Source organism: Rhizobium sp. L43, from assembly GCF_002531725.1.
Lineage (GTDB): Bacteria > Pseudomonadota > Alphaproteobacteria > Rhizobiales > Rhizobiaceae > Rhizobium.
Genome location: NZ_NWSQ01000004.1, coordinates 1 through 421,238 on the forward strand (window position 1 = coordinate 1; position 421,238 = coordinate 421,238).

409 protein-coding genes, 8 tRNA genes, 1 pseudogene and 1 riboswitch are annotated in these 421,238 nt (G+C 61.8%); of the genes and pseudogenes, 213 read left to right on the forward strand and 205 right to left on the reverse strand.

The genetic code is table 11. The features are described from left to right. Both CO667_RS05030 and CO667_RS05035 read right to left on the reverse strand, forming a co-directional pair. The coding region (locus tag CO667_RS05030) for a SufE family protein (protein ID WP_179874062.1) at positions 1-273 on the reverse strand (273 nt) is incomplete at its 3' end. Between the two features lie 356 nt (positions 274-629). Further along, the gene (locus CO667_RS05035) at positions 630-1,124 is read right to left on the reverse strand and encodes a DUF5330 domain-containing protein (RefSeq protein ID WP_097617363.1); all 495 of its coding nucleotides are present in this window, start codon (positions 1,122-1,124) and stop codon (positions 630-632) included. Between the two features lie 412 nt (positions 1,125-1,536). On the opposite strand from CO667_RS05035, the gene CO667_RS05040 reads away from it, so the two are divergent. From CO667_RS05040 to CO667_RS05050, 3 genes are all read left to right on the forward strand, one after another. Continuing rightward, on the forward strand, positions 1,537-3,117 hold the full coding sequence (locus CO667_RS05040; RefSeq protein ID WP_245433065.1) for a HAMP domain-containing sensor histidine kinase: 1,581 nt from the start codon (positions 1,537-1,539) through the stop codon (positions 3,115-3,117). Further along, positions 3,089-4,009 carry a peptidoglycan-binding domain-containing protein gene (locus tag CO667_RS05045; RefSeq protein ID WP_097617365.1) on the forward strand — a complete coding sequence of 307 codons (921 nt, stop codon included), beginning with the start codon at positions 3,089-3,091 and terminating at the stop codon, positions 4,007-4,009. Before CO667_RS05040 ends, CO667_RS05045 begins: the two co-directional genes overlap by 29 nt. Before the next feature lie 103 nt (positions 4,010-4,112). Then, positions 4,113-4,457, forward strand: coding sequence for a DUF1491 family protein (locus tag CO667_RS05050; RefSeq protein ID WP_097617691.1), 345 nt, complete (start codon positions 4,113-4,115; stop codon positions 4,455-4,457). Positions 4,458-4,478: 21 nt separating this feature from the next. Here CO667_RS05050 and CO667_RS05055 read toward each other — a convergent pair whose 3' ends face one another. Together CO667_RS05055 and CO667_RS05060 are read right to left on the reverse strand one after the other, a co-directional pair. Beyond that, the gene (locus CO667_RS05055; RefSeq protein WP_097617366.1) at positions 4,479-5,528 is read right to left on the reverse strand and encodes a DUF2336 domain-containing protein; all 1,050 of its coding nucleotides are present in this window, start codon (positions 5,526-5,528) and stop codon (positions 4,479-4,481) included. A 249-nt stretch (positions 5,529-5,777) separates the two neighbouring features. Beyond that, positions 5,778-5,984, reverse strand: coding sequence for a hypothetical protein (locus CO667_RS05060; RefSeq protein WP_097617692.1), 207 nt, complete (start codon positions 5,982-5,984; stop codon positions 5,778-5,780). 539 nt (positions 5,985-6,523) lie between these two features. On the opposite strand from CO667_RS05060, the gene CO667_RS35255 reads away from it, so the two are divergent. Further along, the gene (locus CO667_RS35255; RefSeq protein WP_165405045.1) at positions 6,524-6,691 is read left to right on the forward strand and encodes a hypothetical protein; all 168 of its coding nucleotides are present in this window, start codon (positions 6,524-6,526) and stop codon (positions 6,689-6,691) included. Between the two features lie 14 nt (positions 6,692-6,705). On the opposite strand, the gene CO667_RS05065 is transcribed toward CO667_RS35255, so the two are convergent. The 3 genes from CO667_RS05065 to CO667_RS05075 all read right to left on the reverse strand — a co-directional run bounded on the left by CO667_RS05065 (position 6,706) and on the right by CO667_RS05075 (position 10,347). Further along, the gene (locus CO667_RS05065; protein WP_097617367.1) at positions 6,706-7,254 is read right to left on the reverse strand and encodes a DUF1254 domain-containing protein; all 549 of its coding nucleotides are present in this window, start codon (positions 7,252-7,254) and stop codon (positions 6,706-6,708) included. Continuing rightward, positions 7,247-7,834 (reverse strand): DUF1214 domain-containing protein, encoded by a 588-nt coding sequence (locus CO667_RS05070; RefSeq protein WP_097617368.1) that lies wholly within the window; start codon positions 7,832-7,834, stop codon positions 7,247-7,249. Before CO667_RS05070 ends, CO667_RS05065 begins: the two co-directional genes overlap by 8 nt. Positions 7,835-8,160: 326 nt before the next feature. Next, positions 8,161-10,347 (reverse strand): PBP1A family penicillin-binding protein, encoded by a 2,187-nt coding sequence (locus CO667_RS05075; protein WP_097617369.1) that lies wholly within the window; start codon positions 10,345-10,347, stop codon positions 8,161-8,163. A 204-nt stretch (positions 10,348-10,551) separates the two neighbouring features. Between CO667_RS05075 and CO667_RS05080 the strand changes: the two genes are divergently transcribed. Further along, positions 10,552-11,028, forward strand: coding sequence for a YcgN family cysteine cluster protein (locus CO667_RS05080; protein ID WP_097617370.1), 477 nt, complete (start codon positions 10,552-10,554; stop codon positions 11,026-11,028). 77 nt (positions 11,029-11,105) lie between these two features. Here the strand turns inward: CO667_RS05080 and CO667_RS05085 are convergent, their stop codons facing one another. Further along, entirely contained in the window at positions 11,106-13,067 is a 1,962-nt protein-coding gene (locus tag CO667_RS05085) for an elongation factor G (protein WP_097617371.1), read from the reverse strand. A gap of 190 nt (positions 13,068-13,257) precedes the next feature. Further along, positions 13,258-13,818, reverse strand: coding sequence for a TetR family transcriptional regulator (locus tag CO667_RS05090; protein ID WP_097617693.1), 561 nt, complete (start codon positions 13,816-13,818; stop codon positions 13,258-13,260). A gap of 177 nt (positions 13,819-13,995) precedes the next feature. Between CO667_RS05090 and CO667_RS05095 the strand changes: the two genes are divergently transcribed. Next, positions 13,996-14,910 (forward strand): SDR family oxidoreductase, encoded by a 915-nt coding sequence (locus CO667_RS05095; RefSeq protein ID WP_097617372.1) that lies wholly within the window; start codon positions 13,996-13,998, stop codon positions 14,908-14,910. Between the two features lie 169 nt (positions 14,911-15,079). Here CO667_RS05095 and CO667_RS05100 read toward each other — a convergent pair whose 3' ends face one another. The 5 genes from CO667_RS05100 to CO667_RS05115 form a co-directional block, all read right to left on the reverse strand. Beyond that, positions 15,080-16,132 carry a fatty acid desaturase gene (locus CO667_RS05100; RefSeq protein ID WP_179874084.1) on the reverse strand — a complete coding sequence of 351 codons (1,053 nt, stop codon included), beginning with the start codon at positions 16,130-16,132 and terminating at the stop codon, positions 15,080-15,082. Between the two features lie 345 nt (positions 16,133-16,477). Further along, positions 16,478-16,621, reverse strand: a complete 144-nt coding sequence (locus CO667_RS35260; protein ID WP_179874063.1) for a hypothetical protein — start codon at positions 16,619-16,621, stop codon at positions 16,478-16,480. Positions 16,622-16,993: 372 nt separating this feature from the next. Then, complete coding sequence (locus CO667_RS05105; RefSeq protein ID WP_097617374.1) at positions 16,994-17,329, reverse strand: hypothetical protein; 336 nt, start codon at positions 17,327-17,329, stop codon at positions 16,994-16,996. Positions 17,330-17,344: 15 nt separating this feature from the next. After that, positions 17,345-17,725 (reverse strand): hypothetical protein, encoded by a 381-nt coding sequence (locus CO667_RS05110; RefSeq protein ID WP_179874064.1) that lies wholly within the window; start codon positions 17,723-17,725, stop codon positions 17,345-17,347. A 94-nt stretch (positions 17,726-17,819) separates the two neighbouring features. Continuing rightward, positions 17,820-19,250: an MFS transporter gene (locus CO667_RS05115; RefSeq protein WP_097617376.1), complete on the reverse strand. Its 1,431-nt coding sequence runs from the start codon at positions 19,248-19,250 to the stop codon at positions 17,820-17,822. A 93-nt stretch (positions 19,251-19,343) separates the two neighbouring features. Here CO667_RS05115 and CO667_RS05120 point away from each other — a divergent pair, with 93 nt between their 5' ends. Further along, positions 19,344-20,306 (forward strand): LysR family transcriptional regulator, encoded by a 963-nt coding sequence (locus CO667_RS05120; protein ID WP_097617377.1) that lies wholly within the window; start codon positions 19,344-19,346, stop codon positions 20,304-20,306. Between the two features lie 39 nt (positions 20,307-20,345). Here the strand turns inward: CO667_RS05120 and CO667_RS05125 are convergent, their stop codons facing one another. After that, positions 20,346-21,209: a LysR substrate-binding domain-containing protein gene (locus tag CO667_RS05125; protein WP_097617378.1), complete on the reverse strand. Its 864-nt coding sequence runs from the start codon at positions 21,207-21,209 to the stop codon at positions 20,346-20,348. 132 nt (positions 21,210-21,341) lie between these two features. Here CO667_RS05125 and CO667_RS05130 point away from each other — a divergent pair, with 132 nt between their 5' ends. After that, on the forward strand, positions 21,342-21,728 hold the full coding sequence (locus CO667_RS05130) for an ectoine synthase (RefSeq protein WP_097617379.1): 387 nt from the start codon (positions 21,342-21,344) through the stop codon (positions 21,726-21,728). 107 nt (positions 21,729-21,835) lie between these two features. Here CO667_RS05130 and CO667_RS05135 read toward each other — a convergent pair whose 3' ends face one another. The 4 genes from CO667_RS05135 to CO667_RS05155 all read right to left on the reverse strand — a co-directional run bounded on the left by CO667_RS05135 (position 21,836) and on the right by CO667_RS05155 (position 23,382). Beyond that, on the reverse strand, positions 21,836-22,216 hold the full coding sequence (locus CO667_RS05135; protein WP_097617380.1) for a VOC family protein: 381 nt from the start codon (positions 22,214-22,216) through the stop codon (positions 21,836-21,838). A gap of 274 nt (positions 22,217-22,490) precedes the next feature. Beyond that, positions 22,491-22,802 carry a hypothetical protein gene (locus CO667_RS05145; protein WP_097617382.1) on the reverse strand — a complete coding sequence of 104 codons (312 nt, stop codon included), beginning with the start codon at positions 22,800-22,802 and terminating at the stop codon, positions 22,491-22,493. Further along, on the reverse strand, positions 22,799-23,122 hold the full coding sequence (locus CO667_RS05150; protein WP_097617383.1) for a hypothetical protein: 324 nt from the start codon (positions 23,120-23,122) through the stop codon (positions 22,799-22,801). The genes CO667_RS05145 and CO667_RS05150 overlap by 4 nt, the downstream gene beginning before the upstream one ends. Next, entirely contained in the window at positions 23,119-23,382 is a 264-nt protein-coding gene (locus CO667_RS05155; RefSeq protein ID WP_097617384.1) for a hypothetical protein, read from the reverse strand. Before CO667_RS05155 ends, CO667_RS05150 begins: the two co-directional genes overlap by 4 nt. Positions 23,383-23,885: 503 nt before the next feature. On the opposite strand from CO667_RS05155, the gene CO667_RS05160 reads away from it, so the two are divergent. The 4 genes from CO667_RS05160 to CO667_RS35265 all read left to right on the forward strand — a co-directional run bounded on the left by CO667_RS05160 (position 23,886) and on the right by CO667_RS35265 (position 26,551). After that, entirely contained in the window at positions 23,886-24,203 is a 318-nt protein-coding gene (locus tag CO667_RS05160) for a co-chaperone GroES (protein ID WP_097617385.1), read from the forward strand. Positions 24,204-24,250: 47 nt separating this feature from the next. Beyond that, positions 24,251-25,885: a chaperonin GroEL gene (groL, locus tag CO667_RS05165; RefSeq protein WP_097617386.1), complete on the forward strand. Its 1,635-nt coding sequence runs from the start codon at positions 24,251-24,253 to the stop codon at positions 25,883-25,885. A 66-nt stretch (positions 25,886-25,951) separates the two neighbouring features. Beyond that, positions 25,952-26,344 (forward strand): hypothetical protein, encoded by a 393-nt coding sequence (locus CO667_RS05170; protein ID WP_097617387.1) that lies wholly within the window; start codon positions 25,952-25,954, stop codon positions 26,342-26,344. A 66-nt stretch (positions 26,345-26,410) separates the two neighbouring features. Next, positions 26,411-26,551: a hypothetical protein gene (locus CO667_RS35265; protein ID WP_179874065.1), complete on the forward strand. Its 141-nt coding sequence runs from the start codon at positions 26,411-26,413 to the stop codon at positions 26,549-26,551. Positions 26,552-26,725: 174 nt separating this feature from the next. Here CO667_RS35265 and CO667_RS05175 read toward each other — a convergent pair whose 3' ends face one another. Beyond that, positions 26,726-27,631 carry a S1C family serine protease gene (locus tag CO667_RS05175; RefSeq protein WP_097617388.1) on the reverse strand — a complete coding sequence of 302 codons (906 nt, stop codon included), beginning with the start codon at positions 27,629-27,631 and terminating at the stop codon, positions 26,726-26,728. Positions 27,632-27,847: 216 nt separating this feature from the next. Here CO667_RS05175 and CO667_RS05180 point away from each other — a divergent pair, with 216 nt between their 5' ends. Both CO667_RS05180 and CO667_RS05185 read left to right on the forward strand, forming a co-directional pair. Beyond that, positions 27,848-29,251, forward strand: coding sequence for a PLP-dependent aminotransferase family protein (locus CO667_RS05180; RefSeq protein ID WP_097617389.1), 1,404 nt, complete (start codon positions 27,848-27,850; stop codon positions 29,249-29,251). 306 nt (positions 29,252-29,557) lie between these two features. Continuing rightward, complete coding sequence (locus CO667_RS05185) at positions 29,558-29,926, forward strand: DUF983 domain-containing protein (protein ID WP_097617390.1); 369 nt, start codon at positions 29,558-29,560, stop codon at positions 29,924-29,926. 100 nt (positions 29,927-30,026) lie between these two features. On the opposite strand, the gene CO667_RS05190 is transcribed toward CO667_RS05185, so the two are convergent. Further along, the gene (locus tag CO667_RS05190; RefSeq protein WP_097617391.1) at positions 30,027-30,926 is read right to left on the reverse strand and encodes a LysR substrate-binding domain-containing protein; all 900 of its coding nucleotides are present in this window, start codon (positions 30,924-30,926) and stop codon (positions 30,027-30,029) included. 141 nt (positions 30,927-31,067) lie between these two features. Here CO667_RS05190 and CO667_RS05195 point away from each other — a divergent pair, with 141 nt between their 5' ends. The 4 genes from CO667_RS05195 (at position 31,068) to CO667_RS05210 (ending at position 33,788) form a co-directional block, all read left to right on the forward strand. Then, positions 31,068-31,679: a glutathione S-transferase family protein gene (locus tag CO667_RS05195; RefSeq protein WP_097617392.1), complete on the forward strand. Its 612-nt coding sequence runs from the start codon at positions 31,068-31,070 to the stop codon at positions 31,677-31,679. A gap of 63 nt (positions 31,680-31,742) precedes the next feature. After that, a complete protein-coding gene (locus CO667_RS05200; protein WP_097617393.1) occupies positions 31,743-32,675 on the forward strand; it encodes a pyridoxamine 5'-phosphate oxidase family protein in 933 nt (310 codons plus the stop codon). Positions 32,676-32,752: 77 nt separating this feature from the next. Next, positions 32,753-33,214, forward strand: coding sequence for a nuclear transport factor 2 family protein (locus tag CO667_RS05205; protein WP_097617394.1), 462 nt, complete (start codon positions 32,753-32,755; stop codon positions 33,212-33,214). 13 nt (positions 33,215-33,227) lie between these two features. Next, positions 33,228-33,788 (forward strand): TetR/AcrR family transcriptional regulator, encoded by a 561-nt coding sequence (locus CO667_RS05210; protein WP_097617395.1) that lies wholly within the window; start codon positions 33,228-33,230, stop codon positions 33,786-33,788. 111 nt (positions 33,789-33,899) lie between these two features. On the opposite strand, the gene CO667_RS36225 is transcribed toward CO667_RS05210, so the two are convergent. Further along, positions 33,900-34,028 (reverse strand): hypothetical protein, encoded by a 129-nt coding sequence (locus CO667_RS36225; protein WP_280953205.1) that lies wholly within the window; start codon positions 34,026-34,028, stop codon positions 33,900-33,902. 157 nt (positions 34,029-34,185) lie between these two features. On the opposite strand from CO667_RS36225, the gene CO667_RS05215 reads away from it, so the two are divergent. Together CO667_RS05215 and CO667_RS05220 are read left to right on the forward strand one after the other, a co-directional pair. Beyond that, a complete protein-coding gene (locus CO667_RS05215; protein WP_097617396.1) occupies positions 34,186-34,890 on the forward strand; it encodes a hypothetical protein in 705 nt (234 codons plus the stop codon). Between the two features lie 51 nt (positions 34,891-34,941). Beyond that, positions 34,942-35,247, forward strand: a complete 306-nt coding sequence (locus tag CO667_RS05220; RefSeq protein ID WP_097617397.1) for a Dabb family protein — start codon at positions 34,942-34,944, stop codon at positions 35,245-35,247. 294 nt (positions 35,248-35,541) lie between these two features. On the opposite strand, the gene CO667_RS05225 is transcribed toward CO667_RS05220, so the two are convergent. Beyond that, complete coding sequence (locus CO667_RS05225) at positions 35,542-36,765, reverse strand: MFS transporter (RefSeq protein WP_179874066.1); 1,224 nt, start codon at positions 36,763-36,765, stop codon at positions 35,542-35,544. Positions 36,766-37,292: 527 nt separating this feature from the next. Between CO667_RS05225 and CO667_RS05230 the strand changes: the two genes are divergently transcribed. The 12 genes from CO667_RS05230 to CO667_RS05285 all read left to right on the forward strand — a co-directional run bounded on the left by CO667_RS05230 (position 37,293) and on the right by CO667_RS05285 (position 51,522). Next, complete coding sequence (locus CO667_RS05230; RefSeq protein ID WP_097617399.1) at positions 37,293-37,541, forward strand: hypothetical protein; 249 nt, start codon at positions 37,293-37,295, stop codon at positions 37,539-37,541. A 54-nt stretch (positions 37,542-37,595) separates the two neighbouring features. Further along, positions 37,596-38,267: a response regulator transcription factor gene (locus CO667_RS05235; RefSeq protein WP_018241306.1), complete on the forward strand. Its 672-nt coding sequence runs from the start codon at positions 37,596-37,598 to the stop codon at positions 38,265-38,267. Further along, positions 38,257-39,660: a HAMP domain-containing sensor histidine kinase gene (locus tag CO667_RS05240; RefSeq protein ID WP_025554680.1), complete on the forward strand. Its 1,404-nt coding sequence runs from the start codon at positions 38,257-38,259 to the stop codon at positions 39,658-39,660. Before CO667_RS05235 ends, CO667_RS05240 begins: the two co-directional genes overlap by 11 nt. A gap of 118 nt (positions 39,661-39,778) precedes the next feature. Continuing rightward, positions 39,779-40,204, forward strand: coding sequence for a hypothetical protein (locus CO667_RS05245; protein WP_097617400.1), 426 nt, complete (start codon positions 39,779-39,781; stop codon positions 40,202-40,204). A 55-nt stretch (positions 40,205-40,259) separates the two neighbouring features. After that, positions 40,260-41,468: a c-type cytochrome biogenesis protein CcmI gene (gene ccmI, locus CO667_RS05250; RefSeq protein WP_097617694.1), complete on the forward strand. Its 1,209-nt coding sequence runs from the start codon at positions 40,260-40,262 to the stop codon at positions 41,466-41,468. Further along, positions 41,465-41,953: a cytochrome c maturation protein CcmE gene (gene ccmE, locus CO667_RS05255; RefSeq protein WP_097617401.1), complete on the forward strand. Its 489-nt coding sequence runs from the start codon at positions 41,465-41,467 to the stop codon at positions 41,951-41,953. The genes ccmI and ccmE overlap by 4 nt, the downstream gene beginning before the upstream one ends. Beyond that, the gene (locus CO667_RS05260) at positions 41,950-43,938 is read left to right on the forward strand and encodes a heme lyase CcmF/NrfE family subunit (RefSeq protein ID WP_097617402.1); all 1,989 of its coding nucleotides are present in this window, start codon (positions 41,950-41,952) and stop codon (positions 43,936-43,938) included. The genes ccmE and CO667_RS05260 overlap by 4 nt, the downstream gene beginning before the upstream one ends. Further along, complete coding sequence (locus CO667_RS05265) at positions 43,935-44,390, forward strand: cytochrome c-type biogenesis protein (RefSeq protein WP_097617403.1); 456 nt, start codon at positions 43,935-43,937, stop codon at positions 44,388-44,390. Before CO667_RS05260 ends, CO667_RS05265 begins: the two co-directional genes overlap by 4 nt. Before the next feature lie 212 nt (positions 44,391-44,602). Beyond that, a complete protein-coding gene (locus tag CO667_RS05270; protein WP_097617404.1) occupies positions 44,603-46,201 on the forward strand; it encodes a Do family serine endopeptidase in 1,599 nt (532 codons plus the stop codon). 75 nt (positions 46,202-46,276) lie between these two features. Then, on the forward strand, positions 46,277-47,023 hold the full coding sequence (locus CO667_RS05275; protein ID WP_179874067.1) for a response regulator transcription factor: 747 nt from the start codon (positions 46,277-46,279) through the stop codon (positions 47,021-47,023). Further along, positions 47,020-48,429 carry a HAMP domain-containing sensor histidine kinase gene (locus CO667_RS05280; RefSeq protein WP_097617405.1) on the forward strand — a complete coding sequence of 470 codons (1,410 nt, stop codon included), beginning with the start codon at positions 47,020-47,022 and terminating at the stop codon, positions 48,427-48,429. The genes CO667_RS05275 and CO667_RS05280 overlap by 4 nt, the downstream gene beginning before the upstream one ends. A gap of 135 nt (positions 48,430-48,564) precedes the next feature. Continuing rightward, positions 48,565-51,522 carry a bifunctional [glutamine synthetase] adenylyltransferase/[glutamine synthetase]-adenylyl-L-tyrosine phosphorylase gene (locus tag CO667_RS05285; protein WP_097617406.1) on the forward strand — a complete coding sequence of 986 codons (2,958 nt, stop codon included), beginning with the start codon at positions 48,565-48,567 and terminating at the stop codon, positions 51,520-51,522. Here the strand turns inward: CO667_RS05285 and CO667_RS05290 are convergent. The 3 genes from CO667_RS05290 to CO667_RS36230 all read right to left on the reverse strand — a co-directional run bounded on the left by CO667_RS05290 (position 51,519) and on the right by CO667_RS36230 (position 57,962). Beyond that, the gene (locus tag CO667_RS05290; RefSeq protein WP_097617407.1) at positions 51,519-53,828 is read right to left on the reverse strand and encodes an ATP-binding protein; all 2,310 of its coding nucleotides are present in this window, start codon (positions 53,826-53,828) and stop codon (positions 51,519-51,521) included. The genes CO667_RS05285 and CO667_RS05290 overlap by 4 nt on opposite strands. 191 nt (positions 53,829-54,019) lie before the next feature. After that, a complete protein-coding gene (gene pepN / locus CO667_RS05295; protein WP_097617408.1) occupies positions 54,020-56,668 on the reverse strand; it encodes an aminopeptidase N in 2,649 nt (882 codons plus the stop codon). Positions 56,669-56,855: 187 nt separating this feature from the next. After that, positions 56,856-57,962, reverse strand: a complete 1,107-nt coding sequence (locus tag CO667_RS36230; protein WP_097617409.1) for a methyl-accepting chemotaxis protein — start codon at positions 57,960-57,962, stop codon at positions 56,856-56,858. Positions 57,963-58,298: 336 nt separating this feature from the next. Here CO667_RS36230 and CO667_RS05310 point away from each other — a divergent pair, with 336 nt between their 5' ends. Both CO667_RS05310 and CO667_RS05315 read left to right on the forward strand, forming a co-directional pair. Beyond that, on the forward strand, positions 58,299-59,237 hold the full coding sequence (locus tag CO667_RS05310; protein WP_097617410.1) for a DMT family transporter: 939 nt from the start codon (positions 58,299-58,301) through the stop codon (positions 59,235-59,237). Positions 59,238-59,481: 244 nt separating this feature from the next. Continuing rightward, positions 59,482-60,354 carry a hypothetical protein gene (locus CO667_RS05315; protein WP_097617411.1) on the forward strand — a complete coding sequence of 291 codons (873 nt, stop codon included), beginning with the start codon at positions 59,482-59,484 and terminating at the stop codon, positions 60,352-60,354. On the opposite strand, the gene CO667_RS35270 is transcribed toward CO667_RS05315, so the two are convergent. The 6 genes from CO667_RS35270 to CO667_RS05340 all read right to left on the reverse strand — a co-directional run bounded on the left by CO667_RS35270 (position 60,355) and on the right by CO667_RS05340 (position 67,833). Further along, on the reverse strand, positions 60,355-60,510 hold the full coding sequence (locus tag CO667_RS35270; RefSeq protein ID WP_179874068.1) for a hypothetical protein: 156 nt from the start codon (positions 60,508-60,510) through the stop codon (positions 60,355-60,357). A 49-nt stretch (positions 60,511-60,559) separates the two neighbouring features. Then, positions 60,560-60,751 carry a hypothetical protein gene (locus CO667_RS05320; RefSeq protein ID WP_097617412.1) on the reverse strand — a complete coding sequence of 64 codons (192 nt, stop codon included), beginning with the start codon at positions 60,749-60,751 and terminating at the stop codon, positions 60,560-60,562. Between the two features lie 131 nt (positions 60,752-60,882). Further along, positions 60,883-61,785, reverse strand: a complete 903-nt coding sequence (locus CO667_RS05325; protein ID WP_097617413.1) for a uracil-DNA glycosylase — start codon at positions 61,783-61,785, stop codon at positions 60,883-60,885. Between the two features lie 68 nt (positions 61,786-61,853). Next, positions 61,854-63,146: an Hsp70 family protein gene (locus CO667_RS05330; RefSeq protein ID WP_097617414.1), complete on the reverse strand. Its 1,293-nt coding sequence runs from the start codon at positions 63,144-63,146 to the stop codon at positions 61,854-61,856. A gap of 215 nt (positions 63,147-63,361) precedes the next feature. Beyond that, positions 63,362-66,481: an efflux RND transporter permease subunit gene (locus CO667_RS05335; protein ID WP_097617415.1), complete on the reverse strand. Its 3,120-nt coding sequence runs from the start codon at positions 66,479-66,481 to the stop codon at positions 63,362-63,364. Continuing rightward, the gene (locus CO667_RS05340; RefSeq protein ID WP_097617416.1) at positions 66,478-67,833 is read right to left on the reverse strand and encodes an efflux RND transporter periplasmic adaptor subunit; all 1,356 of its coding nucleotides are present in this window, start codon (positions 67,831-67,833) and stop codon (positions 66,478-66,480) included. The genes CO667_RS05335 and CO667_RS05340 overlap by 4 nt, the downstream gene beginning before the upstream one ends. A 304-nt stretch (positions 67,834-68,137) precedes the next feature. Here CO667_RS05340 and CO667_RS05345 point away from each other — a divergent pair, with 304 nt between their 5' ends. Next, entirely contained in the window at positions 68,138-69,016 is an 879-nt protein-coding gene (locus tag CO667_RS05345; protein ID WP_097617417.1) for an aminoglycoside phosphotransferase family protein, read from the forward strand. A gap of 10 nt (positions 69,017-69,026) precedes the next feature. On the opposite strand, the gene CO667_RS05350 is transcribed toward CO667_RS05345, so the two are convergent. Further along, complete coding sequence (locus CO667_RS05350; protein WP_097617418.1) at positions 69,027-69,815, reverse strand: SDR family oxidoreductase; 789 nt, start codon at positions 69,813-69,815, stop codon at positions 69,027-69,029. A gap of 249 nt (positions 69,816-70,064) precedes the next feature. Between CO667_RS05350 and CO667_RS05355 the strand changes: the two genes are divergently transcribed. Continuing rightward, the gene (locus tag CO667_RS05355) at positions 70,065-71,729 is read left to right on the forward strand and encodes an electron transfer flavoprotein-ubiquinone oxidoreductase (RefSeq protein ID WP_097617419.1); all 1,665 of its coding nucleotides are present in this window, start codon (positions 70,065-70,067) and stop codon (positions 71,727-71,729) included. 135 nt (positions 71,730-71,864) lie between these two features. Continuing rightward, positions 71,865-72,479: a L,D-transpeptidase gene (locus CO667_RS05360; protein ID WP_097617420.1), complete on the forward strand. Its 615-nt coding sequence runs from the start codon at positions 71,865-71,867 to the stop codon at positions 72,477-72,479. A gap of 72 nt (positions 72,480-72,551) precedes the next feature. Here CO667_RS05360 and CO667_RS05365 read toward each other — a convergent pair whose 3' ends face one another. Further along, positions 72,552-73,457, reverse strand: coding sequence for a DMT family transporter (locus tag CO667_RS05365; protein WP_097617421.1), 906 nt, complete (start codon positions 73,455-73,457; stop codon positions 72,552-72,554). Positions 73,458-73,552: 95 nt separating this feature from the next. Here CO667_RS05365 and CO667_RS05370 point away from each other — a divergent pair, with 95 nt between their 5' ends. Then, complete coding sequence (locus tag CO667_RS05370) at positions 73,553-74,074, forward strand: Lrp/AsnC family transcriptional regulator (RefSeq protein WP_179874069.1); 522 nt, start codon at positions 73,553-73,555, stop codon at positions 74,072-74,074. Positions 74,075-74,312: 238 nt separating this feature from the next. Here the strand turns inward: CO667_RS05370 and mgtE are convergent, their stop codons facing one another. Both mgtE and CO667_RS05380 read right to left on the reverse strand, forming a co-directional pair. Next, positions 74,313-75,686 (reverse strand): magnesium transporter, encoded by a 1,374-nt coding sequence (mgtE, locus tag CO667_RS05375; protein WP_097617423.1) that lies wholly within the window; start codon positions 75,684-75,686, stop codon positions 74,313-74,315. A gap of 311 nt (positions 75,687-75,997) precedes the next feature. Next, a complete protein-coding gene (locus tag CO667_RS05380; protein ID WP_097617424.1) occupies positions 75,998-77,011 on the reverse strand; it encodes a zinc-binding alcohol dehydrogenase family protein in 1,014 nt (337 codons plus the stop codon). A 103-nt stretch (positions 77,012-77,114) separates the two neighbouring features. On the opposite strand from CO667_RS05380, the gene CO667_RS05385 reads away from it, so the two are divergent. Then, positions 77,115-77,519: a helix-turn-helix domain-containing protein gene (locus CO667_RS05385; RefSeq protein ID WP_097617425.1), complete on the forward strand. Its 405-nt coding sequence runs from the start codon at positions 77,115-77,117 to the stop codon at positions 77,517-77,519. On the opposite strand, the gene CO667_RS05390 is transcribed toward CO667_RS05385, so the two are convergent. Beyond that, a complete protein-coding gene (locus CO667_RS05390; protein ID WP_097617426.1) occupies positions 77,478-78,704 on the reverse strand; it encodes an MFS transporter in 1,227 nt (408 codons plus the stop codon). The two genes, CO667_RS05385 and CO667_RS05390, sit on opposite strands and share 42 nt — an antisense overlap. A 300-nt stretch (positions 78,705-79,004) precedes the next feature. Between CO667_RS05390 and CO667_RS05395 the strand changes: the two genes are divergently transcribed. Beyond that, positions 79,005-79,949: a diacylglycerol kinase family protein gene (locus tag CO667_RS05395; protein WP_097617427.1), complete on the forward strand. Its 945-nt coding sequence runs from the start codon at positions 79,005-79,007 to the stop codon at positions 79,947-79,949. An 18-nt stretch (positions 79,950-79,967) separates the two neighbouring features. On the opposite strand, the gene CO667_RS05400 is transcribed toward CO667_RS05395, so the two are convergent. Beyond that, entirely contained in the window at positions 79,968-81,320 is a 1,353-nt protein-coding gene (locus CO667_RS05400; protein WP_097617428.1) for a glutamine synthetase family protein, read from the reverse strand. Positions 81,321-81,403: 83 nt separating this feature from the next. Between CO667_RS05400 and CO667_RS05405 the strand changes: the two genes are divergently transcribed. Beyond that, a complete protein-coding gene (locus CO667_RS05405) occupies positions 81,404-82,771 on the forward strand; it encodes an aspartate aminotransferase family protein (protein ID WP_097617429.1) in 1,368 nt (455 codons plus the stop codon). Between the two features lie 21 nt (positions 82,772-82,792). On the opposite strand, the gene CO667_RS05410 is transcribed toward CO667_RS05405, so the two are convergent. Then, positions 82,793-83,323 (reverse strand): prepilin peptidase, encoded by a 531-nt coding sequence (locus CO667_RS05410; protein ID WP_097617430.1) that lies wholly within the window; start codon positions 83,321-83,323, stop codon positions 82,793-82,795. 258 nt (positions 83,324-83,581) lie between these two features. Between CO667_RS05410 and CO667_RS05415 the strand changes: the two genes are divergently transcribed. From CO667_RS05415 to CO667_RS05480, 14 genes are all read left to right on the forward strand, one after another. After that, positions 83,582-83,785, forward strand: a complete 204-nt coding sequence (locus CO667_RS05415; RefSeq protein WP_097617431.1) for a hypothetical protein — start codon at positions 83,582-83,584, stop codon at positions 83,783-83,785. Between the two features lie 97 nt (positions 83,786-83,882). After that, the gene (gene cpaB, locus CO667_RS05420; RefSeq protein ID WP_097617432.1) at positions 83,883-84,800 is read left to right on the forward strand and encodes a Flp pilus assembly protein CpaB; all 918 of its coding nucleotides are present in this window, start codon (positions 83,883-83,885) and stop codon (positions 84,798-84,800) included. A 59-nt stretch (positions 84,801-84,859) separates the two neighbouring features. Then, positions 84,860-86,347, forward strand: coding sequence for a type II and III secretion system protein family protein (locus CO667_RS05425; protein ID WP_097617433.1), 1,488 nt, complete (start codon positions 84,860-84,862; stop codon positions 86,345-86,347). Further along, positions 86,331-86,636: a hypothetical protein gene (locus CO667_RS05430; RefSeq protein WP_047616171.1), complete on the forward strand. Its 306-nt coding sequence runs from the start codon at positions 86,331-86,333 to the stop codon at positions 86,634-86,636. The genes CO667_RS05425 and CO667_RS05430 overlap by 17 nt, the downstream gene beginning before the upstream one ends. Before the next feature lie 94 nt (positions 86,637-86,730). Then, the gene (locus tag CO667_RS05435) at positions 86,731-88,332 is read left to right on the forward strand and encodes a TadE/TadG family type IV pilus assembly protein (protein WP_097617434.1); all 1,602 of its coding nucleotides are present in this window, start codon (positions 86,731-86,733) and stop codon (positions 88,330-88,332) included. After that, positions 88,329-88,808 (forward strand): TadE/TadG family type IV pilus assembly protein, encoded by a 480-nt coding sequence (locus tag CO667_RS05440; RefSeq protein ID WP_097617435.1) that lies wholly within the window; start codon positions 88,329-88,331, stop codon positions 88,806-88,808. Before CO667_RS05435 ends, CO667_RS05440 begins: the two co-directional genes overlap by 4 nt. Further along, the gene (locus CO667_RS05445) at positions 88,802-89,425 is read left to right on the forward strand and encodes a TadE/TadG family type IV pilus assembly protein (RefSeq protein ID WP_097617436.1); all 624 of its coding nucleotides are present in this window, start codon (positions 88,802-88,804) and stop codon (positions 89,423-89,425) included. Before CO667_RS05440 ends, CO667_RS05445 begins: the two co-directional genes overlap by 7 nt. Before the next feature lie 28 nt (positions 89,426-89,453). Continuing rightward, positions 89,454-90,596 carry a pilus assembly protein gene (locus tag CO667_RS05450; protein WP_097617437.1) on the forward strand — a complete coding sequence of 381 codons (1,143 nt, stop codon included), beginning with the start codon at positions 89,454-89,456 and terminating at the stop codon, positions 90,594-90,596. Further along, entirely contained in the window at positions 90,593-91,165 is a 573-nt protein-coding gene (locus CO667_RS05455) for a L,D-transpeptidase (protein ID WP_097617438.1), read from the forward strand. Before CO667_RS05450 ends, CO667_RS05455 begins: the two co-directional genes overlap by 4 nt. Before the next feature lie 18 nt (positions 91,166-91,183). After that, positions 91,184-92,626, forward strand: coding sequence for a CpaF family protein (locus tag CO667_RS05460; protein ID WP_097617439.1), 1,443 nt, complete (start codon positions 91,184-91,186; stop codon positions 92,624-92,626). Beyond that, a complete protein-coding gene (locus CO667_RS05465) occupies positions 92,623-93,576 on the forward strand; it encodes a type II secretion system F family protein (RefSeq protein WP_097617440.1) in 954 nt (317 codons plus the stop codon). Before CO667_RS05460 ends, CO667_RS05465 begins: the two co-directional genes overlap by 4 nt. A gap of 7 nt (positions 93,577-93,583) precedes the next feature. Continuing rightward, positions 93,584-94,528, forward strand: a complete 945-nt coding sequence (locus CO667_RS05470; protein WP_097617441.1) for a type II secretion system F family protein — start codon at positions 93,584-93,586, stop codon at positions 94,526-94,528. Positions 94,529-94,543: 15 nt separating this feature from the next. Further along, positions 94,544-95,848 (forward strand): AAA family ATPase, encoded by a 1,305-nt coding sequence (locus CO667_RS05475; RefSeq protein WP_097617442.1) that lies wholly within the window; start codon positions 94,544-94,546, stop codon positions 95,846-95,848. Positions 95,849-95,909: 61 nt separating this feature from the next. Beyond that, positions 95,910-96,479, forward strand: coding sequence for a hypothetical protein (locus CO667_RS05480; protein WP_097617443.1), 570 nt, complete (start codon positions 95,910-95,912; stop codon positions 96,477-96,479). A 114-nt stretch (positions 96,480-96,593) separates the two neighbouring features. Here the strand turns inward: CO667_RS05480 and CO667_RS05485 are convergent, their stop codons facing one another. Beyond that, positions 96,594-97,118 (reverse strand): tetratricopeptide repeat protein, encoded by a 525-nt coding sequence (locus tag CO667_RS05485; RefSeq protein ID WP_097617696.1) that lies wholly within the window; start codon positions 97,116-97,118, stop codon positions 96,594-96,596. Between the two features lie 256 nt (positions 97,119-97,374). On the opposite strand from CO667_RS05485, the gene CO667_RS05490 reads away from it, so the two are divergent. Further along, entirely contained in the window at positions 97,375-97,875 is a 501-nt protein-coding gene (locus CO667_RS05490; RefSeq protein WP_097617697.1) for a hypothetical protein, read from the forward strand. 60 nt (positions 97,876-97,935) lie between these two features. Here CO667_RS05490 and CO667_RS05495 read toward each other — a convergent pair whose 3' ends face one another. From CO667_RS05495 to CO667_RS05510, 4 genes are all read right to left on the reverse strand, one after another. Further along, positions 97,936-99,420, reverse strand: coding sequence for a glycosyltransferase family 39 protein (locus CO667_RS05495; protein WP_097617444.1), 1,485 nt, complete (start codon positions 99,418-99,420; stop codon positions 97,936-97,938). Then, entirely contained in the window at positions 99,421-100,920 is a 1,500-nt protein-coding gene (locus CO667_RS05500) for a glycosyltransferase family 39 protein (protein WP_097617698.1), read from the reverse strand. A gap of 12 nt (positions 100,921-100,932) precedes the next feature. Continuing rightward, positions 100,933-101,949, reverse strand: coding sequence for a glycosyltransferase family 2 protein (locus CO667_RS05505; RefSeq protein ID WP_097617445.1), 1,017 nt, complete (start codon positions 101,947-101,949; stop codon positions 100,933-100,935). Between the two features lie 137 nt (positions 101,950-102,086). Next, positions 102,087-103,580, reverse strand: a complete 1,494-nt coding sequence (locus CO667_RS05510; RefSeq protein WP_097617446.1) for a glycosyltransferase family 39 protein — start codon at positions 103,578-103,580, stop codon at positions 102,087-102,089. A gap of 180 nt (positions 103,581-103,760) precedes the next feature. Here CO667_RS05510 and CO667_RS05515 point away from each other — a divergent pair, with 180 nt between their 5' ends. Beyond that, a complete protein-coding gene (locus CO667_RS05515) occupies positions 103,761-104,723 on the forward strand; it encodes a lysylphosphatidylglycerol synthase domain-containing protein (RefSeq protein WP_097617447.1) in 963 nt (320 codons plus the stop codon). On the opposite strand, the gene CO667_RS05520 is transcribed toward CO667_RS05515, so the two are convergent. From CO667_RS05520 to CO667_RS05535, 4 genes are read right to left on the reverse strand one after another with little or no spacing between them, the layout of a single operon-like run. Continuing rightward, a complete protein-coding gene (locus tag CO667_RS05520; protein ID WP_097617448.1) occupies positions 104,691-105,932 on the reverse strand; it encodes an RNA polymerase sigma factor in 1,242 nt (413 codons plus the stop codon). The genes CO667_RS05515 and CO667_RS05520 overlap by 33 nt on opposite strands. Before the next feature lie 8 nt (positions 105,933-105,940). Beyond that, entirely contained in the window at positions 105,941-106,300 is a 360-nt protein-coding gene (locus CO667_RS05525; protein ID WP_097617449.1) for a YciI family protein, read from the reverse strand. 3 nt (positions 106,301-106,303) lie between these two features. Then, entirely contained in the window at positions 106,304-106,663 is a 360-nt protein-coding gene (locus CO667_RS05530; protein WP_097617450.1) for a YciI family protein, read from the reverse strand. A 10-nt stretch (positions 106,664-106,673) separates the two neighbouring features. Further along, a complete protein-coding gene (locus CO667_RS05535) occupies positions 106,674-107,033 on the reverse strand; it encodes a YciI family protein (RefSeq protein WP_097617451.1) in 360 nt (119 codons plus the stop codon). Positions 107,034-107,202: 169 nt separating this feature from the next. On the opposite strand from CO667_RS05535, the gene CO667_RS05540 reads away from it, so the two are divergent. Then, a complete protein-coding gene (locus CO667_RS05540) occupies positions 107,203-107,415 on the forward strand; it encodes a hypothetical protein (protein ID WP_245433067.1) in 213 nt (70 codons plus the stop codon). 9 nt (positions 107,416-107,424) lie between these two features. Here CO667_RS05540 and CO667_RS05545 read toward each other — a convergent pair whose 3' ends face one another. The 5 genes from CO667_RS05545 to CO667_RS05565 all read right to left on the reverse strand — a co-directional run bounded on the left by CO667_RS05545 (position 107,425) and on the right by CO667_RS05565 (position 110,452). Further along, positions 107,425-108,927 carry an AMP nucleosidase gene (locus CO667_RS05545; protein WP_097617453.1) on the reverse strand — a complete coding sequence of 501 codons (1,503 nt, stop codon included), beginning with the start codon at positions 108,925-108,927 and terminating at the stop codon, positions 107,425-107,427. Between the two features lie 175 nt (positions 108,928-109,102). After that, on the reverse strand, positions 109,103-109,282 hold the full coding sequence (locus CO667_RS05550) for a hypothetical protein (RefSeq protein ID WP_097617454.1): 180 nt from the start codon (positions 109,280-109,282) through the stop codon (positions 109,103-109,105). Positions 109,283-109,475: 193 nt separating this feature from the next. Further along, a complete protein-coding gene (locus CO667_RS05555; protein WP_097617455.1) occupies positions 109,476-109,772 on the reverse strand; it encodes a type II toxin-antitoxin system RelE/ParE family toxin in 297 nt (98 codons plus the stop codon). Next, on the reverse strand, positions 109,769-110,038 hold the full coding sequence (locus CO667_RS05560; RefSeq protein ID WP_097617456.1) for a CopG family ribbon-helix-helix protein: 270 nt from the start codon (positions 110,036-110,038) through the stop codon (positions 109,769-109,771). The genes CO667_RS05555 and CO667_RS05560 overlap by 4 nt, the downstream gene beginning before the upstream one ends. Positions 110,039-110,113: 75 nt before the next feature. Further along, a complete protein-coding gene (locus CO667_RS05565) occupies positions 110,114-110,452 on the reverse strand; it encodes a DUF2147 domain-containing protein (protein WP_097617457.1) in 339 nt (112 codons plus the stop codon). A 444-nt stretch (positions 110,453-110,896) separates the two neighbouring features. On the opposite strand from CO667_RS05565, the gene CO667_RS05570 reads away from it, so the two are divergent. Continuing rightward, positions 110,897-111,163 (forward strand): sel1 repeat family protein, encoded by a 267-nt coding sequence (locus CO667_RS05570; protein WP_097617458.1) that lies wholly within the window; start codon positions 110,897-110,899, stop codon positions 111,161-111,163. A gap of 138 nt (positions 111,164-111,301) precedes the next feature. Here CO667_RS05570 and CO667_RS05575 read toward each other — a convergent pair whose 3' ends face one another. Together CO667_RS05575 and CO667_RS05580 are read right to left on the reverse strand one after the other, a co-directional pair. Further along, a complete protein-coding gene (locus CO667_RS05575) occupies positions 111,302-112,414 on the reverse strand; it encodes a pyridoxal phosphate-dependent aminotransferase (RefSeq protein WP_097617459.1) in 1,113 nt (370 codons plus the stop codon). Positions 112,415-112,518: 104 nt separating this feature from the next. After that, positions 112,519-112,920 carry a pilus protein PilZ gene (locus CO667_RS05580; protein WP_003558031.1) on the reverse strand — a complete coding sequence of 134 codons (402 nt, stop codon included), beginning with the start codon at positions 112,918-112,920 and terminating at the stop codon, positions 112,519-112,521. A 419-nt stretch (positions 112,921-113,339) separates the two neighbouring features. On the opposite strand from CO667_RS05580, the gene CO667_RS05585 reads away from it, so the two are divergent. Then, entirely contained in the window at positions 113,340-113,786 is a 447-nt protein-coding gene (locus tag CO667_RS05585) for a host attachment family protein (RefSeq protein WP_097617699.1), read from the forward strand. Positions 113,787-113,855: 69 nt separating this feature from the next. Here CO667_RS05585 and CO667_RS05590 read toward each other — a convergent pair whose 3' ends face one another. Continuing rightward, a complete protein-coding gene (locus tag CO667_RS05590; protein ID WP_097617460.1) occupies positions 113,856-114,722 on the reverse strand; it encodes a LysR family transcriptional regulator in 867 nt (288 codons plus the stop codon). 90 nt (positions 114,723-114,812) lie between these two features. On the opposite strand from CO667_RS05590, the gene CO667_RS35760 reads away from it, so the two are divergent. After that, positions 114,813-115,064 (forward strand): hypothetical protein, encoded by a 252-nt coding sequence (locus CO667_RS35760; RefSeq protein ID WP_097617461.1) that lies wholly within the window; start codon positions 114,813-114,815, stop codon positions 115,062-115,064. Here the strand turns inward: CO667_RS35760 and CO667_RS05600 are convergent. Next, positions 115,015-115,347, reverse strand: coding sequence for a hypothetical protein (locus tag CO667_RS05600; protein ID WP_097617462.1), 333 nt, complete (start codon positions 115,345-115,347; stop codon positions 115,015-115,017). The two genes, CO667_RS35760 and CO667_RS05600, sit on opposite strands and share 50 nt — an antisense overlap. Positions 115,348-115,702: 355 nt before the next feature. Here CO667_RS05600 and CO667_RS05605 point away from each other — a divergent pair, with 355 nt between their 5' ends. Both CO667_RS05605 and CO667_RS05610 read left to right on the forward strand, forming a co-directional pair. Beyond that, positions 115,703-116,143: a glyoxalase superfamily protein gene (locus tag CO667_RS05605; protein WP_097617463.1), complete on the forward strand. Its 441-nt coding sequence runs from the start codon at positions 115,703-115,705 to the stop codon at positions 116,141-116,143. Positions 116,144-116,227: 84 nt separating this feature from the next. Continuing rightward, positions 116,228-117,595: an MATE family efflux transporter gene (locus tag CO667_RS05610; RefSeq protein ID WP_097617700.1), complete on the forward strand. Its 1,368-nt coding sequence runs from the start codon at positions 116,228-116,230 to the stop codon at positions 117,593-117,595. A gap of 94 nt (positions 117,596-117,689) precedes the next feature. On the opposite strand, the gene CO667_RS35275 is transcribed toward CO667_RS05610, so the two are convergent. The 8 genes from CO667_RS35275 to CO667_RS05650 form a co-directional block, all read right to left on the reverse strand. Then, on the reverse strand, positions 117,690-117,851 hold the full coding sequence (locus tag CO667_RS35275) for a hypothetical protein (RefSeq protein ID WP_179874070.1): 162 nt from the start codon (positions 117,849-117,851) through the stop codon (positions 117,690-117,692). Positions 117,852-117,946: 95 nt separating this feature from the next. After that, on the reverse strand, positions 117,947-118,744 hold the full coding sequence (locus CO667_RS05620) for a helix-turn-helix domain-containing protein (protein WP_097617465.1): 798 nt from the start codon (positions 118,742-118,744) through the stop codon (positions 117,947-117,949). A 66-nt stretch (positions 118,745-118,810) separates the two neighbouring features. Then, positions 118,811-119,020: a DUF1127 domain-containing protein gene (locus CO667_RS05625; protein WP_097617466.1), complete on the reverse strand. Its 210-nt coding sequence runs from the start codon at positions 119,018-119,020 to the stop codon at positions 118,811-118,813. Between the two features lie 89 nt (positions 119,021-119,109). Continuing rightward, positions 119,110-119,907 carry a 5-deoxy-glucuronate isomerase gene (gene iolB, locus CO667_RS05630; RefSeq protein WP_097617467.1) on the reverse strand — a complete coding sequence of 266 codons (798 nt, stop codon included), beginning with the start codon at positions 119,905-119,907 and terminating at the stop codon, positions 119,110-119,112. Between the two features lie 212 nt (positions 119,908-120,119). Further along, the gene (gene iolE, locus CO667_RS05635) at positions 120,120-121,037 is read right to left on the reverse strand and encodes a myo-inosose-2 dehydratase (RefSeq protein WP_097617468.1); all 918 of its coding nucleotides are present in this window, start codon (positions 121,035-121,037) and stop codon (positions 120,120-120,122) included. Between the two features lie 66 nt (positions 121,038-121,103). Further along, positions 121,104-122,954, reverse strand: coding sequence for a 3D-(3,5/4)-trihydroxycyclohexane-1,2-dione acylhydrolase (decyclizing) (gene iolD, locus CO667_RS05640; protein ID WP_097617469.1), 1,851 nt, complete (start codon positions 122,952-122,954; stop codon positions 121,104-121,106). A gap of 200 nt (positions 122,955-123,154) precedes the next feature. Further along, the gene (gene iolC / locus CO667_RS05645; RefSeq protein WP_097617470.1) at positions 123,155-125,089 is read right to left on the reverse strand and encodes a 5-dehydro-2-deoxygluconokinase; all 1,935 of its coding nucleotides are present in this window, start codon (positions 125,087-125,089) and stop codon (positions 123,155-123,157) included. A gap of 92 nt (positions 125,090-125,181) precedes the next feature. Then, positions 125,182-126,057, reverse strand: a complete 876-nt coding sequence (locus tag CO667_RS05650; protein WP_097617471.1) for a MurR/RpiR family transcriptional regulator — start codon at positions 126,055-126,057, stop codon at positions 125,182-125,184. Positions 126,058-126,263: 206 nt separating this feature from the next. Between CO667_RS05650 and CO667_RS05655 the strand changes: the two genes are divergently transcribed. The 4 genes from CO667_RS05655 (at position 126,264) to CO667_RS05670 (ending at position 130,597) form a co-directional block, all read left to right on the forward strand. After that, positions 126,264-127,379 (forward strand): Gfo/Idh/MocA family oxidoreductase, encoded by a 1,116-nt coding sequence (locus CO667_RS05655; protein ID WP_097617472.1) that lies wholly within the window; start codon positions 126,264-126,266, stop codon positions 127,377-127,379. Positions 127,380-127,465: 86 nt separating this feature from the next. Beyond that, positions 127,466-128,683: an FAD-dependent oxidoreductase gene (locus tag CO667_RS05660; protein WP_097617473.1), complete on the forward strand. Its 1,218-nt coding sequence runs from the start codon at positions 127,466-127,468 to the stop codon at positions 128,681-128,683. A 248-nt stretch (positions 128,684-128,931) separates the two neighbouring features. Next, positions 128,932-129,022, forward strand: a tRNA-Ser gene (locus CO667_RS05665). 567 nt (positions 129,023-129,589) lie between these two features. Then, positions 129,590-130,597 carry a porin gene (locus CO667_RS05670; protein ID WP_097617474.1) on the forward strand — a complete coding sequence of 336 codons (1,008 nt, stop codon included), beginning with the start codon at positions 129,590-129,592 and terminating at the stop codon, positions 130,595-130,597. Between the two features lie 102 nt (positions 130,598-130,699). On the opposite strand, the gene CO667_RS05675 is transcribed toward CO667_RS05670, so the two are convergent. Then, on the reverse strand, positions 130,700-131,596 hold the full coding sequence (locus CO667_RS05675) for an alpha/beta hydrolase (protein ID WP_097617475.1): 897 nt from the start codon (positions 131,594-131,596) through the stop codon (positions 130,700-130,702). Between the two features lie 64 nt (positions 131,597-131,660). After that, the gene (locus tag CO667_RS05680) at positions 131,661-133,736 is read right to left on the reverse strand and encodes a lytic transglycosylase domain-containing protein (protein ID WP_097617476.1); all 2,076 of its coding nucleotides are present in this window, start codon (positions 133,734-133,736) and stop codon (positions 131,661-131,663) included. 212 nt (positions 133,737-133,948) lie between these two features. On the opposite strand from CO667_RS05680, the gene dapA reads away from it, so the two are divergent. Then, on the forward strand, positions 133,949-134,833 hold the full coding sequence (dapA, locus tag CO667_RS05685) for a 4-hydroxy-tetrahydrodipicolinate synthase (protein WP_097617477.1): 885 nt from the start codon (positions 133,949-133,951) through the stop codon (positions 134,831-134,833). A 98-nt stretch (positions 134,834-134,931) separates the two neighbouring features. Further along, the gene (gene smpB, locus CO667_RS05690) at positions 134,932-135,411 is read left to right on the forward strand and encodes an SsrA-binding protein SmpB (protein WP_097617478.1); all 480 of its coding nucleotides are present in this window, start codon (positions 134,932-134,934) and stop codon (positions 135,409-135,411) included. A 108-nt stretch (positions 135,412-135,519) separates the two neighbouring features. Here the strand turns inward: smpB and CO667_RS05695 are convergent, their stop codons facing one another. Next, the gene (locus CO667_RS05695; RefSeq protein WP_003578261.1) at positions 135,520-136,101 is read right to left on the reverse strand and encodes an NYN domain-containing protein; all 582 of its coding nucleotides are present in this window, start codon (positions 136,099-136,101) and stop codon (positions 135,520-135,522) included. 298 nt (positions 136,102-136,399) lie between these two features. Here CO667_RS05695 and rpoZ point away from each other — a divergent pair, with 298 nt between their 5' ends. The 12 genes from rpoZ (at position 136,400) to CO667_RS05755 (ending at position 146,935) form a co-directional block, all read left to right on the forward strand. Next, complete coding sequence (gene rpoZ / locus CO667_RS05700; protein WP_003574261.1) at positions 136,400-136,804, forward strand: DNA-directed RNA polymerase subunit omega; 405 nt, start codon at positions 136,400-136,402, stop codon at positions 136,802-136,804. Between the two features lie 181 nt (positions 136,805-136,985). After that, positions 136,986-139,220: a bifunctional (p)ppGpp synthetase/guanosine-3',5'-bis(diphosphate) 3'-pyrophosphohydrolase gene (locus tag CO667_RS05705; RefSeq protein ID WP_097617479.1), complete on the forward strand. Its 2,235-nt coding sequence runs from the start codon at positions 136,986-136,988 to the stop codon at positions 139,218-139,220. 194 nt (positions 139,221-139,414) lie between these two features. Further along, positions 139,415-139,564: a DUF3563 family protein gene (locus CO667_RS05710; RefSeq protein ID WP_003578264.1), complete on the forward strand. Its 150-nt coding sequence runs from the start codon at positions 139,415-139,417 to the stop codon at positions 139,562-139,564. 159 nt (positions 139,565-139,723) lie between these two features. After that, positions 139,724-140,314 (forward strand): DUF2062 domain-containing protein, encoded by a 591-nt coding sequence (locus CO667_RS05715; protein ID WP_097617480.1) that lies wholly within the window; start codon positions 139,724-139,726, stop codon positions 140,312-140,314. A gap of 38 nt (positions 140,315-140,352) precedes the next feature. After that, positions 140,353-140,757 (forward strand): holo-ACP synthase, encoded by a 405-nt coding sequence (acpS, locus tag CO667_RS05720; RefSeq protein ID WP_097617481.1) that lies wholly within the window; start codon positions 140,353-140,355, stop codon positions 140,755-140,757. Positions 140,758-140,915: 158 nt separating this feature from the next. Beyond that, positions 140,916-141,659, forward strand: coding sequence for a signal peptidase I (gene lepB / locus CO667_RS05725; protein WP_097617482.1), 744 nt, complete (start codon positions 140,916-140,918; stop codon positions 141,657-141,659). Then, a complete protein-coding gene (gene rnc, locus CO667_RS05730; RefSeq protein WP_097617483.1) occupies positions 141,656-142,375 on the forward strand; it encodes a ribonuclease III in 720 nt (239 codons plus the stop codon). Before lepB ends, rnc begins: the two co-directional genes overlap by 4 nt. A 7-nt stretch (positions 142,376-142,382) precedes the next feature. Then, a complete protein-coding gene (gene era / locus CO667_RS05735; RefSeq protein ID WP_097617484.1) occupies positions 142,383-143,324 on the forward strand; it encodes a GTPase Era in 942 nt (313 codons plus the stop codon). A 150-nt stretch (positions 143,325-143,474) separates the two neighbouring features. Continuing rightward, entirely contained in the window at positions 143,475-144,227 is a 753-nt protein-coding gene (locus CO667_RS05740) for a Crp/Fnr family transcriptional regulator (protein WP_097617485.1), read from the forward strand. A 197-nt stretch (positions 144,228-144,424) separates the two neighbouring features. Beyond that, positions 144,425-144,910 (forward strand): response regulator, encoded by a 486-nt coding sequence (locus CO667_RS05745; protein WP_097617486.1) that lies wholly within the window; start codon positions 144,425-144,427, stop codon positions 144,908-144,910. Between the two features lie 139 nt (positions 144,911-145,049). Further along, entirely contained in the window at positions 145,050-145,820 is a 771-nt protein-coding gene (gene recO, locus CO667_RS05750) for a DNA repair protein RecO (RefSeq protein WP_097617487.1), read from the forward strand. Positions 145,821-145,939: 119 nt separating this feature from the next. Then, on the forward strand, positions 145,940-146,935 hold the full coding sequence (locus CO667_RS05755) for an aldo/keto reductase (RefSeq protein WP_097617488.1): 996 nt from the start codon (positions 145,940-145,942) through the stop codon (positions 146,933-146,935). 204 nt (positions 146,936-147,139) lie between these two features. On the opposite strand, the gene CO667_RS05760 is transcribed toward CO667_RS05755, so the two are convergent. The 3 genes from CO667_RS05760 to CO667_RS05770 form a co-directional block, all read right to left on the reverse strand. After that, positions 147,140-147,997: an MOSC domain-containing protein gene (locus CO667_RS05760; protein WP_097617489.1), complete on the reverse strand. Its 858-nt coding sequence runs from the start codon at positions 147,995-147,997 to the stop codon at positions 147,140-147,142. Positions 147,998-148,146: 149 nt separating this feature from the next. Then, positions 148,147-148,791 (reverse strand): HD domain-containing protein, encoded by a 645-nt coding sequence (locus tag CO667_RS05765; RefSeq protein WP_097617490.1) that lies wholly within the window; start codon positions 148,789-148,791, stop codon positions 148,147-148,149. 133 nt (positions 148,792-148,924) lie between these two features. Beyond that, positions 148,925-150,829 carry an EAL domain-containing protein gene (locus CO667_RS05770; RefSeq protein WP_097617491.1) on the reverse strand — a complete coding sequence of 635 codons (1,905 nt, stop codon included), beginning with the start codon at positions 150,827-150,829 and terminating at the stop codon, positions 148,925-148,927. Between the two features lie 425 nt (positions 150,830-151,254). Between CO667_RS05770 and CO667_RS05775 the strand changes: the two genes are divergently transcribed. Continuing rightward, positions 151,255-151,608: a hypothetical protein gene (locus CO667_RS05775; protein ID WP_179874071.1), complete on the forward strand. Its 354-nt coding sequence runs from the start codon at positions 151,255-151,257 to the stop codon at positions 151,606-151,608. A gap of 125 nt (positions 151,609-151,733) precedes the next feature. Continuing rightward, on the forward strand, positions 151,734-152,249 hold the full coding sequence (locus CO667_RS05780) for a superoxide dismutase family protein (protein WP_097617493.1): 516 nt from the start codon (positions 151,734-151,736) through the stop codon (positions 152,247-152,249). Between the two features lie 66 nt (positions 152,250-152,315). Here the strand turns inward: CO667_RS05780 and CO667_RS05785 are convergent, their stop codons facing one another. The 8 genes from CO667_RS05785 to CO667_RS05820 all read right to left on the reverse strand — a co-directional run bounded on the left by CO667_RS05785 (position 152,316) and on the right by CO667_RS05820 (position 157,392). Next, positions 152,316-153,206, reverse strand: coding sequence for a mechanosensitive ion channel domain-containing protein (locus CO667_RS05785; protein ID WP_097617494.1), 891 nt, complete (start codon positions 153,204-153,206; stop codon positions 152,316-152,318). 58 nt (positions 153,207-153,264) lie between these two features. After that, entirely contained in the window at positions 153,265-153,795 is a 531-nt protein-coding gene (locus CO667_RS05790; protein WP_097617495.1) for a tyrosine phosphatase family protein, read from the reverse strand. Continuing rightward, entirely contained in the window at positions 153,792-154,400 is a 609-nt protein-coding gene (locus CO667_RS05795) for an HD family hydrolase (RefSeq protein WP_097617496.1), read from the reverse strand. The genes CO667_RS05790 and CO667_RS05795 overlap by 4 nt, the downstream gene beginning before the upstream one ends. Next, positions 154,397-155,251 carry a folate-binding protein YgfZ gene (locus CO667_RS05800; protein WP_097617701.1) on the reverse strand — a complete coding sequence of 285 codons (855 nt, stop codon included), beginning with the start codon at positions 155,249-155,251 and terminating at the stop codon, positions 154,397-154,399. The genes CO667_RS05795 and CO667_RS05800 overlap by 4 nt, the downstream gene beginning before the upstream one ends. Before the next feature lie 93 nt (positions 155,252-155,344). Then, positions 155,345-156,103, reverse strand: a complete 759-nt coding sequence (locus CO667_RS05805) for a hypothetical protein (protein ID WP_097617497.1) — start codon at positions 156,101-156,103, stop codon at positions 155,345-155,347. An 18-nt stretch (positions 156,104-156,121) separates the two neighbouring features. Continuing rightward, on the reverse strand, positions 156,122-156,379 hold the full coding sequence (locus tag CO667_RS05810) for a hypothetical protein (protein WP_047616277.1): 258 nt from the start codon (positions 156,377-156,379) through the stop codon (positions 156,122-156,124). A gap of 103 nt (positions 156,380-156,482) precedes the next feature. Continuing rightward, positions 156,483-156,941 (reverse strand): TIGR02301 family protein, encoded by a 459-nt coding sequence (locus tag CO667_RS05815; RefSeq protein WP_179874072.1) that lies wholly within the window; start codon positions 156,939-156,941, stop codon positions 156,483-156,485. Positions 156,942-156,975: 34 nt separating this feature from the next. Further along, entirely contained in the window at positions 156,976-157,392 is a 417-nt protein-coding gene (locus tag CO667_RS05820; RefSeq protein WP_097617498.1) for an NUDIX domain-containing protein, read from the reverse strand. A 72-nt stretch (positions 157,393-157,464) separates the two neighbouring features. Here CO667_RS05820 and CO667_RS05825 point away from each other — a divergent pair, with 72 nt between their 5' ends. Both CO667_RS05825 and CO667_RS05830 read left to right on the forward strand, forming a co-directional pair. After that, positions 157,465-157,785 carry a YnfA family protein gene (locus CO667_RS05825; RefSeq protein WP_097617499.1) on the forward strand — a complete coding sequence of 107 codons (321 nt, stop codon included), beginning with the start codon at positions 157,465-157,467 and terminating at the stop codon, positions 157,783-157,785. 41 nt (positions 157,786-157,826) lie between these two features. Next, positions 157,827-158,588 carry an SOS response-associated peptidase gene (locus tag CO667_RS05830; RefSeq protein WP_097617500.1) on the forward strand — a complete coding sequence of 254 codons (762 nt, stop codon included), beginning with the start codon at positions 157,827-157,829 and terminating at the stop codon, positions 158,586-158,588. A 209-nt stretch (positions 158,589-158,797) separates the two neighbouring features. Here CO667_RS05830 and CO667_RS35280 read toward each other — a convergent pair whose 3' ends face one another. The 5 genes from CO667_RS35280 to CO667_RS05850 all read right to left on the reverse strand — a co-directional run bounded on the left by CO667_RS35280 (position 158,798) and on the right by CO667_RS05850 (position 165,110). Next, positions 158,798-158,944 (reverse strand): hypothetical protein, encoded by a 147-nt coding sequence (locus CO667_RS35280; protein WP_168309772.1) that lies wholly within the window; start codon positions 158,942-158,944, stop codon positions 158,798-158,800. A gap of 332 nt (positions 158,945-159,276) precedes the next feature. Continuing rightward, complete coding sequence (gene pssA / locus CO667_RS05835; protein WP_097617501.1) at positions 159,277-160,122, reverse strand: CDP-diacylglycerol--serine O-phosphatidyltransferase; 846 nt, start codon at positions 160,120-160,122, stop codon at positions 159,277-159,279. A gap of 10 nt (positions 160,123-160,132) precedes the next feature. Beyond that, positions 160,133-161,083, reverse strand: coding sequence for a phosphatidylserine decarboxylase (locus CO667_RS05840; RefSeq protein ID WP_348627808.1), 951 nt, complete (start codon positions 161,081-161,083; stop codon positions 160,133-160,135). Next, entirely contained in the window at positions 160,981-162,858 is a 1,878-nt protein-coding gene (locus tag CO667_RS05845; RefSeq protein ID WP_097617503.1) for an ABC transporter ATP-binding protein/permease, read from the reverse strand. The genes CO667_RS05840 and CO667_RS05845 overlap by 103 nt, the downstream gene beginning before the upstream one ends. 212 nt (positions 162,859-163,070) lie before the next feature. Next, on the reverse strand, positions 163,071-165,110 hold the full coding sequence (locus CO667_RS05850) for a LysM peptidoglycan-binding domain-containing protein (protein ID WP_097617504.1): 2,040 nt from the start codon (positions 165,108-165,110) through the stop codon (positions 163,071-163,073). A gap of 154 nt (positions 165,111-165,264) precedes the next feature. Here CO667_RS05850 and CO667_RS05855 point away from each other — a divergent pair, with 154 nt between their 5' ends. Next, entirely contained in the window at positions 165,265-165,888 is a 624-nt protein-coding gene (locus tag CO667_RS05855) for a TIGR00730 family Rossman fold protein (RefSeq protein WP_003558142.1), read from the forward strand. A gap of 45 nt (positions 165,889-165,933) precedes the next feature. Here CO667_RS05855 and CO667_RS05860 read toward each other — a convergent pair whose 3' ends face one another. Beyond that, on the reverse strand, positions 165,934-166,869 hold the full coding sequence (locus tag CO667_RS05860) for a LysR family transcriptional regulator (protein WP_097617505.1): 936 nt from the start codon (positions 166,867-166,869) through the stop codon (positions 165,934-165,936). 88 nt (positions 166,870-166,957) lie between these two features. On the opposite strand from CO667_RS05860, the gene CO667_RS05865 reads away from it, so the two are divergent. From CO667_RS05865 to CO667_RS05875, 3 genes are all read left to right on the forward strand, one after another. Then, on the forward strand, positions 166,958-167,851 hold the full coding sequence (locus tag CO667_RS05865) for an MBL fold metallo-hydrolase (protein ID WP_097617506.1): 894 nt from the start codon (positions 166,958-166,960) through the stop codon (positions 167,849-167,851). Continuing rightward, on the forward strand, positions 167,844-168,851 hold the full coding sequence (locus tag CO667_RS05870) for an alpha/beta fold hydrolase (protein ID WP_097617507.1): 1,008 nt from the start codon (positions 167,844-167,846) through the stop codon (positions 168,849-168,851). The genes CO667_RS05865 and CO667_RS05870 overlap by 8 nt, the downstream gene beginning before the upstream one ends. 94 nt (positions 168,852-168,945) lie before the next feature. Next, positions 168,946-169,878: a hypothetical protein gene (locus CO667_RS05875; RefSeq protein WP_097617508.1), complete on the forward strand. Its 933-nt coding sequence runs from the start codon at positions 168,946-168,948 to the stop codon at positions 169,876-169,878. Positions 169,879-169,953: 75 nt separating this feature from the next. Here CO667_RS05875 and rarD read toward each other — a convergent pair whose 3' ends face one another. The 7 genes from rarD to cysS all read right to left on the reverse strand — a co-directional run bounded on the left by rarD (position 169,954) and on the right by cysS (position 176,817). Next, positions 169,954-170,868, reverse strand: a complete 915-nt coding sequence (gene rarD, locus CO667_RS05880; RefSeq protein ID WP_097617509.1) for an EamA family transporter RarD — start codon at positions 170,866-170,868, stop codon at positions 169,954-169,956. A gap of 176 nt (positions 170,869-171,044) precedes the next feature. Continuing rightward, on the reverse strand, positions 171,045-172,658 hold the full coding sequence (gene cimA, locus CO667_RS05885) for a citramalate synthase (protein WP_097617510.1): 1,614 nt from the start codon (positions 172,656-172,658) through the stop codon (positions 171,045-171,047). A 165-nt stretch (positions 172,659-172,823) separates the two neighbouring features. Beyond that, entirely contained in the window at positions 172,824-173,783 is a 960-nt protein-coding gene (gene pip, locus CO667_RS05890; RefSeq protein ID WP_097617511.1) for a prolyl aminopeptidase, read from the reverse strand. Next, on the reverse strand, positions 173,780-174,256 hold the full coding sequence (locus CO667_RS05895; RefSeq protein WP_097617512.1) for a GFA family protein: 477 nt from the start codon (positions 174,254-174,256) through the stop codon (positions 173,780-173,782). Before CO667_RS05895 ends, pip begins: the two co-directional genes overlap by 4 nt. Continuing rightward, positions 174,253-174,741: a GFA family protein gene (locus tag CO667_RS05900; protein WP_097617513.1), complete on the reverse strand. Its 489-nt coding sequence runs from the start codon at positions 174,739-174,741 to the stop codon at positions 174,253-174,255. Before CO667_RS05900 ends, CO667_RS05895 begins: the two co-directional genes overlap by 4 nt. Continuing rightward, positions 174,738-175,214, reverse strand: a complete 477-nt coding sequence (locus tag CO667_RS05905; RefSeq protein ID WP_097617514.1) for a GFA family protein — start codon at positions 175,212-175,214, stop codon at positions 174,738-174,740. Before CO667_RS05905 ends, CO667_RS05900 begins: the two co-directional genes overlap by 4 nt. Before the next feature lie 211 nt (positions 175,215-175,425). Further along, entirely contained in the window at positions 175,426-176,817 is a 1,392-nt protein-coding gene (cysS, locus tag CO667_RS05915; RefSeq protein WP_097617516.1) for a cysteine--tRNA ligase, read from the reverse strand. Between the two features lie 400 nt (positions 176,818-177,217). On the opposite strand from cysS, the gene CO667_RS05920 reads away from it, so the two are divergent. Further along, entirely contained in the window at positions 177,218-177,922 is a 705-nt protein-coding gene (locus CO667_RS05920) for a GH25 family lysozyme (protein WP_097617517.1), read from the forward strand. Positions 177,923-177,932: 10 nt separating this feature from the next. Here CO667_RS05920 and CO667_RS05925 read toward each other — a convergent pair whose 3' ends face one another. The 4 genes from CO667_RS05925 to radA form a co-directional block, all read right to left on the reverse strand. Continuing rightward, positions 177,933-178,673, reverse strand: a complete 741-nt coding sequence (locus CO667_RS05925; RefSeq protein WP_097617518.1) for an SDR family NAD(P)-dependent oxidoreductase — start codon at positions 178,671-178,673, stop codon at positions 177,933-177,935. An 89-nt stretch (positions 178,674-178,762) separates the two neighbouring features. Then, positions 178,763-180,253 carry an amidophosphoribosyltransferase gene (gene purF / locus CO667_RS05930; RefSeq protein ID WP_028756959.1) on the reverse strand — a complete coding sequence of 497 codons (1,491 nt, stop codon included), beginning with the start codon at positions 180,251-180,253 and terminating at the stop codon, positions 178,763-178,765. 149 nt (positions 180,254-180,402) lie between these two features. Further along, positions 180,403-181,020 carry a CvpA family protein gene (locus CO667_RS05935; RefSeq protein ID WP_097617519.1) on the reverse strand — a complete coding sequence of 206 codons (618 nt, stop codon included), beginning with the start codon at positions 181,018-181,020 and terminating at the stop codon, positions 180,403-180,405. A gap of 90 nt (positions 181,021-181,110) precedes the next feature. Beyond that, on the reverse strand, positions 181,111-182,511 hold the full coding sequence (gene radA, locus CO667_RS05940) for a DNA repair protein RadA (RefSeq protein WP_097617520.1): 1,401 nt from the start codon (positions 182,509-182,511) through the stop codon (positions 181,111-181,113). A gap of 166 nt (positions 182,512-182,677) precedes the next feature. Between radA and CO667_RS05945 the strand changes: the two genes are divergently transcribed. Next, positions 182,678-183,313 carry a LysE family translocator gene (locus CO667_RS05945; protein WP_097617521.1) on the forward strand — a complete coding sequence of 212 codons (636 nt, stop codon included), beginning with the start codon at positions 182,678-182,680 and terminating at the stop codon, positions 183,311-183,313. A 7-nt stretch (positions 183,314-183,320) separates the two neighbouring features. On the opposite strand, the gene alr is transcribed toward CO667_RS05945, so the two are convergent. Then, on the reverse strand, positions 183,321-184,484 hold the full coding sequence (alr, locus tag CO667_RS05950; protein ID WP_097617522.1) for an alanine racemase: 1,164 nt from the start codon (positions 184,482-184,484) through the stop codon (positions 183,321-183,323). Between alr and CO667_RS35285 the strand changes: the two genes are divergently transcribed. The 4 genes from CO667_RS35285 (at position 184,483) to CO667_RS05965 (ending at position 186,564) form a co-directional block, all read left to right on the forward strand. Further along, positions 184,483-184,626 (forward strand): hypothetical protein, encoded by a 144-nt coding sequence (locus CO667_RS35285; protein WP_179874073.1) that lies wholly within the window; start codon positions 184,483-184,485, stop codon positions 184,624-184,626. The genes alr and CO667_RS35285 overlap by 2 nt on opposite strands. A 45-nt stretch (positions 184,627-184,671) precedes the next feature. Then, positions 184,672-185,493 (forward strand): AraC family transcriptional regulator, encoded by an 822-nt coding sequence (locus CO667_RS05955; protein ID WP_097617523.1) that lies wholly within the window; start codon positions 184,672-184,674, stop codon positions 185,491-185,493. Between the two features lie 67 nt (positions 185,494-185,560). Beyond that, a complete protein-coding gene (locus CO667_RS05960; RefSeq protein ID WP_097617524.1) occupies positions 185,561-186,265 on the forward strand; it encodes an AzlC family ABC transporter permease in 705 nt (234 codons plus the stop codon). Then, positions 186,262-186,564: an AzlD domain-containing protein gene (locus CO667_RS05965; RefSeq protein ID WP_097617525.1), complete on the forward strand. Its 303-nt coding sequence runs from the start codon at positions 186,262-186,264 to the stop codon at positions 186,562-186,564. The genes CO667_RS05960 and CO667_RS05965 overlap by 4 nt, the downstream gene beginning before the upstream one ends. A 24-nt stretch (positions 186,565-186,588) precedes the next feature. Here the strand turns inward: CO667_RS05965 and CO667_RS05970 are convergent, their stop codons facing one another. From CO667_RS05970 to CO667_RS06000, 7 genes are all read right to left on the reverse strand, one after another. Then, complete coding sequence (locus CO667_RS05970; protein ID WP_097617703.1) at positions 186,589-188,085, reverse strand: replicative DNA helicase; 1,497 nt, start codon at positions 188,083-188,085, stop codon at positions 186,589-186,591. A 329-nt stretch (positions 188,086-188,414) separates the two neighbouring features. After that, complete coding sequence (gene rplI, locus CO667_RS05975; protein ID WP_097617526.1) at positions 188,415-188,993, reverse strand: 50S ribosomal protein L9; 579 nt, start codon at positions 188,991-188,993, stop codon at positions 188,415-188,417. Between the two features lie 22 nt (positions 188,994-189,015). After that, positions 189,016-190,002 (reverse strand): DUF2232 domain-containing protein, encoded by a 987-nt coding sequence (locus CO667_RS05980; RefSeq protein ID WP_097617527.1) that lies wholly within the window; start codon positions 190,000-190,002, stop codon positions 189,016-189,018. A 156-nt stretch (positions 190,003-190,158) separates the two neighbouring features. Further along, a complete protein-coding gene (gene rpsR / locus CO667_RS05985; protein WP_003547038.1) occupies positions 190,159-190,407 on the reverse strand; it encodes a 30S ribosomal protein S18 in 249 nt (82 codons plus the stop codon). A gap of 14 nt (positions 190,408-190,421) precedes the next feature. Next, on the reverse strand, positions 190,422-190,889 hold the full coding sequence (gene rpsF, locus CO667_RS05990) for a 30S ribosomal protein S6 (protein ID WP_003574183.1): 468 nt from the start codon (positions 190,887-190,889) through the stop codon (positions 190,422-190,424). Between the two features lie 277 nt (positions 190,890-191,166). Continuing rightward, entirely contained in the window at positions 191,167-193,992 is a 2,826-nt protein-coding gene (locus CO667_RS05995) for a hypothetical protein (protein WP_143540695.1), read from the reverse strand. A 68-nt stretch (positions 193,993-194,060) separates the two neighbouring features. After that, on the reverse strand, positions 194,061-195,104 hold the full coding sequence (locus tag CO667_RS06000; protein WP_097617529.1) for an aldo/keto reductase: 1,044 nt from the start codon (positions 195,102-195,104) through the stop codon (positions 194,061-194,063). A gap of 213 nt (positions 195,105-195,317) precedes the next feature. Between CO667_RS06000 and fabD the strand changes: the two genes are divergently transcribed. The 7 genes from fabD (at position 195,318) to gmk (ending at position 201,931) form a co-directional block, all read left to right on the forward strand. Further along, positions 195,318-196,262 (forward strand): ACP S-malonyltransferase, encoded by a 945-nt coding sequence (fabD, locus tag CO667_RS06010; RefSeq protein ID WP_097617704.1) that lies wholly within the window; start codon positions 195,318-195,320, stop codon positions 196,260-196,262. 30 nt (positions 196,263-196,292) lie between these two features. Then, positions 196,293-197,030 carry a 3-oxoacyl-[acyl-carrier-protein] reductase gene (gene fabG, locus CO667_RS06015; RefSeq protein ID WP_039618906.1) on the forward strand — a complete coding sequence of 246 codons (738 nt, stop codon included), beginning with the start codon at positions 196,293-196,295 and terminating at the stop codon, positions 197,028-197,030. 286 nt (positions 197,031-197,316) lie between these two features. After that, the gene (locus tag CO667_RS06020; RefSeq protein WP_003547058.1) at positions 197,317-197,553 is read left to right on the forward strand and encodes an acyl carrier protein; all 237 of its coding nucleotides are present in this window, start codon (positions 197,317-197,319) and stop codon (positions 197,551-197,553) included. Positions 197,554-197,646: 93 nt separating this feature from the next. Beyond that, complete coding sequence (gene fabF / locus CO667_RS06025) at positions 197,647-198,909, forward strand: beta-ketoacyl-ACP synthase II (protein ID WP_097617531.1); 1,263 nt, start codon at positions 197,647-197,649, stop codon at positions 198,907-198,909. Between the two features lie 211 nt (positions 198,910-199,120). Further along, positions 199,121-200,359 carry an endolytic transglycosylase MltG gene (mltG, locus tag CO667_RS06030; protein ID WP_097617705.1) on the forward strand — a complete coding sequence of 413 codons (1,239 nt, stop codon included), beginning with the start codon at positions 199,121-199,123 and terminating at the stop codon, positions 200,357-200,359. A gap of 18 nt (positions 200,360-200,377) precedes the next feature. Beyond that, positions 200,378-201,265, forward strand: a complete 888-nt coding sequence (locus CO667_RS06035; protein WP_097617532.1) for a YicC/YloC family endoribonuclease — start codon at positions 200,378-200,380, stop codon at positions 201,263-201,265. Positions 201,266-201,268: 3 nt separating this feature from the next. Further along, positions 201,269-201,931, forward strand: a complete 663-nt coding sequence (gene gmk / locus CO667_RS06040) for a guanylate kinase (RefSeq protein WP_097617533.1) — start codon at positions 201,269-201,271, stop codon at positions 201,929-201,931. On the opposite strand, the gene rsmA is transcribed toward gmk, so the two are convergent. From rsmA to CO667_RS06075, 7 genes are all read right to left on the reverse strand, one after another. Beyond that, the gene (gene rsmA / locus CO667_RS06045) at positions 201,928-202,755 is read right to left on the reverse strand and encodes a 16S rRNA (adenine(1518)-N(6)/adenine(1519)-N(6))-dimethyltransferase RsmA (protein ID WP_097617534.1); all 828 of its coding nucleotides are present in this window, start codon (positions 202,753-202,755) and stop codon (positions 201,928-201,930) included. The genes gmk and rsmA overlap by 4 nt on opposite strands. Further along, a complete protein-coding gene (pdxA, locus tag CO667_RS06050) occupies positions 202,752-203,780 on the reverse strand; it encodes a 4-hydroxythreonine-4-phosphate dehydrogenase PdxA (RefSeq protein WP_097617535.1) in 1,029 nt (342 codons plus the stop codon). The genes rsmA and pdxA overlap by 4 nt, the downstream gene beginning before the upstream one ends. A 6-nt stretch (positions 203,781-203,786) precedes the next feature. Further along, the gene (locus CO667_RS06055) at positions 203,787-204,731 is read right to left on the reverse strand and encodes a peptidylprolyl isomerase (RefSeq protein ID WP_097617536.1); all 945 of its coding nucleotides are present in this window, start codon (positions 204,729-204,731) and stop codon (positions 203,787-203,789) included. A gap of 184 nt (positions 204,732-204,915) precedes the next feature. Beyond that, positions 204,916-207,243: an LPS-assembly protein LptD gene (locus tag CO667_RS06060; RefSeq protein ID WP_097617537.1), complete on the reverse strand. Its 2,328-nt coding sequence runs from the start codon at positions 207,241-207,243 to the stop codon at positions 204,916-204,918. Beyond that, positions 207,243-208,331 (reverse strand): LPS export ABC transporter permease LptG, encoded by a 1,089-nt coding sequence (gene lptG / locus CO667_RS06065; protein WP_097617538.1) that lies wholly within the window; start codon positions 208,329-208,331, stop codon positions 207,243-207,245. The genes CO667_RS06060 and lptG overlap by 1 nt, the downstream gene beginning before the upstream one ends. Further along, positions 208,328-209,509, reverse strand: a complete 1,182-nt coding sequence (gene lptF / locus CO667_RS06070; RefSeq protein ID WP_097617706.1) for an LPS export ABC transporter permease LptF — start codon at positions 209,507-209,509, stop codon at positions 208,328-208,330. Before lptF ends, lptG begins: the two co-directional genes overlap by 4 nt. Before the next feature lie 100 nt (positions 209,510-209,609). Further along, positions 209,610-210,383, reverse strand: a complete 774-nt coding sequence (locus CO667_RS06075) for a phosphatase PAP2 family protein (protein WP_097617539.1) — start codon at positions 210,381-210,383, stop codon at positions 209,610-209,612. 143 nt (positions 210,384-210,526) lie between these two features. On the opposite strand from CO667_RS06075, the gene CO667_RS06080 reads away from it, so the two are divergent. Next, positions 210,527-212,014: a leucyl aminopeptidase gene (locus CO667_RS06080; protein WP_097617540.1), complete on the forward strand. Its 1,488-nt coding sequence runs from the start codon at positions 210,527-210,529 to the stop codon at positions 212,012-212,014. Beyond that, positions 212,014-212,463 carry a DNA polymerase III subunit chi gene (locus CO667_RS06085; protein ID WP_097617541.1) on the forward strand — a complete coding sequence of 150 codons (450 nt, stop codon included), beginning with the start codon at positions 212,014-212,016 and terminating at the stop codon, positions 212,461-212,463. Before CO667_RS06080 ends, CO667_RS06085 begins: the two co-directional genes overlap by 1 nt. Positions 212,464-212,499: 36 nt before the next feature. Here CO667_RS06085 and CO667_RS06090 read toward each other — a convergent pair whose 3' ends face one another. From CO667_RS06090 to CO667_RS06115, 6 genes and pseudogenes are all read right to left on the reverse strand, one after another. Then, positions 212,500-213,003, reverse strand: coding sequence for a hypothetical protein (locus CO667_RS06090; protein ID WP_097617542.1), 504 nt, complete (start codon positions 213,001-213,003; stop codon positions 212,500-212,502). Between the two features lie 153 nt (positions 213,004-213,156). Next, entirely contained in the window at positions 213,157-214,083 is a 927-nt protein-coding gene (locus tag CO667_RS06095) for a Gfo/Idh/MocA family oxidoreductase (RefSeq protein WP_097617543.1), read from the reverse strand. A 100-nt stretch (positions 214,084-214,183) separates the two neighbouring features. Further along, positions 214,184-216,250 (reverse strand): prolyl oligopeptidase family serine peptidase, encoded by a 2,067-nt coding sequence (locus CO667_RS06100; RefSeq protein ID WP_280953208.1) that lies wholly within the window; start codon positions 216,248-216,250, stop codon positions 214,184-214,186. A gap of 43 nt (positions 216,251-216,293) precedes the next feature. Continuing rightward, a pseudogene (locus CO667_RS06105) lies at positions 216,294-217,138 on the reverse strand (polysaccharide deacetylase family protein). A 237-nt stretch (positions 217,139-217,375) separates the two neighbouring features. After that, on the reverse strand, positions 217,376-219,259 hold the full coding sequence (locus tag CO667_RS06110; protein WP_097617707.1) for an ABC-F family ATP-binding cassette domain-containing protein: 1,884 nt from the start codon (positions 219,257-219,259) through the stop codon (positions 217,376-217,378). A 111-nt stretch (positions 219,260-219,370) separates the two neighbouring features. Further along, positions 219,371-220,282, reverse strand: coding sequence for a GGDEF domain-containing protein (locus CO667_RS06115; protein ID WP_348627809.1), 912 nt, complete (start codon positions 220,280-220,282; stop codon positions 219,371-219,373). Here CO667_RS06115 and CO667_RS06120 point away from each other — a divergent pair. Beyond that, positions 220,281-220,970 (forward strand): glutathione S-transferase family protein, encoded by a 690-nt coding sequence (locus CO667_RS06120; RefSeq protein ID WP_097617546.1) that lies wholly within the window; start codon positions 220,281-220,283, stop codon positions 220,968-220,970. The two genes, CO667_RS06115 and CO667_RS06120, sit on opposite strands and share 2 nt — an antisense overlap. Positions 220,971-221,051: 81 nt before the next feature. Then, a complete protein-coding gene (ndk, locus tag CO667_RS06125; RefSeq protein WP_003574140.1) occupies positions 221,052-221,474 on the forward strand; it encodes a nucleoside-diphosphate kinase in 423 nt (140 codons plus the stop codon). Positions 221,475-221,558: 84 nt separating this feature from the next. Here ndk and CO667_RS06130 read toward each other — a convergent pair whose 3' ends face one another. Together CO667_RS06130 and CO667_RS06135 are read right to left on the reverse strand one after the other, a co-directional pair. Then, complete coding sequence (locus tag CO667_RS06130; protein ID WP_097617547.1) at positions 221,559-222,062, reverse strand: hypothetical protein; 504 nt, start codon at positions 222,060-222,062, stop codon at positions 221,559-221,561. Next, positions 222,059-222,604: a CGNR zinc finger domain-containing protein gene (locus CO667_RS06135; protein WP_097617548.1), complete on the reverse strand. Its 546-nt coding sequence runs from the start codon at positions 222,602-222,604 to the stop codon at positions 222,059-222,061. Before CO667_RS06135 ends, CO667_RS06130 begins: the two co-directional genes overlap by 4 nt. A gap of 65 nt (positions 222,605-222,669) precedes the next feature. On the opposite strand from CO667_RS06135, the gene CO667_RS06140 reads away from it, so the two are divergent. Next, positions 222,670-223,566, forward strand: a complete 897-nt coding sequence (locus CO667_RS06140) for a branched-chain amino acid ABC transporter permease (RefSeq protein ID WP_097617549.1) — start codon at positions 222,670-222,672, stop codon at positions 223,564-223,566. Here the strand turns inward: CO667_RS06140 and CO667_RS06145 are convergent, their stop codons facing one another. The 5 genes from CO667_RS06145 to CO667_RS06170 all read right to left on the reverse strand — a co-directional run bounded on the left by CO667_RS06145 (position 223,567) and on the right by CO667_RS06170 (position 228,149). Further along, the gene (locus tag CO667_RS06145; RefSeq protein ID WP_097617550.1) at positions 223,567-224,028 is read right to left on the reverse strand and encodes a molybdenum cofactor biosynthesis protein MoaE; all 462 of its coding nucleotides are present in this window, start codon (positions 224,026-224,028) and stop codon (positions 223,567-223,569) included. 261 nt (positions 224,029-224,289) lie between these two features. Beyond that, the gene (gene moaD, locus CO667_RS06155; protein ID WP_025570203.1) at positions 224,290-224,544 is read right to left on the reverse strand and encodes a molybdopterin converting factor subunit 1; all 255 of its coding nucleotides are present in this window, start codon (positions 224,542-224,544) and stop codon (positions 224,290-224,292) included. Then, a complete protein-coding gene (gene pgsA, locus CO667_RS06160; RefSeq protein ID WP_003574129.1) occupies positions 224,541-225,131 on the reverse strand; it encodes a CDP-diacylglycerol--glycerol-3-phosphate 3-phosphatidyltransferase in 591 nt (196 codons plus the stop codon). Before pgsA ends, moaD begins: the two co-directional genes overlap by 4 nt. A 211-nt stretch (positions 225,132-225,342) precedes the next feature. Beyond that, positions 225,343-227,385: an excinuclease ABC subunit UvrC gene (gene uvrC / locus CO667_RS06165; protein ID WP_097617551.1), complete on the reverse strand. Its 2,043-nt coding sequence runs from the start codon at positions 227,383-227,385 to the stop codon at positions 225,343-225,345. Next, positions 227,382-228,149 carry an SDR family oxidoreductase gene (locus CO667_RS06170; protein WP_097617552.1) on the reverse strand — a complete coding sequence of 256 codons (768 nt, stop codon included), beginning with the start codon at positions 228,147-228,149 and terminating at the stop codon, positions 227,382-227,384. Before CO667_RS06170 ends, uvrC begins: the two co-directional genes overlap by 4 nt. 365 nt (positions 228,150-228,514) lie before the next feature. On the opposite strand from CO667_RS06170, the gene CO667_RS06175 reads away from it, so the two are divergent. Further along, complete coding sequence (locus tag CO667_RS06175) at positions 228,515-229,150, forward strand: outer membrane protein (RefSeq protein WP_097617553.1); 636 nt, start codon at positions 228,515-228,517, stop codon at positions 229,148-229,150. 77 nt (positions 229,151-229,227) lie between these two features. Here the strand turns inward: CO667_RS06175 and CO667_RS06180 are convergent, their stop codons facing one another. Both CO667_RS06180 and CO667_RS06185 read right to left on the reverse strand, forming a co-directional pair. Beyond that, a complete protein-coding gene (locus tag CO667_RS06180; protein ID WP_097617554.1) occupies positions 229,228-229,824 on the reverse strand; it encodes a glutathione S-transferase in 597 nt (198 codons plus the stop codon). Between the two features lie 60 nt (positions 229,825-229,884). Continuing rightward, entirely contained in the window at positions 229,885-230,754 is an 870-nt protein-coding gene (locus CO667_RS06185) for a 23S rRNA (adenine(2030)-N(6))-methyltransferase RlmJ (protein WP_097617555.1), read from the reverse strand. Between the two features lie 16 nt (positions 230,755-230,770). Between CO667_RS06185 and CO667_RS06190 the strand changes: the two genes are divergently transcribed. Continuing rightward, the gene (locus tag CO667_RS06190; RefSeq protein WP_097617556.1) at positions 230,771-232,975 is read left to right on the forward strand and encodes a molybdopterin oxidoreductase family protein; all 2,205 of its coding nucleotides are present in this window, start codon (positions 230,771-230,773) and stop codon (positions 232,973-232,975) included. Further along, positions 232,972-233,559: an NUDIX domain-containing protein gene (locus tag CO667_RS06195; RefSeq protein WP_097617557.1), complete on the forward strand. Its 588-nt coding sequence runs from the start codon at positions 232,972-232,974 to the stop codon at positions 233,557-233,559. The genes CO667_RS06190 and CO667_RS06195 overlap by 4 nt, the downstream gene beginning before the upstream one ends. On the opposite strand, the gene CO667_RS06200 is transcribed toward CO667_RS06195, so the two are convergent. Both CO667_RS06200 and CO667_RS06205 read right to left on the reverse strand, forming a co-directional pair. Continuing rightward, complete coding sequence (locus tag CO667_RS06200) at positions 233,556-233,960, reverse strand: type II toxin-antitoxin system VapC family toxin (protein WP_097617558.1); 405 nt, start codon at positions 233,958-233,960, stop codon at positions 233,556-233,558. The genes CO667_RS06195 and CO667_RS06200 overlap by 4 nt on opposite strands. Continuing rightward, positions 233,960-234,199, reverse strand: coding sequence for a type II toxin-antitoxin system prevent-host-death family antitoxin (locus CO667_RS06205; RefSeq protein WP_097617559.1), 240 nt, complete (start codon positions 234,197-234,199; stop codon positions 233,960-233,962). The genes CO667_RS06200 and CO667_RS06205 overlap by 1 nt, the downstream gene beginning before the upstream one ends. 180 nt (positions 234,200-234,379) lie before the next feature. Between CO667_RS06205 and CO667_RS06210 the strand changes: the two genes are divergently transcribed. Further along, on the forward strand, positions 234,380-235,549 hold the full coding sequence (locus CO667_RS06210) for an alpha-D-ribose 1-methylphosphonate 5-triphosphate diphosphatase (protein ID WP_097617560.1): 1,170 nt from the start codon (positions 234,380-234,382) through the stop codon (positions 235,547-235,549). A gap of 262 nt (positions 235,550-235,811) precedes the next feature. Here CO667_RS06210 and purN read toward each other — a convergent pair whose 3' ends face one another. Then, positions 235,812-236,483 carry a phosphoribosylglycinamide formyltransferase gene (gene purN / locus CO667_RS06215; protein ID WP_097617561.1) on the reverse strand — a complete coding sequence of 224 codons (672 nt, stop codon included), beginning with the start codon at positions 236,481-236,483 and terminating at the stop codon, positions 235,812-235,814. Further along, a complete protein-coding gene (gene purM, locus CO667_RS06220) occupies positions 236,480-237,553 on the reverse strand; it encodes a phosphoribosylformylglycinamidine cyclo-ligase (RefSeq protein WP_097617562.1) in 1,074 nt (357 codons plus the stop codon). Before purM ends, purN begins: the two co-directional genes overlap by 4 nt. Positions 237,554-237,798: 245 nt before the next feature. Here purM and CO667_RS06225 point away from each other — a divergent pair, with 245 nt between their 5' ends. The 4 genes from CO667_RS06225 (at position 237,799) to ppx (ending at position 243,436) form a co-directional block, all read left to right on the forward strand. Then, entirely contained in the window at positions 237,799-238,926 is a 1,128-nt protein-coding gene (locus tag CO667_RS06225; RefSeq protein WP_097617563.1) for an AI-2E family transporter, read from the forward strand. After that, positions 238,919-239,632: a DnaA regulatory inactivator HdaA gene (gene hdaA, locus CO667_RS06230; protein WP_018241492.1), complete on the forward strand. Its 714-nt coding sequence runs from the start codon at positions 238,919-238,921 to the stop codon at positions 239,630-239,632. Before CO667_RS06225 ends, hdaA begins: the two co-directional genes overlap by 8 nt. A gap of 66 nt (positions 239,633-239,698) precedes the next feature. Next, entirely contained in the window at positions 239,699-241,903 is a 2,205-nt protein-coding gene (locus tag CO667_RS06235; RefSeq protein WP_097617564.1) for an RNA degradosome polyphosphate kinase, read from the forward strand. A gap of 12 nt (positions 241,904-241,915) precedes the next feature. Then, complete coding sequence (gene ppx / locus CO667_RS06240) at positions 241,916-243,436, forward strand: exopolyphosphatase (RefSeq protein ID WP_097617565.1); 1,521 nt, start codon at positions 241,916-241,918, stop codon at positions 243,434-243,436. A gap of 267 nt (positions 243,437-243,703) precedes the next feature. Here ppx and CO667_RS06245 read toward each other — a convergent pair whose 3' ends face one another. From CO667_RS06245 to CO667_RS06260, 4 genes are all read right to left on the reverse strand, one after another. After that, complete coding sequence (locus tag CO667_RS06245; protein WP_097617566.1) at positions 243,704-245,062, reverse strand: esterase-like activity of phytase family protein; 1,359 nt, start codon at positions 245,060-245,062, stop codon at positions 243,704-243,706. 106 nt (positions 245,063-245,168) lie between these two features. Next, positions 245,169-246,230 carry an adenylate/guanylate cyclase domain-containing protein gene (locus CO667_RS06250; RefSeq protein WP_097617567.1) on the reverse strand — a complete coding sequence of 354 codons (1,062 nt, stop codon included), beginning with the start codon at positions 246,228-246,230 and terminating at the stop codon, positions 245,169-245,171. A 77-nt stretch (positions 246,231-246,307) separates the two neighbouring features. Then, positions 246,308-247,453, reverse strand: a complete 1,146-nt coding sequence (rnd, locus tag CO667_RS06255) for a ribonuclease D (RefSeq protein ID WP_097617568.1) — start codon at positions 247,451-247,453, stop codon at positions 246,308-246,310. Positions 247,454-247,606: 153 nt separating this feature from the next. After that, positions 247,607-248,998: a multicopper oxidase family protein gene (locus CO667_RS06260; RefSeq protein WP_097617569.1), complete on the reverse strand. Its 1,392-nt coding sequence runs from the start codon at positions 248,996-248,998 to the stop codon at positions 247,607-247,609. A 248-nt stretch (positions 248,999-249,246) separates the two neighbouring features. On the opposite strand from CO667_RS06260, the gene aspS reads away from it, so the two are divergent. Then, positions 249,247-251,037 (forward strand): aspartate--tRNA ligase, encoded by a 1,791-nt coding sequence (gene aspS / locus CO667_RS06265; protein ID WP_097617708.1) that lies wholly within the window; start codon positions 249,247-249,249, stop codon positions 251,035-251,037. A gap of 327 nt (positions 251,038-251,364) precedes the next feature. Here the strand turns inward: aspS and CO667_RS06270 are convergent, their stop codons facing one another. After that, on the reverse strand, positions 251,365-252,552 hold the full coding sequence (locus CO667_RS06270) for a hypothetical protein (protein WP_097617570.1): 1,188 nt from the start codon (positions 252,550-252,552) through the stop codon (positions 251,365-251,367). 234 nt (positions 252,553-252,786) lie between these two features. Between CO667_RS06270 and parC the strand changes: the two genes are divergently transcribed. Together parC and CO667_RS06280 are read left to right on the forward strand one after the other, a co-directional pair. Then, the gene (parC, locus tag CO667_RS06275) at positions 252,787-255,042 is read left to right on the forward strand and encodes a DNA topoisomerase IV subunit A (RefSeq protein ID WP_097617571.1); all 2,256 of its coding nucleotides are present in this window, start codon (positions 252,787-252,789) and stop codon (positions 255,040-255,042) included. Positions 255,043-255,197: 155 nt separating this feature from the next. Then, positions 255,198-255,656, forward strand: coding sequence for an SRPBCC domain-containing protein (locus tag CO667_RS06280; protein ID WP_097617709.1), 459 nt, complete (start codon positions 255,198-255,200; stop codon positions 255,654-255,656). Here CO667_RS06280 and CO667_RS06285 read toward each other — a convergent pair. The 6 genes from CO667_RS06285 to hemB all read right to left on the reverse strand — a co-directional run bounded on the left by CO667_RS06285 (position 255,640) and on the right by hemB (position 259,745). Then, positions 255,640-256,038 (reverse strand): type II toxin-antitoxin system death-on-curing family toxin, encoded by a 399-nt coding sequence (locus CO667_RS06285; RefSeq protein ID WP_097617572.1) that lies wholly within the window; start codon positions 256,036-256,038, stop codon positions 255,640-255,642. The genes CO667_RS06280 and CO667_RS06285 overlap by 17 nt on opposite strands. Next, entirely contained in the window at positions 256,035-256,256 is a 222-nt protein-coding gene (locus CO667_RS06290; RefSeq protein WP_012756879.1) for an AbrB/MazE/SpoVT family DNA-binding domain-containing protein, read from the reverse strand. Before CO667_RS06290 ends, CO667_RS06285 begins: the two co-directional genes overlap by 4 nt. Positions 256,257-256,313: 57 nt before the next feature. Beyond that, entirely contained in the window at positions 256,314-257,198 is an 885-nt protein-coding gene (locus CO667_RS06295; protein ID WP_097617573.1) for a DMT family transporter, read from the reverse strand. After that, positions 257,199-257,975, reverse strand: a complete 777-nt coding sequence (locus CO667_RS06300; RefSeq protein ID WP_097617574.1) for an arginyltransferase — start codon at positions 257,973-257,975, stop codon at positions 257,199-257,201. It lies immediately after the preceding gene. Between the two features lie 205 nt (positions 257,976-258,180). Continuing rightward, positions 258,181-258,639 carry an RDD family protein gene (locus CO667_RS06305; RefSeq protein ID WP_097617710.1) on the reverse strand — a complete coding sequence of 153 codons (459 nt, stop codon included), beginning with the start codon at positions 258,637-258,639 and terminating at the stop codon, positions 258,181-258,183. A gap of 92 nt (positions 258,640-258,731) precedes the next feature. Further along, positions 258,732-259,745, reverse strand: a complete 1,014-nt coding sequence (gene hemB / locus CO667_RS06310; protein ID WP_097617575.1) for a porphobilinogen synthase — start codon at positions 259,743-259,745, stop codon at positions 258,732-258,734. 229 nt (positions 259,746-259,974) lie between these two features. On the opposite strand from hemB, the gene CO667_RS06315 reads away from it, so the two are divergent. The 7 genes from CO667_RS06315 to CO667_RS06345 all read left to right on the forward strand — a co-directional run bounded on the left by CO667_RS06315 (position 259,975) and on the right by CO667_RS06345 (position 266,761). Further along, entirely contained in the window at positions 259,975-260,412 is a 438-nt protein-coding gene (locus CO667_RS06315) for a DUF6163 family protein (protein ID WP_063474274.1), read from the forward strand. A gap of 128 nt (positions 260,413-260,540) precedes the next feature. Then, positions 260,541-261,056, forward strand: a complete 516-nt coding sequence (locus tag CO667_RS06320) for a MarR family winged helix-turn-helix transcriptional regulator (protein WP_097617576.1) — start codon at positions 260,541-260,543, stop codon at positions 261,054-261,056. 438 nt (positions 261,057-261,494) lie between these two features. Further along, on the forward strand, positions 261,495-262,796 hold the full coding sequence (locus tag CO667_RS06325) for a L,D-transpeptidase family protein (protein ID WP_097617577.1): 1,302 nt from the start codon (positions 261,495-261,497) through the stop codon (positions 262,794-262,796). A gap of 216 nt (positions 262,797-263,012) precedes the next feature. After that, entirely contained in the window at positions 263,013-264,311 is a 1,299-nt protein-coding gene (glyA, locus tag CO667_RS06330; RefSeq protein ID WP_097617578.1) for a serine hydroxymethyltransferase, read from the forward strand. Between the two features lie 9 nt (positions 264,312-264,320). Continuing rightward, positions 264,321-264,797: a transcriptional regulator NrdR gene (nrdR, locus tag CO667_RS06335; protein ID WP_097617579.1), complete on the forward strand. Its 477-nt coding sequence runs from the start codon at positions 264,321-264,323 to the stop codon at positions 264,795-264,797. Between the two features lie 3 nt (positions 264,798-264,800). After that, positions 264,801-266,150 (forward strand): bifunctional diaminohydroxyphosphoribosylaminopyrimidine deaminase/5-amino-6-(5-phosphoribosylamino)uracil reductase RibD, encoded by a 1,350-nt coding sequence (gene ribD / locus CO667_RS06340; protein ID WP_097617580.1) that lies wholly within the window; start codon positions 264,801-264,803, stop codon positions 266,148-266,150. Then, the gene (locus CO667_RS06345; RefSeq protein ID WP_097617581.1) at positions 266,150-266,761 is read left to right on the forward strand and encodes a riboflavin synthase; all 612 of its coding nucleotides are present in this window, start codon (positions 266,150-266,152) and stop codon (positions 266,759-266,761) included. The genes ribD and CO667_RS06345 overlap by 1 nt, the downstream gene beginning before the upstream one ends. Before the next feature lie 253 nt (positions 266,762-267,014). On the opposite strand, the gene CO667_RS06350 is transcribed toward CO667_RS06345, so the two are convergent. The 3 genes from CO667_RS06350 to CO667_RS06360 all read right to left on the reverse strand — a co-directional run bounded on the left by CO667_RS06350 (position 267,015) and on the right by CO667_RS06360 (position 268,620). Then, on the reverse strand, positions 267,015-267,530 hold the full coding sequence (locus tag CO667_RS06350) for a GNAT family N-acetyltransferase (protein WP_097617582.1): 516 nt from the start codon (positions 267,528-267,530) through the stop codon (positions 267,015-267,017). 25 nt (positions 267,531-267,555) lie between these two features. Then, positions 267,556-268,059: a cupin domain-containing protein gene (locus tag CO667_RS06355; protein WP_097617583.1), complete on the reverse strand. Its 504-nt coding sequence runs from the start codon at positions 268,057-268,059 to the stop codon at positions 267,556-267,558. Between the two features lie 201 nt (positions 268,060-268,260). Continuing rightward, positions 268,261-268,620 (reverse strand): hypothetical protein, encoded by a 360-nt coding sequence (locus CO667_RS06360; protein ID WP_097617584.1) that lies wholly within the window; start codon positions 268,618-268,620, stop codon positions 268,261-268,263. Positions 268,621-268,752: 132 nt separating this feature from the next. Here CO667_RS06360 and CO667_RS34695 point away from each other — a divergent pair, with 132 nt between their 5' ends. The 4 genes from CO667_RS34695 (at position 268,753) to CO667_RS06375 (ending at position 272,245) form a co-directional block, all read left to right on the forward strand. Further along, the gene (locus CO667_RS34695) at positions 268,753-268,962 is read left to right on the forward strand and encodes a hypothetical protein (RefSeq protein WP_143540697.1); all 210 of its coding nucleotides are present in this window, start codon (positions 268,753-268,755) and stop codon (positions 268,960-268,962) included. Positions 268,963-268,965: 3 nt separating this feature from the next. Continuing rightward, positions 268,966-269,421, forward strand: coding sequence for a 6,7-dimethyl-8-ribityllumazine synthase (ribH, locus tag CO667_RS06365; RefSeq protein ID WP_097617585.1), 456 nt, complete (start codon positions 268,966-268,968; stop codon positions 269,419-269,421). 3 nt (positions 269,422-269,424) lie between these two features. Next, a complete protein-coding gene (gene nusB / locus CO667_RS06370) occupies positions 269,425-269,907 on the forward strand; it encodes a transcription antitermination factor NusB (RefSeq protein ID WP_018241520.1) in 483 nt (160 codons plus the stop codon). Positions 269,908-270,106: 199 nt separating this feature from the next. Next, positions 270,107-272,245 carry a sodium-translocating pyrophosphatase gene (locus CO667_RS06375; RefSeq protein ID WP_097617586.1) on the forward strand — a complete coding sequence of 713 codons (2,139 nt, stop codon included), beginning with the start codon at positions 270,107-270,109 and terminating at the stop codon, positions 272,243-272,245. Between the two features lie 116 nt (positions 272,246-272,361). Here the strand turns inward: CO667_RS06375 and CO667_RS06380 are convergent, their stop codons facing one another. After that, complete coding sequence (locus tag CO667_RS06380) at positions 272,362-272,895, reverse strand: outer membrane protein assembly factor BamE (RefSeq protein ID WP_097617587.1); 534 nt, start codon at positions 272,893-272,895, stop codon at positions 272,362-272,364. Positions 272,896-273,083: 188 nt separating this feature from the next. On the opposite strand from CO667_RS06380, the gene CO667_RS06385 reads away from it, so the two are divergent. From CO667_RS06385 to CO667_RS06410, 6 genes are all read left to right on the forward strand, one after another. Further along, the gene (locus CO667_RS06385) at positions 273,084-273,674 is read left to right on the forward strand and encodes a ubiquinol-cytochrome C chaperone family protein (protein ID WP_097617711.1); all 591 of its coding nucleotides are present in this window, start codon (positions 273,084-273,086) and stop codon (positions 273,672-273,674) included. Positions 273,675-273,685: 11 nt separating this feature from the next. Further along, the gene (locus CO667_RS06390; protein WP_097617588.1) at positions 273,686-274,240 is read left to right on the forward strand and encodes a DUF177 domain-containing protein; all 555 of its coding nucleotides are present in this window, start codon (positions 273,686-273,688) and stop codon (positions 274,238-274,240) included. A 98-nt stretch (positions 274,241-274,338) separates the two neighbouring features. Then, a complete protein-coding gene (plsX, locus tag CO667_RS06395; protein WP_097617589.1) occupies positions 274,339-275,385 on the forward strand; it encodes a phosphate acyltransferase PlsX in 1,047 nt (348 codons plus the stop codon). A 20-nt stretch (positions 275,386-275,405) separates the two neighbouring features. After that, a complete protein-coding gene (locus tag CO667_RS06400) occupies positions 275,406-276,377 on the forward strand; it encodes a beta-ketoacyl-ACP synthase III (protein ID WP_097617590.1) in 972 nt (323 codons plus the stop codon). Positions 276,378-276,482: 105 nt separating this feature from the next. Continuing rightward, positions 276,483-276,821: an integration host factor subunit alpha gene (locus tag CO667_RS06405; RefSeq protein ID WP_003574027.1), complete on the forward strand. Its 339-nt coding sequence runs from the start codon at positions 276,483-276,485 to the stop codon at positions 276,819-276,821. Between the two features lie 150 nt (positions 276,822-276,971). Next, a complete protein-coding gene (locus CO667_RS06410; protein WP_003558354.1) occupies positions 276,972-277,511 on the forward strand; it encodes a MerR family transcriptional regulator in 540 nt (179 codons plus the stop codon). Between the two features lie 69 nt (positions 277,512-277,580). Here CO667_RS06410 and CO667_RS06415 read toward each other — a convergent pair whose 3' ends face one another. Next, the gene (locus CO667_RS06415; protein WP_097617712.1) at positions 277,581-277,928 is read right to left on the reverse strand and encodes a response regulator; all 348 of its coding nucleotides are present in this window, start codon (positions 277,926-277,928) and stop codon (positions 277,581-277,583) included. A gap of 264 nt (positions 277,929-278,192) precedes the next feature. Between CO667_RS06415 and CO667_RS06420 the strand changes: the two genes are divergently transcribed. Then, positions 278,193-279,839, forward strand: a complete 1,647-nt coding sequence (locus tag CO667_RS06420) for a response regulator (RefSeq protein ID WP_097617591.1) — start codon at positions 278,193-278,195, stop codon at positions 279,837-279,839. A 39-nt stretch (positions 279,840-279,878) separates the two neighbouring features. Here CO667_RS06420 and CO667_RS06425 read toward each other — a convergent pair whose 3' ends face one another. Then, positions 279,879-280,193 carry a DUF1236 domain-containing protein gene (locus tag CO667_RS06425; RefSeq protein ID WP_097617592.1) on the reverse strand — a complete coding sequence of 105 codons (315 nt, stop codon included), beginning with the start codon at positions 280,191-280,193 and terminating at the stop codon, positions 279,879-279,881. A gap of 324 nt (positions 280,194-280,517) precedes the next feature. On the opposite strand from CO667_RS06425, the gene bcsN reads away from it, so the two are divergent. The 8 genes from bcsN to CO667_RS06465 all read left to right on the forward strand — a co-directional run bounded on the left by bcsN (position 280,518) and on the right by CO667_RS06465 (position 291,380). Beyond that, entirely contained in the window at positions 280,518-281,498 is a 981-nt protein-coding gene (gene bcsN / locus CO667_RS06430; protein WP_097617593.1) for a cellulose biosynthesis protein BcsN, read from the forward strand. A gap of 117 nt (positions 281,499-281,615) precedes the next feature. Further along, on the forward strand, positions 281,616-283,808 hold the full coding sequence (bcsA, locus tag CO667_RS06435) for a UDP-forming cellulose synthase catalytic subunit (protein WP_097617713.1): 2,193 nt from the start codon (positions 281,616-281,618) through the stop codon (positions 283,806-283,808). Further along, on the forward strand, positions 283,805-286,261 hold the full coding sequence (locus tag CO667_RS06440; protein ID WP_097617594.1) for a cellulose biosynthesis cyclic di-GMP-binding regulatory protein BcsB: 2,457 nt from the start codon (positions 283,805-283,807) through the stop codon (positions 286,259-286,261). The genes bcsA and CO667_RS06440 overlap by 4 nt, the downstream gene beginning before the upstream one ends. Then, complete coding sequence (locus CO667_RS06445; protein WP_097617595.1) at positions 286,258-287,304, forward strand: glycosyl hydrolase family 8; 1,047 nt, start codon at positions 286,258-286,260, stop codon at positions 287,302-287,304. The genes CO667_RS06440 and CO667_RS06445 overlap by 4 nt, the downstream gene beginning before the upstream one ends. Then, on the forward strand, positions 287,301-289,664 hold the full coding sequence (locus tag CO667_RS06450) for a cellulose synthase (RefSeq protein WP_097617596.1): 2,364 nt from the start codon (positions 287,301-287,303) through the stop codon (positions 289,662-289,664). Before CO667_RS06445 ends, CO667_RS06450 begins: the two co-directional genes overlap by 4 nt. A 137-nt stretch (positions 289,665-289,801) precedes the next feature. Beyond that, on the forward strand, positions 289,802-290,470 hold the full coding sequence (locus CO667_RS06455; protein WP_097617597.1) for an HAD family hydrolase: 669 nt from the start codon (positions 289,802-289,804) through the stop codon (positions 290,468-290,470). Between the two features lie 97 nt (positions 290,471-290,567). Beyond that, positions 290,568-290,644 (forward strand) — tRNA-Pro (locus CO667_RS06460). A gap of 205 nt (positions 290,645-290,849) precedes the next feature. Next, positions 290,850-291,380, forward strand: coding sequence for a hypothetical protein (locus tag CO667_RS06465; RefSeq protein WP_097617598.1), 531 nt, complete (start codon positions 290,850-290,852; stop codon positions 291,378-291,380). 507 nt (positions 291,381-291,887) lie between these two features. On the opposite strand, the gene CO667_RS06475 is transcribed toward CO667_RS06465, so the two are convergent. Next, on the reverse strand, positions 291,888-292,250 hold the full coding sequence (locus CO667_RS06475; RefSeq protein ID WP_097617600.1) for a hypothetical protein: 363 nt from the start codon (positions 292,248-292,250) through the stop codon (positions 291,888-291,890). 519 nt (positions 292,251-292,769) lie between these two features. Between CO667_RS06475 and CO667_RS06480 the strand changes: the two genes are divergently transcribed. Together CO667_RS06480 and CO667_RS06485 are read left to right on the forward strand one after the other, a co-directional pair. Further along, positions 292,770-293,957 (forward strand): XRE family transcriptional regulator, encoded by a 1,188-nt coding sequence (locus tag CO667_RS06480; RefSeq protein WP_179874074.1) that lies wholly within the window; start codon positions 292,770-292,772, stop codon positions 293,955-293,957. Next, positions 293,954-294,421 (forward strand): PIN domain-containing protein, encoded by a 468-nt coding sequence (locus CO667_RS06485; protein WP_179874075.1) that lies wholly within the window; start codon positions 293,954-293,956, stop codon positions 294,419-294,421. Before CO667_RS06480 ends, CO667_RS06485 begins: the two co-directional genes overlap by 4 nt. Before the next feature lie 2 nt (positions 294,422-294,423). Here CO667_RS06485 and CO667_RS06490 read toward each other — a convergent pair whose 3' ends face one another. The 9 genes from CO667_RS06490 to CO667_RS06530 form a co-directional block, all read right to left on the reverse strand. After that, entirely contained in the window at positions 294,424-294,786 is a 363-nt protein-coding gene (locus CO667_RS06490) for an RNA polymerase subunit sigma-70 (protein WP_245433070.1), read from the reverse strand. Positions 294,787-294,952: 166 nt separating this feature from the next. Further along, positions 294,953-295,186 carry a hypothetical protein gene (locus CO667_RS06495; RefSeq protein WP_097617601.1) on the reverse strand — a complete coding sequence of 78 codons (234 nt, stop codon included), beginning with the start codon at positions 295,184-295,186 and terminating at the stop codon, positions 294,953-294,955. Continuing rightward, positions 295,183-295,521 carry a hypothetical protein gene (locus tag CO667_RS06500; RefSeq protein ID WP_143540698.1) on the reverse strand — a complete coding sequence of 113 codons (339 nt, stop codon included), beginning with the start codon at positions 295,519-295,521 and terminating at the stop codon, positions 295,183-295,185. The genes CO667_RS06495 and CO667_RS06500 overlap by 4 nt, the downstream gene beginning before the upstream one ends. Before the next feature lie 21 nt (positions 295,522-295,542). Further along, on the reverse strand, positions 295,543-296,568 hold the full coding sequence (locus CO667_RS06505) for a phage major capsid protein (RefSeq protein ID WP_097617603.1): 1,026 nt from the start codon (positions 296,566-296,568) through the stop codon (positions 295,543-295,545). A gap of 92 nt (positions 296,569-296,660) precedes the next feature. Continuing rightward, positions 296,661-296,945, reverse strand: a complete 285-nt coding sequence (locus CO667_RS06510; protein ID WP_097617604.1) for a hypothetical protein — start codon at positions 296,943-296,945, stop codon at positions 296,661-296,663. A 99-nt stretch (positions 296,946-297,044) separates the two neighbouring features. Beyond that, positions 297,045-297,935: a helix-turn-helix domain-containing protein gene (locus tag CO667_RS06515; protein WP_097617605.1), complete on the reverse strand. Its 891-nt coding sequence runs from the start codon at positions 297,933-297,935 to the stop codon at positions 297,045-297,047. Between the two features lie 292 nt (positions 297,936-298,227). Further along, on the reverse strand, positions 298,228-298,536 hold the full coding sequence (locus tag CO667_RS06520; RefSeq protein ID WP_097617606.1) for a hypothetical protein: 309 nt from the start codon (positions 298,534-298,536) through the stop codon (positions 298,228-298,230). A gap of 300 nt (positions 298,537-298,836) precedes the next feature. Further along, a complete protein-coding gene (locus CO667_RS06525; RefSeq protein ID WP_179874076.1) occupies positions 298,837-300,165 on the reverse strand; it encodes a tyrosine-type recombinase/integrase in 1,329 nt (442 codons plus the stop codon). Positions 300,166-300,615: 450 nt separating this feature from the next. After that, positions 300,616-301,248: a class I SAM-dependent methyltransferase gene (locus tag CO667_RS06530; protein ID WP_097617608.1), complete on the reverse strand. Its 633-nt coding sequence runs from the start codon at positions 301,246-301,248 to the stop codon at positions 300,616-300,618. 565 nt (positions 301,249-301,813) lie between these two features. Between CO667_RS06530 and CO667_RS35765 the strand changes: the two genes are divergently transcribed. Together CO667_RS35765 and CO667_RS06540 are read left to right on the forward strand one after the other, a co-directional pair. Further along, positions 301,814-302,029 carry a hypothetical protein gene (locus tag CO667_RS35765; RefSeq protein ID WP_097617609.1) on the forward strand — a complete coding sequence of 72 codons (216 nt, stop codon included), beginning with the start codon at positions 301,814-301,816 and terminating at the stop codon, positions 302,027-302,029. A 275-nt stretch (positions 302,030-302,304) separates the two neighbouring features. Continuing rightward, complete coding sequence (locus CO667_RS06540) at positions 302,305-302,517, forward strand: hypothetical protein (protein WP_097617610.1); 213 nt, start codon at positions 302,305-302,307, stop codon at positions 302,515-302,517. Positions 302,518-302,745: 228 nt separating this feature from the next. Here CO667_RS06540 and CO667_RS06550 read toward each other — a convergent pair whose 3' ends face one another. Then, a complete protein-coding gene (locus CO667_RS06550) occupies positions 302,746-303,039 on the reverse strand; it encodes a helix-turn-helix domain-containing protein (protein WP_097617611.1) in 294 nt (97 codons plus the stop codon). A 49-nt stretch (positions 303,040-303,088) separates the two neighbouring features. Next, complete coding sequence (locus CO667_RS06555; protein ID WP_097617612.1) at positions 303,089-304,270, reverse strand: ROK family transcriptional regulator; 1,182 nt, start codon at positions 304,268-304,270, stop codon at positions 303,089-303,091. A 200-nt stretch (positions 304,271-304,470) separates the two neighbouring features. Between CO667_RS06555 and CO667_RS06560 the strand changes: the two genes are divergently transcribed. Beyond that, entirely contained in the window at positions 304,471-306,228 is a 1,758-nt protein-coding gene (locus CO667_RS06560; RefSeq protein ID WP_097617716.1) for a glycogen debranching protein, read from the forward strand. Positions 306,229-306,242: 14 nt separating this feature from the next. Here CO667_RS06560 and CO667_RS06565 read toward each other — a convergent pair whose 3' ends face one another. Then, the gene (locus tag CO667_RS06565) at positions 306,243-306,857 is read right to left on the reverse strand and encodes a GNAT family N-acetyltransferase (RefSeq protein WP_097617613.1); all 615 of its coding nucleotides are present in this window, start codon (positions 306,855-306,857) and stop codon (positions 306,243-306,245) included. A 177-nt stretch (positions 306,858-307,034) separates the two neighbouring features. On the opposite strand from CO667_RS06565, the gene CO667_RS06570 reads away from it, so the two are divergent. From CO667_RS06570 to CO667_RS06580, 3 genes are all read left to right on the forward strand, one after another. Next, the gene (locus CO667_RS06570; RefSeq protein ID WP_097617614.1) at positions 307,035-308,369 is read left to right on the forward strand and encodes an extracellular solute-binding protein; all 1,335 of its coding nucleotides are present in this window, start codon (positions 307,035-307,037) and stop codon (positions 308,367-308,369) included. A 132-nt stretch (positions 308,370-308,501) separates the two neighbouring features. After that, entirely contained in the window at positions 308,502-309,395 is an 894-nt protein-coding gene (locus tag CO667_RS06575; RefSeq protein WP_097617717.1) for a sugar ABC transporter permease, read from the forward strand. Then, positions 309,395-310,228, forward strand: a complete 834-nt coding sequence (locus tag CO667_RS06580; RefSeq protein ID WP_097617615.1) for a carbohydrate ABC transporter permease — start codon at positions 309,395-309,397, stop codon at positions 310,226-310,228. Before CO667_RS06575 ends, CO667_RS06580 begins: the two co-directional genes overlap by 1 nt. Before the next feature lie 109 nt (positions 310,229-310,337). On the opposite strand, the gene CO667_RS06585 is transcribed toward CO667_RS06580, so the two are convergent. Genes CO667_RS06585 through CO667_RS06600 form a run of 4 tightly spaced genes read right to left on the reverse strand, consistent with a single transcriptional unit; the run spans position 310,338 to position 314,934 of the window. Beyond that, positions 310,338-311,570: an O-antigen ligase family protein gene (locus CO667_RS06585; RefSeq protein ID WP_097617616.1), complete on the reverse strand. Its 1,233-nt coding sequence runs from the start codon at positions 311,568-311,570 to the stop codon at positions 310,338-310,340. After that, complete coding sequence (locus tag CO667_RS06590; protein WP_097617617.1) at positions 311,567-313,129, reverse strand: undecaprenyl-phosphate glucose phosphotransferase; 1,563 nt, start codon at positions 313,127-313,129, stop codon at positions 311,567-311,569. Before CO667_RS06590 ends, CO667_RS06585 begins: the two co-directional genes overlap by 4 nt. Before the next feature lie 56 nt (positions 313,130-313,185). Continuing rightward, complete coding sequence (locus CO667_RS06595; RefSeq protein WP_097617618.1) at positions 313,186-314,355, reverse strand: glycosyltransferase family 4 protein; 1,170 nt, start codon at positions 314,353-314,355, stop codon at positions 313,186-313,188. Between the two features lie 3 nt (positions 314,356-314,358). Then, entirely contained in the window at positions 314,359-314,934 is a 576-nt protein-coding gene (locus CO667_RS06600) for a polysaccharide biosynthesis/export family protein (RefSeq protein ID WP_097617619.1), read from the reverse strand. 191 nt (positions 314,935-315,125) lie between these two features. On the opposite strand from CO667_RS06600, the gene CO667_RS06605 reads away from it, so the two are divergent. After that, the gene (locus tag CO667_RS06605) at positions 315,126-317,294 is read left to right on the forward strand and encodes a Wzz/FepE/Etk N-terminal domain-containing protein (protein WP_097617620.1); all 2,169 of its coding nucleotides are present in this window, start codon (positions 315,126-315,128) and stop codon (positions 317,292-317,294) included. Positions 317,295-317,319: 25 nt separating this feature from the next. Here CO667_RS06605 and CO667_RS06610 read toward each other — a convergent pair whose 3' ends face one another. After that, positions 317,320-318,561: a GNAT family N-acetyltransferase gene (locus CO667_RS06610; RefSeq protein ID WP_097617621.1), complete on the reverse strand. Its 1,242-nt coding sequence runs from the start codon at positions 318,559-318,561 to the stop codon at positions 317,320-317,322. Between the two features lie 224 nt (positions 318,562-318,785). Beyond that, on the reverse strand, positions 318,786-318,995 hold the full coding sequence (locus CO667_RS06615; protein WP_097617622.1) for a DUF2842 domain-containing protein: 210 nt from the start codon (positions 318,993-318,995) through the stop codon (positions 318,786-318,788). A 115-nt stretch (positions 318,996-319,110) separates the two neighbouring features. Here CO667_RS06615 and CO667_RS06620 point away from each other — a divergent pair, with 115 nt between their 5' ends. Further along, the gene (locus tag CO667_RS06620) at positions 319,111-320,214 is read left to right on the forward strand and encodes a COX15/CtaA family protein (RefSeq protein WP_097617623.1); all 1,104 of its coding nucleotides are present in this window, start codon (positions 319,111-319,113) and stop codon (positions 320,212-320,214) included. 19 nt (positions 320,215-320,233) lie between these two features. Here CO667_RS06620 and CO667_RS06625 read toward each other — a convergent pair whose 3' ends face one another. From CO667_RS06625 to CO667_RS06650, 6 genes are all read right to left on the reverse strand, one after another. After that, entirely contained in the window at positions 320,234-321,025 is a 792-nt protein-coding gene (locus CO667_RS06625; RefSeq protein ID WP_097617624.1) for a sulfite exporter TauE/SafE family protein, read from the reverse strand. A 179-nt stretch (positions 321,026-321,204) separates the two neighbouring features. Next, on the reverse strand, positions 321,205-322,137 hold the full coding sequence (gene argC / locus CO667_RS06630; RefSeq protein WP_097617625.1) for an N-acetyl-gamma-glutamyl-phosphate reductase: 933 nt from the start codon (positions 322,135-322,137) through the stop codon (positions 321,205-321,207). A 61-nt stretch (positions 322,138-322,198) separates the two neighbouring features. Beyond that, positions 322,199-323,161, reverse strand: coding sequence for an agmatinase (gene speB, locus CO667_RS06635; protein ID WP_097611103.1), 963 nt, complete (start codon positions 323,159-323,161; stop codon positions 322,199-322,201). Between the two features lie 350 nt (positions 323,162-323,511). Next, positions 323,512-323,979: a 30S ribosomal protein S9 gene (gene rpsI / locus CO667_RS06640; RefSeq protein ID WP_003573972.1), complete on the reverse strand. Its 468-nt coding sequence runs from the start codon at positions 323,977-323,979 to the stop codon at positions 323,512-323,514. 2 nt (positions 323,980-323,981) lie between these two features. Then, entirely contained in the window at positions 323,982-324,446 is a 465-nt protein-coding gene (rplM, locus tag CO667_RS06645) for a 50S ribosomal protein L13 (protein ID WP_010069368.1), read from the reverse strand. A gap of 302 nt (positions 324,447-324,748) precedes the next feature. Beyond that, on the reverse strand, positions 324,749-325,627 hold the full coding sequence (locus CO667_RS06650) for a LysR family transcriptional regulator (RefSeq protein WP_097617718.1): 879 nt from the start codon (positions 325,625-325,627) through the stop codon (positions 324,749-324,751). A 93-nt stretch (positions 325,628-325,720) separates the two neighbouring features. Here CO667_RS06650 and CO667_RS06655 point away from each other — a divergent pair, with 93 nt between their 5' ends. Beyond that, positions 325,721-325,951 carry a DUF1127 domain-containing protein gene (locus tag CO667_RS06655; protein ID WP_097617626.1) on the forward strand — a complete coding sequence of 77 codons (231 nt, stop codon included), beginning with the start codon at positions 325,721-325,723 and terminating at the stop codon, positions 325,949-325,951. 97 nt (positions 325,952-326,048) lie between these two features. Further along, positions 326,049-326,873, forward strand: a complete 825-nt coding sequence (locus tag CO667_RS06660; RefSeq protein ID WP_097617627.1) for an enoyl-CoA hydratase — start codon at positions 326,049-326,051, stop codon at positions 326,871-326,873. 1 nt (position 326,874) lies between these two features. Here the strand turns inward: CO667_RS06660 and CO667_RS06665 are convergent, their stop codons facing one another. Next, complete coding sequence (locus tag CO667_RS06665) at positions 326,875-327,711, reverse strand: EamA family transporter (RefSeq protein WP_097617628.1); 837 nt, start codon at positions 327,709-327,711, stop codon at positions 326,875-326,877. 475 nt (positions 327,712-328,186) lie between these two features. Further along, positions 328,187-328,510 carry a hypothetical protein gene (locus CO667_RS06670; protein ID WP_097617629.1) on the reverse strand — a complete coding sequence of 108 codons (324 nt, stop codon included), beginning with the start codon at positions 328,508-328,510 and terminating at the stop codon, positions 328,187-328,189. 119 nt (positions 328,511-328,629) lie between these two features. Here CO667_RS06670 and CO667_RS06675 point away from each other — a divergent pair, with 119 nt between their 5' ends. From CO667_RS06675 to pstB, 8 genes are all read left to right on the forward strand, one after another. Further along, entirely contained in the window at positions 328,630-329,058 is a 429-nt protein-coding gene (locus CO667_RS06675; RefSeq protein ID WP_097617630.1) for a CoA-binding protein, read from the forward strand. A gap of 129 nt (positions 329,059-329,187) precedes the next feature. After that, on the forward strand, positions 329,188-330,471 hold the full coding sequence (locus tag CO667_RS06680) for an O-acetylhomoserine aminocarboxypropyltransferase (protein WP_097617631.1): 1,284 nt from the start codon (positions 329,188-329,190) through the stop codon (positions 330,469-330,471). Between the two features lie 14 nt (positions 330,472-330,485). After that, positions 330,486-330,839, forward strand: coding sequence for a cupin domain-containing protein (locus CO667_RS06685; protein WP_097617632.1), 354 nt, complete (start codon positions 330,486-330,488; stop codon positions 330,837-330,839). A gap of 233 nt (positions 330,840-331,072) precedes the next feature. Continuing rightward, entirely contained in the window at positions 331,073-333,202 is a 2,130-nt protein-coding gene (locus CO667_RS06690) for a bifunctional diguanylate cyclase/phosphodiesterase (RefSeq protein WP_097617633.1), read from the forward strand. Between the two features lie 351 nt (positions 333,203-333,553). Then, the gene (pstS, locus tag CO667_RS06695) at positions 333,554-334,576 is read left to right on the forward strand and encodes a phosphate ABC transporter substrate-binding protein PstS (protein WP_097617634.1); all 1,023 of its coding nucleotides are present in this window, start codon (positions 333,554-333,556) and stop codon (positions 334,574-334,576) included. Between the two features lie 84 nt (positions 334,577-334,660). Next, a complete protein-coding gene (gene pstC, locus CO667_RS06700) occupies positions 334,661-335,638 on the forward strand; it encodes a phosphate ABC transporter permease subunit PstC (RefSeq protein ID WP_097617635.1) in 978 nt (325 codons plus the stop codon). Position 335,639: 1 nt separating this feature from the next. Further along, the gene (gene pstA / locus CO667_RS06705) at positions 335,640-336,497 is read left to right on the forward strand and encodes a phosphate ABC transporter permease PstA (RefSeq protein ID WP_097617636.1); all 858 of its coding nucleotides are present in this window, start codon (positions 335,640-335,642) and stop codon (positions 336,495-336,497) included. Beyond that, the gene (gene pstB / locus CO667_RS06710; protein WP_097617719.1) at positions 336,497-337,306 is read left to right on the forward strand and encodes a phosphate ABC transporter ATP-binding protein PstB; all 810 of its coding nucleotides are present in this window, start codon (positions 336,497-336,499) and stop codon (positions 337,304-337,306) included. The genes pstA and pstB overlap by 1 nt, the downstream gene beginning before the upstream one ends. A 15-nt stretch (positions 337,307-337,321) precedes the next feature. Here pstB and CO667_RS06715 read toward each other — a convergent pair whose 3' ends face one another. Continuing rightward, positions 337,322-338,566, reverse strand: a complete 1,245-nt coding sequence (locus CO667_RS06715; RefSeq protein WP_097617637.1) for a cytochrome P450 — start codon at positions 338,564-338,566, stop codon at positions 337,322-337,324. 154 nt (positions 338,567-338,720) lie between these two features. Continuing rightward, positions 338,721-339,974: a GGDEF domain-containing protein gene (locus tag CO667_RS06720; protein ID WP_097617638.1), complete on the reverse strand. Its 1,254-nt coding sequence runs from the start codon at positions 339,972-339,974 to the stop codon at positions 338,721-338,723. Positions 339,975-340,391: 417 nt separating this feature from the next. On the opposite strand from CO667_RS06720, the gene clpP reads away from it, so the two are divergent. The 6 genes from clpP (at position 340,392) to CO667_RS06750 (ending at position 349,508) form a co-directional block, all read left to right on the forward strand. Next, entirely contained in the window at positions 340,392-341,021 is a 630-nt protein-coding gene (clpP, locus tag CO667_RS06725) for an ATP-dependent Clp endopeptidase proteolytic subunit ClpP (protein WP_097617639.1), read from the forward strand. Positions 341,022-341,323: 302 nt separating this feature from the next. After that, on the forward strand, positions 341,324-342,601 hold the full coding sequence (gene clpX / locus CO667_RS06730; protein WP_097617640.1) for an ATP-dependent Clp protease ATP-binding subunit ClpX: 1,278 nt from the start codon (positions 341,324-341,326) through the stop codon (positions 342,599-342,601). Between the two features lie 405 nt (positions 342,602-343,006). Beyond that, on the forward strand, positions 343,007-345,424 hold the full coding sequence (lon, locus tag CO667_RS06735; RefSeq protein ID WP_097617641.1) for an endopeptidase La: 2,418 nt from the start codon (positions 343,007-343,009) through the stop codon (positions 345,422-345,424). A 206-nt stretch (positions 345,425-345,630) separates the two neighbouring features. Further along, entirely contained in the window at positions 345,631-345,906 is a 276-nt protein-coding gene (gene hupB / locus CO667_RS06740) for a DNA-binding protein HupB (RefSeq protein WP_003558438.1), read from the forward strand. Between the two features lie 159 nt (positions 345,907-346,065). After that, a riboswitch (FMN riboswitch) is annotated at positions 346,066-346,221 on the forward strand. Between the two features lie 93 nt (positions 346,222-346,314). Further along, positions 346,315-347,214: a DMT family transporter gene (locus CO667_RS06745; RefSeq protein ID WP_097617642.1), complete on the forward strand. Its 900-nt coding sequence runs from the start codon at positions 346,315-346,317 to the stop codon at positions 347,212-347,214. Between the two features lie 95 nt (positions 347,215-347,309). Continuing rightward, entirely contained in the window at positions 347,310-349,508 is a 2,199-nt protein-coding gene (locus CO667_RS06750; protein ID WP_097617720.1) for an esterase-like activity of phytase family protein, read from the forward strand. An 88-nt stretch (positions 349,509-349,596) separates the two neighbouring features. On the opposite strand, the gene CO667_RS06755 is transcribed toward CO667_RS06750, so the two are convergent. Continuing rightward, positions 349,597-350,583: an aldo/keto reductase gene (locus tag CO667_RS06755; RefSeq protein ID WP_097617643.1), complete on the reverse strand. Its 987-nt coding sequence runs from the start codon at positions 350,581-350,583 to the stop codon at positions 349,597-349,599. A 126-nt stretch (positions 350,584-350,709) separates the two neighbouring features. On the opposite strand from CO667_RS06755, the gene CO667_RS06760 reads away from it, so the two are divergent. Further along, positions 350,710-351,132 carry a cupin domain-containing protein gene (locus CO667_RS06760; RefSeq protein ID WP_097617644.1) on the forward strand — a complete coding sequence of 141 codons (423 nt, stop codon included), beginning with the start codon at positions 350,710-350,712 and terminating at the stop codon, positions 351,130-351,132. A gap of 5 nt (positions 351,133-351,137) precedes the next feature. On the opposite strand, the gene CO667_RS06765 is transcribed toward CO667_RS06760, so the two are convergent. Then, complete coding sequence (locus CO667_RS06765) at positions 351,138-351,743, reverse strand: class I SAM-dependent methyltransferase (RefSeq protein WP_097611086.1); 606 nt, start codon at positions 351,741-351,743, stop codon at positions 351,138-351,140. A 165-nt stretch (positions 351,744-351,908) separates the two neighbouring features. On the opposite strand from CO667_RS06765, the gene CO667_RS06770 reads away from it, so the two are divergent. Together CO667_RS06770 and CO667_RS06775 are read left to right on the forward strand one after the other, a co-directional pair. Beyond that, positions 351,909-352,262 carry a hypothetical protein gene (locus CO667_RS06770; protein WP_097617645.1) on the forward strand — a complete coding sequence of 118 codons (354 nt, stop codon included), beginning with the start codon at positions 351,909-351,911 and terminating at the stop codon, positions 352,260-352,262. A gap of 133 nt (positions 352,263-352,395) precedes the next feature. Next, the gene (locus CO667_RS06775) at positions 352,396-352,944 is read left to right on the forward strand and encodes a glutathione peroxidase (protein WP_097617646.1); all 549 of its coding nucleotides are present in this window, start codon (positions 352,396-352,398) and stop codon (positions 352,942-352,944) included. Positions 352,945-352,996: 52 nt separating this feature from the next. Here the strand turns inward: CO667_RS06775 and CO667_RS36335 are convergent, their stop codons facing one another. The 3 genes from CO667_RS36335 to CO667_RS06790 all read right to left on the reverse strand — a co-directional run bounded on the left by CO667_RS36335 (position 352,997) and on the right by CO667_RS06790 (position 354,226). Continuing rightward, a complete protein-coding gene (locus CO667_RS36335; protein ID WP_097617647.1) occupies positions 352,997-353,209 on the reverse strand; it encodes a hypothetical protein in 213 nt (70 codons plus the stop codon). A 440-nt stretch (positions 353,210-353,649) separates the two neighbouring features. Next, a complete protein-coding gene (locus CO667_RS06785; RefSeq protein WP_097617648.1) occupies positions 353,650-354,048 on the reverse strand; it encodes a hypothetical protein in 399 nt (132 codons plus the stop codon). 102 nt (positions 354,049-354,150) lie between these two features. Next, positions 354,151-354,226: transfer RNA gene (locus CO667_RS06790), tRNA-Val, on the reverse strand. A gap of 414 nt (positions 354,227-354,640) precedes the next feature. On the opposite strand from CO667_RS06790, the gene CO667_RS06795 reads away from it, so the two are divergent. The 23 genes from CO667_RS06795 to CO667_RS06905 all read left to right on the forward strand — a co-directional run bounded on the left by CO667_RS06795 (position 354,641) and on the right by CO667_RS06905 (position 375,074). Continuing rightward, positions 354,641-354,717 (forward strand) — tRNA-Asp (locus CO667_RS06795). 84 nt (positions 354,718-354,801) lie between these two features. Further along, positions 354,802-354,878 (forward strand) — tRNA-Asp (locus CO667_RS06800). Between the two features lie 247 nt (positions 354,879-355,125). After that, the gene (locus tag CO667_RS06805; protein WP_008521906.1) at positions 355,126-355,491 is read left to right on the forward strand and encodes an NADH-quinone oxidoreductase subunit A; all 366 of its coding nucleotides are present in this window, start codon (positions 355,126-355,128) and stop codon (positions 355,489-355,491) included. After that, entirely contained in the window at positions 355,482-356,066 is a 585-nt protein-coding gene (locus CO667_RS06810; protein WP_003578567.1) for an NADH-quinone oxidoreductase subunit B, read from the forward strand. The genes CO667_RS06805 and CO667_RS06810 overlap by 10 nt, the downstream gene beginning before the upstream one ends. A gap of 18 nt (positions 356,067-356,084) precedes the next feature. Next, a complete protein-coding gene (locus CO667_RS06815) occupies positions 356,085-356,687 on the forward strand; it encodes an NADH-quinone oxidoreductase subunit C (RefSeq protein WP_097617649.1) in 603 nt (200 codons plus the stop codon). A 51-nt stretch (positions 356,688-356,738) separates the two neighbouring features. Then, positions 356,739-357,095, forward strand: a complete 357-nt coding sequence (locus CO667_RS06820) for a four helix bundle protein (RefSeq protein ID WP_280953209.1) — start codon at positions 356,739-356,741, stop codon at positions 357,093-357,095. 79 nt (positions 357,096-357,174) lie between these two features. Next, entirely contained in the window at positions 357,175-358,365 is a 1,191-nt protein-coding gene (locus CO667_RS06825) for an NADH-quinone oxidoreductase subunit D (protein ID WP_097617651.1), read from the forward strand. Then, positions 358,365-358,637, forward strand: coding sequence for a hypothetical protein (locus CO667_RS06830; RefSeq protein ID WP_097617652.1), 273 nt, complete (start codon positions 358,365-358,367; stop codon positions 358,635-358,637). Before CO667_RS06825 ends, CO667_RS06830 begins: the two co-directional genes overlap by 1 nt. 16 nt (positions 358,638-358,653) lie before the next feature. Then, a complete protein-coding gene (locus CO667_RS06835; RefSeq protein WP_097617653.1) occupies positions 358,654-359,820 on the forward strand; it encodes an NADH-quinone oxidoreductase subunit E in 1,167 nt (388 codons plus the stop codon). Between the two features lie 10 nt (positions 359,821-359,830). Then, complete coding sequence (gene nuoF / locus CO667_RS06840) at positions 359,831-361,135, forward strand: NADH-quinone oxidoreductase subunit NuoF (RefSeq protein ID WP_003547378.1); 1,305 nt, start codon at positions 359,831-359,833, stop codon at positions 361,133-361,135. A gap of 2 nt (positions 361,136-361,137) precedes the next feature. After that, positions 361,138-361,824, forward strand: coding sequence for a 5' DNA nuclease (locus tag CO667_RS06845; protein WP_097617654.1), 687 nt, complete (start codon positions 361,138-361,140; stop codon positions 361,822-361,824). A 223-nt stretch (positions 361,825-362,047) separates the two neighbouring features. After that, complete coding sequence (nuoG, locus tag CO667_RS06850; protein ID WP_097617655.1) at positions 362,048-364,129, forward strand: NADH-quinone oxidoreductase subunit NuoG; 2,082 nt, start codon at positions 362,048-362,050, stop codon at positions 364,127-364,129. Between the two features lie 12 nt (positions 364,130-364,141). After that, positions 364,142-365,185 (forward strand): NADH-quinone oxidoreductase subunit NuoH, encoded by a 1,044-nt coding sequence (gene nuoH / locus CO667_RS06855; protein WP_018241596.1) that lies wholly within the window; start codon positions 364,142-364,144, stop codon positions 365,183-365,185. A 40-nt stretch (positions 365,186-365,225) separates the two neighbouring features. Further along, the gene (gene nuoI, locus CO667_RS06860) at positions 365,226-365,717 is read left to right on the forward strand and encodes an NADH-quinone oxidoreductase subunit NuoI (RefSeq protein ID WP_017959943.1); all 492 of its coding nucleotides are present in this window, start codon (positions 365,226-365,228) and stop codon (positions 365,715-365,717) included. 142 nt (positions 365,718-365,859) lie between these two features. After that, positions 365,860-366,474 carry an NADH-quinone oxidoreductase subunit J gene (locus CO667_RS06865; RefSeq protein ID WP_033180330.1) on the forward strand — a complete coding sequence of 205 codons (615 nt, stop codon included), beginning with the start codon at positions 365,860-365,862 and terminating at the stop codon, positions 366,472-366,474. A gap of 23 nt (positions 366,475-366,497) precedes the next feature. Next, entirely contained in the window at positions 366,498-366,806 is a 309-nt protein-coding gene (gene nuoK / locus CO667_RS06870) for an NADH-quinone oxidoreductase subunit NuoK (protein WP_027685143.1), read from the forward strand. 7 nt (positions 366,807-366,813) lie between these two features. Further along, entirely contained in the window at positions 366,814-368,814 is a 2,001-nt protein-coding gene (nuoL, locus tag CO667_RS06875) for an NADH-quinone oxidoreductase subunit L (RefSeq protein ID WP_097617656.1), read from the forward strand. Beyond that, complete coding sequence (locus CO667_RS06880; protein ID WP_097617657.1) at positions 368,814-370,325, forward strand: NADH-quinone oxidoreductase subunit M; 1,512 nt, start codon at positions 368,814-368,816, stop codon at positions 370,323-370,325. Before nuoL ends, CO667_RS06880 begins: the two co-directional genes overlap by 1 nt. 18 nt (positions 370,326-370,343) lie before the next feature. After that, a complete protein-coding gene (gene nuoN / locus CO667_RS06885; protein ID WP_097617658.1) occupies positions 370,344-371,789 on the forward strand; it encodes an NADH-quinone oxidoreductase subunit NuoN in 1,446 nt (481 codons plus the stop codon). Continuing rightward, entirely contained in the window at positions 371,789-372,553 is a 765-nt protein-coding gene (locus tag CO667_RS06890) for a biotin--[acetyl-CoA-carboxylase] ligase (protein ID WP_097617659.1), read from the forward strand. The genes nuoN and CO667_RS06890 overlap by 1 nt, the downstream gene beginning before the upstream one ends. Positions 372,554-372,570: 17 nt before the next feature. Next, the gene (locus tag CO667_RS06895; protein WP_097617660.1) at positions 372,571-374,241 is read left to right on the forward strand and encodes a ribonuclease J; all 1,671 of its coding nucleotides are present in this window, start codon (positions 372,571-372,573) and stop codon (positions 374,239-374,241) included. A gap of 2 nt (positions 374,242-374,243) precedes the next feature. After that, positions 374,244-374,648, forward strand: a complete 405-nt coding sequence (gene mce, locus CO667_RS06900; RefSeq protein ID WP_097617661.1) for a methylmalonyl-CoA epimerase — start codon at positions 374,244-374,246, stop codon at positions 374,646-374,648. 150 nt (positions 374,649-374,798) lie between these two features. After that, positions 374,799-375,074, forward strand: coding sequence for a DUF1467 family protein (locus CO667_RS06905; protein WP_097617662.1), 276 nt, complete (start codon positions 374,799-374,801; stop codon positions 375,072-375,074). A 308-nt stretch (positions 375,075-375,382) separates the two neighbouring features. Here CO667_RS06905 and CO667_RS35290 read toward each other — a convergent pair whose 3' ends face one another. Continuing rightward, positions 375,383-375,658 carry a hypothetical protein gene (locus CO667_RS35290; RefSeq protein WP_179874061.1) on the reverse strand — a complete coding sequence of 92 codons (276 nt, stop codon included), beginning with the start codon at positions 375,656-375,658 and terminating at the stop codon, positions 375,383-375,385. Between CO667_RS35290 and proS the strand changes: the two genes are divergently transcribed. From proS to CO667_RS06920, 3 genes are read left to right on the forward strand one after another with little or no spacing between them, the layout of a single operon-like run. Then, complete coding sequence (gene proS, locus CO667_RS06910; protein ID WP_097617663.1) at positions 375,657-376,979, forward strand: proline--tRNA ligase; 1,323 nt, start codon at positions 375,657-375,659, stop codon at positions 376,977-376,979. The genes CO667_RS35290 and proS overlap by 2 nt on opposite strands. A gap of 15 nt (positions 376,980-376,994) precedes the next feature. Further along, entirely contained in the window at positions 376,995-378,302 is a 1,308-nt protein-coding gene (locus tag CO667_RS06915; RefSeq protein WP_097617664.1) for a lipoprotein-releasing ABC transporter permease subunit, read from the forward strand. Between the two features lie 14 nt (positions 378,303-378,316). Continuing rightward, on the forward strand, positions 378,317-379,000 hold the full coding sequence (locus CO667_RS06920; protein ID WP_097617665.1) for an ABC transporter ATP-binding protein: 684 nt from the start codon (positions 378,317-378,319) through the stop codon (positions 378,998-379,000). Between the two features lie 285 nt (positions 379,001-379,285). On the opposite strand, the gene CO667_RS06925 is transcribed toward CO667_RS06920, so the two are convergent. Beyond that, positions 379,286-379,750: a DUF5680 domain-containing protein gene (locus CO667_RS06925; protein ID WP_097617666.1), complete on the reverse strand. Its 465-nt coding sequence runs from the start codon at positions 379,748-379,750 to the stop codon at positions 379,286-379,288. Positions 379,751-380,214: 464 nt separating this feature from the next. Here CO667_RS06925 and dnaE point away from each other — a divergent pair, with 464 nt between their 5' ends. After that, on the forward strand, positions 380,215-383,712 hold the full coding sequence (dnaE, locus tag CO667_RS06930) for a DNA polymerase III subunit alpha (RefSeq protein WP_097617667.1): 3,498 nt from the start codon (positions 380,215-380,217) through the stop codon (positions 383,710-383,712). Between the two features lie 95 nt (positions 383,713-383,807). Here dnaE and CO667_RS06935 read toward each other — a convergent pair whose 3' ends face one another. Then, on the reverse strand, positions 383,808-385,064 hold the full coding sequence (locus CO667_RS06935; RefSeq protein WP_097617668.1) for a L,D-transpeptidase family protein: 1,257 nt from the start codon (positions 385,062-385,064) through the stop codon (positions 383,808-383,810). Positions 385,065-385,257: 193 nt separating this feature from the next. Then, a complete protein-coding gene (locus CO667_RS06940; RefSeq protein ID WP_097617721.1) occupies positions 385,258-386,550 on the reverse strand; it encodes a DNA polymerase IV in 1,293 nt (430 codons plus the stop codon). Positions 386,551-386,626: 76 nt separating this feature from the next. Between CO667_RS06940 and CO667_RS06945 the strand changes: the two genes are divergently transcribed. Beyond that, positions 386,627-387,214 carry a GNAT family N-acetyltransferase gene (locus CO667_RS06945; RefSeq protein WP_097617669.1) on the forward strand — a complete coding sequence of 196 codons (588 nt, stop codon included), beginning with the start codon at positions 386,627-386,629 and terminating at the stop codon, positions 387,212-387,214. Here the strand turns inward: CO667_RS06945 and CO667_RS06950 are convergent. Together CO667_RS06950 and CO667_RS06955 are read right to left on the reverse strand one after the other, a co-directional pair. Beyond that, complete coding sequence (locus tag CO667_RS06950; RefSeq protein WP_097617670.1) at positions 387,189-387,863, reverse strand: hypothetical protein; 675 nt, start codon at positions 387,861-387,863, stop codon at positions 387,189-387,191. The genes CO667_RS06945 and CO667_RS06950 overlap by 26 nt on opposite strands. Positions 387,864-387,865: 2 nt before the next feature. Then, a complete protein-coding gene (locus CO667_RS06955; RefSeq protein ID WP_097617671.1) occupies positions 387,866-388,174 on the reverse strand; it encodes a DUF3572 domain-containing protein in 309 nt (102 codons plus the stop codon). 132 nt (positions 388,175-388,306) lie between these two features. Here CO667_RS06955 and CO667_RS06960 point away from each other — a divergent pair, with 132 nt between their 5' ends. Further along, the gene (locus tag CO667_RS06960; protein ID WP_003547430.1) at positions 388,307-388,678 is read left to right on the forward strand and encodes a response regulator; all 372 of its coding nucleotides are present in this window, start codon (positions 388,307-388,309) and stop codon (positions 388,676-388,678) included. Positions 388,679-388,696: 18 nt separating this feature from the next. Then, a complete protein-coding gene (locus CO667_RS06965; protein WP_097617672.1) occupies positions 388,697-390,070 on the forward strand; it encodes a PleD family two-component system response regulator in 1,374 nt (457 codons plus the stop codon). Positions 390,071-390,818: 748 nt separating this feature from the next. Here CO667_RS06965 and rpmG read toward each other — a convergent pair. The 9 genes from rpmG to CO667_RS07010 all read right to left on the reverse strand — a co-directional run bounded on the left by rpmG (position 390,819) and on the right by CO667_RS07010 (position 402,333). Further along, positions 390,819-390,986 carry a 50S ribosomal protein L33 gene (gene rpmG, locus CO667_RS06970; RefSeq protein ID WP_003547442.1) on the reverse strand — a complete coding sequence of 56 codons (168 nt, stop codon included), beginning with the start codon at positions 390,984-390,986 and terminating at the stop codon, positions 390,819-390,821. Between the two features lie 92 nt (positions 390,987-391,078). Further along, a complete protein-coding gene (locus tag CO667_RS06975) occupies positions 391,079-392,263 on the reverse strand; it encodes an MFS transporter (RefSeq protein ID WP_097617673.1) in 1,185 nt (394 codons plus the stop codon). Positions 392,264-392,530: 267 nt separating this feature from the next. Next, positions 392,531-392,983, reverse strand: a complete 453-nt coding sequence (locus CO667_RS06980) for a DUF983 domain-containing protein (protein WP_097617674.1) — start codon at positions 392,981-392,983, stop codon at positions 392,531-392,533. A 20-nt stretch (positions 392,984-393,003) separates the two neighbouring features. Further along, positions 393,004-395,376, reverse strand: coding sequence for a ribonuclease R (gene rnr / locus CO667_RS06985; RefSeq protein ID WP_097617675.1), 2,373 nt, complete (start codon positions 395,374-395,376; stop codon positions 393,004-393,006). 1 nt (position 395,377) lies between these two features. Continuing rightward, positions 395,378-398,047, reverse strand: coding sequence for a type I DNA topoisomerase (gene topA / locus CO667_RS06990; protein WP_097617676.1), 2,670 nt, complete (start codon positions 398,045-398,047; stop codon positions 395,378-395,380). A 237-nt stretch (positions 398,048-398,284) separates the two neighbouring features. Continuing rightward, entirely contained in the window at positions 398,285-399,427 is a 1,143-nt protein-coding gene (dprA, locus tag CO667_RS06995; RefSeq protein WP_097617677.1) for a DNA-processing protein DprA, read from the reverse strand. After that, positions 399,427-400,047 carry a glycerol-3-phosphate 1-O-acyltransferase PlsY gene (gene plsY / locus CO667_RS07000; RefSeq protein WP_097617678.1) on the reverse strand — a complete coding sequence of 207 codons (621 nt, stop codon included), beginning with the start codon at positions 400,045-400,047 and terminating at the stop codon, positions 399,427-399,429. Before plsY ends, dprA begins: the two co-directional genes overlap by 1 nt. Before the next feature lie 43 nt (positions 400,048-400,090). After that, positions 400,091-401,380: a dihydroorotase gene (locus tag CO667_RS07005; protein WP_097617679.1), complete on the reverse strand. Its 1,290-nt coding sequence runs from the start codon at positions 401,378-401,380 to the stop codon at positions 400,091-400,093. Continuing rightward, complete coding sequence (locus CO667_RS07010; protein ID WP_097617680.1) at positions 401,377-402,333, reverse strand: aspartate carbamoyltransferase catalytic subunit; 957 nt, start codon at positions 402,331-402,333, stop codon at positions 401,377-401,379. The genes CO667_RS07005 and CO667_RS07010 overlap by 4 nt, the downstream gene beginning before the upstream one ends. A 179-nt stretch (positions 402,334-402,512) precedes the next feature. On the opposite strand from CO667_RS07010, the gene CO667_RS07015 reads away from it, so the two are divergent. Then, a complete protein-coding gene (locus CO667_RS07015) occupies positions 402,513-404,171 on the forward strand; it encodes an acyl-CoA dehydrogenase family protein (protein WP_097617681.1) in 1,659 nt (552 codons plus the stop codon). A gap of 690 nt (positions 404,172-404,861) precedes the next feature. Here CO667_RS07015 and CO667_RS07020 read toward each other — a convergent pair. Then, positions 404,862-407,747 carry a ribonuclease E/G gene (locus tag CO667_RS07020; protein WP_097617682.1) on the reverse strand — a complete coding sequence of 962 codons (2,886 nt, stop codon included), beginning with the start codon at positions 407,745-407,747 and terminating at the stop codon, positions 404,862-404,864. 624 nt (positions 407,748-408,371) lie between these two features. Here CO667_RS07020 and CO667_RS07025 point away from each other — a divergent pair. The 3 genes from CO667_RS07025 to prfB all read left to right on the forward strand — a co-directional run bounded on the left by CO667_RS07025 (position 408,372) and on the right by prfB (position 413,683). Next, on the forward strand, positions 408,372-409,628 hold the full coding sequence (locus CO667_RS07025; protein ID WP_097617683.1) for an N-acetylmuramoyl-L-alanine amidase: 1,257 nt from the start codon (positions 408,372-408,374) through the stop codon (positions 409,626-409,628). A gap of 361 nt (positions 409,629-409,989) precedes the next feature. Next, the gene (locus tag CO667_RS07030) at positions 409,990-412,449 is read left to right on the forward strand and encodes a penicillin-binding protein 1A (protein WP_097617684.1); all 2,460 of its coding nucleotides are present in this window, start codon (positions 409,990-409,992) and stop codon (positions 412,447-412,449) included. Between the two features lie 102 nt (positions 412,450-412,551). Further along, positions 412,552-413,683, forward strand: a protein-coding gene (gene prfB / locus CO667_RS07035; protein WP_179874079.1) for a peptide chain release factor 2 whose coding sequence is annotated in 2 segments (ribosomal slippage) — positions 412,552-412,620 and positions 412,622-413,683 — 1,131 coding nt in all. Because the reading frame shifts where the segments join, the coding sequence is not laid out codon by codon here. Between the two features lie 54 nt (positions 413,684-413,737). Here the strand turns inward: prfB and CO667_RS07040 are convergent. Genes CO667_RS07040 through CO667_RS07050 form a run of 3 tightly spaced genes read right to left on the reverse strand, consistent with a single transcriptional unit; the run spans position 413,738 to position 416,079 of the window. After that, positions 413,738-414,757, reverse strand: coding sequence for a dienelactone hydrolase (locus CO667_RS07040; RefSeq protein WP_097617722.1), 1,020 nt, complete (start codon positions 414,755-414,757; stop codon positions 413,738-413,740). A 34-nt stretch (positions 414,758-414,791) separates the two neighbouring features. Beyond that, positions 414,792-415,301 (reverse strand): hypothetical protein, encoded by a 510-nt coding sequence (locus CO667_RS07045; protein WP_097617686.1) that lies wholly within the window; start codon positions 415,299-415,301, stop codon positions 414,792-414,794. Positions 415,302-415,305: 4 nt separating this feature from the next. After that, on the reverse strand, positions 415,306-416,079 hold the full coding sequence (locus CO667_RS07050) for an NAD kinase (protein ID WP_097617687.1): 774 nt from the start codon (positions 416,077-416,079) through the stop codon (positions 415,306-415,308). Positions 416,080-416,234: 155 nt separating this feature from the next. On the opposite strand from CO667_RS07050, the gene CO667_RS07055 reads away from it, so the two are divergent. Beyond that, positions 416,235-416,310: transfer RNA gene (locus CO667_RS07055), tRNA-Thr, on the forward strand. Between the two features lie 141 nt (positions 416,311-416,451). Next, a complete protein-coding gene (locus tag CO667_RS07060) occupies positions 416,452-416,847 on the forward strand; it encodes a hypothetical protein (RefSeq protein WP_179874080.1) in 396 nt (131 codons plus the stop codon). A gap of 31 nt (positions 416,848-416,878) precedes the next feature. Here CO667_RS07060 and CO667_RS35295 read toward each other — a convergent pair whose 3' ends face one another. Together CO667_RS35295 and CO667_RS35300 are read right to left on the reverse strand one after the other, a co-directional pair. Then, on the reverse strand, positions 416,879-417,016 hold the full coding sequence (locus CO667_RS35295; protein ID WP_179874081.1) for a hypothetical protein: 138 nt from the start codon (positions 417,014-417,016) through the stop codon (positions 416,879-416,881). A 64-nt stretch (positions 417,017-417,080) separates the two neighbouring features. Next, positions 417,081-417,239: a hypothetical protein gene (locus CO667_RS35300; protein WP_179874082.1), complete on the reverse strand. Its 159-nt coding sequence runs from the start codon at positions 417,237-417,239 to the stop codon at positions 417,081-417,083. Positions 417,240-417,366: 127 nt separating this feature from the next. Here CO667_RS35300 and CO667_RS07065 point away from each other — a divergent pair, with 127 nt between their 5' ends. Continuing rightward, a complete protein-coding gene (locus CO667_RS07065) occupies positions 417,367-418,143 on the forward strand; it encodes a hypothetical protein (RefSeq protein WP_245433074.1) in 777 nt (258 codons plus the stop codon). Positions 418,144-418,161: 18 nt separating this feature from the next. On the opposite strand, the gene CO667_RS07070 is transcribed toward CO667_RS07065, so the two are convergent. From CO667_RS07070 to CO667_RS35305, 3 genes are read right to left on the reverse strand one after another with little or no spacing between them, the layout of a single operon-like run. Next, a complete protein-coding gene (locus tag CO667_RS07070) occupies positions 418,162-418,854 on the reverse strand; it encodes an AprI/Inh family metalloprotease inhibitor (RefSeq protein ID WP_097617689.1) in 693 nt (230 codons plus the stop codon). Positions 418,855-418,879: 25 nt separating this feature from the next. Further along, positions 418,880-419,770, reverse strand: a complete 891-nt coding sequence (rlmB, locus tag CO667_RS07075; protein ID WP_097617690.1) for a 23S rRNA (guanosine(2251)-2'-O)-methyltransferase RlmB — start codon at positions 419,768-419,770, stop codon at positions 418,880-418,882. After that, positions 419,767-419,943, reverse strand: a complete 177-nt coding sequence (locus CO667_RS35305; protein ID WP_179874083.1) for a hypothetical protein — start codon at positions 419,941-419,943, stop codon at positions 419,767-419,769. The genes rlmB and CO667_RS35305 overlap by 4 nt, the downstream gene beginning before the upstream one ends. 30 nt (positions 419,944-419,973) lie before the next feature. Here CO667_RS35305 and CO667_RS07080 point away from each other — a divergent pair. The 3 genes from CO667_RS07080 to CO667_RS07090 form a co-directional block, all read left to right on the forward strand. Further along, a tRNA-Tyr gene (locus CO667_RS07080) sits at positions 419,974-420,058 on the forward strand. Between the two features lie 24 nt (positions 420,059-420,082). Further along, positions 420,083-420,156 (forward strand) — tRNA-Gly (locus tag CO667_RS07085). Between the two features lie 348 nt (positions 420,157-420,504). Then, a partial coding sequence (locus tag CO667_RS07090; RefSeq protein WP_143540699.1) for an elongation factor Tu occupies positions 420,505-421,238 on the forward strand: 734 nt, incomplete at its 3' end.

Sequence of the window (421,238 nt, forward strand, 5' to 3'; positions counted from 1 at the left end):
GCCGGAATAGGTGGCCAGCACGATGGCGACGAGGCCGCGCACGATATGGGCGTCGGAATCACCCTCGAAGTTCATGACCGGATTGTCGAGATTGCCTGTCGCATGCGTGACCAGCCAGACCTGGCTGGCGCAGCCCATCACCTTGTTTTCGGAGGTGCGCTTCTCTTCGGCCAGATCAGGCAGCGCCTTGCCGAGTTCGATGACATAGCGGTAGCGGTCTTCCCAATCGTCCAGGAAGGTGAAGTCGTCAATGATCTGGTCGAGGGATGCCATGCAGAAGCCTTTCACGATTGAAGCGCTTCCAGCAAAAGTGCACAGCGGTTTTGCGTCCGGAATGCGTCAGGAAATGCTCTATAGGTGCATATAGGTGAAAGACCGGCAGATTTGAACCATTAAAGCAATTTCAGGAAAAGTGTGAAGCGGTTTTCCGAGGCAAAGCGCGAAGCGGTTTTGCCGGGAATTGCGCAAACAAAAGATAGAAAAAACGCCGTGAGGGATGGGCATCCTCACGGCGCAGCAACATGCTGAATTAAAACAGGGCAGGCACGTCAGGCATGGGGCATCTCCGCGTCATGCGGACCACCGATGCAAGCTGAAACGCTGCGGGCGGGTGCCCGCGAAAAATTTCGTCAGATCGCCGGCTTCGGCGTCGGCAGCGGAATCGCGCCGGTGACCACCGTCTCGGCTGCGGCATCGTCGTCGACCGGCGGGCGGTAAGGCATCGGCTGGCCGAGCGCTGCTTTTGCCTCGCGCAGCTTCTCCTGGATGGCGGGCGCCGCCAGCGAAGGCATGTTGAGCGCCACCGGCACCTGCGGCTCGGCATGCCTTGCGGTCGCCGGCGTCTCGTCCTTGAACTGGCTGTCGAGAAGTTCATAGGCGACGCGGGCGCCTTCACGGGCCCGGTAGCCGAGCGCGGTGACGGTTTCGGCGCCCTTGGTGCAGACCTCTGGCTTTTCCGAGCACATGCCTGTCAGATAGTCATAGGCGCCGCTTGCCGCCGTGAACGCGTCGGAAAGCTGCAATTGCGGGCCGCCCGCGAGCGTGTCGGAACTCTCCGTGCTGAAGACGGAAAGAAGCACGAGCACGAGGCCAAACCAGAAGGATCCTTTGATCAGAAACCACATTGTCGTTGCCCATCCTGTTTTCCCGTCCGGTTCTTGTCGCCGAATCAGGCCGGTTGTCCGGTGTGTTTTCACCCTACCGCCAAGTTGCGAATGCCGCTTTTCGAAACTCACGCGCATTTGCGGCAAATTTAGTTCAAATTTTAGCGAACGGCATTTGAACCGCATTTTAGTCGAATGCGAGCGATCGCCGTTAAGCATCAGGGCAGCACCTGCTTGCAATTGCAGGACTTTTACCAGCTCGCCTTGCCACAGGAGTTAACGCAATGCTGAAATATGAGGAAAATCCGTCGCTTACCCCCTATTAACCACAAAAGGCAAAGAGCCTTCCAGATGCTTCAAAACGAGAATTTCGACCGTTTCAGGCTGTGAACAGCGCTTTTGCCTTATCCTTTCTTTAAGTCGCCAAGGCCTATTGTCCGGATCGATAGACAGCCTTTCGGGCGGGTATTGCGTGCGTGTATTGAGTAACATTGGCGGCTGGATGACGGCCCTCGTAGACCGGGCAGCGACAAGCTGGCTCTCCCGGACGGGCGGCGGTGAAGCCGTGCGCCAACGCGAGCTCGCGATCCTGCGCCGCCTCGTACTGTTCTCGTCGGCCGCTCTCATTGTCGCCCCTATCGGCCTTTCGGCGGTCACCAGTCCGGCCGTCGCCTTGCCGGCCGGTGTCGCCATGGTCTGCGCCGCCTTTCTCTTTTCCGCCGTCGGCAGCATCGCGCTCGCCCGTCAGGGCTCGGCCGCCGGTATCGCCACGCAGTCGGCCGAGGATTTCTTCCTTGCCGCCACCCCGGGCCTCGTCTTCTTTCTCGACCCGCATGGCAGCGTGGCGACCGTCGGCGGCCGCGACCGGCGCGATTTCCTCGCCTGGATGCGCGATCCCAAGGGCAGGGGCTTCCTCGAGCAGGTGCATGTCTCCGACCGCATCCTTTTCCTGCAGGCGTTGGATAGCCTGCGCCGGGGCGAGGAGGCCGCGTGCGTCGATCTGCGCCTCGACCGGCCCTCGGTCTCGCGCGATCAACGCCAGTTCGCCTATCTCAGAATGGACATGACGGCCCGGCGCGATGCCGACGGCGAACTTGCCGCCATCATCGCCCAACTGCGCGATGTCTCTGTCGAGCAGCAGCTGCGGGACGAAGCCCATAACCGCGCGGCCGATGCCGAATCGGCAAACGACGCCAAATCGCGCTTCCTTGCCGCCGTCAGCCACGAGTTGCGCACGCCGCTCAACGCCATTCTCGGTTTTTCCGATATCCTGATCGGCGAATATTTCGGCAAGTTTGAAAACGACCGCCAGCGCGAATATGTCGGCCTGGTGCGCGATTCCGGCGCGCATCTCCTGTCCGTCGTCAACACCATGCTCGACATGAGCAAGATCGAAGCCGGCCGCTATGAGCTGATCCTCGAAGGCTTCGATATATCGAGCTCGGTCAAGTCCTGCGAATCGATGCTCGCATTGCAGGCCAAGACCAAGGGTCTCACGCTGACCAGCCGTATCCAGCGCGGCCTCGGCGAGGTCGTCGCCGATCAGCGCGCCATCCAGCAGATCCTCATCAATCTCGTCGGCAATGCCATCAAGTTCACCGATGCCGGCGGCGTCGTCTCGGTCGATGCGGCGGCGCGCGACGGCATCCTGAAACTGACGGTCAGCGATACCGGCATCGGCATCCCGGCCGACAAGCTGGCCTTGCTCGGCCAGCCCTTCGTCCAGATCCAGAACGATTATACCCGCCGCTTCGAAGGCACCGGCCTCGGCCTATCCTTGGTCAAGGGGCTGGTGGCGCTGCATGGCGGCAACTTCGCCATTGCCAGCCAGCCGGGCGAAGGCACGATCATCACCATCGAGATCGCGGTGGACGGCTCGGGCGCCAAGCACGCCGAAGACGCCGGTCATGGCGCGACTGTCGAATTTCCGCCGCGGCTGAAGGGCGCGGTCAAGTCAGGTGCAGAATTGGAAGAGGGGCGTTTCGATGGCCGCGCGCAAGCGAAAATCGCCTAAGGGAAGAAAGGGCCGGCAGCAGCCGGGCCTTATCATCTCGGGCGCTGCCGCCTTGGGCGGCCTCAGCCTGCAGGGCGCATCCGTGCTCGGCGGTGTCATCGGCCGCAATCCGTCGGTCGCCGGCGGCACGATCACCTTCATCGTCATCTTCTCCTTCGTCGCCGCCAATGCGCTCTGGTATCAGCCGGGCCTGCATCCGCATCCGATTTTCCGCACCCGCGACCCGCAGTCTCCGACCGTGCTCGGCGCCCGCCGCCCGGCCGAGGAGCAGGGCGACGTCACCACCTTCCGGATCGAACGGCCGGACGATGCCGCCGCCACCACCAATGCGACGCCGGCGCCGGTCGCACCCGGCCAGCAGCCGAGCCAGCTTGTCATGGACATCCAGCAGCAGCTGGTGCGCCGCGGCCTCTACAACGGCATCCCCGATGGCATCATCGGCCCGCGCACCAGTGCGGCCATCCTCTTCTTCGAGGAAACCGTCGGCATGGCCCAGACCGGCGATCCGACGCCGGAGGTGCTGGCGGCGCTGAAGACCGATGCATCAGGCCCGTCAACCGTGCCCGCCGAAAGGCCGCCCGAGGATGTGAGCTCGAAGGCGGCGGCGGAAGACCCGGTGGCAGCGGCGATCCGCAGCGCCGAAAAGACGGTCAAGACAGCTCCTTCGGCCGCAAAGCAGGTTCCATCGAGCGAAATCACCAATGTCGACCTGGTGCTGAAGATCCAGAAGGGTCTTTCCAACATGGCCTATGCCAATGTCGGTGTCGACGGCGTCGCCGGCGAACAGACCCGCGCGGCCATCCGCCATTTCCAGAAGCACTACAACCTGCCCGAAAATGGCGAGCCGAACCAGGCGGTGCTGAAGAAACTCAAGGAAATCGGCGCGATCTAAAGCGCGTGGCGATCTTTCAGATTCGCTCCTCGCGGCCTCTCGCCGTCCGCGGGCGGCATTGGGGCGGATTGCCGCCGTCGGCGCGCCGGTCTATACCGCGCCGATGAGATTACGCGCCGACATCTTCGTTTCCGCACTCCTGCGCCGCGTCTTCGCCAGCGGCGATTTCGCAGCCGTCGAGAAGAAGGGGGCGGACGAGGCGGGTGCGATCTTCATCCGCCAGCATTTCCGCGACGGCCTGGAAACGCTCTATGCGCCGGCGCCGCAGACCGCCTTCGACGAAGGCCAGGCCGGCGACCGGCTGTTCGAGGTCCGCCTGTCGCGAGCCGACCCGGACGCGGTGCGCGCCATGCTGGAGCGTGAACGCAAGTTCGACCCCGATCTCTGGATCGTCGAGCTGGAGGCGGAGGAACTGGGAGACATGCTCCCGCTTGGGCGGAATGGCTGACAGCCGAAGCGGGGCTTGAGTTCAGCGATACCGCCGTCCCATGACGCGCATGTCGCGCTGCTGCGCCGCCTGGCGGATGAAGCGGTGGTTGGGCGTTTCCTGAGGGGCCGGCACATTGGGCACTTCGGGCTTATAGGTATAACGATCGGCGCGGCGCCAGGCGTCCACACGTTCGTGGCATTCTTCCGGGTCGAGCGCATCGAGCACCATCCAGCCGCGTGTGACGTTGTGCTGCTGTTCGGCAAGATGCGGATAAAGTCTTTCCAGCACGAAGACGGCGTCGAGAAAGTTCATGCCGAGGCTCGTCAGCGTCGTGGCGAGTTGCTGGCCTGAGAGGTCGAGCATGATGCGCTCGGCAAGCCAGCGGCTGGCGAACAGCGCGTCGGCAAGGGCTGTCGCGAAATGCGTCGCCTCGCGCGAGCGGGCGAAGCGCACCAGCAATGCCTCCTGGATGTCGGTGAGCGTGCGCAGGCCGAGCCTGTCGTCCTCCTTATGGCCGAGATGACCGGCCAGGCCGAGGATGCGCTCGCGCAACGCCTCTTCATTGGCGATCCGCTGTTCTTCCAGCGCGTCTGCCTCGTTGGTTTCGGTGGGGGCCGGCGCAAGCGGCACTGCCGGCGATTCCGTGATCGGCGCCGGTGCGGCGGCGGAGCGCGGCTGGGTCTGGCGCAGCGCCACCAGCGCATCGATGACCTTCGGCGAGAGCGAATCGCGGCTGACGATCGCCTTGACATGCGCCGCACCCTGCATGCGCGCGATGGTGATCAGCGTGTCGTCGGCAATGGCTTTTGAAGCGGCAAGAAAAGGTGCGGCGATTTCGATCGGCTGGTTGCCGATGAACAGCGCCACGGCGGCCGGCATGTTCTCACATTGGGACAGGGCTGCGACCGCCTGGCGCTTGGCCTCGTCGGAGGAGGCCTGGAATAGCGGCATGAAAAGCTCGGCAAATTGGCGCAGTTCGGAGCGTGTCGGATGAGACAGGTTCTCGAAACTGCTGACAGTCGCCATCAATACCACGTCCTTTTTCCTGACGGCCAAGGGGCCTTCTAGGTCTCGAAACCGGTCACGCACAACAACACCCCGAAAACGCAGAACAAGGGGACCACGGGCCGATATGCGCTGGCGGAACGCATGTCAGGCCATACGGTTATGAACAAATCCTACACCGGTACGGTTAATGCATGCTGAAGATTTTATTAAAATGCCACAGAAATACACACGCGAAGCGTGTCGCGATTTGATTAGCCGGCAATATAAAAATGCCGGGTTTGAGCAGGGCGCCGCCGCCGTTGCTCATCGCTGATGTGAGGGTGGAAAAGTTCAGGCAGCCTTGCGATCGTGGAGCGCGTGCAGCAGCTTTTCGCGGCTGTCGTGACCGGCCTGATAAAGGTCGAGTACTGCGGATGCGGCAAACTGAGCCTCGACGCTCTTGATGTCGACGCGCTGTTCCGCGCACCAGGCATCGAGCGCACTGCGCAGCACGTCGAGATCCTCAGGCGAGAAAGATGAATTCACCAGCAACGACACCGCGTGTCCTCCGCATCCCGGCAAGAGCGCGGGAAATCCGCGATCGACCGGCGCCCGGAAACTGTGATCGACGAGAGCAACCATACGCGCATCCGAGGTGGCCGCAATTAAATATTTATATGAAGCATTTTTGCAACACATGCCTTTCCCCGCAGATAATCCCGTCTCTTCTATCCCAACTATATGAATTGCCTCCAATTTTACGCATCGATCCGCGGCCGGTACTTTGCGCGCGCGGCATGAAACCAAATCAACTCTTCGCGCGTTTCAGGGAAGTGACGTGAACTGTGTTTGGCGTCCGCCGAACATTAGTAAACTGTTAACTGTCATCTGTCTCAATTCGGATGGGAACCACGCGATTTGAGTATCTGGATCGTTGAAAGTCCTGATCACGGTATTTCAATCAGGTGCCGTGGGAAAGGCGCGAATGCCCTCGGTCCGGCAATCCCGGCCCCGCAGGACGCGCCGGCCCGCACATTGGCGGGCAGGGTGAAATCCATCGCAAATTCATCCGTCTCGGGCAGTGCATGGAGACGAGAATGGCAATAGTAGTCGCATTGGCGGATCGGCGGCCGCGGGCGCCGCGTCGGCCGGATAAAGAGCCCCGCGAAGCCAAGATCCTCTGGTTCACCGGCGTTCGCTACGAGCGGTTGGTCGAGAGCCCGAAACATCGCCCGGCGCCCGCGCCGCGCGTCAACAAGAAGTAACCGCGTGCTCAACCCTAGCGAGCGGTGAATTGCTCGCAGCCGGCTTGCGTCAGGAAGGTCCGCGCCGCCTCATCGAAACTCACCTGCGGCGCCAGCGTCCGCAGCACGGCATAACCGTCCGGCCGAGCCATTTCCACCAGGATCGCCTGTTGCAATTCCTGCGGCAGGTTCTTGCGCAGGTCGGTCAGCTGGATCGGACCTCCGGCCAGCACGTCGAGCGCGCCGCCGACCGACGTCCTGTCGTTCATGCTGAAGACCTCATTGGACGCACTGTCGTAAATCGCGATCGACCAGAAGGGCACATTGCCCTTGGCGGTGAAATGCACCGGCGCATCCTCGACGTCGAAGGAGCAGACGGCGGTGCGCAGGAAGGGGTCGCCATTGGCAAGGCCGGCCTCGTCATACTGGCTGCCGAGCAGGTAGAAATTGTTGAGGTCACCCTCCGCCTCGACCCGGGTCGCCGCATCCTTGCCGGTGAAATGCGGCAGCGACAGGATGATGACGAGGTGCAGCAGCGCTGCGCCGAAAAGGCCGGTCAGGATGGCGAAGAATATCCTAAGCATTGCCGCATCCGGTCTTGGTGAGCTTCGGCATGGCGAGGTCGATCACCCCGGAACTGCCGGCAGTCGGTGTGTCGAACAGCGTCAGCACCAGCCGGAAGGTGCCGGCCTCCGGCAAGGCCAGCCAGTTGCCCGGCTGCGCGGCGGCGGAGATTTCGATCGAGAAGCTGCTGTCCGGCTGGCGCAGCACCGTCCAGGAATTCAGCGCCGAGGGATGCCCGGTCTTCACCGCTGCCGGATTGCCGCCATTGTCGGCGGTAAAAAGGGTCCACAGCCGGGCAGGCGGCGTCTGCCCGCTGATGCGGTAGCGGCAGTTGGCATTCAGCCGCGCGCCATCGTCATCGACGCTCGCCGTAAAGGTCAGGCCCTCGGCGCTGCCATAAAGCAGCTTGCCGGCGCGGGCGCGGTGCGACTTGGCATAAGGATCAGCCTCGACCGTCTGCAGCGCCGGAAAGGCCTCCCAGGCGCCGAGCTTGATCGCCCCGAAACCCTGTGTCGCATCCAGCGCATACAGCGAAATCATGATCCCGCCGCCGAAGGCGACGATCAGCGTGATCAGGATGAAAAGGGGAAAGCGAAACACGTCATGACCTTGGAAACCGGGATCAAAGGGTTACCACTGATTCTGGCAGGGTGGAATGCCGCACCGTGACATAGGCGGTGATTGATCCCCGGTTATATCCGCAAAGCCGTCATGCCAGGTGCGGCAAGAAGGCTGCCCTGTTGGCGCCAATGGCTGCCCCTTCATCCTAACCCTCTCTCCGTAAAAACGGGGAGAGGGGAGGCGCCCTGTGAGAGGTTGGCGAGGGACGGAGAGGTCGCGGTGTGGTCCCTTCGCCCCGCGAGCGGGGGGTCCGAAGGACGGTGCCGGCAGGCGAAGGGGCAGCCACAGGCAATCTCCCGCGCCAACTATTCCGCGCTCGCCACCTTCGCCGGCGCCAGCGGCGCGGCATTCTTCAGCTTCTCGCCGAGCTTTTTAAGGATGTCGGTCGATTGCACCGAGAGCATGCGCGGCCGGATGAGCTGCGGCAATCCGTCCTGCGGCTTGGCGGCGGTGGTTTTGGCGAGGTCCTTTTCCGAGGGCAGAGGGTTTTCGACGCCGGGAATGGCGCGCAGCGTCACACCCTGATGGGCGTAGTCCATGGCACGCTTGAAGGTCATCGCCGGCAGCGAGCCGCCGGTCATCTCGTTGGTCGAGGTATAGTCGTCATTGCCGAACCAGACGGCGCAGGTGTAATTACCGGTGAAGCCGACGAACCAAGCGTCGCGATAGGCCTGGGTCGTGCCGGTCTTGCCGGCGGTCAAGATGCCGTTGTCGAGGGCCGCCTTGCGCGCCGTGCCGACATAGGGAACACGCGACAGCATCTGGTTCATATAGGCGTCGGCCTGTTCGGAGAGCACGCGTTTCGGCGCCGGCTCGTCTCGGTCGAAATCGTAGAGCACATCGCCGTCGTAATCGAGGATCTGGGTGATGCCGTGGCGGCGCGACTGGTAGCCGCCGGCCGGGAAGGTGGCATAGGCGGTCGCCTGGTCGAGCACCGTCACCTCGGAGGTGCCGATCGGGATGGTGACGTCGTCGCGGATCGGCGTTTCGACGCCGAGATTCTTCGCCATTGCCCGGATCGGCTGGATGCCGAGCTTTTCCTTGGCGAGCCGCACCGGCACGGTGTTGATCGACTGGGCAATCGCGGTCTCGAGCGTGATGCGGCCGGCATAGCGGTTGGCATAATTATGCGGGCTCCAATTGCCCCAGGAGATCGGCGCGTCGACGATCGTCGTCTGCGGCGTCATCCCGCTCTCCATCGCCACCGAATAGGTATAGACCTTGAAGGAGGAGCCCGGCTGGCGCAGCGCCCGGGTGGCGCGATTGAACTGGCTTTCGCCGTAATCGCGGCCGCCGACCATGGCGCGCACGGCGCCGCCGTTTTCGATCATCACCATCGCGCCCTGCTTGGCGTGGTAGGCCTCGCCATATTCACGCAGCGACGTCTCGACCGAATCCTCGGCCGCCTGCTGGATGCCCATGTCGATCGTCGTGCGCACGATCAGCGAATGCTGGTGGAAACGCGGCGAAAGCCGCTGCACCTCGTCGAAGGCCCAATCGAGGAAGAAATCGGGCGATTCCACCTCGTTGCGGTCGACGACGGTCGCCGGATTGCGCCGGGCGGCGATCACCTGGCCCTCGGTCATCAACCCGCTCTGCACCAGATTGGTCAGCACCTCGTTGGCGCGCGCCCGCGCCGCCGGCAGGTTGACATGCGGCGCATATTTCGCCGGCGCCTTGAACAAGCCGGCGAGCATGGCGGATTCGGCAAGGTTCACATCGGTGATGTCCTTGCCGAAATAGAATTGCGCTGCCGCCGCAGCGCCAAAGGTGCCGCCGCCCATATAGGCGCGGTCGAGATAGGTGGAGAGGATTTCCTTCTTGGAAAGGTTGGCCTCGAGCCAAAGCGCCAGGAACGCCTCGGTGACCTTACGGTCGATCGAACGCTCGTTGGACAGGAACAGGTTCTTGGCGAGCTGTTGCGTCAGCGTCGAGCCGCCCTGGACGACTTCGCCGGCCTGGGCGTTGGTGACCATGGCGCGGAAGAGGCCGATGACGTCGATGCCGAAATGGTCGAAGAAGCGCCGGTCTTCGGTGGCGAGAACCGATTTGATCAAGGAATCCGGCAGTTCGTCGATCGGCACGGAATTCTGGTGGATGACGCCGCGATGGCCGATGACGTTGCCGTAGCGGTCGGTAAAGGTGACGGCGAAATCGCCGCGGTTGCGCCAGTCCTCCTTGGTCGCCTCGAAAGCGGGCTGGGCCAGCAGCAGCATCAGCACCGAGCCGGCCGCCCCGAGCGTCAGCCCTTCGCCGGCAAGTTCGAAGACCATGCGCTTCCAGCCGCGCACCCGGAAGCGGCGGAAGAAGATGGTGATGTCTTCCCAGATCTCGGCGGCACGGAAGCCGGCGTTCCAGACGGTCGAATCGATCCAGGAATCGATGCGCAGCAGAATGTGACGGCTCTTCGCCGGACGTTTGTCCGCCGCGCCATTTGCCGCTTTTCCCGGCCCGTTTTCCGAGCCGTTTTCTGGGTTGTCCGGATCCTGCACGTCCTGTATTCCCGCCTGATCGCACTTCGGTCATATCCAACGAAAGCGCGAGGCCCGCATATGGCCGCAAAGCTCTCCGATACCAGGAGAGAATTCTCCGAGTACCAGGAGTATACTGAAGGATTGATTGATTTTGCGGCTGATAACAAGAGAGATGCATGAGGGGCACGCGAATTTGCGGGTCGCTGTTGCAAGAAACGAACGATGAACGATCTGCCCTTCTGGAAGCGCAAGACGCTGGCCGAAATGACTGTCGCCGAGTGGGAAAGCCTCTGCGACGGCTGCGGCCTCTGTTGTCTCAACAAGATCGAGGAATGGGATAGCGGCGATATCTATTTCACCTCGGTCCGCTGCAAGCTGCTCGACGGCGAAAGCTGTCGCTGCTCCAGCTATGAGAACCGCTGGGATTTCGTGCCGGATTGCGTGCAACTGACGAAGGAGAATGTGCCCGACATCGCCTGGCTGCCGCCCACCTGCGGCTACCGGCTGGTCAATGAACGCCGGGATCTCTACTGGTGGCATCCGCTGATCTCCGGCGATCCCGAGACCGTCCATGCCGCCGGCATTTCCGCCCGCGGCCGCACGATCAATGAAAATGAAATCGATATCGACGATCTCGAGGATTATGTCGTCGACTGGCCGCTGACCGTCGGCGAGGAGAAGGATGAAGAGGAAGCGTGAAACGGCGCATTCTCGCGGTTAACTGCCAAACGACATGAGCCCCATTCTGCGAACGAGCATGACGTGGCGCGAACGTGTCAGTGTGCGACGCCTGGTTCCTCGTGTGCCCTCACGATGGCGTCCGCTTCCTTGCCGTATAGCTCCTCGAAGTGATCGAAGGTCTTGGAGAAATAACCAATGCCCTGCGTCGCCGAGCGCAGCGCCCGCGCCAGATCGTCAAGTGCGCCGCCCGGAATGAGTGCCCGGAAGATGTCCCATCCTTTAGCGGTTTCATCCCGGTCGAAGCCAAGAACCTGACCCTTGAGAGCGGAGACGATCTGGACGAGGTTGCCGGAATAGATCGACGGAATGTGAATTTCGCTGCGGAAGACCGGTTGCATTAAAACGGCCGACCCTTCGGAAAGCGCCTGTCGCACTCCCATTTTCGACGCAGTCCGGAAGGCGTGTTCCGAACTGTCGACGGCATGGTGCTGACCATCGTACAGCGTTACGCCGACATCGATGACCTGGAAGCCGAGCGGCCCTTTCTCCATCGCTTCGCGCGCGCCTGCTTCGACTGCGGGAATGTAGTTGCGCGGAACGACGCCGCCCTTGACCGATTCATTGAAGGTGAAACCCTGGCCACGCGCGTTAGGATGAATGTTCAGCTTCACATCCGCGAATTGCCCGGCACCGCCGGTCTGTTTGCGGTGACGGTAATGAACCTCAGATGGTTTCGCAATTGTCTCGCGGTAGATCGGGCTGGGCGTTCGATCGGTTACGTCGATGTGAAACACGTCGGCCAGGGTTCGGCAGAGATCGCGCAGATGCACCGGCCCCTGGGCGCAGACGAGCTGGGCGCCGGTGCTTTCCTCCTTCAAGACCGTTAGGCCGCGATCCGTCTCGGAAAGTTTTGCCAGCGTTTCGGAGAGCTTGTTTTCATCGCGCTCGCTGCCTGGGATTAGGATCCTTTCAAGCATCGGCGTGGGTGGCTCCGTCCATTCAGGCGGGGCGACCACCGCGACTGATGTCAACAGCGAAGGGACGGGCAAGTGGTCGGACTTGACCGTCGCAAACACATCCCCCGACGCAGGCACAACCGCCGAATTGGATCGCCCGTTTGCGAGATGCTGTACGGCGCCGAGGCTGGAGCCGCCCAGTGATGCGCCCTGCCGCAGTCCCTCGCCAAGCGCGCGCACGAGCACTGTCTTACCGACATTCTGGCGATGATAGGCATGGAAGCTCACGGCGGTCAGCTTGTTTTCATCGACATTGCCCGCACGAGCCAGGCGCTGTCGAAGAACCCCCACCGGCGGCGCCTCGTGGCGCAGCGCCTTCATCAGCCTCATCATGCCGTTGCCGTGACTTGCGGCACCGATCAGGACGGGAATAATCCTGTTTTCCCTGAGAACCCGCGATGAAATGGCATAGAGCGCGTCGCTGGGCGGCTCGCGATCTTCGATCAGTTCCTCGAGAAGCCAGTCATCGAATTCGGACAGGTGTTCCAGAAGCTCGCTGCGCGCTTCGTGCTCGCGCTCGGCGGAGCTTTCGGGGATTGCGATCAGCGCCGAAGCCTGGCCTTCCCGGTAGCGCCACGCCCGTTCCGAAATCAAATCGCAACTGCCTATGATCCTGTCCCCCTCGCGTATCGGGATCTGGCGAAGCAAAAGCGTGTGGTTGGCGTAGTCTTGAAGCGCGGCGATCACGTCCCTCAGCCGCCCTCTCGGTTCGTCCATTCGGTTGACGAAGAGGATGCACGGCGTCCCCGAGGCTTCGACTATCCGCAGATAGGGCGCGGCGAGCACAGCCTCCTCGGGTGCCGATGAAACGCACAAGATGCAGGCGTCGCTGGCAAGAAGCGCGTGCTGTGCATGCGCCAACGCTTCGTTGGGTCCCGGCGCATCCAGCGCACACCACGCCTCTTTTCCAAAGGTGAATTCTGTGAGGTTCAATCCATAAGGGGAGCTGGACTTTCTCGGCGCCCCCTCCAGGGAGCCGAGCTTTTCCACGACTGTTGATTTTCCGGTCTGCGAGGGTCCAAGCACGGTAAAGCAGCGCATCGGCATTCCTCCAACTGCCATAAACACAATTTTCAGCCATCATAGGATGCCCTGAACCGCCGCAAGGCGCCAGAGGTGTTCAGTTTCACAATGCTTTGACCTGGACTTGCATTTGAGGCGGATGTCGTCTCGCATTCAATCATGAGATTCTGTCTGCAACGAATTCAAGATGATACCTCGACACTTGGGATCAGGGCTTCACTGCTGTCAGGAAGCGCTTCAATTCCGTCTCCACATAGGCAGCCACCGGGCCGTCTGCGCCAAATCCCCACCAGGTGAGCGAACCCTGCCATTGCGCCAGCATCAGCCGGGCAATCGTCTCCGGATCGCTCACCGAGCCGAAACAGCGCGCGATCGCTTTCGTCAGCGCCGTTCCCCAGTCGGCACCGCGGGCTCGCAGCACCGGATCGCGGAAATCCTCGCGCAGCACCAGCAAGCCCTCGCCATAGGCGGCGGCATTGTCGCCGTAATCCTGCGACAAGCCGACGAGCAGCGCGACGGCGCCTTCCGGGGTTTTCGCCACGCTCCCGGCAAGCCGCGCCGTCTCCGCATCCAGCCTGTCACAGGCATAGAGCAGCGCTGCGCGCAGCATCGCCGCCTTCGTTGCGAAACGCTGCACCAGCGTCGAGCCGGAAAGGCCGCTCGCTTTCGCCACCGCCGCAAAGGTCGCCGCATCCGGCCCCTCGGCCTGGATCAGTGCCAGCACCATGGCGAGAAGCTGCTCATCGGACAATGTGCGACGGCGTGGCATGAAATTCCTCTTGCATTCACCACCAATGTAAACGATCATTCGTTTATATACAAGGAGCGCGGGCTTAATTCCGGGCGCTTCCTGAACGGCATGAAGGCCGTCCTAAAGCAATTCCAGCAAAAATGCGTAGCGCTTTTGCGCCCGGATTTGCGCAGTTCTATCGAGGAGGATGGACAGATGACAGCGGACTTGCGGGAGAAAGTGGCTTTGGTGGCCGGTGCAACACGCGGCGCCGGTCGCGGCATCGCAGTGGAACTCGGCGCCGCCGGCGCCACCGTTTACGTCAGCGGGCGCACGACACGCGCGCAGCAATCCGAATACGCCAGGCCGGAGACGATCGAGGAGACGGCCGAGCTGGTAACCGCTGCTGGCGGCAGGGGCATTGCTGTGCAGGTCGACCATCTGGTCAAGGAGCAGGTCGAGGCGCTGGTCGCCCGCATCCGCGAGGAGGCCGGCCGGCTCGATCTTCTCGTCAACGACATCTGGGGCGGCGAGAAGCTGTTCGAATGGGACAAATCAGTGTGGGAGCATTCGCTGGACAAGGGCCTGCGCATGCTGCAGCTCGGCATCGAGACGCATCTGATCACCGCCCATTACGCCCTGGCGCTGATGATCGAGCGGCCGGGCGGGCTGCTGGTCGAGGTAACCGACGGCACGGCCGACTATAATGCCACCCATTACCGGCTGTCGCCATTCTATGACCTCGTCAAAACAGGCGTCACCCGCATGGCGTGGGCGCATGCACAGGACCTGGCAAAACACGGCGCCACCGCCATTGCCATCACGCCCGGCTGGCTGCGCTCGGAAATGATGCTGGATGCCTATGGTGTCAGTGAGGGGAACTGGCGCGACGCGACGAAGGTGCAGCCGCATTTCGCCATTTCCGAAACCCCGCGCTTCGTCGGTCGCGCGGTTGTGGCGATCGCTGCCGATCCTAACCGCGCCCGCTGGAACGGCCAGTCGCTGTCGAGCGGCGGCATGGCCAAGACCTACGGCTTCGATGACATCGACGGTTCACGGCCGGATTGCTGGCGCTACATGGTGGAGGTTCAGGAGGCGGGCAAACCGGCTGACGTGACTGGCTACCGCTAAAGCAAATTCCGGGAAAAGTGCGAAGCGGTTTTCCGTCCGGAATTGCGTAGACCAAACAAAGCAAATTCCCGGCAAAGCGCGAAGCGGTTTTGCCGGGAATTGCGCAAAACAAAAGACTCGAGCGGTTCTGCTTTTCCATGAAAAGCTGAACCGCTCTGAGGTTTGTCGACTACCGTGCGGGGGCAAGCCGGGCTGCATCGCGAAACGACACCAGCCGCTTCGTCTGCTCGTCCCACAGCACCAGCTTGACGCAGCGCAGGCTATCCATGAGGGTGATGCGGCCGATCTCGGCAAGCTCGGGATGATCCCGCAGCACTTCCGGCAGTCGGTAATAGGGCACCCGGCTCGACAGATGATGCACGTGGTGGATGCCGATATTGCCGGTGATCCAGCGCAGCACCGGCGGCAGGTCGTAATGCGAGGCGCCGTGCAGGGCAGCATGCTGGAACTGCCAGTCCGGCTTCTTCGACCAATGCGTTTCCTCGAACTGGTGCTGGACATAGAACAGCCAGACGCCGGCGGCACCGGCCAGCAGCACGATCGGCAGATGCACCAGCAGGAAGGGGACGATCCCCACCGCCCAGATCAGCAATGCTGCGGCGAGTGCGATGGCAAGGTTGGTCGCCATGGTCGAGACCCAGGGCAGGGCGCCGGAGCGCATCATGCCGAAAGGCAGGCGCTGCTTGATGATAAACAGCCATGCCGGCCCGATCCCGAACATCACCGCCGGGTGCCGGTAGAGCCGGTAGGCCAGCCGGCCCCAGCGCGACAGCGCGTTATATTCGGCGATCGTCAGCGTCTCGATGTCGCCGACCCCGCGCTCGTCCAGGTTTCCGGCCGAGGCGTGGTGTTCCGCATGCGCCCGGCGCCAATAGTCGTAAGGCGTCAGCGTCAAGATTCCGATCGTGCGTCCCACCCAATCGTCGAGGCGGCGACGGGCGAAAAACGAGCCGTGGCCGCAATCATGCTGGATCATGAACAGCCGCAGCAGGAAGGCGGCGGCGGGAATGACGAGAATCAGGCCAGGCCAGAAGCTGTAGTGAACCGCCGCCCATGCGGCGACCCAGAACAGCACGAAGGGGACGACGGTGACGGCCAGCTCGAAGGCGCTGCGTCCGGCCCTCGGCTGGCGATATCCGGCAAGGATCTTCAACCAGCGTTTTTCGGCGAAAAGCGCGGCATCCCCGTGTGATCGCTCCGGGTTTTCGGCATGCTCGCCCAGACGGGCAACTTGGATTTCCTCGCACTCGCTGCGGCGCGCAGATTCGATCACAGAGTGACGCCGTGAAAGGCCGCGATGGCCGACAGGCCGAGGGCAATCACCACGGCCGAGCGAATGAGGAAAAGCGGATAGTCGAAGTGGTACATTGTGTGAAGAGTGGTCATGGGTGCAGCAATTCCTGTTTTTCTGAAAACATGTCAATGGGTGATGGTGTCGCGCTGGAGCGCGGCGCGTCCGACGGGACGCGCTATCACTTTGAATTCGCGCATAATCCTCTCGCAAATCGATTCAGATTTGCGCTGTCATGCGCGGTGAGGGCGAAAGCCGGCGGCTCGATAAGAGCTGCTATTTCTTTGGAGCATGGCCCTGCGGAGCGGTTGTGGTCGCCGTCTTCATCTGGTTGGCGAATGTGCTTTCCACCTTCGCTGCCTGCTTGTCCTTCTTCGGCTTCCGGACCTCGCGATTGCTTCTGACTTGTCCTTTTGCCATGGTGAAATCTCCCTTTGAGATCGACATTGAAAGCTGCTGCCTGCGTGGTTTCGCCCCGCTTGTCGGTCGCGACCTCGGTCGCGTGATCGTCATGAGGGGCAACCCGACAACACCGGGCCGCAGGAGTGGAATGAAAATGATGCCTGCTGAAACCGCATCGCAGTCTGGAGGCGGATGACCGGAGAGTCACCGAAAGCCAAACCCGACATTGAGACGGGACGTCACCATGCTTTCGCGATCGGGAAAATGGCGGGGCCGGAAATCCGGTCACCGCAAATGCCGCATCGGCCAAATCAGCGATGCCATTCCTATAGAATAAAATTGAGGTGCCATTAAGGCGGCTGCCGCAGGAAAGCCACATTTCCACAGGGCTTATTCATTCATGGGAAACAGCCGGATCAGCTTCGTTTTTTCCATTTCCGCCAGGCCGGATGCCGACATGATGCCGCGGGCGAGGCACAGGTCTATATCCCGCCCGATATCGAGCGGCACCTGCATGCCGCCGGCCTTGAGCAGACGGTCAGTCATCGTCAGAAGCAGCTCTACCCGTGCCTGGCAGCCATCGACTTTGAGGAGCGCCACCCGGCGCTCCCTGTCGATGTCAGCAAAATCCCGAGCCTGCTGCCGTTGTTGATAAGCCCCGAACTGCACCCATCCGAAATAACCGGCCGCTGCGACTGAGATACAAAGCAAGAGGGTTTTCCGCACAATAATCCTTCGGAGCTAGCCGGCGACGCGTCTTTCGTCGCGGGGCAATCCCTGTATCGCATAGCGGTTGCAGACAGGGGTGAGCGGTTTCGGCGGTGTCTTCGGCTTGCCGAAATGGTATTCGAGCGCCCGTGAGAGCATGGCCGGCGAGGTGACGCCCTCCTGGAACAGTCTGATCAGCAGCACGGCGGCGACGTTGAAGACCCGTTCGTCGTCGATCAGGATTTTGGCGTCGTAGCCAGCGTCGTCGAGCACGCCTTGAAGCATGTCGAGATCGGACGAGGTCAGATGCGGCTTTTCGGAAGTGGAAGACATAGGTCCTCCTTTCGTCGGGGCGAGGGTACGAAAACCCTCAGTCGGCAGCGCCCGTGCAATGGCTGCCGAAGGCGAGACCATGCACCTTTCGCCGAGGCAAGGCAATAGATTTATTGCTGCTAATATTCACTTTGGCTTATGAAGGGCCCGCACCCATCGGGGTGCGGGCGCGCGGTCATTCCGCCGCCTGATAGGCCGGCGTCCGGGCGGTCGATGTCCGCGGGCCGGCTGCCGCAAGCAGGGTGATCGCGACGGCAAGCAGCGCCATGAAGGCGATGCCGGCGACATAGGGGTCCCAGCCGAAATGCGGTGCAGCGCCGAACACCGCCGAGGCGGCCGCAAGCACGATGCCGCCGCCGATCTGGAAGGAGGCGAACAGCAGCCCGGAGGCGAGCCCCGCCTTGTCATCCTCCACATCGGAAAGGGCCGCAACCTGTACCGAGGGGTAGGTCAAGGCGTAACCGAGGCCGAGCGGGATTTGCGAGAACACGACGAGCAGGATCGGATCGACATGCCCGAGGGCGGTCACCCAGAAGACGTAGCTGAAGGCCTGCAGACCGACACCCGCTGCCATCAGCCGGGTAGCGCCACGATTTTGCGCGAGCGTGGCAAAACGAGGCGCCAGAAACATCACGAAGACCCCGCCCAGCGCAAAGCAGAAGCCGGTGGTAAAGGCCGACCAGCCGATGACGTTCTGATAATAGAGCGTCGCCAGGAACTGGAAGCCGACATAGGCGCCCTGGAAGAGGGCGGCAATCGCATTGGCATGCCGGAGCTTGGCCCGGCGGAACATGCCGAGCGGCACCATCGGATCGGCATGGCGCGTTTCGACCAGGAGGAAGAGCAGGATCAGCGCCAGCGACGCCGCGAGCGAACCCCAGCTCGCAAAGTCCTGCCAGCCGGCGGCCGCGGCATTGGTGATGCCGAAGACGAAGAGCAGCAGTCCAGGGGTGATCGTCAGCGCGCCGGCCCAGTCGAAGGCCGGCCGCGGTCCCGTCCTTTTCGGGTCGGCGGGCAGCACCAACGGCGCAACAAAGAGGGTGAGGATGGCGACGGGCGCGCCCATGACCAGTGTCGCCCGCCAGCTGATGATCGCCGCCGCCCCGCCGAGCACCATGCCGAGCACGAAGCCGGCGGCGCCGGTCGAGGAGAAGACGCCGAGCGCTTTTGCCCGCGCCGCTCCCTCGCCGAAGACGGAGAGCAGCAGCGCAAGCGCCGCAGGCGCGGTGAAGGCGGCGGCAATGCCCTTGATCAGGCGGGCGGCGATCAGCGACGGGCCGCTGTCGACGAAAGCGCCGGCAATGCTGGCGGCGGCAAAAATCGCCAGCGACCACAGGAAGACGCGGCGATGGCCGAAGACATCGGCGACCCGGCCGCCGAGCAGCAGAAAGCCGCCATAGCCGAGCACATAGGCGCTGACGGCCCATTGCAGCGAGGTCGCCTCCATGCCGAGTTCGGCCTGGATGGCAGGCAGTGCGACGCCGATGGTGGAGACGTCCATCGCGTCGAGAAAGTTGGCGGCGCAGAGCAGCAGCAATGCCAGCCCCGCCCCGCTTTTCGATTGGAAAATGTCATCGAAATCGTTCCTTATTTGCTGCCGCCTCATCGGAGGGAGGTTGCCGGGCGACAGGGAACGAGAAAATGTACAGCTTCCAATCCTATTGCAAATTGATAGTAGCCATGCCAGGTATTACTGACGATGATGAATGATGCCACGCTTCGCAAAATCGACCTGAACCTGCTGCTGGCCTTTTCGGTGCTGATGCAGGAGCGCAATGTCAGCCGTGCCGCCGAGCGGCTGCTGCTCGGCCAGCCGGGCCTGTCGGCCGCCTTGCGGCGCCTGCGGGAGGCGCTGGACGACGAATTGTTCGTGCGTGTCGGCCGTGGCCTGCAGCCGACGCCGCGCGCCCTTTCCATCGCTCCGGCGATCGAGGATGCGCTGTCGGGCATCGAACGCGCCATCCGCCCGCAGTCCGAATTCGATCCGGCAAGCTGGCAGGGCGAGTTCCGCATCGGTATGTGCGACAATCTCGAATCGGCCTTCTTCGGCCCGCTTGCCGCCCGTCTTCTCCAGCTTTCACCCGGCGCCCGGCTGATCGGCATCGCGTCGGACAAGCGCGATGCCGCGCGCCGGCTGGACGAGGGCGTCTTCGATTTCAGCGTCTCCGTGCACGAGGAGCCGGCCTCCTGGCACATCCGTGCGCCGCTGTTCAATCAGGCATCGATCTGCATTTACGACGAGGCCCAGCTCCGGCTGAAGGCGCCGCTGGGCCTCAAGGATTTTGCCGATGTCGCCCATGTCACCGTCTCTTTCGAGGGCAACGCTTCGACCAGCATCGACATTGCGCTGAGCCGCACCGGCCATGTCAGGCGTGTGGTGGCGACTGTGCCGCGCTTTTCCGCTCTGCCGACGGCACTCAGGGCCATGCCCGCCATCGCCACCGTGCCGGAATCGATCGGCCGCTGTATGGCGCAATTGCATGGGCTGACCATCTCAGCGCCGCCGCTTGCGTTGCCGGCCGATCCGGTGACCATGCTTTATCGCCGCGTCGACCAGGCCGACGGCCGGGCGCGCTGGTTCCGCCGCCTGTTTCTCGACGTCGCCGGCGAGGCGCTCGAAGCCTCCGGCTGCCGCGTCTCGATATCGAGAGCTGCGGCTTAGGAGCCCCGTTCTCAGTCGAGATCTCATCTCTGCCGCCGTCTATTCAACGACCGATTTGAACCACATAGAGAAAGCGGAAATTGATTTTTGCGGAGATGCCTTGCAGATGAGGAAGTAACTCTCCTGTTCGAGAATCGAGATGTCCGAGAGCACGATCAGGTCGCCATTCTCGATTTCGCGGCGGCATAACTCGACCGGACAAAGCGCCACGCCATGACCGGCAATGACGGCGGTTGCGAGCAAATTGAAGTCTTGAAACACCGGCCCCTTCAGCGTTTGCGTCAATGGCGCGCCCGCCTTGCCGAGCCATTGCGCCCAATGCGCCGTGGTCTCGTCATGAAGCAGATCTGCGGTTGCGATCTGTGTCGCGTTGTGGAGGCTGCCCCTTCTTTCAAGATAGCGCGGGCTGGCGACAGGTTGGGTGGCGCGGGAGAAAAGCCGGTGGCAGACGACACCTTCAAAGGTATCGGCGCCAAGTGTGATCAGCACATCGCAGCCGGTTTCACGCAGACGCTGTTCGGCCATGGCGTAGACCACCTTGATCGTGACATCCGAATGCCTGGCGAGGAAATCGCCGAGCGATGGTATGAGCCATCGCGTCGCGACGGACGGAATGCAGGCGACGGTGATCTCGGATCTGGTGCTGAGCTTCAGCAATTCCGCCTCTGCGGAAATTCTTTCAAAGCTGCTCGACAGGATCTCGGCAAATCTCTTGGCCTCGGGTGCCAGCCGTACGCCGCGCTTTTCACGCAAAAACAAGGCGCGTCCGAACCATTCCTCCAAATGACGGATCTGATGACTGATCGCGGCATGCGTAACCCGCAATTCGTCGCCGGCGCGCGAGAAACTTGAAAGACGCGCTGCCGCTTCGAAGGCTCTCAATGCGCCGAAAGGGAGTGTCATCTGTAAGTTTTCCTCAATGATCCGATGAGGAATGATCATTTGTCCGCGTGCAGAAATCAAGGGTATGACCGCGTGAAGCGGAGCTGAGTAGCATCGCTTTCGTGTCAAAGGTTCTTACAGAAGGGGGATGAAATGTACGTGCGCAGCCTAAGGGATGTCGAAGCAACCGAACATTTCGTGGAATGGGGCAACGGGACGAGCCATCGCCTGCTGACGGAAAAGGACGGGATGGGCTTTACCGTTTGCCACATGATCGTGCGCGCCAACACCGTCTCGCTTCTGGAATACCGCCAGCATCTCGAAGCCTGCTATTGCATCGCCGGCGAGGGCGAGGTGGAGGATATGGCGGGCACTGTCTTTCCGATCCGCCAGGGCGATATCTATGTGCTCGACAAGCATGACAAGCACCTGCTGCGCGGCGGCCGTGACCAGGACCTGATCCTCGTCAGCGTCTTCAATCCACCGCTCGAGGGATCCGAGCGCCATAATCTGAACGACCCCTCGGGGTCGGCTTATTGACGGCAGCCGGATAAAGGGAAGAAGCGCGGTTTTCCCAGAGGAGTGCTTGAAAACAAAGCTTTGAGCGGTCGGTGCTTCCAGGAAAGCTGAACCGCTCTAACAGCCTGTTACAGCTCACCTTTGTGGAAATACGCTTCGAGGCGGTAGCCGTCCGGATCGATGATGAAGGCGGCGTAATAGAAGCGTCCGTAATCCGGCCGGATACCCGGTTCGCCATTATCCGTGCCGCCGGATGCTACGGCAGCCGCATGAAAGGCATCGACCGCCGCCTCGTTCGGGGCGGCGAAGCAGAAATGCAGCCCGGATCGCATGTCGGCAACAACAGGCTGTTCGACCTGCATCACCCAGAGCCCGACCTCTTCCGGGCCGTAGCCGATCATGGCGTCGGAATTGGATAGACGCTCATATCCGAGTGGCGCCAGCGCCGCGTCGTAGAAACGGCGAGCCCTTTCGAGGTCTTTTACGCCGATGGAGATATGATCGAACATGGACCGCAAACTCCCTATCTTCCGCCAGTCCCCGCAGGACTGCTCATCCCCAAGATGGCACGACGCCAACATCCTTCAACCGCCGTCCCAAGTCAACGAAAGGGCGTCATTCACGGCCGGCGATCCGGTCCAGCATCCTGGCGAAGAAATCAGGCGCGCCGAAATTGCCGCTGTTCAGCGCAAGCCCTGCGGCGCTGTCATATGATTTTGGGGGAGGGCGCAACTGGCTTTGAACCACGGTCAGATTGCCTTGCCGCACCCGCCAAGATCCGCCCTAGCGCCACGGGTGAGCCGGCGGCGTGTCACGAGCGATCTGCGCAGCGTCCGACAGCCTGAGCCATTCCTTCCGGTATCCTATGTTGAGAAGATTGAAGGACAGCATGTGTCTCCCGGCCTCCGAACGGCTCGCGCCGATCACGGCATGGTCCGCGTGCGCCGGAACACTCGCGTGATAGACGGCCCACGAACGGGCGGGTTCGATCCGGCCGTCGCGTCCGATATCCATGGAGTAGTGGCCGGTCGCGCCACCCTTGTCTTTGCCGCCAACAAAGGCGTTCCGTCTTCCTTCGTCTTCATGGCTGTTCACGATGTCACCCTTCCATCCTTCGGGCCGTGGCCAAACGTTGTCTCGATCAGTGTTGCGCCGCTTCCGGGCGATAGTACCGGCTCCAGGCTGTCTTCCGTCGTGACCCGTTCGTGACGCTCGTCGTCACTGCGGATGCGGTATTGCAGCAAATTTCCTCTCAGAGGCAGCGTGGCGGTTATGCGATATGTTTCGGGAAGTTTGGAGGGGGCTATTAAGAACCCGTCCTTCAACCGGACGGTCTGCCCGATCTTGAAAATATGTGTTGCTGCCTCGCGTCGGATTGAGCGTCCATTGCGTTGCGGGGTGCGCATAGCGGTCATGACGGTTCGTGGTCCTTTTCGAGCGCGGTTTCGAGATCTGACGGCTGGATAGGCATCATCTGCAGTGTCGAACTCTGTGCGGCAATCGCCGGCAGGTGGATAAAGGCGCCGATCCGTCGCCAGGCAAGCCTGGAAACACCATCGATCAATTCCTCGTCATAGTCGACGCGGTATTCTCCGGCTGGCTGTGCCCCGTCGAAACCCGGCAGGCGGAATGGGGATGAAAAGTGGACGACGGTCTGTGTTGTGCGACTTGTCATGGCTGAGGCCTCCGCAGGAATACATCGATGCGTTTCCTGTGTGGTTAGATCCGAACCGGACGACCTCAACGCTGCCGGTACATCCGCGGTCAGCGTCAAGTTCATTCCGGATCGGAACACGCGAAATACACGCCGGAACGACGTCATATATTCGCTATCGAGAATTCGGTGGTGTATGGCGGGTCGTAGGTCTCTGACAGCGCGAAGCCAAGTCGGCCAAATTGACGAGGCTTATCGTTATGCCTTGATTGAGTTTAAATCAAGGTAAATTCGGATTTATCCATAAAAAACGCCAAATTAACTCTGTGATGCCGAAAATAAAAAAAGAGCGTGATGGCGTAAAAAGCCCGTTCAATTCGCAATTATTACAAAGCGTATGGCCAGAATGATTTCCTGATTTTTCCATTATTGAATAATATTTCTTAGCACTCCTATCAATCGAGTGCCACGAATGCTATTTATAGATTGCAGCCGCCATATGCGCCGGCAGCAGAAAGACCTCTATGAAATTCCGTTCACTCCACGACCGCGTCGTCATTCGACGTGCGGAAGGCGATGTCAAATCGAAGGGCGGGATCATCATTCCAGACGCCGCCAAGGAGAAACCGCAGCAAGGCGAAGTGGTCGCAGTCGGCCCGGGCCTGCGCGACAAAAGCGGCAATCTGGTCCCGCTCGACGTTAAGGTCGGTGATCTCATTCTGTTCGGAAAATGGTCGGGGACAGAGGTCACGATCGATGGCGAGACCCTTCTGATCATGAAGGAGACCGACATCATGGGCATCGTCGAAAAGATCGGAGAGGCATCTCAACAGGCGGCCTGATCGACCGCATTCCGATCTGTATCTCAAGACCGAACTGGACGAATATCATGTCTGCCAAGCAAATCAGATTCTCCACCGATGCGCGCGATCGCCTGCTGCGCGGCGTCGAATTGCTCAACAATGCCGTCAAGGTGACACTTGGTCCGAAGGGTCGCAACGTCGTCATTGATAGGGCCTATGGCGCACCGCGCATTACCAAGGACGGCGTTAGCGTCGCCAAGGAGATCGAGCTCGAAGACAAGTTCGAGAACATGGGCGCGCAGATGGTGCGCGAGGTGGCTTCGAAGACCAATGATCTTGCCGGCGACGGCACGACGACGGCAACGGTGCTCGCCGCCTCCATCTTCCGCGAAGGCGCAAAGCTCGTCGCAGCCGGCATGAACCCGATGGATCTCAGGCGCGGCATCGATCTCGCCGTTACCGCCGTCGTCAAGGAGATCCAGGCGCGGGCGATGAAGGTCAAGTCGTCAGGCGAGATCGCCCAGGTCGGCACCATTGCCGCCAATGGCGACGCCGCCATCGGCGAGATGATCGCCAGGGCGATGGACAAGGTCGGCAACGAAGGCGTCATAACCGTCGAAGAGGCGCGAACCGCCGAGACCGAACTCGATGTCGTCGAGGGCATGCAGTTCGATCGTGGCTATCTCTCGCCCTATTTCGTCACCAATGCCGAGAAGATGCGCGTGGAACTGGAGGAACCCTATATCCTCCTTCACGAGAAGAAACTCGGCAGTCTGCAGGCGATGCTGCCAATCCTGGAAGCCGTCGTGCAGAGCGGCAAACCGCTGCTCCTCATCTCCGAGGACGTCGAAGGCGAGGCGCTGGCGACGCTTGTTGTCAACAAGCTGCGCGGTGGCCTGAAGGTCGCGGCCGTCAAGGCGCCGGGCTTCGGCGATCGCCGCAAGGCCATGCTGGAAGACATTGCCGTGCTCACGTCAGGCGAGATGATCTCCGAGGATCTCGGCATCAAGCTCGAGAACGTCACGCTCGATATGCTCGGCCGCGCCAAGCGCGTGCTGATCGACAAGGAGAGCACCACGATCATCGACGGCTCCGGCGAGAAGGCGGCCATCCAGGCGCGTATCCAGCAGATCAAGGCGCAGATCGAGGAGACCACCTCCGACTACGACAAGGAAAAACTGCAGGAACGCCTGGCGAAACTCGCCGGCGGTGTCGCGGTCATCCGCGTCGGCGGTGCGACTGAGACGGAGGTCAAGGAAAAGAAGGACCGCATCGACGACGCGCTGAACGCCACCCGCGCGGCAGTCGAAGAAGGCATCGTGCCCGGCGGCGGCGTGGCACTGCTGCGGGCGAAATCAGCGCTCACCGGATTGACCGGGGAGAACGCCGACGTGACGGCCGGCATCTCGATCGTGCTCAGGGCGCTCGAAGCCCCGATCCGGCAGATCGCCGACAATGCCGGGTTCGAGGGCTCCATCGTCGTCGGAAAACTCGCCGGCAGCAACAATCACAATCAGGGTTTCGACGCACAGACGGAGACCTATGTCGATATGATCGAGGCCGGCATCGTCGATCCCGCCAAGGTCGTGCGGACTGCTCTGCAGGACGCCGGTTCGATTGCGGCACTTCTGATCACCGCCGAAGTGATGATCGCCGACATTCCCGCAAGAGACTCTGCCCCTGCAGCCGGAAACGGCGGCATGGGCGATATGGGATACTGAGAACAGCCTGAACCGTTCCGGCGTCGCCGGACGGCCCAACTCGAACGATAGACAGGAAGAATTCCAATGTCCGTGCAGAGCAGCAGCAAGACATCGATCACCCAGCGTTTCGACAGTTACCAGCCATCCAAGACGCTTCTCGTCTGGGCCTGCGTCGTCACGGCGATCGCCACGATGATTATCGGCTTCAGCTGGGGAGGTTGGGTAACAGGCGGGACGTCAAGCAAAGCGGCAGCCGCCGCCGGCGACGTTGCGCGCGGAGAACTGGCGTCTGCCATTTGCGTCGAGCGGTTCAACGCGGCGCCGGATGCGAGCGCCAAGCTGATCGAGTTCAAGGCGATTACCGAAGGCTACAAGCAGCGTCAGTTCGTCGAGGCCGGCGGTTGGGCGACCATGCCCGGGCAGACCTCACCCGACAGCCGAAGTGTTCAGGCCTGCGCCACCGCGCTTGCCATCTGACACCGTTTTTCCCGAGCGCTCCGATATGTTGCGGAGCGCTGCCACGGTCAAAGCAGGATATAACCAATGATCCGTTTCGTGAAAAAGAGCGACCCGCAGCCAGCCGCAGAAGACGCCGGCGACAACCGTTTGCAGAAAATCACAAGAAAGCAGCCAGCAGGCGTCGCCGCGCCGCGGGCGGCGGAAGATGACGACCAGCTTATCTGAATGCATGGACGGGCGTTCTGGAACAGAACAGGCCTCTGGGCTCTCATCGAGGTGGAGGTCAGCGCCGAGCCGGTGCGCTTCCTGACGATCACATCGGAAAATCTCTGATGCGGGATAAGGATGCCCGGACATCCTCGAACGAGCGCCAGCGGCTTTCACGACGCTGGCTCGACCTTACTGCAGCTGCGGCTTTTTGAGAAAGCTGGCGCGGTCGGCGGACTTGATGCGCAGCCAGGCTTCGCGGCCGTTCCTGAGGATTCGCATCGGGATCTCAGCGCCGGCCGGGCCGCTGCTCCAGATCTTGCGGTAGAAATCGGCCAGGCCATCGACTTCTTCGTCGCGAATCTCCGAGATGATATCGCCCTGCCGCAGGCCGGCCTCGGCGGCCGGACCGCCTTCGGCAACGCTCATGACCACCACGCCGCCATTGCTTTCGGCGGAGAATGCGCCGAGCCAGGGCCGCGGCGGCTTGTTGACGCGGCCGCGGTTCAACAGATCGTCGAGGATCGGCGGCAAAAGGTCGATCGGCACGACCATGTTGATATCGGCGACCTCGTCGCCCTGGCTCATTTGCAGGCGAAGCGAACCGATGCCCAGAAGCTTGCCGTCCGAACCGATCAGCGCCGCACCGCCCCAGGAAGGATGGGCCGGCGCCGTAAAAATCGCCTCGTCCAGCAGATATTCCCAGTAGCCGGCGAATTCCTGCCGGGCGACGATGTTGGCCTCGACGAATTCTCCGATGCCATCGGCAAGCACGACGGGATCGCCGGGCTTGGCCGTGGCGGCGTCGCCGAGATCCACTGCCGGCGCATCAAGCGCCCCAAGCGCCTGCACCAGGCCGAAGCCGCTTTCCTGATCATAGGCAAGCGCATGCGCGGGAACGACGCGGCCGTCATGGGTGGTCAGCCAGACCTCTTCGGCCTCGGTGATGAGATAGCCGATGGTCAGCACCAGTCCATTGTCGCGAATGACCACGCCGCTGCCCTCCCGGACAGTGCCCAGCGTCTCCGCCGTGAAGGCATCTTCCGGAATGGAGGAACGGACGGCCACGACTGACCGCAGGATTGGATCGATATTCATGCTTTCATCCCGATCGGCGCGACAGGCTGGAAGCCGGCGCATTCCACCTTGAATAAGTAAGAAGACGGAGGGGCAGAGGCAAGACTGCGGGACGGGAATTTGCCGCAACCGCCTCCGCGACGCGGTGGCAACCTGTGAATTTGCGGGGGTGACAGCAACGCCATGCAACAATATACAGTCAATCCCATCAGGAATCAGACTGACGCGGATCACGACATGAAAGACTGGCATCCCGATCTCAGCCGCAGCAGCAGCCCCCGTTATATGGCGATCGCCGATGTGATCGAAATGGATCTGCGCAGCGGCCATCTGGTGGTGGGAGACCGGCTGCCGCCGCAGCGCGAACTCGCCAAGCGGCTGAATGTCGATTTCACGACGGTGGCGAGAGGTTATGTCGAGGCGCAGAAGCGCGGGCTGGTGGATTCGCATGTCGGCCGGGGCACCTTCGTTACCGGTGGTGCTGACAAGGAGCGCCAAGGGTTCGCCCCCGGCGCCGCGCCGGATCCCCGCCGCGCCTCCGTCATCGATTTCTCGATGAACATGCCGCCCGAACCGGACGATCCGGACCTGATCGCCCGCATGCGCGAAGGCATGTCGGCGGTGGCGGAAAACCTCATTCCGCTGCTGCGCTACCAGGGTTTCGGCGGTTCCGGCATGGACAAGGACGCTGCCGCTGCCTGGCTCAGCCGCCGCGGGCTGGTGCCTTCGCAGGAGCGCATCTTCGTCACGCCGGGCGCCCATCCGGCCCTGCTGGCGATCTTCGGCCTGCTGGCAAAGCCGGGCGAGACCGTGCTTTCGGAAATCATCACCTATCCCGGCATGCGCTCGATCGCCGCCCAGCTGCGGCTCAATCTGACCGGCCTGCAGATGGATGAGGACGGCATCCTGCCGGATGCCTTTACCGAGGCCTGCGAGAGATTGAAGCCGAAGGCGCTTTATCTCAATCCGACGCTGCAGAACCCGACGACGCTGACGATCCCGGCCAGACGGCGCGAGGAAATCTGCGCCGTTGCCCGCAAATATCATGTGCCGATCGTTGAAGACGATGCCTATGGCTTCATTCCCCAGCACGGTCCGGCGCCGCTCGCCGCAACAGCGCCCGATCTGACCTGGCATATCGGTGGACTGGCGAAATGCATCGGCGCGGGCCTGCGCCTTGCCTATGTCGTGGCGCCGGATAGCAAGGCCGTGTGGCCCTTCGTCAGCGCCATGCGCGCCAACAATGTCATGGCCTCGCCACTGACCGTGGCGCTCGCTACCCGCTGGATCGAGGACGGCACCGCCGATATGATCCTGCGCTTCATCCGCGCCGAGGCCGCCGCCCGCCAGCAGATGGTCGCCGCCGTCCTGCCTGCCGGCAGCTACCGTGCCGATCCGATCAGTTTCAACATCTGGCTGCCGCTGTCGAACGGCTGGACACGATCCACGTTCGGCAGCCACATGCGCTCCTCCGGCATCGGCGTCGTCGCAAGCGATGCCTTCACGGTCGAGGGTACGGCGCCCGAGGCCGTGCGGGTCTGCCTCGGCGGCCCGATCACTCGGGAAAAACTGCAGGGTGCCTTGGAATTCATGGCCCATGCGCTGCAAGGCCCGCCGGAGATGGCGGCCTCGTTCTTCTGACGTCCCAGCCTTGCGGCTGAGCCCATCAGGCGCATCCGAAAGCCGGAAACGCTCACCACTCAAATCCGCCGCGACTTGAACCCTTCGCGATGGCGAAAGGCGGCCGTCGCATCCGGCGCGGTCCTTATGGCGCCTCTTTGATCCCCATCTTCATGGTTGTCGCTGGTCAGCCCCGCCAGTCGGCGGGAAACCTGCGGCATTCTGACGAGTTGACTGGCAATGTATGTGAGATGTAACTATATTGAATGCATACATTGCGCGGATTGATTGGATCGATGTTCCGCGCCAGATAGGACGAGGACCATCATGGACACTGAATATCCCCCGCTTCCTCCGATACAGACCGGCATCAGGGGACGCTGCCCGCGTTGCGGCCAGGGTCATATGTTCAAGGGCTTTCTGACGCTGCAGCCGCAATGCGAGGCTTGCGGCCTCGATTATTCTTTCGCCGATCCGGCGGACGGCCCGGCCTTCTTCGTAATCTGCTTTGCCTGCATCCCGAGCGTACTGCTCGGCGTCTGGCTGGAGGTGGCCTTTTCGGCGCCGATCTGGGTGCAGCTTCTGATCACCGGCCCCTTCATGCTCGCCACCTGCATTCCGCCGCTGCGGCCGCTAAAAGGCTGGCTGGTCGCCAGCCAGTATTTCTACAAGGCGGAAGAGGGCAAGCTTGCCTAAAGCATGTCGCGCAAAAGTGTGCCGCGGTTTTGCGACAACGACATGCGTAAAAACAAAGACCTAAAGCGCGAGGGGCGAATCTGAAAGATCGCGACGCGCTTTAGGGCCTGTTGAGCGTCGCGCGCAGGCGCGGCGTCGCGAAATCGAGCAGCGCCCGCAATTTCAGCGGCACCAGCCCCTGTGCGGGATGGACGAGATGCACCGGTGCCGGCGGCGGTTCGAAATCTTGGAGCAGCGGCACCAGCAGGCCGGCCATCTCGGCGCGTGCGGCCTGATAGGAAAGCACGCGGGTGATGCCGAGGCCGGCGACGGCCGCATCGACCGCAGCCTCCGCGGTGTTGACGGCCAGCCGTGAACGGATCGGCACGGTGAGATCGCGTTTGCCCTCGGTGAATGTCCAGCTCAGCGTCGAGGCCATGGCCTCGAAGGTGATGCAGTCATGCGCCGCGAGATCGCCCGGATGCCGGGGTGCGGCGTGCCGCAGGAGATAATCGGGGCTGGCATAGACCGTGCGGCGGATCGCGCCGAGCCTTGTGGCGATCAGGTTGCTGTCCGGCAGGTTGCCGATCCGGAGCGCCACGTCGATATGATCCTCGACGAGGTTCGCCAGCCGGTCGCCGAGCATCAGCTGTAGATTGATCTCGGGATAGGCCTTCAGAAAGTCCACCACGACCGGCAGGACATGCAGCCGTCCGAAGACGATCGGCGCGGTCATCGTCAACTCGCCCTTCGGTGCGCTGTATTCGCCGGCGGCCGTCCGTTCCGCCTCTTCCACCCGATCGAGAATTTCCCGCGCCGCCTCGACATAGGCGCGGCCGGCCTCCGTCAGCGTGATCTTCCGGTTGCTCCTCTGCAGCAGCTGGGCGTTGAGATGGGCTTCCAGTTCCGAAACCTTGCGGCTGACGGTTGCGAGCGGGGATCGCAGATGCCGCGAGGCGGCCGACAGGCTGCCCTGTTCGACAACGGCGAGAAGCACAGCCATGGCGTCGAGGCGGTCCATTCTATCCTTCCATGAATTGGGAGCATGCCTTCCAGATTAGCATTCTACTGTACTCAAGTGGAAGGCAATAAATTGGCCGCAGATGGTCGAAACGGCCATCACCTACCGCGCCCCGTCGATTGGAAGACCAAAGGAACCATCATGAAACTCTATCATCACCCGCTTTCCGGCCATTCGCACCGAGCGCATTTGTTCCTCTCGCTGCTTGGTGTGCCCTGCGAACTGGTCGAGGTCGATATGGCGGCGGGCGCCCACAAGGCGCCGGAGTTTCTGCGGCTCAATCCCTTCGGTCAGGTGCCGGTGCTCGATGACGATGGCACGGTCATTGCCGATTCCTCCGCCATTCTCGTTTATCTCGCGCGCAAATACGGCCGCACCGACTGGCTGCCGGAAGACGCGGTGGCGGCGGCGCGGATCCAGAAATGGCTCTCGGTTGCGGCAGGCGAGATTGCCTACGGGCCATGTGCTGCTCGCCTGGTCACCGTCTTCGGCGCCGATTTCCGCACCGATGAGGTGATCGCCCGGGCACACCGCATTCTGGCGTTGATCGAGGCGGAGCTCTCCGGCCGCAGCTTCCTGCTCGGCGACAATCCTGTCATCGCCGACGTCGCGCTCTACAGCTACATCGCCAATGCGCCGGAGGGCAATGTCGACACCTCGGCCTATCCAAACCTCCACGCCTGGCTTGCACGCATCGAGGTGCTGCCGGGCTTCGTCGGCTTCCGCAAGACCAGGATCGGCCTTGCCGCATAAAAACCGCCGGGGCGGGATCGCCGTCCCGGTTTTTCCCAAATCATAACCGCAAGGAGGCCCGTGATGTTGGAGCAGACAAGACAGGACGCGCCGTCTCCCTGGCATGAGGGTGAACTTGCCATGCAGCGCAGTGTCGGCGTCGTCGAGCGCATGGACGGGCCGGGACGCAATTTCCTCCGCAAGGCGATGCCCGAGCAGCACCGCGCCTTCTTTCCGATGCTGCCTTTCGCAGTGCTCGGCGCCGTCGATGCCAAGGGTGACGTCTGGGCGACGGTGCGGGCTGGCCAGCCGGGTTTCCTATCCTCGCCGGAGCCGGAGATCCTTGATGTCAGCCTGTCGCGCGACCCAGCCGATCCTGCCGATGCCGGCATGGAGGATGGCGATGCGATCGGGATGCTCGGCATCCAGCTCGAGACCCGGCGGCGCAACCGGCTGAACGGCGTCATCCGCCGGACGGAGGCCGGAGCTTTCCACGTCCGCGTCGGCCAGAGCTTTGGCAATTGCCCGCAATATATCCAGCCTCGCTCTGCCGCCTTTGTCCGCGATCCCGATCTGCCGACAGCGATGACGCCGCTTCATTCCGGTGAACTCGACGATCGCACGCGGCGGATGATCGAGGACGCCGATACCTTCTTCGTCGCCTCCTATATCGACCGTGACAATGGCGAGCGGCAGGTCGATGTGTCGCATCGTGGCGGCTATGCCGGCTTCGTCCGTCTCAGTGCCGATGGTGTGCTGACCGTTCCCGATTTTCCCGGCAACCGGTTCTTCAACACGCTCGGCAATTTCCTCGTCAATCCGAAGGCGGGGCTGGTCTTCGTCGATTTTAAAACCGGCGACATGCTGCAGATGACGGGCAAGGTCGAGGTGCTGCTGGATTCGCCTGAGGTTGCCACCTTTCAGCGGGCGGAACGGCTGTGGCGTTTCACGCCCGAAGCGATCGTGCTTCGCCCGGATGCTCTGCCGCTGCGCTGGAGCGTGCCCCGCGACCTCTGAGGGAAACGCCCTTCGACCCGACTTGCCAATCATTGTACCGATCGGTACAATGGAAGCCATTCAGTACAGGAGAGTCCATGTCCAGCCTCGTCCCGCCCTTCACCCTTGAGACCGCCACCCGGAAAGTCCGCCTTGCCGAGGACGGCTGGAACAGCCGCGATCCCGAGCGCGTCTCGCTCGTCTATACGCCGGACAGCCGCTGGCGGAATCGCGCCGAATTCGTCAACGGCCGTGCCGAGATCGTCGCCTTCCTCACCCGCAAATGGGCGAAGGAGTTGGACTATCGGCTGATCAAGGAGATCTGGGCTTTCACCGATGATCGCATCGCCGTGCGCTTCGCTTATGAATGGCACGATGACAGCGGCAACTGGTTCCGCTCCTATGGCAACGAGAATTGGGAATTCGACGCTGCCGGCCTGATGCAGCGCCGCTTCGCCTGCATCAACGACCTGCCGATCCGGGAGTCCGAGCGTAGATATCACTGGCCGCTCGGCCGGCGGCCGGACGACCATCCCGGCCTGAGCGAGCTCGGCCTCTGAAAGGCGGCCGCCGGTGAAGACCGTCTACGAACGCGCCGACATCGTACCGCTGCTCGCCGAAATCTTCCGCGAACTCGGCTATGAGGGCACCTCGCTCAGCCGCATCACCGAACGCACCGGCATCGGCAAGGGCAGTCTTTATCACTTTTTTCCCGGCGGCAAGGCGGAGATGGCGGCCGCCGTGCTCGCCGAGGTCGATGCCTGGTTCGAGCAGGCGATCTATCAGCCGCTCGGAAAGGGCGATGCCCATCAGGCGATCGCGGCGATGTGGACCGATGTGAATGATTATTTTCGTTCCGGCCGCCGCATCTGCCTCGTCGGCGCCTTCGCGCTCGATGAAACCCGGGAACGATTTGCGGCAGCGATCGGCGACTATTTCATCCGCTGGATCGACGCCGTGCGTTCGGCGTTGGTGCGGGCAGGCTGTTCGGAGGAGGAGGCGCTGGCCCTCGCCGAGGAGGGCGTTGCCGGCATTCAAGGCGCGCTGGTGCTGTCGCGCGCGCTTGATGATAGAGCGGTTTTCACCCGATCGGTGGAAACGCTGGCGAAGCGGCTGGATGCCGCGATGCGATGAGGCGACAGTCAAGCCACCGTTATTGCAGTGGTGAAGAATTCACCCGGCCACGATTGACTGGCCGGGGCATTGAGCGGCGCTCGATCTTACATCGGTACCGCTTTGCGTATATCAGCGTTGTTGCGGCTGCTGGGCGGGGCGCGGAGTTTCCCGTTCAGGGCGAATCTGGCGCCACTCATTTTCCATCTGGTCGACAACGTGCTGGGGAATGGTGGTTGGCGTATTGGCGGGCGTCTGCATCGGAAGTCTCCTCTTTCGGCGTCAAGGCTTCAGGGCAAGAAGATGCATTGCACAAGACAAAAGGCGTGTAAATCAGTGGCTTAAACACGTTAAACGATTAAATGAATTTTAATCGATTAAGACGGTTTTAACCATGATCTTTTTTGGGAAGCGCGGAATGGTTGTCCACATGGACCGAAGGTTCTTTTTCGAGGCGGTGCGGGACGGGCTCTTCAAAGGAAAGCTGACTCATCCTCAGGTAGTGGGCATCACGGCGATTCTCGACGCCTGGGAAGGGCGGTTTGCCCATGCCGACCGGCGGTGGCTCGCCTATATCCTCGCCACCGCTTACCACGAGACCGCCTATACCATGCAGCCGGTGCGGGAGACGCTGGCGGAAAGCGATGCACGCGCGGTCGAGATCCTGGAGACGGCCTTTGCCGCCGGCCGGCTCTCCTGGGTAAAGACGCCCTATTGGCGGCCGGATGAGGACGGCCGCAGCTGGCTCGGGCGCGGCCTGGTGCAGCTCACCCATAAGCGGAATTATGAGGCGATGAGTGTGCTGACCGGCATCGACCTCGTTGCCGATCCCGACCGGGCGATGGAGATGGACGCGGCGGTGACGATCCTGATCGAGGGCATGCTGCAGGGCAGCTTTACCGGCCACAAGCTCGCCGATCACCTGAATGCGACGACTGCGGACTGGGTGAATGCACGCCGCATCGTCAATGGCACCGACCGGGCGGAAAAGCTGGCAGGCTATGCCGTGATCTTCGATGCGGCGATACGTCCCGATGCCGCGCCTGGCATGCGCGCGCGGTTGAAGGCCTGGGGCGCGCGTGTTATCGCCCGGCTGAGACTTGGAGCGCGGCGCGTCCGATAGGATGCGCAAAGGTCGCTCCACCATTTCGACAAATATGACAGGAGCTTCCGCGTGATCCGCCATATCGTCTTCTTCACCGTGCCGGAGGAGCATCTGCAGGAGGTGAGATCAGGGCTTTCCATCCTGACCGGCATTCCGCATGCGCGGCTGCTGGAAATCGGCACCAATGTGAAGACCGATCAGCTCGGCACCGAGATCGATCTCGTGGTTTACGGCGAATTCGACGATGAGGCGGCCCTGGCCGCCTACAAGGCCCATCCGGATTATCAGCTGTCGATCGAGCGTGTCCGTCCGCTCCGGGAAAAGCGCATCGCCGCCGATTACGACAGCCGCGCGGCGGTGACGCGGCCGCTCTGAATTCCGCGCCTGCCGAGCCACATTCCGTTGAAATTTCAAATGGATGAATGATTATCCGGATTCGCATCGGCGCGAAGCTCACTCAACTTCCGAATCCCCGGATTCAACTTTCGAAAAAGCGACGGCAAGCGATTCAAAAGATTCGCCAAAAATCGGCTGCTGATTCATCGCCAGCTCGCCGCAGCGGTCGCGATGGGTGGACGTAAAGGCGCTCTCGTCCTGATCTCGATGATAATCAGGACATATTAAGAAGGGCTGACTTGTTGCGAATGGCTGAGTTGGTGGGCCGGGCTCTTACGGAACGGCCGGGCTCGGCTGCGATGCGTGGGCGCCGCGCACCAGCGCCATCAGCATCAATATGAAGGCCAGCGCCAAGGCCGCGAGAACGGCGCCGGTGACGAGCGCCGGGCCGGTGCCGGCGCGGTCGAGGATGGCGGTGAAGACGACGGGGGCGATGGCATTGGCGAGGTTTTGCGGCAGCGACAGCCGGGCCGATTGCAGGCCGTATTCGCCCGGCGAAAACAGCGCCAGCGGCAGAAGCGCGCGGGCGACGGTCATGACGCCGGTGCCGAAGCCGTAGAGCAGGACGAAGGTGACGAGCAGCGGTGCCGACGGACTGGCGACCAGCATCACCAGGAAACTCATTGCCATCAGCCCGATGCCCATGGCCGCGCTGAGCAGGGGGTTGCCGCGCCGGCCGAGCAGCATGTCGAGGAACCGCGCCGAGATGCCGAGCACGCCGCGCGCCGAGCCGAGCTGCAGCGCAAAGGCGGGCGAGGCGCCGGACTGGCGGAAGATTTCGAGCAGCGATGGCGAGATGCCGAAGGTGATGAAGGTCGTGATCGTCGTCGCCGCGGCAATCAGCAAGAACGCCCTGCGCCGCGCCGCCTTGGTGAGCGGCACCGGGGCGATTTCGGCCGCGCTGCCTTCGGCATGCGTAACGATCGGCTTCGGCAGGGCGAAAAGATGCAGCGGCAGGCAGACGAAGAATTGCAGCGCGGCGCAGACGAGAAAGGTGAGGCGCCAGCCGAGCGTCTCGTTGAGCAGGCTGAGGATCGGCCAGAAGATGGCGCTCGATAGCCCCGTGAACAGCATCAGGATGGCAATGACGCGTTTGCCGTTTTCCCCTTCGCGCTCGACGACGGCGGTATAGGCCGGTGCCGAAAGGCCAAATGCGCCGCCGATGCCGATGACGACCCAGGCGCTGGCATAGAGCACGATGCCGTCTGCGGCGGCAAGCAGAGAGAGGCCAAGCGCGAAGATCAGCGAGGCGGCCGAAAGCACCCGGGCAGCACCATAGCGACCGAGCCAGCGGCCGGTCGCAGGACCGGCAATGGCGCTGACCATCATCATGATCGTCAGGCCGGCAAAGACCACCTCATTCGCCAGGCCGAGAGCGGGCGCCACGACGCGGCCCATGACGCCAAGCATGTCGAATGTCGTGCCCCAGCCGATCAACTGGGTGACGGCAAGCACGGTGACCGTCTGCGCCGAGCGGAAGCGGGAGGATTTTGGCATCGGTGCTGAAATGGCCTGAAATGGGGAGCGGCAAGGACATATCAGTTTCAATCTGCCGGCGAAAGCAGCGATCAGTATTTAGGTGCGCGGGCCGCGCTTGGATCGGGCGAAAAGGTGGAACGATGACATGAATGACACGAAACATCAGTACAATTTCAGGACGACCCCTGCGTGCTGAAGCGGGGCTGAAGCCTGCCGACATCTGCCGGTCGATCGCGGCTGCGGTCTACAGGAATCGGAACCGTGCAGCCGAGTCGCGAACGGCGGCAGCGGCGTGGACCTGCCGGCTCCCCGCCTTTACGGGAGGTGATGGAGAATGCGTGGATACCAAGGGCGCAGCGCATCGTTTGGGGCACGGCGAAGGCCGCCGAGGCTTGCCGCGGCGGCGGTTTTCAGCAGCCCAGACCGGCTGCCGCAAACAGTCGAGAATGGTTCTAAACGCCCTGCATTACAGCGCATTCATTTGCCATTCAGGTCACGTGAGTACATATTCGGGACAAGTTGGCATTACCTTGAAAGCACAGAACATGGCCTTTCCTCTGAGCGTCGCAGCACTGGCCGCCGGACTGGTGGTATCGGCGCCCTCACCGGACGGCGCGGGCAGCCTCGTCCTGCGCGTGGCGGCCGATTGCAGCGCCGCCGCAGCCCAGGTGGTCGAGCAGACGGGCGGCCAGCTCCTGTCCGTACAACCGGTGGGCGATACCTGCATCATCACCGTCCTGGTGTCGGGCAACGGCCAGCGTCCACGCAAAGTGACGGTAAAGGTTCCGATGTAAGCGGAATCGGTCTATTCAGGACATGATCGAATAGAAGCGGACGAAGGCGGACCGATGCGCATTCTGGTAGTCGAAGACGACGTCAATCTGAACCGGCAGCTGGCCGACACGCTGAAGGAGGCGGGTTATGTCGTCGACCAGGCGTTCGACGGCGAGGAGGGGCACTTCCTCGGCGATACCGAACCCTATGACGCCATCATCCTCGATATCGGCCTGCCGGAGATGGACGGGGTCACGGTGCTCGAAAAATGGCGCGGCGCCGGCCGCGGCGTGCCGGTGCTGATCTTGACGGCGCGCGACCGCTGGAGCGACAAGGTCGCAGGCATCGACGCCGGCGCCGACGACTATGTCACCAAACCCTTCCATGTCGAAGAAGTGCTGGCGCGCATCCGGGCGCTGATCCGGCGCGCGGCCGGGCATTCCTCATCCGAGATCATCTGCGGGCCGGTGCGGCTCGATACCAAATCCTCGAAGGCGACGGTCAACGGCACGACACTGAAGCTGACCTCGCACGAATATCGCCTGCTTGCCTATCTCATGCATCACATGGGCGAGGTCGTTTCGCGCACCGAACTGGTCGAGCACATGTACGACCAGGATTTCGACCGCGATTCCAACACGATCGAGGTCTTTGTTGGTCGTTTGCGCAAGAAAATGGGCGTCGATCTGATCGAAACGGTGCGCGGTCTTGGTTACCGCATCCAAGCGCCGAAACATGCGAATTAAGTCGCTCACCGCACGCGTGCTGCTGCTGACCACGGTCTGGTCGACGGTGGCGCTTGTGGTGATCGGCCTGTTGATCTCCACCCTCTACCGCAAGAGCGCCGAACGCGGTTTCCAGGATCTGTTGCGGGCGCAGCTTTATAACGTCATCAATTCGGTGACGATCGGTGATCAAGGGGCGCTCAGCGGCAGCCCGCAGCTCGGCGACCTGCGTTTTGCCCAGCCGAAGACCGGCTGGTATTGGGTGGTGGAGCCGCTCGGGACCTATACGACGGCACCGCTGGTGTCGCCCTCGCTCGGCTCGGCGCTCATTCCGGTTCCCTCCGTCGTCGAGGCGCCCTTCGACAAGAATTACGAGCGCTATTACCAGGTGACGGATGCCTCCGGCAACCGCGTGCAGGTGGCCGAGACCGAAGTGGTGCTCGATACCGACGGGCGCGCCGCGCGCGTCCGCGTCACCGGCAATGTCGATGTCGTCGAGGACGACGTGCGCACCTTTTCCCACAGCCTCTATCTGGCGCTTGCCGGTTTCGGCGTCGGCAGCCTGATCGTCAATGCGCTGGCGATTCTCTACGGCCTGAAGCCGCTCGACAAGGCACGTGCCGCGCTGGAGCGCATCCGCGCCGGCGAGAGCGAGCAGCTGAAAGGCGACTTCCCGCGCGAAATCCTGCCGCTCGCCAACGAGGTCAACGCGCTGATCGACAGCAACCGCCGCATCGTCGAGCGGGCCCGCATGCAGGTCGGCAATCTCGCCCATTCGCTGAAGACGCCGATCGCCGTGCTTCTGAATGAGGCGCGTGTGCTCGAGAAATCCCATGGCGAGCTGGTGCGCAGCCAGGCGGAATCGATGCAGGGGCAGGTGCAATCCTATCTCAACAGGGCCCGCATCGCCGCGCAGCGCGAATCCGTGCTCGCCCGCACCGATGCCGAGCCGGCGCTCGAACGGCTGGTGCGCGTCATGCGCCGGTTGAACGTCGATACCGAATTCGATCTCGTCGTCTCACCGCCGCATCTGGCCGTCGCCATGGAGCAGCAGGATCTCGAGGAGACCGTCGGCAATCTTTTGGAGAATGCCGCGCGTTTCGCCAAAAGCAGGGTGCGGCTGTCGGCCGTCGAGGCCGGCGACGACGTCAAGGGAGCGGAGGCGAGCGCGCGCCGCCATTGGGTGGAGCTTGCCGTCGAGGATGACGGGCCGGGCCTGGAGCCCGATCAGATCCGCGAGGCACTGAAGCGCGGCCGCAGGCTCGACGAAAGCAAGCCCGGCACCGGGCTCGGCCTATCGATTGTCACCGAGATTTCCAGTGAATATCAGGGACGGCTCGAGCTTTCCCGCGGCGAATGGGGCGGGCTCAAGGCGAAGCTTATCCTGCCTGGCATCACAAAGGATGTTGCATGAGCAACTGCTTGATGTCACAAAGATACTGGCAAATGTATAGCATGCTTTGCCTTAATGCTGACACGGGGACGCTGCACTTCGATCGGCTGAAATTGACCCCTGATCGTGGTTCGACGCAATGATTTTACGCTCGCAAGGCATGATCGCTTCCGCTCTTCTCGTCGCCGTCGCGCTGTCCGGCTGCGTGACGACGAAGGGCGCCGCTTCGCGCGGCATTTTTTCCAGCAAGCCCTCGGCTTCGGCCGCCTTCCTGACCGCGCTGCAGGGCGGCCTTGCCGGCCGCAGCGGCGTGAGCTTGAGCGATAGCGACAAGCAGCGGGCGCTCGAGGCGGAATATCGGGCGCTGGAAGGTGCCGCCGTCGGCCAGCCGATGCAGTGGACCGGCAAGGACGTCAGCGGCAAGGTGGTCGCCGCCGCGCCCTATCAGGTCGGTTCGCAGAACTGCCGGCAATATACCCATACGCTGACGGTCGACGGTAAGGACACCGTGGTGCGCGGCGCTGCCTGCCGCAACGCGGATGGCAGCTGGTCGCCGCTCGGCTGAGCCCAATTGCGGCAGATGGCCTCAAATCTTCGTCATTCCGGCTTTGGCAGTTGGAATAAAGGCGCGCTTCAAGTATTTGGGCGACATGCTGTTCTGGATTCTCGTTGCCGTTCTGACGGCAGTCGTCGCCGCCATCCTGCTCTACCCCCTTCTGCGCGGAGCGAAGGCGGCGGAAAATATCCGTGCGGGCGAGGCGGCGGTCTATCGTGACCAGTTGCGCGAACTCGACCGCGATCTCAACGGCGGGCTGATCACGGCGGAGGAAGCTGATTACGCCAGGGCGGAAATCGGCCGGCGGCTGATCGCCGTCTCTGCCGACGAGCCGGCTGAGACACCGAAACCCGCACGGCATCACCGTTTCACCGAGGCCTTCGTGCTTCTGGTCCTGCCGGTTCTCGGGCTCTGTCTTTACTTGACGACGGGCAGGCCGGACCTGCCGTCGCAGCCGCTGGAAGCGCGGCTGGAAAATCCCGGCAACGATGTGGCGGTGCTGATCACCAAGGCGGAACGGCACCTGGCCGAGAATCCCGATGACGGCAAGGGCTGGGATGTGCTGGCGCCGATCTATGTCAGGACGATGCGCGTCAACGACGCGCAAGTGGCCTACCGCAATGCCATCCGGCTTCTCGGCCCGAGCGCGGTGCGGCTCGACGGACTTGCCGAAACACTGATGGCGGTCTCCGACGGCGTGGTCACGGAGGAGGCGCGCCAGGTGCTGGAACAGTCGCTGACGCTGGAACCCGACAATCCGCGCGCCCGCTTCTACATCGCCCTCAGCAGCGAGCAGGCGGGACGACCCGACGAGGCGCGCCAGGCCTTCGAGGCGCTGGCCAAACAATCACCACCCAATGCGCCCTGGCTGCCGCTGGTCAACGAACATATCGCCATGAACGGCGGCGCGCCGGCAGGCGCCAATCCGGCTGCCCCGGGCGCCAATCCGGCTGCCCCGGGCGCGGGTTCGGCTGCCCCCGGCAATCCGACGCAGGAAGATGTGGCCGCGGCCGAGACCATGAGCGCCGGCGACCGGCAGCAGATGATCCGCGGCATGGTCGAGAGCCTCGACGCTATGCTCAGCGCGGATCCGAACAATTTCGAAGGCTGGATGCGGCTCGTCCGCTCTTACGCCGTATTGAACGACAAGGATGGCGCCGCCGGCGCCTTGAAGCGCGGGATTGCTGCTTTTCCGGCCGAGAGCGAGCAGGGCAGGCAATTGCTGGCGCTTGCCAACGAGCTCGGCATATCAACTGAAGGATCGTCACAATGACGCGCAAGCAGAAGCGCCTGGCGGTGATTACAGGCGGCATGGGCTTCATTGCCGCCGCCGTGCTGCTTGTGATGTTCGCCTTCAGCCAGTCGGTCGCCTATTTCTACATGCCGGCGGATCTGGCAAAGACGCCGGTGGCGCCGGAAACCCGCATCCGGCTCGGCGGCCTGGTCGGCGAAGGCAGCGTCGTGCGCGGCACCGGCTCGACGGTGGAATTTGCCGTCACCGACGGCAGCGCCAATGCCGTGAAGGTGAGATATACCGGCATCCTTCCCGATCTTTTCCGCGAGGGGCAGGGCGTCGTCACCGAAGGCATGTTTACCCCAGGCGCGAATGTTTTCGTTGCCGACACCGTGCTGGCCAAGCATGACGAGACCTATATGCCGAAGGACGTGGCCGACAGGCTGAAGCAGCAGGGGCTGTGGAAGGAAGGCCAGGGCCAGGAAAGGCAAGGCCAGGGAGAGGAAGCGAAGGCGACGCAATGATCATCGAGATCGGCCATTACGCGCTGGTGCTGGCGCTGGCAACGGCGCTCATCCTTTCCATCGTGCCGGTGATCGGCGCCCGTTGTCATGACCGCGCAATGATGGATGTGGCGACGATCGGCTCGCTGGCGATGTTTTCGCTGGTCGCCTTCTCCTTCGGCGTCTTGACCTATGCCCATGTCGTTTCGGACTTCTCGGTCGAGAACGTGTGGGAGAATTCGCATTCGCTGGTGCCGCTGATCTATAAATATTCCGGTGTCTGGGGCAATCACGAGGGATCGATGATGCTCTGGCTGTTGATCCTGACGCTGTTCAGCGCGCTGGTCGCCGTCTTCGGGCGCAATCTGCCGGAGACGCTGAAGGCCAATGTGCTTTCCGTGCAGGCCTGGATTTCGGTCGCCTTCACGCTGTTCATTCTGTTGACCTCCAATCCCTTCCTGCGGCTCGATCCGGCGCCGGCCGAGGGCCGCGATCTCAATCCCGTCCTGCAGGATGTCGGTCTGGCGATCCACCCGCCGCTGCTCTATCTCGGCTATGTCGGCTTCTCCGTCTGTTTCTCCTTTGCGGTCGCAGCCCTTCTGGAGGGGCGCATCGATGCGGCCTGGGCGCGCTGGGTGCGGCCCTGGACGCTCGCCGCCTGGACCTTCCTGACGCTTGGTATCGCCATGGGCTCCTACTGGGCCTATTACGAACTCGGCTGGGGCGGCTGGTGGTTCTGGGACCCGGTGGAAAACGCCTCCTTCATGCCGTGGCTGGCCGGCACTGCGCTCTTACATTCGGCCCTCGTCATGGAAAAGCGCGAGGCCTTGAAGATCTGGACGGTGCTGCTTGCCATCCTCACCTTCTCGCTGTCGCTGATGGGCACTTTCCTGGTGCGCTCCGGCGTGCTGACCTCGGTGCATGCCTTTGCCAGCGACCCCACCCGCGGCGTCTTCATTCTCTGCATCCTGCTGGTCTTCATCGGCGGCGCGCTGTCGCTGTTTGCCTTTCGCGCGCCGCGGCTTTCGGCCGGCGGGTTGTTTGCGCCGATCTCGCGCGAGGGCGCGCTCGTCGTCAACAATCTGATCCTGACGGTCGCCTGCGGCACGGTTCTCACAGGCACGCTCTATCCGCTGCTGCTGGAAACGCTGACCGGCGACAAGATTTCCGTCGGGCCGCCCTTCTTCAACCTGACCTTCGGCCTCTTGATGGCGCCGCTGATCGTCATCGTGCCCTTCGGGCCGCTGCTGGCCTGGAAGCGCGGCGATCTGCTCGGCGCCCTGCAACGGCTCTATGTCGTGGCGGGCCTGGCCTTCCTTACCGCTGTTGCCTTCTTCTACATCCAGCATGGCGGGCCGGTGCTTTCTGTGCTCGGGCTGGCGGCCGGCCTGTTCCTCATCCTCGGCGCCATCGCCGATCTCTGGTATCGCGCCGGCATCGGCAAGGTGGCGGGCTCTGTCGCCTGGCGGCGGCTTTCCGGCCTGCCGCGTTCGGCCTTCGGCACCGCCCTTGCCCATGCCGGGCTCGGCGTCACCGTGCTCGGCATCGTCGCCGTTACGACCTTCCAGACCGAGCACGTCATCGAGATGAAGCCCGGCGAAACGGCGGATGCCGGCGGCTACAGCCTGCATTTCGACGGCATGCAGCCGGCGACCGGCCCGAACTATACCGAAGAGCGCGGCCACTTCACCATCCGGCGCGCCGGCGTCGCGGTTGCCGACACCTGGTCGGCCAAACGCCTCTATACCGCCCGCCAGATGCCGACCACGGAGGCCGGCATCGTGACTTTCGGCCTCAGCCAGCTCTACGTCTCGCTCGGCGACGCCGCCAAGGATGGCGGCATCGTCGTGCGCATCTGGTGGAAGCCGTTCATCCTCTGCATCTGGGGCGGAACGCTGCTCATGGCTTGCGGCGGCCTAGTCTCGCTGAGCGACCGCCGCCTGCGCGTCGGTGCCCCGCGTCGCAAGGCGAAGCCGGCGGCGCCTGCAATGGAGCCGGCGGAATGATGCGGCGCCTCCTCCTTGTTTTGGCTCTGCTGCTGATGGCGGCACCCGCCTTCGCCGTCAACCCGGACGAGGTGCTGGCCGATCCGGCGCTCGAAGCCCGGGCCCGCACCCTGTCGGCCGAACTGCGCTGCATGGTCTGCCAGAACCAGTCGATCGACGATTCCAACGCCGATCTGGCCAAGGACCTGCGCCTGCTGGTGCGTGAGCGCATCACCGACGGCGACAGCGACGAGGCGGTGCTCAACTATATCGTCTCGCGCTATGGCGAGTTCGTGCTGCTGAAGCCGCGTTTCAGCGTCAAGACGGCGCTGCTCTGGGGCGCCCCGATGCTGCTGGTGCTGGCCGGCGGACTGTCGCTGCTCCTCTTTGCGCGCAGGAGGGCGGGCAAGCCGACCGGCAGCAAGCTGACGGCCGACGAGCAGGCGCGGCTGAGCGAGCTTCTGAAAAAGTAAGCGGCCTGGCTGAGCCGGCAGATGAGCATATCTAGCCGCGTCCATGCCGCCGAAGAAGCCGGGGCATGTTTGGCCGAAAGCAAACATTGCAAACATTACCAACTTTTCATTGGCCGGACAGTTCGCAGTAAGGTGCGGCGTCCTATATCTTCATTCATCGACTGATCCGGCGCCGCCGGTCTGAAGATTTAAGAACAAGAGAAGGTGCTCCAATGCTCAAGAATTTCAACGGACGTCCGTCCCTCGCCACTGTGCTCAAGGCTTCTACCGTCGCCGGTATCGCAGCCGCTGTGCTCGCAACCGGCGTTCCGCTCGAAATCACCCGGTCTTACGCCGAAGCTGTCAAGGTTCAGGCGCCTGCCGTTCCGAGCTTCGCCAATGTCGTCGATGCCGTTTCGCCGGCTGTCGTCTCCGTCCGGGTTGAAAACCGCGTCAATCCCGTCTCCGACAATAATGACGGCTTCTCCTTCGATTTTAATGGCCGCGGTTTCGACGACCTTCCCGACGATCATCCGCTGAAGCGCTTCTTCAAGCAGTTCGGCCAGGATCCGAATGACCAGCAGGGCCATCAGCGGCGCTTCGGCCAGAATGGCCCCGGTGGTCCGGGCGGCCCGAATGGTCCCGGCGGCAAGGGCCGTCTGCGCCCGGTCGCTCAAGGGTCCGGCTTCTTCATCTCCGAGGACGGCTACATCGTCACCAACAACCACGTCGTTTCCGATGGCCAGGCCTTCGTCGCCGTGATGAATGACGGCACCGAGCTCGATGCCAAGCTGATCGGCAAGGATCCGCGCACCGACCTCGCCGTGCTGAAGGTCGACGGCAAGGGCAAGAAGTTCACTTACGTCAACTGGGCCGATGACAACAACGTCCGCGTCGGCGACTGGGTCGTTGCCGTCGGCAACCCCTTCGGCCTCGGCGGCACGGTCACCGCCGGCATCGTTTCGGCCCGCGGCCGCGATATCGGCTCCGGCCCCTATGACGATTACCTGCAGGTGGATGCCGCCGTGAACCGCGGCAACTCCGGCGGTCCGACCTTCAACCTCAGCGGCGAAGTCGTCGGCATCAACACCGCGATCTTCTCGCCGTCCGGCGGCAGCGTCGGCATCGCCTTCGCCATTCCGGCCTCGACCGCCAAGGACGTCGTCGCCGACCTGATGAAGGACGGCCAGGTCTCGCGTGGCTGGCTGGGTGTGCAGATCCAGCCGGTGACCAAGGACATCGCCGAATCCATCGGCCTTTCCGAGCCGAGCGGCGCCCTCGTCGTCGCCCCGCAGTCCGGATCGCCGGGTGACAAGGCCGGCATGAAGGCCGGCGACGTCGTCACGGCGCTGAACGGTGAAACGATCAAGGATGCCCGTGATCTCAGCCGCCGCATCGGTGCGATGCAGCCGGGCAGCAAGGTCGAGCTTTCGGTCTGGCGCGCCGGTAAGGGCCAGTCCCTGACCGTCGAACTCGGCACGCTGCCGGCCGATCAGAAGGATGCCTCTGCCGACGACAACAACCAGCCGCAGCAGCCCGAGGCACCGGCTTCCGAGAAGGCGCTTGCCGATCTCGGCCTGACGGTCGGCCCTTCCGATGACGGCAAGGGCCTGGCGATCACCGGCATCGATCCGGACTCCGACGCCGCCGACAAGGGCATCAAGGAAGGCGAGAAGATCACCTCGGTCAACAATCAGGAGGTTTCCAGCCCCGCCGATGTCGTCAAGGTGCTGAACCAGGCCAAGAAGGACGGCCGCACCCGGGCGCTCTTCCAGATCCAGTCGAGCGAAGGAAGCCGTTTCGTAGCACTTCCGATCAACGGCCAGGGCTGATCTTTACGAAAACAGGAGCCGTGCGGATGAGAATCCGCGCGGCTCGTTTCTTCTGACCTTTGAAGGATGATCGCGATGAGCGCCGCCCCGCAGGAAGATGCTTTGAGCCTTGCCGAAACGCAGCCGGTGGGTAATGTCGGCCGCATGAAGATTCTCATCATCGAAGATGATCTCGAAGCCGCGGTCTACCTCACGAAAGCCTTTCGCGAGGCGGGCATTGTCGCCGATCACGCCAGCGACGGCGAGGCCGGCCTGTTCATGGGGTCGGAGAATAGCTACGACGTCATCGTCATCGACCGCATGCTGCCGCGCCGCGACGGGCTCTCGGTCATCAGCGAGCTGCGCCGCAAGGCGATCCATACGCCGGTTCTCATTCTTTCGGCCCTCGGCCAGGTCGACGACCGCGTCACCGGTCTGCGCGCCGGCGGCGACGACTATCTGCCGAAGCCCTATGCCTTCAGCGAGCTGCTGGCCCGCGTCGAGGTGCTCGGCCGCCGCAAGGGTACGCCGGATCAGGATGTCGTCTATCGCGTCGCCGATCTCGAACTCGACCGGCTCTCCCATGAGGTGCGCCGCGGCGGCAAGGAAATCCTGCTGCAGCCGCGCGAATTCCGCCTGCTCGAATATCTGATGAAGAATGCCGGCCAGGTGGTGACCCGCACCATGCTGCTCGAAAATGTCTGGGATTATCACTTCGACCCGCAGACCAACGTCATCGACGTCCACGTCTCGCGCCTGCGCTCGAAGATCGAGAAGGACTACAGCCAGCCGCTCCTGAAGACCATTCGGGGCGCGGGGTACATGATCAAGGATGAGGGATGAGCCGTTTCAGGGTTCTCTTCAAGTCCACCGCAGTCCGCCTTTCGGCACTCTATATCCTGCTTTTCGCCATCTGCGCCGCGACGCTCGTCTTCTATGTGACGGCGATGTCGGAACGGCTGCTGACCGGCCAGATCCGCGACGCCGTCAAACAGGAGGTGGAGCAGGTCCAGCGCGCCTATGACACTGGCGGCATGAACCTTCTCCTGCGCACGATGGAGCGGCGCGCCCGCCAGCCGGGCGCCAACCTCTACATCATCGCCGGTCCCTCGGGCGATATTCTCGCCGGCAACGTCGCCTCGGTGCAGCCTGGCGTTTTCGAGGAAATCGGCTGGACCTCGGCGCCCTTTATCTATCAGCGTTATACCGACAGCGGCATCGAGCGCCGCCACAAGGCGATCGCCAATATCTTCGTGCTCGACAACGGCTTGCGGATCCTGATCGGCCGCGACCTTGGCGATCCCGAGCGTTTCCGTCTGCTGGTGCGCCAGGCGCTGATGGTGGCCTTGGCGATCATGGGGCTCGGTGCGATCATCATCTGGTTCGCCATCGGCCGCAACGCGCTGAAACGCATCGACCGCATGTCGGATGCCAGCAAGAAGATCATGGCCGGCGACCTGTCGCAGCGCCTGCCGGTCGGCGGCTCCGGCGATGAATTCGACCGTTTGTCGATGTCTTTGAACACCATGCTGGAGCGCATCGAGAAGCTGAACGAGGGCCTGCGGCAGGTCTCCGACAACATCGCCCACGATCTGAAGACACCGCTGACGCGGCTGCGCAACAAGGCGGCCGATGCGCTCGATATATCAGATGGCGATACGCGCCGCACCGCGCTCGAAGGCATCATTTCCGAATCGGACCAGCTGATCCGCACCTTCAACGCGCTGTTGATGATCTCCCGCGTCGAGGCCGGGTCGGTGGCGGCGGAAATGTCGCCGGTGGAGCTTTCGGCGATTGTCTCCGACAGCGCCGAGCTTTACGAACCGGCGGCCGAGGAAGCCGGGCTTGGCCTCAGCGCCAGCGTCGAGCCTGGTGTCGAGGTGCAGGGCAACCGCGAGCTGATCGGCCAGGCGATCTTCAATCTGCTCGACAATGCCATCAAATATTCCTCCGATACGGAAGGGGCCGGCACAGTGTCGCTGAAGCTTGCCCGCCGCGCGGATGGCATCTGCCTGTCGGTCGCCGACCACGGCCCGGGCGTTCCGGCCGACAGGCGCGACGATGTGGTGAAGCGCTTCGTCCGCCTCGATGAAAGCCGTTCGAAGCCCGGGACCGGGCTCGGGCTTTCGTTGGTGGAAGCGGTGATGGAGCTGCACAACGGCCGGCTGGAGTTCTCCGATACCGATCCCGACAAGCCCGAACAGCGCGGTTTGACCGTCAGCATGATTTTCCCGGCCAAGGCTGCCTGATCTCTTCCGCCGAAATACGATCGGTTGAATCGCGTATTGGCGGTTTTCCGCCAAGACCCTAGTTTAATTTCGATCGAAGGCGCGGGCTGCGATTCTGCGTGGTCGTTTCCTGAGGTGTTAAAGCAGGGAGAGCGCATGCTGACGAAATCGACGCATGGCCTGAAGGACGTCGCCGAAGGGCTGCTGCGGCCGCTGAACCAGACGGAGTTGAAGCTGGCGCTGGCGGACCTTCAGGAGGCCGGCAGACAGGAGCCGTCGGTGGCTGCGATGCTGAAGACGGAAGGCCCGCTTCGCGATTTCATCGCGGCGGCGCTGACGCTGTCGCCCTATCTGCGCGAAATCGTCAATCTCGACCCGACCGTCCTCGCCGGCGCCATCGCCGAGCCGCTGGAGCCGCAGATCGAGGCGCTGGTCGCCGAGGCCAGGGGCTGCTGGCGGCCGGACGGCGAGGGGGCGGCGCCGGCCGAATCCGTGGTGATGAGCAGGCTGCGCATCATCAAGCGCAAGGTGGCCTTCCTCGTCGCGCTCGCCGACCTCTCGCGCATCTTCGACGGGCGGGCGACGACGGCCTGGCTGAGCGAGCTTGCCGAGGCTTCGGTTGCCGCCGCGATCGACCATCTGCTGCTGTCGGCGCACGAGGGGGGAAAGCTCAGGCTGCGGGATCCGGCGGCTCCCAGCGACGGCTCGGGGCTGATCGTGCTCGGCATGGGCAAACTCGGTGCGGGCGAGCTTAACTATTCCTCCGATATCGATCTCGTCGTCTTCTTCGACGAAGAGGCTGGCATCGTGCCCGACCCCGATGATGCGATCGAGATCTTCCCCCGGATGATGCGCCGGCTGGTGCGCATCCTGCAGGAGCGCACCGCGGATGGTTACGTCTTCCGCACCGATCTCAGACTGCGCCCCGATCCCGGTTCGACGCCGCTGGCGATCCCGGTCGAGGCGGCGATGATCTATTATGAGGGCAGGGGCCAGAACTGGGAGCGGGCCGCCTTTATCAAGGCGCGCGCCGTTGCCGGCGATCTTGCGGCGGGCGGCGATTTTCTGCGCGGGCTTTCCCCTTTCGTCTTCCGCAAATATCTCGATTACGCGGCGATTGCCGATATTCATTCGATCAAGCGGCAGATCCACGCGCATAAGGGCCACGGCGCGATTGCGGTCAAAGGCCACAACGTCAAGCTCGGCCGCGGCGGCATCCGTGAGATCGAATTCTTCGTCCAGACGCAGCAGCTGATCGCCGGCGGCCGCATGCCGGCACTACGCGGCCGGGTGACGGAAGAGACGCTCGGTGAACTCACCAAGGCGAAATGGATCGACGCGGAGACCCGCGACGAACTGACCGAGGCCTACTGGTTCCTGCGCGACGTCGAGCATCGCATCCAGATGGTGCGTGACGAGCAGACCCACCTGCTGCCGGAGACCGATGCCGATCTGAAGCGCATCGCCTTCATGATGGGTTTCACCGACACGCCGAGCTTCGCCGAGCGGCTGGTCGGCGTGCTGAAGACGGTGGAGCGCCGTTATGCCCACCTGTTCGAACAGGAGAGCAAGCTTTCCACCGACACCGGAAATCTCGTCTTCACAGGCCAGGGCGACGATCCCGATACGCTGGAGACGCTGAAGAAGCTCGGTTTTACCAGGCCGTCCGACATTTCCCGCATCATCCGCACCTGGCACTATGGCCGCTACCGCGCGACGCAATCGGTCGAGGCACGCGAAAGGCTGACGGAATTGGCGCCGGAGCTTTTGCGGGTTTTCGGCGAAAGCAAGCGCGCCGACGAGGCGCTGCTGCGTTTCGACAGCTTCATCTCGGGCCTTCCCTCCGGCATCCAGCTCTTCTCGCTGCTCGGCAGCAACCCGGCACTCTTGTCGCTGATCGTCAACATCATGTCCTCAGCCCCGCGGCTTGCCGAGGTGATCGCCGCCAGGCCGCATGTCTTCGACGGCATGCTCGATCCCGGCCTGATGGCCGAGCTGCCGACCCGCGATTATCTCGGCGAACGGCTGAAAGGCTCGCTTGCCCAGGCGCGCCATTATGAAGAGGTGCTCGACCGCCTGCGCATCTTCGCCGCCGAGCAGCGCTTCCTGATCGGTATCCGCCTGCTGACCGGCACAATCAACGGCGCGATGGCCGCACGCGCCTTTACCCATCTCGCCGACCTCATCATCGCGGCGGCACTCGATGCCGTGGTGAGCGAGATGCGGGCCGCCCACGGCGACTATCCGGGCGGCCGCATCGCTGTCGCCGGCATGGGCAAGCTCGGCAGCTTCGAGCTGACGGCCGGTTCCGACATCGATCTGATCCTGCTCTATGATTACGACGACGCTGCTGGCGAATCCGACGGGCCGAAGCCGCTCGACGCGACGCGTTATTTCACCCGCATCACCCAGCGGCTGATCGCCGCTTTGTCGGCGCCGACTGCCGAAGGAGTGCTCTATGAGGTCGACATGCGGCTGCGCCCCTCCGGCAACAAGGGGCCGGTCGCCACGCGCATCAACGCGTTCGGCAAGTACCAGCGCCAGGAGGCATGGACCTGGGAGCATATGGCGCTCAGCCGCGCCCGGCTGATCTCGGGCGATGACAGCCTGATCGCCGAGACGGAACATATCGTCCGGGAAGTGCTGACGGCCGATCGCGATATCGCCAAGGTGGCGCATGATGTCGCCGAGATGCGCGAACTGATCGATAGGGAAAAACCGCCCTCCGGCCCATGGGACCTGAAACAGATCCCCGGCGGCGTCATCGATCTGGAATTCATCGCCCAGTACCTGGCGCTGATCGCTCCCACCAGGGGTGCCGGCATCGCCGTCAACGGGCTGAGCACCGGCGAGGCCTTGAAGGTGCTTGGCGACAGGCTGATGGCGGCGGCCGATCTCGACATCTGCCTCGAGGCTTTCGCCCTTTATACCGGCCTTTCGCAGCTGATCCGCCTTTGCATCGACGGCCAGTTCGATCCGAAGGATGCGCCGTCCGGCCTCGTCGAACTCGTCTGCCGCGCCGGCGACTGCCCTGACATCAGGACGCTGGAAGGGGAAGTGAAGCGGCTTTCGAAAGCGGTCAGGAAGATATTCCTGAACACCATTAAGAACTAAACATCATCCGGAATGCGCAGCGAGATCACGGTACCCACCGCTTCGCGCGAGCGGATCTTCATGCGGCCGCCATGCAGCGCGGTCAGCGAGCGGGAGATGGCGAGCCCGAGGCCGGAACCGCCCTTGCTCTTGGCATACTGGCTCTGCACCTGTTCGAAGGGCTGGCCGATCTTCGACAGCGCCGAACGCGGAATGCCGATGCCGGTATCGGCGATGGTGACGAAGACGGCGCCGTCGACGCGCCGGGTGCGTACCGCGATGCGGCCGCCATTGTCGGTGAACTTCACCGCATTGGAGAGCAGGTTGAGCAGCACCTGTTTCATCGCCCGGCGGTCGGCCCTCAACGTCAGGCCGGACGAGATGCGCTGTTCTATGACGATGTTCTTTTCAGCCGCGGGCATGGCGGTGAAGCGCAGGCTTTCCTCGATCAGCGGCACGAGATCGATGCGCTCGCAATGCAGCTTGAGGTGGCCGGCCTCGATCTTCGACATGTCGAGAATGTCGTTGATGACGTTGAGCAGATGTTTGCCGCTGTCATGGATATCACGGGCATATTCGTCGTATTTCAGCGAGCCGAGCGGCCCGAACATCTGGTTCTGCAGGATTTCCGAGAAGCCGAGGATGGCGTTGAGCGGCGTCCGCAGCTCATGCGACATATTGGCGAGGAATTCCGATTTCGCCTTGTTGGCGGCCTCGGCGCGTTCCTTTTCCGCCTGATAGTTGGCATTGGCCGTCGAAAGCTCGGATTTCTGGCTCTCCAGCGTCTGGCGCGAGGCGGAGAGATCACCGATCGTCGCCATCAGCCGGCGTTCGGATTCGCGCAGCCGCTCCTGATGGCGTTTCATCAGGGTGATGTCGGTTCCCACCGAAACCCTGCCGCCGTCGCGGGTCCGCCGCTCGTTGATCTGCAGCCAGCGCTCGTCGGCAAGCTGCACTTCCGTCGTGCGCGAATAGCCGGGGCCGTCGGCATCGGCGATCCGCCGTTCGATCACCGGGCGGGCCGCGGCGGCATTGACGATCGAGCGTTCGGTGCCCGGCACCAGCACGCTGTCCGGCAAGCCGTAGGCCTGCTGGAAATGCGTGTTGCACATGACGAGCCGATCGTTCTTGTCCCAGAGCACAAAGGCTTCCGACGTGCATTCGATGGCGTCGGCGAGCCGCTGGTCGGCTTCCGCATAGCGCTGTGCGAGCCGATGCTGTTCGGTCACATCCATGGCGATGCCGATCAGGTGCACACGGCCGGAATTGCTGCGGATCACCTGGGCGCGGGCGCGCATCCAGACATAGTGGCCGCCGGCGTGACGCATCCGGAAGATCTGATCGACCTGGCCGGAATGGCCCTTGGCGATGGCGCGGGCGATCTCGTAGAGCCCGCCGTCATCGGGATGCATCAGCCGCGCGGCTTCGCCGAAGCCCATCGTCTTGTCGGAACCCGGCAGGCCGAGCATGTCGTACATCGAGCGCGACCAGAAGAATTCGCGGTTCTCGAAATCGAAGTCCCAGAGGCCGCAGCGGCCGCGTGACAGCGCCGTCTCGACGCGCAGGTTCGATTCCAGGAAGATGTCGTCGGCGTCGCGGGCGCGCTTCACCTGGGTGTAATAGGCATAGAGGATGACCAGCAGGATCGAGGAGATGCCGGCAAACAGCGTGACGTTGAGCGCCAGTTGCTCGCGCCAGAGCCGACTGATCTCGCTGAGCGAAGTGGCCGCGACGATATAACCGCCGGCATTGCCCATCAGCGTGATCTCGGCGTAGTGCGGCACGCCGCCGATCGTCGTTTCGATGACGTCGGCGCGATCGCCGAAACGCCGGATCGCCGAGACCTCGGGGAAGAAATCGCCGACATTGCTGCCGACATGCGAAAGCCCGGCGGTGGTCGCGGCAAAGACCTTGCCGCTTGCCTGCACGAGCAGCACGAAGGCGCCGTTATCAAGCCGGTCCTGCGGCAGGAACCTGGCGAGCCGGGCCTGCGCTTCTGCGGCATCGCCGCTGTCGAAGATGTCGGACGCATCGGCAAACACGGCGGAAGCGGTCGCGGCCGAAAGCGCCGTGGCATGGCGGGCCGAGGCTTCAAGGCGGGAATATTCGCTGACCATGCCAAAGAAATGCGACGCGGCGACAACGAAGAGGAAGGCGACGATCAGCGCCGGAATGGCCCGCTTCAGCAGCAGCTCGGCCTTCGGCAGATGACGCAGAAGGGGTTCCGATGTCGCATGACCGGATAGGCTGTCTCGCCAGGCTTTCAACCCGTCAAAATCGACACGCAGCCGTCCTCCGGCCACGGTTGCCCGCCGCACGTCCATCATCTCTTCGCCTTGTCCCTCGTGTGATTCGCGCGCCGCTCGCTCGAACCTGACCTAGAGAATCATGGGTGATTCGCCTTGTCCAGAGGCAAAGGTAAAAATCCGTTAACTATTTATAATTTCGCGCTTTTCGAGCGATTCGATCCGCTGGGCAACCGGCCGCCGAATTTTTCGCGGCGGCCGATTGAGGCGAATTACCCCTTAAGCGTGCGCTCGACGATATCGCGCACGTCGGTGGAAAGACCGGGAGCCTGCTCGATCTCGATCAGCGCCGAGCGGGCGTGATCGGCCCGCGTCGGTTCCAGCGAGCGCCAGGAGCGCATCGACGTGAGAATGCGGGCGGCAAGCTGCGGGTTGCGCCCGTCGATATCGAGAATCTGATCGGCAAGGAAGCGATAGCCTTCGCCGTCGGCGCGGCCGAAGCCGGTCGGATTGGCAAAGGCGAAGGTGCCGACCAGCGACCGCATCCGGTTCGGATTGGTGCGCTTGAAGAGCGGATCGTCCATCAGGGCGCGGACCCGTCCCAGGGTGTCGGCGCCGGGAATGCCGGCTTGGACCGCGAACCATTTGTCGATGACGAGTGCATTTCCGGCGAAGCGGTCACGGAAGGTGGCGAGCGCCTCGCGCGTCTCCGCGCTGTCGGGAAAACGATGGGCAAGGATCGTCAGCGCATGGCTGAGATCGGTCATGTTGTTGGCAGTATCGAAGGCGGCCTTGGCGCGGGCCGGCGTCTGCTCGGCATGCGAGAGGTAGGTGAGGGCGGTGTTTCGCAGCGCCCTGAGGCCGGCGCTTTTCGCGTCCGGGCTGAAATCATCAGGTGTCGTCATCGCGGCGTAAAGGCCGGCAAAAACATCCTTTCCGGCCTCGGCGATCTGTTGCAGGATTGCCTGCCGGCCGGCATGGATGGCATCGGGATCGTTGTTGCTGCCGAGTTCGCGGGCAATATCGGATTCGCTCGGCAGCGCCAGCGCCTGAGCGCGGAAGGCCGGCTCGAGGCTCTCGTCGGCGGCCGCCGCAAGCAGCGTCTCGACGAAGGTCGCTTCGCAGACGACAGGCTTGCCCTCGCGGGCGTCGCGGGCGGCTTTCAGCAGGTTCGGCAGCGCCAGATCGGTCAGCGCCTGCCAGCGAGCGAAATGATCGGTTTCATGGCGGGCAAGGTGGGCGAGATCGGCCGGGCTCTGATCGAAATGCAGGTTGATCGGCGCCGAGAAGCTGCGGTTGATCGAAACGACCGGACGTGCGCCGATGCCGTGGAACACCGCCGTCTGGGTGCGGCCGGTGAGATGCAGCACCTCGCCGGCATATTCCGCGCCCTCGACCGCGCTCGGCTCGATCCTGCCGCCGTTTTCGCCGAAGAGCGCCAGGCTGAGCGGAACATGCATCGGCTCCTTGGTCGGCTGGCCGGGCGTTGCCGGGATCATCTGCTCGAGCGACAGGGTGAAGCTGCCGGCGGCCGCGTCGTAACTGCCCGATGCGGTGACGAGCGGCGTGCCGGCCTGATGGTACCAGAGCGAGAATTGCGTGAGGTCGCGCCCGCTTGCATCCTCGAAGCATTTGACGAAATCCTCGATCGTCACGGCCTGGCCGTCATGGCGATCGAAATAGAGGTCTAGGCCCTTCTTGAAGCCGTCCTTGCCGAGCAGCGTCGCGATCATGCGCGTGACTTCGCTGCCCTTCTCGTAGACGGTCCTCGTGTAGAAATTGTTGATCTCGCGATACGTCGTCGGCCGCACCGGATGCGCGAGCGGGCCGCCATCCTCCGGAAACTGCTCGGATTTCAGATGGCGCACGTCGGCAATGCGTTTGACCGGGCGCGAGCGCTGATCGGAGGAAAACTCCTGGTCGCGATAGACCGTCAGGCCTTCCTTGAGGCACAGCTGGAACCAATCGCGGCAGGTGATGCGGTTGCCGGTCCAGTTGTGGAAATATTCATGCGCGATGATCGCCTCGATATTGGCGTAGTCGGCATCGGTCGCGAGCTCCGGATCGGCAAGGACATATCTGTCGTTGAAGACGTTGAGGCCCTTGTTCTCCATCGCCCCCATGTTGAAGTCGGAGACGGCGACGATCATGAAGATGTCGAGATCGTATTCGCGTCCGAACCGCTCTTCGTCCCACTTCATCGAGCGTTTCAGCGCGTCCATCGCATAGGCTGCGCGCGGTTCCTTGCCGTGCTCGACATAGATCTTCAGTACCACCTCGCGGCCGGACATGGTGGTGAACGTGTCTTCGATGACGCCGAAATCGCCGGCGACGAGCGCGAAGAGATAGCTCGGTTTCGGATGCGGGTCGAACCAGGCGGCGAAATGCTTGCCGGGGCCGTAACCGGCGCCGCCGAGGAAGTTGCCGTTCGACAAAAGCAGCGGGTTGGCGTCCTTGTCGGCGATGATGTTGACCGTGAACGGCGCCAGCACGTCGGGCCGGTCGGGGAAATAGGTGATGCGGCGGAAGCCTTCGGCCTCGCATTGCGTGCAATAGATGCCGCCGCTGCGGTAGAGGCCCATCAACTGAGTATTGGCCTCGGGGTTGATGATCGTGGTGATCGTCAGCTCGAAGGGTGCGCTCTCCGGCAGGTCGCGCACCGTCAGGCTTTCCGGTGTCGCGTCATAACGCGAAGGATCCATCTCCACCTGGTCGAACAGCAGCCCCGACAGCGTCAGCTCGTCACCGTCGAGAGCGATCGGCGCCGTGGGATCAGCGCCCGGGCGGCGATGAAAGATCAGGCGAGCCTCGACTTTTGTCTCCGTCGGGTCGAGTTCAAAGGTCAGGTCCACGCGTTCCAGCACGAAGTCGGTGGGACGGTAATCTGCCAGATGATTGACCTGGCCGGTATCTGTTCGCATGGTGTTTCCTGAAGACCGTTATTTGACAACCGCGGAATACAGAGGCGGGCGCACTCTGCCATAAATTTGCCGGGCATGATTACATTAAAGTCTGAACTAAAGTTAAAGCAAATTGCCCGCGAACACGAAGTTCGCGGGCAAAATACCTGATTGGGACGAATGACTGCGGCCACCAGGGCGCGAGGCTCTACTTCAGATTGAGCGCGGCTTTGATCGTCGCGTCGCTTTCGGTCCGCTGCACGACGACGCCGTACCAGCCGAGCCCGTCATAATCCTCGTAGCCGAGCGTGCGTGCAAAGGCGACGATCGAGCCATTATTGTCGTAATAGCTCCCTTTCGCCTGGCCGGAGGGGTTGGCGAGGGCGAAATGCGAAAACAGCAGGGCGGGATTGGTGGTGGCGATCACCCGGCTCTTGCCGTCGAGCAGCATGACCGTCGTTCTTTCCGCCAGCTGCGGCGGCAGGTTCGCCTCCTTCTCGACGATCGCCTGGCCCTGGTTCTGCCAGTCGAAATAGACGCCGAGCGTGCCGATCAGCCGTCCGTCGAGCTTGCCCTCTTCGCGGATGCCTGTGGCATAGACAAGCGCATGCCTGTTGTCATGGGTCGGGCTCGCCTTGACCTCGTCGACAATATAGGCGTCGCCGGAGGAGCAGGCAGACGCCGCGCGGAACCACGGATCGCCGGCAAGGCTTGTGCCGGCGATCTTGCGCTGGAACTTGGGATTGGCGGATGCGATCACCTTGCCCGAGAGATCGGTCATGACGAGATCGAGATAGACGGTGTAGAAGCGGTTGATGGCGCCGAGACGCTCCGCCGCAAAGGCGACGGTTTCCCGATCCGGATTCTCAAGCGCCTGCCAGAGTGCCGGGTCCGTCGCCCACCAGCGCACATCGGCCGTGCGCTCGAAAAGATTGCGGACGATGAGCTGCACCAGCGTCTGCGCCAGATCGGTGAGGCGGACCCCCTCCATCTCCTCGACCAGCGAATCCGCCATGGCGCGGCTCAGGCCGATGCGGCCGAGCACGTTGCTCTCGAACCGGCCGGTGATGTCGGTGGCGATCTGCGCCAGCCGCTGCACCTCGTTGGCAACGACCGCAAAGCCCTTTCCGGTCTCGCCGGCTCTTGCCGCCTCGATCAGCGCATTGATCGCCAGCAGTTTGATCTGCTTGACGATATGGGTGTTGTCAGCGCTGAAGCGCTCGAGGTCGGTGCTGATACCGTCGGTGACGACGCGCATCGAGCGCGGTGTCGCATTCTGCGACTGGGCAATGGTTTCGGCGCTGAGCGGCTTCATCAAATGATCCTTGGGGCGAGCAATCGTTTGGAGGGCGAAGAAAATTTCGAAATCAGCAAAAACGATGCGTGCCTATGGTTTTCAATTGGTTAACAGCGAGCGATGAGAGGTGAACATTTTAGGGCAAATGGCTGACGAGAGGAAAAATTCGACGCAGGCGCGTGCATGCGGCACCGCCGAGCCTGAGGCAGAAGGCGATTTTGCGATTCTTCTGCGCGGCTTGCGATTTTTTCGCCAATCGGAATTTTCTTCGCTACGATGGAAGGCGTCGCCCTCAGCGTTCCCGAGTCGAACGCGTCTCCCCGTTGCCGTTAAGTCGATATAAGAGCCAGGATCATGCACTCGGTTCTCAGAAACCCGATGAGAGGCATTGCGCTGAAAGTCTCGTCGGTCGTGGTCTTCCTGGCCATGCAGACCTTCATCAAGCTGGCCGGCTCGGAGATCCCGCCGGGTCAGGTCACTTTCTGCCGGTCGTTCTTCGCGCTCTTTCCGATCATGGCCTATCTCGCCTATATCGGGCAGCTGCGCGCCGCCTTCTACACCGCCAATCCGGTCGGCCACCTCAAGCGCGGCACGATCGGCATCATGTCGATGGCTTTTGGTTTTTATGGGCTGCTGCATCTGCCGCTGCCGGAGGCGATCGCGCTCGGCTACGCTTTGCCGCTCGTCGCCGTCATCTTTGCCGCCGTCTTTCTCGGCGAGACCGTGCGCATCTATCGCTGGAGTGCCGTCCTGGTCGGCATCGTCGGCGTCGCCATTATTTCCTGGCCGAAACTCACGCTGTTTCGCGATGGCGGCATGGAGGCCGAACAGGCCATCGGGGCGCTCTCAGTGCTGTTCTCGGCCGTTCTCGGCGGTATGGCGATGATCCAGGTGCGCCGTCTCGTCGAGGAGGAAAAGACAGCGACGATCGTGCTTTACTTCTCGCTCACCGCCTCGGTCTTCTCACTGGCCTCCCTGCCTTTCGGCTGGCTCGTCCTGCCATGGCCGTCGGCGCTCTATCTGGTCGCCGCCGGTTTTTGCGGTGGCGTCGCGCAGATCCTGCTGACGGAAAGCTATCGCCATGCCGATGTCTCCACCATCGCGCCGTTCGAATATACCTCTATTCTCATCGGCAGCATCGTCGCCTATTTCGTCTTCGGCGACGTGCCGAGCGTCACCATGCTGATCGGCACGCTCATCGTCATCTCTGCCGGCATCTTCATCATCTATCGCGAGCATCAGCTTGGCATCGAGCAGAGAGAGGCGCGCAAGGCCACGACGCCGCAAGCCTGAGGCCCGCAAGCTGATGATATCAAAGCTTTTAAGGCGAAAATCGTCGCGGTGGAGAAATTGCTCGCCAAAAGCGAAAAGAATAGTGAATTCTTGGGGTATCGTCATTTCTTGGAATATGTTTGTTGAAGGTGAGAGGGTATCACTTATTCGAAGCCGTTCATGTCTGAATGGCCGCTGATACCGGGAGGTCTTCGGTATTGCTGCTCCGAACGCTGGCCTGTGAGCGGAGGTGGAGAAAAGCATAATGGCATTCACGGCGGAGCAATTGGCGGGGAACTGCTCCTTTCTGCTGAGCATCCGTTTTTTGGCCGCGCAGATGCGCGGCATGTTCGATGCCGGCCCGCGATTGGCGCGATTGCTCGCTTCGCATCAGCGCTGGCTTCTGACCCAGACCGCCTATGCCCTCAATCTGGAATATGATCCGAGCGACCCGACGTCGGGTTTCACTGCCGTTCGGCTAACGGCGCGCATCACCGCGCATAAGGTGGCGAGCCGCAACACCGTGCTCGCCTTCATCGAAGAGCTGTTTACGTACCGCTTCATTGTCCACACACCCGGCGACGAGCGGCGGCGGCCACGGCATTTCGAGCCGGCCGACGTCAGCCATCAGGCGATGTTTGCCTGGATTCTCGGCAATCTCGCCGCGCTCGATCTGCTCGACGGCGGTCAAAGGGCAGCGTTTTTCCAGGCAAACCCGACATTGATGCGGCTCGTTCAGCCGCGCATTGCCCGCCATTGCCTGGAAGATGCCGCCTGGCGCGAGCCGCCGGAACAGGTGGCGATGTTCCTCTGGACGGAAGCCGGTGGCCTCGTCGTCGACAATTTCATCGCCCGGATGGATATAGAAAACACCGAGGCGGAGCGCTATTCCGTCGGCCGCGTCGAAACCCGCGCGCTCGCGGCCGATTTCATGATGTCGCGCACCCATCTGCAAAGGCTCTTGGCAAAGGCGGCGCAACGCGGCTGCGTCGGCTGGGACGACGAACCGCGCAAGGCGCATCTCTGGATATCGCGGAAGTTCGTCGAGGAATACTGCGCCTGGCAGGCGGTCAAATTCGCTTATGTCGACGAAGCCTTCGAATGGGCAAAGGCCCAGATCGATGAGACGGCCGGCTGATCAGAGAACGATTGCCGCTGTACTCACGCCCTCGCATCCCAGGACATCGGCCGGCTTCACCGAAAGCTCGCGCTCATATTCCCGCGCGGCGCAGACCGCGACGCGGATATGCTCGAACGTGTCGATTGTGCGCAAAAGCGATAGGATCGTGGACATTTTCAAGTACTCGTGGATTTGACGCGAAGGGGCAGGCAAAGCCTGCCGCTCAATATTGCTGGAAGTCCGAAAAAATCGCGTCGGGGCGCGCTGTGCGGCCGTTGATGCCGGTGCCGCGGGCGATCATCTGTTCGTTCGCGGCAAAGCCGAAACGGCTGTAGCCGTGAGTGGAACGAACCTGGTCGCCGGCGAGGCGGAGGGTTTCAAACCCGCTATGGATAGGACGAAAACGCTTGTTCATGGCCTTGGTTCCTGTGGTTCCTCCCAAGACACAGCTGATATTGCGATGCAGCATTGATTCCGCAATGCGTCATGGCGGGATGCAGTCATGCATCCAGCGCATGGGTCGCTTCATAAATTCTTCAACTTTGGCTAATTTCTAAGCAAAGAGAGGGACTTAAGCTTCGCTTGAAAGGCGAGCAGGTCATTCCAGGCCAGCCTTTTATTGACCGGTGCGGTTAAGAGATCCTGCGGATGCAGGCTGGCTATGGCAGGAATGACACAGTCGGCGACGGCAATCTCCTTCCAGCGGCCGCGCAGGCCGTGGATCGTGTCGTTTTCGCCGAAGAAGAAGCGGGCCGAAAAATTGCCGAGCAGCAGGATCGCCTTTGGTTCGGCCAACGCGATCTGCCGCTCGATGAACGGCCGGCAGATGTCCATCTCCGCTGCCGAGGGGGCACGATTGCCAGGTGGCCGCCAGGGGATGACCTGCGTCAGCAGAACGCTTGCGCGGGTCAGCCCGATCGCCGCCAGCATCTTGTCGAACAGCTGGCCGGATTTTCCCGAGAAGGGCACGCCTTCGCGATCGTCTTCGGCGCCCGGCGCCGAGCCGATTACCATGATACCGCTTTCGGCATCACCGCTGGCAAAGATGGTCGAGCGGGCGCTGTGCTTGAGGTTGCAGCCGTTGAAGGCTTCGATCGCGGTCTTGAGTTCTGCGAGCGACCGCGCCGTTTCGGCGACGAAACGCGCCTGCTGCACAGCCTCGCCATCCGGGATCGCCGGTTGCGGGCCGGACGCGGCGATCCCCGCCGGCGCCGGGCGTGCCGTTGCACTCGGACGCGGCGGTGTCCGGCCTTCTCCGGCACCGGAACGTTCCCCGAGGGAAGGTTGCGGCTGCGCCTGTGTCGCCGGGCGCCGGGCGGCCTTCATCGCCTCGAACTCGGCGAAGCGGTCGATCGCCCCTTCTTCCAGCAGCCATTCCACGCCGGCATCCGCATGGAAATGCAGAAGCGCTGCAAGCTCGGCGGGGGAAAGGTCGTTGGCGGAGATCATCCGACAGGTTTAGCCGACAGACTGTGGCATGGAAAGGGCAGGCGACAGATTGCCCGCCCTTGCCGGCGCTATTGCACAGTCCATTGCGCGATGTCGTCGCGTTCGCCGATCAGCGCCAGGCCGTGGGCGATCGACAACAGCTCGCCGCCGCTCTCGATCTTGTCGCTGTCGAAGCGCTCGGTGAAGATGCGCCGCACCGCCGGCACGAAGGAGGTGCCGCCGGTCAGGAACACCTTGTCGATCTCCGCGGACGTCGTCTCGGTCTTGTCAAGCACGTCGTCGAGCGCCCCTTCGATACGGGCGAGGTCATCGACGATCCAGCTTTCGAAATCGCTGCGCTTGATCGTGCGACGACCGCCGCGGCCGAGCGGCGCGAAATCGAACGGCGCCTCTTCGGCGGAGGAAAGCGCCATCTTGGTTGCAGAGACGGCCTGATAGAGCGGATAGCCCTCGTCATGGTCGATCAAGTCGACGAAGATTTCCAGTTTCTCCGGTTCCAGGCTGGTGCGCACCAGCTTCTTGAGATCCTCGAATTCCCGCGAGGTCTTGAAGATCGACAGCTGGTTCCAGCGGCTGAAGCTCGCATAGTAGTTTGACGGCACCTCAAGGATCTTGTCGAAGCTCTTGAAATGGCTACCCTTGCCGATCTGCGGCGCGACGATGTTGTCGATCATGCGCGCATCGAAATGGTCGCCGGCCACACCGACACCCGAATGGCCGATCGGCGTTGCCGTCAGTTTGCCGGCCCTGGTCTCGAAGCGGATCAGCGAATAGTCCGTCGTACCGCCGCCGAAGTCGGCGACGAGCACGGTCGCATCGGACTTCAGGTTCTGCGCGAAGTAGAAGGCGGCCGCAACCGGCTCGTAGACATAATGAATTTCCGGAAAGCCGAACCGCGTCAGCGCCTCGTTGTAGCGCAGCACTGCAAGCGCCGGGTCCGGATTGGCGCCGGCGAAATGCACCGGACGGCCGGCGATGATGCGGCTGGTCTCATCGGGCCAACTCTCGCCTGCGTAATGGCGGAGGCGCCGGATGAAGATTTCCATCAGGTCTTCGAAGCTCTGCCGCTTGCCGAAGATGATTGTGCCCTGGAAGAGCGCGCTGGCGGCAAAGGTCTTGATCGACTGCAGGAAACGGCAGTCGCCGGGATTGTCGATGAACTGGCGGATCGCCGCATGGCCCGCCTCCACCTTCAGCGCCGAAGCCCCGAGCTGCGCGTCCTTCATGAAGGACAGCGCCGTGCGCATGCTGTCGGCCGTACCCGCTGTGCTCGTGAACGCCATCGAGCGTGTCGCCCCGCCATCCGCCATGGCGAGAACCGTATTCGTCGTGCCGAAGTCCAAACCCAGCGCCTGAGCCATGCCCGCACCTCTTCATGCCGATTGTTGTTGGAGACGGAGCGTTGCTCCGCAGGGGCGTGCGAACGCCCGGATCAAGGAGGGCGGGTGATGCCACAGAGGCGTGACACATTCAAGAGGAGCGGAAGTTGATGTGATCGAGGCGCACTTCTTCTCCCGGTGGAAGAAGAAGTGCGCCTCAGGGGCTGATCGGCTATGCCGAACTCAGAGGGCCGTCATCACTCGGCAGCCATTGCCCTTGCCTCCTGCACCACAGGCTCCTCGACCTTCTTTCCGCCGATCAGGCGGCCGAGGAAATTGCCGAAGCGGTCCATCTCGACGAAGATGACCGGGGTGATGAACAGCGTCAGCATCTGCGAGACGATCAGGCCGCCGACGACGGCGATGCCGAGCGGCTGGCGCAGCTCCGAGCTTGCGCCGGTGCCGAGCGCGATCGGCAGGGCGCCGAGCAGGGCGCAGAAGGTCGTCATCATGATCGGCCGGAAGCGGCGCACGCAGGCCTCGTGGATCGCCGCCGTCGCCTTTTCGCCCGTCGTGCGCATCGTCTCCACCGCCACGTCGATCATCATGATCGCGTTTTTCTTGACGATGCCGATCAGCATCAGCAGGCCGATGAGGGCGATGATCGACAGGTCGAAGCCCATGATCTTCAACGCCAGCAGCGCACCGAAGGCCGCCGCCGGCAGGCCGGAGAGGATGGTGAGCGGATGGATGAAGCTCTCATAGAGCACGCCGAGCACGACATAGATGGTCAGAATGGCCGCCAGGATCAGATAGGGCGTATTGCCCTGCGACTGCTGGAAGATCTCCGCCGTGCCGCCATAGGAGGTGAAGACGTCTGCCGGAACGCTGATGTCCTTCTTGATCTGATCGATCGCCGCCGTGGCATTGCTGAGCGACACGCCTTCCGGCAGGTTGAAGGAAACCGTGGTCGAGACCAGCTGGCCCGTCTGGTTGATGGTCACCGGGCCGGTGGTGCGCTGCACATGCGCGAAGTTCGACAGCGGCACCAGGCTGCCATTGGAGGAGGCGACGCGGATCTCCGACAGCTTCTGGTCGTCCCAGGGTTTGCTGGTGTCGTATTCGACGATGACGTCGTAGCTGTCGCCGGTCGACTGGATTTCCGCCGCCGCATAGCCGCTGAAGGATTCCTGCAGCGTCGTGCGCAGCGTGTCGTTGTCGATCCCGTAAGCGGCTGCCCGCTCGGTATCGATGACGATATTGGCCTGCAGGGCGTTGTTCTGGGCATCCGAGGTCACATCGGTGAACAGGCTTCGCTCGCCACGCATCGCCGCCTGGATCTTGCCGGCCCACAGGTTGGTCTGGTCGGCGCTCAGCGCCTGCACCACCAGCTGATACTGGCTGGCGGTCTGGCGGCCGCCGAAGCGCAGGCTCTGGTTCGGCGTCACGAAGGCCTGCAATCCGGGGATCTTGTTGATCGCCGTGCGCAGCTCGCGCAGCGTCTGGTCAAGCGGCGGACGCTCCTTCTTGTCCTTGAGCTCGACGAACATCGAGCCGTTGTTCTGCGGTTTGTTCGGGTTGCCGCCGATCGTCGACATCACGTGATTGACCGCCGGGTTCGCCTTGACGGCGGCTGCCGCCTGCAGCTGCAGCGCCTCCATGGCGGAATAGGAAATGTCCTGCCGGGCCTGGGTGCTGATTGTCAGGCGGCCGATATCTTCCTGCGGGAAGAAGCTCGTCGGCAGCGTCATGAAGAAATAGACCGTCAGCGCCACCGAGCCGAGGAAAACCCCGAGGATGGTCAGGCGATGCCGCAGGCACCAGCCCACCGCCCTGTCATAGCCGTTGAGCGTCCGCTCGAAGCCGGCATCGAAGATACGGATGAGGAGCGGCGGGCGGCTATGGTTGTTGGAGAGCCGCGAGCCGAGCATCGGCGTCACCGTCAGCGAGACGATCGCCGATGAGATGATGGCGATCGCGACCACCATGCCGAATTCGTTGAATACCCGGCCGACGACGCCGCCCATCAGCAGGATCGGGATGAACACCGCGATCAGCGAAACCGACATGGAAATGATGGTGTAGCTGACTTCGCCGGCACCCTTGATCGCCGCTTCCCGCACCGGCATGCCTTCCTCGACATGGCGCAGGATGTTTTCCAGCATGACGATCGCGTCGTCCACCACCAACCCCACCGCGAGCGTCAGCCCGAGCAGCGAGATGTTGTCGATGCTGTAGCCGAGCACATACATCATGCCGAAGGTCGAGATCAGCGACAGCGGAACGGCAAGCCCCGGAATGATCGTTGCGGTGGCATGGCCGGTGAAGAGGTAGATGACCAGAACGACGAGACCGATCGTCAGAAGCAGCGTGAATTTCACGTCGGCAATGGCGGCGCGAATCGGTTTTGCGGCATCGTTCATGACGACGGTGTTGACCGAAGGCGGAATTTCCGCGTGCAGCTGCGGCAGCTTGGCGTTGATCGCATCGACGACATCGACCGTGTTGGCATCCGGCTGGCGCTGGATGGCGAGGATGATGCCGCGCTGGCCGTCATACCAGCTGCCGGTATACTGGTTCTCGACGCTGTCCTGTACATCGGCGATATCGCCAAGGTGGATCGGCGCGCCGTTCGGATTGGCAATGACCAGCGAGCGGAATTGTTCGGCGTTGGTGCGTTGCGTGTTCGCCGTGATGGTCATGCTCTGCGAATTGTTCTGCAGCGTGCCCACCGGCTGCTGGCTGTTGGCCGCAGACAGCGCCTTGTTGACGGTATCGATGCCGATGCCGCGGGTGAGCAGCTTGTTGGGATCGACCTCGACGCGCACGGCATAGGTCTGCGCACCATAGACGCTGACCTGGGCAACGCCCGGAAGTGTCGACAGCGACGGCGAGATGATGTCCTCGGCGATCTCGTCGAGCTTGCTGCGCGGCATGGTGTTGCTCTGCACCGAGAGCAGCATGACAGGCGCATCGGCCGGGTTGGTCTTCCGGTAGCTCGGCGGCGTCGTCAGGTTGTCGGGCAGTTGCCGGGTCGCATGCGAGATCGCCGCCTGCACGTCGGCTGCAGCGGCGTCGATATCGCGGTTGAGATCGAACTGCAGCACGATGCTGCTGCTGCCGAGCGAGCTCGAGGCGCTGATTTCGCTGATCCCGGGAATGGTCTCGAACTGCTTGATCAGCGGTGTCGCAACCGACGTCGCCATCGTCTGCGGCGAGGCGCCGCTCAGCTGCGCCGAAACGTTGATGGTGGGAAAATCGACCTGGGGCAGGGCAGCGACCGGCACGAGCTGGTAACCGGCAAGGCCGGCCAGAATGACGCCGATGGCAAGCAGCGTCGTCGCGACGGGGCGCTGGATACAGAAATTGGGGATCATTGCTGAGCTCCCACCGCGATCGTCTCGGATTGCTGCTGTTGCCGAGGCTCTTCGGCGGAGGCGACATCAAGCGCCTTTTCGTCGAACTGCTCGTTGATCGCCTGCTGGTCGCTGAGCTGGCCCTGGCCCTCGACGACGACATGGTCGCCGGCCTGAAGGCCGGTTTCGATGGCGGTGAAGCCGCCATTGGCGCGGGCAACGGTCACCGGCGTCAGATGCGATTTGCCGTCCTTGGCGACGAAGGCGAAGAAACCGTCCGGGCCGGGGCTGACGGCAACCGTCGGCACCACCACCTGCTGTTCGTCATTGTTGAAATGCACCACGATGTTGACCGATTGGCCGGGCCAGAGCGCGCCGGAGGCATTCTCGAATTTCGCCTTGGCGAGGATCGTGCCCGAGGCCGTGTCGACCGTGTTGTCGTAGAAGCTGATCTCGCCCTTGCGGACTTGTCCCTTGGTGGAAGCGGGAACCGTGCTGACCTCGACCGGACCCGCTGCCAGAGCTTTCTTCAGCACACGCAGATAGCGTTCCTGCAGGTGGAATTTCACATAGATCGGATCGTATTTGGCGATGGTGACGATTGCCGAGCCGGCATTGAGGAAGGCGCCCTTGCTGATGGCGATATCGCCGAGCCGGCCGTCGAAGGGCGCGCGGATGTCGGTGTTCTCGAGGATGATCTGATCGGAGGCAAGCGACGCCTTGTCGGCATCGACGGTGGCCGCAGCGGTGTCGCGGGCGGCGACCGCCTGGTCGAGGCTCTGCTGGGTGCCGGCCTTCTGATTGAAGAGGTCCTGTGCGCGCGTCAAAGCGGTTTCTGATTCCGCAAGGGTTGCCGTGTCCCGGACGATCATCGCATTGTCCTTGTCGACGCTCGCCTTGGCCGTCCGGTCGTCCAGCTTGGCGATCAGATCGCCGGCTTTGACGGTTGCCCCATCCTGCGCATTGATGCTGACGATCAGGCCCTGTTCCTGTGCGGCGATGGTCGTGTTGTCATCGGCATCCGCCCAGCCGGAAGCCGTCACATCCGTCGGCAGCGTCGTTTTTACCGCCGCGACGGTTTTGACGACGGTCGGGCCACCGCCGCCACGTCTGCGCCCGCCGCCCTGATGTTGCCCACCGTTCTGCGCTTGATCGGCCTGCGCTTGATCGGCCTGCGCCTGATCGCCCTGTGCCCGATCGCCCTGTGTCTGATCACCATGGGCCTGCTGCCCGCCGCCATTGCCGCCGGCCGGCTGCTTGATGAACTGCGAGAGGTAGGGAATGCGGGAGGCATAGGGGACCAGATTCCCGAATTGCCAGACGCCGACGGCGGCAACTGCGATAATGCTGACGGTGATCCAAAATTTCTTCATGGGCGAGACCGGTTTTTGGGCAAGGTTGCGGGGGCAAGGTTGCGAATTTTATGCCCTGATAGAGCCGCTTATATTGCGGCGCAAAAAAGACATAATTCCCGGTTCGCGATCACTAAGTGGTTATAACGGCTTAAATTTTTGTAATGAATATTCCGTAATATTCAAACTATACTAATATAGACCCAGAGTAACTCGATGCCGTTCGACGGCGCGGGGGCAGGCGGCTCATGACGAGACGAAATCAACCCGCAAGCCGTCGATTGCGCGGAGAGGAACAGGGAAAAACCAAAGAAGGCAGGCCGTCATGACCGAGTTGAACGCCAGCGAATTTCGCTCTCTCATAACAAGCGTGTTTCCTGAACTCACGGCCTCCGTCTTCAAGCTGGCGGCGAAGGGCTGGGATTCACTTGCCGTCGACGTCGATGACACGCTGATCTTCAAATTTCCCCGCCATTCGGGCGCTGAACGAGCGCTTGTGAAGGAAGCCGCTTTGCTCGATATCGTTCGGCCGTCGCTGTCGATCGCGGTTCCCGACATGCGCATTCATGACGGACCGCCGATCTTCTCCAGCCATGCCAAGCTCGAAGGCGAACATCTGATTGCCGAAGATTACGATGCGCTTGGCGAAGGCGATCGTCAGCACCTTGCCGATGATCTCGCCCGTTTTTACGCCGAGTTGCATGTGCTCGATGCCGATCGCCTGCGCTCGGCCGGCGCCGGCCTGATCGAGGCCTGGCAATCGCCGGATGCGGTGCGAACGAAGGCTTTGCCGCTGCTGCCGCCCGACATCGGCAGCTTTGCACAGGCCATTATTTCCGATTTCGAAGCCCTGCCGCCTGATCCCCACGGCAAGACCTACGGCTTCTTCGACGGTCATGGCTGGAACATGGCCTTCGATCATGCGCACAGGAGGCTCAACGGCATTTACGATTTCGCCGATTCAGGTTTTGGCCCGCTGCACCAGGAATTCATCTACTCGAATTTCATCTCGCCGGATCTGACCGCCCGCATCGTATCGGCCTATGAAATGCTGACCGGACGCAAGCTCGACCGGCGGCGCATTGCGATCCTGACCGGCTTCCATCGTCTTTCCGAACTCGCCGAGATCGCAGACGATCCGGCCCATGTCGGATTGATGGTGCAAAATGTTGCGACATGGGCCGCCGCCGCTCACGTCGCCTGAGGCACAGCCGTCAGACCGATCGTGCCGCGCCGCCGTCGCAGCGGATCAGCGAGCCGGTGATGTAGCTTGCCGGCTGGCTGCAGAGGAAGGCGGCCGTTGCGGCAAATTCCTCCACCCTGCCGTAGCGGCCGACCGGAATGCGCGCTTCCTTGTCGGTACGGACCTCTTCGAGGCTCTTGCCCGTCCGCTTTGCCGCCGCCCCGTCGAGATCGTCGAGCCGTGCGGTCAGGATGCTGCCCGGCAGCAGCAGGTTGGTGGTAACGCCGAATCCGGCCACCTCAGAGGCAAGTGTCTTGCTCCAGCCGGCAAGGGCAGGGCGCAGCGTATTCGACAGCGCCAGATTGGCGATCGGTTCGATCACGCCGGAGGAGGCGACCGTCAGGATGCGGCCCCAGCCCTGCGCCTTCATGCCGGGCAGCAGCGCATTGGTGAGCGTAATCACACGGGCGACCATGGAGAGGAAATAGGTCTCGAGTTTTTCGCCCGTCATGTCCTCGGTCGTGCCGGGCGTCGGCCCGCCGGTATTGTTGACGAGGATATCGAGCCCGCCGAATTTCTCCTTCACCGCCGCCGTCGCCGTTTCGACGAAGCGTTCATCGCCGAGGTCGGCCCAGATCCAGTCGGCCCGGCCTTTGCCTTCGCTATTGATCGCCTTGCAATTGGCCTCCAGCTGCTCGCCGCTGCGTCCACAGAGCAGCACGTTTGCGCCCTCGCGCGCCAGTGCCACGGCGATGCCGAGGCCGAGCCCACGCGAGGAGGCGAGGACGAGCGCGCGTTTGCCTGTGATGCCGAGATCCATGATTGTCCTCCAATATTTCTAGGCGATGTATAAGGCGCAAGCGGCGGAAAAGGAAAGGGAGCCTGATCGGTTCGGCAACGTTGAAAATTGATGTTGACGTAAACGTTATATAATTTTGCCCTCCGAGGCATATGATTGTGCGAATTGAAGATTGGCTGTCGTATCCCGGCTCGACAATGCTTTCTCGTTTTGACAAGAAAGTGACCATGCAGGGATGACGGCCGCGTGCGGCCAAGCGGAGACGAGTGAATGACCGAGACGACTGAGCTGCCCGAACGCGAGAGCATGGAATTCGACGTCGTGATCGTCGGCGCGGGGCCGGCCGGCCTGTCTGCCGCGATCCGGCTGAAGCAGGTCAATCCGGAACTCTCGGTCGTCGTGCTGGAGAAGGGCGCGGAAGTTGGCGCGCATATCCTGTCGGGCGCCGTCGTCGATCCGATCGGCATCGACCGGCTGCTGCCCGGTTGGCGTCAAGAGGCGGATCACCCCTTCAAGACCGAGGTGACGGCCGACCACTTCCTGCTGCTCGGCCCGGCCGGTTCGATCCGCCTGCCGAATGTGCTGATGCCGCCCTTGATGAACAATCACGGCAATTACATCGTCTCGCTCGGAAACGTCTGTCGGTGGCTGGCCACCAAGGCCGAAGAACTCGGCGTCGAGATCTATCCGGGCTTTGCCGCCACCGAAGTGCTCTACAATGAAGAGGGCGCGGTGATCGGCGTCGCCACCGGCGACATGGGCATCGAAAAGAACGGCGAGCCCGGCCCGAACTATACCCGCGGCATGGAACTGCTCGGCAAATATACCCTGATCGGCGAGGGCGTGCGCGGCTCGCTCGCCAAGCAGCTGATCGCCAAGTTCGATCTGCAGAAGGATCGCGAACCGCAAAAGTTCGGCATCGGCATCAAGGAGCTCTGGCAGGTCAAGCCCGAGCACCATCGGCAGGGCCTGGTGCAGCACTCCTTCGGCTGGCCGCTCGGCATGAAGACCGGCGGCGGTTCCTTCCTCTATCACCTCGAAGACAATCTGGTGGCGGTCGGTTTCGTCGTCCACCTGAACTACAAGAACCCCTATCTCTATCCTTTCGAGGAATTCCAGCGCTTCAAGACGCATCCGGCGATCCGCACCACCTTCGAGGGCGGCAAGCGGTTGTCCTATGGGGCGCGTGCGATCACCGAGGGCGGTTATCAGTCGGTGCCGAAGCTGAGCTTCCCCGGCGGCGCGCTAATCGGCTGTTCGGCCGGTCTGGTCAACGTGCCGCGCATCAAGGGCAGCCACAATGCGGTGCTGTCGGGCATGCTGGCGGCGGAGAAGCTGGCGGCGGCGATCGAAGCTGGCCGCAGCCATGACGAGGTCGCCGAGATCGAAAACGAATGGCGCAAGGGCGACATCGGCAAGGATCTGGAGCGGGTGCGCAACGTCAAGCCGCTGTGGTCGAAGTTCGGCACCGCCCTCGGCGTGGCGCTCGGCGGCTTCGACATGTGGACCAATACGCTGTTCGGCTTTTCGTTCTTCGGCACGCTTGGTCACGGCAAGACCGACGCGCAGAGCCTGGAGCCGGCCTCCATGCACAAGCCGATCGCCTATCCGAAGCCGGACGGCGTCCTGACCTTCGACCGGCTGTCCTCGGTGTTCCTGTCGAACACCAATCACGAGGAGGACCAGCCGGTGCATCTGCAGGTCAAGGACATGGCGCTGCAGAAGCGTTCGGAGCACGACATCTATGCCGGCCCGTCGACGCGTTACTGTCCGGCCGGCGTCTATGAATGGGTGGAGAAGGATGGGCAGCAGACCTTCGTCATCAACGCCCAGAACTGCGTGCACTGCAAGACCTGCGACATCAAGGACCCCAACCAGAACATCAACTGGGTGCCGCCGCAGGGCGGCGAGGGGCCGGTCTATCCGAACATGTGAGGCGGATTAACTCCGCCTCGACAATTTTCACGTGCTGACGCCTTCGTGATCGCTTGTTGCGGGCGGCCGTTAGCCGTTCATTAACCATAATCTCCTTAGCTTGCGACATCTTCTTGACGCACTAAGGACACATTCATGACGATCTCGCGCCGGGGCTTCCTGATCGCTCTGCCCCTTTTTGTCGCCGGCTGCTCTTCGACCGGCTTGAACAGCCAGACGAATTACGCCGCACTTCCGGATGAAAAATTCCCGTTGAAGCAGGTGCCGATCGACAGGATCAAGCCGGAACTCCGCCGCCAGGAAGTGGCCTATGAAACCACGCACGCTGCCGGCACCGTGGTGGTCGATACCCCGGCGCGGCGCGCCTACTACGTTCTCGGTGACGGCAGGGCGATGCGCTACGGCGTCGGTGTCGGCCGCGAGGGGCTGGCATTTGCCGGCGATGCCTATATCGGGCGCAAGGCCGAATGGCCGAGCTGGACGCCCACCGAAAACATGCAGCGCCGCGAAGAGCGCTATCGCAAGCTCGCCGGCGGCATGCCGGGCGGCCCGAACAACCCGCTCGGCGCCCGGGCGATGTATCTCTATCGCGGCGGCGGCGACACGCATTTCCGCATTCATGGCACCAACCAGCCGCAATCGATCGGTCTTGCCATGTCGAGCGGCTGTATCCGCATGATGAATCACGATGTGATCGACCTCTATAGCCGCGTCGAGGTCGGCGCCAGGGTCGTCGTCATCCAGGCCTAAGCAGCATTTCGGTTGAAAAGCCGCCGCAGCGATCGCTGCGGCGGCTTTTGACGTGTTGGTTCCTGGCAGATCTCAGCGGCGTGGCGCGGCGATACCCGTCGACAACGCCACGCCGATGCCGGTGATCACGGCGGCGCTGATTTCGGTGAGGCCGATCGGTTCGCCAAGCAGGAAGCCGCCGCCAAGCGTTGCCAGCACCGGCGTCAGCGCCGTGAAGGCGGCGGCCTGTGTCCCGCCGAGTCTTCTGACGGCGGTGCCGTAGGCCAGCATGGCGACGAGGCCGGAAAGAACGCCCTGGCTCAGCGCCTGCAGACCGATTTCCGAAAGAGGAGCCTGCGGCAGCGAGACGCCGAAGGCGAGGGCAAGCCCGCCCATGATCAGGAAGGACCAGACGGCGATCAGTGCGCTGGCTTGCACGGCCGTCAGACCGGAGCGGCGGAAGGCATGGGTATAGCTTGCCCACAAAACGGCGCCTGCCGGCAGCAGCACGAAGCTCGTCCACGGCAGCGAGGCGCCCGTCAGGCTATGTGTGAGCAGGATCAGCACGCCGGCGACGATTGCGGCAAGCCCGGCGATGCGCGTGACGTCAGGTCTCTCGCCAAACAGCGCAATCCCGATCAGCGCAGCGGCGAGCGGCATCGAGCCGCCGAGCAGAATGCCTGACGAGGCAGCCGGCGTCGAATGAATTGCCAGCGTGGTCAGCAGGAAGAAGACGGCGCCCGAGCCGGCGACCATGATCGCCAGCAGATGCAGCGGCAGGGCCTTCGGCAGCAATCCGGTCTTCAACCAGACCGGCGAAAGCACCAGCGCCGGAATTCCGAAGCGGATCAGCCCGATGTCGATCGAGCCGAGCGGCGTTGCGGCGCTATGGCGGGTGACAAGGAACCATGTCGCCCAGATCAGTACGGTAACAGTGCCGCCGGCATAGCCCAGTGCCTGCGATGGCGACTTGTCGTTGGAAAATGCAATGGTGCTCATCGTCCTGTCCTTTCCCTGGTCCGGAGCCTCTCCGGTTGAGAAAAGACTAGCGCCAGAGGGCAGGGCATGTCCTTGCTATCTCTGGCTCAAAAATCATGCTAGACGCAATCTTCTGCCAATTAGTGCCGACAGGAATCGCGAAAATGCCAAATCTCGATAAATTCGATATCGCCATCCTGAAGTGCCTGCAGGAGGATGCACGGGCCACCAATGTCGAGATCGCCGAGAAGGTGAACCTGTCGCCGTCGCCCTGCCTGCGCCGCATCCGCAATCTCGAACGCTCCGGCATCATCCGCGGCTACACGGCCGATATCGACCGCAAGGAGGTCGGTCTCGGCCTGACCGTCTTCGTCGAATTCAAGGTCGTCCACCACAGCCGCGAAAATTCCGAGGCGCAGCAGAAGGCGCTGCTCGCCATCCCAGAGATCGTCTCCTGTTTCCTGATTTCGGGCACGGCCGATTTCCTCGCCGAAGTGGTGGTGGAGGATCTCGCCGCCTATGAGCGGCTTCTGACGGAAACGCTGCTGACTCTGCCGAATGTCAGCGAGTTCCGCTCCAACTTCGCCATCCGCAGCATCAAGACGCATGGGCCGTTGAAGCTGCCCGAGGCGAAATAGTTCCCCCTCGGGCGTGCGGTCGATTGTTCGGTGTCATCTTCGGTCCGGGAGATTGCCGATGCCGGCCCCTCATCCGCCTGCTGGCACCTTCACCTTCTCCCCGTAAACGGGGCGAAGGGGATATGCCGCGACCTCTCCGTTCCTCGCCCACCTCTCGCAGGGAACGTCCCCTCTCCCCGTCAGAACGGGGAGAGGGTTAGGGTGAGGGGCAGCCCTCGGGTCTTGCCGTTTGCAAGCGCTACAGCAACGTCCCGCTGAGGATGAGCAGCGCCACCGAGAAATAGATGACGAGCCCGGTGACGTCGACCAGCGTGGCGACAAAGGGAGCGGAGGCGCTGGCCGGATCGAGCCGCAGTTTCTGCAGCAGGAAGGGCAGCATCGAGCCGCAGATCGAGCCGAAGGTGACGATCCCGATCAGGGCAGCAAACACCGTGATGGCGACCATCTGCCAGTGCGGGCCGTAATCGTAGAGCCCGGCCGACTGCCAGAAGACGATGCGGATGAAGCCGACGAGGCCGAGGATGGCGCCGAGCACGATGCCGGTCGGCAGTTCGCGCAACAGCACCTTCCACCAGTCGGAAAGCTTCAGCTCGCCGAGCGCCAAGGCCCGGATGATCAGCGACGTCGCCTGCGAACCGGAATTGCCGCCGGAGCTCATGATCAGCGGGATGAACAGCGTCAGCACCACGGCCTTCTCAAGCTCGCCTTCGAAATGCTGCATGGCGCTTGCCGTCAGCATCTCGCCGAGGAAGAGGGCAGCGAGCCAGCCGGCGCGCTTGCGGATCATACCGGCGAAGCCGATCTTCATATAGGGCTGGCCGAGCGCTTCCATGCCGCCGAACCGCTGGGCCGCTTCTGTCGTGTCCGAGATCATCGTATCGATCACGTCGTCGACGGTGACGATGCCGAGCACCTGCCCATGCTCGTCGGTGACCGGCAGGGCGAGCAGGTCGTGCTTGCGGATCAGCCGGGCGACATCCTCCTGCTTCATCAGCGGATCGGCCGAAACCGGCGTGCCCTTCTGCGCCACCGAGAGGATGGAAGCCTCTGGCTCGCCGGTAATCAGCCGGCGCAGCGTCACCACATGCATGAGCGCATGGCTGATCTCGTCGAGCACGTAGATCGCATAGACGGTCTCGCGCGAGCGTTCGACCTGGCGCACATGGTCGAGTGTCTGGGCGACGGTCCAGCTATCGGGCACGCTGACGAATTCCGTCGTCATGATGCCGCCGGCCGTGCGCGGCGGATAGCCCATCAGATGCTGGATGGCGATGCGCACCGGCTCGTCGAGGCTGGAGAACAGCCGGGCGCGGGTCTCGCCGTCGAGTTCGAGCAGCACGTCGGCGACGCGGTCGTTCGACATGCCGTGCAGCAGCCGGGCGGCATCCTCGGCACCCATCAGTGCCAGGATCTGTGCGGCGTTGCGAAGCTCCGGCCGGTCGAGAATGTTGACGGCATAGTCGAGCGGCATGCCTGATAGCACGCGGCCGGCGTCCTGGACGCTCAGCGCGTTCAACGCATCGACGTGTTCGGCGATCGTTGCGCCGCGGCTATTGTTGATGAAGGCACGGGCGGCATGGCCTGCCCGAAGAGGGAAGCGATTGATATTCATTTAAGGCTCGCCTTTCCGTCGATCCGCCGTAGCGTCCGATCGGGCGAGCCGACAGGAGTCGGTCAGCGCACGAGGGCCGCGTACGGCAAAGGCAATCGACTGCTACTGTCGCTTGGCATCGTTAAGATGGCTCCGTTGAAATCCGCGGAAGACAAGTGCCGTCCGCGTGAGATGCTAGGTGGTCCCGAACGCGAAAAAAGTCAAGCGGGGTAAATGCTTAACGCCAGAATGTCGCACCCGGCGATGCGGCATTCCAGGCGGGTACGGTTTATACGACCTTGCGGGAAACACCGGGCCTGCTGGCTGCGATCTCAGAATCCTGCAAGCACCGCTTTGCCCTTCATCCTGCCGCTTTCGACCATGGCATGCGCCGTCTTGAGGTTTCTCGCATTGATCGGCCCGACGATTTCTGAAAGCGTCGTGCGGATTTTTCCGCCGTCGACCAGCTCGGAAATCTTGTTCAGCAGCTTGTGCTGCTCGATCACGTCAGGCGTGCCGTAGAGCGGGCGGGTGAACATCAGCTCCCAATGAACGGACACGGCCTTGCGCTTGAAGGGCACGATGTCGAGGGTCTTCGGATCGTCGATCAGCGCGAAGCGGCCTTGCGGCGCAATCGCTTCGACGATGTCGCCGATATGGCTGTCGGTATTGGTGGTCGAGAATATGAATCCCGGCGCGCCGATGCCGAGCGCTGCCACCTGCGGCGCGATCGGTTTGGAATGGTCGACGACGTGATGCGCGCCGAGTTCCTTCACCCAGTCCTGCGTTTCCGGTCGCGAGGCCGTGGCGATCACCGTCAGGTCGGTCAATGCCCGGGCGATCTGAATGGCGATCGAGCCGACGCCGCCAGCGCCGCCGATGATCAGGATGGATCGTCCAGCTCCCGAAACTGCGTCCTGCACCTTCAGTCGGTCGAACAGCGCCTCGTAGGCCGTAATCGAGGTCAGCGGCAGAGCGGCCGCGGCCGCGAAATCGAGGCTCTTCGGTTTGGCGCCGACGATGCGCTCGTCGACGAGATGAAATTCGGCATTGCTGCCCGGGCGGCTGATGACGCCGGAGTAGAACACCTCGTCGCCGGGCTTGAACAGGGTGACATCAGCGCCGATGGCCTTGACGATGCCGGCGGCATCCCAGCCGAGCACCTTGAGTTCGTCTGCGGGCGGCGCGGAATGGGCGCGCACCTTCACGTCGACGGGATTGACCGAAACGGCTTTGATCTCGACGAGCAGATCGTGGCCCCCAGCCTCCGGCATCGGCAGCTCGACATCGATCAGCGAGGTTTCGGCGGAGATCGGTTGGGGCGTTTTATAGGCGACGGCGCGCATGGGAAACTCCTGTGTTCGTTGCACGGAAGCTAGATGCGCACTATGTTCTGACAACGCAAGAATGCACAAATTCTGTACGTAGTACCCAAAAGGATACTGTAAAATGTCATTGCCGCGCGCCAAGCTCGTCAAGAATTTCCCCGGCTGCCCGGTCGAAGCGACGCTGACTTACCTCGACGGGAAGTGGAAGGGCGTGATCCTCTTTCACCTGATGCAAGGAACCCTGCGCTTCAATGAATTGCGGCGCAAGCTGCCGGCGGTGACCCAGCGCATGCTGATCAAGCAACTGCGTGAACTGGAAGAGTCCGGTCTGGTATCACGCACCGTCTATCCGGTCGTGCCGCCGAGGGTCGAATATGCAATGACACCGCTCGGCATGACGCTGAAGCCTGTCATCCAGGCGTTGGCCGCCTGGGGTGACGATTATGTCTTCTGCAGCCCGGAAGGCTGCGAGCTGCGCCTGGCCTCAGACGGCCTGCGCGCTCCGGTCGCGGCGCTCGAGGCGTAGCGAGGCGGCAAAGACGAAGAGGCCGAGGAAGGACAGAGCCGCGCCGACATAACCGGTTGCCGCAAAACCGTAGCCCCAGGCGATGACGAGGCCGCCGAGCCAGGCGCCGATCGCATTGGCGATGTTGAAGGCGGAATGGTTGGACGCGGCGGCCAGCGTCTGCGCATCGGCGGCGACATCCATCAGCCGCGTCTGTAGCGCCGGGCCGGCGGCAAAACCGCAGCCGACGAGGAAGACGCAAAGGCCGAGCATATAGGGATTGGCGGCGGTCAGCGAGAAGGTGGTCAGCACGACGATATTGTAGACGAGCGAGCCGCCGATCGTGCCAAGCAGCGACTTGTCGGCAAGCCACGAGCCGATGAAGTTACCGGCATTCATACCGACACCGAAGAGCACCAGCATGATCGGAACGGCTGTTGCCGGCAGCATCGCCACCTCGGTCGCCGTCGAGGCGATATAGCTGAACATCGCAAACATGCCGCCATAACCGACGGCGGCGATGCCGAGCGTCAGCCACACCTGCGGCCGGCGGAAGGCGCCGAGTTCGCGCAGGAACCCGGCATCCTCGGAAACCCGGTCCTTCGGAACGTAGAACCAGATCAGCGCCACGGTCAGCAGACCGAGCACGCCGACGGAGAGAAACGCCACCTGCCAGTCGAGCGACTGGCCGAAGAATGTCGTCAACGGCGTGCCGAGAAGGGTGGCGACGGTCAGGCCGAGCATGACGCGGCCGACGGCCCGGGCGCGGCGATGCACCGGCACCATCGAGGCGGCGACAAGGGCGGCGACGCCGAAATAGGCGCCATGCGGCAGGCCGCTGATGAAACGCAGCAGCGTGAAACTTTCGAAGCTCGGCGCCATGGCGCTCAGGATATTGCTGGCGGCAAAGATCAGCATCAATACCAGGAGCAGCGTCCGGCGCGCCATCTTGGCGGCGAGCACGGCGATGACCGGCGCGCCGACGACGACGCCGAGCGCATAGGCGCTGATGACATAACCGGCCTGCGGCGTCGTCACCGAGAAAGTGTAGGCGACATTGGGCAAGAGCCCCATGATCGCGAATTCGCCGGTGCCGATGCCGAAGCCGCCACAGGCGAGCGCCAACTGAACCAGCGCCACTGTCGTTGCCGACGGCAGAGCTTCACCCTGGCTGTCGATGGAATCATTGACGGTGATCTCACTCACGAGAGTTCCTCGATGCGGTTTTCTGCTTGGCAATGACCCCTGGCGCAAGCGCGGCCGCGGGGCGATCGTAAAATGGCGGGAGGCGGAGGCCGATGCCTCCAATGTTTTATCTATCTCTAACGTTCCGGTTGGCGTCGAGTGCATTTTTTGCAGTGCAGCGTCCTGCTATGTGCATACGTCTATTGCAATTTTTGCATTTCTGTCATGTCTCACGGGAGGCGGAGGCGCTTGAAATCGGCGATATCGCAACCATCTCAGGGCAAAGGCAGGATTGTTTCCGCGCCAGAGACAGGAACCCTTATGAAGCTTGTAGGCTTTTTCAATCGCGACGGCGGTACGTTCAAGACCACCGACATGCTGGCCTACGAAAAGAGGGCGGAGGAAGCATTCCGCGACGCAGGGCACGATTTCGACGCCATCGTCTTCTCCGGAAAGGAAATCATTCCCGCGATGGAGCGGGCGGCCAAGCGCGACGATATCGACGGGATCGTCGCCGGCGGCGGCGACGGCACGATTTCGGCGGCGGCCTCGATCGCCTGGAAAAACGGCATTGCGCTCGGCGTCGTGCCCGCCGGCACGATGAACCTCTTTGCCCGCTCGCTGCGTGTGCCGCTCGATATCTGGCAGGCGCTCGATGTGCTTGCCACCGGCGAGATCGACAATGTCGATATTGCCAGCGCCAACGGCCGGCCCTTCATTCACCAGTTTTCCGCCGGCCTGCATGCCCGCATGGTGCGCTACCGTAACGCCTACAGCTATCGTTCCCGGCTGGGCAAGATCCGGGCAAGCACAAAGGCGGCCTTGAGCGTCATCTTCAATCCGCCGGAATTCGAGGTCGATTTCGAGGCGGCCGGCATGCGGGAGCGTCGCAGGGTGTCGGCGATCTCGGTCTCCAACAATCCTTTTGGCGAGAACGCGCTGCTCTACGCCGACAATCTGACAAGCGGCGAACTCGGCTTCTACACGGCAAATCCGCTGAAGCCTCTGGGTGTCGCCCGTCTCGCCGTCGATATGCTGCGCGGCAAGTTCCGCGAGAATGCCGACGTCATGGTGATGCATCCGGCCGAAGTGCACCTGCATTTCCCGAAGCTGCGCTTCAAGGCCAATTGCGTCATGGACGGTGAGTTGCTGCCGCTCGAACGCGATGTCTCGATCCGGCTGCATCCGGGCGAATTGAAGGTTCTCGTCAAGCAGGGTCTTGCGGCGCAGGTGCACGCCAGCGAACGCCGTGAGCCCGCCGCGTAAACCGGCCCCGCGTAGGTTTCAGAGCCGCGGCAGATAGGTGCGGTAGTCGAAATCCGAGACGGTGCGCAGATGCGCCAGCGCTTCCTTGCGCTTGGTGTCGCCATAGAGCGCCTGATATTGATCGCCGAAGATATCGGCAATGAAGGGCGAGGTGCGGAAGGTTTCGACGGCGGTGAGGAAATCATGCGTGAGCCGGGCCGTATTCGGCGGCGTGTGCGAGGGCGTCGTCTCTTCGCCGGGGTCGAGTTCGCCATCGAGACCTGTGAGCATGCCGCCGAGGATCGCCGCGAGCAGCAGATAGGGATTGGCGTCGGCGCCGGCGACGCGGTGCTCGATGCGGGCGGCCGGCCCGTCCTTGTCGGGTATGCGGATCGCCGTGCCGCGATGGCCGCTGCCCCAGGTCAAGTCGACGGGCGCGAACGAACCCGGCTGGAAGCGCCGGTAGGAATTGGCGAAGGGGGCGAAGATCAGCTGCGCCTCGCGCATGGTATTGAGCAGGCCCGCCGTGGCCGATTTGAGCCGCTTCGGCTCACCGCCTTTGGCATCGAGGATGTTGCGGCCTTGCCGGTCGATGACGCTCGCATGCACATGCAGGCCGGAGCCGGCATGGTCGGAATAGGGTTTGGCCATGCAGGTCGATTTCAGCCCGTGCCGGCGTGCTGCCTGTTCGGCTATGCGTTTGAGACAGAGGCAATCGTCGGCGGCTGCCAGCGCATTCGGGCGGTGCAGCAGGTTGACCTCGAACTGGCCCGGGCCGAACTCCGCCGTCGTCGCATCCGCCGGCAACCCCTGTGCCCTCGCATAGGCCCTCAGCGTCTGGAGATAATCGTCGAGCGCGTCGACGGCGCTCATGTCGTAAAGCTGGAAGCCGTTCGGTTCGCCGCGATAGGTGAGGTTTCCGGGCGGGGAGGGACGTCCGGTTTCACGCCAGTCTCCGGCCATCACGTAGAATTCCAGCTCGGTCGCCACCACCGGCGTCAGGCCGCGCGAAGCATAGCGCTCCAGCACCGAGGCGAGGATGGCGCGCGGGTCCATGAAGCTCGGGCTGCCGTCGAATTCGTGCATGCTGGCGAGCACCTGCATCGAGCCCTCCGGCGCCCAGGGCATCGGCGCCAGGCTGCGCCGGTCGGCAACGACCATGCCGTCGGGATCGCCAATCGTCAGCGACAGGCCGGTGATGTCGTCATTGTCGTCGCCCCAGATGTCGAGCGATTGCGTCGAGGTCGGCAGGCGGATCTCGCCGGCCCAGACCTTGCCTTGTGCGTCGAGCGGAAGCTGCTTGCCGCGCAGGTCGCCGTTCATGCCGACGATCAGGATCTCGAAACGCGGGTCGCCGCCATCGGTCTTGCCGTCCATCCTGTCGCTCGCCATGACCTTGAAAATCCTCCGGGACAAGGCCAAGCTCCTATCCCATCGATAGCAGCCTTTCAATCCACGAGGGTCTTTCACCAGCCATGCCCGATACTTACCCTCTCTCGAATCTCGCCGCGATCGACGCAGCGCACCACCTGCATCCCTTCGCCGACATGAAGAAATTGAATGCCGAAGGCACGCGCGTCATTCAGCGCGGCGAGGGCGTCTACATCTTCGACAATCACGGCAAGAAATATCTCGACGGCTTTGCCGGCCTCTGGTGCGTCAATATCGGTTATGGTCGCCGGGAGATCACCGAAGCCGTCGCGCGGCAGATGAACGAACTGCCCTATTACAACACCTTCTTTGGGACGACTTCGACGCCGACCGCACTGCTTGCCGAGAAAGTCACCTCTCATGCCGGCGTAGGTTTCAACCATATCTTCTTCACCGGCTCCGGCTCGGAAGCGAACGACACATGGTTCCGCATGGCCCGAGTTTATTGGAGTGCGGTCGGCAAACCGTCGAAGAAGATCGTGATCGCGCGGAAAAACGGCTATCATGGCTCGACCGTCGCCGGCGCCAGCCTCGGTGGCATGAAATACATGCACGAGCAGGGTGACCTGCCGATACCAGGCATCGTCCATATCGGTCAGCCTTACTGGTACGGCGAGGGCGGCGATCTCTCGCCCGATGAATTCGGTCTGAAGGTCGCACGCGAACTCGAAGCCAAGATCGACGAGCTGGGCGAGGAAAATGTCGCCGCCTTCGTCGCCGAACCGGTGCAGGGGGCCGCGGGTGTCATCATCCCGCCCGAGACCTACTGGCCGGAGATCGACCGGATCTGCAAGGCGCGCAATATCCTGCTCGTGACCGACGAAGTGATCTGCGGTTTCGGTCGCCTGGGGTCCTGGTTCGGCCATCAGCATTTCGGCGTCGAGCCCGATCTCGCGCCGATCGCCAAGGGACTTTCCTCAGGCTATCTGCCGATCGGCGGCGTGCTCGTCAGCGACCGCATCGCTGATGTGCTGATCAATGAGGTCGGCGACTTCAATCATGGCTTCACCTATTCCGGTCATCCGGTCTGCGCCGCCGCGGCCCTCGAAAATCTGCGCATCATCGAGGAGGAAAGGTTGGTCGAACGCGTGCGCGACGATATCGGCCCGTATTTCAGCAGGGCCTGGGCCGCACTGGCAGAGCATGATCTCGTCGGCGCTGCTGACAGCATCGGCCTGATGGGCGGATTGCAGCTTGCCGCCGAAAAGAGCACGCGCACCCGGTATGAAAAGCCCGATCAGGTCGGTTCGCTGGTGCGCAACCACGCGCTGGCAAATGGCCTTGTCCTGCGCGCCACCGGTGACCGTATGCTGGCCTCGCCGCCGCTCGTCATCAGCCATGCGGAGGTGGATGAGATGGCTGAAATCACCAGGCTGGCGCTGGATGCAGCTTGGAAGGAACTGAAATCCTGATGCAGCTATGTCGACGCCGCATCACTGCAGCTGCTGTCGGATGATGGGCAAAGCCAAGGTGAGGAGCGCGGCGAAAACCATGACGACGCCGTAAGGTACCTTTCGGCTTGCCCGGATTTCCTCGACGCGCATGAAAAAGGCGAGATGTGCGACGGGCAGCGGCACCGGCAGCCGCAGGACCAGGAGCGTCACGATGCCGAGCACGAGGAGCAAAAACGAAAACGGCAGCATTCCGTGCCATCCGATAAAAAGGCCGATCGGCAGGAAAAGCTTGGCGTCTCCTGCGCCAAACAGCCGGAACGCCCAGAGCGCCACCCCAAGGGCGAACATCAGCAGGCCAGCCCCGAGGTCGCCGCCAATTCCGCTCGAAGCAAACAGCGCAGCGCCGACATCCTGTGAGCCAAGTATCACGGCGACCGTGCGCAATGCATAAAGTGCAACGAGCGCGAGCACGATCGCGTTGGGGATCTTCCATGTGCGGAAATCGGTCCAGGCGGCGTAGAGAAAAAGAAATACCGAAAGCGAACTAATAACATCGATCATTTGCGGCATGGTATTCACCCTTTTGGGCTATTATAGCCTGATTTGCAAGTTGTTCTACAGTAAATCCAGACGACTGAGTCAGTTTTTACGAATAGGCACCGGGACTTTGGTCTTAACCATAAAGTATAGATGTCGAGAGCCTGCGTATAAAACGATTGACTAAATTAGAGTTAAGAGATTACTAATAGTCCCAGTCGAAGAGGCGGTCTCGACGACAAGGCGGCCGGGGGGAATACGGCGCACAACTTATCTGGGAGGAAATTCTCGATGAAAGCCTTTGTAAATAGCGTACGCGCTTTCGCGCGGGAAGAAGATGGCGTCGCACTGACCGAATACCTCATTCTGCTTGCCTTGCTGGTTGGCGGCGTCATCGGGGCGGTGACATTGGCCGGCACCAATCTGGCTACCGTTTGGAACGGCTGGGCAGGCTGGTTTACGAACAACCTGACCGCCCCGGCCCCAGCAGCCTGATTTTGGCGTTGCGAATAAGAGGGGGGTTTGTTAACCCCTCTCTTCTAAATTAGCATCAATGAATGGATTCGCTCCATCCAGTGTACGAGTAACCGCGATGCGTTCTTCAACGATTTTAAGTCTCGTTATTGCGTTTGTGCTCGCAGCAGCAGCCGTTTTCGGCATGCGCGAGTATCTCTCCGATCAGAAGGCCCGGCTGCTGGCGATGAACGGCATCAAGGCCGAGGAACGGACACTCGTCGTCGCCGCCAAGCCGATGCGCTTCGGCGACCGGATCCGATCCGAAAATCTCAGAGCCATTCCGTGGCCCTCCAATGAAACACCCGCAGGTTCGTTCGTCAGCATCGAGATGGTCGTCGGCAACGATGCCCAGCCGCGCTATGCCATGGCGGCGATCGATCCCGGCGAGCCGGTGCTATCCTCGAAAATCACCGGTGCCGGCGAACGCGCCACGCTGTCGGCGGCGCTCGACCAGGGCATGAAGGCGGTTTCTATCCGCGTCAACGACGTGCTCGGCGTTGCCGGCTTCGTCAGGCCTTCCGATCGCGTCGACGTGCTTCTGACACGGGTGGTGCGCGGGACGGCAGGCAACGATCAGACCTTCGTCGACGTGCTGCTGCAAGGCGTCAAGGTGCTGGCGGTGGACCAGACGGCAGACGAGCGCAAGGACGAGCCATCCGTCGTGAAAACCGTGACCTTTGAGGTCACGACCGATGAGGCGCAGCGCCTTACCCTCGGCTCCAGTGTCGGCACGCTCTCGCTGGCGCTTCGCAATATTGCCTCTTCCTCTGTCGAGCAAACCCGGCCGATCACCGTCGCCGACCTCGGTGGTGGGGCGATGGCGGCGGAACTCGGCAAGGATTTGGAAAAGATTGAGTTGCCAGAAGCTGAAAAACAAGTGCAGATTGTGGATCCGAAGGTCGAACCGGTGTTGTCGGTCGAGCCGAAGTGGGTAACAGTAGGGGTCTGGAACACGACGAAGCGCGAGGAGCACCGAGTCGGCCTGGTCCAGTGATGTTGTTTATGCGGCCTGCCGCGGGTAGCGGCCGGCCGAAGGAGGGGGCTAAAGCAGGCATGGCGAACGGCAAGAGACGAATCGCAGGGACGAAAAGCCTTGCGGCATTGGCGGCAGTGTTTTCGGCCTGTGTGTGTTTGGGCCCCGGATTTGCCGGCTGCGCCAACGCACAGGAAAAGTCGGTCACCTTAGGCAAATCGGTCCAGCATGTGACCCTGCCTCCGAACGAGACGCTGACGCTCAATACCGGCCAGCCCTTCGGCGATCTGGTCATCGGCAGCGCCGATTTGATCGACGTGGTGCCGCTTTCCGACCGGTCGCTGTTCATCCGCGGCAAGAAGACCGGCGCCACCAATATCTCGGTCTATGGCGATGACAAGGCGCTTCTCGGCGTCATCGACATCCGCGTTGCCAACGATTTCACCGAAGTCACCTCCGCCATTCGCTCCGCCGCGCCCTCGGCCCGGGTCAGGGTGATCAACTCCAACGATCGCATTCGCCTGACGGGCACTGTCCGTGACAGCATCGAATTACAGCGGGTGATGGAAGTCGCCCAGTCCTATTCCGACCAACCGGTGCTGAACCAGCTGCGCGTCAGCGACAGCCAGCAGGTGATGCTGGAAGTCCGTGTCATCGAAGCCTCACGCCAGACGGGTCGTGACCTCGGGATTGGTTGGTCCGGGCACGGCAACAACGGCATCGGCAAGGCAACGACCAGCCAGGGTATCACCGTGGACGATAACGGCAACCTGGCCCGTAGCCTCCTTGACCCCAAGGGTGCGGCAACGGGTATGCTGCCCTTCGGCCAGTTGATCGCCAAGGTGCTGGAAATCTCCGGCGGTCGCATCGACGTGGTCATCAACGCGCTCGAGCAGAAGGGATTGGTGCGTCGCCTGGCTCAGCCGAACCTCATCGCCATGAGCGGCTCGACCGCCAGCTTCCATGCCGGCGGTGAAGTGCCGATCCTGAAGACGACGAACAACGGCACGACGGTCGCTACCGAGACGGACTATCGCCCCTTCGGCGTGCGGCTGACCTTCAAGCCGGTGGTGCTTGACGACGGCGTCATCAATCTGGAGATCGAGCCGGAGGTTTCCGAGCTTGATCCATCGATCAACGTCAACGGCAATCCGGGTTTCATCTCACGCGCTGCCAGCACCACGGTCGCACTTCGCGACGGCCAGAGCTTTGCCATGGCGGGCCTGCTGCAGTCGATCAATGCCAAAGACATCCAGCAACTGCCGGGTCTCGGGCAGATACCGATCCTCGGCGCACTGTTCCGTTCGACGAGTTTCCAGAAGAAGGAATCCGACCTCGTCATCGTCGTCACCCCGCACATCGTGCGACCGGCTCGCCCGGGCGAGGATCTCTACAGTCCGCTCGACCAGACGCGTTCGTCCAATGACGCCGAGCTTTTCGCGCTCGGTGTCCTGGAAGTCGACAAGGACATGCTCCGACGCTTTCGCAATGGCGTAGGTGTGACTGGGCCCTATGGCCATCGTCTCGACCTGAACCAGGGAGTCCAAGCCGTTGCTACAAAACGCTAAGCGCGTCCTTCTCGTCCTTGCAGCCGCCGGCCTCGCTTCCGGCTGTGCCGACTACATGAACCATCGCGATACGATCACCTTCGGGGCCGGCAACGCCATGGAAGCAAACAAGGCCATCCATACCGAGGACCCGTTCCCGCCGGAGGCCCAGCGAACCCGAATCGCAAGCGACGGCAAGGTAATCCGCAGGGCGGTCACTCAGTATCAGAACGGCGGGGTGGGCGTTATTCAGCCGTCGCCGGCCATGGAGGCCAATGGGGCGTCCAGTGGGGCCACCGTCAGCCAGTAGCTGATCGAAAGGCATGAACGGCGGCAGCGCGCCGGAAGGGGAAATGCACGAAACAGGGTCGTCACGGCGATAGCGCCGCGATGGGGGTATGCCAATGCTGAGCAGGGTTATCAGACGGTTCTGGAACGATCATCGTGGCTATGTCATCGCCTTGACGCTCATCGCCATGCCAATGCTTCTCGGCTTTTCGCTGCTGATCATCGATGTCGGCCGCAGCAGCAACCTGCATACCGATCTCCAGAACGCGGTCGATGCGATGGCGCTGGCCGGAGCCCGCGAACTCGATGGCCGCGATGATGCCATTTCCAGGGCGCAGACGGCGATCGAGAAAATCGCCAATAGCGCGGCTTTTTCCGGGGGCGGGGCCGGCATGTCGCTTGGCTCGCATATTACCGTGGCCTACGACGCCGGCAACGATGCCGGGAGCACCGTCACCGTGCTTTTTCTGAAGAGCATCCCTGCCAACGACGACACGCCCATCCCGTCTTCGATGCAAACGACCACGGCCAGCGAAGCGTCCTACGCCTGGGTCATCGCCAAGCCGCAGGCGATGACGACGATCTTTCCGATCCCGGTTGGCTTCACCCGCGATACGATCAACATCTCTGCCGACGCCGTGGCGGTATACCACGCCAGCGCCTGCGACGTGACGCCGATCTTTATCTGCAATCCGTTCGAGCCGGCGGGCAACACCAGTGAAAGCGCCAGCGAAGTTGCGGCTGCGGCCCTGCACACCAATTTTGCGGCCGGCAATCTCTACGGGCGACAGATCGAGCTTCACAGCACCTCGGCGTCCAATCCCGGTCCCGGCAATTTCGGGTTCCTGCGCACCCCCTTGGGCAATGGTGCCTCCGTGCTGGCGGAGGCTCTTGCCACCGGCAATCCCGGTACCTGCTACACACAGGACAGCCTCGATACGGAGACCGGCGCAAAGGCGGGACCGGTCGAGGACGGCGTGAATACGCGCTTCGGCTATTACTCCTCGTCGTTCAACAAGGCGAACGGCGATTATCGCTACCGACCGGCCCAAAACACACGCTCCGCCCAGACGATCACCGGCAAGGGAAAGAAGGGCTGCGATACCTACGATCCGGTCACGGTCGGAGCCGTTGTCGGCGATGCCACCAAGGCTTTGCCGCTCGGCTACGGAGCGTCCATGACCTCGCTTGCCGGCGGCAAGATCAGCAGCAGCAACAATTGGCAGTACATGACATATTGGAATGTCGCGCAGGGAACGGCCGCGCCCTCGGTGAGCACGGTCCTCGGCAGTCACTCCAGTTATCCCCCGCCGACCGGAACACCAAACCAACCCTCCGCCTACGATGTCTATCGTTACGAGCTGACAAACGCGGCTCTCATCAGCCATGCCTCGGCCAATGGTGAGACCGGAACACCGGCAACCGGTGGCCAGTGCTATACCGGCCCGGACCTTTCGAACTATACGGCGGCCGAATATGGTGATCGCCGCGAGATCTTCTCAGCCATCGTCAATTGCGGCTATGAAGCCTCGGTCGGCCATCTGAACGGTCACAAAGCCACGCGCGCCGTGGCCTTTGCGCGCATGTTCCTGACCAAACCGGCGATAAAGGATGCCGGCGAACGATACCTTTCCCTGGAGATGATCGACATCACCGGCAAGGGTGGTCGCGGTACGCTGGACGAATTCCTGCGGGAAGAAGCGGAGCTGGTCAGATGATGGCGCTCCGCAACTTTATCCGGCATCGGCTTTGCCTCGGCTTCTGGCGGCGGGAGGAAGGCGCGGTGCTTGCCGAAGCGCTGCTCGCCATCCCCTTTGTGACGCTCTTTGCGGCGGGGATACTGGAGTTTGGCAGCATCTTCTGGGAGCGTATGCAGATCGACGCAGGCTTGCGCGATGCGGGCCGTTACCTCTCGCGATGCCGGCCGGTGTCGGGAACCTATGTGCCGACATGCAATCAGGCGACTGCGAAGACGATCGCCTTTTACGGAACGCAAACACCTGCGGCAGGCGCTATACCCCGCGTCCCCGACTGGAAGGACCCTTCCGACATCACCATTAGTGCACCCGATGCGGATGGGAACATCACCATCTCAACTGCTCATCTCTACAAGAGCTCGCCGGTGTTCGGTTTTCTCGGAATCGGTGCCATCACGATCAGTTCCTTCCACGAAGAGAGATACATCGGATGGTGACCTCTAGGGCGATCAAGACCTTCTTGCAGGATAGCAGTGGTGCCAGCCTTGTCGAAGCATTGCTGACCTTTCCGATCGTCATGCTGGTATTCGCCGCCTTCATCGAGTTCGGCTATGCCATGTCGCAGTGGAATCAGACGGTCAAGGCACTGCAATATGGTGCCCGTTTGGCCGCCGTATCCGATCCGGTGACAACGAATTTCGATGCCGTTTTCCCGGTCGGAGCTGCCGATCCGCTCAACAACGGCAAAGCGGCGCCGAACGATGCCACGATATCCTCGACCTGCGGACCGGCTCTTGCCAACTGCACAGCGGCGTTGAACCGGATCGTCCTGGGAAGCGACGGCGTTTGCAACGCGGGAACCGATCCCCACCCCGGCATTTGCGATCTCAATTGGCGCATCACGCCGGATAAGCTGATGGTCACCTATCAGCGATCGGGGCTCGGCTATTGGGGCCGGCCGGACGGGCCTGTGCTGACGATGCGGCTGGAGGTGCGCAATATCACCTTCGATTTGCCGATCCTCGGCGGGCTGTTGGGACTGAACGACGTCACCATCCCGGCCCATCCGGTGACGATCACGACGGAAGATCTAAAGACGTGCTCCACCTGCTGACTCCTTAAATTATGCGTAGGAAAGCGAAATGACAGCTCACATGAACATTGCCGCATCCACCAAGATCCTGGTTCTCTCCGACGACGCGGCTGCAGCGAGCTTCATGCTCGATACGTTCGGGTCGCTTTCGCGTTACGATGTCCGCCATCTCTCGATGAAGGCGCTGGGAGAAAAGGGCCGGTTCGATCCGACGCAATTCAACCTGATCGTTCTCGACGTTGACAACGGGAATTTGCTGCAGCAGCCGGAGCTTTTCGCCTTTCGCGCCAGCTATCGGGACATTCCGCTCGTCGTCGTTTCCGAAGACCTGCCGGATGACATGCTACGGCTGCTTTTCCGCCTGAACGGCAATGACTGGCTGAAGAAGCCGCTCGAGCGCCGCGCCCTGATCGACATGATTTCGACCCATGCGCCGGGCACCGGGGCCAGCGACAGCCGGGTGCATGCCGTGGTCTCAGCCGTCGGTGGCGCGGGCGCCAGCATGATCGCTTCGTCGCTTGCGCATGTGCTGGCCCAGCCGACCAAGAATTCCACGCCGCGGATCGACTTGTTCGACACGGATTTCTGCTCCGGAGCGCTTGGCTATTATCTCAACCTCGTCAACGACTACGACTTGAAACCCGTCATCGCCAATCCTTCCCGGGTCGATCTGGAATTCATCGATCTGGTGCGAAAGCGTCATTCGGGCGGCTTTTCGCTGCTGTCCTTCAAGCAGCCATCCGTTCTTATGGCGCCGAAGGGCCGTGAACTCGTGCTGCGTATGCTCGATGTGGCCGCCTTCGAGAGCGACCACACGATCATCGACATTCCCTATTATGACACGCCGTGGAAATACGAAGTGCTCACTTCGGTCAACAGCATCTGCATCGTCACCGAAATGACGGTCCCTGCGCTTTCTCAGGCCAAGGATTTGTTTGCCAATCTGGTCCGGCTGCGCGGCAGTTCGGATCAGATATTCATCGTCATCAACAAATACCGCTCCAAGCTTTTCGGCCTCGGCCTGCGCCGACAACAAACGGAAAAGATCTTCAAGGAGATCCCGACGCAAGTCATTGCGGATGACTGGGATACTCTGAGCGAGGCGGTCAACCGCGGCGTACTGCCATTTCAAGTGAATTCCCGGGCGCGCTTCTGCGGCGCGGTCGGTAAGCTTGGAGCACTGGTGCGATGAAGGCGATCGACAGTGGGCGCATAAGGTCCCGCGCCGTTAATGTCGGTCTTGCGGTTTTGGCAATTCTGGCCGTTGCCGGCGATGCCGCGGCAGCCGGGCTTGTGCCGCGAAGCCTTGGGCCGACGACAGCCGCCGTGGTGACGATCGAAAAAAGCTACGCGGCTGGGACAATCGTCATCGTCAGCGGCAATCGTACGCTGGATCTCGTCATCTCCGAAGGACGCGCGATCCGTTACAAAATCGGGGTTGGACGAGACGGATTTCGCTGGAGCGGTACCGTCAAGGTTGGACGCAAGGCAGAGTGGCCTGACTGGCGCCCGCCTGCCGAGATGAAGGCGCGCGCAGCCGGGCTTCCGGACCTGGTGCCGGCCGGGCCGCTCAATCCATTGGGTGCTCGCGGGATCTATCTCTACAAGGGCGGGACCGACACGCTCTACCGCATTCATGGAACGAACGAGCAGTCGACGGTCGGCGGTTTCGCGTCATCGGGCTGTTTTCGCATGAGCAATGCCGACGTCATCGATCTCTATGCGAGGGTGAAAGTCGGTTCCACGGTCATTGTAAAATAAGAGTTCGGGGTGGGAAACATGGCGAACGGTATCATCGGGCGTTTCTACAAGCAGCGGGGGGAAAGCCGGGAAGATCTGGAGGCGGCCGAACTGTCTTTGGTCGGCGCAGTTGAGAACATGCCTGCCCAACCTTCCGACAGCGCCACTGCGAGCGGCGAAGAGGCTGCGCTCGGGCCGGACATGGTTTCCGAGCGGGTCAATCTGCACCGCTACCTGCTCGATCGCATCAACCTCGGGATCCTCGACACACTCGACAACGAGGAGATCGCCACCGAGATCCGGCCGTTGGTCAAGGACTATATCCGGAACAACAACTTTCCGCTGAATGCCAAGGAAATCAATGATCTGATCCGCGATATCACCGATGAGATGCTCGGGCTGGGACCGATCGAGCCGTTGCTGGCCGACGACACAATCGCGGATATTCTCATCAACGGTTACAACAGCGTCTATGTCGAGCGGAGCGGCAAGCTCGAGGGTACCGCCGTCCGGTTCAAAGACGAGGACCACCTGCTTCGGGTGATCAACAAGATCGTCTCGGCGGTGGGCCGCCGTGTCGACGAGTCGACGCCGATGGTTGACGCCCGCCTCAAGGATGGCTCGCGTGTCAACGTCGCCATCCGGCCGATCTCGGTCGATGGACCGCTCGTTTCCATCCGCAAATTCACGCGCAAGCCGCTGACGATGGAGCGCCTGGTGCAATATGGCGCCATGGCCGATGCGATGCGCATCCTTCTCAGCGCCGCGGTCAAGGGCAAGGTGTCCATGGTCATTTCAGGCGGCACCGGTTCCGGCAAGACCACCTTGCTGAACGCTCTCTCGTCGCAGATTTCGCCAAAGGAGCGCCTGATCACCATCGAGGATGCGGCCGAGCTTCAACTGCAACAGCCACATGTCGGGCGTCTGGAAACCCGGCCGCCGACGCTCGACGGACGCAACGAGATCCGGCAACGCGAACTTTTGAAAAACGCCCTGCGCATGCGTCCCGACCGCATCATCGTCGGCGAAGTGCGCGGCGACGAGGCGTTCGACATGCTGCAGGCGATGAACACCGGTCACGAGGGGTCGATGACGACCATTCACGCCAACACGCCGCGCGACGCTGTCGGCCGGCTTGAGCAGATGGTCGGCATGGCAGGGATGCCGATGTCGCAGTTGAGCATTCGCTCGCAGATCTCGTCCGCCATCACCATGATCGTGCAGGTCCAGCGCCTGAGCGACGGCAGCCGCAAGATCGTCTCGATTTCCGAGATCACCGGCATGGAGGGCGAAGTCGTGCAGATGCAGGAGATTATGAAATTCAAGAAAATCGGCACCGATGAAGGCGGGCGGATCCATGGGGAATTCCGCGCCACCGGCATCCGGCCGCGGTTCGTCGAGGAATTTGCCGAACTCGGGATCGAGATCCCTGTGGCGATTTTTGATCCCGGCAAACCGCTGCAAACGGGATCTGTTCAATGACCCTCACTCTGCTTTACGCCGCCGTTTTCACCGCCGCCCTTGTCGCTGTCGAAGCGATCATGCGCAACTACTTCAAGAGCTCCGAACGACACCGCGCCGTGAACCATCGGCTGAGCTTGCTCGAGGTCAGCGACGATCATCGCAAGACCTATAGCGATATGCTGAAGGAGCGCGGTGCCGGCGGCGGTTGGCGGCAAACCCCCATCACGCAGCGGCTGCTACAGTTCTACGCCCAGTCCGGAATCAAGTTCGATGCCAGGCGATTTGCTCTCTTCGCGATCGCGGGCGCCCTTTTGACGTGGCTGGCCGCGGGGTTCCTCGTGCCCAGCACTCTGTTCAGGATCCCCGTCTTTCTCCTGATCTGTCTCCTCATCCCTGCGCTCGTCGTCTGGCGCGCCCGGGCGCGCCGCATGCGGAAGTTCGAACTGAAGCTTCCTGAAGCGCTCGATGTCGCCAATCGCAGCTTGGCCGCCGGCCACCCGCTGCCGGCGGCGATTTCTTTGGTGGCACGCGAGATGCCCGATCCGATCGGCACCGAGTTCGGCCTCCTCTCGGATGAGCTCACCTACGGCGTGACGCTGGACGATGCCCTCGTCAACTTGGCCGACCGGGTCGGCGTCGAGGATCTGAACCTGCTTGCAATATCGCTGAGCGTGCAGGCCGGAACCGGCGGAAACCTCGTGGAGATCCTGCAGAACCTTTCGAAGACGCTGCGCGACCGGTATATGCTGAAGGCAAAGGTCAAGGCGATTTCCTCGGAAGGACGCATCACGGCGATCTTCATGTCGGGGTATCCGTTCCTGCTCTACGCGATGATCAAGACCTTGTCGCCGACCTACTTCGATCCCGTTTGGGATAGCGGCCACGGAACCATGGTGGTGAGCGTGCTGCTGGCCGTCATGGCGATCGGGAATGTCATTCTCTACAAGATGGTCAACTTCGAGTACTGAGGCTGTTATGTCGAGTGAGTATGGAATTTATCTCATCGTCTTCTTTGCAGTGCTGATCTTTTCCGCAGCAGCATCGGAATTGTTTTTCCGACAGCGCGAGGTCTCGGTCCGGGTGTCGAAGAGCTCGGCGGCATCAGGCGACGAGTTCCATCTTGGCGATACGACGATTGCCGATCTCGGCGAGGCGGAAAACCGCCTGATCCGTCGCTATTTCGAAATTACGCGACGTGACACCAATGTGAACTCTACCCAGAACCGGCTGATCCGGGCGGGGTATTTCGCTGCCGGCGCCGTGACCACCTTCCAGGTGGTTCGCGCGGTGATCTGTATCGGCATGCTGGTCGCAGCGGTCTGGGCCTTAAACCGGTTCGCGCCTGATATGTCGCAGGTGGTGACGCTGATCCTTGGCATGTTTGCTGCGGGGTCGACCTTTATTTTGGTCAACATCTATATCGACCGGCGTGGCGCCGCCAAGGAGAGGGAGTACCGCCGCCTCTTTCCCGATTTCATGGATATGCTGATCGTCTGCCTCGATGCGGGCATGAGCATCGAGGCGGCGGCGAACCGTGTTGCCCGGGAATTCGTTGCCAAGCAGCAGGACTTCGGCCTGCATCTCTCGATCATGATGCTGGAAGTGCGGGGCGGCCGGCGCTTGCGTGAGGCGCTCGCCAACCTTGCCATCCGCCTGAGGATTGACGAAGCCCGGGCCCTGTCCGTTCTGTTCCGCCAATCGGAAGAACTCGGGACCAGCGTAACGCAGACGCTGCGGGTCTACTGCAAGGAAATGCGCGACCTCCGTATCGTGCGCGCGGAGGAAAAGGCGAACGCCCTGCCGGTCAAGATGCTGCTGCCGCTCGGCGCGTTCCTTTTCCCGGTAAGCCTCGTCATCGTTCTTGTACCCGTTGTTATGCGTGTCGTCAGTCTTCTCATCGGCATGAAACCCGGCGGTTGAGCCAAGCGAGGTCGTATGCAGTATTCGCTCGAACAGAATCGTAACGAGGCCATCATTTCCCTCGATCCGCGTATGCCGATGGCACCGGCAAGCATCGAACAGGCCGGACTGGATCCGTCGTTCCTGCTTCGGCTGGCGTCAAAATGCGCGGCCGAGCAGGATACGACCACGGCATCTCATCTGGCCGACCGGATGAAATTGCCGAAAGTGATCGTCAATATCCTGATCAAGGAGCTCGTGAAACTCGCCTATCTCGAGGCGCGCGGCTTGGCTGGTGAGGATGTGCGATCCGATATTCGGTATGCGCTTTCCATGAAGGGGTTCGAATATGCCCACGCGGCGTCGCGTCAAAGCCAATATGTCGGCCCGGCGCCGGTATCGCTGGACGCGTTCTGTCGGCAAGTCGGTTTGCAGTCCATCCATGACGAGCGCGTGACCCCGGAGCGGCTGAACGACAGCCTTGACGGGCTGGTGCTCTCGGATGTTTTGGTCGAAAAGCTCGGCCCTGCCATCAACTCCGGTCGCTCTATCCTGCTTTACGGACCACCCGGCAACGGAAAGACGAGCATCGCCGAGCGGACGTCGCAACTGTTTCGCCAAACGATCTGGGTGCCCTATGCCATCGAGGTCGGCGGCCATGTCATCAGTTTCTATGACGAAGCAGTGCATCACCCCGTATCGGAGACTGACACGGAATCCCATCCGAAAGCGGATCAACGATGGATCGAGTGCCGCCGTCCGGTGATCAAGACGGGCGGGGAATTGACCCTCGATCAGCTCGACCTCACCTTCAACGAAGGACCGAATGTCTACGAAGCGCCCATACACTTGAAGGCATCAGGCGGTGTTTTCATCATCGACGACTTCGGGCGTCAACAAGTGGCGCCGCAGGCGCTCATCAATCGCTGGATTGTGCCGCTCGAGCGTGGATATGACTTCCTGACGCTGCACACCGGCAAGAAGTTCAGGGTTCCCTTTGACGAATTGGTGGTGTTTTCGACGAATATCGCACCGAAGGACCTTTCCGACGAGGCGGGCTTGCGGCGACTCAAGTATAAGATCTTTGTGAACACGCCGTCGCGCGACGAATATATCAGAATTTTCAAATCCTATGCCAGCAGCACCGGATTGGCTGTCTGTGATCCAGACCTGAACCTGTTCTACGATCGCAAGTACAAAGGCGATGTGCTGGCATCTTGCTACCATCCGAAATATCTTCTGGATTTCGTCGGTTCCTACTGCGAGTTCAACGGCATAGCCGGAAACGCGTCGCTCGATATGCTCGAACGGGCGTGGGAAGGCGTGTTTACATCGGAATGATTGCGGACCTGGTACTGATCGCGGCCAACGCAGATTTGATGACTTACGGGGGAGTAAACGAATGACCAGCATCCCAAGTATCGAGGTCGAAGCAGACCGCGCAAAACCAAGCAAGACGCCAGCAATAGAGCCGAGAGGCTCAAAAAGCCCGTTGCTCGTCGGTTTGCTCCTGATGCTCCTGCCTGTGAATGCCGGTGTTCTCATCTATACCGCCAAAAACTCAGCGGATGTTCGCGAGAGCCGCGAGACCATTGCCGCGCTCAAAAGGTCTATCGATGGCCTGAGAGGGCAAATGGAAAAGCAGTCGGGCCACATCGCGGACAATGCCAAGGCCGACGACGTCGCCCTTATCCGCCAGGAGATGGATAGCCTGCAAAAGGCTGTTTTGTCGATGAACGAACGGATGCGCAGCGACACCAGCGTCACACGCATGGGGTCAGCCTTGGTCCTCAGCGCGCCCGGCAAGGAACCGGCACAATTTTTCGCACCCCGTGCCATGCCGGCGGAAACGCAAACTCCGGATAACACTCTGGCATCCATCGAAGCCGGGGGCATTTCAGTGAGTGACCTGCCGCGTTACGAACGAACACTCTCGCCGGAAGGTCAGCTCATCCTTCGCAAGGCACGGTAAACAACGACGCCACCGAAATCTCCAAAACCATCGCCGGACGCTGCCAGGGGGCGGCGCCGATGCGCGCAATGCGGCAAGGGCGCTCTCATCGACGCAGATCGCCGAAGGGGCCACCTATCCCCGCTGAGCGTAATTCACGCTGTTCTTCATCAATTCCAGATTGCGGGCAGTGACTTCGTTTCCGGGATCAAGCTCATAGGCTTTCAGGAAATACCGTCTGGCGGTGCGCAAGTCACCGCGTAACAGGTGAGAATATCCGATATTGTTGTAGTAGACCGGGGTGTTGCCGATCATTCGCGAGAGCTGCTGATAGGCGCGGTCTGATGTGTCGAAGCGGGCAACCATGTCGGCGGAGGCCGCCAAGCCTAGCCAAGCGGCCGGATCCTGCGGAAACACGTCAACCGCTCGCTTGTAAATGGCATAAGATTTTCCGTAGTTCTTTTCCTGGAACTGCAGCTTGCCGGTGGTGATCAACTCGTCGTTCTTATAGAAGGCGACGGCTGAGTCATCCTCGACGGTCTTTGCACTATCGCCATAAGCAGCAAGGCCATCAACGCCGGATGACTGGCAACCAGCTAAAATCGCTCCCGTCGCTATCAAAAGCGCGATGCATTTAGTTCCAGCTCTGATCTGCAACATTGGCAATTTGATCCCCATCAGACACTCTTACCGAAGACTCGGATGCGTTCACCGGTAATCATCGTGAAAAAAAGCTAACAACTCAAGAATTTAAGCATATACTCACAAAAAAGCGAGAGAGGCGGTCTTCGCCGGAATGCGACAGTGTGATAAAAATGCCTACTATCCAAGGTAGGCATCACCTGCCTTGCGACTTCTTGAGTGGAAATCAATCAACATCGCCTATCCCCTTCTGAGGTTAAAGATGGAACGCCGCATGCGGATCGCTATTTCCACGCTGATGCGACTGGGGCCATCGCTGGCTTACGCGATAGCATCGATCTTCGTTCTCAGCATGCCGCTCCTGGAAAGCCACCCCTCAAGCGCCTTCGCCTGGTGGCTGTATATGACAATTCTTCCGGTCATGCGCGAGCCCATCTATCTGCTTTTGGCGGTACCCGGCGTTGGAGTTTGGAGCGCCACGGTCCTGTTGATGCTGGCATCGATTTTCGGGATTCGAGTGGCCATGCAGCCGCAAAGACACCGCCGCTCAGGATTCATCCATGCCCATATCGCGCTGATCGCGACCGGTCTAACCATGGTGCGGGGAGCCGTTGCGCAAGCCGGCCTTTCCGAGTTTGCGCTGCCTCAATTTCAACGGGGCGACTGGTCGTTCCTGCCGCTATCCCAACCGCTTGGGACCTTCCTTTTCATATCCGTGTTTTTGGCTTGCATCTGCAGCCATTTGATAGTCATCAAGCGTGCAATATCGGCGTGATAGTCCCCGCCGGAGGCGCGACAAGACGGACCTCGAGTTGCGGCAACGCACATGTCGCGCTCAGGGCTGCTGGTTGACCCAGGCATAGCCGAAACGATAGCGGTCGTCGCCGCGCCGGTAGAAATAGGGGGTGTCGATTACCAATGCCTCGGGTGCGGGCGCGCCGAGATTGGCCTGCAGCCATTCCGCCATATCAGGCGGCAGCGCTTCGCTGCCGCCCTTGGGGAGAAGCCACACCAGGAGAAGCGGGCGCCGGCCTGAAAGATCCGGGTGGAAGCCGGGATAATCCACCGAAAGGACCGGCACGCCGGGAATATCCTGCCTGAGGTTGCCGGCAAGCAGGCTGTCGCCGGCAAGGATCGCCGCCGGTTCGGCCTGTTGGCGCAGGGTTTCCAGCATCGTGGCATAGGGCCTGTTCAGCCGCTCGTAATGGCCGGTGAAACGTGCGGCTGCGACGCTGCCGTAAAGGGCTGCCGGCACGCCGATCATGATGATGGCGATGACGGCCATGAACCGCCGGAACGCTCGGCCGGTCACGACGCCCGCTGCCTCGATCTTCAGGCAGAAATAGAGCGGCAGGATGAAGAGCATCGGCACCAGCCAGCGATCCTTGATGCCGGCAGCGCCGCCGAAGACGATCAACAACAGAATGCCGACCAGGAAGACGAACATCATCCGCTCGAGCAGCCGCGTCCATTGCGAGCTCTCCGTCAGCGCCGGACGAAGGCCCTTGCCGAAGAGGATGGCGAATACCGCCACGGTCAATCCGGCAAAGCTGATGATGGCGAGAGCAAGCGAGCCGATACCCATGGCCACCTGCGCCGGATAGCTCGCATGGCCGCTCGCGGTCATCTTCTCCAGCGTGCGCGCGGTGGCGAAATCGAGATTGTCCTTCAGCCAGAAGAGATGCGGCAGGGTGATGATGAGCGCCACCGTCGCCGTCAGCACCAGCCGCCAATCGAAGATCCGCGGCCGCAGGCGGGCATCCGAAAGCGCGGCAATCAGGGCTGCCGCCGGCAGGATCGCGAAATTATATTTGGCAAGCAGGCCGAAGCCGATGCCGATGCCTGCTATCAGATAGGAGGCAAGGCTTGGCTGCTTCAAGCTGCGGATGAAGCCGTAGAGAAAGATGCTGGCCGAGAAGAACACCGCGACCGTATGCGTCAGGTCGCGCTGCATCTCGAAAGCCATCTGCGGGAGGGTCAGCAGCCCGAGGGTGGCGATCGCCACCAGCGCCTTGTCGCGCAGGATAAGGCGCGCGGTCAGGCCGTAGAGCAGGTAGGAAATGAACAGCAGAAGGTTCTTCACGAGCGAAAGCGCGGCAAGCGAGACGCCTGTAAACTGAAAGACGGTATATTGCAGCCAGTTGTAGAAGGGCGGCTGCGGGCCGTAGCCGGCGGCAAGCCATTGCGAGCGGAAGGCCTGTTCGGCTTCGTCGAGGTCGAGCGAATGTGAGGTTGCGAGCCGCACGCCGACCTGAAGCGCGAAATAGGCGGCCAGGAGAACGAAGATCCACCTGATGTCGCGAAGCTTGCTCTCGGTCATCTACTTGGTCCCCGGCTGCACCCAGGCGTAGCCGAGTGCGAAATTGTCGCCCTGGCGGCCGAAATAATAGGGAAGTGACAGCGAGCCGATCTCCTGCGCCGCAATGCCCGCGGCCGTCAGCGCCGATGAAAACCGATCCGGCATGACCGCGTCTGCAGCCGTCGCCGTCGTCTTGCCGCGCCAGACGATCAGCACTGGCCCCTTGGCCTCGGCATAGGCCGGAATGCCCGGTGCCGGAAAATCCGGGATCACCACCGGCACATCGGGAAATTGCAGCCGCATGTTGCCGCCGATATAGGTGTCGGAGGCGATCACCAGTGCCGGTTCCGCCTGTCGCGTCATCTCGCGCGAAAAACCCGCCATCGGCACATTCGGCCGGCTGTAAGTGCCGATCAGCCCGGCGCCGACGACGCGGAAGCTGAGTGCGATCAGCACACAGGCCATCAGCACCGGCACCACCGGCCGGAGGCGGCGCAATCCGGCCGAAAGGTCGATGCCGGCAGCCTGCATTTTCGCCAGGAAATAGATCGGCAGCACCAGCAGAAAGGGGTCGAGCCAGCGCTCACGCACCGTGGTGGAGCCGGTGAACAGCACGATGAGAGCGATGCCGGCAAGGCTTGTGAGCATCATCCGCTCCATCATTCCGGTCCAGCGGTTGCCGGCCGAAAGCGCCCGGACAAAATCCCGGCGGAAGGCGGCGGCGAAGATCGCCACCGGCAGCGCCGCAAAGGCGACGATGGCGATGAGAAAGGCGAGAAGACCCTTGCCGATCCGCACGATGCCGGCGGGTTCGTTGCCGGCGGCCATCTTGACCAGAGTATCGGAGGAGGCGAATGCGAGATTGTCTCGCAGCCAGATCGCATGCGGCAGGACGATAACGAGCGCAATGGCGACGGCGGCCAATATGCGCCAGTCGAACGCCCTGCGCCGCCATTCGGCATCGGGCAATATGGCGATCAAGGCGGCGACCGGCATCAGCGCGAAATTATATTTCGAGATCAGCCCGATGCCGGTCGCAAGCCCGAGCAGCAGGTAGCTCGCCATATCGGGCCGGTCGAGCGTGCGGAAGAAGCCGTAGAGAAACAGCGAGCTGGCAAAGAGCAGCGCCGTCGTGTGGGTCAGATCCTGCTGGGCCATGTAGGAGACCTGGGGCAGGGTGATCAGCGCCAGCATGGCGATGGCGGCAAGCATCTCGTCCTTCAGCGCGCGCCGCCCGGCAAGGCCATAAAAGAGATAGGATAGGAACAGCAGGATGTTCTTCGGAACGATCAGCGCGCCGATCGACATGCCCGTCAGCGAAACGACGGCATATTGCATCCAGTTGTAGAAGGGCGGCTGCGGGCCGTAGCCCGCCAGCAGATATTGCGAGAAGAAGGATTGCTCGGCCTCGTCGAGCTCCAGCGAATGCGGAAGTGCGATACGCAGGGCGATGTTGAGCACGAAATAGGCCGCAAGCAGCAGGCCCGCGGTTCTGATCGTCCTCGTTACGCGCTCCAGCATCATGCCGCCGGCTTAGGCTTGGCTTTGATCGTCGAAGATCTGCCGCACGATATAATTCGGAGAGGCGTCGTCGCGGTAATAGGTGCGCGCGATCATTTCCGCCAGGATGCCGGTGGTGATCATCTGCACCGACGACAGCAGCAGCACGACGCCGACCATCAGCATCGGGCGCGTTCCGATATCATTGCCCATGATGAACTTGTCGAAGCCGAGATAGATGAGGATCAGCATCGCGACCGCGCCGAGGCCAAGCCCCAGCGAGCCGAAGAAATGCCCCGGCCGCGCCTTGTAGCGCATGAAGAACATCACCGACAGCAGGTCGAGGATGACGCGGAAGGTGCGCGAAATGCCGTATTTCGATACGCCGTGCTCGCGGGCATGGTGAGTGACGGCCATCTCGCCGATGCGCGAGCTCGGGACGACGCCGGCTACCCAGGCGGGGATGAAGCGGTGCATTTCGCCCATCAGCTTGACCTGCTTGATGATCGAGGCACGGTAAATCTTCAGGCTGCAGCCGTAATCGTGCAGCTTGACGCCGGTGATGCGGCCGATCAGGTAGTTGGCGCACCAGGAGGGGATCTTGCGCAGGAACAGACCGTCCTTGCGGTTCTTGCGCCAGCCGACCAGCAGGTCGAGTTCGCGCCGTTCCAGTTCGGCGACCATCGCAGGAATGTCCTTCGGGTCGTTCTGCAGGTCGCCGTCCATCGTCGCGATCAGCCGGCCCTGGGCGGTGTCGATACCGGCCTGCATGGCGGCGGTCTGGCCGAAATTGCGCTGCAGCTCGACGATTCTGAGCGCCAGCCCGTCACGTCCGACGAATTTGCGGGCGTTGACGAGCGTCGCATCCGTGCTGCCGTCATCGACGAGGATCAGCTCCCAGCGATGGGGATAGGCGGCCATCGCAGCCACGACACGCTCGACGAGCGGGCCGACGCTTTCCTCTTCGTTGAAAATGGGCACGACCAGCGACAGCTCGAGCGATTGTACCGGATCATTCGTACCGCGAATGGGCTCTACCGTTGTCTGCAACTTTCATCTCCAAAAGGCCGGGCGGCCGAGCAATCTTACTGCCGCCGCCACGCTTGCGGAAGGCTAGTACATGAAGTGTCCGCCGGTTGCCAGCGGGCAATGCCGGTTTCCCCGCAATCGGCTGACCAGCCGCAACGCTATGTCGCGCCTCCCTCCACCCAGGAGTAACCGATGGAGAAGCTGCGTTTGCCGTCACCAAAGAGATAGGGCAGCGTCAGCGTCTTCAACTCCTGCAGATGAATGCCCGATCTGACGAGATCGTTGGCAAAACCGGGCGAAATCGTTGGGTCATCGGCGGTCTCGCCGCGCCAGATAACCAGCACCGGCCCCTTCGCAGTTGCATATTCGGGAACCCCGGAACCCGGGAAGAACGGGATCACGACGGGAACGTCGGGAAACTCCAGTTTCATGTTGCCGGCCACGAACTTGGTTCCGGCGACGATCAGAACCGGCTTGCGGGTCGCGGTCAGCTCAGCCGCGTAGCCGGAGAAGGGGACGTTCGTTCGCGTATAAGTGCCGATATATTGAATGCCGACGATCCGGAAGAGAAGGATCGACAGGATAACGACCATGAAGACCGGCACCACGGGCCGGAAGCGCGCAAGGCCGGCGGAGAGATCGAGATCTGCGGTTTCCAGTTTCAGGAACAGATAGAGCGGCAGGACGAGCAGGCACGGGTCGAGCCAGCGCTCGTGGATATCGCTGGCGCCGGCAAAGAGGACCACGCCGACGAAGGCGACCAGGCTGATGAGCATCATCCGCTCGATCACCCGGATCATCGGGCTGGAAGAGGAGAGCGCGCGAAAGAAATCGCGTCGGAAGGCGGCCGCGACGAGAACGATCGGCAATGCGACGAAGCCGAGGACGGCGATGACGAGAGACAACAGTCCCTGTCCGATGCGCGGCAGGCCGGCGGGCGCCAGGTCTTCGGCGGTCATCCGCTCCAGCGTCGGCGCAGAGGCGCTGGTGAGATTGTCAGGCAGCCAGAGCGCATGCGGCAGCACGATCAGAATGGCGAGGGCGATCGCCGGCAGCAAACGCCAGTCGATGAGACGGCTGCGCCATTCCCGGTCCGGCAGCACGGCGAGGAGGGCGGCAGCCGGCAGGATGGCGAAATTGTATTTCGAGATGAGCCCGATGCCGGTGGCGATGCCGATGATCAGATAGCTTGCGATCGTCGGCTGGCGCAGCGTGCGGAAAAACCCGAAGAGGAAGAGCGAGGTCGCAAACAGCAGGGCGACGGTATGCGTCAATTCGCGCTGCGCCATCAAACCCACCTGCGGCAGGGTGATCAGGCTCAGCATGGCGAGGGCTGCGAGCGAACGGTTCTTCAGCACCTCGCGGGCCGCAAGCCCGTAGAACAGATAGCAGCCGAAGAGAATGATGTTCTTCGGCACCGACAGCACCCACATCGATATGCCGGTCACCGAAACGATGGCATATTGAATCCAGTTGTAGAAGGGCGGCTGCGGGCCGTAGCCGGCAAGCAGATATTGTGAATAGAAGGATTGCTCCGCCTCGTCGAGATCGAGCGTATGCGGCAAGGCGATGCGCAGCGCGATGTTGAGCAGGAAATAGACTGCCAGCAAAATGCTGGCGCTCGTAATGCTTCTGGTAATCCGCTCCAACATCGATCTCCATGGCAAGCCGGCAAAGGCATGTCATTTACCAGTCAGCACTCGGATCGTCGGCGGGAAGCGCCTTCGCCCCCATCGCCATCAACTCCGCCGTTGTGCGCAACCTGCATTTCTCTTAAAAGGCCTGGCAACGGGACCGGTCCCATGCCGACCCAAGCGAGGAATGCCTACTACATGAAGAGTTCGATCGTTGAAAGCCGGCAATCCTGGTTTATGCGCAATCGCATGACCGTTCTGACGGTCGTCATCGTCGCAGCCTATGCGCTCTTCATCCAATGGTTCTGGGGGTGGCCTGTCATCATCAGGCAGTGGGCCGATGTCGGCGCCGGCCCGGTGATCGGGGCGCTGGTACTCCTGACGAGCACCTATTTCCTGCGCACCTGGCGCATCTATGATTATTTCCCCAAGGAGACGGCCGGCCGGTTCGCGGTCCTCTTCCGCGTCACGCAGATCCACAACCTCTTGAACATCATGCTGCCCTTCCGTACCGGTGAAACCAGCTTTCCGCTACTGATGCGCAGCGAATTCGGCATTCCGCTGACGCGCGGAACCTCGGCGCTGTTCGTCATGCGGCTGCTCGACCTGCACGCACTTCTGGCTGCCGCCGGCATCGGCTTTGCCGCCGCCGCCGCCAATGCGGTTGTTGCCTGGTCGCTCTGGACCGCCTTTCTGCTATTGCCGGTCGCAGCCTTTGCCGCCCGCAAGCCGCTGCTGCGTCTCGCCGCCAGGCTGCTGCCTGATAAGGCCCAGAAATTCGTCGCCGAGATCGAAAACGGCTTGCCGCTCGATGCCACCGCTTTTGCGCGCGCCTGGGCGATGACCGTCGTCAACTGGCTGGTCAAGGTGATGGTGCTGGCTTGGGCGCTCGGCCTGATGGGCGTGCTGCCGATGGCGGCAAGCTTCGGCGGCGCGCTCGGCGGCGAGCTCTCCTCCGTGCTGCCGGTACATGCGCCGGGCGGCGTCGGCACCTATCCGGCCGGCATCACCGCCGGCGCCATTGCCTTGGGCGCCTCGAGCGAGCGGCTGGCTCTGGCGGCGCTGGCGCAGGCAAGCGTCAACGCCCACCTGCTGATCATCGTCTCGGCGCTGACCGGCACGGCAATCTCACTGCCGCTCGGGCGTCGCGGCAAGGTCTGAAATCCGTTTCCTCAAAAACGCCTGCTCCGGCTCCTGCCGGCAGAGCGACAGCGCCGTTTCATAGGCGGCGATCGCCTCTTGCCTCCGGCCAAGCCGGCGCAGGAAATCGGCGCGCGCCGCATGGGCGAGGTGATAAGCCTGCAGCTCCCGGCGCCCGAAAATGGCGTCGATCAGATCCAGCCCCTTGGCCGGCCCTTCCGCCATCGCGATCGCCACGGCGCGGTTGAGCTCGACGATCGGCGAGGGCTGGGCCGCCAGAAGCAGATCGTAATAGAAGGCGATCCGCCGCCAGTCGGTCTCCTCGGCGGTGGGCGCCCTGGCATGCTCGGCGGCGATCGCCGCCTGCAGCGTATAGCTGCCGATCTCTTCCGCCCGCATCGCCTCGCCAAGCCGTGCCAGGCCTTCGGCGATCTTCCCATGATCCCAAAGCGAGCGGTCCTGATCGGCAAGCAGCACCAGCGATCCCTCTTCGCCGTGACGGGCGGAACGGCGGGAATCCTGCAGCAGCATCAGCGCCAGCAGGCCGGAAACGTCGGGATGCGGCAGCAGCTGGAGAAGCAGCCGTGCGAGTCGTATTGCCTCTTCGGTCAGGTCGGCGCGGATCACATCTTCACCCGAAGAGGCCGAATAACCTTCGTTGAAGACGAGGTAGATGACGTGCAGCACCTGGTCGAGCCGCGCAGGCAGCGCCTCGCGGGCAGGCACCTCGTAAGGGATCTTCGCCGCCCGGATCCTGCTCTTGGCGCGCACGATCCGCTGTGCCACAGTCGGCGCCGGAATAAGGAAGGCATGGGCGATCTCTTCGGTGGTCAGACCGCAGATTTCCCGAAGCGCCATCGCCATCTGCGCATCGGCGGGAATGGCGGGATGACAGCAGGTGAAGATCAGCCGCAGCATGTCGTCCTCGATCGGTTCCATGTCGCCGATTTCCTTGGCATCCGGCGTGTAGAGACTGTCCTCGATGTGGTGCTGAGAAGCATCGAAGCGCGCCCGCCGCCTTATCGTATCGATCGCCTTGAAACGTCCCGTCGAAACCAGCCAGGCGACCGGATTGCCGGGAATGCCGTCCGTCGGCCATGTTCGGGTGGCAGCGGCGAAGGCATCGTGAAGCGCTTCCTCGGCTCGATCGAAATCGCCGAGCAGGCGGATCAGCGTCGCCAGCACCCGGCGCGACTGCGTTCGGTAGATTTCCTCGATCACACTTTCCAAGGTCCACCTCAGTCCGGCAGGGTCAGCATTCTTACGGGCCTCAGTTCGACGGCGCCGAAACGCGCCGAAGGAATCCGCCCGGCAATCTCCCTGGCTTTCTCGATACCAGGCGCCTCGATCACATAGAAACCGGCCAGATGCTCCTTCGTCTCGACATAGGGGCCGTCGGTGGCCGAGAGCCTGTTGTCTCGAACACACAGCACGGTCGCCTTGTCGGGCATCTCAAGTGCATCGGCATGGATCATGATGCCGTCGCGACGCAGTTCCTCGTCGAAGGCAAAATGCGCTTTGACGAGTTCATCGGTCTCTGCCGAGGTCAGTGTGCCGTCGGTGTCGGCGCAATTGTAGATCAGGCAGATGTAGCGCATGGTTCAGCACTCCTCCTTGATCGAATAGGCCGGCCGCACCTCGATCGAGCCGTAGCGCGCCACGGGAAAAGTGGCGGCGATTGCGGTTGCTTCTTCCATGTCTTTTGCCTCGATCAGCACGAAGCCGCCGAGATGTTCCTTGATTTCGGCGAAGGGGCCATCGGTCGCCGTCACCGCATTGTCGCGGACCCTGACCGTCATCGCCGTCGAGGGCTCGCGCAGCGCCAGCGCCACCAGCAGGTGGCCGCTGTCGCGCAGCCTGTCGTCGTTGATGATCGAATCCTGCGTCAGCTTTTCGCCGTCCTCGGCGGAAATGGCGCTGATTTTTGCGGTTTCGAACCAGACCTGGCAAAGATATTTCATCGCCGTCTCCTCACGCTTGTTTGCCGAAGGCATGAATGGGCCTGACCTCGATCGCGCCGAGTTTGGCAAGCGGGATGCCGGCGGCAACGCGGATCGCTTCGTTGAGATCCTTCGCCTCGATCAGGATGAAGCCGCCGAGCGCCTCCTTCGTCTCGGCGAAGGGACCGTCCGTCACCGACATCTCGCCATTGCGCACCCGCACGGTCACCGCCGCTTTCGGCGGCTGCAGCGCCTGGGCGACGATCATATGGCCGCTTTCGACGAGGTCCTTGTCATAGTTCCAGGAATTGGTGTCGAGCTCGGCCTTCTCCTCTTTCGTCATGGCGTCGAGTATCCCGCCATCGAACCAGACCTGACAGAGATATTTCATCGCAGACAGCCTCCCTGTAAGTGTTGAATGTGAGTGTTCAATAACCCTGGACGACCGAGCCAGACGCATTTCGACAGCGACGGAAAAAAATCTTTTGTGCCGGTCCTATGTCGAAATCGCAAGGCAGCACTCGACAAGGCTTCGTCGAAACCTGTCGAGGAGAATGGCAATGAGTATTCTTGAAATTACGCTGGCAAGCCAGATCTGGGCGCGCCGCCATGAAAAGCGTGAGCCGGAGTTCCTCGAAAGCGATGGGCTGAAGATTCTCCAGCGCGTCGCTTTCGCCTTCCTGGCCTTCACCCTATTGATCGCAGGGCTGAATATGGCCGCCGGCAGGCCGCAGATGCTCGCGCAGCAGTCGGTGCCTCTCACGGAGAGATGAGGAAACGGCCTATTGGAAGGCCGTTTCGAAGAAGCTGCGCAGCTTGCGCGAATGCAGCGCTTCCTTCGGCATGGCGGCCAGCTTCTGGACGGCACGGATGCCGATCTGCAGATGCTGGTTGACCTGCGTGCGGTAGAAAGCCGTTGCCATGCCCGGCAGCTTCAATTCGCCGTGCAGCGGCTTGTCGGAAACGCAGAGCAGCGTGCCGTAGGGCACGCGGAAGCGGAAGCCGTTGGCGGCGATCGTCGCCGATTCCATATCGAGCGCGATGGCGCGCGCCTGGGAGAGCCGCTTCACCGGCCCGCGCTGGTCGCGCAGTTCCCAGTTGCGGTTGTCGATCGTGCCGACCGTGCCGGTGCGCATGATGCGTTTCAGCTCGAAACCCTCATAGCCGGTGATTTCGGCGACGGCGGCTTCCAGCGCCACCTGCACTTCGGCCAGCGCCGGAATCGGCACCCAGACCGGCAGGTCGTCGTCGAGAACATGGTCCTCGCGCATATAGGCGTGGGCGAGAACATAATCGCCGAGCCGCTGACTGTTGCGGAGACCGGCGCAATGGCCGAGCATCAGCCAGGCATGCGGGCGCAACACGGCGACGTGGTCGGTGATCGTCTTGGCGTTGGAGGGGCCGACGCCGATATTGATCATGGTGATCCCGGCATGGCCCTTCTTCTTCAGATGGTAGGCCGGCATCTGCGGCAGGCGGGTCAGCGTCGCATCCGTTTCCGGCGCGTTCGAGCCGGGCAGGGTGACGACATTGCCGGGCTCGACAAAGGCGGTATAGCCGTCGCCGCCCTCCGCCATCAGCTTGCGCGCCCAGCCGCAGAATTCGTCGATATAGAACTGGTAGTTCGTAAACAGCACGAAATTCTGGAAATGCTCGGCATGTGTCGCCGTATAATGCGACAGGCGGGCGAGCGAATAGTCGATGCGTTGCGCGGTAAACGGCGCCAGCGGCGAGGGCTCTCCCGGCGGCGGGATATATTCGCCGTTGGCGATCTCGTCATCGGTGGTGTTGAGGTCGGGCGTATCGAAAATATCGCGCATCGGAACGTCGATGAAGGCGTTGGTCGATGCTTCCACATGCGCGCCCTCGCCGAAGGCGAAGTGCAAGGGGATCGGCGTCGTCGATTCCGAGACGATGACAGGAACATTGTGGCTCTTCACCAAGAGCGCCAGCTGCTCCTTCAAGTAATGCTTGAAGAGCTTCGGCCGGGTGACTGTCGTCGTATAAATGCCCGGCGCCGTGACATGGCCGTAGGAAAGACGCGAATCGACATGGCCAAAGCTTGTCGTCTCGATGCTGACCTGCGGATAGAAAGCACGGTAGCGGGAAGAGATCGGCGCGCCCTGCGCAAGCTCGGTGAAGCTCTTGATCAGGAACGCCGTATTGCGCTCATAAAGCGCCGTCAGCGCTTCCACGGCCTTGGCGGGATCATCGAAGCTCTGCGGCTGGAAAGGGGGTGGTGAGGATATGTCGAGCGGCGACAAAGGGGAGATTCGTTTGTTCATGGCGCATTATAGAGAGTTGTTTTTGACAAGCAAACGACGCGCGCCGGCGGAATCCGATTATTTTATCTTCTTGCCTGTGGGATGCGAATGGTTGTCGCCCAAAAGTGCGCAGCGGTTTTGGGGCAACGACATGCATAAATCAAAGACCTGAAGCGCATCGCAGGATGCGCTCTAGTCATCGCACCGACGGCGCGCAGAAGTTGCCGTTTCTCTCCAGGCAGGTATAGCTCGCCCCGAAATGCGACTGGGCGCCGCCGCCGCCATTGTGCACCACGACCGCTGAAAAGGTGATCGCGAAGATCGCCGCAAACAGCGTGATGATGCTGAAGCGTCTTGCAAAAATATAGATGTTCATCGCCTTACCCCCGATACGCACTTCATCGTGGCATGAGTTTTGCCATGCGACGGCTGAACGAGTGCTGAGATACCAGTTCATCCTCCGTTCAGCTTGCGGGGCAGGCTCGGCTAGGTCGCCGGCGTCGACATGCTTGGCGTGTCGGATGATGTCTGAGCGGGATGCTTTGCGATCCGCTTATAAGTCGGCTCGGCTATTCTTGGGTCGGCCAATCCCGCGCGGTATGGATTACACGCAAGATGACGACGCTTTCACGTCCCGCGATCGGCCGCAGCTCATAGGAAATGATGTAGGGGAACCGGGTGAGGGATTTTTCATAAGTGCCGGTTACTCGTCCCAGCCGACCGGTTGCAAATTCGCCAAGTTTCTTGCCGGCATCCTCGATGGCGTCCAGCACCCTTTCGGCGGCATCGGGGTTGTCGCTTGCGATGTAACGCAGAATTTCCAGATTATCCTGGTGTGCTTCCTTCGACCAAAGAACCGGCCTCATCCGCGCGGAGTCTTTTTCCGCTTGGCGTCCTTTATGACCTGACGCATTTCGGCGACAGCCTGATCGTGCGGTATAACGCGCCCGGCTGCCGCATCGGCCATACCGCGTTTGATACCCTCGATGATTTCAAGCTCGCGCTCCACATAGGCCGCTACGGCCTCGCCGGCGAGGAATGATTTGCTGCGTTGCGTGTCGGCCGCAATCCTTTCGAGCTTTTCTTTGATGTCGGGGCGGACCCGAATTGTCATGGTCGTGCTGGCGGCCATTTCGAACACTCCTGTGCTGAAGTGTGTACACTCTAACACATATCGGCCCGGCCCGGCTATCCGCCCCGTATTCTCTCAGAGCCGCGTCCAGGTCTGCGACTTGCAGAGGATCTTCATCACGCAGCCCTGCATCCTCAGCGAATCGCCGGAAATCTTGCCGGAGCCGCTATAGGTTTTCTCGGCGGCCGGGTCGGTGATTTCGCCGGCATAGCTGCCGTCGGTTCCGGCAAGCGTGCCGATCTTCCGGCCGGCATATTTGCCGGTCTTCAGCGTCACGCAATAACTGCCGCCGCAGGATGCGATCACTGCCGTATCGCCGGCGGCCGTCTTCCACTTGCCGACAATCGGCTCCTCGGCATGCGCGATACCCGCGATCACTGTTACGGCTGCGGCGAGAACGAAGCTGCGGATCATCTTTTCCTCCATGATGTCCTTGATCGGTCGCGAAAATAACTGACGCGAACGTAAAGGTAAATACGCGCCGTCGCTTCTCTGAAACCGGGGGAAAAACACGGGAAAAAAGCTGTCTGGCGAACGTGCAGCGATGTCGCCTGCTGATTTCATGATGAACGATCCCTTTATTTTCAAATATGAATCTTTCGTAAAATTGAAGCCGAAATCCTTAATTCGCAAGGCATCCGATGTTTAACAAAAACCCAAATTTACCAAGCATTTGCACTTTGTTTGTCTCAAATTAATCATGCATTTTAGGCGTTTTTTGAAAGCCGTTTGGCATAGTGAACCCATCAAACGAGCGGGGCAAACCCGCCGGACCGCAAGGGCCGCAAGCCGCGATAGACGGCAAGGCCCCGAGGTAAAACAGGGTAAGTCATAAACAGGCTAACAGGGATAAAACCGATGGCACGCTTTGAAATGCACAATGCTGAAACGGCCACCATGGGTGGCGACAACAGCGCCGATGTCTTCTGCGAAATGGGTCTGATGTATGCGACCGGCCGCGGCTGCGAAATCGATCTCGTCGCTGCCCACAAGTGGCTGAACATCGCCGCAATCAAGGGCAACGATCGCGCCGCCGAGCTTCGTGCCGACGTCGCCGCCGCCATGGACAAGATGCAGATCGTCGCAGCGCTGCGCGCTGCCCGCGAATGGATGACGGTTCACTGAAACCAACCTGCCGGCATTCGGCAGGACGATATAACAACCTCGGAAAGAGGGGGCTGGCGGGGCGCTTTGGACGGGGCCGATGCCGGGAGAAGCGAGCCGCGACCGGGATCCTCCACCGGTCGCGGTTCTTGCCATTTATCAGCCGATCTTTTTCAGCACCTGCTGCAGCGCGTCTTCGAGGAGCGCCATGTCAGTCTCCGGCCCGACGCTGACGCGGATGCAGCGATTGAGCGGCGCGACACCTGGCATGCGGATGAAGACGCCGCGTTCCATCAGTCCGTCGACGATCGCGCGTGCGTAAACGCCGTCGCGGCCGGCGTCGATCGCCACGAAATTCGTTGCCGAGGGCAGGGGCTTGAGACCGTTCGCCCGGGCGATGCCGCCGATCCGTTCCCGCGCCGCGTGGATTTTCCCGACCACCTCGGCGAGATAGGCCTGGTCCTTGAGGGCGGCGAGCGCTGCCGCCGTCGCCAGCCGGTTCATGCCGAAATGATTGCGGATCTTGTCGAAGGCCTGCGCCGTGCCCGGCGTCGAGATCACATAACCGATGCGTGCGCCGGCAAGCCCGTAGGCCTTCGAGAAAGTGCGGGTGCGAACGACGTTCGGCAGTTCAATCAGTGAGGCGATCGACGGCAGCGACCCTGCCGGCCCGGTCTCGCTATAGGCCTCGTCGAGCACCAGCAGCGTCGTCTCGGGCAGCGCCCGGGCGAACGCGACGATGCTCTCGGCATCCCACCAGCTTCCCATCGGATTGTCGGGATTGGCGAAATAGACGAGCGGCGTATTCTCGCGTTTGACGGCATCGAGCAGGCCGTCGAGATCCTCGCGGTCGCTGGCATAGGGAACGCTCACCAGCCGGCCGCCGAAACCGGTGACATGGAAGTTGAAGGTCGGGTAGGCGCCGAGCGAGGTGACGACGGGTGCGCCCGGCTCGATCACCAGCCGGACGATCTGGCCGAGCAATTCGTCGATGCCGCTGCCGATGGCGATATTGGCGGGGGAGACGCCGAGATGGGCGGCAAGCGCTTGCCTCAGCGCGAAATTCTCCGGATCATTGTATTTCCAGATATTGCGGGCCTCCTCACGCATCGCCGCAAATACCGAAGCGGCCGGGCCGAAGCCGTTCTCATTGGCGCCGATGCGCGCGAGAACGGCAAGTCCGCGCTGGCGCTCGATCGCCTCGGGGCCGACGAAGGGAACTGTGGAGGGCAGGGCGCTGGCGAGGGGAGTGAAGCGCGAAAAGGCGGACATGCGAAGGCAGTTTCCCGGGCATATTGACAATTGACGAAACAATAGGCCCGGGCCCGGCCAACGCAAGCAAGATTATTTCTGCAGCAAGCCTGTTACGGGACGGTTCACGCCCTGAAGATCGGCGCGCGCCGGGCGGCGATCGCTTCCATGTTGCCGACGAGGAAATCGGTGCGGACGACGCGGCGCAGAACCTCGGGGTCCATGATGTTGATGAACCGTACGCCGATGCGTTCCTTGTGGCGATAGACCTCTGCGCAGCCGATGCGATAGGCGAGGCCGAGAATGTTGAGATAATAATGCTTCGGCAGACCGGCGGTGGTCGATACGATGAACGTGGCGCCGCCCTGCGAGATGTCGATGATCTCGGCGCTTCGCATGGAGACGCCGGTGAGGCACGGCCGGACGGCGACGATGCGGGCTGGCCGCTTGACGCTGAACTCTTCCCAGCGCAGGTCGTAGACAGCGGATTTGACCGTGGCAAGGTGGGTAGCGCGGAGCATAGTCATCTTACATTCTCCGTCAGTCAGGGCACATTTGGGGTTCTTGCTCCAGCCAACGTCACATGAATGTTTTGCACATTCGTCAAAGATAAAATGACAATTTTAACGAGTTTAAATTTTGTTCCCAAGCGGGACGCTCGATGTGCATTATCGGGACGCGGGGCTTTCATTCGAGCCGGGGATTCTGCCGGCGAAATATCCGTCAGCGCCGTCGGTAATGTGCTCCGGGCCATGTCGATGAGGCTATGGCCGAGGTGCCGGTGGCGCAGCTTGGCGAAATTGATGATGTCACAGCTGCCATAGGCCGGCCGGAGCGCCGGGCGTTCGATTTCGGCGCAATTTCCCGAACTCTTTCAATTGCCGGGCGTTCTGCCTTGATCGATGAAGCACGGCGCGCTTCGAATGACGACAGCGAGGAGTTGAATATGACCAACGTCAAAATCCCTTGGGAATCATGGGTGGTGGTCTGTGATGGAGCCAAGGCTCTGATCATGCAGAATGCCGGCGATGCCCAGCTGGTGAACCTGAAGGTGCTGGAAACCCTGACGCAGCCGAGCGCGCCGGATCGCGAAATTGGCGCCGATAAGCCCGGCCGGACCCATGCCGCAGACGGCTTCAGCGGCAGCGCTGTCGAGGAGACCAGCTGGCAGGATCAGGCCGAAGCCGAATTTCTGAAACAGGTGGCGGAAAAGCTCGATGAGCTGGTGCAGGAAAAGAATGCCCGTCGCATCGTCCTCGTTGCCCCGCCGAAGGCGCTCGGCACATTGCGGCCGGCGCTCCGCGCCGATACGCAGGCGGTGATCACCGCTGAGGTGGCGAAGGATTATACCAATATGCCGGTCGACGAGATCGAGCGGCATCTCGCTGCCTGAGTCGTTCGCAGCAATGAGCCGTTCGCAGTAACTTGAGGAAACGCGGGTCGAGAGGCCCGCGTTTTCGCCTCATACCAACGGCCGCTGCCCGGCAAACAGATCTTCATGACCGGCAAAGAGCGCCGCCAGGCGGTCGATGACGATCCTGACCTCCGGCCGTTGCCGCTCGTCGTCATGCGCAACGATCCACATGTCATAGGTCAGTTCGTCGATGAGAGGGCCAGCGCGGACGAGGTTGCGCTCCTGATCGCCGATGAAACAGGGGAGCACGCCGCGGCCGGCACCGCCGCGGATCAGGTGAAACAGCATATGCGGTGTGTTCGTCCAGCTGGTAATCCAGTAATCCGGCTGTTCGTACGTCCATTTGTCGGCCGGCGTGATGGCGGTATCGGTGCCGAGCGAGATCCAGTTGCAGTTGGCTGCGTCATAATCTGCCGCCTGGTAGGCCGCATGCGCCACCTTGACCGAAGGGCGGATCGCGACATTGCCGCTCTCCGGCCGGCTGTGGCGAATGGCGATATGCGCTTCCCGATAGGTGAAATCGACGCCTGTGTCGCAGGTCTTGTAGCACATGCGAAAGCTGTCCTTCGGCGTCCAGACGCTGCTGAGATGATCGGCGATGAAGCGCGAGGTCCAGCTGTCGGCGGCCGTCGAGACGATCGGCAGTGTCAGCACCTCGCCGCGCCAGTCGGAGATCGACCGCGCCGCATCCTGCATCAGCCGGACGCGATCGAGCAGCTCCTGTCCGTCCTTGGCGAGCAGATAGCCGGTCGGGCTGCGGCTAAAGAGCGAGCGCCCGGTCGCCCGTTCGAGCGCCAGCATGCGCCGGCCGATCGTCGGCGCGCTAATCCCGGTGCGCGCGGCTGCCGCCGAAAGCCCGCCGCCGGTCGCGACATGGAAGAAAAGTTGCAGGTCGTCCCAGCTCGCATCTTTCATGATGAAAACCCCCTTTCTCCCGCGCCTCTACATCGGAAGGGCGCGAAGGCTTAGCTCCAGTGCATGAGCCAATAGATGGAGGATGAAGCAATGCTTCTCAACTGGGTTGTTCTCTTCAATGAATTGCAGATCTATCACAGGCGGGTGCGCCGCGATCCCTTCGCCGACCCGCTCGAAGGGCCGGAATGGCGCGGATTCCTCTGGGCCGCTTCCGCCATCTCGCGTCTGGCCGCAAGACGGGGCGAGGAGAGAAAGACGTTGCGTCCCGATAAATCGCAGACGGAAAAAGGCCTCAGCTTTCGAAGCTCAGTCGCAGCACGTGGTGCAGGAATTCCGGATTGAGCAGCATGTTGAAGCTGATCGTCACCCATTCGCCTTCGCGCTTGACCACGGTCGAGCCGATTTCGTCATGGATGCCGAGAATTTCGAGGAAGAAATGGCTCGGCATTTCCAGGTTGGGGCTGACTTCGAGCAGGGCGCCGGCGAGCGTGATCGTGCGAATCAGGCAGCGCACCTGCGTTCCGGTGCTGAGGTGATGGCCGACGAAGATGATGTTGCCGGGCCTGTCGAGATTGAATTCCCTGTAAGCACGTTCCGGCTTGCGGTGTTCTGAGTCGAGGTGCATCTGAAAGGCCCTTTTAGCCTCCGCTTGGTATAGGACAGGATATTGGCTGAAGAATGCTGACGGAGGCTGAAAAATACCGTTAAGATTGGATGCTTCCGCGAAACTTGCAGGAAAAATGCACCGATTTCATGCAGATTTGCCCCAAATTTGCTCATTCCCGGCGCGGATGCGCCATTCTTGACATGTCTGCGGTGTTCGCGCATACAAAGGGCCGGTTCGAGGCACCAGCCGCTCGCGGATGAAAATCCATGGTGAAGCCCTCGCGATCATGGTCACGGCCTTTTGTGCATGCTGACTGGCGGCAATGCGAGCTCCCATCCACAGTCGAAGAGCATGCCTTGCGAAGGCTCACTCCATGACGACGACCTATCCTGCCATCGACGAATTGAAGGTCCAGGCCAAGCGCCTGCGCCAGGCGATGAACGATCGCGGCACCCCGCTGACCCACAGTGCGGCCCTGGAAATGATTGCCCGCCAGCACGGCGCGCGCGATTGGAACACGCTCGCAGCCCTTGCGGCAAAGCCCAATACCAGCCCGAAGACGCCACTCTTCGTCGGTGCGCATATTCGCGGCCGTTATCTCAACCAGCCGTTCACCGGCGAGATTCTGGCGCTTTCGGCCCTGCCGGGCGGCGATCTCCACAGGATCACCATCCATTTCGACGAGCCGGTTGACGTCGTCTCCTTCGAGAGCTTTTCGGCCTTTCGCCGGCGTGTGAACGCGCAGATCGATGCCGACGGCGTCTCGCCGAGGAAGACCTCGAACGGCGTGCCGCATCTGGTGCTCGATCTCTAGATTTTTTCCATCCCTTTCAGGCCGTCGCGATCCGGATGATTTTAACCCGGATCGGGCTTGGCCGGATATTACACGGATTTCTCCATGACCGATCTTTCCGCAGGCAATGCCTTTCTCACCGGCTGGCTGCCGGGCGTCTTCCTCAGGACGGCGGCGCCGATCGTTGCGATCACCACCGTCAACGGCCTGTTCACCGTCGTCGACGCCTATTTCCTCGGCGCCTATGTCGGCCCGGATGCGCTCTCCGCCGTCAGCCTGATCTTTCCGGGGCTGATGCTGCTGGTCGCTTTGCAATCGCTGGTCTCGAACGGCATGGCGAGCATCCTCGCCCGCCGGCTCGGCGCCGGCGATCGCCAAGGCGCGCAGCGGGTGTTTGCCGGCGCCCATACGCTGGCGCTGGCCGTCACCCTGATCCTCAATGCGGTCTTCTGGACCGTCGGCCGGCAGATCATCGATGCCGGTGCTGCCGGCAATGCCACTGTTGCCGATGGCGCCATGCTGTTCATGGGCGCGATGATCACTTTTGCGCAGGTCAGCTTCTTCCTGTCGCTGCATCTCGACGGGCTGCGCTGCGAAGGCAAGATCGGTTTCATGACGCTGGTGACGCTGTCGGCCTCGCTGCTCAACATCTTCGCCAACTGGCTGTTCATGGCGGTGATGCATTGGGGCGTGTTCGGTTCGGCAGTCGGCTCCATTGCGTCGCAATTCGTCTGTCTCGCAGCTGTGCTCGCCTATCGATGGCGCCGGCCACGGGCACTGAGGCCTTCCGCGGAATTTGCTCTTGTCGAATGGCGCAGCATCATGGCATTCGGCGCGCCGATGAGCCTCGGCTTCATCGGCATATCGCTGGCCTCGGCGGCCATTCTCATCAATATCTCGCTCTGGAGCGTGGCAGATCATGTCGCGACGGTGGCTGCCTATGGCATCATCACCCGGATCATGACCTTCACCTATCTGCCGTTGCTCGGCCTCAGCATCGCCTTGCAGACGATCGCCGGCAACAATGACGGCGCCGGCCTCGGGCTCCGCGTCGGCCGCAGCCTGCAGATCGCCATGCTCGCAGCACTCGTCTACTGCACCCTGGTGGAAATCATAGTCGAGCTCATGGCCGGCCGTCTCGGCGCCGTCTTTGTCGCCGATCCCGCGATTATCGCCGAGGTCAGGCGAATTCTGCCCTGGACGATCGGCGCCTATTTTCTCTTCGGGCAGATGCTGATCCTGTCGTCCTATTTCCAGTCGATCGGCGACGCACCGCGCGCCGCGATCTTCGGCCTGTCGCGGCCCTATCTGCTGACCTTGCCGCTGACCTTCCTTTTGCCCTTCCTCTTCGGCGAGCAGGGGATCTGGATGGTGCCCGTCTTTGCCGAGGCAGGCATGGTCATCCTGGCCTTTGCGGTGCTGTCGCAGAACGCCAAACGTCGCGGCTGGCGCTATGGGCTTCTGCCCGCTTGAAATGGCTAAGCGGCGCTCCCTCGTGACCTGCCCCCCGAAGGTTGAACATGAACCTTCGGGGGGCAGGTCACTGGCGGCTCTTGCTTCGTATCGTCTATTCCTTGCCGCCCGAAGCGGCCGATGTCGCAGCTTCCGCCTCATTCAGCGCTTCAGCGCATTCCTGGCAGCAGACCTCGACAGTCTTGCCGCCGAGTTTGACGGTGATCGCCTCGGCGCCGAGTTCGCAGTCGCAGGCGGCGCATGTGGTCTTCTTCATCTGGTGATCCTCCGGTTGATCGTCCCCGGATCGGGGCAGCCTCATAAGACCATCGAAGATCGCATCGCCGCTGTCGAAATCTTTAGCGATCGACCTCACCTGCGACGCAATTGCGCTGCGCGCTGGAATTCGCCAGGGCTCTGTCCGAAGGCCTGCTTGAAGGACGCGCTGAAATGGCTGTGGCTGGAAAAACCGAGATCGAGGCCGAGCGCGGTGAGATCCTCATATTGGCCGAGCAGGTCGAGGGCGCGGGCAAGCCGCAGCCGCAGCTGATAACGATAGAGCGGTGTGGCCTCGACCTGCTGGAAAACCTGGGTGAGATAAACCGGTGAGACGCCGACTTCCGAGGCGATTTCCGCAAGCGTCCAGCGCCGCGCGAGATCGGAGGAGAGCACCAGCTTGGCTCGGTCGACGAGTTTCTGCCGGCCGGCGCTGGCACCGGCCGCATGCGATGTGCGCTCGCCGAGCGAGCGGCGCACCAGCGTCAGCGCCAATATCTCCGCCTCCAACGTCTCTGCGACGTTGCGGCTAAGACCATGACGCAGGAGCGCGACCAGCGCCTGTGCGCGCGGATCGATCCGCCGGCGCTGGCGGCGGAAGGCAAAGGCCGGACCGGGCTGCACCTGATCCTTCGGCGCGAGTTCTTCGAGCATGGCCTCGTCGATCGCCAGATCGATGCAGGCATCGCCGCCCTCGATGGGGTGGCTGATCCGATATCCCTGGCCGGCGTTGAAGAACAAGACCTGATTGGCTTCGCCGCGATAGGGATAGACGAGGCCCGTCCTGTGGGCGCATTCCTCGTCGCTCTTGTGACGGCATTCGCCATTGCAGACGATGTCACGAATGGTGACGGTCTTTGTCTTCAGGAGCGGTGCTGTTGAAAACTGCGACATGGCATGTTCCGGGTCAGACAGGTCGCCCGATGAGGCGACCTGTCTGCACATTATCACGCTCAGGTTTCAGGTGCGACTGTAGACATGCACGTCGCTTTCCGTCTGCCCCCTGGAAAGGCCGATATCCTTCAACTGCTCGTCGGAAAGTTCCATCAGCGCATTGCAGTTGCGCCGTTCGGTAATCTTGCGTGCCAGCCAGCGTGCTGCGGTGACTATGGCAAGCAACAGGCCGGGCCGCATATTGCGGGCCGGTATCGTGACATTCGAGCTGTACATGGTGATCCTCCATCCGTGTTTGGATGGAGGCAGTGAACCATCAGCGGCGGTTTCGCGCTGTCAGATTATTTAGCGATCGAACGAGACCCTTACGCCTTCAGAAGCCACTCGTGCTCGGCGGCATTGTGGAATTTCCAGATCCGCTTCGGCCCGGCCATGACGTTGAGGTAATAGAGATCGTAGCCATGGGTCGCCGCGCAAGGATGATAGCCCTTCGGCACCAGCGTCACGTCGCCGTCCTCGATCGCCATTGCCTCGTCGAGCGAGCGGTCGTCGGTGTAGACACGCTGGAAACCGAAGCCCTGCGGCGGGTTGAGGCGATGGTAATAGGTCTCTTCCAGGAAACTCTCGTTCGGCAGGTCGTCCTGGTCGTGCTTGTGCGGCGGATAGGAGGAGGTATGGCCGCCCGGCGTGATCACCTCGACGACCAGCAGCGAATGCGCCGAGCTGTCATCCTCCGGCATGATATTGTTGACGTAGCGCACATTCGTGCCCTTGCCGCGTGTCACCTGCGGATGCGTGCCGGGTGGGATGGCCTTTGCCTGATAGGTGCCGCCGCCGGGCGCCGAGCAGACGGCGAGTTCCAGATCGGTCTCCGCCGTCACCGACCATGTCGATTCCATCGGGATGTAGAGCGCATGCGGTGCGCCTTCGAACGGGCTCATGCGGCCGCCGAGCGTGCCGAAATCCTTGGTGCCGGCCGATGCCTTGCCCTTGCCGGTCACCCAGACGAGGCAGACTTCCCGATCGCCGGTCTCTCCCGAAACCGTCTCGCCCGGCTTCAGCCGATGGAGATCGAAGCCGACATAGGTCCAGCCGGCATTTTCCGGGGTGACATGGGTGACGCGGCCATGCGTGCCGGATGGTTTGACCTTGAGGTTTGGCATTGGTGTGTCTCCTCGTAAATTAGCGGGTGCGGCCCCCTCATCCGGCTGCCGCCACCTTCTCCCCGAGGGGAGAAGGGACATGCCGCACCGTCTCTTTTCCCCTTCTCCCCAGCGGGGAGAAGGTGCCCGGAGGGCGGATGAGGGGGCTTCTTGCTCCGGCACTCCCGGTCTGCCCCTTGTGGGAAGGGGGTGGGGAGGGGTCTTTCGTTCCGTTATCCCTTCGGGAAGCCTTCCGTTTCCACGATATAACCCGCGGCCGTCATGACGCGCATCAGTTCGGCATGGCCGATCTCGGCCATTTTCTGCGGCGGCGCCTTGCGTGGATCCTGTTCGGCTTCGACAACGAACCAGCCTTCATAGCCGTGATCGGCAAGCCGCTGGACGATGGCGCCGAAATCGAGCGAGCCGTCGCCGGGCACGGTGAAGGCGCCGAGCGCCACCGCATCGAGGAAGGATTGGCGGCTGCGGTCGAGCCCGTCCACGACGGGTTTGCGGATGTCCTTGACGTGGACGTGGTTGATGCGGGCGTGGTGGTTGCCGATGGCGCGCAGCACATCGCCGCCGGCAAAGGCGAGGTGGCCGGCATCGAGCAGCAGCGGAATGCCGTCACCCGAAGAGCGCATGAAGGCGTCGAGTTCCGGTTCGGTCTCGACGACGGCCGCCATGTGGTGGTGGTAGGAGAGGGGCATGCCCTGCTCGGCGCACCATTCGCCGAACTCGGTGACGCGGCGCCCATAGGCCTTCATCTCGTCGTCGGAAAGGCGCGGCTTGGTGGCGAGCGGCTTGGAGCGGTCGCCCTGGATGGAGCGGCCGACTTCGCCATAGACGATGCAGGGCGCATTGACCGCCTTGAACAGCTCGATCATCGGCGCGATGCGGTCCTTGTTGGCCGCAAGCTCCTCATTGACAAGCGTGCCGGAGAACCAGCCGCCGCACAGCGTCACGTCGGCGGCGCGCAGGATGGGCAGCATCTCTTCCGGATTGCTGGGGAAGCGGCGGCCTTGCTCCATGCCGGTGAAACCGGCGCTGCGCGATTGCCGCAGGCATTCCTCGAGGGACACATCGTCGCTGAGCTCCGGAAGATCGTCGTTCCACCAGGCGATGGGCGACATGCCGAGTTTGGCCTTCATCAACATTCTCCTTAAAACAGTGCGGAAGAGCGGCCCCGCTCTTCCGAAAAAATGACAGTAACCGAATCAGCCGATGCGCTGGGCAGCACGAGCTTTGATATAGCCTTCGCGCGCCTTGTTGACCTGTTCGCGGATGCTGACCTCAGGTACCGCGACATCCCACCAGTGGCCGCCGGCTTCCGTGGTAATCAGCGGATCGGTGTCGATGACGAAGACCGAGGTACGGTCGTTTTTCTTCGAATCGGCGATCGCCTGCTCCAACTCGGCGATCGAGCCGACCTTGACCGCGATGGCGCCCATGCTTTCGGCATGCGCGCGGAAATCGATCTCCGGCATCACCTCGTGATAGGAGTCCTTGAGCAGATTGTTGAAGTTGGCGCCGCCGGTGCCCATCTGCAAGCGGTTGATGCAGCCATAGCCGCGATTGTCGAGCAGGATGATATTGAGCTTGAGGCCCAGCATGACCGAGGTGGCGATCTCGGAATTCATCATCATATAGGAACCGTCGCCGACCATGACGACGACATCCCGGTCGGGATGCGCCATCTTGGCGCCGAGCCCGCCGGCGATCTCATAGCCCATGCAGGAAAAGCCGTATTCCATGTGATAGCTGCCCGGCACCGTTGCCGGCCAGAGCTTGTGCAATTCGCCGGGAAGTCCGCCCGCGGCGCAAAGAACCGTCGTATTGTCGCCGCCGATCGTGCGCGTCACCGCACCGATCACCTGCGCGTCGGAGGGCAGGGCGGCATTGGTCGTGGCCATCGCCTTGGCCGCAGCCTCCATCCAGACCTTCTTCTCCGCAGTTGCCTTCTCGGCGAGTGCGGCCGGCGCCTTCCAGCCCGAAAGCCCTGCCGAAAGCGCCTTCAACCCTTCGCGGGCGTCAGTCACCAGCGGATGGCTGTCGTGCTTCGCTGCGTCATAGGCGGCGATGTTGAGGCCGACCATCTTGAGGCTGGCATTCTTGAACAGCGCCCAGGAGCCGGTGGTGAAATCCTGGCAGCGGGTGCCGACGGCGATAACGAGATCCGTCTCTTCGGCAATCGCATTCGCCGCCGAGGTGCCGGTGACGCCGACCGAGCCGAGCGCCAGCGGATGGGTCTCGTTGATCGCCGACTTGCCGGCCTGGGTGACGACGACGGGAACGCCGTGCGCCTCGGCAAAGGCGGCAAGCTCCTTCGTCGCCTGCGAATAAAGCACGCCGCCGCCGGCAACGATTACCGGTTTCTGCGACGCCTTGATCAGCGCGATGGCATTCGCCAGCTCGTCTGCATCCGGCTGTGGCCGGCGGGTCGTCCAGACTTTTTCATCGAACAGGCTTTCCGGATAATCGAAGGCTTCTGCCTGAACGTCCTGGCAGAGCGATAATGTCACTGGGCCGCAATCCAAGGGATCGGTCAGGACCTGCATGGCGCGCTTCAGCGCCGTGATGATCTGCTCGGGGCGGGTGATGCGGTCGAAATAGCGCGAAACCGAACGGAAGGCATCATTGGCCGAAACCGTGCCGTCGCCGAAATCCTCGATCTGCTGCAGCACCGGCTCCGGCGCGCGGTTGGCGAAGACATCGCCCGGCAGGAAGAGAACGGGAATACGATTGACATGCGCCACGCCAGCGGCCGTCACCATATTCAGCGCCCCGGGGCCGATCGAACTCGTGCAGGCCATGAAGCGCGTGCGGAAATTCGCCTTGGCATAGGCGATCGCGGCATGCGCCATGCCCTGTTCATTGTGGGCGCGATAGGTCGTCAATTCGCCGCGCACCTGATAGAGCGCCTCACCGATGCCGGCGACGTTGCCGTGACCGAAGATCGCCCAGACGCCGCCGAAGATCGGCACCTTCTTGCCATCGACAACAGTCATCTGCTTTTTGAGGAAATGCGCCACGGCCTGCGCCATCGTCAACCGTATCGTCTTGCCCATCGGGTCCTCCCGCAATCTTTCTTTCGCGTTTTCCCCTCCCCAACCCCTTCCCACAAGGGGGAGGGGCTAACCCGCCGTGCCGCTGCATTTCACCGCAACCTCGCGTCCGCAAGGATCTCGTTTGTGGCGTGAAGCGATGCCTCAACTTAAGTCCCTCCCCCTTGTGGGGAGGGGTTGGGGAGGGGTCTTAACTCTATATCCTACTGAAGCCCGCGCGTCTTAAGCCAGGCCTCTGTCAGCTGCCGGAAGCGGCCGGCCATGTCGGCGATCGCCTCCTCGTCGTTCATTCCGCCCGAAAGCCAGGCGCGCGCCGGATCGGCAAAGATCGTCCGGCCGACGGCAAAGCCCTTCACGGAGGGAGCCGCCAGCGTCGCCTCGAAGCAGGAGATCAGCTCGTCGGCGGGCGCCTCGAGGCCCAAGAGCACAATACCGCGGCACCATGGATCATTCTTGGCGATCACCGCATCGATCTTCTTCCAGGCCTCGGTCGAGGCCTGCGGCTCGAGCTTCCACCAGTCCGGTTTGATGCCGAGCGCATAGAGCTCTTCCAGCGCAGTCGCAATCGTATCGTCGGTGAGCGGCCCGTTCTTGCCAGCGATGATCTCCACCAGCAGCTCGCGGCCGACCTTGCGGGACGCCTCGAACAGCGTGCGCAGCTTCTCCTGCTGCTCCCTCTTCAATTCTGAGGGGTCGTCGGGATGATAGAAGCACAGGCACTTGATGCAATGACTGAGTGGCCATTCCACAAGCTGCGAGCCGATATCCTGGCTGAATTCGAAGCGCAGCGGCTTCGAACCCGGCAACTCCACCGGCCGGCCGATCCAGGAGAAATTCTTCGTCGCCGCATCGAAGAACGCGTCGCGGCCGAAACGCTCGTCGATCAGCATGCCATAGCCGTCGCGGCCGTTCGAAACCCGCGCCGCTGCGGCAACCGCCAGCCGCTTGAAGGCGACGATCTTGTCGTGGCCGACACCGAGTTCATCGGCGACGCTGACGAGCTGCGAACGGTGGTCGATCGCCAGCGCCATCAGAAGCGGGATTTTGCCGCGCCGGGTTGATGCCCAGTGGATATGGTTGATCGCCTCGTCCTTGCGCAGCGCCCGATGTTGGCTGCCTGATGTCAGGAAGAAGTCGAGTTCGGCCCAGGTCGGATATTCCGGCGAGCAGAGCAGGCGGGAAACGGCAAAGGCGCCGCAGGCATTGGCCCAGGTGGCGCAGGTCTTCAGTGGCTCATCGCGCAGGAAGCCGCGCAGAAAACCGGACATGAAGGCATCGCCGGCGCCGAGCACGTTGAAGACTTCGATCGGGAAACCCTGGCCGATAATGCCGGCTTCGAGGTCGTCGGCGATCGGTCCGTCATAGACGATGCAGCCCATGGCGCCGCGCTTCAGCACGATCGTCGCCGGTGACAGGCGGCGGATCTCCTTCAGCGCGCCGAGCACGTCGTCGGCGCCGGAAGCGATCAGGATTTCCTCTTCGGTACCGACGATGAGATCGCAATCCGGCAGCGTCTCCTTCATCTTCGAAGAGACGCGGTCGGACTTCACGTAGCGCTCGAAGCCTTCTGCATGGCCGGCAAGGCCCCAGAGGTTCGGCCGGTAGTCGATGTCGAAGATCACCTTGCGGCCGTTCGCCTTGGCGATGCGGATCGCCTTGCGCTGCGCGGCCTCGGTATTCGGCCGCGAGAAATGCGTGCCGGAAACGAGAACGGCGCGCGACGACTTGATGAAATCTTCGTCGATATCGCCTTCATCGAGCGCCATGTCGGCGCAGTCCGACCGATAGAAGATCATCGGCGACACGCCCTCGGCCTCGACCGCCAGCAGCACCAGTGCCGTCAGCCGCTCCTTATCGGTGACGATGCCCTGTGTCGCTACACCTTCGCGCCCCGATTGCTCGCGGATGAAACGTCCCATCTGCTCGTCGCCGACGCGGGTGATGAGGCCGGATTTGAGGCCGAGCCGCGCCGTGCCGATGGCGATATTAGCCGGGCAGCCGCCGACGGATTTGGCGAAGGAGCCGATATCCTCCAGCCGTGAGCCGATCTGCTGACCGTAAAGATCGACCGAGGAGCGGCCGATGGTGATTACATCAAGCGCCGGCTCCGGCTGTGAGCCCGGATTCGATTGTACCATGATGTCCTCCCGCTAGATTTTGCGCGGCTTCCAGTGCCTGCGAATTTTCAATAATGAAACATCGGTTCCGATATTTTGTCAATTCGGAATGTTTATTCCATTTTCGCTTTTCCAGCTTTTGAGTGCTGATGCTTGCGGCGCCGTTCGGCGATGGCCACCGGCAGCGCCATGGTCAGCGCCATGGAGGCCGAAAGCGAGCGGAAGCCGGCGAAATCGGCCTCCGCCACTTCGAACCAATGCGTCGCGCAAGCAGCAAGCGGCGAGAAGGCCGAATCGGTGATCGCGATGACGGGCACGCCGCGGTCGGCAAGCTCCTGGCTCTGACTGAGGCTGTCGGCCGCATAGGGCGAGAAGCTCGCGGCGATCGCTGCATCCCTGGGGGTTGCGAACTGCACCATTTCAGGGTCGACGCCGTTCGGCGAGGCGACGATCTGGTGGCGGATATTGAGCTTGGAAAAAGCGTAGGTCATGTGCGCCGTCAGCGGGTAGGAACGCCGTTTGGCGATCAGATAGATCGTCTCGGCGCCGGCAAGGATATTCACCGCTTTCGTGAATGTATCGCTCTGTACCGTCGCCGCCAGCCGGTTGACCGACTGGCTGGCGGCGGCAATGAAGCCGGAGAGCAGATTGGCGTCCTCATCGTCGCCGCTCGCCTGCTCCAGCGTGACCAGCCGCTCTTCATAGCTCAGCGTCCGGTCGCGCAATCTTTCGCGGAAAATGCTCTGCAGGTCGGAGAAGCCTCCGTAACCCAAATGATGCGCCAGGCGCACCAGCGTCGAGGGCTGAACGTCGGAGGCAGCCGCGATGCTTGCCGTGGTGCCGAAGGCGATTTCATCAGGATTGCCGAGCGCGAAGGCGGCAACCTGCGCCAGCCGCTTCGGCATGCTCGCCTTGCGTTCGATGATGGTGCTGCGCAGGCTTTCGAAATCGCGCGGCACACGCGCGTGCCTCTGGGGATCGTTATCCATGCTTGCGGCTCACGAGATGAAACAAATATTCCATATTGCCAAACATAGACGATTTCAAACGGCACGCCTAATTGTTTTTAATCGCCTGTAATTGAAGGCTTTTAAACAGCTTACCGGGAAGAATGGAAAAATGCCTGCGTGTGGGTCCCTTGTCAAAATGATCCAAATATTCCAAAAATCCGCGCGCAACTCTGGAGGGGACGGAAATGAAGCCACTCGGCATCGGTTTGATCGGCACCGGTTACATGGGCAAATGCCATGCGCTGGCGTGGAATGCGGTGAAGACGGTGTTCGGCGATGTCGAGCGTCCGCGTCTCGTGCATCTGGCCGAAGCCAATGCCGGGCTTGCTGCGGCGCGTGCCGGCGAATTCGGCTTCGAGAAGGCCACCGCCGACTGGCGGGCGCTGATTGCCGACCCGGAGGTCGACGTCGTCTCCGTCACCACGCCCAATCAGTTCCACCCCGAGATGGCGATCGCAGCCCTTCAAGCCGGCAAACATGTCTGGTGCGAAAAGCCCATGGCGCCGGCCTATGCCGATGCCGAGCACATGCTGGAAACGGCGAGGGGCTCAGGCAAGGTGGCGGCTCTCGGCTACAACTATATTCAGAATCCTGTGATGCGGCACATCAAGACGCTTGTCGGCGAGGGCGCCATCGGCACGGTCAACCATATCCGCGTAGAGATGGACGAGGATTTTATGGCCGATCCCGATGTCTTTTTTTACTGGAAGAGCGAGCTTGCCGCCGGCTACGGCGCGCTTGACGATTTCGCCGTGCATCCGCTGTCGCTGCTCTGGTATCTTTTCGGCCACGTCGAGGCTGTCATTACAGACATGGTAAGACCCTATGCCGACCGCCCGCTGAGCGAGGGTGGCCGCCGCGCCGTCGAAAACCACGATGGCGCCAACGTGCTGATGCGGCTTGGCGGCGGCATCTCCGCCGTCTTGATGGCGAATCGCGCCGCCTGGGGCCGCAAGGGCCGCATCGCCCTGCAGATTTATGGCTCGAAAGGCTCGATCGTCTACGACCAGGAGCGCATGAACGAATTCGACCTCTATCAGGCAGAGGGTCGCGGTTCCGAACAGGGCTTCCGCAAGATACTGGCGGCACCGGCCCATCGGCCTTATGATCGCTTCATCCCGGCGCCCGGCCACGGCCTCGGCTTCAACGACCTGAAGATCATCGAATGCCGCGAGCTGATCCGGGCAATTTCCGGCGAACCGTCGTTGATCGTCACATTTGAAGACGGTCTCAGGATAGAGAAGTCGGTGCATGCCATGGCACAGTCCTTCCACGAGCGCCGCTGGATCGAGATCGGTTGAATGGAAAGACCGCTTTCCGTCTGACGTGCGGCGCTGTAGGGGTAGGCTTGGACCGTATTGGCGGGCGCAGTTTCGGGAGTGAGATCGTGACGGATAGACTGGTGATCATCGGCGCGGGACAGGCCGGTTTCGCATTGGCGGCCAAGCTGCGTGCCTTGAAGGATACGCGCCCGATCACCCTCATCGGTGCGGAGGACGTGGCTCCCTATCAGCGCCCGCCGCTTTCGAAGAAATATCTGCTTGGCGAAATGGCTTTCGACCGGCTGCTGTTTCGCGCCGAGCACTGGTATGCGGACAATGACGTCGATCTTCGACTTTCGACCTGGGCCGAACAGATCAAGCCTGATAGCAAGCAGGTTCTGCTGCAGGACGGCTCCGTTCTCGATTACGGCACGCTGGCGCTGGCCACCGGCTCGACGCCGCGCCGGCTGCCGGCCGCAATCGGCGGCGATCTCGACGGCGTCTACGTCGCCCGCGACAAGCGCGATGCCGATCTGCTCGCCGAAGAGATGCGCCCCGGTCGCCGCGTCCTCATCATCGGCGGCGGTTATATCGGTCTCGAGGCGGCAGCCGTTGCCCGCCACCGCGGCCTGGAGGTCACCGTCATCGAGATGGCCGACCGCATCCTGCAGCGCGTCGCGGCGAAGGAAACCGCCGACATCATGCGCGGCATCCATGAGACCCACGATGTGGTGATTCGGGAAAAGACAGGGCTCAAGCATCTGGTCGGCAAGGATGGCCGCGTCACTGGCGCCGCACTTTCCGACGGGTCTGTGATCGACATCGACTTTGCCGTCGTCGGCATCGGCGTCGTGCCGAACGACCAGCTCGCCAAGGAAGCCGGCCTCGAAGTCGCCAACGGCATTGTCGTCGACGAATTCGCCCGCACCTCCGATCCGGCGATCTTTGCCGCGGGCGATTGCGCGGCCCTTCCCTGGCAGGGTGGCCGCATCAGGCTCGAATCGGTGCAGAACGCCGTCGACCAGGCCGAAGCGGCGGCAGCCGTCATCGCAGGCGGCAGCGCACCATATGATCCGAAGCCGTGGTTCTGGTCCGATCAGTATGACGTCAAGCTGCAGATCGCAGGCTTCAATCTCGGTTATGATGAAACGCTGCTGCGCCCCGGTGCTCGCGAAGGCGCCCATTCGGTCTGGTACTTCCGGGAAGGCCTGCTGATCGCCGTCGACGCCATCAACGACGCGAAGGCCTATGTGACCGGCAAGAAACTGCTGGAATCCGGGACCAACCCCGACAGATCGATTCTCGCCGACCCCTCTGCCGACCTCAAAAGCCTGCTCAGCTGAATCAGTGCAGGTCGTCGCGAAATGACCGCCGGCGGCAACGCCGCGCTAGGTTAATCCTGCCGGAGCCCGGACGGCAAAGTTCGGCTTCTTCAACAAAGGGAACGAAGCGCGATCAAATTCCGCCGATCACGGCAGGAAATGCCGTCTGTTTGCGCAGCCAGCCGAAATGCCGCCCGCTGCATTTCTTTGTGGTGAAAATTCAAAAAACTCTTGCATTCACAGACCGGTCACCATAGTTAGGCCGCACCGGAGAGGTGGCCGAGTGGTCGAAGGCGCTCCCCTGCTAAGGGAGTATACGTCAAAAGCGTATCGTGGGTTCGAATCCCATCTTCTCCGCCATTTCGATTTCCTGAACATTTCGCGATCTTTAGTTCCTGATGGAGAATCAGGTTCGCTTAGTCGGCTACGCCTTACGGCCGCGCGACGGCGCAAATCTCTCCGCCTTCAGCGAAAGAATCGGTTGCGGAATCATCTCCCGCTTCCACGCTCCATCCGGTGGCGAAAGCGGATCGGTGATCACCGGGTTACGCTTCCAGCAATCATAACATCTCCTGCATGAGCCGGATTTTGTCGGAAAAGTGTCGCAGATGCGTCGAAAGGCGCATGTCCAACTCTTTGTGGATCTGACCTAAGCGGCCGCAAAATCAGGGTTTTCTTAATAAAGCATAAAGGAAAGCGGGGCCGGTTGCCCGACTTGTGTCCTTTCAGCAACAGAATGTCGGGAAGGCTCCCTCAAACCCCCTATCCGAGCAAGTTGGTGATTGCGTGACGGCCGCCGTCTTGTATTTTCACCCTCGGAAGCAAGGGCGACGGATCGTCCACTTCTTGAAACACGGGGATGGGGCAGGGAACGCTGCTCAGCGAAAGATCCCAAACCCGATCGAAACTTTGAATTGGAGGTCATTTATGAACATCAAGAGCCTTCTTCTCGGCTCCGCTGCTGCTCTCGCAGTAGTTTCCGGTGCTCAGGCTGCTGACGCTATCGTTGCTGCCGAGCCGGAACCGGTTGAATACGTCCGCGTCTGCGACGCTTACGGCACCGGCTACTTCTACATCCCGGGCACCGAAACCTGCCTCAAGATCAACGGTTACATCCGTTTCCAGGTTAACGTTGGTGAAGACATCGGCGGCGACTCTGATTGGGATGCAACGACCCGCGGTCAGGTTCAGTTCACCGCCAAGAGCGACACCGAATACGGTCCGCTGACCGGCGTTATCGTCATGCAGTTCAATGCTGACAACGCCACCGATCAGGCTTCGAAGCTCGACTCCGCTTACCTCGACATCGCCGGCTTCCGCGCTGGTCTGTTCTACAGCTGGTGGGACGACGGCCTCTCGGGCGAAACCGACGATATCGGCTCGCCGGTCACGCTGCATAACTCCATCCGTTATCAGTACGAAACGTCTGACTTCTACGCTGGCATCAGCGTCGACGAACTGGAAGACGGCTTCTACAAGACGGACGAAAATCCGAACAACGTCGGCGTTGCCGTTGGCCTCGGCGGTAAGGCTGGTGCATTCAGCTACCAGATCACTGCCGGCTACGACGTCGACAACGAAGAAGGCGCCGTCCGTGCAATGGGTACGGTTGACGTTGGTCCTGGCACGCTCGGCCTCGCAGCCGTATACGCTTCCGGCCCGAGCTCCTACTACACCAAGGCTGAATGGGCTATCGCTGCCGAATACGCTATCAAGGCAACCGACAAGCTCAAGATCACCCCTGGCGTCCAGTACTACAGCAACTACTACGTTGCTGGCGACGACTTCAGCAATGACGACGCTTGGAAGGTCGGTCTGACGGTTGATTACCAGATCGTCGACAACTTCTACGCCAAGGCTTCGGTTCAGTACCTCGATCCGGACAATGCTGACGACTCCACGACGGGCTACTTCCGTCTGCAGCGTTCGTTCTAATCTGATCTGACTTCGGTCAATCAGGAAAGCCCGGCTCTCTCGAGCCGGGCTTTTTGTATTTCAACGCATGGCAAATGTACCAGCGGACTGGCTCCGACAAGGTTACCGGCAAGGGGCGAGAAAGGCCCGAATCGCTGCGGGGATATTGCCGAGATGCAGGAGGGGCGCGTGTCCTTGTCCTTCGGCAGCATGAAGGATCAGCTTCGAATGCCGCCGCGCCATTTCATTCGCGCTTTCCTGTGAAAGCAGCGAGGTATTTTCGCCGCGGATCAGCATCAGCGGCAAGTGGCTCAGCTTCTCGAATTGCTCCCAGAGATCGGGCAGCGGCTGGCTGAAATCGATCGATTTCAGCGCTTCGGCGATCGCCGGGTCGAAATCGGCGACCGGTCTTCCGCCGACGTCTCGATAAAGCGCCAGCGCCATTTCGCGCCAGTCTTGCTCCGAAAGCGCGGTAAACGACGCGCCATGATTTTCCTGCAGTATATCGACCGCCTCGCGCCAGTCTGCCGGCCGTCTGCCGCTGTTGAGATAGTCGCGGATCAGCATCAGCCCCGTGGCCTCGATGGCAGGCCCGATATCATTGAGAATGACGGCTTCGAGAAGATCCGGCCGCATCACCGCGATCAGATGCAGGATCAGCCCGCCCCGGGAGGTGCCGATGAAGACCGCCCGCTCGATGCCGAGCGCCGCGCAGGCGGCGACGACATCGCCGGCCTCGATGCCGAGATTGTAGTTCGCCTTGTTCTCATCCCATGCCGAGTTTCCCCGCCCGCGCGAATCGAGCGCGATGACCCTGCGTGGTGCTGTTATGTCCTGGGAGAGAAGCAGTGCCAGCGGATGAAAATCCCGCGTATTGCGGGTCAGGCCGGGCAGGCAGATGACCGGCAGCCGTCCCGCGGTTGCCGTCTCGCCGGGCCGATAGTCGCGGGCATAGAGCTTCAGCCCATCGGGAGACGTATAAAATCGTTCCTGGAAACCGCTTGCGTAAGTATCCGGCATCGCATCCCTCGAAATCTGTTGATCACGAAGATGTAGCCTGCTTTTCCGGCCGCACCAAATGGCTTCAGGAGGCGCTGCGTCCGCCGATGAGGTCGCGCTCGATATCGGTGGCCTGGCCGAGGCGAGCCTTGTAGACCTCGTAATTCTCCATCACCCGCTGGACGTAGTTCCGCGTTTCGGGGAAGGGGATGCGCTCGATCCAGTCGACGATCTGGTCGATCGACTTGCCGCGCGGATCGCCGTAACGACCGATCCATTCCGGCACCCGCTTCGGCCCGGCATTGTAGGCAATGAAGGTGAGGATATAGGAGCCGCCGAAGGCGTCGATCTGCTCGCCGAGATAATGGGCGCCGAGTGTGGCGTTATAACCGGCATCGGCCGTCAGCTTGTCTTTCGAATAGGCGATGTTGTGGCGCTTGGCCACCGCCTGGGCTGTCCCCGGCAGAAGCTGCAGCAATCCCCGCGCATTCGCAGCTGAAACGGCGGCTGGGTTGAAGGCGCTTTCCTGCCGGGCGATGGCATAGGCGAGTGCCTTGCCGGAGCCTGTTATATTGGCGTTCGCCGGGATGACGCCGACCGGAAAGGCGAGCGCTGCGACATCGATGCCGCGGCCATAGGCGATCTTGCCGATCTGTAGCGACAGATGATGATCGCCGGATTGCTCGGCCTGCGCCGCAAGCACAGCCAGTTCACCGGGGCTTTGCAGCTGATCGGCGAGTGCGAGATAGAGGATGTCGGCCCGCCATCCATGGCCTGCGGCCTCCAGCCGGGCGATCGCCTGCACGGCTTCTCGTGCCTGGAAGCGTTGCCGGTCGGCCGTGCTCGGCGAGGGATAGGTGACGTTCAGCGTCTTTCGTCCCAGCTTTTCGGCTGCGAGCTGGCCATAAAAGGTGCCGGGGAAGGTCGCGGCCTTTGCATAGAATTCGCTGGATTTGCCAGGACCCCCGGCCTCCGCCGCTCGTCCCAGCCAATACCAGGCGCGTGAAACCGAGATCGGTCCGTTTGAGGTCTGCAAAATCTTGCGGAAGTGTTTTTCCGCGGTTGCCGGATCCTGCAGGCCGCGAAGCGCGTACCATCCGGCATGGAACTCAGCCTCGACGATGTCAGTCGGGCTCGTTGCGGCGTAATTGGCGACGATGCGATAGGCGGGCTTGAACTGTCCCTGGTCGACGAGACCACGGCTGACGATACGCTGCTCGTTCCACCACTCACCGGAGTTGACGAGTTCGCTGCGCTCGGGCGGCATCTGCTCCAGCAGTGCTGCCGCTTCCACATATTTGTCCTGTTTGCGCAGATATTCGATCCGCGCAAACAGCAGGCCGGCATCGCCGCGCCATTTTGCATCGACGGCGTTGAGCAGCGCGCCGGCATTGCCGGCCTTGGCGTCGACGGCAGCCCAGGCCTTGTAGAGCGACTGCGCCTGGGCCATGTCGCCGAAGCGCTTGGCCTGCGCCACCCGGCCGCGATACATCAGATAGTCCATCCGTGCCTTATGGTCGGCCGGCGTCAACAGCGCTGAAAATTCGATGAGGATCTTGTCCTCGGTCGCCTTGTCGAGAGCCTCTCCGCGCCAGACCTTGCGGATATATTTTGCCGCCTGCGCTTGGTTGCCTGATGCAACCAGCGCCCGGCCGAGGATGACGGCGCCCTGCATCGTCTCGGGCGCGGTATCGCCGAAGGCGGCGAGCACGGCTGATGGGGCGGGGTTCTCGTCATAGAGCGCACGTTCGGAATAGACGCGCAGCCGCGAAAGGCCCGGCCAGCTCTTCAGCTCCTGCCCAGCGCTGGCGATTTCATAGGAGGGAACGCCCTTCAATCCGGAAACGGCGATCGCCCAGGTGAGGATATGGCGGTCGAGCGTACCGTCCTGCATGCTGTCGCGGATCGACAGCGCCAGCTGCGGGTTCTTGTCGGAAAGCGCATCAAGGCCGGATTTCAGGTCGCTGTTGACAGGCGCGATGGCCGGATTGCGCGGAATGGCGCCTGTTGTGATCGATTCCGGCATGGCCGTTTCGGGAATGAAGCCGAGCGGCTTGACGCCAGGCATAGGCGTGCTCTCGCCCGGAAGCGGCGAGGCTCCGCTGCCCCACGCGGCGGCGGCGAAGCCGAAGGCGGACAGAATCAGGACAGCTTTCTTCATCCGGGATCTCGCAATGAAAACACGCCCTGCCATTTGGCTAGAGGCATCTTAACGAAACCTTACCGTACCAGGTAAAATTCATTCACATCTGCTATCGGAATTTGCCCTAAACCGAACTCTACGCGCTTGTCGCGATGATTTCGGCGCTCTATGGTGCGCAAAATATTCATGGAATGCGGCCGAAGCAAGGATTTGGTCGTGAGGAGCTTTGCATGTTCAATGGGTCCATTCCCGCCCTCGTCACCCCTTTCACGGATGCCGGACTGATCGACGAAGACAGCTTCGCAGCTCATGTCGACTGGCAGATCAAGGAAGGCAGCGGCGGTCTCGTTCCGGTCGGCACGACAGGCGAATCGCCGACGCTGTCGCATGCCGAACACAAGCGGGTGGTGGAGCTTTGCATCGAAGTTGCTGCAAAACGCGTTCCCGTCATGGCCGGCGCCGGCTCGAACAATACGCGTGAGGCGGTCGAGCTTGCCCAGCACGCCGAAAAGGTCGGTGCCGACGCCGTTCTCGTCGTCACCCCCTATTACAACAAGCCGACGCAGAAGGGCTTGATTGCGCATTTTTCGGCGATTGCCGAGGCCGTCGATCTGCCGATCTATATCTACAATATCCCCGGCCGCTCGGTGGTCGACATGACACCGGAAACGATGGGTGCGCTCGCCAAGGCGCACCGGAATATCGTCGGCGTCAAGGATGCGACGGGCAAGATCGAGCGCGTCTCCGAACAGCGCATCACCTGCGGCAAGGATTTCCGGCAGCTGTCGGGCGAGGATGCGACAGCGCTCGGCTTCAACGCCCATGGCGGCGTCGGCTGTATTTCGGTCACGGCCAATGTCGCCCCGCGCCTCTGCGCCGATTTCCAGGCGGCGACGCTGGCGGGCGATTACATCAGTGCGTTGGAATATCAGGACCGGCTGATGCCGCTGCACAAGGCGATCTTCCTCGAGCCCGGTCTTTGCGGCGCCAAATACGGGCTCTCCCGGCTTGGCCGCATGAGCCGCAACGTCCGCTCGCCGCTGCTCTCGACGCTGGAGCCGGCAACGGAAACGGCGATCGACGCTGCCCTGCGCCATGCCGGCCTTCTGAACTGAAGAGACCGGCCGTCTTCACAAGGCCGGGTCGTTCCCTTACATAGAGGGTAAGAAAAAGGGGGCGCGGCTTTTCGCGCCCTAAGCAATGGAATATCGTCATGGCCCCCAAAGGCAGCCAGCGCGTGGTGAACAAGGTCGTGGCCGAAAACCGCAAGGCCCGCTTCAACTACGAGATCATCGATACCTACGAGGCCGGCCTCGTGCTGATGGGCACGGAGGTCAAGTCGCTGCGCGAAGGCAAGGCCAATATCGCCGAATCCTATGCGTCGGATGAGGGGGGCGAGATCTGGCTGATCAATTCCTACCTGCCGGAATATCTTCAGGCGAACCGCTTCAATCACGAACCGCGCCGGCGCCGCAAGCTGCTGCTGTCGGGCCGTGAGATCCATCGCCTGCGCTCTGCCGTCAACCGTGAGGGCATGACGCTGATCCCGCTGAAGATCTATTTCAACGACCGGGGTCGGGCGAAGATGGAGTTGGCGCTCGCCAAGGGTAAGAAATTGCACGATAAGCGCGAGTCCGAGAAGGAGCGCGATTGGAACCGGCAGAAGAGCCGCCTGCTCAAGGATAGAGGCTGACGGGATCGGCTGGCGATGCTGCCACCGCTGTGTCTTGACCGCTTACCCTGAAATAGGAAAAGCCGGCCGCGCTGTGACGAGCGGGCCGGCCATAACGTGTAAATCCACTTAGTCCTCGAAATCGCTCGCCGGTGCGACTTCGGCCGGGCGTGGGGCCCGTTCGGCGGGATCGCGACCGATTTCGGCCTTCAACGACAAGAGATCGATGAAATGATCGGCCTGGCGGCGCAGGTCATCGGCGATCATCGGCGGCTGGGTCGCCATGGTCGAAATGACAGAGACCTTGCGGCCTCTGCGCTGCAACGCTTCGACGAGGTTGGTGAAGTCACCGTCGCCCGAGAAGATCACGAGATGATCGACCGTTTCGGATTGTTCCATGGCGTCGATTGCAAGCTCGATGTCCATGTTGCCCTTGATCTTTCGGCGACCCATGGAATCTGTGAATTCCTTGGCGGGCTTGGTGACGACTTTATAGCCGTTATAGTCGAGCCAATCGATCAGTGGTCGGATCGACGAATATTCCTGATCCTCGATCAGAGCGGTATAATAGTAGGCGCGCAGCAGGTAGCCGCGTTTCTGAAATGCTTTCAAGAGCTTACGGTAATCTATGTCGAAGCCGAGGCTTTTGGATGCAGCGTAGAGGTTGGCGCCGTCAATGAAGAGTGCAATTTTTTCGCGTGGGTCAAACATCGCTTACCAATCCAATGAGAGCAATCGAAATCCGCAAGTGCCAAACGTCAATAAAAACAATAGGTTGTTTTGTCGTTTTCGATCCGGTCCTTACTTTATGGATTATTCATATACGAAAGATTTAGGGCACGATTCGGCATATTCCAAGCAACCAGAGGTGGAATTGTGACGTTCTCCATGGAAATTTAGCTCAGCCGCGGATAAAGACGAGGGGAGCCGGAATGAAAAACTTGTATTTGCCCGGTTTTAATTGTATCGGGCGTGTTAATCCCGAAATGACGACCGTAAAGGACAGGCAATGGCCCGTGTCACAGTTGAAGATTGCATCGACAAGGTGGAGAACCGCTTCGAGCTGGTTCTGCTCGCCAGCCACCGCGCCCGGCTGATTTCCCAGGGCGCCTCGATCACCATCGATCGCGACAACGACAAGAACCCGGTCGTGGCGCTGCGCGAAATCGCCGACGAGACGCTTTCGCCTGATGACCTCAAGGAAGATCTGATCCATTCGCTGCAGAAGCATGTCGAAGTCGATGAGCCCGAGCCCGATCCGGCAAGCATGATCGCCGCCGGCGGTGTCGCCGCAGCCGACAGCGAAGAGCAGGACGACCTGCCGGAAACGATCACTTTCGACCAGATGTCGGAAGAAGAACTGCTTGCCGGCATCGAAGGCCTGGTGCCGCCGGAAAAGAGCGACGACTACTAAGCGCCGAGACCGGATCTCCGTCGCATTGGTCGGATGCGACACGGAAACAGTTTCATGCGATGCAAAAGCGCGATGATTACCAATCGTCAATCTTGCGCCTTTATTGCTTAGGCATATTATTGCCCATGTGTGCGCCAATCGTTGATTGGCGCGCTTTTATTTTTATCGGAGTGGCTTTGGAATGATGCGGCAGTACGAGCTCGTGGAGCGGGTTCAGCAATACAAGCCCGATGCCAATGAAGCACTGCTGAACAAAGCCTATGTGTACGCCATGCAGAAACATGGCCAGCAAAAGCGCGCCAGCGGCGATCCCTATATTTCCCATCCGCTCGAAGTCGCCGCCATCCTCACCGACATGCATCTCGATGAATCGACGATCGCAGTCGCTCTGCTGCACGATACGATCGAGGATACGACGGCGACGCGCGCCGAGATCGACGAACTCTTCGGCGAGGATATCGGCCGCCTGGTCGAGGGCCTGACGAAGATCAAGAAGCTCGATCTCGTCACCAAGAAGGCCAAGCAGGCGGAAAATCTGCGCAAGCTGCTGCTCGCCATTTCAGACGATGTGCGCGTGCTGCTCGTCAAACTCGCCGATCGCCTGCACAATATGCGCACCCTCGACCACATGTCGGCCGACAAACGCGCCCGCATCTCCGAGGAAACGATGGAAATCTATGCGCCGCTTGCCGGCCGCATGGGCATGCAGGACATGCGCGAGGAGCTGGAGGAGCTCTCCTTCCGCCATATGAACCCGGAGGCCTACGAGACCGTCACCAAAAGGCTGGAAGAGCTTTCCAAGCGCAACGAGGGCATCGTCAAGAAGATCGAGGCCGAACTGCGCGACTTGCTGGTGGCGAGCGGCCTGACGAGCGCCTATGTCAAGGGCCGGCAGAAGAAGCCCTATTCGGTCTTCCGCAAAATGCAGTCGAAGTCGCTTTCCTTCGAGCAGCTTTCCGATGTCTACGGCTTCCGCCTGATCGTCGAGGACATCCCGTCCTGTTATCGGGCGCTCGGCATCGTCCACACCCGCTGGCGCGTCGTGCCCGGCCGTTTCAAGGACTATATCTCGACGCCGAAGCAGAACGATTACCGTTCGCTGCACACCACCATCGTCGGACCCTCCAGCCAGCGCATCGAGCTGCAGATCCGCACCAAGCGCATGCATGAAATCGCCGAATTCGGCATCGCCGCCCACACGCTCTATAAGGACGGCGCCACCAATGCCGACGGCGACATCCTTTCGCGTGAATCCAATGCCTATTCCTGGTTGCGCCATACGATCGAGGCTCTGGCCGAGGGCGACAGCCCCGAGGAATTCCTCGAACACACCAAGCTCGAACTCTTCCAGGACCAGGTGTTCTGCTTCACGCCGAAGGGCAAGCTGATTGCCCTGCCGCGGGGCGCCACCCCGATCGATTTCGCCTATGCGGTGCACACCAATATCGGCGATACCACGGTCGGCGCCAAGATCAACGGCCGCATCATGCCGTTGGTGACGCGGCTTGCCAATGGCGACGAGGTCGAGATCATCCGCTCCGGCGTGCAGGTTCCGCCCGCCGCCTGGGAGGAGATCGTCGTCACCGGCAAGGCGCGCGCCGCCATCCGCCGCGCCACCCGCATGGCGATCCGCAAGCAATATGCCGGCCTCGGCCACCGCATTCTCGAGCGCACCTTCGACAGGGCCGGCAAGATTTTCTCGCGCGAGGCGATGAAGCCGGCGCTGCACCGTCTCGGTCAGAAGGATGTCGAGGATGCGATCGCCGCCGTCGGCCGCGGCGAGATGTCCTCGCTCGACGTGCTGCGCGCCGTCTATCCCGACCATCAGGATGAACGCGTCACCGTCAAGCCCTCCGGCGATGACGGCTGGTTCAACGTCCGCAGCGCCGCCGGCATGATCTTCAAGATCCCCGGCAAGGCCAAGCCCGGGCCCGACGGCCGCCATCCGGAAGTCGACGCCGACATCGATATCGGGCCGATTCGCGGCCTGTCCGGCAATGTCGACGTCAAGTTCGCATCGACCGGCGCCGTGCCGGGCGATCGCATCGTCGGCATCATGGACCAGGGCAAGGGCATCACCATCTATCCGATCCAGTCGCCGAGCCTGCAGCGGTTCGACGATCAGCCCGACCGCTGGATCGACGTCCGCTGGGATCTCGATGAAGCCAACAAGTCGCGTTTCATGGCGCGCATCATGGTCAATGGGTTGAATGAGCCCGGCACGCTTGCCAAGGTCGCCCAGACGGTTGCAGGCCTCGACGTCAATATCCGGTTGTTGAACACGGTGCGCGTCGCGGCCGATTTCACCGAAATGATGCTCGAGGTCGAGGTCTGGGACCTGCGCCAGCTCAATCAACTGCTCGCTCAGATGAAGGATCTGGATTGCATCGCCACGGTGCGGCGGCTCTACGAGTAAGCTTTTGTTAAGCCTGCCGCCGGCTGGGTCGAAAAATTGCACATTTTGTGATCGTTTTATGGTCGGAGTAGCGCATCCAAAAGGCAAGCAATGCGCCTGGTGCATGGCTGTCTCCATGTTGCGGCGGTGGTAATTAACCTCTGTCGGGACTATCTTCTGGTCATCGAAACGCAAACAGAAGATGAGACAAGGTAATGTTTGACCCTATCAGGAAAATTGCTCGCGCCCTTCGCGCTCCGACTGCCCAGGAGCGTGAAATGGCATATTTGAACGGCTCGTTCGATCGTATCGATCTCGAGTTTCGTCAGCGCCAGGTCGACCGCGGTCTGTTCCGCAATCGCTGATACCAGACTTTTATACTTGAGATGGGTGAGGGACGTTATGCATAACGGACGCCCCTCGGCATGAAGAAGCTCCTCTCCGCTGTCGGGACTGAGCTGTTTTTTCGGCGGTGTCATTTGCCGCTCTTGTCATGGTCATGTGCGCTGCACTAAATACCGGCCATGTTGTTTCGCCGTCGCAAGCCCGCGGGATTCAAGGAAAAGATGCGAGAGCTTCTATGGCCCCGCAAAGGTTTCCTTCGCCCGATCCGTTACCTCTCCATGCGCATCCTGCGCCTGAGCGCTTCTCCGCATGCGGTTGCGGCCGGCGTCGCTGCGGGTGTCTTCGTCTCGTGGACGCCTTTCATCGGCGTACATTTCGTCATGGCCTTCGTCATCACCTATTTCCTCTCCGGCAGTATGGTGGCCGCCGCCCTCGGTTGCGCGGCCTTCGGCAATCCGCTGACCTATCCCTTCATCTGGGGCATCACCTGGGAGATCGGGCATCTGCTGCTCAGCCGTGAGGATCATCTGGCCGGTCAGACGGTGGATCTCGCCGCCCTTTTTCACAAGCTGAACTTCACTGAGCTATGGAAGCCGGTGCTGGAACCGATGCTGGTCGGCGCCATTCCGCCGGCGATCGTCACCTCCGTTGCGCTCTATGCGCTGACATTCTACACCGTGAAGGGGTTTCAGACGCGCCGCCACACACGGCTGCTGGAGCGGGCGCGCCTGCGTCTGGCGAGCCCGGCCGGCGACATGCCGAGCGTATGAGCCTGAACAAGAATTCTTAAGCGACGGAAGGTTCCGGCATGATCATCGGCATTGGCAGCGATCTGATCGACATTCGCCGCGTCGAGAAATCCATCGAGCGCTTCGGCGACCGCTTCACCCATCGCTGCTTCACCGAGATCGAGCGCGCGCGTTCCGACCGCAGGGCGAATCGTGGCGCATCCTACGCCAAACGTTTCGCCGCCAAGGAGGCCTGTTCCAAGGCGCTCGGCACCGGTATCGCCCAGGGCGTCTTCTGGAAGGACATGGGCGTCGTCAACCTGCCGAGCGGCAAGCCGACCATGCTTCTGACCGGCGGCGCCGCGGCAATTCTCGAATCGATGCTGCCCGCGGGCCACCGGCCGGCCATTCATTTGACAATAACGGATGATTATCCCTTGGCGCAGGCCTTCGTGATTATCGAGGCGTTGCCCGAGAGCGTATGATCGCGAACCTCGGGAGCGTTTGACGCGACCTCGGAAGCGTACTATCGCGACCTCTCGTCGCTTTTGATGCTGTCGCCATTGCCGCAACCGGCCGAAGCCGCTAGAGAGAACGACAGAAAGAATTGCGCCGCCGCGGCGTCTTGAAGGAATAAGACTGCGTGTCCGAAAAAGTCGAAACCAAGCCGAACGCCCTCTGGGAAAATATCAAAGTCATCATCCAGGCGCTGATTTTGGCGATGGTGATCCGAACGGTGCTGTTCCAGCCCTTCACCATTCCGTCCGGTTCGATGATGCCGACGCTGCTCGTCGGCGACTACATCTTCGTCAATAAGTTCGCTTACGGCTATTCGAAATATTCGCTGCCCTTCTCGCCCGACATCTTCAGCGGCCGCCTGTTCGGCGCCGATCCGAAGCGTGGCGACATCGTCGTCTTCCGCTTTCCGCCAAATCCTGAGGTCGATTACATCAAGCGCTGCATCGGCCTGCCGGGCGACCATATCCAGGTGACCGACGGCGTGCTCTACGTCAACGGAAAGCCGGTTCCGAAGGTGGCGGATGGTACGTTTACGTCGGATTACAAGCTCGATCCGGGCGCCGATGTGCCGGTCTTCCGCGAAACGCTCGACAACGGCAAGACCTATGACACGCTCGATCAGTCTCCTGTGTCGCGCGGCGATAACACCCGTGAATTCATCGTGCCGGAAGGCCATTATTTCATGATGGGCGACAACCGCGACAACTCGCTCGACAGCCGCTTCGACGTCGGCTTCGTGCCGGCCGAAAATCTTGTCGGCCGCGCCAGCGTCATCTTCTTCTCGCTCGGCAACGACACCTCCTTCCGCGAAATCTGGAAGTGGCCGACGAACATGCGTTGGGACCGCCTCTTCAAGGTTGTTGAATGAGCAAGGCGCAGACGCTTTCTGCGGCGGACCGCGCAAAGCTTGAAGACCTGATCGGTCACGACTTCGCCGAAAAGGAACGCCTCGACCGGGCGCTGACCCATGCCAGCGCCCGCACGGAAAAGGGCGGCAATTACGAACGGCTGGAATTCCTCGGCGACAGGGTCCTCGGGCTCTGCATCGCCGAGCTTCTGTTTCGCACCTTCGGCACAGCGGCGGAAGGCGAGCTCTCGGTGCGCCTCAACCAGCTCGTCAGCGCTGAAACCTGCGCTGCCGTCGCCGACGAGCTCAACCTTCACCTCTATATCCGCACCGGCGCCGATGTGAAGAAATTGACCGGCAAGCGCATGATGAACGTGCGGGCCGACGTCGTAGAAAGCCTGATCGCCGCGATCTATCTCGACGGCGGCCTCGAGGTCGCCCGCCGCTTCATTCTGCGCTACTGGCAGGGCAGGGCGGTCAGGGCCGATGGCGCCAAGCGGGATGCCAAGACCGAGCTGCAGGAATGGTCGCACGCGAAATTCGGCGTCACGCCCAACTACCGGGTTGATGAACGCAGCGGACCGGATCATGATCCGCGCTTCAAGGTGACGGTGGAAGTTGCTGGCATTAAGCCCGAAACCGGCGTAGAGCGGTCGAAGCGGGCCGCCGAACAGGTTGCGGCGACGAAGATGCTTGAGCGCGAAGGCATTTGGCAGCAACAGCCTGCCGGAAACTGACGGGACAATGACACAAGAAGAAGATATCGCGGCCGAAGCTGCCGCAGAAACCAGTGGTCCGACGCATTCGGGCTTCGTCGCGCTGATCGGGCCGACCAATGCCGGCAAGTCGACGCTGGTCAACCGCCTCGTCGGCGCCAAGGTGTCCATCGTCAGCCATAAGGTGCAGACGACGCGCGCGATCGTGCGCGGCATCGCCATCCACGACAATGCCCAGATCGTCTTCATGGATACACCCGGCATCTTCAAGCCGCGCCGCCGGCTCGACCGCGCCATGGTGACCTCGGCCTGGGGCGGCGCGAGGGATGCCGATCTGATCGTGCTCTTGATCGACAGCGAGCGCGGCCTGCGCGGCGATGCCGAAGCCATCCTCGAAGGCCTCAAGGAAGTCCGGCAGCCGAAGATCCTGCTGCTGAACAAGATCGACCGCGTCAACCGCGAGGATCTGCTGGCGCTGGCGGCCGCCGCCAACGAGAAGATCGCCTTCGAACGCACCTTCATGATCTCGGCCGAAAACGGCTCCGGCTGCGACGATGTCATGGACTATCTGGCCAAGACGCTGCCGGAGGGGCCGTGGTATTATCCGGAAGACCAGATCTCCGATCTGCCGATGCGCCAGCTCGCAGCCGAGATCACCCGCGAGAAGCTGTTTCTGCGCCTGCACCAGGAGCTTCCCTACGCCTCGCATGTCGAAACGGAGAAGTGGGAAGAACGCAAGGACGGCTCTGTGCGCATCGAGCAGGTGATCTATCTCGAGCGCGACAGCCAGAAGAAGATCGCGCTCGGCAAGGGTGGTGAAACCATCAAGGCGATCTCGACTGCGTCGCGCAGGGAATTGTCGGAAATCCTCGAGCAGCCGGTCCATCTCTTCCTGTTCGTCAAGGTTCGCGAGAATTGGGGCGATGATCCCGAGCGATTCCGCGAAATGGGTCTCGATTTCCCGAAATAGCCACGGCAAGGATTTCACCGGCCTGACGCCAGTCCCTTGTTTCCGTAGAAAAAATCGGCCTCGTTGCGGAACGAATCCATGCTTGGAGCATTCCTTGCTCGACGGTGCGCCGAGGGCGGGCCGCCGGTTTGCGCGACCGCAGGGGCAGGCATGGCAACGTCGAGACGCGTCCACTCTTTCAAGACCCCTTGCGAGCAATGTCCGTTGCGGCCGCTGCCGCATTTCAGGGAATTCAGTCGCGACGAGCTGGAATTCGTCTCCCGTTTCAAGCGGGGCGAGCTTGCCGTCGATGCCGGCTCCACCATCCTCCTCGAGGGCGCACATAGCGCTCATCTCTTCACCGTGCTTTCCGGTTGGGGCTTCCGTTACAAGATGCTGGAGGATGGCCGCCGCCAGATTCTGAATTACATCATGCCGGGCGACCTGATCGGCCTGCAGGGAACGATCGCCGGCGAGATGCAGCATTCGGTCGAAGCGCTGTCACCGGTGTCCCTCTGCGTCTTCGAGCGCGACAGGCTGATGACGCTCTATAACAAACACGCCTCGCTCGCCTTCGATATCACCTGGATTGCGGCGCGCGAGGAGCGCATCCTGGATGAGCATCTGCTCTCCATCGGCCGCCGCACGGCGCTGGAAAGAGCAGCCTACCTGATCGCTTTCCTGTTCGAGCGCGGCCGGAAGCTTAATCTCTTCAACGGCCGTACATTCATCCCGATCACCCAGCAGCACATTGCCGATACGCTTGGCCTTTCCATCGTTCACACCAACAAGACTTTGAAAAAGCTCGGTGAACGTGGGCTGATCCGCTGGCAGGAGCGCGGCTGCGAGGTGCTGAACGGCGAGGAATTGATGGCTATATCAGGCTGGGAAGGGCTCGGAGAGAGCAAACGCCCCTTCATCTGATGCATGTCGCCCGGAAGTGTGCCGCGGTTGCGGGACAACGACATCACCCAAGACGTTTGCAGCATTCCTGGTTTCTCCGCCTCATGCGGTAGCCAACCCGCTTGCTTATGTCTTTTTTAAATGCGCATTAGCATCAGGGAAAATAAGGTTGGCCGTCATCCTTCCTCCGATTTGATTCTTATCGACCGGGCAGAAAAATGTTTTATTCGAAAATGGTGGCGGAATTCACCGATAGCGTGCCATGCGGGGCACCGGAGGGCGATGATGTTGGGGAAACGGCCGGGGCGCTGCGACAGGCGCCCGACGGGGGGCATAGAATCATGAGCGCAATCCGTGTTCTGGTTCTTGAAGACAGTCTGATCATCGCGATGGAGGCGGAGGATATGCTGCGCCTTGCCGGCGTCGAGAGCATCGATATCGTCGGCAGCGTCGAGCAGGCAAGGGCTGCCATCGCGGCGCAGACATATGATTTTGCCCTTCTCGACGTCAATCTCGGCGAGGGCATGAGCTTCGGATTTGCCCGCCATCTTCTCGATATCGGCATTCCCTTCGGCTTCGTCAGCGGCTATTCCGATACGGGCGATTTCCCGCCCGACCTTCAGCATATTCCGCTTTTGGTGAAGCCTTTCGACGAAACAGCGATGCGCGACTTCCTGCTGAGGCTTTCCCCGGCTGTCGCCTGACGCTGTCCATGGCTAAAGGGGCGCGATGACAGCAGCCAGGCCTTGCATTACAGCGCGTCTTATCGGACGCGCAAGGACGCTGTAACGCGTTGAATTATGCAGTAGGATGGATATTCGTCAGCCGTGAGGACTTCTTTCGATGCAGTGGCAGGACCATGCGATCATCCTGGGCGTCAAGCGCCACGGCGAGACGAGTGTCATCGCCGAGGTGATGACGCGTGATCGCGGCCGCCATCTCGGCCTGGTGCGTTCCGGCCGCTCGCGCGCCATGCAGCCGGTGCTACAGGCGGGCAATGCCGTCGAGGTCCTCTGGCGCGCCAGGTTGGACGAGCATCTCGGTGAATTCCGCGTCGAGCCGGTGACGTTGCGCGCCGCCCGCCTGATGGAAACGGCGACCGCCGTCTACGGCGTCCAGGCGATGGGCGCGCTGCTGCGGCTGCTGCCGGAGCGTGATCCGCATCCACACCTCTTCGATGCGCTCGAAGTGATCCTCGATCACCTGCACAACCCGGCCGATGCCGGCGAACTCTTCGTGCGTTTCGAACTTGCGGTGCTGAACGACCTCGGCTTCGGCCTCGATCTTGCCGAATGTGCCGCGACCGGCGCCCGTTCCGATCTCGTCTACGTCTCGCCGAAATCCGGCCGCGCCGTCAGCCGCAGCGCCGGCGCCCCCTGGGCGGACAAGATGCTGCTCCTGCCGCCCTTCCTCAGCGCCGAAGGCAATCATGCGGCCGACTTCGATAGTCTCGCCGCGGCATTCCGTCTGACGGGGTTCTTTCTGCATCGCCACGTCTATGAACCGCGCGGCATCGAGGCGGCGGCGGCCCGCGACGGCTTCGTTCAGGCGGTGCTCAAGGCGCTCAATCCAGCCTTGCGGACGCTTTCCGGTTCGAATGGTATTTCCGCCTGACTTCCTTCCTTTCTTTCTTTCGCGCATTTTTTACCGGTGCAAAACATCCTCCGGATTTGGCGGTTTACCCGTATGGGAGCCCTTCCTATGTCTTTGAGACGCCAACCGAGGAGGATCTCATGCTGACCAAGACCGCATCACCGACGACGATCACGCTCTGGAACGGCCGCGAATTTCCGCGTCTCGGCATGGGATGCTGGGCGATCGGCGGTCCCTTCTTTGCCGGCGACACGCCGCTCGGCTGGGGTGAAGTCGACGACGATGAATCCGTCGAAGCCATCGACCGCGCCATCGAACTCGGCATCCGCTTCTTCGATACAGCCTCGAACTACGGCGCCGGCCACTCGGAGGAAGTGCTCGGTCGGGCGATCGGCAATCGCGACGATATCGTCATCGCCACCAAATTCGGCTTTGCCACCGATCCGCAGACGAAGCAGGCAACCGGCGCCTTCGCCGATGAGGCCTTCATCCGTCGTTCGGTCGAGACCTCGCTGCGCCGTCTCAAGCGCGATCGCCTCGATCTCCTGCAGTTTCATCTCAACGATTTTCCCCTGGCACAATCGGATGCCGTCTTCGATACGCTGGAGGCGCTGCGCAGCGAAGGCAAGATCGATGCGTTCGGTTGGAGCACCGATTTTCCCGATCGCGCCGCCCGTCATGCCGGCCGCCGCGGTTACGTCTCGGTCCAACATACGATGAACGTTTTCGAGCCGGTGCCGGGGATGATTGCGGTGATCGAAGGCAAGGGGCTGATCTCCATCAATCGCGGCCCGCTGGCCATGGGGCTCTTGACCGGCAAGTTCACCGCCGACAAGGCGGTAGGCGCCAAGGATGTGCGCGGCGCGGCCCTCGACTGGATGGTCTATTTCAAGGACGGGCGCATGGCCCCGGAATTCGCCGCAAGGCTCGATGCCGTCCGCGATCTCCTGACATCGGACGGCCGCACGCTGACGCAGGGGGCGCTTGCCTGGCTCTGGGCGAGGTCGCCGCGCACCCTGCCCATCCCGGGCTTCCGCACCGTCGCCCAGGTGGAAGAAAATGCCGGCGCGCTGGAAAAAGGACCGTTATCGGTGGACGTTATGGCGGAGATCGATGCCGCACTCGATCGCGTATAGGTGGGGCGCAATTTCCTCCCTCATGTGCCCGTCACAGGAATCCACCCACCGCGCGGACGCGCGGTGGGTGCCTCTCATACCCGAAGCAGAGTCTCCTGCGCCCAAGGACTTGGGCGCACGGGATTCCTGTGACGAGCACAGGAGGGAGGAAATTGCGACATATACGGGAAAGCCGCCATTCGAGCAGCTCTTCCGCAATTCGACCTACCCCCCTGCGCGAACCTTCAACGCCCAGCCTTCCGGCCTTTCTTCGACGATTCGAACGGTGTCACCCGTCGTGATCCTGCCGCTGCCGCGCGGCGTGACGTTCCAGCCGAACAGCGGGCCGGGCACGCGGCGGTCGGCCGACATGCGGATGCGGCCCATAGCCGGCATCGGGTTGGGCCCTTCGCGTGAGCCGGTCAACTGGTCCTGCGTCGTCATGATGCAGCGCGAGCAGGGTTTGACGAGATCGAAGCGGATGCCGGCGATTTCGATCGCCGCCCAGCGGTCCTCCGGCCAGGCCTCGTCGATATCGATGACGATGTTCGGACGGAAGCGTTCCATGCCGACGCTGCCTTCGCCATGGGCGGCGAGATCGGCATTCAAAGCCTTCAGCGAGCCGGTCGTCGTCACCAGGATCTGGTAGCCGTCCGTAAAGGTGACCGGCGTGCCTTCGCCGGCCCATTCGGTATTCGCCGTCCGCCGCGCCTGGCCATCGAAGAAGACCAGCCGCACCTGACGGCCAAGCCATTCGGAAAGCTGGCGGTTGCTGTCGGGATCGGCGACAGCGGCGCTGACGGTCGATTTCCACACGGTCACATCCATGCGGGTTTCGGGCCGAGGCGGCGGCACCGATATGTCAGGCCGTCCATCCATCAGCAGCCGGAAGGCGCCGGATTCCGGCCGCAGCGCGATGCGGGCGAGGTCCGGCAGCTCCCGCTGGGTGATGAAGTGACCCTTGGGATCGGTGATCATTGCCCGCCGGTCGCCTGACAGTCCGTGGGCATCGATCTCGGCGGCGGCCAGCGCAATGCCGCGGGCGCTCTTGAGTGGGTAGATGAAGAGGTCGCTGATACGCATGCCGTTCTCCTGGGTCTCGTCCCCTAAAGCGCGTCGCGAGCTTCCAGATTCGCTCCTTGCGCTTTAGCTCTTTGTTTTTACGTATGTCTCGGCAAAAGCGTTTCACGCTTTGCCTGGCAAAACCGCTGCACACTTTTGCGCGACATTCTTTAGATTTCATCCATGAAGGCCGAGAGGAAATCGCGCAGGCTTTTGTCACGCGCGGCCGCCAGCCTGCGGCCGGTCTCGGTCTGGAACCCGTCCGCCAGCTTGAACAGCTTCGTCCGGAAATGGTCAATGGCATAACGCTTGTCGTCGAGCGGGCGGTGTTCCGCCGCCGGGTCGAACGGATCGTAGAGCCCCGATCCCAGTCGTCCGGCGATATAGAAACAGCGGGCGGCGCCGACCATGCCGATCGCGTCCAGCCGGTCGGCATCCTGCAGGATCTTCGCCTCCAGCGTCTGCGGCGCCACTCCGGCCGAGAAACTATGCGCGGTGATCGCATGCGCCGCAGCCTCGATATCCGCCTTTGTCCAGCCGAGCTCTGCCAGGATCGCCGATGCCTTTTCCGCGGCCAGAGCCGATGCTTTTGCCCGCAGCGGCGAATTCTTCTCGACGGCGACGCAGTCGTGCAGCAGCACGGAAGCGGCAAGAACCCGCCCGTCACCGCCTTCTCCAGCATGGATGCGCATGGCGTTCCTGAAGACGCGCAGAATATGGGAAAGATCGTGCGAGCCGTCGTCGCCGTCGGCCGCATGCGCAATCAGCGCCGCCGCCAGCGTTTCGTGAGGGGAAAAGGCTTCAGCCTCGAACATCGCGCCACCTGTTCTGAGAAAGGTTAAAGCATAGGCTGCAAGCCGATGCCGGCCAAAGCATGCGACAGGGAGGCCTCCGCTATCGCAGCCGATTTTTTAGCGGCTTGCCATGCGAGTCGCAATCGAGCGAATCTCAGCGCCCGGTTTTAGGAAGACGCGTCACGCCGCCGTTCTTCGGCGGCAGCGAGAGAAGGTGGGGCACGTCACGCGCCGGTCTCGGCGGACTGATATGGTAACCTTGGATCTCGTCGCATTCTTCGCATTCGAGCAGCGCCAGCTGCTCGGCCGTCTCGACGCCCTCGACGGTGACGCGCATGCCGAGCGCATCGCCGAGCAGGATGATCGCGTGCATGATCGCATGCGCCTCCTTGTTGTCGCCGATGTCATTGACGAAGGATTTGTCGATCTTGATCTTGTCGAAGGGAAAGCTCGAGAGATAGCTCAGCGAGGAATAGCCGGTGCCGAAATCGTCCATCGAAATGCGGATGCCGCGCTCCTTGAGCGCATGCAGGATCGGCAGCACCTCGTCGAGATTCTCCATCAGCACGCTCTCGGTGATTTCGAGTTCGAGCCGCGACGGCGACAGCGCGGCGGCTGCAAGCGCTTCGCCTACGTCCTTGGTCAGGTCGCTGCCGCTGAATTGGATTGCAGAAACGTTGACCGCGACCTTGATGCCCTCCGGCCATTGCGCCGCATCGCTGCAGGCTCGGCGCAAAACCCAACGGCCGATATCGACGATGAGGCCGACCTCTTCGGCGAGCGGAATGAAATCTAGCGGCCGGACCCGGCCGCGGATCGGGTGGTTCCAGCGGATCAGGGCTTCAAAGCCGCAGATGCGCCGCTGCCGGAGGTCATAGAGCGGCTGGTAGTGCAGCTCGAATTCCTCATTCTCGACGGCTGCCCTGAGGTCTGCCTCGAGCGCGTGGCGCAGCTGCATCTGCACTTCCATCTCACCGGCGAAGAAACGCTCGCGTTTGCGCCCGTCCGCTTTGGCATGCGATAGCGCAACGCCGGCATTCTTCAGCAGGATATCGGTTTCCTCGCCATCACCAGGGGCGACTGCGATCCCCATGGAGACGCTGAGCTCCACTTGTTTCTCACCGTCGAAAAATGGCTCGGAAAGCGCGCGGCGAATCTGCTCGGCCAGCGCCGTCACGTTCCACGGTTGCTGTCTGCCGGTCTGCAGGATGGCGAATTCATCCGAGCCGAGGCGCGCCAGGGCATTCTCCGAACCGGCCGAGGCTCGGATGCGCTCGGCGACCTGCTGCAGGATCTTGTCGCCGACCGACACGCCCATCGAGTTGTTGATCGATTTGAACCGGTCGAGATTGAGGTGAACGAGAGCGATCTGCTCGTCCGGTTTGCGCTCGATGAGCGTCGCATCGACCTGCTCGCGGAAATGGATGCGGTTCGGAAGGCCGGTCAGCGGGTCGTGGTGAGCGAGATAGGTGATACGCTCGGCCGCCTTTCGATCCTCGGTAATGTCGGCATGAATGGCGATGCTGCTGCCGTCGGCAAGGATGGTCACCATGCTCTGGATGGTGCGGCCGTCGTCCATCAGCCATTCGCGCCGGCGGATACTGCCGCTTGTTGCGATCGCAGGGAAATGTCGCCCGACCCGCCGGCCGGGCTTGGCGCTGGCGCCCTCCGCGCCACGCATTTTGTCGACGAGATCGGCGATTGTCGCGCCTGGAGTGACATCGTCCTGCGTGAGGCCAAAGAGTTGGCCGAAGCGAATGTTGGAAAGCGTCAGCCGCTGGTCTGCGTCGAAGACGCTGAGGCCGAGCGGCAGGTTGTTGAGGATGATTTCGAAGAGCCTCTGCTGTCCGTCGAACGCTTGACTGAGGGCTGATATATTGCCTCTCAGCGCATGATTTTCCCTCAGCAGCGTTTCCGCGCTTCTCTCGATTTCGTCATAGTCATTTTCATGGACGCGATAGGTCGCGATCACAAGCTCCATCAGACGCTGCGCGTCGACCATTCCATCGGCTGTGACGGCCTGGCTGCATTGCTGCCAGAAGAGCGCTTCGGCTTTCATGTGGATGCAACTTGCGGGACGGCTGCGATGGCAATGGTCGTCGTCTGTTGATGAACGTACCTCATTGCGTCGGAGAGCCTTTCTGAAATGAACGCCAAATTGATTTTTTATAAGCTGAACGTCTGGGTGGTGGCTGGTAGTGCCCATTCTGGATGGGTCGGATTAATATTCGGTTGCAGTGCAGCAGCGGCGACACCTCGTTAGACATTTGTTTTATATGTGAAAAATCGCTGAAATACGCCGCGATCCCTTCGTTTGCCGCCGGAGGAAGCCTGGCCTCGAGGCATTCCGTTAACGATTGTCAATCATCGTTAATCAGAAGTTAACAACTTATTGACGCACTGCGCAAATCAGTTTAACCAGCGAGTCAACAGTGATTTTCCACCTTCGTATTGCGTACAAACACCACCGGCAAAAGGCGGTGAATGGAGGTTTGTATGACCAGCACCACATCCGTTTCCGACACTTCATACGCATATCTGGCGACGCTTTCGCGGCTTGATGCCAATGGCGACGGCGTACTCAGCCGCAGCGAACGTGCGGCCGATAAGAAGCCCGGCATCATCAAGGAGCTTCTCGAAGAGGACAAGGCCAGCGAGACGCAGCCGAAGTTTTCCGGCAGCCTGATTGCGCTGATGATGGACACGCGTGACGGCGGCACGGCAAGCAGCATCGCCGTTTCCTATCCGTTGCAGCAGACCGCATCGGCGACCGGCGACCAGCCCGAGGATCTCTACCGCAAGACCTACGGCCAGTTCGATTTCGACGCCGTCGCCTGAACGCGTCGCGGTTCGTGATCTGCAAGCCGGCCGTTTGGCCGGCTTTTCTCGTCCCATATTTCTTCATCAGGAACACCTTCCGGGTTGATACGTTCAGAAGGACAACCGGACGGAAGGAGATCTCCATGAAAGCCATGTGCACCATCGCCGCCCTGAGCCTGCTTGCCGTTGCATTGCCGGCGGGCGCTCAGGACAAGCAGACGGCGATCGCCAATTTCGTCGGCAAGGACGGCAAGGAAGACGGCCGCGCGCAGCTGACGGCTGCCGCCAATGGCGGTGTGCTCATCGAAGTCGAGATATCGGGACTGCCTGTGAATAAATGGGTGGCCTTCCATGTTCACGAGACCGGCCGGTGCGACGCTGCGACCCATCACGAATCGGCCGGCGGTCATTTCAACCCTGATAAGGCCGAGCACGGCATCCTTGCCGCCAAGGGGCCGCACCCCGGCGATATGCCCAATCAATATGTCGGGCAGGACGGCGTTCTCCGGGCGCAGATCTTCGACAGCATGGTCACGCTCGACGGCAAGACCGACGGCATTCGCGGCCGCGCATTGATGGTGCACGCCAATTCGGATGATTATCGCAGCCAACCCTCAGGCGACGCCGGGGAAAGATTGTCCTGCGGCGTCATTCAATAGCCAACTGCAGCATTCGACGTGTTACAGAGCCGAGCGTCTGCAAAGGCACGGGGGCGCTGTCATGTCTCATTGCCGCGTCGGCGCCGGCTTTTCGGCCGCCGCCCTGCCGTTTGACTTCTTCGTAGGTGCTGCGTCTAAAGCATCCGCCACCGTGGCCGGACTACCCTTCTCGTCGAAGGCGAGTTTGACACGCTTCACCATGTCACGGCTGAGCGACCACCAGTCGCCGGTCTTTGCCCAGTAGCGCAGCGTCACGAAGATCGTGCTGTCACCGAGGCTGTCGATGAAGACGCTGGGTGCCGGTGACGTCAGCACCCGCGCATCGCCTTTGGCAAGGCCCATCAACGTCTCCATCGCCCGATCGAGGTCATCTTCGTAGGCGACCTTGATCTTCACCTCGTTCTGCCGGGTGGGCTCGCGGCTGAAATTGGTGATCGGCGTGTTCCAGAGCGTCGAATTCGGCGCCAGCCGATAAAGCCCGTCGGCAGTCCTGAGTTCGGTTGCAAACAATCCGATTTCGCGCACCGTGCCGGCCACGCTGCTGGTCTCGATATATTCGCCGACCCGGAACGGCCTGAGGATCAGCAGCATGATGCCGGCGGCGATGTTCTGCAGCGTCCCTTGCAGTGCCAGTCCGATCGCCAGGCCTGCCGCGCCAAGGGCCGCGATGATCGAGGCGGTCTGGACGCCGAACTGGCCGAGCACGGTGATGAACACCAGGATGAGCAGCGCGTAACGCAGCACATTGGTGAAGAATCGCGCCAGCGTCTCGTCGATGCCATGGACGCGCGACAGGCCTTCATAGGCCCAGCGGCTGGCAAAACCGGCAAGCGTCCAGCCGAGAACGAGCAGGATCACCGCTCCGAGGACGGAGAAGGAATATTGCACCGCCAGCGCACTCGCCTGGCTGAGCGCCGTTTGCGTGGCGAGAAGAACATCGGCTGCCTGTTGTTGCATGATCTGGCCCTGTCGATTCTACGTCGTCGGGGCCTAGATGGAGCAGCGGGCGGCAGCGTCAACCGCAGGCGGCGTCCCGGATATCAAGCACGAAGGGCGTGTTGCCGTCGGCATCGGCACCGCGTCCGATTGCCCGCACCGCTGCGGCCAGCCGGCCGCCGCGGTTAAGCAGCGCGTCGCCGATCTCGATCAGCCGGGTGTTCGGTGTGGCGAAAGGTGAGGCGGCCCGCAGCCGGCGGGCAAGCGCTTCCTCGCTCTGATCCGGTGCGAGCGACAACGCGGCGATCAGGGCTGCCGCCGGCGATCGCGACACGCCCATCCAGCAATGGATGAGCAGCGGCGTCTCCTGCCGCCATGAGGCGGCAAAATCGATAAGCCCGCGGACATGGGTCTCGTCGGGTGCCACGAGACCGCCGGTGCCCTTGAAAGTGATATCGTTCATGCAAAGCGTCAGATGACGGTCGGCCGCGATCACGCCCGGCCGGTGAAAGGCCTGCTCCTTGGCGATCAGGCTGATCATGTCACGCGCCTTATGGCGCACGGCCATCTCCGCGATGCGCGACAGCGGCGAGACGACGATGAAGCTCATGACACCATCGCCCGCTCGGCCTCGATCGCCGCGAAGCGCTCGCAGAACAACCGCTGTGCTTCGATCGCCGGCAACGGCTCGATCATCAGCATCTCCCTGCTGATACCGCGCGGCTGACCGAAGAATTTTTGTGCCTCCGCGGGTGTGAAGCCGGCCAGCACGGTCGCCTCGAAATAGGCGGCGATCGTATCGGCCTTCTTGATTCGGTCCTTGAGGTCGCGCGAGGGATGCGGCGGCAGGCCAAAGCGCAGGTGCACGGCGGCCTCCAGCCGCATCTCCACCGTCTTGTAGCCGCCGCCGACCACCGATTTGAACGGCGAGATCATATCGCCGATCACATATTCCGGCGCGTCATGCAGCAGGGCCATCAGACACTCCTGCGGCCGCGCCTCGTTGAAGCGGCGGAAAATGTCTTCGACGAGGAGACTATGCTGCGCCACCGAAAAAGCATGGTCGCCTGACGTCTGGCCATTCCAGCGGGCGACACGCGCCAGCCCGTGGGCGATGTCGATCAGTTCGACATCGAGCGGCGAGGGGTCGAGCAGGTCGAGCCTGCGCCCGGACAGCATGCGCTGCCAGGCACGCGGAGCTTTCGCCACTGTCACGCGTTGGCCTCGTCGGCACTGGTGGGAAAGGCAAGGCCGGACCATGCCGGCAGGACGAGGGAAACGGCTATGTCGCCGGCAAGCAGCGGCGTGCCTGCCGCCATCGCGGCGCCGGCGCGGTCGATGCGCACGATCGCAAGCCCATGGCCGTCTTCGACCGAACCGAGCGTTCCCACAGGCCTGCCGGCGGCGGTGATCTCGGTTCCCGTGCCTGGCAAGGCTGTCGTGGCGGACACCGTCACGACGCGCCGGCGCGCGGTGCCGCGGTGCTGCATGCGCGAGACGACCTCCTGGCCGACATAGCAGCCCTTCCGGAAGGAGAGGCCGCCGTTGAAATCCATCAGCACGTCATGCGGGAAGGCGTCCTGCAGGGCGAAGTCCGATCCCGATGTGACGATGCCGTGGCGGATACGCAGCGCGTCGTAGAGCGCCTGCGCTCCATCGCCGTGTTTTCCTGCCCGGCGGATCAGCGTGACGCCCGCCTTGGCGAAGCGGCTGTCTCGGACGCCCTGGCCATTCTCGATCTCGTCGCCATCTTCGCCCCAGGAAACCGTGACGCCTTGCTCGGCGCTGAGCGCCAGCGTGACGGCGGCGCGCAGCTTATACATGGTCAACCGCTTCAGCAGGCCATCGCGCTGATCGGCATCCGTTTCGATCGTGAAGCCGTCGCCGTCCTGCCAGATCATGAAGTCGAACAGGATCTTGCCCTGCGGCGTCAGCAATGCTCCGGGCCGCGCCTCGTCGGGTTCAAGCGAGGTGATATCGGTGGTGATCAGGTTCTGCAGGAAGGACTGGGCTTCCGCGCCGCTGACGAGGAGCAATGAGCGGTCTTTCAGGAATACGGCTGGCATGGCGGAACCTGTCGCGTTGGTCATCGCTCAGAGGTATGTCTTCGCAGGGTGGATCGCAAGCGCCATGCGAGACGCGAAGGGCGCAGGCAGGCGTCAATCGCCCGCGGTGAAGAATTTCCATTTGCCGTCGGGCTTGATACCGAGGCGGTAGAAATTATATCCGCCGAATTCCTGCATGTCGGAAAGATCGCCTGCCGTGACGATGCGCAGCAGCTCGACGCGTTCCGGCGGCGTCAGCGACTTCAAGTCCTTCTCGGCAAAATAGGGCCAGACATACATTTCATCAGCCGTGCCCTGGCCGACATGCACGAAGCCGGTCGAAATGATGTCGAGCATGATGGCCAGGATCTCGTCTCCATCGGGATCACCCGAAAGATCCTTCAGCGTGCCGATCGGATCGTCGGTCGGCTCGCCCACGGTCACCTGCGTCTGCTCCGTGCCGGTGCCTATCAGCGGCCGCAGCCGTTCGAGATCGCCGGAGGCGGCCGCCTCGACGATCTGCTCGCGCATCTTGCGAACCGGCTCGGGCGCCTTGCTGATGTCGTAGATCACCTCCACCGGCTTGGAAGCATCCTGAGCACCCGGCGTCTTGTCGACACCCTGATTATTCTGGCTGTTGACCAGCGGATCGGCCATCGGAACGCCGGACGCGGTCCCGCCCTGCGGCTGGCTCTGTCCCTGAGCGCTTCCCGGCGCGGCCGGGGCGTCATTGGCCGCCTGGCCGGGGATCTTGTGCAGTTCGGAAAGCGCGTAGGCTGCCGGCGCGAGGCAAACATTGCCGGCGGCGAGGCTGAACGCAAGCAGCACCGGCGCGAGCGGAATTCGCGAAACTTTCTCTTTACCGGTGCGCATCAAACTCTCTGATATCGGTTATTGCAGGGTGCGGTTGGCGGAAAATTCGCCGGCAAGCATGCGTTCGCGCAACGAATCCAGCAGGGCTTCGGCGCTGTTTTCCCCGTGCAATCTGATGGTCTCTCTCAGTGCATGCGCAATGGCTGCATCAGCGATGATTTCAGGCTCGATTCCGTCGGCCATGCCGTCGGCCCAAGCCTCGTTCTGGTACTCCAGAGCCGCCTGCATCTTTTCGTGGACGATCATGTCGTCGATGTCGTTGAGGCTTGCTTCCATTGTTTTTTCCTCAGAACTTCTCATGTCTTACTGCACCGTTAACAACACTAACAGCCTTTTCCCAAAACGACACGTCCGCATGCGAAAACAGGTTAATTTAACGTTAATTTCCAAAACGCGAGGTAATTTCTGTGGCGAGTGTTGCGCCTTCGTTACGGTAGCGCTCTTCTGCCACGATGGCCGCCGGGGTGCAATCCGTATAGACCGAGGCGAAGGCGCGATAGCCGCGATTGAAGGCCGCAGTGAGCTTTTCCCTGCGCTGCTGCTCGCCCCCGGTCTCCGAATCGAGCAACTGCTGCATGCCGTTTCGCCACTCGTCGCCGCCTGCCGCCTTGCAGAGCGTTCTGAGATAATGCACCGAACCCAACACCTCGGCGAGCCGCGCCAGCTTATCGTCATAGGGCACGGTCGCGGCCGGCGGCGGCGCAATCTCCTGCGCCTGTGGAGGCGGCGTATTCTTGCCCTGCGCCATGCTGGGGCCGGCGAGCACGAGGGCCAGCACGGGCAGGGACAGGAAAACGCGTCGTACGGGAATCATGCTCGTAGTTGATACGCTGAGCATGACGGCAACAAGGCGTGCCTGAAAGTTTCCACTTCTATTCGCCGCTCGAAAGCCGCTCCGCGCATTCGAGCACGCTTTGCGGCGTGGGCAGAAACCGGATTTCCTCCACCGTGTACCAGCCGAGCGCGGCCGCATCGTCGGCGGCTTCCGCCACGGCGTCCTCATCCGCATCGACGCGAAAGACCGAGAGCAGGAAATGGCTGCTGACGCTGCCGTCGGCGGCATGCGTCTTCAGCTCATAGGTCGAAAACAGCCGCGGATTACGGGCCGAAATGCCGGTTTCCTCGCGGAATTCCCGCAATGCCGTTTGCTCCGGCGTTTCACCGGGTTCGGCCCGTCCGCCGGGAAAGGCATACATGTCGGCGGAAGGCGGGTTGCGCCGCAACACCAGAAGGAAACGTCCGTCGCGTTCGAGAATGGCGGACGAGGCGGCTTTGGCGGTGGAGATCATCGGAGGCTGCTCTTGCTGTGATTGCCCATCTTATCGGATGAAGAGTGCGACGGGGATTCGAAAGGTACTTCCGTGACCTATATCATCTATGCCTTTGCCGCTCTCTTCGAGATATCAGGCTGCTTTGCCTTCTGGGCATGGCTGAAGCTCGAAAAGCCCGTCTGGTGGCTGGCGCCGGGCATGGTCTCGCTGGCGCTTTTCGCTTGGGCGCTGACGCTGGTGCCGAGCGAGGCCGCCGGTCGCACCTTCGCCGCCTATGGCGGCATCTACATCCTCGCCTCGCTGCTCTGGCTGTGGCTGGTCGAAGCCCGCGTGCCCGATCGTTACGATATCGGTGGGGTGCTGATCTGCCTTGCCGGCGCCAGCCTCATCCTGTTCGCGCCGCGAGGCTGAGGCGTCTTGACCGGATACGGGCCGGGTGCAAAGACAGGCCGATGTGTGGACGTTTCGCTCTGACAATCTCCAGCGCCGACCTGCGCGACTTCTTCTCCGGTCTCGATCTCGACGATTTTCCGGCGCGCTACAATATCGCGCCGACGCAGCCAATCCTCGTCGTCATATCGGGCGAAGGCAGGGACCAGGGCAGCAATCTGCCCGACCGCCGCGCCGTGCTCGTGCGCTGGGGCCTGACGCCGGGCTGGGTCAAGGATCCCAGGGACTTCCCGTTGCTGATCAATGCGCGCTCCGAGACCGCGATCGGTAAAGCCTCCTTTCGGGCGGCCATGCGTCATCGCCGCGTACTCATCCCGGCCTCCGGCTTCTATGAATGGCATCGCCCGTCCAAGGAAAGCGGCGAGCGGCCGCAGGCCTATTGGATCCGGCCGCGCCGGGGCGGGGTCGTCGCCTTTGCCGGGCTGATGGAGACATGGTCTTCGGCTGACGGCTCCGAGGTCGATACCGGGGCGATCCTGACGACGTCAGCCAATTCAGGAATATCGGCGATCCATGATCGCATGCCTGTCGTCATCAAACCCGAAGATTTCACGCGCTGGCTCGATTGCAAGACGCAGGAACCGCGCGAGGTGGCAGACCTGATGCGGCCCGTTCAGGATGATTTCTTCGAGGCCGTCCCGGTCTCCGACAAGGTCAACAAGGTCGCCAATATGGGTCCGGACCTGCAGGAGCCTGTTGTCGTCGAAAAGCCGCTGAAGGCGCCCGAAAAGCAAAGGCCTGACGGCCAGCTCAGCTTCTTCTGAATGCTATCCGCGTCGGCGACCTACGGCGCCGACGTCTCACATCAGCGGCGGCGATGCGTCGCTTCATCCATCAGGTTTTTCGGGTTGCGCTTATGTCGCCAGAGCGTCGTCAGAAGATGTCAGGCGATCGCCTCGTCATTCACTTCGTCCGCGGTGCCTAACGCATGGAACCCGAAAGCACGCATGATTCCGATTTGAAGCTTTCCGCTTCAAGCGGATTTTTTGACGCTGGTCGGCTTGTGCTTGGCCATCAGCGATGCTGCGGCAACCGCCTTCAGGCCGACGGGGCGATAGTTGGCGGCGAGGTCCGGCTTGGCCGTCTGCTGTTCGCCGGTACTGCTCTTCTTCGAAGTCACGATACTCTCCTTACGTGGTTCTTCCCTGGGTATTTTATCGTTTTATGTTTCGTCACGAATAGCGACAAAACGGGGGCGTAGCTTATCAGGAATTGTAAACGCCCACCATAATTCGCGAGGCTTAACTGAAGCCTACGTTGGTTAATACTTACTGAAGGGAGCAGTTCCAATAAAAGTGCGAAAGCGGTTTTCCGGGGAAAAGCGCGTGACGGTTTCACCCGCATAAGCGCGCGACTTCCTCCCGGGAAAGCGTACGCCTTTCCCGGGGATCAGCAGAACGAAGGGAGAGAGAAGCATTGCCGTCATTCGGAGAATCCGGAAATGCCCGGAGGTCAAATGTGCCGGCCGATATCGTCGTCGCCGACGCCGGGTTCCTCGATCGTCAGCGTCCCGTATTTCCGCTGCCATTTCCGCGCGCCGAAGGGGAGCGATACGAGGTAGGCTGCAACGGTAAAGACCATCACTTCCCAGGTGTAGCTCATCAGCAGCGCCACATAGAGCACGACGCCGAGCATCATCGGCAGCACGAGATCGCGCCGCAGGCGGTTGCCTTCCGATTTACCCGACCAGACCGGCAGCCGGCTGATCAGCAGGAAGGCGATGAGCACGGTGTAGATCGACGAGAGATAGGCGAAGGTGCGGTCCGTCGTCAGCCCGAGGAAGCCGAGATAGACCGGCAAGAGCACCAGCATGGCGCCGGCCGGCGCCGGCACGCCGACGAAATATTCCGATTGCCAGCTCGCCTTGTTCTCGCGTTCGGCCATGACGTTGAAGCGGGCAAGGCGAAGTCCGGCGGCGATCGCATAGATCAGGGCGGCGATCCAGCCGAGCGAGCGGGCCTGGTCGAGCGCGAAGACATAGACGACGAGGGCGGGTGCGACGCCGAAATTGACGATGTCGGCAAGCGAATCCATCTGCGCCCCGAACTTCGAGGTCGCCTTCATCAGCCGCGCCACGCGCCCGTCGATGCCGTCGAGGAAGGCGGCGACCAGCACCATCGAGACGGCGAGTTCGTAACGGTTCTCGAAAGCCAGCCGGATGCCGGTCAGCCCGGCGCAGATCGCCAGAATGGTGATGAGGTTCGGAAAGACGAGACGCAGCGGGATTTCGCGCAGCCGCGGGCCGCGGGCGGAATCATCAGGTCCATTGGGCTCGAAGGGCGGAAAAGGCGTTTCCATATCGACGTTCCTAGCTGCGGCGGCTGATGATGGGACCCTTGGCGGAGGCGAATTCGGCGATCACGGTTTCTCCGGCAACCGCCGTCTGGCCGAGCGACACGCGGGGTGCCGCACCGGCCGGCAGGAACACGTCGAGCCGCGAGCCGAAACGGATGAGGCCGAAGCGCTCGCCGGCATCCAACGGTTCGTTGGTATTGGCCCAGCAGAGGATGCGCCGCGCCACGAGGCCGGCGATCTGCACGACGCCGATCTGGCCGTGGCGGGTTTCGATGACAAGCCCGTTGCGCTCATTGTCCTCGCTCGCCTTGTCGAGCTCGGCGTTGACGAAGCTGCCGGAGCGGTAGTTGATGCTGACGATGCGCCCGCGCATCGGCGCCCGGTTCACATGGCAATTGAAGACGTTCATGAAGACGGAGATGCGCAGCATCGGCTCGGAGCCGAGGTTGAGTTCGGCCGGCGGGGTCACCATCTGGATCGCCGAGACCTTGCCGTCGGCAGGAGAGATCACCAGATCGTCGTCCTGCGGCGTCACGCGCTCGGGATCACGGAAGAAATAGGCGCACCACAGCGTGAAGATCATGCCGATCCAAAAGAGCGGCTTGAAGATCCAGCCGAGGAGCAGCGATGCGACAAAGAAGGCGGCAACGAAGGGATAACCCTCCTTGTGCACGGGGACGATCGTGTTGCGAACCGTATTGAACAGGCTCATGCTGCCGGTCTCCTTGCGTTGTCGTTTTTTGCTGGTTAGCGAAAAACCGTCTCCGGGGCAATGCTGTGGCCCCGGCACTGGTTCCGACGCCGAGGTTCTGAACAACAAAAGCCTGCCGGCGCCGTCCTCCCTGTTCAGCGGTCTCTGGGTCAGCTTGCCGGAGCAAGCCGCGTGATCACGCCGAGGTCGTCGCTTTCGCGCACCTGCTTCAGATGTTCCTCCGCCTGGATCGCCTCGCGCTGGCGGTTCCACATCGAGGCATAGAGGCCGTTCTGTTCGATGAGGGCAGTATGCGTCCCGCGCTCGGCGATCTCGCCGCTTTTCAAGACGATGATTTCGTCGGCGCCGATAACGGTCGAAAGCCGGTGGGCGATAACAAGCGTCGTGCGGTTTTTCGACACCACGTCGAGCGCGGTCTGGATTTCCCGTTCCGTCGTCGTGTCGAGCGCCGACGTCGCCTCGTCGAGGATCAGGATCGGCGGCGCCTTGAGGATGGTGCGGGCGATCGCCACCCGCTGCTTCTCGCCGCCCGAAAGCTTCAGCCCGCGTTCGCCGACCTTGGTCTCGAACCCCTCGGGCAGCGTCTCGATGAAATGGGCGATCTGCGCCACCTCGGCTGCCGCAAAGACCTCGCCGTCGCTGGCCGATGTGCGGCCGTAGCGGATGTTGTAGGCGACCGTGTCGTTGAAGAGCACCGTATCCTGCGGCACCATGCCGATCGCCGTGCGCAGGCTCTTCTGCGTCACCGTGCGGATATCCTGGCCGTCGACGGTGATCGTGCCGCTCTGGATATCGTAGAAACGATAGAGCAGCCGCGACAGCGTCGATTTGCCGGCGCCCGACGGGCCGACGACGGCGACCGTCTTGCCGGCCGGCACCTCGAAGGAAATGCCCTTCAGGATCGGACGGGCCGGATCATAGGCGAACTGCACGTTCTTGAAGGCGATCGCGCCCTGGCCGATGCGAAGCTCGGTCGCATCGGGCGCGTCCTTGACCTCGGCCTTCACCTCCAGCAGATCGAACATCTGCTCGATATCGGTCAGCCCCTGGCGGATTTCGCGGTAGACGAAGCCGATGAAGTTGAGCGGCGCGGAAAGCTGCAGCAGCATCGAATTGACGAAGACGAAATCGCCGACCGTCTGCTCGCCGCGCTGCACGGCCAGCGCCGACAGCACCAGCATGATGGTGGTGCCGATGCCGAAAATGACGCCCTGGCCGAAGTTCAGCCAGCCGAGCGAAGTCCAGACATCGGTCGCCGCCTTCTCGTAGCGTTCCATCGATTTGTCGAAGCGTTTCGCCTCCATCTCTTCGTTGCCGAAATATTTGACGGTCTCGAAATTGAGCAGGGAATCGATCGCCTTGGTGTTGGCGTCGGTATCGCTGTCGTTCATCGACCGGCGGATGGCGATCCGCCAGTCGGAGGCGCGGATCGTGAACCAGATATAGGCCCAGACGGTGAAGGCGGTGACGGCGAGATAGGAGAAGCCGTAGCCCCACCAGAAGATCGCCGCCGTCAGCAGGAATTCGATGACGGTTGGCACCGAATTGAGGATCGTGAAACGCACGATCGTTTCGATGCCTTTGGTGCCGCGCTCGATGATGCGCGAGAGGCCGCCGGTCTTGCGCTCCAGATGGAAGCGCAGCGACAGCTCGTGCATGTGCACGAAGGTCCTGTAGGCAAGCTGGCGCACCGCATGTTGACCGACGCTGGCAAACAGCGCGTCGCGCAGCTGGTTGAGGCCGAGCTGGATCAGCCGGGTGATGTTGTAGGCGATGACAAGCGCGATGGCGCCGGCAAGCAGCGGCGGCACCGAGCCGGCAAGATCCATCCTGCCGTTCAGCGCATCGGTCGACCACTTGAAAAAATAGGGAACGAGCAGCAGCACGAACTTGGAAATCAGCAGAAAGACCGAGGCCCAGACGACGCGCATCTTCAGGTCGGTGCGGCCGGCCGGCCACATATAGGGCCATAGGTTGAGAAGTGTGCGCAGCAGGTTGGATTCCGAGACTGTCTTGCTGTTTGCCATGATTGTCTCCAGCCCGGATGGGCTTGCCGCGATTTACGGCGCTTCGATGCCGGCAAGGGTAGGGGACCGGGACGTGCCTGAAAGCGCTTCCCGCAATTCCGCAGCCGCCACCGCCAGATAAGGTGCCGGGCGGATGAATACAACAAATGCAGGGGTCAGGAAAAGACAGACCGGGCGGTTGTGCCGCCCGGCCTCGTCATGTTGTCTGGTGCTTAGAGACGCTGGTGAGACATGCGCTTGCGGTGCAGCTCTTCGGCGTTCGGCAACGCATCCTTCGGAAGCCCGAAGATCTGGCCGGGGCGGATGCGATCGGGATCGATGATCTTGTCCTCATTGGCGATGTAGATCGTCGTGTAGCGAACGCCGAGGCCATAGGTGCGGCGCGAGATCTGCCACAGCGTGTCGCCGCGGCGAATGATGACCGCCGCGTTGTTTGCCGTCAGCGGCGCCTGTTCGATCGTCTTCGGCTGGTTGCTCCCCACCTCGTTTGCAGCGGGTGCAGTCAGAGCAGGTGCAGTCGTGAGCTCGGCGATCATAGCGCCCAGCCTGTCGAGTGCTGCGCCGACGGACGTCGCATCCCCAGGCAGGCCCTGCAGCAGCTTTAGCGCATTGGTGGCGACCTGCGAGGCGGAGCCGGAGGCTTGCTTGAAGGCGTCGGGCGCATCGGCCGCCGGGCGGAAATCGGCGACGGAGCGCAACGCGAATTCCGTGGCCGAGCGTGCCGCTGCAAGCTGTTCGGCGCCGGGCAGCTTGCCATCGGCAAACAGCCCCTTCAGCAGGCCGAAGGCCTTGCTGGTCTCGGCCTTGCGCTTGCCGAGTTCGCCTTCGTCGAGCGGCACCATCGCCGAAGACCCGTCCGCGTCGGCCGGACCGACCTGTGCGGCGACCCTGACCTGATCGCCGGCCGGGCGATTGAAATTCACCGCTGCGCGCACGATCACCTTGCCGGCGGGATCGACGACATCGACGCGGATCTTGTGGTCGCCGACCGAAAGCGCCACCACGCCGTCGATGACGAAATGGCCGTCGGAGCCGGCGGTGTCCTGGCCGACGAGGCTGTCGTCGGCATAACCGATGACCTTGGCGTTGGCACGCGTCGTGCCGGCAACGAAGATCTTGTTGCCTTCGATCTCGACCGCATTGACCATCACATCAGGGGCAGTCGTCTTATCAGGTGCGGCCGTGCCGGGAACGGCCGGTGCCGTATCCGTGCCGCCGGAGGCAGCGTCGGTGACACCAGGCGTCTGCAGCGCCAGCTCGCCGGTCGGTGCAGGCGTTGCGGCAGACGCGGTCTCACCCGCCGGTTTGTCCGCAGGCGGCGCCATCGGATTGGAGGCATCGGCAACTTCGGTTCCGCCCTTCGGCGCAGTGATGATGCGGCTTGCCGTGCCGGGTTTGGAGACCATGGCGAGCAGATTGGCGCCATTGCCGTCCTTCGGCACGGAAATGGTCGCGACCTCTTCGGAAAGCGTGCTCTTGCCGTCCTTGCTGGTGAACTTGAGCACGAGCTGATGGTCGCCGGCCGAAAGCGGATCGTCGAGAACCGCAGCGAAATCACCGCTCGCATCGACATTGGCCGTCGTCACCACCTTTTCGCCGTCAAGCACTTCGAGCTTGCCGTTTGGTTCGGCGGAGCCGGCAATCACCGTCGAGCCGTCCGGTTCGACACGCAAGACGTCGAAAGCCGGAAGCTTCGGGCCGGTATTCACTGCGGCGTTATTGGCAGCAGGGGCGGGCTCAGTCGCACCGGTCAGCGCAGCCTCGGCCTTGGCGATCGCGGCAAGCGCATCGGCGATGTTCTCGGGCAGTGCCTGGATGATGGCGAGCGCCTTGGCGCCGCCTTCCCTAGCCTTGACGGCAAGCGTCCGGGTGGCGGGATCGAGACCCTCGGGGACGGCGAAATCGGCCAGCGCCGTCAGCGCATTGACGGCCTTGGTCTTGGCGGCGGCGAAGACATCGTCGGCAGGGCCCTTGCCGTCGGCAAACAGCGCCTTGAGCTCACCGAGCGACACACCGGCATCGGCCGAAAGACGACCCACCTTATCGGCGACCCCAGCCGTGTCGGCGACGGCCGAGCGCGATGTCTTTTCTGCCTCGTTAACCGTGTTCTTGAGCTCCGTGCTCGCCTGGTTGATGGCGTCGCCGACCTTGGCTGCATCGCTGCCGATGCGCGGCATGACGAAAAACACCATCAGTAAGATTGCGATTACGAGGACTGCAAGGGCCAGCAAGCCGGCACGGTTCTTCATCATTATGTCTCCCCAGGCGGCAATTTGCCGTAGTAACCGAAATTGCTAGCGATTCCCGTTGCTTTTCACAAGCATTCAAAGCAATTAGGCAAGCTAGGCACGCTGCTTTTCAGTCAATTTTCTTGACTGCATTGAAATGGAATAGTTGTTTGCCCTCATGACCGAGCAATCTGTATCGATTCGATCCATCTGCGTTTACTGCGGCTCCAGGCCGGGACGCGATCCCTCCCACATGGCGGCCGGGCGTGCTCTCGGACGAGAGATCGCCGAATACGGCCTGCGCCTCGTCTATGGCGGGGGTACCAAAGGCATCATGGGCGCGGTTGCCAGCGGCGTGCTTTCAGGCGGCGGTCAGGTGACGGGCATCATTCCCGAATTCCTGATCGATATGGAAGCGACTCGCCACTCGCTCGGTCAGCTTAACGAACTTATTGTAACGCCTGACATGCACGCGCGCAAACATACGATGTTCGAGCGCTCCGACGCCTTCGTAGCACTCCCCGGCGGCATCGGCACGCTGGAAGAGATCGTCGAAATCATGACCTGGGCGCAGCTCGGCCGCCACGAAAAGCCGATGGTCTTTGCTAACGTCAACGGTTTCTGGGATCCGATGATGGAGCTGATGCGCCATATGACCGAAGAAGGCTTCCTGCACACCGCCCACCGGGTGCAGCCGCTCGTCGTCGACGAGATCTCCGGCATCATTCCGGCGATCATGGCCCAGGCAGCCCAGCTCGCCGCCGACCGTGACGGCGAGGACGAGGTGATTTCGAAGATGTAGGCGGCCGGGCGGTGCCGGAGCAGTCAAGCTTTTCTGCAGGCAAATTCAGCTATATGCCGAGACAAGCTGCGTCACCTGAGATCGCATCCATCGGCTGGCGGGATCATTGTCACTTGCCGTCGACCAGACCATCGATATCGGGCTTACCGTTAGATCGAGGGGAACGTCGGCGACCGCCAAGCCGAACAGGCCGGCATACCGCTTCACGATTCTGGTCGGCAGGGTCGCGATCAAGGGCGCTTCCAGAACAGCGGTCAGCACAGTCAGGAATTCCGGCGCTGCCACCGACACGTCAAGCCGCACATTGATCCGCTTCAATGCATCATCAATGCAGCCTTCGATGGCGTCTTTCTGTGAAACCAGTGCATGCTTCAGCCCGACATAGCTGTCTCGGTCCAATGTTTCGGGTAGGTCGAGAAGCTTCGGATTGTAGCAACACATCAGCGATTGCTCGAACAGCAGGCTCCGCCGATGTCTGTTGTTGCCGTCATCGTAGCAGCCGACGCCGAGATCGATGACGTTGTCGTCCAGAAGCTTGTGGACCATCTCTGGATCGACCGCGCGGGCGAGTACCCTGATGCGGGGCGCCGTTTCGTTCAACATAGCGGCGAGGCGCGGCACGAGCAGCACCTCAAGCTCGCTGGAAAAGCCGATGCGGAATATCTGTTCGGCCTCACCGGGCTCGAAGGTCGATGGCGTTACGATCGCCTGCTGCGTACGGCTGAGGATCTGCTCGACGGCCTCGGCGAAACGCAGTGCGCGATGGGTCGGCTGCATGACTTGGCCGACACGCACGAACAACTCGTCCTGAAGCAATGTCCGAAGCGTTCCGAGATTGTGGCTCATGGCAGGCTGCTGGATTTTCAGACGAACAGCAGCCTTCGTCACGCTCCGCTCCTTCATCAGCGCATCGAATGCGACGAGCAGGTTCAGGTCGAAAGACCACAAATTGAAATGATCGATGGAGACAATTTCATTCATCGATTTGATCGTTTCACGAATTCTCCCTATTGTCCATAGCCATCAGACAGCGCTGTCCCGATCCCAGTTCAACTCGAAAGGAAGTTCCATGAGCGATCTTGGAAAGGAATATCGTATTGCCGGCGTGGCGGTGAGAAAGGTGCAGGAGCAATATCTGCATAACGTGCCGCCGTCGTTTCTCTATCCGGATGCTGGTTCTGAGGAGATCAAGGCGGTCGAGCCGCGGCTTTCCGCCGTTGATATGGAAGAGGGCCGCGATGCCCTTGTGGTGAGCATACATAGTTGGCTTGTGAGAACGCCCGACCACGTCATCCTGATCGATACGAGCTCGGGCAACGACAAGGAAAGACCGCGTAACCCCAGCTTCCATCAACAGACTATCCCGTTTCTCGACAGGCTGCGCCAGGCGGGTGTCGGGCCGGAAGACGTCGACTTCGTCATCAATACTCATCTCCACGTCGATCATTCCGGCTGGAATACCGTGCTTGAGGACGGAAGATGGATTCCCACCTTCAAAAATGCGCGCTACATCTTCCCGCGCGCCGAGCAGGAATACTACTCGTCAACGGCAAGCCACAACGACGTCAACATTCCGAGTTCCGGCGTCTATGAAGACAGCGTGCGGCCCGTGATCGAGGCGGGGCTTGCGGATTTCATCGACAGTGCTGGCGGTCCTTTCCTGGATCGCTTCACCTTCTTGCCGACACCTGGCCACAGCATCGGCCACATGTCCGTTCTGCTGGAATCGGACAATGAAGCGGCGATTTTTGCCGGCGATGTCATGCACCATCCGATCCAGGTGGAGCGTCCCGACCTCAACACGGTGTTCTGCGAATTCCTGGATCAGGCTGCCCAGTCCAGACGGCGTGTCCTCGAGCTCGCAGCCGATAATCGCGCCATTTACTTCTCCACGCATTTCCCCGGCTCGTCTGCTGGTTATGTGACCCGCGACGGCGAAAAATTCAGGTGGTCCTATGTCTGAGAACAAGCTCGCATCTTCAGCTTTTGACGCAGGCGAGATCGTATTCGACGAACATTACGTCGATAGCGGAACCGACGGCATCAAGCTCTATCTCCGCAATAAGCGAAGGAAAGATCACAAGACCTTTCTCGCCGAGAAGACAATCGTGATGGTGCACGGGGCGACCTTCTCGTCCGGAAGTCTTTACGATGTTCCCTTCAACGGGATGTCCTTCATCGACTTCCTCGCTCATCAAGGCTTCGATGTCTTTGCGGTCGATGTCAGGGGCTATGGAAAATCGACCCGCCCGCCGGAAATGCAGGCGGAGCCCGATCTCAACCCGCCGCTTGTCGCTACCGACACCGGCGTCACGGACTTCGCAACGGCTGTCGATTTCGTCCTTCGACTGCGCGGTCTGAAGGCTGTCAACGTCTTCGCCATGTCGTGGGGCGGCACCGTGGCCGGCGCATATGCTGCGCGCAACGGCGACAAGGTCGTCAAGCTCGCGCTGCTCGCGCCGCAATGGCTGAGCGACGTTCCCATCCCGATCGACCAGGGTGGCGTCCTCGGTTCCTACCGGCTTGTTCCGGCCCAGGCGGCCTTGGCGCGTTGGCTGAGCACTGCACCCGAGCACGCGCGTGAACGTCTTGTGCCGGAGGGCTGGTTCGACCTCTGGGCCAAACTGACTCTTTCCGAGGAGACGTCGCAGGCTGACAGGGAGCAGGGCAAACTCCGAGCTACCAACGGGCCGATCCAGGATATCCGTACCTACTGGCGGGCTGGAAATCCCTACTATCGGCCGGGCGAGATTCGCGCGCCGGTGCTGCTGTTGCACGGTGAATGGGACATCGACGTCCCGCTTGATCTGGCGCGGGCCTATTTCGAGCAGCTGACCGGCGCCTCCTACAAGCGATGGGTGGAAATCGGGGAGGCGACGCACCTCGCCCTGATGGAAAGCAACCGCATGCAGGCCTATTCCGAGGTTGCCCGCTTCTTCGATGAAACCTTCCAACCGGAATAGAATTTGAACGAGCGGGCTCCGGGCTCAAATCCGGGGCCCGCTTCCTCCATCAGCCTGCCGCAAGCTCGGCGCGGCCATCAAGTCACTCGTTCCTATGACAATTCTGATCAACGCCATCTTGGATGCCGGACGAACTGCCGTCGACATCGCGATATTCACCTTTCTGCCGTTGATGATCGTGACATTCTCGCTGATGCGCTATCTCGAGGGTATGAGCGCCTTGCGATGGATGGCCGGCAAGGCCGACCCGCTCTTCCGATTGTTCGGTCTGGACGGTTTCGGAGCCTTGGCGATTATCCAGCTCAGCCTCGTCAGTTCGGCAGCCCCGGTCGCGGCCCTGTCGCTCATGGCGCACAAACGGACATCGGAGCGATTCATGGCCGCCGCCTTTGCCGCGGTGCTTGCGGCCGCGCCGGCAAATGCCAGTTTTCCGCTCGCAAGCCTCGGTGTCGATCCCGGCTTGATCATCGTCAACGGTCTTTGCGGAGCGCTTGTGGCGTCCACTCTCGCTTGCTGGATGATTGGACGCCGTTCCTTGTTTGAAACGGTCTGTTCCCGTGACACGGCCGATGACCACGTCGCCGCAAGACGCGATCTGCTGGCGGCAATCAACCGCGGTGGCGCAGATGCCGTTCGGGTCATTTCGGCAATTCTGCCGGTGCTGGTGATCTCCCTGGAGATGGTGAGGCTAATCCAAAGCACAGGCGCACTTTCGGTCTTCACGTCCGTTGCGCAGCCGTTGCTTCAGTTGCTCGGCGTCTCGCAGCAGGATGTCCTGTTCTTGCTCACAAAGTGCCTGGCAGGGTCGAGCGCAGCGGTCACGCTGTTACTCGACCTCCACAAGGAGCAGGGCCTTGCGCCTGAGAAGATCATTCACGGGTCCGCATTTCTGCTAAACCCTCTCGACGTTCCCGGTCTTTCCATCCTGATCGCTTCGGTGCCGGCGCTCAGGCCGGTGGCAGGCGTCGCCGTCGTGAGCGCATTGGCCGGGATCGTTGTCCGCACGGCGCTGCTGTCCTGGTTTTAAAGCCGACGCGCTCCGGCTTTCGATGGTTCGATCGTTACGTAGCAACGACGACATCCGTTGGACAGGGACTCCGAACTAGCGCCCGCGGCTACCCTTCAGCATCGACCAGCTATAGAGGAACAGCCCCGCCCAGATCAGCGGGAAGGCGATCATGCGCGCCGTGCTGAGCGGCTCGTGGAAGACGAAGACGGCAATCAGGAAGATCATCGTCGGCGCGATATACTGCATGATGCCGATCGTCGACAGCTTCAAGAGCTTGGCGCCGTTGGCATAGATCATCAGCGGCACGGCGGTGATGACGCCGCAGCCGAGCAGCAGCGTGGTGTCGGCAAGACTTGTGCGGTAGAGATGGCCCTGGCCGCTGTCGAATTCGAGATAGAGGATGTAAAGCAGGGCCGGCCCGCTGAGGATCAGCACTTCGAGGAAGAAGCCCTGGTTCGGCCCGAGCGGCAGCGTCTTGCGGAACAGGGCATAAAAACCCCAGCTGATTGCCAGCGTCAGCGCCACCCACGGGATGCCGCCGCTATCGAATGCGAGAATGGCGACGGCAAGGGCGGCAAGCGCGATCGCCGCGATTTGCAGCGGCTGCAGCTTTTCCTTGAGAAACACCGCGCCGAGGAAGATGCTGAACAGCGGATTGATGAAATAGCCGAGCGCCGCATCGAGTGAATGGCCGGCACCGATGGCCCAGACATAGGTGCCCCAGTTGACGGTGATCAGCGACGCCGTCAGCGCCGCCATCGCCAGCATGCGCGGCGAGCGCAGCGCGGTCGCGATGTCCTGCGTACGCCCGAGCACGATCAGCACGATGCCTGCCAGCGGCAGCGACCAGACAATGCGATGGGCGATCACCTCGGCCGGCGGAATATGCGCCACCGCCTTCATGTAGATCGGCAGAAAACCCCAGAGCAGATAGGCCGTCAGCGCGAAGGCGAAACCACGCGGACTATCTTCGTTCTTGGCCAGCGGAACGGATACATCGGTCGACATCGGCTGTTTCCATCTTTGTTCTTCTTCTGATCCGGCCTAGCTTAAGCGCCGTGAATAGGCCAATTCATTTCGTTGAATGAAGGGTAAGGAGATTTGACGCGGATGGCGACGCGATGAACGGATGACAGCGGCCAAGGCCGGTATCGGCCTTGGCGCGGAGAACCGGCGGAATAGACTTATTCCGCCGCGATCTTGCCGGCCAGCTGCCGGTTCTTCATCAGCTTGTAGATGACGGAATCCATCAGCGCCTGGAACGAGGCGTCGATGATGTTTTCCGAGACGCCGACCGTCCACCAGCGCACGCCGTCGCTGTCGGTGGATTCGATCAGCACGCGGGTGATCGCCTCCGTGCCGCCATTGAGGATACGCACCTTGAAATCGGCGAGCACCAGATCGTCGATCTCGTGCTGATACTTGCCGAAATCCTTGCGCAGCGCCAGGTCGAGCGCGTTGACCGGTCCTTCCGCATCGGCAACCGACATCAGCGTCTGGCCGTCGATGGTGATCTTGACCACCGCCTCCGAGACGATCTTCACGCGGCCAAGGCTGTCGAAGCGGCGCTCGATCATCACGCGGAAGCCTTCGATGGTGAAGAATTCCGGGATCGTGCCGAGCGTGCGGTGCGCCAGGAGCTCGAAGCTCGCGTCGGCGCCCTCATAGGCATAGCCGATGGATTCCCGTTCCTTGACGATCGAGATCAGCAGGTCGAGCTTCGGATCGTCCTTGGCGACGGTGATGCCGCGCCGCTTCAGCGCATTGATGAAGTTCGCCTTGCCGCCCTGGTCCGACACCATGACCTTGCGGAAGTTGCCGACGGTTTCCGGCGGCACGTGTTCATAGGTGCGCGGGTCCTTGATCAGCGCCGATGCGTGGATGCCGGCCTTGGTGGCGAAGGCGGAAGCGCCGACATAGGGCATCTGGTGGTCGGGCGAGCGGTTGAGCAGCTCGTCGAAGGCATGCGAGAGCCGGGTGAGGTTGAGCAGCCGCTCCTCGTCGATCGCCGTTTCGAAACGTGAGGTATAGGCGCTCTTCAGCGCCAGCGTCGGGATCAGCGTCACCAGATTGGCATTGCCGCAGCGCTCGCCGATGCCGTTCAGCGTGCCCTGGATCTGCCGGACGCCGGCTTCGACCGCGGCAAGCGAATTGGCGACTGCCTGTCCGGTGTCGTTATGCGCATGAATGCCGAGACAGTGGCCGGGAACGCCTGAGGCGATCACCGCCTCGACGATGGCGCGGACCTCCGGCGGCTGCGTGCCGCCATTGGTGTCGCAGAGCACGACCCAGCGTGCGCCGCTCTCATAGGCCGTCTTGGCGCAGGCGAGCGCATAGGCCGGATTGGCCTTGAAGCCGTCGAAGAAATGCTCGCAATCGACGATCGCTTCCTTGCCGGCGCCGACGGCTGCCTTGACGCTTTCGGCAATGCTTTCGAGGTTTTCCTCATTGGTGCAGCCGAGCGCCACCGCGACGTGATAATCCCAGGTCTTGGCGACGAAACAGATGGCGTCGCTTTTGGCCTGCAGCAGCCCGGCAATGCCGGGATCGTTGGAGACCGAAACACCCGCCCGCTTGGTCATGCCGAAGGCGACGAAGCGGGCCTGGCTGGTGCGCTTCTCGCTGAAGAAGGCGGTATCGGTTGGATTGGCGCCGGGGTAACCGCCCTCGACATAGTCGAAGCCGAACTCATCCAGCATGGCGGCTATCGCAATCTTGTCCTCGACCGAAAAATCGATGCCGGGCGTCTGCTGCCCGTCCCGGAGCGTCGTGTCGAAGAGGTAGATGCGTTCTTTCATGTCGTTTCCTCCCGGCGGGCGGGTGTTGTTTTCTGTTGTGCGGAAGCCCCCTCATCCGCCCTACGGGCACCTTCTCCCCGAGGGGAGAAGGGGTAGCCGCGTCGCTCGCCTTGTCCCCTCTCCCCTCGGGGAGAGGGTTAGGGTGAGGGGGCCTCACGGTACGGCTTATAACTTCCCGGCAAACTGATCCGTCGCCCGGATCAGCCGATCGAGAATCCCTGGCTCCGAATAGGCATGGCCCGCACCCTCGATCAGGTGGAACTCCGCCTTCGGCCAGGCCTTGTGCAGCCGCCAGGCATATTTGGCCGGGCAGGGCATGTCGTAGCGGCCATGGACGATGACGCCGGGAATATCCTTGAGCCTGCCGGCATCGCGGATCAACTGTCCCTCGTCCATCCAGCCGGCATTGATGAAGAAATGGTTCTCGATCCGCGCAAAGGCATAGGCGAATTCCGCCTCCTCGAACTTGCCGCTCGTCGAAGGTTCCGGCAGCAGCGTGATCGTTTCGCCTTCCCAGATGCTCCAAGCCTGCGCGGCTGCAAGGCGCACCGTCCGATCCTCATGCGTCAGGCGGCGATGATAGGCATGCATCATCTCATGCCGCTCCTCCGGCGGAATGGGAGCGATGAAGCGCTCCCATTTATCCGGGAATATTTCCGAGACGCCGAACTGATAGTACCAGTCGAGCTCGGCCTTGGTCAGCGTATAGATGCCGCGCAGAATGAGTTCGGACACGTGCTGCGGATGCGTCTCGGCATAGGCGAGCGCCAGCGTCGAACCCCAGGAGCCGCCGAACACCTGCCATGTCTCGACGCCGGCCATTTCGCGCAGCCGCTCGATATCGGCTACGAGGTGCCAGGTGGTGTTGGCGTTGAGATCCGCATGCGGCGTCGACCTGCCGCAACCGCGCTGGTCAAACAGCATGACGTCGTAGAGATGGGGATCGAAAAGCCGGCGATGGGCAGGCGAAAAGCCGCCGCCCGGGCCGCCATGCAGGAAGACGGCCGGCTTGGCGCCAGGTGTTCCCGAGCGCTCCCAATAGATCACATGGCCGTCGCCGACATCGAGATGGCCGGAAGCATAGGGTTCGATCTCGGGATAGAGCGTGCGCAGGATCTCGGTCATATCTTCACGCCTTTCGCGGGCCAGACGGCTGTATCGTGATCGGGATGCTGGAAGGAGATGATCGCTTCCTGCCGGGCATAAAAATCGGGATCTGTGTGCACCGGCGCCTTGAAGATTTCCTCGACCCAGGGCAGGCGAGCCTCGTAATTGACCTGGATCTGCGGTGCGAGGTCGCTGCGATCGTCGAAAGTGCCGATCGCAAGCTCCAGCCCGCCGGGATGACGATAGGTCATCGGCGTGCCGCAATTGCTGCAGAAGCCGCGCTCGATATTGACTGAGGACTGGAAGTAGCTCGGCTCGCCGCGCGTCCATTCCATACCTTCCTCAGGCGCGGTGACGAGCGCGGAGAAAAAACCGCCGAACTGCTTCTGGCACATGCGGCAATGGCAGATCGAGGGGCGCCCCAACTTGCCTGAGATGCGGAAGCGCACGGCGCCGCACTGGCATCCGCCTGTCTTGATCGTATCCGTCATGCGGTCTCTCCGAGGGGCCAGATTTTCGTATCGTGGTCGGGGTGCTGATGATTGCTTGCCGCGATCGCGGTCTCGCGGTCGGGTGTTTCAGGCTCTGGTTCGAGCGGCAGGCCGTCCAGCGCATGAAACCAGGACATCTTGCGGCCGGTGTTCGATTGCGCCACCGGCTTGACCGCATCGGGATTATCCAGCGTGCCAAGCGTGATATTGATGAAATCAGTCCCCGGGATGTCGTAGAACAGCGGCGTCCCGCAATCGCCGCAGAAGCCGCGCCGCACCAGATCCGAGGATTGAAACCATTTCGGCGCGCCGCGCGTCAGGGTAAAATCGCTACGCTTCACGCCGGCCAGCGGCATGAAATAATTACCGGCCGCCTTCTGGCACATGCGGCAATGGCAAAGATGGGGGTAGCCGAGTTCGCCTTTGGCGCGATAACGCAATGCGCCGCACTGGCACCCGCCGCTTTTGTCCGTTTCCGTCGTCATCCGAGCTCCTTGGGTGGCCATGCCTGCGTCTCATGATCGGGATGCTGATAGGAAACGAGTTCGTGCAGGAAAGAGCCCGCCGTCAGATCCGCCTCGGTTCTTTCTCCGGGCAGTTCGTGCAGATGATCGACGAATCCGATCTTGCCTTCCACACCCCATTGAATGGTCGGCGGAAGCAATGATGGATCGTCGAAGGCGCCTGCGGCAATCGCCATTCCATCCGGTGCCTCATAGGTCAGCGGCGTGCCGCAATCACCGCAGAAACCGCGCTCGACGAAATTCGAAGAGCGGAACCGCTTCCGCTCTCCGCGCGCCCATTCGAACTCGGCGCCGCGCACCGAGACCAGCGGCGCATAATAGGCCCCGAACGCCTTCTGGCACATGCGGCAATGACAGATCGACGAATCCTTGAGTTCGCCGCTGACGCGAAAACGGATCGCTCCGCATTGGCAGCCGCCGGTGTAGGTGGTCATCGACTATTCCTCCCTTGGGATTCCAGCCTGGGCGCAAAGACCCCTCCCAACCCTCCCCACAAGGGGGAGGGCTCGCTGGTGGCACCACCTTCGCTTTTGCCTAGAATTCCGGCAGTGGTGGTGAGGTCGCATCGGAGGAGCAGCGCGGCACCATAGCCCCTCCCCCTTGTGGGGAGGGGTTGGGGAGGGGTCTTTTCCCAACTCGCCACTTTCACCGCTTGACCTCCCAAGTCGTCACGCGCTCGCCGGTCGCCGCATCCTTGCCGTCCTTCAACTGGATGCCTTTTGCCGTCAGCTCGTCGCGGATCTTGTCGGCCTCGGCAAAATTTTTCGCCTTCAGCATTTCGAGGCGCATGGCGACCAGCGCATCGACCGCCGCCGCCACGGCTTCGTCGATCTCCATCTTTTTCGGCAACAGGCCCAGAAGGTCGGCCGTTGCGGCGAAGGTGGCACCCACGGTGGGATCCGTATGGGCGGCCTGCGCCAGCGCATGCAGTGCCTGCACTGCCGCCACCGTATTGAGATCGTCGGCCAGCGCCTTCAGCACGCCGTCGTCGGGTGCGGCATCGCCGGCTTCCGTCGCCGGCCATTTGGCGAGCAGCCGTTCGGCTTCTTCCAGTCGCTTGATCGAGAAATCGATCGGCTCGCGGTAATGCGTCATCAGCATGGCAAGACGCAGCACCTCGCCCGGCCATTTGCGGCCGCCGAAGGTGTCCGTGTGCAGCAACTCGTGGATGGTGACGAAATTGCCTTCGGATTTCGACATCTTGCGACCTTCGACCTGCAGGAAGCCGTTATGCATCCAGACATTCGCCATCACCTCGGTACCGTGGGCGCAGCGCGACTGGGCGATCTCGTTTTCATGATGCGGAAAGATCAGGTCCAGCCCGCCGCCGTGAATGTCGAAGACATCGCCGAGATAACGCTTGCTCATCGCGGAGCATTCGATGTGCCATCCGGGCCGGCCGCGGCCCCAGGGGCTCTCCCAGCCGGGCTCGTTGTGGCTCGACAGCTTCCAGAGCACGAAATCGCCCGGATTCTTCTTGTGCGCGTCGACGGCGATGCGGGCGCCGGCCTGCTGTTCGTCGAGAGGGCGCTTCGAAAGCTGGCCATAATCCGCCATGGATTTGGTGTCGAACAGCACTTCGCCCGATGCGACATAGGCATGACCGTTGCCGATCAGCTTTTCGATGATTTCGGTCATCTCTTCGATATTGTCGGTGGCGCGCGGCTCGAAGCTCGGCTCCAGGCAGCCGAGTTCGGCGACATCGGCGTGATATTGCGTCTCGGTCTTTTCGGTGACCGCGCGGATCGCTTCATTGAGCGGCAGGCCTGGATGGTCGCGAAGTGCGCGCGCATTGATCTTGTCGTCAACGTCGGTGATGTTGCGGGCATAGGTGACGTGGTCTTCGCCATAGGCATGGCGCAGCAGCCGGAACAGCACGTCGAAGACGATGGCTGGCCGGGCATTGCCGATATGGGCGAAGTCATAGACGGTCGGGCCGCAGACATACAGGCGGACATTGTTGGGATCGATCGGCGAAAAGACCGATTTTTCCCGTGTCAGCGTGTTGTACAGCTTCAGTTCCGGCGTCGCGTCCATTTCACTCTCCCAAAGGCACGATCAGAAAAATAGTGCGACCGGCGGACCGGGGCGTTTCGCATCTTGACTATTTGGGAGACGAAAACGGCCGGGCCAGCGCTCGCGCTAGCGAATAATCTTCCGGCAGATAATGCAGATAACCGTTTTCATGGCGGGATTTATGGCTCGGGAATGGCATTTGGTCAAGAGGGACGAGGAGCGATCCGGCGGTAACCGGAGCGACATATCCGGCGACCCGATTGCAAGGGTGAGCGTCCGGCGAAGACACGGGTGCGCACGCTGAGGCTCGTCCGCCATTTTCGCGGCACAAATCGCGAATAGCCAGTTGGCGGGCTGCCGAGAAATGGGGGGATGAGTGAGAAGCTTGGTCTGGGGAACGATCGGAGCGACTGTAATTCTGATGGTCGCATCCGCTGCTTATTTCGCATACGATTTCGGGATGCTTCGTTTCAACAATCCCTCTCTCGACAGCTATCCGATCCAAGGCATCGATGTCAGCCATCACCAGGGCGACATCGATTGGAAGACCGTTGCCGCGCAGGCGAATGTCCGCTTCGCCTTCATGAAGGCGACCGAAGGCGGCGACCACAGGGATTCCCGATTCGCCGAGAACTGGCAGCGCGCCGGAGACGCCGGAGTGGTCAGGGGCGCCTATCATTTCTTCACCTTCTGCCGCCCGGGCAAGGATCAGGCGCAGAATGTCCTGGCGACCGTGCCGAAAGAGCCGGGAACCCTGCCCATCGCCGTCGACCTAGAGTTTGTCGGCAATTGCAACAAGGTCCCGACGCTCGAGGAAATGGCGACGGAGGTGAACGCCTTCTTCACCGAGCTGAAAGGCACCTTTCCGGAAAAGCCGATTTTCTACGTCACGCAGGAGTTCTTCGATCAATATCTGAAAGGCAATGAAGCCCGCTTCCCCGACCATTACCTCTGGCTGCGAAGCGTATTCAAGGAGCCGGCGCAGGAAGACTGCCGTCGTTGGTCGATCTGGCAATTTGCCGATAACGGCACCTTGGACGGCATTCAAGGACCGGTGGACCTCAATGCCTTATGCCCGTCGGAGACGGGCCTGGCGCCCCTATTCCCATCCGTTGCAGCGAAGTGAGAGGTGCGGCCTATTCCGGCAGGCGGTAGTCGACGAGCTTGTTTTCCCGCACGATGAACAGCTTGCCCGTCTCCGTCACTCCGGGACCGAGCAGCGGCAGGATTGCCTTCGCCACCTCGGAAGGATGCGGCAGCGTCTGCGGGTCTTCGCCGGGCACCGCCTGCGACCGCATGGCGGTGCGGGTCGCGCCGGGATCGACGCTGGTGATCCTCAGCGGCGTACTTTGGCTCTCGCCGGCCCAGGTGCGCGCCAGCGCCTCGACGGCGGCCTTGGACGCGGAGTAGGCGCCCCAGAAGGGACGGCACTTATGGGCGGCGCCCGAGGTCAGGATGACGGCGCGGCCAGCATCGGAACGGGCGAGCAGCGGGTCGACCGAGCGGATCAGCCGCCATGTCGCGGTGACATTGATGGTCATCACCTTCTCGAACACCTTCGCCTCGATATGGCCGATCGGCGAAATCACCCCGAGCACGCCGGCATTGGCGACGAGGATGTCGAGCTTGCCCCAGCGCTCGAAGATCGAGCCGCCGAGCGCGTCGATCGCGTTCATGTCGGCTAGGTCGAAGGGCACCAGCGTCGCCGTGCCACCGACGGCCTTGATCGCATCGTCGAGATCCTCAAGCCCGCCGACCGTGCGGGCGCAGGCAATCACATGGGCGCCGGCTCTGGCAAGCTCCAGCGCCGTGAAATAGCCGATGCCGCGCGACGCACCGGTGACGAGCGCGATCTTGCCCTCAAGATTGATGTTCATGATGTCGTATTCCCCGACGAAGGGAGAGGGGTGCGGTGAACCCCTCCGGATGGATGATAGGAAAGCCGGCCCGTGTCAGCCTTTGCTGGTCAGCCGTTGCTGGCAAGCATCGAAAGCTTGTTGCCCATCGACTCGCCGTTCTTATCGAGCAGGCGGGTCGGATAGTCACCGGTGAAATAGTGGTCGGTGAACTGCGGACGGGCCGGATTGCGATCCTCGCCGCCAACGGCACGATAGAGGCCGTTGATCGACAGGAAGGCGAGCGAATCCGCGCCGATATATTTGGCCATCGCCTCGACATCGGCATACTGGTTTGCCAGCAGCTTTTCGGCATCGGGCGTGTCGATGCCGTAGAAGTCCGGGAAGAAGATCATCGGGCTTGCAACGCGGACATGGACTTCGCGTGCGCCGGCTTCACGGATCATCTGCACGATCTTGAGAGAGGTCGTGCCGCGCACGATGGAATCGTCCACCAGCACCACGCGCTTGCCTTCGATCATCGCCCGGTTGGCAGAGTGCTTCAGCTTCACGCCGAAGGCGCGAATCTGTTGCGTCGGCTCGATGAAGGTGCGCCCGACATAATGGTTGCGGATGATGCCGTATTCGAAGGGAATGCCGCTCTGCTGGGCATAGCCGAGAGCCGCAGGCGTGCCGCCATCCGGCACCGGCACGATCACGTCGGCATCGACGGGCGATTCCTTGGCGAGGTTCATGCCCATGTTCTTGCGGGTGGTATAGACATTGCGGCCGCCGACGACCGAGTCCGGCCGGGCGAAATAGACATATTCGAACAGGCACAGGCGCTCCGGTTGCGGCTTGCTGGGCTTGCGTGCATCGATGCTGATCGAGCCGTCAGGCTGGATTTCGCAGATGACGACTTCGCCGTTCTCAACGTCGCGGATGAACTTGGCGCCGATGATGTCGAGCGCGCAGGTTTCCGAGCAGAAGATCGGCTTGCCGTCGAGTTCGCCCAGCACGAGCGGGCGGATGCCTGTGGGGTCGCGCGCGGCAATCAGCTTGGTGCGCGTCATCGCGAGCATCGAATAGCCGCCTTCCATCTGGCGGATGGCGTCGATGAAACGATCGGACGTGGAAGCATGACGGGAGCGGGCGATGAGATGCAGGACGACTTCGGTATCGGAGGTCGACTGACAGATGGCGCCGGTCGCGATGATCTGGCGGCGCAGCGTCAGGCCGTTGGTGAAATTGCCGTTATGGGCAATGGCGATGCCGCCTTCTTCCAATTCGGCAAAGAGCGGCTGCACGTTGCGCATGGCCACTTCGCCCGTCGTCGAGTAGCGCGTATGACCGATCGACATGCTGCCGGGCAGGCGGGCGAGCGTCATCGGATTGGTATAATGGTCGCCGACCAGGCCCATATGGCGCTCTTGATAAAAGCGCTTGCCGTCGAAGGAGACGATGCCGGCCGCTTCCTGTCCGCGATGCTGAAGCGCATGCAGGCCAAGAGCGGTGAGTGCCGCGGCATCGGGATGTCCCAAAATTCCGAAAACCCCGCATTCTTCATGCAGCGTATCTCCGTCGAGCGGATCGTCGGTCGGGATGGCATGGGACTGGTTCATTTCTGCGGGCCTCTGCTCTCACAAGAATGGATCGGCATTTCCAGAAATAACTGAAGCCCGGTAGAGCTGGAATGCTCGGCCGGACCCCTCATTCACGTCCCGCTCAAATGGCAATTGCCTTAGGGCGGGTCAAGCTCTTGAACACTGTGTCAATTCGCCGGCTGCTGTGCAGGCGCGGCCGGTGCGTCTTCCGCCGGCGCCTGGTCGCCCGTCGGCGGATTGGTACCTTCCGTTCCCTGTGCCTGCGGCTGAAGCTTATCACGGATGCTCGCCGGTATCATCTGGGCAAATTGTTCCGGCAGAACCGATTTCAGCTTCACGACCATCGAATCCAGGAAGGGTTTCGACTTCGCGTCGTTGACCCAGGCCGGGCGGTGGTCGGCATCGACCAGCCAGTTCCAGAAGGCGACGGCAACGACCAAGAGCAGCACGCCGCGCGCTGCCCCGAACAGGAAGCCGAGCGTGCGGTCGAGCGCGCCAACGCGGCTGTCGATGATGAAATCGGCGATCTTCATGGTGATGAAGGAGATGACGATCAGCGCGATCAGGAAGACGACCGCTGCCGAACCGACGATCGCGATGCGGTCGTCATCGGTGTATTTCTTCGCATAGGGCAGCAGGTACGGATAGAGGTAATAAGCCGCCGCCGCCGAACCGCCCCAGCTCGCGATCGAGAGGATCTCGCGCGAGAAGCCGCGGACCATCGCCAGCACGGCGGAGAAGAGCACGACGCCGATGACAATACCGTCGAAAATCGTAATGGGCATGTAATTTCAACTCCAGGACTGCCGCTTGGCGGCCGTGTCGCGCCTTATCGTGTGCCTCCTATATCATCACCAATCTTGGCAATGAAAGGATCAAACCTCGTCTTCCACACGCAGCGCTCCCTTCGACCCGGCAATGCGCGCCACCAGATCCGGCAGGCTTGCGACTTCGCTCCAGCGCCCGCCGGAGCCCTTCGGCAATTCGGCGGAGGCGGACGGAAGCAGTGCAGCGGAAAAGCCCAGCTTCTCGGCTTCCTTGAGGCGCTGGGCGGTGTGCGCAACCGGCCGGATGGCACCCGACAGGCTGACTTCGCCGAAATAGACGCAATCGGCAGGAAGGGCAATACCGGCAAGCGAGGAAACGAGCGCCGAGGCGACGGCAAGATCGGCCGCCGGTTCGGAGATGCGGTAACCGCCGGCGACGTTGAGGTAGACGTCGTGCTGGCCGAGCCGGACGCCGCAATGGGCTTCCAGCACCGCAAGGATCATCGACAGCCGGGCCGAATCCCAGCCGACCACGGCACGCCGCGGCGTGCCGAGCGAGGTTGGGGCCACCAGCGCCTGCACCTCGACGAGAATGGGGCGGGTGCCCTCCATGCCGGCGAAGACGGCAGCACCCGGCGATTTTTCGTTGCGCTCGCCGAGGAAGAGCTCCGAGGGATTGGCGACTTCGCGCAAGCCTCTGTCGGACATTTCGAAGACGCCTATCTCGTCGGTCGGGCCGAAGCGGTTCTTGACCGTGCGCAGGATGCGGTAGTGATGGCCGCGATCGCCTTCGAAATAGAGCACGGCATCGACCATGTGTTCGACGACGCGCGGGCCGGCGATCTGCCCGTCCTTGGTCACATGCCCGACAAGCACCATGGCAGCCCCGGTCTGCTTGGCGAAACGGATCATCGCCTGCACGCCGGTGCGCACCTGCGTCACCGTTCCCGGTGCGGATTCGGCAAGTTCGCTCCACAGCGTCTGGATGGAATCGATGATGACGAGATCCGGCCTTTTGCCCTCGGCAAGCGTCGCCAGAATATCCTCGACATTGGTTTCGGCCGCCAGCATCACGTCGGTATCGGCCGCCGCAAGGCGCTGCGCCCGCAGCCGCACCTGCGCCACGGCTTCTTCGCCGGAGACGTAGATGATCTTGTGGCCGCGCCGTGCAAGGGCGGCTGCCGCCTGCATCAGCAGCGTCGATTTGCCGATGCCGGGATCGCCGCCGATCAGCACTGCCGAGCCGCGCACGAAGCCGCCGCCGAGCGCCCGGTCGAGCTCCGACATGGCGGTGTGGATGCGCGGCGCCTCCTCGATCTCGCCCGACAGCGCCGTCAGCGTCACCGGCCGGCCTTTTTTCGGCGTCTTGCCGGGACCGGAGCCGATCCCGCCCATCGGGTCTTCCTCGACGATGGTGTTCCACTCGCCGCAGTTCTCGCATTTGCCGGCCCAGCGGTTATGAACCGTGCCGCAGCTCTGGCAGATGAATTGTGTCCTGGCCTTCGCCATCGATTACTCTTTCAGTCCGGGGTTCCCGAGGCAAGCAGACGCGCCGCTTCAACGAATCATTGTCGTGCTTGAGATAATGGCTATCGCGACGGATCAAAACTAATGATTTCCCCATCAGCGCGCGCCGTGCCAATCCTTTGCCTTTGCTCATCCGGAACGGTGGAATATGTTCGATTATTCGCTCGCGCACTGGCTTGCATTTCTGTCGGCGGCGGTTTTGCTCAACCTCTCGCCTGGCCCCGACATCGCGTTCATCCTCGGTCACACGATGAGAAGCGGAAAACGCGCCGGTTTTTCCGCGCTGTTCGGCGTTTGGTCCGGCGCCTGCCTGCACGTGCTGATGGCGGCACTCGGCCTCTCCGCCGTGCTTGCCGCTTCCGCCGTCGCCTTCTCCGCGGTCAAGTGGATCGGCGCCGCCTATCTCGTCTGGCTCGGCATCCAGGCCTTGCGCGCTGGTGGCGGCAATGGGTTGATAAAGGCTGCCGGTGAAGAAATGCCGGTCGCAAGGATCTACCGGCAGGGAATTCTGGTGTCGCTGCTCAATCCGAAGGTGGCTATATTCTTTCTGGCCTTCCTGCCGCAATTCGTCGTCGAAGGGGCAGGGCCGGCATGGGCCCAGCTCATGCTGCATGGTGGGCTCATCATTGTCGTCGCTGCCTTCATCGAGCCGCCGCTCGTCCTTCTCGGAGGGCGCCTTGCCGATGCGCTCAGGCATAATCAGAAAATCGGGCTATGGCTCGATCGCGGCCTCGGCGCGCTTTTCGTGGCGCTCGGCGTCCGCCTTGCGCTCAGCAGCCGCTGAGAGGAGCTTATTCCTCGGCGACATAGCGCCGCTCGTGGCGCAGCCCCATGCTGGTCAGGATCTCGTATCCGATCGTGCCCGCTGCCCGCGCTACGTCGTCGACCGGCATGTTCTTGCCGAAAAGCTCGACATAGTCCCCGGCGCGCACGGCATTGTCGGGCAGGTCGGTGATATCGAAGATCGTCAGGTCCATGGTGATCCGGCCGGCAACCGGCACCTTGCGTCCGGCGATGAAACCTTGTCCGCCTTGTGGCACCACCTGGCGCAGCGGCACGCCGCCGCTCGACTGGCTGCGCATGTAGCCGTCGGCATAACCGGCCGAAGCGATCGCCAGCCGGCTGTCGCGGCGAAGCTGCAGCGCTCGGCCGTAGCTGACGGTCTCGCCGGCCTCGACGCTGCGTACCTGGATGATTCGGGCTTCCGCGGTTGCGACCGGCCGCATCGGGTTCGCCATGCCGTTGACCGCTTCGCCGCCATAAAGCGCGATGCCGGGTCGTGTCAGGTCGAAATGATAATCTTCGCCGAGAAAAATGCCGGCCGAGGCGGCAAGACTTGAATCGATGCCTTCATAGGCGGCGCTAACCCTGTGGAATGATTCGAGCTGTCGCTTATTCATCGCATGGCTGGGATCGTCGCCGCAGGCGAGGTGACTCATGACGAGCACCGGCGCGAAACTCGCCGGCCGCGAGACGTCGTCGGCGAGCGCGATCGCATCGTCCATGCGCAGTCCCAGCCGATTGAAGCCGGTATCGACATGCAGCGCGCAGGGGTAGTCGCCGTAATCGGTAAGCACCGCCATCCAGAAGGCGAGCTGCTCGTCGGAGGAAATCACCGGCACCAGATCATTGTCGAAGAAGCGCCGCTCGGTGCCCGGCCATATGCCCGAGAGCACGAAGATGCGCGCCTCGGGCGCATAGAGGCGGAGCGTGACACCCTCGTCGACTGTGGCGACGAAGAAATCGCGAGCACCTGCCATATAAAGCGCTTCGCCGGCATCCTCGATGCCCATGCCATAGGCATCCGCCTTGACGACTGCCGAGGCGCGCGCCGCACCTGAACGGCGCGCCATGTCGCGCCAGTTTTCCGTCAGGGCGGTCAGGTCGACGGTCAGCCGCAGGCCCGCGGAAGCGAAAAGATCGTCGTCTTCGAAGGGGATAGGAAAATCTGTCATGAATCGCCGTGAAGAATGGAAGGAAAATCACTTCGCCAGTCTAGAGAGCATTGTGGCCAAGGGGAAGCACAGCGGCCACATACCATCCTTTGCCACCGGCGTGATCACTTTTGTTCAAGACGCGTACCGGCTTCCACGCTAATCTTTCCGGATGCAGAACGTATCGCAGAAAGAGGCGGCAGACGCCATGCCGCTTGCCAACGTGGAATCGGCTCGCTTCTGGCGGGATAGCCGCTTCCACGACATGGAGTGCCTGAGCGCCACCTTCCTGACGCATGAATATGCGCCGCATGCGCATGATACCTTCAGCATCGGCGCGATCGAAAGCGGCACCCAGATCGCCACCCTCAGCGGCAGGCGGGAGGAGACCGGTCCGGGCGATCTTTACCTGATCGATCCCGGCGTCATTCACGACGGCGCTCCCGGCGGCGAGGGCTATCGCTACCGCATGATCTATCCGGATACGCAGCTGTTCATCGACATTCTGGAGGATGTCACCGGCAAGGCCTTCCACGCGACGCCGTCCTTCGCCGGCGGGCTTCCACGCGATCTGCAGCTCGCCAATGCCTTTCACGCCGCTCATCGGACACTCGAGAGCGGCGCAGGCGCGCTGGAATCCGATGAGAGCATGTTCTCGGTGCTGGCGGCGATCTTTGCGCGTCACGGCAGCGCCATCATCGTTCCGGTCGATACACAGGAGCGAAGCGCGGTCGCCCGCGCCCGCGACTACTTGGTCGAGAATTTCGACAGCGATGTCGGCCTCGATGAGCTGGCCGGTGTGGCGGGATTGAGCCGCGCTCACCTCATCCGCGCTTTCCGCAAGGAATATCACATCACGCCGCATGCGTTCCTGACGGACCGGCGCGTGCAGGTGGCCCGCCGGCTGCTGCGGCAGGGGTGTGCGCCGGCCGATATCGCGCTTGAATGCGGCTTCGCCGATCAGGCGCATTTCACCCGACACTTCAAGGCGCGCACGGGCGTAACACCTGGCCAATTCCGCACGGGCTGATCACTTTCGTTCAATACAGCCATCCCAGGCTGGGCTAAGCCTCCGTGATCCCAATCAGGAGGTTGCCATGTTGCAGTACAGCCGGCGATCCAGCGAATTTATTGCCGGAACGCGTGCTATTTTTCCGCTTGTTGTCGCCGTCCTGCCGATCGGCCTGGTCTTCGGCGCGGTCGCCGCCACCAAGGGCCTTTCCCCGCTGGAAACGACGCTGATGAGTGTCCTTGTCTTTGCCGGCGGATCGCAATTCGTCGCCATGGACATCTGGACGCATCCGGCAAGCTGGGTCGGCGTCGGCTTCGCGGCCCTCCTGGTCAATATCCGCCACGTGCTGATGAGCGCGTCGATCGGCACGAAGATGCAGTCCTTCTCCGGCGTCAAACGCTATATCGCCATGCTCTTCCTTGCCGATGAGCTGTGGGCCATGGCGGAATTCCGCGCCGGCGCCACGCGGCTGACACCCGCCTGGTATGCCGGCATCGTCACGCCTTTCTACCTTACCTGGGTGGGCTCGTCGCTGACAGGCGCGCTGCTCGGCGCCTTTCTCGGCAATCCTGCCGTCATCGGTCTCGACTTCGCCTTTCCGGCGGTCTTCACCGTACTCGTCATGGGCTTCTGGAAGGGGCCGGAAACCGGCGCCGTTCTTGCCGCAAGTGGTGTCGCCTCCGTGGCGGTCCATCACTTCGTGCCCGGCGTCTGGTATATCGCCGCCGGTGCGCTGGCCGGGCTGGCAACGGCCCTCTGGCAGGGCAGGGCGCGGGAGCAGGCGGCATGACGCTCGATCTCGACACCTTGATCGCCATTCTTGCGATGGCCGCCGCCACGGTCTTCACCCGTATCAGCGGCCTCGTATTGATCCGTCACGTCGAAATGGATGAGCGCCGGAGGACCGCGATCGAGGCCATTCCCCCGGCCGTGCTGATGGCCGTCATTGCGCCCACCGCTTTTGCGACCGGCTGGGCCGAGGCGCTGGCATGTGCGGCAACGGCGGTGGCCGCACGCCGCTTGCCGATGCTGGCCAGCATCGTGGTCGGCGTTGCGACGGTGGCTTTGCTCCGGGCTGCGGGCCTCTGACGGAAATTGACGCGGAAGCCCGCGTCAATGTTCCTCGTAATGGGTGAAGGATGGATCGGCGAGATCGGCGAAGCGGGTGAATTCCGACTGGAAGGCGAGCTTCACCGTGCCGGTCGGCCCATGGCGCTGCTTGGCGATGATGACGTCGGCCGTGCCCTTGACCTTGTCGAACAGCGCTTCCCATTCCGGATATTTCGGATCGTGGATGTCGCGCGGCTCCGAATTCTTGACGTAATATTCCTCGCGGAACACGAAGAGCACGACGTCGGCGTCCTGCTCGATCGAGCCGGATTCGCGAAGGTCGGAAAGCTGCGGCCGCTTGTCGTCGCGGCTTTCGACCTGACGCGAAAGCTGCGACAGCGCGATGATCGGAACGTTGAGTTCCTTGCCGAGCGCCTTGAGGCCGGTGGTGATCTGGGTGATTTCCTGCACGCGGTTGTCGCTTGATTTGCCCGAGCCGGTCATCAGCTGGATATAGTCGACCACAAGCACGTCGAGGCCGCGCTGGCGCTTCAGACGGCGCGCACGCGCCGAAAGCTGGGCGATCGAGATGCCGCCGGTCTGGTCGATATAGAGCGGCACCTTCTGCATCATCATCGAGCAGGCGACGAGCTTTTCGAAATCGGCATCGTTGATGTCGCCGCGGCGGATCTTCGAGGAGGAGACTTCCGTCTGCTCGGAGATGATACGGGTGGCGAGCTGTTCGGACGACATTTCGAGCGAGTAAAAACCGACGACGCCGCCGTTCTTGGCCTTCATGCTGCCGTCCGACTGGACCTCGCCTTCGTAGGCGGCGGCGATATTGTAGGCAATGTTGGTGGCCAGCGAGGTCTTGCCCATGCCGGGACGACCGGCGAGCACGATCAAGTCCGAACGCTGCAACCCGCCCATCTTGGAATCCAGCGAATGGATGCCGGTGGAAATGCCGGAAAGCCCGCCGTCACGTTCCTTGGCGACGGCCGCCATGTCGATCGCCAGCGCAACCGCATCGTTGAAGGCCTGGAAGCCGCCGTCGTAGCGGCCGTTTTCCGCCAGTTCGAAAAGGCGGCGTTCGGTATCCTCGATCTGCGACTGCGGCGGCATGTCGAGCGGCGCATCATAGGCGATGTTGACGACGTCCTCGCCGATGGTGATCAGCGCCCGGCGCAGCGCCAGGTCGTAGATTGCCCGGCCGTAATCCTCGGCATTGATGACGGTGACGGCATTGCTGACAAGGCTCGCCAGATATTGCGAAACCGTCATGTCGCCGACCTTCTCGTCGGCCTTCAGGAAGGTCTTGATCGTCACCGGATTGGCGATCTTGCCCATGCGGATGATATCGCCGGCAACCTCGAAGATCTTCCGGTGCAGCGGCTCATAAAGATGGATCGGCTTCAGGAAGTCCGACACCCGGTAATAGGCGTCGTTGTTCATCAGGATCGCACCCAGGAGCGCCTGCTCGGCTTCGATATTGTTGGGTGCTTCGCGATAATGCTGCTCCGACGGAGCAACAGCTGCAATCTTTCGAGCGGCGTCGTTCATCATCATCCGTTCTGTCTTTTTCCAGCTCCGGATTTGCAATTCCGGACGCGAAAATCAAGAGGCTGCGAAAGGAGCGGGGGCTCGCTTCGCTTAAATCCTGAACGCTGTGCCCGTTGTTCGACTTCTCCACAGTCCTGGGCGACACAAAGGAGAAATACCGGCAGTGTCACCCGCACGACACGGTATGGAGCCGACTCAGTCTATCCGTTTCGCAGAAATCTATTTTAGCGCGATACGATAAGGCTCGCAGCAAAACATCCGGAGAATCCCCAACGAAAAAGCCCGGCACGATGGCCGGGCTTCTCTCTCGTGGATTGCTCCGGCGAGAATTATGCTTCGTCTTCGTCGACGCCGTCGGCTTCCGGATCGAAGAAATCTTCAGGACGCAGCGCGTCTTCGTCGACGCCGTAGATCGCGTCGACCGAGGTGAGTTCTTCGCCCTTGGCCTGGCGCTCTGCCTCTTCGGCGGAACGGGCAACGTTCAGCTCGACGTGGATTTCGACTTCGGCATGCAGCTGCAGCTCGACCTTGTGCAGGCCGATCGCCTTGATCGGCGTGTTGAGGTGAACCTGGTTGCGGCCGATGTTGAAGCCTTCGGCGGCGAGGATCTCGACGACGTCACGGGCAGCAACCGAACCATAGAGCTGGCCGGTTTCGCCGGCGGAACGCACGACGATGAAGGACTTGCCGTCGAGAACGTCGGCAACCTTCTGGGCTTCCGACTTGCGCTCGAGGTTGCGGGCTTCGAGCGTCGAACGCTCGGCTTCGAAGCGGGTCTTGTTGGCGGCGTTGGCGCGCAGCGCCTTGCCGAGCGGCAGCAGGTAGTTACGGGCAAAGCCGTCGCGAACCTTTACGGTTTCGCCCATCTGGCCGAGCTTGGAGATGCGTTCGAGAAGGATGACTTCCATTTTCTTTTTCCTTTCTTGTGTCTCAGATTTTCGTGTCGGATTGTTTGGGGGCATCAGCATCTTTCGTCGGGGTCAGCGCGATCGCCTTGCGCGTATCGCTGAGACCGAGGACGAGGATGAGGAAAGCTGGCAGCAGCATGAGCAGCGAGGCCAGGTAGCTGAGGATGAGGGCCGGTATGCGCCAGTCCTTGCCGCGCGTGCGGAAATGCAGCGAGGCGAAGCCGGACAGCATGAAGCCGGCGCCGAAGGTGCCGATCACGGTCGCACCGACCAGTGCCGGAACGCCGCCGAAGAAGCAGGCGGCAAGCCCGGCGAGGAAGATGAAGATCGAGTTGCGGTTCATGCGCAGCGACGAGGGAATGTCCTCGCGCGGGCGAAGGCCGCGGCCGGACGCCGCGACGATGCGCACCGCGAAATAATAGGCAGCAAACAGCATGGAGACCCACATGCCGCCCTGCAAAGCCGGCAGCATCAGCAGGATCAGCGACTTGGTCTGCGCGGTCGCCGCCGGGTCGGGCATGAATTCCGGCTGCTGCTGCTTGAGCGAGGTGATCAGCAGATCGACGATCGGATCGGTGATCTCGGGCCCGTAGCCGATCATCACGCCGATGACGATGACGGCGATCGTCACCAGGCCGCAGAGATGCAGCAGGATATCGGAGAGCGGATACCAGGCAAGCAGATGGTCGGGGCCGCCGAGTTCGGAGGCGGGACGCGCCAGATTGGCCAGGTGGCTGAGCCAGCCGGCCGGCAGCAGCGTCACCAGCGTCATGATCAGCGCGAAGGAAGGCGAGATGAAGATCGCGCCGAGTGCCGCAGCGGTGGCGACGGCCGAGACCGCGGCAGCATTGCCCCATCCGAGTCCGACGATCAGGATCGGCAGGGCCGAGGCCGTATAAAGCAGCGCGCTGAAAAACGACGGCTGCATGCTCGCGCCCAGCACCAGCAGGGCGGCGGTCAATCCGGCGAGTGCGCCGATCAGCAGCGTTCTAAGATTCGGTCGTTTCAAGGTCGCTGTCCTGCTTCATCAAGCAGTTAGAGGATGTTGCTGAATCAAATTCAGAAACGTCTCAACATGGGTTTTAAGAGTTCCGATCCGCGCCCATCGCGGAAGGGAGAAGGGAAGGCACGAATGCCTTCCCTCATGAGTGGTCACGTCAGCCGATCAGGCGACGACGTAGGGCAGCAGGCCGAGGAAACGGGCGCGCTTGATCGCCTGGGCGAGTTCGCGCTGCTTCTTCTGGGAAACGGCCGTGATGCGGGACGGAACGATCTTGCCGCGCTCGGAAATGTAGCGCTGCAGCAGGCGTACGTCCTTGTAGTCGATCCGCGGTGCGTTGGCACCGGAGAACGGGCAGGTCTTGCGGCGGCGATGGAATGGGCGGCGGACCGGAGCGGAGGAAGTTTCAGACATATCTCGGATCTCCCTTATACACGGTCTTCGCGCGGACGGCGCGGACGGTCTTCGCGGTCGCCGAAGCCACCTTCACGCGGAGGACGCGGGCCACGGTCACGATCGCCGAAGCCGCCTTCACGCGGGCCACGGCCGCCTTCGCGCGGACGGTCGTCGCGGTCGCGCTTCTGCATCATGGCAGACGGACCTTCTTCATGCTTCTCGACGGCGATCGTCATGTAGCGAAGAACGTCTTCGCTGATGCGCATCTGACGTTCCATTTCCTGGACGGCAGCAGCCGGTGCATCGATGTCCATCAGGGCGTAGTGTGCCTTGCGGTTCTTCTTGATGCGGTAGGTGAGGGACTTGAGGCCCCAGTTCTCGATACGCCCGACTTTACCGCCGTTAGCTTCGATCACGCCCTTGTACTGTTCTACGAGGGCATCGACCTGCTGAGCGGAAATATCCTGCCGGGCAAGGAATACATGTTCATAAAGAGCCATGACAGCTTTGCCTTTCTTGCGTTTGGTTCAACCCGATATTCGGCGGCTAAGCCTCAACGACTGCTCCTGATTGGGCGGACCCAGGCAAGAAAGCGTTTTCCGAGACGGTCGAGAGCGGAGACACGGGAGGCTGGAACGCTTCCGTTCCGAACGATTTCCCAGGGGAAACCGGCCCTCCGTTCAGCCACCAGCCAGAAGACCGGGTTAACGAACAGGGCGGCTTATACGGATTTTTCGGGCAAAGGCAAGCGTTGGTAAGGATATTGGCAAGAAATGCCTAGCTGCTGGTGCGGGTTGCCTCCAATCGCCGGGCTAGTTCTTCCGGAATCCAGGCGTCGGCCGGTGCAAGCTTACCCGCACTGCTCAGTGTCAGCGCTATTTTCAGTGCCATTTTATAGTACACCGATGCATTTTCTGGCTCGCATTCGGCTAACTTGATCAGGCTCACAATCAGATCACGCTGCCATTCGGCATTGTCGGGATCGTGTTCGGCAAGCGTCTTCCGAATGTCGAAGCCGTCCCGATAAGCCTGAAGGGCGTCCTTGGCGTGGCCCGCGGCACGGCGGATGTCGCCGATATTGTCGTAGTTGACGGAAAGATCGCGCTGCCATTCGGCATTGCCGGGATCGCGTTCGGCAAGCGCTTTTGCGATATCGAAACCGTGCTGATAGGCCTGAAGGGCGCCCTTGGCGTGGCCCGCGGCGCGGCGAATGTCGCCGATCTTGTTGTAGCTGACGGAAAGGTCGCGCTGCCATTCGGCATTGCCGGGATCGCGTTCGGCAAGCGTCCTCCGAATGTCGAAGGCGTCCTGATAGGCCTGAAGGGCGCCCTTGGCGTCGCCCGCGGCACGGCGGATGTCGCCGATCTTGTTGTAGCTGACGGAAAGATCGCGCTGCCATACGGCATTGCCGGGATCGCGCTCGGCAAGCGTCTTCCGAATGTCGAGGCTGTCCTGGTAAGCCTGAAGGGCGCCCTTGGCGTGGCCCGCGGCGCGGCGGATGTCGCCGATATTGTCGTAGCTGACAGAAAGGTCGCGCTGCCATTCGGCATTGCCGGGATCGCGCTCGGCAAGCGTCTTCAGAATGTCTAGGCCGTCCTGATAGGCCTGAAGGGCGCCTCTGGCGTCGCCCTCGGCACGGCGAATGTCGCCGATCCTGTCGTAGCTGACGGAAAGATCGCGCTGCCATTCGGCATTGCCTGGATCGCGTTCGGCAAGCGCTTTTGCGATATCGAGGCCGTCCTGATAGGCCTGAAGGGCGCCTCTGGCGTCGCCCTCGGCGCGGCGAATGTCGCCGATCCCGTTGTAGCTGACGGAAAGATCGCGCTTCCATTCGGCATTGCCGGGATCGCGTTCGGCAAGCGCTTTTGCGATATCGAGGCCGGCCTGATAGGCCTGAAGGGCGCCCTTGGCGTCGCCCTCGGCGCGGCGAATGTCACCGATCCCGTTGTAGCTGAAAGCAAGATCGCGCTGCCATTCGGCATTGCCTGGATCGCGTTCGGCAAGCGCTTTTGCGATATCGAGGCCGGCCTGATAGGCCTGAAGGGCGCCCTTGGCATCGCCCTCAGCGCGGCGGATGTCGCCGATCTTGTTGTAGCTGACGGAAAGATCGCGCTGCCATTCGGTATTGCCGGGATCGCGCTCGGCAAGCGTCTTCCAAATGTCTAGGCTGTCCTGATAGGCCTGAAGGGCGCCCTTGGCGTCGCCTTCGGCGCGGCGGATGTCGCCGATCCTTTCGTGCGAGACACCAATTGCGCGTTCGTCATCTGCCCTCAACGCTGCCTCCAAGGCGGCTTCAAACGCAGCAACTGCATTCAAACGTTGGCCTGTTTTCCGCAACTCGTCGCCAAGTTGACCCCATCGCCATATTGGGTCGGGATCGAGCATCAGCCCTTGTCGTAAAGCTACAACTACGCCGTCATGATCATAAAGAGGCAGAAGGATATCGGCTTCTTCGAAGAAAAGCCTTGCATCTGCCTTGTTCTGATTATGCCGTTGCAACGCTTGTTTCCCCTGTGCTTTGCGCACGGTTGCCAGCGCGCCTTCGACATCCAAGGTTTCCAGCTTCTTGCGTGCGGTGTTAATGGCGCGATCGATTTCGGGATAATCATTTTGAATAGCCGCCAGCGTCTGGGAGCGGGCTAATAGGTCATCCACAGCATCGGCGAGCACCTTGGCGATCTTGTCTCGGGGCACATCGGAATGACCGATCAGGCGCGCAAGAACAGGTGCCAATTCCTCTATCGGAATACCCTTTTCCTTCGAAACAAGATTAAGAATCCGCGCCTGTCCTTCCATCTGCTCATTGTGGCGTCGTTCGGCTTCTCTTTCTGCTGTAGTCTGTCCGTCGAGAACTCGGTCTATCTTCTTGTCGACGAAGTCCAGAATAGCCCTGATCCGCGCCAGCTGCTCCGCATTCCATATCGCCTTGAACGCCTCGTTGTCCTTCAATCTTCCTGAGGCCGCCCGGACGAACATGTCGTGCCAGCCGTCATTGCCGTTCGCATTGCCATGGAACGCAGCCATGAACAGGGCGGGCAAGGCGTCACCGATCTCAATTGACAACTCTCTAAGTACGTTGTCTTCCAGCTCCTTACGGACCGTTGTCGCATCGGACATATCACTGCTGCGGGCGGCAAGAGCGGTTTCGTAGGCTGCGGGGAGGGCGCCGAGAACGTTTTTTTCTTCCGCGGATGTTGCGCCGTCGCTGTTGAATTTCCGCGCGTCCTGCAGATAGGACCATAGCAACGCCGAGACGCGCTCAGCCTCGACCTGCCGCATATCGTTGAAATCGTTCCGGCGTCCTTCGTCGAAACGCGCAAGGATCGTTTCCGTCGCGTCGAGGTGGGCAAGCCGCAGCGCCATAATGATATGGTGATTGCGGTCAATCTCTGGATGCCGCTTGAAGAGTGCGGCCGCGTAACGCGCACCAAAGGCGGTGTAGGCGGCGTGGGCTTCGTTGCCGGCGATACCGCCTGCAAGATTGGCGGCGATTCCTAGGGCCTTAGCCGCGACGCCGGACGTGGCTCCGGTCGGATCCACCGCCAAAGCGGAGCCAGCGATCGCTAGAACGACGGCCCCTATCCCCTTACCAATAATCGACATTCCATCCCCTCTTGCCGAGCCGAAGGGTAACATCCGGCATTGCACGGTCAAGGAGAGTGGAGTGATTTTTACAGCGTCAGCGGATACTGCCGGTGAACCTTGGCGATCTCCGCCAACACCTCGTTCGACAGCGTCAGCTCGGCCGCGCCGATATCGATTTTCAGCTGCTCCATCGAGGTCGCGCCGATGATGACCGAGGCCATGAACGGCCTGGATCGGCAGAAGGCGAGCGCCATTGCCGCCGGGTCGAGACCGAAGGTTGCCGCGATCTGCAGATAGGCTTTGGTCGCCGGTTCCTGCAGCGGCTGCAGGCGGCCGCCGATATCGTGGTTGATCGAACCGCGCGAACCCTTCGGCCTGCCGCCATCGACATATTTGCCGGTCAGGATGCCGCCGGCGAGCGGCGAATAGGCGAGCAGCCCGACATCCTCGTGATGGGAGAGTTCGGCGAGATCGAGGTCGAAATGGCGGTAGAGCAGATTGTATTCGTTCTGGACGCTGGCAATGCGCGGCAGGCTCTTCTGTTCGGAGAGCGTCAGGTATTTCTGGATGCCCCAGGTGGTTTCGTTGGAAAGGCCGATCGCCCGGATCTTGCCTTCCTGCACCAGTGCGCCGAGCGTTTCCAGGATGTCGAGCATATTGGCGACGGTCACATCACGATCCTGGTTGAACGGATTGTAGCTCCAGTTCTGGCGGAAATGGAAATGGCCGCGGTTCGGCCAATGGATCTGGTAGAGGTCGATATAATCGGTCTTCAGCCGCGCCAGGCTGGCCTCGAGCGCCAGGCGGATATTCTTCGCATCCGCGCCTTCGCCGCCGCGTATATAGTCGCGGCCGCGGCCGGCGACCTTGGTGGCGAGCACGATATCTCCACGCTTGCCGGTCTTCTTGAACCAGCTGCCGATATAGTCTTCGGTCCAGCCCTGTGTTTCCGGCGAAACCGGGGTGGTCGGGTAGAGTTCGGCGGTATCGAAGAAATTGACGCCCTTCTCGACGGCGTAGTCCATCTGCGCATGCGCGTCGGTTTCGCTGTTCTGCGAGCCCCAGGTCATGGTGCCCAGGCAAATCTCTGAAACGGAAATGTCGGTGCGGCCTAGCGAATTATACTTCATGAGAAAACCTTGGGAGCGAGGGGAAGCCTTGGGAGGGCCTGCGCAAATCTAGGCTCGATTTGGCAGAGCGCAAGAGTAAAAACCGGGCTTTTGTGCGCGTGCGAAAGGCTTTGCGCAGAATGCACCGCCACTTGACTCTGCCGGAAAGAATGTCAATTGGAGGCAAAACAGCCTCAAGGGGCGCAATCAGGGGCATGAGCCAGGGACATGAGCATGACCATCGCTTTCACTTTTCCCGGTCAGGGCAGTCAGGCCGTCGGCATGGGCAAGGATCTGGCCGAGAATTTCACGGAAGCCCGCGCCGTTTTCGACGAGGTTGACGAGGCGCTCGGTGAAAAGCTTTCGGACGTCATGTTCAACGGTCCCGAGGATACCTTGACCCTGACGGCGAACGCCCAGCCGGCGCTGATGGCCGTCTCGATCGCCGTCGTCCGCGTGCTCGAGGCTAAAGGGCTGGATCTGAAGTCCAAGGTCGCCTATGTCGCCGGCCACTCGCTCGGCGAATATTCGGCACTCTGCGCCGCCGGCACCTTTTCGCTCGCTGACACCGCGCGGCTGCTGCGCATTCGCGGCAATGCCATGCAGGCGGCCGTGCCCGTCGGTGTCGGCGCCATGGCCGCGATCATCGGCCTCGAACATGCCGACGTTATTGCCGTCTGCGAGGAAGCGGCCGCCACCGGCGCCTGCCAGATCGCCAACGACAATGGCGGCGGCCAGATCGTCATATCAGGCGAGAAGGCAGCCGTCGAAAAGGCCGCCGGCCTTGCCACCGACAAGGGCGCCAAGCGCGCCATCCTGCTGCCGGTTTCCGCTCCCTTCCATTCCAAGCTGATGGCGCCTGCGGCCGAGGCCATGCGCGCGGCGCTGGCAACGGTCGCCAAGTCCGATCCGGTCGTGCCGCTGATCGCCAATGTCCGCGCCGCCCCGGTGACCGGCGCCGACGAGATCGCCGGCCTTCTGGTCGAGCAGGTGACCGGTCAGGTCCGCTGGCGCGAGACGGTGGAATGGTTCGCCGGCAATGGCGTGACGACGCTTTATGAACTCGGCTCCGGCAAGGTGCTGACCGGCCTTGCCCGCCGCATCGACAAGACGATCAACGGCATCTCCGTCAACGGTCCGGCGGATATCGACGCGACCGTTGCCGCCCTCATGGCCTGATTGGTATCTCCAGATATAAGGAACGTTTCCATGCTCGATCTTTCCGGCCGCAAGGCTCTCGTGACAGGCGCATCGGGTGGTATCGGCGAGGAAATCGCCCGCCTTCTTCATAAGCAGGGCGCCATAGTCGGCCTGCACGGCACCCGCGTCGAGAAGCTGGAAGCGCTGGCGGCCGAACTCGGCGAGCGCGTCAAGATCTTCCCGGCAAACCTCTCCGACCGTGATGAGGTGAAGGCGCTCGGCCAGAAGGCCGAAGCCGAACTCGAGGGCGTCGATATCCTCGTCAACAATGCCGGCATCACTCGCGACGGCCTGTTCGTGCGCATGAGCGACGAGGACTGGGACGCCGTTCTCGAAGTCAACCTGACGTCGACCTTCCGCCTGACGCGCGAATTGACGCATCCGATGATGCGCCGCCGCTATGGCCGCATCATCAACATCACCTCCGTCGTCGGCGTCACCGGCAATCCGGGCCAGGCCAATTACTGCGCCTCCAAGGCCGGCATGATCGGCTTCACCAAGTCGCTCGCGCAGGAAATCGCCACCCGCAACGTGACGGTCAACTGCGTCGCCCCCGGTTTCATCGAGAGCGCCATGACCGGCAAGCTGAACGACAAGCAGAAGGAAGCGATCATGGGGGCGATCCCGATGAAGCGCATGGGCACGGGCGGCGAGGTCGCTTCGGCGGTCGCTTATCTCGCCTCCTCCGAGGCTGCTTACATGACGGGCCAGACGCTGCACGTAAACGGCGGCATGGCGATGATCTGAAACGACAAACTGTCGGCGTGGGAAGAATTCCGCCAATAGCATGTTGAGCAATCACGAACCGTTGATTTTCTGGCTTTGCGGCAGGCATAAAGCATGTTAAGCGGGCCATGACTGTCATCAGTCGTCCCGAGAAAGCAGACGGACCGGCGGGCTTTTTGCAAGCCTGGGACATCTCTGAAGCCGGGTAAACGAGTTTGCCGAGGATGTCTGAAAACATCGCAGGCTGAAACAGGGTAGGGGTGCCGCAACGGCATTCCGATCAGGACATAAGGTCGAGGAAACCGACATGAGCGATATCGCAGAACGCGTAAAGAAAATTGTTATTGATCATCTTGGCGTCGATGCCGACAAGGTCGTCGAGAGCGCCAGCTTTATCGACGATCTGGGCGCCGACTCGCTCGACACGGTCGAACTTGTCATGGCCTTCGAAGAAGAATTCGGCGTCGAAATTCCCGACGACGCTGCCGACTCGATCCTGACGGTCGGCGATGCCGTGAAGTTTATCGAGAAGGCCCAGGCCTGATCCTGTAATTTTGAGAAAGGGCGGGCCTGGAGTCCGCCCTTTTCTTTTCGGCATATTTCTCCATAGAACATAAGAGACGGGGGAAAGCACGCGATGAGACGTGTCGTCATCACCGGTACCGGTATGGTATCACCCTTAGGATGCGGAACCGAGGTGACGTGGTCCCGGCTGCTTGCCGGCCAGAACGGCGCCCGTCTGGTCACCGAATTCGAGGTCGACGACCTTCCCGCCAAGATCGCCTGCCGTATTCCCGTCGGCGACGGCACCGACGGCACCTTCAATGTCGATCAGTGGATGGAGCCGAAAGAGCAGCGCAAGGTCGACCCCTTCATCATCTACGGCATGGCCGCCGCCGACATGGCGCTTGCCGATGCCGGCTGGCATCCCGAGACCGATGAGGAGCAGATCGCCACCGGCGTGCTGATCGGCTCCGGCATCGGCGGCATCGAAGGCATCGTCGAGGCAGGTTACACCCTGCGCGACAAGGGCCCGCGCCGCATTTCTCCCTTCTTCATTCCCGGCCGCCTGATCAATCTCGTCTCCGGCCAGGTCTCGATCCGCCACAAGCTGCGCGGACCCAATCATTCGGTCGTCACCGCCTGCTCGACGGGCGCGCATGCGATCGGCGATGCCGCGCGGCTGATCGCGCTGGGTGATGCCGACGTCATGGTCGCCGGCGGCACGGAATCTCCCGTCAGCCGCATTTCGCTCGCCGGCTTTGCCGCCTGCAAGGCGCTGTCGACCCAGCACAATGACGACCCGCAGAAGGCTTCGCGCCCCTATGACCGCGACCGCGACGGCTTCGTCATGGGCGAGGGCGCCGGCATCGTCGTGCTCGAGGAACTGGAACACGCCCTGGCCCGTGGCGCCAGGATCTATGCCGAAATCGTCGGCTACGGCCTGTCGGGCGATGCCTATCACATCACCGCGCCGTCCGAAGACGGCGAGGGCGCCGGCCGCTGCATGGCGATGGCGCTGAAGCGCGCCGGGCTGACACCGGCCGATATCGACTACATCAACGCCCATGGCACCTCGACCATGGCCGACACGATCGAACTCGGCGCCGTCGAGCGGCTGGTCGGCAATGCGGCGTCGAAGATCTCCATGTCCTCGACCAAGTCGGCGACCGGACACCTTCTCGGTGCTGCCGGTGCGATCGAGGCGATCTTCGCCACGCTCGCCATCCGCGACAATGTCGCACCGCCGACGCTCAATCTCGACAATCCCGAGCGTGAGACGGCGATCGATCTTGTTCCGCACAAGGCGCGTGAGCGAGAAATCAATGTGGCGCTGTCCAATTCGTTTGGCTTCGGCGGCACGAATGCGTCGCTCGTCCTGCGCCGTTACGCGCAATAAGAGTCCTGCGCGCGGCGTATCGGGTGTCCCTTACGCTGCAACGGCCGGTTCTCTCTGTTGCGTAGCAGAGCGTGCGGGAGCATAACGACCGGCAACGGCGTTGCGGGAGCATAACGACCGGCAACGGCGCCGTTGAACGGCGGCAGAACCTGCTTTTGCCGCATTGCTTCGCGAAATAGCGAAGTGAGGGTCAAGTTTTAGAGGATTGCCGGTGAGCGATACGACGAACCAGAGCAACGATACCTCGCAGGGCGAGAACGACCGGCAGGCGCAGAAGGGACCGATCATCCCGAAGTCGCCGAGCGAAGCCCTGCGTCCGGAGCGCGTTCCGGAGCCGCCGAAACGCTCCAAGAAAGCCCGCGGCCAGGTCGTTCTTTTCCTGAACTTCATCATGACCATGGCGGTTCTGGTCTGCGTCGTCGCCATCATCGGCTTCTATTATGCCACATCGACCTATCGGAACCCCGGCCCGCTGCAGACCAACACCAATTTCATCATCCGCAATGGCGCCGGTCTCGCCGAAATCGCCTCGAACCTCGAGCGCAACGCGATCATCAGCGATGCCCGCATCTTCCGCTATCTCACGGCAACGCATCTTTCTGCCGGCGAGAGCCTGAAGGCCGGTGAATACGAGATCAAGGCTGGAGCCTCCATGAGCGATATCATGGAGCTTCTGAAATCGGGCAAATCCATTCTCTATTCCGTTTCCTTCCCTGAAGGCCTGACAGTCCGCCAGATGTTCAACCGGATGCTGGAGGATAAGGTGCTGGAGGGCGATCTGCCGGCCGCCCTTCCGGCCGAGGGCAGCCTGCGCCCGGATACCTACAAGTTCTCGCGCGGCACCAAGCGCTCGGAAATCATCCAGCAGATGGCGGCGGCCCAGCAGAAAATCGTCGATCAGATCTGGGACAAGCGCGACTCCTCGCTGCCGCTGCGCTCCAAGGAAGAATTCGTCACACTCGCCTCGATCGTCGAAAAGGAAACCGGCGTTGCCGACGAACGCGCCCATGTCGCTTCCGTTTTCCTCAACCGGCTCGGCAAGGGCATGCGCCTGCAGTCCGATCCGACGATCATCTACGGTCTCTTCGGCGGCGACGGTAAACCGGCCGACCGGCCGATCTACCAGTCGGACCTGAAGCGCGACACGCCATTCAACACCTATGTCATCAAGGGTCTGCCGCCGACGCCGATCGCCAATCCCGGCAAGGATGCGCTCGAAGCCGTCGCCAATCCCTGGAAGACGCAGGATCTCTATTTCGTCGCCGACGGCACTGGTGGCCATGTTTTCGCCGCCACGCTCGAGGAGCACAACGCCAACGTCAAGCGCTGGCGCAAGCTCGAGGCCGACAAGGGCTCGGACCCGAACATCGCAGTCGACGGCCAGCCGGAAGAGCAGCCGGCCGATAGCGGCGCGACCGTCGTGCCGCCGAAGAAAAAGAAGATCAACTGATAGTTTCTGGAGGCTCGCATGGCTTTGCAGTCCATGACCGGTTTTGCGCGGCGCGAGGGAACGAGCGGCCGCTGGCGCTGGGCATGGGAGTTGCGCTCGGTCAACGGCAAGGGGCTTGACCTGCGGCTGCGGCTGCCGCCCGGCCTCGAACGCATGGAGACAGAGGTCCGCCGCCTCGCCGGCGAAAGCTTCAGCCGCGGCAACCTGCAGGCCTCGCTATCCGTCACCGCCGACGAGAACCGCTTCGAGGCGGTGCTGAACAGGCAGGCGCTCGCCGCCGTGCTTGCCATGCGCGGGCAATTGGACGGTATCATCGATCCGTCGCCGCTGAAGCTCGATACGCTGCTGCTGGTACGCGGCATCGTCGAATTCCGCGAAAGCGAGGATGGCGAGGAGGCGCTCGCCGCCCGTGACGCCGAGATTGCTGCCGGCCTGCTGGCCGCGCTTTCCGATCTCAGAGCGATGCGGGAACAGGAAGGGGCGGCGCTGACCCGCATTCTGTTCGACCATGTCACGACGATCGAAGGCCTGACACGGGCGATCGAGGCCGATCCCTCACGTTCGCCGCAGGAGATCGCTGCGCGGCTTACCGCGCAGGTCGCCATGTTGATGGACGGCATGGCCGCGCTCGACCGCGACAGGCTGCATGCCGAAGCCGCATTGCTGGCGACCAAGGCGGATCTGCGTGAGGAAATCGATCGTCTGAAGGCGCATGTCGCCGCAGCGCGCGATCTCTTGGTGAAGGATGGCCCGGCCGGCCGCCGGCTGGACTTCCTTGCACAGGAATTTAACCGCGAATCGAATACCATCTGCTCGAAGTCGAATGCCTCGGCGGTCACCGCTGCCGGCATCGAGTTGAAAGTCGTGATCGACCAGTTCCGCGAGCAGGTCCAGAATTTGGAGTAAGACATGAAACCGGCGAAATCCTCGCCCGTGCAGATCGCCCGCCGCGGTCTGATGCTTGTCATCTCGTCGCCGTCAGGCGCCGGCAAGTCCACCATTGCGCGCACGCTGCTGGGGATCGACAAGAATATCGGCCTTTCCGTCAGCGTTACCACGCGCCCGCGCCGCCCAAGCGAGGTCGAGGGTGTGCATTACCTCTTCAAGAGCGTGCGCGAATTCGAGCGGCTGCGTGACAGCGATGCGCTGCTCGAATGGGCCGAGGTGCACGGCAATTTCTATGGCACGCCGCGCGAGCCTGTGGAGCAGGCCATGGCCGAAGGCCGCGACATGCTCTTCGATATCGACTGGCAGGGCGCCCAGCAATTGCAGGAGAAGATGTCGGCCGATGTGGTCTCGATCTTCGTGCTGCCGCCGACCATGACCGAACTGCAGTCGCGGCTGCACCGCCGCGCCGAGGATTCCGAAGAGGTCATCCAGACGCGCCTCGCCAACAGCCGCGCCGAAATCGCCCACTGGCGCGAATATGACTATGTCATCGTCAACGACGACCTCGACACTGCCTTCGACGCCGTTCAGTCGATCGTCAAGGCCGAACGCCTGCGCCGCGACCGCCGCCATGGCATGTTCGATTTCGTCCGTGAATTGCTGGAAGAGACGCCGAAGCTTTAGAGGCTGTTTGCGAGTAGGCAGAATTCCTCGACGGAGAGGGTTTCGGCCCGCCGCGCCGGATCGATCCCGGCCTTGACGAGCAGGCGCTCGCCCCCAAGCGGTTTCAGGCTCTGGCGCAGCATCTTGCGGCGCTGGCCGAAAGCGGCTTGCGTCACCTTTTCCAGATTGGCGACAGTGCAGGGGATCGGGTTTTCCCGGGGCGTCAGATGCACCACCGTTGAGGTTACCTTCGGCGGCGGCGTGAAGGCTTGCGGCGGCACGTCGAAGGCCATGCGCGCCTCCGTCCGCCAGCCGCAGAGCACGCCGAGGCGGCCGTAATGGTCGTCGTCTTCGTTGGCGACGATACGCTCGCCGACTTCCTTCTGAAACATCAGCGTCAGCGATTGCCAGAAGGGCGGCCAGGCTTTCGGCAGCAGCCAGTTGACCAAGAGCTGCGTGCCGACATTGTAGGGCAGGTTGGCAATGATCTTGATCGGGCCTTCCGGGGCCAATGTTTCGAAATCCGTCTTCAGCGCATCGCCTTCGATCACCTCCAGCCGGCCGGGATAGTGATCGGCGATCTCGGCAAGCGCCGGCAGGCAGCGGGCGTCGCGCTCGATGGCGATGACCTTCCGGGCGCCGAGCGCCAGGATCGCCCGCGTCAGCCCGCCGGGGCCGGGGCCGACCTCGAAGACCGTCGCCTCTTGAAGGGCGCCGGCCGTACGGGCGATCTTCTGCGTGAGGTTGAGGTCGAGCAGGAAGTTCTGCCCGAGCGCCTTTCGCGCATCGAGGCCGTGACGCTGGATGACGTCTCGAAGCGGCGGCAGACCATCGAGTGCCATCAGCGGCGGCTTTCCGCGCTGCGGCCGAGCTGGGCGGCGAGCTTCAGCGCCGCAACGAGGCTCTGCTCGCGCGCCAGCCCCTTGCCGGCAATGCCGAAGGCGGTGCCGTGATCCGGTGAGGTGCGCACGAAGGGAAGCCCGAGCGTCACATTGACGCTGTCGTCGAAACCGAGGGCCTTGGCCGGGATCAGCGCCTGATCGTGATACATGCAGATCGCGACGTCATATCGCGCCCGCGCTTCGTCATGGAACATCGTGTCGGCGGGCAGGGGGCCGATCGCATCGATGCCTTCGTCGCGCAGGTGTTCGATCGCCGGGCGGATGATATCCTCGTCCTCCTTGCCGATCGTTCCGTCTTCGCCGGCATGCGGGTTGAGGCCGGCGACAGCCAGCCGCGGCGCCGCGATGCCGAAGCGCTGCCTCAGGTCTTCATGGGCGATCCGGCAGGTCTCTACGATCAACTCGCGCGTCAGCGCCTGCGGCACGTCCCGGATCGGAATGTGGATGGTGACCGGAATGGCCCGGAGCTTCGGCCCTGCCAGCATCATGACAGGCGTCACCGGCTTGCCGGTCGCCCTGGCGGCGCGATCGGCGAGAAACTCGGTATGGCCGGGAAAGCGGAAACCTGCTTCGTAGAGCACGGCCTTGGCGATCGGGTTGGTGACGACCGCCAGCGCCTCGCCGCTGATGACGAGCGACACGGCTTTCTCGATCGCCGCGATCGTGCCCTTCGCCGTTGCCGCATGCGGCTCGCCGGCCACCACTTCGATGCCGACAGGCACGGTCATGACCGGCAGCGCGTCGGCAAACATGCCGGCGGCTTCGCTGGCTCTATCGGTCTCGCGGATCGAAACCGCCAGGTTGAGCTGGCGCGCTCTCAACGCCAATACGCCGGGATCGCCGATCAGGAAGAAAGGCGGCAGCCCGAGTTCGCGCCGCCGCAGCCAGGCCATCAGGGTAATATCCGGCCCGATGCCGGCGGGGTCGCCCTGGCTCAGCGCAAGCGGTCGCGAAAACGGTATCGTCATCGTCGGTCAGCGATAGGCGATCTGCGCCTTCTTGCGCAGTTCATCCAGGTACTTCTTGCTGTTCTCGTTTTCCGGGCTGGCGTCCTTGTCGGCCTTGGACTTGCCAAGATCTTCCTGGCGGAAGACCATTTCGGCCGCCTGGTCGTCGGAGACCTGGCGCTGGCTGCAAATTGCCAGGTATTCGACGCCCTTGTCGGTGACGCGGGTGCCTGTCGTATTGCCCTTGGCCTGCTCGACCAGCGGCTTCCAATCCGGCGGGATCTCGGGGGCGAGCATGCGGCCGAGATCGCGCACGGAAACGTCGCGCATCGTCGCGGCAAAGACCTTTGCCTGATCGCAGCCCGGAAACTTCGAGCGCGACGCCTCGGCCTCACCCTTACGCTTGCCGGTGATGGCGTTGCGCTTGGCCTGCGGGATGACGAAGATGATCTGCTGCAGCATATATTCGGTCGTCACCGGCTTCTGCTTGTTATTCTGCATCATGCGCGAGACGAGGTCATAGTTCGACAGCCGCGAGGTTGAACCGTAGCGCGCGTTGACGACCCGCGGCCAGCTCATCTGCACGGCGATGAAGCCCTTGAAATGGTCGACGCCGACGCCGGCGCGATCGAGGATCTGCGACATCTGCTCGACGGAAAGCTTGTTGCCGCTGGAAAAGCGGGCGAAAGACGCGTCGACGTCCTGCTGCGAAACCGACATATGGACGCGGGCGACCTCTTGCCGCTTGAGCGCCTCGTCGATCAATTGCTCCTCGGCAGCCTTGGCATCGGCCTTCGTATGCTGCAGGCGCAGGAAGGCCTGGCGCTTGGCGACATCGCCGCTGGTGATGGCAGTGCCGTTCACCACGGCCTTGACCTCGCTTGCCGCAAGCGCTGGCGCGGCAACACCGGTCAGCAAGGCAAGTGCCGCCCCGGCGAGGAACGTCGTTATAGCTTTTTTCGCGTCAATCATCTGCTGACCTCCCGATAGCGTCGCGAGACCTTGTTCGCGGCGTTCTTACCACAGTGCGAGACACGCGGAAATCGCTTCCGTCACGGCGCGAAACCCCTATGCCTCAGATATCGACTGGCGGCAATGTCCTGCACAGGCTTACGGCGAAAGAATGGCTTCAGGCCATGTTCGCGCCGCCCGCCCGTTACTCCAGGGTGTCGGAGCCGATCTTGATGTCGCCGAGCGTGCGGAAGGTCAGCCGTGCGCCGATCGTCCAGTCGCTTGCCGTCTCGTCGTCGGAATCCCTGCTGTCTGTATAGGCGATCGTGAAGATCGTGCATTCGTCGTCATAGGAGAGGCCAAGCGTCCGGCGGCTGATCACATCATTGTTCAGATCCCAGGCGATGCCGCCGAAGATCGACCAGTAATCCTTGAATTTGACCTTGCCGTTCGTCTGGACCTCGTCCTTGTCCTCGTCGAAGCCGTATTCCGGCTGGGCGCTGAGATGGGTGAAGGTCACCTGCGAGGAGAAGGTGTCGTTCTGGTAAGCCGTCGTCAGGTCGCCGCGGCGGAACTCGAAATCCTTCTCGTCGAGGCGGTAGGAGGCCGTCACGGAAACGCCGTAGGGTGTCTCGATGCCGCCGAGGCCGACATAGTCGGAGCGCGTGGTTTCGAGGCCGGAATCGGCGCCGACATTGACGAGGTCATCGGTGGCAAACGAGTTCTGGCCGGCGATCTGGTAGGATTGGCCGAAGATGCCGTGCAGCTTGTAACCACTATCGAACGTACCGGTATACTGGACGCCGAGATTGGCACGCGTACCGCCTTCGACGCGGTCGTAGCCCGAGAATTTGTCGCGGTCGAACAGCGAGGTGGCGTCGAAGACGAAGCTCTGCGCATCCTCGTTTGGCAGGCGGCCTGCGAGCTGCTCGTCGGGGCGGGCATAGATCTGAGCGATCGGCTCGAGGATATGGGTGCTGTTATCCGTCGTCATCAGGATCGGATAACGCATCTCCAGCCCGGCCGTGAACATCGAGCGGGTGGCGGAATTGCCGTCGATATAGTTGCCGGTGTAGCCTGTGGGATCGTCCATGTTCAGCGCGAAGGCGTCGCCGCGCGCAGCCAGCAGCGGCGTGATGACCAGGCCGGTCGGCGTGACATAGGTGCGCTTCCACTGCAGCTCGCCGGTCAGCCGCGACGTCTGGCCCTTCAGGCCGCGGAAGCGGTCGAATCCGTCGACGGTATAGAAGTCGTCATGGGTGCGCGAAATATTCGTCAGGTTGACGTCAGCCGACAGTTCGCCGCCTGCAAGCGGCTGCGGCGCCACATAGTGATAGTCCATCGCGGGATAGACGATCGCCTGCTGTTTTTCGGCCGTGTTGGTCCGATCGGCATCCTGGACGTCGAAATAGAACGCCCGCATGTCGAAATAATTGCGTTTCCCAAGCCCCGTCAGGTAGATCTGGTTGGTGCGATCCGTGCCGCTCAGACCGCGCAGCTTGTAGGTCTTCGAGAAGTTGTTGTCGCTCTGCATCATGACGTCCCAGCCGAACGTCCAGCGCGGATTGATGCGGAATTCGGCCTTCGACGCCACCATGCCGCGCCGGCTGGCTTCGGCATCGCTGGTGCCTGAGCTGAAATTGTCCGGCTTTGCCTGGTCGATGCCGGCGACGCGCAGGATATGCGTGCCATTTTCGAAGCGCTGGCGGAATTCGCCTTCGACGAGGAAGCCCTGGGCGGTGTAGCCGGTGGTGGTGACCGTCGCGTCCATGCTCGGCGAGATCACGTAATAATAAGGAATGGAAAGACCGAAGCCGAGATTCTGCGAGAGGCTCATCGTCGGGAAGAGAAAGCCGGACTTGCGCTTCACCGTATTGTCGGGAACCTCGATGAACGGCAGGAAGGCGATCGGATGGCCGAGCAGCTCGAAGCGCGCTCTCTCCAGACGGATCGTATGCGTCTCGCCGTTCTGGATCACCCGCTGGGCCTTGACCTGCCAGAAGGGCGCGCGCTTCGGATCTTCGGCGCAGGGAAGGCAGGCGGTGTAGACGCCCTTGTTGAGAATCATCATCGTGCCGCCGACGCGCTGGCCGGATTCGGCAACGATGCGGGTATTGTCTGATGTCTCGATGCGCAACGAGTTCAGGAACCCGTCGGCAAAATTGTCGGTCACGTCAAGGTTGTCGGCATAGATGCGGTTGCCGTCCGGGCTGACGAGCTCGACATTGCCGAGCGCCATCATCCGGCCGGTCTTCTGATTGTACTCGACCTTCTGCGCGACCATTTTATAGCCGCCGTAGTTGATCTGCACGCCGCCGACCGCCGACACCAGGTCGGCGTCACGGTTATAGACGAGTTCATTGGCCGAAAGCAGCAGCTTCGCGCCTTCGGGAATCTTCTTCTCTATATTTTGTTCGGGCGCGCTGGCCTGACCGTAGGAGGCCGGGACGCTGCCGAAATAGGAACATAAAGCCGCACCGACAAGCAGGGCAACCAACTGTTTACTAAAATACTTGCGGTCGCCTGCCGCCACTAGCCGTCCTCCTGATGAAGCAGAATAGTCGCACCCAAGGCCAGCGCGACGACCACCGGTATCCACGTCGCCACGAAGGGAGGCACGACTCCACTGCTTCCGAATGCCTTTACAAGCACGGTGATGACATAAAGCATGAAGCCCGAAAGGATGCCACCCAGAATCACGGAGCGGGATTGGTTGAACCGGCTAAATTTTAGGGACACTGTTGCAGCAATGAAAGTCATGGCCACCAGCAGCAATGGCTGGGACAACAGGGAGTTGAATTGCGTCTCCAGCGCCTTGGTGGAGATGCCGAAGGATTTGGCCGCGGCAATGCGGTTGGAAAGGTCAAAGAAACCAATTGTTTCCGGCGCCGTCAGCCGCTCCTGGACGAAGTCCTGTTTCAGATTGGTGCGAAGTTGAACCGAAGCTTTACGCACAGGGATTTCGCCAGGCTTGCGCTCGACAACGTTGTTAAGTTGCCAGTAACCATCTTCCAATTTTGCCGTCGCGGCGTCCTGTCTCAGAATGACCTGACCGCTTGAATCGAAATGGATCAGCACGGCGTCGATCAGCTTGGTTCCGTTCTCCTGAACCGTCTGGGCGCCGATGATGACATCGTCCCGGCCGCTGATCTGGCGCAGCCACGGAATCTGCGGCGCCTTGCGCAGAACTGCGTTCTCGCCGCGCCAGTCGGATTCGACGAGCAGCGCCTGTCGCTGTCCCCAGGCGGCAAGCGGGTTGAGCGCCGTCATGGTGAGCAGGCCGAGCAGCAGCGAGCCGGCAATGAAGGGGAACATGAACTGCCAGACCGAAATGCCGGCGGCGCGCGTGACGACGAGCTCATATTTGCGGTTGAGCCCGATCAGCACCGTCATACCGACGAACAGCGCGATGAACGGGACGGTCTGCTGCAGGATGAGCGGCAGGCGCACGGCGGTCATCAGGATGCCGCCGCCGATCGTGTAGCCGGGCAGGCCGGACATGCGGCCCGCCGTCTCGCTGAAATCGAGGAGGAAAGAAATCGCCGAGACGCCGATCAGGAACCAGCCCATCGTCACCAGGTAGCGGCGAAAGAAATAACGCGACAATGTCCCGAACATCATTGGGTCGCATCCCTGCCGGTCCTGCCGGTAAGCGCAAGCAGCCTTTCCTGCATCCGTCTCCAGAAAGACGACATCCGGTCCCGAACGAACGACGGCATGGCCAGTCGCTTGTGCAGGCCGAGGAAGACGATCGAGATGATGCTGCTGACGATCGGGATGGCGTAGAGGACGGCGATATATTCAGGATCGGTGTCGATCTGATTGGCCGCGTAGAAGGCCGCCCATCTGAGCGCGAAGGCATAGGCGAGCGCGCTCACCATCGGATGCAGCCGCGCTTCGCGGTGCGAGCGCGCATCGCCGGCGATCGCCAGGGAAAACAGGGCAAAGACGACCGGCAGAATCCAGTCCGTCAGCCGGCGATGCAGTTCGGCGCGATAGCTCTGCGGCCGGATCGTATAGTCCTTGTCGGCCGGATCCGGATTGAGCAGGAACCACAGGTCGCGGTCGCTGGCGCGCAGCGTCGCCTGGCCGCGATTCTCGGTCATGTCGGAGAGGTCGAAGGAATAGGAATCGAAATTGATCACCGAGACGTTGCCATCAGGCGTTTTGCGGTGCACTTCGCCTTCATGCATGATCAGCGTCGTGCCCGTATCGTCGACGGCGCCTTCCTTCGCATAATAGATCAGTTCGTAGGCCGGGTCGCGCTCGTCGGCGACGAACAGGCCCTTCAGCATGCGGCCGGCCATCCGCTTCGAGATCTGCACATAAAGGCCTTCATCAAGCTTGCGGAAGGTCTTTTCTTCGATCACCGAAGAGAGGAGGTCGGCATAGGTCTCGGCGATCATCTGGCGCACGACGGTTTTTGCGCGCGGCTCGACGACGTTGTCGACGAAGAAGGAAAACACGCTGACGACGGCCGCAAGCAGCAGGATCGGGCGGGTCAGCACGCTGCGCCTGGCTCCGGCGGCGTCGATGACGGTGAGCTCGGAATCATTGTTCATCGTCGTCAGCGTCTGGGTGATCGCGATGACAAGGGCGAAGGGCAGGACAACAGGAATGATCGACGGCAGGATCATCGTCGCGAGCTTGGCGAACGAGCCGATCGACTGGCCGCTGTCGGTCACCAGGTTGATGCGCTGCAGAACCTGTGTCGTCCAAATGATCGCCAGAACGGGCAGGAGCGCCACGAGAAACATCTGGCCGACGCGCCGCAATATGTATGTCTCGAGTAGTTTCATGCCTGCCCTTGAAAGCACCTGCACGCCCAAACGGCTTTGCAGGAGAATCCCTCTACGCTCTTTGTCGTGCTTTTGCGACAAGCTGGTGTCAAAAATTCATTCAAATTTCAGAATTTTTTTGATGCTGTTGCGACTCAGTTAACGCCAGCAACGCGGCGAAGACGACAAGCGACGAAAGCCACCCGAGAACGACGTCGGAGAGGTAGTGCGCGCCGAAGGATAGCCGCATCGCCGGTGTGAAGATCGAGATCGCCGCCACGGGTGCCGCCAGTGCATAACGCAGGGATTTCGGAACGAAGAGCAGAAGGCAGAAAAGCCAGCCGGCGCTCGCTGCCTCGCCTGAGATGAACGAGCAGTTCGAAACGCATTTTCCGGCAAGCGAACCGGCCTCGACGAAATGCAGCGCACCGCCGAAAATGTCCGTCTGTATCGGCCGCGGCCGGCCCCAATGTTCCTTCAGGATCACATTGACGAGCAGCACCGGCCCGATCAGCAGCGTTCCGAGCGCGACTTTCAGCTTGTTCGCCCGCTCGGCGTTGAAGGTCGCGCCATGCTGCTGGTAGCATTCGATGAGTTTCCACAGCATCACGATCGCCACGACATAGGGCAGGCGGAAGAAGACGGTACGCAGCAGGTCGAAGGTCGTGACGTCGCGGTAGGGAAAGCCGCCGCAGATGCTGCCGGCGGCGGCAGTCGTATCGCAATCTGCACTCACGAAAAAAAGCTGGGAAAAATAGATGTCTATCCCGGGGAAGGCGCGAAAGACGGCAAGCAGCGCCCACCACGTCCAGAACAGCAGCATGAAGGCACCGAAAGTCGTTTTCGGCAGGCGGATCGCGAGGCCCCGCCGTGGATTTTTCGGAAAAATTGTCAACGCGAATATCTACGAAACTGACGAAAACAGGAGGGCCGTGATGGCCGCGGGGGACCATAACAATTGTCGCCAGCCATTGACAGACCCGCCAAACGCGAAATTATCCGCCAGGGACGGATTTCAAGAATCCCAGCGGAGAAGACATGTCAGCAAAGTTCGAAATTTCATTCTCAAAGTCGGCAAAGCTCAATGGTGGCCTGGCGATCTTGTTGAAGACCATAGACGCCGACAGTCCTGCGGGCGCCGAAACAGTCGATCCGGCCGGCGTGATCGCCAAGGCTGCCAGGATCGCCCGATTCTCCGCGAAATCCATGAGCGCGCTCGACATTGTCGCCCCGGAAGGCGCGTCCGTCGAGCGCATCGTCGTCATCGGGCTTGGCAAGGCCGGCCTCACCACCCATGACTGGTTGAAGGCCGGCGGTACTGCGGCGGCGAGAATCAAGAATACCGACAAGGCCGCCGTCTTCATCGACGTGCCTGCCCTCGAGACCAGCGCGCGCGAAGCCGCCGATTTCGCCCTCGGCATGCTGCTGCGCGCCTATAGCTTCGATACCTACAAGACGAAGAAGGGCGACGACGAGGAGAAGCCGGCAAAGTCGGTCAAGGTGACGATCGTCACCGCCGATCCGGCTGCTGCCAAGAAGGCGTTTGCCGATTCCGAAGCGATCGCCGGCGGCGTCAATCTTGCCCGCGACCTCGTCAACGAACCGCCGAACGTGCTCGGCCCCGTCGAGTTCGCCGCCAAGGCGAAGGAGCTGGAAAAGCTCGGCGTCGAAGTGGAAATCCTGACCGAGAAGGAGATGCGCCGTCTCGGCATGGGCGCCCTTCTCGGCGTCGCTCAGGGCTCCGTGCGTCCGCCGCGCCTGGCGGTCATGCAGTGGAAGGGCGGCAAGGGCAAGGATCGCCCCATCGCCTTCATTGGCAAGGGGGTCGTTTTCGATACCGGCGGCATTTCGATCAAGCCGGCCGCGGGCATGGAGGATATGAAGGGCGACATGGGCGGTGCTGCAGCCGTCACCGGCCTCATGCATGTGCTCGCCTCCCGCAACGCCGCCGTCAATGCCATCGGCATCATTGGCCTGGTCGAGAACATGCCCGACGGCAACGCCCAGCGCCCGGGCGACATCGTCACCTCGATGTCCGGCCAGACGATCGAGGTGATCAATACCGATGCCGAAGGCCGCCTCGTGCTCTGCGATGCCCTCTGGTACTGCAACGATCGTTTCAATCCGCGGTTCATGATCAATCTCGCCACGCTGACCGGCGCAATCGTCGTAGCGCTCGGCAATGTGCATGCCGGCCTGTTCTCCAATGACGACCAGCTTTCCGCCCAGCTGACGGCGGCCGGCCTTTCCACGAACGAGAAGCTCTGGCGCATGCCGCTCGGCAAGGACTACGACAAGCTGATCGACAGCAAGTTCGCCGACATGAAGAACAGCGGCGGCCGACAGGCCGGCTCGATCACCGCGGCGCATTTCCTCAAGCGTTTCGTGCAGGACACGCCTTGGGCGCATCTCGATATCGCCGGTACGGCGATGGGCTCGCCGCAGGATGAGATCAACCAGTCCTGGGGTTCCGGTTTCGGCGTGCGTCTGCTCGACGAGCTCGTTCGCGCCCATTATGAAGCCTGATGACCGACGTTCTCTTTTATCATCTGACCGAAACCAGGCTGGAAGACGCGCTGCCGCCGCTGATCGACAAAAGCGTCGAGCGCGGCTGGCGCGTTGCCGTCCAGACGCGTGAGCCGGCGCGGCGCGATGCTCTCGATCAGCATCTCTGGACGTTCCGCGAGGAAAGCTTCCTGCCGCACGGCACCGACGAGAGTGATTTCGCCGAAAGCCAGCCGGTGCTTTTGACGGTGACATCGGACAATGCCAATGCGGCGACCGTGCGTTTCATCATCGACGGCGCCGAGCCGCCGCCGATCGATGCCTATCAGCGCATCGTCTTCATGTTCGACGGTCATGACCAGGAGCAGTTGGAGGCGGCCCGTGCGCAGTGGAAGAAGCTGAAAGGCGAGGGGCATAACCTCACCTATTGGCAGCAGACGCCGGAAGGGCGGTGGGAGAAGAAGGCTTAAGGCGAAAACATTATATTTGCGGTTGGTGAAATGATCTCACTGCGTCGAACCTTTGTCCTCGTCGAGGTTCGTCAGGATATTGAGCGGTACGATCCCTCCCGCACTTTCCGATGCGTTGAGCGCCTCGACTGCTAAAACATGCTTTCCATTCGGGCTGACAAAAGCGAATGCCCATGCCCTGTCGGCAAAGGTGCTGACCGGCATCTCTGCCCAGTCGGCTTGGTGAGTAAGGCGTTCGGCATAGTAAGCCTTTATGGTCTGCGGGTCGGTGGCGCTGTCGAGATTGCGCGCCAGGATACGCATGGACTTCTCTCCAAACCGCCCTTCCAGTTGACCCAGCACCTTTCTGGTGGCCTGCCAGTCCTGGGCCTGAGTCGCAGAACCAAATGAATACTCCTCCGGTCGGGAGACACCCGGTGCGTCAGGAGGCATGGCGGGTTGCTCGTCCCAACATGCCGAAAGGCTGAGAAGCGGCGCGAGAACGCCCCCGATTTTCAATGTATGGAAAAATCGACCCTTGCGGCGGATCTTGCTGCCCATGAGCGGCTGCCTCCAGCTGTCATATGCCCGCAAGTCTTGCCAGTTTTTGCGACGACATTACGACAATACCAGGCCCAAATACCAGGCCAAGTGTCGTAAACCACCCATGCCCAAGCCGGGGTTGAATTCCCCCGGCACAGGCAAGCCGGCCGCTCAGTCGTGGAAGGCGTCCACGAATTTCCGCTTGCCGAGCATGAAGGCGTCGGCGACGTGGCGCAGCGGCGCGAGATCGACATCCGATGTGCCGGCCTTGATGATTTCGGCGAAGCGGCGGTAGAGCGAGGGATATTCCTGCTCCGGCTCAGCGAAGGTCAGCGTGCCGTCGATCGAAAGCTTGGCGCCGCCCTCGGAAAGCACCATCTGGCCGGCTGCCGTCTCCGCGACGATGTCCCAGCTCTGCTTGCCGGTCTGGCGCCAGTCGAATTCGGCATGAACCGGCAGGCCGTCGGCATCGCGGAAATGGATGTCGGCCGCGATCGGCGCATCGCGATTCTCGGGAAATTCGAGCACGGCCTCGGTGATGAAGGCCGGTCGCGGCAGAATATGAGTGACGATCGACAGCGCGTTGATGCCGGGATCGAAAACCCCGAGGCCGCCGGCCTGCCAGATCCAATCCTGGTTCGGATGCCAGTGGCGGACATCCTCCTTCCAGATCACATGCACGCTTTTGATCGTCGTCGAGGCAAGAAACGCCTTCGCCGCCTCGACGCCCGGTGCATAGCGCGAATGCCAGCTGGCAAAGAGCGACGCGCCCTGCTTGCCGGCAAGCGCCTCGAGATCGGCCACTTCGCTCAGCGTCGCGCCGGGCGGCTTTTCCAGGAAGACATGCTTGCCGGCGACGAGCGCCTTATAGGCGGCCTCGTAGCGATATTGCGGCGGCATGCAGAGCGAGACGGCATCGATGGAAGGCTCGGCGTCGAGCATCGCCTCGATCGTCGTATAGCTGTTGACGCCTTCGACCGTGCCGTGGCGGCTTGCCGTGGCGACGAGCTTGAAATCCGGGTTCTTGGCGATGGAAGGAAGGTGCTGGTCGCGGACGATCTTGCCGACGCCGACGATGGCGAGATTGATAGGGGACATGGTGTTTCGCTCGAGCTTGTTAAAAAGTATGATTTATTGAGCCTGTTTGTAGCAGAAAGAGGCGAGCCGACAAGCTCTCCTCCTCCAATTCTGTTGCATCCTATCGCATGATAGTTTGGCGAAGGAAGCTGTAACCCATCGCCGCGCGGGCGGCGCGCTCCTCGGAATTTCCGTCGCCGCCATGCCCGCCCGAGCCGAATTCATGGAAGAGCGGCCGGTGTCCTGCCTCTTCCAGCCGCGCGGCAAAGCGGCGCGCATGCGAGGGGTGCACGCGGTCGTCATTGGCCGAGCTTTCGATATAGATCGGCGGATAGGTGAGCTTGGTCGCTGGCTCGACATTGTGAAGCGGCGAATAACCGAGCATGAAATCCCGGTCTTCCGGCATCTCCGGATCGCCATATTCGTCCATCCAGGCCTGTCCTGCGCTGAACAGATGGAAGCGTATCATGTCGAGCACCGGCACCTGGCACCAGACCGCGCCGAAATCCTGTGGGTAACGCGTCAGCATCACCCCGGTCAGCAGGCCGCCATTGCTGCCGCCCTGGCAGGCGATTCGTGACGGCACGGTGTAGCCGCGGGCGACGAGGTCGCGGGCGATGGCGACGAAATCGGCAAACGCCCGGTCGCGCCCCTGCCGCTTGGCGCTGCGATACCAGTCGGGCCCGAATTCGCCGCCGCCGCGGATATAGGCCTGCACATAGGCGCCGCCCTGTTCCAGCCAGCGTCCGGTCACGCCGGAATAGCTGGGCGACAGCGAAACATCGAAGCCGCCATAGCCGTACAGCAGCACCGGCAGCGCGCCCTTGGTCCACTGCTTCGGCAGGACCAGCCGATAGGCAACCCTGGTCCCGTCCTCGGAAACGGCCTCCAGCAGTTCGGATGACATATCGGTCGCATCGAAATAACGCGGCGCCGCGGCGACGAAAATCGGCTCGGCCTCTCTGCTGTGATCCGACAGCTCGAGGCGGTAACAGGCCGGAGGCTGCAGGAAGCCCTGGCCGATGATGCAGAGCGTATCGTCGCCAAGATGCAGATCGGCATGAAGCGGCCTGAAATGAGCCGTCTGCATGTTCGCCGGCAGAGCGATCTCGCGTTGCTCGGCATCGGGCTTCGTCAGGTCCAGCACCATCAGACGCGGCCGCAGCCGATCGGAGATGATGAAGACGCACCACTGACGCATCAGCATCATCTGCGCGATCGCCTGGCCCTCGCCGGGCTGAAACAGGATCCGTTCCGGCCCGAGCACTGTCGTCTCCGAGCTGGGATCGAAACGCTGCAGCACGAGGCTGCCGGTCGCGACGCGCTCGTCGGTCTTTGCCCGCCAGAGGCAATGATCGTGATTGAACTGGAAGTCCGCCTGCTCAGGCAGATCGATGCGCCGCCGCGCACCGTCATTGCCCATCAGGAACGCGCTCGAAACGCCGATCTCATGGGCGGCGACGAAAATGTCGATCAGTCCGGCATCCGCCGAAGCGCCCCACAGGGCAGGGTCGATGACGAGATTGAAACCGTAAACGTCCTCGTCGTCGGCCTCGAACATGATGGCGGCCTCTTCCAGCCGCTGCCCGCGCTTCAATCGCCGCCCGACCCGCGGCCATCCCGAGCGGGTCGCCGAAAATCGGTCGATGGAACCGAAATAGCAGATCTCGTCGCGGCTCAGCCAATTGGCGTGCGAGCGCGCCGCTGGCGTATCGAAACCGCCCTCGACGATCTGTTTGCTCTCTGCGTCGAATTCGAGCAGCCGGAGAAGGTCGGAGCCGCCATCCGAAAGCGTGAGCAGCACCCGCGTCGGCTCCCATGGGCAGGTGACGGCGCCACGCCAGTTCCAGCGCTTGCCTTCGCTCGCGCAGAAAGCATCGAGATCGAAGACCGGCTCCCAGGCTGCATCGGGCAGGGGAGCCTGGTCCGCGGGCAGGCGGAGCCAGACACCGAGCGGATTGTCCTTGCTCTGGCGGAAATCGAACAGCCACGCGCCGCGGCGCATCGGAACGATCAGCCTGTCCTGCCGCTCGATCAGCGCCTTGATCGCGTCGCGATCCCTGGCGAATTCCGGGGTTCGCAATGCCGCGTCGGAAAGCGCGTTGTGCTCGTCGATGAACTGGCGGGTGCGCGGATCCTCGTCGGTTTCGAGATGAAGGTTCATGTCCCACCTGCCGCTTCCGTTGATGTCGCCAAGATCTAGGCAGCCGGTCTGGACTTGGCAACCCACCTTAGCGGATCGTCACGAAATCGGCTGAGGCGAGGACGTTGTTCTGGACCGGCGTCTTCTTGAATTTCAGCGTCACCACCTTGTAGCCTTCGGCCTCGAGGTCCGAAAGCAGGGTCGGCAGCATTGTTGCCGTGCGTTTGTGGATGTCATGCATCAGGATGATGCCGCGGCCGCGCTTGTGCAGCAGATCCATCGTCCGCTGCGTCACCGACGCCGGCGTTATAGCGAAATAGTCCTTGCTGTCGATATCGACATCCATGACCACCATATCGCGCATGGCGATCGCGGCGCGCAGCCTGTGGCTTTCGGCCAGATAGGGGAAGCGGAAGAAGGAGACATCGGTTCCGGTCGCCTTGGTCACCGCCAATTCGCCCTTGATCACCTCGGCCATCGCCGCGTCGAAATCAAGCGAACTCAAATTGGCGTGATCATAAGTGTGACTGCCGATCGTGTTGCCGTCCTCGGCGACCTTGCGGGCCAGCGCCGGGTGCATCTCGGCCATTTCGCCGACCATCATGAAGGCGCCCTTGACGCCGAACTGGTCGAGGATTGCCAGCACCTTGTCGGTCCGGCCGGGGATCGGGCCGTCGTCGAAGCTCAGGATCACTTCCTTGTCCTGCAGCTTGAGATCGGCAAGCGAGGAAACCTCCAGCGTCCGCCCGGCCAGATGGTGCCAGCCGGTCATGCGCGGCGGCGCATCGTCGCCGGCATAGCCAAGCTTCCGCCCCTCGGGTGCAATCACCGAGGAGGTCTTGATCGATGTGTCGGGCGCGGATTGTCTGGTGGTGCTGCAGGCCGACAGGGCGGCCGTCAGGGCCATGAGGACAGGATGAAAAAACGGTACATGGAAAGGGCTCAACAAATCGGTAACGAATGTTGAGACAACCTTTCGAATTATGGTTAACGATTGGTTGAGAGCGGCGGGAATTGTGCCGATGCGCGGCACTTCGCCACGCTTTAGCGAGAGCATGATGCCGAAAAGTGTGAGCGGTTTTCGGGCGACATCATGCTCTACTCTTTAATTTGGAACAGGATGATTTTAGGCCGATCCGGCCCAAAATCATCCTGTTCTAAGGCCTCTGGCTATCCCGCCATCGCTTCTTCGTATTCGGCCGAAAGCATCAGCCAGTCTTCCTCGGCGGCGGCGAGTTTTGCCGCGGCTTCGCCGCGCTGTTTTGCCTTCTCTGCCGCCTTAGTCGGCGTCTTTTCATAAAGGGCGGGATCTGCAAGTTCCGCGTCAAGCGCCTGAATCTGTTTCTCCAGCTTCGCCGTCAAGGATTCGATTTCGTTGATCTTTTTCTTGAGCGGCGTCAGCGAGGCGCGGCGTTCGGCATTGAGCTTGCGCTGCTCCGCCTTCGACGTCGCGTCATCAGTTAGCTGCGGCTTTTCTTCTTTTTTTTTACCGGAAGTGACGATCAGGTCGCGATACTCGTCCATATCGCCTTCGAAACTCGTCACCGTACCGCCATTGACCAGCCACAGCCGGTCGACCGTCGCCTCGATCAGATGGCGATCGTGCGAGATCAGGATGACGGCGCCTTCGTAATCGTTCAGCGCCTCGATCAGCGCGCGGCGGCTGTCGATGTCGAGATGGTTTGTGGGTTCGTCGAGGATCAGCAGATTGGGTGCATGAAAGGCGGCAAGCCCCATCAGCAGCCGGGCTTTTTCGCCGCCGGAAAGATCCTTGGCGGCCGTCGCCATCTTCTCGGTCGCAAGCCCCATCTGCGCGACGCGGGCGCGCACCTTGGCCTCCGGCGCGCCGGGCATCAGCCGGCGCACATGCTCCACCGGCGACTGCTCGGGAATGAGGTCGTCGAGCTGGTGCTGCGCGAAGAAGCCGATCTTCAGGCTCGGTGCCAGCTTCACTTCGCCGCTCTCGGGTGCAAGTCGTCCTGAGATGAATTTGGCGAAGGTCGATTTGCCGTTGCCGTTCGAGCCGAGCAGGGCGATGCGGTCGTCATTGTCGATGCGCAGATTGAGGTTCTTCAGGATCGGATTGCCGGGTTCGTAGCCGACCGCGCCGCTCTGGATCGCGACGATCGGCGAAGCCGGCTGCTTTTCCGGCTCGGGAAAGGTGATCGGCGTTACGTGATCCTCGATCACCGCGGCAACCGTTCCCATGCGCTCCAGCGCCTTGACGCGCGACTGCGCCTGGCGGGCCTTGGAAGCCTTGGCCTTGAAGCGGTCGATGAAGCTCTGCAGATGTTTGCGGGCCGCGTCGTTCTTGGCCTTGGCCTTGGTCTGCAGCTCGTCGGCCTCAGCCTTCTGCCGCTCGAACTGGTCGTAACCGCCGCGATAGAAAGTCAGTTTCTTCTGGTCGAGATGGACGATCGCATTGACCGCATTGTTCAAGAGATCGCGATCGTGGCTGATGATGATGACGGTGTGCGGATAGCGCCTGACATAATCTTCCAGCCACAACGTGCCTTCGAGGTCGAGATAGTTGGTGGGTTCGTCGAGCAGCAGCAGGTCCGGCTCGGAAAACAGCACGGCGGCAAGGGCGACGCGCATGCGCCAGCCGCCGGAAAAGGACGAGGCCGGGCGGGCTTGCGCCTCCTGGTCGAAGCCGAGGCCGGCAAGAATGCTCGCCGCGCGCGCTTCGGCCGAATGCGCGTCGATATCGACGAGGCGCATCTGGATTTCGGCGATGCGGTGCGGATCTGTCGCCGTTTCCGCTTCGGTGATGAGGGCTTTGCGTTCCTTGTCGGCGGCAAGCACGATCTCGATCAGCGCGTCTTCGGTCGCCGGTGCTTCCTGCGCCACCTGGCCGATACGTGCGGCCTTCGGGATCGACACCGATCCGGTCTCCGAGCCGAGATCGCCGGTGATGACGCGAAACAGCGTGGACTTGCCGGCGCCGTTGCGCCCGACCAGCCCCGCCTTCGTGCCCGAAGGCAGCGAAATGCTGGCATTGTCGAGAAGCAGGCGCCCGGCAATGCGGGCGGAAATGTCGGTGAGCGTGATCATGGCCGGGGTTTTGGCCGAAAGCGCGCGCCAAGGCAAGAGCGCTTCGTTCCGCGCCAAGCTCGCTTGGCGCCGACAAGCGTGCTCGCCCCGCGCCAAGAATGCCTATGCGCCTTAGCGGCCGAAGGCTTGCACCGGCTGGCGGGGATTCGACTGCGCGGCGAGAAGTGCCACGCGGGCATTGGCCTGCAGCTGTCCCGGCGTTGCCGCATCGGTGCTGAGCGCCACGCCGATCGAGATGGTCAGCCGGCCGGGATCGGCCTTGTCGGATGTCGCGAAGACGAGATTGTCCTCGACGGAGGCGCGCAGGCGCTCGGCGATCGTGATCGCATCCTGCATGCCGACATTGGAAAACAGCAGGGCGAATTCGTCAGCCTCGGTGCGGGCGATGAAATCGTTCTTCTTGACCGATTTGCGGAAGAGGCCGGCGAGCTTCTTCAGCAGCTTGTTGCCGGTCTGGGTGCCGTATCTGTCGTTGAGGTCGGTGAAATTGTCGATATCGACCATGATCAGCGCACTGCCGGCGGCACCTTCCTCGCGCTCGTAAAGATCGGCCATTGTCCGGTTCAGCGCGACGCGGTTCGGAAGCCCGGTGATCCTGTCGGCCACAGCGGCCGATTGCATCGCCGAAATACCGCGCTCCAGCGTTTCCAGCGTCTTGATGTCGTCCTGCAGCCTGGCGCCGATTTCCATCTCCGCCGACAGCACTGTCGTCAGTGAGGCGGTGAGATAGTCGATCTCGCCGAGGAAGGCGGCAAGGCTCTGGTCGTTGTTGCCGGAAACGGATTTCAGGATCGTGCCGCAGGCGCGCGCAAAGGCGTGTCTGTGCTCCAGCCCTTCGGCAAGCCTTTCCGCCACCTCGCGCAGCATTCGGCTCGCCTCGTTGCGTGACGTCTCGCCCGCCAGCCCGCAATGGCCGACGAGGCGATATTTCAGGCCGAGCTCATCGAGCATCGGCTGTTGCGGCTGTCGCCGGCGTTTTCTGTCGTCGAATGCATGCAGCTTCGATCTCGAAAGGACTGTCATGACCAGAGCTCTCTATTCCCTCTGCGGCGCCGACGAGCGGCGCTTCTTTTCGCCCCATTGCTGGAAGGCGGTGATGGCGCTGGCGCATAAGGGGCTGGATTTCGAGGAGATTCCGACGACCTACGCCCGCATCCGCGCGATCGGCGGCGGCGTCTCGCCGACCGTGCCGGTGCTCGACGACAACGGCCGGCTGATCCCCGACAGTTTCGACATCGCCCTCTATCTCGAGGAGGCCTATCCCGAGCGGCCGGCGCTGTTTGGCGGCGAGGGCGGAAGAGCGCTGTCGCGCATGGTCGAAGGCTATTCGCAAATGATCATCCATCCGGCGATCATGCGCATCGCCCTTCTCGACATCCATGCGAACCTCGACAAGGGCGACAAGGCCTATTTCCGCGAAAGCCGGGAGGCTCGGCTCGGCAAGCCGCTGGAAGTGGTTGCCGCCGATAGCGAGGCGGAGAAGGCCGCCTTCGGCGCCAAGCTGGAGCCGCTGCGGCACATGCTGAAGTTCCAGCCCTTCATCGGCGGGCAGGCACCGCTCTTTGCCGACTATATCGTCTTCGGCGCGCTGCAATGGCTGCGTGTTTCCGCGGGCCTTACCATGCTGGCCGCCGCCGATCCCGTCATGGCCTGGTTCGAACGCTGCCTCGATCTTCACCAAAGCCGGGGCCGGACTGTGACAGCGGCGTGAAATTGCCGCCGACCTCTTGTTTTCGGGCGTTGGGGCGGGTAAAGACCGCCCACTTTTCCCGAGAAAACAGAGGATTTGACTATGGCGATTGAACGCACCTTCTCGATGATCAAGCCTGACGCAACCAAGCGCAACCTGACGGGTGCCATCACCAAGATGCTCGAGGATGCCGGCCTGCGCGTCGTCGCCTCCAAGCGCGTCTGGATGAGCCGCCGCGAAGCTGAAGGCTTTTACGCCGTTCACAAGGACCGTCCCTTCTTCGGCGAACTGGTCGAAGGCATGACCTCCGGCCCGACCGTCGTCCAGGTGCTGGAAGGCGAAGGCGCGATCCTCAAGAACCGCGAGATCATGGGCGCAACCAACCCGGCAAACGCTGACGAAGGCACGATCCGCAAGGTTCACGCTCTGTCGATCGGCGAAAACTCCGTTCACGGTTCGGATGCTCCGGAAACGGCTGCCCAGGAAATCAAGTACTGGTTCTCCGACACCGAAGTCGTCGGCTGAGACCACGCTTCGGCATTGGCTTGCAATGCCTTGAATTGACTCTCGAAAGCCGGGGCCTCGCTCCGGCTTTTCTATTGCGCGCCTTTATGCCGGGCACTTGTCGGTATTCGAAAAATCGACGCTGCCGTCAGGCTTGAAGACCTCCGGGTTCTTGTCATAAAGCGCACCGACGACGAGCGGCTTACTCGGCAGGACGGTCTGGTCGAGGTCGGACCGAAACTCAGTCTTCAACTCCTGCAGCACCTTGCCGTCCTTGTCGACCAGCCGGACACTGACGGAATAGGGGCGGTCCTTGCGCACGCAGTGCAGTTTTTCGCTCTGCAGCGCGATCTTGTCGTCGATCGGATAGATCTTCTGGTTCGTTACCAGCGGATCGCCGCCTTGCGGATTTTCGAATTCGGCAATGATCACCGAACCGTCGGGAATGGGGCCGGTCTTCTTCAGCGTCAACAGATAGGTGGCGCTCGCCACCCGATAGTTGAAGACGAAGAGATGGCCGGTAACCTCGACCAGGTTTTCCGCCTGGCGCTGGCAGGCCGAGAGCAGGAGGCTTGTTGCCGCCGCCGCTGCGATCAGATGTTTCCTCATGGCGTCTCCTCCTTCTTGCGGCGGTAGTGCCGGTTGGCCTTGGCGCGGTTGCCGCAGACCGCCATGTCGCACCAGGCCCGGCTCCTGTTCTTGCTGCGGTCGATGAACAGCCAGCCGCAATTGCCGCAGATCTTCATGCGCTGGGGATCAGGCATGGCGAGCAGCCGCAGCACCGAATGGGCGGTGGCCGCGGCCACGCTGGCGGGGCGTGCTTTGCGCAACGTTCTCGCCATCGCTACCAGCAGCGCGGCCAGCAGTTGGTCGTCGCCGCCGTCGAGTATACGCTTGCGGAAATAGAGGTCGATTGCTTCCCGCAGCGCGATGAAATCCCGCTCGTCTTCCGCCGAGACCGGCGCGATATCGCCGAAGAGGGCGCGTTCGGCGCAGAATTTTGCGGCGGCGTGCGGAAAGTCCCGCATCTGCGCCCCAATGGCGAAGCGGTCGATCCGCCGCGCTTCATCGTGGCGAAGCACGACGCTGTTGGCGACATCGAACGCCAGTGCGCCGCCGGCAAAGCGGTGAGGGGTCCAGGAAAAGCTCATGATGAAATTATAACTGGCGAAATAGGTTTTACCAGTTATAATTTTGAGGACGCGGAGTGCATGGAATGGCCTATCTTCTGCAGCAGCTGGCAAACGCGGTTCCACTGGCCGCGCTCTATGCCGCGCTCGCCTTCGGTTATGCCGTGGCCTTCGGCGTGACGAAACGGGCCGACATCACCTATGGGGCGATCTTCGCCTTCGCAGGCCAGATCCTGCTGCTTTTTACCGAACTCGCCTATGTCAGGTTCTGGCTGGTGCTGCCGGCCGCCCTTGCCGTCGGCGCCGGCGCGGCGATCGTCTATTCGCTGGCGGCGGGCATCTGGATCGGCCGCTCGATCATGCTGCCGCTCACCAGCAAATCGCCGAATACGGTCATCGTTGCCGCCCTCGGCATCATGATCGTGCTGATGGAGACCGCCCGGCTTGCCGCCGATACAAGGGCGATCTGGCTGCCGCCGTTTCTGAACGACACGGTGGTCTTCTGGAGCGATGGTCCGTTCAAGGTGACGCTCACCTATATCCAGCTGATCAACACGGCGCTGATGGCAGCCATCGTCGCTGTGGGTGCGCTGATCCTCAGGCGCACGGCCTGGGGCCGCGTCTGGCGGGCCGTCACCGACGATCCCTTGGCCGCCGAGCTCTGCGGCACCAGCGCAAACCGCGTCTTTCTCGTCGCTTATGCCGCAGCTAGCCTCGTCGCCACCATCTGCGGCATCCTCGCCACCCTCTACTACGGCTCGATGGATTTCGGCGCCGGCCTGATGTTCGGGCTGAAGGTGCTGCTGATCGCGGCTGTCGGCGGCTACTCCGACCCGCTGCGCTCGGCGGGCGGCGCTGCCGGGCTCGCCGTCGTCGAAACCATATGGGGCGCCTACGGCCCCTTCGTCTGGCGGGATCTGGTCATCTTCTCGCTGCTCGTCCTGCTCCTGGTCATGAGCCGCAGGGAGCGTGTAGTTCTCTGATCACTTCCACTTGTCGCGCGCCGCATCGTCGGCGTCTCTGGCCGCGACCCAGTCGCCGGCGGCGCCGTCGTTGCTGTGCTCCTTCTTCCAGAAGGGGGCCGCGGTCTTCAGGAAATCCATGACGAAATTGGCGCCGTCGAATGCCGCCTGCCGGTGCGGCGCGGCTGCGACGACCAGCACGATATTCTCGCCGGCTGCGATTTTGCCGTAGCGGTGGATGGCGGTCAGCCCGAGAAGCCCGAAACGGGCGATGGCAAGTTCGCCGATGCGCCGCATCTCCGCCTCCGCCATGCCGGGATAATGCTCGAGTTCGAGCGCCGCCAGCGTGCCGCCTTCATCGCGGCAGAGACCGGAGAAGGTGACGACGGCGCCGATGCCGGATTTGCCTTTGGAGAGGCGATCGACCTCGGCCTGGAGGTCGAAGTCCTCATGCTGGACGCGGATGGTGGGGGTGACGGTCATGATAACATCCCCAACTGCTTTGATGTCGTAACGGAGGCTATGGAGAGGGCGTACCGTGCCAACCCCCCTCTGCCCTGCCGGGCATCTCCCCCACAAGGAGGGAGATTACGGGCGGCTTGACCATCGTGCCCATCTACAGTTTTGCCGGGCTGCGACGTGGATTGTTTGGGGAAGTTCGTGCTTCCAGCCAATCTCCCTCCTTGTGGGGGAGATGTCCGGCAGGACAGAGGGGGGTAGCGACACGGCACCACCATCACCGCCTCATCCCCCCGTCATCGGCGGAAAGATCCCGATCTCCCGTGCGGCACCAATCGGCTCGTCATGCTCGACATGTTCCATGTCGAGCGCCACGCGGATCACCTCGGGATATTGAAGTGCGGTCTCATATTCTTCGCCCAGCGTCTTCAAATGATTCAGGAGATCGGCGACGGTGACGACGGAGGAGGGGAGGTCGATCTCCTCCTCGCCCTTGCCGATGCGTTCGCGCACCCATGCGAAATAGACAAGCCGCGTCATTCCTCGTCATCCACGATATGTTTCAGCCCGGCACGGAAATAGTCGTAGCCGGTATAGATGGTCAGCAGTGCGGCGATCCACAAGAGCGCGATGCCGGTCTGCGTCGTATAGGGGAAAATCTCGTCGCCGGCCGGGCCGGCGAGCAGGAAGGCTATGGCGACCAGCTGCAGCGTCGTCTTCCATTTGGCGATCCGCGTCACCGGCACGCTGACTTTCAGCGCTGCCAGATATTCGCGCAGGCCGGAAACCAGGATTTCGCGGCAGAGAATGGTGATCGCCGCCCAGATCGACCAGCCGGCGATGGTCTGGTCGGCCGCGACTAGGAGAAGGATCGAGGCGACCAGCAGCTTGTCGGCGATCGGATCGAGCATGCGGCCGATATTCGACGTCTGGTTCCAGATGCGCGCGAGATAACCGTCGAGGAAATCGGTGAGCGAGGCGATGACGAAGATCCACAGCGCTACCCAACGCGCCGTGTTGCTGATCGACAGCCTGCCCTCGATGAAGAAGCAGAGAACGATCAGCGGTACGGCGAGGATACGGCCGTAGGTCAGAAGATTGGGAATGCTGTACGCACGCGATGCCATGGGATCGTTTCTCTGAATTGATGCGCCGCCACAGCGCCGCCCGGCTTTTCAGACGCGCAAAAGACGCTGTGACATTGTGAACCTGCGCATCGTGCTTTCCAATCGATTCCGATTTTCGGGCCGATGCGGTAGATGACGGCTTTGGCCGCGGACCGTCAACATTCTTTCTGTCTTTCCACCGCCTTTGCGTGGAATTTGCGACGGAGGCCGGTTATTTCGCGGCGTCGTCGTGGAAATGGTTGTAGACCTGCCTGGCGACCGCTTCCGAGATGCCTTCCACCGTCATCAGGTCGGAAAGGGCGGCGCGCGAGACTGCCTTCGCCGTGCCGAAATGCTGAAGCAACGCCCGTTTGCGCGAAGGGCCGATGCCGCCGATCTCGTCGAGCGGGTTCTTGACCATTTCCTTCTTGCGCCGCGCCCGATGCGAGCCGATCGCGAAACGATGCGCCTCGTCGCGCATGCGCTGGACGAAGTAGAGCACCGGATCGCGCGGCGGCAGCGTAAAACTCTCGCGTCCCGGCGGGAAGAAGCGTTCGCGTCCGGCATCGCGGTCGACACCCTTGGCGATGCCGATCGCCGTGACGCTGTCGGTGATGCCGAGCTCGGTGAGGATGGCGCGCACCGCCGTCATCTGCCCCTGGCCGCCGTCGATGAGAATGACATCCGGCCAGGCCGGGAAGGGCATGTCGGCGGCGTCGGGCGTGGCCGTCTGCGCCGTCCGGTCGGGAATGCCCTCCTCCTTGATCAACCGCGAGAACCGCCGCGTCATCACCTCTTTCATCATGCCGAAGTCGTCGCCGGGGGTGATGTCGGTCGATTTGATGTTGAACTTGCGGTACTGGTTCTTGACGAAGCCTTCCGGCCCCGCGACCACCATACCGCCGACGGCATTGGTGCCCATGATGTGCGAGTTGTCGTAGATCTCGATGCGCTGCGGCGCATAGGTTAGCCCGAACGTGTCCTTGAAACCTTCGAGCAGCCGCGATTGCGACGCCGTCTCGGCGAGCTTTCGCCCATGCGCCTCGCGCGCATTGCCGACGACATGGTCGACCAGATCGCGCTTCTCGCCACGCTGCGGCACGAGGATGGAAACCTTGTGGCCGGCCTTTTCGCTCAGCGCCGCCGCGAGCAGCTCCAGCTCCTCGATCGTTTCCGATAGCATGATCTGCTTCGGCACCGGTTTGTCGTCGTAGAACTGGGCGAGGAAGGCATTCAGCACTTCGGCGCCGGAAAGCTGCGGATCGGCCTTGGGGAAATAGGCGCGGTTGCCCCAGTTCTGGCCGGTGCGGAAGAAGAACACCTGGATGCAGGAAATGCCGCCCTCGTGGTGGATGGCGAACACGTCGGCCTCCTCGACGCCGGCCGGATTGATGCCCTGGTGGCTCTGCACATGCGACAGTGCCGCCAGGCGATCGCGATAGATCGCCGCCCGCTCGAAATCGAGGTCCTCGGCCGCCTGGTTCATGGCCTCGGCCATATGCGACTTCACCTTCTGGCTCTTGCCGGACAGGAAGTCCTTCGCCTCCTGCACCAGTTCGCCGTAACCCTCGTCGCTGACCTCATGGGTGCAGGGTCCGGAACAGCGCTTGATCTGGTAGAGCAGGCAGGGACGTGTGCGTGTTTCGAAGACGCTGTCGGTGCAGGTGCGGATCAGGAAGGCGCGCTGCAGCGAATTGATCGTCCGCCCGACGGCGCCGGCCGAAGCGAAAGGTCCGAAGTAGTCGCCCTTTCGCGCTCTCGCACCGCGATGCTTGAAAATGGCAGGCGCCCGGTGATCGCCGGTGATGAGAATATAGGGAAAGGACTTGTCGTCGCGCAGCAGCACGTTAAAGCGCGGCCGTAAGCGCTTGATCAGATTCGCTTCCAGGAGCAGCGCTTCGGTTTCCGTGCGCGTCGTCACGAACTCCATGTTCGCCGTCTGCCGTACCATCTGGGCGATGCGGTTGGAATGCACGCGGCCGACGGCGTAATTGCCGACCCGCTTCTTCAGACTGCGCGCCTTGCCGACATAGAGCACGTCGCCCTCGGCATTGAACATCCGGTAGACGCCGGGGCTGTTCGGCAGCCGCTTGACGAATTCGCCGATCAGTTCGGCGCCGATCAGCCCGGTCTCGTTGAGGCTGCCCGCGTTCCAGTCGACCGTGGTCGCAAGCGGGGCTGCGGCGGAAACGTCGCCTTCCATCTCGATATCGTCTTCGCTCTCATCCGTCTCGTCGTAGAGAACGCCGCCATCCGGCAGCTTTCGTCCGTTCATTCCGTAATCTCCGCCACGTCGGGCGTCTGCCAGGCGAGGTGCTGGCCGCCGTCGAGGGCAATCATCTGGCCGGTGATCGAGGGCGTGTCGTAAAGGAAGCGAATCGTTTGCCCGAATTCCTCCAGCGCCGGCCCTCGCTGCAGGATAAGGGCTGAGACCTGCGCTTGGAAGTCCTCCTGCGCCTGCCGTTCGCTCGGCATCGCAGGGCCGGGGCCGATGGCATTGACGCGGATGCCCGGCGCCAAGGCCTGGGCAAGCGTCTGTGTCGCCGTCCACAGTGCGGACTTGGAGAGGGTATAGGAATAGAAGCTGGGTCTGAGCGCCCAGACCCGCTGGTCGATGATGTTGACGATCAGCCCGGCTGCGTCAGCGGGCATCTGCTGCGCGAAGGCGGCAGCCAGGATCGAGGGTGCGCGCACATGCAGGTCGAAGTGCAAGGCCCATGTGGCGGCGTTGAAACTGCGGACGGAATCGTGCTGGAAGACCGACGCATTGTTGACAAGCAGATCGAGCGGCCCGAACTCTTCCGACGCCCTTGTGACCAGCGCGCTTGTTTCGCCGATATCGGTCAGGTCGGCCTGCAGCGCGATCGCCCGATAGCCCTTCCGCCGCAATTCCGCCGCCAGCTCTTCGGCTTCGCCGATCGAGCCGTTCGCGTGGATTGCGACGGAAAAGCCATTTGCAGCAAGGTCTTCGGCGATTGCCCGGCCTATTCTTTTGGCGGCCCCGGTTACAAGGGCCGAGCGAAGTCTTTTGTGGTTCAAAATCCTGCCTTCTGATCCCGCGAGTCTGTCTGCTGACTATATAGGCGCGGGCGGAGATTATATAAATAGGTCGTTGCGGTTGCGTCCGTGGGCGGGATATTCTATGTATTATTTGAGAATGCGATTTCTTAAAATAAGTATTTTAAGTTTAACTCTTCAGTAGGGTTAATGAAATGCATGTTGCGCCAAAGCAACATCGAATTTCGGCCATGCGGTAGCCACAATGATATCACAATTTGGCTCTTTCAAATCCGCATTTGAGTTCCAATTTCAGTCTCGATCCGGAAGGGACATCTGGCAATATCCCGCCAATGCTTCACTGATAGACAGATGACAAGCGGCGCGGGACTGAAAGGAGACTAAGTATGCGTGTACTCATTGCTGGCCTCATGGCCTCCGTTTTTGCAATTGCGGGCGTCTCGGCAGCTCAGGCGGCCGATGCCGTCGACCAGATTCCGGAAGCACCGGTCGCCCAGGACGCTCCGGTCAAGCCGGCTGGTAACTGGGAAGGCTTCTACCTCGGTGGCGCCGGCACCTACAACATGGGTGACTTCGGTTCCGACCGCCACACCTATGGTTTCGGCGGCCAGGTCTTCACCGGCTACAACTGGCAGGCGGGCCAGATCGTCTACGGCGTTGAATCCGACCTCGGCTACAGCGGCGACGACGTCTCCTCGGGCGGCGTCAAGAACAAGTATGGCTGGAACGGCTCCGTCCGTGGCCGCGTCGGCTACGACATGAACCCCTTCCTGCTTTATGGCACGGCCGGTCTCGCCATCGGCGACGTCAAGGTTTCCGACGGCACCTCGGACGAAAGCAAGACGAACTATGGCTATACGGTCGGCGCCGGCGTCGAAGCCTTCGTGACCAACAACATCACGACGCGCCTGGAATATCGTTACACCGACTACCAGAGCAAGGACTACGACCTCGACTCCGGCAGCTTCTCGCGCGGTTACGACGAGAACAGCGTCAAGCTCGGTATCGGCGTCAAGTTCTAAGCCGACTGAACATATTGACATCAAGAAGCCGGGCACGTCGCCCGGCTTTTTGCTGTCCGCTCATTATTCCCCAGCGCTCAGCCCTGGGACTTGAGCTCGTTATGGGCGGGGAATTTCTTGTCGAACTGCCGCAGCCAATCGGTGAGCGGCGCATGATCGGCTTCCCACTGGTCCTTGAAGCGCAGTTCGAGATAATCGAGCGTGGCAGCCAGCGCGAAATGCCCGCCGCTGAGTTTCTTGCCTGTTTTCGGCGGATTGGCGCTGAGGTGAGCGAGCCCGCTCGTTGCCTTCTTCCATTGCCGGTCGATCCACGGCTGGTGAATCTTTTCCTCGTCGCGGAAGCGCCGCTCGTAGACGATCGCCAGCAGGCAGTCGCAGATGCCGTCGCAGAGCGCCTCGAGGATTTCCGCATCGGTGCGCTTGCCCTTCTTGGAAGGGTAGAGCCCGCCCTTCGTCAGCCGGTCGAAATAATGCATGATCGCCACGCTGTCATAGATCGAGACGCCGTCATCGGTCAGCAGCGTCGGGATCTTGCCGAGCGGATTATTGTCCACCAGGATCGCCGGTCCGGTATTGGTGTCGACCCGGATGGCGTTCAGCTCCAGCTCCAGAAAATGCGCGGCCATTCGCACCTTGTTGGAATAGGGCGAGGCGGGCGAACAAAGGAGCTTCATGGGACACCTGATGAGATTGTGGATCTGCGGCGCGGACTATTCCTGAAGGCGATTACGGGGTCAATCGTCCTTGACCGCCTTGGTCTCGCCGCGCAGCCAGAAGGCGCGGTGCGAGGCGAAACGGTCTTGCGCCAGATGGTCCTTCAATGCGGGCAGCAATTGGTGCAACTCGTCCTTCAGCGTGAAGGGTGGGTTGACGATGACGAGGCCTGAGCCCGTCAGTCCGGTAATGCCGCGGTCGCTGCGAACCACGAGTTCGGCGCAGAGCATTTTCGGGATGTCGAGCGCCTGCAGCGTCTCGTGGAATTCCTTGATCGGCGCGCCCTTCTTCAGCGGATACCACAGGCAATAGGTGCCGCCGGGAAAGCGCCGATAGGCCTTTTCCAGCCCCTCGGCCAGGCGCTGATATTCGTCCTCTTCCTCGAAGGGCGGATCGACGAGCACGATGCCGCGCTTCTCCTTCGGCGGCAGATGCGCACCGAGCGCCAGCCAGCCATCAAGCTCGGTGATGCGGGCATGGTGATCGCCCTCGAACAACCGGTGCAGCCTGACATAGTCCTCGGGATGCAGTTCCATTGCCGACAGCCGGTCCTGCGGCCGGAACAGCAAGCGCGCAAGTTTCGGCGATCCGGGATAGAAGCGGATGCCGCCCTCAGGATTGAGTTCGCGGATTGCCGAGAGGTAGGGCTCTAGCAGTTCGGAAACCTGAGGGCCGAGGTCTGCCTCCATCAGCTTGCCGATGCCATCGACCCATTCGCCGGTTTTCTGCGCTTCTTCGGAGGAAAGGTCGTAGAGCCCGATGCCGGCATGCGTGTCGAGCACGCGGAATCCGCCATCCTTCTTCTGCATGTAGCGGATCAGCCGCGTCAGCACGACATGTTTCAGCACATCGGCAAAGTTGCCCGCGTGATAGATGTGGCGGTAGTTCATTTTTGCTGATGTCCGTATGAATTCGCGTCATGGGGAATTTTTGTGGCTTTTGGCCGTGCAAGCCTTGGAATATACAAATGCCATGAACATTGCGACCCCCATCCACGCCAAATCAGAAAAGCCGGACAACAGGGTGGGCCACACGGCCTGTCCGCATGACTGTCCCTCCACCTGCGCGCTGGAGGTCGATATATCAGAGGATGGCCGCATCGGCCGCGTGCGCGGCGCCAACGACCATTCCTACACGTCAGGCGTCATTTGCGCCAAGGTCGCCCGTTACGCCGAGCGGCTCTACCATCCCGACCGCCTGATGCATCCTCTACGCCGCGCCGGCGCCAAAGGGGCAGGGCAGTGGCAGCAGATTTCCTGGGACGATGCGCTGGACGAGATCGCCGAAGCCTTTGTGAAGGCCGAGGCAAGGGATGGCAGCGAGGCGATCTGGCCCTATTTCTACGCCGGCACCATGGGCTGGGTGCAGCGCGATTCGATCGATCGCCTGCGTCATGCCAAGCGTTACTCCGGCTTCTTCTCCTCGATCTGCACCAACCCCGCCTGGACCGGCTTCACCATGGCGACCGGCACGCTTCGCGGTCCCGATCCGCGCGAGATGGGCCGCACCGATTGCGTCGTCATCTGGGGCACCAACGCGGTCTCGACGCAGGTCAACGTGATGACCCACGCCGTCAAGTCGCGCAAGGAGCGCGGCGCGAAGATCGTCGTCATCGACATCTACGATAATCCGACGATGAAGCAGGCCGACATGGCGCTGGTCGTCAGGCCGGGCACCGATGCCGCACTCGCCTGCGCCGTCATGCACATCGCCTTCCGCGACGGTTACGCCGATCGTGACTACATGGCGAGATATGCCGATGATCCCACCGGTCTCGAGGCGCATCTGAAAGCGAAGACGCCGCAATGGGCCGCTGCCATCACCGGCCTTTCGGTCGAAGAGATCGAAGCCTTTGCCAGCCTCGTCGGCACGACGAAGAAAACCTTCTTCCGCCTGGGCTACGGCTTCACTCGCCAGCGCAACGGCGCCGTCGCCATGCATGCGGCCGCCTCGATCGCCACTGTTCTTGGCTCCTGGCAATATGAGGGCGGCGGTGCCTTCCATTCGAACAGCGACATCTTCCGCATGAACAGCGCCGAACTGACCGGCCGGTCGATGAAGGATGCCGATATCCGCATGCTCGATCAGTCGCAGATCGGCCGCGTGCTGACCGGCGATGCGGTGGCGCTGCGCCATCGCGGCCCGGTGACGGCGATGCTGATCCAGAACACCAATCCCGCAAACATCGCCCCCGAGCAGCGCCTCGTCAGACACGGCTTTGCCCGCGACGACCTTTTCGTCGCCGTCCACGAGCAGTTCATGACGGAAACAGCTGAGATCGCCGATATCGTCATTCCCGCGACGATGTTCGTCGAGCATGACGACATCTACCGGGCCGGCGGCCAGAACCACATCCTGCTGGGGCCGAAGCTGGTCGAGCCGCCGCCGACCGTGCGCACCAATCTCTTCGTCATCGAGGAACTGGCAAAACGCCTCGGTGTCGCCGATCGCCCCGGCTTCGGCTTCACCGCCCGCGAAATGGTCGACCGCATCCTCGAATCGAGCGGCCTGCCGGATTACGACCATTTCCTCGAACACAAATGGTTCGACCGTCAGCCTGCTTTCGAGGACGCCCATTTCCTGAACGGTTTCGCCCATCCCGACGGCAAGTTCCATTTCCGCCCGGACTGGATCAACCAGCCGGCGCCGAACAAGCCGCCGGCCGCCATCGGCGCGCTCGGGCCGCATGCCGAACTGCCGGCCTTTCCCGATCAGCTCGATGTCATCGAAGTGGCCGATCCCGAGCATCCCTTCCGTCTCGCCACATCGCCCGCGCGCAACTTCCTGAATTCAAGCTTTGCCGAGACCAAGACGTCGCGTCAGAAGGAAGGCCGCCCCGAGGTAATGATCAATCCCGTTGATGCCGAAGCCAACGGCATCGCCCATGGCGATCTCGTCCGCATCGGCAACAGCCGCGGCGACCTGCGCATCCATGCCCGTATCACCACGGAGGTGAAATCAGGCGTTCTGATTGCCGAGGGCCTCTGGCCGAACAAAGCCCATGTCGACGGTGAGGGTATCAACGTGCTAACCGGCGCCGATCCGGTCGCGCCCTATGGCGGAGCGGCCATACACGACAACAAGGTCTGGCTTCGCAAGGACATAGCATGATGCAGCCGAAAACACGGGTGAAAATCGTCAGCGAGGAGACGCTGTCGAATGGCTGGACGCGGCTCGCCAGCTATCTGCTCGAATACATCGACCGCAAGGGCGCGACCCAGCGCTTGAAGCGGGAGGTCTACCACCGCACGCCGGCCGCCTGCATCCTGCTCTATGATCCGAAGCGCGATCTCGTCGTTCTCGTCCGCCAGTTCCGCCTCGCCGTGCACCTCAACGGCGATCCTGCCTGGATGATCGAGGTGCCGGCCGGCCTTCTCGACGACGATCATCCCGAAGCGGCGATCCGTCGCGAGGCGATGGAGGAGACCGGTTACGACCTGCGCGATGCGCGTTTCCTCTTCAAATGCTATCCCTCACCGGGCGCCATCACCGAAGTCGTCCACTTCTTCGTCGCCCTGATCGACATCGCCGATCGCGTGGCGGAAGGCGGCGGCCTGGACGAGGAGCACGAGGATATCGAAATTCTCGAAGTCCCGCTCGACGAAGCCGCCGCGATGATCGAAACCGGGGAGATTTTCGACGCCAAGACGATCATGCTTCTGCAATGGGCTGTGTTGAACAGGGGAAAGCTCTAACCCGGAGCGAAGGCGAGATTTTCCGCTGACGCGGAACGTTCCAGCCTGGCGTCCAGCGTCGCAAGCGACACGTTCTCTGCGACTGCAAGCGCCAGATAAGCGGCGTCATAGGCCGATAGCTGATATTTTCCGGCTAGGCGCAAGATCGCAAGATGGTCTTCGCTTGAGACAGTGCGCAGCGGCAGGCCGGTGAGGCGCATGAGGCAAGCGAGCACGTCCTCGCTGGAGATGCGTTTCCGCCGTTCCGCGGTCAACAGGATGTTGCGTATCTCATGCCAGAAGAGATCGGGCACCAAGGCATCTTCGGTTTCGAGAAACGACAAGGCTTCTTCGGCAGTCCGGCTTTCCTCATCGGCAAGCAACCAAGCCGCCGCAACCGAAGCATCGACCACGAACGGCATCAGCGCTGGCCTTCGCGCCGCCAAGCCTGAATTTCGGCTGCGGTCGCTCCGGCGCGTTCTGCCCGTTCGCTACGGAGTGCCCGGATGGCGTCGAGCCTCTGGCGACGGTCATCGATCTTGATCATGCGGGCGATCGCGTTGTTGCCACGCGATATCACCACATCCTCGCCTGCTTCCACCTTTGTCAGAAGCTCCGAGAGATGCGTTTTTGCCTCTGCCACTTTCACTTTGATCGTCATGGCCACCGTCCACTTTGTCTCCAATGTAATGTGAGGGCAAAACTTGGTCAACTGATTGGTCAAGTATGGCAAAGCAGGAACGGAAAGAGTAAGAAGTTTGGAAATTCTTCATGCAGTTGTCACGAAGCGGTTCTATCCGCTGCGTTTTGTCGATCATCGGATGCGGTCAGGAGAAAGCCCATGTGGCTCAGCAATTTCACCCTCGTTCTCCCAAACGAGGTGGTGAGTGAAGGTGCCGTGCGTGTTGAGGACGGCGTCATCGTCGAGATCAGGCCGGAGCCGGTCGCCGGTGCTGCCGTCGATGGCGGCGGGCGGCTGCTGATACCCGGTTTCGTCGATCTGCATGGCGATATGATCGAGCGCGAGATCGCGCCGCGGCCGAACGCGCATATGCCGATCGATTTCGGTATTCACGAACTCGACAAGAAGCTTGCCGCCGCCGGTGTCACGACGGCGTTTGCCGCCGTCTCCTTCGCGACCGAAAGCGTCTACGGCCACGTCCGCTCGCTGGAGACGACGTCTGCGGTGATCGAAGGCATCAACCGCTTGCGCGATGACCTGCTGATCGACCACCGCGTCCACGCCCGCTACGAAATCACCAATGTCGGCGCAGCCCCAGCCCTCGAGCGCCTGCTGAATGCCGACCAGATCGACATGGTGTCGTTGACCGACCACACGCCGGGCCAGGGCCAGTACAACAATCTGCAGAGCTACATCCTCAGCATCTCCGAGCGCCGCGCCATCTCCGAGGAAATGGCCGCCGAGATCGTCGCCAAGCGCATCGCCATGCGCAACAATCCTGAGATCGAGGCCAAGCTGAAGGAGATCGTCGCGCTGTCGCTGAAGCACAAGCTGTCGCTTGCCTCGCATGACGATGACAGTGTCGAAAAGGTCGCCGAGATGCATGATCTCGGCGTCACCATCAGCGAGTTTCCGGTCACCGCACCTGCGGCCGAAGAAGCACGCCGCCGCGGCCTCTGGACGCTGATGGGCGCGCCGAACGCGCTGCGCGGCCAGTCGATGTCGGGCAATCTGAGTGCGCTTGACGCCGCCAGGGCCGGCCTGCTCAGCGTCATCGCCGCCGATTACCATCCGGCCGCCTTCGTGCCCGGCATCTTCAAGCTTGCCGACATGGTGGAAGGCGGCCTCCCGGCCGCCGTCGCCATGGCGACCGGCAACGCCGCCCGCTCCGCCGGTCTTACGGATCGCGGCGAGATCGCCATCGGCCAGCGCGCCGATCTGGTGGCGGTCGAGCCGGGCGACATCAACCGCATCCGCGCCACCTTCCGCGCCGGCCGCTTTGTCTACAGCGACGGCACGCTGCATCCGCTGCGGGCGCTGGCGGCTTGACACATGTCGCCCAAGGCTGCGGTTTTGGGACGACGATATCCATAAACAAAGAGAGAGGGCTGCCCCTCACCCTAACTCTCTCCCCGTAAAACGGGGCGAGGGGACCTGCCCCGCGAGAGGTTGATGGGGAACTGAGAGGGTGCGGCATATCCCTTCGCCCCGTTCACGGGGGTCCGAAGGACGGGTCGAGACACGTGGCTCGACCCCGGTCGGTGGCGGCAGCCGGATGAGGGGCGGCCATTCGCGCCGCGTGGCGATGCGCTTAAGCGCGGTCGCCGATCAGCGAAATTAGCTGGCCCTTCGGCGCGGCAATCGAAGCCTCCGCGCCCACGGCTTTGCCGCCTTCCATCGTCACGCGGCCTTCGGCAAAGAGCCGCAGTGCTTGCGGATAGATCTGGTGTTCGACGGTGAGCACGCGCGCGGCAAGGCTTTCGGCCGTGTCGCCTGAGAGAATTGGGACGGCCGCCTGGCCGATCGTCGGTCCCTCGTCCATGCCTTCGGTGACGAAATGCACCGTGCAGCCGGCAATCCGCATGCCGGCGTCGATCGCACGCTGATGCGTGTGCAGGCCGGGAAACAGCGGCAGCAGGGAAGGGTGGATGTTGAGCATCCGGCCTTCATAACGCTGGATGAAGGTCGCCGTCAGCAGCCGCATATAGCCCGCCAGGCAGAGAATGTCGGGTGAAAGCTCGTCGAGCGCCGAAAAGATCGCCGCCTCATGCGCATCCTTGCTGGCATAGTCCTTGCGGGTGAGGGCGAAGGTGGCAATGCCTTCGGCATCAGCCTTTGAGAGCCCACCGGCATCCGGCCTGTCGGAGATCACCCCGACGATTTCAACCGGGTAGTCGGCGGACTTCGCCGCCGCAACCAGCGCCATCATGTTGGAGCCGCCGCCGGATATGAAGACGACGACGCGTTTGCGCGGCGTGCTCATAGGGCAAGCGTGCCCTTGTAAACCGTGCCGGCAGCGCCTTCGTCGCGGGCGATCATCCGGCCGAGCGTGACGACCTTTTCGCCCTCGGCTTCGAGCGCCTGCGATACCGCGGCGACATTCTCTTCGGCGACGACGACGATCATGCCGATGCCGCAATTGAAGGTGCGCAGCATTTCCTTGGCCTCGACGCCGCCCGTCCTGGCGAGCCATGAAAACACCGGCGGCACCTTGACGGCGTCAAGATCGATTTCGGCCGCCAGATGCTTCGGCAGCACGCGCGGAATATTTTCCGGGAAGCCGCCGCCGGTGATATGCGCAAGCGCCTTCAGCGCGCCCGTCTCGCGGATCGCCTTCAGAAGCGGCTTCACATAGATGCGGGTCGGCTCAAGCAGCGCTTCGCCGAGCTTCTTGCCTTCGGCAAATGGCGCCGGTGCATCCCAGCCGAGGCCGGAGAGCGAAACGATCTTGCGCACCAGCGAGAAGCCGTTGGAATGGACACCAGAGGAGGCGAGGCCGAGGATCACGTCACCCTCGGCGATATCGCCTGATGGCAGGAGCTTGCCGCGTTCGGCTGCACCCACGGCAAAACCGGCCAGATCGTAGTCGCCGGAGGAATACATGCCGGGCATTTCGGCCGTCTCGCCGCCGATCAGCGCGCAGCCCGCCTCGCGGCAGCCGGCGGCGATGCCGCCGACGATCGCGGCACCCTGGTCGGGATCGAGCTTGCCGGTCGCGAAATAATCGAGGAAGAACAGCGGCTCGGCGCCCTGCACCACGAGATCGTTGACGCACATGGCAACGAGGTCGATGCCGACGGTGTCATGATAATCGGCATCGATCGCGATCTTCAGCTTGGTGCCGACGCCGTCATTGGCGGCGACCAGAACCGGATCGGTAAAGCCTGCTGCCTTGAGGTCGAAGAGCCCGCCGAAGCCGCCGATCTCGCCGTCGGCGCCCGGGCGGCGGGTCGAGCGCACCGCCGGTTTGATCTTCTCGACGAGGAGGTTGCCGGCATCGATATCGACGCCCGCATCGCTGTAGGTCAGGCCGTTTTTCCCAGACTGGCTCATGCTGGTCTCCGATGGCTATTTCAGGCGGCAGACGCGCCGCGTCATCTGCCGGTCGCAATTGCATGACAGGGGCGTTTATGCAAGCGCTGCATGGCAAAAGCCCCCAATTTCCCGCGTCTTCCCCCGGCCTTTCCGGGATTTGCCGCGACAGGGTTGACCATCTTTGCGCCTGCATCCTATGTGCTGAATGGCCGCTTCGGTTCGGATGCGGCGTTTGGCGGCGGAAAGCGATCAGCGGGGAAGCAATGCCACAGCAAGTCAGCGGCAACAGTCTCAAACGTCAGATCTTTTTCTGGCTGGCAGTGCTCGTCTTTTTCATCGCCTTTCTCTATGTCTTCAGCTCGATCCTGCTGCCCTTCATCGCCGGCATGGCGATCGCCTATTTCCTCGATCCGGTGGCCGACCGGCTGGAGCGCCTGGGTCTGAGCCGCATGATGGCGACGGTCGGCATCCTGATTGCCTTCGTCATCGTCTTTGCGCTGGCGCTGATGATCCTCATTCCCGTGCTGATCAGCCAGTTCAACGACTTCGCCGAGCGTCTGCCGGGTTATATCAGCCAGCTGCAGCAGTTCATCAGCCAGTCGCAGAATTCGCTGCTACCCGATTGGATCAAGAGCCAGGCCGGCACGATCAAGGACAATTTCTCCGGCATCCTCTCCGAAGGCATGGGTTTCCTCACCGGGCTCTTCGCGCAGATCTGGAACTCGGGCAAGGCGATCGTCGACGTCATATCGCTGCTCGTCGTCACCCCCGTCGTCGCTTTCTATATCCTGCTCGATTGGGATCGCATGGTTGCCAAGGTCGACCAGTGGATCCCGCGCGATTATATCAGCGATGTCCGCCAGATCGCCAAGGAAATCGACCAGGCGATCGCCGGCTTCATCCGCGGCCAGGGCTCGCTCTGCCTCATCCTCGGCATTTATTATGCCGCCGGTCTGTCTCTCGTCGGTCTGAATTTCGGCCTGCTGATCGGGCTCTTTGCCGGCATGATCAGTTTCATTCCGTATGTCGGCTCGCTGGTCGGCCTCGTTCTCGCCGTCGGCGTGGCGATCGTCCAGTTCTGGCCGGATTATCCTTGGATCGGGCTGGTGCTCGTCGTCTTCTTCAGTGGCCAGTTCCTGGAGGGCAATATCCTCCAGCCGAAACTCGTCGGCTCCAGCGTCGGCCTGCATCCGGTCTGGCTGATGTTTGCGCTGTTTGCCTTCGGCGCCCTCTTCGGTTTCGTCGGTCTTCTGGTCGCCGTGCCGGCGGCCGCCGCCGTCGGCGTGCTTGTTCGTTTCGCGCTTTCGCGTTACCTTCAGAGCGATCTTTATTTTGGCGGGTCATCCAGTGGCCGCGCCGCCCGGAAGACGAAATCAGTTCCCAATGAATGACGTGAAGAACGCTGATCCGAAGCGCAAGGCCGGAGAGCAGCTGCCGCTGGTCTTTTCGCACGATGCCGCCAGCGGCCGCGACGACCTCCTGATCTCGGAGCGTCTCGCCGCCGCCGTTTCGATCGTCGATGCCTGGCCGGCATGGCCATCGCCGGTCGTTGTGCTCGCCGGCCCGGTCGGCTCGGGAAAATCGCATCTCGCCCGCATCTGGCGGGAGTTGAGCGGCGCCGTCGACATCCATCCGGAACTCGGCTCGGACGCCGCGGTTGCCGCCGCCGCCGGCCCCGTGCTGTTCGAGGACGCCGACCGTCTCGGCTTCGATGACAATGCGCTCTTCCACGTCATCAACAGCGTCCGCGAAAACGGCACCAGCCTGTTGATAACGAGCCGCCTCTGGCCGATGTCGTGGCCGGTTTTGCTGCCCGATCTGCGCTCGCGCCTGAAAGCGGCGACCGTGGTCGAGATCGGCGAACCCGACGAGGCGCTGTTGTCGCAGGTGATCGTCAAGCTCTTTGCCGACCGGCAGCTTTATATAGATGACAAACTCGTGCTCTATATCGTCAACCGGATGGAGCGGTCGCTGAACGCGGCCCAGACGATCGTCGAGAGGCTTGACCGGCTGGCCCTATCGCGGGGCACGAAAATCACCCGGTCTCTTGCTGCCGAAGTATTGAATGAATTGGGAAATTCGGAGCCGGCCGATTGACTGTCACAGTTCCGTCGTCAAACTGATATAATTGCCTGTGGCGATTGAGAACGGGGTAAGCGGACCATGGATAGTGCAGTCGCAGAACATCAAGAACTCGCTCCAGAGATCAACGACAACACTCCCCCGCTGGAAGAGCTGCTCAAGAGCCCCGAGCGCTTCATCAACCGGGAATTCTCCTGGCTGCAGTTCAATCGCCGTGTCCTTGAAGAAACGCTGAATACCGAGCATCCGCTGCTCGAGCGCGTCCGCTTCCTGTCAATCTCGGCCGCCAACCTCGATGAATTCTTCATGGTGCGTGTCGCCGGCCTCGAGGGTCAGGTGCGCCAGAACATCGCCATCCGCAGCCCCGACGGCAAGACGCCGGCCGAGCAGCTCGATTCGATCCTGCAGGAGATCGACCATCTGCAGATGGAGCAGCAGGCCTCGCTCGCCGTGCTGCAGCAGTATCTCGCCAAGGAAGACATCCTGATCGTGCGCCCCGGCGCCTTGAGCGATGCCGACCGCCAGTGGCTGGCCGCCGAGTTCGAGCAGGCGATCTTCCCGGTCCTGACGCCGCTGTCGATCGATCCGGCCCATCCGTTCCCCTTCATTCCCAATCTCGGCTTCTCGATCGGCCTGCAGCTCGTCAGCAAGAACGGACGCGAGCCGATGACGGCGCTGCTGCGCCTGCCGGTGGCGCTCGACCGCTTCGTCCGCCTGCCGGATGATGGAAACACGATCCGCTACATCACCCTGGAAGATGTCGCCAACATCTTCATCCACAGGCTCTACCCGGGTTACGAGGTGCAGGGCTCCGGTACGTTCCGCGTCATCCGCGACAGCGATATCGAAGTCGAGGAAGAGGCCGAGGATCTCGTCCGCTTCTTCGAAACGGCGCTGAAGCGCCGCCGCCGCGGCAAGGTCATCCGCATCGAGACCGATTCGGAGATGCCGGCCTCGCTGCGTCAGTTCGTCGTTCAGGCGCTCAATATCCCCGACAATCGCGTCGCCGTTCTGCCGGGCCTTTTGGCGCTGAACACCCTGTCCGAGATCACCAAGGCGCCGCGCGACGATCTCCGGTTTCTTCCCTACAATGCGCGATTTCCCGAGCGCGTCCGCGAACATGCCGGCGACTGCTTCGCCGCCATCCGCGAAAAGGACATGGTCGTCCACCACCCCTACGAATCCTTCGACGTGGTGGTCCAGTTTCTTCTCCAGGCTGCGCGCGATCCTGACGTCCTGGCGATAAAGCAGACGCTGTACCGCACCTCCAACGACAGCCCGATCGTCCGCGCCCTGGTCGACGCCGCCGAAGCCGGCAAGTCGGTGACGGCGCTGGTCGAACTCAAGGCCCGCTTCGACGAAGAGGCGAACATCCGCTGGGCGCGCGATCTCGAGCGTGCCGGCGTGCAGGTCGTCTTCGGCTTCATCGAGCTCAAGACCCACGCCAAGATGTCGATGGTCGTCCGCCGCGAGGAAGGCAAGCTCAGAACCTATTGCCACTTGGGAACGGGCAACTACCACCCGATCACCGCGAAGATCTATACCGACCTGTCCTATTTCACCTGCAATCCGGTCATCGCCCACGACATGGCGAATATCTTCAACTTCATCACCGGCTACGGCGAGCCGGAACAGGGCATGCAGCTCGCGATTTCGCCCTATACGATGCGCCCGCGCATCCTGCGCCACATCGAGGAAGAGATTCAGCATGCCCGGAACGGCGCGCCGGCGGCGATCTGGATGAAGATGAATTCGCTTGTCGATCCCGACATCATCGACGCGCTCTATCGCGCCAGCCATGCCGGCGTCGAGATCGATCTCGTCGTGCGCGGCATCTGCTGCCTGCGTCCGCAGGTGCCCGGCCTTTCGGAAAAGATCCGCGTCAAGTCAATCGTCGGCCGCTTCTTGGAACACAGCCGCATCTTCTGCTTCGGCAACGGCCACGGCCTGCCGTCCGACAAGGCGCTGGTTTACATCGGTTCGGCCGACATGATGCCGCGAAATCTCGATCGCCGTGTCGAAACGATGGTTCCGCTGACGAATCCGACCGTTCACGAGCAGGTCTTGTCACAGATTATGCTCGGCAACGTGATTGACAATCAACAAAGCTACGAGATATTGCCCGACGGTACGTCGCGACGCATGGAAGTGCGCAGGGGCGAGGAACCGTTCAATGCGCAGCAGTATTTCATGACCAATCCGAGCCTGTCAGGCCGTGGTGAGGCTCTGAAGTCCAGTGCGCCGAAGCTGATCGCCGGCCTGCTCGAAGGCCGCAACAACAAGTAAAACTGGACCTAAATGGTTGAATCTGAAGCCCAGGGGCGCCTTCCGGGGATCGCCCCGGTCTCCGTCGTCGACATTGGATCGAATTCCATTCGTCTGGTCGTCTACGAAGGCATGTCCCGTTCGCCAACCGTCCTCTTTAACGAAAAGGTTCTCTGCGGCCTCGGCCGGGGCATAGCCCTCACCGGCAAGATGGATGAAGACAGCGTCGGCCGGGCTTTGGCGTCGCTGCATCGTTTCAAGGCCCTGTCCGACCAGGCACGTGCCGCCACCATGTATGTATTGGCGACGGCCGCCGCGCGCGAGGCGAGCAACGGTCCCGATTTCATCCATCAGGCGGAAACCATCCTCGGCCGCAAGGTCCGCGTGCTCTCGGGCGAAGAGGAGGCGAAATTCGCCTCGCTCGGCATCATCAGCGGCTTCTACAATCCCGATGGTATTGCCGGCGACCTCGGCGGCGGCTCGCTGGAACTGATCGATATCAAGGGCAAGGAAGTCGGCAAGGGCATCACCCTGCCGCTCGGCGGCCTGCGCCTGTCGGAATATGCCGGTGGCTCGCTTTCCAAGGCGCGCACCTTTGCCCGCAAGCAGGTGAAGACGGCAAAACTGCTGTCGAAAGGCGAGGGCCGCACCTTCTACGCCGTCGGCGGCACATGGCGAAACATCGCCAAGCTGCACATGGAAATCACCCATTATCCGCTGCACATGATGCAGGGCTATGAGGTCTCGCTCGAAGCGATGATGCTGTTCCTCGAACAGGTGGTGACGGCCCGCGATTCCAGGGAACCGGCGCTGCAGGCCGTGTCCAAGCATCGCCGTTCGCTGTTGCCCTTCGGCGCCGTTGCCATGAAGGAAGTGCTGAGCGCCATGAAGCCGTCGGTGATTTCCTTCTCGGCGCAGGGCGTGCGCGAGGGATATCTTTATTCGCTGCTGTCGGAGTCCGAGCGCCGCCTCGATCCGCTGCTTGCCGCTGCCGGCGAACTGGCGATCCTGCGTGCCCGTTCGCCGGAGCATGCCCGCGAACTGGCGGAATGGACCGGCCGGATGATGCCGCTCTTTGGCGTCCAGGAAACCGAAGAGGAAAGCCGATATCGCCAGGCCGCCTGTCTGCTGGCCGACATCAGTTGGCGCGCCCATCCCGACTATCGCGGCCTGCAGGCGCTGAACGTCATCGCCCACTCCTCCTTCGTCGGCATCAGCCATCCCGGCCGCGCCTTCATCGCGCTCACCAACTACTACCGTTTCGAGGGCCTGCACGACGACGGCGCCACCGGCCCGCTGGCGCAGATCGCCACGCCCCAGCTCATCGAGCGCGCTAAACTGCTCGGCGGCATGCTGCGGGTCGTCTACCTCTTCTCGGCCTCGATGCCCGGCATCGTCAAGAACCTGACCTTCCGCAAATCCTCGAGCCCGGACCTCGACCTCGAATTCGTCGTCCCCCCCGAATACCGCGATTTCGCCGGTGAACGCCTGGACGGCCGCCTGCAGCAGCTGTCGAGGCTGACGAACAAGCGGCTGGCGTTTCGGTTCGAGTAGGGCAGGTATCTTTACGGCGGACGTTTGTGCGCCCCCATCGATCCCCGGCCTCCCTCATTCCTGTGCTCGTCACAGGAATCCAGCCACCGCGCGTCCGCGCGGTGAATAACGCACTTGGTTTTAAAGAGCCTCCCGCGCCCAAGGACTTGGGCGCACTGGATTCCTGTGACGAGCACAGGAATGAGGGAAAAACTTAGATGTTCGCAACCAAATAAAACAGGGCGGCACCTGCGCGCCGCCCTCCGTACTCGGGACAAGAACCCCGAATTACTTCGCGTTCAAAAACTCACCAACCTCAAGCAGGCTGAACTCGTTATTGTCGGCTTTGTCGACGGCGCGGCCGGCTGAGAAGGGCAGGTTGTTGTCGTTGCCGATGATGATGTGGGTGGCGTCGACGCGGTCGACGTTTTCGATCGTCACGAACGGCATGTCGTAGACGCCATCCTTGCTGCCAGCCTTCTTCTTGTTGTCGGGGTCCTGGATGTTCAGCAGGTCGATATAGCCGATCTTGCGGACGGCCTTGCCGACATTGGCGTCGTTGAACTCGATCTTGTAGACGCGCTTCAGCTCGGCCGGAGCCTCGAAGCAATCCGGCTTCGGCTGCTTCGGGTCGGCGCAGGCCTTGTCCTTGGTGCCGGCGCCGCTGTCGCGTTCGATGACGAGAGCGGTGGTGTCGTCGAGCATGTTGAAGTCGCCGATCGAAACGCCCTTGTCTTCGAACGGATAGAGCCAGCTGCGGCCGGTCCACTTCTTGGCGGCGACGTCGAATTCGATGACGCGGACGGCGGTGTGGCCATCGACCGTCTCCATTGTGCCGTCGTCCTTATAAAGGGCGCCTTCGAGCAGGCCGTAGAGTTTGGAGCCGTCCTTCGACATGGCGAGGCCTTCGAAGCCGCCGGAGCGCTTCAGGTTGAAGACCGGCATCTTCGCGGCCGGGTTGCCCGGAAGCTGGATCAGCGGATTGTCGGGCGAAAGCACCGGCTTGCCGTCGAGCGTCGTCGGGATGACGTCCGTCAGGCGGCCTTGCGTGTCGACTTTCAGGATGTAGGGGCCGAATTCGTCGCCGAGCCAGAAGCCGTCGGCAACCGGCTGGATCGATTCGATGTCGAAATCGGCGCCGGTGAGGTAGCGCGTATCCGTGCCTTCGAGGACGATCGGGAACGGAGCCATCTTGTTCGGATCGGAAAGGAACAGGTTCTTGACGATCTCGGCCTTGTTGCCGGCCCAGTCGAATTTCATCTGGTGCAGGAAAAGCATGGCGTCCGAAGAGTTGGCCTTCGAGCCGAAACCGTTGTCCGTTAACGTCCAGAAAGTGCCGTCGGCCATCGTCTTGATGCCCGAGAAGCCCTGGACCGGCTGGCCGTCGAAGGGGAGCTTCAGGTCGGTGATGCGGGCGCCGTCCTTGCCGGGAACGGTGCCGAGCGCTTCGGTGCGCTTGCGGTCGGCCGTCGTGAACTTGCCGGAATGCTTGAGAAATTCGGGAGCATCGGCCGGTGCCGGAACCATGGTGTTGGCAGGCAGAATCGCCTGGCCGGCGAGCTTGGCCGCAAACTGCTGCTGGTCAGCCGAAGCAGAAGTCGCGGCCAGGATGAAAAGTGATACGGAAGCAAAAAGGACGTTCTTCATAATATCCCCATGGAACGGATGCGAATGGCTTCCGCTTAGCAGGGCTTTGATGTCAGCGAATTGACGGTTGGGTGAAGCTTTGGTGACGCGGGCTAAAAGCGTTTGCTCAGCCGTGCAGAATGACGGCCGGCGTGTTCAGGACGGTGACGGCGCGTGAGGAAAGCGCCATGACGCCAAGCGCCTGGCCGCGTCCCTTGACGGCATGGGTGCCGAGATCCTCGCAGGAGATGTCCTCGGGAAATTCCATTCGCCGGGCAAGGTCGGAGGAGATCAGCAGCGGCCGGTTCAGGCTGCGGCAGAGCGTCTCCAACCGGGCGGTGGTGTTCACAGTGTCGCCGAAATAGCTGATCTTGTGATGGTCGACGCCGATTTCGGCGGTGATGATCTCGCCGCCGTGAAGCGCGGCCCGCAGCTTCGGCACCTGGCCGTAATTTTTCCGCCAGCCGGCGGCATTGGCGTCGATATCGGCGAGAATGTCGAAGATGCAGCGCACGCAGCGCGCATTCTTGACGCCGCGGGCCAGCGGCCAGGTGATGATCGCGGCATCGCCGACATAGTCGTTGATCATGCCCTTGTTGCGCCTGACGGGTTCGGCGAAGGTCGCAAACAGCGAGCTCAGCAGCTGCTGCGCCCGGAGGTCGCCGTGCTTTTCGGCAAAGGCCGTCGAATCGACCAGATCGATGAACAGGAAGACACGCTCTTCCCTGACCGGATTGCGGTAGCGGCTGACGAGCATGCTGAGGAAAACGTCGCGGCCGAGCAGTTCTCGCACGCGCAGGACGAAGATCATCGCCGAGCAGACGGCCAGCGCATAGAGGAAGACCTCGAACGGCATGATGACGAGATCAAGGAGCGATGGCGGCTTCAGCATGCCGACCGACCAGAGCAGCAGGCCCGCACAGGCAAAGCCGATGCTCATCAGGATCTCGTAGATCACCAGCTCGGTAACGATGAAGGCGAAGGTCGGCAGCCTCTGGATACGTCTGTAAAGCCCGCGAAACAGCGCCTTGCGCTCGAAGGCGATGATCGGCATGCCGATGAAAAGCGCGAAGATCGCCCCGATAACCGGCGTCTGATTGGAGTAGAACGACAGATCATAGACGACGCCGCTGGCAGCCAGGACGATCGTGATCAGAATCCAGTTCTGCGTCGGAGATATTTCCCGCATGCCGCCTCTTCGCCGTGATGTTCGCTCCAGCCATTGTTTCAGCCGGGAAAAAAGCGTCAAGCGAATTTGCTTCTGCCTCACAGACTGACGGTTTCGACCTTCCGGCCGACGAAACGCAGGCCAATCTGGCCCTGGATCAACTGCAGCGCCGGCTCGCCGAAAAGATCGCGCCGCCAGCCGTTAAGGGCCGCGACTTCGGCCTTCTCGCCCTCGGCGGCGATCCTGTCGAGATCCTCGCTGTTGGCGATCACCTTCGGCGCCACGCCGTGTTTTTCCGAAATCAGCTTCAGCAGCACCTTCAGCAGTTCGACGGCGGCAGCGGCCCCTTCGGGCGCCTGCGCCTGGCGCGGCACGTGTGGCATATCGGCCTTCGGAAGAGCGAGCGCCGCGTTGACGGCCTCGATGACGGATCCGCCTGACGTCGAGCGCTCCCAGCCTTTCGGAATGGTGCGCAACCGCCCGAGCGCCTCGGTATCTTTGGGCTGCTGCTGGGCGATCTCATAGATCGCATCATCCTTCAGCACCCGCGACCGCGGCACGTTGCGGGCGCGCGCCTCGCGTTCACGCCAGGCGGCGACAAATTTCAGGATCGCCAGCTCCTGTGGCTTGCGCAGCCGCATCTTCAGCCGCTGCCAGGCATCGTCGGGATGCATGTCGTAGGTTTCGCGCGCCTCGAGAATGTCCATCTCCTCGGAGAGCCAGGAGGTGCGGCCTTCGCGATCGAGCTCCGCCTTCAGCGACAGGTAGACGTCGCGCAGGTGGGTGACGTCGGCCAGCGCATATTCCAGCTGCTTGTCGGAAAGCGGCCGGCGGCTCCAGTCGGTGAAACGCGACGACTTGTCAATATGGACGTTCTTGATGCGGCTGACCAGCTGATCATAGGAGACGCTGTCGCCGAAGCCGCACACCATGGCGGCGACCTGCGTGTCGAAGATCGGATGCGGAATGAGATTGCCACGATTGAAGATGATTTCGATGTCCTGGCGCGCCGCATGAAAGACCTTCAGCACCTTCGGATCGGCCATCAGCTCGAAGAAGGGGGCGAGATCAATACCTTTGGCCAGCGGATCGACGAGAACTTCGGTTGTCGGGCTTGCCATCTGGATCAGGCAAAGCTCCGGCCAGAAGGTCGTCTCGCGCAGGAATTCGGTGTCGATGGTGATGAAGTCGGACTTGGCCAGCTCTTTGCAGGCGGCCGCCAAATCGGCGGTGGTTTCGATCATATCATTTCATTCGCAAGGAAAAGGTCGGTTGAACCTTCCTTCTCCTTTCGCTTCGATATGTCAATACAACAGCATACGCTTCGAGCATTGCTGGCTAAGAATCACGTCCAAACTGCGGCAAGGCGAACACCGGCGCGCAAAGTGTAGCCTCGATCAGCTCACCCTGAGATAGCTGGTCATCCCCGTCTTCTGGTGTTCGATGATATGGCAATGCAACAGCCAGTCGCCGGGATTGTCGGCGACGAAGGCGAGCTGCACCTTCTCATCAGGCTGGATCAGATAGGTATCGGAGGTGAGCGGCATCACCTCCCTGGTCGAGGAGGAGATCACCGTGAAGCTCATCCCGTGCAGATGGATCGGGTGCGCATGCGGCGTGGTATTTTCGAGATTGAAAACGTAGCTCTTGCCGAGCTTAAGTTCCGCCAACGGCGCCGTCGGATCGGGCGTATCGCCCGGCCACGGCACCTTGTTGATCGCCCAGAAACTGTAGCCGAGCGTGCCGCAGATGCTTTCGACGGCGGCATTCTCCGCGGTAGCGCTCAGCACCAGCGGGATCTGTTCGGCGACGGAAAGATCGGCCTTCGCCACCGGATTTTCGACAAGCGGCCCGAGATCGCCGATCTCGCGCTTCAACGATGATCCGACCGCGCGCAGGCTGGCGATCACCTTCGGCGTCGTGCCGCGGATATCCTCGAGCGTCGCGACGGCGCCCTCGCTGTCCGGCATGCGCACGGCAAGGTCGAGCCGCTGACCCGGCCCGATCTGCAGCAGGTCGAGGGGAAAACGCTTGGGCACCGGATTGCCGTCGATCGCAATCACGCTCGCATCGGCCCCTTCCATCTTCAGCGAGAAGATCCGCGTCACGTCGGTGACCGCGATGCGTAGCCGCACCAGCCCGCCGGCCGGCGCGTCATATCGCGGCTCCTGATGCCAGTTGGCCGTGCGCACCGTGCCGTAAGTGCCGGTCTTGGCGGCGTCGCGCGGCCGGAAGGCGGCGATGAATTGCCCGTCGGCGCCGAGCCGCCAGTCGCGCAGGTTCAGCACCACTTCTGCATCGAATTCCGGATCGGCCGGATCTTCGACGACGATGACGCCGGTCATGCCGTGGCCCATCTGCGTCAGCGTGTTGCAATGCGGATGATACCAGAAGGTGCCGGCATCGGGCGGCGTGAAGGCATAGTCGAAGCTGTCGCCGGTATAGATATAGGGCTGCGTCATGAAGGGCACGCCGTCCATGCGGTTGTCGATGCGAAGCCCGTGCCAGTGGATCGTCGTCGGCTCGTCGAGCCCGTTTTTCAGCCGTGCAGCGTAAGGGCGCCCCTTGGTCATCCTCAGAACCGGCGGCATGCCGTCATGGCCCCAGCTCATGATATCCCGGGTCGGCCCCGCCTCGCTCAGCATCGCCTCGGTCTTCACCGCCGTCAGCAGCTGCGGCTCGGGTGCCGCCTCGGCAAGACCGAATTTGCCGGCAATGCCCATGCCGACACCATAGGCGCCCGCGACGGCGGATGCCTTGAGAAGGTTGCGGCGAGTAAGGAGAGGCATGCGGGCGCTCCATGGGTGAGAATGCCGATCCTTTTAAAGTTGAGAGGCATCTTCATCAATACGGCAAACGCGGCCAAACTGCCGCAGCTTGGCGGTCGCAGCCTCGCCATAAACGCGTGCCAAACGCGCACCAAGCCTTGACAAATCGGAGCGTCCATGCGCTTTTCCGCCCGATTTTCTTGTCGGTGCGGGAGAGCCATCGGAGCCCCTTGCTGCCGTCTTTAAGCCAGATACCGGGAATTGAGATGATGCATCGCTATCGCAGCCACACATGTGCAGCCCTCCGCAAGTCGGACGTCGGCGCCAATGTCCGGATTTCCGGTTGGGTCCATCGCGTTCGTGACCATGGCGGCGTTCTCTTCATCGACCTGCGCGACCATTACGGCATCACCCAGGTCGTTGCCGATCCGGATTCGCCCGCCTTCAAGCAGGCCGAACAGGTTCGCGGCGAGTGGGTCATCCGCATCGACGGCCTGGTCAAGGCCCGCACCGAAGACACCGTCAACAAGAACATGGCAACCGGCGAGATCGAACTCTACGCGCAGGAGATCGAAGTGCTCTCGGCTGCCAAGGAATTGCCGCTGCCGGTCTTCGGCGAGCCCGACTATCCGGAAGACGTGCGCCTGAAGTACCGCTTCCTCGATCTGCGCCGCGAAACGCTGCACAAGAACATCGTCAAGCGCACCCAGGTCATCTCCGCCATGCGCCGTGAAATGGGCAATGTCGGCTTCACCGAATACACGACCCCGATTCTGACGGCATCCTCGCCGGAAGGTGCGCGCGACTTCCTCGTGCCGTCGCGCATCCATCCCGGCACCTTCTATGCGCTGCCGCAGGCACCGCAGCAGTATAAGCAGCTGCTGATGGTCGCAGGCTTCGACCGCTATTTCCAGATCGCCCCGTGCTTCCGCGACGAAGACCCGCGTGCCGACCGCCTGCCGGGCGAATTCTACCAGCTCGACCTCGAAATGAGCTTCGTCGAGCAGGAGGACATCTGGGACACGATGGGCCCGCTGATATCGAGCGTGTTCGAGGAATTTGCCGAAGGCAAGCCGGTCACCAAGGAATGGCCGCGTATCCCCTATGACGAGGCGATCCGCAAATACGGTTCCGACAAGCCCGACCTGCGCAACCCCATCGTCATGGAAGCGGTCACCGAACATTTCGCCGGCTCCGGCTTCAAGGTTTTCGCAGGCATGATCGCCTCTAACCCGAAGGTCGAGATCTGGGCTATTCCGGCTAAGACCGGCGGTTCCAGAGCGTTCTGCGATCGCATGAATGCTTGGGCGCAGTCGACTGGTCAGCCTGGCCTCGGCTACATCTTCTGGCGCAAGGAAGGTGACAAGCTCGAGGGCGCCGGCCCGCTTGCAAAGAACATCGGTGAGGAGCGCACCGACGCGATCCGTACCCAGCTCGGCCTCGATGACGGTGACGCCTGCTTCTTCGTTGCCGGCGATCCGGCGAAGTTCTACAAGTTTGCCGGTGAAGCCCGCACCAAGGCCGGCGAAGAGCTGAACCTTGTAGATCGCGACCGTTTCGACCTCTGCTGGATCGTCGACTTCCCGTTCTTCGAATGGAGCGAAGAAGACAAGAAGGTCGATTTCGCGCACAACCCGTTCTCGATGCCGCAGGGCGGCCTCGATGCGCTGCAGAACCAGGATCCACTGACCATCAAGGCTTTCCAGTACGACGCCGTCTGCAACGGTTTCGAAATCGCCTCGGGCTCGATCCGCAACCAGTCGCCGGAAACCATGGTCGCCGCCTTCGAGAAGGTCGGCCTCAGCCAGCAGGATGTCGAAGACCGTTTCGGCGGCCTCTACCGCGCCTTCCAGTACGGCGCGCCGCCGCATGGCGGTGCTGCCTTCGGCATCGACCGTATCGTCATGCTGCTCGTCGGCGCCAAGAACCTGCGTGAAATCTCGCTGTTCCCGATGAACCAGCAGGCCCAGGACCTGCTGATGGGCGCGCCGACCCCGGCAACTCCGACGCAGCTGCGCGAACTCTCGATCCGGCCGATCCCGCCGGTCAAGAAGGACTGATATAGCAGGTTGCCCGGCTTTCTCCGGCGCCGCGGCCAGCCCCGTCCTTCGAGGCCCCTGCGGGGCGCCTCAGGATGAGGCTGGAGAGAGGTGGCAGCTCGGCTCAAGGAGAGCGCCGCGGCAAGGCACGCCGGTAACGTTTTCCACGCGGCAGGCACCACGATCAGCCCTCATCCTGAGGTGCGCAGGCCAGAGGCCGGAGCCTCGAAGGACGGGGGCGGGTGGCTCAGCCAACTTCAGGCACCTCGGGTGAGGCTGGAGAGAACTCAGAAAGACAAAAGGCCCGGCAGCGGAACTGCCGGGCCTTTTGTCGTAAGGTCGAAGCGATCAGTCGTTGGCCGAAACCTTGACGCCGAGCACCTGCGGCAGCGTGGTCGGAGCGCCCATGGCGGCGCCGACGATCGTCGGGAACGGCACCGGCTTTTCGGGAGCGGCCTTGACGGTCAGGCTCTTCGGGTCGTCGAGGAAGGTGTTGACCGCTGCCGAAACGGCGTTCTGCAGTTCCGGGATATTGAGCTGCGCCAGCATGATCGGCGTCATCGTCTTCAGCGAATCCGCCATCTGCTTGCCCGACATGTTCTGCTGCGAACCGGCATAATCGAGCGCACGCTTGGTGATCGAGGCATCTTCGAAACGCACTTGCGCCGCCTCGAAGGAAAGCTGCTGCATCAGGCCGAGCATGGCAAGGCCGAGCGCCTGCTGCGACTGTTCCTTGTTCGGGTTGGCTTCGGATTCCTTCATCGCATCCTGCATCGATTTCATGAAGGCCATCGTGTAGCCCGAGATCTTGAATCCGAGGTTCAGCTTGCCGATGTTGGTGAAGTCGAAGGCAAATTCAGAAATGTCGATCGTGCCGGGGGCGAGTTCCCAGGCGCCCTTCATGGTGATGTCGCCCTGGACGTGCTGCAGGGCGAGCTTCTCGATCGCGTCCTTGCTCTGCGGATCCTCAGCCTTGGTGAGATCGGCCTTCATGCTTTTGAAGGCGCCGTCGAAATCGAAGCCGGATTCGTCCTCGCGCAGCGTCAGGTTCATGTCGCTTTCGAGCAGCGAGAACACTTCCGCGCCGTCCTTGACCACCTTCAGCGGGCCGGTATGGGCGGTTTCATAAAGCATCATGGTATCGAGCGTATCGCCGCCCGCCGTTGCCGGGACCGAGATGCCGCCGAGCGTCAGTCCCTCCGCCGTCACCGTGACGCCGTCTTGTGTCTTGTTGATATCGGGGAAGGCGGCTTCTTCGATGTAATAGCCGCCATCCTCGTCTTCTTCGACGCCGGAAAGGGTGACTTCGCCGATCGGCAGGCTTTCGCCGGCGGTCGGTTTGACGGTGACGTTCTTCAAGGTCACGGTCGTGCCGTCGATATCGACGGCCTCAGCCGAAATCGTTCCGCCCTGCGCGGCGTAGGCGGCATTGATCTTCTTCAGCAACTCGGTGCCATCGAGCGCGAAAGCCGAGCCGGCGAGTGAGAAAAAGGCTGCGCCCGACAGCATCAGCCGCGTTGTCCGGTAAAAGTTCATGGGGTGATTCCTCTGGTGGCGTGTGGCGGTTTTGAATCTGCAGTTACGCTACTACGGATTGGGCCCGCTTTATATTTGCGGACTTCTAAATTTCCGTTGAAAGGAACGGCAAACGAAGTCCAAATTGCGGCGGAACGTTTGTCTCATCCTTTGATGTGGGTTGGAAGACTTCATCCACAGCTGCAATGGCCCGGATTCCTTGCCCGCCGGGCTCTTCTGGGCTAGTCAAGACCCATGGGACAAGAGATTTTGCCGCCTTCCGGCGGAGACGACGACAACATCCAGCCGGTCGACCTCAAGGCGGCGCTCGAGCAGCGCTATCTCGCCTATGCGCTTTCGACCATCATGCACCGCGCTTTGCCTGACGTGCGCGACGGGCTGAAGCCCGTTCACCGCCGCATCGTCTATGCGATGAACGAGATGGGGCTGAGGCCGAATACAGCCTTCAGGAAATGCGCCAAGATCGTCGGCGAAGTGATGGGTAACTACCATCCGCACGGCGACCAGTCGATCTATGATGCCCTTGCCCGTCTCGCCCAGGATTTCTCGCAGCGCTACACGCTGGTCAACGGCCAGGGCAATTTCGGCAATATCGATGGCGACAGCCCCGCCGCCATGCGTTACACCGAATCGAAGATGACGGCGGTCTCGGAACTGCTGCTCGAAGGCATCGATCAGGATGCCGTCGATTTCCGTGATACTTACGACGAATCGAATACCGAGCCGGTCGTCCTTCCCGGCGCCTTCCCGAACCTGCTCGCCAACGGCTCCTCCGGCATCGCCGTCGGCATGGCGACCTCGATCCCGTCGCACAATGCCCACGAGCTTTGCGATGCCGCCCTGCATCTGATCAAGCATCCCGATGCGACGGTCGAAAAGCTGGTCGAATTCATTCCCGGCCCGGATTTCCCCACAGGCGGCATCATCATCGACAGCCGCGACAGCATCATCGAGAGCTACCGCACCGGCCGCGGCGGTTTCCGCGTGCGGGCGAAATGGCAGATCGAAGATCTCGGCCGCGGTGGCTACCAGATCGTCATCACCGAAATTCCCTTCCAGGTGCAGAAATCGCGGCTGATCGAAAAGATCGCCGAGCTGCTGATCGCCCGCAAGCTGCCGCTGCTCGAAGACATCCGCGACGAATCGGCCGAGGATATCCGTGTCGTCCTGGTGCCGAAGACCCGCAGCGTCGATCCGACGATCCTGATGGAATCGATGTTCAAGCTAACGGAGCTGGAAAGCCGCTTCCCGCTCAACATGAACGTGCTGTCCATGGGCCGCATCCCCAGGGTCATGGCGCTGAACGACGTGCTGAAGGAGTGGCTGGATCACCGCCGCGAAGTCCTGCAGCGCCGTTCGCGCTTCCGCCTGGCGGCAATCGACAGGCGTCTCGAAATCCTCGGCGGTCTTCTGGTCGCCTACCTCAACATCGATGAGGTCATCCGCATCATCCGCGAGGAAGACGAGCCGAAGCCGGTCATGATGGCGCGCTGGGATCTGACCGACAATCAGGTCGAGGCGATCCTCAATATGCGGCTGCGCGCCTTGCGCAAGCTTGAAGAATTCGAGATCCGCAAGGAGTTCGACGAACTCACCAGGGAAAAGGGCGAGATCGAAGCGCTGCTGGCCTCCGACGACAAGCAGTGGCAGACGGTCGCCTGGGAAATCGGCGAGGTAAAGAAGAAATTCGCCAAGGCGACCGAGGTCGGCCGCCGCCGCACCCAGTTTGCCGATGCGCCCGAAGCCGACGAGGAAGCTATCCAGCAGGCGATGATCGAGAAGGAACCGATCACCGTCGTCATTTCCGAGAAGGGCTGGATCCGCGCCCTGAAGGGTCATATCGCCGATACGGCGACGCTGACCTTCAAGGAGGGCGACGGCTTGAAGCTGGCCTTCCCGGCGCAGACAACGGACAAGATCCTGATCGTCACGACAGGCGGCAAGGCCTTCACGCTTGGCGGCGACAAGCTGCCGGGCGGTCGCGGCCACGGCGAGCCGCTGCGCATCATAGTCGATATGGACAACGACCAGGCAGTGCTGACCGCTTTCGTCCACGATCCCGCGCGCAAGCAACTGATCGTCTCCACTGCCGGCAACGGCTTCGTCGTTGCCGAGGCCGAGCTGGTCGCTAATACGCGCAAGGGCAAGCAGATCATGAATGTGGCGCTGCCCGAGGAAACCCAGCTGCTCGTGCCCGTCGGCGGCGATCATGTCGCCGTCGTCGGCGAAAACCGCAAGCTGCTGGTCTTCCCCTTGGCGCAGGTGCCGGAAATGTCGCGCGGCAAGGGCGTGCGTCTGCAACGCTACAAGGATGGCGGCATTTCCGACGTCCGCTGCTTCGCGATATCAGACGGCCTCGTCTGGGAAGACAGCGCCGGCCGCACCTTTACGAAGAACAAGGACGAGCTTGCCGAGTGGCTGTCCGACCGCGCCACCGCCGGCCGCACCGTGCCGAAGGGCTTCCCGCGCAGCGGCAAATTCGCCGGCTGAGGCACAAATTCCGCGCTCGGCCCTTGGCGGGCGCGGGAACTCCGCTATTTCATTACTGTTACCAAAAATAGGAGAAGGCCGCTTCCGAGGCTGGCGGAATGGCCGGTGTTTACGTGCGCCTGGGAGAGGCGCGCGCCCTTACCGGAGGAAAATCGATGCCCGCCAGCACCATCAAATTGCATGTCAGCCACACCTACAAGGTGCCGCCCGCGGTCGTCTACGACGCCTGGCTCAACCCCGAAATCGCCCGCCGCTTCCTGTTTGCCACCGATGACGGTCACGTCATCCGCGCCGATATCGATCCGCATGTCGGCGGCCGTTTCTTCGTCGTCGACCGCCGTCCGACCGGCGACGCTTTTCACCAGGGCGTCTTCCTGGAACTGAAGCGCCCGCAACGCATGGTCTTCAGCTTCTCCGTCGAGGAGCACGACCACAATTGCGACCGTGTCGAAATCGACATCGAGCCTCTCGGCGGCGGCAGCCGTCTGACGCTCACCCATGAAATGTGCGCCGAATGGGCCGAACACGAGGAAAAGACCCGGCAAGGTTGGGCGCATGTGGTCGAAGGGCTGGGCAGGGAACTGGAGCAGCAGCAGTTCAAGGCGACGGGTTGAGCGCTATGCTGAAATCCCGAAGGAAGCGGGTCGCACCCTCTTCGTCGATCTCGCCGGCGGCGACGTCGAGTACAAATGCAATGACCTGCGCATTATCCGCATCAATGACATAATCGTTGATGTAGAGAAACGTAAATGCTGCGAGATAGCCAGTACGCTTGTTTCCATCCACGAATGGGTGGTTTTTAACAATGGCGTAGAGATAGGCTGCAGCGAAAACGAAGATATCGGTTTCGCCATATGCGGCCTTATTGAGCGGGCGTGCCAAGCTGGTTTCCAACGCATTGGCATCCCGCAGCCCAGACAAACCGCCGTGCTCGGCGATCTGCTCATCATGCATATTTTCGATCGCTTGGCGGCTTAACCATTTAAGCGATATCATTTCGCGAGTTCGCGGAGCGCCACCCGATATTTTTCCATGCCGATGCGGGCTGCCCGCATTTGCTCGGCAAGGTCCGCCGATTCCGGTACAAGCTGAATATTACCCTCGACCTCTCGCAGTTCGAGGCTGTCGCCGCTGCTCAAGCCCAGCCGCTGCAGTACCTCTTTAGGGATAATAACACCCTCGGAATTGCCGATCTTGCGGATTGTGACGTTCATCGTTCTGTCCTCTGTGACAACGGAGTTATAACATGAGGCCGCGCAGGCAACAACGTCCTATTCAGCCGGTTGCCTGATGCTCTTCGCTCGCACCATCCAGAAGCAATGCCCGGCGATCGCCGCCACCAGGATAGCGCCGCCGACCAGCGTCATCGTCGCCGGCGTTTCGGCAAAGATCAGCCAGACCCAGATCGGCGCGAGCACCGTTTCCAGCAGATAGAACATGCCGACTTCAGGCGCGGAAAGGTAACGCGGCCCCGTCGCAAGGCACCAGAAGGCCACCGGCATCATGATGGCGCCATTGACGAGGATCCAGCCGGGGTGGGCGATGGCAAGTCCCGAGGGCAGCGCCTGCGCGAGGCCGAGCACGGCCGGCAGGATGGCGGCCAGCAGCGGCACGAAGCCCATTTCCCGGCGCGAGGCACGCCCGACCGTGATGGCTGCGGCAAGAATAAGCGCGCTGAGAAGCGCCATGGCGTCGCCAAAAACATGGCCGCTCGCAAGCCCTTCACGCACGATCAGCCCGACGCCTAAGATCATGAACAGCATGGCGATCAACGTTGCGGGCTGCGGCTTCTCCTTGAGGAATATCCAGGAAAGAAGCGCAGCGAACATCGGGTTGAAGGCGACGATGAAGACGACATTGGCTGTGGCCGTATTGAAGACTGAAAGCACGAAGGTGAGGGACGAGATGCCGTAGAGCAGGCCGGCGATTAGGCCGGCTCGCCCCGGAACGAGGATCGGCCATTTGCCCGAGGCAAGGCGCATTGCTCCCAGGATGACGAACGTGGCGAGAACCGTTGCAGCACTTCGCATTCCCAGGATCGACCAGATGTCGCCATCGCCGAGACGGACGAGCGGGATATCCATGGAAAGCGCCAGCCCGCCGACCGCCGTCAGCAGCAGACCCTTCCGATGATCGGAAAGAGCGATGGGAAACATTCAGTCGTGGGTGCTTTCGGGCATGGAGGCGGGATCGAAACGTTCCCAGCCGCGCGGGGTCAGATGTTCCTGCGGCTGGAAACGTGTCTTGTAGTCCATTTTCCGCGACCCTTGAACCCAGTAGCCGAGGTAGACATGCGGCAGGCCCAGCGCTTTCGTGCGCCTGATATGGTCGAGAATCATGAAGGTGCCGAGCGAACGCCGCTCGATATCCGGATTAAAATAGGAATAGACCATCGACAGCCCGTCGCTCATCGTGTCGGTGAGAGCGGCGGCAAGCAGCTCGCCCTTCGGCCGCTGTTCCAGTCCGGAGCCTTCCTCGCGCCGGCGATATTCGACGATTCGCGTGTTCACATGCGTGTCTTCCACCATGATCGCATAGTCGAGCACGGTCATATCGGACATGCCGCCCTGCTGGTGGCGAAAATCGAGATAACGTCGGAAGAGCGAATATTGCTCGCTGGAAGGCTGGGCGGCGAATTCGGTGGCGATGACGTCGGAATTGGCGGCAAGCACCCGCTTCATCGATTTCGTCGGTTCGAATTCCTGGGCGAGAATGCGCACGGAAACGCAGGCGCGACAGGATTCGCAGGCCGGGCGGTAGGCGATATTCTGGGAACGGCGGAAACCGCCCTGGGTCAGGATGTCGTTCATCTCGGCGGCGCGCGGGCCGACCAGATGGGTAAACACCTTACGCTCCATCTCATGCGGCAGATACGGACACGCAGCCGGAGCCGTCAGATAAAACTGCGGGGATGGCGTCGTCTGCGTATTCATCTGTCGCGGAAATTTCCTTGTCGAGACCGAGCCGTTTCTTGACAGCATGACCTAAGAATAGAAAACGTCAACAGCGGGGCGGCCTTCGCCTTCATTTCAGTCTTCTAATTTTAGATATGGGGCGCTGGCGCGCCTGGGCAAAGAGAAAGCGGAGACTTTATTTCGTCTCCGCTTAAGGGTTTCAGCGGTCGCCGCCGTCAGCCGTTCAGGCAGTCCGTATCGTCGCCGTGCCGACCAAGAGGTCATGGATAAGACGGCTGCGCTCGGTAAACAGGCCGGCAAGCAGGATAAGCGGCGTCAGTACCGAGTTGAGGATCCAGAACAGCGCCAGATGCACGATCGCCGTCAGGAAATCCATCGGCCGTCCATCGACGCGCACGATCGCGATCCCCATGGCGCGCATGCCGAGTGAGGCCTGGCTCGAGCCGCCCACCGTCAGGCCGAAGTAAATCCCGGCGACGATGACGAAGAGGGCAGGGTAGAGCAGGAAGCCGAGCCCGAGCGTGAGGATCGACAGGAAGAACAGCACGACCGCGGCTGGAATCCAGAGCAGTGCCACGATGACGTAATCGAGGATGAAGGCGAAGACACGGCGGCTCAACACGCCGCTATAGGCGCGCCAGTCCTCCGGGGCGGCATAAAGCGGATTGGGGTTGTAGCTCATCTCAATCTCCTGCGGAAAAACGATGCCGCTGATATGGTATCGGCAGGGCAAAATGCAATAATCTGCCCCCAAATCGCCAATCGCCATCGAAATCACCGCTTGGCGAGAATCTTCGCCACCTCGACGGCGAAATAGGTGAGGATGCCGTCGCATCCCGCCCGCTTGAACGACAGCAGCGTTTCGAGCATCGCCCGATCGCCATCGATCCAGCCGTTCATCGCCGCCGCCTTGATCTGCGAATATTCGCCGGAAACCTGGTAGGCGAAGGTCGGCAGGCCGAAGGCCTCCTTCATCCGCCAGCAGATATCGAGATAGGGCAGGCCGGGCTTGACCATCAGCATGTCGGCGCCTTCCTCGACGTCGAGGGCGGCATCGCGGATCGCCTCGGTGCCGTTGGCGGGGTCGATATAATAGGTCTTCTTGTCGCCCTTCAGCAGCCCGCCGGTCGAGATCGCCTCGCGATAGGGGCCGTAGAAGGCGGAGGCGAATTTCGTCGCATAGCTCATGATGCCGACGTTCTGGTGGCCGGCCGCATCGAGCGCCATGCGGATCGCGCCGATGCGCCCGTCCATCATCTCCGATGGCGCGATGATGTCGGCGCCGGCATCGGCCTGCATCACGGCGGCGCGGGCAACCTGGTCGACCGTCTCGTCGTTGACAATCTCGCCGCCTCTGAGAATGCCGTCATGGCCGTGGCTGGTGAAGGGATCGAGCGCGACGTCGGTGATGACGCCGATATTGGGCACCGCCTTCTTGATCGCTGCCGTCGCCTGATTGATCAGGTTGTTGGCTTCGAGGCTGTTCGAGCCGGTCTCGTCGCGCAGCTCCATCTCGATATTGGGAAAGGTGGCGAGCGCGGGAATGCCGAGGCCGGCCGCTTCGCGCGCCGCTTCGACGGCCTTGTCGATGCTCATGCGGTTGACGCCGGGCATGGCCGGGATCGGATCGATAATGCCGGAACCCGCCACGATGAAGATCGGCCAGATCAGGTCGTCGACCGTCAGCCGGTTTTCCTGCACCAGCCGGCGCGTCCAATCCGCCTTGCGATTGCGCCGCATGCGGCGATGGCCGGTGATCTCGTCGACGAGATGCGTTCTGTCCTGCATGATATCTGCCCCCAGCCCATTCCATTTATCGGAGCGCTCATTATCATGACGCCCGGAAAATCCAAACCGGACGATTGGCCGCGGCGGAAAACCCCTGACGCATAATCCCGAAAATCCAATCGATTTTCGCGGTTATGCGCAGGCTCAATGTGATAGAGCATCGTCAGCGCGTCTTGTCGGACGCGCGGGCGCCCTTATGAAGATGCAACCCCGAACCGATGTCTGCGCTATGGAAACCGATTCCCCGACGATACCGAAACGCACACTGGCGGATATCCTCTTCATTCTCTTCCTGAGACTGGTTGCCGTCTCCTGCTTCTGGTTCGGCCTGCAATATTGGGCGATGCTCGTCGGTTATTCGCTGGTCGGCGCCGGCCGCTTCGATCTGTTGAGCCTGCCGTGGAAGGTGGCGAGCACCAGTCTCGCCGTGCTTTTCCCCGTCGCTTCCCTCGGCCTCTGGCTGACCGTCTCCTGGGGACCGGTCATCTGGGTGCTGGCCGCCGGCGGCCAGATCCTGATGTACGGCCTGCTGCCGGATATTTTCGGTCCCAACCAGCTGATCATCCTGCTGCATGTCATGGTCGCCGTGGTTTACTGGATTTTCCGCCTGCTGCTGTGGCTGGAAAAGCGCCGGCACCGCCGTCAGGTAAGTGTTGATTTACCCTGAGACAACGTGGAGTTACCAGTAAGGCTCCGTTAAGCCTGCGGTTTAAGTCGAATTTTATATGTATTCGATAGGGTCTCACTCAAGGCGGGAAGAAAACACACCGCCAATCAAACAGTGAGGCAGTCAATATGAACACGAAAATTAAGCCGCAGGCGGCATCGAACTTCCGTGACCAGCAGGACCAGGGCATCCGTGATCTTTACATGGAATCCCTTCATCTTGTTGAACGTCTTCACCGTCGTCTTCTCGACGTCATCAAGGACGAGTTCGACCGTCAGGGTCGCAGCGACGTCAACGCCATCCAGGCGCTGCTCCTTTTCAACATCGGCAATTCCGAGCTGACCGCCGGCGAGCTGCGCTCGCGTGGCTACTATCTCGGCTCCAACGTTTCCTACAACGTCAAGAAGCTGGTCGATCTCGGCTTCATCAACCACCAGCGCTCGCGCATTGACCGCCGCTCGGTCCGCATCAGCCTGACCGAAACCGGCCAGGACATCGCCGAAACGGTCGCCAAGCTCTACGAACGCCACATTACCTCGATCGACAAGGTTGGCGGTATCGGCACCGACGAGTTTACGCAGATGAACAAGCTGCTCCAGCGTCTCGACCGTTTCTGGAACGACTCGATCATGTATCGCCTCTAGGACCCTTGACCTCCTTCCAGGGTTACAGAAAATCGGACGTGTTCCCTGCACGTCCGATTTGCCATTTGATCCGCGTGGCATCTTTGCAACGCATGGCTGACAAGCGCTAAGCCCGGTATTCAAGCCGTTTTTTAGCCGTTATTAACCCGCACGGTTTACCCCGTCGTATGGTTCGTTGCATCGCGTTCCCGGCAACCGGCAGTCCGTCTTCCGACCCGGCAACACGAATTGGCCATATTGGTGTGGCAGCGGAAGGCTTAACAACCGGCGCTTTCAATGGACCAGGAATGTCCAGGCTTTCCTATCGCAATCTTGTGATGGGACGCGCGGAATTTCCTGACGTGCCGGAAGAACGAATGGATGGGATCTGCGTTGAAAGCGCAGTGATATCGCAAAGGGCCGCGCCTCCTTGATAGCGGCATTGAGTGGTTGGGACGAATGTCGAAGAAAAACGGAATTGAAGCTCTCTCGCGCCGCGCTTTCCTTGCGTCCGCGGCAACGGTTGGCGCCAGCGCGATTGCTGCGCCGGCATTTGCGCAATCGGCGATCGATACGCTGATCAACGCGCCGCGCCGCGGCAACTGGGACGACCAGTTTGACGCCAAGGCGGCGTCGCGCACGGCAAGCGCCGTCATTTCCAACACCCCGATCCTAGGCCCCCAATCGGTTGCGAGCGCCCAGCAGGCGGTCATGCAGTATCAGCAGATCGCCGCAGCCGGCGGCTGGCCTGAGGTCAATCCCGGTGACCAGCGCCTGCAGCTCGGTGTCAGCCATCCCGCAGTCCAGGCGCTGCGCCAGCGCCTTGCGATCACCGGCGACCTGCCGCACGAGGCCGGCATGTCGAGCGCCTTCGATTCCTATGTCGACGGTGCCGTCAAGCGCTTCCAGGCGCGCCACGGCCTGCCGGCCGACGGCGTTCTCGGCGAATTCACGCTGAAGGCGATGAACATCCCCGCCGATGTCCGCCTGCAGCAGCTGAACACCAATATCGTCCGTCTGCAGACCTTCCCGGAAGACCTGGGCCGCCGTCACGTGATGGTCAACATCCCGGCCGCCTATGTCGAGGCTGTCGAGGATGGCAGTGTCGCGACGCGCCACACCGCGGTTGTCGGCCGCTTGAGCCGCCCGACGCATCTCGTCAATTCGAAGATCTATGAGGTCATCCTCAACCCTTACTGGACCTCGCCGCGCTCGATCGTCGAGAAGGACATCATGCCGCTGATGCGCAAGGATCCGACCTATCTCGAAAAGAACGCCATCCGCCTGATCGACGGCAAGGGCAACGAAGTCGCCCCCGAGACCATCGACTGGAACGGTGAGGCGCCGAACCTGATGTTCCGCCAGGACCCCGGCAAGACCAACGCCATGGCGTCGACCAAGATCAACTTCTACAACAAGAACGGCGAGTATATGCACGACACGCCGCAGCAGGGCCTGTTCAACAAGCTCATGCGCTTCGAATCCTCGGGCTGTGTCCGCGTCCAGAACGTGCGCGACCTGTCGAACTGGCTCTTGCGCGAGACCCCCGGCTGGAACCGCCAGCAGATGGAGCAGGTGATCGCAACCGGCGTCAACACGCCGATCAAGCTCGCCACGGAGGTTCCGGTTTATTTCGTCTACATCTCTGCCTGGGGCATGCCCGACGGCATCGTCCAGTTCCGCGACGACATCTATCAGATGGACGGCAATGCTGAGCTGGCGCTCGACACCACGGCCGGCATGGAACAGCCGGTTCAATAAGCGGCGACCTCTGCATCGAACCCTCAAACCGCGCCTTCCCGGCGCGGTTTTTTTATGCCGGGGAGGGCGTGGTATCCCTTGGCCACCATTCATAGCCACCGCGCTGTCGCAAAATGACCGGAGCGCGCGCTTTGCTCAGCAAATGTCGTTCTTCGTATTGCCCTTGCCACGGCGGAAGGCTAATACCTCAGCGCATTCCAGTTGAGGAGCCCGCCCATGACCAATGCTTCCACCGAATCCTTCTTCAATCGCTCGCTTGCGGACGTCGATCCCGAGATTTTCGGCGCGATCGGAAAGGAACTCGGTCGCCAACGGCACGAGATCGAACTGATCGCTTCCGAGAACATCGTCTCCCGCGCCGTGCTGGAAGCCCAGGGCTCCATCATGACCAACAAATATGCCGAGGGTTACCCCGGCAAGCGCTATTACGGCGGCTGCCAGTTCGTCGATATCGCCGAGGAACTGGCGATCGAGCGCGCCAAGAAGCTGTTCGGCGTCAATTTCGCCAACGTCCAGCCGAATTCCGGCTCGCAGATGAACCAGGCCGTATTCCTGGCGCTCTTGCAGCCGGGCGATACCTTCATGGGTCTCGACCTGAATTCGGGCGGCCACCTCACGCATGGTTCGCCGGTCAACATGTCCGGCAAGTGGTTCAACGTCGTTTCCTACGGCGTGCGCGAAGGCGATAACCTGCTCGATATGGATGAAGTCGCCCGCAAGGCCGAAGAAACCAAGCCGAAGCTCATCATCGCCGGCGGCACCGCCTATTCCCGCATCTGGGACTGGAAGCGCTTCCGCGAGATCGCCGACTCGGTCGGCGCCTATCTGATGGTCGACATGGCCCATATCGCCGGTCTAGTCGCCGGCGGCCAGCATCCGTCGCCGTTCCCGCACTGCCATGTCGCCACGACCACGACCCACAAGTCGCTGCGCGGTCCGCGCGGCGGCGTCATCCTCACCAATGAAGAGGATCTGGCGAAGAAGTTCAATTCGGCCGTCTTCCCCGGCCTGCAGGGCGGTCCGCTGATGCACATCATCGCCGCCAAGGCCGTTGCCTTCGGTGAGGCGCTGCAGCCGGAGTTCAAGGATTACGCCGCCCAGGTCGTCAAGAACGCCCGGGCGCTGGCCGAAACCCTGATCGCAGGCGGCCTCGACGTCGTTTCCGGCGGCACCGACAACCATCTGATGCTCGTCGACCTGCGTAAGAAGAACGCCACCGGCAAGCGCGCCGAGGCAGCGCTCGGCCGCGCCTACGTCACCTGCAACAAGAACGGCATTCCCTTCGATCCGGAAAAGCCCTTCGTCACCTCGGGCGTGCGCTTGGGCGCACCGGCCGGCACGACGCGCGGCTTCAAGGAAGCCGAATTCCGCGAAATCGGTAACCTCATCGTCGAGGTTCTCGACGGCCTGAAGGTCGCCAATTCCGATGAAGGCAACGCCGCCGTCGAAGCCGCCGTGCGCGGCAAGGTGGTCAACCTCACCGACCGCTTCCCCATGTATGGCTACATGGGGTAAGGAATAGGGATGCGCTGCCCCTATTGCGGTTCGGAAGATACCCAGGTCAAGGATTCGCGTCCGGCGGAGGATAACACCTCCATCCGCCGGCGGCGTATCTGTCCGGATTGCGGCGGCCGCTTCACCACCTTCGAGCGTGTGCAGCTGCGCGAGCTGATGGTCACCAAGAAGACCGGCCGCAAGGTGCCATTCGACCGCGACAAGCTGGTGCGCTCCTTCGAAGTGGCGCTGCGCAAGCGCCCGGTCGAGCGGGATCGCATCGAGCGCGCCGTTTCCGGCATCGTCCGCCGGCTTGAAAGCTCCGGCGAGACCGAGATTTCTTCCGAGCAGATCGGCCTGCAGGTGCTGGAGGCGATGAAAAGCCTCGATGATGTCGGCTTCGTGCGCTACGCCTCGGTCTACCGAGATTTCTCGCTTGCCGAGGATTTCGAGAAGGTCATTTCCGAAATCAACGCCAAGATCGCCCGCGACCCGCTGGACAGGTAAGCCATGAGCACCACGCCGCATGACGAAGGTTTCATGGCGGCGGCGATCCGTCTGTCGCGTCTGCATCTCGGCCGCACCGCCACCAACCCCTCCGTTGGCTGCCTGATCGTCAAGGACGGCGTCGTCGTCGGCCAGGCGGTGACGGCGATCGGCGGCCGCCCGCATGCCGAGCCGCAGGCGCTCGCTGAAGCCGGCGCTGCTGCCCGCGGCGCCACCGCATATGTGACGCTCGAACCCTGCTCGCATCACGGCAAGACGCCGCCCTGCGCCGAGGCGCTGATCGCCTACGGCGTTTCCCGCGTCGTCATCAGCGTCACCGATCCCGATCCGCGTGTCTCCGGCCGCGGCATTTCCATGCTGCGCGACGCCGGCATAGAGGTGGATGCCGGCGTGCTGGAGGCGGAGGGCCGACGTTCGCTCGCCGCTTATCTCACCCGCCAGACGAAGAACCGCCCCTATGTGACTCTCAAGCTTGCCGTTTCCGCCGACGGCATGATCGGTCGCGAGGGGGAGGGCCAAGTGGCGATCACAGGCCCGGAGGCCCGCGCGGAGGTTCAGGTGCTGCGCGCCGAAACCGATGCAATCCTCGTCGGCATCGGCACGGCGATATCAGATGATCCGCTGCTGACGGTGCGGACACCAGGTCTCGAAGCCCGATCCCCGATCCGCATCGTTCTCGATCCCACTCTGGCTCTGCCGCTGACCGGCAAACTGGTTGCGACGGCACGGGAGGTGCCGGTGATCGTTGTCGCCAGCGAGGAAGTATGGCCCCTATCGGCGGATGCGGAGGGGCTACCCCCCTCTGTCCTGCCGGAGTACCGGGGTCGAGCCACGGGTCTCGATCCGTCCTTCGGCCCCCCCACAAGGGGGGAGATCGGCAAGGAGCGAAATCGGAGTTCCCCCGTTTCTGTCGGCAATCAATCGGCTTCAGTGGATGTAGGGCAGGGAGCAAGCTCCCAGCCGATCTCCCCACCTGTGGGGGAGATGCCCGGCAGGGCAGAGGGGGGTACCTCACCCACCGACCCGGTCGACATGGAATCCCGCCACACCGCACTCGAAGCCGCCGGTGTCGAAATCGTCTATTGCAATCCCTACCATCCGGAAATCCTGCTGCCGGCCTTGGCAACGCGCGGCATTTCCTCGCTTCTGGTCGAGGGCGGCGCAAAGACGGCGCGGCTTTTTCTCGAAGCGGGCCTCGTCGACCGCATCCAGCTTTATCAGGCGCCTGTCGTTATCGGCGAGGGCGGTATTGAATCCCCCTTGCAGGCGACCGACATACCATCGAGTTTTGCCCATACGGGCACGCGGATGTTCGGCGAAGATCGCCTGGACGAATACGAAAGAGGGTTTTGATGTTCACCGGAATAGTCACCGATGTCGGCACGGTCGAATCCGTTTCCCCGCTGAAGGAAGGTATCCGTTTGCGGGTCGCGACCGCCTATGATCCCAAGACGATCGACATGGGCGCCTCGATCTCGCATGCCGGCATCTGCCTGACCGTCACCGCCCTTCCGGCCGAAGGCAGCAACGGCCGCTGGTATGAGGTCGAGGCCTGGGAAGAGGCGCTGCGGCTGACGACGATCGGCACTTGGCGCGAAGGCCGCCGCATCAATCTCGAACGGTCGCTGAAGATCGGCGATGAACTCGGCGGCCACATCGTTTCCGGCCATGTCGACGGCAAGGCGGAAATCCTCTCGGTGACATCGGAGGGCGACGCCACGCGTTACCGGCTGCGGGCGCCCGAACATCTGGCCAAATTCGTCGCCCCCAAGGGCTCGATCGCGCTCGACGGCACCTCGCTGACGGTCAATGCGGTCGAGGGCACGGATTTCGACGTCCTCCTCATCCGCCACACGCTCGAAGTCACCACCTGGGGCGAGCGCAAGGCCGGCGATTTCGTCAATTTCGAAGTCGATACCATGGCGCGCTACGCCGCCCGGCTGGCGGAATTCCCGAGCGCCTGAGCAGAAAACTCCCTCTCACCCTAACCGACCGGCGTCGAGTCACCCGTCTCGACCCGTCCTTCGGCCCCCCCGTAAACGGGGCAAGGGGACGTGCCCGCGAGAGGCAAGCGGGGGGCGGAGAGGTCGCGGCATATCCCCTTCGCCCCGCGAGCGGGGAGAAGGTGGCGGCAGCCGGATGGGGCTGCTCTCGCCGATCTCCTGGCGAGGATGTCGCGTGACATTGAACTCCACTCGTGTCTCGAGACGCGACGCGCTAACGCGAAAACTGAATGATTTCCCCATTATACTGCGTGCGCGCCGTCTCGCGAAAACCGAGCTTGGCCGCGACCCTGAGCGAGGCCTCATTCTCCGGGCTGATGATGCAGCTCATCGGTTTTCCCGGGAAATGCGCTTCCGCCCAGCCGATCAGTGCGGTCAGCGCCTCGGTGGCGTAGCCGCGGCCGTGCGCCCCGGGCATCAGTGCCCAGCCGACCTCCATCGTCCCCTCGATCGAGGGTTCCATTTCGCGGCGGGCTTCCAGGAAGCCCGCTTCGCCGATGAACCGGCCGCTCGCCTTTTCGACGATCGCGAGAAAGCCGAAGCCCATATGGTGCCACATACCGGCAACGCGCAGCATGCGGCTCCAGCTCTGCTCACGTGTCGAGGGCGCGCCGGTGATGAAGCGCACGACGTCCTCGTCCGCCCATAATGCTGCATGCGCCTCGAAATCGTCGAGGCGGTGAGGGCGAAGCGTCAGTCGCGCCGTTTCGAGGGTCGGAATATCGGTCACATCGGATCCTTCTGGAATCGCACCCTCAGGCGCCGGGTTCGCCGTCCCAATAGTCGAGATCGCTTTCCGGCCGTCCGATATGGCGGAAGCGCCCGGCCTTTGAACCCTCTCTGTTCGTCTTGGCAAGGAACTTTCCGGAATCGGGATATTCGACGATTTCGGTCTTGGCCATCGTCGAGATGCCGAGATAGGCGAGGGCGACCGTGCCGGTGTTGATGATCTGGTGCGCCGTTTCCTGCCCGCCGGCCGGCGCGCCAAGCATGTCGCCCGCCTTGATCGCATGGCGCTCGTCACCGAAGCGGTATTCGCCGGTGCCCGCGATCACATAAAAAAGCTCGTCTTCGACGTGATGATTGTGGAAGGGACAGCTCGATTTGCCCGGCGGCACTTCGTTATAGCTGACGCCGAGACCAGCCAGGCCGAGAAGCGTGCCGAACGAGGTGTCGGCGCTTTCATAGAACTCGCCCTGTTTCCAGTGCTCGAGCTCGAGATCGGCGGTATTGATCACCGCCTTCGGTTCCATCGCCATGCTGTTCTCCTGTTGCAGCAAGAGAAATTATCATCGCGCCGGAAAATTCAATGCCAATCTCGGAAACCCCCGGCATGGGCGGAGAGGAGACCGCCGCCCATGCTGTGAGCGCCGCACGTCCAAGGACGTCAAAACGCTCGATTCCGTTCAGCCCGCGCATCCGGAAGATCGGTGCCGATCTCGAGGGATGCGCCGAAGCCGTCAGCGGACGTAGAAGGTCAGGCTTCCGTCGGCCGCCTGCTCGGCATTGACGATGTTGCGGACATCGACGCCTTCGTTGTTGAGACGGTGGGCAAGCGATCTGTTGGCGTCGATCGAGGCCTGGATGCCGTGAACGGCCTGGCCGGATCGTTCCGGCGCCGAGCGTGGGCCGGTCGTTTCGTCGTCGAGGTTGCGCCAGTTATGGACCTGCTCGACATTGAAATCATTGCCCTGGAAGGTCCGGAGTGTCTGCTCGATGCCCTGGGCCGTGTTCATCCCAAGGCTTTCGGCCCGGCTGACGCCGGCAAATGCGAGGGAGGAGAGGGTGGCTGCGATGGTAATGGTGACAACGCGGTTCATGATGGTATCCTTTCATCTGCTTTGACGGTCGACTGTCGTTGCAGGGGATCGTCTGCGTCACGACATGGAATTGGCGTTCTCCTTTTGACGATTCAATAGCTTAAGCCACTGAAAACCCATTAAGAATTGTTCATGAAATCCGCCTTCGAATTGCCGTTTTCCAGGCATTCGGAAAAGCTGGTTTCAACGGCTTGCCTGGTGACGCAGGCGCAGCGCGGCTATCCCCTTGCGGATATTTCGTCTTTGGCGTTGCGGCATCGGGCGAAAGTGCTTGCCATTCTGATGAAGGCATGTTTTGACCGCGGGCTGCCGAGTGGAAAACGCCCCACAAATCGAAGGTGAACCATGCCGAGAGAGACCGCTCCCCATATTTTGATCGTTGAAGCCCGCTTCTACGACGACATGGCCGACGCCCTGCTCGAAGGCGCGACCTTCGCATTGCAGGAGGCCGGCGCCACCTTCGAGGTCGTCACCGTTCCCGGTGCACTGGAAATTCCGGCGGCGATTGCCATGTCGCTCGATGGAGACGACAATGGCGGCACGCATTATGACGGCTATGTCGCGCTCGGCATGGTCATTCGCGGCGAGACCTATCACTTCGATATCGTGTCGAACGAATCCTCGCGCGCCTTGATGGATCTTGCGGTCAGCGAATCCCTTGCCATCGGCAACGGCATCCTGACCGTCGAAAACGACGAACAGGCATGGGCGCGCGTGCGCCGCTCGGACAAGGACAAGGGCGGATTTGCCGCTCGCGCAGCTCTGACCATGATCGAGCTGAAGCAGAAACTGGGTGCATAACGAATGAACGACGACAAGACGGAACGGCCGGTCAAGACTGCGAACCAGCGGGGCGCTGCCCGCCTTGCTGCCGTTCAGGCGCTTTATCAGATGGATGTCGGCGGCACCGGCGTTCTGGAAATCGTCGCCGAATACGAAGCGCACCGTCTTGGCCAGGAACTCGACGGCGCGACCTATCTGAAGGCCGATGCCGCCTGGTTCCGTTCCATCGTCTCCGGTGTCGTGCGCGATCAGGTCCGTCTCGATCCGCTGATTGCCGCAGCCCTGCAGGATGACTGGGCCTTGTCGCGTCTCGACAGCACCGTGCGCGCCATCCTGCGCGCCGGCGTCTTCGAAATCACCGACCGCAAGGACGTTCCGGTGGCGGTCATCGTCACCGAATATGTCGAGATCGCCCAGGCCTTCTTCGATGACGACGAGCCGAAGCTCGTCAACGCCGTGCTCGACCGCATCGCCAAGCAGGTCCGCGGCGAGGCGAAGAAGTAACTCCTTAGCCGCCAAACAATCTCCCTAAGTCTTTCTTCGCACTGCAACGGTTTTCGCCCGTTGCGGTCTTGACGCCACGTGATCGACCACGCAATCTCCGCACGGCTTAGCTGTGGCATTTCTGTGGAGAGGAAAGGCGATTCGGCGGCGTATCTGCCGGAGGAGGAGTGATCTCCGGCCTATGGGAGGAAAGAGCGAAATGACCATTCTTTTATGCGTAATCGCATGCGGTCTGCTCTCGGTGGTCTATGCCGCCTGGGCAACCCGGTCGGTGCTTGCCGCCGATCAGGGCAATAGCCGCATGCAGGAGATCGCGGGTTATATCCGCGAAGGCGCTCAAGCCTATCTGACGCGCCAGTACAGAACCATTGCCCTTGTCGGCGTCGTCGTTTTCATCGCAGCTTGGCTGCTTCTTTCCGCCGAGGCCGCCATCGGCTTTCTGATCGGCGCCGTACTATCCGGTGCTGCCGGCTTTATCGGCATGCATGTCTCCGTCCGCGCCAATGTGCGCACCGCCCAGGCAGCTTCCGCCAGCCTTTCCGCCGGCCTCGACATCGCCTTCAAGTCGGGTGCGATCACCGGCATGCTGGTGGCAGGCCTCGCACTGCTCGGCGTCTCCATCTACTATACCATTTTGACCGTCGGCCTCGGCCATGAGAGCGGCTCGCGCGAAGTCATCGATGCGCTGGTGGCGCTCGGCTTCGGCGCTTCGCTGATCTCGATCTTCGCCCGTCTCGGTGGCGGCATCTTCACCAAGGGCGCCGATGTCGGCGGCGACCTCGTCGGCAAGGTGGAAGCCGGCATTCCCGAGGACGATCCGCGCAACCCGGCAACGATTGCCGATAACGTCGGCGACAATGTCGGCGACTGCGCCGGCATGGCCGCCGACCTCTTCGAGACCTATGCGGTCTCGGTCGTCGCCACCATGGTCCTCGCCGCGATCTTTTTTGCCGGCGCGCCGATCCTCCAGTCTGCGATGGTCTATCCGCTGGCGATCTGCGGCGCCTGCATCATCACCTCGATCATCGGCACCTTCTTCGTCAAGCTCGGTGCGAACGGCTCGATCATGGGCGCTCTTTACAAGGGCCTCATCGTCACCGGCCTGCTGTCGATCGTCGGTCTCGGCGCTGCCACCTCGCTCACCATCGGCTGGGGCTCGATCGGCTCCGTCGGCGGCGCCGATATCTCAGGCACGCACCTCTTCTTCTGCGGCATCGTCGGCCTTGTCGTCACAGCGCTGATCGTGGTGATCACCGAATATTATACCGGCACCGGCAAGCGCCCGGTCGTCTCGATCGCCCAGGCCTCGGTCACCGGTCACGGCACCAACGTCATCCAGGGCCTCGCCGTCTCGCTGGAATCGACGGCGCTGCCGGCGATCGTCATCGTCGGCGGCATTCTCGCCACCTACCAGCTCGGCGGCCTGTTCGGTACCGGCATTGCGGTCACGGCGATGCTAGGCATTGCCGGGATGATCGTCGCGCTCGACGCCTTCGGGCCGGTGACGGACAATGCCGGCGGGATCGCCGAAATGGCGCATCTGCCGCCGGAGGTGCGCAAGTCCACCGATGCGCTCGATGCCGTCGGCAATACGACCAAAGCCGTCACCAAGGGTTATGCCATCGGTTCGGCCGGTCTCGGCGCACTGGTTCTTTTCGCGGCCTATTCCTACGACCTCAAATATTTTGCGGCGAATGGCGACAAATTCCCGTATTTCGCCGGCATCGGCGAAATTTCCTTCGATCTTTCCAACCCCTATGTGGTGGCGGGATTGATCTTCGGCGGCCTCGTTCCCTACCTCTTCGGCGGCATCGCAATGACCGCCGTCGGCCGTGCGGCCGGCGCCATCGTCGAGGAAGTCCGCCGTCAGTTCAAGGAAAAGCCGGGCATCATGCAGGGCACGGAAAAGCCGGATTACGGCAGGGCTGTCGACCTCCTGACCAAGGCCGCCATCCGCGAAATGATCGTGCCGTCGCTGCTGCCGGTGCTGGCGCCTATTGTCGTCTATTTCGGCGTTCTTCTCATCTCCGGCTCCAAGGCCTCGGCCTTTGCCGCCCTCGGCGCATCGCTGCTCGGCGTCATCATCAACGGCCTCTTCGTCGCCATCTCGATGACATCGGGCGGCGGCGCCTGGGACAATGCCAAGAAGAGCTTCGAGGATGGTTTCATCGACAAGGATGGGGCGCGTCACATGAAGGGTTCGGATGCGCACAAGGCCTCGGTCACCGGCGATACCGTCGGCGATCCTTACAAGGACACCGCCGGCCCCGCCGTCAACCCGGCGATCAAGATCACCAATATCGTGGCACTTCTGCTGCTCGCCGTTCTTGCTGGTTGATGCATACCGAAAAATTGCGCGGCGGTTGACGACGCGCAATTCGCCACAGACTCGATCAGCGACCATCAAAAAACCCGCCGGAGCGATCCGGCGGGTTTTGTATGAGGCGTATCCGATCAGCGCAGGCTGCTTGGATTCTGCGGCGTGCCGCCGGCGCCGCCGCCGAACAGGCTGCGGGCAGCACTCGCGGCGCTGCCGCCGGAGAGCATCTGCTGCAGGAAGGTGAGTTCCTTGCCGCCGGTCGGCGTGACGCGTCCGATCGTGTCGAACACCTTGCCGTCCTGCAGCGTATAATTGGCGCGACGGCTGACAACGCTGTCCTTGTCGAAATAGATCGCCAGAACGCTCTGGTCGACGACCTTCAGCTTCTGGAAGGCGACGGCACGTGTGCGCCGCTGCGAGATATAATAGAAGACTTCGCCGTCGAAGGTCGCCGTCGTCGATGGGGTGCCGAGCGAAAGCAGCACTTGTTCGCGGCTCGAGCCTTCCGGAACGAGGTTCAGCGACTGCTGGTCGGCGACGTAGCCGCCATTGAGTACGGTGCTGGTCTGGCAACCGGAAAGAGCGGATGTGGAGGCGATTATGAAGGCAATGGCCGCACTGCTGAAGAATTTCACGTCAGACTTGAAATACCGTTTCTTCAACGACATCTACTCCCTTGAGTGTCGATAGCAGCCATTTTGGGCCTTGCACGCTTTACCTCCTGCAAAACTATTGTGGCCATTCCGGGTCGAATATCCCGAATTCGTTTCGCCGACGCATCGAAGGCGTCGTCCCGAAACTGGTCACGATCAGCATTGCAATTCGCGCCTGCTTCGGTAAACCAGCTTTCGAAATCATGCAACAAGGCCAGAGGCCGGCCGGCGTGAAGAATGAGGCATTTCCGGAAAAAACAATGATCTTCGGGCTCTTCCGTAAGAAAAACAACAATCAGGCAATCGTCGACAGACAATATGCGGCGCTGACGGCGGCCGCGCGCATGCCGGAGATTTATGAGCGGCTCCATGTGCCGGATACGGTCATGGGCCGTTTCGAGATGCTGTCGATCGCCATGATTCTGTTTTTTCGCCGCACGCGCAGCTCCGCCACCAGCGGCCAGGAGATCGCCCAGGAGATCGTCGACGCTTTCTTCCAGGATATCGACTATTCGATCCGCGAACTCGGCATCGGCGACAACAGCGTCCCGAAGCGCATGAAGAAGCTCGCCGGCATGTTTTACGGCCGGCTCGAAGCCTATTCGAAGGCGATGGATGCGGGCGATGCCGAAGCGCTTGCTCTTGCCCTCACGCGCAATATCTACCCCGAAACCGCGGCGCCAGCCGATATGTCCGGCCTTGCCCAATGGATGATGGCTGCGGAATCCCATCTGTCTGCTGTTCCGGAGGAGGCGATCTCCACCGGTTCGGCAACGCTCCCGCCTGTTGCCTGAAGGAGCAAACAATGAAGAACGATCGGGACGATGTTCCCTTCTCCTATCACGTCAAGGTCGGCCATATCTCGGCCAACCCCGTCGAAGTCCATGTCGAGGCCGACGCCGGCGAATTGAAGGCGCTTGCCGAGACCTGGAACGTCGTCTCCGTCGACGATCTCCGCGCCGATCTGCAGATCGCCCGCTGGAAGCGCGACGGCGTGCGCATCAAGGGCCGCGTTCAGGCAAAGATCGTCCAGTCCTGCGTCGTGACGCTGGAACCGGTGGAATCCGCCATCGACGAGAGCTTCGAGCAGATCTTCGTGCCGGAGGGCTCCAAACTTGCCCGCCAGCCCGGCAATGACGCCGGCGAGATGCTGCTCGATCCCGACGGCCCCGATCTGCCCGAGACCTTTGTCGGCGATACGATCGATGCCGGCGAGGTGGTTGCCGAATTCGCCGCGCTCGCGATCGATCCCTATCCGCGCAAGGAGGGCATCGAATTCACAGGTCATATCGAGGATAGCGGCGAGAACGACAAAAAGCCCTCGGCTTTCGCTGCCCTCAAGGATTGGAAAAAGGACTGAAGCGTCTCTGGTATTTGACATAATTCAGTTGTAAGCGACGCCAAAACCGGTATTTTGGCCGAAATTTCGCCCCCGGCGAAAAGAAGGATCAGGGACGCGTGATCAGAATATCTCTCGACCTCATGGGTGGCGACTTTGGTCCCCAGGTTGTCATCCCCGGCGCCGCCAAGGCGTTGGATCGGCATCCGGATATTTCCTTCGTTTTTTATGGTCTCAAGGAACAGTGCGATCCGGTTCTCGCCAAGTTTCCGAAACTCAAGGAAAAATCGCTCTTCCACGACTGCGAGCTCGCCGTCGGCATGGATGAGAAGCCGAGCCAGGCGCTGCGCCGCGGCCGCTACATCTCCACCATGTGGCGTTCGATCGAGGCGGTGAAAACGGGGGAGGCCGATGTTGCGGTCTCGGCCGGCAATACCGGCGCGCTGATGGCGATGGCGAAGTTCTGTCTTCGCACCATGGCCAATATCGAGCGCCCGGCGATCGCCGCGATCTGGCCGACGCTGAAGGGGGAGAGCATCGTGCTCGACGTCGGTGCGACGATCGGCGCCGATGCGCAGCAACTGATGGATTTTGCCCTGATGGGCGGCGCCATGGCGCGTGCGCTGTTCGAGGTCGAACGCCCGACGGTCGGCCTTCTGAATGTCGGCGTCGAGGAAATGAAAGGCCAGGAAGAGGTCAAGGAGGCCGGTCGCCTGTTGCGCGAGGCGAACATCGATTCGCTCGAATATTCCGGTTTCGTCGAGGGCAACGACCTTGGCAAGGGCACGGTCGACGTCGTCGTCACCGAAGGGTTTTCCGGCAATATCGCGCTGAAGACCGCCGAAGGCACCGCCAAGCAGATTGGTGAATATCTGCGCGCCGCCATGTCGCGCACGCTGCTTGCCCGCATCGGCTATCTCTTCGCCAAAAGCGCCTTCGATCTGCTTCGCGAGAAGCTCGATCCAAGCAAGGTCAATGGCGGCGTATTTCTCGGCCTGAACGGCATCGTCATCAAGAGCCATGGCGGGGCGAATGCCGAGGGAATCGCCGCCGCCATCGAAGTCGGCTACGACATGGCCAAGAACGGCCTCAATCAGAAAATAGAAAACGATCTTAAGAAGTATCATGCCAAGCGGCTGCCCCCGATGGGCCCGGAAGCTGCATGAGCGATGGGGTTCAATCGACTATGATCCGTTCAGTGGTTCGCGGGTTCGGAGCCGCACTTCCGAAGCGCGTGATGACCAATGGTGACATGGAGGCGATCGTCGACACATCCGACGAATGGATCGTCCAGCGCACCGGCATCCGCCAGCGTTATCTCGCCGGCGATGACGAGACGACGGCCTCGCTCGGCGAGGCCGCCGCGCGCGCCGCCCTTGCCAATGGCGGCCTGACACCGGCAGATATCGATCTCATCATCTGTGCCACCTCGACGCCTGACAACACCTTTCCGGCAACCTCGGTCAACATCCAGAACCGCCTCGGCATGAGCCACGGCTTCGCCTTCGACGTCCAGGCCGTCTGCACCGGTTTCGTCTATGCGGTGACGACGGCGGATGCCTATATCCGCGGCGGGCTGGCAAAGCGCGTTCTCGTGATCGGCGCCGAAACCTTTTCGCGCATTCTCGACTGGAACGACCGCACCACCTGCGTGCTTTTCGGCGACGGTGCCGGCGCGATCGTGCTCGAAGCGACCGAGGGCGAGGGCACTGTTGCCGATCGCGGCGTGCTGACCGCGCATCTGCGTTCGGACGGCTCGCACAAGGAAAAACTCTATGTCGATGGCGGACCGTCGACGACCGGCACCGTCGGCAAGCTGCGCATGGAAGGCCGCGAGGTCTTCAAATATGCAGTCGGCATGATCACCGACGTCATTCAGGCGGCTTTCGATGCGACCGGCACGACCGCCGATGACCTCGACTGGCTGGTGCCGCACCAGGCCAATCGACGCATCATCGACGGTTCGGCGAAGAAGCTGAATATCGATGCCGCGAAGGTCGTCGTGACCGTCGACCTGCACGGCAATACGTCGGCGGCCTCGATCCCGCTTGCGCTCGCGACCGCTGCCGGCGACGGCCGCATCAAGAAGGGCGACCTGGTGATGCTCGAAGCGATGGGCGGCGGTTTTACCTGGGGCGCCGTTCTGCTGCGCTGGTAGGCGTAAATCCTGAAAAACTGGCGGCGAACAAGAGCTTGACCGTGACGCGCAAGACAAATACTCTTTGCGCGATTTCACAAAATATTTGAAATGGGCGGGGAAATCATGACCGGAAAAACAGTGACGCGCGCAGACCTGGCGGAATCCGTTTTCCGAAAGGTCGGGCTTTCCCGGACCGAATCCGCGGAACTCGTCGAAACTGTCATCGACGAAGTTTGCAACGCCATCGTGCGTGGTGAAACCGTCAAGCTTTCCTCCTTCGCCACTTTCCAGGTACGCGACAAGAACGAGCGGATCGGCCGCAACCCGAAGACCGGCGAGGAGGTTCCGATTTCCCCGCGCCGGGTGATGACCTTCAAGGCCTCGAACGTGTTGAAGACACGCATCCTCAAGGCGCATGTCTCCCGCAAGGTCAAGCTGAAGCCGCAGAATCCGGCCTCCTGAGCATCGGCTTCCCGTTTCTAAAATGGCGTTTTTTCGCTTTGCACTGCCCATCGTTGTGCGCAACGTCGAGACATGACTTGAATTGTCGGCGCCAAACCGTTGAAATATGATGAGTCGCCGTTGGATCGAGCCGCGAGGTCGCGTAGCAGTATGACGTTGGACAAGAGCCCCGATGCCTTTCGCACCATCAGCGAAGTCGCAGACGATCTTGATCTGCCGCAGCATGTGCTGCGCTTCTGGGAGACGCGTTTTCCGCAGATCAAGCCGATGAAGCGCGGCGGCGGCCGTCGTTATTACCGGCCCGAGGATGTGGATCTCCTCAAGGGCATCCGGCATTTGCTCTATGATCACGGCTATACGATCAAGGGTGTGCAGAAGCTTCTGAAGACCAACGGCAACAAGTTCGTCATATCGGTCGGCCACGGCGATCTCGCCAGCGTCGAGGCGCTTGCCTCGGGCGTGCAGGACACCGGTGCCGGAGAACCGCGCGTCGGCATGGCCGACGAAGACCAGATCGTCGGCCGCGCCAAGCCGCCGATTACCCGCCGATTCTTCAATTTCGTCGCGGGAGACGATGAGCAGGAAGTCTCGATCGGCAAGTCGAGCGTCGGCAAGGAAGACAGGGCATTGCTGCAGGAGGCGCTCTACGACCTGCTGGAATGCAAGCGTCTGCTCGATCAGGTGCGTTGAGCAAGGAGCATGATGCCGAAAAGTGTGAGCGGTTTTCTCATAACATCCTGCTCTAACTTTTAATCGAACTCAGGCTTCGGCAAGCCGTTTCATCGCCTGTTCGAGTTCGCTGAGCTGGAAGGGTTTTTGCAGCACGGGCAATGTGCTTGGGCTGCTGCCGTCAGGGGCGGCGCCGTATCCCGTCGCGTAGACATAGGGTTTTCCGCGTTCGTCGAGCAGCTTTGCGACCGGCAGCGAACTCTGCCCCGCAAGCGATACATCGAGAATGGCGGCGTCGAATTCCGTGTCCCTGGCGGTGGCCAGCGCCCGTTCCAGGTCGGGTGCGCTGGCGCAGACCCGGTAGCCGAGATCGGCGAGCATGTCTTCGAGCAGCATGGCAATCAGCGCGTCGTCTTCGACGATGAATATGTCTTTCATGGTCCCCATCCACCCATTTCCCTTGCCGGGCATGGAGATTTATGTGGACTGCTTGCGCTGCGCGTCAAGACGTCGTGCCCGGCAGTGCAAGAAACAGCATATTGCCGGGTGAAATTCGATGTGTAAAAGCTGGGATGCCGTCTTCGTAACGGCTCCTGCATAATTCCCGATATCGGAATCGGTTTCAGGAATTATGCAGCAGTTCAAAGAGTTACGGCGTCCTTTGCGCATCCGAATGCGCGGGGCGGTATGAAGGGGTCTGGAATGGATTTGCTGAGTGCCACGGATTGGCTGCGTCAAAGGCCAGCTTATACCTATCCGCTGGCCATTGCCTTCGTTGGCCTGACGTTTCTTTTCCGGCTTGCCGCCAGCGATTATCTCTCCGGCTTTCCCTTTCTGAGCTTCCTTCCGGCAATATTGCTGGCGAGTTTCATCGGCGGCGCGGGGCCTGGCCTTGTCGCGGCGGTGCTTGCCGCTTTCATTGTCCAGCAGTTTTTCGTCGAGCCGCACGATGTCTTCTGGCCGATGAACGCCGGCCAATGGGTCGGTCTGTCGACCTATCTGATCAATGCGGCGATCATCATCGGCCTGATGGAGATGATCATCATCGCGCATGCCCGGCAGAGCCGCCTTCGCGGTGAGCTCAACAGCTTCAACGCACGCCTCGAACAGACGGTGGTCCAGCGCACCGCCGAGCTGAGGCACGAGATGGAGGAGAATGCCGCCGCGCAGGCGCAGGTGCGCCAGTTGCAGAAGATGGAGACGATCGGCCAGCTCACCGGCGGCGTCGCTCACGATTTCAACAACATGCTGGCGATCATCATCGGCAACCTCGACCTCGCCCAGCGGCGCCTGACCGGAAGCGAGGATCCTCGCCTGCCGCACTCCATTCAGAATGCCAAAGACGGCGCACAGCGGGCCGCGGTATTGACCGCGCGTCTTCTCGCCTTCTCGCGCCAGCAGCCGCTTGCTCCTGAGGTGATCGACCTCAACAAGCTGGTCGGCGGCATGTCGGAGCTGCTGCGCCGTACGCTCGGCGAGCAGATCCGGATCGAGACCGTTCTGGCCGGCGGCCTCTGGCCGAGCTTTGCCGATCTGAGCCAGCTCGAGAACGCCATCCTGAACCTTGCCGTCAACGCCCGCGACGCCATGCCGGGCGGCGGACATCTGACGATCGAGACCGCCAATACCGAACTCGACGAGCGATATTCGCGCATGCATTCCGAGGTCGAGGCCGGCCAATATGTGATGGTCAGCATGACCGATACCGGCACCGGCATGTCGCCCGACGTGATCGACCGCGCCTTCGACCCGTTCTACACCACCAAGGGCCCCGGCAAAGGCACCGGTCTCGGCCTCAGCCAGGTTTACGGCTACATCAAGCAGAGCGGCGGCCACATCAAGATCTATTCGGAGATCGACAGAGGCACGACGGTGAAGATCTATCTTCCCCGTCATGTCGGCGCGACGGACGCCCGTTTGAGCGCAGCCGGCTCCCAGCCGCTTCCTCAGGGCAGCGTCAACGATACGATCTTGGTGGTGGAGGATGATGAGAACGTCCGCACCATGACCGCCGAAAGCCTGCATGAACTGGGTTACACCGTCTTGCAGGCGGCCAGCGGCATGGAGGCGCTTCTCATCCTGGAAGAAAATCGGGAAGTCGACCTGATCTTCACCGATATCGTCATGCCGCAGATGAGCGGGCGCCAGCTTGCCGATATCGTCCAGGAAAAATGGCCGGCGATCCGGATTCTTTACACGACGGGCTACACCCGTAATGCCATCGTCCACAATGGTGTGCTCGATCACGGCGTTTCCCTGCTCGCCAAGCCCTTCAGCCTGGAGCAGCTTGCTCACAAGATCCGCGAACTGCTGAATGTACCGGCGAGGATGGAAGACGAGCGGACGTGAAGCCGAATTGCGGCCGCACGTCCACAGTTCAAGATCGCACTATTCCAGGACCTGGATCACGCGATGCGTCTTCGGTTCGACGATGACGCGCCGCTCGTTGACGACGGTGTAACCGTAGCCGTCGATATTGGGCACTGTATGCACCTCGACGGTATCGGGAAGCGTCGCGCCGACCACGATGTCGCCGTCATAGACGACGGACGGCGTCTGTTGCTCCATCACATAGGTGCGCACCTCGGCGGGCAATACGACGGAGCCGGTCGCTGCGGGATCGGTGACGATGACGGTGCTCTGCGCGAAGGCGGCGGAGCTGATGGTCAGCATGGCGGCCGCGGCCAGCATAATCTTGCGCATGGGATGTTCTCCTTCTTCAATTTGAGACATCAGGGCAACGCTGGCCGTGCGGCATAGTTCCTCGGGGCTTTCGCCGGGCAGAAGACACGCGCAATGAGGGCAGTTGAGGTGTTGCGAAACCGACTTATGCATCATACGGTTGAGCTGTCCGAATAAAATTCAGGGTGATTCCGTCCGGTGACATCAACGGCTCGTTCTTTACCCTTCGTTAACCATGCTGGCGGTTTATGTCGGGTGAACGGCCGGGTGGTCGTTGATTCGAAGGTCCGTCGCGTTTCGGTTGGCGAATGGATATCTGGAAAGACGAATGCGGCGGCTCGAGACATGGGTTTGCGGAAGACGATATCGCTGATGGCCGTAGTGGGCATGATGGCCGGTTGCACGTCGACGGGCGGTGTGCGCCAGCCTTCCGGGCCGGAAACCGTGGCGCCTGAAAAGGCGCTGGTCCTGCCGCCGCCGGGCGGCCCGTCGATCGTCAGCGTCGTCGAGCGCAAGCGCGGCAACGGTGTCGAGCAGACGGTATCGCTCTTTACCTCGTCCTCCGTGCCCGGTCAGAATTTTCTGAAGGTCCAGTTCTTCGGCGCTTCCGGAGCCAATCCCGGGGCGGGCGATGCGGGCTTCAGCATGATCAACGAGAGCGGCATCAATCGCGAAGTGGCCCGTTCGGCCCCGGGCGTGCCGATGGCGACGTCGGCGACCTTCCTGCAGAACGCTTACGGTCCCTTCGGTTACGCCTCCGGCCGCAGCCGTGCCGGCGACAGCTGCATCTATGCCTGGCAGCAGATCCGCTCGAGCACTCAGGCCAACAGCCAGGCGCGCAATTTCGGCATGATCCAGCTCCGCCTGCGTCTTTGCGACGCCAGGGCGAGCGAGCGCCAGCTGCTCGGCATCGTCTATGGCTATACCATCACCGGCACCTTCGACGGCGCGATCTGGAATCCCTACGGCAATCCGCCGCCCGCCGACGCCGCACTCGGACGCACCGGCGCGCCGGTCTATCCCGACGAGGACGGTTATCGCGCCAGCCCGATGCCGATCGGCTACGAGCCGGCGCCTGCCATTGTCAGCCGGCCGCGGGCAGTTGCGGTTCGCAGCGCTCCGGCGCCGCAACCGGCTGCGGGCGCGACATCGTTGCCGGCCCCCATCGGTCCGCGCGTGCCGCTGCCGGGCGAGGCGCCGCAGACGAGCGCCAAGTCCGCTGCAGCAGCCGAGCCGGTCGAACAATCCGCAAGGGCGATCGGCGTCACCGTGCCGTCGCCGGACTGCATAGGCGACGCGGCCATGACGGCCGCCTGCCGGAGATAGAGCATGATGCCGAAAAGTGTGAGCGGTTTTCTCATGACATCATGCTCCAACTCTTTCTCGTGAGCATACCGGGTGCGCCGGACTGTGCCCCGGTTGAGCAATTTCGAAGGAACGACGATGCGCAAAGCCCGCAGTGTCTTCATATGGGCCGTGGTTTCGCTCTGCATGATCGTGCTGATCACGCTGCCGGTCAACTTGCAGACCCAGCTCATCACCAGCATCACTGTCGTGACGGTGATGGCGCTGATCAAGATATTGAAAGGCGAGGGGACCTGGCGCCTGGTGGCGCTCGCCTTCGGTACGTCGATCGTGCTGCGTTATGTCTACTGGCGCACCACCAATACGCTGCCGCCTCTGAACCAGCTTGAGAATTTCATTCCCGGCCTGCTGCTCTACCTTGCCGAAATGTATAGCGTTGCGATGCTGGCGCTCAGCCTCTTCATCGTCGCCACGCCGCTGCCGCCGCGGCCTTCCCGTGCCGCCAATCCCGGGCGTTTACCTCATGTCGATGTCTTCGTGCCGTCCTACAATGAGGATGCCGGGCTTCTCGGAAATACGCTGGCTGCCGCCAAGGCCATGGACTATCCGGCCGACAAGCTGCATGTCTGGCTGCTCGACGACGGCGGCACCTTGCAGAAGCGCAATTCCGGCAAGCTGCTCGAAGCCCAGGCGGCAGCCGCCCGCCATATCGAGCTGAAGCAACTCTGCCAGGACCTCGACGTTGGTTACCTCACGCGCGACCGCAACGAGCACGCCAAGGCCGGCAATCTCAACAACGGCATGAAACACTCGACCGGCGAACTCATCGCCGTCTTCGATGCCGACCACGCACCGGCCCGCGATTTCCTGCTCGAGACCGTCGGTTACTTCGAAGATGACCCGAAGCTTTTCCTCGTCCAGACCCCGCACTTCTTCATCAATCCCGACCCGCTGGAGCGCAATCTGCGCACCTTCGACAAGATGCCGAGCGAGAACGAAATGTTCTACGGCATCATCCAGCGCGGCCTCGACAAATGGAACGCCGCCTTCTTCTGCGGATCGGCCGCGGTTTTGAGCCGCAAGGCGCTCGAATCCCAGAACGGCTTTTCCGGCATCAGCATCACGGAAGATTGCGAGACGGCGCTGGCGCTGCATGGCAGCGGCTGGAACAGCATCTATGTCGACAAGCCGCTGATCGCCGGTCTGCAGCCGGCCACCTTCGCAAGCTTCATCGGCCAGCGCAGCCGCTGGGCGCAGGGCATGATGCAGATCCTGCGCTACCGCTTTCCGCTGCTGAAGCGCGGCCTGTCGATCCCGCAGCGCCTCTGCTACATGTCCTCCACGCTGTTCTGGCTCTTCCCGTTCCCGCGCACGATCTTCCTGTTTGCGCCGCTCTTCTATTTGTTCTTCGACCTGGAAATCTTCACCGCCTCCGGCGGCGAGTTCCTGGCCTATACGCTGGCCTATATGCTCGTGAACCTGATGATGCAGAACTACCTCTACGGGTCGTTCCGCTGGCCCTGGATTTCCGAGCTCTACGAATATGTCCAGACCGTGCATCTGCTGCCGGCGGTCGTCTCCGTCATGCTCAATCCGCGCAAGCCGACGTTCAAGGTCACCGCCAAGGACGAATCGATCGCCGTCAGCCGCCTGTCGGAGATCAGCCGTCCGTTCTTCGTCATCTTCGCTGTGCAGATCATCGCGCTCGTCATCACCATCTACAGGATCTACGCCGAGCCCTATAAGGCCGACGTCACGCTCGTCGTCGGCGGCTGGAACCTCATCAACCTGATCATGGCCGGCTGCGCCCTCGGCGTCGTCTCGGAGCGCGGCGAACGCGCCTTGTCGCGGCGCGTCCGCGTCAACCGGCGCTGTGAATTCGGCGCCAACGGCAAGTGGTACGCGGCCTCGATCGAAGACGTCTCGGTCCATGGCGCCAGGCTTCACATCTTCAACAAGCAGCTCGACGAGATGCTGGTCGGCGCCGTCGGCGAAATGCGCTTCCGGCCCTATAGCGGCGCCGATCTGGAAACGCTGCCGCTCATCGTCCGCAATATCGAGCCATCGGGCGACATCTCCAATGTCGGCTGCCAGTACGTGCCGAAAAGCGCGCTCGACCATCGCCTGATCGCCGACCTGATGTTTGCCAATTCCGACCAGTGGACCGAGTTCCAGGCCGCGCGTCGCCGCAATCCGGGCCTGATCCGCGGCACGATCTGGTTCCTCGGCCTATCGCTCTACCAGACCAGCCGTGGCCTCATTTATTTCTTCCGCAGTATGCGGCCGGAGCGGGAAGCCCAGCAGCGGGCGGCAAAGGTCAACGCCGGATGAAAAGGATCGTCGCTGCCTCGCTTCTCCTGCTGAATGCCTCCGCCTTCGCCCAGGCGCAGACGGCGCCCTTCGACATGTCCGGCGAGCGGCCGCCCGGGGTATCCGTGACCCCGAGATTGACGCCGCCCACGCCGCCGGCAGCGCCGGCACCGGCTCCCGTCACGGTTCCCGTATTGCCCGCACCTGCAACTCCGGCCGCTCCGGCTCCCGCACCCGTTCCTCCGGCGATCGCCGTCCAGCCGCAGCCGGCGGCGCCTGTACTCCAGCCAGCCGCGGTGGCAAATGCGGCTGCGCCGCCGCACTCCGGCGATGTCCGCCGCTATGTCGTGCCCTTTTCGAAACTGGGTCTCGCCGGCGAATATGATCGCCGGTCATGGTCGGTCTATCTGACGCCGGAACAGGCGGCGGCCAAGGCAAGCTTCACCTTCGCCTACCAGAATGCGATCGTCGTCGCACCTGAGGCCTCGGCGCTGACCGTCTATCTCAACAACCGCCCGATCGGCCAGCAGCGCATCGGTTCGCCGGATGGCCCGTCGGCCGTCACCTTCGCGGTGCCGCCCGGTCTGCTGCAACCCGGCGCCAATCTCGTCACCTTCGAAGCCGCCCAGCGCCACCGCACCGATTGCAGCATCCAGTCCACCTATGAATTGTGGTCGAATATCGATCCGGCCGGAACCTATCTGAGTTTCGCCGGCACCGACACCGCACTGCTGGCGGGCGCCGATGCGATCCGCGCCATCGGCGTCGACGGCGCCGGCAAGACCGAGTTCGACATCGTTGTCCCGGCGCTGGAGCAGCCGGGAACCACCAGGCCGCTGCTTCGGCTGGCGCAGGGCCTGTCGGTGCTGAGCAGCATGCCGAACCAGATCTTTGCCTTCAGCACCGCTTCGCTTCCGGCCGGCGGGCCCGGAAAGCTCAGCGTGCTCGTTGGTACCGCGGCGGAGCTGCGGCCGCTCTTTCCCGGCCTGCCGCCCGGCGCCGAAAGCGCAGCACTCGCCGCTTTCGTCACCGATCCGCGCAGCGGCTCGCCGGTGCTTCTGATCAGCGGGCCCTCCTGGCCGGCGGTCTCCTCGGCGATCGATACCATCGTCTCCCCGACGGACAGGTCGTCGGATGTCCGCCGCGACGTGCTGACCACCGAGCGCTGGAGCGCGCCGAACGCGCCGCTGGTGTTTTCCGATACGAACATCGCTTTGTCGCAGCTCGGCGTGAAGACCACCGAATTCTCCGGCCGGCGGTTGCGGACCAGCTTCAATATCGCCGTGCCGGCTGACTTTTATGCCAATGCCTATGGCGAGGCGAAGGTGCTGCTCGACGCGGCCTATACCGATAACGTGCTGCCCGGTAGCCACATCGATATCTACGTCAACGACAATATTGCCTCCACCGTGCCGATCACCACGACGTCAGGCGGCATTCTCCGCCATCTGCCGATCCGGGTGACGATGCGCCACTTCAAGCCGGGTCTTAACACGGTGGCGATCGAGGCGATCCTGATGACCAAGGACGATGCGGCTTGCGCGCCGGGCGCAACCGCCGGCGCGACGCCGCGCTTTGCCCTGTTCGATACTTCTGAGCTGCATGTTCCGGATTTCGCCCGCGTCGGTCAGCGTCCGAATCTGGCCGCCATGGCCGGCACCGCCTATCCCTATGGACGGGCCACGGAGCCGACGCCGCTCTTCATCGACCGCATCGACGCCGACACGCTTTCGGCCGCCGCAACCCTGCTTGGCCAGATGGCGATCACCGCCGGCCATCCGATCGCCGTCGAAACCGTCGCCTCGCCGAATATGATCGGCGATCGCGATGCCATCTTCATCGGCTCCATCTCGCAGATGCCGGCAACGGCGCTGTCGCAGACCAATATCGCCACGGCGAGCCAGGCCTCCTGGCGTCCCGTGACGGATGCGCAGGCGGCTGTCGTCGATACCGGTACGGCTTTCGAGGAGTGGAATTCCAAGGTCAGCGGCGGTGTGTTGCGCAGTCGGATCACGGCTTTCCGCGAGTGGGTGTCGCGCAATTTCGATATCTCCCGCAGTTCGCTGCAGTTCGTGCCCGGCGCCGAGGAGATCTTTACGCCGCCCAATGCCGCCACGCTGCTGGTTGCCCAGGGCTCCAGCCCCGCGGGAACGGGCTCATGGACGGTGGTGGCGGCGCCGTCGGCGAAGGATCTGCGTGAAGGGCTCGAGGTTCTGACCGCGCAGCTGAACTGGCCGCAGATATCGGGCCACATCTCCACCTATTCGGGCAAGACCGGCAAGATCGAGGCGGTGCCCGTCACCCGTTTCGATTTCGTGCCGTCCATGCCCTGGTCGATCGCCAACTACCGCCTGATCGCCGCCAATTGGCTGTCGACGAACATCCTCTCCTATGCCTTCCTGCTGGTCGTCTTCGTGCTTTTGATCGGGGTCACCACATCGACAATGCTCAAAAGGCTGGGCCGGTCGAAATGAGGCGGTTGCGCACACTCCTGCTGGCGGCAACGGTTGCGCTTGCCCCGACGGGCGAGCCCGCCGTCGCGCAGCAGGCGATGATCAATGCCGCCGCATGGTCGGCCTACAAGGCGAAGTTTCTCGATGCGACCGGCCGCATCGTCGATAACGGCAACGGCAATATCAGCCACAGCGAAGGGCAGGGCTATGGCCTGCTGCTCGCCTATCTCGCAGCAAGCCCGGCTGATTTCGAGCAGATCTGGTATTTTACCCGCACCGAGCTGCTGCTGCGCGACGATGGCCTGGCTGTTTGGAAATGGGATCCGAACGTCAGGCCGCACGTCGCCGATACCAACAATGCCACCGATGGCGACATGTTGATCGCTTATGCGCTGGCGCTTGCCGGCACGGCGTGGAAACGCGACGACTATATCCTCGCCGCCTCCCGCATGGCGCAGGCTCTGCTTGCCGAAACTGTCGCCAGCTCGGAGGGCCGCACCTTGCTGTTGCCGGGAACCGAAGGTTTTACGGGCAGCGACCGTGATGACGGTCCCGTCGTCAACCCGTCCTACTGGATTTACGAGGCGATCCCGGTCATGTCGGCGCTCGCTCCGTCGGATGCCTGGAAAAAACTCTCGGCTGACGGCGTGGAGCTGTTGAACAGGATGCAGTTCGGCCCGCGCAAGCTTCCTGCCGAATGGGTGAGCCTGCGTGATAAGCCGCGGCCGGCAAAGGGGTTCGACGCCGAATTCTCATATAACGCCATCCGCATCCCGCTCTATCTCGCGCGCGGCGGCATCACCGACAAGGCGCTGCTCGTCCGCCTGCAAAAGGGGATGTCGCCAGACGGCGTTCCCGCCACCATCGATCTGACCACCGGCCGGCCGAAGGCCGTCCTGTCGGACCCCGGTTATCGAATTGTTAACGATGTTGTGGCCTGTGTTGTCGACGGGACCAAGCTGCCGAGCTCGGCCCTGCAATTTGCGCCCGCGCTCTATTATCCGTCCACGCTTCAACTGCTGGGGCTGGCTTATATCGGGGAGAAGCATCCGGAGTGTCTGTGAAGTCTTCTCTCGTGGCGGTTTCAGCAGCAGTGGTGGTGGCGAGCCTGGTTACCGGGCTGAAGGACCGTGCCGCTCTGCAGGAAAGGTTCGGCCTGGCGTCTGCCGGCAAGCCGGCGCCGGAGCTGATGATGATGGGCCGCATCAAGCCGACCGAGGCTGCCGGCAATGCCGAATTCAATGCGCAGCTCGTCGCCGACAAGATCGAGGCGATCACCTCCTCGCCGCCAGCATCACCAGATACATCAGATCCAAATGCCGCAGCACAGCAGCCTGCAACGCCGCCATCTGCGCCCCAGACGGCGGCGCCAGCGGCACCGGTCACGCCTCCGATCGTGTCCGAGCCGCCGGCACCGCAGCAGGCTGCCGCCCCGCCGCCGCCTGCCGTCGATGAAAGCGCGCTTCGTTATTTCGCCAGCCGCGGCGACAAGGTGCGTTTGCAGGCCGAGATATCCCGCCTTCAGGCGCTCTATCCGAATTGGGTTCCGCCGGCCGATCCGCTCGCCGTGCCGCAGAACGGCGACAAACAGCTCGAGGCCATGTGGCAGCTCTATTCCGATGGCCGTTATGCCGAGCTGCGCAAGGCGATCGCCGACCGCCAGGCAGCCGATGCCGGATGGCAGCCGCCGGCCGATCTGCTCGACCGGCTCGACGTCGCCGAGGCCCGCGCCCGCCTCATCAACGCTTCCGACCTCAAGCAATATGCGACCGTGGTCGATATTGCCGCCGCCACGCCGAGCCTGCTCACTTGCAGCGAGGTCGACGTTCTCTGGCGTGTCGCCGAAGCCTTCATCCAGACGGAGAGGGTACAGCGCGGCCAGGACGCCTATAGCTATATCCTGAAGAACTGCGCCAATCCGGCCGAACGGCAGGCGACGGTCGAGAAGGCCTCGACGCTGCTTTCCTATCAGCCGATGCAGGCGCTGCTCGCGCTGGAGAAGCCTGCCGCAGACGGCAGCAGGGAATTCGATGCGATCCGCGACAACCTCGCTCGGCGCTTCATGGCCGAAGGCAACGACGATCCGAATCTCGCCATCGCGCCCGAGTATGTCGCCCGCCTCGAAAAGCTCGCCGGGACCGAGGGACTTGCCTCGGATGCGCTGCTGCTCGGCTGGTATCAGCTTCGCCGCAACAACGATGCCGAGGCCGAAAAATGGTTCCGCGCCGCCCGCGCCAAGCAGGATACGGCGGCCGCTTCGCAGGGGCTGGCGCTGGCGTTGATCGCCCGCAAGGCGCCTGAGGAGGCCGAGAACGTGATGTTCCGCTGGCGTGCCGATTCCGATGATGCGAGCGCCACCTATCTCGCCGCCACCGCGAATCTGATGGCGCTGCAGCCGCCGGCCGATCTCGCCGAAGATGTGCTGCATCGCATCGCCTCCGAGGTGATCGCCCGCAAATATGTGCCGACGGCGCAGCAGTTCGGCTGGTATGCCCGCTCCCTCAACCAGTTTCAGACCGCCGCACGCTGGTTCGAGACCGCACTTGCCTGGAAACCCGATGACGAACCCTCCGCCTATGGTCTTGTCGTCACCCGCGAGCAGTTGAACGACCGCAAGGCCGTGCTCGCCATTCAGCATGCCTGGGCCGGCCGGTCGACCCGCATCACCAATCTTGAAGACACTGCTTCGCTGAGCCCCAACGGCGCCCCTCTGCCGCCGGAAAAGGGCGCGATTGCCCCGCAGCAGCCGGTTCAGCCGGCGCAGCAGCCGCAAGCTCCCGCCGCCACGGCCGAGCCGCGGGCTGAGCGCCCCGCTGCGCTGCAGCCGGGGCCCGATGTCGCCGTTCGCACGGCAAGGCCGGCGATGCAGACAGTGACCGTCCAGCGCGGTCCGCGCCAGATACGCGGCTGCTCGACGACCATCGATGCGGCGCAGCTCAGCCCGGCCGACGCGCTGTCGCGCGGCTGGTGCCTGATGGATATCAACCGGCCGATGGAGGCGATCTCGGCCTTCGAGGCGGCGTTGCAGAGCCCGGTCCGCAAGCTTCGCGAAGACGCAGCTTACGGCCAGAGCCTTGCCTATCTGCGCGCCGGCCTTTCCGGCAATGCCGCCGTCGCCGCCGCCAAGGCGCCGCAGAGCCGTCAGCGCGCCGCCGAGCTGCAGGTGGCGATCCTCGCCGACCGGGCGCTTTCGGCCTTCGACGCCGGGCGTTATCGCGAAACCCTCATCTATCTCGATCAGCGCGCCCAGCTGCAGCAGGAACGTATCGACCTGATGGTCCTGCGCGGCTACAGCTACTTCAATCTGAAAATGTACGGCGATGCGACTCGTATCTTCGAAGCCGCAGCCGCCACCGGCAATCGCGACGCCACCCGCGGTCTTGCCGACGTTCGCAAGGTCACCCATCCCGACGTCAACGACTAGCGTTGACGTCGACGTCAACGACTGACGTTGACGCCGCCGTCGCCCTCCGCTACTCGCCTGTGTAGCTCAAAATGCTCCGGCGTCTTTTGCCTGTCTGAAAAGACGCGCGGCGCTGCAGTGCCCGCAAGGAAACACCTGTGCCCGCTCTCCATGACATTCTCGACAAGTCCTACGACGCCTTCCTCTTCGACATGGACGGAACGCTGCTGAATTCCATCGCCGTCGTCGAGCGCGTCTGGAGCGACTGGGCAAGACGCCATGGCTTCGAACCGGAGGTCTTCCTGAAGACGATCCACGGCATCCGCGCTTCCGACGTGATCCGCGGGCTCGGCCTGCCAGGCGTCGATCCGGCCCATGAGGCGGACCTGCTGCTCGCCGAGGAGATGGAGGATGTTTCGGGCATCGTCGAAATCCCTGGCGCCATCCGTTTTCTCTCCGCCGTTGCCAATGGCAAATGGGCAATCGTCACTTCGGCGCCGATCGAGCTCGCCAGGCGCCGCATGGCTGCCGCCGGCATCCCGATGCCGAAGGTCATCGTCAGCGGCGGGGAGGTCAAATCAGGCAAGCCCAGCCCCGAAGGTTATCTGCTCGGCGCAAGCCGCCTCGGCGTCGATCCCTCGAAATGCCTGGTCTTCGAAGACGCCGTCGCCGGCATCCTCGCCGGCGAGGCCGCCGGCGCCGATGTCACCGTCATCACTGAAACTCACGCGACGCCCTTCGAAACACCACATTTTTCGATCGCCAACTACCAGGCATGGCAGCCCGGCCAGACCACCGAAGGCCGGCTGAAGCTCGCCGCGATCTGAACATTCCGGCAAACCGCCTCTTTTTGTCGGAGGCAAGGTTTTTCCGCTTGCATTGCACGCGCTGAAAAACTAAACGAAGCAAGCCGTTTCGGCAGGTCGGGGCGTAGCGCAGCCCGGTAGCGCACTTGACTGGGGGTCAAGGGGTCGCAAGTTCGAATCTTGTCGCTCCGACCATTTAAGTCCTTGAAAACATAGGGACTTCAGAAAACCGGGAAGACCTCCAAAGTGACGGGTTTCCGAAAATTGGGTCCATTTTGGGTCCAGCGCGGAAAGCCCAATAGGCAAACAGCAGCAGGGTCGATTTTGGTCGAGCCCCCCAAAACGTCCCCAGCGGCCCGCAATGGTGACGATTCAGTCCCGCTGTGGCATTCTTTGCGGTATGCCCGCGCCATCGAAAAGAAAACCCACCACCGATCCGCACCGCACTCTGCGCGCCGTCTCCGTGGAAAATCCCTTCTATAGCCGGGCCCATGCTGGCGACCCCACCAATCCCAGGAAGATCAGCGCCGTCGTCAACATCCGCGAATCGGCCATCACGACAATGGCGGCGCGTGGCCGGATCGACGTCGCCCAGGTCGCGGCGGCGGATCGTTTCCGTAGGCTTTGGGAGACCATGGGCGGCAAGGGCGCATCGGCCATCGACTATGGCCGGGAATATGTCGATGGCGGCAAGCGCTCTGATCCAATCACCGAACGGCAAATGAATGCGGCAGATGGATTGCGCCGCGCCCACCGCGCCCTCGGTGATCACGGCTATTGGCTTGTGTCCCGGATATGTGGCGAGGGCTATTCAATCAACGAAGTCGTCCGCCCCGGCAGCAGTAAGAGAGCCAAGCTCAACGCCGCCAATGATCTCCGGTCCTGCCTTGATACGCTCTGTGAAATGTGGAACCTAGTGGTAAAAATCTGACGCTTGGTACCCGGTGGAAGGCCCGAGGCGAGCTGTCGCTAATCGACCTGATACTGAACAGTGATATGCTGGAACGGCGCGGTCCAAAGGCGACTGCCCTGACTTGAACAGCGGAGAGGATCAGGGATACAAGAAATGGTCGGGCCAAATGGCTTTCTTACGAGTGTTTTCGGAATTGGTGCCTTTGTACCGGCGTCTCTCTTTATTGTCCTGATCGGGTATATTGCATTGAAAGACTTGCCTCTTATGGACAAGCAGGGGCGGTATCTCAGTTATTTCTTCACCCACAGAAAACGAGAGGCAAAGGTTTTGACCGCAACATGGGTGATTGCTTTCTGCTTCTTCGTTACAACATGGTTTCTATCAACGCTTTAGCAGCCTCAGAGCACATGCTCGGGTCGAGAGCGGCATCTCGTTTCCGGCACCAAATGGCGGGTTTTCACCACTAGCGACGCGGCGATAAGCCGGTGAGGTCGATGACCTCTGGGCGTGGATGCAGAAGAAGTGTTAGTCTCTGTGGATGCTTTCAATCCGGCAATCTACAGAGGCTATGCCTCGGGTCTTGTGAGTGCTTGCTTCTTCAGTAGTGGAGTCGCCCGGATCGAGATTTGTGACATAGACGGGTACGGAATCAATGCGACCTCCGGTACTGTCGCGCAATGTGCACTCCAGATAGAGTGACTTGAAGCGTTGGGTTCCGACGTTCTTGATGAAAACCTCAGCGTCTTTTTGACGAATGTTGTTCACCAAGATGAGGGTGTCGTCGTTTTCGGCTTTGGCGTCTGTGATTAGCCGAATATCTGTAGCGTCGAGGCAAAGCTTCGACAGAGCTACCCCAACAACGACGACCGCTATTTGCAACGCTTTCATGGTATATCCAATTCACATAAGCTTTGATGCAAGGCCGCAGCGGTGCGCTGACAAGGCTGCGACCTCTGACGAAAGAAGGTGTTATGGGAGTACGTGAGGCTACGCTTATTGTCGCCAGAGACGGGGCATCTTCAAGACCTACACAAAATGCAGGAGAACAATGGGGTTTTCAAGTTTCAACCCACATTCAATTGGCGTCCGCCCATGCCAACCTATACGCGGCTGTGATTCGCGGCCCTTACGGAAGATGACCTCGGCCAATTGGCCGATGTTCCCGAGCCGTCAATGTCGCTGCGCTCATTCTCGCCGAGAATGTCGAGAATTTGTCCGCGCGGGGCAACGCGCGGTGGCGCGGGCGATGCTTAAGCCCGACGACCCTTACTTCTGATTGTTGCAAAAACAGTACAGCCAGCGGTAAGCCTCGACTGCCATCATCAGACATTAGAAGACGCACCTTGGCCTTTGAAGAGGTCGCAGGTAGGATTCAATGCATGCCGAGCGAAATAGAAGAAAGACAACATGGGTAAGGCGGTATCATTGCCCGGTGTTAAACCGGCGCTCCTAAAATGGGCGCGGGAATCCGCCCACCTTTCCACTGAAGAAGTTGCCGGGCGTCTCAAGAAAGCGGTTGAAGAAATCGACGCTTGGGAGTCCGGGGCTGATGCACCATCGTATGCACAGCTTGAGAAGCTTGCCTATGAACTTTACAAGCGACCACTGGCGATTTTCTTCCTGCCGTCACCGCCCCAAGAACCTAAGCCCGAGGCTGAGTTCCGTGCGCTGCCTGATGCCGACCTGCGCAATCTGAGCCGCGACACCGTATTGTTAATCCGACGGGCGCGCGCCTATCAGACGTCGCTCATTGAGCTATTTGGCGGGCGCTCACCTGTTGCCGAACCGATATGGAAGCACGTGCCCTTAGACGCATCAAAGCCCAGTGCGCAGCAGGCCGCCGCAATACGCGCCTCGCTTGGTGTTCCCGCGCCTGGTGCCCGAGATTGGGGTGCCCCGGACGGTGATGAGGCGTTGAAGGTTTGGCGCAAAGCCATCGAAGCTGGAGGCGTTTTCGTATTCAAAGATACGTTCAAGCAGAAAGAAGTATCGGGCTTCTGCCTCGAACATCCTGAATTACCCGTAATGATGATTAACAACAGCACCACAAAGACCCGACAGATTTTCAGTCTGCTACACGAACTTGCTCATGTCCTGATGGGCCGGCGCGCGATCAGTACTTTCGATGATGCGCCTTTGAGTCGGTTGCCACCCGCAGAACAGAGGATAGAGCGCTTCTGCAATCAGATCGCAGCCGATATATTGGTTCCTGCCCAAGATTTCGCTGCTCAGGTGGCCGGTCTCCCGCAAAACGTCGAAGCCCTCCCATCAGATATTTTCGCTGCATTAGCAGCGCGCTATCGTGTCAGCCGCGAGGTTATTCTGCGGCGGTTTCGCGATGCGGACCGCGTCAGTCAAACTTTCTATGAGGAACGCAAACGCGAATGGGACGGTCAGAAGCTTGACAAGGCAAGTTCTGGCGGGAGCTTCTATTCTACCAAAGGTGCCTATCTCAGCGAACGCCTTATGAGCGAAGTGTTTGCGCGCTATGGCCGCCGCCAGATCAGCGTAGATGAAGCCGCAGACTTCATCGGTGTGAAGCCCAAGCAAGTCGACGAGTTGGAGAGTCGGTTCCTGAGGGGCATGGCGGCATGATCTATATCTTGGACACCAGCAGCTTTCGAGAACTTGAGCGATATTACAGTGACGTATTTCCAACTTTCTGGAAGCTGTTCCAGGCAGAAGTTGATGGCGGCGGCGTTGCGTCAGTCCGTGAGGTTTTACGCGAACTTGAGGCCTGCCCCGAGACAAATGTGATCGCGTGGGCCAAAGATAATTCTGGCATATTCAATCCTCCCACACCAGACGAGGCGGAATTCGTCGGGAAAATTTTCGCCATTCCACACTTCCAACAGTTGATTTCCACCAAAGCGCAAATGACTGGCCAGCCGGTTGCAGACCCTTTTCTAATCGCCGCCGCGAAGGCCTGCAGCGGCACGGTCGTAACGCAGGAGCGTTTCAAACCAAACTCTGCAAAGATCCCAAACGTTTGCGAACATTTTGGAATTGCTTGTACGACTTTCGAAGGCTTCTTGAAGGCCAAAGGCTGGAGTTTCTGATTTTAGCAACGTCGCTTCGGTCGGGGCTGTAATTCCACCCTCGGCGGCGCGAATTCCGACCATCCGCACTTTGCCCGGAGCGCGAATCTGATCGCCTTCAGCGCGGTGCCGTCGCTGCCTCCGGCAATCCGATGGAGATGCAGAACGAGCTTGGCCTCGACGAGCGCGCTGCCGCGCCTAATCTCCTCGCCATAGCGTCGCCGCAGCGTTTTTCCATCGATGCCGAGCGCGACGGAAATCTGCGACTGCGGAACCGCCTCGGCGGCAAGGATAGTGACCAACCGACGGCTGATCTCGCTGGGAACGTGCGCCGGTCGACCGCCGTTGCGATTCGATTTTTTCATTGGCGCGCGGGAAAAACCCATTGAACTGCCTCCCCCAGTTTTCTCTCACGGCGAAAAAAATCCCCGCGTGGGGGGCGCGCGGGCCCTGCGCCGCCGCCGATCTTAGGACCGACCCTCCCCCCCGGCTCTGCGGCGAGGCGGTCACCCACCAGAAATCGGGTTATCAAATAACCCGGTTATTCCACGCTCATTGTAGCGCGGAGGATGGCGCGTCCCAATCCGAGAGGCCACGGCGAACCTCGGCAAGACATGAGGCCCGCCATATGACTGCCTCTTCCCGGCGTTTTGCGACGTGAGCGGCGATCTCATCATCGGTTGCGCCTAGGTCAGACAAGAGCAGTTCGTCGTGCTCTATCGCCTCCTTGATCTGTTGGTCGAGCGATGCGGCGGTCCATTCCAGCGCTTCTTCGAGGGATTTCATTGCTGCCTCCCTGTGGCCCGCACGCGCTTTGTCGGTTTGCCTTTTCCCGAGAGCTGCCAAAACGCGGCATTGCTGCCTGGTGCGACGCCTTCCGGTGTGTCTGCGAGCGCGGTCCACATCGCGCCGTCCATCGTGACCACATGTCCACGGCGATAGTTGAGCGCCTTCTGATACACGCCGCAATATTTGACGCCGTGCAATTCCATGGCATCGAGGCGCGTCTGGTGTTCAATCAGAACGGCCTTCAAAGCATCAAATAGGCGATAGGCCTCGGCCTTCGTCATCGGCTTGGCGAGCACGCCGACCCCGAATTGCGTCGTCATTTCGTCGGTCAAAGACATGGCAATAACCTCCGATTAGCTCGACGCCGCAGCGCCCCATTCGATCCCGGTCATGACGGCCAGCGCGTCCGGGGTGCCAGCCGAAACGCCGAAAAGGCTCGATAGCCGGATGGCCACGGCATTCGTCTGCCAAAGCGAGGTCAAGGCGGTTGGCGTCGGCGTGTCCGAGGCATTCGTCGGTTCATCGCTCATTTGAAGCGCGGCGTGGCGCGCAACGGAAATACCAAGGCTTTCGACATCGCCGACGACCCTGTCACCGTCGAGCAGCACGAGCACGCCAGCAGGGAGGGCGGGACTGACGGCGAGCGGCAATCCCACAAATTCACTGAGGCCTTCCGGCGAGGCGGTGCCGCGCCCATCATTCAGCAGACAAATCGCGTTCGCGACATCGGTCGCGGCGATCCAAGCCAACCGCCCTGAGCCCGAGTTCGCCGCATCCAGCAGGATTTTCAAGTCCGCCGGGTGGTCTCCAGTGCTGGAAAACGAGGGCGTGGCGGAGGTGACGAGCGAATCAAAAAATCCGGTATCCAGCGCCTTGGCGACGGCCCGGCGAAGCTGTCGGGATACGAAAGCCTGACTGGCCGCCGACGAATTTTCGAGAATTTCTCGGCTCAGCGCAATAACGGCGTCGGCCCGCCGAGGCAGGAGCGCCCCGCCATTCAAACTCATCCGTGAAACGGGACGAGCTTCGCCTTCCCCGTTCACCGCACCGACGACGCCTTCCGAAAGCGCGCCGATATGAGCATGAAGAGGCGCGCGCGTGAGGACGCCCATGTCGAGCAGGCTGGCGAAACTTGATCGACCGCCGAGTTGCTGCAAAAAAGCGCTGCTGGCCGCCTGCATATCGGCCAACTGACCAGCCCATTGCGGATCGGCGAGCGTCCCGGCGGCGGTCGCCGCCTTGAGAATTCTCTGTGCTGGTGCGGGCAGGCGCAACCTCTCAGCGATTTCGGCGGTCGTCTCACCCGATTTCGACGCGATCACCAAAGCCCGAGTGACCGCCAAGATTGTGCCTGCATACTCGCCGCGATGATCCTGCATGGCAATTCTCCCTGCGTTGCCTTGCAAAGGTGCAAGACCAAACGCGACGGGAAAACCCCTTCAAACGCGACAAACGCGATAAACGCGACGGCTCACTCTTGGCCGAGGCGAGCCCGGACACGCGATGCTGATACCAGCCACCGTCCGCCGCGCTTCACGCCGCAGCCGTCTTCCCGGCACCATTTCCTCAATGTGTCCTGAGGCACGTCGAACCGTCGCTCGGCCTGCCAGGTTTCGATGAGGTCATGAAAATCGTCGTCGGCAAAATCCGTCGCGCTTTGCACCGGAGCACCCTCGGCCTCGGCCATCAGTCGGTCGAGCTTCTGCTCGATGCGGTTAAGCTGCTCGGCCAGCAGGCGGGCCTCATCCGTCTTCATGGTCGCCTCCTGTGGGTCGCCGACGCCGGGATGCTCGCCAATTCCTTGTCGCTAAGTCGTGGTGTTTTCGTTTTCTTTGGCATGCTGTGCCTCCATCACTCATCGTCTGCCGGTTTTCGTTTCAAGGCTTCGCTGGTTGGCGGCGAGGATCGAACGGAGGCCGCCGCCCGGGCGGGCAAGCTCAGCCTCGGTCGCTGCGATATAGACCGGGTCGGTTTCGGTCAGCGTCGGCACGATTTTAAGGTAGAGGTCGGGGAATCTCTGCAAGAGGTCACCCTGCCAGGCTTGTGGAGCCTCCGTGCGCCTTTGCGCTTCGCGTAGCTCCGCCTCGGTCATTCGCTGAGACACGGTTTTTGGAGGCCGGGGGACGACGATTGAACCGCCGTTTGACGCATGCGCTTTTTCAGCTTGCGCGCGCCGAGTTAGATTCGATGTGTTGATTTTCTTAAGTGTTTCTGTGGCACCGTCGCCACTGGCAGCCGTGGCACCGTCGCCACTAGCAGCCGTGGCACCATCGCCACGACCTTGACGTCCGAAAGCTGTGGCAACGTCGCCACCACTTTGCCGCCCGAAAGCTGTGGCACCGTCGCCACTGGTTTTAGCCCGCCGGGAGCGTTTGGGCGGTTTGTTTTTAGGGTGCAGAGGCGAAGTTTCGGCGGGTTCGAGGGCCCCCCTGCGGCGCGACTCGAAGTCTCTGACCATGAGTGCGGCCAACGCAAAGTTCGGTTCATAGGACGAGCGGTAGGCTTTGCCGCCGTGGCGACGCCTCTTAAAGAGGCCAATGCGTTCAACCTCGTTGATGGCATCATTTATCGCGCGCCGGTCGATGCCGAGCCGCCGCGCCAGCGACGCTTGGCTCGGATCCAACTGACCTGTCTGGGCGTTGAAGTGATCGAGCAACGCGCCAGCCGCCGCCTTGGCATCGGTGGACAACGGCGCGATGGTCAGTGCCTTGTAGAAGACGAGTGCCGCTGGCGGCTGCTTGCTCATGGCACACGTCCTTCCAGGGGTAGGCTCAGGACGCGCCACGCACAGTCCGCGTCACCCCACATTTCGTATACCGGATGACACGCCGCGCCGCCGTGAACGACTAAATGATCGCCACTTGGCTCTGTTCCGACGTTCGTTGGTGGTGTGTTGGGCATCGGTCGGTTCCCCCGTTCAGTGGAAGAAACCGACGCGAATTGACGCGCGAGAAAGCACAATCTAGGCTTTCAGCTTTTAAAGTCTCAAGACAATCAATGCTGATCTAGGAGCCGTCGCGCGCGCAATCGCGACGGCTCTATGCATCTGCCTCTGTATCGGCCACTTCAATGGCGGCGGGCACCTTGCGCGGCCTGCCGCGCTTCGGCGGCAAGGATGATTTCACAATTGCAGCTTTGGCCTGCGCCTCGGCCTTTTTGCGCTCCGCTGCAATCCATTCGCGAATCTGCCCCATTGAGTTGAAGCGCCCTAAAATCAGCTGCGGAAATTCGCCTTTCTTGCGCAACCGCCAGCGTACTGTAGGGGAAATCCCTGTTATCGCCCTGATTTCGTCTTCCTTCAGCAAACGATCACAGTCGTCGATCAGATTCGTGAGGGTCTCGTCCATCTGCTGTGCCTTTCGAGAAAAGAAAATACCCCCACACGGAAAGAACATGCACGCGTCTGAACACGTACGCAAGCCTTTGATTTTAAATAAAATAACTGAAAGAAAAAGTTACCTACTGCTGCCGTCCGACCTGCCAAGAAAAACAAAGCCTTGCCGAAACCGCCAAAAAAGCATGGGAAGATTTGCTTTCAGCCCGCAGGCAACCTTTCCCGTCCGTAATCTTTTCAGTGGAACGACATTCGCGCCGTCTTCATCCCCCCGAGCCGACTCGGGCGTGGCGCACTTAAACCGAAATATTGGTCATGGCCGCGCCCGCATCGGAATGACAGCGCCGGTCTTTTTCTCGCCCGACAGCAGGTCTTCGACATGGCGCGCCCATGCATCGAGTGCAATCTTCTTTTCATCGAACCGGTCATAGGCGTCGTAATGAAGGGCCATCACATCGTCATCGACATGCGCGACGACTGCCCGGCGATCTTCTTTTGGGATGCGCAAGCGCGACATGCCGGTAACGACCGTGCGCCGGAAACAGTGTGGGGTCGGCGGATAGGCCTTCAGGCTTTTGACAATCGCGCCATCCGCGCCTTCTGCATCGAGTGCCGGAACGATGCGGCGCATGGCTTGGCTCAGCGAATGGCGGGCAATGCGTCGCTTGTCCTGAAAGCGGCTGGCGAAGATATGCGCGCCCATGGGACGGCCTTCAACCTTTGCTTCCTGCTCCTGCCGCTCAATCTGCGCTTTGATGATCTTGGCAACCGGTTTGCTAATCGGCCAAATATGGCGCTTGCGGCCTTTCATCCTTGCGGCTGGAATCTCTGCATAGGCCTCGTTCTCATTGTCGAGATAGTGCAGATCGTTGAGTTCCAGTCCGGCAATCTCGTTTGGACGTTGACCGGTCAGGGCGAGGGTCTTCAGCGCCGCCTTGATACCCGATGCCAAATTGGCTTTTTCGATTGCACGCAGTAAGACGAGCAATTCGGCATCGGAAAGGGTGCGGTCAACTTCCTGCTTGCGTTCCTTTGTCGGTTTCGGAATGCCGACCATGGGTGACGATGGTAGCAATCCCTGATCGACGCCCCATTGGAAGAAGGTCAGCATTGCCGCCCTGAGCCGGTTGGCACTGACGGGTGCCTTCACCCTGACTTCCTGAATGCGCTTGGCACATTCGGCCTTGGTGATACTGTTGAGAGCACGCGATCCGAATTGCTTCTGCACGTTGCGTTTCAGATGGCCAATGTCCTGATCCCAACTGCTTTTCCGTTCTTTGAGGGAAGGACTGTAAAGTTCAACCGCCTTATCGACGGTCAGAACGTCCTCGGCTTCCTTCATCTGGCGTTCGGTCTTAATCGCTTCACGTTCGGCGGCAGGATCAGCGCCGGTTCGAACACGTCCGCGTTCAGTCTCGGCTTTGCCGCGCATGGTCGCCATGGTGATGTTGGGATGCTCGCCAAGCGGTGCGCGTTTCTTCTTGGCGCTGCCGAGCGGTTTATAGCGATAGGTGCCGACGATCCGGTCGGCATAAACGCGGACGATGAAGCCGCTGATTTTGTCGTCCGTGTATTCGACATAGCCCTTTTCAAGGCGTTCAACCTTCTTAGTGAAACTGTCATCCAGGTGCACTACCGGCATTTTGCTAATGGTCCTTTCCAAGGCGATCAAGGGGTCGAAAGAGACAAGGGGCCTAGGGTCCTGTTCCGATTTTGGGTCCATTCTGGGTCCACTTTTTTGAAAGCGGCGGACCCCGAACGAAAATCTCCGAAAGAATTATTGGCCAAAACACTTTGCTTTGCAAGGATTTAGAAATCTAGCGCATTTGATCGAAATGGCCTGAAAACGGCCTTTGCAATTCTGGGGGTCAAGGGGTCGCTGGTTCGAGTCCAGTCGCCCCGACCATTTATCCCCTTGAAATCCCAGTCAAAATGTCACTTTTCTTCGTCTCGCCGGAGGCGGAGAGGTCAGCAGTAAAGCTGAAACGGGCAGCGAAAATCCCGAAAAGTCTCGAGCGAAAATGTCATTTGTTCATGCTGCAGGCCAGCAGTTGCGCCGCCTCTGCAACCGGCGGCGGGCTTTTGACCGACTTCAGTGCGGTTTCTGAGCGATCGCGATCATCGATTTTGCCAAGAGCGGGATCCTCCCGACATATTCGAAGTCGACGTCTTCGAAACCTGTTTCCAGAAGCAGTGTGCTCAGCGTTCCGGGAGACCAGAATTTGATGTGGCCATGGTCCTTGAGCGGCATGAAATGGTCGTCCATCTTGCCGCTGACGGCCAATGCCAGATTTTTCCAGTAACCGTGAAAAGGCGTCGACATCACCGCGATACCGCCCGGCTTCACCAGATCGTACATGGTGGCCGAGAAAGCCTTGGGATCATAAACGTGTTCCACAACCTCGAGGCTTATCACCGCATCGAAGGTTCCATACCGGCTGGAAAGGTCTTCATAACCGGAGCCGATCTCCAGCGGGAGATCGGGGTGGGCCGTTCTCGCTTTGGCAATGCCGTCCGCGGACGGATCGACACCGACGACATCATAGCCTTTTCCGGCAAGCATGGCTGCGGCGCCGCCGGTACCGCAGCCGAGGTCGAAGACCGCCGTTTCATGTGCCTCCTGAAAACTGTTCTCGAGAACATCGACAACAGCCGGCAAAATATAGGAATGGGCAGTCGCCGGTTTGGCATGCACATAGGTCGTCGCGTCTAGTTCGATAGACATTTTATCTCCTGGAGTAGTGAGGCCCGCCAACCCAATAATACGCAACACAATGGTACGGCGGACTTTGACGGCAGTGTGGTGTCCCTGTGGTATTAAAGTGATTAGCGCCGAGGGCGCTCGCGGCGGCTGGGGCGCCGGGCCGTTTGGGTGTGCCGGCTGCGCGCAGCCGAACCTGTCTGTCTCAAGGACGATCGGGCCTCAGGACCGCGCGATGAAAGTCGAAGCTGGTTGACAGGAGTATCGGGAAGGTGCTGAAAACGGGCCGCAATCTGGATGCACCATTTTTGTGGGTCAAACGGCCGCTACGTCGGTGCTGGCGCCTCAACTATTTAAAATAAATAACGCGAGCAAATGCCATTTTACGGTGTTGATTAAATAATACCGTAGTTATTTATGGCGATCCTTCAGTTGGTGGAAGTGGTATTTGTTGAAAAATGTTAAGACTGTACCATTTTGATAGTGAATAACCAAATTTTTAACTTAAATAACGTGAAATCTCTTCGCATTCGTGTGAATGCGTTGTAGATTAACATTATCCTTGGTCACGATAGCCTAGTGCGAGCGCATGGCGGATATGAAGCAGAATCTAACTTGCAGGCAGGCCCTCGCCAGTGCGTTCCAGGCTCTGTCGGACGAGGCCATCAAAGCCGGCTGGTCGGAGGGCGATGTCGCCCTCGCGCTTGCTGAACTCGCCGAGGAGCGGGTGATCGAGATTACCGCCAAGGTGATCATGGAAGGCTCCATGCATCCCCAGTTCGCCGCCGGCGGCCGCAGTAGTTAATCTCACAGCAACGGTAGAAACGACCAGGCTGCTGGTTGGAGAAAGGACCCGGATAGGGGAGAGAAAGCGTTTTTCGCTCTCGTCTGCACTCACCGCTTCCTGCTGCAAAAGCCGCTCAAACGCGCGGGACAAGATTTTGTTCCCTAATTTTGCTTCGGGGAAATCTGCGTAGTTGCTAAAGTTCAAGCCGTCGCGCATAATCATTTTTGTCGGTTGCGGAGGGCGGCCGGCAATGCAAGCGTGGATGCGTTTGCCCTCGGAGGAAATGCGGCGTGATGTTACGATCATCAATCCATCCGCATGATTTACCGCTGTTTTCGGAAGATCTCGATCTGCTTTCCAAGGTGCTCGACAAGGTCTGCGACGAGCGCGGCCTCGTCAGGACGACGCCCGAGGCCGAGCGGATCGGTGCGGTCATCATTCAGCTCTACAGGCAGGGCGTGAAGGACGGCGGCAAACTCGCCGATCTGGCAAAGACCTATCTCTGATATTCAGTTCTGCTCGATCGAGACACCGTTCTCGCCGATGCTCATCTCGATCCCCTGCGGCTTGCTCTCCTCGTGGAAGAGTAAGCGCCGAGGCCGATGACGGCGGCGACGAGAATGCCGATGATGAGATAGAGACCATTGCTGCGGTTCAAGAGACTGTCCCTGATATGTGATTGGCCCCGATATGTAATGGGACAGCCGAAACGCCTGGATGGCGGATTGGTTCCGTCAGTCGTCGTTGGCGGCGTTGAGGTTTTCCGGCCGGATACCGTCGTCGCTCGTGGTGCGGGCGCGCAGCCGGATGCCGGGGCCGCCTTCATCCTGATTGCCGCTCGACAGGAAGATGATGCCGTGCGCCTCGAGCGTGTTGCGCACATCGAACAGCGCATGCGGCTCGCCCGCAAATTCGCCGGTTTCCAGCGCCGCTATGGTCTCGACCGGCAGGCCGCTTGCGGCGGCGAGCTCTTCGATGCTCATCCCGATCATGGCGCGCGCGCCGCGTATCTGTGTCGCTGTTATCATGTCGGAAAATCTAGCGCATTCACCGCACTTCTCAAGTGGCGCGGGCCGGTCATGCGTCCTTCAATTTCACACCAAACAGATCGTCATGCATGCGCTCGACCGCGATCCCCATGCCTCCCATGAGGGCGGCCCGGTTGCCGAAACGGCTGATCTCGATGCGGGGCGGATGGGGCGTGCAACGCGGCAGGAAACCGCGGATGGCGTTGACGAGTTCCGGTCTTGCACCGATGCTGCCGCCGGTGATCACCAGTTCAGGATCGAGCGTTGCGCCGATTGCCGCGATGGCGACCGCCACCAGCCTTGCCGTCTCTTCGATCGCCGCGACGGCGCTTGTCTCTCCTGCATTGAACGCGGCGAAGAGATCGGCCACGGTGGATGCGTTGCGCCCGCCAAAACCGATGTAGCGGCGCAGCATCGCGACGCTGCCGACCGCGCTCTCAAAGGTTCCAAGCGTAAAGCCGCCGGGATCGAAAGCATCTCCACCGATCGGAAGATAGGCGATCTCACCGGCCGCGCCACGCGCGCCGCGCAACAGAGCGCCATTGGCGATGATGCCCATGCCGACGCCGGTGCCGAGAGCGATGAAAGCAAAATTGCAGGTCTCGACACCGTGTCCCCGCCATCTCTCGCCCTGCGCGGCCAGGTTGACGTCATTTTCGACGATCACCGGTATGCCCATCTTGTCGCTGAAGACCTGACGCAGATTGATGGCGTCAATGCCGGGAATGTTTGGCGCTACATTGATATGGCCGGTGGCCGGATCGAGCACGCCGGGACTGCCCAGAACGACGAGGCGGAGTTTGTCGGTGGTCGTTCCGGCCGCAGAGGCGAGTTCAACGATCAGATCGCTGAACTGATTGACGAGATGCATTCCGCCGCGCCGGTCTGTCGGCACTTCGGTTTCGGCAACCACATTGCCCAACAGATCGCAGATAGCCGCGGCAATCTTGGTGCCCCCGAGATCGATGGAGGCCGCCAATCCTGCCCTGGCATTGATTTCGTAGATGATCGCATTCCGTCCCGGGCGTCCATCGGTCTGCCCGATCGCTTTCAGCCATCCATCATCTTCGAGGTCGCGCACGACATCGGAAATCGTCTGTTTAGACAGGCCGGTGAGCTTGGCGATATCGGCGCGCGAGATCGACCCGCTCGCCAGGACGGTCCGGATCACCGCATGGGTCGAAATTTTTCGCGCGATTGGAGTCTGTACGACAGAAGAGGTCATTGCCATCCGGGCTAGCTCGATCCAATTAGTTCGGTGCGTATACTTAATTGGCGCGATATTGGCTGGCCAATAGCGCGATACGTCGAATTCTGGGCTGTCTCTGATCGTATCTACCGGCTTTTGGTACACCAAGGCCTTCACTTTGTCTATGTCCTTGACAAAGGGAGGGCCGCCTGTAGGCTGGGATCAACGTGCGGGGATTGCCGATGATAAAGCCCTCGACTGATGGACAGCTTTCTGCCGAACAAGGCGTTTTACTGCCTGTCATGGCGCCACGCCTTCAGGCGGATGTTCATCCGGACGGTTATGCTGATCTCGCCCTTTGGGGCGCCGGCAGTCTGGGGCGCGTCAGATTTTCTGCAATCGGCGGCCCTTATACCTATGCCCCGAACCGAATGATCTCCAAACATGGCGGCGTTTTCGTCGCGCAGTCGCTGCCGGTGATGTTGATCCGCGGCGTGGGCCTTCGGGGCGTATATCCGGCGCGTCGTTGCGCCTGGTGGCACGAGCCGGATGGGCAAAGCGCCAGCGCGAAGTTCACGCGGACCCATGATCGGCGGACTTTCGAAATGGCCTGGGGCGTACTCATCGTGGACGCTCTCGGCTCGGATCTGCGGATTGCCGTCGGCGCCTCGAGAGACGAAGCCGAGAAGGCGCTCAACCTCACCAGTCAAGCGATCATTGCCGAAGCCGCCGACTATGTGGCGCGCTGTGATCTGACGCCCGACGCCGACCCGCTGATGCGCAGCATGGTCAGCCAGGGGATCCACGCCGCCCTTTCCAGCATCAGGCGGCATGAAAACGGCGCCTTCGCCGGCCTTGCCGCGGGGCAGGCCTATAGTGCTCCGGCGCGGACCTATTACCGCGATGGTTACTGGACGATGCAGCCGCTTTTGACGCTGGCGCCGGAGGCGGTGCGCGACGAGATCCGGATTCTCGCCAAGGGCGTGCAGCCGGATGGAGAAGCCCCGAGCGGCGTGATCTTGACGGGACCGGCGCAATCGCAGGCTTGGCAGCACTTTGTCGCCGACAGCAAGGCCAATCCCAAAACCCACAAAAGAGCCGTTCCGGAGTACCATAACCGACCGCAGGATTGGTGGAGCGACCACTTCGACAGCCCGCTTTTCTTCGTTCTTTTCCTGGACGATTATGTCAGCGCAACCAAAGACTTTGCAGAGGTGGAGCGACACTGGACGGTCGTGAAGGCGATCACGGATCGCTATCTCGGCCTGGCCGGTCCTGACAGCGTTCTGCCGCTGAAGCCGCGCAACGACCGGGACTGGGCCGACAACGTCTATCGCGAGGGGCTGGTCTCCTATGATCTGGGTCTTTTCGTCGGCGCCATGGACGCGGTGGCCAGGCTTGGCGAGGATCTCGATCCCACGCTTGCCGAACGCGCCCGCAAGACGGCAAGCCTTGCCCGCGAAGAGATCGAGGCCAAGCTCTTTGTGCCGGCGACGGGAGGATATGTCGACTATGGAACGCCTGGCGCCTTTATCGAGGATCATTTGGCGCTCGACAGCCTGACCTTGTCGCGCTTCGCTGCGATTTCCGGAGAGAAGGCCGTAGGTCTGCTGAGCGCCTTTGAAAGCAAACTCGAAACGCGTCACAATCAGGAACAGCCCTATGGCAGTTGGGGTGTGATGTGCGCCTATCCGCCCTTCAAGCGGCAAAGTGATCTGCGATCCAAGACCGCGTTTCCCTACCGCTACCATAATGGCTCGGACTGGCCCTATTGGGACGGCGCCTATGCCGAAGAACGCCTTCGCCACGGACTTGGAGGTGCACGCTACGCGCTGACGCGCTGGTGGCAAACCTGCCTCGACAATGGCTGGATCGGTGCGGTGGAATATTTCTCGCCGCCATACGGGCGCGGCTCGCTGCTTCAGGGCTGGAGTACCATGCCGGCAGCGGTTGTTTTAAAATATGGGCTTGACGCGGCAAATTCGGAGCCAATGTCATGAGCACGCTATCGGCTTCAGCCGGCTTCCCCATCGATGCGCATGGCAAAGGCGACGGAACCATCCCGCTCGAATTGGGAAAAGCCAAGGTGACGGTAGAAACCTTTGGCGCGTTCGTTGTTTGGATCGACACCGAGATGCACAGCTTTGACCCCATGCTTTCGAAGCGCCTGAAGCTCGGTGCTGATCATCCTGCGCCCCCAGCCGCCTGCCTGAAGCCCGGGAAGAATGTTGATGTGAAGATGCGCCGGGTACTCGTCTTGCAGCCACGTCGTTCCGCTGCGCGGATTTTGAATTCGTTCCATCACGTCGGCATCGCGCGGACGGCTGGGCGTCAGTCCAGCGGTCTGCCGGCGGACGAACGGCCACCAGTTTGCCTCCAGATCCTTGTCGAATCCGCTGGTATCGGCCACCCCGACGACATAGCCGACCGGCCGATCGTCCTCAACGAGAACAAAGGCAAAGTCTCCGGCAAACTTGAGATAGGGGACCGACCAGATGTAACCGGGCAGATGCGGGTCGCTATAAAGCGCGCCGGCATCCTCGCCGCCCTTGGCGGTTTTCAGGCAGATGTCGAAAAGCGCTTCGGTATCGGCTTCCGTCGCCGGGCGGATGAAGCAACTGGTGTCCATCGCTTTGCCACCTCCTGCGTGGCGCTTCGTCATCATCGGTCGCGAGAGAGACTCTTGCATTGAGGATTACCTCAGATTCGCAGGCCCGGCAAAGGCCTGGGGAAGGAAACGTTCGGCCGGCGCCAGGCGCCAAGGCTCGGACGGGGAGTGGAGAATAAACCAAATGAGGTGGAGCAGATGAAAAGAACCGTGAAATCGATCAGCATACTGCCGGCATACCGATTGAAAGCAGCTGTCGCGCTTGCCGGCGCGGCGCTTGTGAGTTTCGGCCTTTCCGCCGCCCGCGCCGACGATCTGGCCGTGTGGGATGACCAGACCTTCGAAGGCCAGAGCGCGGTCATCGAGCAACTGAACAAGGAGTTCGAAGCCGCACATTCCGGTGTCACGATCAAACGCACCGCCCGCACCTTCGATGACATGAAACTGACGCTGAAGCTTGCGGTTTCGGCGGGCGATGGCCCTGTCATCACCAAGGTCAACCAGGGCGCTGGCGACATGGGCGCAATGGTCAAGGAAGGATTGCTCCTGCCGGTTGACGACTACATCAAGAGCTACGGCTGGGATAAGCGGCAGTCGGATTCCGTGCTGGCGCGAGACCGCTGGGATGGGCCGAAGTTTGGGGTCGGTAAGACCTACGGCATATCAGGCCTCGCCGAAATCGTCGGCCTCTATTACAACAAGAAGATCCTCGACGACGCTGGCGTGGCGCTGCCGCAGACTTTCGAGGAGCTTTTGGCCGATCTCGACAAGCTGAAGGAAAAAGGCGTTGCGCCCTTCATGATGGGCTCGGCCAAACAGCATCTGGCCCTGCACATGATCGGCGCCATCGATCAGGCCCATATCGACGCGGCCAATCGCGCCGAGCTTGACGACCTGATCTACGGCAAAGGCGGCTCCTGGAACACCAAGGGGAACATCGAATCGGCCACACTCGTGCAGAAATGGGCGCAAGGCGGCTATTTCTACCCCGGCTTCGAAGGCATCTCGGGTGACGACGCCGTCCAGCTTTTCATATCAGGGCAGGGCGCCTTCCTGATCTCCGGGACCTGGTACTTCGGTGACATGCAAAACAATCCGGATATCGGCTTCATGGCCATTCCCGCTCCGAAGGGTATTTCCAAGCCGATGAGTGTCGGCGGCGTGGATCTTGCCTGGGCGATAACGAGCCTTGCCAAAGACAAGGCAAAGCAGGACCTGGCCGGCCAGTACATCGACTATATGGTGTCGGAAAAGGCCGCTGAAAGCTGGGCCGCTGCCGGCTATCTTCCTGCAACATCGCTCCCGGCGGATGCAAAGCCCAAGCTCACGCCGCTCCTGACCTCCGGCATCGAGATGTGGAAGACGCTCAACGCCAATGATGCGCTCGGCCATTACCCCGATTGGTCGAGCCCGACGATGCTGAAGACGATCGACGACAACACGCCGCTTCTGCTGTCAGGCAAGATCACGCCCGAAGCCTTTGTCGATGCCATGGACAAGGATTATCAGGCCTATCTGAAGGACAAGAAGTAACAGCACGGGCGCGGGTCACGGCCGTCCGCCCGGCGGTCGTGGCCTGTGTCTCGTCGATCCTGAGTTGAAATGAGCGCCGGGAGCTCTGGCTTGCTGCGCGATGACCAGAGCTTTGGCTTCATGGGGTCCTGGATGAAACGCTCCGCACTTGATGGCTCGCAACATACCAATTTTATCTATTTATTGCCTGGATTGCTGCTCTACGCGGCTTTTGTCTTTGGACCGATCGTCGCGGCTTTGGGTTTGAGCCTGACCAGCTGGGACGGCTTGACCATGCCCAAATGGGTTGGCCTGGGCAATTACGCCGATCTCTTTTCCGACAGTCGATTTTATATTGCCTTGCGTAACAATGCCGAGCTGATGATCTTCTACTGCGTCCTGCCGCTCGTGCTCGGCATCACGCTTGCTGCCTGCGTCTGGAATCTGAAGCAACGCGAACAACTCGCCCTGCGGACGTTCCTGTTCCTGCCTTACATCATGCCGACCGCCGTGCTGGGCATCATCTGGGCCTGGCTCTACAATCCTGCATTCGGCCCATTCAACCAGTTTCTGAGAGCCGTGGGATTGGGCAGGCTCGCATTGCCCTGGCTCGGAGATTTCAATTTCGTGCTTCCCGCCGTTGGGATCGTTGCCACATGGTATTTCTTCGGTTTTTGCATGGTCATCTTCCTCACCGGAATTCAGCGCATCGACCCATCTCTTTTCGACGCCGCCAAGGTCGACGGCGCTTCGGCGCGAAAGACCTTTTTCTGGATAACGCTGCCGCTTCTCATGCCTGAGATCAGGGTGGTTTTGCTGTTGACGGTCATCGCGTCGATCAAAAGCTTCGACCTGATTTTTACCATGACCCGCGGCGGGCCTGCGAATGCGACGCTGGTGCCGAATATCTACATGTATCAGCTCGGCTTCGAGCTCAATCGGTTCGGCGCCGCAGCCGCCATCGCCATTGTCGGCGCCTTGCTGACATTCGCAATAAACTATGCAATTCACCGGCTGGTGGGCTCGAAAAGCAAAGGATTGGCTTGATGAGCCGTTCGTCCAACATCCCCGCCGCCACGCTGTTCCTTCGCCTTGTTCTCTGGCTTCTCGCTTTCGTCACGATCACGCCGTTCCTGCTTCTGCTACTGACGTCAATAAAGAGCAAGGCTGACGTTCTCAGGGGCGCATTCGCGTTGCCGGCCTATCCGCATTTCGAAAACTACGTCGATGCCTGGAATGCCGGGCATTTCAACATCTACTTCTGGAATTCGATCATCGTTGTCATACCCGTCGTTGCAGCCAGCGTTTTTCTCGGCCTGCTCACGGGTTTTGCCTTCGCCTACCTGTCGTTTCCGTTCCGGCGCACGCTTTTTGCGATCCTGACGCTCGGCATGATGGTGCCGGCGGAGGCCTTCATCATCCCGCTTTATTATGAAATGCGCTATCTCGGGCTGATCAATACCTATGCGGCTCTCATCGTGCCGCAGATCGCCATGTCGATCCCATTCTCGACGATCTTCCTCGCCAGCGCGATGCAGCAATTGCCGGAGGAAGTTCTCGAAGCGGCGGTCCTCGACGGCGCTGGACGCTTCTATATCCTTCGCAAGATCGTCGTCCCGCTGATGATCCCGGCCATGTCGACACTGGCGCTGTTCCTGTTCATCTGGACCTGGAACGAGTTTCTCATTCCGTTCATTCTGGTCAATGACGACGCCTATCGGACGCTGCCCCTCGGCATGCTGTTTTTCCAGGGACGCTACACCGTCAACACGCCGGTCCTGACCGCCGGCGCGGTGATCGTCATTGCCCCGCTCATCCTGACCTATCTGGTTTTCCAGCGGCGGTTTATTGCCGGCTTGACTGCAGGCGCGACGAAGTAGACAGGCCGCGTGGAGCTATGGCCTGCGGCCACGCTTGTGGCGCACTTCAAGCGCCGCAGGCGCTATGGCCTCCGGCCTCGCTTGTGACGCACTTCAAGCGCCGCAGGCGCTATGGCCTCCGGCCTCGCTTGTGACGCACTTCCAGCGCCGCGCAGCCCCACACCGTGCCGAGCAGCAGATAGACGTGGCGCCAGTGGTCGATATCGATGACGTTGCCGATCGCCGCATGGCCGAGGACCGAGATCCAGGCGATCATCAGGAAGGGCTGCCACGGCCGGTCGAGCAGCAGGTATCGGAAGCCGAGCGCCAGCGTCCAGACAAGCATGCCGACATAGCTGACGAAGCCGAGCCAGCCATAGGTGGTGAGCGATTTCAGCCAGATATTGTGTTCGTCCTCGGGAAACATCGTGCCGAACACCAGCGGCCCGATGCCGAGCGGGCGCTCCATCATCATGGTGAAGCCGATCCGGTGGCGCTCGAAGCGGCCGAGATGCTCGCCGTCATATTGCTGCACCAGCTGGGCCCGCGCCGAAAACAGTTCGGCGACCTTGGGGATCTGCAGCGCCACCAGCAGCGAGGCGACCAGCATGATGATCGCCGCCAGCGACAGCACCAGCACCCGTAGGCGAAAGGCGCCGCTGCGCTCCTTCAGCAGCATGATGAAAATCAAGAGCCCGACGCCGAGCGCAAACAGCCCCCAGGCGGCGCGGGAAAAGGAGAGGAAGATGCCGAGCGCCAGCACGAGCAGGGCGGCAGCCTTCAGCGGCGATTTCTTCAGGTCGCCGACCAGGATGCCGTGGACGAGATAGAGCGATGGCGGCACCAGGAAGGGGCCGAAGACGTTCGGGTCCTGGAAGGCGCCCTTGGCGCGGTCATAGAGCGTAAATATTTCCGCGCCGGGAAAGGCGTGGAAATAACCGAATATGCCGAGCGCCGATGTGGCGACGGCAGCGAAAACCCAGGCGTTGAAGATCAGCGGCAGCCGCTTGTGGCTGTCCTCGATGATCGCCGCGTAGAACACCGCCGTCAGCGCCAGGAAGGTCGAAACCGCAATATACATCGGCCCCGTCGCCAGATCCTTCATCTGCGTCAGCGACAGCATGCCGCCGATATTGAAGGTCAGCAGCAGGGCGAGCAGCGGCGCCACGCCGCGGGAAATTTTGAGGCCGAGGATGAACCAGAGGCCGATCAGCCCCGCCATCCAGAGTTCGTAGGGCGCCGGCTCGTCGATCACGAAACCGGAGAGGAAGACGCCGAAGGCGACGAAGGCCGAGCCGATCAGGCGCAGCGTCATCCGCTGCGGTTGGGCGACACGGGGATATGTCGCCTCGATCGCGCTCAATAGGCGTTTTCCGTGTTGAGCAGCCGGATCGGGGTCAGGAACAGGATCTTGAGATCGAACCAGAGTGACCAGTTTTCGATGTAGTAAAGGTCGTAGGCCGTGCGGAACTTGATCTTCTCGTCATTGTCGACCTCGCCGCGCCAGCCGTTGATTTGCGCCCAGCCCGTGACACCGGGCTTGACGCGGTGGCGGGCGAAATAGCCCTCGACGACATCGCCGAAGGCGCGATCGCGGGCCTGGGCGAGAACGGCATGCGGGCGTGGGCCGACCAACGAAAGTTCGCCCCTCAGCACGTTGAAAAGCTGCGGCAATTCGTCGATCGAGGTCTTGCGGATGAAGCGGCCGACGCGGGTGACGCGCGGATCGCCCTTGGTCACCGCGGCTTTGCCGGTGGGATCGGCCATGTTGGTGTACATCGAGCGGAATTTAAAGACGTTGATGACTTCGTTGTTGAAGCCGTGGCGCTTCTGCATGAAGAAAACAGGGCCTTCGGAGGTCGCCTTGATGGCGATCGCCGTCGCGACCATCAGCGGCCAGAGCAGTATAAGTGCGACCAGCGCGAAGAAGATGTCGAAGCCGCGCTTGGCGACGGAATCCCAGTCGCGGATCGGCTTCTTGAAAATGTCGAGCATCGGCACCGAGCCGACATGCGAATAGGCCCGCGGCCGGAAGCGCAGCCGGTTGGCATGCGCGGCAAGGCGGATATCGACCGGCAGAACCCAGAGTTTCTTCAAAAGGTCGTAAATGCGCGCCTCGGCCGACAGCGGCAGAGCGATGATCAGCATGTCGATGCGCGTCAGCCGCACGAATTCAACGAGCTCGGCCACGGTGCCGAGCTTCGGATAACCGGCGACCATGATCGGCGAGCGCTTTTCGCCGCGATCGTCGAAGATGCCGCAGATGCGGATGTCGTTGTCATCCTGCTGCTCGAGGATGCGGATCAGTTCCTTGGCCGGCTCGCCGCCGCCGACGATGACGGCGCGTCGCTCCATGATGCCATTGCGTGCCCAGTTGCGGATGCCGTAGGCGACGAGGAAGCGTTCGGCCGCAAGGAAGAGTGCGCCCGCGACGAACCAGGGGATATAGGCATCGACCATTGCCCAGGTGGTGCCTCGAACCAGAGCGAACAGGCCGACGGTCAGGACAAGCGCGATCGTCCACGACGTCAGAATGCGCGGCATCAGCCGCAGCTTGGCCCGAAGCGCGGGAATGGTGTAGGTATCGGCAAGCTGCAGGCCGATGACGGTCAAGGCCGAAGCGATCGCCGCCATGCCGGTCCGCACCAGCGAGGAATCGTTGCCGTCGCCGGGCCAGAAAAAGTGGACGATCAGGGCGATCGCGAAGAGCGCGAGGAATTCCAGCAGCCGCAATTGCCCGATGATGATGACAGGCGAATTGGTTCCATCGCGGAACTGTTCGGCGATCTGGCGGGCATAGGGGTTGATTTCGGTCGGGTCGGAAGGCTTTTTCTGACCCGCGTCGCCGCGCGCCTCGATGTCGGAGACCTGCTTGCGCAGGGCTTCCACGTCGAATTGATCGCCTTTTTCCAGCTTGTTCATGGGGGGCTTTTCGCTCGTTGACACCAAGCGATTACCAGAAAGCCCCTAAGAAACATTTACGAGGCGGCGGGCATTGTCTGGCCGGCGGCGGGATCGACGAGCTCATGGTACAATTTCAGGACATCGCGTGCCATGACGGCGGAGGAGAATACCGCCTTCACCGCCTCGGGCTTCGGCATCGTCTTGGCGTGCCAGCCGGGCGTGCTCAGCGTTTCCGCCATGACGCGGGCGAGATCGTCGGAATTGCCGGCCTCGACAAGTGCAGCACTGTCTGCGCCGAGCACCTCGGGAATGCCGCCGACACGGCTGGCGATGATCGTCTTGCCGGCGCCGAGCCCCTCGAGCACGATATAGGGCATGGCTTCGGCGCGCGAGGGAACGACGAGGTTCTGCGCCATGGAGAAAGCTTCGTGAACGCGCATCGCCGGCAGCATGCCGATGCGTTTGCCGAGGCCGCGTTCGACCATCATCTCGCGGTAGCGGTCGCGATCCGGCCCGTCGCCGATCATCAGCGCCGACAGTGGCCTGCCGAGCAGCCGTTCGGTCTTGGCGAAGGCATCGACAAACAGATCGGGACCCTTGAGGTCCCGGAGCATTCCCACATAGATGAAATGCACGGCATCCGAGCGGGTGGGGATCGGCTCGAAATCGCGCTCGCCGATGCCGTTATAGATCAGTCTCGTTTTCGTCCGCGGCTTGCCCACCTTGCGCGTATAGGTGTCGCGCTCATATTCGCAGATGAAAACAAGCGCATCGGTGAAATATTCCTGCAGGCGCTCCATCCTGAGGACGAACTGTCCGCCAAACGAGGAGCGCGAATAATGCAGGCTTCCGCCGTGCGCGGTATAGAGGCGGGCTACGCGATACCTGTTCACCCGCAACGCTGAGCCGGCAAGTCGCGCGAGCACGCCGCCCTTGGCGCCGTGTCCGTGCAGCACATCCGGCCGCAAACTTTTGATTTTCTTATATGTATCCCACATCGTCGCAATGTCGGACGGGCTGATCGAACGCCGGATCGGCACACGTGTCAGGCCGAGCGACAGATAGGGTCTTATATCGTCGAACAGGCTGTCCTCGTACTCGCCGCCGGTCGAGCTGTCGCAGAGGATGCCGATGTCATGACCGGCCTTGCTGTGTTCCTCGACGAGATCGCGGACATGGCGGAAAATTCCGCCGACCGGCGATCTGAAGCAATGGAGGATGCGGAGCGGTTGCTGTTCTGGCATCGCTCAGAAAAGCCGTTCGCGAACGTAGATCGTGTCGCCGGCGATGATCGGCCCCGATATGTTGATGCGGCCGGTCAGCACCTGTCCGTTGATCTTGCGGGTGACGTCGACCATGCTCTGGTTGGCGCGGCTGGTAAAGCCGCCGGCGACCGCGATGGCATTCTGCACGGTCATGCCGGGGACATAGGCATACTGGCCGGGTTGGCCGACTTCACCCATGAGGAAGATCGAACGGTAGCGATCGACGTCGATGGTGACGTCGGGATCGCGAAGGTAGCCCTGCTGCAGTTTCTGGGCGATCTGCCCCGAGAGTTGCTGCAGGGTCCGGCCACGGGCAGGGACCTGGCCGATGAGCGGGAAGGCGATATAGCCGGCCTGATCCACCGTATAGGTGTTGGTCAGGCTCTGCTGGTCGAAAACGGTAACGCGCAACCGATCGCCGCTGTCGAGCGTATAGGGCTGGATGGTTGCCTCGTTGAAGGCCTTCGGAGCAGGCTGATACGTCGTGCAGCCGCCCAATGCAGCCGTCATGGCTGCAAGGCTCAGGGCCAGAAGAATCTTGGGCTGGACGACAGACATCCGCTTGTGCTCACAGAAAATGAACTCGGTAGAGCCGTTATCGATCCGTTAGGGTTAATGCCCGGTAAAGGCCGCTTGCAATTTCCCGCGTTCCTTCACCGACTGTTGCTCGTTACTCGGCAGGATCGCCATTAACCGTTGAGTTACCATGGTCGTTTACGCTTGCGGCACCTTTGTTGTGGAGTAAGAGCATGTCCGGCGTAGCGCGTGATCAGGATGTGGACATCGACCTCGGCCAGTTGGTCCGCGCCGTCTGGGCGCGTCGGCTCAGGATTTTGGCGATTACCCTCGTGGGCGCGGGCGTCGCCTTTGCCGGCGCCAAGATCATGTCGCCGCAATATCGCAGCGAAACACGCATTCTCATCGAACCCCGCGCGCCGGCCTTCGCCAGCACCCAGCAGGTCAATGACGCCGGCGCCGGTCCGCTGATGGATGAACTGAACATCGCCAGCCAGGTGCAGCTTCTGCAATCGGCCGATCTCCTGAAGAGGGTCATCAACGACCTGAAGCTTTATAACCTGCCGGAATTCGACGACGCCGCCAACGGCTCGGCGATGAGCAGCATCCTGGTGAAGCTGCACCTGAAGAAGAACCCGCTGGAGAACCCGCCGGAAGAGCGGGTGATCGACGCCTTCGTCGAACGCCTGCAGGTCTACCAGGTGCCGGGTTCGCGCGTCATCGGCATCAGTTTCACCTCGAAGGACCCGAAGCTCGCCGCCGCCATTCCGAACGCCATGGCGAATGTCTATCTTTCGACCCAGAGCGGCGCCAAGCTCGATTCCAATTCCGAAGCGACGCGTTGGCTGGAGCCGGAGATCGAGGGCCTGCGTCGCAAGGTCAGCGAGGCCGAGAAGAAGGTCGCCGAATACCGCACCTCGCACGGGCTGCTGCAGACGAACGGCACGACCACCTTTCCGGCCCAGCAGCTGAACGATATCTCCGCCGAGTTGACCCGCGTGCGCGGCGACAAGGCCAATGCCGAGGCGAGGGCGCAGGCTGTGCGCAATGCGCTGTCTTCAGGCGAGGCCTCCGACACGCTGCCAGACATCATGTCCTCCCAGGCGATCCAGCGGCTGAAGGCGACGGAATCCGGCCTGCAGTCGCAAATATCAGATCTGCAGACCAGCCTTCTCAACAGTCATCCCAGGCTGAAAAGCCTGCGCGCCCAGCTTTCCGATATCCGGAGCCAGATCCGCCAGGAGACGCAGAAGATCCTGGCGAGCATCGAAAACGAGTCCAAGGTCGCCGATCTCCGCGCAAGCGAGCTAGAGCGCCAGTCGGACACGGTGCAGGCCAACAGCGCCCGCGCCGGTGAAGACGAGGTCGGTCTCAATGCGCTGGAGCGCGAGGCCACCGCCCAGCGCCAGCTGCTCGAAACCTATCTGGTGCGCTACCGCGAGGCCGCTTCCCGCGCCGACAGCAATTCGAGCCCGGCGGATGCCCGGATCGTTTCCAAGGCTGTCGAGCCGGTCGATCCCTATTTCCCGAAGGTAGTGCCGATCGTCGTCGTCGCTGCCGTCGCGACGCTGATCATGAGCGCCATCATCACCATGCTGGCCGAACTTTTCAGCGGTCGGGCGCTCCGCCCCGTGGATGCATCCGCTGAGGCAATCGAGGCGGAAGCAGCCGTCGAGGAGAAGCATGTGCCGCAGGCCGCGCCGATCGCCGCTGCCGCCAGAAAGCCTGTCCAGCCGAGCATGCTCGCCGTTGTCGCGGCGGAAGAGGAGGCGATCGAGGACGTGAAGGCGGCCGAGGAGGCGCCGGAGGACGACAACGAGTTTTCCGTCGCCTCCGTCGCAGACTATCTCAGCGGCAGCCGCGCGCCGCTGGCTATCGCAATCTCTCCGACCGGTGACAATGGCTCGGCGGCGACGGTCTTGCTGACCCGCATGCTCGCCGATGCCGGCCGCCGCGTCATCCTGATCGATATGACCGGCTCCGGCTACCCCACGGAACTGATGGCCGAGGACCAGGCCGCTCTTGGCGTCACCGATCTGCTGTGCGGCGAGGCCGCCTTCGGCGACACGATCCACAGCGACCGCTTTTCCGATGCTCACCTCATTCCCCAAGGCCGGAGCGACGTGCGCCGCGCCATGCGCGGCGTCGACCGGCTGTCGCTGCTGCTCGATGCGCTCGCCGCCGCCTATGATCTCGTGGTGGTCGAATGTGGTTCGGCCGATGTCGCCGGCGTCTCGCGGCTGACGCGCAGCCGCGACGTCGAGATCATCCTGTCGCTGCCCGAGGTCGAAGAGAGCATCTTCGTTGCCCTGATGACGGAATTCCAGGCTGCGGGCTACGAGCGCGTCGTGCTGATGTCGGGCGGTGACGGGGCCGAGCAGGAGTTCGGCCGGGCGGCGTGAACCGTCGGCCCATCCGCCTGAACGGTTAGCCGATCCGTGCCCGGATGCTCTGGGCGAATTTGTAGAGCTTCGGGCGCGCCTTGATATGCGCTTTGCCGCGGGTGACGATCCGGTGGGCAGCGCCGGCGGCGACGCCGAACGGCGAGACCGGCAGCACCACGTCGTAATGCGCGGTCTCGACAGGCGCCCAGGAACGCTTGTAGGTCTGGTCGCCGAGGCCGAAATCGAACAGTGCGATACCCTTGCCATGCAGTCCCGAGATGGTCTGCCAATAGAGGAATTCGCCGGGGCTGGTATCCGGCACGAGTTCTTCGTCGATCGCGCCGAACTGGCAGATGATGTGGTCGCCCTTGCGCGAAATCCCTGAAATCGCCGCGATCCGCTCTTCCTGCCCGCCCTTGAGCCGCAGCACATGCATCTGCAGCCCGAAATACGGCCTGCCGTCATCCCGCTTGTCGATGAGGCCGTGCAGGAAGGTCCGCGTTTCCTGGTCGGCGAAGACGTCAGGCAGGCCGAGGCTGGCGAAGCGGACGCTCTTCAGGCGGAAGAACAAATCGAGCAGACGGTGCTGTTCCTCCGATGTCTCGGGGATAGCGTATTCGAAGCCGCCGGCCGCCTCGAGACGTTTCGACTGAACGCGGAATTTCTTGCGCCGGTTCTTGGCGTTGATCTGCTTCAGCGTCTCCTCGAAAGTGGAGAGGAACGGCAGCTGGTAGGCATGATTCTGGTTCCGCACCATCGGCAGCCCGGCAAGCGGGCTCTTCCGCCCACGCCATTCCAGCGGAATGTTCTGCAGCAGCAGCAGATCGGCGCGACCCTTCAGCGCCTGCTGCAGCCGGCCGGCGAAGTCGTGAGGATCGATGGTCCCACCGGTTTCGGCAAAGCCTTCCGAGAACAGGCCGGTATTGATGTTGCTGTGATCGGCGGCGATGAATTTTGCAACAATGAGCCCGCGGGATTTGACGATCTCGACCGGCAGAATGAACGCGGCCTGGCCGCCATAGGTGCCTTTGAGGATTGCAAGCGGCCGCTGAAAGGCGTTCACCCAGGCCGCGCACCAGTCGTAACTCTGATGCAGCGACTGGAGATTGTCGCGCTCCAGTGCCCGCCACTCCTCCTCCAGCGGCTGCATCGTGTCGAAGACTTCGATGTCGATTTCAGCCATGGCGAGTTTCATACTCAGCTGGCGCAGGCGCGAAATGACCATATCGGCCGGCGCCGCGTCCTCGGACGGCTGTCGATGAACATCGAGCTTTTTCGTCTGCACGGGTTTTCTCCGGTCAAAAATGCTGAACGGGAAGGTAGGAATGCAGGACGTATATTTGGTTTACTCGCACGCGATGGGCGAGGTTTTCCGCCGATCACGGTTATTCGGCCGTTAATGGCCCTAAAGCATGTCGCGCAAAAGTGTGCAGCGGTTTTGCGACAACGACATGCGTAAAAACAAAGACCTAAAGCGCGACAAGCGAATCTGAAAGATCGCGACGCGCTTTAGCGCTGCCGCGGTCCGGCCATCCATTTGATGATCACCATTGCCGGCAGAACCCAGAGCAGGCCGGTGAGCAGGAAATAGAGCAGGTGGCCCCACCAGGGCGCGTTACCGAGCGTTGCCACCGCAATCGTATTCGCCACCAGCGCATAGACCAGCACGAGCACGATGATAAGGATCGTGCCGATGAATTTGCGAAGGCGGATGGGCATCGGTTATCTCTCGGCAGGGACGGGACGAACCGGCGCGACGGCATGCCGCAAAGGTTCGGGGCTTGTTTTGCATGAGCCGGTGGGGCAAATCAACTGCCGGATAGAAGGAGACATCATGGCCGTCGCAAACCCGACCACGGAACAGGCGATCCTGAGCGAAGTGCGCAAGCAGAACCGCGACCGCCGCGCCTTGCGCTTCTGGCTGGGTTTCGTGCTGTTGGCGCTCTTCTGTCTCGTGCTCGTCGGTGGCGCCACGCGGCTGACCAATTCCGGCCTGTCGATCACCGAGTGGAAGCCGATCCACGGCGTCATCCCGCCGCTCTCGGCCGCCGAATGGGAGGAGGAGTTCCGCCTCTACCAGCGCATTCCCGAATTTCAGCAATTGAACAGCTCCATGACCGTCGACGAGTTCAAGGGCATCTTCTGGTGGGAATGGGCGCACCGGCTGATCGCCCGTGGCATCGGCGTGATATTCGCGCTGCCGCTCCTCTATTTCTGGCTGACCGGGCGGATCGAGAAGCGCCTGCGCTGGCCGCTCGTCGGCATCCTGGCGCTCGGCGGCCTTCAGGGCTTCATCGGCTGGTGGATGGTGTCCTCTGGCCTGTCGGTCCGCACCGATGTCAGCCAGTACCGGCTGGCGACGCATCTGGTCATGGCCTGCCTGATCTTTGCCGGCTGCATGTGGATCATGCGCGGTCTCTCGCCACATTCCAACGATCCGGCGCCGGCACGAAGCTCGCGCGGTTTTGCCGCCGCAATCGCTATTTTCGCGCTGTTCCAGATCTATCTCGGCGCCCTGGTGGCGGGGCTCGACGCCGGTTTTTCTTACAATACCTGGCCGCTGATGGATGGCGCCGTCATCCCCTCCGATCTGATGATCCAGCAACCCTTCTGGATCAATGCCTTCGAGAACCCGAAGACGGTGCAGTTCATCCACCGCATCGGCGCCTATACGCTCTTCGCATTGACGCTGATCAATATGGTGATTGCGCTGCGCGCAGCACCTTGGACCACCCATGCACGCCGCGCCGTGCTGCTCTTTGCGCTGGTGACGCTGCAGGCGGCGATCGGCATTGCCACGCTGCTGATGCAGGTGCCGCTGCACTGGGGCCTGCTGCATCAGGCCGGCGCGCTCGTTGTTTTCGGTTTCGCCGTCGCCAACTGGCGCGGTTTTTACGGCGAATACCCGCACGGGACGATGATCGCCGAGCACGATTGAAGCTCGGCGCTGCTGGGGTCTACCGCAGCACGCCGTCGAGCAGCGGCATGCCGATGATCGCCGCGGCGGCGATCAGGACATAGCAGGCGATGCGGAAGGTCCGCTCTTCGGCGAGCCCGAACAGTTTCGAGCCGCCGTAGAGGCCTACCGCATAACTCGGCACAATGACGGCGGTGAGCGCGAAGACGGCAGGCACGAACAGTCCGCCGAAATAATAGCTGATGGCGCTGAACACGCTCGAAATCGAGAAATAGAGCACGACATTCGCCCTGACGCGGGTGAAGTCGCTCTTGCCGCCGAGCCAATAAGCGACAACCGGCGGCCCGCCGAGCTGCGCGGCGCCGCTGAAAAGCCCGGCGATCAAGCCGATGCCGCTGGTCAGCGGCGGGGATGGCTCCCCATGATAGCGCCATCCCGACACCAGCAGCGCAAGCAGGCAGATGGCGATGATCGTGATGCTCCAGCGCAGCACCAGCGGGTCGAGCAACGCCAGTATCGTCGTGCCGGCCGGGATGCCGAGCGCAGCACCTGCCGCCATGACGAAGACCTCGCGCCGGTTGGCGCCGCGCCAGGCCGGCGGGATCATCCCGAGTGAGGCAATGCCGTCGATGACGAGCAGGATCGGTGAGATCAGCTTCGGCCCGACGATCGCGCCGCCGATCGGAACGAAGATCAGGGCGGCGCCGAAGCCCGAAAAGCCGCGGGCGAGCCCGGCGATGAAGGCAAAGGCCATCAGCGCATAGATGCCATGGTCGGGCAGGGCAGCGGTAAACCATGCGTGCACGCCATCGACCAGCGCATCGAGCGTCATGACATCAGACTCCGTGATTCGGGAACGGCAGGCGAGGAAGGCCCGCTCTCATAGCCCAATCGTTGCCGATGTTCGAGCCGAAAGCGATGCGCGGCCGCCGAGGCAAGCGGCCGCGAGATCATGATGATGAGATCGACATAAAGCGTGAGCGGCATCACGTCGATGCCGCCGCTCCCGCCTTACGAGGCGAGCATCAGGTCCATGTTCTGGACGGCGGCACCCGATGCGCCCTTGCCGAGATTGTCGAGCAGCGCCACGAGGTTCACCTGCGAAGCACCCGCAGTGCCGAAGACGAAGAGCTTCATCGTGTCCTTGCCTTCGAGCTCGACGGCGTTGACGCGGGGCAGGGCCTTGCTTTCGGCGAGCGGCACAACACTGACGATATCCTGGCCGGCATAATGGGCGACGAGGGCGGCATGGATGGCCTCCATCGTCGTGCCCTCGGCGAGATCGTCGAGGTGCAGCGGCACCTGCACGATCATGCCTTGCGCGAACTTGCCGACCGACGGCGAGAAGATCGGCGCGCGGTCGAGCAGGCCGTGCACGGTCATCTCGGGTACATGTTTATGGGTCAGCGGCAGGCCGTAGAGGAAATGCGGCGCGGTGATCGCATCCGGGTGGTCCGGATTTTCCATTTGCGCGATCATCTGCTTGCCGCCGCCGGTGTAGCCGGAGACCGCGTTCACCGTGACCGGATAACCGTCCGGCAGAATGCCGGCGGCCCGCAGCGGCCGGATGAGGCCGATCGCGCCCGTGGGATAGCAGCCGGGATTGGCGACGAAACGAGCGGCCTTGATCCTGTCGGCCTGGGCGCCGTCCATTTCGGCAAAGCCATAGGCCCAGCCGGGATTGACGCGGAAGGCGGTCGAGGTGTCGATGACGCGCACATTGTTGTTGGCCGACACCATCTGCACCGCTTCCTTGGAGGCGTCGTCGGGCAGGCAGAGAATGGCGATGTCGGCGCTGTTCAGCATGTCCTCGCGCAGGGCGGCGTTGCGCCGCTCGGCTTCTGGAATGGACAGAAGCTCGACATCGCGGCGGCCGGCCATGCGCGTGCGGATCTGCAGACCCGTCGTGCCGTGTTCGCCGTCGATGAAGATTTTCGGTGCCATGTTAAACCTGCGCTTTCAATGGGTTCTGAAGGTTTCCGGATTCAATTTGAGCGATGATAAGTCAGCCTTGTGACACGGCGATGGCGCGTCGCTCGGCATGAAGCCCCAGCATATACATCGCCACCGTCGCCCCCGCAATGGCGGTGATATCGGCATGATCGTAAGGCGGCGATACCTCGACGACATCGGCGCCGCGGATATCGAGCTGGTGCAGGCGCTGCAGCACCGAGAGGATCTTGGCGCTCGACGGGCCGCCGGCCACCGGCGTGCCGGTGCCCGGCGCAAAGGCCGGATCGAGGCAATCGATATCGAAGGTCAGATAAGCCGGCGCACCGCGGGTGTGGGAGATGATCGCCGAAGCGATGTCGCCGGCGCTCATCTCCTCAACCTGATGACCGTAGAGGATATTGACGCCGCAATCCTCGGGCGCATGGGTGCGGATGCCGATCTGGATCGAGCGGTCGGGATCGATGATGCCCTCGCGGACGGCCCGTGCCACGAAGGAGCCGTGGTCGATGCGTCGGTCTTCGTCGAACCAGGTGTCCTGGTGCGCGTCGAATTGCACGAGCGCCAGCGGTCCATGTTTTGCCGCATGGGCTTTCAGCAGCGGCCAGGTGACGTAGTGATCGCCACCGAGCGTCAGCAAAAAGGCGCCGCTGTCGAGGATGGCGTTCGCCTGGCGTTCGATGGCCGCGGGCGTATCCTGATGATTGCCATAGTCGAGCAGGCAATCGCCGTAGTCGATCACCGCCATCTCGGCGAAGAGATCGCGGTTGAACGGATATTGCGGATCATTGTCGAAGATTGCCGAGGCGCGCCGGATTGCTTGCGGTCCGAAGCGCGTGCCTGGCCTGTTCGAGGTCGCGGCATCGAAGGGAATGCCCCAGACGGCAACGTCGACGCCGGCAAGTTCCTTGGTGAAGCGGCGGCGCATGAAGGACAGCGCTCCGGCAAAGGTCGGGTCGCCGGCGGCGGAGGTGAGGCTGGTGGCGGTAAAGGCATGATCAATGGACTTGTTCGCCAAGAGGGGGCTCCTTCTCTATGGGCGCTAAACCATAGTCGCGTTCGATGTCGACCTTATATCGGCCGGTCACCGGTCGCGACCAAACCGCCGGGCGACGAAATAAGCTGCGCCGGGCGGTCAGGTTTGCCTGATCTCCCGAAAGGACGGATGTTTCCTTTCGGGGCAGGAAAGGGGTAGGCGAGGTGGAGCGAGATTTCAAGCAATCCTTCGCTTGACGGCCGTTCTTGGCTTTCGAGCGGCCGCTATTCCGCAGCAGTTCGTCAGGCCGCCTTCCCGGGAGGCCGCCGCAGGGCGCAAAACAAAAAAGGCCGGGTTGCCCCGGCCTTCGTAATTCCGTCTGTCCGAAGCGATTAACGCTTGGAGAACTGGAACGAGCGGCGGGCCTTTGCCTTGCCGTACTTCTTGCGTTCGACGACGCGGCTGTCACGGGTCAGGAAGCCGCCCTTCTTCAGCACCGAGCGAAGGCCCGGTTCGAAGTAAGTGAGCGCCTTGGACAGGCCGTGGCGAACAGCACCGGCCTGGCCGGACAGGCCGCCGCCGGCAACGGTTGCGATGATGTCGAACTGGCCGTCACGGGCAGCCGCAACGATCGGCTGGCGCAGGATCATCTGCAGCACCGGACGAGCGAAATATTCCGCGAATTCCTTGCCGTTGACGATGATCTTGCCGGAGCCCGGCTTGACCCAGACGCGGGCGACGGCGTTCTTGCGCTTGCCGGTCGCATAGGAGCGGCCGAGCGAATCGACCTTGCGGACGTGGGCCGGAGCAGCAGCTTCGGAAACAGTGCCGAGATCCTTCAGGGAGGAGAGGTCAGCCATGATCAGGCGCTCCTTACGTTCTTTTTGTTGAGCGCGGCAACGTCGAGGGCGACCGGCTGCTGGGCTTCATGGGGATGGTTGGAGCCGGCGTAAACGCGCAGGTTCTTCATCTGGCGACGGCCGAGCGGGCCGCGCGGAACCATGCGTTCGACGGCCTTTTCGAGGACGCGCTCCGGGAAGCGGCCTTCGATGATCTGGCGCGCGGTGCGCTCCTTGATGCCGCCGGCAAAACCGGTGTGCCAGTAGTAGACCTTGTCGGAATACTTCTTGCCGGTGAAAACCACCTTGTCGGCATTGATGACGATGACGTTGTCGCCGTCGTCAACGTGGGGCGTGAAGGTTGCCTTGTGCTTGCCGCGCAGACGCATAGCGATGATGGAAGCGAGACGGCCAACGACCAGCCCTTCGGCGTCGATGATCACCCACTTCTTCTCCACCTCTGCAGGCTTCTGGGAGAAGGTTGCCATAGTGAATACTCTCTTTTGGGACCCTTGGCCCGAGGGCTTGAAGGGCGTTTCTTGTTGCTTGGATTGGCAGGCTTGCGGCATGCCAAAAAGAAAGCAGCCCGGACAGGCTGCGTTCTGGGGCGGTGTATAGAGGGAATGTGACATCGGGTCAATATCGACGTTCCCGAGGATTGGAAAAATACACAAGCGAAAACAATAAGTTAGATATATGGTATTATGTTACCACATATTTATCGGCTGAAGATCTGCCGTGTCTGACGCTTTTCTCCTGCAGGGTTTGACGCCACGGTCGAAAGCGGCGGCTAATCTTTGAACGCGCGCAGGCATTTCACCATTTCGCGAAGGCCGCGTGTCAGATGTTTGTCCCGGCGCAGAACCATGCCGAGGCGGCGCGTGAGCCTCGGCTGCAGCGATGACGTCGTCACCAGGCCGGCGCGGTCGCGCTTCAGCGCCAGCCCCGGCAGGATCGACCAGCCGAGGCCGACGGCCACCAGTTCCTTGATCGCCTCGATGCTGCCGAATTCCATCGCCGGCCGAATACTGGTGTCCGGTGCGGCCAGCCACGCGTCGATTGCCCGCCTCGTATTGCCGCCCTCATAAAGCAGCAGCGTCCTGTCGCGCATGAAGGCGGCGTCCGGTCCACCGTCGGGTATCAGGCTGCCGGCGGGAGCGACGGCCAGCAATTCCTCCTCGTAGAACGGTTCGATCTCGAAGTTGCGCCCCGAGGCCGGCAGGGCAACGACGGCAATGTCGAGGCTGTTGGCCTCCAGATCGCGCAGGACGTCGTCGGCATCGCCGATGCGCACGGTGATTTCGAGGCCGGGCATGGACTTTCTCGCGGCGGCAATGGCACGAGGAAGCAGGTGGATCGACGCCGTGCCGCCGCTGCCGATGCGCACGCGGCCGCTGGCGCCATCCCTGTAGGGCATCATCGCTTCTTCCGCGGCGGCCGATTCCTGCAGCAGTCGCCTTGCATGCACGAGCAGATCGAGGCCTGCCGCGGTCGGCTGCGCTCGCCGCCCGATACGCTCGATCAGCCGGACGCCGAGCCGCTGCTCGAGCCCCTTGACCTGCAGGCTGACGGCCGGTTGCGTCAGTCTCTCCTTGTCGGCGGCGGCCGTAAAGCTTCCGAGATCGGCGACGTTAACGAAGGTTGCGAGCTGATCGAGGTTCAGGGCCATACCAAAGATTTCCTTATGGGTACGATAATATCCATAAGCTTCCTTCATGAGATTTTCCAGTCATCCTTCGCGTGTTGAAGAAAGGCAGAAGAGATGGCCATGGAATTGAGCGACATCCTTGAAACGTCTCGCGATCTCGTTCGATCGAAAATTCGCCGGGCGGCGCGCTGGGGCCGGTGGCTGCTGGCGGCCATCGAGCATCGCCTGGAAAAGCGCCGCAGCCGCCGTACGCTTTGCGAGCTCACCGATGACGAGCTTTGCGATGTCGGCCTGACCCGTGCGGAGGCGAAGGCCGAGATATCGAAATCCTGGTTCTGGTCTTGACTGCGGCCGCCGCGGAAAGAGCGGATCCTGCTCGAAATTGCCGGCGCCTTGTGGCAAAACGTTTGCTTGGAATCGAGCGAGCGCAGGGAGCAGCATCATGGCCGAAATCGTATCCTTCCCGGACACAGACAGGGCGAATGGGTTGCTGCTCCGCTCGCTGCGCGACGGCGTGCTGCGCCTGGTGCTCAACGACCCACCGGCCAATGCGCTTTCGATCGCGCTTCTCGAAGCGCTGATGGCCGAGCTCCAGAAGGCCGGATCGGATGCGGATGTGCGCGTTGTCGTCATCGCCTCGACCGGCAACGTCTTTTCCGCCGGCCATGATCTCAAGGAACTCACCGCCCATCGCGCCGATGAAGATCAGGGAGCCGCTTTCTTCGAGAGGGCCTTCCGGCTCTGCGCCGATCTGATGCTGAAGATCGCGCATCTGCCGAAGCCCGTCATCGCCGAGATCGATGGGCTGGCAACGGCGGCCGGCTGCCAGCTCGTCGCTTCCTGCGATCTGGCAATCTGCACCGACACTTCGACATTCTGCACGCCGGGCGTCAATATCGGCCTGTTCTGTTCGACGCCGATGGTGGCCGTCTCCCGTGCCGCGCACCGCAAGCAGGCGATGGAAATGCTGCTGACCGGTGAGACGATCGACGCCTCGACCGCCAAGGATTTCGGCCTCGTCAACCGCATCGTGCCGAAGCAGTATCTGGCGCAGGTGGTTTTCAAATATGCGGGGGTGATTGCCAGCAAGTCGCCGCTGACCTTGAAGATCGGCAAGGAAGCCTTCAACCGCCAACTCGAACTACCGGTCGAGGCGGCCTATGATTATGCCGCCAAAGTGATGGTCGACAACATGCTGACTCAGGATGCGCAGGAAGGCATCGGCGCCTTCCTCGGCAAGCGTACGCCGGCATGGAAAGGCGAATGATTCACGCCAGTTTCAGAACCAGCCCGCCGATTGCGATGACGACGCCGGCGACGTAGCGCCAGATGCTGGCTTTTTCCTTGAACACGGTGATCGAGATCACCAGCGCAAAGAGGATCGCGGTTTCGCGCAGTGCTGCGACGGTTGCGACCGGGGCTCTTGTCATCGCCCAGAGCGCCAGCCCATAGGAAGCGATCGAGCCGGCGCCGCCGATGAGGCCGCGCCACCAGTTGCGACGGACGTGCCGCGCCACGGCGACAGCGCCGCGCTGGGAGGCTGCCCAGGAAAACAGCAGCACCGGCGGCAGCAGCGACATCCACAAAGTGTAGGAAACCGCATTGCCGGAGATGCGTGCGCCGATGCCGTCGACATAGGTGTAGCTGGCGATGACAAAGGCATTGGCAAGCGAGAGCAGGACGGCGCGGCTGCTGCCGCGCCGTGCCTCCAGCGCGAGTGTCAGGACGCCGGCGCAGATCGTCATCGTCCCCGCAAGAGCGCCGGCGGAAAGATTTTCCTTCAGGATGAAGCCGCTTGTCGCGGCAATCAGCAGCGGCGCGCAACCGCGCATCAGCGGATAGACGAGGCCGATATCGCCGGCCCGGTAGGCCGCGGCCACCAGCTGGAAATAGGCGAATTGCAGGATGGCCGAGATGCCGATGAACGGCCAGGCTGCGCTTTGCGGCAACGGAAGAAATGCCAGGAAAGGCAGCGCTGAAACCGCGCCGCCGGCCGAGATCAGCGCCGCATCGAGGGACTTATCGCTGCCGGCCTTGACGATGGCGTTCCATGTCGCATGCAGCAGTGCGCCGAAGAGAACGAGCAGGATGACGTCGAGTGGCAAGGGAGTAAATCCGGAAAAGATGAGGGAGGCGGAAAACGCCTTGCCGTCGGCGTTTCAAATTCCTGAAAAGACAACTGGGATTTGCACGAAAATACATGGCGGCGGTCGTGGACGCGTTCATATGTCGAATAGCATTCTTTCAGTATGGAAACAATTGCGGTGCATTGGAGCAATTTCTACGTGCGCTCGACATGCGTTCAATCCACACGATCGTTTCAACTATGAGATGTTTCTAATGGACGCGAGAACAGACGGCGGCATTATCGCGAACAAAAGAAGAAACTGTCTGCAGGAGTTAGGCGACCGATTATTCTATGCTGCTGAAATACAGATACTATTCTATAACTTTGACATACCGGAAATTTAAAGCTTTTGATTGTGAAATCTCTGGGAAAGCGCACCACGGGATTGAACCCAGGCCTCTCGCAACCGCGAATGACGGACGGTTCCTGCGGCCGTCAGGATGGTGAAACTGTCAGAGTTGATGATGCGGAACGAAAAGCATCCCGTCAAGGTTGTCGATGCTCTGGCAGTTCAGGACCGGGCAGCGGGGATTGTCTTTCGAGGGGATATGCGTCCACTCCGCATAATCGGTCGCATCACAATAATTGCTGTTGCGGACATAGCGATCGTAAAGCGGCAAGCCCCGCGGCGACTGGTAACGGAAGATGACGGCACCCTGATTGTGGATGGCGGCGCGCACGCTGGCGCAGCTCATGGTGAGCGGATTGTAGCGCGAGATCGCCAGCGCCGGCGATGCGGCGAGCACAAGAGTGAGGGCAAGAGCGATTTTTTTCATCGAATCATCCTCAGAGGGCATCCAATCATATATACGGAAAAGCCACGCAGCCGGTTTCACGGAAACGCAGAAAAACTGCGGGCCGAGCCGGAGGGCTTTCGGGATATGGAGAAGCGACCATGAACCACGACGCCTATACGGATGATTATCTCGCCGGAATCCTGCATTCCGTAAAGACCATCGCACTGACCGGCGCTTCGCCCAATCCGGCGCGTCCGAGCAACGGCGTCATGGGTTATCTGCTGTCGCGCGGCTACGAGGTCATTCCCGTCAATCCGGGGCAGGCGGGCAAACAGATCCAGGGCCGCACCGTCTATGCCCGGCTCGCCGACATTCCCGTGCCGATCGACATGGTCGACGTGTTTCGCGCCGCCGAATATCTGGACGGCGTCGTCGAGGAGGCGCTGGCGCTGAGCCCGCTGCCGCAGGTCATCTGGGCCCAGCTTGGCGTTCGGGACGATGCGGCTGCAGCAAAGGCGGAGGCCGCCGGCATCAAGGTGGTGATGAACCGCTGCCCGGCGATCGAGTACCCCCGTCTCATTGCCTGATCTCACGACCTGAGTTGCGGTCCGCCGAGACGGGTTATCCACCGAACGCCCAAGGGTGAAATGGATCGCGATTAACTTTCGCAAGCGAGAGGCTATGATCTCTCGCGTCAGCAATAACTGGAGGACGACATGGCCAAGAACGATCCGGGTTTCAACACGTTGGCGATCCATGCCGGCGCGCAGCCCGACCCGGCGACCGGCGCGCGGGTCACGCCGATCTATCAGACGACCGCTTTCGTCTTCGATGATTCCGATCATGCCGCCGCCCTCTTCGGCCTGCAGGCCTTCGGCAACATCTACAGCCGCATCATGAACCCGACGCAGGCGGTGCTCGAGGAGCGCGTGGCGGCGCTCGAGGGCGGCACGGCGGCACTTGCCGTCGCCTCCGGCCATGCCGCGCAGATGATCGTCTTCCACACCATCATGCGCCCCGGCGAGAATTTCATCGCCGCCAACCGGCTCTATGGCGGCTCGATCAACCAGTTCGGCCACGCCTTCGAGAATTTCGGCTGGCAGGTGCGCTGGGCCGATCCCGCCGATCCGGCAAGCTTCGAAAGCCAGATCGACGACAAGACGCGCGGCATCTTCATCGAAAGCCTGGCCAATCCCGGCGGCACCTTCGTCGATATCGCCGCGATTGCCGATGTCGCGCATCGCAATGGTCTACCGCTGATCGTCGACAATACGATGGCGACACCTTATCTCATCCGCCCGATCGAGCACGGCGCCGATATCGTCGTGCATTCGCTGACGAAGTTTCTCGGCGGCCACGGCAATTCCATGGGCGGCCTCATCGTCGACGGCGGCACCTTCGACTGGTCGAAGTCAGGCCATTACCCGATGCTGTCGAGCCCGCGGCCGGAATATAACGGCATGGTCCTGCACGCCACCTTCGGCAATTTCGCCTTTGCGATCGCCGCCCGCGTGCTCGGCCTGCGCGATCTCGGCCCGGCGATCTCGCCCTTCAACGCCTTCCTGATCCTGACCGGCATCGAGACGCTGCCGCTCCGGATGCAGCGCCACAGCGACAATGCGATCGCCGTCGCAAAATGGCTGAAGGCCCACAGCAAGATCGCCTGGGTGAATTATGCCGGCCTCGACGACGACTCGAACCACGCGCTGCAGCAGCGCTACTCGCCGAAGGGCGCAGGCTCCGTCTTCACCTTCGGCGTCAAGGGTGGCTACGAGGCGGGCAAGACGCTGGTCGAGGGGCTGGAACTCTTCTCCCATCTTGCCAATATCGGCGACACCCGCTCGCTCGTTATCCATCCGGCCTCGACGACGCACCGGCAGCTGACCGACGACCAAAAGATCGTCGCCGGCGCCGGGCCCGACGTCGTGCGCCTTTCCGTCGGCATCGAGGACGTCAAGGACATTATCGCCGATCTCGAGCAAGCGCTCTCGAAGATCTGAGATCAGAGGAATTCATGGCGACCACGGCAAATTTCATCACCTTCAGCATCGATGGCGTCGAACCGGAGTTCGGCGCCCCGGAGGCTGAGCGGATCATCTCCGGCGATCCGCAGTTCCGCACCTGGAGCCTGGAGGAGGCCGAAGGCGGCCTCTATTCCGGCATCTGGGAGGCGACGCCGGGCAAGTGGCGGATCGTCTACGAGGAATGGGAGTATTTCAGCCTGCTGTCCGGTCATTCGATCGTGACGGAGGAGGGCGGTGAGCCGGTTCATCTGAAGGCGGGCGACCGGATGATCCTCAGACCCGGCTTCAAGGGAACGTGGGAAGTCGTTGAAACGACTCGCAAGGACTATGTGATCAAGGTTTGAGCAGCGCCAGAAAACCGACGCTGACGATGCCGCGCCTGTCCCGCTTTGCGGCGATCATGGCCCGTTTTTCTGCAGATGACAGTGCTTCTTTGCCTGATAGAACGCTTTTGACCAATCCCGTTAATCGGGCCTACATTGTCAAAATGCTATATCTTATCCGCAGCGCATTGCGGACATGATGTCTCCTGCCGTCTCACAGACATGGTCTTGCAATCGATCTCTCCGGAATTTGCATGTCGTCGAATCTTGCGGGTAGGCACGTTCGAACTCAAACCTCTTCCATCGTCGCGACAACGGTCTGCTTCCTTGTCGTCGCCCTCGTGCTGACCGGCCTTATGGCGCATGTCGTCGTCACGATTACACGGTCGGCAAACGAGATCGATGACGCCAGGGCCAGTCGTGCCGCCGACGCGGCGATCGGAGCGTTCGTGGCTCGCCTGAGCGGGACAACGACGGACAATGCCATATGGGATGATGCCTATCGTGCGACCTCATCGCCGACCGCCGCGGATTGGGCCTATGAGAACTGGGGAAAAACCAGCGCGGATTACCCGCTCTATGACGGCGCGGTCGTGATCGGCCCCGACCGGAGTTCGGTTGTCTCCGCATATGCCAAAGGCAAGCCTTTCCAGCCGAGCGCGTTTTTCGGCCAGGCCTTTTATCGCCAGATCAATGCTGCTGCCGATCCGGCGAAGGCGCCTGTGGTTAATTTTATCAAGACCGAAAGCGGTATCGCGCTGATCGCATCGCAGGCGATCCAGCCATTCGAGGCCGCCGGCGAGCTTCCGAAGCTCAGCACGTTGAGCTTCTACAAGGAATTTACATCAGAAGTTCTCGACGCGCTGTCGAACGAACATGAACTCGAAGGCCTGCACCTTGAGGCGACGCCAAAGCCGGAATTCCTGAACACGCCGATCAAGGACATGAAGGGGGCCGTCATCGGCTATCTCGTCTGGCCGAGCAAAGCGCCGGGAAGCACGGTGTTTCGTCAGGTAACACCTTATCTCGCGGCCTCTGTCGCCATCCTTTCGCTGTTCCTGGTCGGCGTTCTCCTGGTCGGCGCGTCCGAGGCGCGGCGCCTGCGCCAATTGGCGCAAGCAGCGCTTTTCGAAGCGGGTCATGATAACCTGAGCGGCCTGTTGAACAGGCACGGGCTTCTCGGCCTGCTTGATGACATCGAGGATTCGGACGCTGCGCCACTCCGGCTCTATCTGGTCGATCTTGACGGCTTCAAGGCCGTCAATGATGCCTGGGGACATGCGGTGGGCGACGATTTGATCCGAATGGTCTCGAAGGCGCTGATGGCCTGTCACCCCGAAATTCTTGCCGCAGCCCGGCTGGGGGGCGACGAATTTGCGCTGGTGCATGTTGGATCCGCCACGTGCGAAGATATGGAAAGAACCATTCTGGCGCTGTTTGCCGAACCCTTCAAAATCGACGGACGAACAATCGAAGTCGGAGCAAGCATCGGCGCTGCGGCGCGCCACGGAGGCGTCGAGCCCTTGGAGCTTCTGCGCAGGGCCGACATGGCGCTCTATCGTGCCAAGGCAAATGGCAGAGGCCAGGCGGTCGAGTACGACCCCGAGCTCGACCAGGAGCGCCAACGGGTCGCCGAACTGGAAGGCCGCTTGAAGGGCGCCATCAAGAGCGGCGCAATCGAAGCCGTTTTCCAGCCTCTCGTCTCCGCCACATCAGGCGCCGTGACCGGCCTGGAAGCGCTGGCGCGCTGGCGAACCCCAACAGGAAACATCAGCCCGGAGATTTTCATCCCTCTCGCCGAGCGGTGCGGCCTCATCGATGCGCTGGGTGTTCATATGCTGAGAACATCGATCGAGCATGCCAAGAACTGGCCGGATCTGGCATTGTCGGTGAACGTTTCGCCGGTCCAGCTCTGCAATCCCGAATTTGCCGCCGAGGTGATCTCTGTCCTGCAGGAGCTCGATTTCAATCCGAAGCGCCTGACCTTGGAAATCACCGAAGGCGTTCTGATGACAAATCCGGATCAGGCCCGGCGCTCGATCGACCAGCTCAAGCGCGTCGGCATCAAGTTCGCACTCGACGACTTTGGCTGCGGCTACGCCAGCATTGGCGCCTTGCGGCAGTTCGGCTTCGATCGCATGAAGATCGATCGCTCGCTGGTCTCCGCTCTCGATGAAGGCGCCAATGGCGCCGATGTCCTTCGGGCGACCATTTCGCTGGCGATCGCCTTGCAGATTCCTGTGACCGCTGAAGGCATCGAGAATAGCCGCCAGGCGGCGATCTTGCGCGAGGCCGGCTGCGATCAGCTTCAAGGCTATCTGATGGGAAGACCGATGTCGGCACACGACATCTCCAGCAAGCTGGAAGAAGAGTCGGCCGCATGATGGCGCTGCCGGTATTCCCGCCGAGCGGTGACCGGTAAGCTCGACGGAATTTCAAAAGCCTGAAACGCCATTTTCAGCCACGGCTGCGGCAATCCACCACAGCCATGCGTCAATCTATCCCGATGTTTTTGCTAAGGCTTTGTTAAATCCCGCATTCGATGGAAGGCGCCGAGCGGAGCGTTTGACGCAGGGCCGCGCATTCGGTTTCAACGGTCAAAAGCCGTCATCAAACTGTAATAATACGCGCCTAGCCCGCCTGATGTGACGGGAATTTCAGCGCCCGAGACAATGGACACCCCCGCCATGGCGCTGGTCTCGTCGTTCTTCAAATCCATTAGGGAAGCGCTTCACATGCTCACCAGGAAACTCCTCTCGGCCTGCCTCGGTGCGGGTCTGGTTGCCGCTCTGGCGGTTTCGGCGTCGGCTGCCGATATCACCGGCGCCGGCTCCACCTTCGTCTATCCGGTGCTGTCCAAGTGGTCTGCGGACTACAACAAGCAGACCGGCGACAAGCTGAACTACCAGTCGATCGGTTCGGGCGGCGGTATCGCCCAGATCAAGGCTGCAACGGTCGATTTCGGCGCATCCGACAAGCCGCTCGAGCCCAAGGAATTGTCCGATGGCGGTTTCGGCCAGTTCCCGCTCGTCGTCGGCGGCATCGTTCCCGTCATCAACGTCAAGGGCATCAAGTCGGGCGAGCTGAAACTGACCGGCAAGCTTCTCGCCGACATCTATCTCGGCAACGTCACCAAGTGGAACGATAAGGCCATTGCCGATCTGAACCCGGGCCTGAAGCTGCCCGACAGCCAGATCGCCGTCGTCCACCGTTCGGACGGTTCGGGCACCTCCTTCAACTGGACGAACTACTTCTCCAAGGTCAACGAAGACTGGAAGAGCAAGGTCGGCGAAGGCACCGCCGTCAACTGGCCGGTCGGCATTGGCGGCAAGGGCAATGAAGGCGTCGCCGCTTACGTCACCCGCGTCAAGGATTCGATCGGTTATGTCGAATATGCTTACGCCCTGCAGAACAAGCTGCCCTACGCCCTGATCCAGAACGCCGCCGGCCAGTATCCGAAGCCGAATGCCGAAAGCTTCTCGGCCGCTGCCGCCAGCGCCGAATGGACCAAGGCTCAGGACTTCTATCTGATCATGACCAACGCTCCGGGCGAAAAGGCCTGGCCGGTGACCGCCACGACCTGGGCGATCATGTACAAGGAGCCGAAGGATGCTGCGCGCTCCAAGGCTGCCTTCGCCTTCTTCAAGTGGGCGCTCGAAAACGGCCAGAAGGAAGCCTCCTCGCTCGACTACGTTCCGCTTCCGGAAACCGTCGTGAAGCAGATCGAGGACTACTGGACGGCCTCGTTCAAGGGCTGATCCTGCAAGACACGCGGTCGGGGCGGAAAGCGAGCTTTCTGCCCCGAATGCCGTTGATACCCCTCAGCAGTCGAGCATCTTGATATGAGCGAAGCATTGGCATCGCTGCCCGCCTCCGGAGCGAGCGTGAAGCGTCGCGACGGCGCGACCGGCGATCGTATTTTCTATTGGATAGTTTTGGGCTGCGGCCTGTTTGTTTTCGCGGCATTGCTGGCCGCCGCGATCTCCATGGCCTTGAGCGGGTTTCAGGCGTTCCGGACCTTCGGCCTCGGTTTCCTCACCGGCACGGAATGGGATCCGGTCGCCGAGCAGTTTGCAGGGCTTGTGCCGATCTACGGCACGCTGGTCACCTCGGCGCTCGCCATGATCATCGGCGTTCCCGTCAGCCTCGGCATCGCGGTTTTCATTACCGAAGTTGCGCCGCGCTCCATTCGCGGGCCGATCGGCGGCGCCGTCGAGCTTCTCGCCGGCATCCCCTCGATCATTTACGGCATGTGGGGTCTTTTCACCTTCGCGCCCTTCATGTCGGATTACATTCAGCCGGTGCTGATCGACTGGCTGGGCCCGATCCCGGTGATCGGCGCGCTGTTCTCCGGCGCGCCGCTCGGCATTGGCATGCTGACGTCGGGCATCGTGCTGGCGGTGATGATCATCCCCTTCATCTCCTCGGTCATGCGCGACGTTTTCCTCGTCGTCCCGGCGCAGCTGAAGGAATCTGCCTATGCGCTTGGTTCGACCAAGTGGGAGGTGGTGCGCGATATCGTTATCCCGCACACCCGCACCGCCGTCGTCGGCGGCATCTTCCTCGGTCTCGGCCGCGCCCTCGGGGAGACCATGGCGGTGACCTTCGTGCTCGGAAACACCCACAATATCGCGGTGTCGCTGATGGAGCCCGGCACCTCGATCGCCGCCACGCTCGCCAACGAGTTTGCCGAGGCTTCCGACGATCTCTACAGGTCGTCGCTCGCAGCCCTCGGCCTCATCCTCTTCGTCGTCACCTTCATCGTTCTGGCGGCCGCCAAGCTCATGCTGGTGCGCATGGCAAAACAGAGAGGGGAGTGATATGGCCAGCTATTCGGGTTCCCTTTACCGCCGCCGCCAGATCGGCAGCGCGATTGCGCTGACGCTTTGCGGCCTCGCAACCGTGTTCGGCCTGGTCTTTCTGGTCTGGATCCTGTGGACGACGCTGATCCACGGCCTGTCGGCGCTGAGCCCCAGTCTTGTCACCGAAATGACGCCGCCGCCCGGCGAAGACGGCGGCGGTCTCGCCAACGCTTTCATGGGCAGCCTGCTGATGGTCGTGCTGGCCGTCGTCATCGGCACGCCGATCGGCGTGCTGGCCGGCACCTATCTGTCGGAATTCTCACGCGGCAAAAAGCTTGGCGAGGCAATCCGCTTCGTCAACGATATCCTGCTCTCGGCGCCATCGATCATCATCGGCCTGTTCGTCTACGAGTTGGTCGTGCGCCCGACGTCACGCTTCTCCGGCTTTGCCGGCGGCATCGCGCTTGCCTTCATCTTCCTGCCGGTCGTGGTGCGCACCACCGACGAGATGCTGCGGCTGGTTCCCGATGTCATGCGCGAGGCAGCCTTGTCGCTCGGCATCCCACGCTGGAAGGTCACGGTCAACGTGCTTTATCGCGCCGCGTCCACCGGCATTCTGACCGGTATCCTTCTGGCGATCGCCCGCATTTCGGGCGAAACGGCGCCGCTGCTCTTCACGGCTCTGAACAACCAGTATTGGAGCCTGGATATGTCGCAGCCGATGGCGAACATTCCGGTCGTCATCTTCCAGTTCGCTATGAGCCCCTATGAGCAATGGCAGAATCTCGCCTGGGCCGGTGCCTTCGTGATGACCGCCGTCGTTTTGATCCTGAGCGTCGTATCGCGCTGTGTCCTCAACCGAAAAGGTGGGAAATGATGCTTCAGTCCGCAGACACTTTCGATGCTGCCAGCAAGGCGGAAAAACACCTGGCCAGAGACAAGATCGCGCTTGAGAAAGTCAATTTCTATTACGGCGATACTCATGCGATCAAGGATGTCAGCCTGAACTTCCCCGAGCGTCAGGTCTCGGCCCTCATCGGTCCGTCCGGCTGCGGCAAGTCCACGCTGCTGCGCATTCTGAACCGCATCTACATGCTGTATCCGAAGATGCGCGCCACCGGCTCGATCAAGCTCGACGGCAAGAACATCCTCGAACCCAGCTTCTCGATGAACGAGCTGCGCGCCCGCGTCGGCATGGTGTTCCAGAAGCCCGTACCGTTCCCGATGTCGATCTATGACAACATCGCTTACGGCATTCGCCACCATGAGCGCCTCAACAGGGCCGAGATGGACGTCCGCGTCGAGCAGGCGCTGCGTCAGGCCGCCCTCTGGGATGAGGTCAAGGACAAGCTGAAGGGCAGCGGCCTCGGTCTTTCCGGCGGTCAGCAGCAGCGTCTCTGCATCGCCCGCGGTGTGGCGCTACGCCCTGAGGTCCTGCTTCTCGACGAGCCGACCTCGGCCCTCGATCCGATCTCGACCGCCAAGGTCGAAGAGCTGGTCGCGCAGCTGAAGGGCGAGTTCACCATCGTCATCGTCACCCACAACATGCAGCAGGCAAGCCGCATCTCCGACAACACCGCCTTCATGTATCTCGGCGAGCTGATCGAATACGGCCCGACCGCCGAGATTTTCCAGTCGCCGAAGGTCAAGCGCACGGAAGATTATATCACCGGCCGCTACGGTTGATGCGTGAGGGCTGGATCACCACCGCAGATCCAGCCGGTCCAGCCCGTGGAAATGGTAGACGTCCTTGACCACGGGCGTCTTTGCCAGCTTGAGGCCGGGAAGCCGCTGGAAGAGGATCGGCAGCACGATGTTGAGCTCCAGCCGCGCCAGCGGCGCGCCGATGCAGAAATGAATGCCGGCGCCGAAGGAGAGGTTCGCCGCCTCGTTGCGATCGGGCCGGAAGGTGAGGGGATCGGTGAATTTCGCCGGGTCGAGATTGGCGGCGGCGAGAATGAGGCTGACCTTGTCGCCGCGCTGGAAGGTGACCCCATCGATTTCGGCGGGCTCGAGCGCCCAGCGCTGGAAGATGTGAACCGGCGCGCAGATGCGCAGGGTTTCCTCGACGGTGCGCTCCGTCGTTGCTTCGTCGCGGAAGAGTTCCGCCGGATTTGAGCCGCTGTCGAGGATGGTGCGCACCGAGTTGCCGATCTGGTGCACGGTCGCCTCATGTCCGGCGTTGAGCAGCACGATCGTCGTCGAGATCAGCTCTTCCTCGCTCAGATACTGGCCCTTGTGCTCGGTATGGATCATGTGGGTGAGCAGATCGTCGCGTGGGATTGCGCGGCGTTCTGCGATGACAGTCCTGACATAGTCAGAAAATTCCTTCGCCGCCCGTTCGGCCTCGTCCTCCTGCTCGCGCGTGCGGCCGAACATGTACATGCGGACATAGGCGTGCGACCAGGCGAGCAACTGCGGTCCCATCTCCTCTGGAATGCCGATCATGCGGGCGATCATCGTCACCGGGATGATGTCGGCAAAGGCCGAAAGCAGCTCGACCTCACCCTTTTCAGCGAAGCCGTCGATCAGCCGGTTGGCGAGTTCGGCAAGCTCCGGCTTCATCTTCTCGACATGGCGGGAGACGAAGGCGCGGTTGACGAGCGTGCGCAGCCGCGTGTGCTCCGGCGGTTCGAGTTCGAGCAGGGAGTAACGTTCCGAGAGATCGAAACTGGCAAGATGCGGCATCGGCTCGGCAAGGCCGAGCTCCTCGCGGCTGGCGATATGCAGGATCTGCCGGCCGAAGCGGCGGTCGCGCAGCAGTCCGTTCACATGGTCGTAGCCGGTGAAGAACCACTGCCTCTGCTCGCTCCAGTAGAAGGTCGGGCAATGGGCGTGAAGTGCGGCATAGACGGCATTCGGGTTGCCGTAGAAGGCCGGGTTGCGGCCGTCCAGCGAGACGTGGCGGCGGGCAGGGTCGATCGAAAGAAAGGGCGGTATCATCATGCCCCGAGGCTTAGCGGATTTGCCGGGCCTCGAAAAGCGGGGTGAGGGCCTTCCTGAATGCGTGGCCGACAGGCCGCGCGCTAGGTGAGATGCGACATCACTTGAGGATTTGCTCGCAACCCCGAGGATCGATTCCGATATTTGGGGTCAGGCGCTATCCGGCCCGCGACAGCGTGCCCATGCGCCGCAGGGCTTCGACCTGGTCGTCGACCGTCGGCACCAGTTCGCCGGCGGTGCTGCTCGGCGTGGCCGGCGCTGGCGCTGCGGCCTCCGCTTCGCCGAAGGTGACCGTGCAGTTGCGGCCGGCAGCCTTTGCCGCATAGAGCGCCCGGTCGGCGGCGGAGATCAATTTGTCGATATTGGCTTCGATCGAGGAGGCGAGCGCGATGCCGATGCTGACGGTGGCCGGGACGATTGCTTCGCCGGTGCTGACGGGAAGACGGCAGAATTCGGTGCGGATCGCTTCGGCGATCGCCTCGGCTTCCGTCTGGTCGGCGACGGCGGCGAAGGCTGCGAATTCTTCGCCGCCCATACGGCCGAAGATGTTGTTCGGGATATACTGGCGGGCCATCCGCGCGAAGGCAGTCAGCACGGCATCGCCGGACTGGTGTCCGAAACGGTCGTTGACGCGCTTGAAATGGTCGAGATCGAAGAGCATCACCGCGACCTGGCGCTGGTCGTCATGAGCTTTTTCCTGGATGGCGCCGAAATAGCCGAGCAGGCCGCGGCGGTTGAGGACGCCCGTCAGCGAATCGGTCAGGGTGAGGGCGCGCAGGTGCCGTTCGGAGCGTTCCATGATCAGCCGGCAGGTGAAGGCGAAGGCGATGGTCAGCAGGAAGGCGCTTGCCATGGCGGAGGCGCCGCCGAGATTGGTTGCTTCAATATCGCTCGGCAGCGTCAGCGCCATCGTCAGCGCCGAGCCGAAGCACAGGCAGCCCTGGATGACGAAGACGCCCATCAGCTTGATCCGGGTGCGCTCGCGGCGCATGTCGCCGGCGGCAACCGCGAGCGCCAGCGCCGTCGCGCCCGTCGCCGAAGCGAGGTTGTAGAGCACCACCCGGTTTGAATAGTCGCTGTTGACCCAGGGCAGGAAGACCCCGGCGAGCCAGACCGCCGGCGGCAGCAGCGCCCACCATTCGATCCTTTTGCGGTCGAGCGCCAGAAAACCCGCAACCCAGGCGCTCTGGCCGAGCAGGGCGATGGCATTGCCGATCTCTATGGACAGCAGGCTCGGCACCTGGCCGCGCAGCGCGATCATCGCAAAGCCGATGCCGGTCAGAAGGAAGCCTAGGCCCCAATAGAGATAGGCCTCGTTCCGGACATTGTGGCGCCAGGCGACGAACAGCACCAAAGCGAGCGTCATGGCCTCCGAACACCAGATGGCGAGACCTGTAGCGATATTGAACACGGCAGCAACCCCTTGCCCGTCGGACTTAATCTGTCGGCCACTTGTCTGTCGGCCCGTCTGTTGGGGCGCATCCTTGCCGAGGGAAGTTCGCCACTTCCTTAATGTTGCGGCACTGCGGCATGGTTTTCGGCCGATATCTGCCGGTAGGCTTTCCGTCGGGTAAACGTGTGTGAGCATCGTCGAATGGAGTAAGGCTTCCTTCATCCTGTCACGGAGAAAAGCCGGGGGAGACGGCGCCGAGGGCTCGCCGTCGACAGGTGTTTGGGGGAAAGAGGCTCCGAACACCCGCCTTGCCCCGCCTTCTTAACGTTATCCTCATGCGTGTCTTGAAGAGGAGGGCCGGGACACTCTATGTAGGGATAAGACATTTTCTTTGATTCCCGGCGCCGGCCGGCGAGACGTTGACAAAGGACGCACATGAGAAACCCAGTCGATACCGCAATGGCCCTCGTGCCGATGGTCGTGGAACAGACCAACCGCGGTGAACGCTCCTACGACATCTATTCCCGCCTGTTGAAGGAACGCATCATCTTCCTGACGGGTGCCGTCGAAGACCATATGGCGACGCTCGTCTGCGCCCAGCTTCTCTTCCTCGAGGCCGAAAACCCGAAGAAGGAAATCGCTCTCTACATCAATTCGCCGGGTGGCGTCGTCACCGCCGGCATGGCGATCTACGACACAATGCAGTTCATCAAGCCGGCGGTTTCGACGCTCTGCATCGGCCAGGCCGCCTCCATGGGCTCGCTGCTCCTAGCGGCCGGCCACAAGGACATGCGCTTCGCCACGCCGAATTCCCGCATCATGGTGCATCAGCCCTCGGGCGGCTTCCAGGGCCAGGCTTCCGACATCGAGCGCCACGCCCGCGACATCCTCAAGATGAAGCGCCGCCTCAACGAGGTCTATGTCAAGCACACCGGCCGCACCTATGAGGAAGTTGAAAGGACCCTCGATCGTGACCATTTCATGGATGCGGACGAGGCCCAGAGCTGGGGCGTGATCGACAAGGTTCTGACGTCGCGCCTCGAAATGGAAGGCGAGCAGGCCTAGTAATTAATAGGGATGGTATTTTCGTCGCCACAGTTCTATCTCATTTGTGATCGAACAAGGCTTTCAACAGGCGACGAAGACGCTAATAGTAACTATTAATGCTATGTTGAATTTTTATGACATAGCATTCGGCATTCGAAGGGGAATTCGTTGCCGCCGGAACCCGGACATGATTGATTGGGCCCGGTTCGTAGCCCCTGAAGCCCTTCTCGGCAAAGGCTCCGGAAACGGAGTGCCGCCAGGAGCTGATAGAGTGGACCGCGATTTCGCCTTGAAATGCGGCGTGCTGGAAGGAAAGTGATATGAGCAAGGTCAGCGGCAGCAACGGCGGCGACTCCAAGAACACGCTTTATTGTTCGTTCTGCGGAAAGAGCCAGCACGAAGTCCGGAAACTGATTGCCGGACCGACGGTCTTCATCTGCGATGAATGCGTCGAATTGTGCATGGACATCATCCGCGAGGAGAACAAGTCCTCGATGGTCAAGTCCCGCGACGGCGTTCCGACGCCCCAGGACATCATCAAGGTCCTCGACGAATACGTCATCGGCCAGCGGCAGGCGAAGAAGATCCTGTCGGTCGCCGTTCACAACCATTACAAGCGCCTGGCGCACGCCTCCAAGAACGGCGAAGTCGAGCTGGCGAAGTCGAACATCATGCTCGTCGGCCCCACAGGCTGCGGCAAGACCTATCTTGCTCAGACACTCGCCCGCATCATCGACGTTCCCTTCACCATGGCTGATGCGACGACGCTGACCGAGGCCGGTTATGTCGGCGAGGATGTCGAAAACATCATCCTGAAGCTGCTGCAGTCGGCCGACTATAACGTCGAGCGTGCGCAGCGCGGCATCGTCTACATCGACGAAGTCGACAAGATTTCGCGCAAGTCCGACAACCCGTCGATCACCCGCGACGTCTCGGGCGAGGGCGTGCAGCAGGCGCTCTTGAAGATCATGGAAGGCACGGTTGCATCCGTTCCGCCGCAGGGCGGCCGCAAGCACCCGCAGCAGGAATTCCTGCAGGTCGACACGACGAACATCCTGTTCATCTGCGGCGGCGCCTTCGCCGGCCTCGACAAGATCATCTCCGCCCGCGGCGAGAAGACGTCGATCGGCTTCGGCGCGACCGTCAAGGCCCAGGACGACCGCCGCGTCGGCGAAGTCCTGCGCGAACTGGAGCCGGAAGACCTGGTCAAGTTCGGCCTCATCCCCGAGTTCATCGGCCGTCTGCCGGTTCTGGCGACGCTCGAAGACCTCGACGAGGATGCGCTGATCCAGATCCTGTCCGAGCCGAAGAACGCGCTGATCAAGCAGTATCAGCGCCTGTTCGAGATGGAAGACGTCGAACTGACCTTCCACGAGGATGCGCTGCGCGAAATCGCCCGCAAGGCGATCGTCCGCAAGACCGGCGCCCGCGGCCTTCGCTCGATCATGGAGAAGATCCTGCTCGACACGATGTTCGAACTGCCGACGCTGGAAGGCGTGCGCGAGGTCGTCATCTCGGAGGAAGTGGTGCGCGGTTCGGCCCGTCCGCTTTACATCTATGCCGATCGTCAGGACGAAAAGGCCAACGCTTCGGCGTGATCTTGCGGCTTTCCTATGATTATTTTGGGGGCTTGCCATCGGCAGGCCCCTTTCTATTTGAAAAATCATGCAAGGCGCTGTTAGTATTTTGCCGGTGGGGACCGGAATTGCCTTTGCCGATGTTGCGCAAGGGAGAGTGCTTGGCAATGATGCCGTGATTCCGTAAGCCTATTGTTGGCGTTTGTATTTTAGCCGGGTCGGAAGTGGTAAGCGCCGGTCCAGCCACGCGCTTCATAGTGTTGGCGTTCCGTTGTAATAAAGCTGTCACATCCGGGGAACGCGGGCGTTAGCGTGGCTTGAAAAGCGTAGTCAGGACCTCCACTTGTAGAGCCAAGTGAGAGTGCCGGCCGGTCCCAAGCGGCCGTGCAGAGAGCCCGGCAACGGGACGATGGAAAGGACTTAAAAATGACGAAGAAAACGTCTGTAGCGAGCAGTACTGCCTACCCTGTTCTGCCCTTGCGCGACATCGTGGTTTTCCCGCATATGATCGTGCCGCTGTTCGTCGGACGGGAAAAGTCGATCCGTGCGCTCGAAGAGGTCATGGGTTCCGACAAGCAGATCATGCTGGTCACGCAGATCAACGCCAGTGACGACGATCCGGATCCGTCCGCGATCCACAATGTCGGCACCGTGGCGAACGTGTTGCAGCTCCTGAAGCTGCCCGACGGCACCGTCAAGGTTCTGGTCGAAGGCCGCGCCCGCGCCGAGATCGACACCTATACCAGCCGCGAAGATTTCTACGAAGCGCTCGGCCATGTGCTCGAAGAGCCGCACGACGATCCGGTCGAGCTGGAAGCTCTGTCGCGTTCGGTCGTCTCCGAATTCGAGAGCTATGTGAAGCTCAACAAGAAGATTTCGCCCGAAGTGGTCGGTGCAGCCAGCCAGATCGACGACTATTCCAAGCTCGCCGATACGGTCGCCTCGCATCTGTCGATCAAGATCACCGAGAAGCAGGAGATGCTGGAAACCACCAGCGTCAAGGCCCGTCTCGAAAAGGCGCTCGGCTTCATGGAAGGCGAGATTTCGGTGCTGCAGGTCGAAAAGCGCATCCGCTCGCGCGTCAAGCGCCAGATGGAGAAGACCCAGCGCGAATACTACCTCAATGAGCAGATGAAGGCGATCCAGAAGGAACTCGGCGACGGCGAGGAAGGCCGCGACGAGATGAGCGAACTGGAAGAGCGCATCGCCAAGACCAAGCTGTCCAAGGAGGCCCGCGAAAAGGCCGATGCGGAGCTGAAGAAGCTGCGCCAGATGAGCCCGATGTCGGCGGAAGCCACCGTCGTGCGCAATTATCTGGACTGGCTGCTCGGCATTCCCTGGGGCAAGAAGTCGAAGATCAAGGCCGATCTCAACAATGCCGAGAAGATCCTCGAAGCCGATCACTTCGGTCTCGACAAGGTCAAGGAGCGCATCGTCGAATATCTAGCCGTGCAGGCCCGTGCCACTAAAATAAAAGGCCCGATTCTCTGCCTCGTCGGCCCTCCCGGTGTCGGCAAGACCTCGCTCGCCCAGTCGATCGCCAAGGCGACCGGCCGTGAGTATGTCCGCATGGCGCTTGGCGGCGTTCGCGACGAAGCCGAAATCCGCGGTCACCGACGCACCTATATCGGCTCGATGCCCGGCAAGGTCATCCAGTCGATGAAGAAGGCGAAGAAGTCCAACCCGCTGTTCCTGCTCGACGAGATCGACAAGCTCGGCCAGGACTATCGCGGCGATCCGTCTTCGGCTCTGCTCGAAGTGCTCGATCCGGCCCAGAACTCGACCTTCATGGATCACTATCTGGAGGTCGAATACGACCTGTCGGACGTGATGTTCATCACGACCGCGAATACGCTGAACATCCCTGCGCCGCTGATGGATCGCATGGAGATCATCCGTATCGCCGGCTACACCGAAGATGAAAAGCGCGAGATCGCCAAGCGGCACCTGCTGCCGAAGGCCATCAAGGAACATGCGTTGCAGCCGGAAGAATTCTCGGTCAGCGACGACGCCCTGATGGCGATCAGCCAGCAGTACACCCGTGAAGCCGGTGTCCGCAGCTTCGAACGCGAGTTGATGAAGCTCGCCCGCAAGGCGGTTACCGAGATCATCAAGGGCAAGACCAAGTCCGTTCACGTGACGGCCGCCAACATCTCCGACTATCTGGGCGTCCCGCGCTTCCGCCACGGCGAAGCCGAGGGCGAGGATCAGGTCGGCGTTGTGACCGGTCTGGCCTGGACGGAGGTCGGCGGCGAGCTGCTGACCATCGAAGGCGTGATGATGCCGGGCAAGGGCCGCATGACGGTCACCGGCAATCTGAAGGAAGTCATGAAGGAATCGATTTCGGCAGCGGCCTCCTATGTCCGCTCGCGCGCCGTCGATTTCGGCATCGAGCCGCCGCGCTTCGACAAGAGCGACATCCACGTGCACGTGCCGGAAGGCGCGACCCCGAAGGATGGCCCCTCGGCCGGCGTCGCCATGGCGACCGCGATCGTCTCGATCATGACCGGTATCCCGGTGAACAGGCACGTGGCCATGACCGGTGAAATCACCCTTCGCGGCCGTGTGCTGCCGATCGGCGGTCTCAAGGAAAAGCTGCTTGCAGCGCTTCGCGGCGGCATCAAGAAGGTGCTGATTCCGGAGGAAAACGCCAAGGATCTGGCGGAGATTCCTGATAACGTGAAGAACAACATGGAGATCATCCCGGTATCCCGCATGGGCGAGGTAATCAAGCATGCGCTGATCCGGCGGCCGGAGCCAATCGAATGGGACGGCACGGTGGAAACGCCGGTCATCGCATCGGTCGAAGGCCTCGATGAGACAGGCGCAACCATAGCGCATTGAATGGCCTCGGCCACATTTATGCCCCATTGGAGCAAAACACGGAAAAAGGCTGGCGAAAACGCCAGCCTTTTTTGTGAAAACGTCATGGAGACGCTTGCTTTTCCTTGATTTGCAGGGCTTTTGGGTTTCCGGCGGGCCTGATGAAACCTATTCGGCGCCTAGCTTACTTTTGAGTCGTTTCATACCATTTAGAAAGGGGTGGAAACATGAACAAGAATGAACTCGTGTCCGCAGTCGCCGAAAAGGCAGGACTGACGAAGTCTGACGCGGCTTCCGCTGTTGACGCGGTTTTTGACGTTGTCCAGGCTGAACTCAAGAACAAGGGCGACATCCGCCTCGCGGGTTTCGGCAGCTTCACCGTTTCTCATCGCGCCGCAACGAAGGGCCGCAACCCGTCGACGGGCGCTGAAGTCGACATTCCGGCTCGCAACGTGCCGAAGTTCACGCCCGGCAAGGGCCTGAAGGACGCCGTCAACGGCTGATCTGGGATTATCCGCCAGCCGGAAACGAGACCGGCTGTGCAGGATTTGGGAGGGGTTCGGCTTGCCGGACCCCTTTTGCTTGTGGCGGGCCCTTTGCTTTGTCGGACCTTTTTTTGCTTTGACTGACCTTGCCGCCACGCAGGCTTTGATTTACGAGATTTCTGTTCTCAGGGCGGGGTGAAACTCCCCACCGGCGGTAAAGGGTCTCGGCTCAAGCCCGCGAGCGCCTTCTCTCGTGTCGAAGCGGGGGAGGGGTCAGCAGATCCGGTGCGATTCCGGAGCCGACGGTTAAAGTCCGGATGGAAGAGAATGAGTCGGTCGTGCGAAGGGCGAGGATTCGTCATGTCGTCCGTGTCGGCAGCTCATGCGTCCTGATTTATGTTGGTCCCTAAGTCGTGGATGAAAGACATGAATCAGACTTCCCTTGCTGCCGCGCCGTCCCGGGCCGTTGTCGGCGCCCTCTGGATGGTCCTTGCCGGCATTGCTTTTTCGCTTCTCAACGTCGTCACTCAATGGCTGACGATGAAGCTTGCCTTTCCCTCAGCCTCGGCCGCCTTCTGGCAGTATGGCTTCGCCTTCCTGTTTTCGCTGCCGTTCCTTCGCCGGCTCGGCCTTGCGGCGATGCGCACGCGCTATCCCTGGCGCCACCTCGCGCGCGTCGTGCTTGCCGCGCTCGGCGTCGAGGCGTGGGTCGCCGGCCTTGCCGCGGTGCCGATCTGGCAGGCGATCGCACTGGTGATGACCTCGCCCTTCTTCATCATTCTGGGGGCCCGGCTCTTTCTCGGTGAGCGCGTCGGTCCGGCCCGCTGGGCGGCGACCGCAGCCGGTTTCACCGGCGCGATGATCATCCTGCAGCCATGGTCGGACGGTTTTGGCTGGGCAGCACTCCTGCCGGTGCTTTCGGCGCTGCTGTGGGGCGCCTCGTCGCTCATCACCAAGAGCCTGACGGGCATCGAACGACCGGAGACGATCACCGTCTGGCTGCTCGTTCTGCTGACGCCGATAAACGGCGGCCTGGCGCTTGCGGCGGGCTTTGCCGTGCCGACGGGCGCAACCCTTGCCTTGTTCCTGCTGACGGGGCTCTTGACCGCGGCGGCGCAGTATTTTCTGACGCTTGCCTATGCCGCGGCAGATGCCGCCTACGTCCAGCCTTTCGACGATCTGAAGCTGCCGCTGAACGTGCTGGCCGGCTGGCTGTTCTTCGGTTATGCGCCGGCGGGTTACCTCTGGCTGGGAGCGGCCCTCATCCTGTCCGCCTCGCTCTTCATCATGCGAAACGAGATGCGCAGGGAGCGCAAACCCGCCTGACCTGTTCAGGCGCAAAATGTCGCATCTGTCATGCCTCTGTCACGCCGTTCCCGCAAAAAACTCATGTTTCGAATGTTCGATACATGGGGGATTTCATGACAATTTCATCGCGCAAGGCAGCGCTTGCTGCCGTGCTTCTCGCATCCGTTGCCTTTCCGGCTGCGGCCGAACCGGTCTTCAACCGGATCGCCTCTTTCCCGGTGGCTGAGAACCTGCCTGCTGACAAGGATAAGCTTTCGGCCACGTCGGCCGAAATCATCACCGCGACCGACGACGGCAACACGCTGATCTATAGCGACAGCCCGCTCGGCGCGATCGGCTTCATCGACATCACCGACGCCAAGGCTCCGAAGGCCGGCGGCGCACTGATGATGGACGGCGAGCCGACATCGGTCACCTCGAGCGGCGGCAAGGCGCTGGTCGCCGTCAACACCTCCGAAAGCAAGGCCAAGCCGTCGGGCCGTCTGGCAATCGTCGACGTGGCGACGAAAAAGATCGAAAACAGCTGCGATCTCGGCGGCCAGCCGGATTCGATCGCCCTCAACAAGGACAAGACGCTCGGCACTATTGCGGTCGAAAACGAGCGCGACGAAGAGGTCAATGACGGTAAGATCCCGCAAATGCCGGCCGGCGACCTCGTCGTCTTCCAGCTCAAGAACGGCACTGTCGATTGCGGCACCATCAAACACGTGGCGCTGACCGGCCTTGCCGGCGTCGCGCCCGAAGATCCGGAGCCGGAATTCGTCGCCTTCAACGGTCTGAACGAGATCGCCCTGACGCTGCAGGAAAACAACGAGATCGTCATCATCGACGCCAACACGGCTGCAGTGAAGACGCACTTCTCCGCCGGCAGCGTCGATCTCACCGGCATCGACACCAAGCGTGACGGCGCCCTCAAATTCACAGCCGAAGCCAAGGCTGTCGCGCGCGAGCCCGACGCCGTGAAGTGGCTGGATGATAACCGCCTCGTCGTTGCCAATGAGGGCGACTACCAGGGCGGCTCGCGCAGCTTTACCATCTTCGACAAGACAGGCAAGGTTCTCTACGAATCGGGCGCTTCCTTCGAACGCGCCGTCGCTCATATCGGCCACTATCCGGAAAGCCGTTCGGGATCGAAGGGCGTCGAGCCGGAGGGTCTCGAAGCCGCCAAGTTCGGCGACGAGCAATATTTCTTCCTGCTCGCCGAGCGCGCTTCGGTCGTCGGCGTCTATAGGGATACCGGCGCCGATCCCGAGCTCGTGCAATTGCTGCCGTCGGGGATTTCACCGGAAGGCGGGATCGCCATTCCTGCACGCAATCTCTTCGCGACAGCCAACGAACTCGACCTCGGCAAGGACGGCGGCGCCCGCTCGCACGTGATGATTTATGAGCGCTCGGAAGGCGAAAAGGCCTATCCGCAGATTGTTTCGGCCGAGAGGGACGGCAATCCGATCGGCTTTGCAGCCCTTTCGGGTCTCGCCGCGGTTCCGGGCAAGCCAGGCATGCTCTACGCCGTCAGCGACAGTGTTCTCGGCTCGCAGCCGACGATCTACACGATCGATGCCGGCAAGAAGCCGGCCGTCATTACCGACGCTCTCGTCGTCAAGCGTGACGGCGCCCCGGCCCAGAAGCTCGACATCGAAGGCATTGCGGCTGCCGCCGACGGCTCCTTCTGGCTCGCCTCGGAAGGCTACAGCGAGCGTCTCGTCCCGCACGCCCTCTACAACGTCAACGCCAAGGGCGACATCAAGGCCGAGATCGCCCTGCCGAAGGAGCTCGCCGCCAACGAAATCCGCTACGGCTTCGAAGGCGTCACCATTGTCGGCACCGGCGACGAAACGACGCTCTGGATGGCGGTCCAGCGCGAGTGGGCTGACGACGAGAAGGGCTTCGTCAAGCTCGTCTCCTACAATCCGAAGAAGAAGGAATGGGGCGCCGTGCGCTATCCGCTCGACAAGACGGAAAGCGGCTGGGTCGGCCTGTCGGAAATCTCGGCTCACGGCGACAGTGTCTACATCATCGAGCGCGACAACCTCGTCGGCGATGCCGCCAAGCTGAAGAAGCTCTACAAGGTGGCGATCTCGGAGCTGAAGCCGGCCAAGCTCGGCGGCGAGCTGCCGGTCGTCAAGAAGACCGAAGCCCACGACTTCCTCGGTGAACTCAAGACCGCGACCAACGGCTATGTGCTCGACAAACTCGAAGGCTTCACCTTCGACGCCTCGGGCAAGCCCTACGCCGTGACCGACAACGACGGCGTCAGCGACTCCTCCGGCGAGACCCTGTTCTTCCCGGTCGACTTGGTCGGCACGAACTGAGCTTCTGACGGTTCCACCACATGAAAATGGCCGGGCGAAACCCGGCCATTTTGCGTTTCGGTCATTTGCATTTTGGGATGTCGATGGCCTACCAACGCTGATGCACATGCGGTGCGATCAGCCGCTCGTAGATCTCGCGCGTTGCCGCCATGACGTCGGCCGAAAGCGGCGCGAGGTCGGCGGCGGCCGCATTGGCTCTCGCCTGCTCGCCATTGCGGGCGCCGGGGATGACGACGGTGACGGCTTCAGCCATCAGGATCCAGCGGAGCGCGAAGGCGGCCATCGTGGCACCTGCAGGCACCAGCTTGCGCACCTCTTCCACCGCCTGCAGGCCGACTTCGAAGGGCACACCGGCAAAGGTCTCGCCGACATCGAAGGCTTCGCCGTTGCGGTTGAAATTGCGGTGATCGTCGCTGGCAAAGTGCGTCTCCCGGGTGATCTTGCCGGAGAGAAGGCCGCTTGCGAGCGGCACGCGGGCGATGATCGCCACGTTCCTGCGGCGCGCTTCCTGGAAGAACAGGTGATCGGGGCGCTGGCGGAAGATATTGTAGATGATCTGGATGCTGACGACGCCGGGATATTCGATCGCCTTCAGCCCGTCCTCGACCTTTTCGACGCTGACGCCGTAACCCTTGATCTTGCCGGCCTTCTGCAGCGCGTCGAGACCTTCGAAGACCTCGGGCTGGTAAAGCACGTCGCGCGGCGGGCAGTGCAACTGCACGAGGTCGAGGCTGTCGACGGCAAGATTCGTCAGGCTGCGGTCGATGAAGCCTTCGAGATTGGCCTTGCTGTAGCCTTCGGCGACATGCGGATTGAGGCGGCGGCCCGCCTTGGTGGCGACCATCGGGCGGGCGCCGCCACGGGTCTTCAGCACGTCGGCGATGATTTTTTCCGAGCGGCCGTCGCCATAAACGTCAGCCGTCTCGATGAAGGTCATGCCGGCATCGAGCGCGGCATTCAGCGCCGCGCGTCCGTCCGCCTCGCTGATATCGCCCCAGGAGCCGCCGATCTGCCAGGCGCCGAAGCCGACATTGGTGACGGTGAAGGGCATGCGGCCGAAAGCATGGTGTTTCATGGAAAAATCCTTCGTAAGTGATGAAAGACACTGGCCTATCAGGCAGGGGACTATGCGGCAATTGTCGATCCGGCCTTGATTGGTCGCCTCGATGAAATATCGTCGGGTTACAAGGCTTCAACCGCAATGAATGGAAAAGGAAAGACCATGGAGATCAAACCCGCCGGCTCCAGTCCCTCGACGAAGCCACCGGCCGACTATTTCACCGGCGCCGTTCGCCAGGACCCGCTGATGGAAGCGCCGGCGCCAGCCCGGATGAGGGCAACCTCCGTCACCTTCGAACCCGGCGCCCGCACGGCCTGGCATACGCATCCGCTCGGCCAGACGCTGATCGTCACATCAGGCAAGGGCCTCGCCCAGAGCTGGGGCGAGGAAATCCGCGAGATCCGCGCCGGCGACACCGTCTGGTTCTCACCGGGTGAAAAACATTGGCACGGGGCTGCCCCGGATACGGCGATGGTGCATATCGCCATGCACGAGGCGTTGGATGGCAAGCACGTCGACTGGATGGAAAAGGTCAGCGACGCGCAATATTCCGGCAAGGCCTAAGCCAATCAGAGCCGCTTCAGGCAATAGGAAAAATGCGCGTGTGATTCGACCGTCAGGAACTCGAATTGCCAGCCGTAATCCTTGCAGAATTTGGTGACGGCCTCGACGACGCCATAGACGATCGGCTTGACCGTATTGCCGGTGCAGAAATCATGCCCGGCAATGCGCCCCGTCCGCTTCACCTTCTTGTCGCAGAGCAGCAGCTCCTGCCAGGTGAGCTCGAAGGAATGGTCGGTATCGATATAGGCCCAGTCGAGGAAATCGTCCTCGAATTCGGCAAGCTTCTCCAGCGACGTGCCCTGCATCAGATGCAGCCGGCCGGCGGCGATCTCGGCCGCGAAATTCGTATGGATCGCATCGAGCCCGGAGCTGTAGCGATCCATCGACCAGGGATCGATGAGATAGAGCTGCGCCGGGCGGTTCTTTTCCAGGATCTCCGCCGTGTATTCGCCGAAGGCGGCACCCACCTCGACGCCGATGCCGCCGTTCGGGATGCGGTAGAGCAGCTCGCCGCGGTCCGGCAGCAGCCGGGCGTTTTCCATATGATGGGCGCTGAGCGGAGTGCGCGGCATGCTCGCCCGGAGCGCCTGCCTGTCTTCACGTGTCTTCATCTCTGAACTCGGGATTGCGGGCGACTGACGGCCCTGATGCGGTTTGACGGGAAGGTAGGAGCGACTGATGACGATGACAACCACATGACAGGAATTTGCTTCTTTCGGACAAACCGCTAAGTTCCAGCTGTGGACTGACGGAAAAGCCTCGGGAGGAGCGATTTCATGAGACGCATGTGGCCTGAAGAATTCAACGCCATCATCAGCGGAGCCGAGGAGGTGACGTTGGACGTACCCGCCGAGGCCGGCGAAGCGCCGCTGCAGCGCAAGGCGCTGAAGGCGCGAATCACCATGCAGGATTACGAGCGGATCTGGCCGCTCGCCGAGATGCGCTTCCGGCTCGGCGACAGAGATGGCAAGGCCATCACCCTGATCACCACCAATCCCCATTACCACGCCTGGCACCCGAAGGACGGCGGCAGCGTCGATTCGGTGTCGGAGAGTGGGCGCCACTACAAGACGGATTATCTCGTCGTGCACTTCCTGCTCGACGACGTGAAGGAAACATCCCCGGCCTGAGGTGTGAAGGCCCGGTGCGGCCGGAAGCCGCACCGGCGTTTTGTTGACGCCGAGTTGATCCCGACGCTGATGACAACGGCGGCGATATCGCTAAGTTTGGCGAACCATATCCTTTAAAAAATTGGAGGTTCCCGTGACGGGCAACGTGCTGGATATCCCGGTCAAGACTGTGGATGGTCGCGAGACCACGCTCAACGAATACAAGGGCAGGGTGCTCCTGGTCGTCAATGTCGCCTCGAAATGCGGGCTGACGCCGCAATATGAGGGACTGGAAAAGCTCTATGGCGAAAAGCGCGAGCGCGGCTTTGTCATCGCCGCTTTCCCCGCCAACGACTTCAAGGGCCAGGAGCCCGGCACCGACGCCGAGATTCTCGACTTCTGCACCAGCACCTATGACGTCACCTTCCCGATCTTCTCGAAGATCTCGGTAAAGGGCGATGCCCAGCACCCGCTTTACCGGCAACTCACAAAATCGGGCGTGGCGACCACGGGCGATGGCCCGATGCGCGAACGCCTGAAATCCCACGGCCTGGCAGGCGGCGACGAGGACGACATCCTCTGGAATTTCGAAAAATTCCTGATCGGCCGCGACGGCAAAGTCGCCGCCCGCTTCGCGCCTGACGTGACGGCAGATGATTCGCGGCTGGTTTCGGCGGTGGATAAGGAACTCGCGAAGGGGTGAACGCACCAGGTGCGCCGGCACTACGATGATTGGCGAAGAAGCCGAGGAGGCTTCAGATCCCAAGCACGGTCACAAGCGGGGGCGTAAAGTTCTTGAAGCCTAGTCTCGGCCAGTCGCACCTGTTGTCGAATCGCGTTTTTGGTTCGTGGCGCTGGCATTTCGGATTCGTCTTGAAGGCGTATCCGGGCAGGCTGACATAGATGGCACTTGGCGTACAAAGGGCAATCGCGATGCACAGCGTCAATGCGGAGCTTAAGGCCCTCATGGCACACCTCCAGGCGTCGTAAGCCTTCCAGCGCGGAGACTTTCCGGGCGGCGAATACTCCCACTTTTGCCGGTCTCCATCCATTCGCCCAATAGGAGGTGGCGTGGTGGCGGGAGTAGTCCGTTTTGGTGGAGCGCTGCCGGGATGGCGCGCATCTGAAACGGTCGGACGTAACGCCTTGGTGCGCGGGAACGTCTTGCCGAATGCCGCCTCGAGAACGCAGACCTGTCCGCACTCGGCCACGGTCGTGGTCACTCCAGCCAGAAGCGGGCAGAGATTTTGATAGCATGAGGTCGATTTAGGATTGATCGCCGCTTCGCTCTGCGTCGATCCAACGGGGGACGATTCGCGGCTGGTTTCGGCGGCGGATCAACAACTGGCGAAGCGTGGCGATGAGTGCCCGCCAGACGGAAGGCGTGCCCAACACCCCAATCACGCAGTCACTTTTGCGTCAGCGAAAACGAGAAGGCGCATCGGGCGCCGCTCATAAATGAAACGTGGTTCTGGAAAAACGAAAACCTATATTCATCGCCACTTTGACCGCTGTCTCTAAAAGATGCGGGGAATCGGTTGATTTTGCTGAAGACGCCGCGCTGGCTGGCTTTCATGATTTCCAGGCTGCAGGCTGAATTGTCTGCATCGACTGAAAAAACAATCGGCAGATCCGACTGCATTCTCAGGAGATATGTCCTGGCTTCACGCGCCGGAGTTTCTCCCGACGTCGTCATCGTCTGGTCTCCGACAGACAGGAACACCTCTTGCGCGGGCTCCTTGGCAATGCACGGCGGCGCAGCCACGCTGGCGATAAGCAGCGCAGAGATGATGGCAACGGTTTTCATGAGGTGCCTCCTGACCGAAGCACCTTGCGCAGATCGTGACCGGATTAGCGAGCTAATTCGGACGCCTAACTCTGATGAACAAGCAGCGGGAAATTATAGAAATGGTGGGCGATGAGAGACTCGAACTCCCGACATCCTCGGTGTAAACGAGGCGCTCTACCAACTGAGCTAATCGCCCATCGCAAACGAAGCCGGATCGGCCTGCCGCGTTGGTGGCCGTGATCTATGCGGATCGCGGCAAAACCGCAAGAGTGTTTGTGAAGATTTTTTGATTTTTTTGGTGGCGGTTCCGCTCCCTGCTATGTCGATCGGGCGCGGCCGGGCTGTGGATAAAGGGGAGGGGAAGGCGGCGGGCATGTCGGCTTCGGCTCTGCCGTCGGCTTCGATCGGGCGTCAGCGCCGCTGCGGGAAACGGATTTGCCGGCTTTTCCTTCGCTCCGTGCGGGCCTTGCCGAAACAATTCAACGACTGTCATGGTTTTGTCTCCAAACCTGCTTGACACTAAAAGGCGAACCCCGTAGTTAGCCGCTCATCGAAACGGGCAGCCGTTTTGGTGAGGGTGCGAAGGCATCCGGACTGCTTGAAATGAATTGCGGGTGTAGCTCAGTTGGTTAGAGTGCCGGCCTGTCACGCCGGAGGTCGCGGGTTCGAGCCCCGTCACTCGCGCCATTTCAAGTCTTGTAAAACGCAAATGTGATTTGTCGTTTGTCCGGGTTTCTTCATCCTCGCGGCCGCAAATGGCCGGTCCTATGCGCGGGTGTAGCTCAGTCGGTTAGAGTGCCGGCCTGTCACGCCGGAGGTCGCGGGTTCGAGCCCCGTCACTCGCGCCATTTTCTTCGCAAAGCCATGCAGTTTCCAGTGGTCAGACATGCAGCTTCAGGCAGCTTGGGCGGATTTGTCGCGACATCGTTGCATCTGCTTGATAATGTCCGCGCGCGACGCGTCGAATTGCCTCTGTAAATCTCTTGCGCCGGGGCGTCGGCTGCGCTAACCACGGCTTGTTGCAACGCACGTTCGCTTGCCGGGCATTTGCCCAAATGCGCCGCCTGGCGCCTCCGGCAAGCAGGGATGAACATGATGACTGAACTGCTCAGTTCTTATATTCCGATCGCCATCTTCATCGGTATCGCGCTCGTTATCGGCCTGGCGCTGCTCATTGCGCCGTTCGCCGTCGCTTTCAAAGCGCCCGATTCGGAAAAGCTCTCGGCTTACGAATGCGGCTTCAACGCGTTCGACGACGCCCGCATGAAGTTCGACATCCGCTTCTACCTCGTGTCGATCCTCTTCATCATCTTCGACCTCGAAGTCGCCTTCCTCTTCCCTTGGGCCGTTTCCTTCGGCGCCATCGGCTGGTTCGGCTTCTGGTCCATGATGGTCTTCCTCCTCGTGCTGACCATCGGCTTTATCTATGAATGGAAGAAGGGAGCCCTGGAATGGGAGTAGCCCCTGTGAGCAATCAGCCGCTCGTCGCCCAGCAGCCGAAGGGGATCATCGATCCCTCGACCGGCAAGCCGATCGGCAGCAACGACGCCTTTTTCGGCGAGATCAATAACGAGCTTGCCGATAAGGGTTTTCTCGTCACCTCGACCGACGAACTGATCAACTGGGCCCGCACCGGCTCGCTGATGTGGATGACCTTCGGCCTTGCCTGCTGCGCCGTCGAGATGATGCAGCTGTCGATGCCGCGTTACGACGTCGAGCGCTTCGGTTTTGCGCCGCGCGCCTCGCCGCGCCAGTCCGACGTGATGATCGTCGCCGGCACGCTGACCAACAAGATGGCGCCCGCCTTGCGCAAGGTCTACGACCAGATGCCCGAGCCGCGCTACGTCATCTCGATGGGCTCCTGCGCCAATGGCGGCGGTTATTATCACTATTCCTATTCGGTGGTGCGTGGCTGCGACCGCATCGTGCCGATCGATATCTACGTGCCGGGCTGTCCCCCCACGGCGGAGGCGCTGCTCTATGGCGTGCTTCTGCTGCAGAAGAAGATCCGGCGCACCGGCACGATCGAACGCTAAGGGTTAAGGACAAGGCATATGAGTGAAGCCCTGACTGAGCTTGCGTCCTACCTTGGCGAAGCGCGCGGCAATCTGATCGCCGCCTCGCAGCTGAAGTATGGCGAGCTGACGCTGACGACGATGGGTGAAAACCTGATCGCGCTGCTGACCTTCCTGCGCGACGACGCCAAATGCGGTTTCGTCAACCTGATCGATATTTGCGGCGTCGACTGGCCGCAGCGCGAACTGCGTTTCGACGTCGTCTATCACCTGCTGTCGCCGAAACAGAATCTGCGCATCCGCATCAAGGTCGCAACCGACGAAGATACGCCGGTTCCCTCGGCCTGCGCCGTCCATCCCGGCGCCGACTGGTTCGAGCGCGAAACCTGGGACATGTACGGCGTACTCTTCACCGGCCATCCGGACCTGCGCCGCATCCTCACCGACTACGGCTTTGAAGGCCATCCGCTGCGCAAGGACTTCCCGACCACCGGTTTCGTCGAGGTCCGCTACGACGACGCCGCGAAACGCGTCGTCTACGAGCCGGTGGAACTCAAGCAGGAATTTCGCAACTTCGACTTCATGTCGCCATGGGAGGGGACGGAATATGTTCTCCCGGGGGATGAAAAGGCGAAACAATAAAGGCGAATAGTGAGTAGCGAATAGCGAATAGTTGGAAGGGGCGGGCAGACGATAAACTCCTACAAGGATCTTAAGGTCTGGCAGATGGCGATCGATCTCGCGGTGGATTGTTATCAGCTGACCAGAAAGTTTCCCAAGGAGGAGGTTTACGGCCTGACGGCTCAGATACGCAGGGCGGCGACTTCGATCGCAGCCAATATTGCTGAAGGACACGGACGTGAAGTCACAGGAAGTTTCATTCAGTTTCTGCGCATCTCCCAAGGTTCGCTGAAAGAATTGGAAACGCATATGCTCATCTCTCATCGCATCGGCCTGATCGACGAGGGTGAGTTCAGGCAGATGACCGGAAAATGCGACGAGATCGGACGAATGATTCGAGCGTTGATACGGAGTCTCCAGGAGAAGTGATGAGACCGAACGAAACTACTCGCTATTCGCCATTCGCTATTCGCTTGATAGGCAGCGCGTTTGGCACGGAGCACGCAGCATGACCGAACATAACGTCCGCAACTTCAACATCAACTTCGGACCCCAGCATCCGGCGGCGCATGGCGTTCTTCGTCTTGTCCTGGAGCTTGACGGCGAAATTGTGGAGCGGGTCGATCCGCATATCGGCCTGCTGCACCGCGGCACCGAGAAGCTGATCGAGACCAAGACCTATCTGCAGGCCGTGCCCTATTTCGATCGGCTCGATTACGTCGCGCCGATGAACCAGGAGCATGCCTATGCGATGGCCGTCGAAAAGCTGCTCGGCATCGAGATCCCGATCCGCGGCCAGCTGATCCGCGTTCTCTATTCCGAAATCGGCCGCATCCTCTCGCATCTCCTGAACGTCACGACCCAGGCTATGGACGTCGGCGCGCTGACGCCGCCGCTCTGGGGCTTCGAAGAGCGTGAAAAGCTGATGGTGTTCTACGAGCGCGCCAGCGGTTCGCGCATGCACGCCGCTTATGTCCGTCCGGGCGGCGTCCACCAGGACCTGCCGGAACAGCTCGTGCAGGATATCGGCGACTGGTGCGATCCCTTCCTGAAGGCGCTCGACGACATCGACAATCTGTTGACCGGCAACCGCATCTTCAAGCAGCGCAACGTCGATATCGGCGTCGTCTCGCTGGAAGACTGCTGGGCCTGGGGCTTTTCCGGCGTCATGGTGCGCGGTTCGGGCGCGGCCTGGGATCTGCGTCGCGCCCAGCCTTACGAATGTTATTCCGATCTCGAATTCGACATTCCGATCGGCAAGAACGGCGACAATTACGACCGCTACCTGATCCGCATGATCGAGATGCGCGAATCGGTCCGCATCATGAAGCAATGCGTCAATCGCCTGCTGTCCGATGCCAAGACCGGTCCGTTCTCGTCGATCGACGGCAAGGTCGTACCGCCGAAGCGCGGCGAGATGAAGCGCTCGATGGAAGCGCTGATCCACCACTTCAAACTCTATACCGAAGGCTACCACGTGCCGGCCGGCGAGGTTTACGCCGCCGTCGAGGCGCCGAAGGGCGAGTTCGGCGTTTATCTCGTCTCCGACGGCACCAACAAGCCCTATCGCTGCAAGATCCGCGCGCCGGGTTATGCGCATCTGCAGGCGATGGACTTCATGTGCCGCGGCCACCAGCTTGCCGACGTCGCAGCCGTTCTCGGCTCGCTCGACATCGTCTTCGGCGAGGTGGACCGCTGATGCAGGCTCTGCCGCTTGCCGTCGCACTTCTTCTTGCGGCATCCGGGGTTTCGGCTCAGGAAGCCGACAGCCTCGGCACGCCGCTGGGCCGTAAGGAAGTGACGCCGCCGGCGGCGCAAACGTCCATGGGCGAGCTTTTGTCCAAGGGCTATCAGATCAAGGCTGCCATTCCGAACGGCAGCAAATTCGTAGTGTTTATGCAGAAAGACCAGTCGGCCTATGCCTGCGAAATGCAGTCTTTGACCGCTTCGCGGTGTGGAACCCTAAACTGACAAGGCGTGAGGAAGAATGTCCGTTCGTCGATTAGCCGAAGATCAATTTCAGCCTGCCGCATTCGCTTTCAGCGATGAAAATGCGGTCTGGGCGGACAAAACGATCCAGAAATACCCCGCCGGCCGCCAGCAATCGGCGGTCATTCCGCTATTGATGCGGGCGCAGGAGCAGGACGGCTGGGTCACGCGCGCGGCGATCGAAAAGATCGCCGACATGCTCGACATGGCTTATATCCGCGTGCTCGAGGTCGCGACCTTCTATACGCAGTTCCAGCTGCATCCCGTCGGCACCCGCGCCCATGTCCAGGTCTGCGGCACGACGCCCTGCATGCTGCGCGGCTCGGAAGCGCTGATGTCGGTCTGCAAGAGCAAGATCCACGCTCATACCTTCGAGCGCAATGCCGAAGGCACGCTGTCCTGGGAAGAGGTCGAATGTCTCGGGGCTTGCGTCAACGCCCCGATGGTGATGATCGGCAAGGACACCTACGAGGACCTGACGCCCGAGCGTCTCGAAGAGATCATCGATGCCTTTGCCGCCGGCAATGGCGCCAGCATCAAGCCGGGCACCCAGATTGACCGGGTGTTTTCGGCGCCTGAAGGCGGCCCTACTTCGCTGACGACGGAAGAGCCGAAGGCACGGACGCGCGCCAAGAAGGCGGATGCCGAAACCATTTCGGCTCCGGTCGACGGCGCTCCGGTTCCGCCCTCCGAGGCTGCCCGCCCGAAGAGCACCGACGCGGAAACCAATGCTGCCCTGAAGACGCCGGCAACGGCGCCGAAGGCTGCGGCGAAGAACGCAAAGGCTGCACAAGAGCAGCCGATATCAGGCACCGCCGCCGCCGAACCGGCGCCTGCTGCTGCCGTCAAGGCCGAAGCTGCCCCGGCGGCAAAGCCTGCTTTGACCGACAAGAACCGTCCGGCCGGCATCGAAAAGCCCGCCGCACCGGATGATTTGAAGATGATCTCGGGCGTCGGCCCGAAGATCGAGGCGACGCTGAACGAGATCGGCATCTTCACCTTCTCGCAGGTCGCGGGCTGGAAGAAGACCGAGCGCGAATGGGTCGACGGCTACCTGAACTTCCGCGGCCGCATCGAGCGCGACGACTGGGTCAAGCAGGCCAAGGCGCTCGCCAAGGGCGGCGAAGCGGAATATATCAAGGTCTTCGGCAAGAAGCCGCGGTAAGAGGTGAAGCATGTTACAAGATAAAGACCGCATCTTTACCAACATCTACGGCCTCAAGGACAAATCCCTGAAGGGCGCGATGAGCCGCGGCCACTGGGACGGCACCAAGCAGATCCTCGAAAAGGGCCGTGACTGGATCATCAACGAGATGAAGGCATCGGGCCTGCGCGGTCGCGGCGGCGCCGGTTTCCCGACAGGCCTCAAATGGTCCTTCATGCCGAAGGAAAGCGACGGCCGCCCGCATTACCTCGTCGTCAACGCCGACGAATCGGAGCCCGGCACCTGCAAGGACCGCGACATCATGCGCCACGATCCGCATACGCTGATCGAAGGCTGCGTCATCGCGAGCTTCGCGATGGGCGCCAATGCCGCCTATATCTATGTGCGCGGCGAATATATAAGAGAGCGCGAGGCGCTGCAGGCGGCGATCGACGAGTGCTATGATTACGGCCTGCTCGGCAAGAACAACAAGCTCGGCTGGGACATGGACATCTTCGTCCATCACGGCGCCGGCGCCTATATCTGCGGCGAGGAAACAGCGCTGCTCGAAAGCCTCGAAGGTAAGAAAGGCCAGCCGCGCCTGAAGCCGCCATTCCCGGCCAATATGGGCCTCTATGGCTGCCCGACGACTGTCAACAACGTCGAATCGATTGCTGTTGCGCCGACCATCCTGCGCCGTGGCGCCGGCTGGTTTTCGGCCATCGGCCGTCCGAACAATGTCGGCACCAAGCTGTTCATGCTCTCCGGCCACGTCAACAAGCCGTGCACGGTCGAAGAGGAAATGGGCATCACCTTCCGCGAACTGGTCGACCGCCATGCCGGTGGCATCCGCGGCGGCTGGGACAACCTGCTCGCCGTCATTCCGGGCGGCGCATCCTGCCCGATCGTTCCGGCCAAGGACATTATCGACTGCCCGATGGATTTCGACGGCCTGCGCGGCGTCGGCTCCTCCTTCGGCACGGCCGCCGCGATCGTCATGGACAAGTCCACCGACGTCATCAAGGCGATCGCCCGTATCTCCGCCTTCTTCAAGCATGAGAGCTGCGGTCAGTGCACGCCGTGCCGCGAAGGCACGGGCTGGATGTGGCGCGTGATGGAGCGCATGGCCAAGGGCAATGCCCAGAAGCGCGAAATCGACATGCTGTTCCAAGTGACCAAGCAAATCGAAGGCCACACCATCTGCGCGCTCGGCGACGCCGCCGCATGGCCGGTGCAGGGTCTGATCCGTAACTTCCGTCCCGAGATCGAAAAGCGCATCGACCAGTATACGGCGAGCGCGCTCGATCACGGTGCGGTTCTGGAGGCGGCTGAATAATCATGGTGGACAAGGCATCCGACGGCAGAAAGAAGGAAGAGGCAGCCGATTTCGCGGCCGGCTTTGGCCGGCTTGCTGCCGAGATGCTGGAAAATGCGCGGGCAATGCCGGTGCATCCGCTGATGGCGCATCCTGCCGCGGCCTTTGCCGCCGCGACGGCGATCGGCTTCGGTTTCTCGACCCAGATGGCAGGCGCCTTTTTCGGCGCCTTCCAGAGCGCGCTGGAAACGACCGGCAAACTTGCTGCCGCCCTCGATGACACGCCGCCGGACGCGCTGATGCCCGACGTCGAGATCCGGCCGGAGAATATTCGCCCTGCCGTCAAGGCTGTCGCCAAGCCGGCGGCCGAGGCCAAGCCTGACGTCGAGAAGAAGGCACGGCCGAAGCTGACTGTTGTCACACCGGTCAGCGAACCGGTCCCTGCTAGCCAGCCGAAGCCCGCCGTCAAGGCCAGGCCGGTTGCGCGGGCTGTTAAGGCCGACGATCTGAAGCTGATCGCCGGCATCGGCCCGAAGCTAGAGCAGGTGCTGAACGCCAGGGGTATTCGCAGCTTCGCGGAGATCGCCGCCTGGAGCGATGAGGAAATCGTCCGGCTCGATGCCGAGCTCGGCTTCAACGGCCGCATCGGGCGTGACGACTGGACTGGTCAGGCGAAGGTTCTGGCAGGACGGGGCCGCAGACGGAAATGAATTGTCCGGCCGGATCAATCGGCCGGAAATAGGGCAGATCGGCGGACGGGCGGGGGCCTCAAGCTGCAGATGCCGGTGCGGGTTCCGGACCTGGAACGCGCGACAGAGAATTTGGGCGACATCAGCTGTCGGCAGGACGAAAGATCCGGCTTGGCAATGAGACTGTTGCAAAAATAGGTTTGTTTGCCGTCATCAGGCAAACGGGAAACAGGACTGAGCGACGATGGCAAAACTGAAGATTGACGGCAACGAGATCGAAGTTCCGGATCATTTCACGCTGTTGCAGGCGTGCGAAGACGCCGGCGCCGAGGTTCCGCGCTTCTGCTTCCACGAGCGGCTGTCGGTTGCCGGCAATTGCCGCATGTGCCTTGTCGAAGTGAAGGGCGGCCCGCCGAAGCCGCAGGCTTCCTGCGCCATGAGCGTGCGCGACATCCGCGGCGGCCCGAACGGCGAACTGCCCGAGGTCTTTACCAACACCCCGATGGTCAAGAAGGCCCGCGAAGGTGTGATGGAATTCCTGCTGATCAACCATCCGCTCGATTGCCCGATCTGCGACCAGGGCGGCGAATGCGACCTGCAGGACCAGGCGATGGCCTTCGGCATCGACACCTCGCGTTATCAGGAAGACAAGCGCGCCGTCGAGGACAAGTATATCGGCCCGCTGGTCAAGACGGTGATGAACCGCTGCATCCACTGCACGCGCTGCGTCCGCTTCACCACCGAGGTCGCCGGCATTTCCGAACTCGGCCTGATCGGCCGCGGCGAGGATGCCGAGATCACCACCTATCTCGAACAGGCGATGACCTCCGAGCTGCAGGGCAACGTCGTCGACCTTTGCCCGGTCGGCGCGCTGACCTCCAAGCCCTTCGCCTTCACCGCGCGCCCCTGGGAATTGAACAAGACCGAATCGATCGACGTCATGGATGCCGTCGGTTCGGCGATCCGCGTCGATACCCGTGGCCGCGAAGTCATGCGCATCCTGCCGCGTGTCAACGAGGCGATCAACGAGGAGTGGATCTCCGACAAGAGCCGCTTCATCTGGGACGGCCTGAAGACCCAGCGCCTCGACCGACCTTACGTCCGCCGCGACGGCCGCCTGCAGCCGGCCACCTGGGCCGAAGCCTTCGGCACCATCAAGGCCGCCGTCAGCGCCACCGCGGGCGACAAGATCGGCGCGATATCAGGCGACCTTGCTTCCGTCGAGGAGATGTATGCGCTCTCCGAACTGGTGAAGTCGCTGGGCTCGACCAACCTCGACTGTCGCCAGGATGGGGCGGCACTCGATCCGTCGCTCGGCCGTGCAAGCTACCTCTTCAACCCGACCATTTCGGGCATCGGCCAGGCCGATGCGCTCTTGATCATCGGCGCCAATCCGCGCTTCGAGGCGGCCATCCTCAACGCCCGCATCCGCAAGCGCTGGCGCCGCGGCAAGTTCCCGATCGGCGTCATCGGCGAGCCGGGCGAGCTGCGCTACAGCTATGATTACCTCGGTGGCGGTCCCGACACGCTGAAGGATCTGGTCGATGGCAACCATGCCTTCGCCGACGTCCTGAAGAACGCTGCCAAGCCGATGATCATCATCGGCCAGGGCGCGCTGTCGCGCACCGACGGCGCCGGCGTTCTCGCCAGTGCGGCCAAGCTCGCCGGTTCGGTCGGCGCTGTTGTCGAAGGCTGGAACGGTTTTGCCGTCCTCCATACGGCAGCCTCCCGCGTCGGTGGCCTCGATCTCGGCTTCGTGCCGGGGGCCAAGGGCGTCAACGCCGCCGAAATGCTGACGGCGATGGACGTGCTCTTCCTGCTCGGCGCCGACGAACTCGACTTTGCCGCCAAGAAGGCCAAGCTCACCGTCTATATCGGCTCGCACGGCGATAACGGCGCGCATCATGCCGACGTCATCCTGCCGGCCGCAGCCTATACCGAAAAGTCCGGCACCTGGGTCAACACCGAAGGCCGCGTTCAGATGGGCAACCGCGCCGGCTTTGCGCCGGGTGATGCCCGCGAGGACTGGGCGATCATCCGCGCCCTGTCTGACGTGCTCGGCAAGAAGCTCCCCTTCGATTCGCTCAGCGAATTGCGCGTCCGGCTCTATGCTGCTTTCCCGCATTTCGCCGCCATCGACGAGATCGCCGAAAGCGATAGCGCCCAAATTGCCGCAGTTGCGAAAAAAGCCGGCAAGATGAACAAGTCAGGGTTTGCGTCGCCGGTGAAAGACTTCTATTTGACGAACCCGATAGCGCGTGCCTCGGCTGTCATGGCGGAGTGCTCGGCATTGGCCCGCAACAACTTCAAAGTCGCGGCAGAGTAAGGGCAGGGGACTATGGATTCTTTCTTTTCGACCTATGTCTGGCCGGCGATCATCATGATCGGTCAGTCGCTGCTGCTTCTCGTCTGCCTGCTCGTCTTCATCGCCTATGTGCTGCTCGCCGACCGTAAGATCTGGGCGGCCGTGCAGCTGCGCCGCGGCCCGAACGTCGTCGGTCCCTTCGGACTGTTCCAGTCCTTCGCCGACCTTCTGAAGTTCGTCTTCAAGGAGCCGATCATTCCGGCCGGCGCCAACAAGGCGGTGTTCCTGCTGGCTCCGCTGGTGACGGTGCTTCTGGCGCTGTCCACCTGGGCGGTGGTGCCGCTGGCCGACGGATGGGTGATCGCCAACATCAATGTCGGCATCCTCTATATTTTCGCCATCTCCTCGCTCGAGGTCTACGGCATCATCATGGGTGGCTGGGCTTCGAACTCGAAGTATCCGTTCCTCGGCGCGCTGCGCTCGGCGGCACAGATGGTGTCCTATGAAGTCTCGATCGGCTTCGTCATCGTCACCGTGCTTCTCTGCGTCGGCTCGCTGAACCTGACCGATATCGTCAATGCTCAGCATACCGGCCTCGGTACCATGCTCGGCCTGCCGGCGTCGTTCCTCGACTGGCACTGGCTGTCGCTCTTCCCGATGTTCATCATCTTCTTCATTTCGGCGCTCGCTGAGACGAACCGTCCGCCTTTCGACCTTCCGGAAGCCGAATCGGAACTCGTCGCCGGCTTCATGGTCGAATACGGCTCCTCGCCATACATGATGTTCATGCTCGGCGAATATGCGGCCGTCTGCCTGATGTGCGCGCTGACGACGATCCTCTTCCTCGGCGGCTGGCTGCCCCCGGTCGATATCTGGATCCTCAACTGGGTCCCTGGCATCATCTGGTTCACGCTGAAGGCCTGCCTGGTGTTCTTCATGTTCGCGATGGTCAAGGCCTTCGTTCCGCGCTACCGCTACGACCAGCTCATGCGCCTCGGCTGGAAGGTCTTCCTGCCGCTGTCGCTCGCCATGGTCGTCATCGTTGCATTCGTGCTGAAACTGACGGGTTGGGCATGATCATGTCCGCTCTCGTTTCCGGCAAAATTGGAGGTTGAAGATGGCAAGCTTGTCCGGCTCCATCAACTCGCTGTTTCTCAAGGAATTCGTCGGCGCGTTCTTTCTGTCGATGCGCTATTTCTTCCGCCAGAAGGCGACGATCAACTATCCCTTCGAAAAGGGTCCGGTCTCCCCGCGTTTTCGCGGCGAGCATGCGCTGCGCCGTTATCCGAACGGCGAGGAACGCTGCATCGCCTGCAAGCTCTGCGAGGCGATCTGTCCTGCCCAGGCCATCACCATCGAAGCCGGTCCGCGCCGCAACGACGGCACGCGCCGCACGGTGCGCTACGACATCGACATGGTGAAGTGCATCTATTGCGGCTTCTGCCAGGAAGCCTGCCCGGTCGACGCGATCGTCGAAGGCCCGAATTTCGAATTTGCGACGGAAACCCGCGAAGAGCTCTATTTCGACAAGGCGCGGCTTCTGGATAACGGAGACCGGTGGGAGCGCGAAATCGCCCGCAACATCGCGATCGACTCGCCGTACCGCTGATCGAGTTTTTGAAATGCCGTAATGGAGCTTGAGCGCTTCGGTCGCGGTCAATATGCACAGGAGTTTTGCCGGTCAGCCGCGCAAAGTTCTATCGGGCAGAAAAACTCCCGGCTGCCCGGGGGAAGATGAAAAAGGCACCAACATGGGTCTGCAGGCTCTATTTTTCTATCTTTTCGCCTTTGTCGCGGTGGCGTCGGCGTTCATGGTCATCTGGGCGAAGAACCCGGTTCACTCGGTTCTGTTCCTGATCCTGGTGTTCTTCAACGCGGCCGGCCTCTTCCTGCTGGCCGGTGCCGAATTCCTGGCGATGATCCTGCTCGTCGTCTATGTCGGCGCCGTCGCCGTTCTCTTCCTTTTCGTGGTGATGATGCTCGATATCGACTTCACCGAATTGAGGGCAGGGGTTCTCGAATATGCGCCGATCGGCGGGCTGATCGGGGTGATCCTGGCGGCCGAACTGATCGTCGTCATCGGCGGCAGCGTCATCTCGCCGGAGATTGCCAAATCCGTCGCCATGCCGATCCCGGCACTCAGCGAGCGGACGAATACGGCGGCCCTCGGCGACGTGCTCTACACCAATTACGTCTATTTCTTCCAGATCGCCGGTCTGGTGCTCCTGGTCGCCATGATCGGCGCGATCGTGCTGACGCTGCGGCACCGCACCAACATCAAGCGTCAGAATATTCCGAGGCAGGTTGCCCGCACGCCCGCCACCGCCGTTGAGGTGGTATCGGTCAAGCCCGGGCAGGGCGTCTAAAGGCAGGTCAAGGAACAAAGAACATGGTCATCGGACTTTCCCACTACCTGACGGTCAGCGCTATCCTCTTCACGCTCGGCGTTTTCGGCATCTTCCTCAACCGGAAGAACGTCATCGTCATCCTGATGTCGATCGAACTGATCCTGCTTGCCGTCAACATCAACATGGTCGCCTTCTCGCATTTCCTGAACGACATCGTCGGCCAGGTCTTCGCGCTGTTCATCCTGACGGTCGCGGCTGCCGAAGCGGCGATCGGTCTTGCAATTCTCGTTGTCTTCTACCGCAACCGCGGCTCGATCGCGGTCGAAGACGTCAATATGATGAAGGGCTGAGTGGCTCATGTTCCTCTATAAGGCTATCGTCTTTCTTCCCTTGATCGGTGCGATCGTCGCCGGCCTTTTCGGCCGCGCGATCGGCGCCAAGGCTTCGGAATATGTCACCAGCGGCCTGATGATCATCGCCGCCATCCTGTCCTGGGTCGTTTTCTTCACCGTCGGCATGGGTCATGCCGAAGGCGGCCCGATCAAGGTCGAGGTGCTGCGCTGGATCCAGTCCGGCGGCATCGACGTCTCCTGGTCGCTGCGTGTGGATACGCTGACCTCCGTCATGCTGATCGTCGTCAACACGGTCTCGACGCTGGTGCATGTCTATTCGATCGGTTACATGCACACCGATCCGCACCGCCCGCGTTTCTTCGCCTATCTCTCGCTCTTCACCTTCGCCATGCTGATGCTGGTGACGGCCGACAACCTTGGCCAGATGTTCTTCGGCTGGGAAGGCGTCGGTCTTGCCTCCTATCTCTTGATCGGCTTCTGGTTCAAGAAGCCGTCGGCGACCGCTGCGGCGATGAAGGCCTTCATCGTCAACCGCGTCGGCGACTTCGGCTTCGTGCTCGGCATTGCCGGCGTCTTCGTGCTGTTCGGCTCGATCAACTTAGACACGATCTTCGCCAATGCCTCGAACTTCGCCCCGCATGAAGGCGCCGGCGAGGCGGGTGAAGTGATCCTCAACCTCTTCGGCATGCAGCTCGACAAGGCGCATGCGCTGACCGGCATCTGCCTGCTGCTCTTCATGGGCGCGATGGGCAAGTCGGCGCAGTTCCTGCTGCACACCTGGCTGCCGGACGCGATGGAAGGCCCGACCCCGGTCTCGGCCCTCATCCATGCCGCCACCATGGTCACCGCCGGCGTCTTCCTTGTCGCCCGCATGTCGCCGCTGTTCGAACTGTCGCCGGATGCGCTTGTTGTCGTCACCGTGATCGGCGCCATCACCGCCTTTTTCGCGGCAACCGTCGGCCTGGTGCAGAACGATATCAAGCGCGTCATCGCCTATTCCACCTGTTCGCAGCTCGGCTACATGTTCGTGGCGCTCGGGGTAGGTGCCTATGGCGCGGCGATCTTCCATCTCTTCACGCATGCCTTCTTCAAGGCGCTGCTCTTCCTCTGCGCCGGCTCGGTTATCCATGCCGTCGATGGCGAGCAGGACATGCGTTACATGGGCGGCCTGCGGCCGCACATCAAGGTGACGTTCTGGTTGATGATCATCGGCACGCTGGCGATCACCGGCGTCGGCATTCCCTTCACGCCGATCGGTTTTGCCGGGTTCTTCTCCAAGGACGTGATCATCGAGGCGACCTATGCATCGCATTCGCCGGTCGCGGGCTTTGCCTTCTCGCTGCTGGTCATCGCGGCTCTCTTTACGAGCTTCTATTCCTGGCGCCTGATCTTCATGACCTTCTTCGGCAAGCCGCGCGCCTCGCACGAAGTGATGCACCACGTGCACGAGTCGCCGCAGGTCATGCTGGTGCCGCTGTATTTGCTTGCGATCGGCGCGGTGTTTGCCGGCTTCCTCTTCGAAGGCCGCTTCTACGGCGAGGAATATGTCGAGTTCTGGAAGGGCGCGCTCTTTACCGGCGCCGAGAACGAGCTGGTCGAAGAATTCCACCATGTTCCGGCGCTCGTGGCTTTGAGCCCGTTCATCGCCATGGTGCTCGGCTTCGTCACCGCCTGGTACATGTATATCCGTTCGCCGCAGACGCCGCGCACCCTCGCCAAGCAGCACCGCGTGCTCTACCAGTTCCTGCTGAACAAGTGGTATTTCGACGAACTCTACGACTTCCTCTTCGTCCGCACCGCCAAGGCGCTCGGCCGCTTCCTATGGAAGAAGGGTGACGTCGGCGTCATCGACACCTACGGCCCGAACGGCGTCGCCGCCCGCGTCGTCGCCGTCACCGACCGCGTCGTCCGCCTGCAGACCGGTTACCTCTATCACTATGCTTTCGCCATGCTGATCGGCATTGCGGCGCTTGTTACCTGGATGATGCTCGGGAGTTCCTTCTGATGACCGATTGGCCTATTCTTTCAACGGTCACCTTCCTGCCGCTGGTCGGCGTGGTGCTCCTGCTCTTGATGAACGGCGAGAGCGAAACCGGCCGGAAGAACGTGCTGTGGATCTCGCTGATCACCACCGTCTTCACCTTCGTCGTTTCGCTCTTGATCTGGACCGGCTTCGACAATGCCAATCCGGGCTTCCAGATGCTCGAAAAGCATGACTGGCTCGGCACCGGCATCGGCTACCACGTCGGCGTCGACGGCATCTCAATGCTGTTCGTCATCCTGTCGACCTTCCTCATGCCCTTCTGCGTGCTGGCGAGCTGGCTCTCGATCGAGAAGCGCCTGAAGGAATACATGATCGCCTTCCTCATCCTGGAAACGATGATGGTCGGCGTCTTCGTCTCGCTCGATATCGTGCTGTTCTACGTGTTCTTCGAGGCGGGCCTCATTCCGATGTTCCTGATCATCGGCGTCTGGGGCGGCAAGGACCGCGTCTATGCGAGCTACAAGTTCTTCCTCTATACGCTGCTCGGCTCAGTGCTGATGCTGCTCGCCATCATGGCGATGTACTGGCAGGCCGGCACGACCGACATCACCGCGCTGCTCGCCTACAAGTTCCCGCCGGCGCTGCAGACCTGGTTATGGCTGGCCTTCTTCGCCTCCTTCGCGGTCAAGATGCCGATGTGGCCGGTCCATACCTGGCTTCCGGATGCCCACGTCCAGGCGCCGACGGCAGGCTCGGTGATCCTGGCCGGCGTGCTCTTGAAGCTCGGCGGCTATGGTCTCATCCGTTTCTCGCTCGGCATGTTCCCGGTCGCCTCCGATTATTTCGCGCCGCTCGTCTTCGCCATGTCCGTCATCGCCATCATCTACACCTCTCTGGTGGCGATGATGCAGGACGATATCAAGAAGCTAATCGCCTATTCCTCCGTGGCCCACATGGGCTACGTGACCATGGGTATCTTTGCCGCCAACATGCAGGGCGTCCAGGGTTCGATCTTCCAGATGCTCTCGCACGGCATCGTCTCCGGCGCGCTCTTCCTCTGCGTCGGTGTCGTCTACGACCGCACCCACACCCGCGAGATCAACGCCTATGGCGGCCTCGTCAACAACATGCCGAAATATGCCGTGGCCATGATGGTCTTCACCATGGCCAATGTCGGGCTTCCCGGCACGTCGGGCTTCGTCGGTGAATTTCTGACGCTGATCGGCGTCTTCCGGGTCAACACCTGGGTGGCGCTCTTTGCCGCCACCGGCGTCATCCTCTCGGCCGCCTACGCACTCTGGCTCTATCGCCGGGTGATCTTCGGCGCGCTGGAGAAGGAAAAGCTGAAGGCGCTGCTCGATCTTTCCAGGCGCGAACAGCTGATCCTCTACCCGCTGGTTGCGCTGACCATCTTCTTCGGCGTTTATCCGGCTCCGGTCTTCGATGCGACGGCCGCCTCGGTGGATCTGCTGGTCAACAACTACACGGCCGCCGTGCACGCAGCGCAGAATGTTGCGCTGTCTATGAAATGATGACGGGACTTATTGGACATGACCGCTGAAACAATTCTCCTCAGTCTGCATCTTTCCGCGCCGGAGCTCATCCTCGCGGTCGGCGCCCTTGTCCTGTTGATGGTCGGCGTCTTCTCAGGCGAGCGGTCGGGCCTTGTCGTCACCGGCCTCGCCATCGTCTTGCTGCTCGCCTCCGGCCTGTGGCTGCTCTTCGTGCCGGCAGAAGGCCTCGCCTATGGCGGCGTCTACATGGCCGACGGCTTCTCCCGCTTCATGAAGCTGGTGGCGCTCATCGGTTCGCTGGTCGCCCTGTTCATGACGATGGGCCACGCTAGGGAAAATCAGCTCGACAAGTTCGAATTCCCGGTTCTGCTGGTGCTTGCGACCCTCGGCATCCTGCTGATGATCTCGGCCAACGACCTGATCTCGCTCTATCTGGCGCTGGAACTGCAGTCGCTGGCGCTCTATGTCGTCGCCGCGATCAACCGCGACAGCCTGAAGTCGACCGAGGCTGGCCTCAAATATTTCGTCCTCGGCGCACTATCCTCCGGCATGCTGCTCTACGGCATGTCGCTGGTCTATGGCTTCACCGGCCACACCCACTTCTCGGAGATCGCCCAGGCGCTGTCGGTCGAGGGCGCTCGCTCGCTGGGCCTCATCTTCGGCCTGGTCTTCATCCTCGCCGGCATCGCCTTCAAGATCTCGGCCGTTCCCTTCCACATGTGGACGCCGGACGTTTATGAAGGCGCGCCGACGCCGGTCACCGCCTTCCTGGCCGCAGCACCCAAGGTTGCCGCCATGGCGATGATGACCCGCATCGTCATCACCGCCTTCCAGCCCGTTCTGGCGGACTGGCAGCAGGTCGTCGTCTTCATCTCGATCGCCTCGATGCTGCTCGGTTCGTTCGCCGCGATCGGCCAGAAGAACATCAAGCGACTGATGGCCTATTCCTCTATCGGCCACATGGGTTATGCGCTGGTCGGGCTTGCCGCCGGCAACCAGACCGGCGTCACCGGCGTCATGCTTTATATGGTCATCTATATGGTCATGACGCTCGGCACTTTCGCGATCATCATGTCGATGCGCCGCAAGGACGGCACCGTCGTCGAGGAGGTCAACGATCTCGCCGGCCTCTCCACAACGAACCCGTTCATGGCCGTGGTGCTGACGGCGCTGATGTTTTCGCTCGCCGGCATCCCGCCGCTCGCCGGCTTCTTCGCCAAGTATTTCGTCTTCGTCGCCGCCATCGAAGCCAAGCTCTATGCGCTCGCCATCATCGGCGTTCTCGCCTCGGTCGTCGGCGCTTACTACTATCTGCGTGTCATCAAGCTGATGTGGTTCGATGAGGCGACCGGCGAATTCGCCCGGGTTTCCGGCGCGCTACGTCTGGTCTTCGGTCTCTCCGGTCTCTTCGTCACCGCCTATGTCCTCATCGGCGGCCCGATCGGCGGTGCGGCAGAGCTTGCCGCCGCGACGCTCTTTTGATGGCTTCCGACGGACGGCGCCGGATATCGCTCGGCGATTTCAGGCACGATGCTCTGTCGGAAACATCGTCCACCAACAGCGAATGCCTCGCCCGGGCTCGGGCGGGCGATGGCGGCAATCTCTGGGTGACCGCCGAACGACAGACCGGCGGCCGCGGCCGCCGCGGCAGGCTCTGGTTTTCCGAACGCGGCAATCTCTACGCCTCTCTTCTTTTGATCGACCCGGCGCCGATGGAGCGCCTGAGCTCCTTGCCGCTGGCCGTTGCCGTTGCCGTGCACCAGGCGATCCGCAGGGTGCTGCCGCCGGGCGGCGAGCCGCTCGAGGTCAAATGGCCGAACGATATCCTCATCGGGCGAAAGAAGACCTGCGGCATCCTCGTCGAAGGCGAGGGGCTGCCGGATGGCCGCTACGCGTTGATCGTCGGCATCGGCATCAATGTCTCGGTGATGCCCGACAATCCTCTTTATCCCGTCACCTGCCTGCGTCAGCAGGGAAGTGCGGCTTCGCCGGAAGAACTCTTTGCCCATCTCTTCGCCGCAATGGCGGATGTGCTTGAAATATGGGACGAGGGCCGCGGCATCGGCGAGATCACGGCGCTCTGGCGCACTATTGCCTGCGGCATCGGCGAAAAGATCACGGTGAATTTGCCGGACCGATCGATTTCCGGACAATTCGCCGGAATTGATGATAATGGCTTGTTGATGCTCGATACCGGCGCTGGCAGGATAATGCCCATTGCCGCCGGTGATGTGTTTTTTGGATAGCGGAAAAAACGAAAATTATGGCGAAACAGGACGAGTTGGTATTCCTGCCTCTGGGCGGCGTTGGCGAGATCGGCATGAATCTCGCTCTTTATGGCTACGGCCCGCCCGAGCATCGCCAATGGATCATGGTCGATTGCGGCGTCACCTTTCCCGGCCCCGACCTGCCGGGCGTCGACCTCGTGCTGCCCGATATCCGCTTCCTCGCCAGCGAACGCAAGAACCTCAAGGCGATCATCATCACCCATGCGCATGAAGATCACTATGGCGCGCTTGCCGATCTCTGGCCGGGGCTCAACGTGCCGGTCTATGCCTCGGGCTTTACATCAGGTCTGCTCGAAGCCAAGCGCAATTTCGAGAAGGCGACGGTCGGCGAAGTGCCGGTGACGCCGTTCAAGGCAGGTGATACGATCAATGTCGGCCCCTTCAGCATCGAAGGTGTGGCCGTCAACCATTCGATCCCCGAGCCGATGTCGCTGATGATCCGCACGCCGGTCGGCAATGTCATCCACACCGGCGACTGGAAGATCGACCACGAGCCTTCGCTGGGGCCGCTGACCGATGAGACGCGTTTCCGCCAGCTCGGCGACGAGGGCGTACTGGCGCTGATGTGCGATTCCACCAATGCGCTGCGCGACGGTGTTTCGCCCTCCGAGAAGGATGTGTCTGAAAGCCTGCGCAAGATCATCGAGAATGCCGAGGGCCGGGTGGCGATCACCACCTTCTCGTCGAATGTCGGGCGTATCCGTACCGTTGCCGAAGCCGCCGAGGCGGCAGGCCGCGAAGTGCTGCTGCTCGGCAGTTCGCTGAAGCGTGTCGTCAACGTCGCCCAGGACATCGGCCTGATGGAAGGCGTGAAGCCCTTCATCTCCGAAGATGAGTACGGCTATATCCCGCGCGACAAGGTCGTGGTCATCCTGACCGGCAGCCAGGGCGAGGCGCGGGCAGCGCTTGCCAAGCTCTCGCGCGACGAGATGCGCAATGTGGCCTTTGCCGCAGGCGATATCGTCGTCTTTTCCTCACGCGCCATTCCCGGGAACGAGAAGGCGATCCAGGACATTAAGAACGGCCTTGTCGAGCAGGGCGTGCACATCATCACCGATACAGAAGCCCTGGTCCACGTGTCCGGCCATCCGCGCCGCAACGAGTTGCAGCGGATGTACGAGTGGACGCGGCCGAAGATTGTCGTGCCGGTACATGGCGAAGCGACGCATCTGACGGCGCATAAGGAACTTGCCGAGCAATCCGGTATCGCGATCGTGCCGCGCGTGCGCAATGGCGATATCCTGCGGCTGGCGCCCGGTCCCGTCGAGGTGATCGGCGAGGCGCCGCATGGCCGCATCTATAAGGACGGCTCGCTGATCGGCGATTTCGACGAGATGGGTATCGGCGAACGCAAGAAGCTCTCCTATGTCGGCCATGTCGCTGTCAACGTCGTGCTCGACGCCCGCTATGACATCGTCGGTGATCCCGATCTCGTTTCGATCGGCCTGCCGGTCTACGACGACGAGGGCGAGGAGATGGAAGATACGCTCTTCGACGCAGCGATCAGCGCCATCGAAAGCATTCCGCGCGCCCGCCGCAAGGATATCGACATGCTGCAGGAGGCCGTGCGCCGGGCCATCCGCTCGGCCGCGAACCAGGCCTGGGGCAAGAAGCCCGTCGTCACCGCCTTCGTCACCAAGGTCTGACCATGCTCGGCCGGGTAAACCACATCGCCATCGCCGTTCCCGATCTGGCAGTGGCGACGGCTGCCTATCGCGACACGCTGGGAGCTGCGGTATCGCAGCCGCAGGCTCTACCGGAACACGGCGTCACCGTCGTCTTCGTCGAATTGCCGAACACCAAGGTCGAATTGCTGCAGCCGCTTGGGCAGACCTCGCCGATCGCAGCCTTCCTGGAAAAGAACCCTTCCGGCGGCATGCACCACATCTGCTACGAGGTGGAGGACATCATTCTCGCCCGCGACCGGCTGGTTAAGGCGGGCGCCAGGGTGCTCGGCGACGGTCAGCCGAAGACCGGTGCGCATGGCAAGCCGGTCCTCTTTCTGCACCCGAAGGATTTCTTCGGCACGCTGATCGAACTCGAACAGGCCTGAGCCTATTCTAGCTGCGGCAGAGTGACCCGAAGGTAGCGAAAACTTTCCTTCGCTTTGAATTGGCCGCCGTTCCGCCGTATAAGGGCGCCCAACTCAAAGTGACAGAACGTCTTTCGCCGTCCTGTCGGCGCGACACCAACGGGAACCATAATGCTCGAAATCTTTCTTCAGGGATTTGCCGTCTACTTCATCATCTGGTGGATGACGCTTTTCGCTGTCCTGCCGATCGGTCTGCGCACCCAGGCGGAAGACAATGATGTCGTGCTCGGCACCGTTCCGAGCGCGCCCAGCCGGTTTCGCGCCGCCTTCGTCTTTTCGCTGACGACGCTGATTTCGGCTGTGATCTACGGCCTCTGGTATGTCTGCGACACCTATTTCGGCTGGGGCTTCGACGCCCTTCCACAACTCGGGCCGAGCTTCTATTAAAAGCTGGCTTTTGCCCAAACTTTGGGCAGATGTAAATTGGGCGGACGGTATACCGTCATACCAATGTCATGCAAAGAGCTCACGTAACGGAATGAGGCTCATCTCGTTACGGAAGACCGGTGGCTTTCCAAGTGGGATCGGGAGCCGAAAAACCAAAAAAAAACAAGGCTAAAAGCCTTGTTTTAAGTATCGCGTGATCTGTAACCGTTGCCGGGGCTGCGACGAGCGCGCCTAAGATCTGATCCTCCCAAGACTTGACCGCGAATTCGGCAAGAATTTATCCTTCCTGCCTGTTTTGTGAGCTAAAGCTAGCTCAAACATTGGGCTTTGTCATCAGCTTTTTTTGCATTTTTGCTACACTCTAGCAAAATTTTTCTGTTGACAAGATTTTCGTTCAAGTCCTTATAAACACGCGCTTTTTCACGCCCTGTCATTTTGCGGGTGCGAACATGCGCATGCGGGAGGTTGCCGACATCAGTTGCGGGTTTCCTTCCTGCCGCGAAGCGGCTATGAACGCTCCCGACATTAACCATTGTCTTTCGATTCCGCCTGCTGCGGGATCCAACTGCTTCGGAATCCGCCATGCGTCTGTCCCGCTATTTCATGCCCATCCTCAAGGAAAACCCCAAGGAGGCGGAAATCGTCTCGCACCGGCTGATGCTGCGCGCCGGCATGATCCGCCAGCAGTCGCAGGGCATCTATTCCTGGCTGCCGCTCGGCAAGCGCGTCCTCGACAAGGTCAACGCCATTATCCGCGACGAGCAGAACCGCGCCGGCGCCATCGAGCTGTCGATGCCGACCCTGCAATCGGCCGAACTCTGGCAGGAAAGCGGCCGCTACGACGCCTACGGCAAGGAGATGCTGCGCATCAAGGACCGCCAGGATCGGCCGATGCTCTACGGTCCCACCAACGAGGAGATGGTGACGGATATTTTCCGCTCCTCGGTCAAATCCTATAAGGACCTGCCGCTCAATCTCTATCACATCCAGCTGAAGTTCCGCGACGAGATCCGCCCGCGCTTCGGTACCATGCGCTCGCGCGAATTCATGATGAAGGATGCCTATTCCTTCGATCTGACACGCGAAGGCGCGGAGCATTCCTATAACAAGATGTTCGCCGCCTACCTCAGAACCTTCGATCGGCTCGGCCTGCGCGCCATCCCGATGCGCGCCGATACCGGCCCGATCGGCGGCAATCTCAGCCACGAATTCATCATCCTCGCCGATACCGGCGAATCCGAGGTTTTCTGCCACAAGGATTTCGTCGATTTCGACATTCCCGGCGAAGGCACCGATTTCGACAGCGTCGAGGGCCTGCAGGCGATCTTCGACAAGTGGACCTCGCTCTATGCGGCGACCTCGGAAATGCACGACGAGGCGGCTTTCAACGCCGTTCCCGAGGGCGACCGGCTTTCGGCCCGCGGCATCGAGGTCGGCCACATCTTCTATTTCGGCACCAAATATTCCGAGCCGATGGGCGCGAAAGTGCAGGGACCGGACGGCAAGGAACACTTCGTTCACATGGGTTCCTACGGTATCGGCCCGACACGCCTTGTTCCCGCCATCATCGAAGCATCGCATGACGACAACGGAATCATCTGGCCGGCATCGGTCGCGCCCTTCGATGTCGTACTGATCAACATGAAGGCGGGCGATCAGGCCTGTGACGATACCTGCGAGCTGATCTATGCGGCGCTGAGCAAGGCGGGCAAGGATGTGCTCTACGACGATACCGACGACCGGGCCGGCACGAAGTTCGCGACCGCCGACCTGATCGGCGTGCCCGTCCAGATCATCGCCGGCCCGCGCGCGGTCGCCAACGGCGAAGTCGAGGTGAAGGACCGCAAGACCGGCGCCCGCGAAACGATGACCATCGAGGCGGCGATCAACAGGTTCGTGGCTTAAGGAAACGGAGGCGAAATGGCAGAGGCAGCAGTGGACCGGAGTTCCAAATCCGGCTTGGGTCCGGCTGGCAAGCCATTTTCCACCTTCGAACGCCTCGTGGCGTGGCGCTATCTGCGCGCCCGCCGCAAGGAGGCCTTCATCTCGGTGATCGCCGGCTTCTCCTTCGTCGGCATCATGCTCGGCGTTGCGACGCTGATCATCGTCATGGCCGTCATGAACGGCTTCCGCACTGAACTCGTCTCGCGCATCCTCGGCATCAACGGTCACATGATCGTGCAGCCGTCCGACGGGCCCTTCACCGATTATCCCGACCTCGCCAGTAGGCTCGCCGCCGTGCCTGGCGTTAAAATGGCGCTGCCCTTGGTGGAAGGTCAGGTGCTTGCCTCCGCTCAGGCCGGCGGCAGCACCGGCGCTTTGGTGCGCGGCGTCCGCGCTGAGGATCTGGGCAAGCTCAAGATGGTCTCCGAGAGTATCAAGCCTCCCGGCGACATGGTGGGCTTTGCCTCCGGCCAGGGCGTAATGATCGGCACCCGCATGGCCGATCAGTTGGGTCTGCGTGTCGGTGATCTCATTACGCTGACGTCGCCAGATGGTGACATCACGCCGATGGGCGTCAGCCCGCGCATCAAGTCCTACAAGATCTCGGGCCTCTTCGAGATCGGCATGTCGGAATATGACTCCTCGATCATCTTCATGCCTCTCGAGGAGGCGCAGCTCTATTTCAACGCCGAGGGGCTGGTGCAGTCGATCGAGCTCTTCGTCGATCACCCCGACGATATCGACGCTCTCAAGCCCAAGGTGGAGGAGGCGGCCGGCCGCCAGATCGCCATCACCGACTGGCGCCAGCGCAACCAGACCTTCTTCTCCGCACTCCAGGTCGAGCGCAACGTCATGTTCATGATCCTGACGCTGATCGTGCTTGTCGCGGCACTGAACATCATTTCCGGCCTCATCATGCTGGTGAAGGATAAGGGCAGCGATATCGCCATCCTGCGCACCATGGGCGCCAGCGCCGGCGCGATCATGCGCATCTTCTTCATGACCGGAGCGGCGATCGGCATTGTCGGCACCGTTGCCGGCGTTCTGCTCGGCGTTCTCGTCTGCGTCAACATCGAATCCGTCCGCCAGTTCTTTTCCTGGATATCGGGCACGGTGCTCTTCAATCCGCAGGTCTATTTCCTCAGCCAGCTGCCGGCTGAAATGGATCTCAGCGAAACGATCTCGATCGTCGTCATGGCGCTGACGCTCTCCTTCATTGCGACCATTTTCCCCGCCTGGCGTGCCTCAAAGCTCGATCCGGTGCAGGCCCTGCGCTACGAATAAGGAATGCCGCCTTCATGAAACGCAACGTCGTTCTCAAGCTTACCGGCGTCGAGCGCCATTACGGGCAGGGCGATACGCTGCTCCCGATCCTGAAGGGCGCGGATTTTTCGATATCGAAAGGCGAAATCGTCGCTCTCGTCGCCCCCTCCGGCACTGGCAAATCGACGCTGCTGCATGTCGCCGGTCTGCTGGAGCATCCGGACGGCGGTGAAGTCACCATCAACGGCCATGCCTGCGACGGCCTGAGTGACGATAAACGCACGGCGATCCGCCGCAGCGAAATCGGCTTCGTCTACCAGTTCCACCACCTGCTGCCGGAATTCTCGGCGCTCGAGAACATCATGATGCCGCAGCTGATCGCCGGGCTGTCCTGGAAGGAAGCCGGAGAGCGGGCCGGCCAGCTTCTCGATTATATGCGCATCGGCCATCGCGGCGCCCATCGTCCGGGCGAGCTTTCCGGCGGCGAACAGCAGCGCGTTGCGATTGCCCGCGCCGTCGCCAATGCGCCGGCATTGCTTCTTGCCGACGAGCCCACCGGCAATCTCGACCCGGAAACGGCAAGCTACGTCTTCGACGCGCTGGAAGCGCTGGTGCGCCAGTCCGGCCTTGCCGCCCTCATCGCCACCCACAATCACGAACTCGCCCGCCGCATGGATCGGCGCGTGACGATCTCCGACGGCAAGATCGTCGATTTCTGAGGCTGTGGTCCGCGGCTGCCCCATTCGCGCCGATGACTTGCCCCTCACCCTAACCTCCCGGGATCGAGCCACTCGTCTCGACCCGCCCTTCGAACCCCGTAAACGGGGCGAGGGGACGTGCCAAACGCAGCGTCGAGGTTGGGGGAAGCTGGTGCGGCCATCTCCCTTCGCCCCGTTTACGGGGAGAAGGTGGCGGCAGCCGGATGAGGGGCTGATCTGGCCGATCTCCTCGCGGTACATTATGCACTCAATCCACATTTTTAACCGGACAGCAGCCGGCCGCGGTCAGGGGATGACCAGCCCGCCGCGATAGTCGAGCACATAGGCCCTCCGGCCCTCGACCACGATGCATTCCTGGCCGCTGAACCGCGCGCAGCCGCCGTTGCTGTGGTCGATGTAACGGCCGAACGGATGATCGAATTCCATGCCGCCCAGAAACCGGCCCTCTCGATACATCGCCGAAAGTGCCGCCTTGATCACCGCTCCGGCTGCCGCGCCATCGATGAGATCAGGCGCAATGACGCAGCCGAAATAATTCATCGCCCAGACGGGCTCGTCGGCAAACCACACCACTTCCTGCCCGGCGAAATCGGTGCCGCCGAAATAGCTGTCGAGATAGCGCCAGTCGCCGCTGAAATAGCCGATATCGTGGGAACCCGGCCGGCAGGGCGCGCGCGGCACGCCGCCGCCGACATAGGTCGCAGCCTTTGCTTCCACGACGAATTCATTCAGCATCGCAATGTCGAGCATGTGCATTCTCCCTTCGGCCCGATGCTGGCAAATATGCCGCGACATGTAAAGAACAAATGAAGAACATAGGCCGGAAATAAAGGCGCGCTCGGAGGTGGTGGAAGGGCAAGGCTGCCGCCGATCACGCCGAGTGCCGGTTCTCCGCGATTCGCAGGCACGAATCCGGCATTTTCCTAACGCAAGAAAGAAGGAAAAGATTCCTGTTGACAACGGAACATACATCGAACAAATTGAAAACATAACGAGTAAGGGAGAGCCAAATGACTGACATGATCCGTGATATCGCAGCATTCACCTCCATCGCAATGTTCGTTGCCAGCTTCTCGCTGATCGTGATGGCGATCTGAAATTTTCAGGGGACCGCATGGCACTCATGCGGTCCGGACGCGGGACTTCTTCTGGACATCATCGCCCTCTATGCCGACAATGCGTCCGATTCATTCGGGTGATTGGGAAGGCATATCATGGCGGATACGGCAAAGGGTTCAACGGGTGAGGCGACCGGCGGCACGCCGGGTTTCATCCACCTGAGGGTCCATTCCGCCTATTCGCTTCTCGAGGGCGCTTTGCCTCTGAAGAAGATCCTCTACAAGGCGACCGGCGACAGCCAGCCGGCGATTGCGATTACCGACACCAACAATCTGTTCGTCGCCCTCGAATTCTCTCAGAAGGCGATGGACGAGGGCCTGCAGCCGATCATCGGCTGCCAGGTTTCGATCGACATGGGAGACGGGTTGGAAACGGAAAAGCGCGGCGGCCAGCAGGCGCTGGTCAAGCTACCGTCGATCGTTCTTCTCGCTGCCACGGATGCCGGTTACGAACGGCTGGTTGATCTCGTCAGCCGCGCCTATCTCGGTGGTGAAAGCAACCAGGCCATTCATGTCAGCGCCTCCTGGCTGGAGGAGGCCGGCACAGAGGGGTTGATCGCATTGAGCGGCGCCTTGACCGGGCCGGTCGACGTGGCCATCAAGGAAGGCCATTCCGCTCAGGCGGAAGCCCGGCTGCTCACGCTGAAGCGTCTCTTCGGCGACAGGCTCTATGTCGAGCTGCAGCGGCACGGCACCTACGACAAGCGCCACGAGCAGAAGATTATCGGGCTTGCCTATGCCCACGACCTGCCGCTGGTTGCGACCAACGAGGCCTTCTTTCCGACCCGCGACGATTACGACGCCCATGATGCGCTGATGGCGGTCGCGCACAACGCCATCGTCTCCGACGACAGCCGCTTTCGCCTGACGCCGGATCACTATCTGAAGAGCCGGGCCGAGATGGTCAAGCTCTTCGCCGACCTGCCGGAAGCACTGGAAAATACGATCGAGATCGCGACGCGCTGCTCCTTCGTGCTGAAGACGCGAAAGCCGATCCTGCCACGCTTCACCGGTGCGACCGACGATGCCGAGGAGGCCGAACGCGCCGAGGCGAGCGAGTTGCGCCGCCAGGCGGTCGAAGGGCTGGACATGCGGCTTGCAACGCTCGGCATGTCGCCGGGCTACGAGGAAAAGGATTATCGCGAACGGCTGGATTTCGAGCTCAGCGTCATCGAGCGCATGCGTTTCCCCGGTTACTTCCTGATCGTTGCCGACTTCATCAAATGGGCCAAGCAGCAAGACATTCCGGTCGGTCCCGGCCGCGGTTCGGGCGCCGGCTCCCTGGTCGCCTACGCCTTGACGATCACCGACGTCGATCCCTTGCGCTTTTCGCTGCTGTTCGAGCGCTTCCTCAATCCCGAACGCGTCTCGATGCCGGACTTCGACATCGACTTCTGCCAGGACCGCCGCGAAGAGGTGATCCGCTACGTCCAGGCCAAATATGGTCGCGAGCAGGTGGCGCAGATCATCACCTTCGGTTCGCTGCAGGCGCGCGCCGCCCTTCGCGACGTCGGCCGCGTGCTTGAGATGCCCTATGGCCAGGTCGACAAGATCTGCAAACTCGTGCCGAACAATCCGGCCAATCCGACGCCGCTGTCCAAGGCGATCGAGGAGGAGCCGAAGCTGCAGGAGGAGGCGGCGAAAGAACCCGTAGTCGCGCGCCTGCTCGACATCGCCCAGAAGATCGAGGGGCTTTACCGCCACGCCTCGACCCATGCCGCCGGTATCGTCATCGGCGATCGGCCGCTGTCCAAGCTGGTGCCGATGTATCGCGATCCGCGCTCCGACATGCCGGTCACCCAGTTCAACATGAAATGGGTGGAGCAGGCGGGTCTCGTCAAATTCGACTTCCTCGGCCTGAAGACGCTGACGGTGCTGAAGGTCGCCGTCGATTTCGTCGCCAAGCTCGGCGTCAAGGTCGATCTCGCGGCCATTCCTCTCGACGACAAGAAGACCTACGAGATGCTGTCGCGCGGCGAAACGGTCGGCGTGTTCCAGGTGGAAAGTGCCGGCATGCGCAAGGCGCTGATCGGCATGAAGCCGGACTGCATCGAGGACATCATCGCGCTGGTGGCGCTCTATCGTCCAGGCCCGATGGAGAACATCCCGACCTACAATGCCCGCAAGCACGGTGACGAAGAGCTTGAATCGATCCATCCGATGATCGACCACCTGCTCAAGGAAACCCAAGGGGTTATCGTCTATCAGGAACAGGTGATGCAGATCGCCCAGGTTCTGTCCGGCTATTCGCTTGGGGAAGCCGACCTTCTCCGCCGCGCCATGGGCAAGAAGATCAAGGCCGAGATGGACCAGCAACGCGAGCGCTTCGTCGTCGGCGCCGTCAAGAACGGCGTGTCGAAGCCGCAGGCCGACAATATCTTCGAACTGCTGGCGAAGTTCGCCAATTACGGCTTCAACAAGTCGCATGCCGCCGCCTATGCCATCGTCTCCTACCAGACGGCTTACATGAAGGCGCATTATCCGGTCGAATTCCTCGCCGCCTCGATGACGCTCGACATGTCCAATACGGAAAAGGTCAATGATTTCCGTCAGGACGCCAAGCGCTTGGGTATCGAAGTGATCGCACCCTCGGTGCAGACCTCCTTTCGCCATTTCGAAACCGGCGACAACCGCATCTATTACGCGCTCGCCGCCCTCAAGGGCGTCGGCGAATCCGCCGTCGACCATATCGTCGAGGTGCGCGGCGACAAGCCCTTCGCCGGCATCGAGGATTTCTGCCTGCGCATCGATCCGCGCCAGGTCAATCGCCGCGTGCTCGAAAGCCTGATCTTTGCCGGCGCCTTCGATTGTTTCGATATGGACCGCGCCCAGCTTGCAGCCGGCCTCGACCGCATCCTCGGTTATGCCCAGCGCGCCCAGGAAAACAAGCTGAGCGGCCAGTCGGACATTTTCGGCAGTACGTTGACCACAGGGCCTGAGAAAATCTCCCTGCCGCCGTTCTCGCCCTGGCTCCCCTCGGAGCGGCTGCTCAAGGAATTCCAGGTGCTGGGCTTCTATCTCACGGCCCACCCGCTCGATTCCTACAACAACATCCTGCAGAAGATGCGGGTGCAGACCTTTGCCGAATTTTCACAAGCGATCAAACAGGGCGCGGCCAATGCGCGGCTTGCCGGCACCGTCATCTCCAAGCAGGAGCGCAAGACCCGCACCGGCAACAAGATGGGCATCATCGTCTTTTCGGATTCGTCCGGCCAGTTCGAAGCGGTGCTGTTTTCGGAAATGCTGAACCAGTATCGCGATATTCTGGAGTCGGGAAAATCCTTCGTACTGACGGCCACCGGGGAGGAGCGGCCGGAGGGCATCGGCCTGCGCATCCAGACGATCCAGTCGCTGGAGGAAAAGTCGCTGCAGATGCAGAAGGCACTGCGCGTCTATGTCAGAGATTCCGGGCCGCTGAAGATGGTCGCCGGCCATCTGAACGCCAAGGGCGACGGCCTCGTTTCCTTCATTGTCATCAAGGAGGACGGCAAACGCGAGGTGGAAGTGGCGCTGTCGGAGAAATACCGTATCACCCCGGAGATCGCCGCCGCCCTTCGCGCCGCCCCCGGTGTCGTCGATGTCGAGCTTGTTTGATTAATGCATGTCGCCCGGAAGTGTGCAGCGGTTCCGGGATAACGGCATGCATAAAAACAAAGGGCGTGACGCTCGTCAACTGCGGGTGACGGTGATCACCCGCGGGTGATCGTGATGAAATCCGTGCCTTCGCCGGTTTCGCGGCCAAGGCCGGTATCGGAGATCGTCAGCGTCGAGCCGGGCGCAATCAGCGCGTCGATCCTGCGGCGGGTTTCGTCGGGGATGGTGATGCGGCTGAGCGAACGGGCGATCGGTCTGCCTGTGACGATCGAGCTTTCCTGATTGGTGATGCCGAGCTGCTTCATCGTCTCGCGGGGGAGATTGTTCTCAAGCGTGATGCCGAGCCAGTCCGCCGTGCCGGCCTTTTCATCGACGGCATGCAGCGTGAAGAAATGCGTGCCGAGCGCCAAGCCCGGATCGGCGATCGTCACCGGCGCTTCGAAGATCGGCTTGAAGGCCTGGCGCACCATGATGACGCCGTTCGGCGGCGCACCCTTGCCGGTTGCGGCATAAACTTCCTTGAGCAGGGTGTCGGAGACCAGACTCCTGTCGCCGGCAAATTCCGCCGGCCGCAGCGCCCTGAAGGCCTTGATCGCCTGCACGGTCGACGGCCCGAGCAAACCGTCCGGATCGCCGGCGGAAAAGCCGAGCTGGTTGAGCAGGGTCTGGATGTCGATCACCGTCTCGCGCAGCGTGCGGCGGGTGATCAGCATGCTGATCGGCTCGGACAGTGGCTCAGCTTCGCGTGTTGCGGCCGGCTGTATTGTCGGCATCGGCATCGCAGCCGTGTCGTTCATTGCCACCTGCACCGGCTTTTCGGGGCTGTCGGGCATGGAGGGCCGCAACTCGACATCCGAAAGCAGCGGCATCGGCACCGGTGCGTCGGGATGGAAAAGGGTCGGGTGGTCGATCGGCTGCGGCACGACTTCACTGTTGCTGATGATGACGGGAACACCGGGGTCGGTCATCCCATAGAGCATTTTGGCGAAGGCGCCGGGCATGCGCACGCAGCCGTGCGAGGCTGGATAACGCGGCACGGAATTTGATTCATGCAGCGCGATGCCGGACCATGTCAGCCGTTGCATGAACGGCATCGGGGCGTTCGAATAGAGATTGGATTCGTGGTATTTCTGCTTTTCGAGCACCGAGAAGATGCCGCTCGGTGTTGTGTGGCCGTCCTTGCCGGTCGAGACCTTCGAGGTCGCGACGACCTCGGTGCCGTCATAGACCGCAAGCGACTGCTTGTCCTTCGAGACGATGATCTGCAGCGTGCGCGCATCCGCGGCAAGAGCAGGGTGCACGAGTGCGGTGGCCGACAGCAAGCCGAGGCCGAAGACAAGACGCGAGAACATGATACCCAACCATACGCAATACTGGTCCGGCACATTATGGGACGAAGTTTAAGGAAGATTTTATAGGCGGGGCGGCTGAGCGAGCTCACGCGTTAGAGCGCCGCGCGTCTTTCAGACGCGCTAAGGACGCTCTATCACTTTGAATCTGCGCATAATCCTTTCCGAAATCGATTCCGATTTTCGGGGTTATGCGCTAGTGATCGCGCTTGCTGCTGCCGAAGGTGTAGCCGGTCTCGACCGTCGTCTTGCCGAACTTGTCGCGCAGCTTGTCCATAGCCGCTTCCGCCGCCGCCCGCCGGCCCGATTGCTGGTCGATGAGATCGGGCGGATCGGCACGGGCGGCATCGCCGAGATCGCTGACGCCGATGCCGATCAGCCGGAACTTCGTGCCGTCGGTCTCTTTTTCGAGAAGCTCGAGCCCGGTACGAAAGATCCTGTCGGCAAGCTGGGTCGGGTCTTCGAGCTTGCGGTTGCGGGTGCGCGATTTGAAATCGGCGCTCTTCATCTTCAGGACCACGGTCTGGCCGGCAATGCCGTTTTTCTTCAGCCGCCAGGAGACCTTTTCGGAGAGGTTGCGCAGGATCGGCACCAGATCGTCATAACGCGAGATGTCGTCGAAGAAAGTCGTTTCGGCCGAAACGCTCTTGGCCGCATCGTTGAGATGCACTTCACGGTCGTCGATCCCCCGCGACAACCGGGCGAGCCGCTGGCCGATGCTGCCGTAGCGGCGCATCAGGTCGTTTTCCTCCATCTGCTGCAACTGGCCGATGGTGCGGATGCCGTCCGCCTCGAGCGTCGCCGCAAACGCCTTGCCGACCCCCCAGATCGTGGTGACGGGACGCGGCGCCAGGAATTCGACCGCTTCCTCACGGCCGATGACGGAAAAGCCGCGCGGCTTCTGCAGGTCGGAGGCGACCTTGGCGAGAAATTTGCAATAGGAAAGCCCGACCGAAACGGTGATGCCGATCTCCCTTTCGATGCGGCGGGCGAATTTGGCGAGCGTGCGCGCCGGCGGATCGTGATGCAGTCTCTCGGTGCCGCCAAGCTCCAGAAAGGCCTCGTCGATCGACAGCGGCTGTACCAGCGGCGTCAGCTCCTGCATCAGTGCGCGCACCTGGCGCCCGACCCGGACATATTTCTCCATGTCGGGGCGGATGACGATCGCCTGGGGGCATGCTTCCAGCGCCTTGAACATCGGCATCGCCGAACGCACGCCGTGGATGCGGGCGATATAGCAGGCGGTGGAGACGACGCCGCGTTTGCCGCCGCCGATGATCACCGGCTTGTCGGCAAGTTCCGGATTGTCGCGTTTCTCCACGGCCGCATAGAAGGCGTCGCAATCGATATGCGCAAGCGTCAATGCGTAGAGCTCGCGATGGCGCACGAGGCGGGGGCTGCCGCAGGAAATGCAACGGCGCGCCTCGCCCTTCTGCTCGGCAAGGCAGTCGCGACAGAAGCCGGGTGTCTTGTCGGGCGCGGGTGTCATGATGAGAACAAAGATTGAACGCCGGGACATTACGCCTTAAGCTTGCGAGTCACAAGAGAGGGCGGGAGCTTTGCCTTTGGATAAGGATCTTCGTTTCGAACCGGTTACGTCGGAGCACTGGAGGGACTTCGAAACCCTGTTCGGGCCACAGGGGGCCTTCTATAATTGCTGGTGCGTGGCGCTGCGTTTGCCGCATGCCACGAGGACTCGGATGGTTGCCGACGAGCGCAAGGCGCATATGCGGGAACGGATCGCGGCGGGTCCGCCGCCGGGCATCCTCTGTTATGCCGACGGTGCGCCGGTCGCCTGGGTGCAGGTCGGGCCGCGCCATGACGTGCCGCAGTTCAATTCGCCGCGCACTGTCTCGCGGCCGCTGGAGGAGGGCGATGCGCATGATCCCTCCATCTGGGCGGTCAGCTGCTTCTTCCTGCTGCCCAGACTGCGCGGCAAGGGAATGAGCCATCGCCTGCTCGCCGGGGCGATCGATCATGCGCGGCGTCAGGGCGCGCGGCGGCTCGAAGCCTGTCCGATCGATCATGTGAAGCAGTCGAAATCGGTGACGCTCTGCATCGGCTCGACGGCGATCTTCGATGCCGCCGGTTTCGAGACGGTGGCGCGGCGCAAGGACGGCCGTCCGCTCATGCGGCTGGAACTGCGCGACTGACCGTGCCGGACAGAAAATGCGCTTGGATGAGCTCGGCCGCATGCGCCCAGTCGGCGGCGCGGGTGATGTCTTCGGCGGCTGCCGGTGCGAAACGATGGACGGGCGAGTTCGGCATCAGGTGAATCAGCAGGCAATCGGCGACGTGATCCCTGACGGAATGCAGATTGCGCGCCATATCATCAATGAAGACGACGGGAAGGGAGCGGCTGGCATGCAAGGCGTGAACGATCGGCCCCTTGGGCTCTTCGGTGGCAAGCAGCGGAAAAAGCAGGCCGATCCTGTCGAGCAGGCGGCGGCGCTGCTCCTGAAACCGCGGCTGCATGGCTGTCAGGAAAAGCACATCGGCCTCTTGCGACAGCCGGTCGAGCGTTTCGACGACACGGTCGAGCGGGGTCTGCCACTGCTCCTGCGCCGCGAAGAATTCCTCGATCAGCCGGCTGACCTGCCGATCCTCGATCTCCGTGCCGTCCGCTTGCGAGACGATGTTGCCGTGAAGCTTGAACGAGCGCGGCAGAAACGCGTGCCCCTGGCTCTCAAGGAAAAGCTGGAAGGGGCCGATGAACTGCAGCACGACGTCATCGACGTCGCAGACGATCAACGGCCGTTCGCCGAGGCGGATATGCGAAATGTCGAATTCCCCGGAGGTCACAGTCAGTATTCTCCGGAATCGAGGCCCGGCGACGAGAAATGCCGCCAGGCGGCGGTCACCGTCTCCGGGCTTATGCCGCTCGCCGCGCAGAAGGCCATGGCCGTCGGTTCGTGGTTCATCAGGAAATCCATCATGCCGGCGAGGAATCCCGGATCGTTGACGGCGCTGCGCACCTGGCCGGGCGCAACACCGGTGAGCGCAAGGAAGCGGCCGAACATGTCGGGATCGTCGGCAAGCCAGCCGAGCACGGCGATCGCGGTTGCGTGCGGGTCGGCTGCCGGTTGTTTCGAAGTCTTGAAGTTGCTTTGCATTTCGAGGGGTAAGTTACCTTTTCTTCAACCAAATACCGGTAGCGTGCGCTATCGGTTTCACGGAGCTATTGTCCGCATGTGCCTTTCTCATGGGACGAACCGCTGCGCGAACGGACGTAGGGACAGCTTGTCATGCCCAAACAGGTGATGATTGTAGAAGATAACGAGCTCAACATGAAGCTCTTTCGCGACCTCATCGAGGCGTCCGGCTATACCACGATCCAGACCAGAAATGGCATGGAGGCGCTCGATCTGGCGCGCAAGCATCGTCCCGATCTCATCCTCATGGATATTCAGCTTCCCGAGGTCTCCGGCCTCGAAGTCACGAAATGGCTGAAGGAAGACGACGAGCTGCACGTGATTCCCGTCATCGCCGTCACGGCTTTCGCGATGAAGGGCGACGAGGAGCGGATCCGCCAGGGCGGCTGCGAGGCCTATGTTTCCAAGCCGATCTCGGTTCCGAAATTCATCGAGACGATCAAGACCTATCTGGGCGATGCCTGACGCATCGGAAAGACAATTATGACTGCGCGAATACTGGTGGTTGACGATATCCCGGCCAATGTGAAGCTGCTCGAAGCGCGGCTGCTTGCGGAATATTTCGACGTGATGACCGCAGCCGACGGCTACACGGCGCTGGCGATCTGCGAGCGCAACCAGGTCGATCTCATCCTGCTCGACATCATGATGCCGGGGATAGACGGTTTCGAGGTCTGCGAGCGGCTGAAGGCCAGCCAGAAGACCGCCCATATTCCCGTCGTCATGGTCACCGCGCTCGACCAGCCGGCCGATCGCGTGCGCGGCCTGAAGGCCGGCGCCGACGATTTCCTCACCAAGCCGGTCAACGATCTGCAGCTGATCTCGCGTGTGAAGAGCCTGCTGCGCTTAAAGACATTGAGCGATGAGCTGCGCATCCGCGCCGACACCGCCCATACGATGGGCATCGACGACCTCACGCGGGCAGGCGAGGGCCGCGCCGACGAAACCGCTCAGGTGCTGCTCGTCGACGGCCGCGCCAATTCGCAGGAGCGCATCATCAAGGCGCTGAAGCCGGTCGCCGACGTGCTTGCCCTTTCCGATCCGCAGGCCGCCCTGTTCGAGGCGGCCGAAAGCGCCTTCGATCTCGTCATCGTCAATGCCAACTTCGACGATTACGATCCGCTTCGCCTCTGCTCGCAGCTGCGCTCGCTGGAGCGCACACGCTTCCTGCCGATCCTGATCATCACCGAGCAGGGGGCTGACGAGATGGTCGTGCGCGCGCTCGATCTCGGCGTCAACGATTACATCATCCGTCCGGTCGATCCCAACGAGCTGCTTGCCCGCAGCCTGACGCAGATCCGCCGCAAGCGCTATAACGACCGCCTGCGCGCCAGCGTCAAGCAGACGATCGAGCTTGCCGTGACCGATCCGCTGACCGGCCTTTACAATAGGCGCTATCTCGACAATCACCTGAATGTGCTTTTCAACCGTTCAATGGCGCGGGGCCGGCCGCTTTCGGTGCTGATCACCGATATCGATCGCTTCAAGCAGGTCAACGACACTTACGGCCATGACGGCGGCGACGAAGTGCTGCGGGAATTTGCAAACCGCGTCCGTTCGACCATTCGTGGTGCCGACCTCGCCTGCCGCTACGGCGGCGAGGAATTCGTCGTCGTGATGCCCGACACTTCGCCGGAAATTGCCGCCACCGTCGCCGAGCGCCTGCGCGCGGCGATCGAAAGCGCTCCCTTCATGCTGAAACACGCAGGTCAAGCGCTGAACGTCACCGCCTCCTTCGGCATCGCCTCGCGGATTGCAACGGTGCTGACCCCGGACCAGCTGATGAAGCAGGCCGATCTCGCGCTTTACGAGGCCAAGAATACCGGCCGCAACCGCGTGGTCGCCGCAGCTGCCTGACGAATCATTTGCCGCCATAGGCGCCATTTGCGGGTTTTCCATTGCGGTAAGTGAATTGTTACCGATTTTTAATCCTCGCCTGTGCAATGCGAGGCGAAATTTCAGAACTCAATAGCCTAAAAATGGACTTCCGGCGTTGCTGCGGATCTGCCACCGCGTGACAGTCTTGACGGAGCCGAGGCCCTGGCTCCAGATGAAATGGAGACTATAAAAAATGCCCATCGCCTGCAGGCTCAAATAGAGTGCGGCGACGTCACCTCACGTAGGGGGAGGGGAGACCTAAGTTATTCGGTTATAGTGTCGAATTTCTTAGCGTGATCGGACATTAGGCTTCCGGCTCAAGCAGAGCCCATAAATCTTTGTATGTCCCAAAATTGGACTTTTAACCATAGAATCAAGCTAAGAATTTTCACCATTAAGAATTTGTTGATTTTCTTTCATTTTTGCGCAAATTATCGGCTCATAAGAGAAGCGCTCCCGTTGAGGAGTTGTCGATACCCCATGATGCTCAGGTCCGCCGCATCTCCTGGGTCGTGGGGTCGGTCGGCTGGTACGCAAATTATAGCGGTTCCTCGTGCCGTTTTGCATGCTGGTCGACCCCCTTACACGAAAACGCCGCCACTTCCCGAAGATGGAAGGGCGGCGTTTTTCTGTTTGCGCTATCATCTTCCAGTGAGGATCAATTCGGGCAACAAAAAACGCGCAACCCGAAGGCGCGCGCTTTTTTGAAATCCGTTAGGCCAAGTGATTACTTGATCTTGGTTTCCTTGAACTCGACATGCTTCTTCGCAACCGGGTCGTACTTCGTCTTCGTCATCTTGTCCGTCATCGTACGGCTGTTCTTCGTGGTGACGTAGAAGAAACCGGTGTCGGCTGTCGACAGCAGCTTGATCTTGATTGTTGTAGCCTTGGCCATGGTCGTCCTGCCTTTAAGAAAATGAAAGCCGTGGAAGCCGGATGGGCTCCACGGCAAATCCTGGCGCGAAACTACGAATCCCGCCCGAAAAGTCAAGCCCGTTTTCGAATGAACATCAGTCTGATGCCGGAAAGTAGGGCGTAAAGACCGAAGAAAGCGGCAATCGCCCAGGCAAACCCGTTATTTCCAGCGACATCGATCGCCGCGCCGATCGCCTGCGGCCCGGCCACGGTGCCCATCGCATAACAGAAGACGAAGGCAGCATTGGCGGCCGCAAGGTCGGAGCCTGTCAGCCGCGAGCCGAGATGGCTGAGGCCGACCGTATAGAGGCCGGAGACGCAACCGCCCCAGAAAAGCAGCAGCCCGGCCATCAGCAGCCAGTTGTCGAGCAGCAACGGCAGCATCATCGAGCCGATGAAGCCCATCAGCGCCATGCCGGCCAGAAGCGGTCGCTTGTCGGCGATGCGGTCGGAAAGCAGGCCGAGCGGGATCTGAAAGATGACGTTGCCGACGCCCATCATGGTGAGCAGCAGGGCTGCTTGCGATTCGGTGAAATGGGCGCGCACCGCAAAGATCGGGAAAAGCGACAGACCGCCCGCCTCGACCGCGCCGAAGATGAAGACCGCCGCCGTCGCCGTCGGCACCAGGAAGACGTAGCGCATGAAATGCAGCTCCGGTTTTTCCTCGAGCGCCGGGCTTTCGTCGCGGGCGATGAAGATCGGAATGGCGGCAAGCAGGATGGCGCCGGCGCCGATCAGGAAGGGGAAGATGCCGTCGCTGCCGAGGATCGAAAACAGCAGTGGCCCGGCCGCAAAGCCGAGGGAAAGCACGGTCGCATAGATGCCGAGCACGAAGCCGCGTTTGGAAGGTGGCGAAGCGGCGTTGATCCAGAATTCGGAGAGGATGAACAGCGTCGTCGTCGCACCATGGAAGGCGAAACGCAGCGGAAACCACATCCAGAAATCCTCGGCATAATAAAAACCGAGGGCACTCAGCGCCGAAATCAGCACGGCCCAGAGCATGGTCGGCGCAACGCCGTATTTATGGGCGAGCTTGGTGGTGATGGGTGCGGCAGCCATCGCCGCGACCCCGGCCATCGCCGTGTTGAGCCCGATCAGGGTGGACGAGATGCCGCGTTTTTCGAGGATGATGCTGAGGAGGGGCAGCCCGAGGCCGATTGCTATGCCGACGGCCGATATGGACGAGATGGCTGCCACCAGAGAAGGCCAATGGATTTCCTCGACATCGCCCGGTGTGCCGTTTCTCGGCTGAGACATTTATCCATCCTTAGAAAGCTACGCGAGCGAATCGGCCGGTCACCTCACACAGAAAGACACAGGCGTGCCAAATCCAGGTGACGGGCGGCGTTTCGCAGTATTTCCGATGTGAGTGACCACCTGCGGAATGTAAAGCCTGTTCAGACAAGAAAAGCTTACCATGTCAAGTCGTTGAGGATCGTCGGCTGCCCCGGGTGGTGATCGCTGGAGCGCTGCCACTACACGTCAAATATGTCTGGAAGGTGAAGGCGCTGAAGCGATTGCGGCCTAGTCCGGCCGGCCGGGAATGTCATAATCGTCGGGATCGTCGCTCCCACCACCGAAACCGTGCATGCGCAGCGCCCATTGCAGGCCGATGACGCCGCCCTTGATCGGCTGGATCGAGGCAAGTGCAGTGATGACGGTGATCGGTGCCCAAATGGCAAGATGCACCCAGACCGGCAGCACGAAGGTCATGTCGGTCAGCATATAGCCGCCGACCACGACGTGGCCGAGAACGAGGATGACGATATAGGGCGGCAGATCGTCGGCGCGTTGGTGATGCATCGCCTCGCCGCAGGCGGCGCAATGATCGACCGGCTTCAGGAAAGCGCGAAAGAGCTTGCCGTTGCCGCAGGCCGGGCAGCGGTTCATCAGCCCCCGCATGATGGAGCGCCCGACCGGGCGCTCGACCTCGGGCGCATCCCCGTAGCGGACGGCCGGATCGGTTGGTGTGCTCATCGCGTATTTCCTTTTCGAAACTAGTGCCGTCCGCGAGGCGGCCTCGTTCCGGGCTTCTTGCGGACCTGGCCCTTGTCGCGGCGGCCGGCTTTGTGAAAGGAGCGCACCGCCGTCGGCACCTTGCGGCCTTCGCTGACCATCTCAAAACGCAGCGCGCCGGCAAGCGGGATCGCCTCGGCAAGCTTCACCGTGACGTTGTCGCCAAGGCGATAGCCGAGCCCTGTTCTTTCACCCGAGAGCGCCTGATGCGCCTCGTCATAAATGAAATAATCGGTGCCGAGCGTCGATATGGGGACGAAACCGTCGGCGCCATAGTCCGGCAGGACGACAAAAAGCCCGGATTTCGTTACGCCCGAGACCCGTCCGGCAAATTCTTCGCCGACCCGGCCGGCAAGGTGATGGGCGATCAGCCGGTCGACCGTCTCGCGCTCGGCGGCCATGGCCCGGCGCTCGAAGGTCGAGATTTCGGCGGCGATATCGTCGAGAGTGCCTTCTTCGTCGGGGGTGATGCCGCCTTCGCCGAAGCCGAGCGAGCCGACGAGGGCGCGGTGCACGATGAGATCGGCGTAGCGGCGGATCGGCGAGGTGAAATGGGCGTATTTCATCAGGTTGAGGCCGAAATGGCCGATATTCTCCGGACCATAGATCGCCTGGCTCTGCGAGCGCAGGACCATCTCATTGACCATGGTCTGGTGCGGCGTGCCGTCCGCCTTCGCCAGGATGCCGTTGAAGTTGTTGGCGCGCATGTTGCCGCCCTTGGCGAGCGGGATGCCGAGCGTGGCCAGGAACTCGCGCAGGATTTCCTGCTTGGCAAGCGTCGGGCCGTCATGGATGCGGTAGATCAGCGGCTGGCGCTTCTTTTCCAGCGTCTCGGCGGCTGAGACGTTGGCTTGGATCATCATCTCTTCGATCAGCTTGTGCGCATCGAGCCGCGGCGGCACGACGACTCTATCGACGGTGCCGTCGGGCTTCAGCAGGATCTTGCGCTCCGGCATGTCGAGTTCCAGCGGCTGGCGCCGGTCGCGTCCGCGTTTCATCACCTCATAGGCGTGCCAGAGCGGCTTCAGGATCGGCTCGAGCATGGGGCCGGTCTGATCGTCCGGCTTGCCGTCGATCGCCGCCTGCGCCTGCTGGTAGGAGAGCTTGGCCGCGCTCTTCATCATGACGCGATGAAAGGTGTGGCCGATCTTGCGGCCTTCCCCGGAAAAGCTCATGCGCACGGCAAGCGCTGGGCGGTCGACGCCTTCTTTCAGCGAGCAGAGATCGTTGGAGATGCGCTCCGGCAGCATCGGCACGACGCGATCCGGGAAATAGACCGAGTTGCCGCGTTTCAGCGCCTCGCGGTCGAGCGCCGACTTAGGGCGGACATACCAGGAGACGTCGGCAATCGCCACGGTGACGACGACACCGCCGGGATTGTCGGGTGAGGGGTCGAGTTCGGCATAAACCGCGTCGTCATGGTCCTTGGCGTCGGCCGGGTCGATGGTGATCAGCGGCACGTCGCGCCAATCCTCGCGATGCGACATGCTGGCGGCTTGTGCGGCTTCCGCCTCGGCGATGACGGCAGGCGGGAAGACATGCGGGATGCCGTGTGCATGGATCGCGATCATCGAGATCGCCTTTTCCGAACCGACCGAGCCGACGACGGAAAGCACCTTGGCACGCGGCAGGCCGAAGCGGCCGAGACGGGCGATTTCGACCTCGACCAGGTCGCCGTCCTCAGCACCGCCGGTGAAGTCGGGATCGATCATCATCTCCTCGCCGCGCCGCTCGATCGGCAGCAGTCGGCCGCCGCCGCCGGGTGCGGTGCGGAAAACGCCCATCGAGGCGCCGCGGCGCCTGTCGATCACCTTGATGATCCGTGCCGTATAGGCCGGGCCGCCGCGATCGACGGCCGGGAAGATCTTCGCCAGGATGCGGTCGCCGAGGCCGGCGACAGGCGCCTTGCCCTTGCCCTGGCGGCCTGCGGGCGATTGCTGGCGGATGGCGACGGCAGGGGCGACGCCCTGGTCCTCCGGCCACTCCGCCGGTCGGCCGATCAGGTCGCCATCCTTGTCGCGCGTGGTGATATCGAGCACGGTGACCGGCGGCAGCGCACCGGGACGGATCAGCGACTTCCGGGTCTTCTGCAGCATGCCTTCCTGCTCGAGCTCCTGCAGCATGTGCTTGAGCTCGACGCGGTTGTCACCCTTCAGGCCGAAAGCCTTGGCGAGTTCGCGTTTGGACGCTTTCTGCGGATGATCGGCGATGAAGCGCAGGATCACTTCGCGGGAGGGCAGGGCGCCGTGGATGATGTTCAGCGGCTCGACGGCGGGAGCATCCTTGCCGGCGCGGCCGATCTTGCCCGGGCGTTTGCCCGCGGGATTTGTTCTTTCGCGCGGTATCCTGCTCACGTCAGCCCTTTTTCGATTTCGCCGGCGCTTTCGCCTTCGTTGTCTTCGGCTTGGCCGCCGTCTTGGTGGTCTTGGCTTCGGCTGCCGCCGCCTTCGGCTTGGCTTTCGCCTTGGTCGCCCTGCCGGCCGATGCCTTGCCGGCGGGGGCTTTGCCGGCCTTTTCCGTGATCAGCGCAAGCGCCTCCTCGACGGTGATGGCCTGCGGATCCTTACCCTTCGGCAGGGTGGCATTGACCTTGCCCCAATTGACGTAAGGGCCGTACTTGCCATCGCGAACGGTGATGGCGCCGCCGTCGGGATGATCGCCGAGTGTCTTCAGCGCCGCCGGCGTGCCGCGCGAACCCCGGCCGGGCGCCTGGTTCGCCTTTTCGGCGATAACCGTCACGGCGCGGTTGAGGCCGACCGAGAACACGTCCTCGATGGTTTCCAGATTGGCGTAGGAACCGTCATGCAGCAGGAACGGCCCATAGCGCCCGATGCCTGATGAAATCATCTTGCCCGATTCCGGATGTTTGCCGATATCGCGCGGCAGCGAGATCAAAGCCATCGCCTTCTCGTAGTCGATTTCCTCTGGCTTCCAGCCCTTCGGCAGCGAGGCGCGTTTGGCTTCCTTGCCGTCGCCGCGCTGGATATAGGGGCCGAAGCGGCCGGACCGCAGCGTCAGCTCTTCGCCGGTCGTCGGATCGGTGCCCAGGTTCTTCGGCTCGTTGAGGGCAACACCATCCGCTTCCCCGCCATTTTCGGAAGAGAGCTGGCGGGTGTAGTTGCATTCCGGATAGTTCGAGCAGCCGACGAAGGCGCCGTATTTGCCGAGCTTCAGCGACAGGTTGCCGGTGCCGCAGACCTGGCAGATCCTGGGATCGCTGCCGTCCTCCCGCTTCGGGAAGACCAGTGGCGCCAGCGCCTCGTTCAGCGAATCCAGCACATTGGTGACGCGCAGTTCCTTGGTGTCTTCGATCTGGGCGAAGAAATCCTTCCAGAAATCGCGCAGCACCTGCTTCCAGTTAAGCTCGCCGGCGGAAATCCGGTCGAGCTTCTCTTCGAGATCGGCGGTGAAGTCGTATTCGACATATTTGGTGAAGAAGCTCTCAAGGAAAGCCGTCACCAGCCGGCCCTTGGCCTGCGGGATCAGCTTGCGCTTGTCGATCGTCACATAGTCGCGGTCGCGCAGTGTGGCGAGCGTCGCGGCATAGGTGGAGGGGCGGCCAATGCCGAGCTCTTCCATCTTCTTGATCAGCGAGGCTTCGGAATAGCGCGGCGGCGGTTCGGTGAAATGCTGCGTCGAATTGATCTTCTGCTTGGCGAGCGTCTCGCGCGCATTGATCTCCGGCAGGCGGCCATCCTCGTCGCCATCGTCGCTCTGCTCGCCGTCTTCCTTCTGGTCGGTATAGGCGGCGATGAAGCCGTCGAAGCGGATGACCGAACCGACGGCACGCAACCCGGCCTTCTCGCCCTTATTGTCGGCGGTGATTTCAGCCGTGGTGCGCTCGATCTCGGCCGACGCCATCTGGCTGGCGATGCCGCGCTTCCAGATCAGGTCGTAGAGGCGGATCTGGTCGGCATCGAGGAATTTGCGCACGCGGTCGGGCGAGCGGTCGAAATCGGTCGGACGGATCGCCTCGTGCGCCTCCTGGGCGTTCTTCGCCTTGGTGGAATAGAAGCGCGGTTTTTCCGGCATGTAGCGCTCGCCGAACTGGTCGACGATGGCGCGGCGTGCCGCATCGATCGCTTCGGGCGCCATCTGGACGCCGTCGGTTCGCATATAGGTGATGAGACCGACTGTCTCGCCGCCAATATCGACGCCTTCATAGAGCTTCTGGGCGACCTGCATGGTGCGCGAAGCGGAGAAGCCGAGATTGGAGGAGGCGGCCTGCTGCAGCGTCGAGGTCGTAAATGGCGGTCCCGGATTGCGCTTGACCGGTTTTGCTTCAACGGAGTCGACGATGTAGCTCGCGCCTTCGAGCAATGCCTTGAGCTTGCCGGCATCCTCGCCGTTGCCGATCGCGCGCGGCGGAAGCCGCTTGCCGTTTGCCGAAACCAGTTTCGCCTCGAACTCGTCGCCGCGCGGCGTCTTCAGGAGTGCCGAGATGTTCCAGTATTCTTCCGAAATGAAGCGCTCGATCTCGGATTCGCGGTCGCAGACCAGGCGAAGTGCCACCGACTGGACACGGCCGGCCGAACGGGCGCCGGGTAGCTTGCGCCACAGCACCGGCGAAAGATTGAAGCCGACGAGATAGTCGAGGGCGCGGCGCGCCAGATAGGCGTCGACCAGCGGCACGTCGATGTCGCGCGGATCGGCCATCGCATCGAGCACCGCCTTCTTGGTGATCGCATTGAAGACGACGCGCTTGACCGGCTTGCCGTTCAGCACCCGCTTCTTGTTCAGCATGTCGAGAACGTGCCAGGAAATCGCTTCGCCTTCGCGATCCGGGTCGGTCGCGAGAAACAGGCCGTCGGAGGATTTCACCGCGTCGGCAATATCCTTCATCCGCTTGGCGGAGGCACCATCGACCTCCCAAAGCATTTCGAAATCCTGATCAGGAAGAACTGAGCCGTCCTTGGCAGGCAGATCGCGCACATGGCCGAAGGAGGCGAGCACTTTGTATCCCGGACCCAGATACTTGTTGATCGTCTTGGCCTTGGCAGGCGATTCCACCACTACAACATTCATGATGATTCTCTAAAATGGAAACGACGCCAGCGTTGAAGCCAGCGCGACACACACCGAAACATGGATACCGGCTCTCCGACATGGACAGGGAAATCGCTGCGGTCAAGGGGTTTGGTACAATTTTACCTCTTGCATCAGCTGCAGCTAAAGGGAGATTGTGAGGAAAATACAATTTTAGATAGGCGGCTGAAGGTTTTCGACACAGAGGTTCGGCAATTCTCCGATATCGTGCAAAGTTCAATCGGAAAGCGAGACGAGGCCGCCCTGATGCCGGTGCAGCCTGCCTGATATATCGAGCTCCAGAAGAATGAGATAGACCGCCGATGCCGACAGGCCGGTATGGCGGATGACGTCGTCGATCTCGACCGGGGTCGGCCCGAGCGCATCGATGATGCGAGCCCGGTCTGAATCGCCGGGCGGCATCGTCATCGCCTTGCCGTCACCTGCCGGTTGCTCCGCCATCGATGACGGGAACAGTTCGAATTGCGTCAGCGGCGCCAAAGCCTCGACGACATCGGCGGGCGTGGTGACGATCGAAGCCCCGTCCTTCAGCAACCCGTTGGTGCCGTGGCAGCGCGGATCGAGCGGCGAACCGGGCACGGCAAACACCAGCCGGCCGAACTCGCCGGCAAGCCGTGCGGTGATCAGCGAGCCCGAGCGTGTCGCCGCTTCGATGACCACGAGGCCGAGCGCGATGCCGGCGATCAGCCGGTTCCGGCGCGGAAAATCGCGGGCGCGGGGCTCCCAGCCGAAGGGCATCTCGCTCACCGCCAGGCCGTTGCCGCCGGTGATCTCCTGGAGCAGGCCGATATTCTCCGGCGGATAGGGCTGGTCGAGACCGCCGGCAAGGGCGGCGATCGTGCCCGTATCGAGGCTTGCCCGATGCGCTGATGTGTCGATGCCGCGCGCCAGACCCGAGACCACGGTATATCCTGCCCGGCCGCAGTCGCGCGCCACCATTGCCGCGAATTTTACGCCGGCGGCCGAGGCATTGCGTGAGCCGACGATGCCGACAGCTGGTCGTTTGGCGGCGGCAAGCGCGCCCTTGACGGCCAGCAGCGGCGGCGCGCCGTCGATCTGTTTCAGTGCCTGCGGATAGTCGGGCTCGCCGATGCCGACGAAGCGGGCGCCGAAGCGATGCGCCGCCTCCAATTCCCGATGCGCCTCGGCCTCGCTGGCGATGCGGATTGCCCGCGTCGCGCCGCCGCGCGCCGAAAGCTCCGGCAATGCGGCAAGTGCTGCCTCGGCCGAGCCGAAATGATTGATGAGGTCGCGAAAGGTCGCGGGGCCGATATTGTCGGAACGGATGAGACGCAGCCAGGCAATTCGCTGCCGCTCGGTCAGCACGACGCCTTTTGATCCCGCGCCCGGCGCATCCATTAGCCCTTTGCTCCGATCTTGCTTTCCGTCCCGCCCATCAGGCGCGAAATATTCGCCCTGTGCTTCCAATAGGAAATCAGCGTCATGATCGCCATGACGGCCGCAACCTTCTCGTTGCCCAATATCCACAGCGCCACCGGAGTGACGAGCATGGCGACCAGCGCCGACAGCGAGGAGTAGCGGGTGGTGAAGGCGACCGCCAGCCAGACGGCGGCGAAGAGCACGACCATGATCGGCGCGACGCCGAGCAGGGTGCCGATATAGGTGGCGACACCCTTGCCGCCCTTGAAGCCGATCCAGACCGGGAAGAGATGGCCGATGAAGGCGAAGAAGCCGGCGATGATCGCCGCCTCCTCACCGAGGAAATAGCCGACGACCCAGGCCGCCACCGATGCCTTCAGCGCGTCGAGCAGCAGCGTCGCTGCCGCAAGTTTCCGGTTTCCTGTTCGCAGCACGTTGGTCGCGCCGATATTGCCCGAACCGATGCTGCGCACATCGCCGAGGCCGGCGGCGCGTGTGAGGATCAGGCCGAAAGGGATGGAGCCGAAGAGATAGCCGATGACGGCGGCGGCAAGCGCGATCGGCAGCGTGATCTGCCATGACATCAGATTGGATAACATATGCCCCCTCGGCCCTCCGTGATATCCTCAGTCCAGCCGTCTCCTAGAGCGCGTGGACAAGCTTTCCCGAGACGTATGTCGCGACCGCCCGCCCGCTGAAGCGTGCGTCTTCGAACGGCGTGTTCTTGGAGCGGGAGAGAAGCATGTCTTTGGCGACAAGCCAAGGCTCATCGAGATCGATCAGCATGATATCGGCCGCCGCGCCCGGCTTCAGCGTGCCGGCATTCAAGCCGAAAATCTGCGCGGGGCGGGTGGACATGGCATCGATCAGGCGCATCAGGCTCACCTGGCCGCCATGGTGAAGCCTCAGCGCCGCTGCCAGCATGGTTTCTAGCCCGACCGCGCCATCCTCGGCCTCGCCGAAGGGCAGGCGCTTCGTATCGACGTCCTGTGGGTCGTGCGAGGAGACGATGATGTCGATCGCGCCGCTGGCAAGCGCATCGACCATCGCCACCCGGTCGTCTTCCGGACGCAGCGGCGGATAGAGCTTGAAGAAGGTGCGGTATTCGCCGATGTCGTTTTCGTTGAGCGCCAGATTGTTGATCGAGACACCGCAGGTGACCTTCGCGCCGCGGCTGCGGGCGCGTTCGATCGCCTCCACCGATTGCGGCACCGAGATCATCGCGGCATGATAACGACCGCGCGTCAGCTCGGCGATCCGGAGATCGCGTTCGAGCGGGATGAGCTCGGCTTCCCGCGGGATGCCGGAGAGCCCGAGCCAGCTGGCGAAAAGCCCTTCATGCATGACGCCGTTGGCGCCGAGATATTTGTCGCGCGTTTCACAGGAGACGACGGCGCCGAATTCGCGCGCATAGGTCATGATCCGGCGCAGCACCTGGGTGTCGTGGACGCTGGAATGGGCATCGGTGAAGGCGACGGCGCCCGCCTGCATCAACAGGCCGATCTCGGTCATCTCTTCGCCGGCAAGGCCCTTGGTGATGGCGGCGGCCGGATAGACGTTGACGGCGGCCGTATCCCGCGCTGTCTTCTTGACGAATTCGACGAGCGCGATGTCGTCGATGACGGGATCGGTGTCCGGCATCATGATGATCGAGGTGACGCCGCCGGCCGCCGCTGCCCGGCTCGCCGAGGCGATCGTCTCGCGATGTTCGCCGCCGGGTTCGCCGATATGGACGCGCGCATCGACGAGGCCGGGTGTGGCGACAAGGCCGGTGCAGTCGCGGATGACGGCGCCATCCGGCGCGCCCTGGTTCTGTGCCGCATGGCCGGCGGCGATGATCACGCCGTTTTCTGCGATGATCGTGCCCACCTCGTCGAGATTGCGCGAGGGATCGACGATGCGGACGTTCTTGAGGACGATCGGGTTGCTCATGCCTTCAATCCATCGCTGCGGGGACCCTGGTTCTGCGAGACAAGCAGTGTCTCCATGACGGCCATGCGCACTGCGACCCCCATTTCCACCTGTTCGGCAATCACGCTCTGCGGACCGTCGGCCACCTCCGAGGCGATCTCGACGCCGCGGTTCATCGGGCCGGGATGCATGACCAGCGCATCCTCCTTCGCCGCCTTCAGCGTTTCGGCGTCGAGCCCGTAGAAGTGGTAGTATTCGCGCACCGAAGGCACGAAGGCGCCGGACATGCGCTCGCGCTGCAGCCTCAGCATCATCACCACGTCGGCATCCTTCAGCCCTTCCTTCATCGAATGGAAGACCTCGACGCCCATCTCGGCGATGCCGGCGGGCAGGAGGGTGGCGGGCGCGACGACACGGACGCGCGCGCCCATCGCATTGAGCAGCAGGATATTGGAACGCGCCACCCGCGAATGCAGCACGTCGCCGCAGATCGCCACGATGATGCGCGAGAGCTTGCCCTTGGCGCGGCGGATCGTCAGCGCGTCGAGCAGCGCCTGGGTCGGATGCTCGTGCTGCCCGTCGCCGGCATTGACGACCGAGCAGGAGACTTTCTGGGCGAGGAGGGCGGCGGCACCGGCGCTCGAATGGCGGATCACCAGCACATCGGGGCGCATCGCATTCAGCGTCATCGCCGTGTCGATCAGCGTTTCGCCTTTCTTCACCGAGGAATTGCCGACCGACATGTTCATGACGTCGGCGCCGAGCCGCTTGCCGGCAAGCTCGAAGGAGGCCTGCGTGCGGGTCGATGCCTCGAAGAAGAGGTTGATCTGCGTCAGCCCGCGCAGCGTCGACGTCTTCTTCTCTCGCTGGCGGCTGATCTTGACGGCTTCGTCGGCCTTGTCGAGAAGATAGGTGATATCCTGCTCGGTGAGGCCCTTGATGCCGATGAGGTGGCGGTGGGGGAAAAAGACCATGACCCTGCCTCTTGCTGTCTCTGGCGGGTCTATAAAGAGTGCTGCCCGCCGGGGCAAGCATGCGCTGTGGGCAAAGGCTTATGTCCCCATGCATTTTCGCCAAAATTCCGATAGAGCAGAAGGAACCGAATCATAACTTCCGGTTTCCCTTTGCCGGGTTCTTACACTAGAAGCGAATTATGACCTCCGCCAACCGGACTGACGAAAAACTCGCAGAACTCAACCAGCCGAGCCTGTGGTCCGGCATCAACGCCTATCGATCCGATCCGCTGATCGTCGATCTGACGGCGGCCCTGCCGCGCGGCATCCGTGAAGACCTGGAAAACATGGGCCGCTACGTCACCTCGCCGGAGGCGCAGGAGCTGGCGCGCATGGCCAACCAGGGTGCGCCGCAGCTGCGCACCCATGGTCCGCGCGGCGAGCGCGTCGACGTCGTCGAGTTCCACCCCGCCTGGCACGCGCTGATGCGCCGCTCCATGTCGGTCGGCCTGCATTCTTCCGTCTGGGATCCGCAGGCCGATACCGAAGCCAAGGATGAGGCCCACAAGGTTCGCGCCGCCCGCTTTTATCTGACGTCACAGCTGGAATCCGGCCATCTCTGCCCGCTGACGATGACGAGCGCCTCGGTTGCCGCGCTCTCGGCCTCGCCCGCTGTACAGAAGGACTGGGCGCCGAAAATCCTTTCGCGCAAATATGATTCGTCGAACAAGCCCGCCATGCAGAAATCCGCCGTGACCATCGGCATGGGCATGACGGAAAAACAGGGCGGCACGGATGTGCGCGCCAACAGGAGCGCTGCCGAAAAGGTCAGCGAAGGCATCTACCGGCTGTCCGGCCACAAATGGTTCATGTCCGCTCCGATGAGCGATGCCTTCATCATGCTGGCGCAGACGAAGGAGGGGATGGGCTGCTTCCTGGTGCCGCGCCTGCTGGAGGATGGTTCCGCCAACGGCCTGCAGTTCCAGCGGCTGAAGGACAAGGTCGGCAACCGCTCCAACGCCTCTGCCGAGGTCGAATTCTCCGACACTTTCGGTTTCCTGCTCGGCGGTCCGGATGCCGGCATCCGCACCATCCTCGACATGGTGACGCTGACGCGGCTCGATTGCGCGCTGGCCTCGTCGGGCATGATGCGCGCCTCGCTCGCCGAAGCCGTGCACCACACCCGCGGCCGCAGCGTCTTCGGCAAGATGCTGGTCAACCAGCCGATCATGACGCGCGTGCTGGCCGACATGGCGCTCGATGTCGCCGCCGCAACGGCGCTGTCCTTCCGGCTTGCCAATGCCTTCGACAAGGCGCGTGGCAATGCCGAGCAAGCGGCCTATGCCCGCGTCATGACGCCGGTCGCCAAATACTGGTGCTGCAAGATCGCGCCGGCGCTGATCTACGAGGCGATGGAATGCATCGGCGGCAACGGTTATATCGAAGAGCGTCCGATCGCCCGCCATTACCGCGAGGCGCCCGTCAACGCCATCTGGGAGGGCTCCGGCAACGTCATGGCGCTCGACGTGCTGCGCGTGCTCAACCGCGGCAAGGATCTGTTCGAAACGGTCTTTTCCGGCCTTGCGCGCGATCTCGGCCCTGCCGGCAAAAAGACGATCGACGTACTGCGTGCGGCAATCGCGCTGTGTGAACAGGATGAGGGTGCGGCGCGCCTGCTCGTCGAACAGCTGGCGCTCGCCGCCGGTGCCGCCGAACTCTATCGGCTGGGCGCCGGACGCATCGCCGATGCCTTCATCGAGACGCGCCTTGCCGGCGGCTGGCGCTCCACCTACGGCATGCTCGATTCGCGCTTCGACGCCAGCTACATCGTCGACCTGCTTTATCCCCCGGCGGCCTGATCGCAAGCGGGAGAATGATGGTTGCGCCCTAACCTAATGGGGGTTCGCCCCGTATTTCGGATTCCCGCAAACGGGGCGAGGGGACGCGCCTTGCGAGATGTGAGCGAGGAACGGAGAGGCTGCCGCAAATCCTCTTCTCCCCTCGGGGGTCCGAAGGACGGGTCGAGACCGGTGGCTCGACCCCGGTCGGTGCCGGCAGGCGGATGAGGGGGCTACACGCCCCCCGCAATTATCTATCCCACCACGCCAACAGCAAGCGCCTGAACCCGGTCAAGACGATGCCAGCGCGGTCGAAACCCGCATAGGCATTGCAGGAAAGACCGGCGTCGCCGGCCCCCTCATCCGCCCTACGGGCACCTTCTCCCCGAGGGGAGAAGAGGGAGTCGAGAGGTTACGGCATGTCCTTTGGCCCGTTTACAGTCCCGAAGGACGGGTCGAGACCCGCGGCTCGACTTCGGTTGGTGGCGGCAGCCGGGGTGAGTTGGTGTCGGCAATCTCCTGGGCCGAGCGTAGGAGATGTTACAGGAACATGATGCCGAATCCGGCAAACACCGCCCGCAGGCCGCGCGTCTTTTCAGACGTGCGAAGACGCCGGATGAGATCAAACTAACGACGATCCCCTCGCCACAAACAAAAATCCGGCCGCGTCGCCGCGGCCGGATTTCAGGGTTTACGTCCGAAAATCAGCGTTCAGAAGAAGCCACGGCGCTGCCACCAGCCGGCTTTCTTCGGCTTGCCGTCGTCGCCGTCGCCGTTTTCGGCGCGGGTGGTGGATTTCACCGTCGGCTCGGAGGAGGTGATGTTGGATTCGCGGTTGGCGCGAACCGGCTTTGCCTCTTCCTGGGCCTCTGCGCGAGCGGGCGCTTCGAGATCGGCGGAGGCTTCGACCAATTCCGGTTCAGCCTCAGCCACAGGTGCCGTCTCGGCGACCGGTTCTTCGACCGGCGCTGCGGCCGGTTTGCGGCGGCCGCGGCTGCGGGCGGGCTTCACCTCTTCGGCGACGACGGCCACACCCTCGACGGCGGCCGCTGCGGCCTGACCTTCGTCAGCCTGCACGGCAACGGCTTCGGCAGTTTCGGCTTCGCCGGGCGCGCCGTCGTTCGAAACGTCGTCGCCTTCGTCCTCACCGCCACTGTCTTCACCGGCTTCGCCGGCCGTCAGTTCGGAGCCATCCTCGGCGCGGTTGCGACGACCGCCGCGCTTGCCGCGACGGCGCCGCTTGCGGCGCTGCGATTCTTCGCTTTCAGCCAGTGTCTCAGACGTGCCTTCGGCGTTTTCATCGCCTTCGCCGGCCTCGTCGTCACCGTCCTCATCCTCGTCGCCGGCTTCACCTGCAGCCGATGCCGGCTGCTCGGCATTGCCGTTGCGGCCGCGGCGGCGCCTGCGGCGCTTGCGCTTGCGGTTGCCGTCACCTTCGCCTTCCGAGCGCACTGCTGCCGGGCGCTCGGCAACGGCCGGCTTTTCCTCGAGTTCCTCGTCTTCGTCCTCATCCGCCTCGATGACGATGTCATCGTCGTCATCCTCAGGAATGGCAGCGAAGTTGAAGAGCGTTTCGATCTTGACCGGGTTTTCCACCGCCTCGCCGCGATCGATCGCGAAATGCTGCGCGCCGACCGAACCATCAGCGTCGATGATGATCGCAACGCCGAAGCGGTTCTCGTAATCGATGATCGTCTGGCGCTTGTGGTTGAGCAGGTAGAGAGCAATATCAGGCGTGGTGCGCACGGTGATGTTGTGCGTGGTGTTCTTGAGCAGATATTCCTCGATGCCGCGCAGGACATGCAGCGCGACGGAGGACTGCGAACGCACATGGCCGCTGCCGCCGCAATGCGAGCAGACCTGCGTGGTCGATTCGAGAACCGACGCGCGGATGCGCTGACGCGACATCTCAAGCAGGCCGAAATGCGAGATCCGGCCGACCTGGATGCGGGCGCGGTCGTTCTTCAGGCATTCCTTCAGCTTCTTCTCGACAGCGCGGTTGTTGCGCTTCTCTTCCATGTCGATGAAGTCGATGACGATCAGGCCGGCAAGGTCGCGCAGGCGAAGCTGGCGGGCGATTTCTTCCGCGGCTTCGAGGTTGGTCTGCAGCGCGGTATCCTCGATCGAGTGTTCGCGCGTCGAGCGGCCGGAGTTGACGTCGATCGAGACCAGCGCTTCCGTCTGGTTCATGATCAGGTAGCCGCCGGAGCGCAGGGTCACCTGCGGCTGCAGCATGCGGTCGAGCTGGGCTTCGATGCCCGAGCGCGAGAAGATCGGGTGGATGTCGCGATAGGGCTGGACCACCTTGGCATGGCTCGGCATCAGCATCTTCATGAAGTCTTTCGCTTCACGATAACCTTCTTCGCCGGCAACGATGATCTCGCCGATATCCTTGTTGTAGAGGTCGCGGATCGAGCGCTTGATCAGCGAGCCTTCCTCATAGACGAGGCAGGGAGCCGTCGACGCCAGCGTCAGCGTGCGCACATTCTCCCAGAGGCGCATCAGATATTCGAAGTCGCGCTTGACCTCGACCTTGGTGCGGTTGGCGCCGGCGGTACGCAGGATGACGCCCATGCCCTGCGGCACTTCGAGCATGCGCGCGATTTCCTTCAGGCGCTTGCGGTCGGCAGGGTTGGTGATCTTGCGGGAAATGCCGCCGCCGCGCGCCGTGTTCGGCATCAGTACCGAATAGCGGCCGGCGAGCGAGAGATAGGTGGTAAGGGCGGCACCCTTGTTGCCGCGCTCTTCCTTGGCGACCTGCACGAGCAGGATCTGCCGGCGCTTGATGACTTCCTGGATGCGGTACTGCTTGCGCGGCTTGCGCTGCACGCGGTCCGGCACTTCTTCCATGGCGTCTTCGGCGCCGACCGATTCGATGACTTCCTCTTCGCCGTGATCGTCATCGTCGTCGTCATCATCGTGGCGACGCTTGTTGGTATCGACGTCCTCGGAAATCTCGTCGGTTTCCACCATGGCGGCGATCGTGCCGCCGGTCGAGCCGTCATCCTCGTTGTCGGCCTTCGAAGCGCCTTCGGCTTCGACATCCGTGGGAACGGCGTCCTCGGTCGCGGTCGCCTCAGCAACCGGCTCGACGGCCTTCTTGCGGCTGCGGCGCGGCCTTGCCTTCTTGGCAGGCGCTTCCTCGGCGGCCTCGGGCGATGTCGCGGCTTCGACCGCTGCCGGCTCTTCTGTTACGGCAGCCGTTTCCGGCGCCTCTGCCGGCACGATGCCGACATCCGGTTGATCCTGCTTGGACAGATCGACCATCGGCGCGGTTTCGACATGCTCGACGTCTTCGTCGCGGCGATGCTCCTCGGCCTCGGCCCGAAGCAGCGCCTGACGGTCGGCGAGCGGTATCTGGTAATAGTCGGGATGGATTTCGGCGAAGGCCAGGAAGCCGTGCCGGTTGCCGCCGTAATCGACGAAGGCGGCTTGCAGCGAGGGCTCGACCCTCGTTACTTTTGCAAGATAGATGTTGCCGCGGATCTGCTTCTTGTGCTGCGACTCGAAGTCAAATTCTTCTATGCGGTTCCCGCGAACGACAACGACGCGCGTCTCTTCCTCGTGAGACGCATCGATAAGCATTTTGTCTGCCATGTAAGCTGTGCTCCTCGGCGTGGCCGCGAGAGCGCATTCCCGACTGCTATTGAAACAGAAAGAATGCGGTCCACTGTAGCCGCGCCGGATAATGAAAGTCGCGCCTGATGCGAGGGGGAGGGCAGCAGCCAGACCGCAGCCGGAACCATGTCGGTCCGGGGCCTGTACACTTCAGATAAAACCTGCTGCGAAACCATCAACAACCAAGCGTGATCGACAAATACGAAGACCCGTTCGGGTCCGATGAGTTTGCTCCCTGAGAGCGTGGTGGCTGATCCACCAATGAATTCCGACAATAAGCCGGAAAATCAGGATCCAGTTCTAGGGATGAAGCGCATGAGACGGCGGACGATGACCGGTGTGGCGCCAGGTCCTGATCTGGCTGGCAGCCTTTGCGGCGACTCTATCCCGTCAACACTTTACCCTAAAATTCGTTGTATGTTTTCTGTGTCACAATAGCAAGGGAAAAGCCAAATGTGCCATAATATTGATGGATTTCAGAACGCATAGAAGCTGGGGATAAAGTGATCGCGATTCGGCAGGCCGCAACGGGTGTTTCGTCACAGCGACGTTCGACGCGGCCGCGGCGGCTCCATCGCAGTACAGATAGGGTGTGGCGGTTTATTGTTTAAGAGGGCTCGGATCACGGCGAAATCCGCGAGTTGGCGATCGACATTCGCAAGGCGGGTTCTGACCGCGTTTCTGGCCGTTGGTCTCCTGTCGGCCGTCGCTGCTGCCGTCGAGGCCGGGGATCCGCTGCTTGCCTATGGCGCGCGCATCGTCGGCGACGATGCAAGAACGCGCATCGTTATCGATTTCGATCGTGAGCCGCGCTTCTCCGTCCACTATATCGCCAATCCGGAACGCATCGTCATCGACCTGCCGGCCACCGCCTTCGGCTTTCCGGCCAAGGATCTCGCCGCCCGCGGCCTGTTCAAGGATATCCGTTACGGCAAGATGGACGAGGAAAGCGCCCGCATCGTGCTGACGACGGCCGGGCCGGTGAAGCTGGCGCTCGCCAAGGTGCAGGCCGACGAGGCCGGCAAGGGGCATCGTCTCGTGCTCGATGCCGAGATGATCGACAAGCAGGCCTTTGCCGAACTGGTCAAAACGCAATCCTGGAGCGACCGGACTGAGGCGGCTGAGACGACCAGCGCCATTCCGGCACCGGAGAAGGCCGCCCCCGGCGATTTCGTCATCGCCGTCGACGCTGGCCATGGCGGCATCGACACCGGTGCGATCGGCGTCGACACCAAGACCGAGGAAAAGCAGGTGACGCTCGCCTTCGCCAAGGCCTTGACCGACCGGCTGAACAAGGAGCCGGGCATCAAGGCCTTCCTGACGCGTGAGGATGACGAGTTCCTGTCGCTTTCGCAGCGCGTGCTGATCGCCCGCCAGAACCATGCCGGGCTGTTCATTTCGCTGCATGCCGACACGCTGAAGCAGAAGGATATCCGCGGCGCCACCGTCTATACGATCTCCGACAAGGCGTCAGACAAGCTTGCCGCCGACCTGGCCGAACGTGAAAACCTCTCCGACCAGATCGCCGGCAAGGAGACCGTCGCCGAGCCGCCCGAGGTCGCCGATATCCTGCTCGATCTGACACGGCGCGAGACCCAGGCCTTTTCGATCTCGCTGGCCGAGAGCGTGCTGAATTCCTTCAAGGATCAGGTCGGCACCATCAACAATCCGCACCGTCATGCCGGTTTCCGCGTGCTGCAGGCCCCTGACGTGCCGTCGATCCTCCTCGAGCTCGGTTTCCTTTCCAATGCCGAGGACGAGAAACTGCTGCTCGACGAGACCTGGCGCGGCAAGATCGTCGGTCTTTTGACCGATGCAGTGAAGCGATACCGCGCCGCCGTCATGGCGAATGGCGGGTAACGCTTTTGTCCCAAAATCGTTCGTGGCTGCGGAATGATGGCATCCATAAAAACAAGGACTTAAAGTCCGTCGCATGAATCGAATTCTGAGCGAAATGGCTCAGATCGGCGGCGGGGGCGGGCGTTGCTTGGATGTGACAGTCCTAATGAAACGAGTCCGCAGCGGTGAATGCGGCGGGCAGAGCCCTATTTTCCTCACAATCGCGCCGTTACTCCGGCTTATGTTTCGTAAGCCTTGAGCGCGGAATCGGCTTGTGGCGGTAGCGCTCATGGAGTAAGCCGCGCAACGTGCAAATTGCCTTGATCCATGCAATCGTTGCGTCTGCGCCGATTGACGATCGAAGAGACCGGTAGCTGAAAATATGGTTAGACTTTTTGGATATTTCTTCGGAATGGCCTGCGTCCTGTTTCTGGTCGCGGCGGCGGGTGTTGCCATCTATCTCGCCAACGTCGCGAAGGATCTCCCGGACTATGCCGTTCTGAACAGCTATGCGCCGCCGGTGACCACCCGTGTCCACGCCGGCAACGGCGCTCTGATGGCGGAATACGCCAAGGAAAAGCGTCTCTTCCTGCCGATCCAGGCCGTCCCCGACCGCGTGAAGGCGGCGTTCCTGTCGGCTGAAGACAAGAATTTCTACAATCATCCCGGCGTTGATCTCACCGGTCTCGGCCGCGCAATCCTCGTCAACCTGCAGAATTTCGGTTCCGGCCGCCGGCCGGTCGGCGCCTCCACGATCACCCAGCAGGTGGCCAAGAACTTCCTTTTGAGCTCGGACCAGACGATCGACCGCAAGATCAAGGAAGCGATCCTCTCCTTCCGGATCGAGCAGGCCTACAGCAAGGACAAGATCCTCGAACTCTATCTGAACGAGATCTTCTTCGGCATGAATTCCTACGGCATCGCCGGCGCCGCACTCACCTATTTCAATAAATCCGTGACCGAGCTGACCGTCGCCGAGGCGGCCTATCTCGCCTCGCTGCCGAAAGGGCCTGCCAATTACCATCCCTTCCGCCATCCGGAAGCTGCGCTCGAGCGCCGCAACTGGGTCATCGACCGCATGGTCGAGAACGGCTATGTCAGCCAGAGCGACGGCGAGGAAGCCAAAAAGCAGCCGCTCGGCGTCACCGCCCGCTCGACCGGCCCCTCGCTTTTCGCTTCGGACTATTTCGCCGAAGCGGTGCGTCGCCAGCTGATCGACCAGTATGGCGAGAAGGTCCTTTATGAGGGCGGCCTTTCGGTGCGCACCTCGCTCGATCCGCAGATGCAGCTCGCTGCCCGCAAGGCGCTGCAGGACGGCCTTGTCACCTATGACGAGCGCCGCGGTTTCCACGGCCCGATAAAGCAGATCGATGCAAGCGGTGACTGGGGCAAGGCGCTTGCCGATATTCCCGCCCTGTCCGACGTGCCGGAGTGGCGGCTTGCCGTCGTGCTCGCCGTCTCCGACAGCAACGTCGACATCGGCCTGCAGCCGACCAAGGATGGAAGCGGCAAGGTTTCAGCCGAGCGTCAACGCGGCACCATCGACGCCAAGAACATGCAGTGGGCTTTCCGTTCGTCCGACGGCGCCCGCAAGACCACGAAATCGCCGGTCGGCGCCGTCGCCCCCGGCGACGTCGTCTATGTCGCAAAGCTTGGCGACGACGCGTCGACCTCCTATCGCCTGCAGCAGCCGCCGAAGGTACAGGGCGGCCTGGTCGCCATGGACCCGAAGACCGGCCGCGTGCTCGCCATGGTCGGCGGCTTCTCTTATTCGCAGTCCGAATTCAACCGCGCCACCCAGGCGATGCGCCAACCGGGCTCCTCGTTCAAGCCCTTCGTCTACGCCGCGGCGATGGACAATGGCTATACGCCGGCTTCCGTCATCATGGACGCGCCGATCGAGATCGTCTCGGGCGGCCAGGTCTGGAAGCCGGAAAACTACGGCGGCGAAGTCGGCGGGCCCTCGACGCTGCGCTCGGGCATCGAGCATTCGCGCAACCTGATGACGGTGCGCCTCGCCAACGATCTCGGCATGAACATCGTCGCCGAATATGCCGAGCGCTTCGGCATCTACGATCACATGCTGCCGGTTCTCTCCATGTCGCTCGGCGCCGGCGACACGACGGTGCTCCGCATGGTTTCGGCCTATTCGGTCATCGCCAATGGCGGCAAGCAGATCAAGCCGACCTTGATCGACCGCATCCAGGACCGTTACGGCAAGACGATCTTCAAACATGAGGAGCGTCTCTGCGAGGGCTGCAATGCCGGTGACTGGCAGAACCAGGAAGAGCCTAATGTCGTCGACAACCGCGAAACCGTTCTCGACCCGATGACCGCCTACCAGATCACCTCGATGATGCAGGGCGTCATCCAGCGCGGCACTGCCGCCGGCAAGATCGATCTCGGCGGCCGCGACGTCGCCGGCAAGACGGGCACCACCAACGATGAGAAGGATGCCTGGTTCGTCGGCTTCACGCCGGATCTGGTCGCCGGCCTCTATATGGGCTTCGATACGCCGGCCCCGCTCGGTCGCGGTGGCACCGGCGGCGTTCTCTCCGCGCCGATCTTCAACGAATTCATGCAGGCTGCCGTCAAGGATGCGCCGGAATCGAAATTCGTCATCCCGCCGGGCATGAACCTGATCCCGATCGACCGCAAGACCGGCATGGCGGCCGCGGACGGCGATCCGAACACCATTGTCGAGGCCTTCAAGCCCGGCACCGGCCCGGCCGACAGCTTCTCCGTCATCGGCATGGACAGCACCATGGCGCCGGAAGAGATCCTGAAGACCTCGCCGCAGGCCAATCAGGCTGTCCAGACCGGCACGCCGGGCCTGTTCTGACCTTCGCCGAATTTTTCGACGCCCGCCGCGACCCTTTACATCCGCGGCGGGCGTCTCTATGTCACCAGCACCTGAAGAAGACCGAGACAGAGAAGCAGGAAAATGCGAGCCGAAATCGAAAACGTGGTCGATGAAACCAAGCAGGCTATCACCCTGCTGAGGAGGCATCTTTGACTGGGACCAGGCGATAAGACGACTGGACTGGTTGAACAACAAGGCAGAGGATCCGAACCTCTGGAATGACGCTTCCGAAGCGCAGAAGCTGATGCGCGAGCGCCAGCAGCTCGATGACGGCATCAATGGCGTCAAGCAGCTCGAACAGCAGCTGAACGACAATATCGAGCTGATCGAGCTCGGCGAGGAAGAGGGCGACCAGAGCGTCGTCAAGGAGGCCGAGGATACGCTGAAGGCCTTGAAGGCCGAAGCCGCCCGCCGCCAGGTGGAAGCCATGCTCTCCGGCGAAGCCGATAGCAACGACACCTATCTCGAAGTGCATTCCGGCGCCGGCGGCACCGAAAGCCAGGACTGGGCCAACATGCTGCTGCGCATGTATACCCGCTGGGCCGAACGTCAGCGTTTCAAGGTCGAGCTTCTCGAAGTCCATGACGGCGAAGAAGCGGGCATCAAGTCCGCGACCCTGCTCGTCAAGGGCCACAATGCCTATGGCTGGCTGAAGACGGAATCGGGCGTGCACCGGCTGGTGCGCATCTCGCCCTATGACAGCAATGCGCGTCGCCACACCTCCTTCTCGTCGATTTGGGTCTATCCCGTCGTCGACGACTCGATCCAGATCGAGATCAATGAAAGCGACTGCCGCATCGACACCTATCGTTCGTCAGGCGCCGGCGGCCAGCACGTCAACACAACAGACTCGGCCGTGCGCATCACGCATATGCCGACCGGCATCGTCGTGCAGTGCCAGCAGGAGCGTTCGCAGCACAAGAACCGCGCCAAGGCCTGGGACATGCTGCGCGCCCGCATGTACGAAGCGGAATTGAAGAAGCGCGAGGACGCCGCCAACGCCGAAGCCGCCTCCAAGACGGATATCGGCTGGGGCCACCAGATCCGCTCCTACGTGCTGCAGCCCTACCAGCTGGTTAAGGACCTGCGCACCGGTGTCGCCAGCAGCGCCCCGGACGACGTGCTCGACGGCGATCTGAACGAGTTCATGGAAGCCGCCCTTGCCCACCGCATCAGCGGCGCCGCCGACGCGGTCGTCGAGGATGTCGACTGATAGGCGCCACAGCGTCGAGACGCAAAAGCCCCGGAAACGGGGCTTTTCTTTTGCTTAAGCCATCGCGCTAACTTCGCTGCCTTGAAACAGCGCTGCCGCCAGATCGGCAATCTCGTCATGAACGGCCGCGCGCTCGATCCCCGGAGGATCGGTAAAGAGTTCCGCCGCAAAGGCGAGGCCCAGCGCCGAGCCCTCCGGCACGAAGACATAATGTCCAAGGCCGCCGCCGAAGATTTTAAGCGCGCTGCGCTTGAGCCGCGCATGCAGCCATGCCGAACATTCCTCGGCCGGCGCCGCCCTGTCGGCATCGCCGACCAGGATAAGGGCGGGCGCCTCGACGGTTTTCAGGCTTTCCCAGGTGAAACAGAGAACCGACCGCCCCGGCGCGCAGACAAGGGCGGCCTTGATTCTGTCATCCCGGTAGGACCGCGACATGCGCGACCAGGAATCACCAAACACATCGCTGCTGCGAAGCAATGTCGGGATATGATCGGCAAGGTCGGGAAACTCCCTTGGTCCGCGCGCTCCGCCCGGCTTCATCCTGGATGGTTCGAACTGCGAGAATTGGGCGACGGCGCCAAGCAGCAGCATCACGCTATAGGCTCCGGCCGAAAATCCGGCCGCAAACACATGGGTCGTATCGATCTCGCCTGAGAGATCGTTGAGCCAGCCATCCCGGTGGTCGAGCATGAAGCTCAGATCCGGCGCCCGTTCCCAAAGGCAGGCGAAGCCTTCGGCGCGATAGGGCTCGATGCCGGTATTGCCGTGATGGCTGACGCCGAGCGCTGCAAATCCGCGATCGACCAGGCGTCGCGCCAGCCACTCCAGCCCGGCTGCCGATCCGCCGGTGCCGTGCGACAGAAGCACCAAGGGATAGGGTCTGGCCGCCGGCCGGATGGGTGCGTCGCGGGCGACTGCCGCCTTCTGGAACCAGCTTCTTTCCGCCGTATCGCTTTCCCGCGCCTCATCGGCAGCGGGATACCACAGCGACCAGTTGATGGGTCTGGGGCCGTCTGCGTCCCAGTTCGACCTGTTCTCGTCGTAGAGGACGCCGTCGCGAAAGCCGAGTTTCATCGCTTGCATGCCTCTCCGAACAGATCCCGGCTGTTCAATTCGTCGCCTTCTCCACCGTGATGTCGCCGAATTCATCGATCAGCACGGTCCACCCATCCGGCTCGGCGGCAGGGTTGGTCTTCAGATAAATCGTGGCGAACAGCCCCGGCTGCTTGATGATGCCGTTCGAATTCTCGGGGCGTATATCCGTAACGTAAGGCTTTAGGTCGCTGATCTCCTGCAGCTCGACGGTCGAGGCGATTGCCGGGCCGGTGTCGGTCTGGGCAATCTGCTGCAGATAGACCTTCGAGGTCCTGTCGTCCTGGCGGACGGCAAAGAGCTTGTAATAGCCGTGACGCGGCGTGGCCTTTCCCTCGGGGTTGGCAACGCTCTCGGTGCCCCCGGGCGCCCGCTCGACATCAGGTGCGTTGCCGTCGTCCTGCCAATAGCCGGTGCTGGTCGCGAAAATCACCGATGCCGGCAGGATGGCATCCTGCGCCGGCAAGGCTGCGGCGGACCACCCGATGAGGAAAACGGTGGTCATCAATGTCAGACGCATTGCCATTGTCTCAATCCTTGAACTGCTCGGCAAGAATACGGTCGGACCAGGAGCGGTCGGGATCGGACAGGATGCGCGCCGTCATATGCTCCGACTGGGCGATGCGGACATGCAGCACCGATTTGACCTCCGTATTGTCAGCCACCGCGTTCACCGGCCGCTTCACCGGCTCGAGGACGTCGATATCGACGGTCACCTTGTTCGGAAGCAGTGCGCCCCTCCAGCGCCGTGGCCGGAAAGCACTGACCGGCGTCATGGCGAGCAGTGGCGCCTCGAGCGGCAGGATCGGGCCATGGGCGGAAAGATTATAGGCCGTCGACCCGGCAGGGGTCGCCACCATCAGCCCGTCGCAGATCAGTTCCTCAAGGCGCACGCGCCCGTCTATCGTGACCCTCAAATTGGCGGCCTGATAGGACTGGCGGAAAAGATAGACCTCGTTGATGGCAAGCGCGGTCGAATTGGTGCCGTCGGCGTTGGCCGTCGTCATCTGCAATGGGCGGAAGACGTTTTCAACGGCGAGGCAGATGCGCTCCTGAAGGTGTTCGCTGCGATAGTCGTTCATCAGGAAGCCGACCGAACCGCGATTCATGCCGTAAACCAGCTTGCCGGAGTTCATGGTGTGGTGCAGCGTCTGCAGCATGAAACCGTCGCCGCCGAGCGCGACGATGACATCGGCTTCATCAGCCGGGACGTCGCCATAGATGCGAATCAACTCCTCGCGCGCGGCAAGCGCCTCCGTCGTGGGGGAGGCGAGAAAGGAAAGCGTCTGAAATGAACGGCCCATGCAATGCCCTTTGTGATGCTGCTCTAGCTAAAGGATAAAGGGCTGGCGCGACAAGGCCGTTTTCTCTAGCCGAGCCTTTTGAGCGGCAGCCGACCTCCATACAGACACGAATTTTCCTTTACAGAATCATAGAATCTGCTAGTTGGGCAATTATTGCCCTTGTAGCTCAGTTGGTAGAGCACCTGATTTGTAATCAGGGGGTCCCGGGTTCGAACCCTGGCGGGGGCACCAGCCGACGCTCTGTGAGCTTCGGCTCGGCGAGCCGAAGAGCGCAGCTCAGCGGAGGCACCGCTTTCCCCAGGTTCGACGTTGCTTCGCTCGATCGCACCCAGCAGATTTTTCAAATGGCAAGTATCGCTTGATGAACCGCGCGTGAAGGACTGCTTCAGCGCCAATTCAGCCGCGCCCGCCTATCTTCGTCTCATCATCAATGAGGAAACAGCCATGAAGCTCGCACATCTCTTTCTCGCCGCAACCATATCAGTCGGTGCGGCTTTCGCGTCCGTCGCACCGGCGGCCGCCATGCCGGCCGAGCGGCCGGCGGTGACGGCCCAGGGTGATATCATTCAAGTTCGCGATGGCTGGCGGCGGGATCGCGACCGCGACGACCGTGACGACGGTGGCTGGCGCGATGAGCGCGATTGGCGCCGGTCCGACTGGCGCGATGATCGCCGTCATTGGCGGCGGTGGCGTGCCGAGCGTTGGCAGGAACGCCGCGAGTGGCGTGATTACGATCGCGGCATACCGTTCTGGCTCTACCGCGGCTGACGATAAAGGCCCGGATCATCCGGGCCCTTTTTCAATGGGTGACGGGTTCGTTGACGCTCGCTTCGATCCTGTCGCCATTGCCGGACTGACCGGCGCCCGACGGCGACATCACGGCGATGCTGAGCACGGAGGCGACCATGAAGGCAACGACGGCGATCATTATGCGCATAGGCGTTCAATCCTCGTTCGATTCCGGGATTAACGCGTGATCGCGGCCGGCGTTCCTGCCGGGATTATTGCACCGGTCCCGGCTGCGCGGCGCCGGGCGCCGTCGGCGACAGGGGATCGGGCTGGTGGATGGGATGCGAGGTGTCCACCCAGATGATACTGAGAATAATCACGACGAAGACCGAGACAAAGAGGATACCGAAAATCAGCGGTCGAATGGCCATGATAGGGATCGTTCCTTCTTGCTTCTGACCGGTCGCTGCAACCGTTCATCGCCCGATCATAGTGCTCCGGAAGGTCTTTCCAAGGCAAAAGTGGATTTCTCTGGCATCGGGCAGGTCGGATCGAACCATGCCAGAGATACCGAAGGATTCGGAGACGGGAACTCTCATGAAGCGGACGATCACCACGTCGATTATCCTTGCGGCACTGATTGCCGGCGCCGGAGCATCTGAAAAACCAGCCCCTTTCGACAGGCCGGTGAAAGTGGATGTCATCGCGCTGCCGAAGGACGAATTCAATCCCGATGCAAAGCCGAAGATCACCTGCAGCCGCTATCCCGCCTTCATGGTCAAGGAGGTCGATCTCGGCGAGGTCGGCGCCGAAAAGCTGGCGCTGCTGGCCGCCGATGCGCCCTGTGAGCGCGCCGGCGAGCGCGAGCGGGTGATCGAGGACGATACCGCCGGTTACCTCATGGGGGTCAGCGGCGGCTTCGTCTTCTTCCGCGCGGCGGATGGATGGAACGGCGGGCTGCCCTTCGTCGTCTACGATGCGGCGACCGGCGAACGGCTGCTGGATGATTCCCTCGAGGGCGACAATTTTACCGCGATCAGGAGCGGGAAGGGGGAGCTGACTCTCGATTTCCGCCGCGTCTACACCGCTTCGTGTTTGCTCTATCTCGACGCTGCCTGCGCCAAGGCGATTGCGGCCGACATCGGCCTGTCACTGACGCAACTCCCGGATTGCGCCGCAGCCTACAAGGCGGAAATGAAGCGCAGCCCCGATCACGCCAGCGAAATCGAGAAACTGCCGAGCGTGATCGTCTACCCTGTCGAAGTTGCCTATGCGGCGCGCGATACGACTCGCCGGCCCATGGACGGACGAACCACTTGCGGGACGCCCGACTGATCGCAAAAGACTCTGGGATTAGCGGCGCACCAGCGAAAGCGGTTTGCCGCCTTCCTCCTTCGACTTGTCGAAATTGCCGTCGGCGCGCATGGTAAAGCCAAGCGACGAACCGTCCTGGCCCATCAGCGTCAGCCCGAAACCGTCGATATGCCAGACCGCAAGCTTCAGCTTGGCGACATTGGCGGCGCAGTCCCCCGAAAGTGACAGCGGCGCGTTGCCCTGCGCATCGGCATGGCCATCGAGCGTCACGCCGCAGAGCCTTTCGCCGTCCGGCCTTTGCATCGTCCATGTCCCGGCCAGGCTGTTAAAGCTCGGCAGATGATCGATGCCATCGGGTGCTGATATCAGCAAAAGCGGCGTACCGTCTTGCGTCTTCATCGGCGAGCCCTCGTTCTCAATGAAACGGGCAAGCACCTTGCGCGTCGCATCGATCAGGATGACGCCGCCATTGCCGTCGAAATTCCAGGCATAGGCTTCGGCAAGCGAAGGCAGCGGCTTGCTGCAGGAGTCCTGGCCGGAGAGCGAATAGCCGCCGATCGTCTGGTCGGTTTCCAGCGTCATCCGGCACCCGGCTTGGCCGTCTTCCGGGGCAATGAGATAGGTTCCGGACTGCGCTTTGAGAATGTCGGGATCGATATCCTGGCCATATGCCAGTCCGCAGACAAGCAGCACCGCTGCCGAAGCTGTGAGTCGAGGGATGAGACGGATCATGACATTCCCCTTTGTCCCAGCCAGTCTATGCCTTCAAGTGGAGCCGCGCCGCATAGAGCGCGATCGCCGCCGCATTCGAGACGTTGAGCGATTTGATCGCGCCCGGCATGTCGAGACGGGCAAGGGCGTTGACGGTTTCCCGCGTCTTCTGCCGCAGGCCCTTGCCCTCGGAGCCGAGCACCAGCGCCAGCTTCTCACCGGAGAAGGTGCCTTCAAGCGGCGCCGGTCCTTCCGAATCGAGGCCGATGGTGGTGAAGCCGAGCTTGTGCAATTCGCCGAGCGCATCGGCGAGATTGGTGACCTGTATATAAGGGATCAGCTCCAGCGCGCCGGAGGCGGATTTGGCGAGCACGCCTGACTCGGTCGGGCTATGTCTCTGGGTGGTGATGACGGCGCCGGCATTGAAGGCAACGGCCGAGCGCATGATCGCGCCGACATTGTGCGGATCGGTGACCTGGTCGAGGACGAGCAGGAGAGGGCTGTCCTTCAGCGCTTCGAGCCGGCGGACCGGCAGCGGCCGCGTTTCCAGCATGACGCCCTGATGGATCGCCTCGGGGCCGAGCACCTTATCGATCTCCTGCGGCGAGACGATCTCGAAGGGAATGCCGAGGGTTTCCAAGTCGACTTCGAGCCGCGCCAGCGCGTTCTGCGTCGTAAACAGCTTGATCTTCTTGCGCTCGGGATTGTCGAGGGCGGCGCGCACCGTATGCAGGCCGTAGAGATGCACCTGATCGGGGGCCAGCGCCGGCGGCTTCCAGTCCTCGCCGCCACGCTTGCGCTTCTGCGGCTGAGGTGTCGGAATCTCGCCGCGTTCGCGCTTGGCGTCACGGTGCGCGCGCCGCAGCGTGGCGTAATGCGTATCCTTGGCGGATGGGTCTGTCGCGGGCTTGCCGCCGGATTTCTTGTCTTTGCTCATGCGGCTTTATAGCCACGCGGCTCGCCGCCGCATAGGCTTTCTTTCATGTGCCGGCTTTCGGCGGAGAATGAAATTTTTCGTGTTTTTTCCGTTGTCATCGTGTTGACAGACTGAAATGCTCCGGTCATATACGCGGCGCAGACGACAGGCGGCAACGCTTCGAAGTCTGACAAACTTGGTCTTCTAGATCCGGACGAAAAACTGGAGAGATGCCCGAGTGGTTAAAGGGGACGGACTGTAAATCCGTTGGCTCAGCCTACGTTGGTTCAAATCCAACTCTCTCCACCATTCGTCATCGGATCGGACCACCCCGCGGGTATAGCTCAATGGTAGAGCAGCAGCCTTCCAAGCTGAATACGCGGGTTCGATTCCCGCTACCCGCTCCAGTTTTCCCAAGCCCCATTGGTGCGACCGCCGCCGCCCTTGATAATTCCGCACGCACGTGTTTCGCAAGTGCCTGGCAATAGCGGCTGTCGACTGGCAGGCCAGGGCGCTGGACCCCGGGCGCCCGTGGCTCGTCTCCGGTAGTCCACGCGATTTTCTCCAAGGATTTCAGCGATTTTCAAGGGGGCTTCGGCGAATCGCCTTGCAGGCGGCGAATTGTCCCCCATATGCGCTGTCACACCAAGAATGGCGTCTGCAATTAAGTCTTGCGCAATTTCGCCGAAAGCCTTAAACGGCGGCACTAAACCGGTTCGCCGGGGTCCACTATTTCGTTCACAGGAAGCATTCAAATGGCAAAGAGTAAGTTTGAGCGCAACAAGCCGCACGTCAACATCGGCACGATCGGCCACGTTGACCACGGCAAGACGTCTCTGACGGCAGCGATCACGAAGTACTTCGGTGAGTTCAAGGCGTACGACCAGATCGACGCGGCTCCGGAAGAAAAGGCCCGTGGCATCACCATTTCGACGGCGCACGTCGAGTATGAGACGCCGGCCCGCCACTATGCGCATGTCGACTGCCCCGGCCACGCCGACTACGTCAAGAACATGATCACCGGTGCTGCCCAGATGGACGGCGCGATCCTGGTGTGCTCGGCCGCTGACGGCCCGATGCCGCAGACGCGCGAACACATCCTGCTGGCCCGCCAGGTCGGCGTTCCGGCGATCGTGGTGTTCCTGAACAAGGTCGACCAGGTTGACGACGCCGAGCTTCTCGAACTGGTCGAGCTCGAAGTTCGCGAACTTCTGTCGTCCTACGACTTCCCGGGCGACGATATCCCGGTCGTCAAGGGTTCGGCGCTTGCTGCTCTTGAAGATTCGGACAAGAAGATCGGCGAAGACGCGATCCGCGAGCTGATGGCTGCGGTCGACGCCTACATCCCGACGCCTGAGCGCCCGATCGACCAGCCGTTCCTGATGCCGATCGAAGACGTGTTCTCGATCTCGGGCCGCGGTACTGTGGTGACCGGCCGCGTCGAGCGTGGCATCGTCAAGGTTGGCGAAGAAGTCGAGATCGTCGGCAT

Excerpts from the sequence above, each read along its gene's own strand:
- glyA (WP_097617578.1), top strand. The coding sequence starts at position 263,013 with ATGACCAATGCTTCCACCGAATCCTTCTTCAATCGCTCGCTTGCGGAC.
- CO667_RS35270 (WP_179874068.1), bottom strand. The coding sequence starts at position 60,510 with ATGTCCACGATCCTATCGCTTTTGCGCACAATCGACACGTTCGAGCAT.
- CO667_RS05845 (WP_097617503.1), bottom strand. The coding sequence starts at position 162,858 with ATGGCAAACAGCAAGACAGTCTCGGAATCCAACCTGCTGCGCACACTT.
- CO667_RS06325 (WP_097617577.1), top strand. The coding sequence starts at position 261,495 with ATGTCGAAGAAAAACGGAATTGAAGCTCTCTCGCGCCGCGCTTTCCTT.
- CO667_RS06485 (WP_179874075.1), top strand. The coding sequence starts at position 293,954 with ATGATCTATATCTTGGACACCAGCAGCTTTCGAGAACTTGAGCGATAT.
- CO667_RS06445 (WP_097617595.1), top strand. The coding sequence starts at position 286,258 with ATGAGGCGGTTGCGCACACTCCTGCTGGCGGCAACGGTTGCGCTTGCC.
- CO667_RS06660 (WP_097617627.1), top strand. The coding sequence starts at position 326,049 with ATGGCCGAAATCGTATCCTTCCCGGACACAGACAGGGCGAATGGGTTG.
- CO667_RS06920 (WP_097617665.1), top strand. The coding sequence starts at position 378,317 with ATGAAACGCAACGTCGTTCTCAAGCTTACCGGCGTCGAGCGCCATTAC.
- CO667_RS06940 (WP_097617721.1), bottom strand. The coding sequence starts at position 386,550 with ATGACACCCGCGCCCGACAAGACACCCGGCTTCTGTCGCGACTGCCTT.
- CO667_RS05315 (WP_097617411.1), top strand. The coding sequence starts at position 59,482 with ATGGCATTCACGGCGGAGCAATTGGCGGGGAACTGCTCCTTTCTGCTG.
- rpmG (WP_003547442.1), bottom strand. The coding sequence starts at position 390,986 with ATGGCCAAGGCTACAACAATCAAGATCAAGCTGCTGTCGACAGCCGAC.
- CO667_RS07050 (WP_097617687.1), bottom strand. The coding sequence starts at position 416,079 with ATGGGCCGTTCATTTCAGACGCTTTCCTTTCTCGCCTCCCCCACGACG.
- CO667_RS06410 (WP_003558354.1), top strand. The coding sequence starts at position 276,972 with ATGACGTTGGACAAGAGCCCCGATGCCTTTCGCACCATCAGCGAAGTC.
- CO667_RS06465 (WP_097617598.1), top strand. The coding sequence starts at position 290,850 with ATGCCCGCGCCATCGAAAAGAAAACCCACCACCGATCCGCACCGCACT.
- CO667_RS05170 (WP_097617387.1), top strand. The coding sequence starts at position 25,952 with ATGTCCGTGCAGAGCAGCAGCAAGACATCGATCACCCAGCGTTTCGAC.
- rplM (WP_010069368.1), bottom strand. The coding sequence starts at position 324,446 with ATGGCAACCTTCTCCCAGAAGCCTGCAGAGGTGGAGAAGAAGTGGGTG.
- CO667_RS05810 (WP_047616277.1), bottom strand. The coding sequence starts at position 156,379 with ATGGAAGCAAGCCTCAACGACATCGACGACATGATCGTCCACGAAAAG.
- CO667_RS05560 (WP_097617456.1), bottom strand. The coding sequence starts at position 110,038 with ATGGCCGCCAGCACGACCATGACAATTCGGGTCCGCCCCGACATCAAA.
- CO667_RS05080 (WP_097617370.1), top strand. The coding sequence starts at position 10,552 with ATGAACGATCTGCCCTTCTGGAAGCGCAAGACGCTGGCCGAAATGACT.
- CO667_RS05110 (WP_179874064.1), bottom strand. The coding sequence starts at position 17,725 with ATGGTCTCGCCTTCGGCAGCCATTGCACGGGCGCTGCCGACTGAGGGT.
- CO667_RS35260 (WP_179874063.1), bottom strand. The coding sequence starts at position 16,621 with ATGGCAAAAGGACAAGTCAGAAGCAATCGCGAGGTCCGGAAGCCGAAG.
- CO667_RS07015 (WP_097617681.1), top strand. The coding sequence starts at position 402,513 with ATGACCTCCGCCAACCGGACTGACGAAAAACTCGCAGAACTCAACCAG.
- CO667_RS06210 (WP_097617560.1), top strand. The coding sequence starts at position 234,380 with ATGTGGCTCAGCAATTTCACCCTCGTTCTCCCAAACGAGGTGGTGAGT.
- CO667_RS06400 (WP_097617590.1), top strand. The coding sequence starts at position 275,406 with ATGATCCGTTCAGTGGTTCGCGGGTTCGGAGCCGCACTTCCGAAGCGC.
- CO667_RS07045 (WP_097617686.1), bottom strand. The coding sequence starts at position 415,301 with ATGGCAATGCGTCTGACATTGATGACCACCGTTTTCCTCATCGGGTGG.
- CO667_RS06475 (WP_097617600.1), bottom strand. The coding sequence starts at position 292,250 with ATGAAAGCGTTGCAAATAGCGGTCGTCGTTGTTGGGGTAGCTCTGTCG.
- CO667_RS06830 (WP_097617652.1), top strand. The coding sequence starts at position 358,365 with ATGCAGGCTCTGCCGCTTGCCGTCGCACTTCTTCTTGCGGCATCCGGG.
- nusB (WP_018241520.1), top strand. The coding sequence starts at position 269,425 with ATGAACGACGACAAGACGGAACGGCCGGTCAAGACTGCGAACCAGCGG.
- cpaB (WP_097617432.1), top strand. The coding sequence starts at position 83,883 with ATGCGTTCTTCAACGATTTTAAGTCTCGTTATTGCGTTTGTGCTCGCA.
- pepN (WP_097617408.1), bottom strand. The coding sequence starts at position 56,668 with ATGCGAACAGATACCGGCCAGGTCAATCATCTGGCAGATTACCGTCCC.
- CO667_RS06300 (WP_097617574.1), bottom strand. The coding sequence starts at position 257,975 with ATGAATACGCAGACGACGCCATCCCCGCAGTTTTATCTGACGGCTCCG.
- argC (WP_097617625.1), bottom strand. The coding sequence starts at position 322,137 with ATGGCACCGAAAATCTTCATCGACGGCGAACACGGCACGACGGGTCTG.
- rnc (WP_097617483.1), top strand. The coding sequence starts at position 141,656 with ATGAGCAAGGCGCAGACGCTTTCTGCGGCGGACCGCGCAAAGCTTGAA.
- CO667_RS05565 (WP_097617457.1), bottom strand. The coding sequence starts at position 110,452 with ATGATCCGCAGCTTCGTTCTCGCCGCAGCCGTAACAGTGATCGCGGGT.
- pssA (WP_097617501.1), bottom strand. The coding sequence starts at position 160,122 with ATGGAAACGCCTTTTCCGCCCTTCGAGCCCAATGGACCTGATGATTCC.
- CO667_RS05525 (WP_097617449.1), bottom strand. The coding sequence starts at position 106,300 with ATGCGCTACATCTGCCTGATCTACAATTGCGCCGACACCGACGGCACA.
- CO667_RS05480 (WP_097617443.1), top strand. The coding sequence starts at position 95,910 with ATGACCAGCATCCCAAGTATCGAGGTCGAAGCAGACCGCGCAAAACCA.
- pstS (WP_097617634.1), top strand. The coding sequence starts at position 333,554 with ATGCTCACCAGGAAACTCCTCTCGGCCTGCCTCGGTGCGGGTCTGGTT.
- CO667_RS05270 (WP_097617404.1), top strand. The coding sequence starts at position 44,603 with ATGCTCAAGAATTTCAACGGACGTCCGTCCCTCGCCACTGTGCTCAAG.
- CO667_RS06765 (WP_097611086.1), bottom strand. The coding sequence starts at position 351,743 with ATGAAGACACGTGAAGACAGGCAGGCGCTCCGGGCGAGCATGCCGCGC.
- CO667_RS05625 (WP_097617466.1), bottom strand. The coding sequence starts at position 119,020 with ATGTACAGCTCGAATGTCACGATACCGGCCCGCAATATGCGGCCCGGC.
- CO667_RS05855 (WP_003558142.1), top strand. The coding sequence starts at position 165,265 with ATGACCGAGCAATCTGTATCGATTCGATCCATCTGCGTTTACTGCGGC.
- CO667_RS05960 (WP_097617524.1), top strand. The coding sequence starts at position 185,561 with ATGTTGCAGTACAGCCGGCGATCCAGCGAATTTATTGCCGGAACGCGT.
- CO667_RS06380 (WP_097617587.1), bottom strand. The coding sequence starts at position 272,895 with ATGTCGTTGAAGAAACGGTATTTCAAGTCTGACGTGAAATTCTTCAGC.
- CO667_RS06560 (WP_097617716.1), top strand. The coding sequence starts at position 304,471 with ATGATAAAGCCCTCGACTGATGGACAGCTTTCTGCCGAACAAGGCGTT.
- CO667_RS06960 (WP_003547430.1), top strand. The coding sequence starts at position 388,307 with ATGCCCAAACAGGTGATGATTGTAGAAGATAACGAGCTCAACATGAAG.
- CO667_RS07040 (WP_097617722.1), bottom strand. The coding sequence starts at position 414,757 with ATGAAACTCGGCTTTCGCGACGGCGTCCTCTACGACGAGAACAGGTCG.
- CO667_RS05435 (WP_097617434.1), top strand. The coding sequence starts at position 86,731 with ATGCTGAGCAGGGTTATCAGACGGTTCTGGAACGATCATCGTGGCTAT.
- CO667_RS06555 (WP_097617612.1), bottom strand. The coding sequence starts at position 304,270 with ATGGCAATGACCTCTTCTGTCGTACAGACTCCAATCGCGCGAAAAATT.
- CO667_RS06245 (WP_097617566.1), bottom strand. The coding sequence starts at position 245,062 with ATGAAGAACGTCCTTTTTGCTTCCGTATCACTTTTCATCCTGGCCGCG.
- lptG (WP_097617538.1), bottom strand. The coding sequence starts at position 208,331 with ATGATGTTCGGGACATTGTCGCGTTATTTCTTTCGCCGCTACCTGGTG.
- CO667_RS06280 (WP_097617709.1), top strand. The coding sequence starts at position 255,198 with ATGCCCGCCAGCACCATCAAATTGCATGTCAGCCACACCTACAAGGTG.
- CO667_RS05535 (WP_097617451.1), bottom strand. The coding sequence starts at position 107,033 with ATGAAATATCTCTGTCAGGTCTGGTTCGATGGCGGGATACTCGACGCC.
- hdaA (WP_018241492.1), top strand. The coding sequence starts at position 238,919 with ATGAATGACGTGAAGAACGCTGATCCGAAGCGCAAGGCCGGAGAGCAG.
- CO667_RS05425 (WP_097617433.1), top strand. The coding sequence starts at position 84,860 with ATGGCGAACGGCAAGAGACGAATCGCAGGGACGAAAAGCCTTGCGGCA.
- CO667_RS06090 (WP_097617542.1), bottom strand. The coding sequence starts at position 213,003 with ATGGGCAGCAAGATCCGCCGCAAGGGTCGATTTTTCCATACATTGAAA.
- CO667_RS05870 (WP_097617507.1), top strand. The coding sequence starts at position 167,844 with ATGTCTGAGAACAAGCTCGCATCTTCAGCTTTTGACGCAGGCGAGATC.
- CO667_RS05550 (WP_097617454.1), bottom strand. The coding sequence starts at position 109,282 with ATGAACATCTATATTTTTGCAAGACGCTTCAGCATCATCACGCTGTTT.
- CO667_RS35285 (WP_179874073.1), top strand. The coding sequence starts at position 184,483 with ATGAATCGCCGTGAAGAATGGAAGGAAAATCACTTCGCCAGTCTAGAG.
- nuoF (WP_003547378.1), top strand. The coding sequence starts at position 359,831 with ATGTTACAAGATAAAGACCGCATCTTTACCAACATCTACGGCCTCAAG.
- CO667_RS06145 (WP_097617550.1), bottom strand. The coding sequence starts at position 224,028 with ATGACCGTCACCCCCACCATCCGCGTCCAGCATGAGGACTTCGACCTC.
- CO667_RS06035 (WP_097617532.1), top strand. The coding sequence starts at position 200,378 with ATGGCTTTGCAGTCCATGACCGGTTTTGCGCGGCGCGAGGGAACGAGC.
- dprA (WP_097617677.1), bottom strand. The coding sequence starts at position 399,427 with ATGGATGCGCCGGGCGCGGGATCAAAAGGCGTCGTGCTGACCGAGCGG.
- lon (WP_097617641.1), top strand. The coding sequence starts at position 343,007 with ATGACGAAGAAAACGTCTGTAGCGAGCAGTACTGCCTACCCTGTTCTG.
- CO667_RS05490 (WP_097617697.1), top strand. The coding sequence starts at position 97,375 with ATGCGGATCGCTATTTCCACGCTGATGCGACTGGGGCCATCGCTGGCT.
- CO667_RS05330 (WP_097617414.1), bottom strand. The coding sequence starts at position 63,146 with ATGGCTCAGGCGCTGGGTTTGGACTTCGGCACGACGAATACGGTTCTC.
- CO667_RS06715 (WP_097617637.1), bottom strand. The coding sequence starts at position 338,566 with ATGATGATACCGCCCTTTCTTTCGATCGACCCTGCCCGCCGCCACGTC.
- CO667_RS05875 (WP_097617508.1), top strand. The coding sequence starts at position 168,946 with ATGACAATTCTGATCAACGCCATCTTGGATGCCGGACGAACTGCCGTC.
- nuoH (WP_018241596.1), top strand. The coding sequence starts at position 364,142 with ATGGATTCTTTCTTTTCGACCTATGTCTGGCCGGCGATCATCATGATC.
- CO667_RS05770 (WP_097617491.1), bottom strand. The coding sequence starts at position 150,829 with ATGAAAGCCGAAGCGCTCTTCTGGCAGCAATGCAGCCAGGCCGTCACA.
- CO667_RS05450 (WP_097617437.1), top strand. The coding sequence starts at position 89,454 with ATGACAGCTCACATGAACATTGCCGCATCCACCAAGATCCTGGTTCTC.
- CO667_RS06890 (WP_097617659.1), top strand. The coding sequence starts at position 371,789 with ATGGCTTCCGACGGACGGCGCCGGATATCGCTCGGCGATTTCAGGCAC.
- CO667_RS06540 (WP_097617610.1), top strand. The coding sequence starts at position 302,305 with ATGTTACGATCATCAATCCATCCGCATGATTTACCGCTGTTTTCGGAA.
- CO667_RS06935 (WP_097617668.1), bottom strand. The coding sequence starts at position 385,064 with ATGTTCTCGCGTCTTGTCTTCGGCCTCGGCTTGCTGTCGGCCACCGCA.
- CO667_RS06880 (WP_097617657.1), top strand. The coding sequence starts at position 368,814 with ATGACCGATTGGCCTATTCTTTCAACGGTCACCTTCCTGCCGCTGGTC.
- CO667_RS05775 (WP_179874071.1), top strand. The coding sequence starts at position 151,255 with ATGGAGGTTTGTATGACCAGCACCACATCCGTTTCCGACACTTCATAC.
- CO667_RS06495 (WP_097617601.1), bottom strand. The coding sequence starts at position 295,186 with ATGAAATCCCTCGAAGAAGCGCTGGAATGGACCGCCGCATCGCTCGAC.
- CO667_RS05245 (WP_097617400.1), top strand. The coding sequence starts at position 39,779 with ATGATTTTACGCTCGCAAGGCATGATCGCTTCCGCTCTTCTCGTCGCC.
- CO667_RS05905 (WP_097617514.1), bottom strand. The coding sequence starts at position 175,214 with ATGACCACCTACACCGGCGGCTGCCAATGCGGAGCGATCCGTTTTCGC.
- CO667_RS05410 (WP_097617430.1), bottom strand. The coding sequence starts at position 83,323 with ATGCCGCAAATGATCGATGTTATTAGTTCGCTTTCGGTATTTCTTTTT.
- CO667_RS06130 (WP_097617547.1), bottom strand. The coding sequence starts at position 222,062 with ATGAGGAAACATCTGATCGCAGCGGCGGCGGCAACAAGCCTCCTGCTC.
- CO667_RS06805 (WP_008521906.1), top strand. The coding sequence starts at position 355,126 with ATGACTGAACTGCTCAGTTCTTATATTCCGATCGCCATCTTCATCGGT.
- ndk (WP_003574140.1), top strand. The coding sequence starts at position 221,052 with ATGGCGATTGAACGCACCTTCTCGATGATCAAGCCTGACGCAACCAAG.
- CO667_RS06375 (WP_097617586.1), top strand. The coding sequence starts at position 270,107 with ATGACCATTCTTTTATGCGTAATCGCATGCGGTCTGCTCTCGGTGGTC.
- CO667_RS06675 (WP_097617630.1), top strand. The coding sequence starts at position 328,630 with ATGAACCACGACGCCTATACGGATGATTATCTCGCCGGAATCCTGCAT.
- fabG (WP_039618906.1), top strand. The coding sequence starts at position 196,293 with ATGCTCGATCTTTCCGGCCGCAAGGCTCTCGTGACAGGCGCATCGGGT.
- CO667_RS35290 (WP_179874061.1), bottom strand. The coding sequence starts at position 375,658 with ATGGCGGATTCCGAAGCAGTTGGATCCCGCAGCAGGCGGAATCGAAAG.
- CO667_RS05185 (WP_097617390.1), top strand. The coding sequence starts at position 29,558 with ATGGACACTGAATATCCCCCGCTTCCTCCGATACAGACCGGCATCAGG.
- CO667_RS06190 (WP_097617556.1), top strand. The coding sequence starts at position 230,771 with ATGAATTCGCGTCATGGGGAATTTTTGTGGCTTTTGGCCGTGCAAGCC.
- CO667_RS06020 (WP_003547058.1), top strand. The coding sequence starts at position 197,317 with ATGAGCGATATCGCAGAACGCGTAAAGAAAATTGTTATTGATCATCTT.
- recO (WP_097617487.1), top strand. The coding sequence starts at position 145,050 with ATGCAGTGGCAGGACCATGCGATCATCCTGGGCGTCAAGCGCCACGGC.
- CO667_RS06510 (WP_097617604.1), bottom strand. The coding sequence starts at position 296,945 with ATGAAGACGGATGAGGCCCGCCTGCTGGCCGAGCAGCTTAACCGCATC.
- CO667_RS07065 (WP_245433074.1), top strand. The coding sequence starts at position 417,367 with ATGCCAGAGATACCGAAGGATTCGGAGACGGGAACTCTCATGAAGCGG.
- CO667_RS06515 (WP_097617605.1), bottom strand. The coding sequence starts at position 297,935 with ATGAGCAAGCAGCCGCCAGCGGCACTCGTCTTCTACAAGGCACTGACC.
- CO667_RS05495 (WP_097617444.1), bottom strand. The coding sequence starts at position 99,420 with ATGACCGAGAGCAAGCTTCGCGACATCAGGTGGATCTTCGTTCTCCTG.
- ribD (WP_097617580.1), top strand. The coding sequence starts at position 264,801 with ATGAGCACCACGCCGCATGACGAAGGTTTCATGGCGGCGGCGATCCGT.
- CO667_RS05350 (WP_097617418.1), bottom strand. The coding sequence starts at position 69,815 with ATGGATCTCGGCATCACAGGCAAACGCGCGCTCGTCCTCGCCTCCTCG.
- radA (WP_097617520.1), bottom strand. The coding sequence starts at position 182,511 with ATGGCGAAGGCCAGGACACAATTCATCTGCCAGAGCTGCGGCACGGTT.
- clpP (WP_097617639.1), top strand. The coding sequence starts at position 340,392 with ATGAGAAACCCAGTCGATACCGCAATGGCCCTCGTGCCGATGGTCGTG.
- CO667_RS05935 (WP_097617519.1), bottom strand. The coding sequence starts at position 181,020 with ATGCCCATTACGATTTTCGACGGTATTGTCATCGGCGTCGTGCTCTTC.
- CO667_RS06360 (WP_097617584.1), bottom strand. The coding sequence starts at position 268,620 with ATGAACCGCGTTGTCACCATTACCATCGCAGCCACCCTCTCCTCCCTC.
- aspS (WP_097617708.1), top strand. The coding sequence starts at position 249,247 with ATGCATCGCTATCGCAGCCACACATGTGCAGCCCTCCGCAAGTCGGAC.
- CO667_RS05355 (WP_097617419.1), top strand. The coding sequence starts at position 70,065 with ATGACCGAGACGACTGAGCTGCCCGAACGCGAGAGCATGGAATTCGAC.
- CO667_RS05115 (WP_097617376.1), bottom strand. The coding sequence starts at position 19,250 with ATGAGGCGGCAGCAAATAAGGAACGATTTCGATGACATTTTCCAATCG.
- CO667_RS06085 (WP_097617541.1), top strand. The coding sequence starts at position 212,014 with ATGACCGACGTTCTCTTTTATCATCTGACCGAAACCAGGCTGGAAGAC.
- CO667_RS06760 (WP_097617644.1), top strand. The coding sequence starts at position 350,710 with ATGAATGGAAAAGGAAAGACCATGGAGATCAAACCCGCCGGCTCCAGT.
- CO667_RS05475 (WP_097617442.1), top strand. The coding sequence starts at position 94,544 with ATGCAGTATTCGCTCGAACAGAATCGTAACGAGGCCATCATTTCCCTC.
- purM (WP_097617562.1), bottom strand. The coding sequence starts at position 237,553 with ATGAGCCAGTCTGGGAAAAACGGCCTGACCTACAGCGATGCGGGCGTC.
- CO667_RS05190 (WP_097617391.1), bottom strand. The coding sequence starts at position 30,926 with ATGGACCGCCTCGACGCCATGGCTGTGCTTCTCGCCGTTGTCGAACAG.
- CO667_RS06295 (WP_097617573.1), bottom strand. The coding sequence starts at position 257,198 with ATGTTTCCCATCGCTCTTTCCGATCATCGGAAGGGTCTGCTGCTGACG.
- CO667_RS05290 (WP_097617407.1), bottom strand. The coding sequence starts at position 53,828 with ATGATGGACGTGCGGCGGGCAACCGTGGCCGGAGGACGGCTGCGTGTC.
- CO667_RS06355 (WP_097617583.1), bottom strand. The coding sequence starts at position 268,059 with ATGGCGATGGAACCGAAGGCGGTGATCAATACCGCCGATCTCGAGCTC.
- CO667_RS35255 (WP_165405045.1), top strand. The coding sequence starts at position 6,524 with ATGGCAATAGTAGTCGCATTGGCGGATCGGCGGCCGCGGGCGCCGCGT.
- CO667_RS07010 (WP_097617680.1), bottom strand. The coding sequence starts at position 402,333 with ATGGTCTTTTTCCCCCACCGCCACCTCATCGGCATCAAGGGCCTCACC.
- rpsR (WP_003547038.1), bottom strand. The coding sequence starts at position 190,407 with ATGTCTGAAACTTCCTCCGCTCCGGTCCGCCGCCCATTCCATCGCCGC.
- CO667_RS35265 (WP_179874065.1), top strand. The coding sequence starts at position 26,411 with ATGATCCGTTTCGTGAAAAAGAGCGACCCGCAGCCAGCCGCAGAAGAC.
- CO667_RS05800 (WP_097617701.1), bottom strand. The coding sequence starts at position 155,251 with ATGCCAGCCGTATTCCTGAAAGACCGCTCATTGCTCCTCGTCAGCGGC.
- CO667_RS05900 (WP_097617513.1), bottom strand. The coding sequence starts at position 174,741 with ATGACGACGGAAACGGACAAAAGCGGCGGGTGCCAGTGCGGCGCATTG.
- CO667_RS05515 (WP_097617447.1), top strand. The coding sequence starts at position 103,761 with ATGAAGAGTTCGATCGTTGAAAGCCGGCAATCCTGGTTTATGCGCAAT.
- CO667_RS35295 (WP_179874081.1), bottom strand. The coding sequence starts at position 417,016 with ATGCGCATAATGATCGCCGTCGTTGCCTTCATGGTCGCCTCCGTGCTC.
- CO667_RS05180 (WP_097617389.1), top strand. The coding sequence starts at position 27,848 with ATGAAAGACTGGCATCCCGATCTCAGCCGCAGCAGCAGCCCCCGTTAT.
- CO667_RS05600 (WP_097617462.1), bottom strand. The coding sequence starts at position 115,347 with ATGCACCTCGACTCAGAACACCGCAAGCCGGAACGTGCTTACAGGGAA.
- iolD (WP_097617469.1), bottom strand. The coding sequence starts at position 122,954 with ATGGGCAAGACGATACGGTTGACGATGGCGCAGGCCGTGGCGCATTTC.
- CO667_RS05135 (WP_097617380.1), bottom strand. The coding sequence starts at position 22,216 with ATGTTCGATCATATCTCCATCGGCGTAAAAGACCTCGAAAGGGCTCGC.
- CO667_RS05470 (WP_097617441.1), top strand. The coding sequence starts at position 93,584 with ATGTCGAGTGAGTATGGAATTTATCTCATCGTCTTCTTTGCAGTGCTG.
- nuoK (WP_027685143.1), top strand. The coding sequence starts at position 366,498 with ATGGTCATCGGACTTTCCCACTACCTGACGGTCAGCGCTATCCTCTTC.
- CO667_RS06845 (WP_097617654.1), top strand. The coding sequence starts at position 361,138 with ATGGTGGACAAGGCATCCGACGGCAGAAAGAAGGAAGAGGCAGCCGAT.
- CO667_RS06205 (WP_097617559.1), bottom strand. The coding sequence starts at position 234,199 with ATGACGATCAAAGTGAAAGTGGCAGAGGCAAAAACGCATCTCTCGGAG.
- CO667_RS06000 (WP_097617529.1), bottom strand. The coding sequence starts at position 195,104 with ATGAAGTATAATTCGCTAGGCCGCACCGACATTTCCGTTTCAGAGATT.
- CO667_RS05765 (WP_097617490.1), bottom strand. The coding sequence starts at position 148,791 with ATGTTCGAGGCTGAAGCCTTTTCCCCTCACGAAACGCTGGCGGCGGCG.
- CO667_RS05325 (WP_097617413.1), bottom strand. The coding sequence starts at position 61,785 with ATGATCTCCGCCAACGACCTTTCCCCCGCCGAGCTTGCAGCGCTTCTG.
- iolC (WP_097617470.1), bottom strand. The coding sequence starts at position 125,089 with ATGGTACAATCGAATCCGGGCTCACAGCCGGAGCCGGCGCTTGATGTA.
- CO667_RS05970 (WP_097617703.1), bottom strand. The coding sequence starts at position 188,085 with ATGAACGACGCCGCTCGAAAGATTGCAGCTGTTGCTCCGTCGGAGCAG.
- CO667_RS05715 (WP_097617480.1), top strand. The coding sequence starts at position 139,724 with ATGTTGTTTCGCCGTCGCAAGCCCGCGGGATTCAAGGAAAAGATGCGA.
- mgtE (WP_097617423.1), bottom strand. The coding sequence starts at position 75,686 with ATGAATATCAATCGCTTCCCTCTTCGGGCAGGCCATGCCGCCCGTGCC.
- CO667_RS06505 (WP_097617603.1), bottom strand. The coding sequence starts at position 296,568 with ATGCAGGATCATCGCGGCGAGTATGCAGGCACAATCTTGGCGGTCACT.
- CO667_RS05620 (WP_097617465.1), bottom strand. The coding sequence starts at position 118,744 with ATGTCGCAGTTTTCAACAGCACCGCTCCTGAAGACAAAGACCGTCACC.
- CO667_RS35300 (WP_179874082.1), bottom strand. The coding sequence starts at position 417,239 with ATGGCCATTCGACCGCTGATTTTCGGTATCCTCTTTGTCTCGGTCTTC.
- CO667_RS05230 (WP_097617399.1), top strand. The coding sequence starts at position 37,293 with ATGGCCTTTCCTCTGAGCGTCGCAGCACTGGCCGCCGGACTGGTGGTA.
- CO667_RS05310 (WP_097617410.1), top strand. The coding sequence starts at position 58,299 with ATGCACTCGGTTCTCAGAAACCCGATGAGAGGCATTGCGCTGAAAGTC.
- CO667_RS05590 (WP_097617460.1), bottom strand. The coding sequence starts at position 114,722 with ATGAAAGATGCGAGCTGGGACGACCTGCAACTTTTCTTCCATGTCGCG.
- CO667_RS05580 (WP_003558031.1), bottom strand. The coding sequence starts at position 112,920 with ATGACTATGCTCCGCGCTACCCACCTTGCCACGGTCAAATCCGCTGTC.
- CO667_RS05360 (WP_097617420.1), top strand. The coding sequence starts at position 71,865 with ATGACGATCTCGCGCCGGGGCTTCCTGATCGCTCTGCCCCTTTTTGTC.
- rplI (WP_097617526.1), bottom strand. The coding sequence starts at position 188,993 with ATGGAAGTCATCCTTCTCGAACGCATCTCCAAGCTCGGCCAGATGGGC.
- CO667_RS06825 (WP_097617651.1), top strand. The coding sequence starts at position 357,175 with ATGACCGAACATAACGTCCGCAACTTCAACATCAACTTCGGACCCCAG.
- CO667_RS05780 (WP_097617493.1), top strand. The coding sequence starts at position 151,734 with ATGAAAGCCATGTGCACCATCGCCGCCCTGAGCCTGCTTGCCGTTGCA.
- CO667_RS06980 (WP_097617674.1), bottom strand. The coding sequence starts at position 392,983 with ATGAGCACACCAACCGATCCGGCCGTCCGCTACGGGGATGCGCCCGAG.
- CO667_RS05585 (WP_097617699.1), top strand. The coding sequence starts at position 113,340 with ATGACCAACGTCAAAATCCCTTGGGAATCATGGGTGGTGGTCTGTGAT.
- CO667_RS06650 (WP_097617718.1), bottom strand. The coding sequence starts at position 325,627 with ATGGCCCTGAACCTCGATCAGCTCGCAACCTTCGTTAACGTCGCCGAT.
- CO667_RS05555 (WP_097617455.1), bottom strand. The coding sequence starts at position 109,772 with ATGAGGCCGGTTCTTTGGTCGAAGGAAGCACACCAGGATAATCTGGAA.
- CO667_RS06055 (WP_097617536.1), bottom strand. The coding sequence starts at position 204,731 with ATGATTGACGCGAAAAAAGCTATAACGACGTTCCTCGCCGGGGCGGCA.
- ccmE (WP_097617401.1), top strand. The coding sequence starts at position 41,465 with ATGACGCGCAAGCAGAAGCGCCTGGCGGTGATTACAGGCGGCATGGGC.
- CO667_RS05235 (WP_018241306.1), top strand. The coding sequence starts at position 37,596 with ATGCGCATTCTGGTAGTCGAAGACGACGTCAATCTGAACCGGCAGCTG.
- CO667_RS05895 (WP_097617512.1), bottom strand. The coding sequence starts at position 174,256 with ATGACGGATACGATCAAGACAGGCGGATGCCAGTGCGGCGCCGTGCGC.
- CO667_RS05320 (WP_097617412.1), bottom strand. The coding sequence starts at position 60,751 with ATGAACAAGCGTTTTCGTCCTATCCATAGCGGGTTTGAAACCCTCCGC.
- dapA (WP_097617477.1), top strand. The coding sequence starts at position 133,949 with ATGTTCAATGGGTCCATTCCCGCCCTCGTCACCCCTTTCACGGATGCC.
- CO667_RS05705 (WP_097617479.1), top strand. The coding sequence starts at position 136,986 with ATGATGCGGCAGTACGAGCTCGTGGAGCGGGTTCAGCAATACAAGCCC.
- CO667_RS05670 (WP_097617474.1), top strand. The coding sequence starts at position 129,590 with ATGAACATCAAGAGCCTTCTTCTCGGCTCCGCTGCTGCTCTCGCAGTA.
- CO667_RS07005 (WP_097617679.1), bottom strand. The coding sequence starts at position 401,380 with ATGAGCAACCCGATCGTCCTCAAGAACGTCCGCATCGTCGATCCCTCG.
- ribH (WP_097617585.1), top strand. The coding sequence starts at position 268,966 with ATGCCGAGAGAGACCGCTCCCCATATTTTGATCGTTGAAGCCCGCTTC.
- CO667_RS05160 (WP_097617385.1), top strand. The coding sequence starts at position 23,886 with ATGAAATTCCGTTCACTCCACGACCGCGTCGTCATTCGACGTGCGGAA.
- nrdR (WP_097617579.1), top strand. The coding sequence starts at position 264,321 with ATGCGCTGCCCCTATTGCGGTTCGGAAGATACCCAGGTCAAGGATTCG.
- nuoN (WP_097617658.1), top strand. The coding sequence starts at position 370,344 with ATGACCGCTGAAACAATTCTCCTCAGTCTGCATCTTTCCGCGCCGGAG.
- CO667_RS05200 (WP_097617393.1), top strand. The coding sequence starts at position 31,743 with ATGTTGGAGCAGACAAGACAGGACGCGCCGTCTCCCTGGCATGAGGGT.
- CO667_RS06185 (WP_097617555.1), bottom strand. The coding sequence starts at position 230,754 with ATGAACTACCGCCACATCTATCACGCGGGCAACTTTGCCGATGTGCTG.
- CO667_RS05675 (WP_097617475.1), bottom strand. The coding sequence starts at position 131,596 with ATGCCGGATACTTACGCAAGCGGTTTCCAGGAACGATTTTATACGTCT.
- bcsA (WP_097617713.1), top strand. The coding sequence starts at position 281,616 with ATGCGCAAAGCCCGCAGTGTCTTCATATGGGCCGTGGTTTCGCTCTGC.
- CO667_RS06810 (WP_003578567.1), top strand. The coding sequence starts at position 355,482 with ATGGGAGTAGCCCCTGTGAGCAATCAGCCGCTCGTCGCCCAGCAGCCG.
- CO667_RS05365 (WP_097617421.1), bottom strand. The coding sequence starts at position 73,457 with ATGAGCACCATTGCATTTTCCAACGACAAGTCGCCATCGCAGGCACTG.
- CO667_RS05275 (WP_179874067.1), top strand. The coding sequence starts at position 46,277 with ATGAGCGCCGCCCCGCAGGAAGATGCTTTGAGCCTTGCCGAAACGCAG.
- acpS (WP_097617481.1), top strand. The coding sequence starts at position 140,353 with ATGATCATCGGCATTGGCAGCGATCTGATCGACATTCGCCGCGTCGAG.
- CO667_RS06625 (WP_097617624.1), bottom strand. The coding sequence starts at position 321,025 with ATGACGCTCGATGCGCTGGTCGATGGCGTGCACGCATGGTTTACCGCT.
- CO667_RS05395 (WP_097617427.1), top strand. The coding sequence starts at position 79,005 with ATGAAGCTTGTAGGCTTTTTCAATCGCGACGGCGGTACGTTCAAGACC.
- CO667_RS06955 (WP_097617671.1), bottom strand. The coding sequence starts at position 388,174 with ATGCAAAGCAACTTCAAGACTTCGAAACAACCGGCAGCCGACCCGCAC.
- CO667_RS06200 (WP_097617558.1), bottom strand. The coding sequence starts at position 233,960 with ATGCCGTTCGTGGTCGATGCTTCGGTTGCGGCGGCTTGGTTGCTTGCC.
- pip (WP_097617511.1), bottom strand. The coding sequence starts at position 173,783 with ATGACCGAGATCCTGCGCACGCTCTATCCCGAGATCGAACCCTATGCT.
- CO667_RS06595 (WP_097617618.1), bottom strand. The coding sequence starts at position 314,355 with ATGCCAGAACAGCAACCGCTCCGCATCCTCCATTGCTTCAGATCGCCG.
- CO667_RS06285 (WP_097617572.1), bottom strand. The coding sequence starts at position 256,038 with ATGATATCGCTTAAATGGTTAAGCCGCCAAGCGATCGAAAATATGCAT.
- CO667_RS05510 (WP_097617446.1), bottom strand. The coding sequence starts at position 103,580 with ATGTTGGAGCGGATTACCAGAAGCATTACGAGCGCCAGCATTTTGCTG.
- CO667_RS05650 (WP_097617471.1), bottom strand. The coding sequence starts at position 126,057 with ATGGATAACGATCCCCAGAGGCACGCGCGTGTGCCGCGCGATTTCGAA.
- CO667_RS05280 (WP_097617405.1), top strand. The coding sequence starts at position 47,020 with ATGAGCCGTTTCAGGGTTCTCTTCAAGTCCACCGCAGTCCGCCTTTCG.
- pstC (WP_097617635.1), top strand. The coding sequence starts at position 334,661 with ATGAGCGAAGCATTGGCATCGCTGCCCGCCTCCGGAGCGAGCGTGAAG.
- CO667_RS05465 (WP_097617440.1), top strand. The coding sequence starts at position 92,623 with ATGACCCTCACTCTGCTTTACGCCGCCGTTTTCACCGCCGCCCTTGTC.
- CO667_RS06770 (WP_097617645.1), top strand. The coding sequence starts at position 351,909 with ATGAGACGCATGTGGCCTGAAGAATTCAACGCCATCATCAGCGGAGCC.
- CO667_RS06620 (WP_097617623.1), top strand. The coding sequence starts at position 319,111 with ATGGCCGTCGCAAACCCGACCACGGAACAGGCGATCCTGAGCGAAGTG.
- fabD (WP_097617704.1), top strand. The coding sequence starts at position 195,318 with ATGACCATCGCTTTCACTTTTCCCGGTCAGGGCAGTCAGGCCGTCGGC.
- CO667_RS06135 (WP_097617548.1), bottom strand. The coding sequence starts at position 222,604 with ATGAGCTTTTCCTGGACCCCTCACCGCTTTGCCGGCGGCGCACTGGCG.
- CO667_RS05610 (WP_097617700.1), top strand. The coding sequence starts at position 116,228 with ATGACCGATCTTTCCGCAGGCAATGCCTTTCTCACCGGCTGGCTGCCG.
- CO667_RS05335 (WP_097617415.1), bottom strand. The coding sequence starts at position 66,481 with ATGATCCCCAATTTCTGTATCCAGCGCCCCGTCGCGACGACGCTGCTT.
- rpoZ (WP_003574261.1), top strand. The coding sequence starts at position 136,400 with ATGGCCCGTGTCACAGTTGAAGATTGCATCGACAAGGTGGAGAACCGC.
- lptF (WP_097617706.1), bottom strand. The coding sequence starts at position 209,509 with ATGAAACTACTCGAGACATACATATTGCGGCGCGTCGGCCAGATGTTT.
- CO667_RS05925 (WP_097617518.1), bottom strand. The coding sequence starts at position 178,673 with ATGAACATCAATCTTGAGGGCAAGATCGCGCTCGTCACCGGTGCGTCG.
- CO667_RS06260 (WP_097617569.1), bottom strand. The coding sequence starts at position 248,998 with ATGCCTCTCCTTACTCGCCGCAACCTTCTCAAGGCATCCGCCGTCGCG.
- CO667_RS05085 (WP_097617371.1), bottom strand. The coding sequence starts at position 13,067 with ATGCGCTGCTTTACCGTGCTTGGACCCTCGCAGACCGGAAAATCAACA.
- CO667_RS05150 (WP_097617383.1), bottom strand. The coding sequence starts at position 23,122 with ATGACCGCTATGCGCACCCCGCAACGCAATGGACGCTCAATCCGACGC.
- CO667_RS07070 (WP_097617689.1), bottom strand. The coding sequence starts at position 418,854 with ATGATCCGTCTCATCCCTCGACTCACAGCTTCGGCAGCGGTGCTGCTT.
- CO667_RS05120 (WP_097617377.1), top strand. The coding sequence starts at position 19,344 with ATGATGAATGATGCCACGCTTCGCAAAATCGACCTGAACCTGCTGCTG.
- CO667_RS05570 (WP_097617458.1), top strand. The coding sequence starts at position 110,897 with ATGGCACGCTTTGAAATGCACAATGCTGAAACGGCCACCATGGGTGGC.
- CO667_RS06530 (WP_097617608.1), bottom strand. The coding sequence starts at position 301,248 with ATGTCTATCGAACTAGACGCGACGACCTATGTGCATGCCAAACCGGCG.
- CO667_RS05400 (WP_097617428.1), bottom strand. The coding sequence starts at position 81,320 with ATGGCGAGCGACAGGATGGACGGCAAGACCGATGGCGGCGACCCGCGT.
- CO667_RS06195 (WP_097617557.1), top strand. The coding sequence starts at position 232,972 with ATGATGCAGCCGAAAACACGGGTGAAAATCGTCAGCGAGGAGACGCTG.
- CO667_RS06480 (WP_179874074.1), top strand. The coding sequence starts at position 292,770 with ATGGGTAAGGCGGTATCATTGCCCGGTGTTAAACCGGCGCTCCTAAAA.
- purN (WP_097617561.1), bottom strand. The coding sequence starts at position 236,483 with ATGAGCACGCCGCGCAAACGCGTCGTCGTCTTCATATCCGGCGGCGGC.
- CO667_RS06385 (WP_097617711.1), top strand. The coding sequence starts at position 273,084 with ATGCAACAAGGCCAGAGGCCGGCCGGCGTGAAGAATGAGGCATTTCCG.
- parC (WP_097617571.1), top strand. The coding sequence starts at position 252,787 with ATGGGACAAGAGATTTTGCCGCCTTCCGGCGGAGACGACGACAACATC.
- CO667_RS06425 (WP_097617592.1), bottom strand. The coding sequence starts at position 280,193 with ATGCGCAAGATTATGCTGGCCGCGGCCGCCATGCTGACCATCAGCTCC.
- CO667_RS06750 (WP_097617720.1), top strand. The coding sequence starts at position 347,310 with ATGACAATTTCATCGCGCAAGGCAGCGCTTGCTGCCGTGCTTCTCGCA.
- proS (WP_097617663.1), top strand. The coding sequence starts at position 375,657 with ATGCGTCTGTCCCGCTATTTCATGCCCATCCTCAAGGAAAACCCCAAG.
- CO667_RS35760 (WP_097617461.1), top strand. The coding sequence starts at position 114,813 with ATGCTTCTCAACTGGGTTGTTCTCTTCAATGAATTGCAGATCTATCAC.
- CO667_RS05920 (WP_097617517.1), top strand. The coding sequence starts at position 177,218 with ATGGTCGCATCCGCTGCTTATTTCGCATACGATTTCGGGATGCTTCGT.
- CO667_RS35275 (WP_179874070.1), bottom strand. The coding sequence starts at position 117,851 with ATGAAGAAGACCACATGCGCCGCCTGCGACTGCGAACTCGGCGCCGAG.
- CO667_RS05790 (WP_097617495.1), bottom strand. The coding sequence starts at position 153,795 with ATGAGCTTCATCGTCGTCTCGCCGCTGTCGCGCATCGCGGAGATGGCC.
- CO667_RS06405 (WP_003574027.1), top strand. The coding sequence starts at position 276,483 with ATGACCGGAAAAACAGTGACGCGCGCAGACCTGGCGGAATCCGTTTTC.
- plsY (WP_097617678.1), bottom strand. The coding sequence starts at position 400,047 with ATGTTATCCAATCTGATGTCATGGCAGATCACGCTGCCGATCGCGCTT.
- CO667_RS05205 (WP_097617394.1), top strand. The coding sequence starts at position 32,753 with ATGTCCAGCCTCGTCCCGCCCTTCACCCTTGAGACCGCCACCCGGAAA.
- CO667_RS05965 (WP_097617525.1), top strand. The coding sequence starts at position 186,262 with ATGACGCTCGATCTCGACACCTTGATCGCCATTCTTGCGATGGCCGCC.
- CO667_RS06605 (WP_097617620.1), top strand. The coding sequence starts at position 315,126 with ATGTCCGGCGTAGCGCGTGATCAGGATGTGGACATCGACCTCGGCCAG.
- dnaE (WP_097617667.1), top strand. The coding sequence starts at position 380,215 with ATGGCGGATACGGCAAAGGGTTCAACGGGTGAGGCGACCGGCGGCACG.
- CO667_RS06670 (WP_097617629.1), bottom strand. The coding sequence starts at position 328,510 with ATGAAAAAAATCGCTCTTGCCCTCACTCTTGTGCTCGCCGCATCGCCG.
- groL (WP_097617386.1), top strand. The coding sequence starts at position 24,251 with ATGTCTGCCAAGCAAATCAGATTCTCCACCGATGCGCGCGATCGCCTG.
- CO667_RS05945 (WP_097617521.1), top strand. The coding sequence starts at position 182,678 with ATGTTCGATTATTCGCTCGCGCACTGGCTTGCATTTCTGTCGGCGGCG.
- CO667_RS05195 (WP_097617392.1), top strand. The coding sequence starts at position 31,068 with ATGAAACTCTATCATCACCCGCTTTCCGGCCATTCGCACCGAGCGCAT.
- clpX (WP_097617640.1), top strand. The coding sequence starts at position 341,324 with ATGAGCAAGGTCAGCGGCAGCAACGGCGGCGACTCCAAGAACACGCTT.
- CO667_RS05860 (WP_097617505.1), bottom strand. The coding sequence starts at position 166,869 with ATGAATGAAATTGTCTCCATCGATCATTTCAATTTGTGGTCTTTCGAC.
- CO667_RS06305 (WP_097617710.1), bottom strand. The coding sequence starts at position 258,639 with ATGAGCTACAACCCCAATCCGCTTTATGCCGCCCCGGAGGACTGGCGC.
- CO667_RS05865 (WP_097617506.1), top strand. The coding sequence starts at position 166,958 with ATGAGCGATCTTGGAAAGGAATATCGTATTGCCGGCGTGGCGGTGAGA.
- topA (WP_097617676.1), bottom strand. The coding sequence starts at position 398,047 with ATGAATGTTGTAGTGGTGGAATCGCCTGCCAAGGCCAAGACGATCAAC.
- CO667_RS05415 (WP_097617431.1), top strand. The coding sequence starts at position 83,582 with ATGAAAGCCTTTGTAAATAGCGTACGCGCTTTCGCGCGGGAAGAAGAT.
- CO667_RS06905 (WP_097617662.1), top strand. The coding sequence starts at position 374,799 with ATGCTCGAAATCTTTCTTCAGGGATTTGCCGTCTACTTCATCATCTGG.
- CO667_RS06120 (WP_097617546.1), top strand. The coding sequence starts at position 220,281 with ATGACCAGAGCTCTCTATTCCCTCTGCGGCGCCGACGAGCGGCGCTTC.
- CO667_RS05785 (WP_097617494.1), bottom strand. The coding sequence starts at position 153,206 with ATGCAACAACAGGCAGCCGATGTTCTTCTCGCCACGCAAACGGCGCTC.
- CO667_RS05050 (WP_097617691.1), top strand. The coding sequence starts at position 4,113 with ATGAGATTACGCGCCGACATCTTCGTTTCCGCACTCCTGCGCCGCGTC.
- CO667_RS05545 (WP_097617453.1), bottom strand. The coding sequence starts at position 108,927 with ATGAACAAACGAATCTCCCCTTTGTCGCCGCTCGACATATCCTCACCA.
- CO667_RS06490 (WP_245433070.1), bottom strand. The coding sequence starts at position 294,786 with ATGGGTTTTTCCCGCGCGCCAATGAAAAAATCGAATCGCAACGGCGGT.
- CO667_RS06345 (WP_097617581.1), top strand. The coding sequence starts at position 266,150 with ATGTTCACCGGAATAGTCACCGATGTCGGCACGGTCGAATCCGTTTCC.
- hemB (WP_097617575.1), bottom strand. The coding sequence starts at position 259,745 with ATGCAGGACAGAACGCATCTCGTCGACGAGATCACCGGCCATCGCCGC.
- CO667_RS36335 (WP_097617647.1), bottom strand. The coding sequence starts at position 353,209 with ATGAGGGCCTTAAGCTCCGCATTGACGCTGTGCATCGCGATTGCCCTT.
- iolB (WP_097617467.1), bottom strand. The coding sequence starts at position 119,907 with ATGCCAAACCTCAAGGTCAAACCATCCGGCACGCATGGCCGCGTCACC.
- CO667_RS06110 (WP_097617707.1), bottom strand. The coding sequence starts at position 219,259 with ATGATCACGCTCACCGACATTTCCGCCCGCATTGCCGGGCGCCTGCTT.
- CO667_RS06525 (WP_179874076.1), bottom strand. The coding sequence starts at position 300,165 with ATGCCGGTAGTGCACCTGGATGACAGTTTCACTAAGAAGGTTGAACGC.
- CO667_RS05680 (WP_097617476.1), bottom strand. The coding sequence starts at position 133,736 with ATGAAGAAAGCTGTCCTGATTCTGTCCGCCTTCGGCTTCGCCGCCGCC.
- CO667_RS05485 (WP_097617696.1), bottom strand. The coding sequence starts at position 97,118 with ATGTTGCAGATCAGAGCTGGAACTAAATGCATCGCGCTTTTGATAGCG.
- CO667_RS06320 (WP_097617576.1), top strand. The coding sequence starts at position 260,541 with ATGAACACGAAAATTAAGCCGCAGGCGGCATCGAACTTCCGTGACCAG.
- CO667_RS05175 (WP_097617388.1), bottom strand. The coding sequence starts at position 27,631 with ATGAATATCGATCCAATCCTGCGGTCAGTCGTGGCCGTCCGTTCCTCC.
- CO667_RS06175 (WP_097617553.1), top strand. The coding sequence starts at position 228,515 with ATGCGTGTACTCATTGCTGGCCTCATGGCCTCCGTTTTTGCAATTGCG.
- CO667_RS06180 (WP_097617554.1), bottom strand. The coding sequence starts at position 229,824 with ATGAAGCTCCTTTGTTCGCCCGCCTCGCCCTATTCCAACAAGGTGCGA.
- CO667_RS06755 (WP_097617643.1), bottom strand. The coding sequence starts at position 350,583 with ATGAAACACCATGCTTTCGGCCGCATGCCCTTCACCGTCACCAATGTC.
- CO667_RS05540 (WP_245433067.1), top strand. The coding sequence starts at position 107,203 with ATGAGTATTCTTGAAATTACGCTGGCAAGCCAGATCTGGGCGCGCCGC.
- CO667_RS06895 (WP_097617660.1), top strand. The coding sequence starts at position 372,571 with ATGGCGAAACAGGACGAGTTGGTATTCCTGCCTCTGGGCGGCGTTGGC.
- CO667_RS06315 (WP_063474274.1), top strand. The coding sequence starts at position 259,975 with ATGGAAACCGATTCCCCGACGATACCGAAACGCACACTGGCGGATATC.
- pstA (WP_097617636.1), top strand. The coding sequence starts at position 335,640 with ATGGCCAGCTATTCGGGTTCCCTTTACCGCCGCCGCCAGATCGGCAGC.
- CO667_RS05955 (WP_097617523.1), top strand. The coding sequence starts at position 184,672 with ATGCCGCTTGCCAACGTGGAATCGGCTCGCTTCTGGCGGGATAGCCGC.
- CO667_RS05045 (WP_097617365.1), top strand. The coding sequence starts at position 3,089 with ATGGCCGCGCGCAAGCGAAAATCGCCTAAGGGAAGAAAGGGCCGGCAG.
- CO667_RS05805 (WP_097617497.1), bottom strand. The coding sequence starts at position 156,103 with ATGCGCACCGGTAAAGAGAAAGTTTCGCGAATTCCGCTCGCGCCGGTG.
- CO667_RS05460 (WP_097617439.1), top strand. The coding sequence starts at position 91,184 with ATGGCGAACGGTATCATCGGGCGTTTCTACAAGCAGCGGGGGGAAAGC.
- alr (WP_097617522.1), bottom strand. The coding sequence starts at position 184,484 with ATGACAGATTTTCCTATCCCCTTCGAAGACGACGATCTTTTCGCTTCC.
- cimA (WP_097617510.1), bottom strand. The coding sequence starts at position 172,658 with ATGAAAGAACGCATCTACCTCTTCGACACGACGCTCCGGGACGGGCAG.
- CO667_RS06080 (WP_097617540.1), top strand. The coding sequence starts at position 210,527 with ATGTCAGCAAAGTTCGAAATTTCATTCTCAAAGTCGGCAAAGCTCAAT.
- era (WP_097617484.1), top strand. The coding sequence starts at position 142,383 with ATGACACAAGAAGAAGATATCGCGGCCGAAGCTGCCGCAGAAACCAGT.
- ppx (WP_097617565.1), top strand. The coding sequence starts at position 241,916 with ATGGTTGAATCTGAAGCCCAGGGGCGCCTTCCGGGGATCGCCCCGGTC.
- CO667_RS05500 (WP_097617698.1), bottom strand. The coding sequence starts at position 100,920 with ATGCTGGAGCGCGTAACGAGGACGATCAGAACCGCGGGCCTGCTGCTT.
- fabF (WP_097617531.1), top strand. The coding sequence starts at position 197,647 with ATGAGACGTGTCGTCATCACCGGTACCGGTATGGTATCACCCTTAGGA.
- CO667_RS05740 (WP_097617485.1), top strand. The coding sequence starts at position 143,475 with ATGGCAACGTCGAGACGCGTCCACTCTTTCAAGACCCCTTGCGAGCAA.
- CO667_RS05090 (WP_097617693.1), bottom strand. The coding sequence starts at position 13,818 with ATGCCACGCCGTCGCACATTGTCCGATGAGCAGCTTCTCGCCATGGTG.
- purF (WP_028756959.1), bottom strand. The coding sequence starts at position 180,253 with ATGAACCAGTCCCATGCCATCCCGACCGACGATCCGCTCGACGGAGAT.
- CO667_RS06975 (WP_097617673.1), bottom strand. The coding sequence starts at position 392,263 with ATGTCTCAGCCGAGAAACGGCACACCGGGCGATGTCGAGGAAATCCAT.
- CO667_RS05370 (WP_179874069.1), top strand. The coding sequence starts at position 73,553 with ATGCTAGACGCAATCTTCTGCCAATTAGTGCCGACAGGAATCGCGAAA.
- CO667_RS05240 (WP_025554680.1), top strand. The coding sequence starts at position 38,257 with ATGCGAATTAAGTCGCTCACCGCACGCGTGCTGCTGCTGACCACGGTC.
- nuoI (WP_017959943.1), top strand. The coding sequence starts at position 365,226 with ATGGCAAGCTTGTCCGGCTCCATCAACTCGCTGTTTCTCAAGGAATTC.
- CO667_RS05380 (WP_097617424.1), bottom strand. The coding sequence starts at position 77,011 with ATGCGCGCCGTCGCCTATAAAACGCCCCAACCGATCTCCGCCGAAACC.
- CO667_RS05215 (WP_097617396.1), top strand. The coding sequence starts at position 34,186 with ATGGTTGTCCACATGGACCGAAGGTTCTTTTTCGAGGCGGTGCGGGAC.
- pgsA (WP_003574129.1), bottom strand. The coding sequence starts at position 225,131 with ATGGCATCGCGTGCGTACAGCATTCCCAATCTTCTGACCTACGGCCGT.
- CO667_RS05065 (WP_097617367.1), bottom strand. The coding sequence starts at position 7,254 with ATGCTTAGGATATTCTTCGCCATCCTGACCGGCCTTTTCGGCGCAGCG.
- CO667_RS05445 (WP_097617436.1), top strand. The coding sequence starts at position 88,802 with ATGGTGACCTCTAGGGCGATCAAGACCTTCTTGCAGGATAGCAGTGGT.
- CO667_RS05455 (WP_097617438.1), top strand. The coding sequence starts at position 90,593 with ATGAAGGCGATCGACAGTGGGCGCATAAGGTCCCGCGCCGTTAATGTC.
- CO667_RS05035 (WP_097617363.1), bottom strand. The coding sequence starts at position 1,124 with ATGTGGTTTCTGATCAAAGGATCCTTCTGGTTTGGCCTCGTGCTCGTG.
- CO667_RS06835 (WP_097617653.1), top strand. The coding sequence starts at position 358,654 with ATGTCCGTTCGTCGATTAGCCGAAGATCAATTTCAGCCTGCCGCATTC.
- CO667_RS06235 (WP_097617564.1), top strand. The coding sequence starts at position 239,699 with ATGGATAGTGCAGTCGCAGAACATCAAGAACTCGCTCCAGAGATCAAC.
- CO667_RS06580 (WP_097617615.1), top strand. The coding sequence starts at position 309,395 with ATGAGCCGTTCGTCCAACATCCCCGCCGCCACGCTGTTCCTTCGCCTT.
- CO667_RS06745 (WP_097617642.1), top strand. The coding sequence starts at position 346,315 with ATGAATCAGACTTCCCTTGCTGCCGCGCCGTCCCGGGCCGTTGTCGGC.
- hupB (WP_003558438.1), top strand. The coding sequence starts at position 345,631 with ATGAACAAGAATGAACTCGTGTCCGCAGTCGCCGAAAAGGCAGGACTG.
- cysS (WP_097617516.1), bottom strand. The coding sequence starts at position 176,817 with ATGGACGCGACGCCGGAACTGAAGCTGTACAACACGCTGACACGGGAA.
- CO667_RS05850 (WP_097617504.1), bottom strand. The coding sequence starts at position 165,110 with ATGATGAAGAACCGTGCCGGCTTGCTGGCCCTTGCAGTCCTCGTAATC.
- CO667_RS05385 (WP_097617425.1), top strand. The coding sequence starts at position 77,115 with ATGTCATTGCCGCGCGCCAAGCTCGTCAAGAATTTCCCCGGCTGCCCG.
- rnd (WP_097617568.1), bottom strand. The coding sequence starts at position 247,453 with ATGATCGAAACCACCGCCGATTTGGCGGCCGCCTGCAAAGAGCTGGCC.
- CO667_RS06390 (WP_097617588.1), top strand. The coding sequence starts at position 273,686 with ATGAAGAACGATCGGGACGATGTTCCCTTCTCCTATCACGTCAAGGTC.
- CO667_RS06590 (WP_097617617.1), bottom strand. The coding sequence starts at position 313,129 with ATGAACAAGCTGGAAAAAGGCGATCAATTCGACGTGGAAGCCCTGCGC.
- CO667_RS05995 (WP_143540695.1), bottom strand. The coding sequence starts at position 193,992 with ATGTCGATTATTGGTAAGGGGATAGGGGCCGTCGTTCTAGCGATCGCT.
- CO667_RS06615 (WP_097617622.1), bottom strand. The coding sequence starts at position 318,995 with ATGCCCATCCGCCTTCGCAAATTCATCGGCACGATCCTTATCATCGTG.
- CO667_RS36225 (WP_280953205.1), bottom strand. The coding sequence starts at position 34,028 with ATGCAGACGCCCGCCAATACGCCAACCACCATTCCCCAGCACGTTGTC.
- CO667_RS05530 (WP_097617450.1), bottom strand. The coding sequence starts at position 106,663 with ATGAAATATCTTTGCCAGGTCTGGTTCGAAACCGCAAAAATCAGCGCC.
- CO667_RS06520 (WP_097617606.1), bottom strand. The coding sequence starts at position 298,536 with ATGGACGAGACCCTCACGAATCTGATCGACGACTGTGATCGTTTGCTG.
- CO667_RS05130 (WP_097617379.1), top strand. The coding sequence starts at position 21,342 with ATGTACGTGCGCAGCCTAAGGGATGTCGAAGCAACCGAACATTTCGTG.
- CO667_RS06570 (WP_097617614.1), top strand. The coding sequence starts at position 307,035 with ATGAAAAGAACCGTGAAATCGATCAGCATACTGCCGGCATACCGATTG.
- nuoG (WP_097617655.1), top strand. The coding sequence starts at position 362,048 with ATGGCAAAACTGAAGATTGACGGCAACGAGATCGAAGTTCCGGATCAT.
- CO667_RS05155 (WP_097617384.1), bottom strand. The coding sequence starts at position 23,382 with ATGACAAGTCGCACAACACAGACCGTCGTCCACTTTTCATCCCCATTC.
- CO667_RS06575 (WP_097617717.1), top strand. The coding sequence starts at position 308,502 with ATGAAACGCTCCGCACTTGATGGCTCGCAACATACCAATTTTATCTAT.
- CO667_RS34695 (WP_143540697.1), top strand. The coding sequence starts at position 268,753 with ATGAAATCCGCCTTCGAATTGCCGTTTTCCAGGCATTCGGAAAAGCTG.
- CO667_RS06115 (WP_348627809.1), bottom strand. The coding sequence starts at position 220,282 with ATGACAGTCCTTTCGAGATCGAAGCTGCATGCATTCGACGACAGAAAA.
- CO667_RS05605 (WP_097617463.1), top strand. The coding sequence starts at position 115,703 with ATGACGACGACCTATCCTGCCATCGACGAATTGAAGGTCCAGGCCAAG.
- CO667_RS06785 (WP_097617648.1), bottom strand. The coding sequence starts at position 354,048 with ATGAAAACCGTTGCCATCATCTCTGCGCTGCTTATCGCCAGCGTGGCT.
- CO667_RS05440 (WP_097617435.1), top strand. The coding sequence starts at position 88,329 with ATGATGGCGCTCCGCAACTTTATCCGGCATCGGCTTTGCCTCGGCTTC.
- CO667_RS05285 (WP_097617406.1), top strand. The coding sequence starts at position 48,565 with ATGCTGACGAAATCGACGCATGGCCTGAAGGACGTCGCCGAAGGGCTG.
- CO667_RS35765 (WP_097617609.1), top strand. The coding sequence starts at position 301,814 with ATGGCGGATATGAAGCAGAATCTAACTTGCAGGCAGGCCCTCGCCAGT.
- CO667_RS06815 (WP_097617649.1), top strand. The coding sequence starts at position 356,085 with ATGAGTGAAGCCCTGACTGAGCTTGCGTCCTACCTTGGCGAAGCGCGC.
- CO667_RS06415 (WP_097617712.1), bottom strand. The coding sequence starts at position 277,928 with ATGAAAGACATATTCATCGTCGAAGACGACGCGCTGATTGCCATGCTG.
- CO667_RS06225 (WP_097617563.1), top strand. The coding sequence starts at position 237,799 with ATGCCACAGCAAGTCAGCGGCAACAGTCTCAAACGTCAGATCTTTTTC.
- CO667_RS05225 (WP_179874066.1), bottom strand. The coding sequence starts at position 36,765 with ATGCCAAAATCCTCCCGCTTCCGCTCGGCGCAGACGGTCACCGTGCTT.
- CO667_RS06440 (WP_097617594.1), top strand. The coding sequence starts at position 283,805 with ATGAAAAGGATCGTCGCTGCCTCGCTTCTCCTGCTGAATGCCTCCGCC.
- CO667_RS06250 (WP_097617567.1), bottom strand. The coding sequence starts at position 246,230 with ATGCGGGAAATATCTCCGACGCAGAACTGGATTCTGATCACGATCGTC.
- CO667_RS06140 (WP_097617549.1), top strand. The coding sequence starts at position 222,670 with ATGGCCTATCTTCTGCAGCAGCTGGCAAACGCGGTTCCACTGGCCGCG.
- CO667_RS06550 (WP_097617611.1), bottom strand. The coding sequence starts at position 303,039 with ATGATAACAGCGACACAGATACGCGGCGCGCGCGCCATGATCGGGATG.
- CO667_RS05695 (WP_003578261.1), bottom strand. The coding sequence starts at position 136,101 with ATGTTTGACCCACGCGAAAAAATTGCACTCTTCATTGACGGCGCCAAC.
- rarD (WP_097617509.1), bottom strand. The coding sequence starts at position 170,868 with ATGTCGACCGATGTATCCGTTCCGCTGGCCAAGAACGAAGATAGTCCG.
- CO667_RS05820 (WP_097617498.1), bottom strand. The coding sequence starts at position 157,392 with ATGATCTCCACCGCCAAAGCCGCCTCGTCCGCCATTCTCGAACGCGAC.
- CO667_RS05745 (WP_097617486.1), top strand. The coding sequence starts at position 144,425 with ATGTTTTATTCGAAAATGGTGGCGGAATTCACCGATAGCGTGCCATGC.
- CO667_RS06600 (WP_097617619.1), bottom strand. The coding sequence starts at position 314,934 with ATGTCTGTCGTCCAGCCCAAGATTCTTCTGGCCCTGAGCCTTGCAGCC.
- rpsI (WP_003573972.1), bottom strand. The coding sequence starts at position 323,979 with ATGGCTGACCTCTCCTCCCTGAAGGATCTCGGCACTGTTTCCGAAGCT.
- gmk (WP_097617533.1), top strand. The coding sequence starts at position 201,269 with ATGAAACCGGCGAAATCCTCGCCCGTGCAGATCGCCCGCCGCGGTCTG.
- CO667_RS05095 (WP_097617372.1), top strand. The coding sequence starts at position 13,996 with ATGACAGCGGACTTGCGGGAGAAAGTGGCTTTGGTGGCCGGTGCAACA.
- moaD (WP_025570203.1), bottom strand. The coding sequence starts at position 224,544 with ATGACGCGGCTTGTCTATTTCGCATGGGTGCGCGAACGCATCGGCAAG.
- CO667_RS06655 (WP_097617626.1), top strand. The coding sequence starts at position 325,721 with ATGGCCATGGAATTGAGCGACATCCTTGAAACGTCTCGCGATCTCGTT.
- CO667_RS05405 (WP_097617429.1), top strand. The coding sequence starts at position 81,404 with ATGCCCGATACTTACCCTCTCTCGAATCTCGCCGCGATCGACGCAGCG.
- pstB (WP_097617719.1), top strand. The coding sequence starts at position 336,497 with ATGCTTCAGTCCGCAGACACTTTCGATGCTGCCAGCAAGGCGGAAAAA.
- CO667_RS05265 (WP_097617403.1), top strand. The coding sequence starts at position 43,935 with ATGATGCGGCGCCTCCTCCTTGTTTTGGCTCTGCTGCTGATGGCGGCA.
- rpsF (WP_003574183.1), bottom strand. The coding sequence starts at position 190,889 with ATGGCTCTTTATGAACATGTATTCCTTGCCCGGCAGGATATTTCCGCT.
- CO667_RS07030 (WP_097617684.1), top strand. The coding sequence starts at position 409,990 with ATGGTTAGACTTTTTGGATATTTCTTCGGAATGGCCTGCGTCCTGTTT.
- CO667_RS06690 (WP_097617633.1), top strand. The coding sequence starts at position 331,073 with ATGTCGTCGAATCTTGCGGGTAGGCACGTTCGAACTCAAACCTCTTCC.
- CO667_RS06965 (WP_097617672.1), top strand. The coding sequence starts at position 388,697 with ATGACTGCGCGAATACTGGTGGTTGACGATATCCCGGCCAATGTGAAG.
- CO667_RS07020 (WP_097617682.1), bottom strand. The coding sequence starts at position 407,747 with ATGGCAGACAAAATGCTTATCGATGCGTCTCACGAGGAAGAGACGCGC.
- bcsN (WP_097617593.1), top strand. The coding sequence starts at position 280,518 with ATGGGTTTGCGGAAGACGATATCGCTGATGGCCGTAGTGGGCATGATG.
- rlmB (WP_097617690.1), bottom strand. The coding sequence starts at position 419,770 with ATGAGCAAAGACAAGAAATCCGGCGGCAAGCCCGCGACAGACCCATCC.
- CO667_RS06925 (WP_097617666.1), bottom strand. The coding sequence starts at position 379,750 with ATGCTCGACATTGCGATGCTGAATGAATTCGTCGTGGAAGCAAAGGCT.
- CO667_RS05655 (WP_097617472.1), top strand. The coding sequence starts at position 126,264 with ATGAAGCCACTCGGCATCGGTTTGATCGGCACCGGTTACATGGGCAAA.
- CO667_RS06270 (WP_097617570.1), bottom strand. The coding sequence starts at position 252,552 with ATGAACTTTTACCGGACAACGCGGCTGATGCTGTCGGGCGCAGCCTTT.
- CO667_RS05345 (WP_097617417.1), top strand. The coding sequence starts at position 68,138 with ATGACCGAGTTGAACGCCAGCGAATTTCGCTCTCTCATAACAAGCGTG.
- CO667_RS05260 (WP_097617402.1), top strand. The coding sequence starts at position 41,950 with ATGATCATCGAGATCGGCCATTACGCGCTGGTGCTGGCGCTGGCAACG.
- CO667_RS05760 (WP_097617489.1), bottom strand. The coding sequence starts at position 147,997 with ATGCGTATCAGCGACCTCTTCATCTACCCACTCAAGAGCGCCCGCGGC.
- CO667_RS05125 (WP_097617378.1), bottom strand. The coding sequence starts at position 21,209 with ATGACACTCCCTTTCGGCGCATTGAGAGCCTTCGAAGCGGCAGCGCGT.
- mce (WP_097617661.1), top strand. The coding sequence starts at position 374,244 with ATGCTCGGCCGGGTAAACCACATCGCCATCGCCGTTCCCGATCTGGCA.
- uvrC (WP_097617551.1), bottom strand. The coding sequence starts at position 227,385 with ATGAACGGACGAAAGCTGCCGGATGGCGGCGTTCTCTACGACGAGACG.
- CO667_RS06565 (WP_097617613.1), bottom strand. The coding sequence starts at position 306,857 with ATGGACACCAGTTGCTTCATCCGCCCGGCGACGGAAGCCGATACCGAA.
- pdxA (WP_097617535.1), bottom strand. The coding sequence starts at position 203,780 with ATGACGATACCGTTTTCGCGACCGCTTGCGCTGAGCCAGGGCGACCCC.
- CO667_RS06290 (WP_012756879.1), bottom strand. The coding sequence starts at position 256,256 with ATGAACGTCACAATCCGCAAGATCGGCAATTCCGAGGGTGTTATTATC.
- CO667_RS06685 (WP_097617632.1), top strand. The coding sequence starts at position 330,486 with ATGGCGACCACGGCAAATTTCATCACCTTCAGCATCGATGGCGTCGAA.
- CO667_RS36230 (WP_097617409.1), bottom strand. The coding sequence starts at position 57,962 with ATGAAGCCGCTCAGCGCCGAAACCATTGCCCAGTCGCAGAATGCGACA.
- CO667_RS05815 (WP_179874072.1), bottom strand. The coding sequence starts at position 156,941 with ATGCTCAGCGTATCAACTACGAGCATGATTCCCGTACGACGCGTTTTC.
- CO667_RS06865 (WP_033180330.1), top strand. The coding sequence starts at position 365,860 with ATGGGTCTGCAGGCTCTATTTTTCTATCTTTTCGCCTTTGTCGCGGTG.
- CO667_RS06680 (WP_097617631.1), top strand. The coding sequence starts at position 329,188 with ATGGCCAAGAACGATCCGGGTTTCAACACGTTGGCGATCCATGCCGGC.
- smpB (WP_097617478.1), top strand. The coding sequence starts at position 134,932 with ATGGCCCCCAAAGGCAGCCAGCGCGTGGTGAACAAGGTCGTGGCCGAA.
- CO667_RS05755 (WP_097617488.1), top strand. The coding sequence starts at position 145,940 with ATGCTGACCAAGACCGCATCACCGACGACGATCACGCTCTGGAACGGC.
- CO667_RS05340 (WP_097617416.1), bottom strand. The coding sequence starts at position 67,833 with ATGAAGAAATTTTGGATCACCGTCAGCATTATCGCAGTTGCCGCCGTC.
- CO667_RS05575 (WP_097617459.1), bottom strand. The coding sequence starts at position 112,414 with ATGTCCGCCTTTTCGCGCTTCACTCCCCTCGCCAGCGCCCTGCCCTCC.
- CO667_RS05830 (WP_097617500.1), top strand. The coding sequence starts at position 157,827 with ATGTGTGGACGTTTCGCTCTGACAATCTCCAGCGCCGACCTGCGCGAC.
- CO667_RS06095 (WP_097617543.1), bottom strand. The coding sequence starts at position 214,083 with ATGTCCCCTATCAATCTCGCCATCGTCGGCGTCGGCAAGATCGTCCGC.
- CO667_RS06420 (WP_097617591.1), top strand. The coding sequence starts at position 278,193 with ATGGATTTGCTGAGTGCCACGGATTGGCTGCGTCAAAGGCCAGCTTAT.
- CO667_RS06915 (WP_097617664.1), top strand. The coding sequence starts at position 376,995 with ATGGCAGAGGCAGCAGTGGACCGGAGTTCCAAATCCGGCTTGGGTCCG.
- CO667_RS05710 (WP_003578264.1), top strand. The coding sequence starts at position 139,415 with ATGTTTGACCCTATCAGGAAAATTGCTCGCGCCCTTCGCGCTCCGACT.
- iolE (WP_097617468.1), bottom strand. The coding sequence starts at position 121,037 with ATGAAGGCCAAACTCGGCATGTCGCCCATCGCCTGGTGGAACGACGAT.
- nuoL (WP_097617656.1), top strand. The coding sequence starts at position 366,814 with ATGTTCCTCTATAAGGCTATCGTCTTTCTTCCCTTGATCGGTGCGATC.